The sequence below is a fragment of the Microbulbifer sp. MKSA007 genome (assembly GCA_032615215.1).
Taxonomy (GTDB): Bacteria; Pseudomonadota; Gammaproteobacteria; order Pseudomonadales; family Cellvibrionaceae; genus Microbulbifer.
On record CP128433.1, the window covers coordinates 1,577,231 to 2,038,603 of the forward strand.

At 48.3% G+C, this 461,373-nt stretch carries 417 protein-coding genes, 18 tRNA genes, 13 pseudogenes and 1 riboswitch (2 of these 449 only partly in view); of the genes and pseudogenes, 286 read left to right on the top strand and 162 right to left on the bottom strand.

What is annotated here, in order from left to right; translation table 11 throughout:
• The 5 genes from QT397_09705 to QT397_09725 all read right to left on the bottom strand — a co-directional run.
• A protein-coding gene (locus tag QT397_09705) for a thrombospondin type 3 repeat-containing protein (GenBank protein WNZ57594.1) crosses the window boundary here: on the bottom strand, positions 1-263 show its 5' portion. 2,782 nt of this gene lie to the left of the window's left edge; 263 of the gene's 3,045 nt are visible here — the first part of the coding sequence; it begins with the start codon at positions 261-263; its stop codon lies off the left edge, out of view.
• A gap of 542 nt (positions 264-805) precedes the next feature.
• Positions 806-1,360: a GNAT family N-acetyltransferase gene (locus tag QT397_09710; GenBank protein WNZ57595.1), complete on the bottom strand. Its 555-nt coding sequence runs from the start codon at positions 1,358-1,360 to the stop codon at positions 806-808.
• 128 nt (positions 1,361-1,488) lie between these two features.
• Positions 1,489-2,550, bottom strand: coding sequence for a HupE/UreJ family protein (locus QT397_09715; GenBank protein WNZ57596.1), 1,062 nt, complete (start codon positions 2,548-2,550; stop codon positions 1,489-1,491).
• Complete coding sequence (locus QT397_09720) at positions 2,540-3,454, bottom strand: peptidylprolyl isomerase (GenBank protein WNZ57597.1); 915 nt, start codon at positions 3,452-3,454, stop codon at positions 2,540-2,542. Before QT397_09720 ends, QT397_09715 begins: the two co-directional genes overlap by 11 nt.
• A 105-nt stretch (positions 3,455-3,559) precedes the next feature.
• Positions 3,560-5,476: a DUF3604 domain-containing protein gene (locus QT397_09725; GenBank protein ID WNZ57598.1), complete on the bottom strand. Its 1,917-nt coding sequence runs from the start codon at positions 5,474-5,476 to the stop codon at positions 3,560-3,562.
• A 178-nt stretch (positions 5,477-5,654) separates the two neighbouring features.
• Here QT397_09725 and QT397_09730 point away from each other — a divergent pair, with 178 nt between their 5' ends.
• Positions 5,655-6,698 carry an AraC family transcriptional regulator ligand-binding domain-containing protein gene (locus tag QT397_09730; GenBank protein WNZ57599.1) on the top strand — a complete coding sequence of 348 codons (1,044 nt, stop codon included), beginning with the start codon at positions 5,655-5,657 and terminating at the stop codon, positions 6,696-6,698.
• Positions 6,699-6,849: 151 nt separating this feature from the next.
• Here QT397_09730 and QT397_09735 read toward each other — a convergent pair whose 3' ends face one another.
• Positions 6,850-7,149, bottom strand: a complete 300-nt coding sequence (locus tag QT397_09735; GenBank protein WNZ57600.1) for a hypothetical protein — start codon at positions 7,147-7,149, stop codon at positions 6,850-6,852.
• Between the two features lie 1,254 nt (positions 7,150-8,403).
• Between QT397_09735 and csrA (QT397_09740) the strand changes: the two genes are divergently transcribed.
• The gene (gene csrA, locus QT397_09740; GenBank protein WNZ57601.1) at positions 8,404-8,592 is read left to right on the top strand and encodes a carbon storage regulator CsrA; all 189 of its coding nucleotides are present in this window, start codon (positions 8,404-8,406) and stop codon (positions 8,590-8,592) included.
• A gap of 712 nt (positions 8,593-9,304) precedes the next feature.
• On the opposite strand, the gene QT397_09745 is transcribed toward csrA (QT397_09740), so the two are convergent.
• From QT397_09745 to QT397_09800, 12 genes are all read right to left on the bottom strand, one after another.
• On the bottom strand, positions 9,305-9,724 hold the full coding sequence (locus tag QT397_09745) for a hypothetical protein (GenBank protein WNZ57602.1): 420 nt from the start codon (positions 9,722-9,724) through the stop codon (positions 9,305-9,307).
• A 75-nt stretch (positions 9,725-9,799) separates the two neighbouring features.
• Positions 9,800-10,633: a signal peptidase I gene (gene lepB / locus QT397_09750; GenBank protein ID WNZ57603.1), complete on the bottom strand. Its 834-nt coding sequence runs from the start codon at positions 10,631-10,633 to the stop codon at positions 9,800-9,802.
• A gap of 1,100 nt (positions 10,634-11,733) precedes the next feature.
• On the bottom strand, positions 11,734-12,504 hold the full coding sequence (locus tag QT397_09755; GenBank protein ID WNZ57604.1) for an alpha/beta hydrolase: 771 nt from the start codon (positions 12,502-12,504) through the stop codon (positions 11,734-11,736).
• A gap of 807 nt (positions 12,505-13,311) precedes the next feature.
• A complete protein-coding gene (locus tag QT397_09760) occupies positions 13,312-13,617 on the bottom strand; it encodes a hypothetical protein (protein WNZ57605.1) in 306 nt (101 codons plus the stop codon).
• Entirely contained in the window at positions 13,614-14,078 is a 465-nt protein-coding gene (locus tag QT397_09765) for a hypothetical protein (protein ID WNZ57606.1), read from the bottom strand. Before QT397_09765 ends, QT397_09760 begins: the two co-directional genes overlap by 4 nt.
• A gap of 537 nt (positions 14,079-14,615) precedes the next feature.
• A complete protein-coding gene (locus QT397_09770; protein WNZ57607.1) occupies positions 14,616-14,861 on the bottom strand; it encodes a VF530 family protein in 246 nt (81 codons plus the stop codon).
• Positions 14,862-14,998: 137 nt separating this feature from the next.
• On the bottom strand, positions 14,999-15,316 hold the full coding sequence (locus QT397_09775) for a hypothetical protein (GenBank protein WNZ57608.1): 318 nt from the start codon (positions 15,314-15,316) through the stop codon (positions 14,999-15,001).
• A gap of 124 nt (positions 15,317-15,440) precedes the next feature.
• Entirely contained in the window at positions 15,441-15,776 is a 336-nt protein-coding gene (locus tag QT397_09780; GenBank protein ID WNZ57609.1) for a hypothetical protein, read from the bottom strand.
• A gap of 94 nt (positions 15,777-15,870) precedes the next feature.
• On the bottom strand, positions 15,871-16,251 hold the full coding sequence (locus QT397_09785) for a hypothetical protein (GenBank protein WNZ57610.1): 381 nt from the start codon (positions 16,249-16,251) through the stop codon (positions 15,871-15,873).
• An 88-nt stretch (positions 16,252-16,339) separates the two neighbouring features.
• Positions 16,340-16,771 carry an MAPEG family protein gene (locus tag QT397_09790; protein ID WNZ57611.1) on the bottom strand — a complete coding sequence of 144 codons (432 nt, stop codon included), beginning with the start codon at positions 16,769-16,771 and terminating at the stop codon, positions 16,340-16,342.
• 537 nt (positions 16,772-17,308) lie between these two features.
• Positions 17,309-17,680, bottom strand: coding sequence for a VOC family protein (locus QT397_09795; protein WNZ57612.1), 372 nt, complete (start codon positions 17,678-17,680; stop codon positions 17,309-17,311).
• Positions 17,681-17,790: 110 nt separating this feature from the next.
• Positions 17,791-18,114 carry a hypothetical protein gene (locus tag QT397_09800; GenBank protein ID WNZ57613.1) on the bottom strand — a complete coding sequence of 108 codons (324 nt, stop codon included), beginning with the start codon at positions 18,112-18,114 and terminating at the stop codon, positions 17,791-17,793.
• A 1,790-nt stretch (positions 18,115-19,904) separates the two neighbouring features.
• Here QT397_09800 and QT397_09805 point away from each other — a divergent pair.
• The 3 genes from QT397_09805 (at position 19,905) to QT397_09815 (ending at position 25,948) form a co-directional block, all read left to right on the top strand.
• Entirely contained in the window at positions 19,905-20,300 is a 396-nt protein-coding gene (locus QT397_09805; protein ID WNZ57614.1) for a hypothetical protein, read from the top strand.
• Positions 20,301-20,516: 216 nt separating this feature from the next.
• Complete coding sequence (locus QT397_09810; GenBank protein WNZ57615.1) at positions 20,517-25,238, top strand: RHS repeat-associated core domain-containing protein; 4,722 nt, start codon at positions 20,517-20,519, stop codon at positions 25,236-25,238.
• Positions 25,239-25,399: 161 nt separating this feature from the next.
• Positions 25,400-25,948: a hypothetical protein gene (locus QT397_09815; protein ID WNZ57616.1), complete on the top strand. Its 549-nt coding sequence runs from the start codon at positions 25,400-25,402 to the stop codon at positions 25,946-25,948.
• Positions 25,949-26,431: 483 nt separating this feature from the next.
• Here QT397_09815 and QT397_09820 read toward each other — a convergent pair whose 3' ends face one another.
• From QT397_09820 to QT397_09840, 5 genes are all read right to left on the bottom strand, one after another.
• On the bottom strand, positions 26,432-26,896 hold the full coding sequence (locus QT397_09820) for a hypothetical protein (GenBank protein ID WNZ57617.1): 465 nt from the start codon (positions 26,894-26,896) through the stop codon (positions 26,432-26,434).
• A gap of 61 nt (positions 26,897-26,957) precedes the next feature.
• Positions 26,958-27,350 carry a hypothetical protein gene (locus QT397_09825; protein ID WNZ57618.1) on the bottom strand — a complete coding sequence of 131 codons (393 nt, stop codon included), beginning with the start codon at positions 27,348-27,350 and terminating at the stop codon, positions 26,958-26,960.
• A gap of 427 nt (positions 27,351-27,777) precedes the next feature.
• Positions 27,778-28,092, bottom strand: a complete 315-nt coding sequence (locus QT397_09830; GenBank protein WNZ57619.1) for a hypothetical protein — start codon at positions 28,090-28,092, stop codon at positions 27,778-27,780.
• Between the two features lie 68 nt (positions 28,093-28,160).
• Positions 28,161-28,490 carry a CPCC family cysteine-rich protein gene (locus tag QT397_09835; GenBank protein WNZ57620.1) on the bottom strand — a complete coding sequence of 110 codons (330 nt, stop codon included), beginning with the start codon at positions 28,488-28,490 and terminating at the stop codon, positions 28,161-28,163.
• An 80-nt stretch (positions 28,491-28,570) separates the two neighbouring features.
• The gene (locus QT397_09840) at positions 28,571-28,834 is read right to left on the bottom strand and encodes a hypothetical protein (GenBank protein WNZ57621.1); all 264 of its coding nucleotides are present in this window, start codon (positions 28,832-28,834) and stop codon (positions 28,571-28,573) included.
• Positions 28,835-29,146: 312 nt separating this feature from the next.
• On the opposite strand from QT397_09840, the gene QT397_09845 reads away from it, so the two are divergent.
• Complete coding sequence (locus tag QT397_09845) at positions 29,147-30,088, top strand: IS110 family transposase (protein WNZ57622.1); 942 nt, start codon at positions 29,147-29,149, stop codon at positions 30,086-30,088.
• A 34-nt stretch (positions 30,089-30,122) separates the two neighbouring features.
• Here the strand turns inward: QT397_09845 and QT397_09850 are convergent, their stop codons facing one another.
• The 6 genes from QT397_09850 to QT397_09875 all read right to left on the bottom strand — a co-directional run bounded on the left by QT397_09850 (position 30,123) and on the right by QT397_09875 (position 34,861).
• A complete protein-coding gene (locus QT397_09850; GenBank protein ID WNZ57623.1) occupies positions 30,123-30,485 on the bottom strand; it encodes a hypothetical protein in 363 nt (120 codons plus the stop codon).
• Between the two features lie 184 nt (positions 30,486-30,669).
• Positions 30,670-31,503: a transposase gene (locus QT397_09855; GenBank protein WNZ57624.1), complete on the bottom strand. Its 834-nt coding sequence runs from the start codon at positions 31,501-31,503 to the stop codon at positions 30,670-30,672.
• A gap of 129 nt (positions 31,504-31,632) precedes the next feature.
• Positions 31,633-32,226 carry a transposase gene (locus tag QT397_09860; protein WNZ57625.1) on the bottom strand — a complete coding sequence of 198 codons (594 nt, stop codon included), beginning with the start codon at positions 32,224-32,226 and terminating at the stop codon, positions 31,633-31,635.
• A 540-nt stretch (positions 32,227-32,766) separates the two neighbouring features.
• Positions 32,767-33,207, bottom strand: coding sequence for a hypothetical protein (locus tag QT397_09865; GenBank protein WNZ57626.1), 441 nt, complete (start codon positions 33,205-33,207; stop codon positions 32,767-32,769).
• A 63-nt stretch (positions 33,208-33,270) separates the two neighbouring features.
• Positions 33,271-33,582 carry a hypothetical protein gene (locus tag QT397_09870; GenBank protein ID WNZ57627.1) on the bottom strand — a complete coding sequence of 104 codons (312 nt, stop codon included), beginning with the start codon at positions 33,580-33,582 and terminating at the stop codon, positions 33,271-33,273.
• Positions 33,583-33,652: 70 nt separating this feature from the next.
• A complete protein-coding gene (locus tag QT397_09875; GenBank protein WNZ57628.1) occupies positions 33,653-34,861 on the bottom strand; it encodes a transposase in 1,209 nt (402 codons plus the stop codon).
• 1,007 nt (positions 34,862-35,868) lie between these two features.
• Between QT397_09875 and QT397_09880 the strand changes: the two genes are divergently transcribed.
• From QT397_09880 to QT397_09910, 7 genes are all read left to right on the top strand, one after another.
• On the top strand, positions 35,869-37,335 hold the full coding sequence (locus QT397_09880) for an AlkA N-terminal domain-containing protein (protein ID WNZ57629.1): 1,467 nt from the start codon (positions 35,869-35,871) through the stop codon (positions 37,333-37,335).
• Positions 37,332-37,853, top strand: coding sequence for a methylated-DNA--[protein]-cysteine S-methyltransferase (locus QT397_09885; protein ID WNZ57630.1), 522 nt, complete (start codon positions 37,332-37,334; stop codon positions 37,851-37,853). The genes QT397_09880 and QT397_09885 overlap by 4 nt, the downstream gene beginning before the upstream one ends.
• Positions 37,854-37,951: 98 nt before the next feature.
• Positions 37,952-38,488, top strand: a complete 537-nt coding sequence (locus QT397_09890) for a gamma carbonic anhydrase family protein (protein ID WNZ57631.1) — start codon at positions 37,952-37,954, stop codon at positions 38,486-38,488.
• The gene (locus QT397_09895; GenBank protein WNZ57632.1) at positions 38,481-38,696 is read left to right on the top strand and encodes a DUF1289 domain-containing protein; all 216 of its coding nucleotides are present in this window, start codon (positions 38,481-38,483) and stop codon (positions 38,694-38,696) included. The genes QT397_09890 and QT397_09895 overlap by 8 nt, the downstream gene beginning before the upstream one ends.
• A gap of 58 nt (positions 38,697-38,754) precedes the next feature.
• A complete protein-coding gene (dnaE, locus tag QT397_09900; protein WNZ57633.1) occupies positions 38,755-42,273 on the top strand; it encodes a DNA polymerase III subunit alpha in 3,519 nt (1,172 codons plus the stop codon).
• A gap of 93 nt (positions 42,274-42,366) precedes the next feature.
• Entirely contained in the window at positions 42,367-43,323 is a 957-nt protein-coding gene (locus tag QT397_09905; protein ID WNZ57634.1) for an acetyl-CoA carboxylase carboxyltransferase subunit alpha, read from the top strand.
• A 551-nt stretch (positions 43,324-43,874) separates the two neighbouring features.
• Positions 43,875-45,137, top strand: coding sequence for a sugar MFS transporter (locus tag QT397_09910; GenBank protein ID WNZ57635.1), 1,263 nt, complete (start codon positions 43,875-43,877; stop codon positions 45,135-45,137).
• A 146-nt stretch (positions 45,138-45,283) separates the two neighbouring features.
• Here QT397_09910 and QT397_09915 read toward each other — a convergent pair whose 3' ends face one another.
• Positions 45,284-46,123: a LytTR family DNA-binding domain-containing protein gene (locus QT397_09915; protein WNZ57636.1), complete on the bottom strand. Its 840-nt coding sequence runs from the start codon at positions 46,121-46,123 to the stop codon at positions 45,284-45,286.
• The gene (locus tag QT397_09920; GenBank protein ID WNZ57637.1) at positions 46,120-47,292 is read right to left on the bottom strand and encodes a histidine kinase; all 1,173 of its coding nucleotides are present in this window, start codon (positions 47,290-47,292) and stop codon (positions 46,120-46,122) included. The genes QT397_09915 and QT397_09920 overlap by 4 nt, the downstream gene beginning before the upstream one ends.
• 524 nt (positions 47,293-47,816) lie before the next feature.
• Between QT397_09920 and QT397_09925 the strand changes: the two genes are divergently transcribed.
• The 16 genes and pseudogenes from QT397_09925 to rpoS all read left to right on the top strand — a co-directional run bounded on the left by QT397_09925 (position 47,817) and on the right by rpoS (position 65,018).
• Positions 47,817-49,148, top strand: a complete 1,332-nt coding sequence (locus QT397_09925) for a sugar MFS transporter (protein WNZ57638.1) — start codon at positions 47,817-47,819, stop codon at positions 49,146-49,148.
• A gap of 387 nt (positions 49,149-49,535) precedes the next feature.
• Entirely contained in the window at positions 49,536-52,127 is a 2,592-nt protein-coding gene (locus QT397_09930) for an exo 1,3/1,4-beta-D-glucan glucohydrolase (GenBank protein WNZ57639.1), read from the top strand.
• A 1,065-nt stretch (positions 52,128-53,192) separates the two neighbouring features.
• A complete protein-coding gene (gene tilS / locus QT397_09935) occupies positions 53,193-53,861 on the top strand; it encodes a tRNA lysidine(34) synthetase TilS (GenBank protein ID WNZ57640.1) in 669 nt (222 codons plus the stop codon).
• Positions 53,798-54,049 carry a hypothetical protein gene (locus QT397_09940; protein ID WNZ57641.1) on the top strand — a complete coding sequence of 84 codons (252 nt, stop codon included), beginning with the start codon at positions 53,798-53,800 and terminating at the stop codon, positions 54,047-54,049. Before tilS (QT397_09935) ends, QT397_09940 begins: the two co-directional genes overlap by 64 nt.
• A 17-nt stretch (positions 54,050-54,066) precedes the next feature.
• The gene (gene tilS / locus QT397_09945) at positions 54,067-54,501 is read left to right on the top strand and encodes a tRNA lysidine(34) synthetase TilS (GenBank protein WNZ57642.1); all 435 of its coding nucleotides are present in this window, start codon (positions 54,067-54,069) and stop codon (positions 54,499-54,501) included.
• Positions 54,502-54,626: 125 nt separating this feature from the next.
• Positions 54,627-56,261 carry a CTP synthase gene (locus QT397_09950; protein WNZ57643.1) on the top strand — a complete coding sequence of 545 codons (1,635 nt, stop codon included), beginning with the start codon at positions 54,627-54,629 and terminating at the stop codon, positions 56,259-56,261.
• A gap of 57 nt (positions 56,262-56,318) precedes the next feature.
• Positions 56,319-57,164 carry a 3-deoxy-8-phosphooctulonate synthase gene (kdsA, locus tag QT397_09955; GenBank protein ID WNZ57644.1) on the top strand — a complete coding sequence of 282 codons (846 nt, stop codon included), beginning with the start codon at positions 56,319-56,321 and terminating at the stop codon, positions 57,162-57,164.
• Positions 57,165-57,307: 143 nt separating this feature from the next.
• A pseudogene (gene eno / locus QT397_09960) lies at positions 57,308-58,593 on the top strand (phosphopyruvate hydratase).
• A 95-nt stretch (positions 58,594-58,688) separates the two neighbouring features.
• The gene (locus tag QT397_09965) at positions 58,689-58,976 is read left to right on the top strand and encodes a septum formation initiator family protein (GenBank protein ID WNZ57645.1); all 288 of its coding nucleotides are present in this window, start codon (positions 58,689-58,691) and stop codon (positions 58,974-58,976) included.
• Positions 58,973-59,692 carry a 2-C-methyl-D-erythritol 4-phosphate cytidylyltransferase gene (ispD, locus tag QT397_09970; protein WNZ57646.1) on the top strand — a complete coding sequence of 240 codons (720 nt, stop codon included), beginning with the start codon at positions 58,973-58,975 and terminating at the stop codon, positions 59,690-59,692. Before QT397_09965 ends, ispD begins: the two co-directional genes overlap by 4 nt.
• Entirely contained in the window at positions 59,692-60,177 is a 486-nt protein-coding gene (ispF, locus tag QT397_09975; protein WNZ57647.1) for a 2-C-methyl-D-erythritol 2,4-cyclodiphosphate synthase, read from the top strand. Before ispD ends, ispF begins: the two co-directional genes overlap by 1 nt.
• A complete protein-coding gene (locus tag QT397_09980; GenBank protein WNZ57648.1) occupies positions 60,170-61,132 on the top strand; it encodes a tRNA pseudouridine(13) synthase TruD in 963 nt (320 codons plus the stop codon). Before ispF ends, QT397_09980 begins: the two co-directional genes overlap by 8 nt.
• A gap of 54 nt (positions 61,133-61,186) precedes the next feature.
• Positions 61,187-61,858, top strand: a complete 672-nt coding sequence (locus tag QT397_09985; GenBank protein WNZ57649.1) for a protein-L-isoaspartate(D-aspartate) O-methyltransferase — start codon at positions 61,187-61,189, stop codon at positions 61,856-61,858.
• Entirely contained in the window at positions 61,855-62,817 is a 963-nt protein-coding gene (locus QT397_09990; protein WNZ57650.1) for a DUF368 domain-containing protein, read from the top strand. Before QT397_09985 ends, QT397_09990 begins: the two co-directional genes overlap by 4 nt.
• Positions 62,818-63,011: 194 nt before the next feature.
• Positions 63,012-63,773 (top strand): peptidoglycan DD-metalloendopeptidase family protein, encoded by a 762-nt coding sequence (locus QT397_09995; protein ID WNZ57651.1) that lies wholly within the window; start codon positions 63,012-63,014, stop codon positions 63,771-63,773.
• Between the two features lie 226 nt (positions 63,774-63,999).
• A pseudogene (gene rpoS / locus QT397_10000) lies at positions 64,000-65,018 on the top strand (RNA polymerase sigma factor RpoS).
• Positions 65,019-65,110: 92 nt separating this feature from the next.
• Here rpoS and QT397_10005 read toward each other — a convergent pair.
• From QT397_10005 to QT397_10020, 4 genes are all read right to left on the bottom strand, one after another.
• Positions 65,111-65,437, bottom strand: a complete 327-nt coding sequence (locus QT397_10005) for a YdbL family protein (GenBank protein WNZ57652.1) — start codon at positions 65,435-65,437, stop codon at positions 65,111-65,113.
• A gap of 10 nt (positions 65,438-65,447) precedes the next feature.
• Positions 65,448-65,642 (bottom strand): YnbE family lipoprotein, encoded by a 195-nt coding sequence (locus tag QT397_10010; protein ID WNZ57653.1) that lies wholly within the window; start codon positions 65,640-65,642, stop codon positions 65,448-65,450.
• 181 nt (positions 65,643-65,823) lie between these two features.
• Positions 65,824-67,602 carry a YdbH domain-containing protein gene (locus tag QT397_10015; protein ID WNZ57654.1) on the bottom strand — a complete coding sequence of 593 codons (1,779 nt, stop codon included), beginning with the start codon at positions 67,600-67,602 and terminating at the stop codon, positions 65,824-65,826.
• 17 nt (positions 67,603-67,619) lie between these two features.
• Complete coding sequence (locus QT397_10020; protein WNZ57655.1) at positions 67,620-68,813, bottom strand: hypothetical protein; 1,194 nt, start codon at positions 68,811-68,813, stop codon at positions 67,620-67,622.
• A 517-nt stretch (positions 68,814-69,330) separates the two neighbouring features.
• Here QT397_10020 and pepN point away from each other — a divergent pair.
• Entirely contained in the window at positions 69,331-71,961 is a 2,631-nt protein-coding gene (gene pepN, locus QT397_10025) for an aminopeptidase N (GenBank protein ID WNZ58531.1), read from the top strand.
• 42 nt (positions 71,962-72,003) lie between these two features.
• Here pepN and QT397_10030 read toward each other — a convergent pair whose 3' ends face one another.
• Positions 72,004-72,552 carry a histidine phosphatase family protein gene (locus QT397_10030; GenBank protein WNZ57656.1) on the bottom strand — a complete coding sequence of 183 codons (549 nt, stop codon included), beginning with the start codon at positions 72,550-72,552 and terminating at the stop codon, positions 72,004-72,006.
• A gap of 10 nt (positions 72,553-72,562) precedes the next feature.
• Positions 72,563-74,122, bottom strand: coding sequence for a carboxylesterase family protein (locus tag QT397_10035; protein WNZ57657.1), 1,560 nt, complete (start codon positions 74,120-74,122; stop codon positions 72,563-72,565).
• 275 nt (positions 74,123-74,397) lie between these two features.
• On the opposite strand from QT397_10035, the gene QT397_10040 reads away from it, so the two are divergent.
• The 5 genes from QT397_10040 (at position 74,398) to QT397_10060 (ending at position 83,969) form a co-directional block, all read left to right on the top strand.
• On the top strand, positions 74,398-78,024 hold the full coding sequence (locus QT397_10040; protein WNZ57658.1) for a BapA prefix-like domain-containing protein: 3,627 nt from the start codon (positions 74,398-74,400) through the stop codon (positions 78,022-78,024).
• 144 nt (positions 78,025-78,168) lie between these two features.
• The gene (locus QT397_10045; GenBank protein WNZ57659.1) at positions 78,169-79,599 is read left to right on the top strand and encodes a TolC family outer membrane protein; all 1,431 of its coding nucleotides are present in this window, start codon (positions 78,169-78,171) and stop codon (positions 79,597-79,599) included.
• Positions 79,596-81,794, top strand: coding sequence for a type I secretion system permease/ATPase (locus QT397_10050; GenBank protein WNZ57660.1), 2,199 nt, complete (start codon positions 79,596-79,598; stop codon positions 81,792-81,794). Before QT397_10045 ends, QT397_10050 begins: the two co-directional genes overlap by 4 nt.
• 22 nt (positions 81,795-81,816) lie before the next feature.
• Positions 81,817-83,061, top strand: a complete 1,245-nt coding sequence (locus tag QT397_10055; GenBank protein ID WNZ57661.1) for an HlyD family efflux transporter periplasmic adaptor subunit — start codon at positions 81,817-81,819, stop codon at positions 83,059-83,061.
• Positions 83,061-83,969 (top strand): transglutaminase domain-containing protein, encoded by a 909-nt coding sequence (locus tag QT397_10060; protein ID WNZ57662.1) that lies wholly within the window; start codon positions 83,061-83,063, stop codon positions 83,967-83,969. Before QT397_10055 ends, QT397_10060 begins: the two co-directional genes overlap by 1 nt.
• A gap of 145 nt (positions 83,970-84,114) precedes the next feature.
• Here QT397_10060 and QT397_10065 read toward each other — a convergent pair whose 3' ends face one another.
• A complete protein-coding gene (locus QT397_10065) occupies positions 84,115-87,282 on the bottom strand; it encodes a CapA family protein (protein ID WNZ58532.1) in 3,168 nt (1,055 codons plus the stop codon).
• Positions 87,283-89,505: 2,223 nt separating this feature from the next.
• Here QT397_10065 and QT397_10070 point away from each other — a divergent pair.
• Complete coding sequence (locus tag QT397_10070) at positions 89,506-90,771, top strand: MFS transporter (GenBank protein WNZ57663.1); 1,266 nt, start codon at positions 89,506-89,508, stop codon at positions 90,769-90,771.
• A gap of 84 nt (positions 90,772-90,855) precedes the next feature.
• Here QT397_10070 and QT397_10075 read toward each other — a convergent pair whose 3' ends face one another.
• Positions 90,856-92,811 (bottom strand): NADPH-dependent 2,4-dienoyl-CoA reductase, encoded by a 1,956-nt coding sequence (locus QT397_10075; GenBank protein WNZ57664.1) that lies wholly within the window; start codon positions 92,809-92,811, stop codon positions 90,856-90,858.
• 305 nt (positions 92,812-93,116) lie between these two features.
• Complete coding sequence (locus QT397_10080; protein WNZ57665.1) at positions 93,117-94,010, bottom strand: LysR family transcriptional regulator; 894 nt, start codon at positions 94,008-94,010, stop codon at positions 93,117-93,119.
• 108 nt (positions 94,011-94,118) lie between these two features.
• Between QT397_10080 and QT397_10085 the strand changes: the two genes are divergently transcribed.
• Genes QT397_10085 through QT397_10110 form a run of 6 tightly spaced genes read left to right on the top strand, consistent with a single transcriptional unit; the run spans position 94,119 to position 99,173 of the window.
• Positions 94,119-94,793, top strand: coding sequence for a histidine phosphatase family protein (locus QT397_10085; GenBank protein ID WNZ57666.1), 675 nt, complete (start codon positions 94,119-94,121; stop codon positions 94,791-94,793).
• A 14-nt stretch (positions 94,794-94,807) separates the two neighbouring features.
• Entirely contained in the window at positions 94,808-96,040 is a 1,233-nt protein-coding gene (locus tag QT397_10090) for an acyl-CoA dehydrogenase family protein (GenBank protein ID WNZ57667.1), read from the top strand.
• Entirely contained in the window at positions 96,033-97,085 is a 1,053-nt protein-coding gene (locus QT397_10095; protein ID WNZ57668.1) for a phosphotransferase, read from the top strand. The genes QT397_10090 and QT397_10095 overlap by 8 nt, the downstream gene beginning before the upstream one ends.
• Positions 97,086-97,109: 24 nt before the next feature.
• Positions 97,110-97,886 (top strand): SDR family oxidoreductase, encoded by a 777-nt coding sequence (locus QT397_10100; protein ID WNZ57669.1) that lies wholly within the window; start codon positions 97,110-97,112, stop codon positions 97,884-97,886.
• A gap of 2 nt (positions 97,887-97,888) precedes the next feature.
• Positions 97,889-98,665: an SDR family oxidoreductase gene (locus QT397_10105; protein ID WNZ57670.1), complete on the top strand. Its 777-nt coding sequence runs from the start codon at positions 97,889-97,891 to the stop codon at positions 98,663-98,665.
• 49 nt (positions 98,666-98,714) lie between these two features.
• On the top strand, positions 98,715-99,173 hold the full coding sequence (locus QT397_10110; GenBank protein ID WNZ57671.1) for a MaoC family dehydratase: 459 nt from the start codon (positions 98,715-98,717) through the stop codon (positions 99,171-99,173).
• An 89-nt stretch (positions 99,174-99,262) separates the two neighbouring features.
• On the opposite strand, the gene QT397_10115 is transcribed toward QT397_10110, so the two are convergent.
• From QT397_10115 to dinB, 4 genes are all read right to left on the bottom strand, one after another.
• Positions 99,263-99,787 (bottom strand): hypothetical protein, encoded by a 525-nt coding sequence (locus QT397_10115; protein ID WNZ57672.1) that lies wholly within the window; start codon positions 99,785-99,787, stop codon positions 99,263-99,265.
• Positions 99,788-99,865: 78 nt separating this feature from the next.
• On the bottom strand, positions 99,866-100,330 hold the full coding sequence (locus QT397_10120; GenBank protein WNZ57673.1) for a hypothetical protein: 465 nt from the start codon (positions 100,328-100,330) through the stop codon (positions 99,866-99,868).
• 13 nt (positions 100,331-100,343) lie between these two features.
• Positions 100,344-100,871 (bottom strand): sigma-70 family RNA polymerase sigma factor, encoded by a 528-nt coding sequence (locus tag QT397_10125; GenBank protein WNZ57674.1) that lies wholly within the window; start codon positions 100,869-100,871, stop codon positions 100,344-100,346.
• Positions 100,872-101,144: 273 nt separating this feature from the next.
• Positions 101,145-102,221, bottom strand: a complete 1,077-nt coding sequence (dinB, locus tag QT397_10130; protein ID WNZ57675.1) for a DNA polymerase IV — start codon at positions 102,219-102,221, stop codon at positions 101,145-101,147.
• Between the two features lie 82 nt (positions 102,222-102,303).
• Here dinB and QT397_10135 point away from each other — a divergent pair, with 82 nt between their 5' ends.
• A complete protein-coding gene (locus QT397_10135; protein WNZ57676.1) occupies positions 102,304-102,846 on the top strand; it encodes a carboxymuconolactone decarboxylase family protein in 543 nt (180 codons plus the stop codon).
• Positions 102,847-102,871: 25 nt separating this feature from the next.
• Here the strand turns inward: QT397_10135 and QT397_10140 are convergent, their stop codons facing one another.
• The 4 genes from QT397_10140 to mutS form a co-directional block, all read right to left on the bottom strand.
• Positions 102,872-103,030 (bottom strand): DUF1328 domain-containing protein, encoded by a 159-nt coding sequence (locus tag QT397_10140; GenBank protein WNZ57677.1) that lies wholly within the window; start codon positions 103,028-103,030, stop codon positions 102,872-102,874.
• Positions 103,031-103,075: 45 nt separating this feature from the next.
• Entirely contained in the window at positions 103,076-103,771 is a 696-nt protein-coding gene (locus QT397_10145) for a polysaccharide deacetylase family protein (protein WNZ57678.1), read from the bottom strand.
• Positions 103,772-103,833: 62 nt separating this feature from the next.
• Complete coding sequence (locus QT397_10150; GenBank protein WNZ57679.1) at positions 103,834-104,157, bottom strand: ferredoxin family protein; 324 nt, start codon at positions 104,155-104,157, stop codon at positions 103,834-103,836.
• A 139-nt stretch (positions 104,158-104,296) separates the two neighbouring features.
• Positions 104,297-106,948, bottom strand: coding sequence for a DNA mismatch repair protein MutS (mutS, locus tag QT397_10155; protein WNZ57680.1), 2,652 nt, complete (start codon positions 106,946-106,948; stop codon positions 104,297-104,299).
• An 861-nt stretch (positions 106,949-107,809) separates the two neighbouring features.
• Here mutS and QT397_10160 point away from each other — a divergent pair.
• The 27 genes from QT397_10160 (at position 107,810) to QT397_10290 (ending at position 125,675) form a co-directional block, all read left to right on the top strand.
• A complete protein-coding gene (locus QT397_10160) occupies positions 107,810-109,018 on the top strand; it encodes a transposase (GenBank protein WNZ57681.1) in 1,209 nt (402 codons plus the stop codon).
• A gap of 63 nt (positions 109,019-109,081) precedes the next feature.
• Positions 109,082-109,402, top strand: a complete 321-nt coding sequence (locus QT397_10165; GenBank protein WNZ57682.1) for a hypothetical protein — start codon at positions 109,082-109,084, stop codon at positions 109,400-109,402.
• 142 nt (positions 109,403-109,544) lie between these two features.
• Positions 109,545-110,468, top strand: coding sequence for a hypothetical protein (locus QT397_10170; GenBank protein WNZ57683.1), 924 nt, complete (start codon positions 109,545-109,547; stop codon positions 110,466-110,468).
• 459 nt (positions 110,469-110,927) lie between these two features.
• The gene (locus tag QT397_10175; protein WNZ57684.1) at positions 110,928-111,473 is read left to right on the top strand and encodes a hypothetical protein; all 546 of its coding nucleotides are present in this window, start codon (positions 110,928-110,930) and stop codon (positions 111,471-111,473) included.
• Positions 111,474-111,515: 42 nt separating this feature from the next.
• A complete protein-coding gene (locus tag QT397_10180; GenBank protein WNZ57685.1) occupies positions 111,516-111,830 on the top strand; it encodes a hypothetical protein in 315 nt (104 codons plus the stop codon).
• Between the two features lie 117 nt (positions 111,831-111,947).
• Positions 111,948-112,274, top strand: coding sequence for a hypothetical protein (locus tag QT397_10185; protein ID WNZ57686.1), 327 nt, complete (start codon positions 111,948-111,950; stop codon positions 112,272-112,274).
• Positions 112,275-112,384: 110 nt separating this feature from the next.
• On the top strand, positions 112,385-112,675 hold the full coding sequence (locus tag QT397_10190; GenBank protein WNZ57687.1) for a hypothetical protein: 291 nt from the start codon (positions 112,385-112,387) through the stop codon (positions 112,673-112,675).
• Positions 112,672-113,166: an NUDIX domain-containing protein gene (locus tag QT397_10195; GenBank protein ID WNZ57688.1), complete on the top strand. Its 495-nt coding sequence runs from the start codon at positions 112,672-112,674 to the stop codon at positions 113,164-113,166. Before QT397_10190 ends, QT397_10195 begins: the two co-directional genes overlap by 4 nt.
• Positions 113,167-113,264: 98 nt before the next feature.
• Complete coding sequence (locus QT397_10200; GenBank protein ID WNZ57689.1) at positions 113,265-113,654, top strand: hypothetical protein; 390 nt, start codon at positions 113,265-113,267, stop codon at positions 113,652-113,654.
• A gap of 82 nt (positions 113,655-113,736) precedes the next feature.
• Positions 113,737-114,177 (top strand): hypothetical protein, encoded by a 441-nt coding sequence (locus QT397_10205; protein ID WNZ57690.1) that lies wholly within the window; start codon positions 113,737-113,739, stop codon positions 114,175-114,177.
• Positions 114,178-114,322: 145 nt separating this feature from the next.
• A complete protein-coding gene (locus tag QT397_10210; protein WNZ57691.1) occupies positions 114,323-115,879 on the top strand; it encodes a transposase in 1,557 nt (518 codons plus the stop codon).
• A 155-nt stretch (positions 115,880-116,034) separates the two neighbouring features.
• Positions 116,035-116,493 (top strand): hypothetical protein, encoded by a 459-nt coding sequence (locus tag QT397_10215; protein ID WNZ57692.1) that lies wholly within the window; start codon positions 116,035-116,037, stop codon positions 116,491-116,493.
• 135 nt (positions 116,494-116,628) lie between these two features.
• Positions 116,629-116,862: a hypothetical protein gene (locus QT397_10220; protein ID WNZ57693.1), complete on the top strand. Its 234-nt coding sequence runs from the start codon at positions 116,629-116,631 to the stop codon at positions 116,860-116,862.
• A 553-nt stretch (positions 116,863-117,415) separates the two neighbouring features.
• Positions 117,416-117,763 (top strand): hypothetical protein, encoded by a 348-nt coding sequence (locus QT397_10225; GenBank protein ID WNZ57694.1) that lies wholly within the window; start codon positions 117,416-117,418, stop codon positions 117,761-117,763.
• A 373-nt stretch (positions 117,764-118,136) separates the two neighbouring features.
• The gene (locus QT397_10230) at positions 118,137-119,693 is read left to right on the top strand and encodes an IS1182 family transposase (GenBank protein WNZ57695.1); all 1,557 of its coding nucleotides are present in this window, start codon (positions 118,137-118,139) and stop codon (positions 119,691-119,693) included.
• Between the two features lie 159 nt (positions 119,694-119,852).
• A complete protein-coding gene (locus QT397_10235) occupies positions 119,853-120,275 on the top strand; it encodes a hypothetical protein (protein WNZ57696.1) in 423 nt (140 codons plus the stop codon).
• A gap of 94 nt (positions 120,276-120,369) precedes the next feature.
• Positions 120,370-120,504 carry a hypothetical protein gene (locus tag QT397_10240; GenBank protein WNZ57697.1) on the top strand — a complete coding sequence of 45 codons (135 nt, stop codon included), beginning with the start codon at positions 120,370-120,372 and terminating at the stop codon, positions 120,502-120,504.
• A gap of 35 nt (positions 120,505-120,539) precedes the next feature.
• Positions 120,540-120,890: a hypothetical protein gene (locus tag QT397_10245; GenBank protein WNZ57698.1), complete on the top strand. Its 351-nt coding sequence runs from the start codon at positions 120,540-120,542 to the stop codon at positions 120,888-120,890.
• Between the two features lie 61 nt (positions 120,891-120,951).
• A complete protein-coding gene (locus QT397_10250; protein WNZ57699.1) occupies positions 120,952-121,296 on the top strand; it encodes a lipocalin family protein in 345 nt (114 codons plus the stop codon).
• A 151-nt stretch (positions 121,297-121,447) separates the two neighbouring features.
• The gene (locus QT397_10255; protein WNZ57700.1) at positions 121,448-121,786 is read left to right on the top strand and encodes an energy transducer TonB; all 339 of its coding nucleotides are present in this window, start codon (positions 121,448-121,450) and stop codon (positions 121,784-121,786) included.
• A 252-nt stretch (positions 121,787-122,038) separates the two neighbouring features.
• On the top strand, positions 122,039-122,203 hold the full coding sequence (locus QT397_10260) for a hypothetical protein (GenBank protein ID WNZ57701.1): 165 nt from the start codon (positions 122,039-122,041) through the stop codon (positions 122,201-122,203).
• 20 nt (positions 122,204-122,223) lie between these two features.
• Positions 122,224-122,739, top strand: a complete 516-nt coding sequence (locus tag QT397_10265; GenBank protein ID WNZ58533.1) for a ClbS/DfsB family four-helix bundle protein — start codon at positions 122,224-122,226, stop codon at positions 122,737-122,739.
• Positions 122,740-122,810: 71 nt separating this feature from the next.
• The gene (locus QT397_10270) at positions 122,811-123,095 is read left to right on the top strand and encodes a hypothetical protein (GenBank protein ID WNZ57702.1); all 285 of its coding nucleotides are present in this window, start codon (positions 122,811-122,813) and stop codon (positions 123,093-123,095) included.
• Between the two features lie 197 nt (positions 123,096-123,292).
• Positions 123,293-123,658, top strand: a complete 366-nt coding sequence (locus tag QT397_10275; GenBank protein ID WNZ57703.1) for a hypothetical protein — start codon at positions 123,293-123,295, stop codon at positions 123,656-123,658.
• A 604-nt stretch (positions 123,659-124,262) separates the two neighbouring features.
• The gene (locus QT397_10280) at positions 124,263-124,757 is read left to right on the top strand and encodes a hypothetical protein (GenBank protein ID WNZ57704.1); all 495 of its coding nucleotides are present in this window, start codon (positions 124,263-124,265) and stop codon (positions 124,755-124,757) included.
• Positions 124,758-124,871: 114 nt separating this feature from the next.
• Positions 124,872-125,186 (top strand): hypothetical protein, encoded by a 315-nt coding sequence (locus tag QT397_10285; GenBank protein WNZ57705.1) that lies wholly within the window; start codon positions 124,872-124,874, stop codon positions 125,184-125,186.
• A 141-nt stretch (positions 125,187-125,327) separates the two neighbouring features.
• Positions 125,328-125,675 carry a hypothetical protein gene (locus QT397_10290; GenBank protein WNZ57706.1) on the top strand — a complete coding sequence of 116 codons (348 nt, stop codon included), beginning with the start codon at positions 125,328-125,330 and terminating at the stop codon, positions 125,673-125,675.
• Positions 125,676-126,063: 388 nt separating this feature from the next.
• On the opposite strand, the gene QT397_10295 is transcribed toward QT397_10290, so the two are convergent.
• Both QT397_10295 and QT397_10300 read right to left on the bottom strand, forming a co-directional pair.
• Complete coding sequence (locus QT397_10295) at positions 126,064-126,999, bottom strand: TauD/TfdA family dioxygenase (protein WNZ57707.1); 936 nt, start codon at positions 126,997-126,999, stop codon at positions 126,064-126,066.
• Positions 126,992-127,762, bottom strand: coding sequence for a class I SAM-dependent methyltransferase (locus tag QT397_10300; GenBank protein ID WNZ57708.1), 771 nt, complete (start codon positions 127,760-127,762; stop codon positions 126,992-126,994). The genes QT397_10295 and QT397_10300 overlap by 8 nt, the downstream gene beginning before the upstream one ends.
• A gap of 672 nt (positions 127,763-128,434) precedes the next feature.
• Between QT397_10300 and pcaB the strand changes: the two genes are divergently transcribed.
• Both pcaB and QT397_10310 read left to right on the top strand, forming a co-directional pair.
• The gene (gene pcaB, locus QT397_10305; GenBank protein ID WNZ57709.1) at positions 128,435-129,784 is read left to right on the top strand and encodes a 3-carboxy-cis,cis-muconate cycloisomerase; all 1,350 of its coding nucleotides are present in this window, start codon (positions 128,435-128,437) and stop codon (positions 129,782-129,784) included.
• Between the two features lie 319 nt (positions 129,785-130,103).
• Complete coding sequence (locus QT397_10310) at positions 130,104-130,847, top strand: carbon-nitrogen hydrolase family protein (GenBank protein ID WNZ57710.1); 744 nt, start codon at positions 130,104-130,106, stop codon at positions 130,845-130,847.
• Positions 130,848-130,886: 39 nt separating this feature from the next.
• Here the strand turns inward: QT397_10310 and QT397_10315 are convergent, their stop codons facing one another.
• The 3 genes from QT397_10315 to QT397_10325 form a co-directional block, all read right to left on the bottom strand.
• Positions 130,887-131,939 (bottom strand): nitronate monooxygenase, encoded by a 1,053-nt coding sequence (locus tag QT397_10315; protein WNZ57711.1) that lies wholly within the window; start codon positions 131,937-131,939, stop codon positions 130,887-130,889.
• Between the two features lie 130 nt (positions 131,940-132,069).
• Positions 132,070-132,807: a TIGR04219 family outer membrane beta-barrel protein gene (locus QT397_10320; protein WNZ57712.1), complete on the bottom strand. Its 738-nt coding sequence runs from the start codon at positions 132,805-132,807 to the stop codon at positions 132,070-132,072.
• 162 nt (positions 132,808-132,969) lie between these two features.
• On the bottom strand, positions 132,970-133,842 hold the full coding sequence (locus QT397_10325; GenBank protein ID WNZ57713.1) for a LysR family transcriptional regulator: 873 nt from the start codon (positions 133,840-133,842) through the stop codon (positions 132,970-132,972).
• 197 nt (positions 133,843-134,039) lie between these two features.
• Between QT397_10325 and leuC the strand changes: the two genes are divergently transcribed.
• The 22 genes and pseudogenes from leuC to QT397_10435 all read left to right on the top strand — a co-directional run bounded on the left by leuC (position 134,040) and on the right by QT397_10435 (position 160,266).
• Entirely contained in the window at positions 134,040-135,488 is a 1,449-nt protein-coding gene (gene leuC / locus QT397_10330; GenBank protein WNZ57714.1) for a 3-isopropylmalate dehydratase large subunit, read from the top strand.
• Positions 135,488-136,135 (top strand): 3-isopropylmalate dehydratase small subunit, encoded by a 648-nt coding sequence (leuD, locus tag QT397_10335; GenBank protein ID WNZ57715.1) that lies wholly within the window; start codon positions 135,488-135,490, stop codon positions 136,133-136,135. Before leuC ends, leuD begins: the two co-directional genes overlap by 1 nt.
• Before the next feature lie 15 nt (positions 136,136-136,150).
• A complete protein-coding gene (leuB, locus tag QT397_10340; GenBank protein ID WNZ57716.1) occupies positions 136,151-137,224 on the top strand; it encodes a 3-isopropylmalate dehydrogenase in 1,074 nt (357 codons plus the stop codon).
• 99 nt (positions 137,225-137,323) lie between these two features.
• Positions 137,324-138,439, top strand: coding sequence for an aspartate-semialdehyde dehydrogenase (asd, locus tag QT397_10345; protein ID WNZ57717.1), 1,116 nt, complete (start codon positions 137,324-137,326; stop codon positions 138,437-138,439).
• A 190-nt stretch (positions 138,440-138,629) separates the two neighbouring features.
• Positions 138,630-139,625 (top strand): Asd/ArgC dimerization domain-containing protein, encoded by a 996-nt coding sequence (locus QT397_10350; protein ID WNZ57718.1) that lies wholly within the window; start codon positions 138,630-138,632, stop codon positions 139,623-139,625.
• A 197-nt stretch (positions 139,626-139,822) separates the two neighbouring features.
• The gene (locus QT397_10355) at positions 139,823-143,206 is read left to right on the top strand and encodes a FimV/HubP family polar landmark protein (protein WNZ57719.1); all 3,384 of its coding nucleotides are present in this window, start codon (positions 139,823-139,825) and stop codon (positions 143,204-143,206) included.
• Positions 143,207-143,338: 132 nt separating this feature from the next.
• Positions 143,339-144,232 (top strand): tRNA pseudouridine(38-40) synthase TruA, encoded by an 894-nt coding sequence (truA, locus tag QT397_10360; protein ID WNZ57720.1) that lies wholly within the window; start codon positions 143,339-143,341, stop codon positions 144,230-144,232.
• A gap of 125 nt (positions 144,233-144,357) precedes the next feature.
• On the top strand, positions 144,358-144,966 hold the full coding sequence (locus QT397_10365) for a phosphoribosylanthranilate isomerase (protein ID WNZ57721.1): 609 nt from the start codon (positions 144,358-144,360) through the stop codon (positions 144,964-144,966).
• Between the two features lie 576 nt (positions 144,967-145,542).
• Complete coding sequence (trpB, locus tag QT397_10370; GenBank protein WNZ57722.1) at positions 145,543-146,766, top strand: tryptophan synthase subunit beta; 1,224 nt, start codon at positions 145,543-145,545, stop codon at positions 146,764-146,766.
• A 92-nt stretch (positions 146,767-146,858) separates the two neighbouring features.
• Positions 146,859-147,668, top strand: coding sequence for a tryptophan synthase subunit alpha (gene trpA / locus QT397_10375; protein WNZ57723.1), 810 nt, complete (start codon positions 146,859-146,861; stop codon positions 147,666-147,668).
• A gap of 160 nt (positions 147,669-147,828) precedes the next feature.
• Complete coding sequence (gene accD, locus QT397_10380; protein ID WNZ57724.1) at positions 147,829-148,683, top strand: acetyl-CoA carboxylase, carboxyltransferase subunit beta; 855 nt, start codon at positions 147,829-147,831, stop codon at positions 148,681-148,683.
• Between the two features lie 76 nt (positions 148,684-148,759).
• Entirely contained in the window at positions 148,760-150,034 is a 1,275-nt protein-coding gene (gene folC, locus QT397_10385; protein ID WNZ57725.1) for a bifunctional tetrahydrofolate synthase/dihydrofolate synthase, read from the top strand.
• Complete coding sequence (locus QT397_10390) at positions 150,015-150,659, top strand: SPOR domain-containing protein (protein WNZ57726.1); 645 nt, start codon at positions 150,015-150,017, stop codon at positions 150,657-150,659. Before folC ends, QT397_10390 begins: the two co-directional genes overlap by 20 nt.
• A 241-nt stretch (positions 150,660-150,900) precedes the next feature.
• On the top strand, positions 150,901-151,395 hold the full coding sequence (locus QT397_10395; GenBank protein WNZ57727.1) for a CvpA family protein: 495 nt from the start codon (positions 150,901-150,903) through the stop codon (positions 151,393-151,395).
• 45 nt (positions 151,396-151,440) lie between these two features.
• Positions 151,441-152,928, top strand: a complete 1,488-nt coding sequence (gene purF / locus QT397_10400) for an amidophosphoribosyltransferase (GenBank protein WNZ57728.1) — start codon at positions 151,441-151,443, stop codon at positions 152,926-152,928.
• A 184-nt stretch (positions 152,929-153,112) separates the two neighbouring features.
• On the top strand, positions 153,113-154,294 hold the full coding sequence (locus QT397_10405; protein ID WNZ57729.1) for an O-succinylhomoserine sulfhydrylase: 1,182 nt from the start codon (positions 153,113-153,115) through the stop codon (positions 154,292-154,294).
• A gap of 138 nt (positions 154,295-154,432) precedes the next feature.
• Positions 154,433-155,344 (top strand): AAA family ATPase, encoded by a 912-nt coding sequence (locus QT397_10410; protein ID WNZ57730.1) that lies wholly within the window; start codon positions 154,433-154,435, stop codon positions 155,342-155,344.
• 4 nt (positions 155,345-155,348) lie between these two features.
• Positions 155,349-156,050 carry a hypothetical protein gene (locus tag QT397_10415; GenBank protein ID WNZ57731.1) on the top strand — a complete coding sequence of 234 codons (702 nt, stop codon included), beginning with the start codon at positions 155,349-155,351 and terminating at the stop codon, positions 156,048-156,050.
• 38 nt (positions 156,051-156,088) lie between these two features.
• Positions 156,089-156,358, top strand: a pseudogene (locus QT397_10420) (DUF58 domain-containing protein).
• Complete coding sequence (locus QT397_10425; protein ID WNZ57732.1) at positions 156,358-158,388, top strand: DUF3488 and transglutaminase-like domain-containing protein; 2,031 nt, start codon at positions 156,358-156,360, stop codon at positions 158,386-158,388. The pseudogene QT397_10420 and the gene QT397_10425 overlap by 1 nt, the downstream one beginning before the upstream one ends.
• 36 nt (positions 158,389-158,424) lie before the next feature.
• Complete coding sequence (locus QT397_10430; GenBank protein WNZ57733.1) at positions 158,425-159,633, top strand: MFS transporter; 1,209 nt, start codon at positions 158,425-158,427, stop codon at positions 159,631-159,633.
• Between the two features lie 339 nt (positions 159,634-159,972).
• Positions 159,973-160,266 (top strand): DUF3175 domain-containing protein, encoded by a 294-nt coding sequence (locus QT397_10435; GenBank protein ID WNZ57734.1) that lies wholly within the window; start codon positions 159,973-159,975, stop codon positions 160,264-160,266.
• 30 nt (positions 160,267-160,296) lie between these two features.
• Here the strand turns inward: QT397_10435 and sppA are convergent, their stop codons facing one another.
• From sppA to arsC, 4 genes are all read right to left on the bottom strand, one after another.
• Positions 160,297-162,162: a signal peptide peptidase SppA gene (gene sppA, locus QT397_10440; protein WNZ57735.1), complete on the bottom strand. Its 1,866-nt coding sequence runs from the start codon at positions 162,160-162,162 to the stop codon at positions 160,297-160,299.
• Positions 162,163-162,248: 86 nt separating this feature from the next.
• On the bottom strand, positions 162,249-162,596 hold the full coding sequence (locus tag QT397_10445) for a DUF2069 domain-containing protein (protein ID WNZ57736.1): 348 nt from the start codon (positions 162,594-162,596) through the stop codon (positions 162,249-162,251).
• 10 nt (positions 162,597-162,606) lie between these two features.
• On the bottom strand, positions 162,607-163,227 hold the full coding sequence (gene wrbA, locus QT397_10450) for an NAD(P)H:quinone oxidoreductase (protein ID WNZ57737.1): 621 nt from the start codon (positions 163,225-163,227) through the stop codon (positions 162,607-162,609).
• Positions 163,227-163,571, bottom strand: a complete 345-nt coding sequence (arsC, locus tag QT397_10455) for an arsenate reductase (glutaredoxin) (GenBank protein ID WNZ57738.1) — start codon at positions 163,569-163,571, stop codon at positions 163,227-163,229. The genes wrbA and arsC overlap by 1 nt, the downstream gene beginning before the upstream one ends.
• Before the next feature lie 172 nt (positions 163,572-163,743).
• Here arsC and QT397_10460 point away from each other — a divergent pair.
• From QT397_10460 to QT397_10520, 13 genes and pseudogenes are all read left to right on the top strand, one after another.
• A pseudogene (locus QT397_10460) lies at positions 163,744-165,146 on the top strand (YihY family inner membrane protein).
• A 37-nt stretch (positions 165,147-165,183) separates the two neighbouring features.
• Positions 165,184-165,525, top strand: coding sequence for a TlpA disulfide reductase family protein (locus tag QT397_10465; protein ID WNZ58534.1), 342 nt, complete (start codon positions 165,184-165,186; stop codon positions 165,523-165,525).
• Between the two features lie 162 nt (positions 165,526-165,687).
• Positions 165,688-167,052 carry a cation:dicarboxylase symporter family transporter gene (locus QT397_10470; GenBank protein WNZ57739.1) on the top strand — a complete coding sequence of 455 codons (1,365 nt, stop codon included), beginning with the start codon at positions 165,688-165,690 and terminating at the stop codon, positions 167,050-167,052.
• Between the two features lie 149 nt (positions 167,053-167,201).
• Positions 167,202-167,615: a hypothetical protein gene (locus QT397_10475; GenBank protein WNZ57740.1), complete on the top strand. Its 414-nt coding sequence runs from the start codon at positions 167,202-167,204 to the stop codon at positions 167,613-167,615.
• A gap of 362 nt (positions 167,616-167,977) precedes the next feature.
• Positions 167,978-168,502 (top strand): RNA polymerase sigma factor, encoded by a 525-nt coding sequence (locus QT397_10480; GenBank protein WNZ57741.1) that lies wholly within the window; start codon positions 167,978-167,980, stop codon positions 168,500-168,502.
• Positions 168,499-168,885, top strand: coding sequence for a hypothetical protein (locus tag QT397_10485; GenBank protein ID WNZ57742.1), 387 nt, complete (start codon positions 168,499-168,501; stop codon positions 168,883-168,885). The genes QT397_10480 and QT397_10485 overlap by 4 nt, the downstream gene beginning before the upstream one ends.
• Complete coding sequence (locus QT397_10490; protein WNZ57743.1) at positions 168,869-169,108, top strand: hypothetical protein; 240 nt, start codon at positions 168,869-168,871, stop codon at positions 169,106-169,108. Before QT397_10485 ends, QT397_10490 begins: the two co-directional genes overlap by 17 nt.
• The gene (locus QT397_10495) at positions 169,101-169,829 is read left to right on the top strand and encodes a DUF3106 domain-containing protein (GenBank protein ID WNZ57744.1); all 729 of its coding nucleotides are present in this window, start codon (positions 169,101-169,103) and stop codon (positions 169,827-169,829) included. Before QT397_10490 ends, QT397_10495 begins: the two co-directional genes overlap by 8 nt.
• 115 nt (positions 169,830-169,944) lie before the next feature.
• Positions 169,945-170,508, top strand: a complete 564-nt coding sequence (locus QT397_10500) for a glycine zipper 2TM domain-containing protein (protein ID WNZ57745.1) — start codon at positions 169,945-169,947, stop codon at positions 170,506-170,508.
• A 65-nt stretch (positions 170,509-170,573) separates the two neighbouring features.
• Positions 170,574-170,891: a PepSY domain-containing protein gene (locus tag QT397_10505; protein ID WNZ57746.1), complete on the top strand. Its 318-nt coding sequence runs from the start codon at positions 170,574-170,576 to the stop codon at positions 170,889-170,891.
• Positions 170,892-170,925: 34 nt separating this feature from the next.
• Positions 170,926-171,600, top strand: coding sequence for a response regulator transcription factor (locus tag QT397_10510; protein WNZ57747.1), 675 nt, complete (start codon positions 170,926-170,928; stop codon positions 171,598-171,600).
• Complete coding sequence (locus QT397_10515; GenBank protein WNZ57748.1) at positions 171,597-172,361, top strand: hypothetical protein; 765 nt, start codon at positions 171,597-171,599, stop codon at positions 172,359-172,361. Before QT397_10510 ends, QT397_10515 begins: the two co-directional genes overlap by 4 nt.
• Before the next feature lie 107 nt (positions 172,362-172,468).
• Entirely contained in the window at positions 172,469-172,963 is a 495-nt protein-coding gene (locus QT397_10520; GenBank protein WNZ57749.1) for an ATP-binding protein, read from the top strand.
• 28 nt (positions 172,964-172,991) lie between these two features.
• Here QT397_10520 and QT397_10525 read toward each other — a convergent pair whose 3' ends face one another.
• From QT397_10525 to QT397_10545, 5 genes are all read right to left on the bottom strand, one after another.
• On the bottom strand, positions 172,992-174,794 hold the full coding sequence (locus QT397_10525) for an acyl-CoA dehydrogenase (GenBank protein WNZ57750.1): 1,803 nt from the start codon (positions 174,792-174,794) through the stop codon (positions 172,992-172,994).
• 170 nt (positions 174,795-174,964) lie between these two features.
• Positions 174,965-176,038, bottom strand: coding sequence for a glycosyltransferase family protein (locus QT397_10530; protein ID WNZ57751.1), 1,074 nt, complete (start codon positions 176,036-176,038; stop codon positions 174,965-174,967).
• On the bottom strand, positions 176,035-176,520 hold the full coding sequence (locus QT397_10535; protein WNZ57752.1) for a phosphatase PAP2 family protein: 486 nt from the start codon (positions 176,518-176,520) through the stop codon (positions 176,035-176,037). Before QT397_10535 ends, QT397_10530 begins: the two co-directional genes overlap by 4 nt.
• A gap of 406 nt (positions 176,521-176,926) precedes the next feature.
• Positions 176,927-177,148 (bottom strand): DUF1653 domain-containing protein, encoded by a 222-nt coding sequence (locus QT397_10540; GenBank protein WNZ57753.1) that lies wholly within the window; start codon positions 177,146-177,148, stop codon positions 176,927-176,929.
• A 13-nt stretch (positions 177,149-177,161) separates the two neighbouring features.
• A complete protein-coding gene (locus tag QT397_10545) occupies positions 177,162-177,476 on the bottom strand; it encodes a DUF3301 domain-containing protein (GenBank protein ID WNZ57754.1) in 315 nt (104 codons plus the stop codon).
• Between the two features lie 55 nt (positions 177,477-177,531).
• Between QT397_10545 and QT397_10550 the strand changes: the two genes are divergently transcribed.
• The 3 genes from QT397_10550 (at position 177,532) to tmpT (ending at position 179,976) form a co-directional block, all read left to right on the top strand.
• Positions 177,532-178,227 carry an SDR family oxidoreductase gene (locus tag QT397_10550; protein WNZ57755.1) on the top strand — a complete coding sequence of 232 codons (696 nt, stop codon included), beginning with the start codon at positions 177,532-177,534 and terminating at the stop codon, positions 178,225-178,227.
• Between the two features lie 360 nt (positions 178,228-178,587).
• Positions 178,588-179,097, top strand: coding sequence for a DUF1097 family protein (locus QT397_10555; protein ID WNZ57756.1), 510 nt, complete (start codon positions 178,588-178,590; stop codon positions 179,095-179,097).
• A gap of 240 nt (positions 179,098-179,337) precedes the next feature.
• Positions 179,338-179,976 (top strand): thiopurine S-methyltransferase, encoded by a 639-nt coding sequence (gene tmpT, locus QT397_10560; protein ID WNZ57757.1) that lies wholly within the window; start codon positions 179,338-179,340, stop codon positions 179,974-179,976.
• 19 nt (positions 179,977-179,995) lie between these two features.
• Here the strand turns inward: tmpT and QT397_10565 are convergent, their stop codons facing one another.
• The 3 genes from QT397_10565 to QT397_10575 all read right to left on the bottom strand — a co-directional run bounded on the left by QT397_10565 (position 179,996) and on the right by QT397_10575 (position 182,004).
• Positions 179,996-180,328 (bottom strand): GIY-YIG nuclease family protein, encoded by a 333-nt coding sequence (locus tag QT397_10565; protein ID WNZ57758.1) that lies wholly within the window; start codon positions 180,326-180,328, stop codon positions 179,996-179,998.
• Positions 180,303-181,394, bottom strand: coding sequence for a PA0069 family radical SAM protein (locus tag QT397_10570; GenBank protein ID WNZ57759.1), 1,092 nt, complete (start codon positions 181,392-181,394; stop codon positions 180,303-180,305). Before QT397_10570 ends, QT397_10565 begins: the two co-directional genes overlap by 26 nt.
• Positions 181,395-181,548: 154 nt before the next feature.
• On the bottom strand, positions 181,549-182,004 hold the full coding sequence (locus QT397_10575; protein ID WNZ57760.1) for a hypothetical protein: 456 nt from the start codon (positions 182,002-182,004) through the stop codon (positions 181,549-181,551).
• A 345-nt stretch (positions 182,005-182,349) separates the two neighbouring features.
• Between QT397_10575 and QT397_10580 the strand changes: the two genes are divergently transcribed.
• The 4 genes from QT397_10580 to QT397_10595 all read left to right on the top strand — a co-directional run bounded on the left by QT397_10580 (position 182,350) and on the right by QT397_10595 (position 186,354).
• Positions 182,350-183,147 (top strand): hypothetical protein, encoded by a 798-nt coding sequence (locus tag QT397_10580; protein ID WNZ57761.1) that lies wholly within the window; start codon positions 182,350-182,352, stop codon positions 183,145-183,147.
• Entirely contained in the window at positions 183,126-183,605 is a 480-nt protein-coding gene (locus tag QT397_10585; GenBank protein WNZ57762.1) for a hypothetical protein, read from the top strand. Before QT397_10580 ends, QT397_10585 begins: the two co-directional genes overlap by 22 nt.
• Positions 183,606-184,084: 479 nt before the next feature.
• On the top strand, positions 184,085-185,059 hold the full coding sequence (locus QT397_10590) for a hypothetical protein (protein WNZ57763.1): 975 nt from the start codon (positions 184,085-184,087) through the stop codon (positions 185,057-185,059).
• 50 nt (positions 185,060-185,109) lie between these two features.
• The gene (locus tag QT397_10595) at positions 185,110-186,354 is read left to right on the top strand and encodes a cation:proton antiporter (GenBank protein ID WNZ57764.1); all 1,245 of its coding nucleotides are present in this window, start codon (positions 185,110-185,112) and stop codon (positions 186,352-186,354) included.
• Positions 186,355-186,368: 14 nt separating this feature from the next.
• On the opposite strand, the gene QT397_10600 is transcribed toward QT397_10595, so the two are convergent.
• The 9 genes from QT397_10600 to csrA (QT397_10640) form a co-directional block, all read right to left on the bottom strand.
• A complete protein-coding gene (locus QT397_10600; protein WNZ57765.1) occupies positions 186,369-186,998 on the bottom strand; it encodes a LysE family translocator in 630 nt (209 codons plus the stop codon).
• Between the two features lie 91 nt (positions 186,999-187,089).
• Positions 187,090-187,947 (bottom strand): AraC family transcriptional regulator, encoded by an 858-nt coding sequence (locus QT397_10605; protein WNZ57766.1) that lies wholly within the window; start codon positions 187,945-187,947, stop codon positions 187,090-187,092.
• A 144-nt stretch (positions 187,948-188,091) separates the two neighbouring features.
• Positions 188,092-188,550 carry a hypothetical protein gene (locus QT397_10610; protein ID WNZ57767.1) on the bottom strand — a complete coding sequence of 153 codons (459 nt, stop codon included), beginning with the start codon at positions 188,548-188,550 and terminating at the stop codon, positions 188,092-188,094.
• A gap of 339 nt (positions 188,551-188,889) precedes the next feature.
• Positions 188,890-189,201, bottom strand: coding sequence for a hypothetical protein (locus QT397_10615; protein ID WNZ57768.1), 312 nt, complete (start codon positions 189,199-189,201; stop codon positions 188,890-188,892).
• A 93-nt stretch (positions 189,202-189,294) separates the two neighbouring features.
• Positions 189,295-189,894: a thiamine biosynthesis protein ThiC gene (locus QT397_10620; protein ID WNZ57769.1), complete on the bottom strand. Its 600-nt coding sequence runs from the start codon at positions 189,892-189,894 to the stop codon at positions 189,295-189,297.
• Positions 189,895-191,175: 1,281 nt separating this feature from the next.
• Positions 191,176-191,412 (bottom strand): hypothetical protein, encoded by a 237-nt coding sequence (locus QT397_10625; protein WNZ57770.1) that lies wholly within the window; start codon positions 191,410-191,412, stop codon positions 191,176-191,178.
• Positions 191,413-191,504: 92 nt separating this feature from the next.
• Positions 191,505-194,405 (bottom strand): hypothetical protein, encoded by a 2,901-nt coding sequence (locus QT397_10630; GenBank protein ID WNZ57771.1) that lies wholly within the window; start codon positions 194,403-194,405, stop codon positions 191,505-191,507.
• Between the two features lie 187 nt (positions 194,406-194,592).
• A complete protein-coding gene (locus tag QT397_10635; GenBank protein WNZ57772.1) occupies positions 194,593-194,940 on the bottom strand; it encodes a hypothetical protein in 348 nt (115 codons plus the stop codon).
• Positions 194,941-195,814: 874 nt separating this feature from the next.
• Positions 195,815-195,985: a carbon storage regulator CsrA gene (csrA, locus tag QT397_10640; GenBank protein WNZ57773.1), complete on the bottom strand. Its 171-nt coding sequence runs from the start codon at positions 195,983-195,985 to the stop codon at positions 195,815-195,817.
• 729 nt (positions 195,986-196,714) lie between these two features.
• Here csrA (QT397_10640) and ltrA point away from each other — a divergent pair.
• The gene (gene ltrA, locus QT397_10645; protein ID WNZ57774.1) at positions 196,715-198,013 is read left to right on the top strand and encodes a group II intron reverse transcriptase/maturase; all 1,299 of its coding nucleotides are present in this window, start codon (positions 196,715-196,717) and stop codon (positions 198,011-198,013) included.
• 611 nt (positions 198,014-198,624) lie between these two features.
• Here ltrA and QT397_10650 read toward each other — a convergent pair.
• The 8 genes from QT397_10650 to QT397_10685 all read right to left on the bottom strand — a co-directional run bounded on the left by QT397_10650 (position 198,625) and on the right by QT397_10685 (position 208,300).
• Positions 198,625-200,055: an amidohydrolase family protein gene (locus tag QT397_10650; GenBank protein WNZ57775.1), complete on the bottom strand. Its 1,431-nt coding sequence runs from the start codon at positions 200,053-200,055 to the stop codon at positions 198,625-198,627.
• A 90-nt stretch (positions 200,056-200,145) separates the two neighbouring features.
• Positions 200,146-201,222, bottom strand: a complete 1,077-nt coding sequence (locus QT397_10655; protein WNZ57776.1) for an AraC family transcriptional regulator — start codon at positions 201,220-201,222, stop codon at positions 200,146-200,148.
• A gap of 331 nt (positions 201,223-201,553) precedes the next feature.
• The gene (locus QT397_10660) at positions 201,554-201,970 is read right to left on the bottom strand and encodes a hypothetical protein (protein ID WNZ57777.1); all 417 of its coding nucleotides are present in this window, start codon (positions 201,968-201,970) and stop codon (positions 201,554-201,556) included.
• A 408-nt stretch (positions 201,971-202,378) separates the two neighbouring features.
• Positions 202,379-203,404, bottom strand: coding sequence for an L-threonine 3-dehydrogenase (gene tdh / locus QT397_10665; GenBank protein WNZ57778.1), 1,026 nt, complete (start codon positions 203,402-203,404; stop codon positions 202,379-202,381).
• An 85-nt stretch (positions 203,405-203,489) separates the two neighbouring features.
• Positions 203,490-204,689 (bottom strand): glycine C-acetyltransferase, encoded by a 1,200-nt coding sequence (locus QT397_10670; GenBank protein ID WNZ57779.1) that lies wholly within the window; start codon positions 204,687-204,689, stop codon positions 203,490-203,492.
• Positions 204,690-204,767: 78 nt separating this feature from the next.
• Positions 204,768-204,983: a hypothetical protein gene (locus QT397_10675; GenBank protein WNZ57780.1), complete on the bottom strand. Its 216-nt coding sequence runs from the start codon at positions 204,981-204,983 to the stop codon at positions 204,768-204,770.
• Positions 204,984-205,041: 58 nt separating this feature from the next.
• A riboswitch (SAM-I-IV-variant riboswitch) is annotated at positions 205,042-205,168 on the bottom strand.
• 65 nt (positions 205,169-205,233) lie between these two features.
• Positions 205,234-206,667, bottom strand: a complete 1,434-nt coding sequence (locus QT397_10680; GenBank protein ID WNZ57781.1) for an aldehyde dehydrogenase family protein — start codon at positions 206,665-206,667, stop codon at positions 205,234-205,236.
• Positions 206,668-206,695: 28 nt separating this feature from the next.
• Positions 206,696-208,300, bottom strand: a complete 1,605-nt coding sequence (locus QT397_10685; protein ID WNZ57782.1) for a 5-guanidino-2-oxopentanoate decarboxylase — start codon at positions 208,298-208,300, stop codon at positions 206,696-206,698.
• 267 nt (positions 208,301-208,567) lie between these two features.
• Between QT397_10685 and pdxH the strand changes: the two are divergent.
• The 4 genes and pseudogenes from pdxH to QT397_10705 all read left to right on the top strand — a co-directional run bounded on the left by pdxH (position 208,568) and on the right by QT397_10705 (position 212,462).
• Positions 208,568-209,205 (top strand): annotated as a pseudogene (gene pdxH, locus QT397_10690) (pyridoxamine 5'-phosphate oxidase).
• Between the two features lie 236 nt (positions 209,206-209,441).
• Positions 209,442-211,133: a molecular chaperone HscC gene (locus tag QT397_10695; GenBank protein WNZ57783.1), complete on the top strand. Its 1,692-nt coding sequence runs from the start codon at positions 209,442-209,444 to the stop codon at positions 211,131-211,133.
• Positions 211,133-211,831, top strand: a complete 699-nt coding sequence (locus QT397_10700; protein WNZ57784.1) for a J domain-containing protein — start codon at positions 211,133-211,135, stop codon at positions 211,829-211,831. The genes QT397_10695 and QT397_10700 overlap by 1 nt, the downstream gene beginning before the upstream one ends.
• An 82-nt stretch (positions 211,832-211,913) precedes the next feature.
• Positions 211,914-212,462, top strand: a complete 549-nt coding sequence (locus tag QT397_10705) for an RDD family protein (GenBank protein ID WNZ57785.1) — start codon at positions 211,914-211,916, stop codon at positions 212,460-212,462.
• Positions 212,463-213,049: 587 nt separating this feature from the next.
• Here QT397_10705 and QT397_10710 read toward each other — a convergent pair.
• Positions 213,050-213,382, bottom strand: coding sequence for a hypothetical protein (locus QT397_10710; GenBank protein ID WNZ57786.1), 333 nt, complete (start codon positions 213,380-213,382; stop codon positions 213,050-213,052).
• A 725-nt stretch (positions 213,383-214,107) separates the two neighbouring features.
• Between QT397_10710 and QT397_10715 the strand changes: the two genes are divergently transcribed.
• Positions 214,108-215,163, top strand: a complete 1,056-nt coding sequence (locus tag QT397_10715) for a hypothetical protein (protein WNZ57787.1) — start codon at positions 214,108-214,110, stop codon at positions 215,161-215,163.
• 128 nt (positions 215,164-215,291) lie between these two features.
• Here the strand turns inward: QT397_10715 and QT397_10720 are convergent, their stop codons facing one another.
• Both QT397_10720 and QT397_10725 read right to left on the bottom strand, forming a co-directional pair.
• Positions 215,292-215,555, bottom strand: coding sequence for a hypothetical protein (locus QT397_10720; GenBank protein WNZ57788.1), 264 nt, complete (start codon positions 215,553-215,555; stop codon positions 215,292-215,294).
• Between the two features lie 20 nt (positions 215,556-215,575).
• Positions 215,576-215,926: a hypothetical protein gene (locus QT397_10725; protein WNZ57789.1), complete on the bottom strand. Its 351-nt coding sequence runs from the start codon at positions 215,924-215,926 to the stop codon at positions 215,576-215,578.
• A 971-nt stretch (positions 215,927-216,897) separates the two neighbouring features.
• Between QT397_10725 and QT397_10730 the strand changes: the two genes are divergently transcribed.
• The 3 genes from QT397_10730 to QT397_10740 are packed head-to-tail and all read left to right on the top strand — an operon-like array spanning position 216,898 to position 223,908.
• Positions 216,898-219,429: a hypothetical protein gene (locus tag QT397_10730; protein ID WNZ57790.1), complete on the top strand. Its 2,532-nt coding sequence runs from the start codon at positions 216,898-216,900 to the stop codon at positions 219,427-219,429.
• A gap of 16 nt (positions 219,430-219,445) precedes the next feature.
• On the top strand, positions 219,446-223,621 hold the full coding sequence (locus QT397_10735) for a DNA/RNA non-specific endonuclease (protein ID WNZ57791.1): 4,176 nt from the start codon (positions 219,446-219,448) through the stop codon (positions 223,619-223,621).
• A gap of 11 nt (positions 223,622-223,632) precedes the next feature.
• Positions 223,633-223,908 carry a hypothetical protein gene (locus QT397_10740; protein WNZ57792.1) on the top strand — a complete coding sequence of 92 codons (276 nt, stop codon included), beginning with the start codon at positions 223,633-223,635 and terminating at the stop codon, positions 223,906-223,908.
• Between the two features lie 2,032 nt (positions 223,909-225,940).
• Here QT397_10740 and QT397_10745 read toward each other — a convergent pair.
• The 5 genes from QT397_10745 to QT397_10765 all read right to left on the bottom strand — a co-directional run bounded on the left by QT397_10745 (position 225,941) and on the right by QT397_10765 (position 233,397).
• The gene (locus tag QT397_10745) at positions 225,941-226,840 is read right to left on the bottom strand and encodes an alpha/beta hydrolase-fold protein (GenBank protein ID WNZ57793.1); all 900 of its coding nucleotides are present in this window, start codon (positions 226,838-226,840) and stop codon (positions 225,941-225,943) included.
• 246 nt (positions 226,841-227,086) lie between these two features.
• Entirely contained in the window at positions 227,087-228,019 is a 933-nt protein-coding gene (locus QT397_10750; GenBank protein WNZ57794.1) for an ROK family protein, read from the bottom strand.
• 198 nt (positions 228,020-228,217) lie between these two features.
• Positions 228,218-230,722, bottom strand: coding sequence for a TonB-dependent receptor (locus tag QT397_10755; protein ID WNZ57795.1), 2,505 nt, complete (start codon positions 230,720-230,722; stop codon positions 228,218-228,220).
• Positions 230,723-231,075: 353 nt separating this feature from the next.
• On the bottom strand, positions 231,076-232,062 hold the full coding sequence (locus QT397_10760; GenBank protein ID WNZ57796.1) for a hypothetical protein: 987 nt from the start codon (positions 232,060-232,062) through the stop codon (positions 231,076-231,078).
• A gap of 114 nt (positions 232,063-232,176) precedes the next feature.
• Positions 232,177-233,397: an ROK family transcriptional regulator gene (locus QT397_10765; protein WNZ57797.1), complete on the bottom strand. Its 1,221-nt coding sequence runs from the start codon at positions 233,395-233,397 to the stop codon at positions 232,177-232,179.
• A 246-nt stretch (positions 233,398-233,643) separates the two neighbouring features.
• On the opposite strand from QT397_10765, the gene QT397_10770 reads away from it, so the two are divergent.
• Positions 233,644-235,245: a sodium:solute symporter gene (locus QT397_10770; protein WNZ57798.1), complete on the top strand. Its 1,602-nt coding sequence runs from the start codon at positions 233,644-233,646 to the stop codon at positions 235,243-235,245.
• Positions 235,246-235,403: 158 nt separating this feature from the next.
• Positions 235,404-236,618 carry a hypothetical protein gene (locus tag QT397_10775; GenBank protein WNZ57799.1) on the top strand — a complete coding sequence of 405 codons (1,215 nt, stop codon included), beginning with the start codon at positions 235,404-235,406 and terminating at the stop codon, positions 236,616-236,618.
• Between the two features lie 609 nt (positions 236,619-237,227).
• Here QT397_10775 and QT397_10780 read toward each other — a convergent pair.
• The 4 genes from QT397_10780 to QT397_10795 all read right to left on the bottom strand — a co-directional run bounded on the left by QT397_10780 (position 237,228) and on the right by QT397_10795 (position 243,893).
• Positions 237,228-240,329, bottom strand: coding sequence for an efflux RND transporter permease subunit (locus QT397_10780; protein ID WNZ57800.1), 3,102 nt, complete (start codon positions 240,327-240,329; stop codon positions 237,228-237,230).
• Complete coding sequence (locus QT397_10785; protein ID WNZ57801.1) at positions 240,326-241,408, bottom strand: efflux RND transporter periplasmic adaptor subunit; 1,083 nt, start codon at positions 241,406-241,408, stop codon at positions 240,326-240,328. Before QT397_10785 ends, QT397_10780 begins: the two co-directional genes overlap by 4 nt.
• 576 nt (positions 241,409-241,984) lie before the next feature.
• Positions 241,985-242,281 carry a hypothetical protein gene (locus QT397_10790; GenBank protein ID WNZ57802.1) on the bottom strand — a complete coding sequence of 99 codons (297 nt, stop codon included), beginning with the start codon at positions 242,279-242,281 and terminating at the stop codon, positions 241,985-241,987.
• 22 nt (positions 242,282-242,303) lie between these two features.
• A complete protein-coding gene (locus QT397_10795) occupies positions 242,304-243,893 on the bottom strand; it encodes a VCBS domain-containing protein (GenBank protein ID WNZ57803.1) in 1,590 nt (529 codons plus the stop codon).
• A gap of 380 nt (positions 243,894-244,273) precedes the next feature.
• Here QT397_10795 and QT397_10800 point away from each other — a divergent pair, with 380 nt between their 5' ends.
• The 5 genes from QT397_10800 (at position 244,274) to QT397_10820 (ending at position 249,743) form a co-directional block, all read left to right on the top strand.
• Positions 244,274-244,909, top strand: coding sequence for a CHAP domain-containing protein (locus QT397_10800; protein WNZ57804.1), 636 nt, complete (start codon positions 244,274-244,276; stop codon positions 244,907-244,909).
• A gap of 145 nt (positions 244,910-245,054) precedes the next feature.
• On the top strand, positions 245,055-246,224 hold the full coding sequence (locus tag QT397_10805) for a hypothetical protein (protein WNZ57805.1): 1,170 nt from the start codon (positions 245,055-245,057) through the stop codon (positions 246,222-246,224).
• 205 nt (positions 246,225-246,429) lie between these two features.
• A complete protein-coding gene (locus tag QT397_10810; protein WNZ57806.1) occupies positions 246,430-247,242 on the top strand; it encodes a sensor histidine kinase in 813 nt (270 codons plus the stop codon).
• Complete coding sequence (locus QT397_10815; GenBank protein WNZ57807.1) at positions 247,230-247,991, top strand: LytTR family DNA-binding domain-containing protein; 762 nt, start codon at positions 247,230-247,232, stop codon at positions 247,989-247,991. The genes QT397_10810 and QT397_10815 overlap by 13 nt, the downstream gene beginning before the upstream one ends.
• A gap of 864 nt (positions 247,992-248,855) precedes the next feature.
• Positions 248,856-249,743: a hypothetical protein gene (locus tag QT397_10820; protein ID WNZ57808.1), complete on the top strand. Its 888-nt coding sequence runs from the start codon at positions 248,856-248,858 to the stop codon at positions 249,741-249,743.
• Between the two features lie 214 nt (positions 249,744-249,957).
• Here the strand turns inward: QT397_10820 and QT397_10825 are convergent, their stop codons facing one another.
• The gene (locus tag QT397_10825; protein WNZ57809.1) at positions 249,958-250,128 is read right to left on the bottom strand and encodes a hypothetical protein; all 171 of its coding nucleotides are present in this window, start codon (positions 250,126-250,128) and stop codon (positions 249,958-249,960) included.
• Positions 250,129-250,357: 229 nt separating this feature from the next.
• On the opposite strand from QT397_10825, the gene QT397_10830 reads away from it, so the two are divergent.
• The 4 genes from QT397_10830 to QT397_10845 are packed head-to-tail and all read left to right on the top strand — an operon-like array spanning position 250,358 to position 253,659.
• On the top strand, positions 250,358-250,972 hold the full coding sequence (locus QT397_10830) for a hypothetical protein (protein WNZ57810.1): 615 nt from the start codon (positions 250,358-250,360) through the stop codon (positions 250,970-250,972).
• A gap of 23 nt (positions 250,973-250,995) precedes the next feature.
• Entirely contained in the window at positions 250,996-251,679 is a 684-nt protein-coding gene (locus QT397_10835; GenBank protein ID WNZ57811.1) for an ABC transporter ATP-binding protein, read from the top strand.
• Complete coding sequence (locus tag QT397_10840) at positions 251,667-252,881, top strand: ABC transporter permease (protein ID WNZ57812.1); 1,215 nt, start codon at positions 251,667-251,669, stop codon at positions 252,879-252,881. The genes QT397_10835 and QT397_10840 overlap by 13 nt, the downstream gene beginning before the upstream one ends.
• A complete protein-coding gene (locus tag QT397_10845) occupies positions 252,874-253,659 on the top strand; it encodes an outer membrane lipoprotein-sorting protein (GenBank protein ID WNZ57813.1) in 786 nt (261 codons plus the stop codon). The genes QT397_10840 and QT397_10845 overlap by 8 nt, the downstream gene beginning before the upstream one ends.
• A 66-nt stretch (positions 253,660-253,725) precedes the next feature.
• On the opposite strand, the gene QT397_10850 is transcribed toward QT397_10845, so the two are convergent.
• Entirely contained in the window at positions 253,726-254,730 is a 1,005-nt protein-coding gene (locus QT397_10850) for a tRNA-dihydrouridine synthase (GenBank protein WNZ57814.1), read from the bottom strand.
• A 565-nt stretch (positions 254,731-255,295) separates the two neighbouring features.
• On the opposite strand from QT397_10850, the gene QT397_10855 reads away from it, so the two are divergent.
• The 4 genes and pseudogenes from QT397_10855 (at position 255,296) to QT397_10870 (ending at position 259,427) form a co-directional block, all read left to right on the top strand.
• On the top strand, positions 255,296-255,532 hold the full coding sequence (locus QT397_10855; GenBank protein WNZ57815.1) for an OadG family protein: 237 nt from the start codon (positions 255,296-255,298) through the stop codon (positions 255,530-255,532).
• A gap of 53 nt (positions 255,533-255,585) precedes the next feature.
• A pseudogene (gene oadA / locus QT397_10860) lies at positions 255,586-257,375 on the top strand (sodium-extruding oxaloacetate decarboxylase subunit alpha).
• A gap of 19 nt (positions 257,376-257,394) precedes the next feature.
• The gene (locus QT397_10865; GenBank protein WNZ57816.1) at positions 257,395-258,711 is read left to right on the top strand and encodes a sodium ion-translocating decarboxylase subunit beta; all 1,317 of its coding nucleotides are present in this window, start codon (positions 257,395-257,397) and stop codon (positions 258,709-258,711) included.
• A 266-nt stretch (positions 258,712-258,977) separates the two neighbouring features.
• Entirely contained in the window at positions 258,978-259,427 is a 450-nt protein-coding gene (locus QT397_10870; GenBank protein WNZ57817.1) for a hypothetical protein, read from the top strand.
• Between the two features lie 133 nt (positions 259,428-259,560).
• On the opposite strand, the gene QT397_10875 is transcribed toward QT397_10870, so the two are convergent.
• Complete coding sequence (locus tag QT397_10875) at positions 259,561-260,208, bottom strand: type 1 glutamine amidotransferase (GenBank protein ID WNZ57818.1); 648 nt, start codon at positions 260,206-260,208, stop codon at positions 259,561-259,563.
• Complete coding sequence (locus QT397_10880; protein ID WNZ57819.1) at positions 260,209-260,757, bottom strand: hypothetical protein; 549 nt, start codon at positions 260,755-260,757, stop codon at positions 260,209-260,211. It abuts the gene before it with no gap.
• A gap of 193 nt (positions 260,758-260,950) precedes the next feature.
• Here QT397_10880 and QT397_10885 point away from each other — a divergent pair, with 193 nt between their 5' ends.
• On the top strand, positions 260,951-261,832 hold the full coding sequence (locus QT397_10885; protein ID WNZ57820.1) for a LysR family transcriptional regulator: 882 nt from the start codon (positions 260,951-260,953) through the stop codon (positions 261,830-261,832).
• A gap of 294 nt (positions 261,833-262,126) precedes the next feature.
• Here the strand turns inward: QT397_10885 and atzF are convergent, their stop codons facing one another.
• Both atzF and QT397_10895 read right to left on the bottom strand, forming a co-directional pair.
• Complete coding sequence (gene atzF / locus QT397_10890; protein WNZ57821.1) at positions 262,127-263,545, bottom strand: allophanate hydrolase; 1,419 nt, start codon at positions 263,543-263,545, stop codon at positions 262,127-262,129.
• Positions 263,546-263,947: 402 nt separating this feature from the next.
• Entirely contained in the window at positions 263,948-264,553 is a 606-nt protein-coding gene (locus QT397_10895) for a hypothetical protein (GenBank protein ID WNZ57822.1), read from the bottom strand.
• Positions 264,554-264,789: 236 nt separating this feature from the next.
• On the opposite strand from QT397_10895, the gene djlA reads away from it, so the two are divergent.
• The 3 genes from djlA to QT397_10910 all read left to right on the top strand — a co-directional run bounded on the left by djlA (position 264,790) and on the right by QT397_10910 (position 267,202).
• Positions 264,790-265,575: a co-chaperone DjlA gene (gene djlA, locus QT397_10900; protein WNZ57823.1), complete on the top strand. Its 786-nt coding sequence runs from the start codon at positions 264,790-264,792 to the stop codon at positions 265,573-265,575.
• Between the two features lie 46 nt (positions 265,576-265,621).
• Complete coding sequence (locus QT397_10905) at positions 265,622-265,930, top strand: BolA/IbaG family iron-sulfur metabolism protein (GenBank protein ID WNZ57824.1); 309 nt, start codon at positions 265,622-265,624, stop codon at positions 265,928-265,930.
• 513 nt (positions 265,931-266,443) lie between these two features.
• The gene (locus QT397_10910; protein ID WNZ57825.1) at positions 266,444-267,202 is read left to right on the top strand and encodes an OmpW family outer membrane protein; all 759 of its coding nucleotides are present in this window, start codon (positions 266,444-266,446) and stop codon (positions 267,200-267,202) included.
• Between the two features lie 114 nt (positions 267,203-267,316).
• Here the strand turns inward: QT397_10910 and QT397_10915 are convergent, their stop codons facing one another.
• Positions 267,317-267,559 (bottom strand): hypothetical protein, encoded by a 243-nt coding sequence (locus QT397_10915; protein WNZ57826.1) that lies wholly within the window; start codon positions 267,557-267,559, stop codon positions 267,317-267,319.
• A gap of 376 nt (positions 267,560-267,935) precedes the next feature.
• On the opposite strand from QT397_10915, the gene QT397_10920 reads away from it, so the two are divergent.
• Positions 267,936-269,861 (top strand): cytochrome c peroxidase, encoded by a 1,926-nt coding sequence (locus tag QT397_10920; GenBank protein WNZ57827.1) that lies wholly within the window; start codon positions 267,936-267,938, stop codon positions 269,859-269,861.
• Between the two features lie 72 nt (positions 269,862-269,933).
• On the opposite strand, the gene QT397_10925 is transcribed toward QT397_10920, so the two are convergent.
• Positions 269,934-271,445 carry a CoA-acylating methylmalonate-semialdehyde dehydrogenase gene (locus tag QT397_10925; GenBank protein ID WNZ57828.1) on the bottom strand — a complete coding sequence of 504 codons (1,512 nt, stop codon included), beginning with the start codon at positions 271,443-271,445 and terminating at the stop codon, positions 269,934-269,936.
• A 98-nt stretch (positions 271,446-271,543) separates the two neighbouring features.
• Positions 271,544-273,348 (bottom strand): annotated as a pseudogene (gene recQ / locus QT397_10930) (DNA helicase RecQ).
• Positions 273,349-273,501: 153 nt separating this feature from the next.
• Between recQ and QT397_10935 the strand changes: the two are divergent.
• Positions 273,502-273,909, top strand: coding sequence for a hypothetical protein (locus QT397_10935; GenBank protein WNZ57829.1), 408 nt, complete (start codon positions 273,502-273,504; stop codon positions 273,907-273,909).
• A gap of 3 nt (positions 273,910-273,912) precedes the next feature.
• On the opposite strand, the gene QT397_10940 is transcribed toward QT397_10935, so the two are convergent.
• Positions 273,913-274,725: a glutaminyl-peptide cyclotransferase gene (locus QT397_10940; protein WNZ57830.1), complete on the bottom strand. Its 813-nt coding sequence runs from the start codon at positions 274,723-274,725 to the stop codon at positions 273,913-273,915.
• Between the two features lie 9 nt (positions 274,726-274,734).
• Between QT397_10940 and QT397_10945 the strand changes: the two genes are divergently transcribed.
• Positions 274,735-275,370 (top strand): DUF502 domain-containing protein, encoded by a 636-nt coding sequence (locus QT397_10945; protein ID WNZ57831.1) that lies wholly within the window; start codon positions 274,735-274,737, stop codon positions 275,368-275,370.
• Here QT397_10945 and mnmC read toward each other — a convergent pair.
• The 4 genes from mnmC to QT397_10965 form a co-directional block, all read right to left on the bottom strand.
• Positions 275,363-277,351 carry a bifunctional tRNA (5-methylaminomethyl-2-thiouridine)(34)-methyltransferase MnmD/FAD-dependent 5-carboxymethylaminomethyl-2-thiouridine(34) oxidoreductase MnmC gene (gene mnmC, locus QT397_10950; protein ID WNZ57832.1) on the bottom strand — a complete coding sequence of 663 codons (1,989 nt, stop codon included), beginning with the start codon at positions 277,349-277,351 and terminating at the stop codon, positions 275,363-275,365. The genes QT397_10945 and mnmC overlap by 8 nt on opposite strands.
• Before the next feature lie 13 nt (positions 277,352-277,364).
• Positions 277,365-277,904, bottom strand: a complete 540-nt coding sequence (gene fldB, locus QT397_10955; protein WNZ57833.1) for a flavodoxin FldB — start codon at positions 277,902-277,904, stop codon at positions 277,365-277,367.
• Positions 277,905-277,918: 14 nt separating this feature from the next.
• On the bottom strand, positions 277,919-278,392 hold the full coding sequence (gene trmL, locus QT397_10960; protein WNZ57834.1) for a tRNA (uridine(34)/cytosine(34)/5-carboxymethylaminomethyluridine(34)-2'-O)-methyltransferase TrmL: 474 nt from the start codon (positions 278,390-278,392) through the stop codon (positions 277,919-277,921).
• Positions 278,393-278,474: 82 nt separating this feature from the next.
• Positions 278,475-279,005 (bottom strand): ACT domain-containing protein, encoded by a 531-nt coding sequence (locus QT397_10965; protein ID WNZ57835.1) that lies wholly within the window; start codon positions 279,003-279,005, stop codon positions 278,475-278,477.
• Between the two features lie 92 nt (positions 279,006-279,097).
• Here QT397_10965 and QT397_10970 point away from each other — a divergent pair, with 92 nt between their 5' ends.
• The 4 genes from QT397_10970 (at position 279,098) to QT397_10985 (ending at position 281,189) form a co-directional block, all read left to right on the top strand.
• Positions 279,098-279,442 (top strand): MTH1187 family thiamine-binding protein, encoded by a 345-nt coding sequence (locus tag QT397_10970; GenBank protein ID WNZ57836.1) that lies wholly within the window; start codon positions 279,098-279,100, stop codon positions 279,440-279,442.
• Positions 279,443-279,458: 16 nt separating this feature from the next.
• Positions 279,459-280,271: a methyltransferase gene (locus QT397_10975; protein WNZ57837.1), complete on the top strand. Its 813-nt coding sequence runs from the start codon at positions 279,459-279,461 to the stop codon at positions 280,269-280,271.
• Positions 280,272-280,333: 62 nt separating this feature from the next.
• Positions 280,334-280,558 (top strand): YheU family protein, encoded by a 225-nt coding sequence (locus tag QT397_10980; protein ID WNZ57838.1) that lies wholly within the window; start codon positions 280,334-280,336, stop codon positions 280,556-280,558.
• Positions 280,551-281,189: an alpha/beta hydrolase gene (locus tag QT397_10985; GenBank protein ID WNZ57839.1), complete on the top strand. Its 639-nt coding sequence runs from the start codon at positions 280,551-280,553 to the stop codon at positions 281,187-281,189. The genes QT397_10980 and QT397_10985 overlap by 8 nt, the downstream gene beginning before the upstream one ends.
• Here QT397_10985 and QT397_10990 read toward each other — a convergent pair.
• Positions 281,164-281,451, bottom strand: coding sequence for an antibiotic biosynthesis monooxygenase (locus QT397_10990; GenBank protein WNZ57840.1), 288 nt, complete (start codon positions 281,449-281,451; stop codon positions 281,164-281,166). The genes QT397_10985 and QT397_10990 overlap by 26 nt on opposite strands.
• Positions 281,452-281,569: 118 nt before the next feature.
• Between QT397_10990 and tusA the strand changes: the two genes are divergently transcribed.
• Complete coding sequence (gene tusA, locus QT397_10995) at positions 281,570-281,800, top strand: sulfurtransferase TusA (GenBank protein ID WNZ58535.1); 231 nt, start codon at positions 281,570-281,572, stop codon at positions 281,798-281,800.
• Between the two features lie 75 nt (positions 281,801-281,875).
• Here the strand turns inward: tusA and QT397_11000 are convergent, their stop codons facing one another.
• Positions 281,876-282,562 (bottom strand): hypothetical protein, encoded by a 687-nt coding sequence (locus QT397_11000; protein WNZ57841.1) that lies wholly within the window; start codon positions 282,560-282,562, stop codon positions 281,876-281,878.
• A 421-nt stretch (positions 282,563-282,983) separates the two neighbouring features.
• Here QT397_11000 and QT397_11005 point away from each other — a divergent pair, with 421 nt between their 5' ends.
• Genes QT397_11005 through QT397_11025 form a run of 5 tightly spaced genes read left to right on the top strand, consistent with a single transcriptional unit; the run spans position 282,984 to position 287,534 of the window.
• Positions 282,984-283,439: an elongation factor P hydroxylase gene (locus tag QT397_11005; GenBank protein WNZ57842.1), complete on the top strand. Its 456-nt coding sequence runs from the start codon at positions 282,984-282,986 to the stop codon at positions 283,437-283,439.
• Positions 283,436-284,329 (top strand): 5'-3' exonuclease H3TH domain-containing protein, encoded by an 894-nt coding sequence (locus QT397_11010; GenBank protein ID WNZ57843.1) that lies wholly within the window; start codon positions 283,436-283,438, stop codon positions 284,327-284,329. The genes QT397_11005 and QT397_11010 overlap by 4 nt, the downstream gene beginning before the upstream one ends.
• The gene (locus QT397_11015; protein ID WNZ57844.1) at positions 284,326-285,447 is read left to right on the top strand and encodes a 4-phosphoerythronate dehydrogenase; all 1,122 of its coding nucleotides are present in this window, start codon (positions 284,326-284,328) and stop codon (positions 285,445-285,447) included. The genes QT397_11010 and QT397_11015 overlap by 4 nt, the downstream gene beginning before the upstream one ends.
• Positions 285,438-286,589 carry an ATP-NAD kinase family protein gene (locus tag QT397_11020; protein WNZ57845.1) on the top strand — a complete coding sequence of 384 codons (1,152 nt, stop codon included), beginning with the start codon at positions 285,438-285,440 and terminating at the stop codon, positions 286,587-286,589. The genes QT397_11015 and QT397_11020 overlap by 10 nt, the downstream gene beginning before the upstream one ends.
• A gap of 3 nt (positions 286,590-286,592) precedes the next feature.
• Positions 286,593-287,534 carry a class I SAM-dependent methyltransferase gene (locus tag QT397_11025; protein ID WNZ57846.1) on the top strand — a complete coding sequence of 314 codons (942 nt, stop codon included), beginning with the start codon at positions 286,593-286,595 and terminating at the stop codon, positions 287,532-287,534.
• 34 nt (positions 287,535-287,568) lie between these two features.
• On the opposite strand, the gene QT397_11030 is transcribed toward QT397_11025, so the two are convergent.
• Entirely contained in the window at positions 287,569-287,970 is a 402-nt protein-coding gene (locus QT397_11030) for a hypothetical protein (protein WNZ57847.1), read from the bottom strand.
• On the bottom strand, positions 287,970-289,184 hold the full coding sequence (locus QT397_11035; protein ID WNZ57848.1) for a pyridoxal phosphate-dependent aminotransferase: 1,215 nt from the start codon (positions 289,182-289,184) through the stop codon (positions 287,970-287,972). Before QT397_11035 ends, QT397_11030 begins: the two co-directional genes overlap by 1 nt.
• 186 nt (positions 289,185-289,370) lie before the next feature.
• Here QT397_11035 and msrB point away from each other — a divergent pair, with 186 nt between their 5' ends.
• From msrB to cyoD, 19 genes are all read left to right on the top strand, one after another.
• Positions 289,371-289,787 (top strand): peptide-methionine (R)-S-oxide reductase MsrB, encoded by a 417-nt coding sequence (msrB, locus tag QT397_11040; GenBank protein WNZ57849.1) that lies wholly within the window; start codon positions 289,371-289,373, stop codon positions 289,785-289,787.
• Complete coding sequence (locus tag QT397_11045; protein WNZ57850.1) at positions 289,784-290,560, top strand: DUF1499 domain-containing protein; 777 nt, start codon at positions 289,784-289,786, stop codon at positions 290,558-290,560. Before msrB ends, QT397_11045 begins: the two co-directional genes overlap by 4 nt.
• A 158-nt stretch (positions 290,561-290,718) precedes the next feature.
• Positions 290,719-290,794, top strand: a tRNA-Glu gene (locus QT397_11050).
• Between the two features lies 1 nt (position 290,795).
• Positions 290,796-290,871 (top strand) — tRNA-Gly (locus QT397_11055).
• A 118-nt stretch (positions 290,872-290,989) separates the two neighbouring features.
• A tRNA-Glu gene (locus tag QT397_11060) sits at positions 290,990-291,065 on the top strand.
• 33 nt (positions 291,066-291,098) lie between these two features.
• A tRNA-Gly gene (locus QT397_11065) sits at positions 291,099-291,174 on the top strand.
• A 118-nt stretch (positions 291,175-291,292) separates the two neighbouring features.
• A tRNA-Glu gene (locus QT397_11070) sits at positions 291,293-291,368 on the top strand.
• A 33-nt stretch (positions 291,369-291,401) separates the two neighbouring features.
• Positions 291,402-291,477 (top strand) — tRNA-Gly (locus QT397_11075).
• Between the two features lie 118 nt (positions 291,478-291,595).
• A tRNA-Glu gene (locus QT397_11080) sits at positions 291,596-291,671 on the top strand.
• A 33-nt stretch (positions 291,672-291,704) separates the two neighbouring features.
• Positions 291,705-291,780 (top strand) — tRNA-Gly (locus tag QT397_11085).
• A 203-nt stretch (positions 291,781-291,983) separates the two neighbouring features.
• Positions 291,984-292,919 (top strand): ABC transporter ATP-binding protein, encoded by a 936-nt coding sequence (locus QT397_11090; GenBank protein ID WNZ57851.1) that lies wholly within the window; start codon positions 291,984-291,986, stop codon positions 292,917-292,919.
• Entirely contained in the window at positions 292,916-293,689 is a 774-nt protein-coding gene (locus QT397_11095; protein ID WNZ57852.1) for an ABC transporter permease, read from the top strand. The genes QT397_11090 and QT397_11095 overlap by 4 nt, the downstream gene beginning before the upstream one ends.
• 7 nt (positions 293,690-293,696) lie before the next feature.
• Positions 293,697-294,527 carry an NADPH-dependent 7-cyano-7-deazaguanine reductase QueF gene (gene queF / locus QT397_11100; GenBank protein ID WNZ57853.1) on the top strand — a complete coding sequence of 277 codons (831 nt, stop codon included), beginning with the start codon at positions 293,697-293,699 and terminating at the stop codon, positions 294,525-294,527.
• Positions 294,528-295,473: 946 nt separating this feature from the next.
• The gene (locus tag QT397_11105; GenBank protein ID WNZ57854.1) at positions 295,474-296,238 is read left to right on the top strand and encodes a DcaP family trimeric outer membrane transporter; all 765 of its coding nucleotides are present in this window, start codon (positions 295,474-295,476) and stop codon (positions 296,236-296,238) included.
• A 99-nt stretch (positions 296,239-296,337) separates the two neighbouring features.
• Positions 296,338-296,856 (top strand): hypothetical protein, encoded by a 519-nt coding sequence (locus QT397_11110; GenBank protein ID WNZ57855.1) that lies wholly within the window; start codon positions 296,338-296,340, stop codon positions 296,854-296,856.
• A gap of 527 nt (positions 296,857-297,383) precedes the next feature.
• The gene (locus tag QT397_11115) at positions 297,384-298,076 is read left to right on the top strand and encodes a hypothetical protein (GenBank protein WNZ57856.1); all 693 of its coding nucleotides are present in this window, start codon (positions 297,384-297,386) and stop codon (positions 298,074-298,076) included.
• Positions 298,073-300,148 (top strand): cbb3-type cytochrome c oxidase subunit I, encoded by a 2,076-nt coding sequence (locus QT397_11120; GenBank protein ID WNZ57857.1) that lies wholly within the window; start codon positions 298,073-298,075, stop codon positions 300,146-300,148. The genes QT397_11115 and QT397_11120 overlap by 4 nt, the downstream gene beginning before the upstream one ends.
• Entirely contained in the window at positions 300,149-300,775 is a 627-nt protein-coding gene (locus QT397_11125) for a cytochrome c oxidase subunit 3 (protein ID WNZ57858.1), read from the top strand.
• Positions 300,768-301,088, top strand: coding sequence for a cytochrome o ubiquinol oxidase subunit IV (gene cyoD, locus QT397_11130; protein WNZ57859.1), 321 nt, complete (start codon positions 300,768-300,770; stop codon positions 301,086-301,088). Before QT397_11125 ends, cyoD begins: the two co-directional genes overlap by 8 nt.
• A gap of 29 nt (positions 301,089-301,117) precedes the next feature.
• Here the strand turns inward: cyoD and QT397_11135 are convergent, their stop codons facing one another.
• On the bottom strand, positions 301,118-302,515 hold the full coding sequence (locus tag QT397_11135) for an adenylate/guanylate cyclase domain-containing protein (protein WNZ57860.1): 1,398 nt from the start codon (positions 302,513-302,515) through the stop codon (positions 301,118-301,120).
• A gap of 888 nt (positions 302,516-303,403) precedes the next feature.
• Between QT397_11135 and QT397_11140 the strand changes: the two genes are divergently transcribed.
• Positions 303,404-303,491, top strand: a tRNA-Ser gene (locus tag QT397_11140).
• Between the two features lie 881 nt (positions 303,492-304,372).
• Positions 304,373-304,460: transfer RNA gene (locus QT397_11145), tRNA-Ser, on the top strand.
• A 128-nt stretch (positions 304,461-304,588) separates the two neighbouring features.
• Here the strand turns inward: QT397_11145 and QT397_11150 are convergent.
• The 9 genes and pseudogenes from QT397_11150 to QT397_11190 form a co-directional block, all read right to left on the bottom strand.
• The gene (locus QT397_11150; protein ID WNZ57861.1) at positions 304,589-304,840 is read right to left on the bottom strand and encodes a hypothetical protein; all 252 of its coding nucleotides are present in this window, start codon (positions 304,838-304,840) and stop codon (positions 304,589-304,591) included.
• A gap of 318 nt (positions 304,841-305,158) precedes the next feature.
• A complete protein-coding gene (locus tag QT397_11155; protein WNZ57862.1) occupies positions 305,159-305,605 on the bottom strand; it encodes a hypothetical protein in 447 nt (148 codons plus the stop codon).
• Positions 305,606-305,951: 346 nt separating this feature from the next.
• Positions 305,952-306,581: an HAD-IA family hydrolase gene (locus tag QT397_11160; protein ID WNZ57863.1), complete on the bottom strand. Its 630-nt coding sequence runs from the start codon at positions 306,579-306,581 to the stop codon at positions 305,952-305,954.
• 24 nt (positions 306,582-306,605) lie between these two features.
• Entirely contained in the window at positions 306,606-306,914 is a 309-nt protein-coding gene (locus QT397_11165) for a hypothetical protein (GenBank protein ID WNZ57864.1), read from the bottom strand.
• A 1-nt stretch (position 306,915) separates the two neighbouring features.
• Positions 306,916-307,533, bottom strand: coding sequence for a LysE family translocator (locus QT397_11170; GenBank protein WNZ57865.1), 618 nt, complete (start codon positions 307,531-307,533; stop codon positions 306,916-306,918).
• A 72-nt stretch (positions 307,534-307,605) separates the two neighbouring features.
• The gene (locus QT397_11175) at positions 307,606-308,103 is read right to left on the bottom strand and encodes a DUF1851 domain-containing protein (protein WNZ57866.1); all 498 of its coding nucleotides are present in this window, start codon (positions 308,101-308,103) and stop codon (positions 307,606-307,608) included.
• Between the two features lie 88 nt (positions 308,104-308,191).
• Positions 308,192-309,070 carry a type II CAAX endopeptidase family protein gene (locus tag QT397_11180; protein ID WNZ57867.1) on the bottom strand — a complete coding sequence of 293 codons (879 nt, stop codon included), beginning with the start codon at positions 309,068-309,070 and terminating at the stop codon, positions 308,192-308,194.
• A gap of 724 nt (positions 309,071-309,794) precedes the next feature.
• Positions 309,795-310,376 (bottom strand): annotated as a pseudogene (locus QT397_11185) (HD domain-containing protein).
• Between the two features lie 128 nt (positions 310,377-310,504).
• The gene (locus QT397_11190) at positions 310,505-310,813 is read right to left on the bottom strand and encodes a hypothetical protein (protein WNZ57868.1); all 309 of its coding nucleotides are present in this window, start codon (positions 310,811-310,813) and stop codon (positions 310,505-310,507) included.
• Positions 310,814-311,079: 266 nt separating this feature from the next.
• Between QT397_11190 and QT397_11195 the strand changes: the two genes are divergently transcribed.
• The 4 genes from QT397_11195 to hdeA all read left to right on the top strand — a co-directional run bounded on the left by QT397_11195 (position 311,080) and on the right by hdeA (position 313,406).
• Positions 311,080-311,580 carry an HNH endonuclease family protein gene (locus QT397_11195; GenBank protein ID WNZ57869.1) on the top strand — a complete coding sequence of 167 codons (501 nt, stop codon included), beginning with the start codon at positions 311,080-311,082 and terminating at the stop codon, positions 311,578-311,580.
• 378 nt (positions 311,581-311,958) lie between these two features.
• Positions 311,959-312,639: a hypothetical protein gene (locus QT397_11200; protein WNZ57870.1), complete on the top strand. Its 681-nt coding sequence runs from the start codon at positions 311,959-311,961 to the stop codon at positions 312,637-312,639.
• 108 nt (positions 312,640-312,747) lie between these two features.
• Complete coding sequence (locus QT397_11205; protein WNZ57871.1) at positions 312,748-312,975, top strand: hypothetical protein; 228 nt, start codon at positions 312,748-312,750, stop codon at positions 312,973-312,975.
• A gap of 2 nt (positions 312,976-312,977) precedes the next feature.
• Positions 312,978-313,406 carry an acid-activated periplasmic chaperone HdeA gene (hdeA, locus tag QT397_11210; GenBank protein WNZ57872.1) on the top strand — a complete coding sequence of 143 codons (429 nt, stop codon included), beginning with the start codon at positions 312,978-312,980 and terminating at the stop codon, positions 313,404-313,406.
• A 301-nt stretch (positions 313,407-313,707) separates the two neighbouring features.
• Here the strand turns inward: hdeA and QT397_11215 are convergent.
• Positions 313,708-313,783, bottom strand: a tRNA-Arg gene (locus QT397_11215).
• Between the two features lie 410 nt (positions 313,784-314,193).
• Between QT397_11215 and QT397_11220 the strand changes: the two genes are divergently transcribed.
• Positions 314,194-314,373, top strand: a complete 180-nt coding sequence (locus QT397_11220; GenBank protein ID WNZ57873.1) for a hypothetical protein — start codon at positions 314,194-314,196, stop codon at positions 314,371-314,373.
• Positions 314,374-314,711: 338 nt separating this feature from the next.
• On the opposite strand, the gene QT397_11225 is transcribed toward QT397_11220, so the two are convergent.
• Complete coding sequence (locus QT397_11225; GenBank protein ID WNZ57874.1) at positions 314,712-315,404, bottom strand: 2OG-Fe(II) oxygenase; 693 nt, start codon at positions 315,402-315,404, stop codon at positions 314,712-314,714.
• A 298-nt stretch (positions 315,405-315,702) separates the two neighbouring features.
• Here QT397_11225 and ccmA point away from each other — a divergent pair, with 298 nt between their 5' ends.
• From ccmA to QT397_11265, 8 genes are all read left to right on the top strand, one after another.
• Positions 315,703-316,377, top strand: coding sequence for a cytochrome c biogenesis heme-transporting ATPase CcmA (ccmA, locus tag QT397_11230; GenBank protein WNZ57875.1), 675 nt, complete (start codon positions 315,703-315,705; stop codon positions 316,375-316,377).
• Positions 316,364-317,077: a heme exporter protein CcmB gene (gene ccmB, locus QT397_11235; protein ID WNZ57876.1), complete on the top strand. Its 714-nt coding sequence runs from the start codon at positions 316,364-316,366 to the stop codon at positions 317,075-317,077. Before ccmA ends, ccmB begins: the two co-directional genes overlap by 14 nt.
• Before the next feature lie 14 nt (positions 317,078-317,091).
• The gene (locus tag QT397_11240) at positions 317,092-317,835 is read left to right on the top strand and encodes a heme ABC transporter permease (GenBank protein ID WNZ57877.1); all 744 of its coding nucleotides are present in this window, start codon (positions 317,092-317,094) and stop codon (positions 317,833-317,835) included.
• Position 317,836: 1 nt separating this feature from the next.
• Positions 317,837-318,079: a heme exporter protein CcmD gene (gene ccmD, locus QT397_11245; protein WNZ57878.1), complete on the top strand. Its 243-nt coding sequence runs from the start codon at positions 317,837-317,839 to the stop codon at positions 318,077-318,079.
• Positions 318,080-318,166: 87 nt separating this feature from the next.
• Entirely contained in the window at positions 318,167-318,616 is a 450-nt protein-coding gene (locus QT397_11250) for a cytochrome c maturation protein CcmE (GenBank protein ID WNZ57879.1), read from the top strand.
• On the top strand, positions 318,613-320,604 hold the full coding sequence (locus QT397_11255; protein WNZ57880.1) for a heme lyase CcmF/NrfE family subunit: 1,992 nt from the start codon (positions 318,613-318,615) through the stop codon (positions 320,602-320,604). The genes QT397_11250 and QT397_11255 overlap by 4 nt, the downstream gene beginning before the upstream one ends.
• A 15-nt stretch (positions 320,605-320,619) precedes the next feature.
• Positions 320,620-321,204 carry a DsbE family thiol:disulfide interchange protein gene (locus QT397_11260; GenBank protein ID WNZ57881.1) on the top strand — a complete coding sequence of 195 codons (585 nt, stop codon included), beginning with the start codon at positions 320,620-320,622 and terminating at the stop codon, positions 321,202-321,204.
• A complete protein-coding gene (locus QT397_11265; protein WNZ57882.1) occupies positions 321,167-321,766 on the top strand; it encodes a YigZ family protein in 600 nt (199 codons plus the stop codon). Before QT397_11260 ends, QT397_11265 begins: the two co-directional genes overlap by 38 nt.
• Positions 321,767-321,771: 5 nt before the next feature.
• Here QT397_11265 and QT397_11270 read toward each other — a convergent pair whose 3' ends face one another.
• On the bottom strand, positions 321,772-322,971 hold the full coding sequence (locus QT397_11270; GenBank protein WNZ57883.1) for a CoA transferase: 1,200 nt from the start codon (positions 322,969-322,971) through the stop codon (positions 321,772-321,774).
• 281 nt (positions 322,972-323,252) lie between these two features.
• Here QT397_11270 and QT397_11275 point away from each other — a divergent pair, with 281 nt between their 5' ends.
• From QT397_11275 to QT397_11310, 8 genes are all read left to right on the top strand, one after another.
• Positions 323,253-324,104: a CoA ester lyase gene (locus QT397_11275; protein ID WNZ57884.1), complete on the top strand. Its 852-nt coding sequence runs from the start codon at positions 323,253-323,255 to the stop codon at positions 324,102-324,104.
• Positions 324,105-324,160: 56 nt separating this feature from the next.
• Positions 324,161-324,688, top strand: coding sequence for a MaoC family dehydratase (locus QT397_11280; GenBank protein ID WNZ57885.1), 528 nt, complete (start codon positions 324,161-324,163; stop codon positions 324,686-324,688).
• Positions 324,689-324,718: 30 nt separating this feature from the next.
• Positions 324,719-325,237 (top strand): MaoC family dehydratase, encoded by a 519-nt coding sequence (locus tag QT397_11285; GenBank protein WNZ57886.1) that lies wholly within the window; start codon positions 324,719-324,721, stop codon positions 325,235-325,237.
• A gap of 1,114 nt (positions 325,238-326,351) precedes the next feature.
• Entirely contained in the window at positions 326,352-326,963 is a 612-nt protein-coding gene (locus QT397_11290) for a DUF998 domain-containing protein (GenBank protein WNZ57887.1), read from the top strand.
• Positions 326,964-327,118: 155 nt separating this feature from the next.
• A complete protein-coding gene (locus QT397_11295; GenBank protein ID WNZ57888.1) occupies positions 327,119-327,625 on the top strand; it encodes an N-acetyltransferase in 507 nt (168 codons plus the stop codon).
• Positions 327,626-327,897: 272 nt separating this feature from the next.
• A complete protein-coding gene (locus QT397_11300; protein ID WNZ57889.1) occupies positions 327,898-328,896 on the top strand; it encodes a hypothetical protein in 999 nt (332 codons plus the stop codon).
• A 55-nt stretch (positions 328,897-328,951) separates the two neighbouring features.
• The gene (locus QT397_11305) at positions 328,952-329,440 is read left to right on the top strand and encodes a GNAT family N-acetyltransferase (protein ID WNZ57890.1); all 489 of its coding nucleotides are present in this window, start codon (positions 328,952-328,954) and stop codon (positions 329,438-329,440) included.
• A gap of 138 nt (positions 329,441-329,578) precedes the next feature.
• On the top strand, positions 329,579-330,070 hold the full coding sequence (locus QT397_11310) for a GNAT family N-acetyltransferase (protein WNZ57891.1): 492 nt from the start codon (positions 329,579-329,581) through the stop codon (positions 330,068-330,070).
• Between the two features lie 188 nt (positions 330,071-330,258).
• Here the strand turns inward: QT397_11310 and QT397_11315 are convergent, their stop codons facing one another.
• Genes QT397_11315 through QT397_11325 form a run of 3 tightly spaced genes read right to left on the bottom strand, consistent with a single transcriptional unit; the run spans position 330,259 to position 332,504 of the window.
• On the bottom strand, positions 330,259-331,362 hold the full coding sequence (locus QT397_11315) for a 3-deoxy-7-phosphoheptulonate synthase (GenBank protein ID WNZ57892.1): 1,104 nt from the start codon (positions 331,360-331,362) through the stop codon (positions 330,259-330,261).
• 52 nt (positions 331,363-331,414) lie between these two features.
• Positions 331,415-332,137, bottom strand: a complete 723-nt coding sequence (locus QT397_11320; GenBank protein ID WNZ57893.1) for a 4'-phosphopantetheinyl transferase superfamily protein — start codon at positions 332,135-332,137, stop codon at positions 331,415-331,417.
• Between the two features lie 22 nt (positions 332,138-332,159).
• Entirely contained in the window at positions 332,160-332,504 is a 345-nt protein-coding gene (locus QT397_11325; GenBank protein WNZ57894.1) for a hypothetical protein, read from the bottom strand.
• 1,156 nt (positions 332,505-333,660) lie between these two features.
• Here QT397_11325 and QT397_11330 point away from each other — a divergent pair.
• The 4 genes and pseudogenes from QT397_11330 (at position 333,661) to csrA (QT397_11345) (ending at position 338,556) form a co-directional block, all read left to right on the top strand.
• Positions 333,661-335,352, top strand: coding sequence for a histidine kinase (locus QT397_11330; GenBank protein ID WNZ57895.1), 1,692 nt, complete (start codon positions 333,661-333,663; stop codon positions 335,350-335,352).
• A 483-nt stretch (positions 335,353-335,835) separates the two neighbouring features.
• Positions 335,836-336,036: pseudogene (locus QT397_11335) on the top strand (hypothetical protein).
• 419 nt (positions 336,037-336,455) lie between these two features.
• The gene (locus QT397_11340) at positions 336,456-337,010 is read left to right on the top strand and encodes a hypothetical protein (GenBank protein WNZ57896.1); all 555 of its coding nucleotides are present in this window, start codon (positions 336,456-336,458) and stop codon (positions 337,008-337,010) included.
• A 1,366-nt stretch (positions 337,011-338,376) separates the two neighbouring features.
• Complete coding sequence (gene csrA / locus QT397_11345; GenBank protein ID WNZ57897.1) at positions 338,377-338,556, top strand: carbon storage regulator CsrA; 180 nt, start codon at positions 338,377-338,379, stop codon at positions 338,554-338,556.
• 254 nt (positions 338,557-338,810) lie between these two features.
• Here csrA (QT397_11345) and QT397_11350 read toward each other — a convergent pair whose 3' ends face one another.
• Positions 338,811-339,245 carry a hypothetical protein gene (locus QT397_11350; GenBank protein ID WNZ57898.1) on the bottom strand — a complete coding sequence of 145 codons (435 nt, stop codon included), beginning with the start codon at positions 339,243-339,245 and terminating at the stop codon, positions 338,811-338,813.
• A gap of 45 nt (positions 339,246-339,290) precedes the next feature.
• Positions 339,291-339,701, bottom strand: coding sequence for a rhodanese-like domain-containing protein (locus QT397_11355; protein ID WNZ57899.1), 411 nt, complete (start codon positions 339,699-339,701; stop codon positions 339,291-339,293).
• A gap of 324 nt (positions 339,702-340,025) precedes the next feature.
• Here QT397_11355 and QT397_11360 point away from each other — a divergent pair, with 324 nt between their 5' ends.
• The 6 genes from QT397_11360 to QT397_11385 all read left to right on the top strand — a co-directional run bounded on the left by QT397_11360 (position 340,026) and on the right by QT397_11385 (position 348,510).
• Positions 340,026-341,024, top strand: coding sequence for a helix-turn-helix domain-containing protein (locus QT397_11360; GenBank protein WNZ57900.1), 999 nt, complete (start codon positions 340,026-340,028; stop codon positions 341,022-341,024).
• A 121-nt stretch (positions 341,025-341,145) separates the two neighbouring features.
• On the top strand, positions 341,146-342,153 hold the full coding sequence (locus QT397_11365; protein WNZ57901.1) for a tryptophan--tRNA ligase: 1,008 nt from the start codon (positions 341,146-341,148) through the stop codon (positions 342,151-342,153).
• 80 nt (positions 342,154-342,233) lie between these two features.
• Complete coding sequence (locus QT397_11370) at positions 342,234-343,802, top strand: AbgT family transporter (GenBank protein WNZ57902.1); 1,569 nt, start codon at positions 342,234-342,236, stop codon at positions 343,800-343,802.
• A 347-nt stretch (positions 343,803-344,149) separates the two neighbouring features.
• Positions 344,150-346,285: a TonB-dependent siderophore receptor gene (locus tag QT397_11375; protein ID WNZ57903.1), complete on the top strand. Its 2,136-nt coding sequence runs from the start codon at positions 344,150-344,152 to the stop codon at positions 346,283-346,285.
• A gap of 110 nt (positions 346,286-346,395) precedes the next feature.
• A complete protein-coding gene (locus QT397_11380) occupies positions 346,396-346,974 on the top strand; it encodes a hypothetical protein (GenBank protein WNZ57904.1) in 579 nt (192 codons plus the stop codon).
• 27 nt (positions 346,975-347,001) lie between these two features.
• Complete coding sequence (locus QT397_11385) at positions 347,002-348,510, top strand: PepSY domain-containing protein (GenBank protein ID WNZ57905.1); 1,509 nt, start codon at positions 347,002-347,004, stop codon at positions 348,508-348,510.
• Between the two features lie 70 nt (positions 348,511-348,580).
• On the opposite strand, the gene QT397_11390 is transcribed toward QT397_11385, so the two are convergent.
• The 3 genes from QT397_11390 to QT397_11400 form a co-directional block, all read right to left on the bottom strand.
• A complete protein-coding gene (locus tag QT397_11390; GenBank protein WNZ57906.1) occupies positions 348,581-349,039 on the bottom strand; it encodes a GNAT family N-acetyltransferase in 459 nt (152 codons plus the stop codon).
• Positions 349,040-349,123: 84 nt separating this feature from the next.
• Entirely contained in the window at positions 349,124-349,840 is a 717-nt protein-coding gene (locus QT397_11395; GenBank protein ID WNZ57907.1) for an alpha/beta hydrolase, read from the bottom strand.
• A gap of 59 nt (positions 349,841-349,899) precedes the next feature.
• On the bottom strand, positions 349,900-350,415 hold the full coding sequence (locus QT397_11400; protein WNZ57908.1) for a PH domain-containing protein: 516 nt from the start codon (positions 350,413-350,415) through the stop codon (positions 349,900-349,902).
• Between the two features lie 101 nt (positions 350,416-350,516).
• On the opposite strand from QT397_11400, the gene QT397_11405 reads away from it, so the two are divergent.
• From QT397_11405 to QT397_11415, 3 genes are all read left to right on the top strand, one after another.
• Positions 350,517-351,428 (top strand): patatin family protein, encoded by a 912-nt coding sequence (locus QT397_11405; protein WNZ57909.1) that lies wholly within the window; start codon positions 350,517-350,519, stop codon positions 351,426-351,428.
• Between the two features lie 40 nt (positions 351,429-351,468).
• Entirely contained in the window at positions 351,469-351,978 is a 510-nt protein-coding gene (locus tag QT397_11410; GenBank protein WNZ57910.1) for a GNAT family N-acetyltransferase, read from the top strand.
• 142 nt (positions 351,979-352,120) lie between these two features.
• The gene (locus tag QT397_11415) at positions 352,121-352,600 is read left to right on the top strand and encodes a GFA family protein (protein WNZ57911.1); all 480 of its coding nucleotides are present in this window, start codon (positions 352,121-352,123) and stop codon (positions 352,598-352,600) included.
• Positions 352,601-352,670: 70 nt separating this feature from the next.
• On the opposite strand, the gene QT397_11420 is transcribed toward QT397_11415, so the two are convergent.
• The 6 genes from QT397_11420 to QT397_11445 form a co-directional block, all read right to left on the bottom strand.
• A tRNA-Asp gene (locus QT397_11420) sits at positions 352,671-352,747 on the bottom strand.
• A gap of 48 nt (positions 352,748-352,795) precedes the next feature.
• A tRNA-Val gene (locus QT397_11425) sits at positions 352,796-352,871 on the bottom strand.
• Between the two features lie 314 nt (positions 352,872-353,185).
• Positions 353,186-353,262: transfer RNA gene (locus QT397_11430), tRNA-Asp, on the bottom strand.
• A 49-nt stretch (positions 353,263-353,311) separates the two neighbouring features.
• Positions 353,312-353,387: transfer RNA gene (locus QT397_11435), tRNA-Val, on the bottom strand.
• 396 nt (positions 353,388-353,783) lie between these two features.
• A tRNA-Asp gene (locus QT397_11440) sits at positions 353,784-353,860 on the bottom strand.
• A gap of 48 nt (positions 353,861-353,908) precedes the next feature.
• A tRNA-Val gene (locus QT397_11445) sits at positions 353,909-353,984 on the bottom strand.
• Between the two features lie 175 nt (positions 353,985-354,159).
• Here QT397_11445 and QT397_11450 point away from each other — a divergent pair.
• The 14 genes from QT397_11450 to QT397_11515 all read left to right on the top strand — a co-directional run bounded on the left by QT397_11450 (position 354,160) and on the right by QT397_11515 (position 371,433).
• Positions 354,160-354,687 (top strand): cytochrome c-type biogenesis protein CcmH, encoded by a 528-nt coding sequence (locus QT397_11450; protein ID WNZ57912.1) that lies wholly within the window; start codon positions 354,160-354,162, stop codon positions 354,685-354,687.
• Positions 354,684-355,541, top strand: a complete 858-nt coding sequence (gene ccmI, locus QT397_11455; protein WNZ57913.1) for a c-type cytochrome biogenesis protein CcmI — start codon at positions 354,684-354,686, stop codon at positions 355,539-355,541. The genes QT397_11450 and ccmI overlap by 4 nt, the downstream gene beginning before the upstream one ends.
• Complete coding sequence (locus QT397_11460) at positions 355,517-355,912, top strand: hypothetical protein (GenBank protein ID WNZ57914.1); 396 nt, start codon at positions 355,517-355,519, stop codon at positions 355,910-355,912. The genes ccmI and QT397_11460 overlap by 25 nt, the downstream gene beginning before the upstream one ends.
• Positions 355,913-356,216: 304 nt before the next feature.
• Positions 356,217-359,720, top strand: a complete 3,504-nt coding sequence (smc, locus tag QT397_11465) for a chromosome segregation protein SMC (GenBank protein WNZ57915.1) — start codon at positions 356,217-356,219, stop codon at positions 359,718-359,720.
• A gap of 26 nt (positions 359,721-359,746) precedes the next feature.
• Positions 359,747-360,763 (top strand): cell division protein ZipA, encoded by a 1,017-nt coding sequence (gene zipA, locus QT397_11470; protein ID WNZ57916.1) that lies wholly within the window; start codon positions 359,747-359,749, stop codon positions 360,761-360,763.
• A 151-nt stretch (positions 360,764-360,914) separates the two neighbouring features.
• Positions 360,915-362,966: an NAD-dependent DNA ligase LigA gene (gene ligA, locus QT397_11475; protein ID WNZ57917.1), complete on the top strand. Its 2,052-nt coding sequence runs from the start codon at positions 360,915-360,917 to the stop codon at positions 362,964-362,966.
• 177 nt (positions 362,967-363,143) lie between these two features.
• Positions 363,144-363,578 carry a hypothetical protein gene (locus tag QT397_11480; protein ID WNZ57918.1) on the top strand — a complete coding sequence of 145 codons (435 nt, stop codon included), beginning with the start codon at positions 363,144-363,146 and terminating at the stop codon, positions 363,576-363,578.
• Positions 363,579-363,830: 252 nt separating this feature from the next.
• Positions 363,831-364,277: a DUF4399 domain-containing protein gene (locus tag QT397_11485; protein ID WNZ57919.1), complete on the top strand. Its 447-nt coding sequence runs from the start codon at positions 363,831-363,833 to the stop codon at positions 364,275-364,277.
• A gap of 58 nt (positions 364,278-364,335) precedes the next feature.
• Positions 364,336-365,721 (top strand): class II fumarate hydratase, encoded by a 1,386-nt coding sequence (locus tag QT397_11490; protein ID WNZ57920.1) that lies wholly within the window; start codon positions 364,336-364,338, stop codon positions 365,719-365,721.
• A 261-nt stretch (positions 365,722-365,982) separates the two neighbouring features.
• Positions 365,983-366,183: a hypothetical protein gene (locus QT397_11495; protein ID WNZ57921.1), complete on the top strand. Its 201-nt coding sequence runs from the start codon at positions 365,983-365,985 to the stop codon at positions 366,181-366,183.
• A 3-nt stretch (positions 366,184-366,186) separates the two neighbouring features.
• Entirely contained in the window at positions 366,187-367,257 is a 1,071-nt protein-coding gene (locus QT397_11500; GenBank protein WNZ57922.1) for an AraC family transcriptional regulator ligand-binding domain-containing protein, read from the top strand.
• 178 nt (positions 367,258-367,435) lie between these two features.
• A complete protein-coding gene (locus tag QT397_11505) occupies positions 367,436-369,229 on the top strand; it encodes an acyl-CoA dehydrogenase C-terminal domain-containing protein (protein WNZ57923.1) in 1,794 nt (597 codons plus the stop codon).
• An 81-nt stretch (positions 369,230-369,310) separates the two neighbouring features.
• Positions 369,311-369,646 (top strand): SCP2 sterol-binding domain-containing protein, encoded by a 336-nt coding sequence (locus QT397_11510; protein ID WNZ57924.1) that lies wholly within the window; start codon positions 369,311-369,313, stop codon positions 369,644-369,646.
• 149 nt (positions 369,647-369,795) lie between these two features.
• The gene (locus QT397_11515) at positions 369,796-371,433 is read left to right on the top strand and encodes an AMP-binding protein (GenBank protein ID WNZ57925.1); all 1,638 of its coding nucleotides are present in this window, start codon (positions 369,796-369,798) and stop codon (positions 371,431-371,433) included.
• Positions 371,434-371,616: 183 nt separating this feature from the next.
• Here the strand turns inward: QT397_11515 and QT397_11520 are convergent, their stop codons facing one another.
• Together QT397_11520 and QT397_11525 are read right to left on the bottom strand one after the other, a co-directional pair.
• Entirely contained in the window at positions 371,617-373,368 is a 1,752-nt protein-coding gene (locus QT397_11520; GenBank protein ID WNZ57926.1) for a M28 family metallopeptidase, read from the bottom strand.
• 244 nt (positions 373,369-373,612) lie between these two features.
• Positions 373,613-374,812, bottom strand: a complete 1,200-nt coding sequence (locus QT397_11525) for a phosphatidylinositol-specific phospholipase C domain-containing protein (protein ID WNZ57927.1) — start codon at positions 374,810-374,812, stop codon at positions 373,613-373,615.
• A gap of 298 nt (positions 374,813-375,110) precedes the next feature.
• Here QT397_11525 and QT397_11530 point away from each other — a divergent pair, with 298 nt between their 5' ends.
• Positions 375,111-376,631: an MFS transporter gene (locus tag QT397_11530; GenBank protein WNZ57928.1), complete on the top strand. Its 1,521-nt coding sequence runs from the start codon at positions 375,111-375,113 to the stop codon at positions 376,629-376,631.
• A 205-nt stretch (positions 376,632-376,836) separates the two neighbouring features.
• Here the strand turns inward: QT397_11530 and QT397_11535 are convergent, their stop codons facing one another.
• Positions 376,837-377,961 (bottom strand): M14-type cytosolic carboxypeptidase, encoded by a 1,125-nt coding sequence (locus QT397_11535; GenBank protein ID WNZ57929.1) that lies wholly within the window; start codon positions 377,959-377,961, stop codon positions 376,837-376,839.
• A 507-nt stretch (positions 377,962-378,468) separates the two neighbouring features.
• Between QT397_11535 and QT397_11540 the strand changes: the two genes are divergently transcribed.
• Positions 378,469-378,948, top strand: coding sequence for a hypothetical protein (locus QT397_11540; protein WNZ57930.1), 480 nt, complete (start codon positions 378,469-378,471; stop codon positions 378,946-378,948).
• Between the two features lie 65 nt (positions 378,949-379,013).
• Here QT397_11540 and QT397_11545 read toward each other — a convergent pair whose 3' ends face one another.
• Positions 379,014-379,634 carry a LysE family translocator gene (locus QT397_11545; protein WNZ57931.1) on the bottom strand — a complete coding sequence of 207 codons (621 nt, stop codon included), beginning with the start codon at positions 379,632-379,634 and terminating at the stop codon, positions 379,014-379,016.
• Positions 379,635-379,695: 61 nt separating this feature from the next.
• On the opposite strand from QT397_11545, the gene QT397_11550 reads away from it, so the two are divergent.
• Together QT397_11550 and QT397_11555 are read left to right on the top strand one after the other, a co-directional pair.
• Entirely contained in the window at positions 379,696-380,484 is a 789-nt protein-coding gene (locus QT397_11550) for a TatD family hydrolase (protein WNZ57932.1), read from the top strand.
• Positions 380,481-382,139 (top strand): aminotransferase class V-fold PLP-dependent enzyme, encoded by a 1,659-nt coding sequence (locus QT397_11555; GenBank protein ID WNZ57933.1) that lies wholly within the window; start codon positions 380,481-380,483, stop codon positions 382,137-382,139. The genes QT397_11550 and QT397_11555 overlap by 4 nt, the downstream gene beginning before the upstream one ends.
• Position 382,140: 1 nt before the next feature.
• Here the strand turns inward: QT397_11555 and QT397_11560 are convergent, their stop codons facing one another.
• Positions 382,141-383,337, bottom strand: coding sequence for an acyltransferase family protein (locus tag QT397_11560; protein WNZ57934.1), 1,197 nt, complete (start codon positions 383,335-383,337; stop codon positions 382,141-382,143).
• 138 nt (positions 383,338-383,475) lie between these two features.
• Here QT397_11560 and QT397_11565 point away from each other — a divergent pair, with 138 nt between their 5' ends.
• Entirely contained in the window at positions 383,476-384,360 is an 885-nt protein-coding gene (locus QT397_11565; protein ID WNZ57935.1) for a LytTR family DNA-binding domain-containing protein, read from the top strand.
• Here the strand turns inward: QT397_11565 and tcdA are convergent.
• The 4 genes from tcdA to QT397_11585 all read right to left on the bottom strand — a co-directional run bounded on the left by tcdA (position 384,357) and on the right by QT397_11585 (position 386,604).
• Positions 384,357-385,157, bottom strand: a complete 801-nt coding sequence (tcdA, locus tag QT397_11570; protein WNZ57936.1) for a tRNA cyclic N6-threonylcarbamoyladenosine(37) synthase TcdA — start codon at positions 385,155-385,157, stop codon at positions 384,357-384,359. The two genes, QT397_11565 and tcdA, sit on opposite strands and share 4 nt — an antisense overlap.
• The gene (locus QT397_11575; protein ID WNZ57937.1) at positions 385,144-385,593 is read right to left on the bottom strand and encodes a DCC1-like thiol-disulfide oxidoreductase family protein; all 450 of its coding nucleotides are present in this window, start codon (positions 385,591-385,593) and stop codon (positions 385,144-385,146) included. Before QT397_11575 ends, tcdA begins: the two co-directional genes overlap by 14 nt.
• Positions 385,594-385,642: 49 nt before the next feature.
• Positions 385,643-386,107: a peptidylprolyl isomerase gene (locus QT397_11580; protein ID WNZ57938.1), complete on the bottom strand. Its 465-nt coding sequence runs from the start codon at positions 386,105-386,107 to the stop codon at positions 385,643-385,645.
• 284 nt (positions 386,108-386,391) lie between these two features.
• Complete coding sequence (locus QT397_11585) at positions 386,392-386,604, bottom strand: hypothetical protein (protein ID WNZ57939.1); 213 nt, start codon at positions 386,602-386,604, stop codon at positions 386,392-386,394.
• A gap of 335 nt (positions 386,605-386,939) precedes the next feature.
• On the opposite strand from QT397_11585, the gene QT397_11590 reads away from it, so the two are divergent.
• The 4 genes from QT397_11590 (at position 386,940) to QT397_11605 (ending at position 391,020) form a co-directional block, all read left to right on the top strand.
• Positions 386,940-387,362 carry an HIT family protein gene (locus QT397_11590; GenBank protein ID WNZ57940.1) on the top strand — a complete coding sequence of 141 codons (423 nt, stop codon included), beginning with the start codon at positions 386,940-386,942 and terminating at the stop codon, positions 387,360-387,362.
• Positions 387,363-387,493: 131 nt separating this feature from the next.
• Positions 387,494-388,303 (top strand): DUF2807 domain-containing protein, encoded by an 810-nt coding sequence (locus QT397_11595; GenBank protein WNZ57941.1) that lies wholly within the window; start codon positions 387,494-387,496, stop codon positions 388,301-388,303.
• A gap of 138 nt (positions 388,304-388,441) precedes the next feature.
• Entirely contained in the window at positions 388,442-389,899 is a 1,458-nt protein-coding gene (locus QT397_11600) for a YcjX family protein (protein ID WNZ57942.1), read from the top strand.
• The gene (locus tag QT397_11605; GenBank protein WNZ57943.1) at positions 389,896-391,020 is read left to right on the top strand and encodes a TIGR01620 family protein; all 1,125 of its coding nucleotides are present in this window, start codon (positions 389,896-389,898) and stop codon (positions 391,018-391,020) included. Before QT397_11600 ends, QT397_11605 begins: the two co-directional genes overlap by 4 nt.
• 78 nt (positions 391,021-391,098) lie before the next feature.
• Here the strand turns inward: QT397_11605 and QT397_11610 are convergent, their stop codons facing one another.
• Entirely contained in the window at positions 391,099-391,599 is a 501-nt protein-coding gene (locus tag QT397_11610) for a hypothetical protein (protein WNZ57944.1), read from the bottom strand.
• A 241-nt stretch (positions 391,600-391,840) separates the two neighbouring features.
• Here QT397_11610 and gorA point away from each other — a divergent pair, with 241 nt between their 5' ends.
• On the top strand, positions 391,841-393,199 hold the full coding sequence (gene gorA, locus QT397_11615) for a glutathione-disulfide reductase (protein WNZ57945.1): 1,359 nt from the start codon (positions 391,841-391,843) through the stop codon (positions 393,197-393,199).
• An 87-nt stretch (positions 393,200-393,286) separates the two neighbouring features.
• Here the strand turns inward: gorA and QT397_11620 are convergent, their stop codons facing one another.
• The gene (locus QT397_11620) at positions 393,287-393,643 is read right to left on the bottom strand and encodes an HPF/RaiA family ribosome-associated protein (protein ID WNZ57946.1); all 357 of its coding nucleotides are present in this window, start codon (positions 393,641-393,643) and stop codon (positions 393,287-393,289) included.
• Positions 393,644-394,181: 538 nt separating this feature from the next.
• Between QT397_11620 and QT397_11625 the strand changes: the two genes are divergently transcribed.
• Positions 394,182-394,940 carry a hypothetical protein gene (locus tag QT397_11625; GenBank protein ID WNZ57947.1) on the top strand — a complete coding sequence of 253 codons (759 nt, stop codon included), beginning with the start codon at positions 394,182-394,184 and terminating at the stop codon, positions 394,938-394,940.
• On the top strand, positions 394,898-395,110 hold the full coding sequence (locus tag QT397_11630; protein WNZ57948.1) for a hypothetical protein: 213 nt from the start codon (positions 394,898-394,900) through the stop codon (positions 395,108-395,110). Before QT397_11625 ends, QT397_11630 begins: the two co-directional genes overlap by 43 nt.
• Before the next feature lie 117 nt (positions 395,111-395,227).
• On the opposite strand, the gene thpR is transcribed toward QT397_11630, so the two are convergent.
• Positions 395,228-395,788: an RNA 2',3'-cyclic phosphodiesterase gene (thpR, locus tag QT397_11635; GenBank protein WNZ57949.1), complete on the bottom strand. Its 561-nt coding sequence runs from the start codon at positions 395,786-395,788 to the stop codon at positions 395,228-395,230.
• Positions 395,789-395,934: 146 nt separating this feature from the next.
• Between thpR and QT397_11640 the strand changes: the two genes are divergently transcribed.
• Together QT397_11640 and QT397_11645 are read left to right on the top strand one after the other, a co-directional pair.
• Positions 395,935-396,411: an Hsp20 family protein gene (locus QT397_11640; protein ID WNZ57950.1), complete on the top strand. Its 477-nt coding sequence runs from the start codon at positions 395,935-395,937 to the stop codon at positions 396,409-396,411.
• A gap of 1 nt (position 396,412) precedes the next feature.
• Positions 396,413-397,065 (top strand): annotated as a pseudogene (locus QT397_11645) (class I SAM-dependent methyltransferase).
• Here the strand turns inward: QT397_11645 and QT397_11650 are convergent.
• A complete protein-coding gene (locus QT397_11650) occupies positions 397,045-398,031 on the bottom strand; it encodes a helix-turn-helix domain-containing protein (protein WNZ57951.1) in 987 nt (328 codons plus the stop codon). The pseudogene QT397_11645 and the gene QT397_11650 overlap by 21 nt on opposite strands.
• 139 nt (positions 398,032-398,170) lie before the next feature.
• On the opposite strand from QT397_11650, the gene QT397_11655 reads away from it, so the two are divergent.
• From QT397_11655 to QT397_11710, 12 genes and pseudogenes are all read left to right on the top strand, one after another.
• On the top strand, positions 398,171-400,027 hold the full coding sequence (locus tag QT397_11655; GenBank protein ID WNZ57952.1) for a beta-ketoacyl synthase: 1,857 nt from the start codon (positions 398,171-398,173) through the stop codon (positions 400,025-400,027).
• Between the two features lie 114 nt (positions 400,028-400,141).
• Positions 400,142-400,237 (top strand): annotated as a pseudogene (locus QT397_11660) (helix-turn-helix transcriptional regulator).
• Positions 400,238-400,350: 113 nt separating this feature from the next.
• Positions 400,351-400,686 carry a cupin domain-containing protein gene (locus QT397_11665; protein ID WNZ57953.1) on the top strand — a complete coding sequence of 112 codons (336 nt, stop codon included), beginning with the start codon at positions 400,351-400,353 and terminating at the stop codon, positions 400,684-400,686.
• Between the two features lie 299 nt (positions 400,687-400,985).
• Positions 400,986-403,142: a fatty acid oxidation complex subunit alpha FadB gene (fadB, locus tag QT397_11670; GenBank protein ID WNZ57954.1), complete on the top strand. Its 2,157-nt coding sequence runs from the start codon at positions 400,986-400,988 to the stop codon at positions 403,140-403,142.
• Between the two features lie 11 nt (positions 403,143-403,153).
• Positions 403,154-404,329, top strand: a complete 1,176-nt coding sequence (fadA, locus tag QT397_11675; GenBank protein WNZ57955.1) for an acetyl-CoA C-acyltransferase FadA — start codon at positions 403,154-403,156, stop codon at positions 404,327-404,329.
• A gap of 182 nt (positions 404,330-404,511) precedes the next feature.
• Positions 404,512-404,596 (top strand) — tRNA-Leu (locus QT397_11680).
• A gap of 184 nt (positions 404,597-404,780) precedes the next feature.
• Positions 404,781-406,094, top strand: coding sequence for a trigger factor (gene tig, locus QT397_11685; protein WNZ57956.1), 1,314 nt, complete (start codon positions 404,781-404,783; stop codon positions 406,092-406,094).
• A 188-nt stretch (positions 406,095-406,282) separates the two neighbouring features.
• A complete protein-coding gene (clpP, locus tag QT397_11690) occupies positions 406,283-406,924 on the top strand; it encodes an ATP-dependent Clp endopeptidase proteolytic subunit ClpP (protein ID WNZ57957.1) in 642 nt (213 codons plus the stop codon).
• A gap of 162 nt (positions 406,925-407,086) precedes the next feature.
• Positions 407,087-408,373, top strand: coding sequence for an ATP-dependent Clp protease ATP-binding subunit ClpX (gene clpX, locus QT397_11695; GenBank protein ID WNZ57958.1), 1,287 nt, complete (start codon positions 407,087-407,089; stop codon positions 408,371-408,373).
• A 266-nt stretch (positions 408,374-408,639) separates the two neighbouring features.
• Positions 408,640-411,043, top strand: a pseudogene (lon, locus tag QT397_11700) (endopeptidase La).
• Positions 411,044-411,242: 199 nt separating this feature from the next.
• Positions 411,243-411,572 carry an HU family DNA-binding protein gene (locus QT397_11705; protein WNZ57959.1) on the top strand — a complete coding sequence of 110 codons (330 nt, stop codon included), beginning with the start codon at positions 411,243-411,245 and terminating at the stop codon, positions 411,570-411,572.
• A gap of 119 nt (positions 411,573-411,691) precedes the next feature.
• Positions 411,692-413,575: a SurA N-terminal domain-containing protein gene (locus QT397_11710; protein ID WNZ57960.1), complete on the top strand. Its 1,884-nt coding sequence runs from the start codon at positions 411,692-411,694 to the stop codon at positions 413,573-413,575.
• Positions 413,576-413,654: 79 nt separating this feature from the next.
• On the opposite strand, the gene QT397_11715 is transcribed toward QT397_11710, so the two are convergent.
• From QT397_11715 to gloB, 3 genes are all read right to left on the bottom strand, one after another.
• Positions 413,655-414,938: a LysM peptidoglycan-binding domain-containing protein gene (locus tag QT397_11715; GenBank protein WNZ57961.1), complete on the bottom strand. Its 1,284-nt coding sequence runs from the start codon at positions 414,936-414,938 to the stop codon at positions 413,655-413,657.
• A gap of 101 nt (positions 414,939-415,039) precedes the next feature.
• Positions 415,040-415,216, bottom strand: a complete 177-nt coding sequence (locus QT397_11720; GenBank protein ID WNZ57962.1) for a hypothetical protein — start codon at positions 415,214-415,216, stop codon at positions 415,040-415,042.
• 196 nt (positions 415,217-415,412) lie between these two features.
• Positions 415,413-416,192: a hydroxyacylglutathione hydrolase gene (gloB, locus tag QT397_11725; GenBank protein ID WNZ57963.1), complete on the bottom strand. Its 780-nt coding sequence runs from the start codon at positions 416,190-416,192 to the stop codon at positions 415,413-415,415.
• 154 nt (positions 416,193-416,346) lie between these two features.
• Here gloB and QT397_11730 point away from each other — a divergent pair, with 154 nt between their 5' ends.
• The 4 genes from QT397_11730 (at position 416,347) to dnaQ (ending at position 418,356) form a co-directional block, all read left to right on the top strand.
• Positions 416,347-416,865 (top strand): methyltransferase domain-containing protein, encoded by a 519-nt coding sequence (locus QT397_11730; GenBank protein WNZ57964.1) that lies wholly within the window; start codon positions 416,347-416,349, stop codon positions 416,863-416,865.
• On the top strand, positions 416,862-417,008 hold the full coding sequence (locus QT397_11735) for a hypothetical protein (protein WNZ57965.1): 147 nt from the start codon (positions 416,862-416,864) through the stop codon (positions 417,006-417,008). Before QT397_11730 ends, QT397_11735 begins: the two co-directional genes overlap by 4 nt.
• 170 nt (positions 417,009-417,178) lie before the next feature.
• Positions 417,179-417,616 carry a ribonuclease HI gene (gene rnhA, locus QT397_11740; protein WNZ57966.1) on the top strand — a complete coding sequence of 146 codons (438 nt, stop codon included), beginning with the start codon at positions 417,179-417,181 and terminating at the stop codon, positions 417,614-417,616.
• A gap of 14 nt (positions 417,617-417,630) precedes the next feature.
• The gene (gene dnaQ, locus QT397_11745) at positions 417,631-418,356 is read left to right on the top strand and encodes a DNA polymerase III subunit epsilon (GenBank protein WNZ57967.1); all 726 of its coding nucleotides are present in this window, start codon (positions 417,631-417,633) and stop codon (positions 418,354-418,356) included.
• A gap of 116 nt (positions 418,357-418,472) precedes the next feature.
• On the opposite strand, the gene nhaB is transcribed toward dnaQ, so the two are convergent.
• Positions 418,473-420,008 carry a sodium/proton antiporter NhaB gene (nhaB, locus tag QT397_11750; GenBank protein WNZ58536.1) on the bottom strand — a complete coding sequence of 512 codons (1,536 nt, stop codon included), beginning with the start codon at positions 420,006-420,008 and terminating at the stop codon, positions 418,473-418,475.
• Positions 420,009-420,389: 381 nt separating this feature from the next.
• On the opposite strand from nhaB, the gene QT397_11755 reads away from it, so the two are divergent.
• The 7 genes and pseudogenes from QT397_11755 to QT397_11785 all read left to right on the top strand — a co-directional run bounded on the left by QT397_11755 (position 420,390) and on the right by QT397_11785 (position 428,842).
• Positions 420,390-422,096 (top strand): hypothetical protein, encoded by a 1,707-nt coding sequence (locus QT397_11755; protein WNZ57968.1) that lies wholly within the window; start codon positions 420,390-420,392, stop codon positions 422,094-422,096.
• Between the two features lie 14 nt (positions 422,097-422,110).
• A complete protein-coding gene (gene nudC / locus QT397_11760) occupies positions 422,111-422,926 on the top strand; it encodes an NAD(+) diphosphatase (protein WNZ57969.1) in 816 nt (271 codons plus the stop codon).
• Positions 422,927-422,971: 45 nt separating this feature from the next.
• On the top strand, positions 422,972-423,619 hold the full coding sequence (locus QT397_11765) for a cation/multidrug efflux pump (GenBank protein ID WNZ57970.1): 648 nt from the start codon (positions 422,972-422,974) through the stop codon (positions 423,617-423,619).
• 51 nt (positions 423,620-423,670) lie between these two features.
• Positions 423,671-424,815 (top strand): annotated as a pseudogene (gene sohB / locus QT397_11770) (protease SohB).
• 40 nt (positions 424,816-424,855) lie between these two features.
• On the top strand, positions 424,856-425,869 hold the full coding sequence (locus tag QT397_11775) for a YhdH/YhfP family quinone oxidoreductase (protein ID WNZ57971.1): 1,014 nt from the start codon (positions 424,856-424,858) through the stop codon (positions 425,867-425,869).
• A 175-nt stretch (positions 425,870-426,044) separates the two neighbouring features.
• Positions 426,045-427,214 carry a patatin-like phospholipase family protein gene (locus tag QT397_11780; protein WNZ57972.1) on the top strand — a complete coding sequence of 390 codons (1,170 nt, stop codon included), beginning with the start codon at positions 426,045-426,047 and terminating at the stop codon, positions 427,212-427,214.
• Between the two features lie 320 nt (positions 427,215-427,534).
• Complete coding sequence (locus QT397_11785; protein WNZ57973.1) at positions 427,535-428,842, top strand: hypothetical protein; 1,308 nt, start codon at positions 427,535-427,537, stop codon at positions 428,840-428,842.
• Between the two features lie 43 nt (positions 428,843-428,885).
• Here QT397_11785 and QT397_11790 read toward each other — a convergent pair whose 3' ends face one another.
• Both QT397_11790 and QT397_11795 read right to left on the bottom strand, forming a co-directional pair.
• A complete protein-coding gene (locus QT397_11790) occupies positions 428,886-429,299 on the bottom strand; it encodes a pseudouridine synthase (GenBank protein ID WNZ57974.1) in 414 nt (137 codons plus the stop codon).
• Entirely contained in the window at positions 429,196-429,654 is a 459-nt protein-coding gene (locus QT397_11795) for a pseudouridine synthase (GenBank protein WNZ57975.1), read from the bottom strand. The genes QT397_11790 and QT397_11795 overlap by 104 nt, the downstream gene beginning before the upstream one ends.
• Positions 429,655-430,044: 390 nt before the next feature.
• Here QT397_11795 and QT397_11800 point away from each other — a divergent pair, with 390 nt between their 5' ends.
• Together QT397_11800 and QT397_11805 are read left to right on the top strand one after the other, a co-directional pair.
• Entirely contained in the window at positions 430,045-431,253 is a 1,209-nt protein-coding gene (locus tag QT397_11800) for an RtcB family protein (GenBank protein WNZ57976.1), read from the top strand.
• 79 nt (positions 431,254-431,332) lie between these two features.
• Positions 431,333-431,521 (top strand): hypothetical protein, encoded by a 189-nt coding sequence (locus tag QT397_11805; protein WNZ57977.1) that lies wholly within the window; start codon positions 431,333-431,335, stop codon positions 431,519-431,521.
• Positions 431,522-431,542: 21 nt separating this feature from the next.
• On the opposite strand, the gene QT397_11810 is transcribed toward QT397_11805, so the two are convergent.
• On the bottom strand, positions 431,543-431,932 hold the full coding sequence (locus QT397_11810; GenBank protein ID WNZ57978.1) for a YchJ family metal-binding protein: 390 nt from the start codon (positions 431,930-431,932) through the stop codon (positions 431,543-431,545).
• 152 nt (positions 431,933-432,084) lie between these two features.
• On the opposite strand from QT397_11810, the gene QT397_11815 reads away from it, so the two are divergent.
• The 8 genes from QT397_11815 (at position 432,085) to QT397_11850 (ending at position 443,341) form a co-directional block, all read left to right on the top strand.
• The gene (locus QT397_11815) at positions 432,085-432,612 is read left to right on the top strand and encodes a TetR/AcrR family transcriptional regulator (GenBank protein WNZ57979.1); all 528 of its coding nucleotides are present in this window, start codon (positions 432,085-432,087) and stop codon (positions 432,610-432,612) included.
• Between the two features lie 38 nt (positions 432,613-432,650).
• A complete protein-coding gene (locus QT397_11820) occupies positions 432,651-433,715 on the top strand; it encodes an efflux RND transporter periplasmic adaptor subunit (protein ID WNZ57980.1) in 1,065 nt (354 codons plus the stop codon).
• Positions 433,716-433,758: 43 nt separating this feature from the next.
• Positions 433,759-436,866, top strand: coding sequence for an efflux RND transporter permease subunit (locus QT397_11825; protein ID WNZ57981.1), 3,108 nt, complete (start codon positions 433,759-433,761; stop codon positions 436,864-436,866).
• Between the two features lie 278 nt (positions 436,867-437,144).
• Complete coding sequence (locus QT397_11830; GenBank protein ID WNZ57982.1) at positions 437,145-439,355, top strand: hypothetical protein; 2,211 nt, start codon at positions 437,145-437,147, stop codon at positions 439,353-439,355.
• Between the two features lie 243 nt (positions 439,356-439,598).
• Positions 439,599-440,150, top strand: a complete 552-nt coding sequence (locus QT397_11835; protein ID WNZ57983.1) for a DUF1524 domain-containing protein — start codon at positions 439,599-439,601, stop codon at positions 440,148-440,150.
• Positions 440,151-440,227: 77 nt separating this feature from the next.
• On the top strand, positions 440,228-442,198 hold the full coding sequence (locus tag QT397_11840) for an AAA domain-containing protein (protein ID WNZ57984.1): 1,971 nt from the start codon (positions 440,228-440,230) through the stop codon (positions 442,196-442,198).
• 23 nt (positions 442,199-442,221) lie between these two features.
• Positions 442,222-442,953 carry an AAA domain-containing protein gene (locus QT397_11845; GenBank protein ID WNZ57985.1) on the top strand — a complete coding sequence of 244 codons (732 nt, stop codon included), beginning with the start codon at positions 442,222-442,224 and terminating at the stop codon, positions 442,951-442,953.
• Positions 442,954-443,038: 85 nt separating this feature from the next.
• Complete coding sequence (locus tag QT397_11850) at positions 443,039-443,341, top strand: hypothetical protein (protein ID WNZ57986.1); 303 nt, start codon at positions 443,039-443,041, stop codon at positions 443,339-443,341.
• Positions 443,342-443,464: 123 nt separating this feature from the next.
• Here the strand turns inward: QT397_11850 and QT397_11855 are convergent, their stop codons facing one another.
• Positions 443,465-443,779: a DUF6471 domain-containing protein gene (locus QT397_11855; GenBank protein ID WNZ57987.1), complete on the bottom strand. Its 315-nt coding sequence runs from the start codon at positions 443,777-443,779 to the stop codon at positions 443,465-443,467.
• 148 nt (positions 443,780-443,927) lie between these two features.
• Here QT397_11855 and QT397_11860 point away from each other — a divergent pair, with 148 nt between their 5' ends.
• Genes QT397_11860 through QT397_11895 form a run of 8 tightly spaced genes read left to right on the top strand, consistent with a single transcriptional unit; the run spans position 443,928 to position 448,963 of the window.
• The gene (locus QT397_11860; GenBank protein WNZ57988.1) at positions 443,928-444,332 is read left to right on the top strand and encodes a DUF2170 family protein; all 405 of its coding nucleotides are present in this window, start codon (positions 443,928-443,930) and stop codon (positions 444,330-444,332) included.
• Complete coding sequence (locus QT397_11865) at positions 444,329-445,024, top strand: PspA/IM30 family protein (GenBank protein WNZ57989.1); 696 nt, start codon at positions 444,329-444,331, stop codon at positions 445,022-445,024. Before QT397_11860 ends, QT397_11865 begins: the two co-directional genes overlap by 4 nt.
• Before the next feature lie 4 nt (positions 445,025-445,028).
• Complete coding sequence (locus QT397_11870) at positions 445,029-446,099, top strand: potassium channel family protein (GenBank protein ID WNZ57990.1); 1,071 nt, start codon at positions 445,029-445,031, stop codon at positions 446,097-446,099.
• Complete coding sequence (locus tag QT397_11875) at positions 446,084-446,737, top strand: YjfK family protein (GenBank protein ID WNZ57991.1); 654 nt, start codon at positions 446,084-446,086, stop codon at positions 446,735-446,737. Before QT397_11870 ends, QT397_11875 begins: the two co-directional genes overlap by 16 nt.
• Before the next feature lie 14 nt (positions 446,738-446,751).
• Positions 446,752-447,168, top strand: coding sequence for a DUF350 domain-containing protein (locus QT397_11880; protein ID WNZ57992.1), 417 nt, complete (start codon positions 446,752-446,754; stop codon positions 447,166-447,168).
• Between the two features lie 12 nt (positions 447,169-447,180).
• The gene (locus tag QT397_11885; protein WNZ57993.1) at positions 447,181-447,804 is read left to right on the top strand and encodes a DUF1190 domain-containing protein; all 624 of its coding nucleotides are present in this window, start codon (positions 447,181-447,183) and stop codon (positions 447,802-447,804) included.
• Positions 447,798-448,703 (top strand): glutathionylspermidine synthase family protein, encoded by a 906-nt coding sequence (locus QT397_11890; GenBank protein WNZ57994.1) that lies wholly within the window; start codon positions 447,798-447,800, stop codon positions 448,701-448,703. Before QT397_11885 ends, QT397_11890 begins: the two co-directional genes overlap by 7 nt.
• The gene (locus tag QT397_11895) at positions 448,619-448,963 is read left to right on the top strand and encodes a glutathionylspermidine synthase family protein (GenBank protein ID WNZ57995.1); all 345 of its coding nucleotides are present in this window, start codon (positions 448,619-448,621) and stop codon (positions 448,961-448,963) included. The genes QT397_11890 and QT397_11895 overlap by 85 nt, the downstream gene beginning before the upstream one ends.
• A gap of 44 nt (positions 448,964-449,007) precedes the next feature.
• Here QT397_11895 and QT397_11900 read toward each other — a convergent pair whose 3' ends face one another.
• Positions 449,008-449,652: an acyloxyacyl hydrolase gene (locus QT397_11900; protein WNZ57996.1), complete on the bottom strand. Its 645-nt coding sequence runs from the start codon at positions 449,650-449,652 to the stop codon at positions 449,008-449,010.
• A 777-nt stretch (positions 449,653-450,429) separates the two neighbouring features.
• Between QT397_11900 and QT397_11905 the strand changes: the two genes are divergently transcribed.
• The 4 genes from QT397_11905 to QT397_11920 all read left to right on the top strand — a co-directional run bounded on the left by QT397_11905 (position 450,430) and on the right by QT397_11920 (position 456,017).
• On the top strand, positions 450,430-451,905 hold the full coding sequence (locus tag QT397_11905; protein WNZ57997.1) for a lytic polysaccharide monooxygenase: 1,476 nt from the start codon (positions 450,430-450,432) through the stop codon (positions 451,903-451,905).
• 1,242 nt (positions 451,906-453,147) lie between these two features.
• Positions 453,148-453,432 carry a hypothetical protein gene (locus QT397_11910; GenBank protein ID WNZ57998.1) on the top strand — a complete coding sequence of 95 codons (285 nt, stop codon included), beginning with the start codon at positions 453,148-453,150 and terminating at the stop codon, positions 453,430-453,432.
• Positions 453,433-453,730: 298 nt separating this feature from the next.
• A complete protein-coding gene (locus QT397_11915) occupies positions 453,731-455,353 on the top strand; it encodes a vanadium-dependent haloperoxidase (GenBank protein ID WNZ57999.1) in 1,623 nt (540 codons plus the stop codon).
• Between the two features lie 85 nt (positions 455,354-455,438).
• Entirely contained in the window at positions 455,439-456,017 is a 579-nt protein-coding gene (locus QT397_11920; GenBank protein WNZ58000.1) for a hypothetical protein, read from the top strand.
• A 284-nt stretch (positions 456,018-456,301) separates the two neighbouring features.
• On the opposite strand, the gene QT397_11925 is transcribed toward QT397_11920, so the two are convergent.
• Entirely contained in the window at positions 456,302-457,933 is a 1,632-nt protein-coding gene (locus tag QT397_11925; GenBank protein ID WNZ58001.1) for a PAS domain S-box protein, read from the bottom strand.
• A gap of 312 nt (positions 457,934-458,245) precedes the next feature.
• Here QT397_11925 and QT397_11930 point away from each other — a divergent pair, with 312 nt between their 5' ends.
• The 3 genes from QT397_11930 to QT397_11940 form a co-directional block, all read left to right on the top strand.
• Complete coding sequence (locus QT397_11930) at positions 458,246-459,658, top strand: amidohydrolase (GenBank protein ID WNZ58002.1); 1,413 nt, start codon at positions 458,246-458,248, stop codon at positions 459,656-459,658.
• Positions 459,655-460,956, top strand: a complete 1,302-nt coding sequence (locus QT397_11935; GenBank protein WNZ58003.1) for an amidohydrolase family protein — start codon at positions 459,655-459,657, stop codon at positions 460,954-460,956. Before QT397_11930 ends, QT397_11935 begins: the two co-directional genes overlap by 4 nt.
• A 145-nt stretch (positions 460,957-461,101) precedes the next feature.
• Positions 461,102-461,373 carry the 5' portion of an MAPEG family protein gene (locus QT397_11940; protein ID WNZ58004.1) on the top strand. The gene runs 124 nt beyond the window's last position, so 272 of the gene's 396 nt are visible here — the first part of the coding sequence; its start codon is at positions 461,102-461,104; the stop codon falls past the right edge of the window.

Sequence of the window (461,373 nt, forward strand, 5' to 3'; positions counted from 1 at the left end):
CCATCGTCATCAGTATCACAGGTATCACCGCTGCCGTCGCCATCTAAATCTTCCTGGTCTGAATTACTAACACTCGGACAATTGTCATTATCATCATCGATACCGTCACCATCTGAGTCTGTGACGCCAGGGGGCGGGAGCAAGTCATCGGCGGCATCGCCCCGGCCTCCATCAGAACCGCAGGCACTTAAAAGCACCAATGAAAATAGTATCGCAATAAGCGAAGGTAGACGCATGGTCATAATCTCCCGAACAAAATCCATTTTTGTTATCTGTCGGACAAGCGCAGTAGACCTATAAAAAATACGCCTGCAATAAATCATTTATGCTGGCGCACTTGGACTCCGGCTTATTTTTAGATAGATGTCATTATTTTGGTTGTGCGTATTTCTAATACTAAAGTTATGTCGCACAACCGTTTATGAGTGTGGTAACTATGCGTTCTTTCTCACTAAAAGTGTGATGAATGGCGAAATTTTGGCGGGATAATTTATGGGTGATAAAGCGTGTAATTAGTGAAGACAAATTTACGCCATAAAATATAATGGAATAGATAATTTGACAGCTTGATTTGCTGTTGCGATTGACTCTTTCTAAAGTGGAATCTGATTCTGAGCCTGATTAAGCCGCTGCTAAGATGGGGAGTTACCCCGCCATTTCTAGTTGATTATAAATCTTGCAGGCAGGTATTTAGATCGAAGTATATTGACTAAGCCTTATTTAATAACACTCTTTGAAATCGCCTGGTGTAAATCAGGTGAGTCAAGGGCATCGACATCACCTGGGTTTATAGGCTGTGAACTTTCTATTTAAGATTTAACTTCATTTCCATAAGTGATGGTTGGAAGCCAACTTTTTCATAGGCTTTTATCGCTGAGCTATTTTGAGAGTAAACATCAAGATAAAAATCTTGAACTCCATTCTTTTTACCCCATGCAATTAATTTTTCTATTAGCTTTGAGTTAATGCCCTTTCCTCGGTGTGCTGGTGATACATACATAAAACCCAGATAAGCATGCCGCTCATGATCAAGAGATATTTTTGAGCTTCGAATCTGGGCATATCCCGTTCCAATAACCTCACCTTCGATTTCAACTACCAGAAGATGTGAGTCATCAGATAGTATCAACTTCTCCATATCATAATAGAATGCTGATTCAGCTTTAATGGATGAATTGTATGGCCTTTCGGCTTCGATAAGACACTGTTCCAGCTTAAGTAAATCAGGAAGGTCTTCTATAAGTGCTGTTCTAAAATTTAACATCTCTATTTTCAGTGGTGATAGATTTGGTAATGAAAACTGCTCCAACTCTACAAAGGCCTGTATCTGACTTTGGTGTGGGCTAACAAAGCTAGACAAATTTCTATTGAGTGGCGGTTAATTCATACTTGTATCTGGCCTCTACTGCAGGCCGTGATCTGTGTGATTGCGTGAGGATAGCAGATTGTAAGTCTTGAAGCAGCTTTTGTGATTCAAGCCTTGCTTGTTTAGGAAATTAGCCCCAGGGCCCTGTCAATTGTCCAATACCCGCTGGCTATTCCAACTGGATAAATAGCGTATTTTGATTGTGTTAGAAAGTGTTGATACAAAATTGAGATCTTCCGGTTCGAGAATATCCACTGAACTGTAGATGATAAGAAAATCAAAACCAAGACAAATAATATCTGCCCCAGTTCTACACCTATATTAAAGCTAAATAATGCGGTGATTTTACTGCTGTGAGGAAGGCCTAATTCCGCTAGCGCACTGGCAAAACCAAATCCGTGAAGTAACCCAAAGCCACTGGCAACAATCGCAGGATAGCGTCGGGTTAAGCTCGTTTTACTCTGTCCATTATGCGCGTATACAATTTCTGCGGCTAACAGCATAATGCTCAATGGGATCAACACTTCAACAACATCTACTCTTATGGTGAATAAGTCTAAACTTGCGAGTCCCAGGGTGAGGGAGTGGCCTAATGTAAATCCGCTAATCGCTATTAAAGTGCTTCTAAAGTTTTTGGCGATAAAGACTAAACATAATACGAATAGTAAGTGATCATAGCCCTCTAATATATGTAAGAAACCTGCTTCAATATATTGTTTGACACAATCCCAAATAGTTAGGCGGGAAGGTAAATTTATCTCTAAGACCTTGGGGCCATTAAAGAGATTAATAGTGTCACCGTCTGATTTTTCAAAATGAATTAAGCTCGATAAGGCTGGATTGGCAATGGGGTATGTGATTTTTATTGTTAGGGGATTATATAGCCTTGTAAAATTGTTTGGGTGGGGGTTCCTGCATAGGTAACTCTTCACATTGGGTCCGGCAGGCCCTGTTATCTCTGGTTGTATTTGGCAGAATTCGCCCTTTAAGTGTATCTCAGGTTCAGTGCCTGGCTGCATGATAGGCGGGACTTTCCATCGAAGGATATATTTGCTTTCTGCGACCTCATTTAACTCAATGTATATCGGTCTTCCATCATGAGCGAAACTAAAATTACTAATTGTTGTAAGTAACAATAAGAATAGAAGGGCTTTGATGATCTTGTAGGGATTTTTAGTTGGCATAGGTGATATCCACAGGTACATATGGTATCGAGGCATCCCTCTCTATTCTGTATCCTGCCAACAGCTCTTGTATCCTAAGTTGTCTGTTTTCCTCCATTTTATTTCGTCGAAAATCCTCAAGTACTAAGGGGGAGGCTTCTCTAAAGCTGGGTAGACGGCTTGTTTTGTTTTCACTAACCAAAATTAGATGTAGACCATACGGGGATTCAAATGGACCGGACCAGGTATTCAATGGTAGTTGAAAGATACTTTCTGCCAATTCATCGCCGAAGTGGCTGGCCACTAGATGGAGAGTGCGATCTACATAATTCCGGTGAAAGATGAATCTGTCTCCGTAGCGGGCGGACTCCTCGAATGGAACTGACTGCTTTATTAAGTGGTTCAAGCTCTGCTTAACAGTCTTCTCTAACTTTTCTTTAGAGTGACGTCTAAAATCAAAGAAAACATGAGTGAAGGTAATGGATGCTTCAATTCGATATTTTTCGCGATGAAGCTGGAAGTAGTTTTCCAGGTCTTCTTCACTAATGTCAGTGTTACTGGAAAAGCCTCCATTTACATAGTCCAGCTTTTGGATAAGGCGTCGTCGTATAATCTGATCATGCTTCTGTAGGCCTAGATTAAGGGCTTCACGGTAAAGTACTTCTTCTTTAATGTAATCATTAATCAGGTTGGACTTTTCTGGTTGAGTCAAGCCCTCCCAATAACGTCGTGCAAAACTCTGGTTAAATGTTTTTTTCTGGAATTGGAGGTGCTCAATTAGTATGTCCTCGCTGATAAGCAAGGTGTCTTCATAGTTGGTTCCATTTTCCTCTATTAACAACTCTGCGACAATGAATAGTACTAAAGCGATAATAGAAAAGTGTACCAAAGGCTCCCTTTTCAGAATCTCTAATTTATGCTGCATAAAGCTTCCTCCATTGAAACCTGTAGAGAGTATTGATATCAGTATGCAAGCTACTTTTTTAAATATTCTATTTGCTTGCTGTAGCGTCGAGGCATCCTATCGGTATCAGGGGGTATACCAAATTGGGGATGTATAAGCGCGCTCCTGGATAACAGCGGGTCCTTCAGAGGGTATCTGAATATTTCCGTTGTTAATTTCTTTTACGGCCACTGCATCGTAAAGTGAATGGCGAGGAGTAGGGATTTGTAATACCCGAACATAGTAAAATGCTCTTTCGTTCACATTAAAACTTGGATCCTGCCACAAGGTTGATAACTCAATAGAACCAATATTGTTAGTGTATTGCCCCGTTTCTCGACTCACGGTATCACCCACTGGCTTTAACTGACCTTGGTTATTAAGAGTGCGCTCCCCAGACCAAGCAACATTAATTACTTTCTCATGACTTTTTCCCGTTGCGTCTAACCAAGATTTTACCACCTGAACTCGATCCAGATTTGCTCCTTTAGGATCTTTTGTCGCGCGTATAAGTAGCTGAATTGGTTGGTCAGTTCCTTGTGGTTTGACTAAATCACCCCCCATAGGTACTCCATGGGAATAACCTAGTTCAGCAATATTTTCAGCATCGATAGCGTGTTTCGGAAAATTCCAGCCTGCAAAGACGCGCACCTGAATTCGAGGGCCTGTAGTGGCGTATACCTCACGACGTTTAAATGCAGCGAAAAGGCTTTCTCTGGTATTTTCTTCTGCCCAAGCGGCGGCGAGTCCAGAAGCAGACATGTTCCAACCTGTAGCCTTGGTTCCGCCAATGACAGTGTTAGTTCGCTTGCTGCTTGGTACTGAATCATGAGCAAACTTGCCCCAAAAGTTGTTCTCCTCAGCAGTTGACATACCAGTATGTGAATCTGTGGACCCCACAAACCCCAGCTTATAAGGGTTTACACCAATTTTCTCCTGTATTTCCAGCCCTGAACGTAAGGCGAATCGGACGAAATCACCTCTAGCGACACGGTACGACTCCGGGTCAGCTTGTAGGTAGAATGGATAATTCTCAAAGTCTGCGAAAGGATCGTCCGGGGAAAGCGTTGAATGGGTTTCTGAGTCTCCCTTAATTTGTGTTATTTCAACCAGGGGCTCCCAGCGCATGCGTGTACGCGCATACTGTGTATCAATTGGCTCACCACGCAGAGTGGTTTCTGCAAACATATACCCTTTAGACACATTGGAATTGTGGGGGATCGCAATGAATTCACTGCCAGTTCGTTTAGATGTCTCATCTAACCAGTGCCACAAATCTTCTGGGTACTGGCTCTGATCAGACCCAAAAGGAAGATACTGCTTAGCTTTTTCCGCCCCATCAGGAGAGACTACCACCCGGTGTAAGTTGGCCCCGGTTGGTGTTGAGCTCCATTCCCAGCCAATAAAACTGGTAAAAGTGCCCGGGTTATTATGGCGCTCTGCGGCATCGACTATTGCGCTCCATGCGCTTGTCCGGGTCTTATCCAGATCTCCAAGAACGGGCTCAGGGGGCGTGTTAGCTGGGTCCTGGACAGGGTCAGCGGGAGCTACTGTGTCTAGCGCCTTTTTGGGCAGTAACTCATTGAAAATATCCATACCTTCATTTATTGAGACTTTATATCTAATATGCTGCTTGGCAAACCAGCGCATCATTGACTGGTATAAGGACATATCGCTGTCGAGCTCATCTGTTTGATTCACCACTGCCCTCATAACTCCCAGCCCTTCAGCGTGATCTGAAACCACGAGAAAATCCAACGGGGTGTCTATACGTACTTTTGCATGAGTGTAGGGGTGAATAACCGGCTGCCCCTTGGCCCACCGATAAGCGGTGTCCGGAGTTGCCGAATAATTTTGGCTTAAGAAGGCATCGAATGAGTAGGAGGTATGAAGGTGCATATCTCCCCAGAAAACCTGAGTGGGCTCACTAGCAGTAACACTTAGGTGAGTGATGGATAATGTAACCCCTACCAGACGTGCTATTCTTTTTATGGGATTTTTCATATTTCCAATTACCAGCGTCGGCTGGCTATCTTTTAGGTGACTAGATCCTCTTAACATGTCAGGATCGTTAGGATAATCTTGGTAAATAAGGAAGTGATTGATTAGATGCTAATCATTTGGCTTTTAGGTTTCTTTGCAAATAAAGCCAATCTCTTGACCAATTAGGACACACTTGTAGATGGCTGAGTATGGACACACGACCATTGCAACTTGGGTATTACCTATTATTGAGGCCCTAAAACCATTCTGTTCTACCCAAGAAATTTTGCAGCGTGCAGAAATTGACCCCAAATGCATAGTGGATGCGAACCAGAGAATTCCTTTAGAGAATATGAAAAAACTATGGGGGCTCGCTGAATCTATATCAGGTGATGATTGTATCGGCCTGCAAGTCACTAAGTATGTGAATCATACAAACCTTCACGCTCTAAGCTATGCCCACTTGGCCAGTAGCTCCATCAGGGAGAGTTTACTAAGATCTGCTCGATTCTCAGAAGTGGTTACCACCGCTATGCGAATCAATGTTCATGATGAACAGCAGCAAGTAGTAGTATCCTGGGAAAAGGTTGACAACTTCCCATATGATCCAAGTATTCATGCTATAGATGCCTTTATGGCTTTGCTAATAAAGTCCATCAGAAAGATATGCCCTGATGTGCATCATCATTTGATTTCAATTAATCTGGAGAGGCACAGACCTGCCACCCTTGAGCGGCATAAATTGATGTATAAATGCCCAATTAACTTTTCGGCAGACATTTGTGAGATTAGATTTAAACAAGAGTTTGTTGATCGAAAGCTCTCTTCGGGAAACGATGAGCTGGTCAGGGTCAACGAGCAAGCCCTAATTGGTTACTTGGAGCGTTTGCAGAAGAATGACATAGTTAGCATGACCAGTAGAGTACTTGTTGATCTGGTGTCTTCAGGTAATTTTTCACAAGAGGTCGTGGCCAAGGAACTTGGTATTAGTTGCCGTGGTTTGCATAGAAAACTAAAAGAAAGAGGTTCCAGTTATCAGACTGTTCTAGATGAAATACGCCAGCATCAGGCTGTACAGTATCTTAAGCAAAGCGATACCCCGATCACGTCAATCGCCTACAAATTAGGGTTCTGTGATACCAGTAGTTTTTCGAGAAGCTTTAAAAAATGGACTGGGCAATCTCCACGAGAGTTTCGGGGTAAGCATAGTAGAGATACCTCAACAGAAATCTGTATAGATTAAGAGCGATTTAATATCACAACATGTGAGAATGCCCGGCAGCGCCGACTCATATTGTCGAGTACCTCATCATCAAATTGAAACCTCTCTATAATTGTTGCGACCCACCAGTTATAGTGGCTCTTATTTCTGTCAGGAATTCTCTCGCTACCCATTAATTCCCCCCGCTTGCGGTCAAGTAAAATAGGAATAAAGCTGCAGCGAAATATAGGGGGACACGAATAATGCCTGCAATTCTATTTGGGCCCCACTCATCTTTAGCTATGGCTGTCTTGAACTCATTTAGAGTGAAATAACAAAATGCGCAGCCAAGTAAAAAGGAGCCTGCCCGAGTATTGAAAATGGACAGATTTAGCATCTCAGGATTCAAAAACCGGATAGCCAGCAAGCCAAGCATTGCCAGTAGGGTGGTGAGGATAATAAATTCATTAATTCCAAATGCCTTCTTGCTCATAAAATACGATATTCCAATTAGTGCGGGCTTACCGGTTTGTTAAAGTAGTGCATGTCCTCGCAAGCTTGTATGGTTGCTCTCATCCGAACTTGATCTTAACGCCCCCACCGCGAGGGGATAGATAGGGCCCCACCTTGGGAGCCAATTCTAGACCAAACAAAGGATCAATTGCAGTCTAATTCCCATACTAACCAACACACTTGGCGGTAGTAATGGAAGCTAGCAGTGGACAGGCGTACCCTACACAGACAAGCCAGGGATTCCATAGGTATTTATATCGGCTCGCCGCACCTGGATAAGCGGCACTAGATTGGTGTCGTCAATTGATAGGAGCGCTAGTTCCAAACCGTTGCTTTATATCTCAATTACTCTGCAATCCCACCCCTAGCGAGTTCAATCGATGCGCGTATATTTCGATTGGGGTTCACTTTCTGAGATACACTACGAACATTTAGAATTTATAGCTTCACCCTTTGAGTGAAGTGAATTCTTTGGGGGTGTCGCATCAAGAAGTCCAATCCCTAAAGGGTTATAAAATAACGCCATCACTATTCCTAATAGGATGGTTACCTAAAATCCACTGGAATATATTAAAAATACCTAAGCAATTTTGGCTGTAAGCAGAAGGTGACTTGTGGTAAGTAGCAGTATTAAAGATCTAATCTTTTGAGTTCTTTCGAGTGAGCTTAATGGAAGCACCAGCATAAATGGTTAATTTTATGTGTGACTCAGATTATTCAAAGCGCTAAGTAAAAAAATATAGGCACAAAAATAATCTTATTGGATTTTATTAAGTTTGTTTTAGTGTCAAAGCTGCGTAAAATCAATGGATACTTAATGATATTTTGGTCAGCGTTGAGCTGCCTTTTAAAAATATAGCTACCAAAGAAGTTTAACCAAGTCAATAATTTTCTAAAAATCAGCCCCTCAAAGGAGGGCGGTATTGTGACGTAAAAGCAAGTAAAAGGCGCTGACCCGAGGTGGTGCAACACCAGGGGCCAGCTAACCAAATTGATACACACACTATCAAAATGGCTATATGGATCATACGCTAGAAACCCGCTCGTCTTCAATAAACTGGAGTATATTGAGCAGTTTGGAGAGGTTCTCCAAGCTCTGGGAGCGTAGTGCCCGCCTTTTCTTCTTCTATGCCTACCGTTCTCGTGCACCCCCTCATATTTCCTCAAAAAGTTACTTGCAAAGCCTTCCATTAGGGGTGGTCTACAAATGGTTTGAGTCTTAGAGGAAACAAATATGTTGATCTTAAAGCGCCGGACGGGTCAAAACTTAAGGATTGGAGCAAATGTCTCAATTACCGTATTGGAAGTTAAAGGTAATCAAGTGAAGATAGGCATACTTGCTCCCAAATCCCTGCCTGTTCACCGTGAAGAAATATATATACGTGTACAAAAGGAGCGGGCACTTGGAAGAGGAGATCGTTGATAGCCCCGCTGTTGCTACGGATGTCCCAAAGCATCCGTGTCAAAACCATGGTGAGGTAGCGGTTTTGATATTGGGTGCCTTTGCTAGCGACCCCCTACTTGCTGGATGTAATCAATGAGTAAATGTTGAATTCACCTACCAATATGTCATGTCATAGATGTCCAATTTATGGGCGCCCAAGATCGTTCCAACTGAAATTAAGAGCTGCTCGACAGTATTGTTGAGTAGAGATTCATTATTGAGAGGGAGCTGCCCATGTCTGACCCGCACGATAGGTGGTGTGGGGGATGGTAGCTAGAAACTACCGGACACCCGAGTTATGTTTTTTAGCTCTTTCATAAAGACTGAAGACTATTAGATAACCTAGAGCCTGGATTACCCATACTTCAAAACCTAGAATAGTGTTGCCTATATCCAATAGCTCTTGAATGCCAAGATATATTGATACTGGCCACCAACACACAATCGCTATGGCAAATTCGATTTTATAGTACCATTTCAAATATTCATCACCATCACTTGCCATCCCAGCGTGCAGGAAAAATAGATACCCGACTATAGATACGATGACTATGAATATACTTCGCTTAACCCATTTCATTTGAGTGCCTAGGTAAACATACGCTTTGATTTTATCTGCACGTTAGCGCGTCTTGTTGAGCTATACTTTTCATGGTTTAATCGAACAAGACAAACTTGTTAAGTATCTCGATTAGTGTTTGTAATTTGACCATTTGATAGTTGTATTTCTAATAACATTACATGATTTTAGTTTTACCTTTTTAAATTCAAGTTTAGTATTAATCTTGTCCTTAGCGCTTAGAGTAATCATAGTTCTGTTATTAGACCATATCATGCCAGTATTCTGAAAAAGATAAGCCTTATCATCTAAGGTTATTAATTCTGCGGTAACACATCCTTCAGGGTACTTTCTATCAGCTATTTCACGTGCCTCAAGGATAGCAGAAGCATTGATCTCACTAGATGTATCAATTTTTAGATTTGCCCCCATAGTAACCACATTTAAATTTTGGGCTGGGATAAGTACTACTGGATTGTCATTAACTGTAATTGGATTTTGATTTAGTTGTATTGTTGCACCAAAAAATATTATTTTTAGAAAGGTTGACACGGATTTATCCTGTATACACAACGCTAAAATAACCGACGGCTCTAAGCCGTCGCGCTTGATTGTTTTATTAGGCCTTTACTTGAAGATATGCACGACCTCTCCAATTATGCGATCGCCGGTAACATAGCCCCAAAACCTGCTATCTGCTGAGTTGTCTCGGTTGTCACCCATAAAGAAATAGCTTTCCTCAGGTACTACAATTTCCTCCATATCACTAGCTGGACGCATTTTCATTCGTTGAATCAAATACGTGATACCATTCAATTGCTGCTCATAGACTGCTAGATGATCTGTTTCGTATAGAAGATTTGTGATTAATAAAGAGCCATTAATAGTAATGTCATTGCCTTTGATAGCAATCCTATCACCAGGTAAAGCGATCAATCTCTTGATAAAAGGAGTGTCCTTATGAGGTGGATAGAACGCATACAATTTCCCTCTCCGCATTAGATCTGTTGAAGTTATATTCCCGTTGGTTAAAGAAGCACCATACGTTCCATATGTGCGATAGCCTAACTTCTGAACAACGATGTAGTTTCCGTTATCTATTGTTGGTTGCATTGATGCGGAAGGAAAAAGAAAAGGCTCGTATAGGAAAGACCTAAATAGAAAGACTGTTGAAAAAAACGTAATATAGATGGTAGGGATGCCCCACCACTTGGAGTACCAACCCCGCTCACTAGAACTCTCAAATTTCTTTACAACAAAATACGCATGTATTGGGCAGATTAATGAAAAAATGGCCGTAAATAGAGTTTGATACTTCCAATCAAGTATAGAAACAATACAAGAAAGAAGGACATAGAGCCAAAACAGTTTTGGCCTATTTAAGTATAGAAATGTGAACGCTTGTAGGACTACACCTAACAGTACTGCAATCCATGTCTTCGGTTTCCAATTGATATTCAAACTTTCTCCTTAGTTCCGTAGGTCTAATGCCACCAGCGGTGGTTTTTGTTCCAATGTCTTAGCTTGTTAACAGCTGATGCGACGAATATCGCCATCAGCTGCGATTGATTCAAATAGCGAATCTAGTGGCTCATACATGTGCCACCGATCCACTGACCAAATCTGGAGACGGATTCCTAGCCAGTTCTTCCATCATTTTTGCAGCATATATTTCGCCTAGTAAATGAATACTAACAGTGCCTAGAACAATATATATCGAAACACAGATGCGGCTGTCTCTTTTACTCATGTTGCCTCGGGTTATAGGGAACGTCTAGAGCCCTGCGTCAAAACCAAAGTTAAGTGGCGTTTTTGATCTCGGGTACCTTTACTTGGTACGCCCAGCATGGGCGTGAACTAATGAGGTGGAAGCCTCCTGTATAAGGATCACCGTTTAATGGGTTCCATTAAATGCTAACTATTAGCGAATGGCAACTGCAGGACGTGAGGTTTTGTGGGAGGAAGTTGCCAGCAAATCTACGAGCTGACGAACGGAAACATCCTAAAAGGCTGAGCCTGTAGGTTGGGGGGATAAAAGACACCGAAGCCGGATGATCTAGCGGGCAAAGTCAATGATACAGTTGAGTATATAAAGTTTACGTTCTTATCTGGGGAAATCTGTTTAGCTTGCTGCTGTGAAACTGTCAGTGTGGCCGCTGACTCATAAGTAGGCCCAACCCGCTAGCCGCCATTGCGGGGTTAAAAAAAGGTGGTGGAACACGGCAGCGTCTCGGTCAGAAATGAATAGATTGATTAAATAGAAGTCAGCTGACGGCATAGTAGCCAAGTGCCAAGATTTACACCTTGAACAGAGTGAAGGCCTGAACCTAAACTCCACGAATTAAAAGACCGGATTTTCCTACCGATATGTTTCCAGTCAGATAAAGTTGAGGATGGGCACTGTTATGGCACTCAACTTAGATGAGTATCTGCTCGACGCTATCGTTGGGTAGAGATTCAGCGGATAGGGAACCGGCCATTGCGGACCGGCACGATGGGTAGCGTGGGGCAGATAGCTAGAAACTACCGGCTACCCGATTTAACTGCATGCCACAAAATATTTAAATATTATTTGTATCGTTTACGGTTTCTTCAAGCATCTCTGAAAATTCTTTGGGCTTGGCCCGATAAATCACATGATCACCATTAAATGTACGAATTGTCCATTTCCGCTCTACTGCCCGATGCCAAGAGGGATCTTTAGCTCTATCGGCTTTCGACACCCCCTCAGGAATAAAAGCTACATAAGTGACATTGAGTTTTTTGGCCAGAGGATTCTTATACGATACAGGTTCCGTAAGTGTTTTTAATGGCTGCGTAACATCTCGTGGAAATTCGGAATTAACATCAATCCATGAGAAGTGAACTTGACCATTTACCACTTTATGTTCCGCAGGTATTGGCTGCCCCTCCATCATTGACATGCCATCCTCAGGTACTTTCGCGTCTAAAAATGTAACATGATGAATTCGCTCTGGAATACGATCGATAACTCCGGTGATTACCATGCCACCATAGCTATGGCCTACAAGTACCACATTTTTCAATTTTTCAAAAATAATCAGGTTAACGATATCGTTGATATGTGTAGTTAAGTTAATATCAGGAGAGGAAAGATGATGCCTCTCACCTAACCCCGTCAGTGTTGGCCTGTAGACGGTATGACCTTTAGCGCTAAGATGTTTACCAACCTCTTTCCAGTCCCATCCACCGCCTGTAGCACCATGTACCAAAACAAAGGTGTGATAATCTTTTTTTGTATCAACTTCTTCAGCAACAGTTTCAAATGTCGCAAATATTAAGAATATTACTAATGAGAATATAGTTTTCAATGAAATCCCTCTTTTTGTATTCTTGATTTTCCACTTGCAAGTAAAATTGCTAATAAAGCAGTTAACGCCTCAAGCTGCAGAGCGAAGCTTCCGATAGCCTTGACTTGGTACGCCCGCCCAGTATGGGCGTGAACTAATGGAGTGAAAGCCCCATATAGGAAGATCACCATTTAATGGGCTTCATTAAATGCTAACTACTAGCGAATGGCAACTGCAACACCGTGACTTTTGTGGGAAGGAAGCCGCTAGTAAGACTACGGACTGAAGAATATAAGTATCCTATAAGGCTTAGCCTGGAGGGGAGGTGGCCAAGGACACCGAAGCATTGTGATCTAATGTGTAGAGTAAATGATGCAGTTGTTTGGTGAAGTTCACGTTCTTATCTAGAGAGATCTGTTAAGCCTGCTGCTGTGAAGCTGTCAGTGTGGCCGCTAGTTCAAAAGTAGACCCAACCCGCTAGCCACCTTCGAGGGTATAGACAAAAAGCAGTGAAACACAGTAGCTCCTCAATCAGCATTGACCACGATGATTAAATAGAAGTTAGCTGACGGCATAGTAGCTAAGTGCCAAGATTAATACCTTGGACAGAGTTAAGGCCTGAACCTAAACTCTACGAGTTGAAAGAGTGGGCTAGCCTTCCAGTCGGATAAAGTTGAGGTAGGATACCGCCATTATGCTTAGCTCAAATGAAGAGCTGCTCGACACTATCGTTGGGTAGAGATTCATTACGGATAGGGAACCACTCATTGCGGACCCGCATGATGGGTGGTGTGGGAACCGGTAGCAAAAAGCTACCGGTTATCCGATTTAAGATTGGTCCGTAGCTCTTTCCCATTCATCTGCATAGCCACTTGAGCGTAGATATGAACGTAGGGAGTTCATTATGTATTCGTTCCAAGCCTCAAGATCTTTATGGCCACAAACTAATCTTTCTTCCTCTATATCCTCTACAGATAAGTCAACCATAGACCAGAAGAATTTTGCTAAATGAAACGCCTCGTCTCTATCAGAAACCATACCTTTAGAAATTATAAGGCTTGTTTTTTGATCGTCGAGGACGTTTGCGTAGTGAAGAATAATATCTTTTTCTTCTTCGAACCTATATTTGATCATAGAGCGTCTTGTGCCTCCCTAATAACCGACATTCTGTCAGCAAGCCAAATGAGCTTTTGATGTAATTGGGCTGTGGTCATTTTTCGAGTGACCGTCAAGAAATAATGCTGTTTATCCCTCTCGTCAGCGATAAATTCAAGTCCTTCTGGTAAATCACATTTTTCTATTACCCAAAATACATCGACTGGGCTACCTTTGGCATGTTTCTTTTTTAGTTTGTACTGATCCTTTAAGTGCTGCCAATGAGCCGAAAACGATAGCCCCATTTGAGAATGCGGTATAACCCATTGCTTACACTGTGAAAAAAGGTAATCTTTCTCTCGAATATTGTTGTATGTTTTACCTTGTTTATCATCCATATACAGAGTCGGATGCTCACCTCTTTGTGTTGGTCGTGCAAAAAAAGCATCATAACTTTTAATGTACTCTCGAATATCTTGAATTATCCGAAACTGTTCCATATTCACATTCCATGTCTAAAATCTTAACGTTGCCAGCACACGCAGTGTGCGATCGTACCTGTGTTTGGTACGCTCAGCATAGGTGTGGACTAATCGGGTAATAGCCTCCCTGTATGAGGGTCACCATTATATGGGTTTCATTAAATGCTAACTACTAGCGAATGGCAACTGCGACACCGTGAGGTCTTGTGGGGAGGGAGCCGCTAGCAAAACTACGAGCTGACGAACAGAAACATCATATAAGGCTTAGCCTGGAGGGGAGGCGGCCAAGGACACCGAAGCTGCGTGATCTAACGGGTAGGGTAAGTAATGCAGTTGTTTAGTGAAAGTTTACGTTCTTATCTGGGGAGATCTGTTTAACTTGCTGCCGTGAAGCTGTCAGCGTGGCCGCTGATTCATAAATAGGACCAGCTAGCCGCTATTGCGGATTGGCACGATGGGTAGCGTGGGAGCTGGTAGCTAAAACTACCGGCTACCCGATTTATGCGCCTGTCCCTGCCTTGTCACAGCGACATCTATGTAGTGACCAAATAGTGCTTATTTACGATTAGCCCACGGAGAGTTATTTTCAAAAGTTGAGATATACAGATCCTCGACTTTATCTCGTGCCCACTGGGTTTTGCGTAAAAACTTGAGCGAAGACTTAATTGATGGGTCGCTCTTAAAGCAATTGATATTGATCCTATCTGCCAAACCATCCCAGCCATAATGCTCCTGCAAACGTGTAACAACTTTCTCAAGAGTAATACCGTGTAGCGGATTATTTGGTTGATCTTTACTCATTTTTCAATTAATACTCTATGTTTAATGGCGCATAATGCTGTGAACATGGGCTGATGAAGTTGGCACCTAATCGCAAATAAAATTAGGTGACAGGCTTGCAAGTCCTTTCCCTTAACTTATTATGTGTTTAAAGCCCTTTAATAATTATAATTGATATACATAATAAATGTGGATATAAGTAATATAGTGATAAATTGTTTGAATCTTTGATTACTTCGTTTTGTTAACTTTTGAGTAAAGGTGGTATCTGTTTCGATAGCATCTTTTAATAGAATGTTTGAGCTAGATTGCAATAGTTCACCTATCTTGTCAGCTTCCTCTGGGCTAATTTCAGCCTTCGATGACATTTCAGATATCCTCTGGTGAATCGATGAGAGCTCATTGTATTCAGCCTTGTTGATTTTACCTGACTGAAAAAACTCTTCCTGCTTTTCTCTCAGTGTAGTTACATCCACAATTCTTCCTTACCTATAACGCCTTGCACAAGTGCCGCTGGAATGGAGCCGCTTTGTGCTAGCGTAGCGTACAGCACAAAGCGAACGGAGTATAGGTGGTGGGATGCAGCAACTTGTTAAAAGCTCACTGGGACCAGTAACCCAATATATGGTATTTGCCAGACTCTTCAGGTTTTAAACGAATGCCGAGAGCTTTAAAGCCAGGGCAGGTAATGAGAGCATGATTGGTAGCGCTACCATCACCTATTGGTTGTTTGGCATCACCTTCGAGAATGTTGAGGGTGCATAACGAGCTAATGCTTTGCCGCTTATTGAATTCTGACTGTGTTCTGTTTCCGACGTGAACAAAGCTATCTGTACTCCCTGATTCTAATAGAGATCTGACCGCTGTTGAAAATGTCTGATATGATAAGGCACTAGAGGATAGAGCAAACAAAATAAATGCTGCGATAGTTTTCATAACTATTAACGCCTTATACGATAGGCTAGTGGAACGACGTGCAGCGAGTCCAGTCTGTATCCTTTGTGGGCGATTGTGCCACAATTTGTAAGTACTATTTAACAGCATTGATCTGAACTACCGTGACATTAGCAATGCGACCACCGCGCCACCAAGTCCCTTTTGTACCAATCTTAAGCCTTTTATGGTGATACTCACGGCGCTCTTCAATTAATATCCACATATTGGCAAAGCCTTCATTAGGAATATTACCTGGAGTAGTATCTCTTATGACTCTGCCATCTTCATCAAGAATCTCTGGCCAGATCATGTGTATACCTTCAACTTGCGGATCATCCCCGTCATATAGAAAATCCACTCTCATTCCTTGACCCGGCTTGGCATTTTTATTCTCTTCAGATAAGTCTATCTTGTACCTGACTACAAAATCCGGCTTTCTTCCACATCTTTCTTCATAAGGTATATGTTCTTTCATATATTGTGTTAACGCGAAGTTGTGGGGCTCCGTAGGCGTCCCTAGCAGTTTGCTGCCGAACGCCGACGTTTTGTGATACCTACTGGTTTTATTGCATAAATGTGGTTCGCAAAGCGCTCACTGTTAAGGCTATTAATGGAATGTTTGATAGAGCAAATATTAAAAACCTGATTTCAATTTTGTTGAAAGTTGCTTGCACAATACTATGAATTACTCGAATAGCGACATAGGTCCATGCCAGAATAAAATTTATGCCATCTCCTGCGCCAAGGACTGCAAGTGATATTGCCAAAGCATAGAAAATAGTTGGTTGCTCCATGAGATGATTATAATTATCAGCTTTCCAACGAACATGGGGAGGTAGGGTTGACATTTGCTCTCCGCGAGGAGCATTCGGATCAAGCTTTAATTTAGCTTTCTTCACTGCAGGCAATCGTGTTGCGTACATCCACAACCACATAACCATTGACCAAGCTATCAAGGCAATTACAGGCTGAATTATTTGGGTACTTTCAATCATTCGTTGATTCCTTTTTATTATTTACTGATGTTAGAGAGCTGAACAGAGCATAATGACCACAACAGGAGCAGCTGGAGTGTTGGTCGTCCTGCGTAAGGCTGCAAGCCTGGAATATACTGATCGGCCTTACTTTCATGGCTACTTTTTCGGTGGAACTCTTGTCGATACAGCTTGGATTTCATTCTCGAAATATGTTCTCGGATCGGTATCATTCAAAAATATAAAAGATTCGGGTTTAATACCAGACTCAATAGCACGGGATTCTTCACGCGAGAGAATTAGAGACTTTTTAGGGGCCACCCATATCTCCTTATAAGTTCCTTCATAGGTTTCAAGATACCACTTACCTCTCTGTGGATCTCCTTTTTTAAAGGGGTTGTCTTGAGGGGAATTCTTTGTTTCCTTAGAATATTTGAACCAATTTTTATCTAAATCTAGTTCTAGAATGCAACCTCTCGTAGCAACATTTCCGTCTACAAGAATATACGTCCAATAGGCCCGGTCAGCATTGATCGACTAATGTGCTTGGTATGTATTTTACTCATTAATTACACAAAACCCATTACCAAAAGGATCTGAGCAATATGCAATAGTACCCCAGTCACCTCTTTCTCCTCCTTCATGCTTTCCGCCTAGTTTAACAATTCGCTTAACTATTTCATCTACGTTTTCAGTTAGAAAGTCAATATGAACGGGGGTCCAATGACGAGAATAATTTCGCTCAGCTGTCTCGGTGGGGGCTGCTGCTGATCGAGCCTCTTTCTCTTGTAGATAAATATCACAGTTCTCTACTGAAATTACTGACATCCCAGCTTGATCCCTTAGCTTTTTACAACCAAGAGCTTTAATATAAAAATCCTCAGCTTGTTTAATGTTAGAAACATCAATACTTATAGAGAGCTTTATCAAAATATATTCTCTTTTATTGATTTATGATAAATGACGGCTACAACAGGGACGACCAGCACATAACTGCTTGTGCTTGCTAGGCTGATGCACTCTAAACGGATCAGAAAAAGTTACGCCTCTACTTTAAATAAAATTGGAATTCTATGCAGTCCTTCACTTGGATTTGGCAGCCATGTAGATAGGTAAAAATTTGAATGCTTTGCCAAGCATTCTGCATAAGCGCGTAATTCTTCAGGATTAATGTCCTCTGGTTTAGTATCAATCAATGTGCCATTCTTCGCAATAGTGAGAGCGATTACAAAGCTGCCTTCAATATTTCGCTCTCCTAAATACTCCACATGAGGCGTGCAAAAACCGATCGAAGTAGCTGTAGCAGTGGAGATCTCTGTTAAGAGGATAGCCAGCAACATTACTTTAAATATATTGTGAATCATCAAATATGTCCAACGCTTTGCTAATGAGCAGCCGAAGTAACGCGCAGGCTATCCTGTGGAGGCCGAGCTTTTCGTGGTCGGAACGAAATTGAGAAACTTGTTATCATCTTTTACCACGTAACTTTGCCCTTAACGCTCGTACACCTACAGGCTTTAAAGCACAGTACTTTGCAAACAGTAACTCGCTCAGAAACGGGACTATGATAAGTACTATACCGAACACAACCCAACTCTTACTGGCCAAACCCAATATAATAGCCAGCATTGGAATAGTGGCGCCTATAAATGCGAGTACCCATTTTGACAACGAAGTGTACTCGTACTGAAAGAAGCGCTTTTCACAGTGCATGCGGTTTGAAAAAGACAGCATTCTGACTTTTACCGCTTGCTTTCCATATTGTGGGCACTTTCTTATCATGGCTTATAACGCCAAGCTTCGTGACTGCTGTGAAGCGGATGCGTATCAGCGGCTCCAGCCACGGTAGTGCCGAACAAGAGTGCTTTGCTATGCATTTTCCGGTCAATCAGAAAAAAATCCCCATTCAATATCTGCTGCATTTAGGCAAAAACTCCAATTACTTCTCGGCAGTCTTTTGTAATCAAAGCCAATAATAGGCAATGGATATTCAAGCAAGTCTTCTCCATCAGTTAAATCCTGCTCATATCGTTCTTGAATATTAGAAAATTTAAAGGATTTTCATTCTTTATGATTATATGCAGGAGAAATAGTGATAATCGAGGTTTTGCCGTTTTTTTCTCACGATACAAGATCATGAGCTACATTACCTCCTAATGCAACTTTTTCGACTTTTGATAGCACTAACGCGTTGCTCAGTTGCGGCCTGAATGGAGCTTGCATTGTACTAATGTTTTCTAGCACAATACAAATGGAGTGTAGGATGTCAATTGTAGCAATTCGTTATGGCATTTTTGACGGACGGGGGAATTGGAATTCTAACTTAGCTAAATGCATGTTTGTGCGAATTTTCTGAACATATGTTCCCAAGTGATTTCCAGGATTGTAAGGAATATAAATTCCCTTTGTATTTGCGAAGAATATCAGATTGGCGGAATGTGGATGGCATTATGGCGCCATTGCAGATTTAATATACGCCTCTAGATACTTATCTCCGGCCGTATATCTCTATTTAACAAAAATTCAACTATTAAGTAAAAATATCTTTGAATAACTTGGTTATAGAAAAAACTACAATCTATCTGTTTTGTGGAGGTGGTCTTGAGGCGCTTATTCCTGGTGGTTGTGGATCATTTCTTTTTTAAAACTCTTTGAAATTCAATAAATATTTTGTAGAGCGTTAGCGTCCAAGGATAAACGCCTTAAGGCATTTACCTTGTGGGAGGGGTAATACTTAAGTGTCAATCTTGGCTGAAAAATTCAAATCTAAGTGCTATGAGCTGTAATTAAATGGCTGCAGATTTTCTTTGCGTTTTCATGACTATCGACATTGAATTTAGAATAGTGTTTACTAGATTCTCCATGGGCGATTTCAGAAAAGTTTTGAAGTGAAGAGCCAAGCTCTTTCATTGGCCGCCTATGGTTTAAATATTTTTTTCTGTAGTATTTTTAATTAACAGGTTTGTTCAAGCGCCAATTATTTTTAAGTTTCTGTCAGTATCTATAAAGCAAAAACTGATCGGGAGGGCTTTAGTATTTGGCACTTAAATTGCCTTTTATCTTAAAAAAACTTTCTGCCGTATTAAGAGGGCTTTTTGTTAAAAAATGGGCAAGCCTGTGGCTGTATATATCATAAACATTAATGGGAACTAACATGGCTACAAACACTTACATCTATAAATCCTACGCAGATGGTGAGTCAGACAGCGATACTTTGTGGGGGCAAGTACAAAATAGCCTTAATAGCTTAAGCCAGAATGGCCGCGATTCGGTAAAAATCGCAAGTTCAAACGAACATGGCGGCAATTGCCGGAGTGTCATTATTTACACAGACGACGCGGCACCCGCTGGCTCAGTTGACACATTGTCACAGACTTGGAATTACAAAACCTTCAACGATTCAGACGGATATAGCACAATGTATCAAAATGCCGTCAATTTTCTGAATGAAACCCTTAATTCCGTACAGGCATACTACTCACGACTGTCTATGATCGACGCCAAGAGTCACTCAGCACACCTCGTTGTTTGGTACCGTGAAGGTGCATAAACAGTATTATTATATTTTCGGAATTCATTGATGGCTCATAGACGTCATCTCTTTTTACACCAATGCAAACAATTAGCCAGCCTGTGCTCGCGCGCCATAAGAGCGTAGCTCTAAAGTCGATGTGAGCAGCTGTCAGGTTGTAGGATAAGGCGTGTGGAGATAACAAGACACAGTTAATCTGTTTGCGTAGCTTTTATATTTATATAAGGTGAGCACGTGTCAAACTTCGACCAGATGGCAAACTTTTCTAGTACCACCAATATCGCTAGCACCTCCACTGGCTCTAACTCATCCTCTGTCGCCAAAAATTATGCGAAGAATTTTCTTACCCAAGTCAATCCCCGTACTGGTTTACTCAGCGTTACGATTCCATCGCCACCTCTAAAAGGGATTCTCTCGATGGAAGTGAATCTCGGGATCACATACGCGCAGGAGACCGTAGGTTCCTATGAACAATTGTTTGGTCTACCTATAGGATGGTCCTATTCGTTAAGTTACATTAATGATGGGATCTTGACTCTCAACGGTAGCCAAACCTATGTTTTGAGTCTGGAAAGTCCTTCTGGCTTGCAGTATTACTACCAGAAAAATCTTGAAATGACGCAGTATAGTCCAGGGCAGTACCCTAATTTGCCCTATGTCCCAAGTACCCTTTATGCATACCTACTGACCTTTTTAGACGGCCATCATCAGTATTTCGATGCCCAGGGGAAATTGATCTGTTGGGACGACAAAAATGGAAACCATCTGCTTTTTACCTATGATTCAAGCGATGCTTCCATTACACAGGCGAAGCTTATCAGTGTTACTGATGCATACGGACAAAACCTATCGATTTCACTCAGTAGTGACTCCATCGACGTGATTTACCCAAAATCCGATGCCAACCCTAACCCGATCACCTATTCTTACCAGCTGCTTGAGGGCGCGCTGGTTTCCTACATTGACCCTATGGGCTTGACCACGCACTTTATTTACAACGGAGGCCTTATAAATAGCAAGCTCCTCTCGAACGTCAACTATCCCAATAAAGTCAGCTCGACGTTTGACTACAGTACAATCTACTACAAAGATAGTTCTGGACAACAAGAGCAACAAGATGTCGTAAGCAAGGTGATCAACACCTATGAAGAAGAAACCCGTAACACAACCTATAATTATCACCCTGAGCAAAGTGGTCCAGATGGCCATAATTATCTTGGGAACCCTACGTATGAGGTCGCATCTACAGCATCAGATACTTTATTTCAAAGTAATGACAATAATTACAGGTATTACACCACGATCAACAATAACAAAACGTTGGTCGTTAATCAGTACAACAATCTGCACCTTCTTCTAAAGTCGACCACCTTCACAGCAGATGGAAGCGAACGCATCCAAGAAATAGCGTACACTTATGTTGGTGAAACGGACGGCGACTTCCCCTACAACCAGCTCGATCCAAATTATCAACTGATTGCAGAAAAGCTAAGCACCTTCTACAACGAGCAAGAAGACACCAGACCCGCTAAAATTATTCGCAGCTACACAGACAATGGTCAAATTGCCTCTATCGAAGAGTACGAACAGATAGAGGGTGAATTACAGCTCGTCAAAAAGGGAGAGGTTGAATACGATATCAGTTTTGGTATGCCCACTTCCGTTAAGGTATACGATTACAAACCCAGAGGAGTACTTAGTCAAACACCAGAGATTATAAGAACGGACAATAAACTTTCAGATGATAAGAAGCACATCCTCACATCCACCCGCGGGACTGAAGTGAATGGCCTACTTAATCCACTACTCGTGACCTCTGTTGAGTATGACACTGCTGGCCGTCCCAGTTCCTCCACGCGTACCTGGGGTTCAGCAGCACCAGATCATTCTGGAATTGCGAAAACCAACACGATCTTCGAAAATATTCTTGACTCTACCGCACACACATTGACGCATGCCACAACCGATTTCTTTGGCAACACCTCTAATGAGGTTTACGATTTATGTACTGGTTTCCCAACCTCAACTAGCAACGCCGTGGGTGCGATCACTACGTATAACTATGACCTCGCTGAAGCAACCGTAATACGCACTGACCCTATGGGTAACACCACAACATGGAGCTACGATCTTACCAGTAACATAATGCGAAAGCTCGATGCCAACGGTTACGAACAGAAGTACTACTACAACGGGTTTGGGCAACTTATCCAGCAAAGTGATTATCCTGTGAAGGGTGGGGCAGAGCGAACCTTAACGACGAATACTTATGATCAGCTTGGGCGTCTCAGCGTACAATTGGGTGTTCTAGGCGAAGCTTCAAAAGTCACATACGCCTATAACGCACGCAGCCAATTAGCCTCTAAGACTGATGCCCTTGGCAATATATCGGGATACGAATATGATTCGGTAGCTTGCACGAAAGCAAGCTCTTTTAATTCGCTGAAATCAACTGAAGTGACTTACGGTCCTGAGAAGTCTGGCGGCCCACTTCTTAGTAAATTCAAGAAAAGAGCTAAAAAAGAATATAAACAAAGACTTGTCGCTTCGGCTAAAAAGTTCGATAGACACAATGCTAATCAGTACGCCTGCGCTACACGCTTGTGGAACGCTTTTCAACTCAATGTACAGACCAGTATTGGGGATCAGCAGACCCCTCAACAGTTTTCTCTAGCGAGATCCTACAATATCCTCCAAAGCCCCACCCAGTATTGTCTCGGTGGTGCAAATCTCAAGCGCACACTAGTGGCCTCGCGAGATCTAAATGGGAATATGCTTCAGAGCACTTGTACACTTGAAGGTACGTCTCAGACAGAAGCGTCGTCAAATCGTAGTTACAATGAACTCGGGGAATTCACACAAGAAGCCACACTGACGGAACAAACTCGAGAATTTACTTATGATGCGGTAGGAAATAGGACTCAGATCACCCAGTTTAGTGGATCACAGGTAAACAGCACCTATGATCTAAACAAGCGAGTCTCTTCTCATTCGTACACCGAGAATGGCTCGAGCATTGAAATTCATTATGAATACGATGGTGTCGGGCAGCGCACTTCCATCGAGCGCTTCGTGAATGGGGAAAGCGATGCACTGCTCAGCTACACCTACACGCTTGATGGCAATATTTCTTCAATAAGTTATCCAGACGGGAAAACAGTTTCGTGGAACTACGATGTCAATACGGGCCTTCTGACTTCATCCATTGATGCGCTCGGGCATCAGTGTAGCTATTCCTACGACAGTTATGGCCGGCTCGCTAAAATCGCTCGGGACGATGGCTCTGTTTCTGTGGGAATCACCTATATCACTCAGGATATCGATAAAGCTAATGTGGGAAAAATAGCCTCGGTGAGCTATTCAAATGGGGTCAAGCTCGCTTACACCTATAACGGTTATGGGCGCCCCCAACAAATCATCGCTACCAGTACGGGTGAAGATGAGCCTATTACCCTCACCTACAGCTACGATGCAACGACCTCATTCGTAACCGCCATTAGCTACCGACACCCTGGGGGCTCAAGTACACTCAACCGCGATGTTTCATTCGTATATGATGGTGTTGGACAAGTCATCGGGGAATCATCTGTAGACCTACAAGGCAACCCTCTCGAAACCGTATCTTATAGCTATGATGCGCTAGCCAATATCAAAACTTGCACCCGCTCACTGCCCTCTACTGAAAGTGCGGAGACAAATTACACCTACGATGCTGATAACCGGCTAAATTCCATCAGCGTGGCTGGCGCTCAAGATCAGGCTTTGAACTACGATGAAAACAACAATCTGATTAAAGATGAAAATGGCAATAGTTACCAATACAATGCATTGAATCAACTCACACAATTCACCTCAAGTGACGGCGAGAATACGACCTACACCTATTATCCCAATGGCCTGCGTGCAACCAAGCAAACCGGTGATGAGGAAATCATTCACTATTATTACGACAACGCTAGCAATGCCAATATCATCAATGAAGTTCAGGGGGATTCAGAGGCTAGCTACATAATATCAGCATCGTCGCGACTCGCTCGTGTGCTGAAGAAAGACTCGTCATCTGAGCTCCAGTCTTATCTACTCGATAGACAAAATGTTCTTATGACTTTCGATACCTCAGGTTCTATCAGTAGCGAGTATGTCTACGACGTATATGGCAACTGTAGGTCATCCCAGAGCGGTAGCATCACTGACAATCCATTTGCTTATTGTGGAGAATATGTCGACTCAGAATCGAGCTTGCTCTATCTGAGGGCCCGGTACTACGCGGCGCAACGGATGAGGTTTGTGAGTCGAGATAGCTTCTTGGTTATGAATCCTTACACCTATGCCGATGGGAACCCTGTCATGAAGCAAGATCCTTCTGGGCATCTTTCAACCGCAGCAAAGATTGGTATCGGTGTGGGCTCGGCCGTCGGTGCGGCAATCTTCGGATATGGCGCGTGGAGTGTCTGGTCACGCATGGCGCGTGAGAATATTCCTCAAGGTGAGCAGCCGCCAGAAGTAGAGGGATTGGATGGTATTGTTCCTGATCATGGCAATATTGGTGCTCCTCCAAATGATGGCAATATTGACGCTCCTCCAAATATTGAAGCTTTTGGGTACGCGAATTCACCAGACCAAATATTTGCTTATTTGAAGCGGGAGGGGGAGGGGTTTGATTCAGACTCAGTTGTCTCTATTGAAAGAGATGAGGGCGGGCAATATTGGTACGAAGCCTGGAGGCCCAGACCCAATGACAATCAAGATATTCTGGATGGCGCTGAAGTACTTCCGGATGTGGATCAGTTGACATTTCGGACACTCCCTCGAGGTATAAATACAAAGCGAGCTAACCGAAATAAAGATGAGATATTTGAAGATGGAGGAGACGGTGGGGGGATAGTCGATGATGTAGTAGGTGTAGTAAGTGAAGCAGAAGAAGTAGCAGATGTAGCAGCGATGTTCTGCGTATAAGTTAAACCAATAGAAATAACGGACAGGTTTAAATTGCATTTCTTGAGTGTAAAGCGCTACTTTATCATTGTGCAATGGTAAAGTAGTGCTCTAAAGTTATTCTTATCCGGAAATAGGTAATGTAAACTTTTTTGTGTATCTGCCCGCTCATTTGCAAATATATGAAATCTATCATTGTCAATTGGTTGCCAAGCTCCGCAAATTTCGCCAATCAACTTCAGAGCTCTCAAAATACATTGGTATTTCTATTTCGCGAATACTTAAAGCAACTTGCAGAGGCAATTACCCGTTCGGAGAAGCTGTTTCGGGCTCCCTTTCTGGCTCTGCACTATCTCAAAGGCGATACCCTCGATCACTGTGAGCTGGAAAAACTAAAAGAAGTCACCGCTATATGGCGTGAGCGTTTAATAGATATCGGTTGGTTTACGCGCTGTTTCAACGAGTCTATCGCTCGGCAAGCCAATGCTGAAGACAAGTGTACAGGCCGTTTTTGGGCGGGGCGATTTAAATCGCAGGCTTTACTGGATGAAAAAGCCCTCGCCGCTTGCATGGCCTATGTAGACCTAAACCCTATCCGCGCTAATTTTGCCAAAACGCCTGAATACTCTGATTACACCTCTATTCAACTGCGTATTCGCTCTGCAATCACCGCCGAGCAACCCGGAAGTTTACTGCCGTTTGTGGGAGATGAGCGCTTAAACATGCCATAAGGTTGACCTTTTCAGATGGGCCTCTATTTGGAGTTGGTGGATTGAAGTGGTTGGCATCTAGATCCCAGAAAGCGCGGTATTATCGCTGAAAATACCCCTCCTATACTTGAACGCCTGGGTATTTCGTCTGAGCACTGGCTTTACCTCAACCGAAATTTTGAAAGCCGATTTAAAGGTTTAGTAGGGTCGGTTGAAGCAGTACGGCAAGCGTGTAACTTATTGAATAAACGCTGGGCTCAAGGTGTGCTTGATTGCCAGAAGTTTCTCTCTTACCCCTCATCTAAACTAAAATGAACCATTTTTAATCCCGCCGATCGATACCCGTTCGCTCCATGTGCTGAAAGGCCTGCATGCCCAAAATAGACTAAATACTCCGCACAATTGTTCTTCGATGCCCCTCTGTTGAGCATGGCTTTTTATTCCGCTGATTTCCCCCTCCCACATGATTCATGGGTGTCCTATTTGTGGATATGCTTGTATTCGTTATGCATGCCGCACTCCACGAAGCTCAAATATACCGAACCAAAAGAGACCTAAACTAATAGAAAAAGGCAAAATTAATCTCAAAATTAGTTTCTCTTTTTCCTCAATACCAGAAATCAGTCGCCTGTTATCGTAGTAAGCTCCAACTATGTATTGGTCTTTATCGATCTTTGATGTGTAGTATTCCAGTTCTAGCTCATCCCCAACTTGAAGGTTGTCAAATATGTCTTTAGAGGAGTTTGAATACTTGAATTCTTGGTCTTCAATGATGATGGTGTGTAGATAATCACCTTTCCCAACATATCTAGTTTTAATTCTTTCAAGCAAGCCAACCTGGGTAAAAATTCTTTCTCCCTGAGGAAAATCGCTATAAAGGAAGTATCCTGATGCAAGAGCAAACACCGAAAGTGCAAGTGCAGTATATCCAACCAATTTTGACTTACTATCTAATCGCTCAATCTTCATATATAATGCTTAAATCAGCGGCGTATTTTTACGTCGGCGGCCTTTGCTTGTTATAACTGTTCTACAGTACAATTTGAATTCCACTATTGCTTTCTTGCCAGCTAAGCTTTTCACACACGATGCTAAACATAGCTCCGCCTTCAACCTCTATGTGAGCTACCGGATTGAGCAACTCTTGGCTGTAAGATTGCCATCCGTCTTCTTTATATAGCTTTGCTACGCTGGCAATATCTTCTTTTATGGTAATGTTTACTTCACCCACGAATATTGCATCTTCGTCACCTGCTGACTTTCTATAGTTTAGTCTTGAATAATCAGCGCAATATAACGTAATAACACCATCGAATGCTGCTGGATAAAACTCCAATTTTACTACGCCGCTCAAACCGTCAACTGATAAAGTTAAATCAGCATTATTTAATAGCTTATCGCAGACTTTTTGTAAGGTGCTCATTTCTATCCTGAGTTATAATGCCTAGCCGCACGGACCGGAGGTCCAAAAAATGCACAGCATTTTTGATCGTGCCGGCTCTTGTTATGTGTATTTTAAGGTTCATCTCTGAGTTTATTCCTGCATTGTCGAATGAAGTCTCGATACTCAAGATCAGAATCTTGATGCAATGTTTTCTCAAATACGCAACACAAGTTCCATAACGCTCTTTCTTCTGCCTGGTCCTCAATCATAAGTTTGTCTGAATCACTAAACCTACGAGTCAGCTCAAACAGAACCCATGCTTCATCTTCCGTGAGCGTGATTTTTACTTTTTTGCTCATAATTTCTATTTACACATAGCGCTTTGCTAAACGGCAGCCGAAACGCAGTGCAGGCTGTCCGGTGGAGGGGGCGTTCTTTTGCACCCGGAACGAATTTCAGCAACTTGTTATGTTTTCCTCAAGGCCTTCTTGAGCAGGTAGCTTATAGCCCAGGCCATGAGGAAAAATAAGATCAAAATTTCATGGTTGCCCGTATTATTTGCCCACTTCTGGGCACGAATTTTACTACCAAAAATACTTACGAAGATAAGTGGCGATGCGATGGTCATAAGTGCAAAACCAAAGGCAACTGCTGGTCCACTATCAGATCCCTCTCGATATAAAACTCCAGCTACTACAGTGAATAAAGCCGAGCCTAATAGAAATAAGAGAACCCTAGATAATAGTTCATCAAACTCCTCTCGCTTACGCCTACTACCCACTTCTCTCTCCAGAAACATAACGCCTGCCCCACAGGAAGAGCGTCAGCGATTTCCTGTGCGGGCACTGGTTATAAGTTTCTAGGCACATACTTAAACTGCTCTCTTTGCTCAACTGAGACAACATGCTTAACCATTTCAATTTCGCATGCACCATGATCTTTAAAATTTTTTCGTCCTTCTCTTAGCGTAATGCCATGATTTGGACCTGAACCAACATCCAGCTCATCAATATCTTGCCCATCGTCCTCCCAAAAGCACACTGGACAAATTAAATAGTTGCCTCGCTCAGGTAGTGAAATGTAATCACAGTAAGGGCACTGCTCTCTTGGAGTTGGATCTTCTGGTTCATACCATTCAAAAGCCTTTTTACTAAATAATGCCTTTATCTTCTCTAGCACTACTTATTCCTTATAACGCCGCTAGCACCGAGCGAAGCACGCAGTGCGTAGTCCGGTGCCTAGCCTGGTTAAATGCATGATTAGGCATCTGCTCGTCTTTTCAGCTTGAAGCAACACAACGTTGTAAACATGTAGCTGTCTTTTTCATGCTCTACTTCTACAACGACATTATCTTTTTCTAAAACGTTGTCTGTTGTAACCCATTGCAAAAATCCTTCTTCTAGTTCGCTGTGAGAATAGTCTTCTCCGAGCATTACAACATTTGCAGATATGAATTCGTTTGGGCCCACATCGTATTCAACGATATCACCCAATTTTACTTCTTCTCCAGATTCGTATTGCATAAGCATTTAACGCCCCGCACAGGGGCAGACAAATAAGAGCAGCGTTTTGGCTGTCCCAGTGACCAACCCGAGCGATTGCTGCGGCTTGTATGGTTGTTCTTGCCTGATTCTGATGTTGAAAATCCTTTTCGCTAACGGGTAAATTGAGACCCACCTTCGGCGGCCACCGAAGGCCTTGTTTGTCACAGTTCGTTGCTGCGCCGGTTTATAAAGACCGTTAACAAGTAGGAACGTGACAGACACTCACTAGGCATAACTCGAATAGTCATGTGGGCCTCGAGCCCGAATAGCAAGGCGGAGATAGCTTATCTTATGGAACCTAAAGAGATCAATGTCGGTATCGATACCAGCAGTAAACAACTCGATATTTATGTGAGACCTACTGGCCAGTTTTTTAGTGTTGCCAATGATAAAAACGGCATTAAGGATGCCATTAAACAACTACAACCTCTTAAACCTCAAAGAGTATTAATAGAGTCTACAGGAAGACTCGAATTAGAGTTTGTTTGCGCCGCCGACAAAGCAGGATTACCTGTTGTTGTTTGCAACCCTTCACAGATAAGAAGCTTCGCTAAATCCGCAGGGCGCCTCGCCAAAACTGACAAGCTAGATGCAATGGATATTGCACATTTTGGTGAGGCCATGAAGCCAGGGCTGTCGGTGCTAAAGCCAGAAAAACTCAGGAATATCAGTGACTTACTGGTAGTACGAAGTCAGTGTTTAGAAATGAGTACAATGCAAAAGAATCGGCTTCAGAGAATGCCGAAATCAGTACACAAACCTATACGGACCATTCTAAACACCATCAAGAAAGAGTTACAAAGTATCGACAAACAACTAGATAAACTGGTTAACAGTGTGCCTGAGTGGCGGCAAAGGCGAGACCTATTGTTAAGCGCTAAAGGAGTCGGAAATGTATTGGCTTATACGCTGATGAGTGAACTTCCCGAGCTAGGAAAATTGAACCGTAAAGAAATCGCTGCACTTGTCGGTATCGCCCCGATGAACCGTGATAGCGGCAGCTTCCAGGGAAAGAGATATATTCGGGGTGGAAGGCATCGTGTACGAACGGTTTTGTTTGTTTCCATCATGTCGGCCATACAGCATCATCCCAAACTAAAGCCGATGTACAAGCGATTAGTCGACGCTGGCAAACCTAAAAAGGTCGCTCTGATTGCCTGCATGAGAAAGCAGATTACGATACTGAATACGATGGTGAAAAATAACACCTACTGGGATGAAAGTATGGCTTAATAACTTGACGAGCAACCATAGTCACTTGTTATGTTTACGGACGATATATAACTTCTTCTTGTGGATCATAACAAACTATACCTAGGCTTTTAGCCGTTTCTACTACGTGATCGAAGGACTCTTCAATTTTAGAAAACGCTACTGCAAGAATTGCTAAATCTCCGATAATATTATTTTCTAAAGGACCATCGGCCCAAATAACATTATCAATTTCAGATTCAGGCACTTTTGTTACACAAGGATATTTTTCTGTGAGCTTTTTGATTAACTCTACCATCTTTGGGTGAGGAGGCATTTCAGAATCTTCGTTTGCTTCTTCTCGATCATCAAATTCATCCCAAGCCTCTTCATCATTCTCAGGAATGGGACTGATACTAAACATTATCGAAAAACTCACAACTAACTACTCTTTAATTTCGTACTTGGAGAAACATAACGAGGCTGTAGAAAAACAGTTTTAGAAAAAGCTGTCATTCCTCAGGTTCCTCCAAACAAAAATTTCGGTCTAAATTTAGCGATACCACTAAATTTCTTTCATTGTATTAAATTTAGGCGCCTTGATGCCCCTAATTTATACTCAATCAATGGATACTACCATATCTCATCAACTTTTCTATATTATGTACCAAGCAGAACATCTGCCATTGTCCCTGAACCTTACTTTTTCCTCGTAGCGAGAAGCGATTCAATCGCTTGTTGGTACCAATGTTCCCGAACACTGGCTCGACAACAGACATTCGATGTCCATAAATGGTCTTGCCTTCGATACTATCAACCCGCTTTTTCATCCAGTCAGTGGCTGTCCGTCCGTTTGTCCAAGTTAGGGATACTTGCCTTCCATGTCCTTTTCGAGAGCTGGCAGATTCCGGGTTTCGCATACACTGATTTTTAAGGCTGCATTCCCTGCAGTCAGTGAGGCGCCCTTCGAACAGTAGTTTTTTCTTACCTTCACTGACATGCTCTTCTTTTAACAAGAGCATCGCTTTTCCTGCAGGACAGATACAGGTTTTCTTTTTCTTGTTGAATGTAAATTCACTAGCTGGGATAGTCTTCTGGACATTAGCCCTACCTTTTTGATTGCGCTTGCCATACTTGGTTTTTTGCTTTGTAAAAGCTTTATCACGTGAACGGAATTTATTGTCAGGTATATAGGCATTGATGCCGCTCTCTCGCAGGTAGCTGTAGTTAGCGTCGTTGGAGAACCCAGTATCAGCAGTAATGATGACCTGTTTGGCCAAGATGTCTTCATCTATTCCTATATGCTGATAATGGCAACTGATGCCATCGAGAATAGGCTTCAATGTATGATGTTCTTGCCCCTCACCAAAGGCCTGTGCTTCAACAACTATCTGATGCTTCCTATCAACTGCGGCAACGCCGTTATAGCCCTGGATGGTTCCCTTGCTGGTAGTCATCTTGGCTGACTCATTGTCTGTGATATTACTTTTTACTTCTTTAGGGTTTTTACCTTGTCCCATCCTGGGGGAGTGATTCTTTAAGAACTGATCAATTTTATCAAAGTGTTTCTGAAGAGTATCCGCCGCTTAAGCTACCGCTTGTTTTCGCTCTTTTTCATTAGGCTTCCTGCCATCAAGCCTCTTGTGCTCTTTGAGACAATATTTGATCTTCTTGAGAATTTTTTCCTGCTTCTGTTCTAGTTCTTTAAAAGTTCCCGAATGTTCTTTGCTGGCATTGGATGGCATCTTGCATCCATCTATTGCGAAAAGTTCGTTGCCAAGCAGCCCCTGCTGATCGCAGACCAGTAACACTTGCTCAAACACCGACTCAATCGCATCAGGATAACTGCTTACGAAACTCGCAATACTAGTAAAATGTGGAACGGTATCGCATGACAGTGCTTTGAAGAGGATATTGTTCTCACATTGCCATTGAATTTCACGGCTTGAGGTAATGCCTTTTGAGTAAGCAAACAATATGATTTTCAGGAGGATAGCTGGATCATAAGCGGTTCGCCCGCCGCTATCATTTTGATATTTTTTATGGAAGACAGAGAGGTCGATATGGTCATCAATCAGATGATGAAGTGTAAACTCAAAGGTTTCAGGTTGTAGTTGCTCTTCGAAATTGATGATTACCATTGCATCTTGGTTGTAATCGTAACGTTTGAAATTGGGCATATGGATAATCTCGACATCAAGACCTCCATTTTAACAAAAAAGCTACCTTTTAAGAGTTTTTCTACAGCCTGAACGCCCACAGCAGGGGCGGCCAGAGCGTAGCGTTGGCCGTCCCGCAGAGGCCACGACAGGGGCCGGCGCATACTGCCTGTGTTTGTTATTGGGCGAATTACGCACGATGCTTTGCCTGATAGATCCTTGCCATTATTGGCTGGCCAACTATGAGGATAACATTGAGCGCACAAAACAAAATTAGGCTTTCAGTGACATAGAAAGAGCCAAACACGATAGCCCAGACTAATAGAAGAAGGACGGACCACCGCACCCGGCTCCCTTTGCCAATAAGATAGACAGAAACTAGGCAGCTAGCGATCGCAAAGCCCTCACCATACAGTACCCAGGTAAAGTCATGCGCATAAACTGGGGCACTAAACAAAGAGAGAAAAATTATTGTCAAGACTCGATTCATTTCTTTGCCTTATAACGCTTTTAGCAGCGAACCAAAAAGCCATAGGCTTTTTGGTTCGCTGCCTAAACTTGTTAAATGTTGGCGCGATAAATTTTTTTGTAATATTCATATGAGATTAAACCTGCCGCCAAAACATACAAAAACACTAAGTCGCCCCAGTAAAGTGAGCCCAATATTACCAGTGACCATAAATATGCCAATACATATTTAAAATTTTGGTGCGCCATTGGTGTTTTTAAGATTGCACCAAAGGCAACTAAGTTTAAAATAAACGAGCCTACCAAGCCCTGAAATATATAAACAGACTGCGGCTCTTGCATGAATGACTTTATATAGTCTGACAATGTAATGCACTCAGGCCTTGCTGTGAAAATTAGCACATACCCTGCGCCTAATGGATATAGGGAATTTATAAGGTATAGGCTTGCGTAGATAATCCTTTCTTTCATAAGACATTTAACGCCGTTGACACAGGCCGGAGTAAGTGGCACAGCTTTTGCGTGTTTTTGCAAAAGGTGTGACGCTTACGGAGGTCCAGCCCGAAGGGCGATTGTGCTCAACCTTGTTATACGCTGCTAAGCCCATACAAACCATCCGATGACTACACCTAGGATTAAACACCCAAACCCTACTTTTACGGCCATGTTACGTTCGGCCCGATCTTCCAGTATTGCACCTTGTATATATAGGTTTAAGGCTTTGTTGGCTACTTCAGACCCCGGAAACTCCTTGTAAAAATCAAGCAAAGACTTCTGCACTTTTGGCACCCACGATGATGGGTGATCATCGTCAGGGCTGTAATCAAGAGCAGTTAGAATGGATGGGGCCTGAGTTTTTGCAAGCTCTCCAACTTCCTTAGCCTTGTCGTAATACTTAGATACATCCATATTTAAATTTTCGCATAACGCTTAGATAACCTGCACTGCAGGCGGTAAAAAAAATGACCTGGCATTGAATTTAGGCCGAACTAAAGAGGCCCATTCCTGCAGTGTCTGGTTCATCGCCATGTTGTACATTCCCGCCGGCACTATCTTGCCGAGCCGCCCCCTTTATAAAGGAAATTCCTTTTTTCGCCTTAGACCACACTCGGCCAGTCAACTTTGTAGATTCATGGCACTGCCCACACTCTACCATCAGATCTTGGATTTGCAATCCAGCTGGGAGTCGTTGATCTTTCATTAAACCCACTTGATTACTACATAGATCGTGCTTTTTCTTATTGCACCCAGCATATAATCCATAACTCCGTACCATGTGTTTTCCTATTGGAGGTATGTGCTGCAAGACACGTCTTAAGAACTCCTGAGGCTTTAACCGAAGTTGCTTACGTCGCTGGTCACGGTGATCAAAATAACGAAAATCCAGCCCCTTATGATCCACGTTTAATATCTGCTTTGGCTTAAGCGGGCCACCTTTGATGTAGCGTGAAAAATACAGCAGAACGCCTTGACCATGCTCATACCGTTCTTGAATACGAACCGACCATTCCTTGCGATAGCAAGCTTTAAAGAGGATATCAAACTGGCCAATTGACCAACTGGGAGGAAGCTTGAGTAACCCGGCACGATACTGTTCTAATAAAAGCGCTTGAAATTTTCCCCTATAAAGACTCTTAACCACTCGCACAGGCAATAAATATTCACCTGTTTCTTTCCATTTTTCCCTTAAAGTCAAGCCGCCAGCAGTTATCAAACAGTGTATATGGGGATGTAAAGTTAACTGTCTTCCCCAAGTATGCAGAGCCATAAGCATCCCGGGAGTTACTCCGTGATAGTCTTTACTCGCCATTAATTCAAACAGGGTTTCTTTACTCGACAAAAAGAGTATATCTGTAAGCTTCTCTTCGTTGTATTGCCATAACGGCAGATACTCATGAGGTATAGTAAAGACCACATGAAAATGTTCTGTATCAAATAATTTACGACGCTGCTGATCAACCCACTGGAGCTGTTTTCTGCCTGAGCAGAGGGGGCAACTTCTATGCCTACAAGAATGATGCTGTTCAGTGACATGGTTGTGCTTACAACGATAATAACTGCTTCCCATCGATTTTGTACGGCATTCTTGTATCGAGGAGATAGCCTTTAAATTTTTTAGTGGTTGCGCAGTTTTAGATAAATAACCACTGTACGCAGAAAATATATTTTGCAATACCCGGTTATGCATTTTCTAAAATGCCTCTTATAATTTAAAAGTGGCACCACTCCCGCGCAGCGGGTTTGTACAACAGCTATATAGTAATCATTATGATCACTATTATCCTGATTACTATCCTGGAATCAATCTTACGCCTCGGCTAAAAAATGTTATTCAAATCAAAAGATTACTTGCTTTTATGTTAATCGTACCAAATGTAAAAATGATCACTTTGACTACTATCCCCAAAAAAGACTAGTTTTGTAACTCATTGTATTTCATTAAGTTTTTTCCTGATAAAGCTATCCTTCAAAAATAACAGTCAAGATGATCAAAAATACCTATGTATACCCATTAATTGTTAGCGACCGTTAGTGCAGATAGGGCTGGAATTGAGCAACAGCTATGGCCTGGGTATTTCAAAACCTAGAGTGCTGCTGAATAATTCCATGATATTTCTGGCTAACCGGGCATTTCACAATCAAGACGCGGTTCGACGGAAATGTCTGGACCGTTACAACGTCGTGGTGCAAGTTGCTAATAACTCTACAAACGTCGAAGGGTGTGTCTTGAAGGCGATAGCTGTCGCATTACGGGGCTTGCAAAGAATTAGGTCCATTTGCGGCGAGTTGCGCTTACTACTTGTAGCCTTCAAGGTGCGCATAGAATGAGTGGCTCCGTTGCGATTGCCTTGGGTTATAGATTTCCTTGAGCATTTACGTTTCAGGGTTTGTATCAATTAGCGTTCCTGATGGGGAGTAGGGCTATTCTAGGGTTGTTTAATCTACTTATGAATACCTCCCTGGAATGGTCAAAAGCCTCCGTTTTATCAATTTACTTAAAGAATAATCTTTAGTTGAGACTTATCGGCCGAGTGGCTTTTTACGTAAGGTATTCAAGAGCATCTAATAGGCTTCACTCTTTCAGGCCGCGGCTGCCTGACTTATAAGTCTACAGCCCAAAATGGTCAGTTCCGTTTTTGACTAGTTCCGATACCGTCCAATCCATACACTGTTAGTCAGAAACGAGAGAGACTTATGAAGATTGATGCAGCAGTTTGCTCCAGTGCGCGATTGGCCCGAGACCGGCGCTTTGATGGGCGGTTCTATACCGCAGTGAAAACAACCGGCATTTTCTGCCGCCCGATCTGTCCCGCTCGGCCACCGCTTGAGCGCAATGTTACTTATTTTGAGACTGCGGCGGAGGCGGCCAATGCGGGCTTTAGGCCCTGTCTGCGCTGTCGCCCCGATTCTGCGCCGGGCAGTCCAGCTTGGGGATTGGTGTCGACCACCGTGCAGCGCGCTTTAAAACTGATGCGCAGTGAGCGCGAGCCTCAATCTGTAGAGCGACTGGCAGAGCGGCTCGGGGTCAGCAGCCGCTACTTACGTCGTCTGTTCTCTGAGCATCTGGGGGTAAGCCCCTTAGCGGTTTGGCAAACTGAGCGGGCACTATTTGCTTTTCGTTTACTGCGGGATACGGACCTGCCTATTGCTGAAATCGCTTACGAGTCTGGTTTTAACAGCTTGAGACGCTTTAACGGCGTATTCAAACAGATCTATCAGCGCACCCCATCCGAGGTTCGCAGGGAGGGACACGCAGTGCGCGCCGAGACGGCGAGCGCCACACGGGTGCGGTTGTACCTGGATTACCGCCCGCCATTAGATTGGCAACAACTCCTGGCTTTCTTGGGAACTCGCGCTTTGGCCGGGGTAGAGCAGGTGGAGGGGGAGGTCTATTCACGCAGTTTCGAACTGGATGCTTGTCGTGGCGTGATGGAGGTTTCCCACGATCCGGAGCGCAATCGCCTGGTGGTGGAAGTTTTTGGTCAGGAAGGTGGGGCAGGGTTATATCTACTGAACCAGCGCCTACGCCGGCTGTTTGACCTGGATGCGGATATTGAAGAGATCCAGACGGTATTAAACGAAGATCCACTGCTGGCGGATCAGTTGGCGAAGAATCCGGGCCTGCGCTTGCCCGGTGCCTGGGACCCATTCGAATATGCACTGCGGGCGATTCTCGGTCAGCAGATCAGTGTCGCGGCGGCGACCACTATTGCCGGACGTATAGTGGCCCGCTATGGGGAGTCGTTTGTGGATGATGCAGGCAGAGAGCGGTTTTTATTCCCAACGGCGGAGCGTCTCGCTGAGGCGGACTTTGCCGATCTGGGCTTGACCCGGGCTCGGGTGAAAACCCTACAGGAGTTTGTCGCCGCAACTTTGGATGGCCGAGTGAGTTTTGCCGATCAGTCCCTGGAGGATTGGTGCAGTCAAGCCACGGCACTGCCGGGTATTGGCGATTGGACGGCGCATTATATTGCTATGCGCGGCCTGTCGATGCCGGACGCTTTCCCCGCGTCGGATTTGGGTATTCTGCAAGCCCTGGGCAGTGATGGTGAAAAGGCAAAACCCAAGCAGGCCCTGGAGCGGGCAGAGCAGTGGCGGCCCTGGCGGGCATATGGAGCCATTTTGTTGTGGCAGTCCCTGAAATCTGGAGAGAAAAAATGATTGTCTATGAGAGTTACACCACGGAATTGGGTGATGTTGCCATCGCGGCCTGCGAACAGGCGGGAGAGGGTCTCTCGCGAGGTATAGTTGCACTCCAGTTTTATGACGATGAACGACCATTGCGTTTGGGGGCCGGTTGGCAGCGGGGCGCCTCGGAACTGACAGATTTGGCCGCTCAGCAGTTGCGGGAATATATCGCCGGCCAGCGCAAAAGCTTCGATCTGCCTCTGGCGCCAAAGGGTACTGAATTTCAGCGCCGGGTTTGGGATGCGCTGTTGCAAATTCCCTTTGGCGAAACCCGCAGTTACAGCCAGCAAGCCCAGTGGCTGGGCCAGCCACGGGCTATTCGCGCGGTGGCGCGGGCCAATGGTGCGAATCCGATTGCCATCGTTATTCCCTGCCACCGTGTAATCGGAGCCAATGGCAGCCTTACCGGCTACGCCGGCGGCCTGTCTTTGAAAGCGCGTTTGCTCACCCTTGAGGGCGCCAACTTTGTCCAGCAGGGCGAGCTGCTCTAACGGGTAATATTGGGAAAAGCGCAATCATCTCTCCCTAGCCACGGCCCCTTTGGCGCGAGATAATAAGCGGTTCATAATCATATAGAGCCGGAGGCCAAATGCTGTACAGATTGGGGGATAAACAGCCACAACTGGAAGGTGAGGGCCACTATATTGCGCCCGGTGCCCATGTGATTGGAGATGTGCGTATGCTTGCGCACAGCTCCGTATGGTTTAACGCGGTGGTGCGCGGTGACTGTGCGCCGATCACTATCGGTGAATACAGTAACGTACAGGATGGCTCGGTATTGCATGCCGATGTGGGTGTGCCATTAACCATCGGCACCGGTGTCACCGTAGGCCATAAAGTGATGCTGCACGGCTGTGACATTGGTGATTACAGCCTGATTGGTATCAATGCCGTGATCTTAAACCGGGCCAAAATCGGCAAGTGCTGTATCATTGGCGCCAATGCGCTGGTGACCGAGGGCACAGAAATTCCCGATTACTCTATGGTGCTGGGCTCTCCCGGCAAGGTAGTAAAATCTCTCGATCCCGCCACCTACGAGCTGCTTAAAGCCAGCAGCGATCACTATGCGGCCAACGGCAAACATTTCGCCAGTGAACTGGTCCCGCTTGAGGCTAAAGATGTCTGAACAACCGGTAAAAACCGTGCAGCCGAAAGAGCGCCCGGTGAAATCCCCCTGTATCTCCGTATGTGCCCTGAATGAGCAGGACCTGTGCGAGGGCTGTTTTCGCAGTGGTAATGAAATCAGCCGCTGGGGCTCCATGGATAACGATGAGCGCCGTGCAGTGTTAAAGCTCTGCACCGAGCGCGCGCGGCAAATGGGCCGAATCTGGTAAACAATCGATAGCGCTTTGTCGGGGCCGGGCCTCGCAGGGCCCGGAACTAAATGCGACTATGACCCAACCCTTTGTCCACCTAAGAATTCACTCAGAATTTTCCCTGATCGATGGCCTGGTAAGAATCAAGCCGGCCATCGCCCGCGCCCAGGAGCTGGAAATGCCAGCCCTGGCGATTACCGACCAGTGCAACCTCTACGGGCAGATTAAATTCTACCGGGCCTGTTTGGGTTCCGGTATCAAGCCGATTACCGCAGCGGATTTTTGGCTCAGCGAAGGCGGTGAGGGTAAGCCGACGCTGATCACGCTCTATGCGATGAACGCCGATGGCTACCGCAATATTACCGAGCTGATTTCCCGCGCCTGGATGGAAGGCCAGTACCACGGTAACGCCTATATCAAGCGCGAATGGGTTAAGGAGTACAGCGAAGGGGTGCTGATGCTGTCCGGTGCCAAGTACGGCGATGTGGGCCGTGCCCTGGTAGCGGGGCGCCGCGCCCAGGCGGAGGAGCTGGCACGGGAGTGGGCGGAGTTATTCCCCGGTCGCTATTACCTGGAGTTACAGCGCACCGGGCGCGCTGGCGATGAGGACTACCTGCACTCGGCGGTGAAGTTGGCCCAGAACCTGAACTTGCCAGTGGTAGCCACTAACGACGTGCGCTTTATGGACGAGAGCGAGTTCGAGGCCCACGAGGTGCGCGTCTGTATTCACGAAGGCCGCGCTCTCGATGACCCCCGCCGCGAACGCCGCTACTCCGCGCAGCAGTATTTTCGCACACCGGAAGAGATGTGGGAGCTGTTTGGCGATATCCCCGAAGCCCTGGAAAACACCGTGGAGATCGCCAAGCGCTGCTCCGCACCGATCCAGCTGGGTAAATACTTCCTGCCGGAATACCCGATTCCCGAGGGCATGACCGAAGACCAGTTCTTCGAAAAGGTCTCCTATGAAGGTATGGAGCGGCGCCTCGCGACTATCCTAGACAAGTCCGCTGCGGACTATGCCGAGCGCCGCCAGGTCTACGAAGACCGCCTGCGCTTTGAGCTGGATATCATTATCCAGATGGGATTCCCCGGTTACTTCTTGATCGTAATGGACTTTATCCAGTGGGCCAAAGACCACGATATCCCGGTGGGCCCGGGGCGGGGTTCCGGTGCCGGCTCCCTGGTGGCCTACTCGCTGGACATTACCGATCTGGACCCACTGCAATACGATCTGCTGTTCGAACGATTCCTGAATCCGGAGCGGGTGTCGATGCCCGACTTCGATATCGACTTCTGTATGGAGAAGCGCGACCGGGTAATTGGCTACGTTGCGGATAACTATGGCCGTCAGGCGGTGAGCCAGATTATTACCTTCGGAACCATGGCCGCGAAGGCGGTGGTGCGGGACGTGGCGCGGGTACAGGGCAAATCCTACGGTCTCGCCGACAAGCTGTCCAAAATGATTCCCCCCGATGTGGGCATGACCCTGCAAAAGGCCTTCGACCAGGAAGAGATCCTGCGGGAATTCCTCGACCACGACGATGAGGGCCAGGAAATCTGGGAGATGGCCCTGCAGCTCGAAGGGGTCTCCCGTAACGTGGGCAAGCACGCCGGTGGTGTGGTTATCGCCCCCACCAAGCTCACCGACTTTGCGCCGCTCTACTGTGACGAGACCGGCGCGGGTCTGGTAACCCAGTTCGACAAAAACGATGTGGAAGATGCGGGTCTGGTGAAGTTCGACTTCCTCGGCCTGCGGACGCTGACCATCATCGACTGGGCCAAGCGCATGGTGGATGAGACCCGTGCGCGCGTGGGTGAGGAGCCCCTGGATATTGCCGCGCTGCCGCTGGACGATGAAGAAACCTTCAAAATGCTCAAAAGAGCAGAGACCACGGCGGTATTCCAGCTGGAATCCCGGGGTATGAAGGACCTGATCAAGCGCCTACAGCCGGACAACCTGGAAGATATGATCGCCCTGGTGGCCCTGTTCCGTCCGGGTCCGCTGCAATCGGGCATGGTTGATGACTTTATTAACCGTAAGCACGGTCGCGCCCAGGTGGCCTACCCGGATGCCAAATACCAGCATGAAAAACTGCAACCGATCCTGGAGCCCACGTACGGGGTTATCGTTTACCAGGAACAGGTGATGCAGATCGCCCAGGAGTTGGCGGGCTATACCCTCGGTGGCGCTGACCTGTTGCGCCGGGCGATGGGTAAAAAGAAACCGGAGGAAATGGCCAAACAGAGGGCCACTTTTGAAAATGGGGCAAAAGAGCAAGGAATTGACCCCGAACTTGCGATTAAGATCTTCGACCTGGTAGAGAAGTTCGCAGGCTATGGTTTTAACAAATCGCACTCTGCGGCTTACGCACTGGTGTCATACCAGACCGCTTGGCTGAAAGCGCACTATCCCGCCCAGTTTATGGCGGCGACCATGTCTTCGGATATGGATAAGACCGATAAGGTGGTGACCTTTATCGAAGAGTGCCGAGCCATGGAGCTGGTACTGGTGCCGCCGGATGTGAACCTGGGTAGCTTCCAGTTCTCGGTGGATATCGACAATCGCATTATCTACGGTCTCGGTGCGATTAAGGGCCTGGGTGAAGGTCCGATTGAAAATATTATTGCGGCGCGGGAAGAGGGTGGTCCCTTTACCGACCTGTTCGACTTCTGTTCGCGGGTTGACCCACGCAAGGTGAACAAGCGCGCGCTGGAGGCACTGGTGCGCTCCGGAGCACTGGACAGCATAGGCCCGGATACCAATGGTGCCGACGGTTTGGATTATTCCCGTGCAGTGCTGTTTAACGCGCTGGATGAAGCGGTAAAAGCGGCGGAACAGCAAAAGGCCAATGCCAATGCGGGCATGATGGACCTGTTTGGCGAAGTGGTGCCCCAGGCATCGGAAGGCGATGTGTACGAGGATTTCCGTCGCACACGCTGCTGGAGTATCCGCGAGCGCCTGGAAGGCGAAAAGAATACCCTGGGTCTGTATCTCACTGGGCACCCGATTGACGAGTATGCCGGTGAGTTACAACACCTGGTGAAGGCGCGAATCGCCGATTTGAAACCCGGCCGGGAATCGCAAAAAGTTGCGGGTCTGGTTGTGGCGATGCGGGTAATGAAAACAAAACGCGGTGATTCCATGGCTATTGTTACCCTGGATGATCGCAGTGGCCGTATTGAAGCGGCCATGTTCAGCGAGGCCTTTGGCGAACATCGAGACAAGTTGGCCAAGGATGCTCTGCTGGTATTGGATGGACCGGTTGCCACTGACGATTACAGCGGCGGCCTGAAGATGACAGTAAATAGCGTTTCCACGCTCGATGAGTTGCGCCAGAGCTGGGTGACCGGGGTGCGCTTGCGAGTGGATAGCGGCAGTGTGGCACCGGGGCTGGCCAAGCGGCTGGCCGCTTGCCTGCAACCCTATACCGGTGGTCAGTGCGGGGTGAGCCTTGAGGTTTCCCGCCACGATGCCCGGGGCTTGTACCGACTGCCGCCGCAGTGGAACGTAGAACCAAACGACCAGATGGTCCAGTCCCTCAGGGAACTATTGGGACGTGAGCAGGTGGCGCTTCAATACGCACAACGGCGTTAAAATCTACCGGGCTCGACTGGCTGGTTCTGTACAGTTAAGCTATGCCGCTGTGATAGCCCGGTGGTAACAAAAAGAGTTAAAGGCGCAGATTTCATGAATTTTAATTTTCTCGAGTTTGAGCAGCCAATTGCAGAGCTGGAAGGCAAGATAAAAGAGCTGCAGCTTGTGGGTGATGACAACGAGCTGAATATCGCCGATGAAGTTACCCGGTTGCGGGAGAAGAGTAGAACTTTGACCGAGTCCATCTACTCCGACCTGAGCCCATGGCAGGTCGTACAGGTAGCCCGCCATCCGCAACGTCCCTATTCAAAGGACTATATCGAGCGCTTGTTTACCGATTGGGATGAGCTGCACGGCGACCGTCACTTTGGTGATGACAAGGCGATTATCGCCGGTATCGCGCGCTTAAATGGCAAGCCGGTAGCGGTGATTGGTGAAGAGAAAGGCCGCTCTGTAAACGAGAAGGTTGCACGCAACTTTGGTATGCCGAAGCCGGAGGGTTACCGCAAAGCCCTGCGCGTTATGGAAATGGCCGAGCGCTTTAAAATGCCGGTGCTGACCCTGATCGACACCCCGGGAGCCTATCCGGGTATCGACAGTGAAGAGCGCGGTATCAGTGAAGCCATCGCCCAGAACCTGGCAGTGATGTCCCGCCTGCGCACGCCGATTATTTGTACCGTGATTGGTGAAGGTTCCTCCGGTGGTGCACTGGCGATCGGTGTGGGTGACCAGCTGAACATGCTGCAGTACTCCACCTACTTTGTGATTTCCCCTGAGGGTTGCGCCAACATTATCTGGAAAACTGTCGAGAAAGCGCCTTTGGCCGCTGAGGCGATGGGGGTGACCTCCAGCGTGTTGGAAGAGTTGGGTATTGTGGATGAAACCATCCCCGAACCTCTCGGTGGCGCTCACCGCGATCCGGATGCAATGGCCACTAGCCTCAAAGACCGTCTCAGTGAGCAGCTGGACCAGCTGAGCAGCATCCCCATTGATGAGCTGCTGGAGAAGCGCTATCAGCGCCTGATGAGCTACGGCAATATCGTTTCCTAAGCTGCTTTTTTGCTTTAGGGAGTTGTTCAGAGACCCCCTAGATCCTTCCCCTGCCGCGCCAAGTGTATAAACTTATTGCCCTTGTGCGCGGTTGGTGCTTCCTTCCTGGCGCCTGCTTTCCCTACTCATAGATACTTGCGGCTGTGTGTCATTTTTGTGTGGCCGAGCTCTCCCTTCGCCGCTTCTTTTCTGAAAAATCTATTTTTTACCGGGTTTCCCTACGTAATAGCTGTCGACATAGATAGGTTATTGGACTCTCGGGAAGCCTGAGAAGAGAAATAAAGTACTACAAACAGTGTGATCCACTCTTGTGAGTGGAGCCGTTGCGAGAGAGGCTCCATTGGCTGGTAGCAGACAGTCTGGAGCTTGGCGGCCGCTGTATGTCCACGCTGCCCCCATTTTGAACCCCCTTATCGAAAAGGCCTCTGAGACGGCGCTGCCTCCATGATAGAAAGTACCAACAATAAAGATTGGTGCAAAAGGCACAGGTTTGCCCGGCTGAAAATATCGACCGGTGAAGCCTGTGAGCTGAAGTCTCAGGATTAATAATTATGGCAATAATGCAGAGTAATACAGCAACGGATGCTGCGCAGATACCGACGGGTGACCAGTCGGGGCACAGGTTTGCCCTGGTGGCGCTGACCTCACTATTTTTTATGTGGGGCTTTATCACCTGCCTGAATGATATTTTGATTCCCTACTTGAAAGGAATTTTCGAGCTGAACTATGCCCAGGCAATGCTGGTGCAGTTCTGCTTTTTTGGTGCTTATTTCCTGGTTTCCCTGCCTGCCGGTGCCCTGGTCAGTAAAATTGGTTATCAGAAAGGGATTGTGACCGGCTTAAGTATTTCGGTGGTTGGCTGTTTGCTGTTTATCCCCGCTGAAAGAATGGAAGTTTATGCACTGTTCCTCGGTGCTCTGTTTATTCTGGCTTCCGGTATTACTATTTTACAGGTTTCCGCCAACCCTTATGTGACAGCACTGGGCGATGAGCGCACGGCGCCCAGCCGCCTGACTCTGACCCAAGGCTTTAACTCCCTGGGCACCACTATCGCCCCTCAATTTGGTGCATTGCTGATTTTACCCGCTGCCGGTGTTGCAGCGGGCGCTGCCAGCGCTGCTGTTATTGAAGTTCCCTACCTGATCCTGGCCTCCGCGCTGGCGATCCTGGCTATCGTCTTCGCATTTTTGAATTTGCCGGCAATTGTCAGTAGTGCAACTTCTGAGTCTGTCTCCAATACTGAAGCCGCTTCCGCCTGGAGCTACCGTCACTTGGTGTTGGGCGCGATCGCTATTTTTGTCTACGTGGGTGCTGAAGTCTCTATCGGCAGCTTCCTGGTGAACTTTATCGCTGAGGATTCCATCGCCGGTTTGGAAGAGTCTGAAGCCGCCTTCTATATCTCCCTGTATTGGGGTGGCGCTATGGTTGGTCGCTTTGCCGGCGCTTTAATTATGCGCTTTATCTCTGCTGGCAAAGTGCTCGCAATCTGCTCTATCGGCTCCTGTGTATTGTTGTTGATTACTGTTACGGGTAGCGGCTATCTGGCGATGTGGGCGGTACTGGCTGTGGGTCTGTGCAACTCTATTATGTTCCCGACTATCTTTAGTTTGGCGCTGGCCAAGCTGGGCCCATCGACCAGTCAGGGCTCCGGAATCTTATGCCTGGCCATTGTAGGCGGTGCCATTGTGCCGTTGTTACAGGGGCTTCTGGCTGACCAAATTGGTATCCAATTGGCGTTCGTTCTGCCGATCTTCTGTTACCTCTATATTCTCTACTACGGTCTCTCAGGACACCGTACAGATAAACGCGCTTAAGTTTTCTTTTCTTCTCTTCTGAGCTCGTTTGCCGGCATTTTTATGCCGGCTTTTTTGTGTCCGGAATAAATGGCCAATTTGAAATGTATTTGATTGTGGGGGGAGGGGGTACCGGCGATCCCTGCCAGTTTTAGAGAGGTTGGGGGTTAGGAAGCTTGGGGGGCAGTTAGATCAGACTGTTTGTTGGAGTCGAGAAACTCTTTAATCGGTAAGCGATAGTTGCGGCTTACTTTCAGCTTTGCACCGCTGCTCAGGGTGAGAAAGTACTCGCCTTTGGTTAAAACCTTGATATGTACAATAAAGTTCAGGTTAACCAGCGTGGATCTGTGAATGCGTTTAAAAGTGTCTGGGCAGAGTTGTTTTTGCAGGTCTTTAATAGTGCTGCGCATTACATGGGTTTCCCCTTTGGCATGCACACACATATAGTCACCCGCCGCATCGATCCACTCGATATCCGGTTGGCTAACCATGGTGATACTGCCCCGGTCTTTAATGGCGAGACGCTGGGTTGAAGTAGCGGCGTTCTCTCCGCTTGATGCTTTGCCGGCACTGCTTTCGAAAGATCGCATCAGGCGATTTTTCTCTTCCTGATGGCCATCCTCTCCTTTGGATATCATCTGTGCCTGGCGCTGTCGGGCGCGGTCGAGGGCGGTTTCCAGTCGGCGCGGGTCCAGTGGCTTGAGCACATAGTCAACCGCGTGGACTTCAAAAGCCTTAAGGGCGTATTGGTCGTAGGCTGTGGCAAAGATTACCAGGGGCATGGTGTCTGCCTGCAGGTTGCGCACCACATCAAAACCGTTCATTCCTGGCATCTGCACATCGAGAATGAGTAGGTCTGGGTTGTGCTCTGAAACTGCTTGGACAGCTTCCCGGCCATTGCGACAACAGGCGAGAATATCCAGGTCCTTGCGTTCTTCGAGCATACTTTTCAGTAGTCTTAAAGCCAGGGGCTCGTCGTCCACCAGTACGACGCTGAGCTTGCTCATTGAACTTCTCCCTGTGTCAGGTGGGTTGATTGGTTGGAAATTTCCAGTGGAATATTGATGAGTACTTGCATACCGTCATCAGAATTTTTGTTTTGTTCTATTTTGAAATCTTGCGGGTAGAGCGTCGATAGCCGTTCGCGTACGTTTTTGAGGCCCACTCCCGTTGAGGAGGATTCCGGGTCACATTCGCTGGCAAAGTGATCTGGGCAACCGGTGTCGTAGACTTCCAGCACCAGGCGATCATCGGTGTTGTGCGCGTGGATACCGATAGTGCCCCCCATTTCGTTGGGGGCTATGGCATATTTCACCGAGTTTTCCACCAGTGGTTGCAGCAACATACTGGGCACTTGCGCCCGGCGTACAGTTTCATCGATCGATAGGTCTACGGACAACCTGTCGGCAAAGCGGGTTTTCTCAATCTCCAAATAGAGCAATACCGCCTCGATCTCGCGGTCAAGCTCCACTTTCTGCATGGGGTCTTCTTTCAGGGAGAGCCTTAAAAAATCACTGAGGCGCACAACCATTTCTCGCGCTTCATCAGATTGCTGGAATCGAATTAGGGCGTTAATGGAGTTGAGCGTATTGAAGAGAAAATGTGGGTTAAGCTGGTAGCGCAACATTTTTAGTTGCGCTTCATTGGCAATGGCCTCTGCTTGAAGTCTGCGGAGCTGCTCCCGTTCATGTACTGCTGCAACCTCCAGCATTTTCTTGTGCTCTTCATTGAGTAGGAAGTGATATTTTACCCCGCAGTACAGGGCGCTCCAGAATAAAAATACAAATAAAGAAGCGTAATACCAACCGCCGAACTCAGACCAGATCGAGTGTTCACCACTGAGGCGTATATAGGCCTCCATTCGAACCAAGGTCCATATTCCAGAAATAACAGCGACAGCCAGAAGGTAGATCACGGTGCGGAAGGCGAGCTCTGATTCCCAGGCGACATCAAAAATCGGTTTTAGAAACAGGGATAATAAAAATGCAATAGCGCACTGGAATACTGTATTGACAGGCTCGAAGTGAGGCCACTCTGTAGGGGAGTGCCACAGAGTCAGTGAAAGAAAAGTGACCAGCAGTATGCCAACCCAGCTGACCAGCTGTAGTTTCCAAAACCAGCGGGTCGACTGAATTTCAGTGTTCGGTCTCGTATCTAGACGGGTCGAGTACTGCATGATTTCCCGCATATTTAGTATTGTGAAAAGGACGGGATAGACGCTCATCGTCGCGTTCATTATTATCCGCAGAATATTACCTTGCAGAAACGTGACCCGCCAGAGGGGATAGCGCCACGCTTCCGGCTTGTCCCCGAGAAAGTCCTTTTTATCTGATTTCGGGGTGAATAGTCGAGTAATTTTCGGCAATCTCGATTCAGAAGACAACTCCTCTCTATTTTTAAATACGAGTTAATCAGCCCGGACTTCTTTGAGGCTAAAGTTCAGTGGTACTTCTGTTTATCCAGCTCGACACTATTAGATTGTCTATCTGGTCAAAAACGGTAATTTGAAATTTGGTTGAGTAGATAGGTAGTTGCCGTTAATTGTGGTAAAAATGTGCAGGGCCTTTAACGGCTTGAATGAATCCACAGTCGCAAAGGTGATACTAACTTTTGCGCAAAATCATGTGGTGGCGGAAAAAATTCCGGGTGAATGGACCTACCGCTAGAAAGAAATAGTTTAGATTTGGGGATCGGTTTCCGATGAGCCAGATGTTGCCCGAATCGGGGTTCTCCTCGAGCGAGATGGCTAAATATGACACTGATGCCCGTGCCGGAGTAGCGGCCGGCGTTGCCCCGCGTTATATCAACTTAATTGCACTTACGTCCCTATTTCTGATTTGGGGATTTATTACCGGCCTGAACGATGTGCTGGTGCCACACTTAAAAAATGTTTTTGAGTTGAGTTACACCAAGGCTGTCTTGGTGCAGTTTTACTTTTTTGCCGCCTATTTTCTGGTATCTGTGCCGGCAGGCATGTTGTTGAGGCGGGTTGGTTATCAGCTTGGTCTGGTGCTCGGGCTTTTGGTGGCTTGTGCGGGCTGTCTGGTCTTTATCCCCGCTGCCCGCCTACAAATCTACGAAGTGTTTTTGCTGGGGCTGTTTGTTCTGGCTTCCGGGATTACCCTGCTGCAGGTTTCTGCAAACCCCTATGTTATCGCGCTGGGCAGTGCTCGCACGGCGCCCAGTCGACTGAATCTGACCCAGGCTTTTAACTCCCTGGGAACTACCTTGGCACCGGTGATTGGCGGCGCAGTTTTCTTTGCGGGGCTTACTATTTCCGCTGACCCGGATACAGCGGCGAGTATTATTGAGTTCAGGGCCCGCGAAGCGGCTTTGGTTGAGACCCCTTATTTCTGGTTAGCAGTGCTTCTACTGGTGATGGTCGCTTTCTTTTCCTGGATCAGGTTGCCGGCTATTCCCGAGCACCAACAGGGTGGAGGAGCGGATGGTCACGATGTGTTTTCTCTGTGGCGTTTCCCCCGCTTGACCCTGGGGGCTGTAGGTATTTTTGCCTATGTGGGTGCGGAGGTGGCTATTGGCAGTTTTCTGGTGAGTTTCTTTGGTGAACCATCAGTGGCAAAGATGGCACCTTTTGAAGCGTCAAAGTATGTCTCTTATTACTGGGGCGGAGCGATGATTGGGCGCTTTGCCGGGGCCTTTTTGCTGCGCTTTGTCTCTGCTGGAAAAACCCTGGCGGTTTGTGGCCTGGGTTCGGTGGTACTTATAGCAATCGCGATGATGACGTCAGGCCCGATCGCGGTCTGGTCCATAGTTGCAGTGGGCTTGTGCAACTCGATTATGTTCCCGACGATATTCAGCCTGGCTTTGCGCGGGCTGGGCAAACATACCAGCCAGGGTAGCGGTATCTTATGCATGGCAATTGTAGGTGGTGCAATTATTCCTCTTTTCCAGGGAATGCTGGCTGATAGCGCCGGTATACAGTATTCATTTTTGGTGCCTCTGGTGTGTTACTGCTATATCGTTTATTACGGCGCTTTTTCACGAACCCTGCGCGGTAGCGCAGTGGAGTAGAACCTTCTCATTTATCCTTTCCGCCTTGTCTGCAATTTGGACCAGCCCATCGGATTTCTATTGGCCTGTAGAGACAAGTACTGCAATTTGTTGTCATTGCGAACTGTGCCCACTGGGTAGCCATGACTCAGTTTTATGGCCGATCGGTGAATACGGCATTAGCAGAACTTGATTCCGACGAGAGCTGGATCTGGAGTTATCTCTAATATTTCAGCTCGGTGGAGGCAGACCGTGCACAACTGCCGGGGCAGGTGATGTGCGGCATAATAAATATGGCGATAGTAGGTCGCGCTGGGTGTAGGGCTTTGGAGATATTTCCTCTGAAGTTTGTCTGAGCGCAACTCGTAGAGCCAGTTAACAAGCGTGGAATAATTTTGGGAGTTATTCGTGAATTTTAGTAAGCGATTTTCGCTGGGCTTTGTGCTCTGTGCTTCTGTGCTCGCCGGGTGTCATTCCGAGAGCCAACAAACTGAGCCAAAAGCCGATAAAGCGCAGGCCGACACTGGCACCAGTGCCGCCGAGGGCATCGACAACTGGCCTGAACTCAAGCCAGCCTTACCGCGCGATGAAAAGCTGGAAGCCCAAATCACTGAAATCATGTCCCGCATGTCTCTGGAAGAGAAAGTGGGTCAGATGATCCAGGCGGAAATCCGCAGCGTTACTCCTGAAGATGTGAAGACCTATCACCTGGGTTCCGTATTGAATGGTGGTGGCGCCTTCCCGAACAACGATAAGTTTGCCACGCCGCAAGACTGGTTGGCCCTTTCTGACGCCTTCTTTAAGGCTTCTATGGACACTTCCGATGGCGGTGTTGCGATTCCCCTGATTTGGGGTTCCGATGCGGTTCACGGTCACAACAATGTGATCGGTGCGACCCTGTTCCCGCATAATATTGGTCTGGGTGCCGCCCAAGACCCGGAGCTGATTGAGCGTATTGGCAGCGCCACCGCCCGTGAAGTGGCGGTGACCGGTATCGATTGGACTTTCGCTCCTACCGTCGCGGTAGTCCGCGATGACCGCTGGGGCAGAACTTACGAGAGCTATTCCGAAGATCCCAAGATTGTTGCGGATTATGCCGAGGCAATGGTGAAGGGGCTCCAGGGCGAAAAATCCAGCGCTGAATTCCTGCGCGGCGAAAACCTGGTTGCCACTGCCAAGCACTTTGTCGGTGACGGTGGTACGAATCGAGGAATTGACCGAGGTGATAACGCGGTTCCGGAAAAAGAACTGGCAGAGGTCCATGCGGCGGGTTACCTGACGTCTCTGCCGGCTGGCGTACAGACCGTGATGGCTTCATTCAATAGCTGGAACGGTGAAAAACTCCACGGCCACAAATACCTTCTGACCACCGTTCTGAAAGAGCGCCTCGGTTTTGATGGCTTTGTTGTGGGCGACTGGAATGGCCACGGTTTCGTGCCCGGTTGCACCGTAGAGAGCTGTGCAGCGGCGATTAATGCCGGCCTCGATATGTTTATGGTGCCGGCGGACTGGAAAGCCCTGTACAACAACACCCTGGCCCAGGCCAAGAGCGGTGAAATCGGTGCAGAACGCATCGATGATGCTGTTCGCCGTATCCTGCGAGTGAAGATCCGCGCAGGTCTGTTTGACCGCAATATGCCGCTGGCAGGCAAAGACGGCATCCTGGGCAACCCGGAGCATCGGGCAATCGCTCGTGAAGCGGTACGCAAATCCCTGGTGTTGCTGAAAAACAACGACCAGCTGCTGCCATTGGCTGCGGACCAGAATATTCTGGTTGCCGGCGATGGTGCGGATAACCTGTCCAAGCAGAGTGGTGGTTGGACGATCTCCTGGCAGGGTACCGGCAACACGCGCGCAGACTTCCCCGGTGCGACTTCAATCTTTGAAGGTATTTCATCGGCGGTTAAAGCCGCTGGCGGTGAAGCGGTATTGAGTGCGGATGGCAGCTTCTCAGATGCTACTTTTGCCAATGGTAAGGCACCCAAGATTGCTATTGTTGTATTTGGCGAAGAGCCCTATGCAGAGTGGCACGGCGATATTACCAACCTGGAATACCAGCGCGGTAACAAGAAGGATTTGGCGTTGCTGAAAAAACTGCGTGAGCAGGGTGTTCAGGTAGTGAGCGTTTTCCTTTCAGGCCGTCCTCTCTGGATTAACAGTGAATTGAATGCATCCGATGCCTTTGTTGCTGCCTGGCTGCCTGGCTCTGAAGGTGCTGGTGTTGCAGATGTGCTGATTAAAGGCGCCGATGGGGAAGCCCGTTACGACTTTACCGGCAAGCTGCCATTCAGCTGGCCAATGCACAGCTATCAGAATGTCCTGAATCCTTACCACGAGAATTACGAGCCACTGTTTGAGTTGGGCTATGGCCTGGCTGCTGAACAGGAATCCCTGGTGGGTAACGAATTACCGGAGACCAGTGAATCCAGTGCCGGTGGCGGTTTGGAAGAAGCCTGGCTGTTGGTATCCCGCCCGCAAGCTCCCTGGGTGTTGAATATCGCTGAAGCTGGGGCAGAGGTTGTACCTGTACACGGTAACTTCGCGGTTAGCGGAGACGATAAAAATATCACTGTCAGCTCCATCGATATGTCTTCCCAGGAAGATGCTCGACTGATTACCTGGAAAGGCCTGCGCCCTGGTGCAGTTCAGTTGTCTGCTGAATATATGCAGGACCTGAATGTCTACCTGGAAGAGAAATCTGCGCTGACACTGAATATCCGTGTCGATCAGCCAATTGAAAAGCCAGTGGTGGCTACCATGAACTGTGGTGATGGCTGTTCTGCCAAGGTACCGCTGGAGTCTGCGCTGAAATCCATGGAGCAGAAAAGCTGGACTCGGGTTTCTGTAGATCTGCAGTGTTTTGTAAAAGCCGGTGCGGACTTCGGCAAGGTGTTTAGTGCCTTTGGCTTGGAGAGTGAAGCTCCGATGGCTATTGCGGTTGCCAACGTTAAGTTGACCCCGGAAGCTGGAGTATCTGCTGATATTCGTTGTGACGGTTAAGTTACAACACACTTAAAGGGCTAATTACCCTCAGTTCTAACCGGAGCTTGTTTTTTGGTTCCGGTTAGCGGCTGAAACAATTTGTTCTCACAGGAACGGTGCCAGTGTGATGTTCTATCCCGTTGGCACTTCTTTGCCCGCCAATCTCTTCTTTCCAGATATTACTATTTCTTTTATCCCATAGATTTACTACTGGGGTGGAAGGAAAGAATACACTTCACTCGAGACATGCTGTGAATACATCCCTGTAAGCTCCCAATCGGCATCCATGCCTCATAGGGTCCCGAGTGCAGTGTATTATTTCCCTCTCCTTTTTTAGTATATTGGATAGCGTTATCCCACGATAAATCTACCTCTCCTTCAAGTCTAACAAGTCCTCTAGCTAAAACTGCATGACAGTCCTTTTTACATAGCTGTAGCGCTAAAAGTATTTGCTTTAGCTGTGTGGCTGTGGAGTTCTTTTTGGTGTTTGATTGTCAATTTCCGAATTTATCATGTTGGGTTTTTAAATTGGCAGTCAAATGAAAGGGCTGATTTACATACCCGCAGATTATTTTTTGTTAAAGGTGAACGCGGAAAAGTAGATGATGTTCATTGGTTATTCGGAGATTAGAGCGAATGGTTAAATTTTGTGGGTTTAAATATTCGTGGAATGGAGATTGTGAGTGTTAGCTATAAGTCGACTGAGAAAAAATAACCTTCTTCTTTTGGCACAGTTTTGATGGGAGTTGGTATTGGCGGTAGTCGGAAAGTATCACTTTTATTACAAGGGTATAATTTAGGTTAGTGCCCCTAATCCTAAAGTAAACTTCTCCAAGATTAATTTCATCTAATTTTCTGGGTTTTTATATGCGACTAGCGAATCGTTTTAGCAGAGGCAATTGAGGAGTTAGGTAATTTGTTCTTGAAGAGTAAGGTAAAGCCTTTGTGTGAAATTTAACCATTAGTGACCCTCTATTTAATATTGCGGTCTTGGCGCGCCTGAAGTTGTGGGGGCTTTCTTCTATCTGCATTCTGGTCTATTGGCGGTATACTGATTGGAGCTTAGACTTTGTTTAACTCCCCGTGAAAAATGTAAATCCCAGCGAAAAACTCCCACCTCTGATAAAGAATATACTGCAGTCCCACCCTGCCAGCGGCCAGTTGTGGGTGGGGTTTTCTGGTGGTCTGGACTCCACTGTTCTCCTGCACCTTCTGGTAACTTGCCAGATTCCCGTGCGTGCACTTCATATTCACCATGGCCTAAATGCAAATGCGGACATTTGGCTGGCTCACTGTAAAGAGTTTGCTGAAAATCTGGCGGTACCCTTTACAGCCATCCAGGTTACTGTTGATTACAAAGATGGCGGATTGGAGCAGGGGGCTCGCCGGGCGAGATATGCGGCCTTCAATCAGGTGATGTCCGAAGGTGATCAAATTCTTCTCGGTCACCACGCGGATGACCAAGCTGAGACTTTCCTGCTGCGCTTAATGCGGGGCGCGGGCGTGTTGGGATTGGCCAGCATGTCCGAAAGCCGAACTATCGGAGATAATAAGTACTTACTGCGCCCTCTACTCGGAGCGGGGCGAAAAGAGCTAGAGCAGTGGGCTGAGGCTCACGGATTGAGCTGGATTGAAGATGACAGCAATGCGGATGAGGCCTTGGAGCGTAATTTTTTCGGCATCGAGTTGTGCCACTGCTCAACCAGCGTTGGGGAGCGAGTCGCCAGATCGCTCGGGCAGCGGAGAACCTGAGGGAGTCTGCGGACTTACTGTCTGAGTTGGCACTTGCTGACCTGGAGGAGGCTGATTTAAAGGCGGAGCGATTTGGCGAAAGTCTGGCCCTGCCTCGCTTCTTCAGCCTTAGTGAGGGGCGCCGTAAAAACCTTATGCGGCATTGGGTATTGGGCCAAGGGGGCAGCCGCCAGAGTCAGCCCTATTAAATCAGGCGCTTTTCCAGGTGACTCATGCTGCAGAGGACGCACAGCTTGAAGTTAATATGGGTGGGCGAGTGGTACGACGTTTTCGGAATCGCCTTTACCTGACCCCTGAGCTGGCGCCAATTGCCAATAACTCCGATAAAAGTTGGCACTGGGATGGCCGCTCTAATCTCACTCTGCCAGCGGGTGGCATTCTTCGGCCCTTGTCGGATTGGCCAGTGGGCGATTATCGAGTGTGTTATCGCAAAGGAGGGGAGCGTGCGCACCCGGTAAATCGCTCCAGGTCACAAACGCTTAAGAAGCTCTTGCAGGAGTGGGCTCTAGAGCCCTGGCTCAGGGATCGTGTCCCATTGGTATTTTTGGGGGATGATCTGGTGGCTGTCGCGGGGCTCTTTTCATGCAAAGCAGGCTGCGCCATCCCGGATGAACCACCCGGCTGGCGGTTTTTCGATTGAGTGTTAAGGGGGTTTCTGCTACCCTGGCGCCCCGTCTAAAAGGCACCGGGAGAAGCTGGATTATCCGCCCGGGCCAGCCCTGTAAGCTCGACATTCATCGAGCGCTCAACTGACCAAGGTTTTGCATGACGCGCTATATTTTTGTAACTGGTGGCGTGGTTTCCTCGTTGGGGAAAGGTATCGCCTCCGCCTCTTTGGCCGCCATTCTCGAGGCCCGCGGCCTCAAGGTTACCATCCTCAAACTGGACCCCTACATCAACGTAGACCCGGGTACCATGAGTCCCTTCCAGCACGGCGAGGTGTATGTCACCGAGGATGGTGCCGAGACTGACCTGGACCTGGGTCACTACGAACGCTTTATCCGTACCCGGATGTCCAAGCGTAACAACTTCACCACCGGCCGCGTGTACGAAACCGTACTGCGCAAAGAGCGCCGTGGTGACTACTTGGGTGGCACCGTACAGGTGATCCCCCATATTACCGATGAGATCAAGCGCCGCGTTGTAGAAGGTGGCCGCGATGTCGACGTCGCTATTGTTGAAATCGGTGGCACCGTAGGTGATATCGAATCCCAACCGTTCCTGGAATCTGTGCGTCAGCTGCGTGTGGAAATGGGCACCAATCGCGCCCTGTTGATCCACCTGAGCTATGTGCCTTTCCTTGCCACTGCTGGTGAAACCAAGACCAAGCCGACTCAGCACTCTGTTAAAGAGTTACGTTCTATCGGCTTGCAGCCGGATATTCTGCTGTGCCGTTCCGAGCGCGAGATCGATGAGGACTCCCGCCGCAAGATCGCACTATTCACCAATGTTGAAGAGCGCGCTGTTGTACCGCTGCCCGATGCCAAGACCATCTACGGCGTACCGCGTCTTCTGCACAGTTACGGCCTCGACGATATCGTTGTGGAAAAACTGCAGCTGGAATGCCAGGCACCAGACCTTTCCGAGTGGGACGAAGTGGTCGATGGCAAGCTGAACCCGCAGCACGAAGTGAAAATTGCCATGGTCGGCAAATACATGGAGTTGCTGGATGCCTATAAGTCCCTGATCGAGTCCCTGACCCATGCGGGTATCAAGCATCGCTGCAAAGTGGATATCGACTTTATCAACGCTGAAGACGTTGAGGGTGAGAACGGTATTGACCTGATCAAGGATGCCGATGCAATCCTGGTTCCCGGTGGATTTGGTGAGCGCGGTTTAGAGGGCAAGCTTGAATCTGTTCGCTACGCTCGTGAAAACAATATTCCTTACCTGGGCATCTGCCTCGGTTTACAGTCTGTGGTTATCGAGTTCGCGCGCAATGTGCTCGGCCTCGAAGGTGCCAACAGCACTGAATTCAATACTAAAACCCCGCACCCTGTTATTGGCCTGATCACAGAGTGGATCGATAGCGAAGGCAATATCGAGAAGCGCGATGAGCAGTCCGACCTGGGCGGCACCATGCGCTTGGGCGGCCAGGAGTGTCGCTTGGCTAAAGACACTAAGGCTCGCGATATCTACGGCGCAGACGTCATTGTAGAGCGCCACCGCCACCGCTACGAAGTGAACAACAACTACGTTGATCGCCTGCAGCAAGCCGGTTTGAAAATTGGCGGCTGGTCTGCAGACGATACCCTGGTAGAAATGGTTGAATTGCCGAACCATCCCTGGTTCGTTGCTTGCCAGTTCCACCCGGAATTTACTTCAACCCCGCGCGACGGCCATCCGCTGTTCGAAAGCTTTGTTGCCGCCGCAATGAAGCAGCGTGAAAACCAGGGTTAAAAAATAATTCCGCCTTAGCTCTAAGTTAGTTGAGGCGGAGATAACAGGGAGTAAACTGTGAAAACAATTGAAGTCGGAAATATCCAGGTCGCCAACGATAAGCCCTTTGCGCTGTTTGGCGGTATGAATGTATTGGAATCCCGCGACCTGGCGATGCAGGTGGCTGAGCACTATGTAAAAGTCACTGAAAAACTGGGTATTCCCTATGTTTTTAAAGCGTCTTTTGACAAGGCGAATCGCTCTTCCATCAATTCCTATCGCGGACCGGGAATGGAAGAGGGCCTGAAGATTTTTCAGGAAATCAAAGACACCTTTAAGGTTCCCTTGATTACCGATGTCCACGAAGTACATCAGGCTGCTCCGGTTGCCGAAGTCGTGGATATTATCCAGCTGCCGGCCTTCCTGGCCCGCCAGACTGATCTGGTCACCGCTATGGCAGCGACTGGTGCAGTGATCAACGTTAAAAAGCCCCAGTTTATGAGCCCCCCGCAAGTTAAAAATGTGGTGGAGAAATTTGCTGAGTGCGGCAACGAAAATATTCTTTTGTGTGAGCGCGGAGCCTGCTTTGGCTACGACAACCTGGTTGTGGATATGCTGGGCTTCAGCACCATGATCAATGCCTCCGGTGGTGCGCCGCTGATTTTTGACGTTACCCACTCACTGCAAATGCGCGATCCTTCCGGTGCAGCCTCTGGTGGTCGCCGTGCACAGGTCACTGAGCTGGGCCGCGCAGGTTTGGCTATCGGTATTGCCGGCCTGTTCTTGGAAGCACACCCGAATCCAGACAAAGCATTGTGTGATGGCCCCAGTGCATTGCCACTGGAAAAGCTGGAGCCATTCCTGGCGCAGATGAAAGCGGTAGATGACCTGATCAAAGGTTTTGAGCCGCTGGATACGAAATAAAAAAGAAATATTTTTGCGCGCCCTGATCGGGCGTGCGGCACTTTCCCCTCTGCTATCTGGCCTGAGCGCTGTAGCAAAAAGTGCGTAAAGTCTGATTTACGAAAACCTATTTTCAGTAAGTACCAATACGGAGCCCATTGTAAATGAGCAAGATTGTCGCTGTTAAAGCCTTTGAAGTAATGGATTCTCGCGGTAACCCTACCGTTGAAGCCGATGTAATCCTGGAGGATGGTTCTATTGGCTCCGCCTGCGCCCCCTCCGGTGCCTCCACTGGCTCCCGTGAAGCGCTGGAACTTCGCGATGGCGATAAAAGCCGTTACTTGGGTAAGGGTGTCCTGAAAGCAGTTGAAAATATCAACACTACTATCGCTGACCTGCTCAAGGGTATGGATGCTACTGATCAGCGCGCCCTGGACAAGGCGATGATCGATGCCGACGGCACTGAAAATAAGGCGAACTTCGGCGCCAACGCTATTTTGGCGGTTTCCCTGGCTGCCGCTAAAGCAGCTGCTGCTTCCAAAAAATCCCTTTGTATCAGCACATTGCTGAGGTAAACGGCACTCCGGGCGAGTACTCCATGCCGGTACCGATGATGAATATCCTTAATGGCGGCGAACACGCTGACAACAATGTGGATATCCAGGAATTTATGGTTCAGCCGGTTAAGGCTGAATCTTTTGCTGAAGCTCTGCGCCAAGGTGCTGAGATCTTCCACTCCCTGAAAAAAGTACTGTCCAGCAACAGCCTGAACACTGCAGTTGGCGATGAAGGTGGCTTTGCTCCGAACCTGCCTTCCAACGAAGCGGCACTGAAAGTCATCGCTGAAGCGGTAGAAAAGGCCGGTTACACCCTGGGCGATGACATTACCCTGGCTCTGGACTGCGCTTCTTCCGAGTTCTACAAAGATGGCAAGTACGATCTGGCTGGCGAAGGCAAGCAGTTCGATAGCGAAGGTTTTGCCAGCTACCTGGCCGATCTGTCCGCCAACTATCCGATCCTGTCTATCGAAGACGGTATGGACGAGAGTGATTGGGACGGTTGGAAAGTTCTCACCGACAAAATTGGTGAAAAAGTACAGCTGGTAGGCGACGACTTGTTCGTAACCAACACCAAGATCCTGAAAGAAGGTATCGAGAAAGGTGTCGGTAACTCTATCTTGATCAAGTTCAACCAGATCGGCTCCCTGTCCGAGACTCTGGATGCGATCAAAATGGCTAAAGATGCGGGCTACACCGCTGTGATCTCTCACCGCTCCGGTGAGACCGAAGATACCACTATTGCGGATCTGGCGGTTGCGACTGCTGCTGGTCAAATCAAGACCGGTTCCCTTTGCCGCTCAGACCGCGTAGCCAAGTACAACCGTCTGCTGCGCATCGAAGCTGAGCTGAATGGCTCCGCTCCTTATCGCGGCCGCGCTGAATTCAAGTAATCCATTATTTGAATTAGCGTGCAAGTACTACAAAGAGGGGCCAGCCCCTCTTTGTAGTACTATAAATACGAACAAGCGAAATATCGTAATCTCGTATGAAATGGCTGCTGGCAATACTCACCATTATGCTCCTCGCCACCCAGTACCGACTTTGGGTTGGTGAAGGTAGTCTCGCCGAAGTTACCCGTCTCAAGCGTCAATTAGCCCAACAGCAAGAAAAAAATATCGCGCTGGTGCGGGAAAACCGTCAACTGTTCAGGGAAGTTCGCAGTTTGAAAGTTGGCACTGATGGTGTGGAAGCGAAAGCCCGTTATGACCTGGGACTGATCAAGGAAGGGGAAACACTGTTTATCTTCCTGGATAAGGAAGAGGCTGAAAATTGATTAAGGATTATTGGGTCATTGTACCCGCTGCCGGCGTTGGCAAACGTATGGGGGCTGATCGCCCGAAACAGTACCTGCCATTGCTCGGGCGACCACTGCTATCCCTGACTTTAAAAAATATTCTTGGGTGGCCAGGTTTGGCTGGCGTTGTAGTATCGCTATCGGAGCAGGATACCTACTTCCCTCACCTGAAAGAAGCAAACCACCCCTTGGTACACACCGTCATTGGTGGAGCTGAGAGAGCAGACTCTGTTCAGTCCGCCCTGGATTTCCTGGCGGGGCGAGAAAGCGGCGATACTCCGGTTTTAGTCCACGATGCTGCACGACCCTGTGTGTCTGAGCGCGATATTTGCGCTTTACTCAGTGACGAAGTCTCACCGATGGCACTTTTGGCGCGCCCCGCAAGCGACACATTAAAGCGCAGTCATATGACTGGCGGTGTAGCCTGTGTGGAAGAAACGGTTGACCGCGAAAGTATTTGGTTGGCGCAAACCCCGCAACGTGCCCCTCTCAGCACTTTGCACTCATGCCTTGGTAAAGCCCTGGAGCAAGGGGTTGCTGTAACCGATGAAGCCAGCGCACTGGAGTTTTTTGGCCATTCACCGCAATTGGTAACGGGTGATAGTGACAATATTAAAGTGACGCACCCCGCCGATATCATAATTGCAGAAACTATTTTACGTCTGCGCTACTCCCCGACTGAGGATAAGCGATAGTGAGTTTTCGAATAGGCCAGGGCTTTGATGTGCACGCATTTGGCCCTGGTGATCATGTAGTGCTCGGAGGAGTACAAATCCCCTATGGGTATGGTTTGGTAGCTCATTCTGATGGGGATGTTTTACTGCACGCCCTATCGGATGCCTTACTGGGTGCTCTGGCCCTGGGAGATATCGGTAAACACTTTCCCGATAACGATGAACAATTTGCCGGAGCGGATAGTAGAAACCTGCTTCGACATGTTGTTGGATTAATCGATAGTAAAGGGTATCGCCTGGTTAATGTGGATATGACGTTGATTGCCCAGGCCCCCAAAATGGCTCCGCATATCGATGGAATGCGAGTCAATATTGCCGCTGACTGTGGTGTTGATTGCGATGCGGTCAGTGTCAAAGCAACCACTACAGAAAAGCTTGGATTTACTGGTCGCGGTGAGGGTATCGCCGCGCAAGCTACTGTTTTATTAGAGCGCAAAGATGTCTGAAGTTTGGAACCTGGATTGGCCCCGAGCGCTTGGGGGTGCGGTAATTTCTGGCGATTTTCGCACAGAACCAGAAGATTTTATTGTCGATGAACTGGCTATGCCGCCGGCTGATAAAGATGGCGAGCATGTTTACTTGCAGGTTAAAAAGCGCGGGGCAAATACCGCCTGGGTTGCCAAGGAATTGGCGAAGTTAGCTGGGGTGCAAAGCCGGGATGTCAGCTTTTATGGCTTGAAAGACCGACATGCTGTTACCACTCAATGGTTCAGTGTATGGCTCGGACAAAAGCCAGAAGCAGACTGGTCGCAAATAAACAGCGATGAGATTTCATTGCTCCAGGCCTTCCGGGGACCACGCAAGTTGCGTCGTGGCGAGCATATGGGGAATCGCTTCAAGATTCGGCTGCGCAATGTAGAAGGTGACCGGGACAAAGCAGAAGAAGTACTTCAGCTGATTCCCAAAGGGGTGCCCAATTACTTCGGTGAACAGCGCTTTGGGATTGATGGCAATAACCTTAGCTTGGCAAAAAACTTAGCTGAAGAAGACGGTCGCTGCCGCAAAAGCGAAAAGGCTTTTGCCATGTCTGCTGCCCGTAGCTGGCTGTTCAACCAGGTTTTGGCTGAACGAGTTAACACCGGAACCTGGCAGAGCCCTCTCGTTGGAGAGCCTGAAGATTACCCAACCGGGCCTCTTTGGGGGCGTGGCAGAAACCTGTCAACGGATGCCCTGGGGCAGTTGGAAGAGCAAGTGTTGTCCCCGTGGCAGCCTTGGTGCAACTGGCTGGAGCACTGCGGTCTTAGCCAGGAGCGCCGGGCCATGATTTTATCCCCGGAGGCATTTCGCTATGAGTGGGAAGGTGATCATTTAATCGTCGAATTTGCCTTGCCACCGGGTACTTTTGCTACGGCTTTGCTACGGGAGATAGCTCAGCTGGTCAATGTTAAACAGTGCACATAAAATTTGTATTTAGGTGACTGGCACTGTTGCACAAATCATGGACAAGAAAAGAATATGGATCGCTTGAGACAAGAAGGTCTGGGGATGACTTCCCAGCGAACCCGTAATCGCTTGATCCAGCGATTGCGGGAAGAGGGGATATCCAACGAGGAGGTACTAGATGTAATGGCATCTACACCTCGACACCTCTTTTTGGATGAGGCCCTGGCTATTCGGGCTTATGAAGATACTGCTTTGCCCATAGGGTATGGCCAAACTATTTCCCAGCCATACATTGTCGCCCGTATGACTGAACTCCTACTGAGTAGAGCCAAGTCTCTACACCGAGTTCTGGAAGTGGGTACGGGCTCTGGCTACCAAACGGCCATTCTTGCTCGCTTGGTCGAACAACTTTATTCCGTCGAGCGTGTCGAACCTCTATTGGAAACCGCTCGCCATCGGTTGGGGGAGCTGGGTTATAGCAATGTAGAGTACAAGCTCAGCAATGGGGGCTTTGGTTGGAAAGACGAGGGTCCTTACGATGCAATCCTGGCTGCAGCAGCACCTGCAATGATTCCTGATGAGCTGCGAGAACAGCTGGCTCCCAATGGGGTTCTGGTAATTCCGGTGGGGGCTGAGCAACAATACCTGACGATGGTGACTCGTCGTGAGGATAGTAATAAGTTTGATGTGGAAAAGTTGGAAGCGGTACGTTTCGTGCCTTTACTCGGTGGCGTGGTTCGATGAGATTTACTGAGGTTCTAAAAAGTCGCTACCCCGGAGTACTTCTGCGGGGAATGGCAATGGGGGCTGCCGATGTGGTACCCGGTGTTTCCGGGGGAACTATTGCCTTTATTACCGGCATCTACCAGGAGCTTTTGGACTCCCTCAGTCGAATAGGCCCGCATTGTATTACAGTGTGGCGGAAGGAGGGGTTTCTATCCACTTGGCGCTATATTAATGGGAGCTTTCTGCTCTCTCTTTTCCTTGGGGTATTGTTGAGCGTTTTTAGCTTGGCCCACCTGATTAGTGGCTTACTGCAAAATTATCCAATTGTTGTGTGGTCTTTCTTTTTCGGTTTGGTTCTCGCCTCAATTGTTCCCATTGTGAGAAATATCCCCCGGTGGTCGCCATCTGTTTTGGTTTTTCTCGCACTGGGTATTGCGCTTGCAGTAACAGTGAGTGAGATGCGGCCTTCGGAGATACCGGCAACTCCACTTACGCTGTTTTTATCAGGTGCTTTGGCAATATGTGCGATGGCACTACCGGGAATTTCCGGCGCTTTCCTGCTGTTATTAATCGGGATATACCCCAAGGTTTTAGCTGCAGTTCATGAACTCCAAATTTCAAACCTATTGTGCTTTGCGGCAGGGGCGGCAATAGGGCTGATGCTCTTCAGTCGCTTGTTGTCTTGGCTGATGCACAAATATGTAGCTAGGACACTGGCATTTCTTGCCGGGGTTTTGTTGGGTAGTTTGAAGATTATTTGGCCCTGGAAACTGCCAATGTCCGGGGAAATCGAAGCATCAAGCAAATTGGCCCCTTTGCTATCCAACACTTCTCCGCTAACTTATGTCGAGCAAACCGGCGACAGTGCTCATTTGGGGGGCGCAATTGTTGCGGCTCTAGTGGCAGCGCTCTTAGTTCTCGCTGTAGACTTCTTTGGCAAGGTGCACAGAGAGAAGTCTTGCGCCACTCCGCAATAAGATCTGGAAAATCTCGGTATGGCAGCGTTTTATCAAACTTTTCCAGAGATTTTTGGAGCTTTTCTTTAGACACTTTTTCCATAAATGCCGTGGTCTGATGTAAAAAGAGAATAATGGAATGTCATCTTTTGCAACCTCTTGAGCGCCGATGTTGGCGGAACAAACTCCCTAAAATCGGTCATTGTTTGTGGGGGGTGTTTAAAATATTAGGCTTGCTGGTTCTGCTGCAGGCCGTTTCCTCCTGTTCCAGCCATAAGGCTCCCTCAAGCTCCCTACGCCAGCCCCCGAGTATCAAAATTACCCACCACACGGTAGGTAAAGGGGATACCCTTTATTCGATAGCCTGGCGTTACGGCAAGGATTTTCGCCAATTGGCGGCGATAAATGGTATCCGCTCCCCTTATCAAATATATCCTGGGCAGAGAATCAGGCTGACGGGTTCAGTGCCAACCAAGAGCACTGCCGGCACGCAAAAGAAGCAAAAAGCGCCAGTCGCAAAAGCTAAACCGAAAACAACACAAACGACCACTGCTAAAAAATCTTTAACACCAAGCCCAAAGCGCCAATCAACAGCATCTCGCCGGAGCGGATCGGTCAACTGGCGCTGGCCCGCCAAGGGGAAAGTGATTAGTCACTTCCGCTCTGGGGACCCATTGCGTAAGGGAGTTGATATCGCGGGTGAAAAGGGTGAGTCTGTACTGGCAGCGGCTGATGGCACCGTGATCTACGCAGGAAGCGCCTTGAGAGGTTATGGAAAGCTGCTGATCGTCAAGCACAACGAGGTTTACCTCAGTGCCTATGCACACAATCACCGGTTGCTCGTAAAGGAGGGCAGCAGGGTAAAGGCGGGGCAAAGGATAGCGGAACTGGGTTCGAGTGGTACCGACCGCAACAAGCTCCACTTTGAGATTCGCAAAAACGGTCAGCCAGTAGACCCTCTTGCCTACTTACCGTAAGTTCACGGCCGCAGTAAAGCTCTGCAAATAAAAATGGACTTTTAACTAGTACCACTTGAGGTAGTCACTGTAATCGTGGCCATCCCAGGGTCAGCCGATTCAGTGGCTGTCGCCACATACCTGCGGCATTGATAGTTGTGTTATCAATGTCCGAGTGTGTTGTGCGGCTGAAATTGGCAAAGTACAAGGAGCAGGGGAAATGGAAGCACAACGGCAAGACCAGTCTATGGCTGGCCAGGCAGAAGACTTTCCTCCTGAGTTAGACGTTGAAAATGATGAGCAGAAATTAGGTTCAACTGAAGCAGGTGTTAGTCGCACGCGGAAATCTGCGGCTAAAAAGAGTTCCGCACCCTCCCAGGCAGAGAAAAGTAGAGTTTGTAGATTGGATGGCGATGGCCATTTGCAGAAAAATCTCGACGCTACTCAACTCTATCTCAATGAAATTGGATTCTCCCCCTATTGACCGCAGAAGAAGAGGTGTATTACGCGCGCAAGGCTTTGCGTGGAGATGCTGCGGCAAGAAAACGAATGATCGAGAGCAATCTTCGCCTTGTTGTAAAGATTGCTCGCCGCTACGTTAGCCGAGGTTTGGCACTGCTGGACCTTATTGAGGAAGGCAATCTGGGCCTGATTCGAGCAGTTGAGAAGTTTGATCCAGAGAGAGGTTTTCGCTTTTCCACTTACGCCACCTGGTGGATACGTCAGACGATAGAACGGGCCATAATGAATCAGACCCGGACCATACGCCTGCCCATCCATGTCGTGAAAGAGTTAAACGTGTACTTGCGTGCATCTCGAGAGTTGGCGCAAAAGCTGGATCACGAGCCATCCGCAGAAGAAATTGCGACCCTCCTTGAGAAGCCAGTCGAAGATGTCGAGCGTATGCTGGGGCTCAATGAGCGGGTTACTTCTGTAGATACTCCCATTGGGCCCTCTTCTGAGAAGACCTTGGTAGATACCATCCCCGATCAGCAGGAATCTGACCCAGCAGAGCTTTTACAGGACAGGGACCTTTTTGACAGCATCAACCGCTGGTTGGGAGAGTTACCTGACAAACAGTGTGAAGTGGTCTCTAGGCGGTTTGGTTTGCGCGGTTTTGAAGCGAGCACCCTGGAAGAAGTAGGGCGTGAAATCGGTCTCACCAGGGAGCGGGTCAGGCAGATACAGGTGGATGCACTGAAACGTTTAAGAGAGGTTATGGAGAAGCAGGGGCTCGACGGGCATTCACTATTTGGCAATTTGTAGCCTCTACTCCTTGATAATACCCCACTGCCAGTTTCTGGCTGTGGGGTTTTTTATCATCTCTTCTTGCTGAGCTGAAGTCTTCGGGCTATGAGTTACTTCCTTACCCAGCGTCCCAGGTTGTCCTGGTAGTATTCTCCGGGTGACAAGCGGGCTTCCAACTTTTCAGCGGCGCGTGTTGCCACCTGGGCTATATCAATTTTATTGCGCTCAGCGATTCGAGCGTAAGCAGCTTTTCGCTTGGCATTCACTTCTTTGACCAGTTTTTCCAGTTCTGGTGAGCTGGCATCTACGATAGCGATGTATCCGCTATTGGCTTCACCAACCAGGCCCTTACTTTTGGCTTCATTTAGGGAAATTGCCATTGCAGGCAGGGCGATTAATAAGCTCAGTGCCAAAAAGGCTTTCATTAATGTCTTCATATTTGCCTCCTTAGAAAATCCCTTCCTTGTCTTCAAACAGGTTGTCCAGGTCCTTGTCGACCTTGACCCGAATTTCGTGCTCAATTTTCACATTCAGGTTTACTGTAATTGGCTCACTGGGAGCCTTTACCGCTACAGTGGGTGTACACCCTGTAGCAACCATAGCGTATAGCAGCCCCATAGGAATCAGTCGGCTGGCTTTCATCTGACACTCCTCACAGTACCTCTTTGGTACCCTTTTACTTTTTGTACCTAGCCCGTGTTACCTGCCTGGTTCAGCAGGTGAGTTGGATGCCGGCAGACCCAAGTATTTTATTGAGTCAACCTTAACCGGTGATGAACCAAGCAGGCTTGTACATACCAATAAAGGCTACTTCACTCCTGACCTATTGGTCCAGCTGCTTTTCTAGGGTTTCAGTCAAATCACGACTGGCTTGCAATGAGCGCAACATGTCTGGGATATTGTTTTCAAGGTTCAGGTTGATCACCAGGTCTCGATCAGAATCGATAGCCTCACTTCGCCCAACCAGCTTTAGCTGTAGTTGGAGATCTCCGCTGGCTGGATAGTCTATGCTGCCTTCCAGTGTTTGAAACTCATAATCTTCCAATGCATTGGCTATCAACTTGAGTTGAGGGTTGCTTGCCAGCATCTGCGGAGAAAAGGCTCCGTAGTAGCGCAAGCGTCCGCCTGGAGCTTCACCCTGAAGGTGACCGGCTTCCACAGTGATGCCCTCAGGCCCCGTTACAATGGGGATTTCTAAATTAATTAGCCCGCTGGCCTCAAAGTTCTCTGAGTCCGTCTCCTGTGCTAAAGCCTCTAGAGAAATACCTTGTGCATGTACAATGCTTTTTCGAGTCTCTTCAGCGAGATTCCAAATAAGGGCTGATGAAGTAACCTTGCCTTGCAAAAAGTCAGCAGAAAAATTATGCAATGTAATATCTTTCTGTTTATCCAGTTGCAGTGATAACTGGATATTTTTTACTGGTAAACCCGCGTTAATAGATTCTATCGATAGTGAGTATGGTGTAGGTGTGATCCAGTGCCCATCTTCGTTTTCTACTTTTAGATCTCCACTGATTCCGGTGGCAAAACTATCCTTATAGGTTGCTGCAATATCGTCCAATGAAACATGGATACTATCTTTGGACCGGGGGTGCAAAGACACAGAACCACCGGCAGAAAGTCTGCCCGAGACGATATTGAGGGGAAGCCCCTGGATCGTATCGTTTAGAGAGCGATCCGTACTAAAGGTAACTTCAGGAACGGAAAATTCAACTCCACCTGAGGATTTTGATAAGTCGTAAGAGCCGCTTAAATCAATTTTAATTGCACCTGCTTTAATTTGACTATGACTTGTTAGCTTATTGTGTTGCAGGGATAGCTTGCCTTTGGCTGAAGAGTTAACCTTGTACTTTTCCGATGTCTCAATCTCTAAATTGTTACTATTAAATTCACTGTCCAGCGCTGCAGCACCATTTTTGATGGTAACGATACTATCAAGAAAATTGAGGTCTCCAGAAAGGGAAAATTGCTCGGTGTTGATAATTCCAAACTGACTGCTTATTTCTGGGAGAGTGCAGATTGTAGGTTCTGTTACTTCGCAGTGTACTGTTGGTATATCTAAGTTTACTCTGTCAGCCGCCAATGTTTTGGTTGCTATTTTTTCTCCAGATACTTTAATGCTCTCTAGCGTGAATTTTTGACCTTTAAGATTGCTTTCAATCTTTGCCTTGGCCGTTGAGCTCAGATTGGTAACTGCTAATTCTCTGGCCCGCTCATAAAGTTGGGGTACCTTTGTCTTCAGCTCAAAGTTACAGGCACTGATATCAGAGAAGTGACATTGTATGCCGCTAGCGGTTAACTGTACTGTCGAGTCCCCATTGGAGCCTTGTATTGTTGCAGTTAGAGATCCTTGTTCGACCTCAATATCTCTTTTGTTGGGATTGGTCAGGTCACCTGTAATGGAGATAAGATCTTTAATGCTTGCCTGAATCTTGCTTTGATGTAATCCGGTAGTAATTAAAGGCGAGTTTTTCCCTGATGTGGGAGCTGAAATATCCAATTGAATAGTTTGGTTTGGTATTAATTCTAATTGAAAGCTATTTACTTCTGGAGAGTTAATATTGTTAAGCGAACTTAGTTGAAGTTTACCCTTAAATGCCACATCTCCATTAACACTATCTATAGGTAGTGCTGGCAAGTGCCTGAGATATAGGGGGAATTAACTATAGTATTTGCACTTGTTAGATGAAAAGTACCTTCGATATCTAATTCGGGAGATGTCGTCGATGTGCTCGAGCTAAAGTCCGCACTTAATAGCGGGGTATTGGTGTTTTTATCAGTACCTAAAGCTATATCAAGCTCGCCACTCCCCTTGATATGTCGAGGTTTAAATGGAAATAGTGATTCAAGTGTTATTTTTATTGGATTGCTTATAGATAATTGGGCTTTTATATTGGAGTTTAGTTGAGCGTATGGGATTGTGGCCTTTAGGTTATTGCCATTAAGTTGAATGTCAATTTCTCGGTAGCTTGAAATGGATAGCAGATTGTCTGGCAAGCTAATCGCGGTGGTAGCTATAATTTTGCCTGATACTGTCGGCTTAGTTGTAGAGCTAGCTTTAGGTTCAAATATCTCTATCAGTGGGGCTATAGATTCCAGCTCTGATACAAGTTCACTGTTTAAAACCCATGTGTCAGTTTCTAGTTTAGCAATAGTTATATCAGATTCAGACAGAATCTTTGAGTTGTTAGTTAGTATTCTGGGTTTTAGTTTGATTTCTGACAAACCTAAAAAAGCCTCAAAATATAAATTAATCTCGCCAAACTGGGGGTGTTTAAGGGGAGTTTCGGCATGAATTTTTGTGTTGTCGCGAGCTATATTTAGTGGGCCGCCAATCAATTGGCCATCGAGTACTATTTGCTTAACGGATATCTTGCCTGGCAAAAAGCGGGTTAGACTTTGGCTTAGGGCACTTAACGATAATGTATTACTTGTCTTGACATTATTTTCCGGGAGCTGCTCGTTGATATGGGCTTTGGTAACGATATCTTCAGCTTCCATGCTCCTGGTTAGCTTCTCTATTGATAGTTCAATTTTTTGAGTGTTATCTCGGTCATAAATAATATGGAAAGGATAGACAATTTTTACTCCCTCAAGGAGGATAATGCTATTTACACTGGACTTTAGGCGAACTTCCTGGATCGAAACTTCTTTAAAACCCAGTCGTAGTCCTGTCAGCTCCTGAATAACTACCTCTCCTGAGAAAATATTGATTAGCTGAGAAGCAACGATATCCTTTTTCCACCAGCTAGCTGCTATGAGCGCAGCTAAAAAACAAGATAGGGTTATGATGGATATACGGAGTTTACGCACACTGAACCTCGGAGTTCTCGCAAGAGATTAGTTCAAACTTAAATCTATTATTCGTTACAAAAGGGCGGAGTAGGAATACTTTAATCCCTTACTTCTACCTTATGGGGAGTTTACCAGATTGGATAATTATACTTGCTGCAATTTCTCGCCATGTTGATGAGTATCTACTGTGCTAAGGGGTGGGGCAGACAATAAGTGCTTTATGTAGATAGATAATCGACCATTAATTAATAGTTTTTATCTATATGAATGGTTGTACTGATAGTTTTTAGCTTCTCCGCCGCTGTTGCCGCCACGTCTGTGGGGGCAGATGTGCCAAGAGTGCCGGTGGGCAAGGCTGCAAGGGCAAGTATTAATCTAACTTATCTATGCGTGGCACCAATCGCGCTGGGAAGCTATAGTCCGGTTTTTAACTTGGGTGATAAATAGTATTAGCCCGGGTAACGATATTGTTGGTCCAATTAATCGAATTCATACTGCCCCGGAAGGGCATAGAATGACTGAAGGTGTTTCAATAATGAATGATAGCCAGCCAAAGACCATTTACCTGAAAGACTATCAAGTACCAGATTACCTGGTGGATGCTACTGATTTACATTTTGAGCTGGAACCCAAGGCAACTTTGGTCAAATCTCGTTTGAATATTCGCAGAAATCCGCAAGCGGACGCAGGGCTGCCGCCTTTAGTGCTGGATGGTGTTGAGCTGGAATTACTTTCGGTTTCTTTGGATGGAGTTTTGTTATCTACATCTGATTATCAGGTTCTACCTGAGGGCCTGTCTATCCCTGTAGAGAAACCAGAATTTCTGCTGGAAATCCGCAATCGGATAAATCCGGAGGAAAACACATCTTTAGAGGGATTATATCTCTCTAATGGTATGTATTGCACTCAATGTGAAGCTGAAGGATTTAGAAAAATTACTTTCTATCCTGATCGGCCGGATGTTATGTCCAAATTTACCACCACCATCGTCGCGCCGATGGACCACCCGGTACTACTTTCCAACGGCAATGAAATTGAGAAAGGTAGATATGAAGATGGTCGTCAGTTTGTAACTTGGGAAGATCCATTTGCCAAGCCGGCTTACTTATTTGCGTTGGTAGCCGGGGATTTGGAGCATGTGGAAGATAGCTTCACAACAGCCTCTGGTAGAAAGGTTAAGTTGCAGATCTTTACGGAAGCGAAAAATATTGGGAAGTGTGATCATGCTATGCGATCCCTTAAAAATGCGATGCGTTGGGATGAGGAAACTTACGGAAGGGAATATGACCTAGATATCTTTATGGTTGTTGCTGTTGATCATTTCAATATGGGGGCTATGGAAAACAAAGGATTGAATATTTTCAATTCGGCCTGCGTGCTCGCTAGCCCAGAAACAGCGACGGACTCAGCTTTTCAGCGGATCGAGTCTATTGTAGGGCATGAGTACTTTCACAATTGGTCCGGTAATCGGGTCACCTGCCGGGATTGGTTTCAGTTGAGTCTGAAGGAAGGTTTTACCGTATTTCGTGATGCAGAGTTCTCCGCTGACCTTAATTCCCGAGCGGTTAAGCGTATTGAAGATGTATCCCTTTTGCGTACTACCCAGTTTGCTGAAGATGCCGGCCCTATGGCCCATCCTATCAGGCCAGATTCTTATATAGAAATTTCAAACTTTTACACTCTGACAATTTATGAAAAGGGTGCGGAAGTTGTACGGATGATTCATACACTCTTAGGTGCAGAAGGATTCCGCAAAGGAAGTGACTTGTACTTTCAGCGGCACGATGGCTGCGCGGTAACCTGTGAAGATTTCGTCAAGGCGATGGAAGATGCTAACAAGGTTGAACTGAAGCAATTCCGCAACTGGTATAGCCAAGCAGGCACGCCGATACTTGATGTGACAGATAGCTTTAATGAAACTGATGGCACTTATAGGCTAGCTATTCGCCAGTCTTGCCCTTCATCGCCGGGTCAGGAAGAGAAGTTACCTTTCCACTTACCAATAAGAATTGGATTGCTGGGGGCTGATGGCGCAGAGCTTGTACTCAATGAGCAGGGTGATACTGAAACTGTTTTACAGTTAACAGAAGATGAGCAATCTTTTGAGTTTTCCGGACTTACAAAGAAGCCTTTACCCTCATTGCTGCGGGGCTTCTCTGCTCCAGTAAAAATAAAGTACAACTATAGTAATGAGCAGCTTCAGTTTTTAATGAGAAAGGATAAGGACACGTTTAACCGCTGGGATGCAAGTCAGCGCCTAGCATTAAATGCTTTGTATGAGCTTCAGGTGGCTTTTCGTAAAGGTGAGGAACTACAGGTACAACCAAGTTTAATCAGTGCTTATAAAGAGGTTTTACAGGATGTTGATCTCGATCTAGCGCTGGTCGCAGAGATCTTGCAATTGCCCAGTGAGCAGTTTATCGCTGAAGAGTCATCATCTATTGATGCGGAAGCAATAATTGTTGCGAGGGATTTTGTAAGGAAGGTAATTGCAGGTGAATTATTTGATGAATTTCGCAAGCGCTATCTGGAATTGAATACGACTAAGCCCTATAGCCCGAATGCGTTAGATATTGCGCAAAGACGACTTAAAAATACCTGTTTATCCTATATGTGCATAACAGAAACTGAGGAGGCGTTAAATATAGCCCAGGTTCAGTTTGAGAACGCTAGTAATATGACAGATAGTGCGGCGGCTCTCGCTGTTATTATTAATCATGCACCGGAAGACCGAGCCAGGGGGTTGATTGAGCAATTTTATGAGCGCTGGAGAACCGATACTCAAGTCGTAGAACTATGGCTGAGTCAGCAGAGTTGTAGTCCCAAGCGCGGTACATTGGAAAATATTCGTGCACTTATGGATCACCCTGCTTTTGAAATGAAAAACCCCAATAAAGTAAGGTCTGTAATAGGTGGTTTTGCTAATCGTAATTTTAAGCAATTCCATAAGAGCGATGGTAGCGGGTTTGAGTTTGTTGCCGATCAGGTTCTGGCCTTGGACAAGCTAAATCCACAAATTTCAGCAAGGCTGGTTATACCGATCACACGTTGGAAAAAATACTCTGGTAGCCTGGGTGAGAAGATGAAAGTTGCCCTGCAAAGGGTTGCTGATTCGGGAGACCTATCTAAGGATTTGTTTGAGGTGGTTAGCAAAAGCTTGATTTAAAATAAATGCCTGTTTGGGGTATGCTGCACATACCCCATCTTCTTATAGAACTTTGTTATCTTTTTCCTCGCCTAGCTGGACTAAATGTAGCTTGGTTCCATCATTTTTTAGCTCAGTGATTGAAGTGTAGTCGGGCCTAAACTGTTGTACTTTTTGGTGGTTACGGATATGTGCAACAACTGAATTGATGACCATAAAATGGCAGAAGATAAAGGTATCCTCTGAAAGACTTTCCAAATACCTGATTATTCCATCGCGCCAATCTTTTTGTTCTCTGTCGCAGGGGTCCCACTCTCCAGTAAGTAATGTTCGTAACCAGGTTAGGCGTTGAGCTTTGGGTATTTCCTCTGGTGTAGGTATTTCCGTCACTGCATTTTCAATCACAACCTCTATATCCCAAACTTCGGCCAAGGGCTTTGCTGTTTGTTGTGCACGGAGTTTGGGGCTGCTTATTAATTGAACTTTCTCGAGTGTGGAAAGTTTTAGGGCTAGCTCTTCTGCCTGCTTGTAACCTTCGTCTGTGAGTATTGGATCGGGGATGTGCTCCCCTTTCGCTGCTTCTCCATGCCTGATTAAAAAAATTCTTGCCATCTATGCCAACCTAAAGATAACCATTCAAACTATCGTCGGGTATATGTTGCCATAAACTGAGAAGCTCTGGTGAGTTAAACGCCCTGGCTGAGGGATGACTGCCAAATCGTTTACTGTGTTTTCCTGAAAACTCTGGCCAATCATTGCCGGGTTTCCCTGTTTCAGCAAAATTCAGCCAAGCTTGTTGCATTGTGGCACTTAATAAATGGGGGTTTTCTTCAGCACCATATAGTGTTTTCAACGACTGATCGCTATGGGTTCCAAATACATAGCCAAGCTCAACGGCGTGACAAGCCCCTAGTAAAGGCTGTGCAGCGAGGGGTTGCGCAAAGTGATAGTGATAGTTTTCCCCCTGATGACTTTGTAGGTGTCTCAGCCCTGGCAAGGTGAATACCATATCAGTGAGCAAGAGGTTCCAGGCTCGGCTCCATTCTGGCCAGGGGTTGTCTGTCATTTTTTTTGCTAGTTGATAGTAATGTCTGAGTAGGGGCTTTAGCTCGGACTCTGGGATAAGCCATTCTAGATGAGTGCATATTTGCCGGTAGTCCATGTTAAAGCTTTCAGGGTTTATTGCGCTGAAGAGATTCCATTCCTCCAAATTGTTCCCTAACAAAAGAGATGTTTGGTGTGTCGGGGAGAGCTTTTTTTCAGGGGAAAAAAGTTCCCTGTCTGCGACAGGTTTAAATGGTAGTTGCCCCCATTTTGCTGTCATAGACGTGTCAGAGAGTATTGCTTTTTGTGTTTTCAGAAGAAGTTTGGTTGGACAGTTTTGTAGTGAGATGCCACCAGAGATTTCCTCAAATTGCTGAATGAAAGTCTTACCAACATGATTGGCGCTTTGCTGGGAGTGGGAGGCTCTTGGGTGCCCACTTTGGACAATTGCACGCCGTATAAGACCTTTACATTGTGGGGCTTCAAGTAAGGAGGCAATACTCATAGCCCCGGCTGATTCGCCAAAAAGAGTGATATTGTTTGGATCTCCGCCAAATGCTGAGATATTTTTCCGAACCCATTGTAGGGCGGCTATTTGATCTAAAAGCCCTTCATTGCCGGTTGATGGTATATCACTAATATCCTTTAAACGCAGAAATCCCAGTGCGCCTAAACGGTAGTTTATAGTGACAACAATTGTCCGACCGCTAGCTGCCAAGTATTTACCATTGTAAATTTCTTGGCATCCTGATCCCATGTAAAAAGAGCCGCCATGAACCCAAAACATTACTGGCAGCTTTTTTCCTTGCGACATTGCGGGAGAGAATACATTCAAATAGAGGCATTCCTCCCTTTCAGGAAGATTCCCGTTTTGATCTCGAACTTCCATTAGGGTGGATGAGTTTTGCGCTGCTGGTGAACCAAAGCTATGCGCTTGGAAGGGATTTTTCCAGCGGTCCAACTCTTGCGGTGGTAGCCAACGTAAATTCCCTACAGGGGGGAGAGCGTAGGGAATACCCAAGAATTTATACACGCCAGTTTCTTCATCTGTGGTTCCGATGATTGGCCCGGCAGGCGTATCAACAACGGGGGTAGGTTTTTTGTTTAAGTGCCTGCCAATTTCCGGGTCTGTAGTCATTTGTAACTTCCTAATCTTGCTGAAGTTAGCACGAAAACTGTTTTTCTCCTGCCGCTGCCTAACTCCTCCTTGAAAACGTTTTGAATTACGTCCATACAAAAGTAGTGCGCGTAAAAACGTACTGGCGTAATTGTTTTTTTATGGAGGGAAATTAGTAAGGCAATGTATTAGTGAATCTAGTCACGGATGGGCTCAAAGTGGGGTATTTTCCGTCTTTAAGCTCAGGCCATGAACTGTGTATTTAGGAAGTTGCACTGTTTGAAGTTGGTGAGAGCATGATTGCGAAAATCTTTGACAAATCCACGGGCTCAATCGACGAGCGATCACTGGAGGGGCTATCTTTGACCTCTCCTGGTCTTGTCGAAATGCCCGCAGATCCTGAGGATATTGCGTCTTTTTCCAAGGACGGAATAGACCTCGTTATTGTTTTAAAATCCGGCCAGATCGTCATTATTTCAGGGTTTTACCTGTTAGATGAAGATGGCGAGCATAGTGAGCTAGTGCTAACAGGGGCTGGAGAGCCTCTTATGTTGGCTTCTAATGGAGATTTAATCTCTGCCTTTGCTGCGGCTGGTGGCGCTTCTTATCCAGCACCAGCACCAGTCGATCCGGGTATTTCTTGGTGGATTCCTGCATTAATTGCACTTGGAGTTGTTGTTATCGCTGTAGCGGCTAGCGATAACGATGATGACAATCGCGATCAATTTTTTATTCCTGACTCTGATGCTGATGCTGATGCTGATGCTGATGCTGATGCTGATGCTGATGCTGATGCTGATGCTGATGCTGATGCCGATGCCGATGCCGATGCCGATGCCGATGCCGATGCCGACGCGGATGCTGATGCCGACGCAGATGCTGATGCCGACGCCGACGCTGATGCCGATGCCGATGCCGATGCCGATGCCGACGCAGATGCGGATGCCGACGCGGATGCCGACGCTGATGCCGACGCGGATGCCGATGCCGATGCTGACGCCGATGCCGATGCCGATGCCGATGCCGACGCAGATGCGGATGCCGATGCCGATGCCGACGCAGATGCAGATGCCGATGCCGATGCGGATGCGGATGCCGACGCAGATGCAGATGCAGATGCAGATGCAGATGCCGATGCTGACGCGGATGCAGATGCTGACGCAGATGCAGATGCAGATGCGGATGCCGACGCGGATGCCGACGCGGATGCCGACGCAGATGCCGATGCTGACGCAGATGCAGATGCAGATGCGGATGCGGATGCGGATGCGGATGCGGATGCAGATGCAGATGCAGATGCTGACGCGGATGCAGATGCAGATGCAGATGCAGATGCAGATGCCGATGCCGATGCAGATGCCGATGCCGATGCCGATGCCGATGCCGATGCCGATGCCGATGCCGATGCCGATGCAGATGCAGATGCCGATGCCGATGCCGACGCGGATGCCGATGCCGATGCCGATGCCGATGCCGATGCCGACGCGGATGCTGATGCCGACGCAGATGCCGATGCCGATGCCGATGCCGATGCCGACGCCGACGCTGATGCCGATGCCGATGCCGATGCCGATGCCGATGCCGACGCAGATGCGGATGCCGACGCGGATGCCGACGCTGATGCCGACGCGGATGCCGATGCAGATGCTGACGCGGATGCCGATGCCGATGCCGATGCGGACGCGGATGCCGATGCCGATGCCGATGCAGATGCTGATGCTGATGCGGATGCGGATGCGGATGCGGATGCGGATGCGGATGCGGATGCCGATGCCGATGCGGATGCAGATGCGGATGCAGATGCGGATGCGGATGCGGATGCCGATGCCGATGCCGATGCAGATGCTGACGCGGATGCTGATGCCGACGCGGATGCCGACGCGGATGCCGACGCAGATGCTGATGCGGATGCGGATGCCGATGCCGATGCGGATGCGGATGCCGATGCGGATGCCGATGCGGATGCGGATGCGGATGCCGACGCAGATGCCGATGCAGATGCCGATGCAGATGCTGACGCGGATGCCGACGCAGATGCCGATGCTGACGCCGATGCCGATGCCGATGCCGATGCCGATGCCGATGCGGATGCCGATGCGGATGCGGATGCGGATGCCGATGCGGATGCCGATGCCGATGCTGACGCAGATGCAGATGCAGATGCAGATGCAGATGCTGACGCGGATGCCGATGCGGACGCGGATGCCGATGCGGATGCCGACGCGGATGCCGATGCGGATGCCGATGCCGATGCTGACGCAGATGCAGATGCAGATGCAGATGCAGATGCGGATGCCGACGCAGATGCCGATGCTGACGCCGATGCGGACGCGGATGCCGATGCCGATGCGGATGCCGACGCGGATGCCGATGCGGATGCCGATGCCGATGCCGATGCCGATGCCGATGCTGACGCAGATGCAGATGCAGATGCAGATGCAGATGCAGATGCAGATGCGGATGCGGATGCGGATGCCGACGCAGATGCCGATGCTGACGCCGATGCCGATGCCGATGCCGATGCCGATGCCGATGCCGATGCCGATGCCGATGCGGATGCGGATGCGGATGCCGATGCGGATGCCGATGCCGATGCTGACGCAGATGCAGATGCAGATGCAGATGCAGATGCGGATGCCGACGCAGATGCCGATGCTGACGCCGATGCGGACGCGGATGCCGATGCCGATGCGGATGCCGACGCGGATGCCGATGCGGATGCCGATGCCGATGCCGATGCCGATGCCGATGCCGATGCCGATGCTGACGCAGATGCAGATGCAGATGCAGATGCAGATGCAGATGCGGATGCGGATGCGGATGCCGACGCAGATGCCGATGCTGACGCCGATGCCGATGCCGATGCCGATGCCGATGCCGATGCCGATGCCGATGCCGATGCCGATGCCGATGCCGATGCGGATGCGGATGCGGATGCCGATGCGGATGCCGATGCCGATGCTGACGCAGATGCAGATGCAGATGCAGATGCAGATGCAGATGCGGATGCCGACGCAGATGCCGATGCTGACGCCGATGCGGACGCGGATGCCGATGCCGATGCGGATGCCGACGCGGATGCCGATGCGGATGCCGATGCCGATGCTGACGCAGATGCAGATGCAGATGCGGATGCCGACGCAGATGCCGATGCTGACGCCGATGCCGATGCCGATGCCGATGCCGATGCCGATGCGGATGCGGATGCGGATGCCGATGCGGATGCGGATGCCGATGCGGATGCCGATGCGGATGCCGACGCGGATGCGGACGCCGACGTAGATATCGACATAAATATTGATATCGACATTGATATTGATATCGACGTCGACATCATCATTATCAATATCGGAGATCATCCGCACGAGCAGAGCGCGCTTCATGGAAGTGATGTAGCGACTCTGGGTGGCGACGGAGATATGTTGGCAGATCCGTCATTCACTTGGGAACCGGACGGAGATGCTGATGCTGATGCTGATGCTGATGCTGATGCTGATGCTGATGCCGATGCCGATGCCGATGCCGATGCCGATGCCGATGCCGATGCCGATGCCGATGCCGATGCCGATACTAGCGTTGACATTGATATCAACATCGACATTTCAGTTGATATCGATATTGATATTGACATTACCATCATCAATATTGGATCAGATGTGGCAATGGACTCTGACGGCATACTGGATGTTGGTACTGCAACTGTGCCTGGTATTGACATGCTGGGTAGTGGCTCTGACTTGACTCTTGATGATCTATTCGAATCTGTGGGTAGCGATACTCAAATATTCGAGTCTGCTGGAGAGGTGGCTGGCGTAGATACGAGCCAAATTTCTAGTGGAGTAATGGATTCGATGGAGATGTCGGCAGCAATTGACGACACTATCGGAGATATGTGGCAACAAAACAGCTTGAGCGACACTTAGATCTGAAAGCGACAAATTAACTTAAGTACCGGGCCGTAAGGCCCGGTTTTTTTTGGCTAGACTTTTGTGGCCACTCTACAGAATTTATGTAATTAGATGTTAATAGAGTGTTTAACCTCCCGGTAATTATTGAAAGTGAATATAGTGGAAGTGTTTAAACCGAAAATGAAAATACCATTTGTGTTGACTCTGGTGTTTTGGTCAATCACAGCTGACGCCGATATATTAAGTTCTCCCCGTTCCTCTGAAGTAATTAGCCCAAGAAGCATGGAAGTAGAGGCTTATGATTCATTAAAAAAGTTTTCCTTTAGGGAGTATGAGGAAGGTATAAAGCGAACTGAATTCAATATGCTTGAAGTGGTGCACCAAGCCGTCGGTTGGCATCCATTAATTGCAGAAGCCGTTGGGAATCTCTATCAGCAGAGGCAAGGCGTCAAAGCTGCACGATCGGGATATTTTCCTCGATTGAATGCTGGAATTGTGGCCGGGAACGACTCCGAGTACAAAAGCGAAGGTGATGGACACGCGTTCCAGGTGAATATTTCCCAGATGGTTTATGACTTTGGCAAAGTATCTAGCAATGTTGACTTTGCAAAGGCTGGTGTACAAAGGTCTCAGGCTGAAGTTCTCCAATCTATTGACGAAGTTGCAAGGAGAACCGCAAAAGCGGCAATTGAGGTTCAGCGCTATCAGTCTCTGCTTTTAACTTCTGATGCACAAGTTAATGGCGTATCTGCTATTGCTGATCTTGTGCAAATTCGAAAGGAGCGTGGAGTTAGTTCCCGCTCAGATGTGTTACAGGCGCAATCAAGAGTTGATGCTGCACAGGCATCTAAACAGCAAGTAGAAGCTTTGTTACGCCGATGGCGTACCACTTTACAGAATCTCACTGGATTCCAATCTCCATTTCGGGTGGCTATGTATGTTCCTGAGGACGTCGCACAAGCATGTGATGTCCAGTCTTTTGATTTGTCGTCAGTACCAGATGTACTTATTGCTGCCGCATCTAGAGCTGAAGCTGAAGCACAGCTTAAATCGGCAAAAGCAAATGCATGGCCAACCTTAACCCTTGATGGAAATGTGAATCAGTACTTGGATCAAAACTATGTTGATGCCAATGCACTTGATAGTAATGAGAAGGCGATTTTCTTTAATGTTTCCATGCCTATTTATCAAGGTGGAAAGATATCTGCCGGAAGAGAGGGGGCGAGTTATGCCTTGCTGTCGGCTGATGCGGCGAGAGACTCGGCACAATTATTTGTAACCCAAAAATATCGTGAGGCACAAGAAGAAGCTGAAGGGTTAATGCGTAGTTTGAGTTCGCTTAGCGCTAGGGAGAGCGCTATAGCTGAAACAAGGGATCTATATAAACAGCAGTATTCCACTCTAGGCACGCGGACTCTAATTGATTTGCTAAATTCAGAACAGGAGCTACACATTGCCCGCCGAGAAAAAAATAATACGATTTTTGATTTGCACCTTCTAAAAATAGATTGTCTACATAGTCGTGGTGGTTTGCGCGAGGCATTTAAACTGGATGGAACCGAGATTCAGGGTGTGGAGGTGTTGCCTTGAATGGAAGCCAATTAGATATTGCGGGTGAAATTGAAAAGCCATTTTCCAGCTCTAAAAATAATGCCGCTAACGTTACTCCTTGGTGTGAGGCAATAATTTCTATTGCTCGACATTATCGAATTGATTGCTCTTATGAAAGGGTCCGAATAGCTGGGAATTGGGGGGGATATAACTCTATAGAAAGCGTTGTTAGGCAGATGGCGCGACAGGCCGGGCTTACGGCAACATTCAGCTCGTTCAATGAGTCTGCGATCAATTCGTGGCGTTTGCCCATTGTTGCCCAATTGGTGGATGGTCAGTTAGTTGTTGTAGAGTCTGTATCTAAAGATATGGAACTGAGTGTTATCTACTGTGGCGATAAAGGTCTAAAGAGTACAGTACATCTGGACGATTTAAAAAATAATGTTCTGAACCTGGCTATATTTCGTCCCAGGAGAACGGCAACAGACTCTCGTATAGATGACTATGTTAAGACTGAAGACAAGCATTGGTTTCGCCGGATTATCCTTAGGGATTTGAAACCCTATTTTCATGTGATGATTGCCACAACAATTGCAAATTCTCTAGCACTAGCTGGAATTGTTTTTTCAAAACAGGTCTATGACAGAGTCATTCCAGCTGAGTCTTTTCCTACCCTTTACGTTCTATTTAGCGGTGTTGTAGTAGCAATTATCTTTGATTTTATTATGCGTACTATGCGAGTCAGGGTAACGGACTTGCTGGGGAAGCGTGCTGATATTCGTATGTCGGATTTGGTTTTTGGGCATGCTATTAGGGTTAAAGATCAAGCCAGACCAAAATCAACCGGTACATTTATCTCTCAGATTAGAGACCTTGAGCGCATAAGAGAATTGTTTACATCTTCCACCGTTTTGGCTCTTGCAGATTTACCTTTTTTTGTACTCTTTCTGTTTGTTATGTGGTGGGTTGCTGGGAGCTTGGCACTAATACCTCTTGTAGCAGTTTTCTTGTTAATTATTCCTGGGTTGCTTCTTCAGCCGAGGCTTGCAAAGTTATCGAAGGAATCTATTAAAGAAGGAGCGCTACGTAATGCAATGCTAATAGAAACGGTTCAAGGGCTGGAAGATATAAAAGCCATGCAGGCGGAACAGCGCTTTCAAGGGCAGTGGAATCATTTCAACGCAGTCACCGCAGATTCCAATCTAAAGCTGCGATATCTGGTTGGTGTTTTACTGAGTTGGACCCATAACGTGCAGTCATCAGTTTTTGCTGTAGTTGTGTTATTTGGAGCTCCGATGGTCATGGCTGGCGACATGACAACGGGCGCACTGGTTGCTGCCTCTATTCTTGGTTCGCGGATGATGTCACCAATGGCAAATATCACCCAGGTTTTAAGCCGCTGGCAGCAAGCCCGGTTTGCGATGAAAGGAATTGATCAGATTATGCAGTTACCGGTTGATAACCCTGAAGATGAAAAGAAAGTGCAGAAGTCCTCGCTTCAAGGAAATTATCACTTTAAACAGTCGGTTTATAACTATGGAGATGATACGTCTGATCCCGCTCTAGTTATTCCTGAATTAAAAATTACTCAAGGTGAACGGATTGCTATATTAGGTCGAAATGGATCCGGTAAGTCAACGTTGCTACATGCACTGTCGGGTTATATTGAGCCCGCTCGTGGTCAGTTACGGTTAGATGATGTCAGCTTGGCTCATATAGATCCCGCTGATGTAAGACGAGATATTTCTCTCCTTAGCCAAAAGACAGGGCTATTCCATGGGACTATTTATGAAAATCTTGTCTTAGGTTCTCCCAATGCCAGCGATGATGAAATTCTCGTCGCACTTAAAATGAGTGGTGCTGAGACTTTTGTGAGTAAGCTCCCGAAAGGCTTGGGATCTATGATTCAAGAAGGTGGCTACGGGCTGTCTGGAGGGCAAAAGCAGTCTCTGCTGATTGCTAGGATTTTATTACGTCAACCAAATGTTCTTTTGCTGGATGAGCCTACTTCAGCACTGGACGAAGCCACTGAGAAAAAATTTATTTGTGCATTATCAGATTGGAGTGTAAACAAAACAGTTGTTATTGCAACTCATAGAACTAGCATCCTTAGCTTTGTAGATCGAATAATTGTGCTGGATAGTGGTCGAGTTGTTCTCGATGAGCCAAAAGAAAAAGCACTCTCTATTCTTTCTCGACGGAAGGATCCTAAGAAGGATGAAGAAGTTTCCTAGAGGTTAGGATGGAGAAGCTGTAATGCCAATTCCAGATGACTTCGGTTTTCGCCGCGAACCAAAACGCATCGCTCTCTTAGATATTGATTCACAAAATGATGAAAAACAATATGAGGATGATATTGATGATGCATCTCTCGTACGCTCAGGAAGAATAGTTTGGGTATTTTTTTTATTGTTAGCCGCGTTGGTTTTTTGGTCTTACTTGGCCAAGGTTGATGAGGTTTCTTCTGGCGCTGGTAAAGTGGTTCCGACTTCGCGTTCACAGATTATCCAATCATTAGAGGGAGGAATACTGGAGGATCTTAAAGTTTCTGAGGGGGATATTGTCGAAAAGGGTGAAGTGTTGGCGCAGTTGGATCCTACAAAATTACGTTCGAATGTAGAAGAAATATTGGCTCGCTACAGAGCTGCTTTGGCTAGTGTCGCGCGATTGAGTGCTGAGGTAAATAGTACATCGATTAAATTTCCAGAGGAACTGTCTTCGCATGCGGAGCTTATTGCTAAAGAAAGAAAACTATTTGATACGCGGCGGAGAGGATTAGCAGAATCGTTGAAAGGTTCAAAGGAAACCCTAGAGTTGGTCAATAAAGAGTTGTCTATCACCAGGTCGCTTGTCGAATCAGGGGCAGCCAGTAGTGTTGATCTTTTACGTCTGCAAAGACAAAAGTCTGAGTTGGAGACAAAGATAAATGAGATAAAATCTATGTACATGGTGAAAGCCCGAGAGGAGTTGGCAAACTTTAGTGCTGAAGTTGAGGCGCTGTCTTCTGTAGTTGAGGGGCGTTCTGACTCACTAATAAGACTTACTCACAAATCTCCTGTAAGAGGCATTGTTAAAGCTATTGAGGTTACAACTATTGGTGGCGTAATCCCCCCAAATGGAAAGATAATGGAGATTGTCCCACTTGATGATCAGCTTTTAGTTGAAGCAAAAATTTCCCCCAGGGATATCGCATTTATTCGTCCTGGGCAGGTAGCTAAAGTAAAAATTACTGCATACGACTATACGATTTATGGTGACTTAAATGGTACAGTGACGACTATATCTCCTGATACGATTCAAGATGAGTTTGTGCCAGGCGAATACTATTATAAGGTTTTCATCCTCACAGATACTGATTCTCTGGAAAATCATGAGGGTAATAAATTTCCGATAGTGCCAGGTATGATTGCAGCGGTAGATATAAAAACGGGTTCGAAAACTGTTTTTGATTATCTTATGAAGCCAATCAATAAGGCGGGTGAGGCGCTACGGGAAAGGTAATGGCGAAATGGTTAGCTAACTCATTGGTGCACATTGTTTTTGGCTTCTTTGGTCTTTCTAGCTTATCTCAAGCTGAATCAAAAATTGTTACTCTTTCGGTTGAGGTCGCAATTACGAACTCTTCGAAGCAGGATATTAATGGTTATGTTCAAAGACTTTCTATGCCTGTAGAGTATAGTTTGCAGCAGTCATTAAAGAAGATTAGATATAATTATCCAGAAAAAATTATTTACAAGAAGCATGGTGTAGGGGGTTCTAAGTACCTTGAGTTTGTGCTGAGTATTCCTGCTGGAAGGACAGTTTCCAGGATTGTTGAGTTTGATTTAATGCTTACTTCATATGATTATACTCAATTGAGCAGGGGGCGAGACTTTTTTCCAAGTGGTACTTACTTAGAGTCAGCGAGGTTTATCGAGTCAGATTCCACTCCAATTAAAAAGTTATCCCTTAAAATACAAAATACTTTTGAAGATGAAGAGAGTCGTTTGAGGGCAGCTTTTTTGATTCCTCAAGCAATAATTAAATATAAAGTTCAGCCTACAAAAGGCGCTCTGGCGGGCCTTGAGTCAGGGGAGGGTGATTGTACAGAGCATGCGGCGCTTTTTGTCGCATTGGCACGCTCTATGGGGTATCCTGCAAGAGTTACTTCAGAGTTTCTTTTTTCCAAGAAAAAAAGATTTGATCGACCTAATCATCATGCCGCTGAAGTTTTTATGGGTGGTCGGTGGGTGCCGGTAGACCCCAATTTGGCGCAGAAGCCTTATCTTGGATATGGTTTCGGTAAGGGTAGTATAAGTAAAATTGTTCTTACTCGAGAGTTTTCATGGGTTTGGTCTAATTTGTTTCCGAAAGATTTTAAAGGTAAAAAAAATAATGTTAGTGTTTCTGTTTTGTGGAGTTTGCAATAAATATTGAATTTCTGGATTCAATTATTTGTTATGGGTGGGTTTAGTAGGGCGTGCAGTGGTATAGCGAATTACATCTGTCGGCCAGATGTGTAAGTTTGATCTGTATCATGTTTTTCTTGAGTTGTCATGTGTTGGATTTTAAGTTTTATTCTACCTCTATGGGTTGTCCGGTTTTTTGAAGTTTTTCTAGTAGGATGGGGATTGAGCCAAAGTCGGAGTCCCTTCTGGATCCTTTGATAAGTATTAGGTCTGAATCCTGGGAGAAATCAGCTAGATAGTCAACGAGAGGTGAAGCCTCTGAAAAATGTGGTCCTAAAATTTCTTCCGGTAATAACTCCCGGAGAAATTTCATTTCCTCACCGTGTGTTATTACCCAGTTAACATTGCTGTTGAGTAAGGGGTGAGTGAGACTTTCATGTAATTCTTGTGCTTTTTTACCTAAATGGACAATGCGACCTAGTACCGCAATTCTTCGTCCATTATTTTTTATTTTACTCTGAGAAAATACTGAGAATGCATTAATCATGGAGCAAACTTCAGCGTTCCAGCTATCATCAATAAGTGTTAGGGATTTACCTTGAATGTTTAAATTTTTTCTTTTTAAATGTCCCTCATCAAGTTCTAGGTCAAGCAATCTATTTGCGCATTGGGCTAGGTCTTTATCTAGCGCGTAAGCTGCACAAATAGCAGCTATGGCATTGTACATCATGCCAGTGCTGGGTGCGGGAACCTTTAATTCTAATCTTTGAGTTGGGAACTGTAGTGTGACATTGCTTCCAGTTTCATCGGTATCAATATTTATTATCTTAACATCTGCCCTTTCTCCTTTGCCAAACACTATTATTTTTTTAGCATATTTTATTGCTTGCGAAAGAATATAGTCGAAGCACTTTAGGTGGTCCCCTAATATAGCTACTGAAGAATTCGTTAATCCGTCAAAAATGCACGATTTCCATTTCGCAGTGTCTTCAACTGATTTTATGCGATGGTTAGTTTGTGATAGACCAATTTCCGTAATTATAGATATAGTTGGTTTTATCTGTCTTGTGATGGGGCCTCGTTTCATCCATAATGCGCTCTGAGCCACTTCGATAACGGCAGCTTCATGGTCAGGATTTAGACTGGCAAGCATCGAAGGTGCGCCTACACGTGAGTTATAGTTACCTAAACTGGATAATATCTTTTCTTTGGGGCCCAGAATTTGCACAAGCATTTTTAGGGTGCTTGATTTTCCTGCAGTACCTGTAATGGCAATGACATCGCCTTGGAATCGTTTTCTGGCTGCTAATCCGAGCTCAATTATAACTTTTAATGGGTCTTCAACTTGAAGTACAGGCAGTTCCTTAGGTAATCCATCTACAGGGTGGGAAACAATGGCGCCAGCAATACGATGTGCAAATTCAGGAAGGGTTTTATGGCAGTCAAAGTAATTGGCAGATGGCTTTGAGCGCTGTTCGTGAAAATCTCTGTCTTTACTTGTATGAGCAACAAATAAGACAGGCCCCACTGCTTGGTCTAAAAATCCACTCCCAGAAATTACGCTGCGAATGTACCAATTTTCAGGTGGCGGCGTTAGCCATTTTCCTCCAGAAACTAGTTCAAGTTGTTGAGCATTCCAAGTTTGCATAGGCGTATGTTGGTATACAGCCGGAGGAAAATCTGTTTTGTATGTAGGAATTTGTGGCGGCTTCTTAGAAAAGTTTAGCTGTGTAATCATTCCGCCAACAATTACAGGCTTTACTTGTTGTGTGTTGGAAATAATACCTACGGCAAGTTTAAGGTGAACAGGCTTAATTTGATTGGCTGCCGGGGCCCTTAACCCATAAAAGTCACGGTAGATTCTTCCTGGTTCCCATCGAGAAGTGGGTACTTGCCAATCACAAGGATCGTGGTCCATCGCCTTTCCCCAATAAGGCATAGATGTTTCTTTGATTGGGATCGCTCGAAAATCTAAACGGAAATCCTCCTTTACCTTTTTATCGGTAGTCCAAAATGACTCTACCCATAACATTTGTCTAGTCTTTATTTCACGCGGAAAAAATCTTACTCCCAATAGTTTAAGCGGCCCGCATTTTATTGGGGGGATGCGAGCATCTAGGGGGACTTGATCTACAGTCCAATTAGGGTTCAATGGACGCTTTTCTCTAATTACTTCTCGTTTGTAATGGGTTTTAAGAAGATGGGGAAGTTTACGGTATTGCCTGTCTGGAGGTGACAGTAGAATGGTTCCGCTACCATCTGGATTTAAGGTCAGGTGTGTCCCCAGCTCTGAGCAAGCTTTCGAAAATCGTTGCGTAAGATCTTTTGCTACATCTCCACTTAGTTGCTTACTGAAACCAAACCCAACACCTACGGGCACAAAAATGATTTTTTCTATTCCATTTTCGCTTAATTGGAGGCGAAAGATTCCACTATCGGCTAGGTTACGTCGGACCGCATCGAACAAAAGATCCCCAGCATCGTGGATAATAGGTCTGTCCTGATAAATTTCAATACCTTGTAGGTTATGTGCGCTGGTACCTAATATACCATCTGCTCCGGCATCGATAATGGCGTGGCCAATGGTTATTTCATCTTCGCTTGGTTTTGGTTCTCTGTTGTTTCCCCAATGAACAGCGACGAGCACGAGATGTGCTTTTTTGCGCGCTGCTTCAATCCTAGGCTTTAGGTTATCAAGCCAGAGGCTGGGTATGGTAAGTGGTAGATGAGCGCAACCAGGCGTACTTGGACCTGCGGCAAAGCGGGGCTGTGTGGCATCAATAGAGAAAATGGCGACGTTTAGCCGACCGGCGGGACGATATACTGGGGTAAGTGCTTCTTCGATATTAATACCTGATCCAGCGTAACCGATACCGGTTGCATCCAGCCAGTGTTGTTGCTCCAAAAGTGCTTTGCTTCCATAGTCCCCACTATGATTGTTTGCAGTAACAACGACATCAATACCGGCCTCCATTAACACGGATAGCATTTCAGGGCGGGCTCGGTAATAGTATGGGGATGACTCTCCCTTACTGATTCCTTGTTCGCCCTCAGTCCCTATCACACACTCTAGATTCACTACGCTTATATCTGCGTTTTTTAGGGCAATAATTGTGCCGAGCACTTTCTCGGTTCCAAATTGTGCCGTGCGATAATGTTGCCTTCGTGCCAAGTTTACGTCCCCCCCAAGCGAGCACAGGCAATGACTTGTGTGAATCGGCAGCTGGTTCGATAAGCATTTCTTGGTATGCCTCCTCAATATCCTCCGGTATATCTTTGGCGGCAATAAGATAATTTCGATAGGCGATAAAACCAGATAGATAGTGCTCGACATCATCAATACGAACTCTGAAAGCATGGTGCCGTATAAAAAAGCTTCCTAAGATTCGTCTGGGATTCTTGAAGTACATGGCTATTTCGGGCCAGAAATAGCCGTTTAGGAGGTACATTGCACGTTTGTGTAACGCTCTGTAAAAGTGCTTTAGATCTACCTGGTCTAGTAGGTACTGAAACTTGGGCTCTTTGCGTAAGCGAGTCACCATCTTTTCAGCAGCCATCATCAATTCAAGCAGAGTTGGGAAGGTGGTGATTCTATTTTCAACAAAATCCAAGTAACTGGAAAAGTTGCGAATACCGAACTGATAATACTTTTCTTCAGGGCGATATAGTGTCAGCTCATTGACACAGTAGCTCAGCCAGTGATCGTGGGCACGCCAGTGCTCAGCTCGGATAAAATAATTGAATGCCTTCTCGACCAATGTCAGCCAGCGGGAATCTTTAGTAAATCCGTAAAGACGCATTAAACCAAAGGCAGCTTCACCATCGTAATAGATGACTCTATGCTTGTCTTTAACTTGAAGTTCAGGATATTCAAGAACATGACAAAATTGCCCAGTGACGGCGTCTTGCATGTACTCCATACCAAGTGCCAGCTGCTCCATTAAATCGGAGTAGTGTTCGGTTTTTGTTACCTCAGAGTACTTTACTAGTGCCAGGAGTGATACAGCGTTGCCCCCTAATTTAATCTCATTATTCGACTCTACTAAAAATGCACCCATCTTCCCTGAAGGAAGGAGCGCGGATTGTATTAGCTTTTCTGTCAGGTACTTTAGTGACCGAAGGATGGAAGTCATCAGTGCTTTATCACCGGTTACCTCCCAGGCTTCAATCATCGCATAGGTACTGCTTGCATGACGCAAATTGTTATAGGTATCTATCTTCCGGTCGAAGCAGGCATGCCAACCATAGTGGAATGCTCCATTGTTTTTGACTTGGCTGCCCAGGTAATGGCTGCTTGTTTTAATTAATTTCGTAACAGTATTAGCATTTAGTTTTTCGATGATACGCCGACCAGCGTCTAATCCTGGACCATAGAGGCAGACGGGTTCACGTTTAGCTTCACAAAAAATCCCCTGAGTTGACAGAAGATATACTGGGCTGTCATCTGAAAAATCTAACTTGGTGTTTAGTCCAAAACGTTTCTTAGCATAGGCAAGGAAATTATTCTCGTTGATGATTACGTGATCGATCTGATTCCCGCCATAAAGCATGGCATTAGCATTGAGTTCCTGTTCAAGGAATGCGACATCACAGTTATCATCCAATGCCAGACCATAGCGAAAGTATGATCGTTTGGTATCTCTAAGTATTTGTTCCAGCCCAGCAAACGTCATTGCACTTTTTTGAGTTACCCAGTCAACTCTCAACCAGCAGGGGTTCACCCTGTGCGATTTTGCTGCACTTTGGATGATCTTTGCTAGGTCTTGCCATACCTCTGCAATATCTGCCGCCGTTTTATGTTTTACGATGGCACGCTTCTTTACATCGCTAATTGAAAAAAACAACGTATAAGGAGGGCGTTGGCTCCTCAATGCCTGCTCAACCTGAGCACGCACTTGAACGAGCATGTTGGATAGGGACATGTCGCGACTTATCTCTCTATTAAAAAAGCGTGGCAGTATTTTTTCTGCTGGTCGGCTCGGGTGCTTTTCCTGAACGAGTATAGACGGGGGGAAGATTCTGCTTTTAGTGGTTTGTATTGGGGTGGTGTGTGGCAAATATTTTTTTGTTTTATCTGTCAATTTGGGTTTTCAAAACAAATCTTGTCAGATAGTATTGGGTAACCGTATTCAGAATGATTGTTGTGCAACTCGCTCAGATTATTCTCTATTAACCTGTAATTAACAGTGTGGGTTAATACCAAGGTTTAGCCGTAGGGCAGGAGCATTTTCTGCCAAGAAGGAAACCCGGGATCTTATCATCTCGGGTTTTTTTGTCGGTAAATATAGGTTGTTTGTCTCAAATTCATCTTGCTTACTGAAACTCTTCTTTGTCTGCCTCTTAATTTTCTGAGGTAGGCTGCTTGCCCTCCCCAGAAAGATGGGCACCTTGGCCGAATAGTGAGAGAACCTTCCGGGTTTGTATTTGTACCAATGTCTTTCGGGCACTCGCCGAGTGGCCTTAGCGCCATTCTTTTATCTGGAACCAGTCAACTTAAACCATACAGGACAGGTGCCTCTATCGAATTGTTGGCAGTGAATCTATTGGAGTAGTAACCATGAATGGGAAGTGGTGGAGAAGCTTGAGGAGCTTCCCTCCGTTAGTTTGGATTATTTTAATTGGCAGTTTTTTTAGCCGTGGAACTTATTTTATGGTCTGGCCTTTCCTGGCCATCCTTCTATTTGAAAAGTTTCACCTCGGCGCGGCTGAAATTGGTTTGATCTTAAGTGCATCTGCCGTTGGTGCTGCTGTGTTGGGCTTCTTTACCGGTGCGCTATCGGATCGCTATGGGCGTCGCAATATGCTATTGCTTGGCTGTATTGTGAGTATTTTTTCCTTTGCCTTGTTGGCTGTGACGCAAACCTTGGTAGGATTTATCTGTGCGATGACCCTGTGTGCTATTGGTCGCGCGGTGTGGGAGCCGCCGGCGAGTGCGCTGATAGGCGACTTAATTGACGATCAAGCCAGCCGTGAATTGGCGCTGCAATTCCGCTACTTCCTGATCAATGTGGGGGCGGCGCTGGGGCCGATTGTAGGTGTCTGGGCCGGTTTGAGTGCACAGCAATCCACCTTTGGGCTCACCTCTCTCAGCTACCTACTCTTAGCCCTGGCCTTTGTTTGGGGTTTTGCCAGAACTGAGAGCGGGCGTTTAGCGAGTAAGCAAAGGGATGCGGGCGTATCTCTGGGAAATACGCTTTCGGTATTGCGCCGTGATCAGGTATTTCTGGTGGTGATTATTGCGAATATTTTAACGCTGTTTATCTATGCGCATATGGATTCAAGCTTGGTGCAATACCTCACCCGCGCTGAAGCGCCGGGATTGGTAGAGCTGATATCCAGCATGATCTTTGTTAATGCGTCGACGATAGTATTACTGCAGTTTCCCATTATGAAGTTAATGGGGCCGCTGGCCATTAACACTCGTATTGTGATTGGGTTGGGTATTTTGTCGATCTCCCAGATTTGGTATGCCCTAAATCCGGTAGATTGGTTTTGGGGTTGGCTCGGAGCGACTTTTATTTTGAGCCTGGCTGAGGCAATTTTGTTTCCAACCATGAGCATTCAAATTGACCGGCTGGCACCATCCCATTTACGCGGTACCTATTTTGGGGCCTCTTCCTTTTATGCCATTGGCTGGTCGATGGCGCCATTAATTGGTGGAGTGATTATTCAATGGTGGAGTGGCCCGGCCTTATACGGCTTGTTAGTGGCGTTATGTGGAGTCGTGTTTGTGCTCTATCGCCTTACCGAGTATCTGTCTCGACCTGAGTGGCCTGAGCCTGAGGGAACGGTAGTCGCGGATCGAGTCGCCAATGTCTCCTAGCACGGGATACAGAATTTAAGGACAAAAAAATACCCCCGCCAACTCTGGTTGACAGGGGTATTTTATTTTGTGATCGACGGGAGATTAGATCTCGGCAGCGAGACGTGAGCCCTGGTCGATAGCGCGCTTGGCATCGAGTTCTGCGGCTTCATCAGCGCCACCAATCAGGTGGGTGGTTACGCCGCGCTCTTGCAGAGCTTCGTATAGCTTGCGTGCAGGCTCCTGACCGGCGCAGACAATAATATTGTCGACTTCCAGTACCTTTTCCTCTTCACCAACGCGGATATGCAGGCCTTTATCGTCAATTTTGTCGTAAAGGGCACCGGCAATCATCTCTACCTTGCGATGCTGTAGGCTGCCGCGATGAATCCAGCCGGTGGTTTTACCCAGGCCCGCGCCCACTTTGGTGGTTTTGCGTTGCAATAGGTATACCTGGCGCGGAGAGCTTACTGCTTCGCGTGGCTTCAGGCCAGAGCGATTCTCCAGGGCAATATCGACACCCCATTCGTTGAAGAACTCTTCCTTATCGCTGGCGACCACTTCATCTTCAGTGGAGTGGGGGCCATCGTGGGTCAGGTACTCCGCTACATCAAAGCCGATACCGCCGGCACCGATAATGGCAACCTTCTCGCCAACCGGCTTCTTGTGCTTCAGTACATCCAGGTAACCCAGGACTTTATCGCTCTCAATGCCGGGGATCGGTGGAGTGCGCGGCTCGATACCGGTAGCAATAATCACTTCATCAAAAGATTGCAGGTCTTCTGCTGTGGCAATGGTATTAAGTTTTACTTCAACACCGGTGACTTCCAGGCGGCGCTTAAAGTAGCGCAGGGTTTCCTGGAATTCTGCCTTGCCGGGGATCTGCTTAGCGATATTGAACTGGCCACCAATCTTATCGCTGCCTTCGAACAGGGTTACTTCGTGTCCACGCTCTGCGGCAACGGTAGATGCGGCCATGCCCGCAGGGCCGGCGCCGATTACAGCTACCTTTTTCACGTTGTCGGTAGGCAGGTAGTTCAATTCGGTTTCGTGACAAGCGCGGGGGTTTACCAGGCAGGAGGTCAGTTTCAGCTGGAAAGTGTGGTCCAGACACGCTTGGTTACAGCCAATGCAAGTGTTGATCTCGTCGGCGCGGCCTTCGGCGGCTTTGTTGACGAACTCAGAGTCTGCCAGGAAGGGGCGTGCCATGGAGATCATGTCAGCCTGGCCGGAGGAAAGAACTTCTTCGGCAACTTCCGGCACATTGATACGGTTGCTGGCAACTACTGGGATAGACAGGTGCTTTTTCACCTTGGCAGTAATGTCGGTAAATGCCGCGCGGGGAACACTGGTGGCAATAGTGGGAACGCGCGCTTCGTGCCAGCCGATGCCGGTATTGATAATCGTGGCGCCAGCTTTTTCGATAGCCTGGCCCAGAGCCACTACTTCATCGAAGTCGCTGCCGTCTTCCACCAGGTCCAACATGGACAGGCGGTAAATAATAATAAAGTTCTCGCCGACGGCTTCCCGTACGCGGCGCACAACTTCGATCGGCAGGCGGATACGGTTTTCGAAGGAGCCGCCCCATTCATCGGTACGCTTGTTGGTGCGTTTCACGATGAACTGGTTAATAAAGTAACCCTCGGAGCCCATGATCTCTACACCATCGTAGCCGGCTTCGCGAGCCAGGGTGGCACAGCGTACATAGTCATCGATCTGGCCTTCGATTTCCTCGCTGGTCAATTCGCGCGGGGTGAAGGGGTTGATCGGCGCCTGGATGGGGGAGGGTGCAATCAGGTTTTCGTTGTAGGCATAGCGGCCGGTGTGCAGGATCTGCATACAGATCTTGCCGCCCTCAGCGTGAACAGCATCGGTGACTTCGCGGTGCTGCTGGGCTTCTTCCGAAGTGGTCATCTTCGAAGCGCCCAGGAATACGCCACTCTCTTCGTTCGGGGCAATACCACCGGTTACAATCAGGCCAACGCCACCGCGGGCACGTTCGGCAAAAAAGGCCGCCAAACGGGTGAAGCCATTGGGGTGTTCTTCCAGGTTGGTGTGCATGGAGCCCATCAGCACCCGGTTTTTCAGGGTGGTGAAGCCCAGGTCCAGGGGGCAAGCATATTAGGGTAGGCTTGGGACATGGCAAATTTCTCTTCTTGTAACCTTTAGGGTTCATTTATGTATATGCAAAAAAGTGCATATCGTTGCCCAGCAGGATAACAAGACGGCCCACTGTGAAACAGTGACTTAACCGGTCGAATTCAGTGATCAATTACGGGCCCCATCTAACCTTGATGCGTCCCATTCTCATCTATAAATAAAGTGTTTTTTAAGGGTTCCCTGTCTCGACGTATACAGAGGCTCCTTTACTCCTCTACCAAGCTCACCAACTTGTTTCGCAGCCATTGATTGGCGGGGTCGTCGTGTTGATTTTTATGCCACAGCAGGTGCCAGTCCATTAGCGGTATTTGAAACGGAAGCTCAAATAATCGGGCTGAATACTGTCGCGCGAGGCTGGCGGGGACTGTCAGTGCCAGGTCGGTTCTCAATACCACTAAAGGTGCGACCCGGTAGTGCTGGACCCTCAATTTCACATTGCGACGGCGCCCTAACTTGTTCAGGGCGATATCTTCCAGGCCAGGACCACTGCGACGGCTGGAGACATGGATATGCTCCAACTTCAAGTATTGCTCCAAGGTAAGGCTGGCGGAATCCGCCAAGGGGTGATCCTGGCGCAACATACACAGGTAGCGATCGTTCATCAGTCGCTGTTGTTTTATGTGTGGGGAAGTGGGTACGGGAACATCCAGGGCAAAGTCCAGGGTGTTGGCGGCCAGTTCCTTGACCAGCTGCTCCCTTGGGACCTGGAAAGATTCGACAGCAATACCTGGGGCCTCCTGCTCCAGCGCTTCCAGCAACCTGGGTAAAAGGAAGGTTTCCGCCATGTCGTTCATGGAGAGGCGCAAGGTTTTTCTGGCTTCCTGTGGCACAAAGTGACGCTGCTCACTAAGGCTTGCCCCCAGTAGAGAAAGAGCTTCCTGGACCCTCGGCATAATGCTTTCAGTCAGTGGCGTCGGTGCCATACCGGTGGGGCTGCGAGTGAATAGTGGGTCGTCTAATGTACGGCGAAGTCGCGCCAGGGCATTACTGACAGCCGGCTGGGTGATGTGCAGTTGTTCAGCGGCACGAGTCAGATTTCGGGTTGTGTATATCGCCTCGAGCACGGGAAAGAGGTTCATGTCGATCCGCTGTAATTGCATTGCTGTCACCACCATCACTCTCATGAATGATTCAATATTCGCATAATAAACTTTGATGATTCAAATGCTGGAGATAGGGTTGGGGAGATCAAAAGGGGAGGGAAATAGGTGGCTGAATTTATTCTGGTACGTCACGGACAGGCTTCATTTGGGGCCGATGACTATGACAATCTCTCCGATACCGGCTGGCAACAGTCGCGCTGGTTGGGTGAATACTGGCGGGATAAGGGTATTCGTTTTGACCGGTTGCTGTGTGGCAACCTAACTCGGCACCGGCAAACTTTGGACGGCATTTGCGAGGGGCTGGAAATCCCCGGTGAAAATACCCGCAGTGTACTCACCCAGCTTAATGAATTTGATTTTCTAGCGGTTGCCAAGCATTACAGCGAACTATACCCGGATCGGGCACCGGGAGCAGGTGCCAGTCGCGCCGATTTTTATCGATTCCTGAAGAAGGGGATGCTGGCTTGGGCCGCCGGTGAGATCAGTCCACCGGAAACCTGGTCGCATTTTGAAGCCAGAATCGCAGATGCGCTTAAAAACATTTGTGATAGCCCCAAAGGCAGCCGAACCCTGGTTGTTAGTTCGGGCGGTGCCATTGCCATGATGTTGACGCAAATATTGGGCGGCTCAATTTCCACCGTCGCCAATCTCAATATGCAAATCCAAAACACAGCCGTTAGCCGTTTATTTTTCAGTGCAGAAAATATCAGTCTGCACAGTTTCAATCATGTGCCGCACCTGGATCGGGATGGGCGTCACGAACATATCACTTACAGTTGATCGGGCAGGTAGCGATGGAATTTGAATACTCAGACAAAGTAAAAGGACTGCTGGAACGCCTGCAAAATTTTATGCAGGAGTATATCTATCCCGCCGAAGCGATATTTATGCAGCAGTTGCAGGAGGATCGCTGGGGAGAGCCGGCGATTTTGGCAGAATTAAAGATTAAAGCCCGGGAAGCGGAACTCTGGAATCTGTTCTTGCCGGATTCCCGTTACGGTGCCGGGCTCAATAACCTGGAGTATGCACCCCTGGCAGAGGAAATGGGGAAAGTACTTTTTGCATCGGAGGTATTTAACTGTAATGCCCCGGATACCGGCAATATGGAAGTTTTGGCTCAGTACGGTTCTGAGGCCCAGCGGGAACAATGGCTAACCCCGCTTCTGGATGGAAAAATTCGCTCTGCCTTTGCTATGACCGAACCCCGGGTTGCCTCCTCCGATGCCACTAATATTGAAACATCGATTACCCGCGATGGCGATAGTTACGTTATTAACGGCCACAAGTTTTATATCAGTGGCCTGATGAATAAACGCTGTAAAGTGATGATCGTGATGGGTAAGACCGACCCGGAAAATCCCAATCGCCACCAACAGCAATCGCAAATCCTGGTACCCACCGATACGCCTGGAGTCAAAATAGTTCGCCCGATGACGGTATTCGGTTATGACGATGCACCGGAAGGGCATGCGGAAGTGATTTTCGAAAATGTCCGGGTGCCCGCAAGCCATTTAATTCTTGGAGAGGGGCGCGGTTTTGAAATTGCCCAGGGACGCTTGGGGCCGGGCAGAATACACCACTGTATGCGGTTGATTGGCCAGGCTCAAAGAGCGCTGGAGATGATGTCGGCACGCGCGGAGCAGCGCATTGTTTTTGGTCGCCCGATGAGCAAGCAGGGATCGGTGCGGGAAGATATTGCCAAATCTGCCTGCGAAATCGAGCAGGCACGCCTGCTGACTCTGAAGGCCGCTGCGCAAATGGATCGGTTGGGTAATAAGGCGGCCAAAGATTTAATCGCGATGATAAAAATTGTCGCGCCACAGATGGCTTGTAAGGTGATAGATCGCGCCATACAGATTCACGGCGCCGCAGGATTGGGGCAGGATTACAGTCTCGCCCACCACTATGCCTATGCTCGGACTATCCGTCTGGCGGATGGTCCCGATCAAGTTCATATGATGCAGTTGGGCAGAAACCTGGCTGCTCACTATGCCGCCGCGGAAAATCATGGAGGACTCAGTGACTGAGACGGTAAACAATTTGCGCAGCTCTGTGGAAGAGCTGCCTGTTGAGCGACTGCAAGAATATTTGTCCGGCAAAGTCGACGGCTTCAGTGGGCCTGTAACGGTCAACAAATTTCCCGGTGGCCAGTCTAACCCCACGTTCAAGTTGCAAACCCCGGCGCGATCTTATGTTTTACGACGCCAGCCTCCGGGCAAGTTATTGAAATCTGCCCATGCCGTAGATCGGGAGTACCGGGTAATGTCGGCACTCGCCGATACTAATGTGCCGGTGCCCAGGGTATTGCACCTCTGTGAGGACCGGGACCTGATCGGTTCTATGTTTTATTTAATGGAATATTGTGAGGGCCGGATATTCTGGAATGCGGCACTGCCGGAAGTTGACGCCGAGCAGCGCAGTGCTATGTACGATGAAATGAATCGTGTACTGGCGACCATGCACAGCTTGGATATTAATGCCGTCGGTCTTTCGGATTACGGCCGACCAGGTAATTACTTCCAGCGGCAGCTGGACCGCTGGAGCACTCAATATCGAGCCTCTGAGCTGGAGCCCATTGCCGCAATGGATGAGTTGATGGCCTGGTTGGGTGACGTTTTACCGGATGATGATGGGCGTATCGCATTGGTGCACGGTGATTACCGGCTCGATAATATGATTTTCCATCCTCAGGAGCCCAAGGTCATAGCGCTTTTGGATTGGGAACTTTCCACACTGGGACATCCCTATGCCGACCTCGCTTACCAGTGTATGCAAATGCGAATGCCCGCTGGCAAAGACAAAATGTCCGGCCTATTAGGCTTGGATATAAAGGCCTTGGGCATCCCCTCCGAAAAAGAGTATGTGGCCAAATACTGTCAGCGAATGGGTATTGATGGGATTGATAATTGGCCGTTTTATTTGGCATTTAGCTTCTTCCGCCTGGCAGCGATTGTTCAGGGGGTGGTGAAGCGTGCAAAAGACGGCAATGCCTCCAATAAAAATGCGGCAAATCTGGGAGCCCTGGTAGAACCCCTCGCACAAGCTGCACTGGATATCGCTGCTAACGGTTAACTTGTGAAATTATAAGGATAAGAAATGGCAAAGAATATTTTTGATCTCTCGGGAAAAATTGCCCTGGTGACGGGTGCCAGTCGAGGTATTGGTGAGGCCATCGCAAAACTTTTGGCTGAGCAGGGTGCCCATGTTTTGGTTTCCAGCAGAAAAATTGAGGGGTGTCAGGCCGTAGCCGATGCAATTGTGGATGCCGGTGGCTGTGCCGATGCGATCCCCTGTCATATCGGCAATATGGATAATATCCAGCAGGTTATTGGCGATATTCGCGAGCGATTTGGTCGCTTGGATATTTTGGTCAACAATGCGGCGACTAATCCCTATTTTGGCCATATTCTTGATACTGATCTAGCGGCCTTCGAAAAGACGGTAGAGGTCAATATACGCGGTTATTTCTTTATGTCGGTAGAAGCCGGCAAGTTGATGCGAGAGCAGGGTGGTGGCGTTATTGTAAATACCGCCTCAGTGAATGCCTTGCAGCCGGGTGTTGGGCAGGGTATTTACTCAATTACCAAGGCGGCTGTGGTCAATATGACCAAAGCGTTTGCCAAGGAGTGTGCGCAATTTAATATCCGGGTGAATGCTCTACTACCAGGGCTTACAAAAACCAAATTCGCCGGGGCATTGTTTTCCCACGAGGATATTTATAAAACTGCGGTTGGCCATATTCCCATGCACCGTCATGCGGAGCCGGAAGAGATGGCGGGCACCGTTTTGTATTTGGTCTCCGATGCTTCCAGTTACACGACTGGAGAGTGTGTCGTTGTAGATGGTGGTTTGACTTCGTGTGGGGGGATTTAACCATGCATGATCCAATTCTCGATTTTAGCGATAAAGTCGCACTGATTACCGGTGCTGCCAGTGGATTTGGAAAATTACTAGCAGAGGAACTTGGTTCTCGGGGTGCTCGTTTGGTATTGGGAGATATCAATGAAGAGGCCTTGATGCAGTTGGCGGACAAGCTGGGAAGCCAAAATATCGCTGTGCGCGCCCAGCGCTGTGATGTTTCCCAAGAGTCTGATTGCGCTGCACTGGCGCAACTGGCCCAATCAGAATTTGGACAGCTGGATATCGCTGTTAACAATGCCGGAATCGCGCCTCCGATGATGTCTCTCAAGCAGACAGATGAGGCCATGATGGACCTTCAGTACAACGTTAACCTAAAGGGTGTTTTCCTGGGGCTTAAACACCAGTTGCCCCTGTTGAAGATGACCGGCGGGGCTGTTCTGAATGTTTCTTCTATGGCAGGGCTGGGCGGTGCTCCCAAGATTGCCTCTTACGCCGCGGCAAAACATGGTGTGATCGGCCTGACCAAAACGGCAGCGATGGAAAACGCCAAGTACGGTATCCGTGTAAACGCGATTTGCCCCTTCTATTGCCTCACCCCGATGGTTACCGATATTGCAACTGAAGATGCCAGCCCTGAACAAGTTCAAGCGTTTCTTGCTGAGGGTTGCCCGATGAAACGCCTGGGCAAGCCGGAAGAAGTCGTAGCGGCCATGTTGATGCTGGTTTCCCCAAAAATGACTTACATTACCGGGCAGGCACTGGCAGTAGATGGCGGTCTCTCGGCCTATTGAGGTTGGGAGTCGCTGAGAAAGCGAATAGAGAATCGAAAAGGAGCCTTCGATGCCTGTAGAAATCTCACCTGATAGCCTCGGCTATTACATTGGTTTTGAAACAGAGCCCACAGACTGGTTTGAAGTTGACCAGCAGAGAGTTGATAGCTTTGCTGAGTGCACCTTGGATCGACAGTTCATTCATGTAGACCCAGAGGCCGCTGCGAAAACGCCTTTTGGGGGAACGGTTGCCCATGGTTTTCTCTCATTGTCACTGCTGCCTTATTTTGTAGGGGCTCTACAGATAACGGTTACAGGTGCTTATATGGGGGTGAATTATGGTTTGGATAAAGTCCGCTTTATCAACCCGGTAAAGACCGGTAGCCGGGTGCGCGTATTTGGGAAAATACTGGATATTACGGAGAAAAAAGATTCCCAGTATCAAATTAAGCTGATGGTAACTATGGAAATAGAGGGCGAGGAGAAGCCAGCTTTAGTTGCAGAGTGGATTTTCCTACAGATTACCTAGTGGGGTCAGTATAAGGCCGGATCACCATTTTTCTAAGTCGCAGTGGAAAGTGGTGATTTCGATCTGTTTGAGAGTTTTTTAAGGCGAGTTTACATAAATGTTTCTTGTTGTTTAAGGGTGTTGAGACCCATGCGAACAATATTCAAGTGAGAAGCGGGAATACCTTTTTTGTAGTACTCGCCAGTAAAGTCAAATTGTTGGACTTCGATAAATGGTGAGAATAGGGTGCATCCCCAGTAGGGGTTTATACCCCACCAGCCATATTTTCCGGCGGTTCTGGGGTTTCTTTGAAAGAAGTTGTAAGCCCTTTTGATATTGTCATATTTGAGTTTGAATTTTCTTTTGTCATTGATGCTGTGGGCATCAAATATCACCAGGCATTGTATAGAGATGCCTTGCCGACCAAGTGCATTGGCGATTTTTATTGCAGCATTTCCCCCTCTGCTGTAGCCAAACAATATCGCTGCTTTTTTGCGCGAAATCCCATTTTTAAGGTGACGGTAAATAGTTAGCTTTCGTGTGTGGGAAAATATCCGCCCTTGAAGTTGGTTGATTACCGACTTTAGTACCGGATTTTCTCCGGCAGAAGGACCGCCGGCACCGTAGATGCCCACCACAGTGTAGTGGCTAAGTTGGGACTGTATAGGGAGTGAGAATTCGAATTGGCCGCTTGAACTTGATATCAGTTGTTTCTAGCTCCTTGAAGCCGTGCTCGATAAAATCCGGCAGTGACGCTTAGCACTTTTACGTAATTCATCGGGTAGGGATTCTTCACTTGCATCCTGCTGTTCTGCCCGCCAATAGTGGCACAAGGCAACATACTCGCCACTATTTACCTGATTGCGTAGTGCGAGCCAGGGATCTGGCGCTGGGGTAACTGCCATCACAGTTTCTTTCCAATCCCTTAATGCCGGCTCGTACAAATGCTGCTCGGTGGAATTTGCCTTGTGAGTGAAGGCACCTAGGTGTTGGGCTGGATGAAGAAGCAATAGCAAGGCGGTTACCAAGCTACAACTTACTGTTGCACGAGAGAGTAGATGATTGACGTTTACCTTCGGCTTATAGGTTTGGGCTGTTTTATATAGATCGTCATCCAGCTGCTGCGGGGAAGTCAACGTCTCGGCTTCTTTAAAATATTGATTTTCCCAATTGCTCATAGCATTAACTCGATTACTCTTCGATAACTTCTACTTGCCAAGGTCTTCTCTCCGAACCGTATATCGCTTCGTCCAGTGCGGTTCGGGCGCGATGATATAGGGTGCGGCATTTATTGAGAGAGAGCTGCTCGATGTCAGCCACTGTTGCCAGTGGCAGCTTGCATTCCATATGCAGTAATAAAACATTGCGCAATTGAGAAGGTAAATTTTGAATCGCTGCGAGAATTCTATTCTGCTGGGGAGACTCATGCGCGGATTTCTTCGAACTGGAAAATTCCTCAAGCTTGAGCAATTTATTGACTTGGATGTAAAGCCAACTTTTAAGCAGGCGCCCGTGCAGTTCTGGTGGATTTTCCAAAAGACCACGCCAGAGTTTTTGCAAGAGTAAAGTGGTTGAAGATGGCGCCATTTGCATACAGTAGCGATACAGGGAATCTTTATGGCGGCCGTAGAGTTGACGGAACACAGCAGGTTTGCGCGACTCCTTGTAGTATTGGAATAGCGCCTCGTCAGATAGCTGGCGTAACTCTTTGAGAGACAATGTCTTGAGCCTCCGTACGCAAATTATCCCGCCTCGAACCACTGGCCGAGTATTGGTTTATGCGGCGTCAATAAAGAAGATTGTAGTATGGTTCTGCGTCGCAATTATTCTCTGGCCAGTACTTATAATTTCAGCCGATGTCACGGTACGACAGATACGAATCTTCGGGCTTGCGAAGTATAGTTGCCCCTGGTTTGAGAGGTGGTTGCTCGGGTAAGGGCCAACGCCAGATTTATCAATAAGTGATTATGCGCCTAATTAAGCCATCAAACGTCAAAAAGAGGCTTGCTCCGGCAAGGGTAGTGGCAATTGAACAGGGCCTTGCCCCGCCCGGAGGTCTGTGAGTCGCAGGCCTACCCCAAGAAGGCGGATGGGAGCAGGGCGTTTTTCTCGACACTCCTGCAGTAGCTGGCGGAATTCAGAAATGCGCCCGGCACGGCTGCTGCGCTCGTGGGTGCTGGTAGTAAAATCCGCGTACTTTACTTTTACGGTGGCACCATTTACTTCGTAACGATCGCCGAGTTTTTCCAGCCGCTCCAGCAGACGCATATACAGCTCTGTCAGCTGTTCCAGCCATTCGTCAAAACTGGATAAGTCTTCGCGAAAGGTGCGCTCGACACTAACACTCTTGCGGGAGCCATCGCCGCTTACCGGGCGATCGTCAACACCACGGCAAAGGTCGTAAAGGCGGCGGCCAAATTTGCCAAACTTCTTACTCAGTTCAACTTGCGAAAAATTGCGTAAATCCGCGCAAGTGCGAATGCCTTGTCGATGCATTTTCTCTGCGGTTACCCGTCCCACGCCGTGAATTTTGTTGATAGGCAGGCGCAAAACAAATTGATCGACCTCGCTCGGCGTAATGACTGTCAATCCGTCGGGTTTCTGCCAATCACTGGCAATTTTGGCCAGGAATTTATTCGGAGCCACCCCGGCAGAAATTGTGATGCCCAGGGTATCGCGCACCCGTTGCCGGATTTCCTCAGCGATTAGGGTGGCGCTGCCGTGGCAGCGGCCACTGTCGGTGACATCCAGGAAGGCTTCGTCCAGGGATAGGGGCTCAATATCATCGCAGTAGTCGAGAAATATCTCCCGTATCTGCCCGCTGACCTCCCGGTACTTAGCCATGTTGCCGGGTACTACAATCAAATCAGGGCACAGTTTCTTGGCCTGGGCGGTAGGCATTGCGGAGCGAACCCCATAGCTGCGGGCTTCATAGTTGCAGGTAGAGATCACTCCGCGGCGGTCGCTACTGCCTCCAACGGCCAAAGGGCGTCCACGAAGATTGGGATCGTCACGCATTTCGACCGAAGCGTAGAAGCAGTCACAATCACAGTGGATAATCTTTCTCATGCTGTGATTATATACAGTGTTATGTCGTGCCAGAAAGTAATTTATGCCACTTGGACACCCGGCGATGACAGGTAGGTGAATAATGAGCAGTATTCCGTTGGTCGAGCACCCAGCTTCCGATGATGTAGCCAGGGTTTTTGCTGAGATTGATGACGAGCTGGGGGGAATTCCCAGTCTGTTCCGTGTCTACGCTCAACACCCGGGATTGCTTGAGGCAAACTGGTACAAGTTTAAGACGGTGATGATTCACGGCTGTTTGTCGGCGCAGCTGAAAGAAGCCATTGGCCTGGCAGTCTCAGCCGATAACCACTGTGACTATGGCATTTACCATCACAGTATGTCCCTGCAAATGCTTGGGGTGGAAACGGATGAAGTGATGCGGATTCGCACTGACCCCAAGCATGTGCACTTTTCTGAAAAAGAGCACGCCCTGTTTGACTTGGCGCGCAATGCCAACAGCGCCCCTGATGACCATCGCGAGCACCTGATTGCCGCTGCGCGAAAGCTCGGTGCCGGTGATGATGAGATTCTTGAGGCGTTGGGCGTAATGGAGATGGTATTGGGGGCCAATCACATTGCTGAAGTGCTCAGCCTGGCGCCGACCCGAGTGCCTCACAAGAAGTAATGACAGGCGCCCTTGGACGGCTGTTCTACTTGGGTCTGCCGAAAATTAGTGCCAGCACAAACATCACAAGGAAAATAAAGAAGAGAATCTTGGCTATTTCAGTTGCGGTCGAAGCGATGCCACTAAAGCCAAAGAAGGCGGCGATCAGCGCAATAACCAGAAAGGTGACAGCCCAGCGCAACATAAGAGGCTCCCAATAGAGTGGAGGGAGCCTTGGGCTCCCGTTCCGCTAATTGATAGAGTCCCGCTCCACAGGTTCCAAATGGTCGCCTGCTTTCATGAGGGTTAGTTGCTCCAGTGTGGCAAACTGGAAGCCCTTTTGCCTGAGTTGCGCAGTAATGAGGGGCAGGGCCTCCATTACCTGATGGTGCTGACCGTACATGGGGTGCAGCAGAACTACACTTCCGTCTTTTGCCTTTTGGGATATATAGTCAGCTGCGACTTGAGCGCCGCCTGCTTGCAGTTGCTCAGTAGGATCGATATCCCAGTGAGCAATCTTGAACTGGTGATCGCTTAAAAGCGTGCCCAGCTCGTCAGACATCTTTCCGTGAGGAGGGAGAAACATGGGCTTGCTGGTATAGCCATTACTTTGTAGTAGCCGACAGGTTTTTTTAATCTCTTCCTTGGCACTACTCAAAGGCATCTGGGAAAGGTTTGTGTGTGAGTAACCATGGTTGCCTAACTGATGTCCAGCCTGAATGATTGCCTGGGTCTGCTCCGGGTACCTTTCCATTTCCTGCCCTGTAGGGAAAAAAGTGGCGGTCACGTCCAAAGATTCGAGCCGCTTTAACAGTGGCTCGGTTTTGTCGGGGGAGGGCCCCTCATCAAAAATAAGCGCTACCCATTTATCCTTGCCGGTAATTGCCTGGGCACAGGTTGAAAATACAAAAAGCCAAATGCAAATAGCATTAATTATTATTTTCATTTTTTGGGGTTTCCACAGATAGAAAAAAAGCCGTCAATGACGGCTTTTTTCTTTGAACTTGTTTAGCGCTCCAGCTGGTCCAGCTTGCCCTTCTTGCCGTCCCACTCCTCGGCATCCGGTAATGGGTCTTTCTTCTCAGTAATATTGGGCCATACCTCGGCGAGTTCTGCGTTCAACTCGATAAATTCCTGCTGATCGTCCGGAACCTCATCCTCAGAGAAAATCGCGTTGGCGGGGCACTCCGGCTCACACAGGGCGCAGTCGATACACTCGTCTGGGTGAATTACCAGGAAGTTGGGGCCTTCGTAAAAACAGTCTACCGGGCAAACCTCTACACAGTCGGTGTATTTACACTTAATGCAGTTTTCCCCAATTACGAATGTCATGTTTGTCCCTCGATAGTGCCACTGAATTCTTCGTGCAGCGGATTTTATCAATTACTGGCGCGAATTGTAGTGGCTTTTCAGTCGATTTAGTTCACTGTTTATAACAGGATGAATTGGGCGACCAGGGTCGCCCGGTCTTTTACTTCAGTAACTTGCGTAAAGAATAGAGCGCTTCCAGTGCCTGGCGTGGCGTCAAATCGTCCGGATCAAGCTCCTCAAGGGCATCCACGGCCGGGTGGCTTGGGCTGCCAAACAGATCTACCTGCTGGGGGGAACCAGGGCCCGCGGCCATTGGCACAGCGGCTTCTTCCGGCTCCTGTTTGGGGGCCGGTGCAGGCGTAGCAATAGGAGCTGGCACATCTACCGACTGGGCGCCGGCTTCCAATGCTGCCAAGCGCGCGCGGGCCTCGGTCAATACATCACTGGGGATGCCGGCCAGTTTGGCCACCTGCAACCCGTAACTCTTAGAGGCGGGCCCTTCCTGGATGCGGTGCAGGAAGACAATTCCCTCGCCGTGCTCGGTGGCATCCAAGTGGATGTTGGCGGCCTCAGAGCATTGGCTGGGCAGGTCAGTCAGTTCAAAGTAATGGGTGGCGAACAGCGTAAAGGCGCGCACTTCCCCTGCCAGGTAGTGGGCACAGGCCCAGGCCAAGGACAGGCCGTCGTAAGTGCTGGTACCACGGCCAATCTCATCCATCAGTACCAAGCTGTGCTCGGTGGCATTGCGCAGGATATTGGCGGTCTCGGTCATTTCCACCATAAAGGTGGAGCGGCCACCGGCCAGGTCATCGGCACTGCCGATGCGAGTGAAGATACGATCCAGCAGGCCGATCTGGGCACTGTCGGCGGGCACGTAACTGCCGCAGTGGGCCAACAGGGCAATCAATGCTGTCTGGCGCATATAGGTAGATTTACCGCCCATGTTCGGGCCGGTAATTACCAGCATGCGGCGGTCATTGTGCAAATCAATATCGTTGGCCACAAAAGGCTCGTCCAATACCTGCTCCACCACCGGGTGGCGCCCGCCGGTAATATGCAGACCAGGCTCAGTGCCCAGTTCGGGACGGCACAGGCGCAAATCGTCAGCGCGCTCGGCCAAGCATGCCAGCACGTCTAATTCGGATATACCCGCAGCGGCGGCTTGGAGCTCTGCCAGGGACTCATTCAGCTGATTGATTAGCTCTTCGTACAATGCCTTTTCACGAGCTAGCGCGCGGCTCTTGGCGGAGAGCGCCTTGTCTTCAAACTCCTTTAGCTCGGGCGTGATAAAGCGCTCTGCATTTTTCAGGGTCTGGCGGCGAATGTATTCAGCTGGCGCCTTATCGCTTTGCCCGCGACTGATTTCAATAAAGTAGCCGTGCACCCGGTTGTAACCCACCTTAAGGGTGGGCATACCGGTGCGCTCTTTTTCCCGCTGCTCCAGTTGCACCAGGTAATCGCCGGCGTTTTCACTGATAGCGCGCAGCTCGTCCAGTTCTTCGTCGTAGCCGGTAGCAATAACGCCACCGTCGCGAATTACTACCGGAGGGTTTTCAATAATGGCATCTTGCAGTAGCTCTACGGTTTCTGGCCACTCGCCGATCTGGCTGCACAATTCATTCAATAACGTTGCGTCAGATTCCGCTAACTGTTGCTGGATTTCTGGGAATTGAGCTAGGGACTGGCCCAGGCGAGCCAAATCCCGAGGACGTGCAGAGCGCAGTGCCAAACGGCCCAGGATTCGCTCCATATCGCCCACAGGTTTGAGGGCATCACGCAGAGGCTCAAAGCCATAATCGGCAATTAATGCTGCGATGGCATCTTGGCGGTTGCGCAAGGTAGTCAGCTGGCGCAAGGGGTTGTTAAACCAGCGGCGCAGCAAGCGGCTACCCATAGCGGTTTTACAGCTATCGAAGACCGACAAGAGGGTATTGTCATCGCCACCGTTCAGGTTCAGATCAATCTCCAGATTGCGGCGGCTGGCACCATCCAAGGCGACTGTCTCATCACCACTTTCCGTCAGCAGGCCGCGAATATGGGGCAGCTCGGTACGCTGGGTGTCCCGTGCATATTGCAGCAGGCAGCCGGCAGCGATCACAGCACCGTGCATATGGCTACAACCAAAGGCCTCCAGGTTCATGGTGCCGAATTGCTGGTTGAGCAGACGCAAAGCGCTCTCCAGCTCGAACTCCCAAGGTGCCCGGCGGCGCACGCCCGCGCGGCGTTCGATTTCAATCGGCAGGCTAAGCTCTTCCGGCGCAAGCAGTTCAGCGGGATTGTGGCGCTGCACCTGCTCGGCCAGGGCTTCCAGAGTATCTGTTTCCTGAACCACAAAACGACCGGTTGCCAGGTCCAGCAGTGCCAGGCCAAATACATCGCCCAAGTGTGAAATAGCAGCCAGGAGGTTATCGCGGCGATCGTTGAGAAGTGCCTCGTCGGTGACCGTGCCCGGAGTAACAATACGTACTACCTGGCGCTCAACCGGCCCCTTGCTGGTGGCGGGATCACCGATTTGTTCACAGATGGCAACGGAAACACCAGCTTTAATTAGCCGCGCCAAGTAGCCCTCAGCTGCATGGTAGGGAATACCGGCCATGGGGATAGGTTCCCCCCCGGACTTGCCACGGGCAGTAAGGGTGACATCCAACAGCTCAGCCGCCTTCTTGGCATCATCAAAGAACAGCTCGTAAAAGTCCCCCATGCGGTAGAACACCAGCTCTTGGGGGTGCTGGGCCTTGATGCGCATGTATTGTTGCATCATGGGGGTGTGTTCGGGTTTCGCGGCCTTGGTCTTGTTTGCGGTTTTTGGCATTTTTTCTAAGAAAATCAGTAAGTTACAAAAGTGTTCGCAAACCCCAAGAGCCCCGCAGGAGTGGCGGCCGGCTCAGATTGGGGTAGGGGGCAGGTTTCCTCGGGGGCTTAATAAGCTGAAGCGTTCGATCAAATAATGAACGGCAAGCCCAAACCTGATGTTCCTGAAGCATACAATCGGGAAAGATCTGAACAGAAAGGTCCAGGCCAAAGTTCGAAGGGCTTCTTTATAGGGGGCGCAGAATAGCAGAGTGGGGGGCAAACCACTATGGATGGCTTATCAACTGCAAGTGGGATGGCCTGCAGCGACCCTGTGATTTTATGAGAGCCTTGTAGGGAAGCGGGACGTTTTCCTCTTTGAGGTAAGGACCGTCACTTTTCTTTGCTCTAATGAGTCTGCTGCTGATCTCAACAAAAAAGATTCCTGACTCAGTAAGGTCGAGTACTAAGCAAGCCAATTCTTTACGCGGTAGCGCATCCCTCCAGCTGGGACATATGTGCATAGTAGGCTGATGAAATACAGCACTGATAACTAAGTCCTGCTTCGTATATCAGAATTCAAAAGACGCTGCTCCTATTTCTGGGGAAAATTCTATAACTTATTGATTTTTAAAGGATGTGAAAAATGATATAAAGCAGGGAGAGCGCGGAATTATAAAGACGCTGCTTTATATCTACTTGTTTCGTTTCGTGCCACTCAATGTATTTTTTTGATTTTATTGGGTTTTTAAGCGGGCTTTGATTGAGGGCGGTAGAATTATATAGAAGGGTGATATATAGACGCTGCTTTTGAATTAACTGTTGTACAAACCCGCTGCGCGGGAGTGGTGCCACTTTTAAATTATAAGAGGCATTTTAGAAAATGCATAACCGGGTATTGCAAAATATATTTTCTGCGTACAGTGGTTATTTATCTAAAACTGCGCAACCACTAAAAAATTTAAAGGCTATCTCCTCGATACAAGAATGCCGTACAAAATCGATGGGAAGCAGTTATTATCGTTGTAAGCACAACCATGTCACTGAACAGCATCATTCTTGTAGGCATAGAAGTTGCCCCCTCTGCTCAGGCAGAAAACAGCTCCAGTGGGTTGATCAGCAGCGTCGTAAATTATTTGATACAGAACATTTTCATGTGGTCTTTACTATACCTCATGAGTATCTGCCGTTATGGCAATACAACGAAGAGAAGCTTACAGATATACTCTTTTTGTCGAGTAAAGAAACCCTGTTTGAATTAATGGCGAGTAAAGACTATCACGGAGTAACTCCCGGGATGCTTATGGCTCTGCATACTTGGGGAAGACAGTTAACTTTACATCCCCATATACACTGTTTGATAACTGCTGGCGGCTTGACTTTAAGGGAAAAATGGAAAGAAACAGGTGAATATTTATTGCCTGTGCGAGTGGTTAAGAGTCTTTATAGGGGAAAATTTCAAGCGCTTTTATTAGAACAGTATCGTGCCGGGTTACTCAAGCTTCCTCCCAGTTGGTCAATTGGCCAGTTTGATATCCTCTTTAAAGCTTGCTATCGCAAGGAATGGTCGGTTCGTATTCAAGAACGGTATGAGCATGGTCAAGGCGTTCTGCTGTATTTTTCACGCTACATCAAAGGTGGCCCGCTTAAGCCAAAGCAGATATTAAACGTGGATCATAAGGGGCTGGATTTTCGTTATTTTGATCACCGTGACCAGCGACGTAAGCAACTTCGGTTAAAGCCTCAGGAGTTCTTAAGACGTGTCTTGCAGCACATACCTCCAATAGGAAAACACATGGTACGGAGTTATGGATTATATGCTGGGTGCAATAAGAAAAAGCACGATCTATGTAGTAATCAAGTGGGTTTAATGAAAGATCAACGACTCCCAGCTGGATTGCAAATCCAAGATCTGATGGTAGAGTGTGGGCAGTGCCATGAATCTACAAAGTTGACTGGCCGAGTGTGGTCTAAGGCGAAAAAAGGAATTTCCTTTATAAAGGGGGCGGCTCGGCAAGATAGTGCCGGCGGGAATGTACAACATGGCGATGAACCAGACACTGCAGGAATGGGCCTCTTTAGTTCGGCCTAAATTCAATGCCAGGTCATTTTTTTTACCGCCTGCAGTGCAGGTTATCTAAGCGTTAAATAGCTTATGAAATATTTATACATCCTGTTAATGATGGTTTTTCTTTGCTCTTGTGAGCTTGGTAATGAAGGGCCAAGAAGAGTTGAGTACTGGAAGGCAGAAATAGAATATGTCAAGTCAAATAGGCCGGAAATTGGTTATCTAATGTTAAAATATAAAGCGTTTGAGCCTATTTTTAACCCTTCTGAAAATACATTAACGATTGTTGACTCTGGTGAGGCTAATAGTATCGTCTGTAGTAAATGGCACTATATCATCACATTCAAGGCGGACTCTAAAGGGGTAGTTACTGAATCTACAATAGAGCAGACTGGGACGTGTTTGTAGGCCAGCTATTTAACAAAACCAAGCAGGCTCGTCCATCCCCTTCAGGTCTGGACTGGACATCCTACGCTGCGTGCCTCGCACGCAAACGCTCCGGCTGCCCCTGTTGGCAACGTTAAATGCGCATCAAGGATAGTAGAACCACATGGTGAAATCTTTATTTCTTGTCTTATTCGGCACACTGATAGGTTCGATTTTCACTTACTGGGTTTCGGAAAGAAAAGACGATTCGTTTGCCGAAATTCGGCCAGCTAACATTTACCCTCGCGCTTGCATACCTGCTGATGAGAAATTTAAAAGTGTATTCGACCACCTTGAAGCACTCTATGGACTAGCGCTTGATACAGATTTACTAACCCTAAAGATTGGCATTGAGAAACAGTTAAGTAATGGTTTTTTTGAGCGAGAAGGAGGGGAGTCTAAATATATTTGTAAGCCAGAGGGATTATATAAAGCTGTAGAAAGGCTTCTCGCTGATGAGCCAGTGCACCCAACACCAGACCTATACCAATTGCGCCTGTATGCCAAGCTGGAAAATCCGTCCGATAATATGCTCGAGGGCATTTCTAAAGTCGCTTTTCGAAAACAGCCATACTACGTCAAAACAGGATCAAAAAAGCGTCAGGACCCTCGCCCAATTGCCATGACAACCCTAGCTCAACACGGAGAGAGAGCAAAACCATACGCATCGCATGCCTATCATCTGATAGATCATCGTACGCTACTGGGAACTAGTGCCGCCCAGGTGGCAGCGGCAGCAAACTATGCTGACAGTCTGTCCAAAATAGAATCAGCGATGTTTAAGATTCTGGACGAAGCATCTGGCAATGCTCCTTTAGATTTCAATCAGTACGATCGTTTCAGGCAATTGTCATATGCGCTTATGTTAAGCGAGGAAGAAGGAAGAAACCACACTGACGCCATCGAGGCATTGATGGATAGAAAGGTTTATGCCTGGGGAGGTTGGTTTGGGCGCCTGGCTGTTGATCCCAAGCATATGTGCCAAGTTATGAATTCAATTAGTCCGGAAAATACAGTCACGGAACGTTATGAGTATTGTTCTGAGTAAGCATTTAACAAGCGCATGTTGTCGGACTGGTTTTCCGCTGCGCGCCAAACCAGCCGCAAATGCGGGCGTTATTGTGGCGGTCAGTTTTATTGATTTTTCGTGGTAACTGAAGGCTTAGGCCACTAAATAGCATCCGGCATTGAGCAATTTTGCTGATTGTTATTTAAGTAGTTTCTCTCCTAGAGGGTTCGCTCGGGTGTTGTAAAAAGAGGCAGTCCGCTGCAATTTCGCGGAGTGCCAATAAGATAGGAATTGATTGGGGAAAGTACGGTATTCTTTCCTCGTAAATATTGGGCAGCGGCCAGCCAAGCTGTGGCTGGCAAAGTGCTAGTAAGTAGTCCCGAGTGCGCCAGCCATAACCAGGCTAGGCAAGCTCGCCCAACCCCTTCGGGGCTGGGCTGGACAGCCTACGCGTTGCTTCGGCTGCCCTTGCTAGCAGCGTTATCTCTAGGAGAGAGGATGGATTTTAAGCAAATAACTATTTCATTCGGCAAGGAAGCTATCCCTTTCCTTATCTGGGGACTTCTATTAATGCTGGCCATTGAAAACTTAAGCTTTCTTCCCTTTAAAAAGGAAATTGAAGATGTTTTCTTCGAGAGTGCTGCCATAAAGACAATATGTGTATTGTTCTCGATGGTCATTTTAGCTTCTGGATTATACCTACTAATTTTCGGCGCCAGTGAAGTAGTGTGGTGGAAAGAACTTATAGTTCAACATGTAGTTAATGCCCCAGCTAAATTTGGCATTACATTTTCCGCCGTAGCTTTTGGATTGTTTAACGGATTAGCGATCGCCGCCGCTCTTTCTGGATACAAGTCCGGTGCAATTCACGTGTTTCTTATGTCATTGTATCTAGTTTTTATCGCACTAATTTGTTGGATGGCGACTGCAGTAATTGCAAACGGTCAATTAAAGAGCCTAATTTCTGGTTCGGAGCGTATTGTTGGAATAGTCATGATAGTAGCCTCACCACTCCTGTTGTGGCTAGTGCTTAAGACCGCATAGAGATAACAAGCAGCGGCAGAGCGACAGCCAACGCTACGCACTTTGTGTGTAACTCGCTGGCGCTCAAACATTAACACAAAAAGCGCTCCGCGCTGGTTGCGCCTGCGCTGGGCGTTATGTGAAAAGCCAATGATTTTAAGTAATGAAAAAAGAGTGGAAGTGTTTGAAATTATAGAGGTAAGCACTGACAATTTTTATATTTATGGGCCGTATCGTGTCTTAAATTCCGAGGCATTTAATGAAGTTGTGTCATTGGTCAACGAAGGAGTTGATCAGGTATTAATTTCTGGTGAGTTCGAGTTTGATTTAATCAATCCCCCAGAAGGTGGTGTAATCGAAATTCGGAGTAAGCCTTAGATGTTTTCTCTAGAATCACATAACAAGCGCATGAATTTCGTTCCAGCCACTACGTGGCTTCCACCGGACCGCCCACGCTTCGCGCGGTCGGCCGATTATGCGGGCGTTAGCAAAACCATGATTAGAGTATCCTTCGGCGTTTATGAAGCAAGAATATCAGAAGAAGAAAATCGGCTTTCGATTGTGAATATCTCTGGTGAAGGCTCGTACATTTCTTATTGTAATTTGAATGGTATAGAAGTATTAGAGAACACGGATAGCTTGATCAAATTTCGTAAAGGTTGGTTTACTTACGAGTTTTCTTTTACAGAATTTACACCTGGATTAGATAAGATTAAGTATGTATCTAAGTTGTTCCATAAATTACCGTTGCTTGGGTTTAGAGGTGAAATTGGGTATAAAGATAAAGGGTTGTTGCGTAATGCCATTAGTAAGTATTGCTAACAAGGCGCTCAAATACGTTCCGGCCCGTTGGGCCTCCACCGGACACAAAAGGCCGTGGCTCGTTTCACTCTGCCACAACCTTTTGTGCCGTTTAGCTTGGCGTTATACACATGAAAGAACTTACTGACTATTTGGTTTCAAATCTTGGGTTTTCTAGAACTAGATTTGATAAATTGAAGGGGAGTACCTACCAAAAGGACGGCTACACTCTTTCGGTTACTTCTGGTTGGGCGGGACGCTGGGAGGAATTTTTGTGCTTCAAACTTGAAAAAGATGGAGATGAAGTGTTCTCGATTAATTATCAAGTTGATACTGAAGGCTATAAAAGCAAGCCAAAGATTTACTCTGCTAAAGAGATTAACCATGACCTTAAAAGAAAGCTAGAAGAGGTTGAAGTTTGAGCAGTTTCAAATATTGTCCAGTCTGTAGCCACAAACTTGAAGAACGATTAGTAGAGTCAGGTTATAAACTATGCTGCAGTACTAATGCTTGCGAGTTTATCTTCTGGGAAAACCCTACTCCTGTTGCAATCGTTCTGGTGGAACATGATGGAAAATACATTGTGACTCATAACGTTGAGTGGCCAGATTGGAAGTATTCTTTAGTCTCTGGCTTTATTGATACTAACGAAGATCCACAAAAAGCCGCAATGCGTGAAATTCGCGAAGAACTAAATTTAGAAACTACCTATATTGAACTTATCACGACCTCAATATATGAAAACCTTAACCAAGTAATGATCGGGTACTATGCTAGAGCAGAGGGTGAAATCATCCTCAACGAAGAGAATGATTCATACAAGTTGCTATCTCGCAAAGAGTTAGAGTCTTGGAGCTTTGGGAAGGGTTCAATACCACTGATCAAAAAATGGCTAGCGAAAGAAAATGCATAACAAGGGCCAGCACAATCGCCAAATGCAAAAACCAGCATTTGGCTGGACTCGCTACACTTCGTTTCGCTCGCCTGTGTGACCGGCGTTATACGTAGGCAATGAACGAAGAAACACTAAAATTTATTGAAGAGCGGCGCCTTGTTTCGTATATGAACAAAACAAAGTGGCGAGAACTCGCTAATGCCATTACAAGTAACAGTGATTTCGAGCCTCAAGTAAGGCTTAAATATCTACGAGACTTAGAGGCAATGCCTGGGTTTTCGCTGCTTGATTGGGAATGGGTTCGCTATGGTCAATCTAACTGTATCGAGTGGATGGATATTGACCCATTCAAAAGAGAGCGAAGGGGCAATCTTTTAAGTGATAGAATTACTGACTTCAGTGGCTTTATAGCAACTGTTCTGAAAAAGTACAATATCCCATACTCCTTAGAAAATGGGTGTTACAGGGTATGGGGATATGCAAACCAGCAACCAGTTTTCGTATAACAAACGCAAGCACGCGGACCCGTTTTCCGCTGCGCTCCAAACGGCCCGGTGTTGCGGGCGTTAGGCTCGCAAGAATCGAACTATGCATGAGAAAATAAAAGAACTACTAAACAGATTCTCTGAATGGGAAGGCAGTTTAACTGAAACTCAAGATGAGGTTTGGCCCTATCAGTTAATATCTCCTACGGGAGATACAAAACTGAAGTTCTCCTACTATGATCGGCTGGTAGTCAAGTTTGAGAGAGTGTCTATCGAGTTCTGGACAGCTTCAGAGGCTTTTGAAACTTTAGAGAATATAATCAACGAAAAGCTAGTGACCATTGAATATCTTATCGATAGAGATCTAGCGAAATCTCTTAAGCAAGATATTCCGGATAAAATACCAAACTACATGGGTGGTTCGCTATGTGGAATCAGTGAGATACCTGAGACAAACAGCGAATGGCACTTTGCTAATACTATTAAAGTGACTTCTTGGCTGGGAACATATAGTTTAATAAAGAAATCAGTTTATGTTGAATAACAAAAGCCTAACAAGCAAAGGCAGCATCGCCCTGCGGGCTGGACGCGCTAACGCGCGCCGCTGCTTTGGGCGTTCAGGCTGTAGAAAAACTCTTAAAAGGTAGCTTTTTTGTTAAAATGGAGGTCTTGATGTCGAGATTATCCATATGCCCAATTTCAAACGTTACGATTACAACCAAGATGCAATGGTAATCATCAATTTCGAAGAGCAACTACAACCTGAAACCTTTGAGTTTACACTTCATCATCTGATTGATGACCATATCGACCTCTCTGTCTTCCATAAAAAATATCAAAATGATAGCGGCGGGCGAACCGCTTATGATCCAGCTATCCTCCTGAAAATCATATTGTTTGCTTACTCAAAAGGCATTACCTCAAGCCGTGAAATTCAATGGCAATGTGAGAACAATATCCTCTTCAAAGCACTGTCATGCGATACCGTTCCACATTTTACTAGTATTGCGAGTTTCGTAAGCAGTTATCCTGATGCGATTGAGTCGGTGTTTGAGCAAGTGTTACTGGTCTGCGATCAGCAGGGGCTGCTTGGCAACGAACTTTTCGCAATAGATGGATGCAAGATGCCATCCAATGCCAGCAAAGAACATTCGGGAACTTTTAAAGAACTAGAACAGAAGCAGGAAAAAATTCTCAAGAAGATCAAATATTGTCTCAAAGAGCACAAGAGGCTTGATGGCAGGAAGCCTAATGAAAAAGAGCGAAAACAAGCGGTAGCTAAAGCGGCGGATACTCTTCAGAAACACTTTGATAAAATTGATCAGTTCTTAAAGAATCACTCCCCCAGGATGGGACAAGGTAAAAACCCTAAAGAAGTAAAAAGTAATATCACAGACAATGAGTCAGCCAAGATGACTACCAGCAAGGGAACCATCCAGGGCTATAACGGCGTTGCCGCAGTTGATAGGAAGCATCAGATAGTTGTTGAAGCACAGGCCTTTGGTGAGGGGCAAGAACATCATACATTGAAGCCTATTCTCGATGGCATCAGTTGCCATTATCAGCATATAGGAATAGATGAAGACATCTTGGCCAAACAGGTCATCATTACTGCTGATACTGGGTTCTCCAACGACGCTAACTACAGCTACCTGCGAGAGAGCGGCATCAATGCCTATATACCTGACAATAAATTCCGTTCACGTGATAAAGCTTTTACAAAGCAAAAAACCAAGTATGGCAAGCGCAATCAAAAAGGTAGGGCTAATGTCCAGAAGACTATCCCAGCTAGTGAATTTACATTCAACAAGAAAAAGAAAACCTGTATCTGTCCTGCAGGAAAAGCGATGCTCTTGTTAAAAGAAGAGCATGTCAGTGAAGGTAAGAAAAAACTACTGTTCGAAGGGCGCCTCACTGACTGCAGGGAATGCAGCCTTAAAAATCAGTGTATGCGAAACCCGGAATCTGCCAGCTCTCGAAAAGGACATGGAAGGCAAGTATCCCTAACTTGGACAAACGGACGGACAGCCACTGACTGGATGAAAAAGCGGGTTGATAGTATCGAAGGCAAGACCATTTATGGACATCGAATGTCTGTTGTCGAGCCAGTGTTCGGGAACATTGGTACCAACAAGCGATTGAATCGCTTCTCGCTACGAGGAAAAAGTAAGGTTCAGGGACAATGGCAGATGTTCTGCTTGGTACATAATATAGAAAAGTTGATGAGATATGGCAGTATCCATTGATTGAGTATAAATTAGGGGCATCAAGGCGCCTAAATTTAATACAATGAAAGAAATTTAGTGGTATCGCTAAATTTAGACCGAAATTTTTGTTTGGAGGAACCTGAGGAATGACAGCTTTTTCTAAAACTGTTTTTCTACAGCCTCGTTAGGTGAATATGAGATCAATACTTTTAACTATTTTTTTAGCTCTTACTTCACAAGCGACTGCTTGTGGTGAGTGTGATCTTGTAGATACTTTGAGCCGGATCTCTGAATTCAAAAATATTTCACGAGAGAAACTTTCGCTAGCCATTGACCAGGGAAAGTGGAATAAGTGGAAAAGCGCTTATGCGCTTTGCTACAAAGAAGAGTCTTCACAATGTTACTTAATTATCTTCGGGGCAGGTGACCTGCATGTAACCGACATGAGTAAAATCGAACATGCAAATCTCGGTAAATTAGGTGCACCAGGAACTAAGTATGAAAACGTAAAAACAACAGTAACTAAATGGTTTTATTCGGACGACAGGTTCTTTCAGTTAGAGCTAAAAACCGTTGCTTATAGAGATGGACAGAGACTTACAGTAACAGAACCTGTATTTGTAAAGAAGAATGGCGAACTTATTTATCGGTAAGTCACCTAACCTAGCCAGGCAGTACGCTCCGGCGCTGCGCGCCTCCGCAGGACGGCCTACGCTATGCGCTGCGCGCACACACACAGCGTAGGCCGCCTCTACTGGCAACGTTAGGTGTACTCGATGGAGTTTGGAATGGAAGCATTATTCGTCGGCGCAGGCACAATCATTCAGGCAATAGGTCCCTGGATGGCTATAGCCCTAGCTATAGGTGCGCCAGTCGCAGTGGGTAGCATTGTATCGAAGCTAACCTTTGGTTCGTATGCTCTCCATCGCAACAAGTACATTTTAGTTTCAACGCTTACTATTGCTGCTTTACTGTTTTTGGTGGTGTCAATATCCGTCGTCGTTTTGGGGCAGTGGGGTTAGCATCATACAAAAAATCGGGGATGGTTTCATGGTGCTATACTGCGAGTCCGTACACCATACAAGTTTAGGTATGCTCGCCCGGCAAAAAGCCGCCGGGCAGGACGTCCACTATTCCGCTTCGCTCCATAGCGGCCGCCCATGCTAAAGGCGTTATATTTAAATCATATGAGAAAAAATTGTAATCTTTGTAGTGTTGTCAATTTCTTATGCTTTTGGGGTGATATGCCTCAAGCAAACTGGAAACGTCCAACACTCTTTATACTCAGCTTTATTGCCCTAGTGGGCGGAGGCTATGGAGTATATTGGGTAGCCCAAAGCGAAGGACCTTTAGATATGGTTACAAAGTCACTTTGTATTTTTCTTGGCTTTCTATTTTTCCTTGGGTTGGTGACTTCAATCTGGGGTTGTAATCGGTGTGTGGCTCGTGTCTTTGGTAGTGCATAAATATAATAAGCGGTTCAATTCGTTCCAGCTGCGAAAAACGCAGCTTTCACTGGGACAGGCTACGCGTTGCTCCGCTTGCCCATTAACCGGGCGTTAGGGCAATTGGTGGATGAACGTATTTAAGAGGTTAGAAGAGCTCAGTAATGATGGTAGCTTCTACCTGAAGGCCCTTGATTTGAGTTTTCAACCATTTGAAGTAGAAAGTGATCTTTCTATCTTTAGTGCTCTAGCTACTGAGCTTGAAACCGAACATGCAGGTTATGAAACTCTGCTACTTGATGTGAATTGGCGTTCGCACTTAATTGCATGTATGTGCCTCATTGTCTCGGAGAATAAGTCGCATCTGGAAGAGCTAAAGAACCGCTTCAAAAATGGTAGTATGGTTAGCCCACAAATTGCTGTTGTAATGGCTCGCCTTCATTTCAGGGAAATGATGGACTTTTTCCCAGCTATATAAATGGCGGGCATGGGCCGGAGTCTTCTACCCAGATAGGGGCGGCACTAGTACTCTTGCAATCGATGTTCGTGCGTGAATTCACGTTTCCAAAATCACAGCTGAACATTGAGCGTTTCTGCTTAGGGCTGTCGGTTGCACAGCATCATTCTGGGTTTTGGCTTAAGCACAGAGGCAGTGCCCGGGGTTAGCCCTAACAAAGCGCTGCAAGGCGACGTCTTACTTTGTGCATTTTATGCGCAGTTGCTTTGCTCCTATTTTCGCGCATAAAGCGCCCAAAGTAAGCCGCCTCTGAGCGCGGCGTTCAGGCTGTAGAAAAACTCTTAAAAGGTAGCTTTTTTGTTAAAATGGAGGTCTTGATGTCGAGATTATCCATATGCCCAATTTCAAACGTTACGATTACAACCAAGATGCAATGGTAATCATCAATTTCGAAGAGCAACTACAACCTGAAACCTTTGAGTTTACACTTCATCATCTGATTGATGACCATATCGACCTCTCTGTCTTCCATAAAAAATATCAAAATGATAGCGGCGGGCGAACCGCTTATGATCCAGCTATCCTCCTGAAAATCATATTGTTTGCTTACTCAAAAGGCATTACCTCAAGCCGTGAAATTCAATGGCAATGTGAGAACAATATCCTCTTCAAAGCACTGTCATGCGATACCGTTCCACATTTTACTAGTATTGCGAGTTTCGTAAGCAGTTATCCTGATGCGATTGAGTCGGTGTTTGAGCAAGTGTTACTGGTCTGCGATCAGCAGGGGCTGCTTGGCAACGAACTTTTCGCAATAGATGGATGCAAGATGCCATCCAATGCCAGCAAAGAACATTCGGGAACTTTTAAAGAACTAGAACAGAAGCAGGAAAAAATTCTCAAGAAGATCAAATATTGTCTCAAAGAGCACAAGAGGCTTGATGGCAGGAAGCCTAATGAAAAAGAGCGAAAACAAGCGGTAGCTAAAGCGGCGGATACTCTTCAGAAACACTTTGATAAAATTGATCAGTTCTTAAAGAATCACTCCCCCAGGATGGGACAAGGTAAAAACCCTAAAGAAGTAAAAAGTAATATCACAGACAATGAGTCAGCCAAGATGACTACCAGCAAGGGAACCATCCAGGGCTATAACGGCGTTGCCGCAGTTGATAGGAAGCATCAGATAGTTGTTGAAGCACAGGCCTTTGGTGAGGGGCAAGAACATCATACATTGAAGCCTATTCTCGATGGCATCAGTTGCCATTATCAGCATATAGGAATAGATGAAGACATCTTGGCCAAACAGGTCATCATTACTGCTGATACTGGGTTCTCCAACGACGCTAACTACAGCTACCTGCGAGAGAGCGGCATCAATGCCTACATACCTGACAATAAATTCCGTTCACGTGATAAAGCTTTTGCTAAGCAAAAAGCCAAGTATGGCAAGCGTAAACAAAAAGGTAGGGCTAATGTCCAGCAGACTTTCCCTGCTAGTGAATTTACATTCAATAAGAAAAAGAAAACCTGTATCTGTCCGGCAGGAAAATCTATGCTTTTATTAAAGGAAGAGCATGTTAGTGAAGGTAAGAAAAAGCTATTGTTCGAAGGGCGCCTCACTGACTGCAGGGAATGCAGCCTTAAAAATCAGTGTATGCGAAACCCGGAATCTGCCAGCTCTCGAAAAGGACATGGAAGGCAAGTATCCCTAACTTGGACAAACGGACGGACAGCCACTGACTGGATGAAAAAGCGGGTTGATAGTATCGAAGGCAAGACCATTTATGGACATCGAATGTCTGTTGTCGAGCCAGTGTTCGGGAACATTGGTACCAACAAGCGATTGAATCGCTTCTCGCTACGAGGAAAAAGTAAGGTTCAGGGACAATGGCAGATGTTCTGCTTGGTACATAATATAGAAAAGTTGATGAGATATGGCAGTATCCATTGATTGAGTATAAATTAGGGGCATCAAGGCGCCTAAATTTAATACAATGAAAGAAATTTAGTGGTATCGCTAAATTTAGACCGAAATTTTTGTTTGGAGGAACCTGAGGAATGACAGCTTTTTCTAAAACTGTTTTTCTACAGCCTCGTTAGCCTCTAAGCCATGAATAAATTCTTAGTAGTCTTAGCTCTATTGATATGCCCGCCAAGTGGGCTGGCAAGCTGCTGGATTGAGTATACGAAGAAAACATTATCTGAAAGAATAGAAGAGTCGAATTTTACCTTTCGTGGAGAGGTTCAATATCGAAAGGCTACCGTATCGCAAGAAAAAGGGCATGAAGAAAGAATAGAGTCTATTGAAGTTCTATTTGATAAGGTCGAAGATCTTAATGGAAATAGAATTGAAAAAATCTATCTAAAACTTGATACAGCCTGTACGTGCAAATACGACTTTCAAGTCGGGGTAAGATATGTGGTTATCGGAGATAAGTCAGGCGCTCGGATTTCGGTTCAGAATTGTAATAATATCCTTACGGAGCAAATCTATGAGTTGCATCAGAAATTCGAGCTTGGTGGCAAAGGCTAACAAGTAGGTGATGTTCGTTCCAGCCTCTGCATGGCTTCCATATACCACTTATGACTATGCCCATTCATATAATAAGAACATGAAGATCAAGCCAGTGAAGATCGAGTTCCCTGAGCCTTACTACAAAATAGAGGGAAGTTCTGCTGTAGTAGTTTACGGCAACTATATCGATGAGCTGTTTCTTTTGAAGCAAAATGGTATTTTAAAAGCTCGTGGGGACTTTCAGTAAAAAAGCTAACAAGCAATGGCAGCATTGTCTAGACTATGAGAGATAAACGAGCCATATTTGCGACAGTTGAACTCTGGTACTGCGAGCACAAAGGCATTCTGTTCGCAATCTTGGTTACGCTGGGAATTGGAGTGCTCTTCCAGTATGTCGGTTTTCCTAAAAGCACTGAGCTTGTTTCAGGTGTCGCGCATGCTCAGGTTTATGGTGGCAGCCAAACTGGAAATGATCCTAAACTCTTGGTCAAATTAGCTAACGGCAACTTAGCTCATGTGGGGGTAAGCTCTCCTGGCCAAGTAAAAATAGGCTCAGAGCTGTGCCTATATAAAAAGACAAGTCATGCAGGAACAGTACATTTTTCAATTAAGGCAGTAGGTAAATGCACATAATAAAGTTAGACATGTGACGTTTGCTGCGCGACCGCACATATTAAAGGTGTTAAGGTTCTCCATGAATAAGCTCGTCACTCTATTATTACTAAGTAGCAATACTTGCTTAGCTCAGGATCTAGTAGGCACCTGGGAGGATAGGAGTGGGGGCATATTTGGTGGTGAGTCAGGCTGGGACGAGTGTGAGTTTAGATATGACAACACTTTTAAGTGTACAAACTATCCAAAACTAGGCTGTTTGGTTTTACCTTTTGAAGGAGCTTGGGAGTTAATAGGTAACACTCTCATTCTTCGCTTGGATGGTTCTTATATAGTAAAGGCTCATATTGCCGAGATTGATAAGGATTTCTTTAGAGGGCTGGTAGAAAATGGCAATAAATTTACGTTTAGCAGGCAAAAGCCTTAACAAGGCAATGTAGCTGACATTTTATTTTGTGCGTTTTTTATACCGTTGCTGCGCTCCAATATGTATGTTAAATGTTCGCGAAGCAAGCCGCCGCTGATCTTAACGTTGTGAGAATAAGAATAAGAATAAGAATAAGAATAAGAATAAGAATATGAAGAGCATTCCAATAATATTTACTCTCACTATTTCTCTCATGTCCGGAATTGCGTCGGCAACAATAATTTATGTAAAGCCAAATTATCCTTTAGAGGCACTTAAAAATTGCATAGAGGGGTGGGTCGAGTTCGAAGTGACGGTAATGCCTAGTGGTTTTTTTGAAAATGTTAAAATCATAGATTCTTATCCTGAAGGCGTATTTGATGAGGCGGCTAGAAAAGCTCTTATGAAATACAAGTTAGTGCCTGGGGAATTAATAGGTGTGACTGTCCCAGTTCATGGCGTGAAGCTCAAAATAAGCTACAATCTGGACGGCAAGTGTATACAGAAATAACAATCACAGGCAGCGAGTCTACGGCCCTATGGGTCTCCGCAAGGTGTTAAGTGGTACAAGGAGAGCAAATGAAATCACTCATAATTAATTTTTTCGGCCTAGTCGGATCTTGGTATATGATCGATCTTACTTCCGAAAATTTGCTTAACTCAGTTTTTGCCCCGTTAGTATTCACTGGCTTCCTAATTTCCAGTGTGCTGTGGTTTATTGTAAAGTTTGGAATAACTCAGGGCTCTAGCTCTGGCGCTTACCTTGGCAGTGGATATTCAGGAAATTTTGGTGGTGGAGATGGAGGCGATGGTGATGGTGGGTGTTAAATCACTGAACAAGCACATATTATTTGCCGCTATCGCGGTCGAATGGCTTACGCCACGCTTCACCCGCTGCAAGTGCGAATGTTATGTAAATACTCTGTAATCGAGTAACCATTGATAGCTATGTCTTCAATTTCGAAAAATAAAGAAGAATTAATCTCCTCAATTGAAAATTCTTATGAAAATTTATTTGCTGATTATATGGGGGTTCCCAAGGAGCTTTCGAGAGAGATTGGTGTCGAAGGTAATATAAAAAATACAGAAATAAGCGTTTCTGATACTATTTCATACCTGATCGGTTGGGGAAGTCTTGTCCTAAAATGGCATGAGCTTAGGGCAAATAATCTCGAAGTAGATTTTCCAGAAAAAGGTTACAGCTGGAATGAGCTTGGGAAGCTAGCGCAGCACTTTCATGCATCCTATAAGGATTGGTCTTATAAACAGTTGCTGACAGAATTCCAGTTTACAATACAAAAAATACTAAAGCTTGTAGACTCATTGAGCAATGATGAACTTTATGGGCACAGTTGGTATAAAAGTTACACTCTTGGGAGGATGATCCAGTTTAATACCTCATCTCCAATGAAAAATATCCGCACAAAGGTGCGCAGGTTTAAGAGGCAGAATAATATCAAGTAAATTCATACAACCTGTAAACCCAGATGACGCCTAAGAAGTACCTAATTTAAGTGTTTTGTTCGAGGTGAAGAATGAACAGTGAAACAAAAAACGTACTGCTTAGTACATATACAGCTATAGGGCTTCCTATATCAGGTATTTTGCTTTTTTTTGCATATATTCTTATAGACAAGACAGTGCCTGGCGTTCAAGATTATATAATTGCTACGATATGTGTATTTGTTAGCTTAAGTAGTATTTATCTATATAAGAAATTGAGCGCTAGAGAATCTGACCCACCGTTAACTATTCGTACTGCGATTAATGGTGTTTTGTATATTGTAGCAGTAATAGTAATTACAAGTATCATATGGTAATCCTCCTACACAACAAGGGGTTCCAGTCGACACCCAAAGCTACGCACTTTTGAGTGTAAGGTTACTGCGCTCCCCTTAATACACAAGTGGCGCTTCGCTCCTGGCGCGCCTGAATCCGACATTATGAGCTAAACGAGCTATGTTTAAGCATGTTATAAAATTTTTATTTTTAGCGCTTTGTGGTGAAGCTATGGCCTATGGCCTATGGCCTACCTAAAAATACTGAAGTAACACGAGCAAATGCAGACTTGCTGTCTATTAAGTTGGAAAAAATAGATTCTGGAAGTGTTGATACTTTTCTATATCAGCTTGAGTTTGCTAACAAACTCGAAAGTTGCTTAGCGGGACGGGTTCAAACCTTCCTATTGATTGATAAAAAGGAAATTTCAAGCTCTTCTATGGATTATAAAGTCGGCAGTGAGCAACCCAGTGTTTTACTTCATATGCCCGCATCGGGTTATGATATGGCGATAACTATCCAGTATTGCTGCTCAGAGGGAGTATCCCCCAGCTGTAAACAATCACTCTCAATCAGTTCGCTCATTGGGATTACGTCGCAATGAGAGGTTCTCATAGCAAGTGACAATGGTTGTTCGTCAATTTTTTAAGCCATACTTTCATCCCAGTAGGTGTTATTTTTCACGATCGTATTTAGGGGGGTAGTCTGCTTTCTCCGTGTACAGACAAACTCTAATTCGAGTCTTTCTGTAGACTCTGCTAATATTCTTTGAGATTGAGTGGCATCCTTAATGACTTAATGACTTAATGATATTTTTATTGGTGACACTAAAGAATTGGCCTGTAGCTCTCACATGAATATCGAGTTATTTATTGCCGGTATCAATTCCGATATTGATCAGTTGAGGTTCCATGCGATAAGCTATCTCTACCTTGCTATTCGGGCTTGAGATCCACATAACTATCTGAGTTGTGCCTAGTGGATATCTGTCACGTCCGTACTCTTTAATGGTCTATATAAACTAATTGGTTCAGCAATCAACTGTGACTAACAAGGTCTTCGGTGGCCACCGAAGATGGCTCCCAATTTACCCGTTAGCGAAAAGTACTTTCAATATCAGAATCGGGTAAGAACAACCACACAAGGCGCTGTCACCGGCTCCAGCGCGAATGTGTCTCTGTGGGTGAACTTAGCGTTATGAGGAAACTATGGTAACTCCAATAATTATTCTTTTACTGTTGTCTAGTCCCTTAGGTATCTCTTTTATTTATTCAAAGTTTAGCGGCAAGCCTCTGAATGTTAAAAAGTACGCCTATTGGGGATTGGGAATAACCTTCATATTCTTCTGCGTTGGGCACTTTGTTAAAACGGAGGGCATGGTGGAAATGTTACCGTCTTGGGTTCCTTTTCGCCTAGCGATAATCTATCTCACCGGATTGATTGAGCTATTGATAGGTATTGCTCTTTTTGTGCCAAGATATCAGCTCCATGCTGCATGGCTTGCTATTGTAGTTTTCGTTATTTTCTTTCCTGCAAATATTTATGCGGCATTAAACGGTATTGGTCTTGGTGGGCATCAATGGGGGCCTGTTTATTTGTTATTACGTGCGCCACTGCAAATCATACTAATTGCGTGGGCATATTTTCTGTGTGCGAAAGGTCATAACAATTTAAGGCTGTCGACCACTAATTCAGTCGGCTGATTGAAGTGTTGTGTGTAAGGTCTGCCCAAGCTTTAGTAAATCAAATCAAATCAAATCAAACAGACGCGCTAAAGCACACATGTGTTTGAATTGTTATATTTTTAAAAAGGTCGGATGAAATATAGAGCATTATTTGCGGTAGGTTTTTTTGTTGGGTGTGTAGTTCCGGTTTCTTGGTGGGTTGTGATTTTTACTCAACTGAGTGGTTTGATAAAATCAATCATATTGGTTGTCGCTGCTTTGATAATGATAACTTCGATGTTTATTTCAAGTAAGGAAATAGACGAACCGTTTCGGTTTGGTAAAATTTACAAAAGCAGATGGAAGCCCAAGCTTAAACGTTTTCAACATTTTGGTGTTTTATTACTAGGAATCAATACTCCTATATTCATGTGGGTTGTTTTTTCAATTATTTGGAGTAAAGCATAACAAATTGCTGAATCCTATGTTCTGCTCGCTTTGTGCTGTAGACCAAAGCAGCGTTATCCCGGTGATGGCCTGAGTAAAGCGTTGCGCTTATGAGTAGGTCTATGCTACAACTCAGATATGTGTAATCGAGAGGAATAAAAGATGATGAGTTCTTTGGGGGTAGCAGAGTATTATTTCAAACTCTCAAACGAAAGTAACTTTGATGAAATCACAAAACTATTTTGTGAAAGCTCCACATTCAGGTCAGGAAAAGGAGATCTATTCTTAGGTGTGAGTGACATCATGTCTATGCAGAGACTTCATCATGGTATGTTTTCAAAGCTTGAGTGGGAAGTATGCAGTGTTACAGAAACCAAACCCGGGATAGTTCATTTCAACTTTAACTTTACAGGTGAAACACATGCTGGAGAGAAAGTAGAGTATTCCGGTTTGGAAGATGTGGTTGTATATGGTGGTAAAATTCAGCACGTTCAAATACAGCGTCTGTGATGCCTTATAATCCCATGTCATGCAACCTATCTTTTTGCTGCATGCATGGGTCAAAACAGGCAAGTGAAACCATGTAAGTTAAAGCATGAAGCTTTGAAAAGCTGGCCTCGTTTTGCCCACCAAAAGCCTCCAGCTTCATAAGTCCGGTGTTTGAGGTGTTAATAAAAAGACTAGCCTGCCTTTAGTAGGTATCCGGTATCGTTAGGTTTAATTGGAAGTTAATTGAAATTTTTGCGGGGAAATCTTTCAGCCGTTAAAGCTGGAGAAGTGTTTAAAGTACTTCTCCAGTTTTTCTTAGGCTGCCAATCAGCATTTCACAAATTATTAGCTCACAAAGTGATGGTGTTCTGCTAAAGAGTATATGGTTTATGGGTTGATTAGATGGAGCCTAATCAATCCATACCCTGGTATAAACCCGCTTCTGATCCGGGGTATCAATAAATCCATCCCGATCATGTAGGACTTTGGTGTTGTCAACGAAGACCATATCTCCAGAGTTCATGTAGAAGCTTAATGTATTCTCCGCACTGTTTAATTCCTTATCTAGTATATCCAGAGCCTTAAGTACTTCTTTTGATAAAGGCTGGTTCACGCGCTGATGGCCTTTCTCAATCCAGTACCGCATATAACGAATACTGAGCTTTTCGTTTGAATATTCGAAAATAGGAAAACAGTTTTCAAGTATGCTTTTTATGTTTTTGTCACTGCCTGGAGTAACTAAATCTCTAATATAGTTGTTGTACAGGATCTCTAGTTTTTGTGGAGCAGTTTTTCGCAAGTTTTCATGAACTTGAGCCGCAGAGACGATTTTCGATTTTCCACCCTCAACTGCCGGAGTAAGGCAGCATAATCCAAGTATCTTTGGTTGTACGGTACGTTGTGAGCTATCAGTATGGACGCCAGTGGGTGCATTTGTCTGAGACACAGGAATAGCTTCGCTAGTGTAGTCTTTTCCTGTGTCGAGAATCCCATAAAGCCGGCCATAAGTATCTATAGTATTGCCCATTGCCAGGCTAAGCTTTAGAAATAGTAGGTTAAGCGTTGACTTGCTTAATGATTCCTCGCCGTGTATCCATGTCACACCACTACCATGCTCTATTTCATGCTGTATCTGGTTGGCAAGTTGGTCGAATTCAGGTGTGGCAACTGATTCTTGGGTCAGATTTTCAATCGGGTTGTTTTGTTGTTTGGCCCAGCTCTCCAAAGCCTCGACCTCAGATTTCCAGTTTGAAGGCCACAGAAATTTCCAGTTGGAAGTTGCGGTCATATCATTAGCAGTCCAGGCTTGAGCTTGAACTACTTCACTTGGGGCTAAGTTAGTCATTTACTTGCACCTTTAATAATACGTGTAGTGGATAGCCGGCTAGTGGTGAGAAAAAATCTGGATCTAGGTCAAGGTGCTCTTGAGTCACTGAAAGTTCTTGAACAGTTGGTAGGGATCTAAAACCAGCCTGTGCCAGAGCTTCAAAATAGTGTAAAAAATTTTTATGCACGCATCGCACTGAAACTGGTTTTCCATCTCTGCGCCATATTTTTCCTTCAAATGTTTGATCTATACCATCTAAATAAGTCATGTTGCCGTGTTGAAAGTAGAACGGAGGAACTTCTTCCCTCATGAATGGCAGGCAAGGGTGGGGCACTGTAAAAATAAAGGTACCCCCTTTATTTAGTAGATTCTTGACCTTGCTTATCACTTTTGTCATTTCTTCTATGGTTAGATAGTTGAAAAGAAATACAGCGATAGCATGGTCAAATTTATCTCTAGGGAATTCTGTAAATGTAACCGCATTTCCAACTGCATATTCTGCTTTCGTCAAGTTTCCAGCAGAAGCCGTTTTCTTTGCCTGGGAAATCATCTCTGAAGAAGAGTCAACTCCAAAGATTGAACCTGCTCCCTTATCAAGTAGCATCCTGGATACATAGCCTTCACCGCAGCCCATATCCAATATGTTTTTCCCGGAGATATCTCCGATTGCTTCCAAAACTTTGGGGCGAGCGGTGTAATCACTGAGTAGGATTTTCTCAGAGCGGTTCCAGCTGTGAGCTTGTTTGTTATAGATGGTTTCAGTTGATAGTGGTAAGTTCATCCCGAACTGCTCCTTCAATTTTAGGGATAAAGTATGCTATGCAGTGGTGTGTGTATTGGTGTTTACTACATGGCTGGTGAAATTTTAGGTATTTGCGGCTTTAATTATTTAAGTTTAATTGCTGTTTTGATAAGGCTAGCATTTTAAATATATAAAATTAGTCGTTACCAGGAAGTCCATTTGGTAGTTTTTTGTATTCTGCAGCTTATTTTGGGTGGGCATGCTGGCAGTTTTTTATTGTTTGGTTTTGTTGCTTAGTTGAGTATGCAAAGCTGGAGGAGGAGCGTCAAGGTCTTTTCTTTGAGATGGAATACTCATAATTCACATTTTATTTATATTTTTCATGCCGGCTCAGGTTAGCAGTACTTTTGTTTTTAGAGTTGACATATGTCAAATAAAACTTATTTTTTGGGGTTGAATTTAATGGATTAAATTCGCTTTAGGGTGCTGTTTAGATAGGGGGTAATGTAATCAGGAGTATGTTTTAGCTTGTTGTATTCAATTCTCTTAGGTTGGATTGCTGTGCTTGATTAGCGGCGCCTCTAGTTCCCCATATTCTTGGCGCCTCGATTCTTAGGTTAATTTTTTAGAATATCTCTTCCTTAGCTAATCTGATGTTGTTGTGGTTTTGATCCTGTTGGCGTCTAGGCATCTTGTTAAGCGTGATTTGATATGAGAGCAACCGCGATTGATTCTGTCGTTTTTTGCGATATTTTTAGTACTTCAGCCATGCGTGAGGTTTTCTCGGATGAACAGCGTGTTCAGCGCTATCTCGATGTTGAAGCGGCGCTGGCCAAAGTGCAGGCCCGGTTAAAAATAATCCCTGCAGAGGCTGCAGAGGACATTACTCAACACTGTGACGCCAAGCAGATAGATTTTGTAAAGCTCAAGGAGCAAACGGAGCTGATTGGTTATCCGGTGCTGGGTGTTGTAGAGCAGCTAGTGTCACTGTGTAGTAGAGATTTAGGTCAGTGGTGTCATTGGGGGGCTACTACTCAAGATATTACGGATACGGCAACCGTCTTACAGATTAGGGCGGCGCTTGAAATTGTTGAGACGGAGGTCAATGGGATAGCAGATGCTTTAGCGAGCCTGGCCAAGCGTTTCAGGGATACGCCTATGGTTGGGCGCAGTAATCTTCAACAGGCGGTACCTATAACGTTCGGCTACAAGGCGGCTGTTTGGTTGGCTGGTATTCATCGCCATCAAGCGCGCTTAAAAGAGATAAAGTCTCGGGCGTTTGTAGGGGAATTTGGTGGTGCGGCGGGTAATCTTTCTTCCCTGGGGCATCAGGGGCTAGAAGTTCAAAGAGGAATTATGCAGGAACTCGATCTCGGAGTCCCTTGTATTGCCTGGCATACGATGAGAGATCGCGTTACCGAAGTGGCTTGTCTATTGGGGCTGATTACTGGCACCTTGGGAAAAATAGCCCTCGATATAAAACTAATGGCACAGACAGAAGTCGGGGAGGTGGCGGAGCCTCTTATATCTGGCCGGGGAGCGTCTAGTACAATGCCCCAAAAACACAACCCTCTATCAGCAGTTCTTATCAGCGGTACTGTCCCAGTGGTTAGACAGCAGGTTGCCTCTTTGCTGGAAGCGATGGTTGAAGACCATGAGCGGGCTACGGGCCCGTGGGAAATAGAGTGGATTGTTCTGCCGGAAATATTCTGTCTTACCGCATCGGTATTATCCCAGGCACGTTTTGCGCTAGAAGGACTTCAGGTATTTCCAGAAAAAATGATGCGAAATTTGGAAATGACTGGAGGTTTAGTGCTCTCTGAGGCTGTAATGATGGGACTGGGACCGAAACTGGGGCGTGAGAATGCCCACGATTTGGTTTACCAGATTTGCTGCCAGGCAATGGAGACGGGGCGTCATTTTTCTGACTTGTTAAAGGAAGATAAACAGGTGTCGGGGGCTCTCTCTGATGCGGAGTTAGATCAACTTCTTGACCCTCATAACTATCTTGGATCATGCGGGGAGATGGTTGATGCAACACTTGCTGGAAAAGAGCGCTGACTCAGTAACCTGCTGTTTCCCAATTGTCACTGCTAGCTGCTGTGGATTGATTCTTGTGTCCGCTGCTCTTAATGCAAACTCTCTAAGATTAGAGTCTAAATCTTTATCTTGGCTGGTTTTTATTTTTTCAGTTTACTATTTTATTTTTAAATAGATACCTGAAGAAAATGTAGGATATTTATTTAATGATAAGGATTCTAGAGGCGGGCGTAACTTAAAAATTAATATAATCAAGAATCGGTGCTTACTACTTGTGGTGTAACATATACAGTAATTTAGTCGATTCATGTTGTATTTAAGTGGTGATCTGAAGGGGGGGATGATGGGCAGGTTTAAACTGGCATTGGCACAGTTGCCGTCAGTGAAAGGAAATATAGAACGCAATATTGAGTCACATATCCATGCTGTAAAAGTCGCAGTAAGGAAAAAGGCCTCTATTGTGGTGTTTCCTGAACTTTCTTTAACTGGTTATGAGCCGGATCTGGCTGAACAATTAGCGCTTAAGATCGACGATCCACAGTTAAGCCCTCTAGCTGACTTGGCAGCTGACAGTGGTGTTTGGCTAGTTGTGGGTGCGCCTATTCGTCAGAAGAATGGTATTGCGATCGGTTCGCTCGTATTTTCTCCTCAGGGTGAGATTTCTGTTTATTTGAAAATACATTTGCACCCAGGAGAAGAAAAATGGTTCGTTCCCGGATCTGAATATCTATCACTGAACATCGAAGGTGAGACCGTAGCTCTGGCTATTTGTGCAGATGTGTGTAACCCAGGTCATGTTGCCACCTATGAAAAGCAGGGGGCTTCAGTTTATGTGGCAGGGGTATTGATTACTCCGATGGGATACCCGGAGGATAGTCAACAGTTGGCAAATTATGCTTTAGAGCACAATTTATTGGTGGCTATTGCGAACTTTAATCAGCCGACGGGTGGTTATTCCACAGCCGGCTGTAGTGCAGCTTGGGGCCCCGAAGGTGAGATTGTCAGTGCGAGTGATACAGCCAGCCAACTAGTTTGCGTTGAGCGTGATGATGAAGGGTGGTGTTCGGAGATTGTGTCTCTTTAATTGTGCAACTCTATAAATGGTAGTTGCCAATAGCTCCCTTCATTGACTCGCTTCCAGCTCTGCTACTAAAGCTGTCACCAATCCGGCTGCGGGCAGGGCTCGTGCGAGAGGGGCTCCTTGCCCGGCCCATTGAACGGCATATTCGTCATTGCCCGCTTTTGCAGCTGCTTGAGCCAGGGCTTTGCCCGCGGAGTAAGCGATCGGGTAATCCGGCAGAGGGGGAGCGCCCTTACTTAGTGCTTTATAGAATTGGTTGCTGATACCGCGAGCGGGGCGCCCGGAAATATTGGCGGTGATCTCTGTGTGCTGTGCGCGCTCACTTTGCAAGGCGCTGCGGTAGCTGTCGGAGGCCGCAGATTCCGGACAGAGGACAAATGCGGTTCCCATTTGCACGGCACTAGCCCCGAGAGATAGTGCAGCGCGAATGCCAGCGCCATCCATAATGCCACCCGCAGCAACGATTGGTAGGCTACTGTGGCAACACAGCAATCGCACCAGCGCCAGAGTTCCAATTTCCTGGTCGCCCTCTGGGTGGAAGACCCCCCTATGCCCACCAGCCTCAATACCTTGGGCAATTAAAACATCGATATCAGCATCCTCAGCCAGTTTGGCTTCTTGAGGAGAGGTTGCCGTGGCCATCAAGATAATCCCTGCACCTTTTAGTGCGGCGATAAACTCTTCTGACGGTAGGCCAAAGTGGAAGCTGACAACCGGTGGCTTTTGCTCGAGCAAAACTTCCAGCATGGCCTTATTGCCGATAAATGTTGAGTAGGGTTCATTGATCAGCTTGGGAACCGGTGCATCGAGGGCGGCAAAATGTGGGGCGAGATGGGAAAGCCAGGCTTGCTCCCGTTGGGGATCTTTTGTCGGGGGCTGGTGGCAAAAGAGGTTTACATTAAAGGGGTGCTCGGTCTGGTCGTGAGTACAACGAATTTCATCTACGGCTTTTTCCACTGAGCAGGCGCCGAGTCCAAGTGAGCCGAGTCCTCCTGCATTGGATACAGCGGCGGCGAGAGCGGGTGTGGATACCCCGGCCATGGGTGCTGCAAAGATGGGATGGGAAATTCCGAGTTTTTCGAGTAATGGATTCATGGCCCTGCCTGTGAGTTGCGCTCCCCTTCTGGGCCACCTTAGTGCAGATTGTGCGAGGTAGCTATACCTCGCAGGCGTTACTGCTGCAAAAGTTTTTGGGGAGCGCGAACAGCAATCCTAGGTGGATTGCTTACAGGTGCAGGTTGAAACCGATGTATGGTCCTTTGATTTCAATATCGCTCTGCAAGTCGTCGAGCTCTTCCAGGTCGAGAGTCATTACGCGGTAACCAGCTTCGATAGCAAAGTCGACAGCCGGTACAAAATCCCAGCGCACTTTAGCTGTCAGGTCGGTATGGGTATCGCCACGGTAGGCTGTTGCATTGCCTTGGGCAATTACAGACCAGCCGGTAAATGGAAGATCAAAGCGCGCCATGCCGTAGGCCATTGGCAGGTAGCCAGTGAGGTCGACAGTCTCTGCCTGGGTATCGCTCACTGCGGTAAATTCACCGTCATACATACGCGCGGTCAAACCGACATCCAGGTTTACCCAGTTGTCCAAAATTTCGTAGTAAAGGGTAGCGTCGGTATGGGTGAGGTTCAGATCTGTGCGGATTTCTGAATTGGCAGTGAAGGTTTCATCATCAAAAGTAACGGAGGTGGCCAGGGTATCGTCACCGTCGGTATCGATATTGCTGTGGGCCAAAAGCACATTGGGCACCAGGGGAATGGGGTGTTCCAGGGCAACCTGCAGGAAGGTAATGTTATCTTCCGAGAGGGACAGGTTATCCAGCTTATATTCGTCGGTACCGATATTACCGCTATAGCCTGGCAGCCATGCGCCGGCGGTAGCATCAAGGCCGAGAATAGTATCTGCGCTTGCGGTGCCGCAGGCGAGGAGGGTACTCAAGGCAAGTGCGGATTTCTTCATTGACTTCACTCCGTGATGAATTTGTCGCGGAGTTTACAGATAAATTTTTCCCGTGCCGTGGCTAAGTTGCACATTTTTACAAATCTTTAACGTTTTGCACTGGTAAAAATGGTGCGTTTGGGTATTGCCTGTTAGTAAATTGGTCGCTTTTTTCCTGCCTCACTAAATAGCTGCTTCGAACAACATCTGTTGTAGCGCGCTGGCGGGATTGCTCAGTGTTCGGCCCCGGTGACTGATTACGCCAAGGTTTCGCAGTACTTGCAGCTTTTTGACTGGCAGCACTGCCAGGCTGCTGTCCACCAGTGTGTGGGGCAGAACACTCCAGCCGAGACCGACACAGGCCATCATCTTAATGGTTTCCAGATAGTTGGTTGCCAGCTTCGCGGTGAGTTTTAACCCCTGGGCATCAAACTCTCTTTTGATCAGGCGCCCGGTATAGGTATTCATATCCGGCAGTATGGCGGGATAGTTGGCGAGGTCGGTGAGTTCCAGTTCCGGCAATTTTGCCAGGGGATGATCCGGGGCCGCCACCACAACACAGGGGTCGGGCCAGATCACTTCGGCATTCAGGTGCGGATACTCCTTAAGTGCCAGGGTGACCACGGCCAATTCATATTTGGCGGCCATCAGGGCTTCGTAAGCTTGTTCCGAGTCGACAAAATCGATGTCCAAGGCAACCTGTGGGTAGCGGAAACTGAACTCTTTCAGCACTGGAGGTAGATGATGTAGACCCACGTGATGGCTGGTGGCGATACGCAAGCTGCCGCTGACCGAGTTGCTCAAAGCGCGCAACTCCCGCTCGGTGTCGCTGATTTCATTAAGTATATGGCGGGCACGGGGCAGTAGGGCGCGACCGGCATCGGTGAGCTGCAATCGCCGCCCAATACGATCGAATAGAGGGGAGCCCAGTTGCTGCTCCAGGGCCGCCAGGCGCTTACTCATCGCGGGCTGGGTCAGGTGCAGCAGCTCGGCGCCTTCAGATACCGAACCCTGTTCGGCAATTGCCAGAAATGCCCGCAGCCACTGTAATTCCAAGCTGTTTCCCCTGAAGCGGTTTGTCGATAAAGGCTCAAATTGAGCCGCTGGATAAATGGCAGAGACGCCAGAAGATGGATATTACCCCAGTTTGGCTTTCGAATTCCATTTAGGAATACTTTAGATAATAAATATAAATTGGTGTTATTTGGTGGGGCTGGGTAGACTCAGGCTCTTAACTACTGAGAGGAATGGCTGTGGCAGGGCAAACACTCTACGACAAACTCTGGCAGGACCACCTGATCAAGAACTGTGATGATGGCTCCTCACTTATCTATATCGACCGCCACCTGATTCACGAGGTGACCTCCCCCCAGGCGTTTGAAGGCCTGCGTCTGGCTGGTCGCAAACCTTGGCGCAAGGATTCGCTAGTCGCCACTCCCGACCACAATGTGCCTTCCGAGGCGGCCGAGCGCGCCGCTGGCGTCAGTGGTATTCGCGATGATATCTCCCGAATCCAGGTGCAGACCCTGGATGAGAACTGCCGTGACTTTGATGTAGTCCAGTTCGGTATCAATGAGCCGGGGCAGGGTATTGTGCATGTGATCGGGCCTGAGACAGGTGCGACACTGCCGGGTATGACGGTGGTTTGTGGCGACTCACATACCTCCACCCACGGGGCACTCGGCGCCTTGGCCCACGGTATTGGCACTTCTGAGGTGGAGCACGTGATGGCTACTCAGTGCCTTACCCAGAAGAAAATGAAGAATATGCTGGTTCGCGTCGACGGCCAGCTGCGCCCAGGTGTCACTGCAAAAGATGTGGTGCTGGCGATCATTGGTAAAATTGGCACTGCTGGCGGTACCGGTTTTGCGATTGAATTTGGCGGCGAAGTGATGCGCAACATGTCCATGGAAGGCCGTATGACCGTGTGCAATATGGCCATTGAAGGCGGTGCTCGCGCGGGGATGGTGGCGGTAGACCAGATCACTCTCGATTACGTGAAAGGCAAGCCCTACGCGCCGAAAGACGAAATGTGGGATCGCGCAGTTGAGGCCTGGAGCCATTTGCACTCCGATGACGATGCGGTATTCGACGAAGTCGTGGTATTGATCGGTGAGGATATTGAGCCGCAGGTCAGCTGGGGTACTTCCCCTGAGATGGTGGCGCCGATCAGCGCCCAGGTGCCTACTCCCAGTGACGAGAGCGATGCCACCAAGCGTACGGGCATGGAGCGAGCGCTGGAATATATGGGGTTGAACGCCGGGCAGAATATCAGTGATATCAAACTGGATCGCGTATTTATCGGCTCCTGCACCAACTCCCGGATTGAAGATCTTCGCGCAGCAGCAGAAGTTGCCAAGGGCCGTTACAAGGCGGATAGCGTCAAGCAGGTGCTGATTGTTCCGGGCTCCCAGGCCGTAAAAGCCCAGGCTGAGCGCGAGGGGTTACACGAGATTTTTGTTGAAGCCGGTTTTGAGTGGCGCGAACCGTCCTGTTCCATGTGTCTGGCGATGAATGCGGACAAGCTGGGGGCGGGAGAGCACTGTGCTTCCACCTCCAACCGCAACTTTGAAGGGCGCCAGGGTTACGGTGGCCGCACGCATCTGGTGAGTCCCAGTATGGCGGCAGCGGCTGCAATTGCCGGCCACTTTGTCGATGTGCGAGAGATGGCACCGGTACAGCTGGAAGAGGAGATGGTCTGATGAAAGCGTTTACCCAGCACGAAGGTCTCGTGGTACCGATGGATCGGGCCAATGTGGATACTGACCTGATCATCCCCAAGCAGTTTTTGAAATCCATTAAGCGCTCTGGCTTTGGCCCGAACCTGTTTGATGAGTTGCGCTATCTGGATGAGGGGGTTCCCGGGCAGGACTGTTCCGGCCGTCCGCTCAATCCGGACTTTCCCCTTAATTTCCCCCGTTACCAGGGTGGTTCAGTGCTGATTGCACGGGAGAATTTTGGCTGCGGTTCCAGCCGTGAGCATGCGCCCTGGGCATTGGAAGATCACGGCTTCCGCGCAATTATCGCGCCCAGCTTTGCCGATATCTTTTTCAATAACTGTTTTAAAAATGGTCTTTTGCCGATTGTCCTGGCGGAAGATGTCGTGCATCAGTTGTTTGAGGAAACACACGGGCAGGAGGGCTATGCGCTCACCATCGACCTGGAACAGCAGCATGTGCGCAAGCCCTGTGGCGAGCTGATTCCATTTGAAGTGGATGCTTTCTACAAGCACTGTTTGCTAAATGGTCTCGATCATATCGGTCTGACCCTGGAGCACGCCGACGATATTCGCGCTTATGAGCAGGCGCGCCGAGAGAAAGCCCCCTGGCTTTTTGATGCGGTTCAGTAATTAAAGGAAATTCCTGTGACGAAAAAAGTAATGATTCTGCCGGGTGACGGCATTGGTCCGGAAATTGTTGAACAAGCCATGGCGGTGCTGGAAGTTGCATCGGGAAAATTCAATCTGGGGCTCAGTTTTGAGCAGGGCCTGATTGGTGGCTCGTCTATCGATGCCCACGGTGAGCCTCTGACCGACGAAACTCTGAAGGCGGCGGGTGACTGCGATGCGGTGCTGCTCGGTGCGGTAGGTGGCCCCCAGTGGGATACCCTGGAGCGGGAAATTCGCCCGGAAAAAGGCCTGTTAAAAATTCGCAGCGGCCTGGGCCTCTACGCGAATCTGCGCCCGGCAATTCTCTACCCGCAACTGGCCGATGCCTCTTCGCTAAAGCCTGAAGTGGTCGCCGGCTTGGATATTCTGATTGTGCGTGAATTGACCGGCGGCATTTACTTTGGTGAGCCGCGCGGTATCAAGACACTGGAAAATGGTGAGCGCCAAGGCTTTAACACCTACGTGTACAGCGAATCAGAAATCGAACGCATTGCCCGCTCTGCCTTTGAGGCGGCACAAAAGCGCAATGGCAAACTCTGTTCTGTAGACAAAGCCAATGTACTGGAAGTGACAGTGCTCTGGCGCGAGGTGTTGGATCGCCTGGCTCCGGAATATCCCGATGTAGAGCTGTCCCATATGTACGTGGACAACGCGGCGATGCAATTGGTGCGGGCGCCCAAGCAGTTTGATGTGATGGTAACTGGCAATATGTTCGGCGATATCCTCTCCGATGCTGCCGCCATGCTTACCGGTTCCATTGGGATGTTGCCCTCCGCCTCCTTGAACGAAAGCGGTTTTGGTCTTTACGAGCCCTGCCATGGCTCCGCTCCGGATATTGCTGGCCAGGGTATCGCCAACCCGCTGGCGACTATTTTGTCTGCTGCCATGATGTTGCGCTATTCCCTCGATATGAATGAGGCGGCAGATGCGATTGAAGCAGCAGTGAGCAAGGTGTTGGAGCAGGGTTTGCGCACTGCCGATATTTATACCGACGGCTGCCAGAAAGTCTCTACCGCAGAGATGGGCGCTGCCGTTGTAGCCGCACTTTAAGTTTCGATTCCACAAGTTTCGAAACCGCAATTTTCGATTCCACTATCGCGCCGCTTTCCCGGCGGCGCACTTTGACCACCTCACATACAGGACACCGCAATGCAAAAAATAGGTTTTATCGGCTGGCGCGGCATGGTCGGCTCGGTATTACTGGAGCGCATGCGAGCAGAGGATGACTTTGCCCATATCGCCGACCCGGTTTTTTTCTCAACTTCCAACGCCGGAGGCACGGCGCCGGACATCGGCAGGCCCCTGCCGCCACTGGGCGATGCTTACGATATTGATGCACTGAGACAGCTGGATGCGATTGTCAGCTGTCAGGGTGGCGATTACACCAAGGAAGTTTTTACCCGCTTGCGAGAGGCCGGTTGGCAGGGTTACTGGATTGATGCGGCTTCCAGCCTGCGAATGCAGGACGATGCTGTGATCGTGCTGGACCCGGTTAATCGCGATGTGATTGATCGCGCGATTGATGCCGGACAGAAAAACTTTATCGGCGGCAACTGCACAGTGAGCCTGATGTTGATGGCTCTGGGTGGACTGTTTAAGGCGGGCATGGTCGAGTGGGTTACCGCCATGACTTACCAGGCGGCCAGCGGTGCCGGTGCGCGCAATATGCGCGAGTTGATTGCGCAGATGGGTGCGCTGCGCGATGGTGTGGCAACAGAGCTGGCCGACCCCGCCAGTGCCATTCTGGAGATTGATCGCAAAGTAGCAGCAGATATGCGTTCAGCAGAATTCCCCACCGCAGAATTTGGCGCGCCACTGGCAGGCAGTTTGTTGCCCTGGATCGATACCCAGTTGGAGAATGGCCAGAGCCGCGAAGAGTGGAAGGCGCAAGTTGAAGCAAACAAGATTTTACAGACCGAAACCCCGATTCCTGTGGACGGCACTTGTGTACGTATCGGTGCCATGCGCTGCCACAGCCAGGCTTTCACCATAAAATTGAAAAAAGATTTGCCACTTGCCGACATTGAACAATTGTTAAATGGTGCCAACGACTGGGTAAATGTGGTGCCCAATGAGCGTGAGGCTACGGTGCAGAACCTGACGCCAACAGCAGTTACCGGAAAGTTGGATATTCCTGTTGGTCGACTGCGTAAATTGAGCGTTGGTCCAGAGTACTTAAACGCCTTTACTGTAGGGGATCAGCTGCTTTGGGGCGCCGCAGAACCCCTGCGCAGAATCCTGCTGATTTTACTCGGCAAACTGTAACTGGTACGAACCTGAGTAAGTCCTCTACTAAGAGTGGAAATAGGCCACTTTAGTGGAGGACTTTTTGCCAAGCTGTGAACTTCTTCGCGTAAAAAACGGCTACTGTTTGTCATAGCGCCTTTTTCGAATTTTCCCCACGGGTATAATCGCCCCTCATTTTTCCCTTTCCAATTCAATGAAGTGATTTGCCATGTCCGAAGCCACCCGCGAACTGGTCATTGTCGGTGTTGATAACGCCGCCTTTGGTCCCCTGCTGGAAGTACTCGAAGAGCGTGAAGTAATTTCCGCCGAGCAGCTGAGTTTGCTGGAGACTGACGAACGGGAAGTAGACCCCCAGGTATTTGCCAATCGCAATATTCCGGTGGAGTCCCTGGAGAAATTTACATTTAACGATAAGCAGGTCGTGATTCTGCTGAGCGCCGGCGAAGCCGTTGAAGCTGCCATGGCTGCCGCAGAGCAAAATGGCGCCTGGATTGTAGACGTGGCCAACAACACCCGTGGCGATGAAAGTGTTGCCCTGGTACACCCAATGTTTAACAGCGGTGAACTCGCTTCTGCCGAGCGCCGCGTTGTTGCGCTGCCAAGTGCCGGCGCCTCCATGGTGGCGGAAGCCCTGGCGCCCCTGAAAGATAAACTGCAAGCGGTAGAGGTACAGCTCAATCAGCCGGTGTCTGCTCTGGGCAAGGCCGCAATTGATGCGATGGCGGCACAAACCGCGCGGATGTTTAGTGGGCAGGACGCAGAAATTGATCCTGAGATTGGCCACCGATTGGCGTTTAACCAGCTCAGTGCCTGCGAGGCTCTGCTCGCCAGTGGCCACACCCTCAGTGAGCTGACTTTGGTTCACGACCTGCGCCGCTTATTTGGAGACGCGGTAGCAGTCGATGCCAGCATCAACACGGTCTCTGTTTTCCACGGTCAGCTAGCTAATTTGGGCGTCGCTTTAACTGAAGATGTCGATCTGGAAAAAGTGCGTGCGCTGCTGGCAAATGGCGCTGGTCTCAAAATGGCGGAGCAGCCCTCGGCAGAAAGTGCGGTGGGCAGTGACGTGACAATCATCGGCCGTTTGCGCCAAAGTCTACTCAACAAGCGACAGTTAAATCTTTGTGCGGTGTCTGACAACCTGCGTAAAGATGTAGCAATAAACTGTGCACAAATTGCCCACTTGTTGCTAAAAAACTACTGATATTTAATACTTAGCGGCCATAGTGAAGGTGTAATCTTAACTTTGGCCTGGCTGAGACTGGCGAAAAATTCGCCATAGTTGGCGGCTGCCTAAACGGCGGCTAATTAGTTGAACGATTACCGTTCAGTAATGGGGATATTCTGAAGGCGCGCTTTTCGGAAACCCTGGGAAGGTTCTAACAATAAAGGGAATCGGATATGCGTGTGCGTAAGTTGGCACTTGCAGTTGGTCTAGTCGGTGCACTGGGAAGCAACGCGGCTCTGGCGCTTGGACTAGGTGAGATCAAGCTCAACTCGACCCTTAACCAGCCTCTCGATGCGGAAATCGGACTGCTGCAGACTCGCGGTTTGGAAGATACCGAAATTAGGGTTCGCCTCGCAGGTCCTGAAGAATTCGAACGCGCTGGTGTCGAGCGCTCTTACCTCCTTACATCTTTAAGTTTTGAAGTGGACTACTCCGGTGGCAAGCCGGTTATCCGCATTTCCAGTCGCGACGCCATTCGCGAACCTTTTTTGAATTTCCTGGTTGAGACTCGCTGGCCCAGTGGCCGTCTACTGCGCGAATATACGCTGCTAATGGACCTGCCGGCGTTTTCCCCAACGGCTGCGCAGCAACCCGTGCGCGCAGCTGAGCGCGAGCGGCAGCAAGTGCGTCGCACAGCCCCAGTTCAGCAGCCCCAGCCTCGCACAACACCGGCCCCGGCTGTTCGCCAGGCACCGGCCGAACCAGCCCCAACTGAAAGGACTGCCCCAGAAACTCGTGAGCCCGCTCGTCCGCAGCCACGCTTTACGACTACAGACACCAGTGAGAGCAACAGCCAGGTATATGGCCCGGTAAGTTCCTCCGATACGTTGTGGGAAATCGCGCTGCAAAATCGTGCCAGTCGCGAGTTCTCTGTTCAGCAGACCATGCTGGCGATTCAAAGGCTGAACCCAGAAGCCTTTATTAATGACAATATCAACCTGTTGAAGAAAGGTGCCGTACTGCGCCTGCCCAACAGCGAGGATTTGCGCACTCTGACTATGACGGAGGCGATTTCTGAGGTGGCTCAACAGAATGACTCCTGGCGCCAGCGCTCCGAAGTGGAAGTGGCTACCGGCGCACCGCTGGATGCCCGTGCGGTTGAGGAGGAGTCCTTTGTCAGCGAAACGGTTGAAGGACGCGTTAGCTTAGCCGCTCCGGGAGACAATGAGTCCGTTACCTCCGGTTCTGGAGTCGGCACTGATGACAGTGAGGCGCTGGAAGGCGATCTCACAGTAGCTGAGGAAGAGCTGGATAAGTCCAAGCTCGAAAACACTGAATTGCGTGAACGTATCGCCGAGCTCGACGAGCAAATCGATACCATGGATACGCTGATTGATGTTTCCAATGAGGAATTGGCTGCGGTGCAGGCCGCCGCGGAGCAGTCAGACGTGTTGCTCGACCCCACTGAGGCGGATGGCGTTGAAGTAGAGTCTTTAGATGACAGCCTGACTGTTGAAGACAGCGAAGAGTTTGATGTTGCTGCTGATACGGAAGAAGAAACTGTTGAAGCCGAACCAGCTCCAGCAGAGGCGCGTAACCGTGTAGTTGAAGTTCAAACCAAGCCCAAGCCAACCTTTATGGAGCAGCTGGCCGATAACGGAATGCTGATTGGCTTGGGTGGTGCGGGTCTGCTGGCCGCTATATTTGGCCTGTTCACCTGGCGTCGCCGCAAGGCTGAACAAGAGGCGCAGCAGGAACTTGAACAGCAGATGGCTATGGAACAAGAGCCGCTGGATATTCCTGAGGATATTGCCGAACCCGATGAAACTCTCGCTGCAGTTGAGAGCATGGAGGCAGACGATACCTTCGATCTGGGCGATCTCGGCGATGTAGGCACTGATGACCCAATTTCTGAAGCGGAGATTCACCTGTCCCTGGGGCAGTATGAGGAAGCGGAAAGCAAGCTGCTGCTGGGCCTGGAAAAGGACCCGCAGGTAGTCGATGCGCGCCTGATGTTGATGGAGGTTTACGCCCACAACCAGGACGTTGAAAAGTTTGACGATCACTACCGCCAGCTGCTTAGCATCAGCGACGGTCCTGCTGCCGATCGCGCCGCCCGCCTGCGTGAATCCATTGCTGGTGCGCCGGATTTTGAAGCCCCAGCTATGGGTCTTTCCAATGAGTCCTTCGAAGCGGCGCAGCTCGACGATATCGGCGCGGCCCTGGACGATGACTTCACCAGCGCCGAGCCGGGACTGGTTGGTAGCGGTGACGCGCTGGAGCCGGATACCTCTCTCCTCGATGACCTGACTATGGATCTGTCATTGGATGAGGAAAGCTCTGATTCTGAGCAAGAGCTGTCCCTGGATCTGGAGTTGGATAGCAGCTTTGAAGAGCCGTTGCAGGCGAGCGCAGATCAAAGCGAGTCGCTGGATACCGAGTTCAATCTGGATGATTTGGACCTGGACAGTGCTCTAGACGGAGACAGCCAAGAAGTTACTGCTGAGGTATCGGAACCAGAAGTTGAAAGCGATTTAAATCTTGATGAACTTGATTTGGGTGAGTTGGACCTGGGTGATCTGGGCTCAAGTAATCAAGAGCCCGCTTTGATTGAAGACGATTTGGGGCTTGAGCTTTCTGATAACACAGAAGAGAGTGTCGATGCTCCAATAGAATTCGATACCTCTGATTTGGATCTGGATTCCCTCGACTTGGAGCCGGCGGCAGAAGAAAACTCTGAGGCCTCAGTTGAGGCCCAGCTGGAAGAAAAGGCAACTACCAGCGGTGGTTCCGTTCCGGGTTTGGATTTTGAGCTGGATCTTTCCATGATGGAGGAAGAGATTCAGCCCCAGAAAGAAGAAGAGATTTCGGTTGAGCTGGATACGGCCTTTGAATTGGATGATGCTCTGGAGCTGGATTCCGTTGACAGCGGTTTGAGCGAGGAGATCTCCCTGGCAGAAGGAGTCTCCTCTGCCCAGGAGTCTGCAGAAGAGTTATCCATGGATGACTTCTCTGATGGCGATCTGGAGATGATCGGCGGCGACTTGGATTCCGACCTGGATCTTGACGGTATCGACCTGGATGATATTGCTGCGGATCTCAACGCAACTGAGCAGCCCTCGGCAGAGGTAGCCGCGGCCAGCAGTGAGCCGGCAGCAGATTTATCCCTCGATGCTGACTTGGATACTCTCGATGCTGCAGGTATGGAGCTGGCCGGGGCTAGCGACCTGGACTTCAATGCGGATGCAATCGAAGAGGAGTTTTCCCTGGAGGATGAGCTGGCTCTCATCGATGAATCCACTGAGGGTGATTTGACTCTTGAGCCAGAACCCCTGGTTGAAGCTAAGCCTGAAGCGACAGAGCAGGTTGAGGCGATTGTCGAAAAGCCGTCAGATTCTGACTTTGGTGACCTCGACTTCAACCTGGAAAGCGACCTCAATTCAGAGTTGAGTTTGCTGGAAGGCGGCGATGAGATGGCGACCAAGTTGGAGTTGGCTCAAGCTTATATGGATATGGGTGACGAAGAGGGCGCTAAGGATATCCTCAAAGAGGTAGCCCAGGATGGTGGCGGTGAACACAAAGACCGCGCCGAGGAAATGCTGGAGCGGATGGTGTAAGCTAGCAGCGTATTCCGTTTTTGAAAAAAACCTCGCACTGGTTGCGAGGTTTTTTTATGTTTACCGGGAAGTTCCCGGCAGTGATTTTTACCCGGCGCAGTCGCAGCGGGGAGAGCAAGTGGTTTTGGTGATATGAGTCAGGTGACGCAGAGGGAATATATTTACAAGCCCAATGGGGAGGTCCCTGAAGGTGAGGGGCTGCCCGAAGGGCTGCGCCGCATAGCCCTGGGCGTTGAATACTGCGGAGCCAAACTGCACGGTTTCCAGAAGCAGAAGTCTGCATCGGAGACTGTCCAGGCTTATCTGGAGCGGGCTTTATCCACTATTGCAGCGGAGGATGTGACCTTGGTTTGTGCCGGGCGTACTGATGCGGGCGTTCATGCTACCAATCAGGTCATTCACTTTGATACCCGAGCGCAGCGCCCGGACCGCGCCTGGGTGCAGGGAGTTAATACCAAGTTGCCGGATTCAGTGCGGGTGCGCTGGGCTCGGGAAATGCCGGCGCAGTTCCATGCACGTTTTTCCGCTCACGCACGCAGTTATCGCTACCTGATCCACAGCGCACCGACCCGCTCGGCCCACAGCGCCGCTGAGGTAACCTGGACCCAGCACTTACTGGACTTGGAGGCGATGAGTGAGGGAGCCAGCTACTTGATTGGCCGCCACGACTTCACCAGCTACCGTGCCTCTCAGTGCCAGGCCAAGAGCCCGGTGCGCGAAATTACCCGCCTGGATATTGCTCCAGTGGGTCAGCTGGTTGCCTTGGAAATTAGTGCTAACGCATTCCTTCACCATATGGTGCGTAATATCACCGGGGTTTTGATGGCTGTGGGGCGAGGTGAGCGTCCACCAATTTGGGTAAAAGAGGTGCTGGATCAGCGGGACCGCTCCGCCGGAGGCGTGACTGCACCGCCGTTTGGCTTGTATCTCGTTGATGTGCGCTATCCGGATCATTTCCAGCTTCCCCAATGTGAGCCTGGGCCACTGCTGGTGCCACAGCCTTTGGGTGCTTTGCTTTCCAGTTAGACTGCTGAATTTTTCGAGGCTAAAGCAAATCTGGGAGAGGGCGTGCATTTCGCGCCTTCTGACTATCTGCTAGTATCCGTCGTTCCCTCTTTTGATCGGCCAGCCGGCTGAGTCCAGGTTACACGATGCAAGTAAAAATATGCGGCATCACTTGTATAGAAGATGCTCTGATGGCTGTAGATGCGGGTGCCGACGCGTTGGGCCTGGTATTTTATAAGCCGAGCCCGCGCTATATCGATCTTGATATGGCAGCTAAAGTTGCAGCAGCAGTTCCCCCATTTGTCACCCTGACGGGGTTATTTGTCGATGCGGCACAGAGTGAGGTGGACGCTGTACTGGAATCGGTGCCGCTCAACCTGTTGCAATTCCACGGCGATGAAAGAGCCCGTTTCTGCGAACAATTCCGGCGCCCCTATATCAAAGCGTTGCGGATGAAAGATGACCTCGATGTCAAAGCCGCAATGACTGAGCACCCCAAAGCCCGGGGTTTTCTATTGGATGCCTACAGGCCTGGTGTCCCCGGTGGTACCGGAGAGACTTTTGATTGGGACAGGGTTCCCCAAGATAGCAGCCGCCCGATTGTCCTCGCCGGTGGCTTGAATCCCGCGAATGTAACCGCAGCAGTAGAAGCTGCGCGCCCACAGGGGGTGGATGTGAGCGGCGGTGTAGAGTGGCAGCCGGGACGCAAGGATCGAGAAAAAGTTTTTGCGTTTGTCAGTGCGGCGAAGAGATAGATTTAGAGGCGGTACCGGAAGTGCCGCCCGCCGGCTTGGCCGGCGCGGGCCAGTAAATACCAGCAGATCGACGCATCTGCGCCAGTATTTTCTGGCGACGTTTGAATAGTTCAGGAAGAGCTAGGGCTAATAGTATTGAAGCGGCACAGGGAAGTGTCGCCCGCCGGCTTGGCCGGCGCGAGCCAGCAAATACCAGCAGATCGACGCATCTGCGCCAGTATTTTCTGGCGACGTTTGAATAGTTCAGGAAGAACTACGGCTAATAGTATTGAAGCGGCACAGGGAAGTGCCGCTTGCCGGCTTGGCCGGCGCGAGCCAGTAAATACCAGTAGATCGACGCATCTGCGCCAGTATTTTCTGGCGACGTTTGAATAGTTCAGGAAGAACTACGGCTAATAGTATTGAAGCGGCACAGGGAAGTGCCGCCCGCCGGCTTGGCCGGCGCGAGCCAGCAAATACCAGCAGATCGACGCATCTGCGCCAGTGTTTTCTGGCGACGTTTGAATAGTTCAGGAAGAACTATTCAAACAGTAGGTAAACAGAAAGAAAGTTTTAACCCCACGTGACCCACGGAGTATGAGTGTGAGTAAGCCAGGTGCTATCGATTTTTCCACCTTCCCGGATGCGAGCGGACATTTTGGTCCCTACGGCGGTCGCTTTGTATCGGAGACGCTGATCAGCGCATTGGATGAGCTTCAGGCAATGTATAGCCGCCTGAAAGATGATCCGGATTTTGTCGCTGCCTTTGATCACGATCTGGCGCACTACGTAGGCAGGCCATCGCCGCTGTATCTTGCTGAGCGACTGACTGAGCAGGCGGGCGGTGCGCGAATCTGGCTTAAGAGGGAAGACCTGAACCATACCGGTGCGCACAAGGTAAATAACACGGTGGGCCAGGCACTGCTGGCCAAACACAGCGGTAAGACCCGTGTTATTGCCGAAACCGGCGCTGGTCAACACGGTGTGGCTACGGCAACCGTGGCGGCGCGTCTCGGTTTGCAGTGTACGGTTTATATGGGTGCGGAAGACGTTAAGCGCCAGTCCCCCAACGTATACCGTATGAAGCTGCTGGGGGCAGAAGTGGTGCCGGTGGAATCCGGTTCCAAGACCCTAAAGGATGCCATGAATGAAGCCATGCGCGATTGGGTAACCAATGTCGATAATACTTTCTACATTATCGGCACTGTGGCTGGTCCTCACCCTTATCCGCAATTGGTGCGCGACTTCAACTCTATTATCGGCCGTGAAGCCCGTCGCCAGAGTTTGGAGCGCTTTGGCCAGTTGCCCGATGCGCTGGTGGCCTGCGTCGGTGGTGGTTCCAATGCGATCGGCCTGTTCCACCCGTTCCTGAATGACGCTGAAGTGAAAATGTTTGGTGTCGAAGCCGGCGGTGAAGGCCTGGCTTCCGGTAAGCATGCTGCACCACTGAATGATGGTATTCCCGGTGTTCTGCACGGTAACCGCACCTACCTGATGGAGGATGATGACGGCCAGATTATCGAGACTCACTCGGTTTCTGCGGGGCTCGACTACCCGGGTGTTGGCCCCGAGCACTCTTGGCTGAAAGATATCGGCCGGGTGGAATATGTCACCGCCGATGATGATGAAGCCCTGGATGCCTTCCGTCGACTCACTCGCACTGAGGGTATTTTGCCGGCATTGGAATCCAGCCATGCAGTCGCGTACGCGCTCAAGTTGGCGGCTTCCATGAGCCCTGAGCAGAATGTCCTGGTAAATCTCTCCGGCCGAGGCGATAAGGATATTTTCACCGTTGCCGCTATCGACGGTATCGAGGTGTAGCAATATCACCGCCCGCCTCTGAGGCGGGCAAAATGGGTGAAGATCAAATAATTGAGCTGGCTTTCTGCCAGGAGTAGCTCAGGGAATAGACTGTGACAGAACAAAATAGAATTGATCGCCGCTTTGCCAAGTTGCGCGATGAGGGCCGCAAGGCGCTGGTAACTTATATTGTCGCCGGCGATGGCGGCTTGGAAAATACTGTGCCGTTGATGCATCAGTTGGTGGCCAGCGGGGCCGATGTTATTGAACTGGGGGTGCCATTTTCCGACCCCATGGCAGAGGGCCCGGTAATTCAGAAAGGGCATGAGCGCGCACTGGCCAATGGGGCTTCGCTGCGCAAATGTTTGGCATTGGTGAAAGAATTTCGTCAGTCGGATAGTGACACCCCGGTAATCCTGATGGGCTATGCCAATCCGATTCAGCGTATGGGTGAACTGGAGTTTGCTGAAGCGGCGTCCACTGCGGGTGTCGATGGTGCCCTGACCGTAGATCTGCCAGCTGAAGAGTCCGGTTCCCTGAATGCCTTTTTGGCGGAGCGCAACCTGCGCAATATCTTCCTGCTGACGCCTACCACCACTGAAGAGCGTATTCGTGAAATTACCGATGTTGCCAGTGGCTTTGTTTACTATGTATCCCTGAAAGGGGTTACCGGAGCAGGCCACCTGGATTTGGATTCAGTGCGTGACAATCTGGACCATATTCGCCAGTTTACCGATCTGCCCTTGTGTGTTGGCTTCGGTATTAAAGATGGTACCTCGGCCCGCCAGGTCAGTGCCCATGGCGACGGTGCTGTAGTCGGTAGCGTGCTGGTGTCGGCAGTAGATGCGGCGGCAGACCTGGAAGCCGCTAAAACGGCGGTTGGAGCTATTGTCAGCGAGATGCGCGAAGCCCTGGATCGCTAAAAGCAGCTATAGGTCTAAGCACAAAGCTGGCCAGAAAGCCAAAAATAGCGGCTGATCTGGCCGGGTTTGTTGTTCAGCTTAGTGTTTTAATTCCTAGCCTGAAACCCACTGGTCGGTAAAATGTGCCGGCCCAAAGAAAGCCTCCGGATTTGGAAACGAGATGAGCTGGTTAGAAAAAATTGTCCCTGCGGTAATTCGCACAGAGCGTCGCACCGGCAGCAGCAAGGTCCCCGAGGGGGTTTGGAAGAAGTGCGTCAAATGCGATGCGATGCTTTATCGCCCGGAGCTGGAACGCAATCTGGATGTGTGCCCCAAGTGCGATCACCACTTTAGAATCGGCGCCCGTCGCCGCCTGGATATCTTCCTCGATGAGGAAGGTCGTGAAGAGCTGGCCACCGATGTGCAGCCGGTTGATCGCCTGAAGTTTAAAGACGTCAAAAAATATAAAGACCGATTGGTACAGGCACAAAAATCGACTGGTGAGAAGGATGCCCTGATCGCCATGCAGGGCAGCCTGAATGGTGCCCCCCTGGTAGCGGTAGCATTTGAGTTCGCTTTCCACGGTGGCTCCATGGGCTATGTGGTCGGCGAGCGCTTTACCCGTGCCGCTCAGCGTGCCTTGGAGCAGCGTATCCCGCTGGTTTGTTTCTCTGCTACCGGGGGTGCCCGGATGCAGGAGGCCCTGATCTCCCTGATGCAGATGGCCAAAACCTCGGCGGTGCTGGAAAAAATGAAGATGGCCGGTGTGCCATATATCTCCATTATGACTGACCCGGTATACGGTGGTGTTTCCGCATCCCTGGCCCTGCTGGGTGATATCAATGCGGCGGAGCCCGGAGCGCGCGCTGGTTTTGCCGGCCCGAATATTATCGAGCAGACCATTCGCCAGAAATTGCCGAAAGGTTTCCAGCGCAGTGAGTTCCTGCTGGAGCACGGCGCAATTGATATGATTATTCCTCGCAAGGAAATGCGCTCTACAGTGTCCCGCATATTGGGTAAACTGACCGGCAACTGATTTCCATTCCCTTGGGGTAATGCTGTGATCAGCTTAATTTCCGCTGATTGCAGCCCCATCATCGATGTTTTCAACTATGCCTTCACTGCAAGATTGGCTCTCCCGCCTGGAGCAGCTACACCCTTCCGAAATTGAATTAGGTCTTGAGCGCGTCGCGTCTGTGGCCGATGCACTGGGTATCCAGAAACCGGCACCGACAGTAATTACTGTGGCGGGCACCAATGGTAAGGGTTCCTGCGTGGCGACTATGGAGGCGCTGCTGTGTAAGGGAGGGCGCTCCGTAGGCGCTTACAGTTCCCCACACCTTCTGCGCTTTAACGAGAGGGTGCGTATCGGGGGTGAAGAGGTTGCCGATAAAGATCTCGTGCTGGCGTTTGAGGCTATCGAGGTTGCTCGCGGTGAGACCAGCCTGACCTATTTTGAATACACCACCCTGGCGGCGCTCTGGTTATTTCAAAGGGCAGGCGTCGAGTTTGCACTTCTGGAAGTTGGCCTGGGTGGACGCCTGGATGCAGTTAACCTGGTGGATGCGGATCTCGCTATTATCACCAGTGTTGCCATTGATCACGAGGACTGGCTTGGCAGTGACCGGGAAATAATCGGCCGTGAAAAAGCCGGTGTCCTGCGTGCTGGGGCGCCTTTTGTCTGTGCTGATAGCAATCCCACCCAATCTGTGCTGTCTGCGGCAGAAAAATTGTCCAGTTCCAGTTACTTTATGGGTCAGGATTTCTCTCTTAACTTGGGAGAGGGTAAAAAAGAACTTTACCGTTTTGGTGAGTTGGAACTTGCGATCCCCCCGATCAGCCTGCCGCGCCCAAGTATCGCTGCTGGGATTACCGCGCTGGCTCTGCTCAATGTATTGCCCCAGGGTGGGATCGAATCTGCACTGGCTGAAATTGCCCTGCCTGGGCGCTGTCAGCAGGTTCAATGGCAGGGGTGTAACTTGCTGTTGGATGTGGGGCACAATCCGGCAGCGGCCGAACACTTGGCTAAATGGCTTGCAGATCACCCTGTAGATGGTGAGACCCATGCGCTGGTAGCGGCCATGGCCGATAAGGATTTGGTGGGACTCTTCGCGCCTTTGCGGGATGTGGTGGATGCCTGGCACCCCGCAGAGTTACCGGGCAATAGCCGCGCTGCGAGCGGAGAGACCTTGCTGGAAGGTCTGGCCGCAGCAGGTGTTGAGGCAACGAACGCCAATAGTCGCTGTCCAAGCGTCGCCGATGGTTTACAACAGCTGCTGCCGACCATTGGTCCACAAGACAGGTTGCTTGTATTTGGTTCCTTCTTTACTGTGGCTGAGGTTCTGCAGCAGATGCGAGACGAAGGTAATGGAGAATTGCGAGGGTAAACCCTCCCGCCGAGGGCGATTGAACGACGGATTTAAGCAGCGCATTGTCGGTGCGCTGGTTTTGGCTGCGCTTGCCGTTATTTTCTTGCCCAGCCTGTTGGACCGGGAGGCCGCAGGCAATATCAGTGAAACCAGCCAGATTCCGGCGGAGCCGGATATACGCCCTATTGAAATTGCCGAGCCGCAACCGGTAGCGGATGCTATGCCTGCACCGGCGCCGGGTGAGGCTTTCCAGCCGGACCTGCCAGAGAACTTCTCCAACCCGAAGGCACCAGTAGCTGATGAGGGGGAGGGGCGGTCAGAGATCGCCAAGAGTGATGAGCCGGAGGAAAAACTGGCCGCGCCGAAGAAGGGAGCCTCGCCCCTTGTGGATGCCTATGGCCTGCCTGTGGCCTGGGTGGTTCAAGTGGCTTCCTACCGGGATGAGTCCAATGCGGACAAGCTGCGTTTGCGCCTGATGAACGAGGGCTACAGTGCCTATACTCGGGCAGTGGATACAGACAAGGGTCGCCTGGTGCGGGTCTTTGTTGGGCCAAAGGTCAACAAGGCTGATGCCCATCAGCTGAAAAAAGAACTGGATACCCTTCTGAAAGCCCAGACTCTCGTGCTTCAGTTCAAGGCCTGATCGGGCCTTTGGCTTCAGGTTGCCACCATTTCAGTCCGAGGAGGATGGTGGCAACTTGCTGGCAGACTTCCACTTTGCACTTTTATTCGCAATTAACCGATTGCCACTGCGCCAAACGTCCAGGGAAAGCGGTACTAAAAGTAATAAATTCCAATCGGTTGGCCTACGGCTTCACGCGCTTAGTCCCTTCAGTTAGAATGCGCGCTCTTCGCGGCAGCAGCCGCCACGCAGGTAGGATTGAATGAATTGGGCTGACTGGATCATTCTGGCTATTGTGGGTATCTCCACGCTTATCGGCCTTAGTCGAGGTTTCATCAAGGAAACCTTGTCTCTGCTTACCTGGATTGCCGCCTTTATCGTCGCCATGATGTTTCGCGACCAGCTGGCGCCAATGCTATCCAACCTCGTCGACACCCCCTCCCTCCAAATGATTGCAGCTTTTGGCATCCTGTTTATCGGCACCTTACTCGCTGGCGCCGGTCTCAACATGGTGCTTTCTGCCTTTGTTGAGGCAACTGGGCTATCCGGTACAGATAGAGTGCTGGGAATGGCGTTTGGCTTGGTGCGGGGAGCCATTGTCGTGATGGCGCTGTTGATCCTGGCTCCGGCATTGGTGCCGGTGGAACAGGACAGCTGGTGGAGTCAGTCTGTTCTGATTCCCCATTTCCTCGAGTTTGAGGATAGTGCGCGGGAGCTGGCGGGCTCCGTTAAGGAATTCTTCGTAAAGTTGTTTTAAATAGAGCGCCAAAAGCGCTCTTCTCGAGTCAATAGGGTCAAATATATGTGTGGTATCGTCGGTATCGTCGGTAAGAGTGACGTCAATCTGCAGCTCTATGATGGGCTCACTCTGCTACAGCACAGGGGACAGGATGCCGCCGGTATCGTTACCTGTGACGATGATCGCCTGAACCAGCAGAAAGCCAATGGTCTGGTTCGCGACGTATTCCGCGCGCGCCACATGGAGCGTCTGAAAGGCAATTTTGGTATTGGTCACGTCCGCTACCCCACTGCCGGCAGCTCCGGCCCGGCGCTGGCTCAGCCGTTCTACGTGAACTCTCCCTACGGCATCGCCATGGCTCACAACGGCAACCTCACCAATGTGCACGAGGTGGTCGATGAGATCTTCCAGCAGGACCTGCGCCATATCAATACAGATTCTGATTCGGAAGTGTTGCTGAACGTGTTCGCCCACGAGCTGCACAAGTTGCACAAGCTGCAGCCGAAAGCCGAAGATATCTTCAGTGCGATGCGCTCTGTACATAAGCGCGTGCGCGGCGCCTACGCTTGCGTTGCCCTGATTGTCGGTTACGGTATTGTTGCTTTCCGCGATCCCAACGGAATTCGCCCACTGGTTTACGGCAAGCGTGAAACCGAGAAGGGCACCGAATATATGGTGGCTTCCGAGTCCGTGGCTCTGGACGTACTGGGTTACACCTTGGTGCGCGATGTCGCTCCTGGCGAAGCGCTCTATATCGAGCTGGATGGCACTGTGCACTCCGAGCAGTGTTCAGATAACCCGTCTTTGACTCCCTGTATTTTTGAGCATGTGTACTTTGCCCGTCCTGACTCCATTATGGATGGCGTATCGGTACACAAGGCGCGTTTGCGTCAGGGTGAGCATCTGGCGGACAAAATTCTCAGCATGCGCCCGGATCACGATATCGACGTGGTTATCCCGATCCCGGATTCTGCCCGCACAGCAGGTCAGACGGTAGCCCACCGCTTGGGGGTGAAATTCCGTGAAGGTATGGTGAAGAACCGCTATATCGGCCGGACCTTCATCATGCCCGGTCAAAAGCAGCGCAAGAAGTCGGTTCGCCAGAAGCTCAACGCCATCGAGCTGGAATTCCGTGGCAAGAATGTGTTGCTGGTAGATGACTCCATTGTGCGCGGTACTACCTGTAAGCAGATTATCCAGATGGCCCGCGATGCCGGTGCTGCCAAAGTGTACTTCGCCAGTGCTGCCCCTGCGGTAAAATACCCGAATGTCTACGGTATCGATATGCCCTCCGCCACTGAGCTTGTGGCTCACGGTCGCACCACCGAGGAAATCTGTGAGGAGATTGGCGCAGACTGGTTGATCTACCAGGAGCTGGAAGATCTGGTAGTCAGCTCCAGCGGCGGCAAGCAAAAAATTGATCGCTTTGATTGCTCTGTATTCGACGGCAATTACATCACCGGTGATGTGGACGAGGAATACCTGAACGACCTGCACGCTCAGCGCAATGATACGGCCAAGCGTAAAAAGGCCGACGCCAACGCTTTGTAATTCGTCCTTGGGGGAATATCTAAATATCCCTTACCTGATTTGGCGGGCGGCAAAAAACCGTTTTTTGTAGCCTGCCAATAGTAAAAAAGCGTAAGCGTCCTTTTCTCGCGGCAGAAGAGGGCGCCAGTTAAGATCGTTTCGGTTAAGATGACTGCTTCCAAAAATACTGACCAGGAAGCGGTATATGTTTGAAGACGACGGTTACGCTCTGGAAACCCTGGCGGTGCGCGCCGGCCAGGTTCGCTCACCGGAAGGAGAGCACTCCGAGGCACTTTACCTCACCTCCAGTTATGTTTTCCCCTCCGCTGCAGAGGCTGCTGCGCGCTTCTCTGGCGAAAGCTCCGGCAACGTCTACTCCCGCTATACCAACCCCACAGTACGCACTTTTGAAGAGCGCATCGCTGCTCTCGAAGGCGGTGAAGCTGCGGTAGCCACTGCTAGCGGCATGGCTGCCATTCTCAGTATTTGTATGGCGTTACTGAAAAGTGGCGACCACGTTATCTGTTCCCGCAGTGTTTTCGGCACAACTACGGCTTTATTTGGCCGCTATATGGAAAAGTTCGGCGTGCGGGTGAGCTATGTCGATTTGACCGATATGGATGCCTGGAAGCAGGCCGTAGATGGTTCCACCAAGCTGCTGTTTATGGAGACGCCTTCCAACCCTCTGTGTGAAGTAGCCGATATCCGCGCGTTGGCACAGGTCGCCCACAGCGCTGGTGCCATGCTGGTTGTCGATAACTGTTTCTGTACCCCGGCACTGCAGCGACCTCTATCCATGGGCGCCGATATTGTGGTGCACTCCGCAACCAAATTCCTCGACGGCCAGGGCCGGGCCCTGGGCGGTGTTGCTGTTGGCCGCAAGGATGTAATGGATGAGTTGGTGGTTTTCCTGCGCACTGCTGGACCGAGTATGAGCCCGTTTAATGCCTGGGTATTCCTCAAAGGCCTGGAAACTTTAAAGCTGCGTATGCAGGCGCATTGCACCAATGCACTCGACTTGGCTTGGTGGCTCGATGAGCAGGAAATGGTGGAGAAGGTGAATTACACCGGCTTGCCTAAACACCCCCAACATCGCCTTGCTCGGGAACAGCAGGACGCTTTTGGCGCAGTGCTGAGTTTTACTGTGCGCGGTGGTCGCGAAGCTGCCTGGAAAGTGATCGACAATTGTAAAATCCTCTCCTGCACCGCCAACTTGGGGGATGCAAAAACCACTATTGTGCACCCTGCCACGACAACCCACGGCCGCCTTAGTGATGAAGATAAGGCTCGCGCCGGAATTACCGAAAATTTGATTCGTGTTTCGGTAGGGCTGGAAAATGTTGAGGACCTCAAGCGCGACCTGATGCGTGGATTATCCCAGTTATAAGCGCGCCCAGCTACCTATGATTATTAGCGGACAGTGAAATACTGTTCGCTGCTTCCGGTAGTGTTTGCATTTTGTCGCGCCCCTGTCGGTGTGCAGAAATAGCCCCCTTTAGAAAAATTGAGCAGTAATGGATTTGCCGTGCAAAAAATAGTTTCCGCCATAGTGTCTGATATCGGCAGCGTTTTATTAGGTAAAGAGCGCCAGGTGAAGTTGGCGTTGGCCTGTTTGTTATCAAAAGGCCACCTGTTGATCGAAGACCTACCGGGTATGGGTAAGACCACCTTGGCCCATGCACTCGCACAGGTGCTGGGGCTAACTTATAAGCGGGTGCAGTTCACCAGTGATATGTTGCCGGCGGATATTCTTGGTGTTTCGATATTTGATCGGGAGTCCAGCCAATTTCACTTTCACGAGGGACCTGTGTTTAGCCAGGTGTTATTGGCGGATGAGATTAATCGCTCATCGCCAAAGACCCAGAGTGCGCTGTTAGAAGCTATGGAAGAGCGCCAGGTGAGTGTCGATGGCGAGACCCGCACACTGCCCCAGCCATTTTTTGTGATTGCCACGCAAAACCCGATGCAACAATCGGGCACCTTTGCATTGCCGGAATCCCAACTGGATCGCTTCCTTATGCGTATCAGTCTCGGTTATCCCACCCGGGAGGCGGAGCGGGCTTTGTTTATGGGGGCCGATCCGAGGCAGCAGCTGGCGAAATTAAAACCCAGAATTGATATTGCCACACTCGGAAAAATGCAAAGCCTGGTTGGACAGGTGAAAACTTCTGACAGTCTGTTGGATTACCTGGAGCGACTGGTTTTGCAAACCCGCCAGAGCCCGGATTGCGCAGTGGGTTTATCACCCCGAGGCGCTTTGGCCCTTTTGCGCGCAGCCAAAGCCTGGGCGTTGATTCACAATCGTGGCCATGTTTTGCCTGAGGATATCCAGGCTGTGTTGCCGGCGGTGGCAGGACATCGATTACAGAGCGATGGCAGCAACGGCGAGCAGTTGGTTGAGCGTCTGATGCGCCAAGTGGATGTGATTGCGGCCTGAGTCGATGAGTGTAAGTCACCCCCAACGTCGGAACCCTTCCCGCAATCCGATACACCTGCTGGTGGAATATTGGCGCAACCTTATGCAGCGCTGGCTTAGTCGCCGGGCACCGCGGGCCCGAGCGATTACCTTGAACCACAGCCGATTATTTATCCTGCCCACGCGCGCAGGCTTAGGTTTCCTAATAGTGGTGGCATTATTGTGGTTGCTGGGCACCAATTATGAAAACAATCTGGTTTTCGCTCTGACATTTTTGTTGGTCAGCATTTTGGCGGTGCTACCACTACACACCTTTGCCAATTTAAGTGGCGTGCACTTGCGCCTTGTGGATACCCGAGCAGCTTTTGCTGGTGATTTTGCCGAGGCGGAAATTAATGTCAGTTGTGAGGGCAAGCGGGAGCGGGAATGGCTCGAGCTGAGTTGGCCACCGGAGCAGGGCAGTCGCGTGGATTTGTGCGAGCAGAAAAGTGCGGATATTTGTATCTCTATGCCGGTAGTAAAACGTGGGCGAGTGCAGGCACCTCGGTTGAGGGTTGAAAGTCGTTTCCCTCTCGGGTTATTTCGCTGCTGGAGCCGCATTGACCTGGATGTTGAATTTTTGGTTTACCCCCGTCCAATTTCTGTGGGCCCTTTACCGTTAGGAGAGACTGTTGCCGAGGGGGAGTTCGGTGAGGTGAAGCGGGGGGAGATGATTTTGCAGCGCTAAAACCCTATCAAGCGGGTGACTCGTTACGCCATGTAGCCTGGAAGCAATACGCGGCCGGGCGCGATCTTTACAGTAAGGACTATGAGCGCAAAACTGACACGCGCTTGTGGCTCGACTGGGGTTTACTCGATGGTAGGGATATAGAGATGCGTCTGAGCAATCTCTGTGACTGGACCCTACAAGCGGAAAAGCAAGGCATTGCATACGGTTTGTGCCTGCCTGGCATTTCAATAGAGCCTTCGCTCGGTCCCGAGCATCAGCAGCAGGTCTTGCAGGCATTGGCCCTGTACCCCGGGCGAGGCCAGTGATGATTGCGAATAAGGATTTATTGCCCAGGGAAAGTTTGCTGTGGATTTTTGCTGCCCAGTTTGTCGCCCTTTTGCCGCAATTCACAATGCTGCCACTGTGGGTGGCTTTTGCCTGGGCCTTTGCGGTTTATTGGCGCCTGGAAGTCTTTCGCGGGCGCAGGGATTTACCCGGCCGCGCTCTTAAACTGACAGTGATTCTATTGACGGTGGCGGGACTGGCTCTGTCCTATCGGCGCTTGTTTGCTTTGGAGCCGATGATTGCACTCTTGGCGCTGTCATTCACCCTGAAAAATCTCGAACTGGTCAGCCGCAGGGATGCCTTTGTCAGTCTACTGCTGGCCTACTTCGTAGCCGCCACTCTGTTTGTGCAAGAGCAGACCATTCCCTATGCACTTTACGGTTTACTGAGTGTGTTGGTAATTACTGCAGCCCTGGCGGCGCAGCTGGGACACTTTAGTGCGCGCCCGCGCCGGGCTCTGGGATTATCCCTGCGGTTGGTGGCACAGGCCACGCCGTTAATGGTGTTGTTGTTTTTGGTGATGCCTAGGCTGGGGCCCCTTTGGTCTGTGCCGCAGAATACCTCCGCTGGGCGTACCGGTGTCAGTGATTCGATGGCCCCGGGAGACTTTACTGAGCTTTCCAAATCCAGCAAGCCGACCTTGCGTATCTCCTTTGATGGACCAGTGCCCCCGCCAGAGCAGCGCTACTGGAGGGGCTTGGTGTACTCGGAATTTGATGGGCGTACCTGGCGCCAGGGCTATGGTGTTGACCCTCGAAATGGCGGGCGAGTGTATTGGAGAAGTGGTGAGCAGGTGCTTCCGCAAGTGGGTCCCCGTTATCGCTACCAGGTTATCCAGGAAGCGAGCCGCAGCCCTTGGCTATTCGCTATGGCAAAACCGGCTTCAGAGAGCGCGGGTGTGGGAGAGACAGCGGATGATCGCCTGGTAAAACGGACCCCGGTTTTCAACCGCTTTTCTTACCAGGTAAGTTCCTGGCCGAGAGAAACCCTGTCACTCAGTGCTACTCTCAGCAATGCGGAGCGGCGCAGGAATTTGCAACTTCCCAGTTTCGGCAATAGCCGTACTCGTCAGTGGATGGCTTCCCTACGAGATCAGGGGCTCAGTGCTGAGGCGGTTTCCTCCCAGCTGCTGTCGCACTTCCACAGTGCTTTCACTTATACCCTGAAGCCTCCAGCACTGGGCGGCGATACTATTGATGAGTTTCTTTTCGATAGCCAGCAGGGCTTCTGCGAGCACTTTGCCGGTAGTTATGTGTTTGCTATGCGCGCAGCGGGGATACCGGCGCGAGTAGTGGCTGGTTACCAGGGCGGTGAGTGGGTCAGTGGAGAAGAGTACTTATTGGTGCGAGAGTACGACGCCCATGCCTGGGCAGAAATTTGGCTCGACGGCCAAGGCTGGCAGCGTGTAGACCCCACAGCGGCAGTAGCTCCGGAGCGGGTGCGCGACGGTCTGGAGAGTGCGGCGGGTGAAGAGTTTATGCAGGACTCCCTATTTCCCTTGCACCGTATCGGCATTCTCAGCCAGTTGCGCTTACAGTGGGATATGATCAACTACCGTTGGTATCAAACCGTAGTGAGCTTTGATGCCGATCGACAGCAGAATTTGTTACAGCGGCTATTTGGTGATCTGTCTCCAATGCGTATCGCCCTATTACTGGGGGCGCCGATTCTTGTGCTTTTGTTGGGGATCAGTTTATGGGCGGCCCGCTCCGCAGGAGGACCCAAGTTGGCGCCTGCGGAGAAGCTCTACCAGCGCTTTTGCCGGCGCATGGCCCGCAATGGGGTCCAGCGGCATTCCGGTGAGACTGCAGGATCCTATGCCCGCCGGATTGCCGAGGAAAAACCGGAGATGTCTGGTTATGCCGCAGCAGTGACAGAGGCTTTTGAGTCTGCCGCCTATGGTGGTGATGGCTCTGGGCTAAGAACACTTCGAAAGCTATCAAGCTGGTATTTCTGGTTGCGGCACTCGGCAAATATGACGCCGCACAAGCGTGAGTTGGCAGGTTATTAATCATTGAGTTATTTCGTATCTAGAATGCCAACCCAATTGCAAAGATTTCTGCTGGGCTATAGCGGCACCTCCCTGGCAACCGGGTTGCAGGTGATATTGCTGCCCTGGATCGCACTGACGATCGTGGATCTTCCCGCCCTGCAATTGGGGTGGATTCAGGCATCAGTATTGCTGCCAAACCTGGTATTCCTGTTGTTTGGCGGCGCTTTGGCGGATAGGCGAGATCCGGCTCTGGTGTCGGCTCTGGCCTGCTTGGGCCTGGCGCTTTGTCATACCGCATTGCTGTTGTATTTCACCTTCCATGTCCTGAATTTATCCACCTTGATGGTTTACGGAATTTGCCTGGGGGTGTGCAGCGCTTTTTTACAGCCGGCACGGGACAATCTGGTGCAGCGCAGTGCCCGCAACCGCAAGGGGCAGGCCACTGAGCGAGGCGTGCAAAAAACCGTAACCTGGATGATGTTGGCGCAGTACGGCGGCCAGGCAGTGGGTATGCTGCTAGCGAGTCGATTTGACCAGTGGGGCTTGCAGCACTTGCTGGGTGTACAGATTGCCGTTGTGCTAGTGGCTTCATTATTGCTTTTCTCCTTGCGCCAGCCTCAAGAGCGTCAAAAGACACCAGAGAAGCGACCCCATACCCTGATTCTGGATGGTCTCAGTCAGGCATGGAAACACCCGGTTTTGCGGGAGCTGACCGCATTGATGGCATTCAATGGCTTTGTGCATATCGGGGTTTTCCTGGTGGTCTTACCGCTGCTGGCTGCGGACTACGGTCGCGGTGCCGGTTACTACGCGACCCTGCAGCTGGCATTTATAGCGGGCACGGTGATCGCGACGGTGACTATGTTGAGACGGGGGCAGGGACAAGAGCCAGGGCGGGGAATTTTGATGTGCTTGCTTTACAGCGCAGCACTCTTGATTGCTATCAGCCTGGGGCCAACAAAGTTTGGCTTGATTCTGTTGTGTCTGTGTTGGGGGGCGGTTGCGGCAGCCTCCGCAGGGTTGGGGCGAGGCATTGTGCAATTGCTGGCGCCGGCGGATTATCGCAGTCGCATCATCTCCATTTATCAATTTGCCCTGTTTGGTTCTGCGGCGCTGGGAGCCCTGGCTGCGGGTGTTTTGAGCGAGGTTGCAGCGCCTCTGACGACACTATTGTGGGCGGGAATCCTGAGTTTATTGGCATTCGCACTGGTTGCCCTGAGTGGGGCTCTACGGCAGGTTAAAATTTCCGATAGCGAGGTTTAGGGAGCCTCTGAATAGCTCCGTGATACCTCTGGCATGCAGAGCGGTTCACAATCAAGGCGCGGCTTTGCAGGAATGTCTAGACCTTTCAAGAAGTCGCAACGCGGAGTGTGAATCGCTCTGCAAGCCCCGAAGGGCGGGCCTTGAAGGCCGCATCTGCTGCGTTGCAGCTCTTGCAAAGGGCTACGGCCATTCGCGGCGAGCTGCGCCTAACATCAGCACCCTTCAAGACCCGCAGAGGCATTACGGAGTTATTCAGGGGCTCCTTAGGAATCCCGCAACGACCAAATCCGGTTGAGCCACCATATATTTAACAGGGAACTGCGGTTATGGAGGTGGGGTTTGGTATCAGTAAAAAGTGCCAAATGGTCACAGAGAGTCACGACAAACAGCCATGCGCTGGACCTTGAAGCCGGTGTATTTAGCCTGGATGATCCAAAAGCGATAGCCAAATCCCTGAAGAGTGCAGCAGAGGCCAGTCAGCAGCGCAAATCAGAGCCTTTCCGTTCAGCCATGTCTATGCTCACTTTTTATATCAATCGTGCGGGTCACCACTTACCTGCGCGCAGGCGTAGAATCCTGGAGGCTGCGAAAAATGAATTGCGTGAGCTTTATGGGCGCCCGCGCCGGCATTGAGCCGACGCGGGGTAGAGGCGATGAAGTCTTCTAGGGGGCTAGGCAGGGCAGGCAGCGCACGTAGAGTCCGCGCGGGTCGCGGAAGCTCTGCAGTTCGCCGATTGGTGCCAAAACCGGTTGTAAGCTGTTTAACCAGGCGCCGAGTGGCAGGTTTGCCTCAAGGCTGGCGGCGATACGTGCATCCACATTATCGCTCAGGGCGCGCAGGAATCTTTCGCCGGGAGTCAGCTCGCGCTGGATCTCTATTACATCGTATTCTTCGATCTCAGCAAGCTGTGCGGCGTCGGCAATGGCGTCATTGAGATTGCCCAGATCGTCTACCAGCCCCAGGTTTTTAGCCGCGCGCCCGGTCCAGACCTGGCCCTGGGCAATTTTGTGCACTTCCTTGGGAGTGCTGCCACGGGACTCGGCCACAATTCTCAGGAACCTGGCGTAGGTATTATCCACTCCCTGTTGCAGGATACTGGCGGCTGCCTCGGGTAGCGCACGATCCAACCGCATGCTGCCGGCCAGGTCTGAAGTGCCCACACCATCGGTATAAATACCCAGTGCCTCGAGGGAATCTTCAAAGGTTGGGAAGGCGCCAAATACGCCAATGGAGCCTGTCAGGGTTGCGGGAGAGGCCCAGATTCGATCGCCGCCGGTAGCAATCCAGTAGCCTCCAGATGCGGCCAGACTGCCCATGGAGATAACGACAGGGATATCGGCTTCGCGGGTGGCGAGTAGCTCTTGTCGAATTGCTTCTGATGCGAAGGCGGAGCCGCCGCCACTGTCAATGCGCAGAACCAGTGCATCAACTTCTTTTTTGCGTGCCTGTGCGATTAGTTCTCCCAGGCTTTCGCTGCCGATCCTGCCGGCGGGAGCGCGGCCATCGACAATAGAACCGCTTGCGGTGATTAAGGCAATCTTATTGGGTTCTTTCTTGGCGGCGACTTCGCTGAGCTTTTGGCTGCGTAAATAGGTGAGGGCATCGATGGCCTTATAACTGCGTTCATCGTTCTCATCTTCACCAATGGTTTTGCGTAGCTCTTGAACTGCCAAGTTGCGGTTGGCGAGTTGGTCGACCAGTTTATTGGCCAGAGCAGTACGTGCCCAGTCGCCCTCATGCTGCTGCAGTTTCTGGGGTAACTCGTCGATAAATAGATCGATGCTTTCAGTTGGCAGGTTGCGAAGGCCGGTTACCTGTTCGGTGTATTCACCCCAGAGTTCATGCAGCCAGCGCTGGTTATTCTCACGGGAAGCCGGAGACATGTCGTCACGAGTATAGGGTTCGATAAAATCCTTGTAGTCGCCAACGCGGAACACGTGGAAATTGACTTTGAGCTTTTCGAGGGCGCTTTTATAGTAATTCCGATAGACGCCAAAGCCGGTGAGCATCACGGAACCCATTGGATTCAGGTACACCTTGTCGGCATGGCTGGCGAGGAAATATTGCGCCTGGGTGTAGTTATCACCCACCGCATAAATGGGCTTGTCGGCTGCCTTGAAGCGCTGCAGGGCTGCGCCAATCTCGTCGAGCTTGCTGAGACTGCCGCCGACCATATTGTCGAGCTCCAGCACCAGTGCGGAAATGCGTTTGTCCTGTGCGGCTTTGTCGATAGAGTCGACAAGATCCTTAACCCTGATTTCCGCTGGCCCCTGGGAGCCACCGAAGAAAATCGGTAATCCGCTGGGCTGGCTGAGCTCATCTACCAGAAATCCACTCGGAGCCACGCGCAGGGCCGCGCCTTGTGGGACTACCAGCTGTTCGTCTTTGCCAAAAATTGCGATACCCAGCAATACCAGTATTAACAGGAATACCAGGTTGGTAAACACTCGCCTCAGCCAGGTAATTGAGCCGCCAATGGCACCAAAAAAGCTGCGGAACAGTCCTTTCTCATTGGATGAATCAGTCAAACCTCAAAACTCCTTAGTGCGCTGAGGGGCAAGCGTTGTCTATTTATCAGTTACAAAATCATTAGCAATGTGAGTAGTGCCGGTGGCTATTGCATACGATGCCAGCGGCTGCTCATCATTGATGAAAAGAATAGGATAAGGCTAAGGACTACCAGTACGCCATCCTGCCAGCCGCGTGTAGGCATCATTACGTCGACAATACTGGCAGTGATATACAGCAAGAGAATAAAACAGAGCCACAAGTAGCTACGATAGTGCTGCTTTAGTAACCCAGGTAGTACCAACAGCAGTGGTATGGTCTGCAAGCACCATAGGAACAATGAGCCGCCTTCGAGGAATAGATTCCAGACGACAAACAGTACGAGCATGCCGATATAACAAATCCAGTTAATTCGCAGCGCTATCTTGAGCTTGCGCTGTACAGAATCGTTCACACTTTATCCTCTAGTTGTCGCCGTTATGTGCATTATCCAGCGTCTGTGCCAGGCTGCCGACTCGCTTGCCCAGTGCCCGGCACAGGGTTACTTCGTCATCGGAAAGCGATGTGGCATGTTCACCGGACCAGTGTGAGGCACCATAAGGTGTGCCGCCAGTGCGGGTGCGCATTAAGGCGGCTTCGGAGTATGGGATGCCGGCGATTAACATGCCGTGGTGCAGCAGGGGCAGCATCATGGATACCAGCGTAGTTTCCTGACCACCGTGAAGACTGCCAGTGGCGGTAAATACCGCAGCCGGCTTACCGGTAAGGCTGCCATCGAGCCAAATATCACTGGTTTGGTCAAGGAAATAGCGCAGCGGAGAGGCCATGTTGCCAAAGCGGGTGGGGCTGCCCATCAGTAAACCGGAGCAATTGCGCAGGTCCTCGATTGTACAGTAGGGGGCACCTTCGGTGGGTACCGGCGGCTCGCTGGCTTCAGTGTCTGGAGATACGCCGGGCACGGTGCGCAGGCGAGCGGTAATCCCACTGGCCTCTACGCCGCGAGCCAGTTCGGTGGCCATGCGCGCTGTAGCGCCGGTGCGGCTGTAGTAGAGGATGAGGACATAGCCTTCGTTGTCCCGATCCATCAGATCAGCCCCAGTACATTTTCAGGGGGCCGCCCTATCACTGCTTTGTCGCCTTTTATAACGATCGGGCGTTGGATCAAAATAGGGTTTTGAGCCATTGCGTCAATTAACTGGGATTCGGCCAGATCTTTGTCTTTCAGGTTTAACTGCTTGTAGGGTTCTTCACCAGTGCGCAACAACTGTCGTGCATCAATATCCAGTTTGTGCAGCAACTGCTGAATATCCTCGGCAGAAGGTGGGGTTTGTAGATAGAGAACCACCTCCGGTTCAATACCGTTATCCTGCAATAGCTGTAGGGTTTGGCGGGATTTTGAGCAGCGGGGGTTGTGGTAAATCGTCCACATTGTGGCGGCATCCTGTTACTGTTTGGCGTATTCTAACCGAAGAATGTTGCGGAGTTCTAAGTCGCTTCTGAATAATCCCCCCAACGTCCTGCGGGGTTTTCGGGAGCTCCTTGGCTATTTGGGGCAGTAATACTGCGGCCTGGGCGAGATGTCCAGGCATAGAGAGATCACAATGAGAAGCACCGTAAAGGATTGGGGAAACCACTGGCTGCGCTTTGCGACGTCACTGTGGAAACTGTTTGATGAAAAGGATTGTCGGCAACGCGCGGCTGCTCTCACTTACCTGACACTGTTTGGCATAGTTCCCCTAGTGACGGTGAGCTACGCCATGTTATCACTGTTTCCCGACTTTGCCGGCTTGCAGAGTAGGTTACAGGATCAACTGTTCACCCACTTTTTGCCTCAGAGTGGGCGCGAGATCCAAAAATATATCAGCAGTTTTTCCGAACAGGCACAGCGTTTGACTGGCGTTGGTATCGCGATGCTGATTATTACTGCGGGTTTGACCCTTCGCGGCATCGAGGGGACCTTTAACTCTATCTGGGACGTCCAAAAAGGCCGCAGCGGGGTTTCGAGTTTTCTTTTGTACTGGGCGATATTGAGTCTCGGTCCAATCCTATTAGGGGCGGGACTGGCGACAAGTACTTTTGTCTTTTCTCAAAAATTTTTCTTGGGTGGAGCTGATTCCTTTGAGGTAACTTCGTTGTTATTCAGGATTCTACCATTTGTTTTCAGCTCCATAGTTTTTACCCTATTGTTCATCGCTGTGCCCAATTGCTATGTCCCGTTGCGCCACGGAATAGAGGGGGGATCATAATCTCGATTGTTTTCGAGGTTATGAAGTACTTATTCGGCTTGTTGGTAGCGCGGAGTTCGGTCCAGGCAATCTACGGCGCATTCGCTGTTGTTCCCCTGTTCCTGCTTTGGATTTATCTGATGTGGATACTGGTATTGGCCGGCTGTGTGTTGGTGCGCACACTATCGGTTTATCAAGCTGCGACCCAGGAGCGGGAGCATTCTGACCTGGTTGCCCTCCTTATTGTTCTCTGGCAGATGTATAAGAAATGCGCGAAGGGGAGGCCTCTGAAGGAGCGAGATATTTCCCGTATGGGAATCAAGTTTGTTCAGTGGCGAAGGTTGCGGAATATCCTTCAGGCTAATCGTATGGTGACCCAGACTGATCGCAATGATTATGTTTTGCTGAGGGACCTGAATACGGTGTCCCTGGTTGAATTGGCAGGTTGGCTGAGTTCGGATTGGATGCCCAGTGGAATTCCTGCGAGTCTGGATGGATTGCCCTGGTATGGAGAGGTAGAGCAACGCTTTGCCAATGCCAGAGAGTCAACCCGGGAGCAATTAGGTATTACTGTTGGGGAGTTGTTCCTGGAGGCCGAGCAAAAGGAAGCTGAAGATAAGCCCCTTGAGCTGGGCCACGACGGTGGGACTGATGATAAGCAAACAAACTCTGAAACCGGGGGAGAAAGTGGGCCTGATGAAAATAGTCAAAGTGAAGATGACAAGAGCAGCAGCGGTCACCTTTCTTTTGTTGGTATGCGGAATAAGCGCCTGCGCTAAAGACGATAAATCGCTTCTAGCCATTGATGGGGAAGAGTTGGATGTATCGGGTAAGGTTTTGCTGGTTAACTATTGGGCAGAGTGGTGTAAGCCCTGTCGAGAGGAGATCCCGGTCCTTAACCAACTGGCCGACGGTAACAACAATATCGTTGTTGTTGGGGTGAACTTCGACAATTTACCGATTGCGGAAATACAAAAACAGGCGGATAAGTTGGGTATTACTTTTCCCGTTCTAGTGGCCGAACCGCAAGGGCGCTGGGGGCAGGAGAAGCCGGAGGTGCTGCCTTCTACGTTCATTATTGGTACCGATGGTCGCTGGCATAAAACATTGGTTGGGCCGCAGGATAGAGACGACTTTATTTCGGCTCTCAATTTATAGCGAGTACTAATGGAGTGCTGGTAAAAGCCGGCGGGGTAACAGTGGATTATTAGAAGCTCCCAAACTTTATAAAACTATAACTAACACATCTATAGGCTTGTGACGGATCGCTGATAGCATGCCGCCACTTTCCCCTTTTGTTCCGGGTGGGACCCAGACCTTATGCATATCAGTTCATTTGCTTTCCTGCTTCTATTTATTGTTTTTCTATACGGACTTTTTCGCTGGCAGCGAGGCCGTGACTCCCTCGCACCAGCAGTGCTGGCTGGCCTGATTCTTGGGGTTATCTTTGGAGGCACCCTGCAACTGTCTCGCGGATGGGGGGCTGCACCCGCAGAGGTGATACCTTGGGTAGAGATGATAGGGGACAGTTACGTAAATCTATTGTATTTACTCGTGATGCCCCTGGTGCTGACTTCCATATTAGTGGCGGTAGTTAAAGTCAGCCATACCCAGGCGCTGGGCAAAATCAGTATTTCAGTCCTGGGGGTACTATTGGGAACAACGGCGGTGGCCGCTCTAATTGGCGTGGCTATGGCCGAGCTATTTGGTTTGTCGGCTGCGGGATTGGTTGAGGGTTCCAGGGAAGCTGCGCGAGTGGAAGTGCTGAATGAGCGTATTGGCAAGGTCACAGACCTTTCCATTCCTGAGATTATTACCTCTTTTGTGCCGCGCAATATTTTTCTGGACCTGACCGGGGCTCGCTCTACTTCTGTTATAGCGGTGGTTATATTCGCGGTGCTTTTAGGGTTGGCAGCCTTGGCGGTTCGCCGTGAATTTCCCGAAGAGGGCGCAGCGATTGAGCGCTTCGTTCATGTGGCTCAAGTCTGGGTTATGAAGCTGGTGCGACTAGTGATGGCTTTTACACCTTACGGCGTGATGGCTTTGGTTACCGGCCTGATCGCTAAATCCAGTATGGGGGATATTCTTAACTTATTGAGTTTTGTGCTGGCCTCCTTTACGGCTATTGGTTTGATGTTCCTGGTGCACGGTCTGCTGCTACTTATTAATGGTATCAATCCGCTGCACTATTTCACCAAGGTATGGCCGGTGCTGGTTTTTGCCTTTAGCTCCCGCTCCAGTGCTGCAACTATTCCCCTGAATGTCGAGACTCAGGTGGACCAGCTGCGTACGTCTCCAGCAATTGCCAATTTCTCTGCATCTTTCGGTGCGACTATTGGGCAAAACGGCTGCGCCGGCATTTATCCGGCTATGCTGGCAGTGATGGTGGCAGTGCCGATGGGGATCAATGTATGGGACCCAGTATGGATTGCTACTTTAGTGGCGGTTGTAATGATCAGTTCTTTCGGTATAGCGGGCGTTGGTGGCGGGGCGACCTTTGCAGCCTTGGTGGTACTGCCGGCAATGGGGTTGCCAGTTACTATCGCGGCTCTGCTAATTTCTGTTGAACCTCTGATTGATATGGCGCGAACCGCGCTGAATGTTAACGGCGCTATGACCGCTGGCACCCTGACACAACGCTGGCTCGGCGATGAAGTGCCCGGCCCGGAAGTTGTAGAGGGTTGAACAGAGAACGGTACTTTGTGCACCGATTATTTTTGTCTTCTGATTTCGCCGATTTTTCATAGGAGTCCTGTCAACCAGCTCTAGTGCCTGACGTTATAGTCAGTGCTGTTAACGCATTGAGTTTTTTGTTCACGGAACTGGAGCAACTTATGAATAAACTGATAGGACTGTCAGTACTGGCGCTTAGCCTTGGTTTTCCCCTCTCGCTGCAAGCTGAAAGCAGTGAGGATGATGGACATGATCGCGGCGACCGTATTGAAAATCGTCTCGATCGAAAGGGGGATCGCATTGAAGAGCGCCTCGATGATAAAGGTGATCGTATTAATGAGCGCCTGGACCAGCGGTCTGAGCAGGCTGCCGCTAATGGGAGAGATAAATTAGCTGCACATTTAGATAAAAAAGGTGATCGTATCGATAGGCGCCTGGATAACAAAGGTGAGAAAATAAACGAGCGCCTCGATAAAAAAGGCGAGCGAATAGATAATAGATACGATCGGAAGAACGAACGCGGCGAGCGGACAAAAAAGCACCATCGTAGATCCCGTGACAACAATAACGATTAGTGATTGTTGGTTGTAGCAGGCATTATCTAGTGGGTTGCGGCAAACTAAGGAGCCTCTGAATAATTCCGTGATATTTCTATAGTCTTGGAAGACTGCAGTCGCTAGGCGCAGCCTGCTGATAAAGGGCTTAGTCCTTTGCAAGAGCTATGCAGTAGCTGGGGCCTTCTAAGTCTGTCCTACGGGGATTTCAGAGTGGTTCATACTCTGTGCTGCGACTTCTCAAAAGGTTTAAACACTCCTGTGAAGCCGCGCCTAGACTGTGAGCTGCCCTGACAGCCAAAGAAATATCACGGAATTATTTAGAGGCTCCGCAATAGCCGTAGAAGGATTGCATCCTCGTCAAGGGACCTCAATCGGCTTTTATGGATCAGTTTCTCGCTTCAGTAGAAAAGCGGGCATTCACTATGGCGAAATATGCTGTAGGGGACCGTGATGATGCGCTGGATATCGTTCAGGACTCTATGCTTGCACTCGTCAAAAGCTATAGCTGCCGAGACCGTGCGGAGTGGCGCCCATTATTTTTTACCATTCTTAATAACCGCATAACCGATTGGCATCGTCGCAAGAAAAACCTGTCCCGTTGGCAGCTGTTGAAAGATAAACTTCCTATTAATAGCGAAGGCGATGAATGGGATCTGAGTGAATTTCCCGACCCCAACGGCCGCAGCCCGGATAGTGTCCTAATCGGTGAACGTACGATTGATGCCATTGACCGCGCCATTGAAAAGTTACCTCTGCGTCAACAGCAGGCTTTTTTGTTGCGCTGCGTTGAAGGCTTTAATGTCAGTGAGACAGCAGGGGCTATGGCTTGTAGCGAGGGAAGTGTGAAGACTCACCTCTCTCGAGCATTGCGCAGCCTGCGGGTTCATTTGGAGGCGATGGAATGAGTAATTTAGAAAACAATTCATCGACTAACGAGAAGCGTATACTCGGAGCGGCCAGTGCCGCTGTTATACGTAGAGAGAGATCGCTCGATACGGAAACCCTGGCTGAGTTGCGGCGAATCCGCTCCGCAGCGCAAGATCAAAATAATAAAAAACGGTACTTTTCACTCAAGACCTTGTATCCATACCTTCCAGTTACAGCGGCTTCTGCCGCAGTGCTATTTCTTGCTCTATGGTGGCCCAGTTCTGTTATCAATAATGAAAGTCGTACAGAGCTGCTAGTGAGTGGTGATTGGCTGCTGGATGAAGATATGGATATCGAGATGATTGAGGATATGGAGTTTTATCAGTGGTTGGCGGAGGAGTTGGATGGGCACTCTTCGTAGTGTTTTATTCATCATATCTATGTGTGCGCTCGTATTTCCAGGTACTACCGAGGCGGAGGAAGCTGAGCCTCTGCCGGAGGAATTCCTGTTATTCCTGGAAGAGTGGGTCGATGAACAAGGTGATGTCGTTATCCCTGAAGATCCCGAGTTGGTTCAAGGTCCCGGGCAAACCCAAGAAGGCACCAAAAGCAAAGATATATGGCTGGGGGACAGTCATGATTAAAACCCTGGTCGCAACTTGTTTGATGGCAGCCTCTCTGCTTTGGGCTGGTATGGCGTGGTCGGTGGATTGGAAAAGCCTAAGTGATAGTGATCGCAAGCTGTTACAGGGCATGGAAGAGCGCTGGCCCAACATGTCTGATAGCCAGCAGGAGAGGTTGTTGCGGGGTGCGCGTCGATGGAACTCAATGAGCCCTGAGCAGCGTGACAATGCTCGGCAGCGCTATGAAAAATGGCAGTCTCTGCCCCAGGAACGCCGTAATCAGCTGCGGGAATCTTATCGACAGTACCGTGCCCTGCCGGAAGGCAGGCGTGAGAGTATCCGTGAGGCTCGTGAGAGATATCGGCAGATGTCCCCCGAACAGAGAGAGCAAGTGCGCGAGCGCTGGCGGGAAGCTAGGGGCGATAGGAGTGAACCGCAAAGGCCCAGGGGTGATAGGGCTCGGGGAGAGCGAGCGCAAGGGGATAGACTCAGGGAAGATGGGCCTAGGAGGGATAGGTCCGATGAGAATAGACCTAGAGGAAACCGGCACAGAGAAGACCGACCAAGGGGCGACCGGGCGAGAGGAGATAGGCCCAGAAGGGAGCACGAAAGGGGAGAAGGCACCAGGATTCTCGGCCTAGGCGTGATCGAGAGGCCAGTGACCGACGAGAGGGTGATGAGGAGACTGATAGTTCATCTGGGGCTCCTGAATAGTGCCCTGCCATTCAAATTCCAACCCTGAGAGGCTGGCTTATCGTTTTACCTCGCTGCTACGCTGGTACGACAGTGTAATTCAGCGTCTATTCAGATCATCTTAAGTAATCTGGCTCCCGTTGATGACTAGCGGGAGATATATCGTGCAACTATACAAACAGCTAATCGCGGGTGCGGCAGTTGCGGCACTGGTGGGTCTAAGTTCTACTGCCAGCGCGGGCCCCCGAGGCTATGCTGCGGGTGGCTATGATTATGCGCGAGTTACCGAGGTTACTCCCGTCTACACCGATGTTCAGGTTGTTACACCGACGACTCAGTGTCGCGATGAACAGGTTGCCTATCGCGAGCCGACTTCCCCGGCAGGTACTGTAGTGGGGGGACTTATAGGTGCTGCAATCGGCAATAACTTAGGCGATCACGGCCACCGTGGACGCTACGGTTATCATCGCAGTCACAATCGTGGCGGCGCCACAATCGCAGGGGCTTTGGTGGGCGCCCTGGTAGGTAACCAGATCAGCCGTGCCAATGCTCCAGTCCACTATGCAACAGAGTCCCGTTGCCATGTTGTAGATGAATACTCTACAAGAAGGGAATTAGTCGGATACGATGTCCGCTATCGGTATAATGGGCAAGTTTACTTGACTCGCACTGACCATCATCCGGGCGATAGAATCCGGGTCCATGTCGACGTCTCACCGGCTCTTTGAGCCCGGTTGAGGGCGGCAGGGAGTTTATAAAGGGTGGAAAATTGGATATCCACAGGAGCCGCACCGTGAAACTGAATCGTACCTTACTTGGCTTTATTGCTTTTACCGCTGTGTTTTTGCCGGCGCTCTGCAGTGCCACGGTACACAGCTACCCCGCTTATGAGCGGGAGAGTTTTCAGCCCCACTTTCTTCGTGTTCAAGGGGGAGAAATCTCAAGGGATCGGGCTGCTTCAATCGTAAAACAACGCTTTGGTGGAAAAATTCTCGCCATTTCTGAGACCAAAAAACAGGGGCGAGCCGTGTATCGGGTGAAGGGACTGTCGGCCAAAAGCCAGGTTTATGTGGTGTTTGTCGATAAACAGAGCGGCCGTATATCCCGCTAGCAGAATAATTGCGAGCCGCAATAAGGTAATTACTATGCGCGCACTATTAGTTGAAGATGAAGCATTACTGCGGCAGCAGCTGGCAGAGTCCCTGCGCACGGCCGGGTACACCGTTGACGAAGCCCCTGATGGAGAAGAGGCACTTTATCTGGGGAGGGAATATCCCTACGACGTTGCAGTAATGGACCTGGGTTTACCCAAAATTGATGGTATCCAGGTTATTGAAACACTGCGCCGTGAAGAGAAGCATTTTCCTATCCTGATTTTAACGGCTCGGGGACACTGGCAGGAAAGGGTCTCCGGCCTGGAAGCTGGCGGGGACGATTACCTGGTAAAACCCTTCCATACTGAAGAACTGCTCGCACGGTTGAATGCCCTGGTGCGCCGTTCCGCAGGTTTCTCATCGCCGACGATTAAAGCCGGACCTATCGTTCTGGATACCAGTGCGCAACGGGTTAGTGTGGATGAAGTTGAATTGGACCTGACTTCGTTTGAGTACAAGGTACTTGAATACCTGATGCTTCATCCGGATGAGGTAGTGTCAAAAACCACCCTGACAGAACATATCTATGAACAGGACTGTGACCGGGACAGCAATGTGATAGAGGTGTTTATTGGACGCCTGCGGAAAAAAATTGATGCGGCAGCCAAGCTTAAGCCTATCGAGACTCTGCGCGGGCGCGGCTATCGCTTTGTGATTCCGCAGTGAGATCCATCAATTTCCCCCTGCTTTCCTATATTCTGGGTTCCTTAAAGGGGCGTCTGGCCCTGGTTACCAGTCTTGTGCTAGTCGGCTTTATTCTTCTTATCTCTGGAGTCCTCGAGCACGCCTATCGCACCTCCCTGAATGAAGCCAAGCAGCGGGAGCTGCAGGTCTACATTTACACCCTGCTGGCGGTTGCTGAGCCGGAAGGTAAAACCCTGATTCTGCCCCCGAGTTTGCCCGAGCAACGCTTCAGCCAGCCTGATTCCGGTTTGGTGGGCGCTGTTATTGATCGGGAGGGTGAGATTATCTGGCGTTCGGAGTCAGCCCTGGCAATGCCGCAGCTGGAGTTCTATCCGCTTTCCCAGGGGCAGGAGTCCTATTCGCAGGTATCGGTTCCGGGAGAAGAGGGAAGTTATAGCAGTTTCCGCCAAGGGGTTGCCTGGGGGCTGGAAGATGAAAATTTGTTTACCTTTGCAGTGCTCGAGGATGCGGCCCCGCTACAGGCCCAAGTGGGGCAGTTTCGCTCAACCATGTGGCACTGGTTGGGGTTGGGAGCATTGTTATTAATCCTTGCACAGTGGTTGGTTCTGCGCTGGGGGTTTGCCCCGCTGACAGCCCTGGCTAATGCGCTTCAGGAAATGCAGCGTGGGGGTGCCGATCGATTGGAGGGTAATTTTCCGCGGGAGCTACGCCCACTGACAGATAACTTAAATCTGTTGATTGAAAATGAGCGCCGCCAGAGAGAAAAACCCGGCATACATTAGCTGACCTGGCCCACAGCCTGAAGACGCCATTAGCGGTATTGAAGGGTCTTAAATTTTCTGGAGATACAACAACCGCCGGCAAGACGCTAACGGATCAGGTGCAGCGGATGGACAGTATTATCAGCTATCAACTGCAGCGGGCAGTAACCAGTTCGCCGAAATCCATTATACGGGGGACACCGGTCGCGCCACTGCTCCATAAAATACTGGATGCGCTTGAAAAGGTGTATCGCAGTAAGCCGTGTGATGTCGAAAGTTCCTGTGCTGAAAACACCCTGTTTTATGGTGACGAAGGTGACCTGATGGAAGTCCTGGGTAACTTGCTGGATAACGCTTATAAATATGGTGACGGGAAATTATCGGTTGCCGTTGAGAATATGGAAGATACTCGCAAACTGTCTATTCAGGTTAAAGACAATGGCCCAGGGCTGGACAGTGAGAAATGGCAAGCGGTTACCCAGCGGGGCGTTCGTGCCGATGAACAGCAACCTGGGCAGGGTATTGGACTTGCCGTGGTAGTGGATATTGTTGAGAGCTATGAAGGGCAAATAAATGCAGCCCCCCTTCCTCAGGGAGGTACGGAAATTACGGTACAACTGTAATTTCCGTTTTGCTCGACAAGTCGTTTAACTAGAACCAATTTTCCTGCATGTCGAAAGGAACGCTATTGCCTGATTTCAGCAGTGCGATAGCTGTCTCTGTTTTTGGTAGCTCCCATTCAAAATAGTATTTAGCAGTGTGTAATTTACCCTGGTAAAAATCCTGAGCTTCACTATTAGGATTCTTTTCCAGTGCTTTTTCTGCGATAACTGCCTGCTGTAGCCACAACCAGGCGACTACGGTACAGCCAAATAAATCCAGGTATAGGGTGGCATTACCCAGGCCGCGATCCACATCTTCCTGAAGCTGGGAGAATAATGCAAAACTTGTCTCATCCAACTTTTCCAGGGCTTCTTCCAGCATTTTGGCCATAGATTCGAGCTTAGGTTTATCCCTGGCCTGCATAATCGTATTGCGGATCTCTGCCTGTAACAGTTGGTAGCCAGCAAGATTTTTTGACGGTACTTTCCGGGCCAGTAAATCCAGGGCATGGATGCCTTCTGTACCTTCGTGAATTGCGTTAAGGCGATTGTCTCGATACAACTGCTCTACCGGGTATTCACGAATATAACCCGCTCCCCCCAAAACCTGAATCGCCAACTCATTAGCTTTTAGGCAGTACTTGGAGGGCCAGGATTTTACTACGGGAGTTAGCAGATCGAGCAGTGTTGCAGCATTGTTGCGCTGCTCTTCTGTAGGGGCTGTATGCTCATCCTCGTAAAGTGAGGTGGCATAAACACTCAAGCTTAAGCCACCTTCAGCATAGGCTTTTTGCATCAGTAGCATACGGCGAACATCGGCATGCTGGACGATAGGGACCTGTTTGGATTCAGGATCTCGGTTAGAGGGCATACGCCCCTGCGGGCGGCCCTTGGCGTACTCAAGAGAGTAAGTGTACCCCTGGTATCCAAGTACAGAAGCGCCAGCTCCCACACTGATACGGGCTTCATTCATCATTTGGAACATATACTTCAGGCCCTGGTGGGGTTCACCGATCAGGTAGCCTATAGCGCCACCGTCCTCACCAAAACTCAATACCGTTGATGTGGTATTGCGGTAACCCATTTTATGTAGCAGGCCTGCGAGTTTTACATCATTGCGTTTTGCCGGTTTCCCCTGCTCGTCCAGAAGGAATTTGGGAACCAGAAAAAGTGATATTCCCTTCACACCTGCGGGTGCGCCTTTAATTTTTGCCAGAACCAGGTGAACGATATTCTCAGTGAGGTTTTGATCGCCACCAGAAATATACATTTTCTGTCCGTGAATACGGTAGCTGCCGTCTTCTTCTGGTAAGGCGCTAGTGCGAATGTCTGACAGCGCGGAGCCCTGATCCGGTTCAGTTAGTGCCATAGTCCCGGCAAAACGTCCGTCCAACATTTGTGGAAGGAATTGCTTTTTAAGCGACTCGCTGGCGAAAGTGCGTACCAGATTGGCCGCGCCAATGGTCAAGAACGGGTAGCTAGCACTGGCAACGTTTGCTGCGGCCATATAAGCGAGTGCTGTGCGCAGAATAACTTCTGGCAATTGCAGTCCGCCTTCCTCTGCATCACAGTGAGCGGCGAGAAATCCTGCAGAGGCAAAAGCATCCCAGGACTGTTTGGTTTCTTCGATAACGCTGACGTTTTCACCATCAAAGCTCGGTTCAATCGCATCGCCTTTGGCGTTGTGATTAGCGAAAAATTTTTCTGCAATGGTGTGTGCGGTATTCAGTGTTGCATCAAAAATTTCACGGGAATGATCACTGTACCGAGGGCGATTGATTAGGGCCTCGGTATCTAAAAATTCATAAAGTAAAAAATCGATTTCACGCTCGTTGAGCAGCTGATGGGCCATGTTTACCTCTTACATTATTCTTTTTGGGTAATCCGTTTAATTTCCAGGTAGTTTTCCATTGAATATTTTTATGCTGGAACTCTACGATTCAAGTGTATATGTAAACGTGGAGAGGGTGCACTGGGCAATGACTGATTCTATGAATAGACTTGGCGATTATTAGAGTGCTTTTACTCGGATATTCTTTGAAATACTGGTGCTGCTTCTGCAACGGGCTTTGGTAGCACCTTGCGCCACAGTTGGGAGGATAGTTCAGCTGGGCTTTGTCGGCACCCGGAAGCAATCCAGTTGCCCAGTGATTGAGCCACATCAGGCCAAACTATCCGAAGTGGAGGGGGGCAGTTGGCTAGCCACTTGTCGATCGTATAGGCATTTATCTGTTTTACGATTGTGGCCAGTTTGAGCTGATCGAGCGCTTTGGCATTGGCTTCCTGCTCAAATTGATTGGCGAGAGGCCTACTGAGAATGGGTTTTCCCAGAGCCAGGGTTTCAGCCAATAATTCAAATCCGCTATTGCAGATTACTGCTTTAGAGGTTGCCAGATCCTTCTGAAAGCCATTAATTGAGGGGGCCTTAACTTGAATATTACTAGAGGTAGGTAAATTGTGGGGTATACCGTAGACGATAAACCGATAGGGCAGCCTGGAAAGTTCGTCCAGCATCGGAATAGGCTGTTCGAAAGGCAAGTAAACTAGAATATGTTCACCCAATTCTTGGGAGAGTTCAGGTTTCTGAGGGACGATTGGCGGTAGTATTGGGTTGCCGAAGTGGTGCCAATGTAAACCGATACTTTCTTGTGTTGGGGCAAATGATTTTAGTACTGTGCGGGATGCCCACTTATTGCGAGGTGCAGGGATCGGGAATTCAAAGGCGTATTGATGGCCGATACCGATGCTGCGTTTTTTCTTAAATTTCGCTGCCCAGGCCGTAACAGGTTCATAGTCACTGATAATTAAATCAAAATTATTAACCGGCAGTGTTCTTATATCCTTGATGAATCTTACTGCATTGATGTTTCGCAGTGTTGCGAAACTATTCAAGCGGCCATGACTGTGGATAAAAGTCATTCCCTCCCGCCACCAATAGTCTCCAAAAGAAGACATCTCAAATAAGCTTTCTCTTGGGCGGCCTGAAAATAACCACTGGACCTCGAGATTTGGATACTTTTCGAATTGCTTAGCCAGCGCACGGGAGCGACTGATGTGCCCATTACCCGTGGATTGAACGCCGTAAAGTATCTTCATATAAAGGCAGCACTCACAATTAAACTGACACTGGTCCCCAAAATAGCGCCGGCACAAATATCAGACGGGAAATGAACTCCCAGGCCAACCCTGGCGGCTCCGACCCCGGTGGCCCAGATATAACCGAAGCTCCACATGGGGCTCACCTGTATAGACATCGCGGTTATAAATAGGAAGGCGCATGAGGTGTGGCCCGACGGTAAGCTGAAACGATCGTGCGCCACAATTACGGGACGCATGCCCGGGATTGCTTGGGGCGGGCGAAGTCGTCGTGTCGTGTTTTTTATCCCCCAGTACAATCCGCGCTCCAAGGCAACTGCGGTACATGCCAAGTACAGCAGTTGAATGGCTGAATTGAGCCATACATAGGTGAATAAAAGTGCCCCGGCAGCCCACCCATCCCCAGATTTAGATAGCCACAGATAGCGCCGGCGAGAGCTGGGGCGTGATGCCCGCTCAACCATATACAGCACTATGGACACATCAAAACTCTTTAGATTCATCGGTAAGCCTCGCATGCCGACAAGTTACAAATCGATTATTGCACGGACTTGACCGATTTATGTCGCAATAATGAAATCTTGACCAGGCGGGAAGAATAGAATGAAAGAGCTTATTTAAAAGGCTGAAAGATCCAACGAATAGTTGGCGCAAGATTATTCCAAATCAAAATTATAAGTAATTCGATTAATAAACGCTGGGGGTTTTCGGGGTCAGTTGTAAGCTGATAGTACACCTGAGTACCAGCAAGTTAGACAAAAGATTGAGTTGGATTGGGTGCAGATATAACTGAAGAAAGTTGCTTATCTTATTGGAAAAAATAATAGACAGATAAAGTGACTTTGGAGGAAGCATGGCCCCTCCAAAATTAATGATATTTCAGGCAGGTCAGGCAGCTATGTCAAATGCCTGGACTAATTCAAAGCGTGGAGATTTAACGCCGTTTTTAGAAACTGTTTCATTAAATGTTCTTTGGGGTCTCACCCAGACGCCATAGCCTCCATAAAGGGCTCGGTACACAACCATAACTTCTTCGGATTCACTATGTTTTGCGGTATGTAAAACCTCGTACAGATTTCCTTTGTAGTGACGATATAGGCCGCGTTGCATGGGTACCTCTAACTTACGTGGTGGGGGGCAAGCTGTAACTGTTGGATGCGATTCCCGTGAAGTACAGCAGTGCCTGAATAGCGATGTTCGCCTGTAGAAGTAAACTCAAACTTGTAACTGCGGTGAAGGCTGAAAACCCCCTCTTATCCTTTTTGATTCGAGTACGAACCAAAAGCACGGTGTCGTCTAACAGTTGGACACCGAGCTGTCGGCAGTGATCAGAAGCGGCTCGCCGGACGTGCTCTTTAGCGGCCATACTGGCCCAGATATACCAAAGAACCACAAAGAACAGGGAAAGCCACAGTATGTCGCTGAGAGTGTAATACATTGCTATACAGTTGCTATGATCGCTTTCCCGCAAGAATACCATTTAAGGAGCGCCAATGTCCGGCACGATTTTAATTACTGGCTGCAATCGCGGAATTGGGCTTGAGTTGTGTGCCCAGTTTGCCGAAATTGGCTGGAAGGTCCTGGCTTGTTGCCGGGAACCGAAGAAAGCCGCTGAGCTCGCGGTGTTGCAAGAACGCTACCCCTCGATACAGTTGATTCGCCTAGATGTGACCGACTACGAACAGATGATCTCTCTAGGTAAGGCCTTTCAAGGAGAGCCGATAGACATATTGCTCAACAATGCAGGTTACTACGGGCCGAAGGGCGTGGGATTTGGCGCTGTTGACCGCGCAGAGTGGCGTCGAGTTTTAGAGTCCAACACTATCGCCCCCTATATGATGGCAGAAACTTTTTGTGACAATGTTGCGGCCAGCGAGCACAAGCTAATCGCGGTGATGAGCAGCAAGGTTGGGAGTATCGCTGATAATCGCTCTGGCGGTGGATATATCTACCGAACTTCAAAGACAGCCGTAAACCAGGTCGTCAAAAGCTTATCTATCGATTTAGAGCCGAGAGGAATCACGGTTCTCGCTTTGCATCCGGGGTGGGTAAAAACGGCTATGGGCGGCCCCGGAGCACTGATTTCTGCTGAGGAAAGTGTCGGCGGACTAAAAAAGCTGCTTTTATCAGCAACGCCAGCAAAAACGGGTCGATTTTATAACTATGACGGGACTGAAATTCCCTGGTAATACTTGTAATGGGCTGTGACAAAACTCCTCTGAGAATCTAATAGAATGCAGCTCCCACACTCTGCCGGCCTGAATACGAGGTCGCTTGAGTAGCCTTGATCAGTCGAATTTATGCATTTCAACTTTTTTGCATATGGCCGGCGGGTGAGTCTGTTTTGTCTGCTTCGTGCTAATGCCTGCTGATTGCAAGATTGGGCAAGAATACGGAAGAAGTTTTCTATCCCCCAGAGTGGGAACTACCTGAAAATAGCTTCATATCAAGGAATGGTTCTGATAGATCCTTTCAGAGTGTTGGCGGGTTTTACGTTTTAGGCAAGGAATCTTACCTCTTATCAGGGTGTCCTCGAAGGAGTGGAAATCATGAAGTGGCCCAGTGTTTTAACCAAGCGTAAAAGCTTGTCCCCCCAGTTACTGAAGTCACCAATCCTTGCAATTCTCATTGTTGCGGCACTCGTCGGTTATCTGGGCGGAATGCCAATATGGGTAGCGGTGTTGGGTGTTATTGCCTATTACTCCAGGGGGCGTGATTGGCGGGCAGGTGCCTACAATCTCGCATGTGTGGTGACCGGGCTGGGGTTGGGGTTGGGCGCTCAAACAGCGGCACATAAATGGCAAATTGACCCAAGTATCCTGGTTGGGCCGATTGCACTTCTCTTCTCGATTATCAGTGTATGGGCAATGGGAATGGTGACTGGTATTCGGAATGTCACTAGCTATGCCATTGGTATCATTATTGCGTTTCTTGCGCAGTTGGACATTACCTTGGATGCCTATTTTCAACTGATTGCAACGGTATCTATCGGTGCAGTATTTGCCGGCCTGATTGATATTTTATGGCCGCGTCAGCAACGAGCAGTAAGGACTTGTTGAAAGATTAATCTGAGTGCTTGAGGGGAAGGGTTGTAAGGGGTTCAGTAAGATTGAATAGAGGTGTAGTTCAATGGTAAAACGTATATTGCTATCTACAGCAATGGTATTTGTTGCGGCTTTGGCGTTTACTGAACCCTATGAGTCTGAAAGTAGTATCGAAATGGAATACTACAGAACACTTCTTCATTGATGTAATTCGTTTCTTATCTATTTTTTTACCTTGGATTGTAGGAGCCAGTTGTGAAGGAAGAATTTTGGCATGATAAGTGGAAAAGAAATGATATTGGCTTTCACGAGGCGGCCGGCAATTCGTTGTTGACAGAATTCTTTTCCAGTCTCTCTCTGTCTCCGGGTGATCGGATTTTCTTGCCGCTATGTGGCAAAACGAAAGATATTGCTTGGTTATTAGAACAGAATATCTCAGTCGTTGGCTGTGAACTCAATGAGGAGGCCGTGAAGCAGCTCTTCAGTGAAATGGCAGTAATCCCACAGGTAAGCCAGGTTGGTAATCTGAAGTGCTACTCTGCTGCCAACATCGATATTTTTGTTGGCAATATATTCGATTTGGGTAGAGAGGAGTTGGGGCCGGTTGTAGCGATTTATGATCGGGCTGCACTGGTAGCCCTCCCCTCAGATATTCGTGAGCAATATGTCAGACACTTAATGGCTATCACCCAAGTCGCACCGCAACTCCTCGTATCCTTCGAGTATGAACAAACCCAGATGCCTGGCCCACCTTTTTCTGTTGGGAGCCGTTTGATTTATGAATATTATGATGCCGATTATAGCCTACAAGTATTGGCGACAAGAGACGTTGTTGGTGGACTTAAAGGCAAGGTTCCTGCAAGAGAAGAGGCATGGTTGTTAACACCAAAGTGATAATGGCTTTCTCAACAAGCTAAATTTCTGGCAGGGAATGAGAGCCAAGTATTAGTTTTTCCTTTTTTGATTTTGGCCACTTCTTAATGGCTATCTCCATTTTCAAGGCGGTTGATTTATCGGGTAGCCCCACAGAGAACACGAGCGTAAGGGGCCCCTTACCTCGTAGTGCTTTTGCCGCCTTTGGGCCATCACTACAGTGCTCAGAAAAACGCCTCTCCAAATCATTGGTTATACCGGTATAGAGTGTTCCTCTGGCCGTTCGAACAAGATAGAGAAACCAATTCACCCTCAGCTCTTCCTTCTTTTTTATATGGCCCATAGATTCAAGAAAATAAATCCTGCTGCTCATTAGTGCGAGGCGGCGGCTTGAACTGGGAGCAATCCAAGGTAAGGCGCCGATGATCCAAGCCCAGCTTTTTCATTGCCACTTGAAAGCGTCTTTGGAGTAGTTGAGCAAATATGCCTGTGCCAGTTCGCCTTTGGGAAAATTCACTTTGATAATCCTTACCTGCACGGCTTTGCTGCACCAGGCTCATGACATGCTTTGCCCTTTCTGGGTAGTGTACCTCTAACCATTCCCGAAATAGAGGGGCAACTTCATAGGGGAGGCGTAATAGGATATATGCGGCTCTTACAGCCCCTGATTCCCGTGCAGCTGCAAGAATCGACTCCAGCTCACAGTCATTGAGAGCGGGGATCATAGGCGCAGCGAGTACTGCGGTAGGAATGCCCGCTGTACTCAGCTGTTCAATTGTTCGCAGACGAGCAGCAGGGCTAGCGGTCCTTGGCTCAAGCTTACGCTTAAGGGCATTATCTAGCGTGGTCACACTAATGGCGACTTGGGCCAAGTTATCTTGTGCCATTTCTGCCAGCAGTGGGAGGTCCCGCAAGATTAGCTGGCTTTTGGTGACAATGGTTACCGGCTGGCGAAACTCCTGCATAAGCTCCAGTAAACTACGGGTTATCTCTTTCTCTCGTTCCAGAGGTTGATAGGGATCGGTATTGGCTCCCAGAGCGATGGGACTGCACTGGTAGCTCTTCTTTCGTAGCGCTTTCTCTAAAAGCTCAGCAGCATTTGGCTTGTAGAAAATCTTGGTCTCGAAATCGAGCCCTGGTGATAAATCCATATAGGCATGGGCTGGGCGGGCATAACAATAGATGCAACCATGCTCACATCCCCTGTAGGGGTTTATCGATTGGGAGAAAGGGATATCTGGAGATTGATTAGTCGAGATAATAGTTTTCGCCTTTTCCTCAATGGATGAGGTTATTAGTCTCACCGGCTGATCAGGCTCCACTTGCCAGCCATCAGTTTCACGGGAGCTGGAAAGTTCAGCAAAGCGCCCTGGGAGGTTAGAAGCGGTTCCTCGGCCCTTGCATGGGGATGGCGCTTTAGTGGAAGGATGATCTGACATTTTTTTAGCGATAACTGTATTAATGTACAGTTTACGCCTTAATTTTGGAGGATTGCAAGCCTTAGCGGATTTACCTGGAGAGGAAAATAAGTCTGGATTTGGTTTCCCTAAGAGGCAATGCCTCTTAGGGTCTAATTGTGCTCTTAGATACTGTTTAGGCAGTGACTGCGGGGTTATATTTCGATTCCATTGTCAGCCCGGGTCTTTCGTCATCCCAAATCATATGCACTACCTTCCAGGATTCGCCATCGTTCAATAGCTGGATACTATTTATCCCTCTTTTTAGGAATTGGGTTTTCTCCTTATCGCTCCAGGCCTCATAAATACTGAAGACGTGAGCAATATTTCCAAATTGCTCGATAATGTTGTGTATTTCAGCTTCATAGAAAGGGCGATCTGCAATTAGATTTTCAAAATTTTCTGGATATTCTTGGACGCTGAGGATCGTAGACTGGGGCTTGCCATTGCTATCCACAAATGTGCGAATCATTTTCGCATCAGGGGAAAATAATGATGCCTGTCTTTCCCAGTCGCGTTGAAAACCTGAAGGGCCAGAGATTCCACTATATAACTCATCGATAACTTGTTGTATTTCCATATTATTTGTCATATTTCTATCCTTGTCTAATTTCAATTAAAAGCTTTGATTGTCTAGCCGGTGACCCTGAGTTAATATTTAATTCTATTTTGTATATTGAAAATACCCATGCCAACTCGCTTGAATATTTAGTGCTGTCATTAGTGAGCAGATTCAAAGCTGTCATTATGATATCAACTGAAAGTGAGCTTATCTACAAAGCCGCTAGGTGTGCATAGCTACGAGATAGTGTGTCACTTCACTTTTTATGTCGTAATTGTTTGATTTATATGTGGTTTTATTATTTTCTATAATTGGTATGAATGCCTAATAGGTACGGTAGCTTCAACCATGAAATCGGAGATACCCTCTCGGGAGATGGGACGCCAAGAAGCTCTTCATGTAGAGCTGTCTAGGCAGTCAAAAGGGGGCTTGCAACTTATTTCTTTTATTCGAGTTTGTGAGCCTCTAGCAATTGATACGCTACGTTCTGGCCTTAAAATACTACACCAGTATCATCCCCTCTTGCGAGCCCGCGTCGAGAAAGATAATAAATATCGGTGGGTTTGTGATGTGAATTTTTCCGAAATACCTATAGATGTGTACCGGCTAGATAAGGAAATGGATTTTGAGGGAGAGTACTCAAACCAGGCCAAAAAATATATAGACAGTGATAGATATGCATATTGTCTAAGCATATTTTGCAATCATGAAGGTTTAGTGCAGTGGGTTATTGTCAATAATATTCATGCGATTATGGATGGTCGTTCTATTATGACTCTGTTCTTGCAGTTGGATCAGTTAGTACAAAAAAATAAACCCTTTAGAGACAATGAAACGCTACCTCTTGGGGAAAGCATCGCTAAAAATTTAGAAGTCGCTGGATATGTAGGTGAAAAACATATATTTCATGATGCGGATGATCAAAAATTAAACTGGCCTGTTGAGAAGGTTGCACCGGCAAGTAAACGGCAGGCTGGTGCAATAGCGAGACTATTGTGTCCTGAAGATCTCCATCAGCTAGCAAAAATAGGTAAAGACCGAGGAGTAAAGTTAACCGCAATTCTTTGTGCAATTGCTTCCATTGCTTCAGTAGTCCTACCAACCTATAAAAAGGGAGAGGAGATTATTTTAGCTTTAGATGGAAGAGGCTTATGTACCCCCCGATCCCATTAGAGCATATTGGTTCGTTTTCGCAAACTACTCAGTTATCTATTCCTGAAGACCCTACATCGGTTGATATCATAGATTTTGCTGAAAATTTACAGTCCCAAATATACACGGTACTAACTAAACAACGTCCGATGGCAAAAAAAATTGTGTCTGCATACACTGTTGCTGAGGTGGAAGCTATGGCAAGAGAGACAATCTCTGGCTCAGAATCCTTCTTTGCCGGTATTTGCGTATCTAATGTAGGAAGTTTAAGTAAATTAGGTGGAAGGATGAAATTTTTTGATATTGAAAAAGGAATGGTGACCCAAACTAATGGGCTAAACCCATTGACGGTCATTTCATATACAACCAATAAGAATTCGGTTTTTGTATTTGGTTACTGTGAACCACTTTTGAGTCGAAATAGTGTTCTTCTGTATATAAAGCGGTATATGGATATTATTGGTGGTCTAATTCATTAGTTTTTATACAGGGTTTCTAGAATGCTTTCTTGTTTTTATGTGAGGATTTCAAGGGAAGATTGAATTATTCTTGTGTTGTGTTGGTTAAGATATCAATTTAAATACATAGATTGCTAGGCGCATTTGCTATTTCTTACTCGGTTGCGATGATTTTCTCCATAGTGGTGATGACGATTTGGTGGAAAGAAATTCTTGTAGAGGTTATTAATAATCGATATTCATACGAAGGTTAGTTGAATTCTATTTAAGTGAGGAATAATAAGATATCTATCCATTAGCAATGTTTTTTAATATTTTATCTGTATAGACGAAGGAATCAATCGATTGTTAACTAGATTGTGATTGTGCTGACTGTCTTAGTGATCTGCTCTCTGTATCAATAGCCAATATCAACAAACAGTTTCTAACTATTTTCCTATACTGAGGATAATGCTTCTTGTATTACATGTAATGTACCCATTAGCAAATGTGAGGCCTGCATGGAGAAAGAGCCACTCTCACGTGAGTTGGGGTCCCAAGAAGCTCTATTTATTGAATTGACTAATGAGTCTTACGATGGAACTCAGCTAATATCGTGTGTTCGCCTCCGCGATTCTGTTACTTTCGAGCAATTTTGCAGAGGTTTTACCTTTATCCATAGAAGACACCCAATGCTTCGGGCGAGGGCCAAGAAGGGCACCAAGGCTTCTTGCATTTGTGATGTTGAATTTGAAAAAGTACCTCTAATCATAAAGCATTTAAATAAATCATTAGAATATGAGATTGAATACCTTTGGCAGCAAAATCAATTTGTTGACATAGAAAATTGCGCCTATGGGATTACCTTGCAAGTTAACGTGAATGATGAAGTTGAGTGGGTCATCATTGTTAGCAATCATACTGCATTTGATGGCCAGTCAAGATTGGTACTTTTTTGCGATCTAGACAGGTTTCAGGAGAGGGAGGGAGACGATATTGGCCAAGAACCTAAACTACTAAGAAAAAGTACGGGTGAGTATTTTAATTTGTCTGGATTCAAGGATGTCGATTTATTTAATGTGCGGAAATCCAATAACTGTAGTAAATGGAAAGTAAAGCAAGCGGTACCCATTATAGGAAGAAAAGGATACTCAACACTTAAATTGATATCCCCTGAAGCTGTTGCCGTTTTTGCTGCGCAATGTATACCTACATTCCCAGAAGTCACTGTTTTCCCTGTTGGTATTTGTGTTTCTAATACCTGTAATATGCAGCGATTAACTAGTGGGCTTAAATACTTTGAAATTGAGTCAGGCATTGTCGTACAAGTCCACGTTACCCACCTGCTAATAGTTATTACGTATACCACCTGTAGAAATACCATTTTTGTATTTGGATATTGTGAGCCCTTAACTAGCCATCAGAGTGCGCACTTGTATGTGGAATCCTATATAAAACTTGTAAAGTCTCTACTTGTAAATGGGCGTGTTCAGTGAGGATGTGTCTGTATTCGAAGTTAGAATGCACAGGCAATGGGAGTTGACAGGTGAATGATATAGTCACTGTTGTAGGGCAGGGGTTATATCTCGCTGCCGCTGCAGTTATTGGACTGGGCATTGCAAGGATCTTACGTATTGATAATACACTTGGCTGCCTTGTCGCAGGAGTACTGGCGGCTTTGTTACTTCCCATAATTGACTATGATACAGGTTTGCGTGCAACCAGTATCAGAGAGCTGGTGTTCTTTGTTATTTTACCGGTATTAATTTTTGAGTCAGCCTGGCAGCTGGAACCCAAAGTCTTAAAGCGCTGGATTGGACCTGTACTGTTATTCTCTACACTCGGTTTGGTTATTTGTGCAGTTCTTATTGCAGCAATTACTTATTACGGCATTGGTCATCCTGAGGGTTTTCCTTGGGTGGCAGCCATGCTGACAGGGGCCATTTTAGCGGCTACTGATCCGGTTTCTGTAGTTAATAAATTGCGTCAGGAAAAAACAGGAGAAGATCTCTTAACCTTGGTGGATGGAGAGAGCCTCTTCAATGATGCTGCAGCTGTAGTTCTCTATTCGTTAGTATTAGGGCTAGCTACCTATGGTATCGTTGAAAGCTCATCGATGGGGGCTGCAGCTCCTTCATTGGACGCGACTTCAGTGACACTATATTTTTGCATGGTATTTTTTGGTGGCGTTGCGATTGGGCTTATTTTTGGCTTGATAACCACTCTTGTCATATTGTTTCTGCGATCTCCCAGTGCGGCTTTAATGACTTTAGTAATCGCTGCATTTGGTAGTTTCTATTTGGCGGAAAGTATCTTTCATGTATCAGGTATCATTTCGGTAATGATATGTGCAATTGTTGCTCGAGCGTGCTTAAGTAAGCAAAACAGCACCTATTTAATTCATGCGGGTCCAACTTGGGAGTGGATGGGGCTGTTTTTTACCGGTATTATTTTTGTGATTATGGGATTGGTGATTACTTTTGAGATGTTTACCCACCAATGGCTGGCGATGGTTATTGCTACAGCAGCTGCTTTAGGAGCTAGAGCATTATCTGTATTCTTAGTGGCACCTCTGACTCGCTTTGTTGGCCCCCCGATACCGAAATCCTGGCGTCTGTTAATGAGTTGGGGCGGGCTGCGAGGGGTTATTGCGGTCGCTCTGGTGCTTTCTCTTCCAGTTGAATTGCCCTATTGGTGGACAATTCAATCTATGGTATTTGGCGTGGTCCTTTTCTCCTTGTTGGTGCAGGGGACTACCAGTGGCCGCTTGATTCATAAATTAAACCTTTGAACTAAGGTTCCAAGTCATACAGCATTTAGGCTAATAGCAGTGGGGTTATCAGCAATTAACCACACAGCGACAAGAAGCAGACTGAGTGCAAAAAGCTTGTTTTGCAGATTTCTATTTTTATCGCTGATAAGTGCTTTCGATAAGGTCCGACCAAAAGCGATCCATGAGAAATGTGTCACAAAGTTGAGTATGGTGATCATAATAATCAAGGTGATAACACTGCTTTCATTGCTCTCCTCTTGCTTTGGTGCGAACACAGAGAACATAGTAATTACTATCATCCAAGCTTTAATATTCATACTTTGAAGCAGCATTCCCTGCCAAATGCTTACCGATTTGGTGGCAGTTTTTCCAGGCTCTTTATTAGGCTTTATAAAAACGTAAGCAAGGTAAATTAAGTAGATGGCACCAGTCCACTGTAAGATGGTCATTACCATAGGGTAGTGAATTAGCCAGCTCATAAATCCGAAGCCAACTAATAAAGCCTTCATTAGAAATACAATGTCTATGCCCGCCAGTAAAGGTAAGGAACGACGAATACCCAAGCTGGCTCCGGCTGCAGCAAAGGTGATATTGGCAGGTCCTGGGCTAAAAATTAGTGGGAACATTACTGCCAACCAGGCTAATAGAAACTCTAAGCTCATATATATTACTCATGTCATAGAAGAGATATCGCTATGAGAAGTAGCTCACACTGTTTAACGGTGCGCTTTGTTTTCCCAGAGATAGGTGAGCTTAAAGGGAGTAGAAGGAAGGTTCTTGTACGAAATTGCGCTGTGCAGACTTTAAGTAGCGAGCAGGTGTGATACCGAAAGCACGCTTGAAGTTTCGACTCAAATGGCTCTGATCAAAAAAACCGCAGTCGATAGCCACCTCAGCCACCTGGGCTCCGGTACGAAATAATGCTCGGGCCCTTTGGGTTTTTAGGAGGATTAGGAATTGATGTGGAGGAACGCCAAACTGCGCATTAAAACTACGAATTAGCTGATATCGACTCATGCCAGTTAATTGGCACAATTCATCCAGTGTCACATTTCTTTGCCAGTTTTCCTGTAAATAAGCACGGGCCTTCAAGACTCCCTGTTTGTTAGATGATGACTTCGGGTAGATCTTTTGGTCGCCGTGACGGGCAAAGAGCTGGCTAATTGCCAGGGTGAGTAGAGAGTCCGTTGAAAGGGATAAAGCGTTCATTTCAAGACTGCTATGTAGCTTGTAGAGAAGCTGAAAAAGCTCAGGATCATCCAATAGTGGCCCTTTCAAAAATGGTACGGGTGTTTGATTCAGCAGAATGTGTTCCCTGAGGGTTTCCTCAATAAGCGCCGTGTCAAAGTAAAACATACGGTAGTACCAACCGGAGTCACTTCCAGAAAAACCGGTATGAATCTCCCCTGGATTAAGCGCAGCAAGGGTTCCCTGAGGAAGAGTCACTGTTTCACCGCGATAATCGAGCTTTTCTACGCCAGAAAGGAAGATTCCAATAGCGAGTTCATCATGCCAATGCTTGGCAAAGGAAAACTTATGGAAGTAGGCGTGAAAAAGCTCTATGCCGCAATGACTCGGACTTCGCCAAGCCTTAGAGAATTCCTTTCGCACTGATAACCCTCGTATGATAAATAACCATTACTTTACAGAAAGAAAGGGTGGTAAGGCAAAGTTACAGATGGGTGTGTAACAATTGAATAGTGGAGAGGTTCGAAGTGGTACTTTTGATGTCGAGTGCCTTTGTTTGGTAAGCATTTACCTTACGAAATATAAATTGCCCATTCTTACTTCATAGCTCACTGGTTTTATCCTACCCGTGTACCAGCCAGGATTTGAAGCCATTGTTGCGTCCAAAGAAAACCAACCACCTTTACCCTCCTCAACGAAGGCATATTTCTTCCCATTTGAATAAACTCCTGATCTGTATCTGATCAATCTATAGTACTCGGAGTCATCATATTTAACAGAAGCTTCCAGTACCACAGGATCACCTGCAGAGGAGGAAATATAAATAAAGACTGGCAATTCATCTCGCCCAAATAACTTTGGCTTTTCTACCAATAAGTTATCTATTGGAACAACTCTAAATTGATTTTTCCTTGCGTAATCTATAGGTTTATTTGACCTGAATACAATTGATATATAGAAAACTATACCTGTTAGGAAAATAATTAAAGTGATTTTGGTTAGGATTTTTCTTCGAATTTTATTCATATTGCTTAACGCCATGATTTTGGGTCCCGTGAGGAGGCGAGTTCTTTAATTGAAGCCTTCGAAGCCCAAGAATGGAGATCCAACCCTCACAGTAGGTGGCGTTGACTAGTCTTGTAAAGTGCAACGATGCTACTTAAGAATTTTCATTAGTAGCATGTCCCTCTTTTTTGTAGATGGGCTCTTAAGAAAACCTATGATGGGCTGGGAACGACTTTCTTATTTATTAACAACCGATCACTTTACCGAAATTTAACACTTTCGATAAGCGGTTTCTGGAAAGTAGGGTGAGTTGTTCTTTACCGGGGGAGCGTAGTCGAATGTATTGCTAAACGCCCTACGCTACCCCTTGCCATTTTTCTTTGCTAGGTACTCCTTAAAAGTCCAATACTGTACCCCCTGCATTTCTCTCTCCAGATCATCCATATCATCGGGTCCAATCTCACTCGGAAATGGTTTTGAAAGCATCGAGCGTACTTGCGCTAGCCTATCACTTACCCTTGCACTCTGAAAATAATCAATAATTTCATCCTTCCACGCCTCTTCACCAAACTCGTGGTGTACTTTATTCATTTGATCCAGTGAGACCACGAATTCATTGATATCTCTAAGAATCGACAGGATCTCTTCTTTGCTATATATTAGTTCATCCACTATAAAGGTCTCTTTCTATAAGTCTTAAATGGGCGGCCGAGCAATCTGGTGTGAAGTCACGCTTGACTTGATTGTTAAATTGAATTTCGTGTATTAGTCCTCTCGGGCAATAGTCAAAAGACAAATTGCCAAGAGTAAGGTTGCAAGAACACCTGATGCTCCAGCAACGGATGAGGGTAAATAAGAATCACGTCCAAATGTAATCGAAATAGCATTAGCAAACATTGCAATAACGCCAACTGAGGCAGTCAAACCTCCCAGCACTTTGGAGCTCCCATTCATTTTGGTAACTCCAAAAATAAGAGCAGCAAAGCCCAGCAAAAATTTCGCCGCGTAATAGATCATAAATGAAAAAGCCACAACGGCCCCCGCTGCAGCTCCAAGCGCCTCTAATTGGCTAGCGACCTCCCGAAATGGCATAAACATAGTGGCGCCAATACTAACTTGCACCACATTGAATACAGAGCTGAATGCAATAGCGGACCACCCTACGTGGTGGTTTTTAGTCTGCACCATGGCCGCTCCAGCAAAAGCTGAAAGAATGGTAAACAGCAAGCCCTCCAGCCCCCAGAAAAGTTGCCGTGAGGGGTTAATCTCTGCAACATACAGCATGGTAAAGAGTGCCTGTGTAACTACTAGCGCCAACAGCAGAAAAGCTATGATTTGGATATTTCGCGCATTGGTGAACTTCATAGTTAGATGCCTTGTATTTTCTATATATGGATCTTGCTTCTAAAGATAGGGGTTGGCCTTATTTATTTTATATCGAAATATTGGGATATGTGGCTTTCTCGAACCTAACTATATATTTATATCGGGTTATAGGAAAGCAAGCGTCCCCAACGAAAATTTTTAGATTGTATGTGTCAAAGTCTACTTTTTTAGGATCGGACCTCGCGATTGAGGTCGCATCATAGCTTAGCAAAATAGTTGTGAAAAAGAAGCGATTGTAAAAAAGAGCAATTTCTTCATTTTATTATCATATTGTTAAGTGGATATGTGAATGGTATAAGCGTAACTATCTACGCCTAAAGATCTACAAAATAGAGCTCGAAGTGAAGCATGGCTCGTCTAGCCCGTATGTTTTTTGAACGGTTATTCTGTTCCGGTTGCTGCCTGTTATATGTTTAGCCTTTCTGTCAGACTTTGATAATTGAAGCAACTAAAGCTATGAAAATAACAAGTAAGAAATAGGTGGTTGCACTCGCCTTATAAATTAATGTTTAATCTGGTATGGCATGGCTCATCATCCCAAGCAGTTGGGGCAGAACGATTTACTGATACGAAAGGGGTGTATATAGATGCACTATGAGTCGAACGAAAAATGAGGCGATCATTTACAATAGTTTCGACATAACGTCCATCAGGGGCAAACACCTTTTCCCCTTTAATTCTTCCGACAGCAGTACCTGATCGACCGTAAATTTTTAGATCCTTACTCCGTAATTTTACTGACATGACAATTGGCCCGGATAGTTCTGCTTTTTGTATTCATCTCCCCTTTTCTAGAAACCCACATGTGGCCGGTAGTGGAAACCTGAGGGATCATGAATCTCTGCATGCAATGTGGCATGTATTCTCGCCAGTGGAGCATGAATTTAACACTTGTTGATCCACTAAGTGGGAACTTCTCATACCAAGGGGCGCGACAACCTTCTATAGCTTCGAACTCTCCAAATATGGTATAGCTATGAGCCATACCGATATTGTCGCCTTGGGCTGTTTCATAAAGTAACCTTTTACCCGGAAACTCGTCTCACCCTCAATGGGCTCACAAGAAAACTTAACCTTAGTGTCTGCGATACATATTGCAGGTAAGGATAGTAATAAGATGATGAGTAGCCTCATGAGCACCTATAACCGTCGGGAACGGAGTTAGTTTAGTTCTGCTAGCGTAACGATAAAGCACAGCTAAAGCAATGCAGTGACCGTCCAGCTCACATGCGAACGGTAGTTAATGGCTTTATTATGAGGCTAAAAATTGGGTTTAAAGTAGATACCTAAGCCGAGTGCAGCCACAGCCAAACTAATGAAAACCTGAACAAAAAGACTAAAAAAGAAATTTAGAGCACCATGGGTGAGTGTGATTTCGATGATACCAATCATTTTACTTACATAAGTAAAGCTACCATCAATTGAATCTATGACAGTTAGAATGCATAGCAAGAAGCCTGCTATAGCCAGGGTTGTACCACCGAATTTATCTCTCATAGTGCGTATGCGCATAATGCCTCAATATGTCGAAGCCATGCTATTGCGGTCCAGCGATAAAGTCCGCTGCATTTTCTTGTTATGGTGCGCTCTCATATCGTAAGTCCATACTTCATTTCACGCTCTTTGAAAGCTGAAACACCGCCTTCCAGTATTTCGCAAACATGCTGTCTAATCCCTTTACTTTCTAGGGTGCCTACGCTTTTTTTATCTTCAAATGAGCATTCTAAGCTACCGCTATAATACTCAAACTTATACTTCTTGTTATCAAGATTGGCTTGCTGTCCAGCCTGGTTTGCCACGATTACACATTCAGAATCTGCAGCAACAACCAGATTTGCGTTATGTGTAACCATGACAATCTGCCGCTTGGTCTTCCTCAAACGGATAAACTCATTTAGCTGGTCGTAAATTGTTCTATTATCTAAGTTGTCTTCTGGCTGATCGATTAGTATTGGATGGGATGAATTACTCAAATGTAAAACCAAGTTGAGTAAGACCAACCCTCGCTTTCCGGGAGACATTTGTACAATGTCGTCATTTCTATACTGCACAACAAAGTTGATGAAAAAGCAGTCGCTATAAAGCCTCTTTGTAACATCTTTTTCAGAGATTCCTTTTCGTAACGAGGGATTATCAGAATTCTTCGATAGTCTGTCGTGTATGCCTCTTACTCTTTCTGTGTGTGACTCGACATCGAATTCATACTCTCCGTTGTCATTTACAAGAGAACCAAGTAAAGATGCCATATTGCCACGCCTGTCAAAAGACGACACGAATTCATCGAATCTACCTTCGTAGAACCCAACCTCCGCACTGATCCGAATATCATCCTCAAACTGGTATTCTGGCTTCGATATCTCGCTAACGTAGTTTTTATATGCATCAATTAATGCAGAATACTTCACAGACACTTCATTCTTGCATTCAATGTCTTGTTTCTTGACTGATTCTATTTTTTCTTCAAGTTCTCCAATTTTTTTAAGCTTTTCCTCTTCGGTGCACAATTTCTTCACCACTAGGTCCAGTGCTTCTTTATCTGCAACCTTTTTTAGAAGTGGCTTGATATTTTCGTCAATGGAATGTAGCTCACCTTCGAGCTTAGAGACCCAATATGAGATTTTCTCTCCTCTCATAGTCGCCGAATTGCGAAATTTCTCCAAGCCCGCTCGCAACTCCAAGTCGAGCATATCAAATAAAGAATTGAGAAATGAGGATTCATCAATCATATTAACATCACATGAAATAGCTTCTTTAAAGTTAGTGATAAGGCTGTCGCTGTGAAGTGCAGTCGATGTCGTAACTTGGTTTCCACATTCTCTTAACCTACTAAATACACTAAGTCTGTTTTTTACTGAAGACTTTCTAGCGGTTAGCTTCTTATAAAGCAGATCCTCATGTTCGCTAAAGCCAGACTTTTTCTGAAGATCCACAATATAACTCTTCAGTTTTTCTACTTCGCTAGATACTGCCAGTCTCGTGCCGTATGCCTCGGAATCCTTTTTGAGTTGTAGATACCTTTTCCTGAGTTCATAAAGGCTATCAATCTTAGAGTTAAGCTCTTTCGTAAAAGTACTTATTTGCCGCTCTTGGCTGCTAGAAAATTCTTTGAAAGCCTGATTTTGGTCAAGTATGTCCTTAATCAGAGTATTAAGCTGATTTTTTCCGTCTTCCTCAGCAAGATGGTTAATATACAACTGAGGTATGTATGTAATTGGCTTAGATTCATCTCGTTGAAACAAAGAGCTAACTTCACCGTTTGACCACTCAACTTCAAAATCTACGTTCGCCAGGTCGCTGTATGATGAAGATTTTGACAAACGAACTTTGTGATCGACTTCATCTGCATTAATTGATTTAGCGATATGGTAAAGCAATAACGACTTACCAGAAGACTTACCCCCAATGATTGTATTGAGATCAGGATTTAGGTATTGCCAATCATTGCTAAACAAGTCTTTGGAAGACTTATCTATGAATCTGACTCTTTTGATCGTTTGGTAACTACTCTTTTGTTGAGGGTTGAGTTCCTGTATTACAACTCTCGCCCTCGGATCGTAGATTACCTGCTTTAATCCTTCAAATGTTGGGTCGGATTTTATCCATGTGTTTCGATTTTTTGCGGGTTTAAATAGTTCATCTTTACAATGTGCATCTGATCCCCAAAGACATGGCTTTAAAGATCCAAATTCTTTTTGAAACTCTTCACGGTCACCACTTCCGAGTAGGAAGTTCTTGGTTTTAGTGTTAGATGAAAATATAAAATGGGCTTGTTTGATAAGGTTCTTTCGAATGTTATGCCCTTGAGAGTTCCAACTCACATCACTGAGATCTTCATCACAAGGCAATCCGAGCATGTACTTATCCTTAAAAACCGAACTCCTGTTGAGAATGGATACCAATTCATCTTCATCTACTGATGCGTTGAGCATTCCGACAAATAGGTTGTTTCCACTCTTCGAAAATTTAGGGTGTTCTGCTATTAACCTAGCACCAAGCTCTTCTAGATTATGTCGAGTCAACGGTCTTTTTTCAGTCGAAGCTCCGGTGGATGCATCAAAACAAACTTGGATCTGAGAAACGAAGTCACTCTCAATCTTCTCTATTGGAATATCGTTAGATAGGATTACGTGGTAGTTCACCTTCCTATTCCAGGACAGGTCTTTTTCCTTACCTATAACAAGTTTCGTTAGCCTGAATTCAATGTTCGGAAATACGGCTATTGAACCAATTTTTTCAATCTCTTCTTCATTAAAAAGAGAACTCATTTTATTTGGATTATCTAAGTACTCGTTCTTGAGAATCTTGTAGCCTTCAGGAAGATAGTAATCGGTAATGCCTATTGCACTGATATCATTTTCGATTGCCCTCCTAAAAAGCTCTACTACATATGTATCCCAATCACTCCCAAATTCATTTTTAAGAACTGATGCAGGAGTATGAACATGCAGATCCCACTTTCGCCACTCAGACCCTTTAGGGAAACTATTCACAACACCTCCATGATTATTAACTCTCGGATACTCTCAATGTCTTTCAAAAACGTGTTCTATAGTAAAGCGCCTAGCGCCATAACGCCGTGCGCAGCGGCGGCTTACTTTGTGTGCTTTTTGCACGAAAATGGGAGCGCAGCGACCGTGCAAAAAGTGCACAAAGTAAGAAGTCAGCTGCCGCACCTTGTTATGTGGGTCTCAGGTATTTCTTGCCTACGAAGTAACAAACTATCATTGATACGAGTATGGATGAAACACACCAGGCAAAAATCCTACTGTAGTACTCAAGGCCACTAAAGAGCAAAAAACCATTAGGCACGAGTGCTATGAACATGCCAACCGGCATTGGAGCAAGTAAGACGGCCGAAAGTGGAACAAAAAGCAACAGTTTTATTGCCATATTCCACTGCACGCTTCTGATTTTCTTTGCATAAAAGTAGAGAACGATTATCAATGGTGTGGACAACAACAACCAAAATGGAATACGCACAAGTAATTGCCAAGCTTGATCAATCATTTGTATCGCGATGTCCATATGCTCTATTTCCTGCTCACATAACATTTATATAGTAATCATTCTGATCACTATTATCCTGATTACTATCTCGGAATCAATCTAGTTGGAGAGAGATAAATTTTCATTTTAAATCAGAAGGTTATACGAATTTGGGCTAATCGTACAAAATGGAAAAACGATCATCATGACTACTATCAAGCAATATCAGAAAGCTCTTAACTTGTTGAATTATATACTATTTCAGAGTTATTTATCGTTAGTAAGAAAATAACGGTCATGATGATCGAAAATCTGACGAGCTAGCGCTTGCTAACTTTATTTGGACCTCGTGTAAGATAGGTTGAAACGGCAAAAACATACAGAAAGTGGGCTATAAACAGAGTGGAATTCTAGGAACTGTTGCTCTGAATAACCGACGATTGAGTGGTAGAAGTCTCGTGGGGAAAATCTGCTCAATTTTTGTTTGAAGTAGTAATCTAGGTGGGGGTTATCTGCTTAAAAGATCAAAGTATTTAGGCGGCTAAGGAGAGGTTCTGGTTCTCCTTAGCCGAGTTAAGGGCGTGAAGCAGCTAAAGGGCAGGGCTGTGTGCAGTATTGTTGCTTGACACTGGTCATTGAGAACTGGTTTAGAGGCTAGCTTCTATAGTGGCGATGTGAGTACGTTATTGAACTTGGGCAAAGGCTATTTTTGTAGTGTTAATGAGTTTACTGTACGCACGATGTAGACATCGATAGATCTTCCTGGCTGCGAAAGCCTGTTAGTTCAATCAAGCATGGGATTTGAAATACTTCACACAAATCAGCTGCTTCAGCTCTTCCCGTTGTAGGGTTTACGAGCTATAGACTCACAAAGTAGTACAAAATCAAACTTGTGATCAGTAGCTCTTATCTATTACCGCTTGTTCTTTTTAATACGCAGATAGACCTCCTCACGGTGCACGGATATTGACCTTGGGGCGTCTATGCCGATGCTTATCTGGTTTCCCTTAACTTCCAATACTGTGATTGAGATCTTTGCCCCAATTCTGAGGTTTTCACCAACTCGGCGGTTTAAAATTAACATATTCCGTTCCTGCTGAATTGCAAAATTGAAGGTGGTCTTCCGCAGTGGGAAGACTCAAGAAGTAATGTGTGGGGTTTGAAAGCGGTGGGGCGCGAGAACGATAGGCATAGAAGAAGAAAAGGCGGGCGCAACGCTCCCAGAGCTTGAGGACACTCTCCAAGCTGCTGAATCTACTCCACTTTATTGAAGACGAGCGGGTATCTAGCGTATGATGCATATAGCCAGTGCGTCCTGAGTATTTTTTTTTTTATTTTTTATAAATAAAAAATAAATACGTGCTATCCAGGAGATGGAGGTCGGCCCTCCGTTATCGCTTTGCAGGAAGTGATAACAAACCGCCTCAAGGTGATCGGAGTAAAGAGCTTTGGTTAGAAGCGCTTGAGGAAAAGGCGTAAGAGATACGTCAGGTATGTTGTGTAGAGACGAATGCAAATGAACCACTGATGAGGTGTCGAAAGCGTATTACCAAGATGATGTCAAAACCCGTGCACTGGCTAAGTGCGGGGATAAGCTTGGAGGTTACCTGTTTACCGACCGAGTGGCATCCGGCATAGAGGTGGCGTGAACACACAACAGGCTTTTGGGTGGAACAGGAGAACCTGTCGTCCAGGTGTTAAGGAAGAGCGTCAAGTAGAGGCCCTACAAGACGTTGAGTACCAAGACTGGTCACAGGGGCGGAACAACCCGTAGTAGTGGAGAAGCGGCTGTAATGGACGTGGAGCGAAGGGGTTGTCGTATTCGGCGACTAACCGTGTAATCAACCCAGATGGGGAGGAATTAACGATTAGCGCAAAGCCATTCAATATTCCCAAGCGAGCGGTTTGGGAAGCGTGGAAGCAGATTAAGGCTAATGGCGGCGGAGCGGGGATTGATGAGATAACGATAGAGCAATACGAATCGAGTCTTGTCAAAAACCTGTACAAGCTATGGAATCGGATGTCATCTGGCAGCTATTTTCCATCAGCCGTCAAACGAGTGGATATTCCGAAACTCGATGGCAGCCTGCGACCACTGGGTATCCCCACAATCGAAGATCGCATTGCACAAATGGTGGCTAAGCAACTGCTGGAGCCAGAATTGGAGAAGGTATTTCACCCTGACTCCTACGGTTATCGGCCAGGCAAATCTGCTATAGACGCAGTGCGTCGAGCTCGACAACGATGCTGGGATAGAATCTGGGTAGTTGATTTAGATATCAAAGGTTTCTTTGACAATATTAATCACGAACTCCTGCTGAAGGCATTAGATAAACATAATAATCATCGGTGGGTCAGACTCTATGTACAGCGCTGGTTAACGGCTCCAGTACAACATCGGGACGGACAGCTTGAAGAGCGAACACAAGGTACTCCACAAGGGGGCGTAATTAGCCCGCTACTAGCAAACTTGTTTTTGCACTACGCGCTGGACGCCTGGATGGTGAGAACGCACAGAGATATTCCTTTTGAGCGTTACGCGGATGATGCTGTTTACCATTGTCGTAATCCTCGAGAGGCGGATCGCTTACTGGCGGCTCTAAAAGCACGCCTGACTACCTGCGGGCTTGAGGCTCATCCAGAGAAAACGCGCAAGGTTTACTGCAAGAACAGTAATCGTAAAGACTCCCACCCAGTGACCCACTTTGACTTTCTGGGGTTTCGATTTGGTCCCAGAAAAGCAAGGAATCGCCAAGGGCAGATCTTCACCGCATTTAGTCCTTCAATGAGCCCTAAGGCCTTCAAGAGGATTAAGGATAAGGTCAGGCAATGGCGAGTAATAAACTGGGTGGATCGATCACTATCTGAAATGGCAAAAGTACTTAATCCCGCAATACAGGGTTGGCTGAACTACTATGGTCACTTTGGGCGGAGATATGGTGTTTATCGACTTCAGAAGTATCTTGACCAAACGCTGATGCGTTGGGCCAGGAAGAAGTTTAAGCATCTAAAGCGAAGCTGTTTCAAGAGCTGGGTCTTTATTGGAAAGGTTCGTCAACAAATGCGCGGCTTGTTTGCACACTGGAGAATGGGAAGATTGCAAATGTGCTGAATACGAAGAGCCGTATGAATTGAGAGGTTCACGTACGGTTCTGTGAGAGGTCGAAGGGGAAGTTCCTTTGGTCTACTCGACTTTTGATAGTTCGAGTATCAATGTGGTTAGCTGGCCCCTGGTGTTGGTAGCACCTTGGGTCAGCGCCTTTTACTTATTCTTATATTGCTCTAGCGTTCTCCTTTAAGTAGATGAGTCTTTTTCAGACTTCTTAGGTCTCTCTTGTAGCTTATTTGGACCTCATAGAGACTCATTCAAGTAAACTTTATATGCCGATACATATCCATCGATTTTACGTAGCTTTGATATTAAAACAAACTTAATAAAATTCAATAAGATCATTTTTGTGCCTATATTTTGTAAATTCGCACTTCGAACTCATTGAATCACTGGTAGTGAACCTCAGGTTGAAAAATCTACTTTTAAACTTTAGGTTCGAGGTTTGTATCGCTTGCTAGCCGAGTTAGATGGTTCTGAGTGAGGATATTAGTAGGTTTGGTCACCTTCACTTTGTGGGGTGACTCTACCTGTTAATATGGAGTTCCCTTCTAATTCGGCTGGGCTTTCTCTTTTGTGGGATACATTCTTAGTTTATTGAACTGGCAAGGTCGCTAATAAATATAATTATCCACAATCCACCAAAAATAGAATTTACTTTTCGATCCTGTGCTTTTGGCTAGCCCTTTCATTTCACTAAGGCTATGTCTATCGAAGTAGCTCTGATCCAAAATTACCCCTAGGGGATTGGTTAGGGTGTTCAAGTTTTCTCGTGGATCGTCTTCGAGCAATAATAGTTCGGCATTAAAGCCTGTGGAAACTGAGCCCACCTTATCGTTAATGCCCAGTGCTTTTGCTGGATGGTGGGTTGCTGCTCGCAATACATCTTTAACAGGAATCCCCACCTCCACTAATCGTTGCATTTCTTGAATAGTGCCCAAGCCATTGGGCGTATAGAAGGTTCCTCCGTCTGACGCTATCAGTATCTCAATACCGGCTTGGTTTAGCTGCTTGGCCATATCTCCGAAAATGTTGGATTTACCCTGCCAATCCTGTTGCGCTTTAGCACTATGTATCCCATTAACCTTCTGCTCACCCATTGCTTTTATCGCGGGGTGATTGAGCTCGAGATCATCAGCTATGCTGTGCCAGTAGTCTGGCCCATGCTGAGCGATCTGTGCTACGTTGTCATATACGATTAATGTAGGGCTAACTGGTACGTTGCTATCTAGTAGTTGCTGCACAATTTCATCGAATCTCTCCTGCTGATAATCATGGTTCAAATGTGCCTGAAAGATCATTTCCACATGCTCTAATGACTGCGGTTTAGCCGACAAGTATTCATTGAGAGTAATACCAAAAGGCGGGTGGCCAGCTAAAGGCATGCCGAGCTTTTGCGCCTCATCAGCTATAGCGAAGAAAACCTCACGGGATAAACCGTCATAAACTTTAACTTGCTGGTACCCCTGTTGATATTGCTGGCGAACCAGCTGGCGAGCCTCTTCTTTACTACCAATAAACTTGTGGTGTCGGCCACTGGCATAGTGGGAATGTTGATTAACAGGTGCACCGGATAACACCATATGAGGCCCGACTATATCGCCAGTATCGACCCATTTTTTAAGAATACGCTGAGGGGAATTGCCAGCCATAACTCTTGTGCGAGTGACGCCGTGCGCAAGCATAGCTAGTAGATCGGACCGACCCCATACATGGCTGTGCATATCGATTAAGCCTGGCATCACATATTTACCCAGGCCATTAATCCTCAGCTCGCCTTCAATCTCAAGTATTACATCGCTAGTTATTTGGGTAATTCTTCCATCTTGAATGACGAGGTTTTGGTTACTTGCGGCTGTATTATGCTGGGTGTCGATGACTGTGATATCGGTAACTACAATGCGAGCATTCTGTTCAGCTAACCCGTAGGAAGAGGGAGGGAAGTACCATGCACATCCCCAAGATCCGAGCGCAGCAACGCTAATGAACACTAAAATAGCTACCGCTGCTTTCCATGAACGAGCAAAATAGGAAGAAAACCTCATAATGACCTCTTTTGAATCAAAGAGGCCAAAATGCCAAAATTATCAGCTTCTAGCGTCCGAAATCCAGATTTTGCACGTCCAAAGTAACCATTATTGAGGTTTTTCTGCTAAATACTGACTAGGAGTCATCCCAAGGTGGCGCTTAAACAGGCTGTTGAAGCTGGATTTAGAGTTAAAGCCCGCTTCAAGTGCAATATCGAGGAGACGAACTTTTTTGTCCGAATCACTCTCTTTTGCTGAATCAAGTTGCGAAACTACATCTGCCAAACGCTGGGCATTAACATAGTCATTAAAGTTACTGCCATAGCCCTGATTAATGGCCCAGGAAATATCTTTCTCTCCAAGCCCTGTATGTTGTGCCAAGTCCCGGAGGGATAGCCTTGGTAGGCGATAGAGCTGTTGACTATGAACCTGTTTGTTAAGCTCCTTGAAAAGCGTATCCGCCTGAGTCGTTTCGTCAGCTTTGCACTTTCCCTTGTCACAACCCTCTATTACGGATAAGCCCAGCGCTTGTTCACCATCTGTTAAACCCGCAAATAGCTGCGGTTCCCTAACCGCGCGAATTACAAGCAAAGCAACAATCAAAAAATAGCTCAGCTGCATAACAAGGTACCATCTGAGCAAAAGAGTAGTGGGTAAGTAAGGTTGCAAGTTATGCCGCACTGCATCCACCAGTGCAACGCCAACCAGAACCCATAGGATACGCTTAACCCAATCAGCTCTCAATTTGTTAGCATCGGAGCGGTTTTGGGGCAAGATATGTTGATATCGAATAAGCGCTTTTATACTTAATGAGAAATAAACAATCTGACTTAAAGTACCGGCTGCTAAAACCCACTGGGGCCAGTGATTAAATAATAAACTGATTGCTGCTGGTACTAAGTGTACCCAGTGTTTACTTTGTTGTTGATAACTGGCGGATATTAATTGTGCAACTACGGCAAAAAATAATGGGCCCATCAATAATGAGAACGAAGGCGTGATTAAATAACCAAGATTAACTACTTTCGTTTCTTCTATAAAATTAAATGTCATCAATAATGCAGTGGCGCCTAACAAGTATCGCATTGCTGTAAAACGGGTTTGCGCCCAAAGTAATGCAATACCTAGAATCGATAGGGTGATAAAGGCTATCTGTAAAAAATTAGATGCGGAGTAATTTACCATATTTGCTCAAATAATAATCTATAAGTCGATAAGCAGAATTTCTTAAATGGGAACATCGTTCGAAGCTTCCTGTATTTGATCATACTGGGTGATTACTTATGGAGCCTCTGAACAAGCCTACAGGCCCTAAAGGGGGGAATGCCACAGCTGCTGCGTTTCAACCAGGTCATTTTCGGTGAGCTGTGCCTAACGTCTGCAGCCTTCAAGATCCGCAGGGGTATTATGGAGCTATTCAGAGTCACTCTAAGTGTAACTTCCCAAAGTATGGGGCGGAGTGAAGCTGAGATCGATTACTTGAAGTACGCGAGTATACCTCTACTTGTTGTGAGTCTTATTCAACACGACAAAAATATTCTCTAAATTCCCATTTTGTTACTGGCAATGAGTAGCAGTTATTTTCGTATTTTAAAATCCGTGTCTCATCAGAAGTGGAGAGTTCGTCGTAATATGTGATACGAATCGTATCGGCACTCAAGACTTCGATCGTATGTGGTGAAAATGTCAATACCTCCGGCTTTTCCCCTATGATGTAAGTTGCAAACGAATCTACTCGAACTACATTCACGAGACGCCCAAAGAAATTGGAGCGGAAGAGCATTTGGGTTTTCTCGGGTATGTCCTCCACGCTGTTCATGCTGGCTAAAGTCTTTTTTTCATTTGATTGCCAAGTTCCCACATAGAAGAGGTTTTCATCTGCTGTGACAAATGGTGTAAAAAGAAGTAATGCCAAAGTTAAATATAGTTTCATGTTCTTACTTTTAACATTTGTGCCGCAGTAAATCTGATCTTTATTATCCCGATTGTTATCTTGGAATCAATTGGAGTTGAAACCGGAAGACCTATGTAGGAGTAGAATGTGGTAGCGATCCTGTCCGATCGTACCAGGTTCAGGCGCTATAAATATAAAGATGTACAGTAAAAAAGGCTTCAGAGATGCTGAATGAATCGTGTGTTAGGTCGGCTGGAACCTAATGATCCATGATTTTGAAAAAATAATCGAAGTTTTAGAAGATCTATTTCAGTCGCTAACTGTTTAAGCTGTAGCAACTGCAAATGTGTAGAAGCTGGCAGGTAACGCAAAGATATGTGGGGGCAGGGGGAGTGGTAAATTGAGGGCAGGGAGAATGGCTGCGGGCAATCCCGCAGCCATTGGGACTTATTTCCAGTTCAGGATAACCTTACCGGATTCACCAGATCCCATGGTATCGAAGCCTTGTTGGAAGTCATCGATCGAAAACTGGTGAGTAATAATTGGGGTTAAATCCAGGCCGGATTGAATCAGGCTGGCCATTTTGTACCAGGTCTCAAACATCTCACGGCCGTAAATACCTTTGATCATCAGGCCTTTAAAAATAACCTGCCCCCAGTCGATCGCCATTTCACCTGCAGGGATACCGAGCATGGCAATTTTGCCCCCGTGGTTCATCGCCGCGATCATATCGCGGAAGGCGACGGGTACGCCGGACATCTCCAGGCCAACATCAAAGCCTTCGCTCATTCCCAGCTCGTTCATCACATCGCTGAGGTTTTCCTTGGCAACGTTTACGGCGCGGGTGGCGCCCATCTTGCGTGCCAGGTCCAGGCGGTATTCATTGATATCGGTGATAACTACATGGCGTGCGCCAACATGTTTGGCGACTGCTGCGGCCATAATACCGATAGGGCCGGCGCCGGTAATCAGTACATCTTCGCCCACCAGGTCGAAAGACAGGGCCGTGTGTACCGCATTACCGAGGGGATCGAAAATAGAGGCGAGATCGTCAGAAATGTTATCCGGGATCTTGAAGGCATTGAGCGCGGGGATTACCAGATACTCGGCAAAAGCTCCGGGGCGGTCTACACCGACACCGTAAGTGTTGCGGCACAAGTGGCGGCGGCCGGCGCGACAGTTGCGGCAGTGGCCGCAGGTAATATGGCCTTCACCGGAAACACGGTCGCCCACCTGGAAACCTGCAACTTCCTGCCCCATACCGACAACTTCACCCACATATTCGTGGCCTACCACCATAGGGACAGGAATAGTCTTTTGAGACCATTCATCCCAGTTGTAGATATGCATGTCGGTACCGCAAATCGCGGTTTTGTGAATCTTGATCAGCAGGTCGTTGTGACCCGGTGTGGGGGTTTCCACATCGGTGAGCCAGATTCCCACTTCAGATTTCAGCTTGGATAGTGCTTTCATTGTTTTTAAAACTACAAATGGCAGGGCGCGGCGCCGCTCCGGTGAATTCCTTGTGAGAATTACCGTATCAGCACCGCTGTTTGGTTTAGATAATATTCAGTTCACGGCCAACTTCAATGAAGGCATCGATACACTGGTCGAGCTGCTCGCGGGTGTGGGCGGCGGACATCTGGGTGCGGATGCGGGCTTGACCCTTGGGCACTACCGGATAGAAGAAGCCCACTACGTAGATACCGCGCTCCAGCATCTTGTCAGCCATTTTCTGCGCCAGGGCAGCATCGCCGATCATCACCGGGATGATCGGGTGGTCGGCTCCGGCCAGGGTAAAGCCGGCTTCAGACATACGCTTGCGGAAGTAAGCGGAGTTGTCACGTAGTTGTTCACGCAGCTCGCCGCCTTCAGTCAGCATATCCAACACTTTCAGGGAGGCGGTGACGATTGCCGGGGCCACGGAGTTGGAGAACAGATAGGGGCGCGAACGCTGGCGCAGCATATCGATAATTTCCTTGCGGCCGGAAGTAAAGCCGCCGGAAGCGCCGCCCAAGGCCTTGCCCAGGGTGCCGGTAATAATATCGACGCGCTCAATCACATCGCAGTATTCATGGGTGCCACGGCCGTGGTCTCCGAGGAAGCCCACTGCGTGGGAGTCGTCCACCATTACCAGGGCATTGTACTGGTCGGCCAAATCGCAAACGGCTTTGAGGTTGGCGATAACTCCGTCCATAGAGAAAACGCCGTCGGTGGCGATCAGCTTGGTCTTGGCGCCAGCGGCGTCTGCGGCCTGCAGTTGCTTCTCCAGTTCCGCCATATCGTTGTTGGCGTAACGGTAGCGTTTGGCTTTACACAGGCGCACGCCGTCGATGATAGAAGCGTGGTTGAGGGAATCGGAGATGATGGCATCTTCCGGGCCCAGCAGAGTTTCAAACAGGCCGCCATTGGCGTCGAAGCAGGAGGTATAAAGGATGGTGTCTTCGGTTTGCAGGAACTCAGACAGGCGCGATTCCAGCGCTTTGTGAATGTCCTGGGTGCCGCAGATAAAACGCACCGATGCCATGCCGAAGCCGTACTGTTCGAGCCCCTCTTTGGCCGCTTCAATCAGGTCCGGGTGGTTAGCCAGGCCCAGGTAGTTGTTCGCACAAAAATTCAGTACCTGGGTGTCGTTGTTCACCTGGATCTCAGCGGCCTGCTGGGAGGTAATAATCCGCTCGCGTTTGTACAGGCCGTCTGCATCGATCTGTTTGAGTTCGCTGCGCAGGTGCTCAAAGAATTGTTCTGGCTTTGACATGGTATTGTTTTTAGCTCCTGTCGGGTGCTCTTGGCACAGGGTAACGGGCGCGAGCTCGCGGCGCCTGTTGGTTCTACTTTATCCCGCCAGTTCGCAGGCCTCATGGGCCGAAATAGGGTGCTCACTGGCGCGGCAACTGGTGGCAAATTTTAATGCCTCTTCGGCAGTGTCGAACAGTAGTTGCCACAACAACTGACGATCACCTCTTCTCACCGCGCGTACTGCCGTGTGGCTTCTTTGGCTGGCGATTTGAATTTCGATAATGTCTTTACTGGAAAACGGTGATTCGGACATGGTCCCTCCAATGGTAAAACTATGGAGGACTGACGTGGAAGCGGCGAAGTGATGTTCGCTAATCCGGTTGGTTTGCTCTGGTAGAGCCCCATCCTCCCCGCAGGCCTTGTGTGCCGCAGAGAGAGAACCACCTTGCCCCGGTCGGCAGGTTGGCGTTGGCGTCAGCCACTCTCGTGATGTGCGAGCAAAGATAACGGGGAGGGGATTAGCAGTCAACAGTACCGCCCCCATTAGAGGGCGGTGCAGAAGTTTATGCGGGAAGCTGCACGGATTTCAGTTCGATAAACTCACCGAGACCGGCCTCACCAAACTCGCGTCCGTTGCCGGAGCGCTTGTAGCCGCCGAAGGGGGCGTCGTAGTTAAACTCACCGCCGTTGACAAAGCAAAGGCCCGCTTCAATGCGACGAACGATAGGCATGGCGCTTTCGGCGTCTTTAGCCCATACGCCACTGGACAGACCGTATTCGGTGTCATTGGCAATGGCGACGGCTTCATCCATATCTTTGTAGGGAATCAGGCAGGTCACCGGGCCAAAGATTTCTTCCCGGGCTATGGCCATATCGTTGTGAACGTCGGCAAATACCGTGGGTTTCACATAGAAGCCTTTATCCAGCTCGGTGGGTAAATCGAGGCCGCCAGTCACAAGGCGGGCACCTTCCTCGATACCTTTCTTGATGTAACCGCGCACGATTTCCAGTTGGCGAGCGGAAGATAGGGGGCCCATAAAGGCATTGGCATCGGTGCCCATGGCTACTTCTTCAGCCACCTGCTTGGCAACTTCCACCGCCTCTTCATAGTGCTCAGCGGGAACCAGCATACGGGTGAGTGCGGTACAGGTTTGGCCGCTGTTAATAAATACATCTTCGCAGCCCCAGCGAACCGCTGCTTTGAGATCCGCGTCCGGGGTGATAATCAGAGGCGATTTGCCACCCAGCTCCTGGGTTACCCTTTTAACTGTGGGCGCTGCAGCCTTGGCAACTTCAACGCCTGCACGGGTGGAGCCGGTAAAGGACACCATATCGATTCCCGGGTGGGATGACAGCTCTGCGCCGACGACCGAGCCAGCACCGGGGATCAGGTTAAATACGCCCGCAGGCACACCGGCTGCTTGGATAATCTCCGCCATGACGAAATCCTGCAGCGGAGTGGTTTCCGAAGGCTTGGTAATCATGGTGCAGCCCGCTGCGAGGGCTGGCGCTACTTTGCCGACAAATTGGTGCAGAGGGTAATTCCAGGGGGTAATAAAGCCACACACGCCAATCGGCTCCCGGATTAATACCGAGTGGGCCGCCTTTTCGGTCTCTTCCATTATGGAGGTGCGACCGGCGTAGTAACGCATGGCGTAGATAGGGCCATCCACATGCAACCAACGGGTGATATGGGCGGGGCAACCCAGGGTTTGTGAGATCGCCTGGATCAAGTCTTCCTTGCGCTCTTCCATACCGTCAGCAATGGCATTTAGCAGGGCTGAGCGCTGATCTGCGCTGGTATGGCGCCACTTGCGAAAGGCGCTGCGGGCAGCGGCAACGGCAATATCCACATCCTCAGCAGAGCCTTCCACCACCTGGCAAATCATTTCTTCAGTGGCGGGGTTGATCACAGGATGGGAACTGGTGCCGAGGGGCTCGCGCCACTCACCATTGATAAACAGTTTGTCGGTATGCAGCTTGCTGAAATCTGTCATGTCACGCTTCCGTTTGCTTCGCGCCAGTTCAAGGGGCGGTGATTTCGATAATTGTTGGTGTTTTGCGTTGCAGGGCTTCTGCGACTGCCATAGCTAATTGCTGTGGTTTGTCGATGCGACAACCTTCAGCGCCAAAAGATTTTGCCAGTGCGACAAAATCTGGAGTGCGAAGATTAACACCTTCTTGAGGTACTTCTGCAGCATCCATAAAGTCGCGAATCTCTCCATACCCGCTGTTATTCCAAACCAGTATTGGCAGGGGCAGTTGCTGTTCTACTGCAACGGCCAGCTCACCGAGAGTAAACATCAGGCCGCCATCGCCGATCAAGGCAACTACATCCCGCTCGCTGGATAACTTGGCTCCGATCGAGGCGGGCAGGGCAAAGCCCAGCGTGCCGTAACCGGTGGTACAGGTAATATGGCTGCGAGGGTGGTACAGCGGCAAGGCGTGGTTAGTGTTATAGGCCAGTTGTGTGGAGTCGGTAACCAGAATTCCCTCATTGGGCAGGGCTTCGCGCAGAGCTTCAACCCAAGGGAAACGCTCCTCAGAACCTTCCCACCACTCTTTGCGGCAGTTACTGATTAATTGTGAAACTTCCTTTTCTGCGCGCAGTTTTGAGCTCTCCTCGCACTGAACCAGGGCTTCACTTAATTGCTGAAGGCTTTCTGCTGCATCCGCGCAAATGGCCAGGTCCGGCTGGGCATTGCATACCAGTTGAGCCGGATCAATGTCGATACGAATTAGTTTGCCGGAGAAAGCGTAATCCTCTCTTACTAGATTGCGATCGGTTTCCGAAAGCTCTGTGCCAACGGCCAAGACCACATCGGCAGCTTCTACTCGCTCACGCACGCAGTCGAAACTGAGATTGGCTCCGCCACACAGAGGGTGTCTTTCATCGACAACGCCTTTGGCGGCCAGAGACAGGAAGACTGGAGCTGCAATTTTTTCTGATACCTGTGTTGCCGCCTCTCCAGCAGATTGCGCGCCACCGCCCAGCAGAATCACCGGGCGTTCGGCAGCTTGCAGCCACTGGGTTGCGGTCGCGATAGCTGTCGCGTTGGCTGCCGGTACCATGGCACTGGGAGCCGCGCGATAGTCGTCCAGATTGCCGGACATAGGCGCCGGGAATAAATCGATAGGGATTTCGATATGGACAGGGCCGGGGCGGCTGGACAGCAATAGCTGGAATGCCCGTGCCATCACTTCCGGTAATTGTTCTGCCTGAGTCAGGGTGTGCTGCCAGATACAGAAGCCTCGACTGGCATCGCTTTGGCGGGGTAGCTCATGCAGGCGCCCACGGCCCATGCCAAGGTCTTCTCGGCGATTGACGGCGGAAATAACCAGCATAGGAATTGAGTCTGAGTAAGCTTGCGCCATCGCAGTGGCTGCGTTGGTCAGCCCCGGCCCAGTGATCAGGAAACAGACACCGGGCTTGCCGCTGGCGCGGGCATAACCGTCTGCCATAAAGGCGGCGCCCTGCTCATGCCTTGGCGTGATATGCATCAAGTCGCTACCGGGGAGGCCGCGATACAGTTCAATGGTATGTACGCCGGGAATCCCGAAAACTTTTTCTACCTGGTATTCGCGCAGCAGGCGCATTAGCACCTGGGCGCATGTGGGCGCAGAGGACATAAGCACCATTTTCCTTATTCGTGTAAAAATGCAGTGAGCCTAGCGGCCCACCAAAAGCCGTGCAAGCACCCGCAGAGTCTGCACCTTCACAGGCAATATCGCAGGAAAATTGAGATTCACCCAGCACTGCGGCAGGAAACTTTGTACGCTTGGGTTACTTTACCTGTCAGTAGATTTTGCGGAATTTGACGAGGTGGCTGCCGCACAATAGCCTTCCGGCACTTCGCTGAATAAACTTTGAGCTAGAACAACCGAGGAAGTATCACCATGGAAATCGATCAATGGCGTCGGGAATACCAAATGGGTGGTTTAAGGCGCTCTGAATTGAAGCCGACCCCCGTGGAGCAGTTTCGCAAGTGGCTTGCAGAAGCTGTTGAAGCAGAATTAGTTGATGCCAGCGCCATGTGTCTTGCCACCACTAACGCGGACGGGCACCCCTCGCAGCGGATTGTTTTGCTGAAAGGCTTCGATGAGAAGGGTTTCGTTTTCTATACCAATTTACAGAGTGACAAGGCCCGAGATATGGCCGTTAACCCTCAGGTGTCGCTGTTGTTTCCCTGGTGCCGTCTCGAGCGGCAGGTGATTGTTTATGGGAAGGTGGAACCTGTTTCCCGCGAGCAGGCAGAGACCTATTTCCAGTCGCGCCCCCTGGATAGCCAGTTGGCCGCGTGGGCTTCGCACCAGAGCCGGCCGCTTTCGTCCAGGGAGGAACTGGAGCAGCAGTTTGATAAAGAGAAGGCTCGCTTTGCCGGTAAAACAATTCCGTTGCCAGAATTTTGGGGCGGTTACTGTGTGGTGCCCAATGCTGTTGAGTTTTGGCAGGGGGTGAAAATAGATTGCACGATCGTTTTATTTATCGCCGTGAAGAAAATGAAAACTGGAATATAGAACGTCGCGCCCCCTAATTATTATATTTATCTTTTCGTGGCCCAGCCCTTTGGGCCACAGCTAACCGCTTAATCACGCCTCACTTTGTGAGTACCTGTCCCCTGATATTGTTTTATAGCGGTGTCTTATCTGGCAATTTGTGGTCAAGGCCGCTTAGAATATTGCGCCATAAATATAGCTAAAAATATTGTCTTAAAAATTTTATAGATTCGATCGTTTTTGCAATTCGAATCCAAGGGTAGGTAGGGGAAATATGGCCATTATTGGTATCGACTTGGGAACCACTAATAGTGCTTGCGGGGTACTGACTGATGACGGGGTAAAACTAATTCCCAATCGTTTGGGTGAAATTTTGACCCCGTCAGTTGTGGGGCTTGATGATTCTGGCACACTGCTAGTCGGCAAAACGGCTAAAGAACGTCTTATTAACCACAGTAGTACCACTGTGGCTGCGTTTAAGCGCTTGATGGGCACTGACCACAAAGTTTCCCTGGGGAAACAGAAATTTAGTGCAACAGAACTCTCCTCGTTAATTTTACGTGCGCTCAAAGAAGATGCTGAAACTTTTCTTGGTGAAGAGGTAACCGAGGCGGTAATCAGTGTCCCAGCTTATTTTAATGATAATCAGCGCCATGCCACCAAGTTGGCAGGAGAACTTGCGGGATTAAAAGTAGAGCGCCTTATTAACGAGCCAACTTCGGCTGCCATTGCTTATGGTTTACACGATAAGCGCGAAGGAAACTTCCTTATTTTAGATCTTGGGGGTGGCACCTTCGATGTTTCCATTCTGGAATTTTTCGATGGCATTATGGAAGTTCATGCCAGTGCCGGAGATAACTTCCTCGGTGGAGAAGATTTCGTTGAGGCAATGATCGATGATGTCCTGGCTGAGTTTGATATTAAGAAAGAAGCCTTAAGCCCTCGCGATTTGCAAAACTTATATATGCAAATGGAAAGCGCCAAACGTCGAGTTAGCCAGCAACCTGAGCAAAAACTTGAATTACAACTTGATGGGCGCTCCCTGCAATTCCAGGTGACTCCAGAGTGGTTTGAGAAACTCAGCACACCTCTGTTGTTAAGAGCGAAGCGGCCAATTGAGCGGGCAATGCGCGATGCTGATTTGCCCCCACAGAAAATTGATGAAGTGGTATTGGTTGGCGGTTCGACGCGCATGGCCCAGTTTCGTTCTATGGTTGGTCGAATGTTTGGCCGTCTGCCAGCCTGCCATTTGGACCCGGACACTGTCGTTGCGATGGGAGCAGCTATTCAGGCTGGCTTAAAAGAAAAGAACTCAGCACTGGATGATATTGTCCTGACTGATGTATGCCCTTACACCTTGGGAACTGGGGTTATCAATGAAGATAATCCGCAGCTCGGTGCCTACTTCATGCCTATTATCGAGCGCAACACGGTTGTACCAGTCAGTGTTGTAAGGAGAGTGTGGACTGCTCGGGATGATCAAACCCAACTTTGTGTAGACGTATACCAAGGAGAGAATCGTCTGGTATCTAAAAATGTGTACCTGGGTGAGATGACGGTTCCTGTGCCGAAAAAGCCTAAAGGGGAAGAGGCGGCAGATATTCGCTACACCTACGATATGAATGGACTTTTAGAAGTGGATGTGACTGTGGTCTCCACGGGTAAAACCTTCAACAAGTTAATTGAGTTTACGCCGGGAGCTCTCTCCGATGTACAAAAGGCTGAAGCCCTGCAAAAGCTGGCAAAACTGAAATTCCACCCCCGTGAAGATGAAAAAAACCAGGCAATCATTGCTCGTGGTGAGCGCTTGTATGAATCCAGTCTGGGCGAGCAGCGTGAGTATATTGCCAAATTACTGTCATCCTTTGATAGCGTCCTAGAAAGGCAAAACCCTACAGAAATTATTAAGGCTCGAACTGAGGTTAGTGAAATTCTGGATCGGTTGGATGGCGAGGATTGGATTTGATGAATCCCTGGGCCATTCTTGAAATTAACCCCATCACTGATGCTCGGGCGATTAAGCGCGCTTATGCAAAAAAACTAAAGCAAACCCGCCCTGATGAAAAGCCGGAAGAATTCCAGGCACTTCATACAGCTTATAAGCAAGCATTGAAACTGGCTGAGCAATTGCAAGAGGAGACTGCCGGGCATGCGGAAGCCTCCTTGGAAACTCCTTCACTAGGGCAGGCAGGAAGCACAAGCCATGAGAAGGTTAACAGTGAAAGGGTAGCTGTATTAGAAGGGGCGCAGGAAACAGAAGTGCGGCCTTCCACTGATGAAGTGTTAACTCCGCTCGCAGCTGAAGAACACCCAGCGAAGCAAGAGGGCGTTTCTGACCCCTTGGAACAGAGCGAAGGTGTATCCCCTGATACGCAGACAAGTGAATCTCGGGAAGCGCAAGACCCAGCTAGAGATTTGCGTATTGAAGAATTTCGGCGGGTGCTTAAGCAAGTTGATGAGATGCTCAATAATCACTTGGAAATGAGCTTGGAGAAAAGTTGGGGCTTTCTCACCAAGAGTCCCTATATGCTGGATGAGGAGTATAATTGGAACTTAGGCCTTTCTGTATTTGAACGCTTTGCCCAATTTAATCAAAATGCTGTAGAGGGGGAAATCCGCAAGGTTTCGCCGACAAGTAACGCCGAACATCCTGCAATACTGTGATCAATTGTTCGATTGGCGAGGGAATGCGTCTTACCTCTACCAAGCGCTTGACGAAAAGTTGTGCAATAGCATATTTAATAGCTTGGAAGTTCATGAGTCCCGTATTGATCCTTTGCAAGGGCTTCGTGGCGGGGGCAAGGTAGAGGCACAAAGTGAGGCTGAATTTGAAGAGCGCTATGAAAAGTACTTTTTTGGTGATGTTGTACCTAGAGGCGTTGCATTCTTTTTAGACTTGGTTATGACTTATATGGCCGTAGGCTCTCTTGCAACTGCGGCGATGATGAAAATCTTTGGATTGCCGGAAGCTGTAGCAGCCGCAAAAGTCATACCTTTTTGTTTTGGAGCCTACCTGTTATTTGCTTGGTTGTTCGAGTGTTCCAAACTTCAGGCAACACCTGGCAAGTATATAATGGGCTATCGAGTAACCAGTCAAAAATTTGGGCGGATTGGATACTTGCGAGGGCTTTGGAGAACTGTGAGCTTTGCTTTCACTAGTGCATTTGGGCTTTTTGCATGGATTATCAACTTCTTCCTGGTTAATAAATTATTGCATGATCGGTTAAGTCGCACTTATGTTATTAATATGCGTAAGACTCATGAAGAGCATTTACGCCGTTTGAGAAAAGCTTAGCTTTAGAGCGGGAATTGGTTCCCGCTCTTCCCTTATTATATTTATTAATTAGTCATACAGATAAAACAATAGGTTGAAGTAGACCCTTTGCTGGGGCTTCGTGGTGGGAGTGAAGTAGTAAAGATTAATAACGAAGATGTAAATGATAGCTACGAACAGTGCTATTTTGACCGGTGGTTGGTTATAGGATGGCCAGTTTTACTGGGTTTGTTTCTACCTAATGTGGTTGTTGGTTTTCCGACATCGACTGTTCTAATGAAGGCCTCTGAGAAACTAGAGAGTATTGCAACTTTGGAGGCTGCTGGAATTTGCGTTTTGGAATATTTATTCTTTGTCTGGATGTTGGGCGGCTCCCGATTTCTGGCTACTCCGGGAAAAATGCTTGATGGGCTAAAGTGTGGTCAATCGTCAATTTGGGCGTATTTGTTGCCTCTTCTCTTCTAATAGTATTGCGGTGGGTAAAAGCTGTAAAATTTTCTTAAATATTTATGGTGGTACTATGGAGGTTTTGACTAGCCATCTAACTAAAAAACATCGAATAACTGGCTAGCCAAGATGAGTTGGAACCTGAGGAATTTTGGGGGTGTTTAATTATTGTTTACGTTGAAATACCCAAAGGTCGGGTAAATGCCATCTTCATAACATGTATCTAAAACATAAAAACTAGCTTTTTTTCCGGCAAAAAATGCCGCGGTTAATAAGCTTAAAGTTTCTTGGCCATTTTTGGCATCTTTACTCCAGCGTATCGAATTGCTGCTGCAGCTATCTGGGCCAACTTTTTGATCCAGGTAGACATAGCAGGTAGCGTTATTCATGTGGCAGCCTACCTTGTTAATAGTGGCATCGTCAGACATGCCCGCAGCGAAGGCGCCTTTTGATAAGGTCATCACAATTAATGCAATCAGAAATTTGAGTTTCATGGAAGCCTCCAATTTGAAGTGTTGTTATCATAGCTTCTGAAGGATATAGAAAGTTCTATAAATAGCAAATTTTAAATCTGTATATTTTTGTATTATGCGAAGTTGCGATTTGAGTCATATGCTTTTAACCGGAGCATTAGGTCATACTTGGTATGCAGGTGCCAGGTTGTGGGTGTTGTGAGATGTATATCTCAGTAAGGCGCTGAAGTAAAGGCGGTCTTGGGTAGGTGTTTGATTCTAGATCTAGAGAATAAATATATACGGCTAATATAAATGAGATACATTTTAATATCTGAGGAATGCTTGAGTAAGGGTGTGCTAATCCTGAGTAAATTTTTAGCAGGTTTATTTTTAAAAATTCCTGAGGCTAAAGTTAAAGTTTTATGTTGTGTGAGATGTTTTCGTTTGGGCTCTTTGTAATTTATAGATGGAACGTTTGTTTTATGTTTTACCTGCTAAAAAAGTATGACTGCAAACTTCTAAGTAAATACAGCTTTTAATCTCTACCAAATAGAGGTGTAGGTGGGGCTGTTGAACGTGTGTCGAAAGATTTATTTTAAAATGATTTGCGGTAGCTTTTTGTTTTGTCGTACTATTTTGGGGTGACCTCTTTTAGAGCGGTGTTGGCCTAATAGAGTTAACGAAATATTAGTAACTTTCTCCTTGGTGAGCGTCACTTTGTCGATGTGAGAATAAAATTTGTACGGTTTGGGATTGGGAAGTTTATGTTGAAGAGTATTAAGAAACTACCTTTTGTTGGGAGCCTGTTGCTTGCTTTGATAGGTGGTGCTGTGTCGGCTCAAGAAGAGATGACGGCCGCGGCTGACTTGAAAGAGCCTGAATTGCTTATATTGCATGGAGAAATTGCTACTCCAATAATTATTCCGCCCGGAAATGTTGTGCCTGATCATATAGAGGCATTTGGTTTTTATCACTCAGGTAAGTACGTCGATTATATTTCTGAGGTTGCTCCTTTTTCTACGTTCATTAACCTCCATTGGAGTAATGTGGATGAGAAGTTAGCCGAGGCCAAAAGACATGGGGTTAAAGTGTGGGTGGAGTTAGGGCCTATCTTTTTTAATACGAGTTCAGGTCATACTAGGCAGGAAGATTACCTTGAGCTGTGGGAGAGTGCCAAAGAAAAATTAAAGCCATACGAAGATATTATCTATGCATTAGATCCTCTGGATGAACCCTTCAATCGGTCAAGTATGAGCTATGGAGAGGTTAAAGAATATTTGGATGAAATTGGTCTTATTTTGATGCGGGACTTTCCCGATGCATATAGAGCTTTAACTTTTACAGAGAAAAGTGTTGAAGAGATATTGTTTTGGCAGCGTATTGTAGGTTGGGATCCTATCAATCAGGTTTGGGAGTTTAGTGAGTATAGTGAATATATGCCTATTAATTACAATTTGTTTGGGGTGGATAAGTATAAAGGCGTCAACTTTCAGGGCGGAATGACTGACCTTTTGAGAGAAAATGTAGAGAAAGTAAGGGAACATACGGGCGCTTTGCAAGATGCTAAATTTTACATAATCCCTCGTGCATTTATGACTGACAACACAACTTATGGCTATCTTACGGAAGAGCAATTGATAACAAGAGCTCAGCAAGCTTATGATCATGCTGTAAGGAATGAAGATGTGATCGCCATTTATCCATTTGCTTGGCCTGAAGTGTATGCAAGTAAAGGGACTCTTTATGGGCCGCGTTATGTACCAGAAGTAGAAGAGCAGTACCGAAAAATTGGTAAAGCGGTTAAATTATTTCGAGATTAATTGATACTCTATGCAGGCTTTGTTGTTTTAAGTGTTGCATAGAGTATAATTTTCATGTTTTTGCCTTCACAATTTTAAGATCCTTACAAATTGATGTCTATATTATTTGTTAGGTATGGGTTGTCAAGTTAATTTTTCTGGCTTGATGGTGTATGTGTTTGTATTTTTAAGGCTGATAAATTTTCTATTTTAGGGGTGGGCTTAGTGGTGGTGATATTTATCGTTACGTCAATTTTTGAAGGGCCTTTAGTGCCTTTTAGATGCCAGTGATTTTTATGATATTTTCGATTTGGCGTTGGTAAATATTTTTTGGGAAGTTTTGAGTTGGTAGGAGAGGCCTGCCGCCATTTAGCTTTTCTAAAAGCGTCATTTATTTTAATTCCAGCCTCCATTTCGGAGGCTGGGGAACATATTACTCTTCATTCCAGATTTGAAGGGAGATTAGCTCCGCACGAGAGGTGCTACAAGTATCTTCTACGTAAACCTTGACGGGCTTTTGGGCCATTTGTGCAGCTAGTGCGATAGATAATATATGGTCCATCATCGCATTGTTATCTTTGCTAACAAAAACACTCCAGCCCCATTCGCAGCCTGGATTTGTTCCATCGTAAGTTATTTCTCTGTCGAACTTTATCACGATGCCATTTTTACCCCATGCACTTTCAATCATTTTAATGTAGAGTTTATTATCTGATTCAGATTGCACGCCGGCCTGGGTAAACATCGGTAGTAAGCAAATAAAAAGGGTTATTATTACTCTCATGCTTTGAAGTCCTTGCTTGAATTTGAAAGTCTGCGAAATATACTCTGTTTTATAGTTATTTCAAGGTCTTATAAATTCTGGAGAGGGTTGTATACTTGTGTTTGTAATCCTGTAAGGTAGCCTTTTGGATTGCTTATTTAGTTCGTGTATTACTAGAGGGTAAGATAAGTTTGCAGGAAAGAATATTTTCTAGGCGATACTTTGGGCCTAAATAATCTTTCTATTTCTTTGTTGTGCTCTGGGTTTATAACACTGCCATGATTTTCATTCTCAAATATACGCTTTCTTAAGGTTAGGCTGTTGTGGTTACGAGACTTCGGTCTTTTTACTAGTTGATAAAAGACTTTTACTGCACAAGTTGAAACAACTTCACTGCAAGTCTCCTCGCCACCAATAAATACACGCTTTTTCCCGAATCGGCATTGCGCACTTCATAGACTAATTCACTCAGTATTTTCTGGGGTATGAGAGAGTGAGTGCTACGTTATTCCATCATTGCACTGTTGTTAGTCGGAATGGAGGTTGTAGGCTCAGCAGTTTCATCATTGTTAATTTGCGGTAGGCACTAAGAGTACTTTTTGTGTTTTTCGAGGTGGTAGTCTACTTTTCCACCTAAAAAGAGCTCTTCAGGGGATTGTGGTGGCTGCTGAATAGCAACTTCTGCGGTGTAGCCAGATAGTAACACCATAATGAATATGTGCTGTTTCCGCTACTATATTTTTTTCGTTTCCTGTGGTTTTAAAGGTTAATTTTTGTTAGGATGCCGCGTCAATTTTTAAGTTGCTGGTTAATTATTATACTGGGCTTAATAAGTGCTAAGTAATTGTCCAATACTGTCGGGGCGGCTGAAAAATTTTGTTTGTTAGAAGCTAAACGATATAGAGAGTTAAACCGTACGGTATCAAAGGTTATTTGGGGCTGAAAAGTAGCAGCTACTAAAGAAAGATTTAGCATTCATTATTGGGGATTACATGAAGCTCAATTCAAACTATTTAGTTCAAACTATGCTAATGGGGCTCGCCCTATTTGGTGGTGGTGCATATTCAAGTGCGTCCACTATTACACCTAGCAGTATTCACTCTAGTGAAATTTCATTAGTTGATAATGAGAGTGTTGATACACTACGTGTCAGGCCTGCTAATTCTAATGGAATTTCTTGGAATCAATTTAACACCTTCTCTGTATCCGGTCAGCCACTGCAATTATTAAACATTCCCGGGTTGCTAGAGGATTCTACGCCTGTTGAGGCGGCTTCCTTAATTGTAATTATCGCTGATCGTATAAGCCTAAGCGGCCTCGTAGAAGTAATGGGGGCACCAGCAGATGTGTTGTTTTTATCCAAGGATGAAAACGGTAGTATTAACTGTCTAAACTGTAGTTTTAGTAATATCCCACGAATCACAATGGCTGCTGCTCAGCCGTCAAAGACAATTAGTGATAATGTTGCAGATATTGGCGAGCTAACAGCCACCAGTGGTTCCATCAGTCTTTCAGGGATGAGCGCTCCCGGAGCATTGTTGGTAGAAACCCTATCCGATGAGCTATTCATTAGTGGAGCCCTAGATATTCACCAGCCGGCCAGTAAAGATAGTAACGGCCTCGTTCCTGATGAAAATGGCAACTACCTACTGGGAACAGGTCTGGTAAATGCCATGGCTGGCGACATAAGCTGGAATTATGATTTACAAAAGATAGAAAATATTATTCCGAAATCTGGGGCGGTATCCCAGACGCTGGAAGGATCAATTAGGGCTGCGGCTGTCAAGCTCACTACCGCAAATTGTTTAACACTTGATACTGAGATTGATACCACCTCTGATTTCTTATCATCAGTACGTTACCAGAATCAGGTTGTGCTCTCTGGAGAGTCTGTAGAGGTACAAACTTTTGGGGTATGTGACACGACTGTTACGGAAGATATGACCAGTAATGGTGATATTACTATCAAGTCCAATGGTTCCCTATTGTTTCCTTCCTCAAATGTGAATATTGAGGGTAAGGGCGTAACGGCAATTGCAAATGGACGACTTGAAAACAAATCTGAAATTTTTGCACATACGCTTAAGGTTGCCTCCGATGAAATTGTGAATTTCGGCCTGCTGGAAGGGGGAAGTACTTTATCGGCGTGGGCAGACAATAATGTCTACAATCAGTTTGGAGGTAAAATTACCGGAGGAGTTGTAGACGTACAATCTCAAAACGGTTTTGTAAGAAATGGCTCTCGCACTCCTTATCTGCCAAATGAATCTTCCGTAGATGACTTGCTAACATTTTATGCTGGCGATTTAACTTTAGAGAAGCCGGAAACCTCTGAATTTGGCACCTATTATCGATCTGGGATAAATGTAAGCACGACGAGTAATTTTTCACAGCCTTCAGATACATCCGCTCATATTATTGGTGAATATGTTCGGATTAAAGCGAAGGGGGTCGAAAATATTAATCCCTACTGGGAGAAAGTTTCTGACGATAAGACCACTGTTCTCCTGAGAAACCTGGTAAATCAGACCACTATTTCAGGTGAAAATGGTATAGAAATTCAAGCCCAGAATTACCTGTTAAACTCATCAGCGGTATTGCGACTAAATAAGGGTAGTGGAACTCTTAAATTAGAAGGTAAATATATTGTTAATGAGCGATATAGAAACTTAACCCTTTTAGATCAGACTTATTACACTATCTTGGATGGTAATACTACAGAAAATATTGAAACCTATGAAACCAGGGCGTATACATATTCCCCACCAGGGATCATAGTATCACTTGGTGATTTAGAAACCTATGCTACAGCAGGGTTGGTGAATAACGCTGCTTATTTAGAGGTTTATGGGCAAGCACTATTTGATACACCTGTCGTTCATGATTATGGTATCTCGCATAAAGCAATTAGCAAAGAGACTGCCACGACAAAGGTTTATTTGTGCGAAGATTCAAGAGGTCCGGGAACAGTCTTTGTTCCGTGCTTCGGTAGTGATGATTATGTACCGGTAATGTCTGGCAATGAAATTGTTGTTGCTGAACCTAAAGATGCTGACTCACTATTTTTTGTGCATGGGAATGTTAAAGGTAGTGGCGAGTTTGAAAGTATAACTCACAATACTTTTGATGGGTTTCAAGAGGTGGCAATCGCCGATTTATTTGAAAGTCATGCGCCTGAATGGTGGGAGGATGAATATTACTATAAGTCACCACTGGCTTGGGGGCCTGTTGTTGATGGAAGAGTTCCAGTTATTGGTGGTGGCTACATAACTGATCAATCATTTACAACTGATATACAGATGTTTGAAGATACACTTGAACTATTCTGGATACATGATTGGTATTACGAATCAACGGAATCAAGTTGCAGCACCAGTAGTTGTATACCAATTACTATCCCGAGTGGTGAAAGAAATAATACTGAAAGTGAAACCTTCTCTTTGTTTGAAATAATGAAAGATATGTACAACTCAATTAAGAGTACTATTTCTGAATTTGTTTCTGAATTTGATTGGTGGAGTTAAGAAGTAGGTGAAGATAATGAGTCAAGATAATTCCACTGTCACCAGTTGTAAAAAGAGAATAGGGATGCGCTTCTTTACCCACTTGGTCGCTTTCTGTTTCCTGTTTCAGACAATGCTACCGGCTTATGCGGCAGCGTTGTCATCAGGGCAAATTCAGCAAGTTCTGGATTCCATTGCGGAAATTGAGTTTTCTACTACTAGTGGAAGCTATCAATATACGGCGGCGCCTTATATTGATACATCCGTTCAAGATGGATATTCCAACATCCAGGACATTTATAAAAGATTACGGGATGAACATATTGAATCCTTAGGGTCGCCTACCTATGTACCTATTGGGGTGGGAGATATCACTACGATCCTCCCAATTTATGATAACCCAAAGTTGGTAGGGGACAGCTTTGTACAGTCACGATATGTTAGAGATCAAATACAAGAGCTTCTGGGTAGGCATTTAATTGACTCTGATAGCGCCTACTTCAAGGATGAAACCAGCCAGTTAAAGACATTGTATGACAATGCGTTTCTCTACGCGAAGTTAGCGAGCACGACAGAGATTTACGGTGATCCAATTTCGGAAAGTAAATTTGATCGCGAAAATAGCCCTTACGATATGGTTTGGCCTGAGCGCCGGGTTATCCACGGAGAAACAGTAATTGTCCCTGTTGTTTATTTGACGGAGCAAACAATTGCTGAACGACGAGTGACTGATCATAGCGTCGGCTTTAATAGTAATGTTAGTTTTAGTCGTATCAATATTCAGGATGTTGATATCAAGCTTGGCCGTGAAGCATTCCTAAATGTAGCTGGTGATTTTGTCGCCCAAAATAGCAGTGTTAGTGGCTGCGAGCTGAATATAGTAGTAGGTGGATCACTTCGTTTACTATCAAGTCAAGTTGATGCATGTGGCAATTTAACAATCGATGCAGGGAGTCTTGAGGCTAGGACGTTAGTACATCGCTATGATTTTGGTAATGAAACGGGTGGCTTCTTTGGAGAAGTAACCACTATTTCAGCTGATGGTCATTTAGTGGTGCGTAGTGGCAGTGACATCGTTCTGCAGGGAGTCACTGTATCAGCGGGTGACGAACTGACATTTGCTGCAAATGGCAATATCTATATAGGTACGGAGAACATTACCTCTAGCTTTGAGGGTAAGCAAGGTGGCTGGTATGTACAAAGATCAGGTGTAAGCTATTTACAGTCCAAGCTTACTGCCGGCGAGACTATTCGGTTAATCGCTGGAGGTCAGATTTATCTGGATGCTGCAGAGATTGTGAGCGATCGAGGACATATTGAGCTGCTCGCTGCACTTGGTATTACGATCGAAGATGAACTTGAATCAACCCAATCTTACAAAAAGGGTAAGTTTGGTAAGACAAAGATCGAGGAGTCTGTTTATCAAACTGTAGCGATCCGATCTCTTCTTGATGCTGGTAAAAATATCCGGCTCCATACTGAGTTTGGTGATATAACGCTCAAAGCTGTGGATATTACAAGCATTGCGGGGACCACGGTAAATGCTTCGAATGGTAAAGTTAATTTATTGACGACTACTGAAACGGATCACTATACCTATAGCTCGGTTAAGAAAGGCTTGTTTACAGTAACCACGAAAAATAAAGGCCACGTAATTGAAGAAAGTGTGCAAAACACAATCGTGGGTGGATTTGCTGTTCAGGCTTTGCAGGGTCTTACAATCGAGTATGAAGGCAATCCTGACCTTTCCCTTGATGAGCAGATTGCAGAGCTATCCAACTTTGAAGGCATGGAGTGGATGGCGGATGTGCGTCAAAACTTCCCTGATGCTGATTGGCAAGCTATTGACTTGGCATATGAGCAATGGGATGAGTCGAACACTTCGCTGAATGCTGCAGCCATGGCAATTATTACTATTGTTGTTGCAGTTGTTACTTCTGGCGCTGGTGCAGCAATAATTGGTACTACAGGTGCAACTGCATCAGGTGCGGCTATGAATGCAGCCTTCACCACAATGATAAACACAGCAACAATTGCTTCAGCAAATGCCACTGTTAATGGAGGTAGTTTTGAGGAGGTCTACAAAGCTGGTTTTGAGGCAGTACTTAGTAAAGACGGTATTAAATCAATCGCTGTAGCAGCTGCTACAGCTGGTGCCCTTAATAAAGTTGATGCCGCACTTTTTGGGGGAGATACTAATGCATATATGGAAGCTGAAGCAGTTAAGTCTGCGGCCCTATCAGAAGGGTTATCTGAAGCTGTAGCTAATGATCTGGCTGCTAATGCATTTGATCTTGCGCAAGAAGCTTCAAAGATGTCTTATACTGCGCAAGCTTTTCAAGCGGTGACCCATGCGACAGTAAGCACAGGTATTCAGGGTTTGGCTTATGGCTATGATAGTGATGAGCTCACAGATCTCTTTATGGCAGCCTTGGCCCAAAATACTATTAATACTATAGGTAGAAATCTATCTACGAAAATAGGAGAAGCTGCCAAGGCTGAACCTGCAGAAATAACTACAGCAGGGCAATATATTGCTCATGCGGCAGTTGGCTGTTTTACTGGAGAATTAACGGCGTCTCTGACAGAAGTTGATGATGGTAATGCTTGTGTATCTGGGGCAGGGGGTGCAGTAATAGGTGAGCTAATAGGTCAGGCATATAGAGAAGAATTAGAAAATGATATTGCTGCTTGGGCAGAAAAAACTCTAGGTTCATATGATAGCTACACCTTCCAGGAGTTTGATGCAGCCATTAAAGATTTTCTACAGCGTGGCGTTGACATGGGGCGGCTCGCTGCCGCATTCACTGCATTTGCTGTAAATGCTGATGTAGATATTGCTGCAAGAAGTGCAGAAACAGCGGCAAAATATAATGCAACATTTGGAGTCAATCCTTATGGCTCTTTTAATACGGTGCATAGAACTAATCAAATGGCAGTAAGCCCTAGTTTATTGCTGGCTGATGAAATCTATAGCTCCGCAATGAATAAGATTCTTAGGATTGGCAATGGGGAAACTTTAGACCTATTTAGTGATACGTTTTGGCGAGATGAGGCAACGAAGTATGGTGGTTTATACAATACTTTGGCTGCTATATCTGAGCAGGTAATAATGGATCCGGAGTTTAATGTTGAAGCTTACCTGGCCGTATTATTAATTGAAATACCGGTTTCTTATACGTCGTTTACTTTGGGAGGGGATCAGGATTCAGAGCAGTTACAGCTATCTGAACTCCCGGAAGCTGATCAAATATATTTGGAAGATGCAGCAGAACTCCAAATTAGAAATGGTATTCGTGAGTTATTAGAAAATGAGGAGCTGAGACAGCAGGAAATCAATAATGATAACCGACCGAGCCATGTGCAGTATTATGAGGAGTTGATAGGTAGAAATATTAAAGTCATTCGAGATGGAGTAATGGCCCATCCTAGTATGAGGGTTGTTGAGGAGCAGACAAAATTAACTCCAGGTGGTATTCCCATCGTAGAGAATGGTCCGACGACATTAGCGCACCCTGTTCCGGAAATGGATCAGATAATCTCCCTCATTCGAGAAATTCTGGATGATGAAGGTATTCATGGCACTTTAGATAATCCTGCTTATGACGGGGTGCTGCCTACTCAAACAGAAACCTTGATACCTGATCAGAATCCGTTAGATACTGTAATGTACAGTACTTCCGATCCTGAGAAAGTTGCATTCCCAGAATCGGGCGCAATACCTTTTGATATTGCGCTAGATAGTAACGGAGGAAAAGGTGGACGCCGTAACCCATTAAATGTCCCTGCGCCAAATAAAACTATCTTTGTGGATAATCAATATATTTACATGACAGATGCCTTTGGACGAACTTTTAGGATTGTTGCCGAAGACTTGAACTATACTCTCGCTGAGCGAAGCCAACATCAGCAAGATATTGCTCGTGAAAGGGGAAATCCTGGGGTAGAAGTTGATGGGGGGCATGGTATAGGTGCCCAGTTTAATGGCTCAGGGGCACTCATCAATATGTTTCCGCAGCTACGCTATCAGAATCGATCCGGTGGAGCTTGGTTTGCCATGGAAACACAATGGGCTGCAGCGAAACAACAAAACTTGCAGGTATCTGTTGATATGAGATTTAATTATACGGCTAGCTCCTTGCATCCAGATAGTATTTATGTGACCTATACTATCGAAGGGCAGCCCACGCAGCATTTAATTTTTGAAAATTGAGTTTAGTTAAAATGAAGGATAAAGAAATATATTCTGAAATAGCTAGATTGCTTTATGGTGAGGCTCCAAAGACGCTAAGTGAAATTCATGCCCTAATTATATATGTAGAAAAAACCTCGTTTATATCTGTATGGACTGGGGAGTTGCGGTCTGTTGATGGTGCGTTTCCCTTGTCGATGGAGGCTGCGCAAGGAATCACTAATCTTGTAAATGAACTAAAAGAGTATTGTGTAGAGCAAAAGCTAGGGGTTGGAATGTTGTACATTTTATTGTTGTTCCCACCTTGAAGAAATTTGAATATGAATATGATTACTCAGAGGCGTTGGAAAAAAATAAAATGACTTTTAGTGAGTATTCGGAAAGACTTAATCAGTCCTCAAGGATTCGTCAGTAGAAGTTGTTAAAAATTTATAGCCTGGCATTTTGCCAGGCTTTTTTACTCACTTTGAGGTCGTGTTAACTTATAAAAGAATTGATATGCTCCCTTAAAAAGCAAACTGGGTCTCGGATAATAGGTGCAATTGGTAAAGAAGAGCTCAGCTGTTAGCATCTGCAGCTGCCCCGACCAAGAGAAAGGTGCTGATGAGTTATTACCAGCTGAATGAGACCGATAGTAGATTGATAGCTTAAGAAAAGCCGGATACCCTCAGCTCAGAAAGCAATAGTAAAATTGTTAAAGAGACATGCCTTGACGATCAACTGGGAGCTACGATGTAATATAGGCTTGCGTAACTAAGACGTCAGCATCTGCTGTCTTGCGCTCAACCTGCTGAGCGGGAGTAAATTTGTTCGTACGACCTGCAATAGTGACCAGTACACCGCTACTTCGTTTACCTATAAAGATATCAATTTCCTAGTTTCCGATGCGATATTTATCATCGAATAGCTTGTGGACGCTGTTCAATATTGATGGCGCCTCTGATATATTCTCAAGGAAGCTTTCCTTTTCTCGTTTGTTGTACGGCCTATCCCGGCGCCGCAAGTTCTCGCTTAGGGACTCACCACGCTACTTATTTTCCCAGTTATTAGGCTAAATAGTTTCACTGCTAATTGATAGACTTTCTTTCTATTCTAGCGAGTCGAAACTTACCCTGGGTTCCATTGTAGCTTCAGTTTGACCTCTGTCAGTGCAATGATTTTCGGTGCTATCTTTTTCGGCTTTTGGCCTGCTATACCGCTCTTCAGTCATCCGTGGTGCCAGCTTTGTATTAATTGTAAACTGCTTAACAAGCCTCTCTGGGGATTTTCTTCTGGGCTCCAATCACTCTTCTTTAGCGCAGATCTGGTATCGTTGCTCTTCGGTTGGCTGTCGGTAGCATTCTGTCATTACTTGATCTTTTGGCGGAGAAGAAGCGACCGATGTCACCTTTAGAGAATTGTTATTTTCCAGATGAGTAACTGATGTACTTCAGAGTTGAATATTGGCTTTTTGAATTGTTGTTTTGTGCTTGTGTAGTCTTTGGGTGATCATTTATTTGGCTTAGTTGGTGTTCAGCTTGGGCCCAAATAAAGTTTTTTCTACACAAGATGTGTAGTCTATAGGGCGAAATTGACGTCTAATCATTTCATTTGAGAAGGTTGCCTGTGAATTTTTTGTTGTCAGTATGAGTGTTTAGCTCGCGGTTAATTAATTTTGTCTTTTAATGGTGGTGTTTCTTGAGTTTATTTTTCTGTTTTATTTTAATAGATATTTTACGGGGGATTTTGAATTGCTGGCTTAAGCCTGCAATATTTGGCTTTTCTGAAAGCTTCATTTATTTGAATTCCAGCTTTCATTTCTGAGCTGGGGGATATGTTACTCCTAATTCCAGGCTTGAAGGGGCGGCTAGATCTGCAAGAAAGGATCTGCAAGTATCTTCTATGTAAATCTTAACGGATTTTTAGGCTATTTATGCAGCCAGTGCGATATCTAATTTATGTTTCATCGCCACATTGTTATTTCAGCTTAAAAAACGATCCAGTACCATTCACAGCCTGGTGCTGTTAAATTGTATATTGTTTCTCTGTCGAACTTTATTGCGATACCATTTTCACCCTGCGCACTTTCAATCTAATTAGTGTAGAGTTTATTGTCTGATTCAGATCTTACGCCAGCTTGGGCAAGTATTGGTAATAAGAAAGCAAAAAGAGTGATAATTGCTCTTTTACTTTAAAATTCCTTCTTGAGTTTGAAAGTATACTTTACATTTGGGGTATTTTTAGGCCTTATAGATGCTGGAGATGATTGCTCTTTAGTGTTTTGGGTTTTGTGAGGCAGCCTTTCGGGGATCTTTTTTGCTCTCAATTAAGCTTGTATTACAATAGAATAAGATAGTTGTACTAGAAAGAATATTTTCTAGGTAGTGCCTTAGCCTTAAAGACCTTTTCTATCCCTCGATCATAGCCTGGATTAACAACACTACCGTGATTCTCGTTATCAAACACACGTTTTCTTAGGGTAAGGCTATTGTAGTTACGGGACTTCAGTCTTTTTACTAGTTGAGAAAAGTCTTTTACTGCACAAACTGAGTCGATTTCACTGCAAGTCTCCTCACCTCCAATAAATAAATACACGCTTTTTCCCAAATCGGCATTGCGTTCTGCATAGGCTAATTCACTATCTAAAATTTGCTTATCGGCCCACCAAATACTGGGGCTTCCAATAACATATCGGTCAAAGCTATTGGTGTGGTTAAAAAGTGCATGGAGAGCCAGAAGCCCACCCAGGGAATGGCCCACTAGGGTTTCGTCTTCTTCATTACCTTTAAAATTATTATTGATAAAGGGTTTGAGTTCCTCTTCGATAAACTCAAGAAAGTGATCGGCGCCTCCACCTAGTTCGGCACCTTTGATTACACCAGGCACGGGGGTGAAATCCATTACTCGCTGGGCGAAATTCGGGCTGTCAAAAGCGTGGGAGATACCTACCAGAATTACAGGGGGCATTTTGACATTGCCAAACTCATCGGGAACCTGTTCCTGAAGAAGGTTAGGGGCTGTCATAGGGAAATGCAGAAAGCCATCGGTCATATAAATGACTGGATAGCGATCGGTGTTTTCCGGGGTGTACGAGAGAGGCAGCATTATGTCGATAACGTACTCACGCTCTAGTAAATCAGAGTAAAAGTTGTAGGACAGTATCCCCGGGCGGGTGAAAGTTGTGGGTTCGGCACTGCCGGCTGCTGCCAGCTGGCAACAGGTACTAAGAATACCTATCACTAATAATCTAATTATTTTCATTGCTATCCCTGAGGGGCGCTGAAACTTACCTGTTATCGCCCTGCTTACTAGAGGTATCTATATGGAAGCCTAACAGATAGGTAAAGGGAATCGCTAGCTGGGGAGGGGGTTACTGCCGCAGGAATCACTCTGCATCGCAAGTTTTTGCTCAAGAAGTGGTGGTAATCACAGAAATAGGGATATTGCACTTGGGAACCACGCCCACTAGAAAGAGGATGGGCGGGAAGGGGATGTCCCCTCCCTGGCTCAGGCAATGACGTTTTTAGTGTTGTATAGGTGCTGGGCCATCCGCAGGGAGCCGACTTCACCGGATCTTCCCACTAGTTTTGGTGCAACGATATACCGTTCAATATTACTTTCTGAGACTTGAGGAAAGTAACCACCGGCTAAGGCTAGGAATTTTTGTCTTACACGGTTGAATAGGTGCGCCTGTATCATCACTCCACCCCCCAGTATGATCCGCTGTGGTGAATAGCAGCTGGTAAGGTTGACACACATAGTGGCCAGATACTCCGCCTCCAGGTCCCAGGCCGGATGATGTTGTTCGAGGTGTTGGCCACGCAGTCCCCAACGTTCCTCTATCGCAGGACCTGAGGCCAGTCCTTCAAGGCAGTTGTTATGAAATGGGCAGTTGCCTTTAAAAGAATCCTTTTGGCTGTCTCTAGGCATCAACATATGCCCAATTTCCGGGTGCATAGATCCATTGATCAGCTGCCCGTCGATCATAATGCCGGCGCCGATGCCGGTACCGATGGTGACGTAGACAAAGTTCTTTACATCTGTAGCGGCGCCGCAGAGGTGCTCTCCAAGGGCGGCGCCATTAACATCTGTATCGAAAGCAACTGGTACCGACAGGGCTTGGCTGAAGTAGCCAGCCATATTGGTATTGGACCAGCCAGCTTTAGGTGTTTGGGTGATATAGCCATAGTAGGCGGATTCTGGGTCCAGGTTTACCGGGCCAAAGCTGGCTATGCCCAGCGCAGAAACAGTGCCGTGGCGCTGACTGCTTTCGTGAAAAAACTGAGCGACCTTGGATAGCGTATGTTCTGGGTCGGTGGTTGGGAAGCTGGCTCGCTCACGGATGTCATTAATCCCAGCGGCTACCACACAGTTAAATTTGGTACCACCGGCTTCAATTCCGCCGAGCAAGGTATCTACCGCATTGCCTTGCATTTCCATCCTAATCCGCTCCCCGGGTTACATAAGTTATTCGTATTATCAGTTGATGGTTGCTGAACTTACACCACTGATAGTTTATAGCTGGTTATATTGTTTCTGAAAGAAAAAAACCGAGCGCCGGTGGGGGCCAGACGCTCGGGGTTTGCAAAGCTATGGGCAGAACTGCAAACCACTTACTAGAGTAGGGAAGAACAACGATCAAAAAGCGTAATTGAAACTGACACTTGTGGAGCGGCCACTGATAGCCCGTCCGCGTACTATGTCTCCAACTTCTGCGTAAGACTCTTCAACTTCGGTGACAACAAATTCATCGGTAAGGTTGTTTACATTAAAGGAAACGGTAAGGTCTTCTGTCAGGTAATAAGAACCAAACAGATTGACCAGGACATAACCTTCCTGTTTCAACTGGTTGGAGTCAGAAACAAAATATTCTGTAGACCCTTGGAGGCTTGCACCAAATGTAAAGTCATCGCCAAAGTTATATTGCGGTGTAATCGTGTAAATGAAATCAGCTTGGCGGCGCGGCGTATTACCTACGACAGAACTGTCGTTGGCATCTTTTGAAATTTCGGCGTCGGTCCAGGTGAGGTTTCCATTTACGGAAAAGTCTCCATAACTGTAGGCCGCTTCCAGCTCGATTCCTTGGGCTTCATACTCGCGTACAAACGTTAAGCCGCTAGTGATTTCTGCGTTGGTCTCTTCAGTGACCGTATTGAAGTAAGTTGCAAAGAAATCCAGATCGCCGGTTGAGAGTTTGTATCCAATTTCCAGCTGGTCCACAGAGTCGAAGCCATCGGTGGTGTCGGTTAGGCTTCCGTCACTGTTGAGGGCGCCGCTAATTTGTAGAAGCCGATCGGCAATTGCTCGGCCACCCTCGCTGTAGCGGGCAAAAATAGCCATGCTGTCGTTGAGAATATAATTTCCACCGAGAGAGAAAGAGGTGTTGTCTGCATCGTAGTCAACGAGCTGGGTGGATCCATTGGCCATTGTGATGACGCCGCCGGTGAATCCAAAAGCATCGGAAGCGCTAGCACTTTCCACATCGCTGATAATACCATCGCCATTCAGATCGTAGTCTGTATCACCACCGCAGCAGCTGGAAACCAGGGAGCCTTTGGCGTTGACCATATCGTGGCGGGCGCTGACATCGAAGGTAAAGTCGCCGATGTCGATCGCCACATTCATATAGGGTGCATAAGTTTCATATTCCAGGTCCCAGGCCCAGGAAAGAAAGCTTGCAGACCAGACCCCATCATCTACCAGTACATCTCCGTTGGCATTGGCAGTTATGGTGAGGTTTTCAGAATTGCTGCCGTCAACAGTTTGAACTAGGGCATTCCAACTATTCCAGCTGGTTTTGATATTTTGGTTGGAGTAATAGAACCCACCGGAAACAACAATATTATCGCCAATTAATTTATCGACTTTAAAGTCGTTAACTATCAGACCCAAATCGTGTATTTCTGTATCAAAGAGCAGGTCGACATAGGCGAGGCCTTCGGCCTCTTCACCATTGGCATAAGCCACCGTTGTGCCGGCGCTACAGTCTATGGCCTCTCCGCTACTGCCTACGGCATTTGCACAAATGGTATCAGCCATATCCTGTGTGGATTGTGGTCCGTAATCGCCGAAAGTATCGGTAAAGGGGGAAATAAAGCTGCCGCTAACATCAGAAATTCTGAATTTGTCGGTAACAGTCCAGCCATCATTAAATTCGAATTTGGTTTCAAAGCCATAGGCTTCCACCAGTGATTCGATACCGTCGGATAAGTCGCGGGTTACCGGATTGCCGTAGGCATCAAAAGTGGAAATGTATCGATAATTATCGGAATGCAGGGTTTGGCTGCTGGCATCGAAGTTGGCAACCGTGCCGAATTCACCATCGCCTTTATAGGTTACAGGGCCAGGAAGATAAGTTGTTACCCGGTCATCGAGATGTTTGTAATAGAGGCGGACATAACCGTTATCAAACTCTTTGGTGAGGTTGGCCTTGAGTTGGCCGCCGGAATCCCCATCAAAGCCGGTCTCGCGGATGCCTTCCCCCTCTCTTAAAAATCCGCCGACATAGAATCGCAAAGAATCATTCAAGTGGTGGCCATAGCCAAAGTCCAGGCGGGATTCATCGTAGTCCGCACCAAACGAAAGTCCTACATTACCACCTTCTTCTTCGCCGGTATTGCTGATCATATTGATCACACCGCCAGGGGAATTACTGGCAAAGGTGGAGGCAGAGCCGCCGCGTACGCTTTCTATACGTGCGAGAGAGGAGTCGGTGCGAACAAAGTTGTCAGTGTTACCGAAATTAATATCGCCGTATTCTAATACAGGCAATCCGTCTTCTTGGATTTGCATATATTTGGAGCCGCCAGTTGCCAGGGGAATACCCCTAACGGTGATATTTGCATTGCCGCCGCCACCGGAGGATTCCGCCCGAATACCGGGTAAGCTGCGGAACAGCTCTGCGGTAGAGCGCGGGGCGTACTTCGCCATTTCCTCAGTGTCCAGTGCACTAACGGATACGCTGGATTCCATCTTGGTAACCGGTCGGGCGGTTGCGGTAACCATCACCTCTTCAATTTCCGGCATTTCCTCAGCTGTTGCCGGTACCGCAACGCTGGAGGCCATGGCAACTGCCAGGGCTATGGAGTGTGGTTTAAAGTGTTTCTGTGTCTCTGAACCTGCTTGGAAGCCCTCTGCAATCACGGCGCTCTCCTCAATCATCTCTTATGGTTATTAGATTTTTCACGGCCCGTTCTCTGCGGGCTCGAGACTCTCTTCCTGTTACCGCATGGGTGGGACCTCTCCCCGCGAACACATTTATTAAATCACTGTGGTTTAATAAAGGCAATACGAAAATTTGCAGAATTTACGCAGTGGAATCAGCAAATAGATAAGTAAACCAAGGGGAAGTAGTGATTTTCGCGGTATCGATCTTTGCTTTTGGTGACAGCGCTGCTTGTCTTTCTAAGTAGCACTGGTTGCGGGAGAAGGGGATAAGGGGCAGTAGATGCTTCTGGTGAGCATCTACCTAAGGATTTGGTTGCGATTCCTGCCTGCTAGTCTTTGGCCAATTCCAGTTGTCCATCGTCCATAAACTCGATGCGTTTGGGGTCGCAGATACCGCCGATAAAGTTGCCCTCGGCATCGTCCCTATTAAAAGCCAGCAGATACCAATGTTGGTCCGGCCCCTGGATAACCCGGCCGGAATAGAGTGATCCCTGCTGGTCTGCGCCGATAAAGCCATCTCCAACCACTTCGTATGGGCCATTCAGATCATCGGCGATAAAATATTTTGTGCCAGTCAGTGGTGTACCCTGCATGGATTGTCGATGGGCAGCGCTGTGGAACTTTGTCGATACTGAGCAGAATAAGTAGTAGCGGCCATGGATGTATTCAATTTGCGGTACTTCCATTTCGCCATACCAGCCGGGAGCCAGTACCGGTTGCCCCACTTTCCAGTGAATTAAGTCCGTTGAACTGGCATAGCCAACTGCGCCACGCCCATCAGGGCTGCCCTGGTTACAGCGCGCAGTGAGATACATATGGTAGAGATTCTGCGTGGGGTCTTTAACGATCCATGGGTCACGCCAGGATGCATCGTGCCAATATTCAAGGTTCAGGCCATCGTAGAAATTGGGATCTAATTCCACCAGGGGGTTGTTGGGGTGTTTTTCCCAGTGTAATAAGTCCTTGGAAGTTGCCAGGCAGACCCGCTGAATCAGGCCTTTCTCCGAGTATTTAGTACCGGTATAAAACATATACCAGGTATTGCCTTCTCTGTGTACACAGCCGGTCCAGGTAGTGTAAGAGTCTGCAGCTTCCTCACTGGCGGTTGCAGTTCGAGGTGAGGGTTTTAATGCATCCTGGAGCGTTGTCCAATGAATAAGGTCCGTAGAAACGGCATGACCGACAGATACATTCCAATGGCGCAGCTCAGGATCGCCCAGTGATTTATCGGCTTGAAGGTAAAATACATGGTACTGGTCGCCGTCCTGCGCGAACCAAAAATCCCATACCCATTTATTATCGAGATTAAATGCCATGATATTTACCTCATTAGTGCTGATTGGAAATTTGCCGGTGAGTTATTACTTTGATTATTCTTAAGGAGCACAGAGTTATTTTTATGCTTTTCTGGGGTTCCAATTAAGGCGCAATCAGGTAGATATTCTTCCTGGTATTCCGCCCTTTAATAGAACTGTTTTATCCGGTGCAAAAATTGAGTAAAAAGGCAGAATCGCACCGCCTGTGGCGATAGCGTCGACTCCAATTTTTCCACTGACAATTTTGGGCGCAAATACACCTGAAGGCGCCACCTGCTTTATTCTGCGAGAAATCATTTCGACCAGTTCGTCTAATAAAAAGCGGGGTAAATGCGCATCGACAATAATAGCCTCCAGGTCCAGCACGCTGATTGCCGATAGAAATGCATAAACCAGCGCATCTGCACAGTCGTCCAGCCATTCTTGGATCTGAGGGCGGGCCTGGTCCATCACTGTTTCAAGTTCGGAAGTGCTGGTAATTTCGATGCCGCACTCTCGTAAATGTCTGCGCAGCCCAAATAGTGAAGCGCGATTGAGGAGTAGCTCAAATGCCCCTTGATTTTCAGGGGTGCTGCTAAGTTTTGAGGGGGGCACTGGCAGGGAAACCAGGTTGCCCGCATTGCCATGGACGCCGGTTTCCAGGCTGCCATTTAATACCAGGCCTCCACCGATAAAGGTCCCGATATAAACGTAGAGAAAATTGGATATGTCCTGGCCATTGCCAAACTGCAATTCAGCAACAGCAGCAGCGGAACAGTCGTTCTCGAAGAAAACCGGCAGGTGTGTGCGCTGAGCAACTTCTTCAGCAAAGTTAATTTCTTTCCACTGGGCCGCGAGCTCTTTGCTCATATTGAGCTCTTCGGTCCAAGCGCCGATAAACCAGGGCATAGCGATACCCACGCCCACTAGTTTCCCTCTGTCTTTAGCGGGTAGGGTATCAGTAAGTGCCTGGAGGCCCGATTCAATTTTTGCCAATAAAAATTCGGGCTCCGGGAATTCAAACTCGTGGCAAATTTTCTTTAGTACTGTGCCACCAAAATCCATTAGTAGCAGCTCGATATTGCGCCGTCCCACCTTGATGCCGACAGAGTAAGCACCAGTAGGGTTAATAACGTACATAATCGAGGGTTGGCCTTTGCCGCCCAGTCGGCGCCCCTCTCGCATTACCAGCCCTGCGCTTTCCAAATCATCGACAATCCGGGTAACCGCCTGAGCGGTGAGGTCAGTTTGGCGCGCTAGGTCGGACTTGGAGGCTGCGCCAGTCTTCCGCAGGGTTGTAAGCACCACTCGCTCGTTATAACGGCGTAAACCACTGGAATTGCTACCTTTACCCATCCGTGCCCCCTGAGATGAAACGTGATCTGATCCGGCCACTGATTGTCCGATTCTATTGTTAAAAGTGTAACTTTAAAGCCTTTGCTTAGTCTATTGACTTCGTTGGTACTAAGATCAGAGTTTATATAACCTATTGATTAATATAACTTTTTTTATTTGTTGAAGCTTGGCTTTACTTAATTAAATCACTGTGATTTAATTTTCGGCCAAGTTCAAGCAAATCATTCTAAAAATACGCTGCTAGCAGTGAACGAGGAAGTTATGCCGGTCGATTTTGGTCTCCACCCAGTCGATGCGACCATTCTGGTCGTCTATTTCGTTTTCACCATCGCCCTTGGGCTCTTCCTAAGTCGCCGCCACGATACTGCAGAGGATTACTTCCTCGCTGGGAGGAAAATGGTATGGCCCTTGATTGGCTTATCCCTGTTCGCTTCCAATATATCGAGTACCACTTTGATCGGCTTAGCCGGAGATGCTTACAGCACTGGCATAGCGGTCTTTAACTATGAGTGGATGGCGGCGGTTATCCTGGTTTTCTTTGCCGTTTTCTATCTGCCCACAATTCTTCGCTCGCGCATTTACACGATGCCGGAAATGCTTGAGCGTCGCTTTAACAGCACCGCGCGCACTTATTTTTCGGGATTGACTATTTTCCTGAATATTGTGGTTGATACTGCAGGTAGCCTCTATGCAGGGGCCCTGGTAATGAAATTGATATTTCCTGAATTACCAATTTGGACCACGATTTCAATTTTGGCGGTGATCGCGGGTATCTACACCATCTGTGGAGGTTTGGCTGCGGTTATTTATACCGACACCATTCAGGCGCTGCTGTTGATATTTGGTTCAATCCTGATCAGTATTTTTGCCCTGGATCGCGCAGGAGGTTGGGAAAATGTTGTATCCCAGGTCTCGGCGGAACAATTGAGTCTGATACGGCCCATTGGTGATTCGAGCGTACCCTGGTTGGGGCTAATTACGGGAGTCACTTTGCTGGGCTTTTATTTCTGGTGTACTAACCAATTTATGGTGCAAAGGGTACTCAGTGCAAAAGATGTTAATCACGGCCGCTGGGGAGCCTTATTTGCCGGTCTGCTCAAACTTCCCGTGCTGTTTATCATGGTTCTGCCTGGCACTATGGCGATTGTTATTTTCCCCGAGCTAGAGCGCGCAGATATGGTTTATCCCACTCTGTTATTTGAGCTGTTGCCTGTTGGTATCCTGGGGCTAGTGTTGGCAGGTTTTGTTGCTGCACTAATGTCACAAATTGATTCCACGCTTAATTCAGCTTCCACGCTGGTGACCATGGACTTTGTGCGGAAGTTTTTTCCGGGCCTAAACCAGCACCAGTTAATGCGTGTAGGTCAGCTGGTCACCTTTATCTTTATGATACTTGCCGTACTTTGGGCACCACAAATTGAGAGTTTTGGTTCCTTATTCCAGTATCTGCAGAAGGTACTTTCCTATGCAGTTCCCCCTGTACTGGCACTTTTCCTGATCGGATTCTTTTGGCGTGGTGCTAACTCCAAGGGAGCTATAGCTACTTTGCTGTTAGGCACCTTGGGCGGTGTTGGCCTCTTTTTTGTCAATGAAGTCTTCGACTGGACAAACTTACATTTCCTCTATATTGCTCCAATTTTATTTGTCTTCTGTTCACTGGTATTGGTGATTGCCAGCCTACTTTATCCTACTGAGATTAGCGAAGAAGCCAAATCTTTCACTTGGTCTAAAAGTGATTTTGACACTGAGACCGTATCCCTGAAAGCGCAGCCACTATGGAAAAACTATCGAGTTCAGTCTGTGCTACTGCTTGTGGTTACTGCGTTGGTGGTGGGTTCGTTCTGGTAGCGCGAAGTCAGATTACTTCTATTTTTCACCCCACAGGATGGAAAACTTAAACAATAAAGGCAATACAGGAGGGTTGGACACGGACGAAGTTGACAAAAGGTTGTACTCAGATAGTTGTATCCGTTTAAAAGAATAATCTTATAAAGAAGGTGTTGACTATGAAGTATTTCGTCACAGCGATGTTAGGTTTATTGGCTTCTGTGCAGATTAGTGCAACAGAAAATATTTTGGATCAGTACTTTAATACATCAGATAATGGTGGGACCCTAAGGTACGATACAATATTTCAGTATGGTAAGAGTGGGAATGGTAGCGATTTCGATATGTGCGATAGCTATGTTACCACCCGAATCCCTGGAGATAAGATCACCGCTATAACCAGTTTTAGCGGTGATGAGAGAATCAAAGGGTTAAAACTCGAATACTTATATGCAGGAGATGAGGAGGTTGGTAAAACCACTATCTCCGGGTATCGAAAGTTGCTTGGTGCTACCGAATATATTCAGGGTTGGCGCTTCTATAAAAAGCGCGATGGCAATATTTCCAGGATTCGAGTCTACTTGAAAGACATGGCTGATAACTCAACCCGTGATATTACCTTTGGAGGTAATAATGGCTGGTATAAGTGGGAGGAATACCATCTAAGTATTGGAACCCGGTCAGTAGTTGGATTTGCTGGTACTGCGAGTGATAGTAAAGTTTGGAGTATTTACCCTTGCGTTGCGGATCGTTTGGAATTGGTGGAATCTGGCGTAGAGATTCACTGGGATCAGATTGTGGAAACCCCCAACAATACCAGGACATTCTTTGGTGAGAGATTACTTGAGAACTCTGGCAGTATTGCCCAAAACGACAGTACAGAAGTCTGGTATACCGACGGGAAGAGTGAAACAGATACCTGGACTAATACTATGGGTATTTCGGTTACTGCTGGAGTTAGCTTGACCGAGGGTTACAAAGTCGGTGTTCCCGGCACTGTTGAAAATAGTGGCTCCATTACATTCAGTTTTTCTGAGACTTTTAGTGTTTCAACGACCGTTGGGGAAACATCGACCAAAAGCAACCAGGAAACTGTTAAAGATGCCATGCCATCTAATGTACCCGCCTATGGATTGATGATGGCGCGGATGATGGTGGAAAATAGCGAGGTTGAAGTTCCCTATACCACAACGGTCATGAATCCCCATAATGGTGATGAGTTCGAGTTGTCAGGAGTTATCAAAGGTTCCAGCTATTCCAATGCGCGGAAACGCTGGGATGAAGTGGGGCGGGCCTATCCGACTCGTTATGAGATATACCAGAGTTATGCTTGGGTGATCGAGTACTATGGGTTGGAAAATGCAAGTTTGATAGATGATCCGGATATTTTTTAGATTGATATTGATAAGAATTGACTGGCCCAAATTATAAAGGGCCAGTCAATCATATGAGATTTGGCTACTCATCATGAAACCGGATTGAGCCTAAGCGAATCCTGTCATCTTCACATCCGTAATAACTAAACTTTACAGTTTTCTGGGACATATAAGCGGAAAGCAGAAAAGATACTTTGGTGTTGTATATGGCAGAGTCGTCATTGATAAGAAAAAAGGTGTTTTTGCTCACGCAGCTCACCTCGGTCTCTGGATTGACAAATCCTCTAAGTCTGACATCTACACCATTCGAGTGTACTTTTAAGTAGTAAATTTGCGCCTTCTCTGTCCAAGCGGCATCGCTGATAAGTGGCAGTGTAAATGGGATACTCAAAAGTAAATATATTAGAGACTTCATCCTTGATTCCTTACCAATTTATAAGTGGTAATTAAACCTTTGCTCTCCATGTTGGTTAACTACATCCTATAAAACTATAGCAAATAAAGTCACTTGAATAAGTCGCGCACTGCGTCGCAAAGTACTTTTCGGAGTGGGTATTAACGCCCATTCTGGCACCAAAATAAGGCTTCCAGTTTGGGCGTGAATAAATCGAGGTCAAAAGAGGGATATCACGCAGTAGTGGCTTCTGGCAGTTTCAGGTCATCCTTATGAGTAGTTTGAGATGTATTAGGACTAAACAGTTTCTGTGATAGCAAAGCAGACATAAATGCCAAGACAAATAAGGCGCTAAACACCATTCCGCCAGTAATAACCGCAGCTAGACCGCGATAGATAGCTGCGCTACTTCCGGGGTTAAGCACTAAAGGGATATTGCCAAAGATACAGGTAATTGTTGTAAGCATAATGGGGCGGACACGCAAGCTGGCAGCCATATATATCGCCTCCAATTGATTGGCTCCGTTTTGCAATGACTTATTAAATTGGTTGACGAGTAATATCGCATTATTAACTACCAGTCCCATTAAGATTACAAAGCCGATCATGGTTATTACATCCAGGCTTTGGGGGGTAAATAGATTTAAAATTTGTAAGCTAATCATTCCGCCTGCAAATGATAAGGGTACAGCACAGAGTACTGCTGCTGCTAACTTTGCGGACCTTTGGGCGAAATACATTAATAAGGCCAATACTGCGATAGCTGCTGCAAAAATTTTCAGGAACTCACTGAGGAACAAGTTGAGTTCATTGGCGCTACCTCTAAACTGTGTATGAAGATCATTGTAGGAACTTTCTGATAGAAACTCTTTCACAGATTGATCAACATCCTCGACAAATGACTTCATGGCAACGCCTTCGGGAGGAGTTAAGTTTATTGATGCACTCACTTCCTGGCCGACACGAAGTATACTGGCTGGCGCTTGAGTGATTTTGGCGTCGGTCAATTCACGTAGAGGAATAAAGCCGTGACTGTTAATCAGTATCTCTGTATTTAGGAGCGTCTCAAGATTTTGCGGTTCTCTTGCTTTAAAGTAAAAAGGAAGAGTGTTGGTTCCCGTATAGAAGTACCCAATATATATTCCATCGGTTAAAGCCATCAGATGATGATTTAATTCCGATATTGTAATACCTAAACGAGCTAATTGTACTAGCTTGGGTTGGAATTCAATACGAACCGCTCTATTTTGAAGTGCGCTTCCCTCTTGAATTTGCGCTTCTGGAAATTCTAAGCGTAAATGACTCATCAGCTCACTTCCCGCCATCTGTAGTCGAGATAGCTCTGCCCCTTTGATATCTAACTGGCTAATACGGTTGTTGGGTAGGGCAAACCTTAATAAACCACCTTGCCTGAAATGTATTCGAGTCCCAATTAGTCCAAAGAGAGCTTTTTCATTTAGCCAACTCTTTAGTTCTTCAAAATCCCAGTCCCCTTTTGTGTATAGATAGAGATTGCAATTATTTGGGTTGCAAATTATTCCATAGGTTGAAACTTGGTTCTCTATTTCTTCTCTATTGGCTGTGATTCTATTTACGACCCGTTCCCCAATTTCATTTTTTATGGTCTCTGTAGATAAAGGACTTTCAAAGTTGATATAAACAGAGACCATATTTTGTTTAGGGTCTGGGAGGACATCAATGTCAGGGCTGGAAAAGAAGGTAGCGATGAGTGCGACGGGTAATCCTAACAAAATCACAGTGGAGGCTAGCTTAGGATTGCTTGCAGAACGGATAGAAAGCTTCACCCACCATTCAAGCACCTTATTGATTTTAATACTACTGGATCCCTCCTCAGAAATTGCTGCTTTTCCAAGTAAGTGTCTGGCCAATGAGGGTAGTATTAGTAGAGCAAACAATAGTGATGCTAATAATGCGCTTGAAATTGTGAAGGCCAGGTCTTGAAAAAGCTGCCCTGTTGCTGACTGCATAGCAATAATGGGCAGGAACACGATAACACTGGAGATTGTAGATGAAACTAATGGGCCCGAAACTTCTTTGGTTCCCCGCGTGATACTTTCCTGAATATTTATACCCTGCTTGCGCAGTCTTTGAATGTTTTCTACGACAATAATTGCTGCATCGACCATTAACCCGATAGAAAGTGCAATCCCTGCAAGTGAAACAACGTTCATGCTTCTATTTCCAAGATACATTCCCAGAACCACCAGAGAGATACAAATGGGAATGCTTAGAAATATTAGGGTTAGAGTTCTGGGGTTACGTAAAAACCAATAAATGACCAGGCAGGCGAGTAGTGATCCCAGCAAGAGGCTTCCGTATACCAGGCTGAGGGAATTCTGAATACCCGTGGAGTCATCCCGGCTTATGGCGAGCTTCATCCCCAATCGATTTAACTCTCCGTCATTTAATTCTTCTATTGTTGATTTGAGCTGGGCGATAGTTTCTAGAACATTGACATTTTCGGTAGGGCGTAGGTAGAAGTATAGAGATCTATTGCCTTCAAGGGCAAAATATAACCAATCTGAAGCTACACGCTCTTTTACCGAAGCAATATCCGAGAGTTGAATGATTTGGCTTTCTCGTGTTGCGATAGGTAGCGTTGAAAGTTCCTCTAGTGGGATCTGCCCCTTAAAATGAAGGGCATAATCTTTTGATCCAATTTTTAGATTTCCTCCCGAGCGATCCGTTAAATTGTTTAGATTTTCGGTTATCTCACTAATGGTTAAAGAGTACCGAGTCATCTTTTCTGGATCGAACTCAATATCGACCCTTTGGGCAGTGGGTGTGCCGGCCTCTTCAATGGACTGTACACCAGGAACTTTGCTAAAGGCTGGCTTTACATGATTTATAAACGCGTCGATTAATTTAAGTTCGCTAGCTGGCTTCTCAGAATATAGGAAAAAGGATCCAAGCGTAGCCCCTGCACCATTTGCAAAATTGAATACATCCGGTGTGCGAACTTGTGTTGGCCAATTGGGTACTTGGTTGATTTTGGAGAGGACCTCAATATACATTTTCTCCATATTTGCCTCCGAATGGAAGTCAATTACGGTCCAAGCCCAGCTACTATTAACATTGGTTTGCAATTCTTTTAGGTGGCTTAGGCTGGAGAGTTCCTGTTCTAGCGGAGCAATTAGTATTTGTTCTATTTCTTCTGCGGTCTTTCCTGGCCAGGAGGTTGCGAGTGCAATTTGTGGGCGATTAATGGATGGGAGTAGGGCGTTTGGTAAATTTATCCCGGCTATAACCCCGGCTATTATTAGGGTAAAGGTACAACAGATGATAATTGAGCTGTATTTCTCCAGGGACTTCATGTGTTTTCCCTCTTTGTAGGAGTAACGGCTTCATTGAGCTGTAATCCTTCGTAACCCAGTACAATCAAAAGATCGCCAGGAGCAATACTTGAACGTACAACAAAGTAATTATCGAGAGTATCTATTATTTGCACCCTGGTACTAACTGCTCTTTGGTCGTTGTCTAGAGTCCAAACCTTATATTGTCGCCCATTCTCAAGAATTACGGCGTCACTAGGAATTCTAGTAATGTATTCTTGCTCGCTATGACCCGCGAAAGGGGTAAACATAGTTATTTCAAATCGCTGCCCAACCAGTAAGGATTTGAATTTTTGTCTGTTTACTTTAAAGTAGAGATTAAAGTTCTGTGTTTCTGGGTTTACTATATGGCTGATATTTCTGAGTTCAATATCTTGCTCCTTAATTTTGAAGGTGCTATTGCTTAGCAGGCTTTCTTTATTTATGTGTTCTTCAGGGAGACTACATTCAATTTGGTTTTCAGTTAGTGGGAGTAACTGCATAATTCTTTGTCCTGGATTGAGGTTTTCTCCAGGATTAGCTTCTATGCTTAAAACTTGACTATCGGTTTTTGCGTAGTGCAGTAGTCGTTTAGAACGATATTCAGCTGTATTTAGTTGTTGTTCGAGTCTTTGCTTGGTTAATTGATAGGTGTCCACATTGAGCTTAAGGTTATTTAAATGAGACTGAGAAACCATGTCGGCTGAGCGAAGTTTCTCCAGTCTACCTAGTTCTTCTTCTGCATAGTTAAGCTGGCTTTGTGTTAATTCAATATCGGTGCGAATGATCTTCATTTGCTGGGAGAGATAAAAGTCATCCTGGGCTGCTACTAGCTCACCAGCTTTGATAATGGAGCCAACAGGCTTTATTTCTATAAGTTCAGCATCTGAGTGACTAGATATTTGATGTAAGGCAGGGGATGATACAGAGCAAAATAACTTTGTTCTAATAGCTTGCTCCCAGGGTTGTGCTGCTTCTACCAGTACTGTGCGGCTATCGTTGGCAAGGCTATTGGAGCCAATAATTAACAGAATAGGTGGGATGCTGCCCATAAAGAGCTTTTTAATTTTACTGTTTCTCATCCTGAGGCTCTGGTCGGTTTTATTTCTGAGTTAATTGCTTAAGCGCGGTAATTAGTATTTAAAATTAAAGAGACTGAAATGCCTTTAGTATTATATTTGACTAAAAGGTATTTGGATGAGCTATTTGCTGCAATCTCGGTGCGGTAAGATGAAATCTACAAGGGGTGAGTTGTTCACGTTCAGAATTTTATAAAATGTCAACTTTCACAATGGATGTCTTTGGCGCCAATAACTAGGTTTTACTGCATATATTGCAGTGCTTATATGCTCAGCTGGAAATGACGGCAGGAGTGGCGTTGTGAATTTCAGAGTGACTTGCCTGCTCGGGTTTTCTATCGGCGTAGTTTGAATAGGTGTGTTTGCAACTTACTTAAATGGTAAAGATGTGCCGATATTATAAGACTTAAATAATTAGCTTTAATAATTTGGTCAGTAAAATGTATCTAGGTCTGAGGTGGCCAGGTGTTAGGCTAATTGGTGTTGTGTTAATCGGGTGCACTGATAATGTTCTGTACACCCGAATTGATCTATGCGGAATTTGTGTGGTAGGAGTTAAAATTATAGTTAGAAAGGGCGTTACTCCTCTCGTCTTAACTCCAGACGTTGAGATTCACGTATACGAAAACGCCGTTTGTTTTCTCGCTCTCCATGAATACGTACTCGCTCACCAGATTGCATACCTTTCTGCTTTGCCTCTTTGGCGTCGATAAAGTAGTACTCACCGCTAGTTTCATCTTTTACGGAGAAGCGATGATCCACTTCTCCTGTTTGAAAGTTCTCGGAGATCTCTTCCTCTAACACGCCAGTTACGGTCTCTTCGGCAATCGCTGAAGAGGAAAGGGCGAGAAGTAGGGCTAAGGGTAGATTTTTCATTGCGGTCTTACTCCCCACTAAATTATTCATCGTAAGTTACAGAAACAGTTGCAGAGTTGGTGCTGTTTTCAGTGGATAGGAATTCAATAGTGATTCCAGCAGATGAGTCAGTAAAGCTGTCCCCGGTAGTTGACAGTGTGGCTACCTGGTTGGCGGTAACATTGTTATTACTGGTGCCGCTAAGATAGTGAACCGTTACCGCATTTTCGTGGTGTGGACGGGGGTTGAGGGTGTCGTGCTCGACATGGTATTCGATGTAATAGTAGTTTTCTCCATTCCTGCTACCAATACTTTCGGCCTTTAAGAGTTGAGGTAGATCGCTACTAAGCTCACCAGCAGTAAGTTCTATGGCTTGAAACTCAATATTAGTGGTGCTGCCTGCGACTGCCTCAATAGTTTCAGTGTATCCGGGGAATGAGTCATACCAGCCCATATAGTCACGATGACCGCTTCCAAAGAGTCGTGATTGCCAAGCATTGCCCATTAGGGAGCCGTCACTACCATATTCACTCTCACCGCTATCGTTGGTATCCCCATCATTATTATCGTCATTGCCGGCGTGGCTCAAGCCAATATTGTGCCCAATTTCATGGCCCATAATCAGTTGATCACTATCTGCAATTATCATGCTCCAGCGGCCTCCGACAGAGGCGACTCCTGTGCCAACCAGTCCTGCACTGGCCGCTGCTTCCGGGAAAATGTAGACCCGATGACGCCAATCGTTGAGCTCTACAGGTTGGTTGTTGGAGTCTAGGTAATTGCTTTCGATCCAGCTGGTTGCCCTATCTCTCCATGTATAGCCGCTATCGTTATATTCACTTCCCGAGCGAGATTCCGCATCTTCGATGCTCAGTACACCACCATTCTGGCTGTCGGCAATGTTGTAGGTAAAGCAGTCTATAGAAGTGCTCTCATCATTGTCTTCACCGTAGCAGTATTGATCTAGTGAGGTGTCATTGCTTAGATGGCGGCTGAACTTTAGTTGTCCCAGGGAGTTTTCATGGTAGGCATTATCAAGAGAATCCGTGTCATTGAAAGCCATATTTGCAATTTGGGTAATGCTTAGATCATCTTCTACGGCGGCATCTGAGAAGTTCATAAAGATAAAGACAATGCTGCTTTCTGTGGCTTCGATGGTTTGAATAGAGAACACTACAGAGAGGGTACTACCATCGGTGAGCTGAAAAGAGATTGTGTCCTCTACGGAATCACCATCATTCAGATTCTGGGAATTGGTGTTTAATTGATATTCCCAGTTTCCACTTTCATAGAGAGTGAAATCTCCATAGCTTCCAGCCACACTACTGGCTTGAAAGGTGGGGCTATTGCTATCGGTATCCTCAAGGGTGAGAGTGCCACTGGCATACTCTTGTGTCCCTACGATAAGTGATGCCAGGGGATTACTGGGGTTAAAAGTGTAGCCCCCCGTTTCTTCATCACTGTCGTCGTCCCCGTTATCGGAATCATCAGAACCACTGTTGTCTCCGCTGTCGGTACTTGTTTCGGTTTCAGTAGTCTCATCGTTGGAATTACTACTGCTGGACCCTCCTCCACAAGCTGTAAGGAGAACCGATAAGCTGAATGCTGTAAGGAATTTTAGGGTATCAGGCATGACAAACTCGACGTATTTCTTAATCTAATTGAGCAAGGCGATTTGTAATTGATGGACAGCTGCTCAGTGGCCCGGTTCCTGCTGATTATTAGTTAAATAACTATATTTGGATTCTGGGTCACCTAAGGCAAAATAGCTATCGCTTTTTTGGCAGGTTGTGACGGTGTTGGATCAATTGCTATTAGCGCCTGTAAGTAGTGTGAACCCCGTTTGAGCAATTGATGACAGGGTTCAAAAAGTTAACTAGGTGTAATGAGTAGGATAAAGGAATGAGACCTATATTTGAACGTAGAGTGCACTTAACCCCATTTGCTTTTTTGCACAGGTGGGAGTCTGAAATTGGGGTGTTTTTAGTTGGGGTTGATTAGAGGGAAATATGGATGTTGTCTTTCGTTGAAACAATCAAAGAAGGTGGAAGGAAGGGTAGGTTAATTGTTGTTGTGGCCGGTATAGGGCGTTTGATCGCCGTGATATATCAACTGGCTACTCGCCTAAACCTTAATACAGCTTATTCTGTCGGAGAGATTATAGACTCACTTCATGGGGTAGAAGTTTATTACAATGGAGGAGTTAATAATGTTGAAGAGCGCAACACCTCGGAAGACGGTTATAATCTTGGCCTAAGGTACCAGTGTGTTGAGTTTGTTAAGCGCTATTATTACGAGCGATTTGGGCATCGAATGCCGGATACATTTGGACATGCTAGAGATTTTTTTGACCTGACAGTCCAGCACGGGAGTGTGAATACCAAAAGAGGATTACTGCAGTTTCACAACCAAGGTAATACCCCTCCGAATATTGGCGATATCGTTGTTTATAGCCCCTCCCTTTTTAACCCTTATGGCCATGTAGCTATCGTTTCTATGGTAGATATAGAGAATGCTACCCTGGAGATTATTCAGCAGAACGCGGGTCCATTTTCTCCCTCCCGAGAGCGTTACCCACTTATTTTCATGCCCCCAGGGCAATGGTATGTAGAGAATAACCGTATTCTCGGATGGTTGCGCAAAGAGTGATCAACTTTTCAGAGGGTTATTTAATGGATAACCCCCTCCATTAATCTCGGTCAAAAGCCATTTATCTGATTCCAGTACCGTTGGTCTTATCCGATGGTATGGGCCTGGAAGGTTGGTAGTGTGCTTCCCACGAATGGAGGCAACTATGAAACTATATTCTCTTTGGGCGCTACCTCTACTGATTGGTAGTGCTACTAGCCAGGCGGATGCCCTTGAATCACAGTGGGAGCTGGCGATGACAGCCGCTTATGATCGCGCTTCTGATAGCTCAATTTTTGAGGCGCAATCAAGTGTGTCTCGGCAAGCTTTACTGCAGGGGGCACTACAGTATGAAGCTTGGGAAGGGCAGATCTCTGCATTCCACCAGGCAGAGCGCGGTGGCAGTGAAGACTTAGAGTTGGTAGTTGAGGAGCTTTTCTGGCAGGGGAGCTGGCAGGACTGGGATTGGTTGCTGGGCAAGCGCCGCCTGGACTTTGGTGTTGGTTATGGACATCGCCCCCTGGATTGGTTTTTACCCATTGAGCGGAATCCGGTATCACTTCAAGTGAGCGAAGGAGTTGGGGTAGTGTCTGCCAGTCGTTTCACTGAAAATGGAGAGCTAAGTGTAATGCTGGTGGATGCCGGTATCAGCCAGGCCTCTGGGGGTGACCACCCGAAGGGATTTGCCATGCGCTGGTATCAGCTTGGAGCTAGTGCCGAGTGGCAGTTACTGGGTTACATGGATGATCAGCGAGGTATGAACTTAGGGGGAAGCTGGGTTAATACTTATGGAGAGCAATGGGAGATCCATACAGAATGGCGCTACCAGCAAGAATACTGGCGCTGGCGAGCCCCAGCTTTGACGGCTATGCCAAAACAGGAGCAGATGGATGATGGCTGGCAAGCTCTTATAGGAATGACTTGGGCAAACAGCATTGGGCATTCGGTTATTTTAGAGTACTGGTTTGATAGTCGGGCCTGGGGGAAAAGCGAATGGGAGCAGGTGTTTGATAACAGCCTATGGTACCAAAATCAGGGAGTGCAGTGGGATGGCCTTCGCCAATCCTCAGCAATGGCCTTTTTAAGTGATAATACCCTGAGGCATAATTTACTTTTACATTGGACGCTTACCAATAATGAGTACCATCCAAAAGTAGATTTAATATACACGCCTGAAGATGGTGGCCTTATTTTAACTATCGGGGGTGAGAGGGAGATGGCGGACGATTGGGTACTTGGAACATCCGTAAGATATTTTGCTGGTCCTGATGAGTCTGCTTTTGCGCAGCTTCAAAACCAGGCTGTATTTACCTTGAGTACGACTATTGTTTTTTGAGTGGAGTTAAGGGTGAATCTGTTAAGAGAGTGCTTACGTACATTGATAATTTGTGTGGTGGTGGCGGTGATCACTCAGGCTATCTGGGGGGAGCTATGCAGTTCACGGCGTAATTTCTCTGGCGTACGGATTTATAGCGACATCCACGAGGCAGGTAGTCGAGTTTTTCAAGCCCACTTGGCCCTCAAAAGTAAAGTATGCGGTAGTGAGTTTAGCGGCAACTGTACTGGGAACTCTACATGCTTGGTGGTGGGTATCGGGTTTTGGGGAATTTCGGGCACTTGATTTTTTAATTATTGCCATTCTTCTTTCCATTTTTCTCTATCAAGTTCATCTTAACCGGGAGCAATCTCACCAGCTTGAGAGGGAACGTCAGGAAGCTGAATTGTTAAAGCTTGAACAACAAAAGACTCTTGCTCAAAGCCAGCTAAAAGTGCTGCAAAGCCAGATAGAGCCTCATTTTCTTTTCAATACTCTGGCCAATCTAAAAATGCTAATTCGTCACGACCCTCAAAAGGCAGAAGACCTACTGGATAACTTTAGTGATCTCTTGCGAATTAGCTTGAAAAAATCCCGTTCCGATCAGGTATCTTTAAAGGTTGAGCTTAGCAGTTTGAAATGCTATTTAGAGATTCAAAAGATACGCCTGGGGGAAAGGTTAGAGTATGAAGTTGATTTATCAGGGGATGTGAGTTTAGAGACATTTGTTCCCCCGTTACTTGTGCAACCCTTAGTGGAAAATGCAATTTTTCATGGCATTGAGCCTGCAGCCAAAGGTGGACTGGTCCGGTTGCGGGTGAAACAGAAGGAAGGCCAATGGGTTATTGAGGTGGAAGATAATGGTGTGGGACTCACTGCTGGAGCTAATAAACTTAGCTCCAGCAAACACAATGGGATTGCGCTAAGCAATATTAGGGAGCGACTTTCTACCCTTTACCAAGAGCGTGGTAAGCTACTGATTCAAAGTAATAATCAGGGCGGAGTAACTGCCCGTTTGGAGTTTCCATGCGTGCCATAATTGCAGATGATGAGCCTTTATTGCGTCACCATCTCGACCAAATGCTTGCCGATATTTTTCCTGAGCTTGAGGTTATTGGTAAAGCCTGTGATGGTAACGAAGCGTTAGCTCTGTGCCAGCGAGAGGAGCCTGATGTGGTTTTTCTCGATATTCGTATGCCTGGAATGGATGGTTTGGCTGTTGCTGAGGCTCTTGGCAAATTACAAACAAATCCTATTATTGTTTTTATCACGGCCTATGATGAGTATGCTGTAAGTGCTTTTGAGCATGAGGCAGCCGACTATCTGCTAAAACCTATTGATGACAAGCGATTGGAAAAAGCTTGTGATCGTATTCGGCAGCGCCTGAGAGACCGGGAAGAGGGTAACCTAAAGTCAGGACCTGATATTGAGGCGTTACTGAGGCAGCTTTCCTTAAGTAGACCTGAATACCTTCGTTGGATTAAGGCAAGCAAGGGCGAAGATATTCATCTGATTGCCTGCGATGAGGTTTCGGCATTTGTGGCAGAGGACAAATATACGACGGTTTACTCCAGTCAGGGTGAGCATATTATCAGAACCCCACTAAAGGAGCTGTTAGCCCAGTTGGAACCAGATTTATTTTGGCAGATCCACCGTTCTACAATTGTCTGTGTGAAGCGCATTCAAAAAGTATGCCGTGGAATAACTGGCGGTGTATCCGTGGTGATGGCTGACGGGCGTCAATATACAGTGAGTCGCAGGGCTGCTTCGTTGTTTAAAACAATGTAGTGATCAGCAATTGATATTTATTTTAACTTAGGGGGAGATTAAATTACTCCCTCCAATTAAATTGATATTTATGGCAGAGGTTCATATCTGCTACCTAAGATTTAGTAACTTTACCGCCCCTTATTTCTGATGGCCGGACATTCAGATTGGTTTGGTATCGAGAGATCTTTAATCTAAATGCTCCAACTGTCGTTGATTAAAGGGAAGCTGATATTGGCAGCACTCTTTACCTCTTTGTGTGTAGTATTAGCTTCCTAAGTTGAAATTGTTGATGAGCAAGCTGAATTGTAGAAGGGTAATACGATGGGGTTGCGATTAGAGACTATAGCGATAAAGATGATATTGGCTTTATTGAATTACTATTAAAGCCGTGCTTCAAAATTAATGGGACTTTAATTGCTTAGACTTTAGGGTGGTTGCTGTTTGGGTTTGAATTTGGACGCTTGTTTATATATTTACATGCTATTGCTATATGATCTGACTAGTAATCTTGTGCGAACTGAGGGGGTTGTTTTTGTAATTATCGGTAATTTACTTTAGGGGTTTGATTGGCATAATTGCCCGCGACTTGAGGGGTGGAGTGTTTTTTTAATTGTAGATTAACTATTTTGGTGGGTTTGAGTTTGTTTGTACCTGGTGCTTGAGATTCTGCCTGAAGGTCTATTTTCTGCTCATTTGGCGTGTTAAATAGGCTAAGATTTTTCTTTATGGTTTTTCTATTTTAGGACATTTTCTTAAATGGCTGGGAAGGTATATGTGCTGCCTTCTTCCTGAAAGTGTGTAATCTATTTTCCTCTTGTAATGGCAGGTATTCTGCTGTGAGTACCTGTGTGTGAATTTTCTCCGATAATTAATGGAATAATTATGTTGGATAGTTTTAAGTTGGATTCTTCTTCTGTAGAAGGAGTTGAGGATCTAATTGAGGTGAAATCTCCCTACTTTGCACTAGAGGCTTTACATTTTGACGCTGACGGCTGGCTTGTTGCTAAAGTGCCTGTGCAATGTCAGAGTACATATGAAAATAGTTTAATGGATGTCGCGGAAATTGGTCGACACTTGGCAATTTTGGGCTCTTGTTTTGGCGCTTTGGCCAATCCAGTGAGATCCAAGCATTACTACCTGGCACGCAAAGCTGATTTGAAAACTTATGATAGCTTTGTTTCTGATATGCGCCCTGATCACCTTCTGGCCCGAACCAAAGCCGTATTTACCAATAAGAGAGAGTTGGTTGCTGAGGCTGAATTATTAGACCCTGCCGGTGAAGTGGCGGCACGACTTAACGTGAAATATCATGTGATACGGGAGCGATCTTTCCATAAGATATATAGTGATAGTATCCATGATATCACTCCTGTTATTAGCGATATTAATCCTTACTCCAAAAGTATTGATATTAATGTACATAATATTGATCTAATGTCTCTGACGGCAAGTATCGGTAGAGTTACTCCACAAATGTGCATGGGGCATTTTGATAGGGTGAAAGCGTTGCCCGTTGCAATTGCCTCGCAGAGCCTTATTAAGTCATGTTGTATATTTTTGAGGCGGTTGACAGGTGAAGATAGTGCTCGTTTTATAGTTACTTCTGCGGATTTGTATGCGGACAACTTAGCGCTGGCAGGACAAGATGTAGATATAAAAGTAGAACTCTTAGATGTTGAAAACGATGTTTTTATTGTTCGTACTATAGCTACAAATAATTTGGGGCAGTCTGTCGGTGAAATGATCAACCATATTGCAATGGTGGATTAGTCTTTGTAAATTTCATTTGATATTTTGTACAGATCAGGGGAGCTGCTCTTTTGATCTGTATCCACTCCATGTGCATCGCACTAATCTTATTAGTATCAATTTAGATACCAAGTCTTCAATATTTTGGCGATTATGCAGTCTTTACTAATTGGTACTCTCTCCTGAGTTTAGACGCTTTAACGATAGCATCTCTTCGCGTGCAGTAATTTTCCACCTATCCACCCTCTAGGGAGCCTCTGAATAACTCCGTAATGCCTCTGCGGGTCTTGAAGGCTGCAGATGTTAGGCGCAGCTCGCCGTGAATGGCCGCAGCCCTTTGCAAGAGCTGCAACGCAGTAGCTGTGGCCTTCAAGGCCCGCCCTTCGGGGCGTGCAGAGCGATTCACACTCCGCGTTGTGACTTCTTGAAAGGTCTAGACATTCCTGCGAAGCCGCGCCTTGACTGTGAACCGCTCTGCATGCCAGAGGTATCGCGGAGTTATTCAGAGGCCCCCTAGAGCCATTCAGCATAAGTTTTTGCCTCTTATCCTCTCCAGAGACAGTTCATCGCACTGTCCTGAATGATACTTGGATGCTAGGTAATCTATTAAAAATTCAGAAGCAAGGAGAAGTGTAATGAAAAGGTTACTTGTAATAATGGCTTTAAATCTTGGAGTGAGCGTTTCATCCCTTGCTGCCCAGGACGCAAAAATGGAAGATTTGTACCAAAAAGCGGCAGCACAGGGTGGGGCGGCGATAGAAGAGTCCTATGAGGCTTTTAAGACTTTACAGAAAGATAACCCCTCTGATCCTATTGTACTTTTTTACCTGGGGGCTAGTGAGACTCTAATGGCAAAAGAAAGCTGGTTGCCCTGGAGAAAGGTCAGTTATGCAGAGAATGGAATTGCCCGTATGGATAAGGCGCTCACCATAATTGAAGAAATGGATAACCCTGGCCGTTCCTCTCAGGGGATGCCTCAAGACTTACTGCTTAAAGGAATTGCCGCAACAACTTTTACTAAGGTGCCAAAGCTATTTAATTCTTTTGACCGTGGGTTTGAACTTTATCATGAGTTGATGGGCGATCCACGCATAGGATATATGCCGCCAGACGCTACTCGCTGGATTTACTGTGGCGCATTGCAGGCTGCAGAGCTTGAGGGTGACAAGGCGTTAGTGAATTTATGGGGAGCAAAGGCTGAGAATCATGGCATATCAAATCCATGTGGTGATGTTAAAAACTCTGACTAATAGTGCGAACAGGTAGTAAATCTATGTTACAGCTCACTCATATTGAAAAGACTTACACTTCCGGTGAGGTTCAACTTAGGGCCCTAAAAGATGTGAATCTGGATATTCGAGCAGGCACTATGGTAGCTCTGTGCGGACCATCGGGGTCTGGTAAAAGTACCTTGTTAAATATTTGCGGGCTACTGGATCATGATTACAGCGGAGAAGTCTGCTTTGCCGGCGAGGTGCTGAGAAAAAGCCATCGGCAGTCAATGAAGATCCGTCGTACCCAGCTGGGTTTTGTATTCCAAAAGTTTAATTTGGTTCCGGTAATGACAGCCTTTGAGAATGTAGCCTTTCCACTTCTTTTGAATGGAATGAAAGAAGGTGAAGTAAGGCGGCGTGTAATGGGCATGTTGGATCATGTCGGGCTGTCCCAGTTTTCCAACTACAGGCCAGATCGACTTTCAGGTGGACAACAGCAGAGAGTAGCAATCGCTCGAGCACTGGTGCATCAGCCCAAACTGGTAATTGCTGATGAACCTACGGCCAGCTTGGATAGTGTTACCGCACAACAAATTATTGAGTTAATGAAAAATTTGGGAGTGGAGCAAAAAACAGCTTTTATTGTTGCCAGTCATGATGATCGAATGACTCGTCATTGCGATAGAGTTGTTGAGTTGAAAGATGGTGTAATTCTGCAGGAGAGTGCTTTATGCGTCGCTTAAAAGTCGCGGTTTTAAATTTATTGCGCAATCGTCGCAGAAGCTTTCTTGCTGTTGCCATTATCTCCATTGTGGTAACGGCCTTGATGACCTCCGGAGGTTTTGGCCTATTTACATATCAATCCCTTAAAGAGAGCGCGGCGCGCAGTGAGGGGCATTTGGTGCTAACACAGCCGGGATATTTCTCTTCTGATGAGGACTTTCCTCTTCAGCTTGGTTTAGATAATGCCAATAAATTACGTAGGGACTTGTTGGTTGAGGAAAATGTGAAGGCCGTGCAGCCTAGAGTTTATCTGCAAGGGTTAATTTCCAATGGTGATAAGTCTTCTATTTTTTTAGGTCAGGGGATATTGCCAAGTGAATTTCGGGTGAAGGGGCCTTTTCTAAATGTCACTGAGGGCAGTATTTTATCAAACCGTGAAGATGTCAGTGATCCTGAGATTATGCTGGGTAAAGATCTCGCAAGAAATCTTAATGTAAGGCCTGGGGATTATATTACTTTAATGTCCTCTACAGTTCACGGGGCTCTCAATGCAATGGATTTTAAGGTTAGGGGAGTTTTCGGGACTGGTGTTCCAGATATGGATAAGCGTCAAGTATATATTTCTGTTCAGGCTGCGCAGTTCCTTTTAGATAGTGACAGGGTCTCAACCATGGCAATCTATGGCTATAGCCTTGATAAGACATCGAGCTTGCAGGAAAGACTGCGTGAGTTAGTTCCAGAGTTGGAAATTACAACTTGGGAGGATCGTGCCTTTTTCTATCAGGGAGTGAAGAGTCTTTATGATCGAATTTTTGGGTTGATGGGCATCATTATGGCACTGGTTATCTTTGTCTCGCTTTTCAATACGCTGGCAATGTCGGTAACAGAGAGAACACGGGAAATAGGTACCTTGTCCGCATTGGGTGCATCCAAAGTGGAATTGATAACAGGGTTTATATTGGAGGCTTTAGTACTTGCTGTAGTGGGGTCTTTAGCAGGTGTTATTTTGGCTGGTCTGATAAGCGCTGGATTGATGATGTTTGACATTACTATGCCGCCACCTCCGGGAAAAACAACGGGATATCCTTTGACTGTTTATTTCTCTATTAACTTGGCTTGGATGATTTCGGTTGCAATAGCTGCGATATGTGTTTTTTCATCCTTCCTTGCGGCGCGGAAAGGTGTCAATAAACCGATTACTGAGGCATTGGTCCATGTATAAATTAAGATTAGGCAGAGTTAGCTTGGCGATTGGTTTGTTGCTGATGTTCTCTCCCTTTGTTTCAGCTGGGACTGAGGAGAAGGAAAGTCATTTTTCCGCTGTACAGGTAGAAAGCATGTTGGCCAAAGCCGATTCCTATCGTCTTGGAGAGTCATCTTCAAAAGTTGTCACCAACATCCAGGTTTTTAAACAGGGAGAGTTAGAAAGCGAAGATCGCTACCATGTTTATACTCGCCCTGAGAGAAAATCATTGGTGGTATTTAAAGGTATTGGTGAAGAAGGGCAAAAAATGCTGATGCTGCAGGATAACTACTGGCTATTGATGCCCCGCAGCCGCCGCCCTATCCGCATTACACCGATGCAAAGATTGCTGGGGGAGGCTTCAATTGGTGATATCGCCACTTTGACTTGGAGCCAGGACTATCGGGGGCAGTTCGAGGCAAGTGAAATTCTAAAGGGTAAATTGACCCACAAACTTCAGCTGGAGGCAAAAACCAAAGGAGCCAGCTATCAAAAGATAACATTGTGGCTTGATAGTGAGAGTCTCTTCCCAATCCAAGCGGAGCTTTACTTGCAATCTGGAAAGTTGGCTAAGGTTGCGCATTTTGTATCGGGGATAAAGGATGAAGAGCTATTTGTGGAGGAGATGGTTTTAGTTGATAGCATCAAGGCTACCACTGAAACCAGAGTTCACTACGAAAGTAGCACTGCGCATCAGTTAGCGGAAAAATTCTTCAATCCGGCATACTTGAGTCGACAGTCAAAAATGGATCTGTGAGAGTGGATCTGAGCGGGTAACTTCCTCTGCCAGTATCAATTCCGATACTGGCAGAGGTGCGGAAAATTAGGCTGCCTCAGTTGATGCTATTTGAATTTTCCGCTCTTCGAAAAAAGCTCTATCAAGCTCTTCTGCCTCCCTGAGACGTTTTATTTTATCAAAGAACAATTGGGCTTCAGGAAAAGCCAATTTCAAGTAAGCGAGCCATTGCTTAATACGATTGCCCAGATACTTGGAAGGGTAAACTTCTCGGGTGGTTTGATAGTAACCCCAAAGAATTTCAATAATCTCTTGCCAGCCCATTGCTGTATAGCTCTCACCTGAGCAGTAGGCTTTTATCTGCTTGCCCAAATCTGGCCTGGCTAGCAGGCTGCGACCAAACATAAATGCTTCGCATCCGGTTACTTCACGGCAGCGTTGAAATTCCTCAAGTGTCCAGATATCCCCGTTGGCAATGACTGGGATTTCCAGTGTTTGGCGAATTTCACCGATGTATTCCCAGTAGGCTGGGGGTTTATAGCCATCGACTTTGGAGCGAGCGTGTACTGCCAATTCATTTGCGCCGCCAGCTGCTGCGGCCTGGGCGTTATCCATATAGCTAGAGCGATCATTAAAGCCCAGCCGGATTTTTGCGGTGACCGGGATGTTTACCGGGACAGCGCGGCGAACCGCTCCTACAATAGCTTCCACTCTGTGAGGGCTTTGCAATAGGCAGGCGCCACCGTCGCTGTTATTCACTGATTTTGCAGGGCAGCCGAAATTGAGATCAATTGCTGTAGCACCGAACTCAACTGCTTTTACTGCATTAATTGCCATTGCATTGGGGTTGCCGCCTAACAGCTGTAACCGTACTGGAATCCCGCTTGGGGTCTTTGCACCTTTGTCGACCTCTGGGCACAAGCGGGTGAATACTCTGCGAGGCAAGCGAGTATTAGTGACACGAACAAACTCTGTAACACAGATATCGACTCCTCCAATGGCGGAGAGCAGGGCACGCACGTGATGGTCGATTACCCCCTCCATTGGTGCCTGGTAAATCGTGGGTTCTGGGGTAGGTGTCTTGTCGGTCATAAGTCAGTTGAGAGGTAAATCATAAATCTAAAGGCGCATATTCTATCAGCAAGTTATTGAAATGGCGCAAAATCGATCATTCTTCAGTATATAAAAGTAGGAGAAATAAACTCAGCCTATTGATGTTTTGCACCAAAATTGGGCGTGGTAATTTAGACCCCTCCGTTGCCTCTGAAACCAATAAGTGTTTGATTTTAAAAGCAACTTGTATTGATAATAGAAAAATATCAGCATTTTGGAACTAATGAATTTTTTCCTGTGTGCCCGCTCTTTTTGGGGGAGGATCAGGTGCAGCGGCGGTTGAAATTACCGGTCTAGGGAATAAGATTCCGATGTGCAGAAATTTGGGACGGCTGGGCTAAGTGAGATTTTCCCGGGCAAGTTTATTGGTTGTACGACATAAATTTGTTTAATTGTGAGCGAAGATTTTACATATGCACAAAATATCAATTGGGGTGTTTCAGCTGTCCTGAATAAATAGGTACGTAAATTCATAGTGTTACGGGGACAGATGAAACCGTCCGGAACGGCTGGTTTTATTGCCTGGTGCCAGGGGGAATAAACAGTGCAAGAAACACTTTTGCAACAGGGGCTAGATATCACCCTGTTTGGTATGGGAATTGTTTTTACTTTTCTGCTATTGCTGGTGATCGGTACCGGTATTATGTCGAGAATCATCTCCCGCTATTTTCCCGAAGCGGAGCCCGTATCCCACACGCCTTCCCCAACCGCAGGGAATGATAAGGTCCATTTACATGCGGTGATCAAAGCGGCGATCGAACAGCATCGCAAAAGACGCTAACCACCAATCGCTTTCAAACAATTTCCAATAATTTCTGCCGAGAGAGATAACCCATGACTGAGGTTAAAAAGCCATTGGGGATTACCGATGTAGTCCTGCGCGATGCCCACCAGTCACTGTTCGCTACCCGACTGCGACTGGACGATATGCTGCCGATTGCTGAGAAGCTCGATAGAGTTGGCTTCTGGTCTCTGGAGTCCTGGGGGGTGCCACTTTCGACTCCTGCATTCGCTATCTCGGCGAAGATCCCTGGGAGCGTATTCGTGAATTGAAGAAAGCTATGCCGAATACGCCTCAACAGATGCTGTTCAGGGGACAGAATATTCTCGGCTACCGCCACTATGCGGATGACGTGGTTGAGAAGTTTGTAGAGCGCGCTGCAGTCAATGGGGTAGACGTGTTCCGCGTGTTCGACGCGATGAACGATATGCGCAACCTGAAAACAGCACTGGCTGCGGTGAAGAAACAAGAGAAGCACGCTCAGGGCACCATCTCCTATACCGTGAGCCCAGTACACACCATGGACTTATGGGTGGATCTGGGGCGCCAGATCGAGGATATGGGAGCGGATTCCATCGCGATCAAGGACATGGCCGGTCTGCTGCGCCCCTATGAGGGCTACGAGCTGGTGAAACGTTTGAAGGCCGCCGTGGACATCCCCATCCATATGCAGTGCCACGCTACTACCGGTTTATCTACGGCTACCGCTCTCAAGTGTATCGAGGCGGGTATCGACAACGTGGACACCGCGATCAGCTCTATGTCCATGACCTATGGTCACAGCCCAACCGAAGCGTTGGTGGCCATTTTGGAAGGCTCTGAGCGGGACACCGGGCTGGATATTAACCTGCTGGAAGAAATTGCGGCTTACTTCCGTAACGTCCGCAAGAAGTACGCGAAGTTTGAGGGTTCCTTGAAAGGCGTGGATTCCCGCATCCTGGTGGCCCAGGTACCCGGTGGCATGCTCACCAATATGGAAAACCAGCTGCGCGAACAGGGTGCCGGGGATCGCCTGGATGATGTACTCGAGGAAATCCCCCGGGTGCGTGAAGACCTGGGCTGTATCCCGCTGGTTACTCCCACGTCCCAGATTGTGGGTACCCAGGCGGTACTCAATGTCCTGACTGGAGAGCGTTACAAATCGATTTCTAAAGAGACTGCCGCCGTCTTGAAAGGCGAATACGGTGCGACACCTGCCGAAGTTAACCAGGAGCTGCAGGTCCGGGTACTGGATGGGGCGAATCCGGTTACCTGTCGTCCGGCAGACCTGTTGGCACCAGAGTTGGACAAGTTAACCCTGGAGCTTCAAGAGAAAGCGGGTGAACAAGATGTGGCCCTGACCGATGGTGAGGGGGAGATCGACGATGTGCTTACCTATGCACTCTTCCCGCAGATTGGCCTGAAGTTCCTGAAGAACCGTGGCAATCCAGAAGCTTTCGAGCCAGTACCTACCGGTAATGAAGGTGCTGCAGTCAAGAACGACAAAGGTGAAGAAGTTTATACGGTGACTGTGGAGGGGCAGAGCTACACCGTCACTGTGGCCGATGGTGGCGACTTAACCAATGTTGCCCCAGTGTCCGGTGCTGCTCCAGCATCTGCAGCTAGTGCACCTTCCGTGCCTGCTACCGGAGGTGAGCCGGTTAATGCGCCTCTCGCTGGAAATATCTTCAAAGTAATGGTGAAGCCTGGGGATCAGGTGAGCGAAGGCCAGGCGGTGTTAGTACTGGAAGCGATGAAGATGGAAACTGTGGTGAGTGCCCCTCGTGCCGGTAACGTCGCCAGTGTGGCAGTAAAAGAAGGCGATTCAGTGGCGGTAGGTGATGCCCTGCTGTCTATTGCATAGCCAAAGGTAGGAGTCACACGTGGATAATCTGATTACTCTTTGGCATTCCTCCGGTGTCGCGCAGATGGCATCGGGCCAGTTCATTATGATTTTGGTGGGCCTGGGCCTGCTGTTTTTGGCCATTCGCAAAAACTTCGAGCCCCTGCTTTTGGTGCCTATCGGTTTCGGCGGGATCCTGGCCAATATTCCCGGTGCTGATTTGGCACTCTCAGCCGCAGAGACAGCCCTTACCCAGGGAGATGGGGCTGTTTTGGCGCAAATGGCCCAGATCCTGGGCCTCGATAGTACTTCAGCTTTACCCGCGCTTAAGGAAGCTCTGGCCAGTGCGCCGGCAGCCGTGCAGGTACAAGCAGCTGAGTTTGCCCGGGATGCCGGTTTCAATAACGGTATGCTGTATAACTTCTATTCCGTAGCTATTGCTTCCGGCATTGCGCCGTTGGTAATTTTTATGGGCGTAGGGGCTATGACCGACTTTGGTCCGCTACTAGCCAATCCGCGCACCTTGTTCCTCGGTGCAGCGGCCCAGTTTGGGATCTTTGCCACGGTGCTCGGTGCTGTGGGTCTCTCGGTAGCGGGAATCATGGACTTCTCAATCGCCGATGCCGCTGCGATCGGTATTATCGGTGGAGCAGATGGCCCCACAGCTATCTATGTTTCCAGCCTATTGGCCCCGGACCTGTTGGGGGCTATAGCTGTAGCGGCTTATTCGTATATGGCGCTAGTGCCTATGATTCAGCCGCCGATTATGCGAGCCCTGACTACTGAGCAGGAACGCAAAATTGAAATGGTGCAATTGCGCCATGTGAGCAAGCGGGAAAAAATTGCCTTCCCGATGTTGCTGCTGATTTTGGTGGCCCTGTTCCTGCCAGCTGCTGCACCGCTGTTGGGTATGTTCTGCTTTGGTAACTTGATGCGTGAGTGCGGAGTCGTTTCCCGATTGTCGGACACTGCTCAGAACGCGCTGATCAATATCACCACTATTTTCCTGGGACTTTCCGTTGGTTCGAAATTGGCGGCAGACAAATTCCTCGATCCTAAAACCCTGGGTATTTTGGCTTTGGGTATTGTGGCTTTTGCGATCGGCACTGCGGCTGGCGTGTTGATGGCTAAGTTGATCAATGTATTCAGCAAGCACAAGATTAACCCATTGATTGGTTCTGCCGGTGTTTCTGCCGTACCTATGGCCGCGCGGGTGTCCAACAAAGTAGGACTCGAATCCAATCCTCACAACTTCCTGTTGATGCACGCAATGGGCCCCAACGTAGCCGGTGTTATCGGTTCTGCGGTGGCTGCGGGTGTGATGATCAGTATGGTGCGGAGCCTTACTGGCGGGTAACCAAAATCCATTGGTTTGGAAGAGAGGGCGAACAGTGTTCGCCCTTTTTTGTTGACCTAAAACAAATGCATTTTGTCCGCTTTTGCTGGTTAAAAAAGATCCTTCTGACTTAAATAATGTGAAGAGGTAGTCATAGCTGGTGTAGGTATGTTAATCCGCTTAATAGAGCATCTCCATCGATAGAATTCATTTTGAGTTAAGGTTAGTTGCGCTATATTCCCCCCAAAATTTTTACTGGAATAAAAATTCATTAGGAAGTAACCCCAATGCGTAGTTTGCCATTCTTAATTGCCTTTGCTCTTTTCTCCACTAGTGCATTTGCACATGATAATCATCAAACTGCGGAAGAAGTCCGCCAGTTAAAGAAAGAGGTGGTTAAGCTCCGTAAAGAAGTACACTCTGATCACAAACAGGGTGCTGGAGCTGAAAATGTTCGTGACTTAGAAAAAGAAGTGGTTAAGTTGCGAAAAAATGTCCGTCGGCTTCAGGACCTGATTTTGGAGTTGCAGGCGAGTATTGAAGCTCAGTCTGAATTGGCACATCCAGTTCCGGTGGAGGAACGCCCTAAGTGGGCCTGCTATATGTCAGATGTAAAAGCTGGGGGTATTCACTCTAAGGGCTTTAGTCGTATTGAAGCGAAGGGGAGATTACTTGAAATTTGCTCCCAACGTGGTGGCCTTTGCTTTGAGAGTGGAATTGAATGCTCCGATGAGTAGTAACTAATAGCCAGTTTAATATGGGGCGGCTACTCTTGGATGAGTTTGCGCCCCTGGCTACCCCTTAAAAAGTAAGGACGATAACTATTAGGTGAGAGTACAGCTTTGCACCACTTGTTCATACTTAAGCTTCTTATCTAAGGTTGTCTAGTTTATAGAAGTGAGTGTCTAGGATCTTATATAAAAAGTCACGCCCTTGCTGATGGAGTTTCTCTGAGGAACCGTAGGTTTTAAAGTATTCAGGAAATAGTTGGGCAATATCTTCACTGGACCACTCTAGGTGAAACTGCAAACCCATTATTCTTTCGCTGAATAAAAAGGCCTGATGAGGGCACAAGTCAGATTCTGCCAAGCAAATTGCCCCCTCCGGAATTTCAAAGAAATAACTATGCGCCTGGAATACACTCTCTAAATTAAAATTCAGTGCTGTTGTAGACCTTATAGGTAGCCAGCCCATTTCCTCTTGAGGAAGTTGGCGGACCTCTGCTTCCAATGCATATGCAAGGATCTGTGCCCCAAGGCAGATGCCCAGTATTGGGATCGGGAGTTCAATGCAGTTTTTCACCCATGCAATCTCATTGGCAAGCCAGGGGAGCCTTTCGCGCTCGCAAACGTTCATCATCCCACCAAGGATAATAACTCCGCTAAAGCCGCTTTGAGGAAATGGTGATTTCTGAGGGTTAATGACAGAAAGCGGCATTTGCTTCTCTGTAGCCCAGTCATAAATATACCCCGGGCCCTCAGTTTCCTCATGTTGGATAATCAGTATTGGTTTGGTCATTTACTGGAAATCCTGATTTTCAAAATACAGTTCTTCCTTATAGTGGATGCCGGCTTTAGTTAGGCTTTTTGGCCAGCTATCTTTCGAAAGCGGTTTTAAACTACTGCTATGAATGTCGCTGGAAAAATTGTGGTCGGTGCTGACCAGCAGTATTTGGTCGAAGCTGGGGGTGGATGCAATTTCATGCACAAGCAAAGTGGAATTTTCAAGAAGTATTAATTGGTAGTGCCCATTTTCTGTTCGGGTAAGGGGTCTGTCCATTAGTCGAGAGGTTACCCGGAAAGTAACAGCTTGCAGCGCAAGTTTTCCTCCTCGTTCAAAATGCCCTGTAAACAATTGGGCGTTAAAGGCATTGAGTTTTCCCTCGCGTAGTTTGCTTAAAGGAAATTCCTCTGGAAGCAATGTGACTAACTCGTTTCGCTTGAGGAGGTTTTGCACCTCCTCCTGGTCATCAGTCTCCAATTCCAAAATAACTTGATGACTGTGTTTTCCGCCATGTAGTGGCATGTGTGTGGCAATAATTTGCCCGCCGACGGTAAACAGGGCCATGCCATGAATTCCGACCGAATTGTCACTTTGTGCTAATGAAGATTGTGTGAAGCATACGCTTGAGCTGATTGTTAGCGCCAAAAAGAGAAAAATATTTTTCATCGGTTTTGTGTAGCTATGACCTTGGATGCAGGGGATTCTAAGAGTACTCTAGTGAATAATCGATTCAAAAATAGAGACATTTGATTCCACTATGGAAATAGAAGCACTTGAAAGGTTTCTAGTGATTGCTGCGACAGAGAACCTGCAGCGCTCCGCAGACCGGCTGGATACGAGCCCAGGCGGATTGAGTAAAACCCTAAAGCGGCTGGAAGGAGAGCTGGGTACTCGCCTGTTTGATCGAGTTGGCAAGCAACTGAAAATCAATGACGCAGGCCGCAGACTGCAAAGTCGGGCGGTTGAGATGGTGGCGATTGCCAGAAGAATTCGCTCTGAAGTTGGCGAACTAAATGTAAATCAGGAATGCCGAATTGCTGCTCCGACCATGCTGCAACTAGCCTGGGGTACATTTATCCACCGCAAATTTATTACTGAGGAAGCAGGGAGGCGGTTGTCATTCACATCGGCCTATGAAGCCTTGGCATTGAAGATGTTATCCAGAGGGGAGGTAGACCTGGCCCTGATAACCGGAGCGGTTTTGGGGCAGTTGTCATCCACAATGGATGCTCGGCCACTTGGCTCAGTATCAATGTGTATTGCTGCAGGGCCTGATCACTCTTTGATAGTGGAGCAGGGGGTTGAGGTGAAGGCTTCACTGTCAGATATCTTGCAATGTCCATTTGCCGCGCCGAGGATATCACCCTTCTGTGGTGAAGAGCGGGGGATAGGTAGCGATGGCTGGCCAGAAATTAATTATCCTCGCAAGGTGCAGGTCGTTGTAAATGATTATGGGGTTCTTTGCCAGCTAGTAAAAAATAATAGGCTGCTCGCTTTTCTGCCTGAGCCTCTGATAACTGAAATGGGTGGGGTGATCGTTAGGGTGGAGGATGGCGATATAAAATCTAGTGAAGAGCTCTTTGTGGTAGGAAGGAAAACGAATGCCTCCTGGCTAAGTAAATTTGCCGAGTGGACTTAGTGTTTGGATTGGAGCCAGTTGAGCCAGCTTCCATAGAGGGTATTGCAGCAACTAAACTGCCGAAATATTCGGTTGGCAACTGCCATATTTCCACCTGGATGTTCTGCCCATACACTGATTCATCTCGAACCAGAGCGGGGCGCTCCTACTCGGGGAGAACATAGAGTCGGTATTGGTGACTGGTTGTTGTTTTCTGATATAACTGTTCTCCCCGCTCAGTGAGTTGCCAGTTGAGAGGTTGCTTTTTGAGATGTGCACCACAGACTACAATTTTTACCAGCTTGTCCGGTGTAGCTAATGGCGAGAGCCGCTGTCTTGATTGGATGTCTCTCCCGGGCGTTCTCCTGTAGCAGCCAATGGGAGATTACAGGCCTGGTGTAAACTATTAGAAAAACTTAGCAGGGACATATCGCAATGTTTCTGGCTAAACAAAGTGACTCCCCAGCTAATTCCGGAACTAAGAAAGCCAACGGGCACTGCGGTCGCAGAATAGTCCAATAAATTCATAAAATTTGTGTAGGTTCCGAGAATAGAATTTCTTTGAATGGGTTGCTCGGATATTTGCTGACGGGTGTAAGCAGTCGGTATAGTGGGAATAATGATAAAATCGACATTCTCCAGTGTTTTATCACAGGTTCTCTTTAGTGCTTGTAAGCGGTATTGTCCCAAGAAAGCATCAGCTGCAGTTTTTGTTTCCGCGGAGTTAATAACCTTCCGGATTACCTCAAGCATGGATTTCGGTTTTACACCTTGAGTTGCAATCCAGCGCTCGGCTACCCAAGGACCTTCGTATAGTAGCTTTGCCGCTTCTATAAAAGGATTAAAGTCTACAGTTACAGCCCGTCCGCCCAGCACTTTTAATTTTTTGATAGATTGATTAAAGAGTGCCAGGGTTTCTTTGTTCCCTTGAAAATCAAGTTGCTCAGGTATACCAAAAGAAAAACTGATCTTATTGTTAGGGAAGCTTTTCTGGAAATACCGCAGCCTATTTGAAGATGGGGTGGTACGGCTATAGATGTCGGCTGAATCAAACTTCGCCGTAATATCAAGTAGCTTGGCGGCATCTTGACAATTTAGGGCGAATATTGACACGCAGTCGAGACTTTTACAGGCGGGGACAACCCCTGTAGTGCTCAGCAGTCCCCGAGTGGGCTTGTGGCCTATTAAATTATTGAGTGCCGCAGGTACCCGACCAGAACCAGCAGTATCTGTTCCCAAAGCAAAACTGACTTGCCCAAGTGCTGTGGCAATAGCTGATCCCGCACTGCTCCCGCCAGAAATATACTCCTGGTTAAAAGAGTTTTTACCTTCTCCGTAAGGGGAGCGAACACCGACTAGACCGGTGGCGAATTGATCGAGATTGGTTTTGCCGAGCGGCACGGCTCCTGCTTCAATCAATAGCTTTACAACAAATGCGCTTTCGCGAGGGATATAGCTAAAGTCTGGGCAGGCTGCTGTTGTAGGTACTCCAGCGAGATCAATATTATCCTTGATAGCAAAGGGCACCCCGTATAAGGGCAGATCGCTGGGCCTTACTCGGCCCAATGCTTCTAGATAGGGCTCTAGTTCTTCTCGCGTTAATAAGGTGATCCAGGCGTTATAATTGGCTTGCTGCTGTGCTTGCTTTAATAGACTGGCAATGAGTTCACGCGGTGTTGTAATACCTTGGGAGTAGGTGTTTCTTAGATGGTCTAGCGTTAAATCGTGGGCCATAAAAGGGTTCCGAGAATATCTTCAACTAGGGAGCCTCTGAATAACTCCGTGATACCTCTGGCATGCAGAGCGGTTCACAGTCAAGGCGCGGCTTCGCAGGAATGTCTAGACCTTTCAAGAAGTCGCAACGCGGAGTGTGAATCGCTCTGCAAGCCCCGAAGGGCGGGCCTTGAAGGCCACAGCTGCTGCGTTGCAGCTCTTGCAAAGGGCTACGGCCATTCGCGGCGAGCTGCGCCTAACATCTGCAGCCTTCAAGACCCGCAGAGGCATTACGGAGTTATTCAGAGGCTCCCTAGATACCGGACTGTTATTTATTTCGATGTTTTTATTACTAAGATTATATTTTTCAAGAATTTTCATCTCAATGTAAACCGCATAATTTTAGATTTAGCAAATACATAATTAGTTTGATGTCCTCTCCGGTGGACAGGGTGTCCCTGCTGCAATCCAACCTTTCATTGCTTCAATGAACTTATCGTGGGGGATATTTACCGGTTGGCGGCTGTCACCGGGGTGCCATCCCCACAATACCAGTGGGCTGGTACTGACAAACTCCAATTGACTGGTTGGTGCTCGCCCGCCGTTGTCCTGGGGAGTGGTTAGCAGCTTGCAGATTTGAGCCGAGGATTTTTGTGACCAGTTCAACTCAATGGGTGCCATAACCCACCCTGGAGCTCCAGGCGCACCGGTAACAGGGTTGTTTTTATTTGAATGGCAGTTATTGCAACGCATGGTACCTGCCCCCATATTATCTGGACCGCGCTCCACTCTGGGAACATGGGGAGACCCTTCATTTATAAGTGGCATCTCCAGCTGGTGGCAATTGAGGCAGCGGGGGTGCAGAAGGACCTCTACGATAGTTTCCCAGTCCTGGTGACCTGGAGTACTGCTGGTCTCCTCTTGCTGGGATGGACCTCGATGTTGATCGCAACTGGTTAACGTGAGGAGTGTTATGGCACAGAAAGCCAATAGGGGGCGAAAGAGAGTTGTGTCTGGCCGCATTTTCATTCGGCTTGCCTTTAAGTTCGATTTTCACTCTCAAACATAATTGGGCCTGGGGACTAGTGATAGTTTCGAGATTGATTGCCGCGTCAAAAGATAGACCTGGCGGGTTTAGTTTTATTGGGTTGTGACCGGCAATTCATATTTTGGGATTAAGGCGCCGTAGTACGTGGTATGATAGGCGCGTTTTACTTGTTTGATTCTTATATAGCGGGCGCGATTTTTAGCGTCTAGGAGAGCGTATGTCCTGGTTAGGGGCGGGGTTAGGTGCAGGCTTTGGTTTTATGTTTGGCGGCCCAATTGGTGCGGCATTGGGAGCCTGGATCGGCAGTTCATTTGGTTCCAGTTTGCAGCAGCGCCTCGGGAAGGCTGCTTCGGCCCTGAGCAGGGATGGAGCCCAGACAATCTTCATCGTGACTCTATTTTCGATGCTGGCAAAAATGGCTAAGGCAGATGGCCTGGTTTCTAAAGCTGAAGTGGAGTTCATAGAGGGTTTTATTAGAAACAATCTCCGTCTGGGCACTGAGGAGCGCAAGCATGCAATCCGTATTTTTGAAAATGCCAAGACTGATAAGTACAGCATTTACGATTACGCAAAACAGTATCGCCAGCTGGTTCGCGATCAAGCAATGCGGGAAATGGTGTATCGCCTATTATTTGCTGTTGCTTATGCCGATGGTAAATTACACAGCGCAGAAGAAGAAATTTTAAAACGCATCACTGTTGATCTTGGGTTGCATGAATCTTTATTTGCGGCAATGCAAAATGAGTTTGTGCACGGGGGTAGGAGTACGGCTGCAAATCTGGAGCAGCATTACGCAGTGTTGGGTTGTACCCCGGAGACTAGCGATAAAGAGCTTAAATTAGCTTATCGCCGAAAAGCAGCAGAGTATCATCCAGATAAAATTGCTTCCAAGGGGTTGCCTGAAGAGTTTATGCGTCATGCGGATGATCAGATGAAAAGTATTACTGTTGCCTATGAAGCGATTGTTGAGGCGAGAAAGCAACAGGCTAAGGTTGTCAGCTAGGTTCTGGAAAGTAGCCTTGCTGTATCGCAAATAAAGGAGTTGATAGATGAGTCTTGCTGAGACAATTAAACATAAACTGACTGCGGAATTTTCCCCTCAGCATATTGAAGTGCAATGTGAAAGTCATATGCACAATGTGCCTGTTGGCTCTGAAATGCACTTTCGGGTCGTTTTGGTGAGTGAGGCGTTCAATTCAGCAAGGAAAGTGCAGCGCCATCAAAAAGTCTATGCGGCTTTGTCTGAAGAAATGGCTGGCCCAATACATGCTCTGGCTCTGCACACTTACAGCCCGGAAGAGTGGGAGGGACAGGCCCCCCAGAGTCCTGAATGCCAGGGTGGTGGAAAAAAGTCGTAATTCAGCGCTTTATTTAAAACCACTCAGACAGGTTCCAGTTCTGGGGCCTGTCGCGTTTTTCATGTAAACAGTCATTCAAAAATTTCAGTTTCTTTTTGCGTCACGAAAGCCCTCATAAGCATTTGCTGGTTGTAAGAATCAGTGGTGAAATGGCGTCTATTTTCTGTTTATTAATTTAGATCTCTTCATATCTCTCTTGCTCTGGTGGCCGCTAGAATTCCAAGAGGCGCCTATCCATTTTAAAAATCATACTTTGTTCGGGGAAATTAAATGCCAAAAAGCGGTTTAAGTGCCAGAAAACAATAAATACTTTTTTACACGCCAACATTTGTTTGTTTTTTCTACACCTGTTACTTCGTGCGACTAGACTGACCATTGATTGGGCTGATTGCTGTTTGATCTGCTGAATATCAATGGAGTTACCACAAATGAAGATGACGCGTATTCTGATCCCCGTTATGACGCCCCTCGCCTTAGCAATCTCTAGTGTCGCTTCGGCAGGACCGGCTGGCTATGCCCCCCCCACCAAAGACCCAGGAGTTTAAGGTTCGAATTGGTGGGGCCTATATCTCGCCCAATTCGGATAATGTCACGTTTGCTGACAGGTTCTTCGAGGGGCCAGATGACTTTATTGACGATTGGGGTGCATTCCGCTCCAACGTTGATCCCAGTGATGAGTGGGGCTGGTTTATCAATGTAGAGTGGCGGGCCACCGACCATATGAGTGTATCCCTGAGTTACACTGAGGGTGACCGCCACACAGGAGGAGATAACCGGCCCTGGCTACGTCGTTTTAACCCAGACTTTGATGAGTTCCATCGCCGTCGCGATTTCGCCAGATGGAAGCCTCAGATCACTGCTGCATATCTGAATTATTATCCCTTAGATCCCAGCTGCATGGTTCAGCCTTATATGGGGGTTGGTATTAACTATACCGACTTTACCGATGAGCGCCTGAGGAATTGGGGCTGGTGGGTTTTCGATGATGATGTTGAAGTGTTCCGGCCTTGGGATGGCCGTGTAAATCTGGGTGACAACTGGGGTTACACTTGGCAAATTGGTGTCGACTTTAATTTCGGTCATGATAGTAGCTGGCTAATTAACCTTGCCGCTATTTACTATGATGTAGATACCGATATTGAGGCAGACGTCTTCTGGTTCGATACCGATGATGACAATGAGTTCTATCGCCACAGATTTGGTGGTGATTACCTCTTTGACCCCTGGTCATTCAATATTGGTGTAGGCTACAAGTTTGATTTCCACTGGTAATCAGTCATGCAGCCAAAAAAGGGCGCTTCGGCGCCCTTTTTTTATTTAACGCACATTTGATATTAAGGGGAAGACGCTTAACCTTTCTTGGGTGCTGCAGTTATCAATCCTTGATTACAAGTGACGCTTATATTGATCACAGTTATATTCTTTAAATTTCTCTCTCAGTTTTCTTATCTTGTCTTTCCATTTTTCCATCTGCTCTCCTGATCCGCCATCTTTTCTCTCTTCGCGGAAGTGCTCAATTTTTTGTTGCCACTTTTTACATTTCTTAAAGGATGCATCCTCCTGTGCATGTGCTGGCTTGGCAGAGAGAAGTACAGCAATTAGTGCGACAGTGAGGCCTGTTATTTTCATTGTTTTTCTCGTTTGTTGGTACGCAGATGATCCCATCTTCCAAATATAAAGTAAATAACTTGAAGTCTGGAGGTGTTGCCTGTGTGGTAAGTGTTCTCTTAATGGTGCTTGATTTTTCTTGGTGCGATTACTTGTGTTGCTTACATTTTGGGTTTGGTGGATGAGAGTCTGACTTTGGTCACTTTCGAAGTGTGTTTCTTCTTTTTGTTTTTTTTGGGTTTTTTAAAAAATAATGCTCGATTGGTTCTCATTCTTTTATGGAGGTTTAATGTTGTTGTTGACTCTGTTTTTTGTGAATTGATAATCCCGCGCAAGAGGCTCCTTGATTGTTGAGTAATTTAGAGCTTGTTTGTTTAACCAATAAATAAAACTAAAGATGAATTTATTTTTTAATAAGTATTTAAAATTATTGTTGTCTGTAAATGCGCGTATCCTGGCTGTTTTTGCGGTGCTGCTGCTTTGGGGGTGTGGCGGTGGAGGGAGCAGTGGCAGCTCTGGAGGTGATGATAGCTCGGGTTCCAGTGGGGGGCAGGTGTCTACAGATTTGGAGTCTCCCTCTAACTTAATAGCCGTCACGACTTCGGCTTCCACTATCCGTATCTCCTGGGAGCCAAATGAGAGTGGTGATGTTTCCTATTTAATATATCGCGATGGTGAAGAGATAGCGGAGACTCAGGCTGAGCGGTTCGAAGATAGTGGTTTGTCCAGCGGTACAAAATATAGCTACAGCGCTGCGGTGAAAGTCAGTGACGGTAGCTATAGTGAGCCGTCAAATGAGGATGTTGCAAGGACACTGGATAGCGATCGAGACGATGACTGGTATAACGGCACCTCCGTCGATACAACCTTTGCAGAAGTAAATACAACAATTGCACGTCTCGATGAATGTACGGCGGGTGAGCGAGTTAGCGATGTATGGGATATAGCTACAGAAAACCTGAATGAGTGCCTTAGGGCTGCTGCAGCGGTTATCAGCCTGGGAGATCGAGTAGGTGCATTAAGAGCTTATGTGGCGCGGCTGCGCAGAGAGGAAGATCCCGCACTTATTGAGTTGGGAATGCGCTTATTTCACAGTAAGTCCCTGAGTTTGAATAACGATTCTTCGTGCTCATCTTGTCACCACCCCACACTGGGTTGTGGCAGTGATGGTTTGTCGTTACCGATTGGTGTAAATACGGTAAATCCTGATTTATTGGGGCCCGGTAGAAGCGATGGTAATCTGATGCCGCTATTACCGCGTAACTCGCCCCCCACCTGTAATTCTGCTATTTGGTCGGATAGCCTTTTTTGGGATAGGAGAGTCAGTTTCAGAACAGGTATTAACAACATTGAGGACAAAGCTACTTATTTAGCCAATCAGGTCAGAACTGATGATGGAGATGTCTCTGATGACGTAAATAGTTTTTCTGAAGAGATAGCCAGTAATTCCCTGACACTGTTGATGGCCCAGGCCCACTTTCCTGTAGTTACAGCAGAGGAAATGGGTGAGCGGGGAAGCTTTGCCAGTGATAGCGATTATCGCGAGAGCATTGCGTCTGGTTTGAGTGATGAGTGGGATTCACTTTTCGAAGACGCTTTTGGGGATAGTGAAAAAACTTTCCTGCGGGTGTCTGAAGCCTTGGCTGCCTACCAGGCTTCCCAGCTATTTATTGATAACCCTTTCTTTGATTTCCTTGATGGCAATGATGATGCCATGACTGAGATGCAGAAACGTGGTGGAATCCTGTTTTACACCAATACTGCTTGTGCACAATGCCATGATGGGCCGTTTTTTACTTTGGAAACGTCCAGGGGGTTTCGCTATCCACAAATTGGAGTCGGTACCAATGAAGATGGTAGCGATTTGGAAAGATATAGGGTGCCGTCGCTTCTCAATGTTTCCATTTCCGGTCCATGGGGGCACGCGGGACAGTTTGGCAGTTTAGAGCGAAATATCTCTCATTACTTCAATACTGTGGATTCCATCCAAAGTTATTTTGGTGTTGATGATACTGGCACACCCTTGACCGATACTGTTGCAGATTTGTGTGAGTTGGAGCAATTCGAGTATTTGGGCAGTGGTTGTGTTGATATTGTCGCACCCAATGGTTATCAGCTTACCATGGACTTGGTTGGTGATAGCCCAGCAAATCGTGGCGAGTCCGATGACGAAATCGAAATTTTAGCTGAGTTTCTTCGGGCTTTGACTGATCCCAGTGCGTTACCGGGGACTCCAGAAATCGATGTATTGATTCCGCCGAGAGATGGAGGTCCGGATGGCCGTCAGCTGGATGCGGTAGATCAGGAGGGGAACTCTTTATAGTAAGAAAAAAGTGCCCGACAAAATCGGGCACTTTTTTTGAAGGGGAAACCTGAGGGGCTGCCACCCCAGTGCTTACTGATTTGAGGGGAAACTGAACTGAATACCTTCCCTCACCCCACTGGCAGGCCAGCGCTGGGTAATGGTTTTGCGCTTGGTGTAAAAACGCACTGAATCGGGGCCGTAGGCGTGGAGGTCGCCAAACAGTGAACGCTTCCAGCCACCAAAACTTTGGTGTGCTACCGGTACCGGCAGAGGTACGTTGATACCAACCATTCCAACTTTAATATTGTCGCTGAAATAGCGTGCGGCCTCACCGTCGCGAGTAAATAGACAGGTGCCGTTACCGTATTCATGAGCATCGATAATATCCATGGCCTCTTGCATGGTTTCGACACGCATCACACAGAGTACCGGGCCAAATATCTCCCCACTATGAATCGACATTTCCGGAGTGACTTGATCGAACAGACAGGCGCCCAGGTAATTACCATTTTCAAAACCGGAAACGGTTTGGTTGCGCCCATCTACAGCCAACTCGGCACCCTCTTCGATACCAGCGGCAATATAACTCTCCACTTTTTGTAAGTGTTGCCGGGTTACCAGTGGCCCCATATCGCTTTGGCTGTCCATACCATCGCCGATTTTCAGATCAGCAATTTGTACTTTGAGCTTCTCAACAAGGGCATCGGCGGTTTCATTACCTACCGCTACAGCGACAGAGATGGCCATACAGCGTTCACCACAGGAACCATAGGCTGCGCCCATTAGAGCAGCGGCAGCGTTGTCCAGGTCGGCATCGGGCATGATGATCGCATGGTTCTTGGCACCACCAAACGCTTGCACTCTTTTTCCATGGGCGGTGCCTGTGGTGTAGACATACTCTGCGATCGGAGTCGATCCCACAAAGCTCACCGCTTGGACACGTTTATCGGTGAGGAGTGTATCGACGGCCTCTTTACCGCCGTTAACTACATTTAGTACCCCTGTAGGGATGCCGGCTTCTATACCCAGCTCCGCGATAAACAGTGCAGAGGAGGGGGTGCGTTCGGAGGGTTTTAGTACAAAGGTATTGCCGCAGGCAATTGCCATGGGCCACATCCACAGGGGGACCATAGCGGGGAAGTTAAAGGGGGTTATGCCGGCACAAACACCCAGCGGTTGGAATTCGCTCCAGGAGTCTATTGCCGGCCCGACATTTTTACTGTGTTCGCCCTTTAGCATTTCCGGAGTAGAGCAAACGTACTCGATATTCTCGATGCCTCGCTGTAATTCCCCCATCGCATCGTCAAGGACTTTGCCGTGTTCCAGGGTAATCAGCTCACAAATCTTTGCGGCGTTGTCCTGCAGCAGGTCTCGCAGGCGGTACATAATTCGTACTCGCTTGGCCGTCGGAAGGTTTCGCCAAGCGGGGAAGGCCGCTTCAGCTGCGCTAATGGCCTCTTCAACAGTCGCTTTAGAGGCTAACGAAACCTGGGCGATCACTTCGTTGGTGGAGGGGTTGGTGACCTCTTGGAGTTCGGAGTTACCTGCGGCACCGGTGTCATTAACCATGTTGCCATTAATCAGGTGGCCGATTACTTTCATAGTTCTCTCTCAGTCGGGTTTATCAATTATTGTTCTACTGCTTTGCCCCTTTGTAACACAGCTCTGTGTTTTGGGGAAAAGCTCCCAACTGGTTGGAGTTATTCGTGTTTGGGAAAATCCCTGAGAACCGCCAAAAATGCATCGCCGAAGCGTTCGAGTTTACTGTCTCCAACGCCGGAGACCGCTAATAGCTCGCTGCGTGTTTGTGGGTGGGCTTGTACCATGCCGCGCAGGGTCGCATCGTGGAAGACGACATAAGGCGGCACGCCGCGCTCTTCAGCCAACTGTTTGCGACAGTTGCGCAGGGCTTCCCAAAGCACTTGGTTTTCTGGGCTTAGATCATCCAGGTTGTGATTGTCACGGCTCTGCGAGCGCGCCGCTTTCGGGGGAAGCTTTCGCAGGTTGAGAGTCTCCTCCCGTCGCAGCAGCGGGCGACAAATTTCAGTGAGCCTCAGCCCCTGGAACTCCCCCTCGACCTCCAGATAGCCGCGAACAATCAGCTGTCGCACGACTGCCCGCCATTCGGCTGCGCTCAGGTCTTTGCCGATGCCATGAGTGGAGAGCTGGTCGTGCTCGAATTTGCGGACTTTCTCGTTCTCGGAGCCGCGCAGTACATCGATCACGTGGCTGGCGCCGAAGCGCTGTCCGGTGCGATAGACACAGGAGAGTAGTTTTACCGCTGCCTCACTGGCATCCCAGGTGGCAGGCGGCTCCAGGCAGGTATCACAGTTGCCGCAGGGGTTGTCCAGTGGTTCCGCAAAATAGTCCAGTAGGGCCTGGCGGCGGCAGCTGGTGATTTCACACAGCCCGAGCATGGCATTCAGGCGGCTGCGCTCCTGGCGCTTGTGCTCTTCGCTGCCCTCTGAGGACTCCACCATCTGGCCGATCTTTACCACATCCTCAAGACCGTAGAGGAGTAAAGCAACTGAGGCCCCACCATCGCGGCCCGCACGGCCCGTTTCCTGATAGTAGGCTTCTATGCTTTTGGGCAGGTCCAGGTGAACAACGAAACGCACATCCGGCTTATCAATCCCCATACCAAATGCAATGGTGGCGACAACAATGACGCCGTCTTCACGCAGGAAGCGGCGCTGGTGCTCGGCGCGGGTCTCGGCGGGTAGTCCGGCGTGATAGGGCAGGGCAGTGAAGCCCTGCTGGGTCAACCATTCCGCAGTGTTCTCCACTTTGGCTCGGGACAGGCAGTAAATAACCCCGGCGTTGCCCTGGTGTCCATTCTGTAAGAATTGCAGCAGTTGGCGGCGCTGGTTGTCCTTGGGCTCAATGCGGTACTGGATATTGGGGCGGTCGAAGCTGCTGACAAAGTGGCGAGCCTCTTCCAAGTCCAAGCGGCGAGCAATTTCTGCACGGGTGCGCTTGTCTGCTGTTGCTGTCAGGGCAATACGGGGTACCCGGGGGAATTGCTCGTGCAGGCAGTTGAGTTGCAGATAGTCGGCGCGAAAGTCGTGCCCCCATTGGGAAACACAGTGGGCTTCATCAATGGCAAACAGCGACAGTTCTACCCGTTGCAGTAATGACAGGGTTCGTGGCTGTAGTAACCGCTCCGGGGCTAGATAGAGGAGATCCAGCTCACCGTGTAATAGCTGGCTTTCTATTGCCTGGATTTCGTCATAGGCCACTGATGAATTCAAGTAAGCGGCGCAGATGCCGGCTTCCTGAAGAGCTTCTACCTGGTCCTGCATCAGGGCAATCAGGGGGAGATTACAACTCCACACCCGGGGCGCGCCAGGGCGGGAATCTGGTAGCACAGGGATTTACCACCGCCGGTGGGCATTAATACCAGGGCATCATTGCCGGCTACCAGTGTGTCGATAACTGCTTTTTGAGGATCGCGGAAATCGGTATAGCCAAAAACGTGTTCGAGAATATGCTGTGGGGAATTCATGGGCGGGGAGTATACCTTGTGGCTCGACCGCGCGCGGTATGTTTATTGATGAGTATGCCGCTGAAATTGAATGAAATTGGCGGCTTTACGCCTGTGACATATTTCGCGGGTTATAATCCTACGCCATCACAGCGGCAAGCTAAGGATAGGGCTATGCGCACATTGATTTTGTCAACTGTGTTGTCGTTGACGGTTCCTGCCGGACTTCTGGGGTGCGCCTCCACCTCCCCACATAATCTGGTTCAATCTGTTGTTGCTGACACTCACCTGGGGTGGCAAACAGCACCGGAAAACCAACTGGCATTTTCCCTGGCGACCGCATCGGGTGTTGCCCAGGTTGAGCTACAGCCTTTGCCGGAAGAGTTCACAGTGGTCACTCTTGAGTTACCCGGCATGCAAAAAGTTGAAAATATTCAGTGGGAAAATGAAGAAGGGAAATTCACCACGCTGTATGACGGCGAGGCGAGTTTGGAAGGCGTCAGCCTACAGAGCAGGGGGCACGGCTATCGCTTGCAGTTGCAGTTGTCTGCGATGGACTATCTCCGGGATGGGGGGTGCTGACCGTTACGGATCAGCGTTAGAAACTCTACTGGTACGCTCAAAGCCCAGTCCTGCAGGGCGAATCAAATAGAGCTGTTTCCAGTACTTTCCAGTTATCCAGAGCCCATTTTTGGCTTTGTCCCAGGCGATCCCATTGGCCACGGTGTCAGGGTGATTTCTGCCGGCCGGATTGAGAGCGCTGAGATCGATAATGCCGCGCACCTGGCCACTCTCCGGATCGATGGCAATAATCTGTTTTTCTTGCCATATATTTGCCCAAATCAGGCCCTGGGCAAATTCCAATTCATTGAGTCTGGACCAATTTTTACCTCCGCCTTGAACTTTGAGGTGTCGCACTACCTCAAAAGTATCGGGATCGCGGAAAACCAGTTCGCCACTGCCATTACTCATAATCAGCTGCTGGCCATTACTGGTGAGGCCCCAGCCTTCGCCTCGATAGTGCATGACCTTCAAATGTTGGAGCTTGTCTGCGTGGTAGACATGGACCTCTCCCGCCTTGTAGGTCAGCAGGTAAAGTTTATCGTGGAGAACTGTGAGCCCTTCGGCGAAACGATTCCTGGCCAGCCATTTGCGTCTTACTGGATTGGCGCCAGGATCGGTATACTCGGCGAGCCAGGAGCGGCGGTAGCGACCACTGCTCTCCCACCAGCGTTGACCATCGTAGAAAAGCCCCTGGGTGAAATGGTCCCCTCCACGCTGGCGCTCTTCCAGGATGGAAAAAGGGATTGTTTGGAGTTGTGTCTCTGCAGCTGCACTTTGCAGCCACGGGGCGTAAAGCAATAACAGTATCCAGCTGTTCACGAGAAGTCGGTTCATCAATAGCCTATGACCAGAATTAAAACTTTTATCACTTTGACGCTGCTGGGTGGACTCGCAGTGGTGCTGCCTATAGCTATCTTTGTCCTGCTGTTTCAGTGGCTGTTCGGTCAAGTTAGTGATCTTGTAGCTCCCGCTGTGGTGTGGCTTGAGGCGCATACAGAATTTAAGAATACCCTTGCCAGGCTCGTGGTGATAGCCCTGATTCTCGGTGGTTGTTTCGCGATTGGTTTGTTGGTGAAAACCAGTGTTGGCAGCTGGCTGCACCGCCATGTGGATCACTGGTTGGGACGCCTGGCGCCGGGTTACAGCACCATCAAAGATGTGGTGATCCAGTTTATTGGTGGCGGTGGTGAAGGTGTGCTGGCGGGGCCGGTAGCCAAGGTCCGCATTCACGGCATTGATAATCCGCTCACAGTCACCGCAATTGTCACCTCTCAGCATCCCAATGGGGATATGACAGTCTATGTGCCTACAGCGCCGGTGCCTACCTCCGGGTTTGTGTTTCACGTACCGGCAGAGTGCGTAGAAATACTGCCCGGCGTGAGTGTTGAGGCGGCGATGAAGACGATCGTCGCCTGTGGTTCCGGCAGTGCCAATTTGCTGTCTTCAGAGAAGAAAGAGACTGGAGCCCCCTCTACTTGATATCCCGGTTTCTACCCAGATCGCGAATGGCAAAGCGAGCCGGGTGCAGTGCTTTGGCCAGGGTTGCGCTGACCGGAAGGGGCTCGTTGAGCATCCAGGCAGTCAGTACCTCGGCTGTTAGTGGTGCGTAGGTAAAGCCACGGGAACCCAAGCCTCCCATTACATAGAGGCCTTGCTGGTAGTCAGCCCGCTCGGGAACGTACTGCTTGCGATTCTTGCGCAGTGCGACATAGGTATCGTTGATAGAGTCCCAGTTGGGTAAGGGGCCGGCTAAGGGTAGGTAGTCGGGGGTCGCTGCGCGCAAAGCCGCTCGGCCAGTGAGAGACTGTTGTGAGAACTCATCTGCTATTTTCGGCAGTAGCTCTGCCAGGGTTTGTAGATTCTCGCTGTGCTCGCTAACTCGTAGGTCAGTAGCGGTCTCCTTAAGCTTAAAGGTGGCACCAAAGCTCTGACGCCCTTGATAGGCAGGAGTGATATAACCCTCACCGCACAAAGCCATTTGTAACTGCGAAGAATTTTCAGTGGCCGTTGCTCTGGACACCTGCCCGCGAATTGGCTTCAGGGGGAGGGCCGCCGCAGGGGCAAATTGGCGAATATCATTGGCACCGCACAGAACTACCGCATCAAATTGAAAGTCACTGCGGTCTGTTTTTACTGACCAGCCGCTCAATTCTCGCTCTAATTCTTTTACCAAGCTGTTGCTGTGCAGGTTGATATTTGGGTGCTGCAATAAAGTGGCGCAGACTTTGCGCGGTTCAATCCACCCGGCGTGAGGAAAGTGCAGTCCACCCACGGGTAGGTCCACGCCTGCCAGGGAGCTGGCCGCTCGGGCATCGACAGGTTCAGCCAATAGCTGCCCATCGCTCTCCGCCAGTGTGGCGGCAACCTGACTCTGTAATTGCTGTTCCCGCTCGTTTTGCGCCAATTGAAGCAGACCGCTGAAGTGGCTCACTTTAGAGCAGCGGCTGCGATAGTAGCGCTGGGCAAACATCAAAGCGTGGAGATTGAAGTCTCCGTTGGGGCCGGGCTTGGGAGATAACTTGGCGTATAGAATTCCCTGGTCATTCCCAGAGCCACCAGAGCCGGGTTCCTCACCCTGCTCAAATACCTGAACATCGATGCCGCGCTCTGCCAGTGCCCGGGCAATAGTGGCACTGGCTATTCCCGCGCCGACAATAGCGACGGTTTTAGGAGGCTTGCTTTCCTGGTGAGGTAGGTGCCACGGAGTTTCCCTGGTTTCGCTCACTTGTGGGCTCTCCAGAGTGCCACACAGCATCTCTCTTTTGCGCCCGAAGCCGGGAACCTTGCGCAGGGAAAAACCGGCATCGCGGAGTCCGCGCTTAACCAGCCCGGCACAAGTAAAGGTGGCGAAAGTGGCGCTGGGACTGCTCAGAGCGGCCATGTTGTTAAACAACTCCGGTGCCCACATATCCGGGTTCTTGGCTGGGGCAAAACCGTCCAGGAACCAAGCGTCTACCTGGTGATCGCTGTCCCTTTGCAGGCGCAAGCTGTTCAGGGCCTCACTTGCCTCCCCGATAATCAGGGTCAGGCTGACTGGGCCAAAGTGCAGCCGGTGAATGCCGGCGGCCAGCAGGGGAGGGTAGCTATCAATCAAAGGCTGAGCGAACGGGGCCAGTTGTGGCCAGAGATCCAGTGCCCTGCGCAGGTCGTTGGGACGCAGCGGGAACTTCTCGACCGAAATAAAGTGCAAGCGAGCACTTTCCGGGGCCGTTTTCTGCCAAAGCTCTGCGGCGGCGAGAAAGTTCAGGCCGGTGCCGAAGCCTGTCTCGGCAATGGTAAAGGTGCCGTTCTCAGCGAGCTGTTGCCAGCGTTCAGCCAGGGCATTTTGCTGCAGGAAAACGTAGCGGGTTTCCTCCAGGCCGGAGGCGCTGGAAAAATAGATATCGTCATAGGCGCGAGAGAGCGGCTGGCCGTCTTCACGCCATTCAATTTCTGCGTACTTCTTGTCCGGTTCGCTCACAATAAGACTTCCGTCAGCCCCCATCCTGCAAGCCAAACTCGCGCATTACCTGGTCGCACCAGCGCTGGATACGCTCTTCGCTCAGATCGAATTCGTTCTCCTCATCCAGGGCCAGCCCGACAAACTGGCTGCCATCGGCAGTTAGCCCCTTGGACTCTTCAAACTCGTAACCTTCTGCGGACCAATAGCCCACTGCACGGGCACCGCAGGCGAGGAGCTGTGAATGCAAATAGCCCAAGGCGTCCTGGAACCACTGGGGGTAGCCTTCCTGATCACCCAGACCAAACAGCGCGACCTTTTTCTCGTGCAGGTCCAGCGCGGCCAAGTCGTCCCAGATATTTTCCCAGTCCTCTTGCAGTTCGCCGTAGTCCCAGGTGGGGATACCGAACAAAAGGAAGTCGTAGTCTTCGGCGAGGGTAATATCCGCCTCTGCGATGTTGTGGATATCAATCCATTGAGGACCGATACACTGGCGGATCTTCTCCGCAGCCATTTCGGTATAGCAAGTGCTGGAACCGTAAAAGAGTCCGATTGGAGCTTGGGAACTTTGCATAACAGGTGAACTTCTTACTGCTGGGACACGGCGCCACTAAAATCCAATTGTCGCCAAGCCTCGTAGATAACAATGGCGGCGGCATTGGACAGGTTGATACTGCGGCTCTCGGCACGCATGGGGATACGCAAAGTGTTTTCGGCCCCTACTGCTTGCAGGAACTCTGCGGGCAGTCCCCGGGTCTCCGGGCCAAACACAATGGCGTCATCCGCCTGGAATTCGATCGCGGTATGGCTTTTGCTTCCCTTGGTGGAGAGCGCCAGCACCCTGGCGGGTTGTTCGCTATCGATAAAGGTCTGCCAGTCCTTGTGGCGCACCACGCGACTGTACTCGCTGTAGTCGAGGCCGGCGCGACGCAGGCGTTTGTCATCCATATCGAAACCCAAGGGCTCGATAAGGTGCAGCTCTGCCCCGGTATTGGCGCAAAGTCGAATAATATTGCCGGTATTTGGCGCTATTTCAGGTTGGTATAGAACAATCTTGAACATGAGGTGGCGTTTGCGCTGGAGAGACTTCTAGCTAGACCGGACAGCAGTGCCCGGCCCTGTACGGCTGCGGATTATTCCACAATTAGATGGGGGTGGCGATCTCCTCGCAATCGATCTCGACCCCGAGTTCATTGGCAATCTGGTCCAGATCGTCACGCAGGCCGTCGAGGTCTATGTCTTCGGCCACGCTGATGGTGCACTCGGCATTAAACAGGGGCTCACCGCTCCAGGGGGTGCTGCCGTAAGTGGTTTCCAGGTGCTCCATATTGATATGGTGAACGGTAAGTGCGCGCGAGATCTCGCGGACTATACCGGGACGGTCGTTGCCAACCAGTTTCAGCGTCAGCGTTTGCTGGGGTTTGGCGGATACTGCAATGGCATCTTCAATAACCAGGTTGTAGCCTGCGTTTGCCAGGGCTGATAACGCCTCTTTAAGTGTCTCGCTTTTATCTGCGGGCACCGCCACCCGCAGGATTCCGGCAAACTTCCCAGCGAAGTGGGCCATATGGCTGTCTTCCCAGTTGCCGCCGTTATCTGCGATAACTGCTGAAAGCTTTTCCACGACACCGGGCTTGTCATCAGAGATCATGGAGATAACGAGATGCTGTTGCATATAGGGTTCCTTTGCTTCACGAGAGACGTTGAGCTGACATTGTAATAGGATCTCGTCGAATAACTCTATCGGCCAATCTCAAAAGCGTTATTTTGAAACCAATATCCAAGTACTTTAACGAGGGACTGTTGATGAACGTGATTGCTGACTTATGTGTGATCCCTATCGGCGTTGGTGTTTCCGTCAGTAAATACGTTGCTGAGTGCGAGCGGGTGCTGGAGGAGGCGGGGCTTTCCTATCGCCTGCACGCATACGGTACCAATATCGAGGGGGACTGGGATAAGGTGATGGCGGCAGTTAAAGAGTGCCACGAGCGGGTGCATCAAATGGGCGCCGACCGAATCAGTTCCAGTCTGAAATTGGGAACTCGTATTGACCGCGAGCAATCTATGCAGGATAAGATCGACAGTGTGCAAATGAAGTTGGACCAACGATAACAACACAGGAAAAACTATGACGAGCAATTTTAAGAAATCCCTGGTGGCCCTGGCCGGTGCCCTGGCTTTGGCGGGCACAGCCCAGGCTGCAGATTTCTCTGCTGCCATTAAGGGGGATCATCGCAACAAGGATTATGTCGCCCGCGATCAGTACCGCAATCCAGCGGAGACCCTGAAGTTTATGGGGATCGAGCCGGATATGACGGTAGTGGAAATTACTCCGGGTGGCGGTTGGTACACCGAAATTCTGGGGCCCTACCTGAGTAAGGAAGGGACCTTATATGCGGCGCACTTCCCTGAGAATAGTGAGTCCGACTACTTCAAGCGCTCCCTGAAGAACTTCAAAGCGAAGCTGGCTGCCAATGATAAGGCCTACAAGAAAGTGATTGTGACTGAGTTTGCCCCGCAAACCGGTCGCGAGATTGCTCCGGCAGGCAGTGCCGATGCCGTAGTAACTTTCCGCAACGTACACAACTGGATGTATCGCGATTATGCCGATGAAGCTTTTGCCAGCTTTTTTGCCGCGCTGAAGCCCGGTGGTGTTCTGGGGATCGTTGAGCACCGTGCCAAGCCAGGTACCAGCCTGGAAGATATGGTGAAAAGTGGTTATGTCACCCAGGAGTATGTTATCGACCTGGCTAAAAAAGCGGGCTTTGAGTTCGAAGAGGCCAGCGAGGTAAATGCGAACCCCAAAGACACTGCTGACCACCCCAAAGGCGTATGGACCTTACCACCGGTAATGCGCTTGGGTGAAGAGGACCGTGAAAAGTATCTCGCTATCGGCGAGAGCGATCGTATGACCCTGCGCTTCCGCAAACCCAAGTCCTGATCGTTTTACAATATTCTGGGGGTGGCTATGGCTGCTCCCAGCCTACCTGAATTAGTCGCTGTATGATTATTCCCTTCGAACAACTAGATGCCGATACCCTGCAAAGTCTGCTGGAAGAGTACGCCACTCGCGAGGGCACCGAATACGGTGAGCGTGAAGTGGAACTGGTGGACAAAGTTGCCAGCCTGCGTCGCCAGCTGCAATCCGGCCAAGTGGTGATCTGGTTTGAGCCCGGTGAAGAAACTGTAAACTTGGTCCTGGCCGAGGACCTGCCCCCCGATGTCTGAATGGTTAATCGATAGCCCGAGTGAGCCCTGTGCGCGCTTTCTATTTGCCCATGGCGCCGGGGCACCGATGGACAGTGAGTTTATGCAGTTCCTGGCGCAGGGGTTGTGTGAGCAGGGTGTGGAAGTTGTCCGTTTTGAGTTTCCCTATATGGCGCAGCGGCGCACCGGGGGAAGTAAGCGGCCACCCAATACCATGCCCCAGCTACAAGAGTCTTTCCGCGAGCAAATCGTCCAGCTAGGCCCCGAGTTGCCCCTGTTTATCGGTGGTAAGTCCATGGGCGGGCGCGTGGCGAGTCTATTGGCGGATGAATACTGGGGGCAGAAGGCGATTGCCGGTGCCGTGTGCCTGGGATATCCGTTTCACCCCCAGGGCAAGCCGGAAAAGCTGCGTACCGAGCACTTGGTGGATATTCGTTGCCAGACCTTGGTGATTCAGGGAGATCGGGACCCATTAGGCAGTCGGGCTGAGGTAGAAGGCTACGGTTTGGCGAACACCATTGAGGTCGAGTGGCTGGAAGATGGCGATCACGACTTTAAACCCCGTCGCGCCAGCGGTTTTAACCAACTTCAGCATTGGCAATCCGCAGTAGAATTGGCCGCCCGGTTTATGCTGCGATCTCCAGGACAGTGATGCGCTCTTCCCGCACCATCAGTGGGTTGAGTAGGTTCATCTGCGCGCGGCGCTCCTGGCTGGTATACCAGTGTTGCCAATGGAGCTCAGATTGCCATTTGGAGAGTGTAAAGCGCCGCAGGGGATTGCCCTTCTCGATATAGGTCTGCCCCTCGATAAAACCTACGGTGCGGTAGGCGCAAGTGAGGATTTTGCGGGCGGCCTCTTCATAGCTGTCCTGCATTTCTGCCGCAATTTCCCGTTCTATTAACACATAGATCATTGTCAGCCCGAATTGCGTTAGCCCTATGAGGATTTTAGTGCGGGTGCAGGGGAATTACCGCGCGGGCCTCTTGCCCCTGGAGATGACGACGGCGGTAAAATTGCGCACAATGATACTTATGAAGTCAGATCACACCTTAGATGCCCGCGGCCTCCTGTGCCCGGAACCCGTCATGATGCTGCATTCAGCGGTGCGTAAAGTCGCCGATGGTGAAGTGTTGAAAATGGTTGCTAGCGACCCCTCCACTCAGCGGGATGTGCCCAAGTTCTGCCAATTTCTTGGATATGAGCTGGTACAGCACGCAGAGGAAAATGACGAATTCGTCTACTGGATTAAAAAAGCGGAATAGCGGGTCGCCGTTGCTCCAGCCCCCATGCCATTGGCGGGGGCTGGCACACTCCTGAATATTAAGACTCAACAGTCCCTAGGGAGCTGTCACCAGGGCAGCGATAGCGGCCAGGGCTTCGGGGTCCTCGGATTTAATTTTGTTAGCGATATGGTGTTGGAAAAAGTACCGGAATCCCTCGCTCTCCTGCGCGGGGTACAGGCAGTGATCCCCCGGTAAAACCGGAGTGGTTTCAACAATATCGTGGTCTATTAGCATGCCGTGAATATCCCCGTCGGCGTGCAACCTCCAGCTGACGACCTCAATCAGTGTCAGGTTCTCGCGCTGTTCATCCATAAACACAGCGTGGGTGCCGATGGTGTCGGGGATCTCCTGGAGTACTTCCTCAGCTTTATTGCTCTCGTATTCAAAGTATTCCGCCGCAGTCTCCAGCTCGACGATCTTGTGAATGGGGGGCTGATGGAAGATTTCCTCGATGCCGGGGTCATAGTAGCCCTCAAAGCGTCCGTCGAGAGGGTCCTTGATGTCGGGACAGGCCACTATGGTGTTTAACCAGGGAACGAGGCCTACGACCTCGCCATTTGCTTTGAGACCCCAGCATAAAACTTTCAGGCTATATAGATCTGTGCCGCTGGAGTTGTTGGAGTAGAGCATTTCCAAGCCGTCTAGCTCCGGCGAAAGACGAATAAAGCGCCTGTCCGCAGAAGTTTCGATGGGCTCGCCGGTGAAGAGGTCAACCACATTGTTGATACTGTGGTCTGTCATGGAACACCTCCTTGCAGGGCCGGTTGTATACCGTCTCCACGTCAGATGAAGGTGCGACAGCGAAATGCCCTACCTCTGAAGGAAGACTGGGGCAGGAGGGTGTTTGATTGCTTTAATTCCCTCCTCGGGGAGACGCTAGAAGGACACGCCCTCTGCGGCATCCCTGTTCCTAAAGGTATATGTTGATTTGCCGAAATACAACCAGCGCCTTTTGCGCCCCGCAAGCGCCTGCGCTTTGATCGGGGCGCAGGCGTTGATATAGTCCCCGCCTTTGAGGTATCCCGGAGAACGCCTTGCCTGTTGCAACCGCACAAATGGCTTCTGTTCCTACGAAACTGCCAATGGCTGATCGTATCGTCAGAGTCTTCGATCACTGTTTTTCAGACCCAAATGGGCTCAATACCCGACTTCGCGGGGGCTTTTGCGAGCCCTATTACCGGCCCAGGGGGAAGGTCAACCCTACCACCAGGTAGAGTTCACCCTGGACTATGCCGCCAGCGCTTTGCATGAAGTCGCGCACTGGTGTGTCGCCGGAGAGGCCCGGCGGCAATTGCCGGATTACGGTTACTGGTATGCGCCGGATGGTCGCAGTGCCGACCAGCAGGCTGAGTTCGAGCAGGTAGAGGTCAAGCCACAGGCCCTTGAATGGATCTTTGCACGGGCTTGCGGACTCAAGTTCCGCGTGAGCGCCGACAACCTGGAGAATGGATTGGGCGCCAGCGACCCGTTTAAAAAGGCCATCTGGCAGCAAGTTCTGGACTATTGTGATACCCGGCCCAACCCTCGGGCCTGTGCATTCGCCGAAGCCCTGATGAAGGAATTCGGCTGTCCCAATCCTTTTGATCGGGGCAGCTACCAATTGGCGGATCTCTCTTGAATAGTTATCTCATAGACGCATCGGTATATATTTTTCGCTACTACTTTGCGCTGCCGCCCAACTGGGAAAGTCGCAGTGGCTACTCCACTGAAGCCGTTTACGGCTTTACTAACTTCCTGTTGGATATGTTGGCGCGACAACCGGGCTATATTGCCTGCGCCTTCGACGAATCATTGGGAAGCTGTTTTCGCAACGAGATTTACTCAGACTATAAGTGCAGTCGCGCACTGCCCGATGAAGCCCTGGCTTTCCAGCTGGCGGCGTGTCGGGAAATGGCTGAGGTACTGGGTATTGCCAGCTTTTCCAGTGAGCGCTACGAGGCCGATGACATACTGGCCACATTAACCCGGAAGCTGCACCGGCATAACCCAGTGGTCGTGAGTCGGGACAAGGATCTGGGGCAGCTGCTGGCTCGGGGTGCTGTATCCCTGTGGGATTTTGCCAACGACCGGCACCTGGATGGCGAAGGCGTACGGGAAAAGTTCGGTGTGCGCCCGGAACAGATTCCCGACTATCTGGCCCTGGTGGGAGATACTAGCGATGATATTCCCGGGATACCCGGCGTTGGCCCAAAGACAGCGGCACGCCTGTTAGAGACATTCGACACTATAGAAATGTTGCTGGAGCAGCTCGATGCCCTTGCCACAATGCCCATTCGCGGAGCCAAGGGATTGGTGGCCCGGATAGAGGAATACGAAGAGCAGCTGCACCTCGCCAAGCGCCTGACCAGTCTTGAGGAGCGGGTTCCCCTGGGGGTAAAGCTGGCAGATTTGCGCCCACAGCCGGTAGATGTCTATCTGGCCCGTGCCCTGGCGGAGGAATTTGGTATCGGCGGCCTGAGCAAGAAGATTGAACGCACCTTAGCGGGTGTTGATGGAGAACTTACATGACGGATAGCGCTGCACAGAGTGCGGGATTAAAAATTGTCGCCGATGAGAATATTCCTGCGTTGGAGGAGTATTTCGGTGATCTGGGAACGCTGGAGCGCTACCACGGCCGCACCTTGAGCCGAGAACAATTAATTGATGCGGATATTTTGTTGGTGCGCTCGGTAACCCAGGTTGATCAAAGCCTGCTGGAGGGGACCCGGGTGCGCTTTGTTGGCAGCTGCACCATAGGCACTGATCACCTGGATACCCAGTGGTTGGAACGCAATGAGATCTTCTGGAGCGCCGCGCCTGGCTGCAATGCCAACTCCGTGGTGGAGTATGTTTTCTGCATCCTGGCCGCACTGGAAATTGACTGGCATGGGCGCAGCTTCGGCATAGTGGGCTGCGGCAATGTGGGCGGATTATTGCAACAGCGCTTGCATGCCCTCGGGGTTTCCTGCGCAGTTTACGATCCCTGGCTACCGGAAAACCCGGATGCGAGTGAGCTGGCAAAGGTGCTGAGCCAGGATATTGTTTGCCTTCACGCACCGCTGGTTAAGGGCGGCACCTACCCCAGTTTCCATATGATTGGAGCAGAGCAGTTGCGCCAGCTCCGCGATGGCAGCGTCTTGATTAGCGCCGGCCGGGGTGGGGTGGTAGACAACCGGGCACTGTTGGCGGAAATCCAGCGGGGCAAGCGTTTTACTTCCGTACTGGACGTATGGGAAAACGAACCGGATATCGATACTGAATTATTGCAGCATGTTGATCTGGGGACACCGCATATTGCCGGTTACAGCCTGGATGGGAAGCTGGCCGGCACCCGTATGATTCGCGAGGCCTTGTGCCGGGAATTGGGTATTGCACCTATGTCTGCGGAATGTCAGCCGGCTGTTACATTTAAAGAGATCACGGGAGACTCAGCAGAAGAATTACTGTTGCAGATGTACAACCCTCGCGCGGACGATCGCCGCCTGCGCGCGGCTGCAGCAGGTGGTGTGTCGATGGGGAAGGCTTTTGATTTGCTGCGTAAAGAGTACCCCGAGCGCCTGGAGTTCAGTCACTACAAAACTTCAGCCCAGACTTTGGGTGACGAAGAGAAACGGCAACTGGAAGTGTTGGGGTTGGCGTGCAGTTAAGTAAACAAGTAAAAAAGCTTGGTTTAATTATTAACCCCTGGGCTGGCATTGGTGGCCCGGCGGGTCTCAAGGGGAGCGATGGTGCTGAAACGGTGCAACGCGCGCTGGACGCAGGTATCGAGCCCCAGGCAAATCAGCGTGCGGCGCTGGCCCTTGAGGAGTTAAAGCCCTATAAGGATGAGCTGGAAATCCTGTGCTTTGCCGGCGATATGGGGGCCAGTACAGCGCGTAAACTCGGTTTTTCTGTCTGTGAAGTGGGCGTGGCCGAGTGCTCGCCATCCTCCCCGGAAGATACAGAGCGTGCAGCTGCCACTATCCGCAACAATGGTGCAGACCTCATTGTTTTTATTGGCGGTGACGGCACTGCGAGAAATATCGTCAATGCCCTGGGGGATAATTTCCCGGTACTCGGTATTCCCGCCGGAGTGAAAATGCATTCCGCCTGTTTTGCGATTTCCCCTAAAGCGGGTGGTGAGGTTTTGCGCCGTCTGATGGCTGGGCAACTGGTGGACCTCGCTGAGCGTGAAGTGCGGGATATTGATGAGCAGTCATTCCGCAGTGGGCGGGTAACCACGCGTTACTACGGCGAATTGCTGGTGCCCCAGGAAGGTCAGTTTTTACAGGCGGTAAAAAATGCCGGCCGCGAAGTGGAAGAGCTGGCAGTTGCGGATATCGCCGCAGAGATTACCGAAGACCTGGACCCGCAAACCCTGTATGTCGTTGGCCCAGGCTCTACTACGTTGGCAATCCTCAGCGAATTGGGCTGTGAGGGAACCCTGTTGGGGGTGGATTTATTATTGGATGGCCAGTTGTTGCAGTTGGATGTCAGTGCGCCGCAAATTGAACAGGCTATTGCCGATCACAGCGGGCCGGTAAAAATCATTCTCACCGCCATTGGTGGCCAGGGTCATTTAATTGGCCGGGGTAACCAACAATTGTCGGCCAATGTGCTGCGGCGCGTTGGGCGTGATAATTTAATCGTGGTTGCGACTAAAACAAAAATTACGGAATTGCATGGGCGCCCGCTATTAATCGATAGCGGTAACCCCAAGCTTGATAAACGGTGGAGTGGTTTTATTCGAGTGGTTACCGGCTACCGGGATGCCATTCTTTATCCACTGAGTAACGGGGATATTCAATAAGCGATGAGTGCAGATTGGCAGTTACTGCTGGAGCAGGTAGAAAATAAACTAGGACAAAATGTTGGCGACAGCCGCCGTTTTTTTCACGGCCGGGGTCGCAGCTATGAGGGGTTGGAGCAGGTCTGCGTCGACAGCTTTTTCCCCGCTTTGTTAGTAACTTTTTTTGAAAAATATGAAGGTGAAGTAGAGCTGTGTGAAAAACTCTGGCAAATGGCTGAGGCGCGAGGTTATCAAGGAGTTGCTGCACAGCGACGCTATCTCCCTGGGGCACCTTTACAGTGGCACTTTGGAGAGCCGGTAACAGACCCGGTCGCGCAGCGTGGAAACCTTAAATTCCCCCTCACGTTTGATCGACAAAATGTGGGTTTCTTCCTGGATATTGAGCCGGGCAGGGCCTGGCTTGAAGAGCAGGTGCGTGCAAGAGCTGGGCAGACGTCGGCAAAAATGCTCAATCTTTTCGCTTTCACCTGTGCCTTTTCTGCGGTCGCGCGAGCGGCAGGTGATATCGATATTGTAAATGTGGATGTCAATCGCGGTGTTTTAAATCGCGGACGGGAAAATCACGAGGTTAATGGGCTGTCGCTCAAAGGGGTTCAGTTCCTGCAATTCGATGCACTGCGTCAATTCAAGCGCTTCGACCGTCGCGGCCCCTTTGACCTGGGCATTGTCGACCCGCCGACGCGACAAAAAGGTCGCTTCGATGTCAGCCAGAATTATGAAAAGTTGCTGAGGCAGCTGCCCGCTTGTCTCGCCGCTGAGGCGGATCTTCTGATGGTGATCAACTCGCCCCGGCACAGCGAAGCCCAGTTTAGGGAGTTAATCCTCGGATCTGACAGCGGTTATGAAGTTGTAGCGCGGTTGGAGCAGAACCCGGATTTCCCTGATCGGGACCCGGATGCTGCCTTAAAAATGCTGCACGTTAAATATCGTCGCCAATCCCGGTAATGGCGATTGCCAATGCCGCGCATTAAGGAGCCTCTTACAGCGCGGCAAACTCCCGCATCAAGCGCTCCATCAGCGCCTGCAACTGGCCTGATGATCCCTCGCGCACAGCGCTGTTGAGCAACTGGGCGTTGCTCTGCCCGGACTCAGCTCCGGCATTAATCATTAGCAGGAAACCCTTGTGGGTTAATACTGCATCCTCCATCGCCTCCTGGCGCACTAGCTGGGAAAAGTTGATATAGCCACTCTGCTTAAGCCAGGTCATGGACCCCAGGCAGGCTAAATGGCGGGGGGAGTGCAGCCCGTACTCATCCGGTGAGTCGGGGCCGGAAATATCTTCCACGTAAACGGTTGCCGGTACCGGGAATTGATTAAACATGGCCAGCAGTACCCTGCCGGCATCCCGGTAAAAATCGTGAATATGTAAATCGTCCAGCATCAGCAGGAATATCGCTCCAAAAAGTCGCCCAGGCGTTCCATCGCATGCGATAAGTCGTCGGCACGGGGCAGGAAGACAATGCGCAGGTGGTCCGGTGCATCCCAGTGGAAGGCACTGCCTTGAGCCAGTAGTATTTTTTCCTGGCGCAGGAAATCCAGCACCAGCTGCTCGTCATTTTCGATCTTATGATGATCCAGATGCAGCTTGGGAAACAAGTAGATAGCACCGCTAGGTTTGACACAGCTCACACCGGGAATGTCATTGAGCATGCGGTGGGCCATATCTCGCTGTTGGCGCAGGCGCCCGCCGGGCAGGACCAAATCGTTAATACTCTGGTAGCCACCGAGAGCGGTTTGTACTGCGAACATGGCGGGTACATTGCCGCACAGGCGCATGGAAGCGAGTATTTCCATCCCTTGGATAAAACCCTTGGCTCGGTGTTTAGTGCCGCTGATAACCATCCAGCCAGAGCGGAAGCCGGCCAGGCGGTAGGACTTGGACAGGCCGTTAAAACTCAGGCAGAGCACGTCCGGGGCCAGTTTGGCCATCGGGGTAAATTCCGCATCGTCGTAGAGAATCTTGCTATAAATCTCATCGGCGAAGATCACCAGGTTGTGACTGCGGGCAACCTCGACAATATCCTCCAGTAGTTCCCGGGGATAAACGGCACCAGTGGGGTTATTGGGATTGATAACTACTATGCCCCGGGTTTTTGAGGTGATTTTTGCTTTGATATCCTCAATATCGGGCAGCCATCCGGACTCCTCGTCGCAGCGATAGAGAACCGGCTTGGCGCCGGTGAGGTTGGTGGCGGCCATCCACAGGGGGTAGTTGGGCATTGGCAACAGCATTTCGTCGCCATTGTTGAGAAGGGCTTGGGTGCTCATGGAGATTAATTCGGAGACGCCGTTGCCCAGGTAAATATCGTTAATCTCGACGCCCGGGATACCCAGGGTCTGGCACTCTTGCATAATGGCCTTGCGCGCAGCGAAGAGCCCTTTGGACTCGACGTAGCCCTGCGCCTCAGAGAGATTGTGAATGACGTCTTGGATAATCTCGTCGGGGGCGTTAAAACCGAAGGGGGCAGGGTTGCCAATATTCAGCTTGAGGATGCGGTGGCCTTCCTCTTCCATGCGCTGGGCCTGCTCCATCACGGGGCCGCGAATTTCGTAGCAGACGCCGTGCAGTTTTTCTGATTTATTGATGTCCTTCATGGTGACCTGGAAGCTCTATTGCAGAGCAGGAGCGGCCCAGGGCCGCGAGTTCAGTGCGCGAAAACCGGGTAATGTCCACCAGCGGTAGGTACCACTCCTGCGGGAAACCGGGAACCGATACATATAGGCATTGCGACAAGGCGGCGCCTGAACGGAAACCCCAATTGATTACGGAAACACTAGAGTATGTCAAAACAGATGGATGAGAACTACTGGCGGGATAAGCTTACAGATGAGGAGTTTGAGGTCTGCCGGGAAGGTGGGACAGAGGCGCCGTTTAGCGGCGAATATTGGGATGTTTTTGACGATGGCGTCTATCGTTGTCGTTGCTGTGGCGAGGTTTTATTCGGCTCGCAGTCAAAATTTGAGGGCGGTTGTGGTTGGCCCAGCTTTGATGCAGAGCATTATGAAGGTGCGGTGAAGGAGCTGCCTGACAGCAGCTACGGTATGCAGCGTGTAGAGATTCGCTGCAGTAAGTGCGATGCCCATCTCGGCCATGTATTCGACGATGGCCCCACCGATACGGGACTTCGCTACTGTGTGAACTCTCTATCGGTGAAGCTGGACCAGGGCAGTGATGAAACGGAGGATGACACTGAGTGACGGAATCACACTGGAGTAATTGGCTATTGCGGGTGCAGTGGATTCTGTTACTGCTGATCGTCCTTGCGGCTGCCGCCTTGCGTTACGGGTTGCTGCACTTCTCTGTGGTTTTCAAAATATTTGTGTTTTCTGGCGGTGCAGCCTTGGCAATTGCATTACTGAGCCTGTTTGTTTTTGTCTGGGGAGTGAGCAAGAGCAAGCCGTTGGTGCGCAGCAATGCTCTGTGGGCGGCGTTGCTCGGACTGCTGCCGGTGGCAATACCTCTGGTAACCGTAGGCAAGGGCAACTTCGATGTGCCAAGAATTCACGACATCAGTACCGATACCCGCAATCCCCCCCAGTATCAAGAGGTATTGAAGTTGCGCCAGAAAGGCGATAACAGTGCCGAATACGGTGGAGAGAAGGTGGCCGAATTGCAGCGGGAGGCGGATATATATGCCGATATAATGCCGTTGCACGTGGACTTCCCGATAGCTCGTACCACTGAGATCGCTGCTGAAGTGGCCGAAGACCTGGGCTGGAAAGTGGTTTCCTATGAGCCTCAGCGGGGCCACCTGGAGGCTGTAGCGAAAACACCGATCCTCGGTTTTACGGACGATATCGTTGTACGGGTCAGCGCTGACGTGGGTGGTGGCTCCAAAGTCGATGTGCGTTCCAGCTCCCGAGTCGGGGTCAGTGACTTGGGTACCAATGCGAAGCGTATCCGCCAATTTCTGGAAGAGTTGCACCTGCACGCACTGGTGCTCGAGGGAACCGGCACAGAGCGGTACTAGAATGCACTCCAGAAATGGCTGGGTTTTGTAAGTGTCTGACAACAAAAGAAAAAAATCAAAAAGAGTGTTGACAGGTTTAGCGGTGATCCATAGAATGCGCCCCACTTCTGACGCAGGGCTACACTCAAAGGTGGAGCGAAACGACAGAAGGTTTCTGGGTCCCCATCGTCTAGAGGCCTAGGACACCGCCCTTTCACGGCGGTAACAGGGGTTCGACTCCCCTTGGGGATGCCACGCGGGAATAGCTCAGTTGGTAGAGCGCAACCTTGCCAAGGTTGAGGTCGCCGGTTCGAACCCGGTTTCCCGCTCCAATTTTCCGCTTTGCGAGATGATCTCTAGTCAACTCGGAAAGCACGCCACCGAGAAATCAGTGGTATTGCCATGGACAGCATGGCAGCACCGGATCGAAAGGTCGAAGTGCAAGTTTCTGTCCCCATCGTCTAGAGGCCTAGGACACCGCCCTTTCACGGCGGTAACAGGGGTTCGACTCCCCTTGGGGATGCCAATACGACCCGGTAGCAATGCTACCAGGTCAATTGCGGGAATAGCTCAGTTGGTAGAGCGCAACCTTGCCAAGGTTGAGGTCGCCGGTTCGAACCCGGTTTCCCGCTCCAATTTTCTGCTTTGCGAGATGATCTCTAGTCAACTTGGAAAGCACGCCACCGAGAAATCAGTGGCATTGCCATGGACAGCATGGCAGCACCGGATCGAAAGGTCGAAGTGCAAGTTTCTGTCCCCATCGTCTAGAGGCCTAGGACACCGCCCTTTCACGGCGGTAACAGGGGTTCGACTCCCCTTGGGGATGCCAATACGACCCGGTAGCAATGCTACCGGGTCAATTGCGGGAATAGCTCAGTTGGTAGAGCGCAACCTTGCCAAGGTTGAGGTCGCCGGTTCGAACCCGGTTTCCCGCTCCAATTTTCTGCTTTGCGAGATGATCTCTAGTCAACTCGGAAAGCACGCCACCGAGAAATCAGTGGCATTGCCATGGACAGCATGGCAGCACCGGATCGAAAGGTCGAAGTGCAAGTTTCTGTCCCCATCGTCTAGAGGCCTAGGACACCGCCCTTTCACGGCGGTAACAGGGGTTCGACTCCCCTTGGGGATGCCAATACGACCCGGTAGCAATGCTACCAGGTCAATTGCGGGAATAGCTCAGTTGGTAGAGCGCAACCTTGCCAAGGTTGAGGTCGCCGGTTCGAACCCGGTTTCCCGCTCCAAAAATAAAAAGCCGCTCAATCGAGCGGCTTTTTGTTTTTCCGATATAGTAATTCTTATCTTCTGCACGGTTACTTTTGCCCGGGACTCCTGCAAGTTCCGGTTCATCCCACCAAGTGACGTGTATGAAAAACCCTAGCTCCCCTCAGGTTGAAATTATTCGGGCAAGCGCGTTGAATAACGCTCCCCACTATAGGAGTGCAAGATGAGCGCTGCGCTATCGATCCATAACTTACAGAAAACCTACGACAATGGTTTCCAGGCCCTGAAAGGCATCAGTTTTGACGTGCAGCCGGGAGACTTCTTTGCGCTGCTGGGTCCCAATGGGGCGGGGAAGTCCACCACCATCGGTATCATCTGTTCCCTGGTGCGCAAAAGCGGTGGTTCAGTGTCGATTTTTGGTGAGGATATCGATGTCGATTTTGCTGCGGCCAAGCGCCTGTTAGGTGTTGTGCCACAAGAATTTAACTTCAGCCAGTTTGAGAAAGTGTTCGACATTGTCGTTACCCAGGGCGGTTTTTACGGTATGCCGCGCAAACTGGCTGAAGAACGCACTGAGAAATACCTGAAGCAGTTGGGCCTGTGGGATAAGCGCGCTACCCAGGCGCGCATGCTCTCCGGTGGTATGAAACGCAGATTGATGATTGCCCGCGCGCTGATTCACGAGCCGAAATTACTGATTCTGGATGAACCCACAGCCGGAGTGGATATAGAACTGCGGCGTTCCATGTGGAGTTTCCTGGAAAAAATAAACCAGCAGGGCACCACAATTATTCTCACCACCCACTATCTGGAGGAAGCCGAGAGCCTCTGTCGCAATATAGCGATTATCGACAAGGGCGCTATTGTCGAGAATACTTCGATAAAGTCACTGCTGAAAACCCTGAACCGGGAAACCTTTATCCTGGATTGCGCAGAATTTCTCACTGAGTGCCCGGACTTGTCCGGTTATGAAGGGCGTTTGCGGGACAATCACTCACTGGAAGTCACTATTGAAAAGGGACAATCTCTGACCGAGGTATTTGCGTCATTGCAGCGGCAGGGCATCACAGTCACCAGTATGCGCAATCGCGCCAATCGCTTGGAGGAGTTGTTCCTGTCCATGTTGTCGGAAGAAAAAATGTCGGGGCTAGAAGAGTGAAGGGCAGATTAATCTGGATATCATTCAGCACTATTTACCGTCGGGAAGTCCGGCGCTTTATGCGTATATGGCCGCAGACCCTGGTGCCGCCGGTAATCACTATGTCACTGTACTTTGTGATCTTTGGCTCCCTGATTGGTCGGCGAATTGGTGATATGGGGGGCTATCCGTATATCGAGTTTGTTGTGCCGGGTTTGATCATGATGTCGGTGATTACCAACTCCTACGCCAACGTAGTTTCGTCTTTTTACAGCGCTAAATTTCAGCGCAGTGTGGAGGAGCTTCTGGTCTCGCCAACGCCGAATTGGGTGATTATGGCGGGCTATGTACTCGGTGGCGTGTCACGGGGATTAATGGTGGGGTTGATAGTGACTCTCGTAGCGATGTTTTTTACCTCACTGACGGTAGAGCACATCTTTGTCACGGTAGCGATTGTATTTTTGACGGCGGTGCTGTTTTCCCTGGCTGGGTTTATCAATGCTATTTTTGCCAATAGTTTTGATGCTATCTCTATTATTCCGACCTTTGTATTAACTCCCCTCACATACCTGGGAGGCGTGTTTTACTCTATCGACCTGCTGTCGCCTTTTTGGCAGGGGTTGTCGAAATTGAACCCCATTCTTTATATGGTGAACTCCTTCCGTTACGGCATTTTGGGTGTTTCCGATATTAATGTTGCCGGGGCATTTTTTGGCGTCCTGGTATTTATTACGCTTTTGGCATCCTGGGCCATTTATCTGATGAGCCACGGTAAGCGACTGAGACATTGAGAAATTTATGACAAGAGAAGACTGGCAAAACCTCCCCCTGGGGCAGGAGACCACCTACGAATCCACTTACAACCCCGAGTTGCTCCATCCAATTCAGCGCTCAGTATCCCGAGCCCAGTTGGGGCTTTCTGCCGGCGCAATGCCTTTCTTTGGAGAGGACGAATGGTGGGGTTTTGAGCTTTCCTGGCTGAACCCCAGGGGCAAACCACAGGTGGCGGTGGCTCGTTTTAGTTTTCCTGCGGAAAGCCCCTGCATGGTGGAGTCAAAATCCTTCAAGTTGTATTTAAACTCTTTCAACCAGAGCAAGTTTGAATCCTGGAGATTGGTACAGGATGCCCTGGTGCGGGATCTCTCTGCAGCGGCGGGGGCAAATGTCGGCGTTACCCTGATGGATGTGGAAGATGCAGCGCTGGCAGTTGAGAAGCCAGAGGGCTACTGTCTGGATCATCTCGATATAGAAGTGAATAATTACGAACCGGACCCCGCACTCCTCGCCCTCGAAGGCGGTGAGGAAGATGTGAGTGAGGTTCTTTATAGCCACTTGCTGCGCAGTAATTGTCCGGTAACGGGACAACCAGATTGGGCGACAGTGGTTGTGGACTATAAAGGACCGGCACTAAAGCGAGAGGCACTGTTGGCTTATATTGTCTCCTTCCGCGAACACCAGGATTTTCACGAGCACTGTGTCGAGCGTATCTTTTGCGACTTGCAACAGCTGGCGGAATTTACCGAGTTAACTGTATGTGCCCGCTATACCCGCCGTGGCGGCTTGGATATTAATCCGCTGAGATCGACTCGCATTGAGAAACGTATGCCTTCGCGTTTTGCCCGTCAGTAATTTCCTTTCTTAAGTGCCACCGGAGTCCCCGGTGGTACGGTCCTTCAATTTCAATCTTTGCTTGGTGCCGGCCTGGGTTGGCGCTGCGGACTCTTAAGCTACGCTTTCCAGATAGGCCGGGGAAACCGACAGTGTAGTTGTGTTGGCCGCCCCACAGGAGGTGGAGTTGAGGCTGACAGATGGAGATTAATACCCAGTCCCCAGTAATTCCTGCCGTAGTAATCGGTTTTGCCCCACTTCTTTTTTCCCAATCCTCCACTGCAGAAGTTTATGTTAAAGCTGATGATCTGATACGGGTGATTGAGGCCCAGCAACAGCAGCTGGAAGAGCAGCAGGCTCAGATTCAGAAACAACAGGCAGACCTCGAAGTCCTGCGTCGGCAAATTGAGCAAATGCAACGGGCACCACCATCCCGACCGTCTCTGGAAGTAACTCCTGTACAGCCCGTTGAAGCACCGGTGAGCAAGGAGGACATGAATGATTTACAGCGACAGATTGAGGAAATACGCCAGGAAGTTCCACCTGGTTCGCTGCCTCCGCCGCGGGCCCAGTCTGATCAGGCGGTACCTGACCCCAGTGATATCGAAGATGTGATTGCCAATGCGACAACGGAGTGGCCTGGCTCCATTCCTTTGTTGGGAAATACGATGAAAGCGAAGATCAGTGGCTTTGCGGACTTGGATGTCAATTATGATACCGACGCGATCATCAGCCCCGCACAATTTGTACCTGCCGATATTGTGACTTTCGACAAAACGGCTGCAGAGGGAGCAGACGGGCAGACAGAATTTACCGTGCAAACCTCCAGGTTGGTATTTGAGACCCTGCAGCACTGGGAGGGACGTGAATTTAAAACCCTGATTTCGATGGACTTCCTGCAGGACTCCAGTGTTACCACTCCCAATCCCCGTATGCGCAAAGCTTATGGAGAAGTGAGCAATGCGCTATGGGGGGCAGTATTCTTGTGGGGCAGCAGTGGTCAACATTTGCGAACTTGGAAGCGGTCCCCAATACCCTGGATTTCCAGGGGCCTAATTCGGCATTTGGCTTGCGCCATTCAATGGTCCGATGGATTAAGAGGTACGGGCCACAGTATTACTTTAAGGTGGCTATTGAAGCGCCGGACTCACAAATATTCGAGGATGCAACCGAGGTTGCCCGCTGGCCCGATGCGGTATTTGCGCTGGAGTCGGACTTGCCTAGGTCCCAGGTACAAGCGGGTTTGGTATTAAGGGATTTGCGCGCGAGTGGCGATCCGGATTCAGCCGTATCAACTACCGGCTGGGGATTAAATTTAAGCGGCACTTTCAATATGCCCGGCGTACTTTCCAAGGATGTTCTTTATTACTCTTTGTCCCTCGGTGCGGGATATAGCGGTCTACTTAATGACGCGCCACCAGATGCAGCTTATGATTTTTTTGATAACTCCGTAGAGGCACTAAACACTACAGCCTGGTATCTGGGGTACCAGCACTGGTGGACTCCTTGCCTGTATACCGTCGCGACCTATGGCAGGGTGAGACAGGAAAATTTGGATTTCCAACCCGGTGATTCCTACAAAACAACCCAATACCGCAGTATCAATATTGTTTGGTTACCCTTTCCCCGTTGGCTGACTGGAATCGAGGTGCTCTACGGCGCTCGCAAAGACAAGAATGGTGACAGGGGGTCTCTGGTGCGGACACAATTTACGACCCGAATGACGTTTTGAAAAACAGCAATGTATTTAAAAGAGGTGTTCAGGTATATGCGAGTCAAAAGAGGGAAGGTATTTCAAGCTCGAATTATTAGGTTGCTATGCAGCCTTTCATTGATTTCTCTTCTACTCGGATGGACTTCAGCCAGTACCGTGGTTACGCGGGTATGGCAGTCCCCATATATTGGTATTCAAAGCTTAGGAAAAACCCTGGTACTCGCATATACCCTGGTACCGAGGCCGATAGTCGGTGGGCAGGTAGAAAGGGAGTGGGTCATGCAACTGCAGGATACGGGTATTGATGCGCATTCCTGGAGTGCTCTGGGGGCAATAACTGGTGTTCCCTCAATGGGGGAGATTGCACCCTTGCTCCGGGAGAGGGGATTTGACACTTTATTGGTTACCCAATTGTTGGCATTAAAACGGATCAACCCGAATATCCGCAACTCCCAGGTTGCTGTTGTGGAGACACGTTTATATTCGGCGCCTAGTGACGAAGTTTATTGGTCGGTTCAGTCGGATACTTTTTTATACAAATATTCAGGGGAGGAGCTGCGCCATCCCAATGAGAGAGATTTACGCGAGTTTGTAGAGGTGATGATTCGCACTATGTCTGGCAATGGCGTTTTATAGTCGCTAATTTATCGTGATTTTTATCGAACCTTTCTCCAGGCCAATAAAACTGTTGTATTCAGCTATTCTGGTGAGACAAACCGTTGATGGGCCTATCAAAGAGTGCGCGTTCAATGGTTCGAAAGGGAATTCAAAGCGTTAGCAGGAATAGATGCCGGCTAACTACTTTTGGCGGTAGGCTTTACCATGGATTGGAATCTAAAAGCCCCTGTGGTTTTTTGGCGTGCGTGTCTAAGGTACTGGAGATGTGTTGATGTGCACGCTCCACGATTATTATTTATTCTGCCAATTTTTCTCTCAATTTTATTAATCCCCTATTCAGCCAGTGCTTCTGAAACTTTTCTAATGCCGTTGGGACCAGTGGCAGAGGAGCAGAAAGTGCACTTCTTTTGGGCTATGGCACTCACCATGGTCGCTGTTCTCCCGGTATTTATCCTGGTGCCAGTAATCCTCTTTAAATACCGAAGAAAAAAGGTCACGGATTCTATGCGCCCAAATGGGAAACCTATGGTCCGCTCGAAGTGATTATGTGGGGTGTGCCATTCCTGGTCATAATTGTTTTGTCAGTGATGCTCTGGCGTGCAACGGCACGGCTCGATCCCTACAAGGAAATACAGGGCGTTGTCCCCCCGGTAAAAGTGCAGGTGGTGGGGCTCGACTGGAAGTGGTTATTTATCTATCCGGAGCTGGATATTGCAACAGTCGGTGAATTGGTTGTACCAGTACACACTCCAGTCTCAATGATATTGACCAGCGACACGGTAATGCAGTCGTTCTTTATTTCTGCACTGGCTGGGCAGATTTATGTGATGCCGGGTATGACGACAAAGCTCAATTTTATCGGTACAAAAACCGGCGACACCAGAGGGGAGAATACCCAATATACCGGCAATGGTTTTGTCGACCAGAATTTTGCAGTCAAGGTTGTGACTGATGAGGAATTTGAAGCCTGGGTAAAGCAAGTACGGACGGGTGGGATTGTCCTGAGTCCAGAAAATTATAACCGCCTGGCACAGCGAAATACCAAAAAACAAGCATACAAAGTCTTGGGAAATAGCAAGATGCCAGAAAATACACTGTATTTTAACTTGCCGGGCACAGACCTTTTTCACGAAATAGTAATGCGTTATCACTCCGGTAAACCGCTGAGCATAGAAGAGCAGCCCGGCACCCGAAAATTCGGCCGAGGCGAGGATGATGCCGAGGGAGCGCAGCCATGAACAATTTGGATTACGGTTGGCTGGGTAAGCTCAATTGGGATTCTCTGGTATTTAGCGGGTTTCTTGAGCGGCCCTCAGTCAGTGAGGCCGTTGCCAGTGTGGCGGGCTCGATAGTAATACTGGCAACAGTGGGAATCCTGTTTTTATTGACCTGGTTTAAAGTCTGGGGAACACTCTGGCGGGATTGGTTGACCAGCACTGATCACAAAAGAATCGGCATTATGTATATCGCTTTTGCGATCGTGATGTTGGTTCGAGGGTTGCTGGAGGGGATGGTAATGCGTGCCCAGCAAGCCGCCGCACCGGAAGGCTTCCTCTATGCAGATCACTTTGCCCAGTTGTTCAGTACACACGGCACCATAATGGTGTTTTTTGTGGCAGTTCCGTTTTTGGTGGGCCTTATTAATTTCGCTATGCCGCTGCAAATTGGTGCCCGTGATGTGGCCTTCCCGGTACTTAATCAAATCAGCCTGGCGGTGACAGTTTCCTCCGGTATTTTGTTGATGGTCTCTCTGGTGGTGGGGCAGTTTTCTACTGGGGGTTGGTCGGCTTATCCGCCTTATACGGGGGCGGATTTTAGCCCTGGGGTTGGGCCTGACTACTGGATATGGGCGATCGTATTTTCTGGGGCGGGGACGACATTAACGGGGATTAATTTCACCGTCACCGTGTATAAATGCCGTGGTCCAGGAATGCACCTATTCCGTATGCCACTGTTTTGTTGGACCGTACTCTGTGCCTCCATTCTAATGATTTTCGCAATGCCACCTCTCAGCGTTGCCGCCTTAATGTTGGGCTTGGATCGCTACCTGGATTTCCACTTCTTCACCAATGACCTCGGTGGAAATATGATGAACTATGCCAATTTATTTTGGCTCTTTGGTCACCCTGAGGTCTATCTGTTGGTGCTGCCAGCCTATGGTATTTTTTCCGAGGTCTTTTCCACCTATTCGGCAAAAACCCTGTACGGCTATAAATCCCTGGTGATTGCCACCATGTGTATTGCGATCCTGTCCTTTACTGTGTGGTTACATCACTTTTTTACCATGGGGCAGAGTCCGACGATTAATATTGCCTTTGGTATAGCGACTATGCTGATCGCGGTGCCGACCGGAGTGAAAGTTTACGACTGGATGGCGACCATGTATCGCGGTCGAATACGTTTTACCACTCCAATGGTTTATGCTATCGGATTTTTAATCCTGTTTGTGATTGGTGGCCTCTCCGGCGTTATCCTGGCTAACCCCACTGTCGATTTCCAAGTGCACAATACACTGTTCTTGGTGGCGCATTTCCACAATGTTCTGATACCCGGCGTGTTGTTTGGAATTTTGGCAGGGTACAACTACTGGTTCCCCAAAGCATTTGGTTTCCGCCTTAATGATAAATGGGGTAAACGCTCAGCCTATCTCTGGTTTGCAGGATTTATGGTGACATTCTTCCCGCTCTATGGCGCCGGCTTATTGGGGATGCCAAGACGATCATTCAGCTATGCCGATCTCACATTCAAGCCGTACATGATCGTTGCTTTTATCGGCGCAATGATTGTTCTGGCGGCGTTAATTTCGCTGGTTATTCAATTTATCGTAAGTATCAGGGACCGAAAGAAAACCCAGGTTCCTGTAGGTGATCCTTGGGATGGTCGCTCCCTGGAGTGGAACTCTCCCGCTCCAGTACCGGCTTATAACTTTGTTGAAATACCCAAGGTTACTGATCGGGATGCATTTACTGAGGCTAAGGAGCACGGTGAAGCCTATAAGCGGCCTAAAGTCTATCGAGACATAGAGCTCCCTAAAAATAATCCTCTCGGATTTATTTTGTGCGTTGTCAGTGGAATTTTGATGTTTGCCCTGGTTTGGTACATCTGGTGGCTTGCACTGATCTCCGCATTAACCATTTTGGTTGCAGTTATCGCGGCCACCTTCCGCAAAGAAACGGAATATATTATTCCTGCCAGTCAGTTAGAGAAGGATACGGAAGCTTGGTTGGCCTTGGTCGAGAAGAGCGAGGCAGTGAGCCGGGACCTGGAAGATTCCCCGCGAAATGTCGGCCTTGCGAAGCTGGAGATCTAAATGAATCCCGTCTCTTCACCGAAAAGCCCGGGCAGTATCAATCCCCACGAAGCCATCCACAGAGATCCCGATATGGTGATCTTTGGCTTCTGGGTCTTCATGATGAGCGACCTGATTTTCTTTGGGGTGGTATTTGCGATTTATATCACCATGGTGGGCGCTACCGCCGGAGGGCCGGGCCCGAAAGAGCTTTTTGATTTCGGCAGCTTGTTCGCCCAAACGATGCTTCTTCTAACCAGCAGCCTCACTGCAGGTATTGCGACAGTTATTGTTAAGCATGAACGCAGTCGCGCTGCCTTTCTATTTTGGGTGGTGATAACCCTGTTGCTGGGCATGGGTTTCCTGGCGTTGGAACTTTACGACTTTGCCGGGATGGCCGAGAAGGGAGGGGTGCCACAGCGCAGTGGTTACCTGTCAGCCTTTTTTGGCTTAGTGCCCTTGCACGGTCTCCATGTCACTTTCGGCTGTCTGTGGATGATCGTTTTGATCGTTCAGGTTTTCACTATGGGATTGGGGGATGTCGTAAAGCTGCGCTTTCTGCGCCTGGCATTATTCTGGCATTTCCTCGATTTGATTTGGATCGGAATTTTTTCCGTGGTTTATTTCGGTGGCTGGGTCTATGGCTAAAGAACCGACTTTTGCACAACACCTGCGGCTGTATATCACAGGTTATATCCTGTCTATTGTGCTCACTCTGGCGGCTTTTGCCGCAGTGCTGACGATCGGAAGGGATAATAAAAGTGTCTTGATTCTGGTTGCGTTACTAGGGGTTGCGCAACTGGTAGTGCAATTAAAATATTTCTTGAACGTAACGACCCAACGGGACCGGAGGGATAACCTGGCGTTAATCCTTTTCTCTAGCTTAATTCTTTTGATTATTGTGTTGGGTACAGTCTGGATTATGGGGAACCTGGCGGTGCGTATGCATACAACTATGTAGAGTTTTACGCTTATGCACCTTTTATAAAATTAGATAATAACTTTGCTCTTCAGGTTGGATGCTGCTTTTTGCAGAGACTGTAAAACCTTTTCTTTATCGTAATTTCGGATTTTATCCAGGTCTAAATGCATTGAGAATCCGGGGGCATGCTCCTCCAGGTAACTCTGCTGGCCACCCAGGTTCTTACGCAGATCAGTAACCTGGTAAACCTTCACCGGGGTACTAATACCTTTTACGGTGATATGCCCTTTGTCCCGGCACATTACTGTGTGTTTGATCATGGCCCAGGTCTCGTGGCTAATCAGGATTTCTCCCGGCTGGGCGGCGCCTTCCAATCGTGAAGCGAGGTTAACGTGGGTACCCATCACCGTGTAAGACTGGTAGTTGGCGGTACCAAAAATGCCGACAGTACAGTAGCCGGTATTAATACCCATCCGAACCTGTAGAGGGCGCGAGATACCTTTGTTGTACCATTCCTGCTTCATTTCACGTACGCGTTTACGCATCGCCAGGGCCATAGCTACGCAGCGCAGAGCGTCTGACTTTGGTCCTTTACTCTCATCGTCCCCAAAAACAACCATTACCGCATCGCCGATAAACTTATCGATAGTGCCGCCGTATTGCCCAGCGATGCGTGCCATTTCAGAGAGGTAATTATTGAGCAGCTGGGTAAAGGTCTCTGCCTCTAATTCCTCGGTGAGCTGGCTGAAGTCTTTGATGTCAGAAAAGAAAACGGTGAGGAGCTTTCTCTGGGTCACCAGAGCTTCTTCATCCCCAGTAGTGACAGAGCGCCACAGCTTTTGTGGCAAGTACTTGGAAAGCTTGTAGGAGCGAACCTTGCTAACGCGCTGCTCAACCATCAGGGAGTGATTGGCTTCCTTAAGCTGGCCAATCTGGCGGTGGGTAAAGAATGCGTAGGCGCATAAATAGGCCAGAATACAGATCAGGCTTACGGTGCTGATAGTGAGGTCAGCGCTCACCAGTAGGGATGGCTCGTGCATCAGGTACCCGATAACGACCCCAACCAATAAGCCGGTATTGTGCTCAAACCAAGCGCGACCCCCGCCGCCCCCAGTGAGGGCATTCAGCTGAACCATGGTAACCAGCAGTAGCGAGGGCAGCATGCTGAAGTCTGCCAGGGATATGGTGATGCCGATCAGCACTGTATCCAGGAAAGAGAGGCAGCGGCGAGTTTTCAGTGCTTTTTTATCGCCAGTTTTGTAGAGGATAAATTGGGCGAGAGCGGTATAAGCAATGATAAAAAGAGCAGATCCGGTAATAACCAGCTTGTCTGATTGCCATGGCGCATCCCAATTCACCGCGTTTGCCAGGGTACCGGCAGCGGCAAATAAAATCAGGGTGCGAAAATAGGTGGAGTAGCGAGGGTTAACATTCCGCCCCGTGCTCTCCTCAAGCTGGTCCTGCATTTGTGTTGTTCTTTGTCCGTTTGAGCAGAAAGTGAACACCTTGCGCGTTGGCGATAGGGTGGCTCCGATTTCCCCATCCACCGTATAGCCACGCCGTGACTCCAGCAGCGCAGTTTACTCTTCCGAGGAACAGAATGCGAAAAAACTGTGCATGCAAGTGATATTTTTCTCGTTGTTGTTGCCAGTGATATTACCGCACCTCCAGCCTCAGAACCTCCCAATTTTCATGGCAGATTTGCAGTTTAGGCAGGGAGGGTACCTTAGGGCTTTGCGTATCAAGGTTTATATAGATAGCGACCACTGACTCTACAGCAGGCCAAGGATTATGACAGGGTGCTTTTCCGACATTATTAACCTAGATCAATCTGAGCTCAGGAATCCGGGCGACTTGTACCAGGTGAAGGGAAAAGGGGGTGTCAGCAAAAGGCAAGTTTTCCTATAGCTGCTTTAAGGGGGTGGGTATCGGCCTAAGATAAAGCCGGGCTTATATTCACCTTTGAGTCAAGGGGTTACATAAGTTGTACAGCCCATATATTGGAGAACTGGAGGGGCAGAGCAGGCCGGAAAACTAATGCTGGTCGGACTAATATAGAGCCTGGGTCAAACGACTCACAGAGTCTAGCCACCAAACCTGCGATAGCTGAGGGGCTCATTTGAGGGGGCAAATAGCCGTGGTGACTTGTAGCGGATAGTCTGAGCTCCCTCATGATGCCCCGTTTTAACAGCCAGAGAGACTTTTTTCGCATTAGTGCTTGCACAACAAGGAACATTTGGGTAAAGTGCGCGCTCTCTCGACGACACGGCAGCTATCTTCCTGATTTCCTTGAAGATTTCGCTGAAGAGAGAGACCGCTACAACGCGGAGAGCCCTCGCGAAGGGTGACAATTTGGTGAGGTGTCCGAGTGGTCGAAGGAGCACGCCTGGAAAGTGTGTATGTCGCAAGGCATCGAGGGTTCGAATCCCTCCCTCACCGCCATCTTCTAAAAGCCCGGCTTATGCCGGGCTTTTTTGTTTCTGCCTTTCGATTGGTTTCTCTATGTCTTTTTTGGCGATTCTACTCGTCAGCCCAGAGATTTTTGGGCTTTGCTAAGGGGGGATCTCATCTTAGAAGGGTTTGCCAAATACTACTGCGTTTATAATTGACGGGCTGTTAGATTTAAGGGGGTACACAAAGGCCTCTTTACTCATTCTGCTGTAGTATTTTATATAGATCCTCATTTTTGTTGCTATTATCCCTGCTGTCTAAATTGTGGGCTAAGTTGGTTTTGAGGGAATTTTAACTGCGAGTTAGCTCTTCTCCTTGCTTCTGCCTGCAGCTCCACTGTCTACTTTTTAGGGTTAAATTCATACATATTTATATTTTGGCTCTTATTGAGGCAAATTATCTAAATGAAATTTGTACCTGCTGAGTAAAAACTTCTTATTCAACAACCTTCTCTGCTTCCTATTTTTTCTTTCATTTAGAGTGGCTTGTTGGAAGTTTGTGCCGTCGGTCATATAAGTGAGAGTTACACTGCTGGTATCAATCAGCTATAACGCAATAAACAAACCCTAACAGGGACGGGCGCAAAGCTTTTTCCAAACAAAGTTGGCAGTTTGGCGGTGGTGTAGGAGATACTTAGGGTGCCCTCCAATGGTTTATGTAGCCCCCCAGGGAAGCCGCTAGTAGCTGAGCATGAGCACTAAGAAAAAGGTAAGTACACATTCACCCCAGATTCCACTGGAATTTTCTTCGACATTTGGGTAAAGTGCGCACTCTCTTGACGATATAACAGCTATCCTATTGATTTACTTAAGGGTTTTGCTGGAAAGAGAGGCCGCTTTAAGGCGGAATGCCCTCGCAGAGGGTGACAATTTGGTGAGGTGTCCGAGTGGTCGAAGGAGCACGCCTGGAAAGTGTGTATGTCGCAAGGCATCGAGGGTTCGAATCCCTCCCTCACCGCCATCATCTAAAAGCCCGGCTTATGCCGGGCTTTTTTATTTCTGAAGCTTTTGTTCTTTAGTCTTGAGTATCAAAGACCTTAGTTGCCACCGTTTTCTCCTATAGTCGGAGGAGGCTGCGAGGCAGAGACCCTATTTATTACCGCAATACTCATCAAAATTACTGGGAGTGTTAGCAAAGCCAGCCTTCTCTGCAAGTTCCCACGGTCGTTCGCTTTCTTTAGTTTTACTACACCAAAGGTAGCCGGCTGAGTTTATACACCCGTGGGCATCCTTGTCTGAACCGACCGGTGTGGTGGGCTTGGGATCCTCTGGAGTATCTGAGGAGCACCCCATCAGGGACGCGACTAGGATAAAAGCGGCGGCTTCTTTGATTTTGAGCATTACAATCACCAGAAAGTTAAGGTTATTGTTAAGTATACGATTTAGTGCAGTACCCTTCACAAGCCGTGCCTAATTGTTACTTCAAGGCCAGTTCAAGTGGGTCTTTTAATATTATTATTAAGTTTGGAAGGGTATGGGGTTGATAAGCCCCTTCAGTCTAGTAGCTTATCTGCAAATCTGGCTATACTTAAAAATCACCCTCTCGACAACTCTCAAAAGTCCTGGTTACTTTAATATCCTGTCTTAGGGCCGTGATATCTCTATCGCAGGAAAAAATAAGTCCGTAAGTAGTAGCGGATTGCCTAAATCTACAGTATTTCATACTGACTTCACCATACTGGCAAGCAGCTTTTCACATGCTCTATAGAGAATAGGTTCTAGCTCTTTTGCTCCAAAAACAGGCCTATGTCTGAGCATCCCTCTTAGGCTGAATACTCCTGAAAAATATTCTCTCCATGGCATTTTCTCTCGAGCCCTATAAGAGGAGTGTGTTTTATTGGAGTCGGCGTAATAGAGTCGAGCTGCGACTTCAATCTTTGGCCGCCAGAATACAGGCATTGCGCCAAATTCTCCAAAGTATGCGGTGTCAAACTCACCCCCTCTTACTTTTAAGACTACAACCTCTAGTGCTAAATCATTGGATTTAAGTTCTATTCGACTCGATATATGTGGTAAGGAGAAAATTTCTACCAGCCTATGACGAATGCCCGCCTCTAAATCTTCGCCCTTAAAAGCCCCCCCAAGCACCAATCTTACTAAATTCATTCTGTGAGACGACAATCATTTTATCCAGATAGACTCGTGGTTTACTCTTTTTAAATAACTTTGAGAACATTCTTACTGTAGCCAGATGTAGGTTTTGTGAGGATGGGTATAAGGGTTAGTGCTAGAGGTGTCGTGTGAAACCAACATCCTGTTAGGCATGGAATGATAGGTTTTCTGTCTGTATTTTGCACTATTATTAATGGCTAATTTGTACCTCCATGGACAAAGAGCCAAATAGATATTGCTTGTCGGGAATCATCTTTCCTCTGCCGCCCATGATGACCGGTTGTAGCATAAGCTTGAATGAATGATGTTAATAAACTAAAGGTATAGTGTTCTTGGAGGATTAGTTACCTATTAGTTTTGGTAACTCTCTCATCGCTTGAAAGGACACTACACCAACTGTATTAGATTCCTCGTTAAGACGATTAAAAAAGTAAGTTTTCATGCCTGCTTCTATACCAGCCTGAACTCCCACTGGTCCATCATCTATAACGGAGCAGTTCTCAGGATGGTAACCCATACTTTTTGCGGCATGTAGGTATATGCCTGGATCAGGTTTCCATATGCCTACTTCATATGAACTGAATAAATTATTTCCGAAATACTTATATAGCCCACATATATCTAATGCATGCTTGATTTTTTGCAGGGGGCCGCTAGATACTACCGCTTTTTCACCATCAAGTGCCTCAAGAGCGTCTGCTACACCTTCAACAGGTTTTAACTCTCTGGTAAAGATTTTTGTGACTATATCGCGATAAGCTGCAACAAAATTGCTTTTCAGTTTGATATTATTCTCTTCTTCTAATAGGGATAGAATGCTTGCCAGTTTCCAACCTCTGAATTTTATGACCAATTCATCGGCATCTAGTTTTACTCCGTAATTTTCGAACATCATAGCTAAGCCAATACTGGAGAGATGTTCGCTATCGACTAAGGTGCCGTCGTTATCAAAAAGTAGGCATTTACTCACGGACGAAGCTCGTATTGATTTTTTTCATGTTGCGCTATTTTTCCATAGTGCGTTTATATAAATCATATATAAAGCCGCCGCCGCAACAGGCATGAAGTGCCACCAATAAGAGGAGGCGTCCCCTCCGAGGTTGTATTGGTATATAACAATGCCGGTAGCAAGTACGCTTAATGAGGGTAAGAAATACAGGGAGGCCGCAAGTATGAATGATGAGATCTTTGATAAGTTTCTTCTATTATTAATGCCGCCTACAGCAAATACAGCCATCATAAAAAGAAAACTGGAAAATGATAGTTGGAGAAATGAACCAATAACAACCCAAGTTAAAGACATGTTAATCTCTGCTCGTAAAGGCGAGTTTGAGTCCTAAAGCTGCGAAGCTGCCAGCAAAGACTCGTTGGATGATAATGCTAATTTTTTCTGAGTGAATAACATAATTTCGAATGACTGTTGCTAGTAAGCCATAAACAATGAAAACCAGAAAGGTTATAGCCATGAAGGCAAGTCCAAGTATCAGCATACTATCTACGGGGTTCTGTATTTGAGAGGGAATAAACTGGGGTAAGAATGCCAGGAAGAAGATGGTTAGCTTTGGGTTTAAGATATTAATCATAAATCCCTTGAAAGCAATTGAAGTTAAACTCTGTTTCTTTTGATTTTCTTCTAGAGTCAGGGAGCTGCTGGATTTAAGCATTGACCAAGCTAAGTACAGTAAGTACGCGACCCCTGCATATTTTACAAGCTGAAATGCTAATGCACTGGTATGAATGATTACGGACAGCCCCATGATGCAAGCAAGGATAGAGGGGATGGTGCCTAGCGTACAACCTAACGCTGCAGAAATACTTGCCCTTTTACCCTTGAATAGCCCCGCAGCAACTGTATATAGAACTCCCGTTCCCGGTATCAACACAACGATAAAAGAGGTAATCAAAAACTCAATGCTTATCATAAGGACAAGTCCTGACATAAATTATAGATTTAAATGCTGGATTTAGGGATAACCCTTTTGAATGGTGGCCTCTCAATCTTCTTCAATTTTTAAGCTTATACTAGCTATTGGTGTTCCTGGGGGAAGGCCATTAAGCTGTTCATATATCTGCCCAAGCAGATCCAAATGAACTTCCCAAGATATAGATTGATAATTTTCTGTAATGTACTCCCCGCCCATTATCGGTGGTCGGATTGGTGAATAGCAACAACCTTGAGTTAATGGTTGGTCCACTAACTCAAGTAATAATCTATATTTAAACCAGTGGCCCGGAATATCTTTCATTGCTGCTATCATCTCTCGGAATGTACTCCAGGATTTAGCGGCAAGTTCCATTTCTCCTGTGCCAGTATCTAGGAAATATACACGTTCCTTGTTCAGTAGGCCTTCCTTCCTTTTGAAGAATAAATCCCCCATGGAGGTCAGAAGACACATGGAGGCCTTTTTGCCAACTAGCCATCTCCAGCATTCAAGGGCATCTCTTTTTCCTAGATCAGTAACTGGAGCAAAAATATCTACTTCATTATCCATAATGTATTTCTATATGCCTGCGGTAAAATTGCCCAAAACTCATGATTGTTCTTAATCCAAGCCTCTGTCACACATCTATGGCGCTACGTCAAGATTTTTGTGGAGACAGCAGTTCGCTTGCAGATTGAGCGGAGCCGAACTCTTGTTGGCCCTTTCTCCAGAAATAAATGCTGATACAAAAAATAACTACAGGTAAAACCATACCAAATTCATTGAGATACCAACCTGAATCTGTGCTTTGTAGGGTCAATGGATTGAAGAATTTTTGAATAAATGCATTGAGGCTCATGTGGAAAATAACGGCAGGCCAAACACTGTTAGTCTTTAATCTTACGTAAGTCATGATTACTGACATTGACATTAAGCCTAGCGTAAAGAAAAACAACTGATAGCTGAGAGGGGCTGTTTCATTCCCGTAGACACCTGCTACCATCATGGGCCAATGCCAGGCGGCCCATGTAAACCCAGAGGTTAATGCGATCCCTGAGAAGGACATAAGCTTTGAGAGCTCAGGTACAAGCAATCCACGCCATCCAATCTCCTCTCCTAAAACTCCAGGCAGTATCAATATAAAGCTGATACTTGCAGTAATTAAGAATCTAAAGATGATTACACTGGTATCACTCCAGGCATCTACTTTATACCCCTCTCTTAGTGCCGTAACGTATTCTGAGTTATACCACTCCCCGAAACCTAAGATCCACATAATAAGGTAGGCAGCTGCTACATAGCCCAAGGGTACCAAATAGCTTAACCACTGATATTTCCAGCTTCCCCAAGACCATCCTAAGGAGCCCAGACTCTTCTTGAATATCAAGCATGTTGTGACCGTGGCAAGCCCAACAGAAAGCATTAAGGGTACTGCGCTTTCCATGTGAAAAATTAGCCAGTATCCGATAGGGTAGAGGCTCGCTGTGAGAATTAAAAAAACAGCGATAATTTTGATCGAGCTCAGCGATTCTTTCATCTAGATCGTTAACTCCGTGCCATCTTTAAAATGGCTAATCTGCAGTATGTCTATGTGCGAAATAGGATATCTCTTGTACTTTTAATGAGTGGGGATTACAAGAGGCTTAAGGTTTTGAAGGTTGCCCTGCAGAGTACTGTTATTGAGGCTAGGTGAATTTTACACTCTCTAAATTATCTATTCTAAATGTAGAAGGAATAGCTTATTAACTGCTTTTCGAACTCATACCTATTGACCTTTTATTTGGCTTGGCTGCTTTAAGTCTACCAGACGACACATTGCATCTTTTGTAGATTCGATTAACGGTATCCCTTGTGAGATATCCAGAGATATTGATCAATCTTTGTAGGTTTAAAGAGTCTAGCTTTAGGTAGGCCTATTTTGTTTGGTAGTTCGAGGCGCAGCTCGAAGTGTCTTTGTTAACAACCGCTTACTGGGTAGGTATTATTTTTCATGTGGAAGTCAACTTTTGAATGAGAATATATATCCTACCAGCTATGCTTGATCTTTGTTTAAGGGGGTGGTGAAATTGAGGGGATGTAAGTACAGTAGAAGTAGTAAAAAGTTAAACCTTTCTTAAAGGTATAATTTCAGGTGCTTGCTATTTTTAATTTAATATGCACCTCTGTACCAGCTGGATGTAAAATTTTATAATTGTCTCACTGTTAGAGTAGTGCATTCTACTCGTAGCATTACTGTATACAAGTTTATGGATGCCTTCTGATCACTTTAAAGCTCCACTCTCAATTGCTTCATGGAGTTTTTTCTCTATAGTAGACCACAATTTATGACTGCCACCTGCTATTTTTTCTGAGTTGACAGTGAAAACCTGTTCCTTGGAAATATTGTGTTTCTGCCAGCTATGGCCGTTACCATAAATGTTATGTAGTAGTGGAGGTACTCTATCAATCGCTTTTGCAAACTTACCATCAGGTGAAACGCCTTCCTCAAATTCCTCCTATAAAGCTATAAATTCAGCTGAGAGCTTGTCCGGTAATATCGATAGTGTTTGCGCTAGACTTTGGGTCTCACTTAATTGTTGCTCGTCGGTGAGTGGTTGATACACAATTTGATCACCTGCTCCAATTTCACCCAGGTCATGTATCAATAGCATCTTAACAACGCGGCTAATATCAATACGTTCATTGGCGTAGTCTTTGAGCATAAGTGCGATTAAGGAGACATGCCAGCTATGCTCTGCTGAGTTCTCGTAACGATTTATACCGACTGGCTTTGTTTGCCTCAGGACAGCTTTAAGCTTCTCAATTTCGATAACAAATTCTATGATTTTTTCAATATCACTCATTCTACTTCGCTTCTCACGTAGGATCTTCTATTGAAACTGAATTATATAAGTCTTTGTTGGAGTATTTTTAGGCTTTGATATAAAGATATTATATGGTACGCCACAGTTTCCCTCTGGCTGATGCTGATTCAATTGTTTACTGCTTCTTCAGCCCACACAGGAGATCTGAAGTGATTTTTATTTATAGTTTTTTTGTGAAAATTTTTTAGAGTCACTCCTTCTACATTCACGTTAAGATCTAGGGATACATAGCCTTCAGGCATGTATTTATGTACTATAAAATGTGTACCACTTGGGATTATCATGCCTTCGTTAGTCTGTAGCGATTTTGTTAAAGTCCAGACTTCAGATGTACCGGAATCTCGAAAGCTAAGGAAGGTGGTAGTGGAACCTACCCCAAGGAAAAATCCTACGATTAAAGTTGTTATTGTTTTCATGCATTTCGCTATTGCTGTTGAGATGTATTGAATTGTTCTGCTAACGAATTTTATTGGTTTAAGTATATACAGTATCGATAAATTGTCGCTATTTGTATATTTTTACTACTACAGGTTTGCACATGCTAAATAACCCGTATCTCTGTCAGGTTCGATTATTACTTATATCCTCGAATAAATTTTGTGTTAAGAAAAGTGCTTGTTGACGCGCCCTTAAACTACAATCAAAATGCTCCCCCAGCAGTAATTAGCCGCAGTTTAGCTTTATGCGACTTAAGTCTTTATTAATAGTGTCCATGCTGACCCTCAGCGGATGTTATGAAGTAACCCCTCAATCTTATGATCGAAGTGAGTGGTTGCCACGGTGGTCTGATGTCGATGGTGATTGCCAGAATACTCGTCAGGAGCTATTGATCCGTCTCTCTTTGGCTCCTGTTGCCTTCAGCAATGAGAAGAGCTGTACAGTGGTTACAGGCCTGTGGATGGACCCCTATACGGGACAGTTTTTTGAAAAAGCTTCGGATCTGGATGTGGAGCATATAGTACCGCTATCTTGGGCTCATAAGTACGGTGGTGCTAGTTGGAGCCGGGAGCAGCGCAAAGCTTTTGCAGAAGACCCTGCAAATTTGTGGCTGGTTGATGATGGCCACAATCGCAGTAAGGGAGATAAAGGGCCCGATCAGTGGCTGCCGCCCTATAAGCCAGCCCAAGCCATTTATATCCGTCAGTTTGAGGTTGTGGCCCGTAAGTATCGGCTTGGCGACTGAATACGACACTCTACCGTTAGAGCTGACATTGAGCTGATTTTTAAGTAAATCGGCTCCTGATGGAAATCACTGATCTCCTGATTATTTAGATCCTTCACTCCTTGCTCCCCATCCTATTATCTCCTTCGGGTTAGTTGGCAATAGTGATATTTAGCTATCCACCTAACCTACAGGTCCTGGTATGAACGCTAGTCAGAAATGGCATTAATGTACACTTCAGTTAAAGCACTGTGATTTTCTTCTGCTGCTGAATATTCATTTCTGCGATTACTTGCCGCTTAGATAGGGTGGGGTGTTACGAATTTGGCTTCCTTGGGTTACATAATTGAAGCGATATTTACGGGCATTAAATTGAGTTAAAAGATGATAGGGGGAGCTATGGATAGAGTTGCGGGTATCTCGGCGTTTGGCATGGGGTTAATTTATATTAGTGCTTTTGTATTCTTTGGTGCTTTTTGGTCTTTTCCATCGGATGGGAGCCCCATAGAAAAAATGACATTCTTGGCAGAAAATCAACTGATTTTTAATATTGCCTATACCCTAATGTACTTGGTCTTTGCGATATTACTGGGCTGTGTGGTAGTTAGCTTATATGAAAAGCTAAAAAGTAAGAGGAGGGAGATTGCTGCATTGGCATCCTTGTTTGGAGCAGTCTGGGTGGGCCTTGTCATAGCGAGCGGTATGATCGCAAATATAGGACTCGCCTATGCTTTGGGGCTTATGGAAGTCAGTGTTCAGCAGGCTTTCGATACCTGGGGAATAATATACTTGATGGTTGAAAGTCTTGGTGGTGGCAATGAGTTGGTGGGTGGACTTTGGGTTTTGTTAATTAGTATTGCTGCATTGCAAGCTGGGCTTTTTTCCCGGCCATTAAATTTTATCGGTGTGCTAGTGGGAGTGGCGGGAATTGCGACTATCTATCCGGACGATATCTTTACAGAAATATTCGGAATTTCCCAAATAGTCTGGTTTATTTGGTTAGGTTTCTCTTTGTTAAGGCTGGGTAGGCACAGTCAAAAATGGGAGGCAGCAAACTCTATTCCGACCGCTAATAGCTAAAGGTGTATATAGGTAAAGCCTGCTTCTTCACATGGAATGCGTCTGGACAATAAAGTTTGTATGCAAGTGGGTAAGAAAGTGTTTTTGATTTTCCCCAAAAAATGAAAAATGCGTCTATCCTTTCAATGGGCCAAGCATTCGTTTATTCAGTGTCTTGGCTTGCGTTTCCGCTGTCGTAAGGCTGGTGAATCCGGGGCTATTCCTTGCCTCGCTGTTTGTCGCAGTCATTTTAGTGACTTGCCGGCCAGTCCTCCCCGGCCCGTGGGTAGCGAGCGGATTGCACATTACCTGCAATTGATTCACGGGGTGATAACCCTGGATATTTTGGAGATCTAATTGTGAAAAGTAAGCAGTTCATTCTTCCTTTGGTAATTGCCAGTCTTGCTGCTTCTGCTGCCTTCGCGGATAACCATCCCAAGAAGCCGGCGAAAGACTGGACCTGTGCGGATTTCCTGGCTATCGACGATGAGTTTAAACCTAAAGCAGTTTATTGGGCTGCCGCCTACGCCAAGAAAGGCACGGAAGAGGGGGATATGCTGGATATTGAAGGCACAGAAAAAGTGACGCCGATGGTGATTACCGCCTGCACCAAAGCGCCAAAAGAATCTTTCTGGGCTAAGTTCAAAGATGAGTGGCACAAGGTGGGGATGCACCACAAGAAGGACAAAGCTGAAAAGCAGATGATGAAAATGCAGAAAAAAATGCAGGATGGCACTCAGATGAACAATAGTAATGGTGGCAGTGGCACAAACGGGACTAACCAGTAGGCGCTGTTCGTCAATACTTGCATTGCTATTGTTCTGGGCCCGGCTTGTGCCGGGCTTTGTCTATCCTGAGATGGAGATTCACCAGCGAAATGGTTTCGGTTAGTATTTATGGTGAATGGACGAAAAGTAGGCAAATGGATTTGTGATATGGGAAAGACTGTAAGAAACGAAGCCAGGCGGGGGAGAACAATTAGCCGTTCTACCAGGCTCTTCTGGGGTGGGGTGCTGTTGGCTGGGTTATTCCTGGCGTTGTTTATGCATTCGTCAAAGGCAGTCGTTTGCTAATTTGCCTTGATATGTATGGCGCCCCCGGGTGGACTCGAACCACCAGTCCGGACTTAGGAGGTCCGTGGTTTATCCTGTTAACCGACGGGGGCGGGTGTCAGCACTGCTGAAGAGCGGCGCTATTCTAGCCTGTGGAAAGCCCTGTGTCATGTCATGCTTTTCACCATTAACTCACCTTCCATCAAATCGTACCAAGTTGCTGTGTCACTGAGGGTAACATTGGCGCCACTCGGTTACTGCTATTCCCGTCGTTCCCTTTTCTTAAAATTTTCGAAAAACCTTCATAAATCTGTCTTTTTTCTTCGCTACTTTGACTTCGAAATGGCGGTTTTTGCGGATAGCTTTGTTCGGGGATCAGTTGGAAAGTTTTGACGTAAAAGCCGTATTTCCACTTGATAAATTATTGCTTGACCACGATTGATTGAGCTGGATAACCTGCAATTGCACCCTTGGTGCGATAAGGATATTTCTGCTTTCTCTAATCAAGATTATGGAGTTTCGTATGAGCGGCCACGTTAACGAAAGACGCCTAGATTTTGATAATGTGGGTATTCCACAAATTGCAACTGAAGTGCTGAAGGAAGCTACCTCTCAGCCACCACGCGACGCACGTCGAATGGTAGAAGACAAATTGGAGGAAAAGCGTTTAAGGCGTGAATTAATGGATTATGATTTCGACTAACGAAATATGCTGAAACTTTAACGGCTACGGCCAGCTATGCAGGGTGCAGATAATAAATTAAAGTAATCTAAAAATAGGATTGCTTAAACTGTACTCTGCGTAGTTAATAGATTTTATTGAAAATTTGCCTTTCCTGCCCAAGTCACTTCTATTTTCCCCTGGCTTTTCTCTGTGCTTTTAAATCGTTGGGCTTTGTTTCCCCGTATTGTATTTTCACTAATTAAAGTTGTTAGGTTTATTATTTTTGCAATGGGCGCTATGGAGATAGGGAAGAAGGTGTGTAGGTACAGAGCCCGTAAGGGATGCGGGCTCTATCGTAGGTATTGAGTTGGCTGTAGCTACATATTTTGTGTGGCTGCAGAGTTGCCTCCAAACCAACCCAGCAGACGCTTGAGTTTTGAAGCTAACTTGCCGCGCTTGGCCTTTCTGTTTTTGTCAGCATCGCTGACTAACCAGGCTACCTGGATAACCAATCTTTTACCTTCGAAAGGCAAGTGTCCGTGGAACGAGTTATCGGCTCGCTTAAATGCGGCCAGGGTACCGTACGAAGGTTTTACCTCTGGGGCTGCAGTATCTTCAAAGTTATCGCCGCTTTTTAAGAAACGCAGGCAGCCTGTGCCGTCCAAGGACCACTCCGGGTTCAGGTAGAGCAGGGCGGTAGCAATTTTTGACTGTCCGTCGGTATGGATGCGGCCGTGGCGTTTCTTGAGTGTACGGCTAATGGAAACATAGGTTGGGTATTGAGAAAGATTCTCAATACCCAGGTTGTTGCCAATAGCATCGGCGAATTCTGGAGCCCTAAACTGTTCAATCAGTTCATTTATTGTGGTGCCACAACTGCTTCTATCGTAGGGAAGGTAACCGGCCCCTTTAAGCTTTGGGAAGTCTTTGATAAAGGATGCCATCAGGTTCTCGGCCAGCAAGTTCTTGGCCACGAAGAAAGGAAATGGCTGTTGGTGAATCTGGCTTTCTTGGCCAATTAAAGTAGTAGCGTCGAGCCAGGGATCGATATGGGTGGCGAGATTGTTCATAGACACGCATCCTTACGAGCAGAAGAATTGGCCCTTTTGGGGGTCCAGCTTTATGTCGACTTCTGAGATTACCCACTTCCTTGAGGGTACAGCGAGAAACAGGTACTGAATCTCACGACGGTGTGAAAATACCAAAACTACAATTCAGTGCCAATTTAAATAGCGCTTTTCAGTGTGAATCAGTGGGCATTCTTGCGAAAGATCAAGGGTTGCTAAAATGTTGCTCGCTGAGACAATGCAATTAGCGCTGGTGCCGGTATAATGCCGTTCAGATTTGTCAGAGCGGTTTTATCCTGGAATGTCTGTGACCCCTAAGTCCCAAGTTGTGCTGCAAGTGAGAGATCTCGCCTGCGAAAGGGATGGTCGGCGCTTGTTTGAGGGCCTTCAGTTTTCTCTTCAAGCCGGCGCTGCAATTCAAATCAAAGGCAGTAATGGCGCGGGTAAAACGACCTTGCTGCGCACTTTGATTGGCAGTAGCAGTGATTTCACTGGGGAGATCCTTTGGTGTGATACCGCCTACCCGCAATCGCTCTCGGTGATGCGTGAATCCTTACTATATATCGGGCACAGGGGCGGAGTGCGCAGTGGCCTGACTCCGCTGGAAAACCTCACCTGGTATGGTGCTGACCATGAGGACGCGCTTAATGCGCTCGATAAAGTCGACCTGACCGGCTTTGAGGACAGCTTGTGCCACTCCCTTTCCGCCGGCCAGAATCGCCGGGTTGCCCTAGCGCGATTATTTCTACCTGATTCCCCTCGATTGTGGATACTCGATGAGCCACTGACCGCCCTCGACGTTGTGGGTGTTGCTGCATTGGAAGAGCAAATGGCGGTCCATCTTTATAGCGGTGGTTCAATTCTGCTGACCTCACACCAACCTCTGTCATTAGCCGGACTCAGTGAGGTTAATTTGTCTGACTATTCAGTCTCTGAGCCTTTTGAGGATTTTGGGGGAGAGCATGTCGACAGTTGATGTCCAAACACCGGTGAGCGAAGTGCGCAGTGGCCCTGGTTTTATGGCGCTGTTCCGGATTGAAATGCTCTTGGCGTTGAGAAAACGAGCAGATATTGCCAACCCCTTATTATTTTTTGTGACGGTTTTAGCACTTTTGCCGTTAGGGGTAGGACCTGAGCCCGAACTTCTGGCAAAGATGGCTCCGGGCATGATCTGGGTAATGGCCCTACTGTCCACCATGCTATCCCAGGAAAGCCTTTTTAAAGGTGATTTCGAAGATGGCACCCTGGAGCAGCTCACCCTGTTACCACAACCGCTTTACTTTGCGGTTCTTGCAAAATCCCTGGTGCACTGGATTGCCACAGGCTTGCCGCTGGCATTGCTGTCGCCGCTGCTCGCCTTAATGCTGAATCTGCCCGTGGATGGTTATGTTTGTTTGCTGGCTTCCCTATTGCTGGGAACTGCAAGTTTGAGTTTGATCGGGGCCATTGGTGCAGCACTCACTGTTGCCTTGCGCCGCCCCGGTTTGCTCTTGGCACTAATTGTTATGCCGCTGTATGTGCCCGTGCTAATCTTCGGCACCGGCGCAGTACAGGCGGCAATTGATGGCTATGCCTACAGCGCCCAACTGGCGATATTGGCAGCACTCCTAGCGGCTGCTGCGGCACTGGCGCCACTCGCTGCTGCGGGTGCAATACGTATTAGCCTGGATAATTGATTTGGAGGTCTTTCTTGGCTTGGCAATGGTTTCACCGCCTGGGTTCGCCCCGCTGGTTCTATCAAAAAACTGAAGCCTGGCTGCCCTGGCTGGCGCTGGCTAGTGTTGTATTGCTCGCTGTAGGCAGTGTTTGGGGCCTGGGTTTTGCCCCAGAAGATGCCAAGCAGGGCAATAGTTACCGCATTATCTTTATCCATGTACCCGCCGCCTTCCTGGCCCTGGCCGGTTACTACATTATGGCGATCAGCGGTGCTATCGGCTTGATCTGGAAGATGAAGCTCTCCTTTGCCGTGATGCGCGCTGCCGCGCCGATCGGTGCGGTATTGACCTTTGTCTCGCTATTTACCGGTGCTGTGTGGGGTAAACCTACCTGGGGTGCTTACTGGGTATGGGATGCCCGCATTACTTCAATGCTGATACTCCTGTTTCTCTATGTCGGCGTTATGGCACTTACCCACGCAGTGAACCGGGAGCAGGTCGCCGACAAAGCTTCTGCACTGCTGGCTTTGGTGGGCACCGTGAATATCCCGATTATTTACAAGTCCGTAGACTGGTGGTTTACCTTGCACCAGCCCGCGACCATTCGCCTGACCGAATCCAGCAGTATTGATCCGAGTATGTTCTACCCGCTGCTGACCATGATTATCGGTTTCTACTGTATGTATGCCTGGACCCTGCTGACTCACACCCGCACTCTGCTGCTCAAGCGCGAGATGCGCACCAAGTGGGTACAGGAAGAACTGGCGGGAGGTCGATAAAGTGGAGTTTCAATTTGCCAACCTGGCTGATTTCCTAACGATGGACGGCCACGGTGTATTTGTGTGGGTGTCCTACGCGGTGACTTTCCTGAGTCTCGCGGGGATGGCTCTCTACCCTTACATTGCCCGCCGCGGCCTGAAGGCAGAGCTGGTGCGACAGCAGAAAATTGCCCAGCGCCGCCGCCAGGCAGTGAGTGAGCGCACAGTAACCACAAAGAAAGAAATAGCAGAGGAACCGGCTTAATTTCAATTTGCCGGGTTCCAGCGGATAGGGCGATGGAGAACCTATCAGCGCAATAGAATTAAATAGTTATGGAGTAGGACTTAGACAATGCACCCTGTACGCAAGCAACGCCTGATACTCGTACTTGTCCTGGTGGTATTGTCCAGTGCAGCAGTAGGTTTTGTAGCCTATGCGATGCGCGGCAATATCGATTATTTCTATGCCCCCAAGGCCTTTGCAGCGGGTGAAGTCCCGATGGAAAAGCGGATTCGCGCGGGAGGTTGTGTTGTCCCGGGCAGTGTGCAGCGAGCTACTGGTAGCCTGGAAGTCCAGTTTGTGATTACTGATGGCGAGGCTCAACTCTCCGTAGTCTTCGACAAAATCCTGCCGGACCTATTTGCCGAAGGCGAAGCAGCAGTGATTACCGGCCAGTTGATGCCAAGCGGTGTTCTGCGTGCGGACCAGGTGCTGGCCAAGCACGATGAAACTTATACGCCACCTGAGGTAGCCGACACCATGGTTTCCCATGAAGGTTGTTCCGATGGAGCGAAAATATGATCCCTGAGCTGGGCCATTTTGCGTTAATTGTCGGCTTGCTGCTTTCGGTTGCTCTCGCAACAGTGCCGATGGCCGGTAGCTATTCATCGCGCCCTGTGTGGATGGATGCGGGGCGTCCGCTGGCTCTGGGTATTTTTGCGTTCGTTCTGATCGCTTTTGCCTGCCTGACCACTTCTTTTGTGCAGAGTGATTTCACGGTTAATTACGTAGCACAGAACTCCAACAGTATCCTGCCGGTTTATTACAAAGTTACCGCTGTATGGGGTGGGCATGAGGGCTCCATTCTGTTGTGGCTTTTGATTCAGGCTGGTTGGGCTGCGGCAGTAGCGCTGTTTGGTAAGCAGCTGCCCCCAGAGCTTTCCGCGCGGGTTTTATCCGTACTCGGTTTTGTACTGATCGGGTTTTTCCTGTTTATTCTGTTTACTTCCAACCCATTTGATCGCACCCTGCCATTCCCGCCGATGGAAGGTTCTGACCTGAACCCGCTGTTGCAGGACCCCGGTATGATTTTCCATCCGCCCTTGCTTTATATGGGGTATGTGGGTTTCTCGGTAGCCTTTGCTTTTGCTATTGCGGCATTGCTCGGTGGCCAGCTGGATGCGGTGTGGGCCCGTTGGGCAAGACCCTGGACGGCTGTGGCTTGGGGCTTCCTGACCTTGGGTATTGCCCTGGGTAGCTGGTGGGCTTATTACGAGCTGGGCTGGGGTGGCTGGTGGTTCTGGGACCCGGTTGAGAATGCATCCCTGATGCCTTGGTTGGTAGGGACTGCCTTGATGCACTCTTTGGCGGTAACTGAGAAGCGTGGCCTGTTTAAGAGCTGGACTATCCTGCTGGCGATTTTCGCTTTCAGTCTCAGCCTGCTCGGCACCTTCCTGGTGCGCTCAGGGGTGATTACCTCGGTGCATGCATTTGCTACTGACCCACTGCGAGGCAGCTTTATTCTTGGCTTCCTGGCTGTAATTGTCGGCACTTCGCTGCTGTTATTTGCCCTGCGCGCACCGACAGTCAGCGCCCGTAGCGTTTTCTCTTTCCGCTCTTTGGAAACCTTCCTGCTTGGCAATAACATTCTGTTGATGCTGATTATGGGCATGGTTTTGACCGGTACTCTTTACCCGCTTCTGGCCGACGCCATGAACTGGGGCAAGGTGAGTGTGGGTCCGCCCTTCTTTAATCTTTTCTTCGTGCCACTGATGGTTGTTCTCTGCCTGCTGGTGGGGATGGGCGTGCGCGCCAACTGGAAAGACAGCCGCTGGGACAAACTCCTGAGCGCATGGCGTTTGCCATTTGTCGCTTCGTTGGTAGTTGCGTTGCTGTGGACCCTGGCCCTGGGAGATTTCCATTGGGGAGCGGCGCTGGGAATCTTTATTGGTATCTGGGTCTTTGCTTCCAGCATCGCTGATATCGTGGCTAAAACCCGCAACTCCAGCTCATTCTTTGCCGGCCTTAAGCGTCAGAGAGCCAGTTACTACGGGATGCATATCGCACATATCGGCCTGGCAGTTTCGGTGTTGGGGGTAGTACTGACCACCGTTTACAGTATTGAGGAAGATGTGCGTATGGGTGCTGGGGACAGTTTCCAGGTTTCCGGTTACGACTTCAAATTTGACGGTGTTCGTATGGTTCAGGGGCCTAATTACCGAGCCTTTGAAGGTGTATTGCATGTCAGCAAGGACGGGAAGCCGGTTGCAGAGCTGCATCCCCAGAAACGCAATTACCTCTCTGGTGGCAACACCATGACAGAGGCGGCGATCGATACCGGACTCTTCCGCGATATTTATGTGGCCCTCGGTGAGCCGATGGACAGGTCTAACCCAAGCGGTGATTGGGCTGTGCGACTTCAGTACAAAGCCTTTGTGGTATGGATTTGGTTGGGCTCGCTTTTGATGGCGATTGGTGGAGCTATTGCTGTAGCGGATAAGCGCTATCGCAAAGCGAAAGCCGCTAAACCTGTAGATATAGAAGTTACAGGCAATGTTGCTACGGCGTAATAGTTGGAAAGGATAATGTCTAGACTCAAACTCTTTTTGCCCCTGGTAATATTTGTCGTGCTGGCCTTGTTATTTTGGCGGGGCCTCTACCTGGACCCACAGGAAATGCCGTCGGCCCTGCTGAATAAACCTGTGCCGGAATTCTCTTTGCAAAAAGTGGCGGATAACAGCCAAATTGTAGAGAAGAAAGATCTTCCCAATGGCCCGCATTTGATGAATGTGTGGGCCACTTGGTGTGTAGCTTGCCGGGTAGAGCACCCCTATTTGAATGCTCTGGCTGAGCAGGGTGTGCCGATCGTTGGCGTTAACCTCAAAGATGAGGATGAGGCAGCAATCAAGTGGTTGGAGAAATTCCACAATCCCTACTTGTATAGCCTCGCCGATAGAGATGGCCGTTTGGCTCTGGACCTCGGTGTTTTCGGTGCGCCGGAAACTTTCCTGGTGGATTCCGAAGGGACTATTCGCTGCAAACACGTTGGCGTTGTCGACAATAAAGTCTGGCAGACCAAGCTCCAGCCCTTGTACGAAAAATTAAAAAACCAGCGCTGGGACGATATTGTCGGTGAGTTATCAGATTCCCTCATCTCCCGTTGTCAGTGAGACAGAAGAAAAGAAGAGCCGTTTTATTTGTTGGCTGGGGCCAGTAGAGAATAAAGCGGCTTTTCAACAACAGCTGGATACTGTCCGCGCTCAATATCCCGATGCAAGCCACCACTGTACCGCGTTGGTGATCGGCAACCCTTCCAACCCGGAAGTAATGCAAGCAGATGACGACGGCGAGCCCGGTGGTAGCGCGGGGCGACCAATGCTGGAATTGCTGTTGAAACAGGGTGTCGGTAATGTGGGCGCTATAGTGACCCGCTATTTTGGTGGTACCAAGCTTGGGGTGGGTGGCTTGATGCGCGCCTATCGCGGTGCGGTAGGTGCAGCGCTGCAAGATATTCCTTTACAGCCTTTTATTCCCCTGCTGCATGTTTCGGTTTGCTGTGATTTTTCCCAGGAAGCCCGCCTGCGCTTTTTGGTGGGACGTCACCAGGGGAGTTGTGGGCAGGCGGAATATGCCAGTGATGTCACTGTGCCAGTTTCACTCCCCCAGGATCAGTGGTCGCAATTGCAGGCGCAACTATTGGCAGAGGGCTTTCAGCTTCTCGATGATCAATAGTTCTTTCAAATGATGCCGTACTTGGCAAGCTTGGCTATCTCAGCCCCGGAATAGCCAAGCTCAGCCAGAATATCCTTGGTGTCCTCTCCCAGGGTAGGTGCCCGCTTGAAATTAACCATCTCTCCATCGCAGCGAATTGACGGTGCCAGTATTTTAATATCCTTGCCGTGATCACCGGGTATTGTTTGGATGCGGTCGGTATCGGAAACAAAGGGGTTTGTTAGCGCCTGCTCAACATCATATACCGGGGCTGCCGGCACCTGACCAGCTAAAATTTTCAGCCATTCTGCAGTATCTTTTTTTGACAGTATCTCATCTAAGATTTCAGTTAATTCCGATTGATTTTTTCTGCGTTCCCTGAAATTTACAAACTTGGGTGCGTCAACTAATTCTGGATGTTCAATACATTGACACAGGGCTTTCCAGAATTTTTCCTTATTGCACATCAGGTAAATCCAGTCGTCCTTTGTTTTATAAAGTTGACAAGGGCTCAGGGAAAAGTGTGCCGATCGCGGCACCCGCTTTTGGTTGTGCCCTGCATTTAATTGCCACATGGCCACATAACTTAAATTATATAAAGCGTTGTCAAAAAGACTGACATCAATATCTCGACCCTTGCCAGTTTCCCTAGCACTAAGCACTCCGGAAACAACGGCCAGCGCGAGAGCTACTCCAGTGGATAAATCCACCAAGGACAAGCCACACCGGGTGGGCGGACCGTCAGGGTCACCTGTTAATTTGAAATATCCTGCTTCCGCCTGCACGGGGTAATCATACCCTGGCCATTTGGCCCTTTCGCCATTCCGGCCGTAGGCCGTCAAGTGGGCGCAAACAATTTTGGGGTTCAGCTTTCCCAGTTGTTTGTAAGTAATACCCAGCTTGCCCGGTACGTCTCCCCGTAAGTTATCGGTCAGGGCATCTGCGCTAAGAATTAATTTGTGCAAAATTTCCTGCCCCTGGGGAGAGGAAAGGTTAAGGGATAAGCTGCGTTTGTTGTGATTGAAAGCCTGGAAAAAAAGGCTGCTATTATCCCCGGATTCACTTTCCAAGAAGTAAGGGCCTACGGTACGACCGACATCTCCGCCACGAGAGATATCTTCGATCTTAATGATTTCTGCTCCCAGATTTGCCAGATACAAAGTGCCAAAAGGGCCGGCACCATATTGTTCCACTGCCACAATCCGCAATCCTGAAAGAGGTAACATGTCGGAATATTCCACTAAATACAGATACGCCGTACCCCTCAGCATAGAGCAGGAGCTGTAAATTCGATGGGGTTGATTGGTAGATATTGAGAATAACTGGTCACTCGTATTTTGGTGATCTGGCCGCTAGGTAGAGCTCACGGAAGGTGGATGTCGCGATTTAATACAGAGTTGCTAGTCTTTTGGGTGAGCTACTGGATTGGTTCTGAATCCGGTCGTTGAGAAGGGCACCGGGAATGGATATCCGGCAATCTGTCAATTTGTTGAAAGGGTGCCGCTAGATGGGCAGTGTCATTAACAGAAGCAAGTACTTTCGCAGTGTCCTGTTTGTTCCTGCGACCCGGCCGGATCGCTATGAAAAAGCAATGGCCAGCGGAGCCGATATTGCCTGTGTGGATTTGGAAAATGCCGTTTCCCTGGAAGATAAAGATACTGCAAGGGAGCAGGTGGTCAATTTCTTTACAGGAAAGGATATTGTTCCCACTCAGCGCGCGTTGAGAATCAACCAGCTCGACAGCGATTGCGGCATCAAGGATATGTTGATGCTGCTAGATCTGCCGCAACTGCCAGACGTTGTGATTCTTCCCAAGGTTCAATCAGCAGAAGAAGTGATTGGTTTTTGCCAGGTTATGGCCCCCTCCCATAAAACGATTCGAATAATAGCCCTGATTGAATCCCCAAAAGGTTTGGAGAATGCGTTGAGTATTGCCCAGGTAGAGGAGGTGGTTTGCCTGGCCTTTGGCGCGGCTGATTACAGTGCAACAGTGGGGTCAGATATGAGCTGGGATGCTCTTTTATATGGCAGGGGGCGGCTGGTTCAGGCTGCCGCATTTGCAGGCATTGATGCTGTAGATGGCCCCTATTTGGAGCTGGATGATGAAAGAAGCCTAATTGAGGAAACACAGAGGGTCTCCGCCCTGGGGTTTTCTGGAAAAATAGCCATCCATCCAAAGCAAATTAAACCGATTCACCAAGGATTGGCACCATCTAGTGAGGCGCTCTCTCATGCTCAGCGAGTACTGAAAGCTTATAAAGAGAATCATGGTGGAGTTCTTGTAGTTGATGGACAGATGGTGGATATGCCCGTGGTTGAGCGGGCGCTGAAAACTGTGGCGGCCTCGAAGGGATTGTGACCGTACTATAGCAGAGCCAAACTCACCGGAGCCTTACGGTAAGGCAAGAGGTTTCTATGCCCCGCTATCATTTTCCTGCGTATATAAAGACCGGTAAAAATCGCTATCGAGAGCGTTACGGTCTCGATTTTGAAGACTTTAAGGTAGGGCAGGTTTTTCATCATAGGCCCGGCGTTACCATTAGCCAGCACGATAATAAGGAAGAGTGCATCAAGACCTTAAATCAAGCCATGCTGCATTTTGATGAGTGTTACACCGCCCAAACTGAATTCGGTAAGCCGTTAATTGATACTACTTTAGCGGTTCAACAGCTAATGGGCTTGATCTGGAAGACCTACAATCGACGGAAAAAAATTGTTGGTTGGAGAAAAATTTCCATGGTGGCACCAGCTTATGGCGGTGATACCTTGTATTCTGAGAGTAAGGTTCTCGAAGTCCAGGCAGGTAGTGAGTATGACGACGCGGGGCTGGTAGAAATTGTTATATATGGAAAGAATCAAGACAAGAAGACTATTTGCGAAATACAGTGTGACATGTTGATCTTCAAACGCAATCACCTGCCTTTCTCTGCGAACGGCTACTAAATTTCCATTTTCCATATTTAGGTGACCTCAATGAAAGAGTCATTTAATTTTTTGCGGGAAGTAGAAGATAACGTTTATATAGAAACGGTCGGAATAGACTTTGAAGATTTTGAAGTGGGGCAAATATTCGAGCATCGTCCAGGTCGAACCTTCACTGAAGCTAGCTGTGTCGACTATGCACTTCGCTCATTCGATCTCAGCCCGTTTATCACTGATAAGGTATATGCGCGTCGAGTTTATGGTGATAGGCAACGAGTATTGGAGACATTTGTTTTAAGCGCAATGGCGCATACAACTAGGACGTTTGGAAAGGTTGTAGCCAACTTGGAGATGAGTGACTGTGAGTTGCAGCCAGTTTATGTGGGAGATACTTTATACTTCGAATCTGAGATACTTTCCAAAAGGGAGTCAAAATCAAGGCCTGAACAGGGGTTGCTTAGCATATATTCCCGCGCTCAAAATCAACATGGTGAATGGGTTTGCGCCTACAAGCGAACGTTACTTGTTTATCGTAAGAACTTTGGTCCCTATAAGGCTGCTGGATACTGATTTCGCAGCCTAGCCAATGGCTTCTTTTTCCTACTCTGGATTGTCGAGAGTGGTATAGCGCAAGTAGTAAAATTCAAGAGGTCCTCCAGTATAGCGATGGATCGAAAAGAGCATTCTAATATCTCCCTGCTTTAACTATTTTAAATGTAGCCTGTACCGTCTCCGCCTGTTGCTAATACCTCGGGGGGATGGTTACATCCATTGTAAAATGTGTGTAACTGGATTGACTTATACAGATTTGCATATATCGTAAAAACGAGGAGAATGTTGATATATTGTGCGGCTGCAAGGTGTCTTTAGGGGTACCTTTGTACAGTGTGACAAATAGCTTCTTTGTATACCCTTAAAGATAAATATCTTAATTCAGTAGGTAGTAATAGAACGCTTGTAGAAACAGACATAGGGAATTAAGCAGTTACTCAGAGATACTGTGAATGTCAGTTGACACATTTGTCATGACTAGTGATGAGTGCTTACCGTCTGTAGATAGTGAAAGCAAGAAAGCCACGTGTAAGATTTTCAAATTGATAAAAGAGCACAGGGTAGTTTACCCTGATATTTATTCAAATGAAGATGAATTAGATAAATATGCATATGAAGTACTACAGATCAGAAGTTCCTGTTAAGCAGAATGCATCTGGTAAGTACTAACGCTATTATGCTTTCTTGGGGGCAGCGCTTCGAGCCTCCCCATGAGTGATTGGCATTAAGTGACTATGGTAGATAGATCGATATTATTGAAAGAACTTAGAATTTCCTGTGATCCAGATTTTGGCATGTGTTTAGAGCTTTTCAGTTGGGATCATCTCGATTATATCGAGGATATTTTAGCTGAGTACTTCGATATTGAGTATGAGTTCAAAATACAAGATTCGGAGAACTCTAGGTACGCGCTCTTATTTGGCAATAGTGTTGAAGAGAGTATCCTGGAAAATGCCTTATTGGCTATAAATCGCTACCATGCGTATTCTCGGCAACTTTACGTCACAATGTAGGGTGTTACTTGATAAGCTGATGCCGTGTTTTTCGATCACATGAGCCTGCATTGGGCAGTCAGGTAGCGCTGGCTTGTTTGAGATGTGGATGTTAATTTTTCTACAAGATGGAGTGAGTTTTGGGTAATCGGGATTTGATATTCATTAGGCAGGCAATGCTGATACCTGTGTTTGCACTGTATAATATTTTCTTGGGGTTGTTTTTGCCTGGCTATAGTATTGTGACTCAGCATATTAGTGAGTTAGCATTGGAATCACCTTTCTTTCCATATTCACATAGACTTACAGATATATTGATTGGTCTTTCTATGTGTATATTTTCTCTGCCTTGTTTGTCACTCGCAAAGGCTAAATTTACTTTTTTAACGATGTTTGCATTTGGTGTAACATGGATTTTTGCGGGGCTCTTTATTATGAATAGCCCATTACATGATGTATATGGGCTAACAAGTATCTTAATAGTTGTTCCTGTTATATTTGCTTTAGAGATGCGCAATTATTATATCTCAAAGAAATTCCAGGATTTATGCGTACTTGTAACCTTGATTCACGTTGTTTTCTTTTGGTTCTTTAGTTATGGATATATGCCTGTTGAATACAAAGGAGTGACACAAAGGATTTGGGTGGCAGTTACTTTGATATGGTATGGACTGGCAGCTTATCAGCTTTCATCGTCGGCCAAAAAGAAGGTGCATGAACAAGTTGCGTCATATTCTATGCCTGTTACGTAATGCGTTAAGGTATCAAATCAGATGAATCAAGAATCGTAGGAATTTACTCAAAAAGTAATCTACTTGTGGGAGACAGAAAGAGTGTCAATTTAAAGAAAAAATTTCAATATAACAAAGCTGGGAAAATAGTTTAAAAAATTTAGAGAGAGCAAAATTTGGATATTCAGATACGCAAAGAGAGTAAAAGAGATATTGAGCCAATCCACAGAGTCACTACCTTGGCTTTTCGGGAGGCTCCGTATACTGATCACTCTGAGCAGTTTATCGTGAAGGCCCTTCGCCAAGCTGACGCATTATTTATATCAAAGGTGGCTGAAGTGGATGAAGAAATTATAGGCCACATTGCCATTTCTCCAGTTGTTATTTCTGATGGCTCAGCCAACTGGTTCGGGCTCGGGCCGATTTCAGTACTACCTGAGTATCAGAACAGAGGAGTTGGCTCAAAGCTTGTTCGGAGCGCCCTGGTTGACCTCAAAGAACAAGGTGCGGCAGACTGCGTTGTGCTGGGGGAGCCTGCTTATTACGGGCGTTTTGGCTTCAAAGTTGTCGAAGGGCTGATTTTACCCGATGTACCCGTAGAGTACTTCCAGGCACTGTCGTTTGATGACGATTTTCCAAGTGGAGAGGTTGTATATCACAGAGCATTCTCGGCACGAGCTTAACTGTCAGCTGCACTACGATGGACCTTCCACCGTTTTACAGATAGAAAAGGGCGGATGAGTAAAATTCTATTTTTTATAGGCGTGATAATGAATATATGAGAAAATATGAAAAGAGTTAGATCTATCATTAAGCACCAGTAAGCATAGCAAAAAGACTATATGGATATAGTGGATAGCTCGCTTCTCCCAAAAGGGGTGCTTGTATGAATTATAGTACGCATAAATTTCAAGTTTTATTGCAATATCAATTATAAAAATTTTATGGAGAAAAAGTGGCTGAACTTCCCTCTAATATTTATTTGAAACTGCCGAAGTCGATTGAGGTTCAAGATTTCTTGTCATTATTGGATAGTGAGTCTGAATCAGACTTTGTAAACGCTGCCACTATATTAAGCCCGGAACACGGACTCGAACTTGCGAAGAAATTACTAGAGCAGCTTAGTGACTTTTTTGAAGTTCGTCCGGAGAGTTTTAAAAAGTACGGCTCCGTAATCGGTATTCGATACGTTCTAGGTATGCAAGCGGAGCAGATACTTGATGAGCTATTGTTATTTTATGGACAGCTAGTTAACCCCATTGATCTTAGGGCATATATATCGGGTGATGATTCGTGGGAGATTTTTTACAGGGTTGAAGGTGGTAAATTAATAAAAGAGCATTGCCAGGCCGATGAATCTGAAGTTACGGAGTTGATTCAAACTGTGTATGCTTGGTGGCATCAGGGGCTACCCAAGTCAATTTTTGAAGGCCAATTAATTGATTCCCGTACCGAAGTACCAAAACCAATTAAGCCCGTAAAAATCATAACGAAAACAAAAATAAAAGTGCCGGATGACTACTTTTGGGAAATGATATTTTTCAATATGATCCCGGGAAAGAATGAAACACCCCATAATGATGATATTCATTCTTATTGGAGCTATTCCTGGGAGGGAACCGATGATCGGTACCAACAGGTTATGTGTGCATTTAAGCGATTACGGACTGCTTATGTTCGGTGCGGTGTAGATTTTAAGAGGCATGAAGGTTCAGGTTGTGACATAACCTATAATTTTAGTGAAAGTTCAAATAACAGTAGTTATGCACTCACTTATGCTTTGTTTAGTGCGCTTATTGGAGCTGAGGTTAAACAATTTGTTACGATGCATCCAGATTTTGAGAAGCATTATATTTGTACAGGTGGGGTCGTGACTGTGGAGGTGCGCCAGAACAAGAAGGTTATCTCTACAGAAATTCATAATGTTAAGAGTATACTCTTGGATGGTGATTAGTTTAAATGATTAATAAATTGGTTAAATTGATATTAAGTGGTGCGAGAATCGGTCCATGAGTATAGAAATTAGACATAGTAGAAAAGAAGATATTCCTGAAATTAAAGATATATATGCTCAGTCTTCCTGCTATGCAGGAACACTCCAAGTCCCATACCCTTCAATAGATAAATGGGAGAAGTTTCTGGGGGATATCCCCGATAACTTTTATAGCATTGTAGCTGTCCTGGATGGGATGATTGTCGGTCAAATTGGAATGGAGGTGTTCTCGAATCCAAGGCGAAAGCATGTCTCAAATATAGGTATGGCAGTAAGTGAAGAACATCAAAATAGTGGGGTTGGCTCAAAGCTTTTGGAGGCGATGCTCAACCTATCTATTAACTGGCTTGCCGTTCGCCGTATAGAGTTAGAGGTTTATACTGATAATGAACAGGCTATAGGTCTATATAAGAAGTATGGATTTGAGGTCGAAGGCACTGCAAAAAATTATGCATTTCGAAATGGTGAATATGCTGATGTCTATTTGATGGCTAAGGTGATTTAGCTCAATATAACTTAGTGATTGAAGGCTATATACTAGGAAAAATAAGGTTGCTATAACTGTTGATACGTATGCCCTCTAGTACCTGTGAGAGGAGGGACACCTTTATTTTGGTTTATGAACATGGAGTCTTGGTCAAGGATGTCTGAAATTAATATTCGCTCTGCGAATGAGCGGGATCTAGCTAGGTGCTTTGAGATTGAATCTGTATCTTATACTGGTAACGAGGCAGCAACAAAAGAAAAGATTCTAAAGCGAATTTTGACTTACCCCGAAGGTTTTCTTGTTATAGAGAATAATAAGGAAGTTATAGGTTTTATTAATTCAGGAGCAACTCACGACGTAGAGTTATCTAACGAAGAGTTTAAAGAGCTGGTGGGGCATGATTCGAATGGAGAAAACATTGTTATTATGTCACTGGTGGTTCACCCTAATTATCAAGGTAAGGGTATGGCAAATAAGCTATTGAACAGCTTTATTAGCTCTATGAGTGAGCTAGGGAAAAAGAGAATTTATCTGATATGTCAGGATGAGCTTGTTGGTATGTATGCTAAATATGGATTTATTCATCAAGGTAAATCTGATTCTACTCATGGTGGCTTGAGTTGGCATGAGATGTTTCTTACGCTCTAAAGTAAATAAATTTAACATCGTTGTGTTTTCTTATTTTCTTTCTGGGATCGTTGTGAATTCAGACCATATCTATTGGAATGAATTGCTTGCAAATAGAATCTGCACCAAAAACTGAAGAAGTTGGCACTGTTTTGCCAGTGCCGCTATAACTTCAGGGGATCGGTAACTTAAATATGTCTGAAGTACTATTACAGAGCACTTTGATTTAATTCCATTCCCATATTGTGGGAGGTGGTAAATAGATGGCGACGTCTGACAACGGCGTCAGAAAGCATCTCTAACGCCTGATAAGTATCCTTCCAGCCGATACAAGCATCAGTAACCGATTGTCCGTAGGTCATCTTGTCCCAGGGGCAAATCTTTTGGCTTCCTTCTTCGAGGAAGCTCTCAATCATTACAGCTGAGATATTTCTTTGCCCTGTACTGATTTGATCGCAGAGAGACTCCGCAACAATCATTTGAATACTATGTATTTTCTGGCTGTTGCCGTGGCTGCAATCCACCATAATGCCGGTGGGGAGCGATGCATAATCAAGCTGAGATATCGCCTGTTCTATGTCCTCAGCATGGTAATTGGGCCTTCTTCCTCCACGAAGAATTAAGTGGCAGTTGGGGTTGCCTGTAGACTGAACAGCTTCAAGTTTTCCATTGCGGATTGTGGTACAGAATATCTGTTGAAATTGAGCTGCCTGAATCGCATCCATTGCAACTTTGACATTTCCGTCAGTACTATTTTTAAAACCGATAGGACAGGGAAGTGCAGAGGCTAATTCCCGGTGTGTTTGTGATTCCGTGGTACGAGCGCCGATAGCTCCCCAGGAAATCAAATCTGCTATGTAGAGTGCATTCAGCGGGCACAGGAATTCAGTGGCAGCCCCTAATTCCAGTGCATTGATGTTGAGCAATAACTCCCTGGCTTTAGTGAGCCCGGTATGCATATCGGCGCTGCCATCCAAATGAGGATCATAAATAAAACCTTTCCAGCCTACAGTAGTACGCGGTTTCTCAAAATATGTACGCATGACAAGACAAAGACTGCTTTCAAACTGGTTTTGAATTTCGGACAGTTTTTGCGCATAGTCTAGCGCAGCTTCAGGGTCGTGAATTGAGCACGGACCGACCACAACCAGTAGGCGGTCATCTTCACCGCTTAGTATTCTGGCAACCTGGTGGCGAGTTCGCTCGATCGCTAAAGCGGTATCAGACGGGCAGGGCATTTTTTGGATTAGCTCGTCATTACCCGGGAGTTTCATATGAGTCCGTGCGCTCAGAATAGCTGGAACGTCAGACATAAAATGGTCCTTCTCTTCTTAACGAAAGTACTGTCGGTATAGTCGGTGGTGATTAATATTCAACGACACTTAATATGCCGCCTTGATGCGGTTGAAAGATGGCTGTATAGGTGCTTCCACTGAGAACTCTGGGGGAGAGGTCCTGCAAAATTCTTAGTTCTAACTTTTGTTGCTGGGGCGATACTGAAGTAATTTCAACATCCAGAAAGTCAAAGTACTTTCCGACTTTTGGGTATAGCGCCTTGAAAAAGCTTTCTTTCACTGAGAAAGCTATTGTTAGCCACTGTTCCAAAGGAAAACCGCTCTCTGATAGTAGTCTTACTTCTGAATTACTGACTATATTGTGTTTGATTTCTTCGGCAGTCTTATCTGAAATAATTGTTTCATAATCAATTCCAAGCCCTTCAGATGTAGTGCTGGCTGCACAGATTGCTCGATTGCTAGCATGGGTAATAGAAGCTCGTACACCCTTTGGCCATACCGGGCAGCGGTTTTTTCCTACAGGGATTTCCTCTACGGGCATACCCAGCTTACTGAGGGCAAAGTGAGCACAGGCTCGCCCAGCAAGAAATTCGGCCTGTCGGGACGGGACTGCGTTGTTTAATGCATCTGAAAAAGGAATATTAAGCAGTTCAAAAAACGAGTCACAATAGTTTCTCACGCTAAAAGTGGTTTCTATCAGGCAACCAGAAAAGTGATTGGACTCGATATTTTGAAACCCACCTAAAAACGCAGATATTGAGTTGTAACTATCACTAAAGGGGTCCTGGTTCATGATGTCGTAGCTTCTTCAGTATCTATATTTTTTCGTCTTGAGGGAGGTGCTTGGCGGAGAGGTTCTTCTCTGTGATTTTTTCATATACCGCACTCTTTAAGCCATTTGATCCTAGAGGGTTAGCAATAACAATACCAACTGTTGCAGAGAAAAAATAAAGAGTCCCGGCCATAGAGGCAAGTATTTTATCTAGAATACTAACCTTCAAATTACCAAAGGTATTGCCTGTGAAATATTGGGTATCACATAGGCTGTTTGTTTGACCATGGTGCTGTATTTGGTTCTCATTCTCAATGTGAGTTAGCGTCGCTTCCCAGTTGGAACCGATCCATGTTTTTATGATGGGAATTAAGCGATAGCTGCTCACCCATTGCTTCTTTACCTTCGAACTTTGCGGCTGGCTGTGAAGCCCAAAAAGAATTGGAGCGGTAAGAGAAAATAAATTTGAGTTCATGACAGCAGTAATGACAGTCCCTGTGTTTCTAAACTTAAGCAATATATATAGGGTCTATCCCCGATATTAATTTTTAAGAAGAAGTAATGATGGGGCACTAGGCTACCCCAGTCAGGCACTAAACGCAAATAAAAATTATTATCATTTGGGGTTGGTGATGTGGCGCCGCATTTTCTTCCAAGCCCAGGAATTGGTTAATTTCCAGCTTCTCTTGCTGACTATTTTTTATCCACTACCTCCTGTGTGGGGTTGTGAATCAATGAGTTTTCTGCAGAAATTAACTAGCGGGCAGCTCAGGTTGCTACTGATGGCATCAAGTGGCTTTATGAGTAGATGTTATGGGTTGTTTGCCAAGGCTAAGATGGCAGGAATTCGCAATTCTGTGGGGGCGCTTACCTCTATTCCCCATAGCCGATTTTTTTTGTAAAAATAGAGCTTCAGTATTTGATTTCTATATTAAATTTCCGTGTGCTGAATATGGTTATTAGACCATTTCCATGGATATTATTAACCCTAATGAGGTTGCCTGTATTTGTAAGGGCTTGCTAACTGATGGCTTGGGGTCGGATATTCTGGCCAATGCAGTGGTATTCTTTAGGTTGGGGTATAACCGACCTGATATTTAATGAGCGGGAGGACCGCTTATTGATAAGTGTCACAGCTACTTTGCTTGATGAAAGAGCTGGTTCACCATTTTATGAGTGTGAAAAAGTGGTCAAAGGCCAAAAATCATATCTCAATCGTTTTACTTTTACGCATTTACATTTCGATTATGAATGAGCTAATTTATTTAGCGTTTCTATTTTAATTTACTCTGTTTTATTGCTCGTTTTCGACAATATGTCCCTTTTTGCTGTGCTTTTGTCTTTATGTGTTTTTTGGGGGAGTGCAGGAAACTATTTTTCTTGAAAGGTAGCCTCCCAAGTTATCACGATATCAACCATTGTAACTATAACTTTACTTTTTAATCTCCTTCGCCTCTCACTTTATCTTATTTCTGGTTTTTCTTTTCACTGAAGCTTGGTAGGGTTGCGCGCGATTCAATCCATATTCCTTGGGGAGGGATGTTGTGAAGTTTAAAAGCAGTTCGGTAGTTATTGCATGTGGTGTGATCTTGAGCGCTTGTGGGGGCGGCTCATCTGGCGGAGGTTCCTCGATCTCAGAGGCGGCGACTCCTTACCTATATTTCAACTCAGCAAAAGTGTTCACTTTTGAATGGTCGGATGTTGAAGGGGCTACCTATTATCAACTTCTTGAGAACAAAGATGGGCAATCTGGCTATGAAGTAGTTAGCGATAAAATTTCTGCAGGTTCTGAAGTCGTAGAAATTAAGGTGCCTCTATTTGAGCGATTGAATGCTCGCTATATATTGCAAAGCTGTGATGATACAACTTGCCTGGATTCAAATGAAATATCGATTGATGAGGAAGTTGTCGATAGTATTGGTTATTTCAAGGCTGGTAATGCCGAAGCCGGTGACCAGTTTGGTTGGTCCGTTGCGATTAGTGACGACGGCTCTACCATAGCTGTTGGTGCGACTGGCGAAGATAGTAATGAGTTAAATGAATTTAATAATGCAGCTAGCGGGTCGGGGGCTGTATATATTTTTGATTATGGTGAAGATGGTTGGGTTTACCGAGCTGTTTTAAAAGCTTTAGAGGTTGAAAGTGGAGCTGCATTTGGATCTGCAGTGAGTCTCAGTGGCGACGGAAATACGTTGGCTGTTGGTGCCTATAAAGAAAATGGTGAGGATGATAACTTTTCGGCTGGCGCAGTACATATATTCACCCGTGAGGATTTGGAGTGGACTCACAGCGCTAAATTAAGAGCAGATAATCATGGCTATTATGATTTCTTTGGTCGGGCGTTGAGTTTAAGTGATAATGGAACAACCTTGGCAGTAGCAGCCCCATATGAAGATAGTAGTGCTACCGGTGTTAATAGCGGCCCTGATAATGACGAAGCTCTAGATTCTGGTGCAGTGTATATCTTCCAGTATTCTGGGGTTGAGTGGAGTCAAGAAGCTTATTTGAAGGCAAGTGATAGTAATTCAAATATGGACTTCGGTTCATCCGTTAGCTTGAGTGATGATGGTTCCATTCTCGCGGTTGGTGCTATTGGTGGGCATGGTGGCAGGGGAGCAACTTATATTTTCTCCAATAATGGTGGCTGGGCTCAACAACAGTTGCTTACTGCAGATAGTGCAAGAGTGGGTGATCGTTTTGGTTGGGATGTTAGTTTTAGTAGCGACGGCAACCTGCTCGCTGTGGGCGCCCCACTTCAGGCAGGTGCTTCAGAGGACCCTGATGATCGCGATGGCTTCAATAATGGTGCTGTCTATCTATTTTCATATGAGGAGGATTCTTGGTACCAAAGTGCCTACCTTAAAGCGAGTAACACCGATGAAGATGATGCTTTTGGTACGTCTATTAGCCTGAACAATGACGGCTCATTGCTTGCGGTAGGTGCTCAGGAGAGTAGTGCTGGTGTAGGTTTCTATGCTGATAGCACTGACAACTCGGCATCTAGGGCGGGCGCGGCCTATATGTATTCGATGGTTGATGGGCAGTGGATTGAGAGTACTTACTTGAAAGCCAATAACACCGATGAGCGTGACTACTTTGGAACTTCAATCGCTTTAAGTGGTGACGGGGATACCCTAGTTGTGGGTGCTCCAGAGGAGCAGGGTTCGGATACTGGACTTATGGCTGATCCAGATTTGAATGATGCGGATGCTGCGGGAGCTATTTATGTCTACTAGTTAGACGATACCTTTCTTGATCTATAAGAATACTTCTATATCAGTTGGACTCATGTTCGTGGGTCCAACTATACCTCATCTGTTCTTCGATGCTTTTAGCTCTATGGATTATGGCAATGGCATCAGTCAGAGTTACAGCTTAGGTTTGGATTACCGGCTGGAAATTGTGAGTACCTAAAGGATCGGGAATTTATCTTCGACAAGCTAAACTGGCTTATGAATGAGGGCTTTGCCCAGGGAGAAAACAGCTATTACTACGATTCGGTGGGCAATCGCACCCAGCAGGATGCGACCAGGACGAATATTATGAGAGCAGTATTGTTTATAGTTATGAAGCCAGCACCAATCGCTTTAAGGCCTATAACGAAAGCAGCGTATTTAAAGGCGCCTAATACTATATTGCGTTTAGCCAGCGAGTGTGCACAGATAAAGGGTGGTGAGGTTGAGTATTATTGTAGCTACTAATGGAATTATGATCCGAATTTTGGGTGGTTTATCCAGAGTGATTCGATTGGGTTGGATGATGGGCCGAATGCCTATGCATATGTAGCTAGCAATCCAGTAGCGTGCTTTGGTTCAGGTGGCTTGAGCAGGAGGGGGAGTCTCGGCGTCGACTACAAATTCTCTACAGAGGATAATCAATGCACTGGTGCGCAGTCATATTCAAAAAATACAAGCTTATAACCTATTTTATCGTTATGGTGTACATGCTCCCTACTCAAATGTAGGAGTTTAGCAGTTACAAGTGACACTGTTTCGATGTTAGATAGGTCAATGCTATTTAGGGTTGACTAAGCAAGGGCGTATACCATTGCAAAACCACCACAGTATCTCTGACCAAAATGAAACAGCCATCAGTAAAACCCGCTCACTTTGGTGCCTGGTGTAAATTAAAGAGCAAGTCTTTACAAGCAATTTATGTTAGGGAATCACTCTGGTCCAAACTCTAGTATTTACAGCAGGGGTGTAAATAGAATGCTAACCAGTGCTGGTTAGGGGTAGTAGGTTACTCTTTAGGGCGTACATCAAGCGGTGCAAGCAATTCAATAAGGTATTACTTATGGTATTGTAAGGCCACATAACACTAGGTAGGTTTTTATTCCATGAGAAAATTTTTTGAGCTAATGCCTGATGCGGGCTTAAAAGGTTATTCATATGTTGATAATTATTATTTAGGGGGTTTTGACCGACTATCTATTATTCAGGCTAAACGTTGTAATCAAGATGAGCTTTCCAGGGTGAAGATTTGTATTGAGGATACGAATCTTCAGCTTGCTGATTTTATGGGAGGTGTGATTGATTGGCCTACTTTGTCAGATAAGTTTTTTAATTTGATTAAAGATATAATCTTTTCTGATGTGCAAGTTTTAGATCTTCCTCTTTTTTCACAGGCTACAGGTGGAGAGATAAAAGGGTATCGCTTATTAAATATCTTAAGCTTAGTAGATTGTGTAGATAAAAGCAGATCCCTGGTGACTCCAGGGATTAGAGGTGAGGACATCATTACCGAACTATACATTCATTCTAACCTTGTTCCGGATGATGTGAATATTTTCCGGATTCCTGATTGCCTCGACGGCATAATTGTTTCTGAAGAGTTCTTGGCAAGAATAAGAGGTAAAGGGTTGAAAGGTGTCGTAATGAGTGAGGTTAGCTAATCAGAATAAAAGTGGATGATATTGAAGTGCAAAATAAATATATGCCTGTTTCCCATTGATGTAGATACCATTATGGGAAGTAGGTAAATCCCTCTTGAATACTACTTTTTAAGAATCTAATTATAAATTTGGATGTCAGTTTTAATTGGTCGGCACAGTTTTGGTCGGAAAGTTAAAGGGCGTAGTTTAGATGTTTTTGGAGTGTGAGTTCCGGTTTCTATGTTAAAGGAGGTGCGGCCTTAATGTTTTCACGTGTCTTTAAGATTATTTTGCTTAAATTTATTTCTCTGTAGTTAGATATGTATTCTCACTTCAATACCGAGTTCCTGACGATTATTGAAGTTGCTAAAAGATTGTTGTGCTAAACCTGCTGACGCCTACTCACCTTTAAGGTGGCTTACAAAATTCTGGTTGAGATATCGCCAGTGTTGAGGTGATATGATGAGCCGCTCTTGGTTAGTAGGTATGTTTTTGGCTATAAGGCTCGGTAAATGGAAGAAGTCTTTGGGCTTCTCACCTGAAGCCGACGCACGAATACGCTATTGAATCGAATTATAATCAGTCATCACAGGCATTGCCGTTACGATTAGTTTCAACCTAAAAATAACCAGGCAGGAGCGCTAATGTGGGCGATGACTTACTGCTTGATGATTTCAGTCTTACTCTTCACTGTTTCGCAATGTGCATTGAAATGATGAGCTATTTAACTTTTCGGTAACGCTTACTTTCTTCTGCTTCCTCTTCCAGGTAGCAATGTGGTTGAGAACTTTATTCTTTATTGTTTTCGAAAAGGCACAGGTAAAGTCCAGTTTAAACGGCTGCTGTTGGTTTTTGGTAATAGTTTCCCAGATCCGAAACATTAAAAAATATAGGCGCGAAAATAATCTTATTGGAATTTATTAAGTTTGTTTTAATGTCAAAGCTGCGTAGAATCGGTAGATATTTTTAGTGTTTTGATCGTAATTGAGTGAGCCGGTTAAAGAGGCTTTACAGGCTTGAAAGCCCAGAGAGAATCGAGAACTTTCTAAAAGACCCATTCCCTTATAGGAGAACGGTAGCGTGACATAAGAGTAAGTAAAAGGCGCTAACCCAAGGTGCTACCAACACCCGGGGTCAGCTAACCAAGTTGATAATCTGACTATCAAAATGGCTATATGGATAATACGCTAGAAACCCGCTCGTATTCAATAAAGTGGAGTACATTCAGCAGTTTGGGACCAATTCCCAAGTTCTGGAAGTCTAGCGCCCGCCTTTTCCTCTTCTGTGTCTACTGTCCTCGCGCACCACCCCATATTTCCTCCAAACGTTGAATCACAAGTTCCCCATCCCGGAAGTGCCCAAATTTTGATTATTGAAGGAAATGAGTATGTTGATTTTAAAGCGACGGACAGGTGAATATCTAAGAATTGGAGCAAATGTCTCAGTCACAGTGCTGGAGGTAAAAGGTAATCAAGTTAAGATAGGCATAAGCGCACCCAAGTCACTGCCTATCCATCGTGAAGAAGTCTATGTGAGGATCAAAAAGAAACAGAAATTGGAGGCTTGAATATGTCGTAAGGGGGACAATTCTGGGGCAAGTGATTAAGATACTAGACTCCAGGGATAAAGTTTTAGCCTTTGGCTTGCAGGCGATATACGCACTCTGGTTCGAGTGTCTCTTTGCTGCCAAAAGGGTCTTTTGAATATCAAAGCTAGTTAGGTGGCGGAAGGGCTAATTGTTTTCTGTCAGGTGAGCTTTAGAATTCTCCATCTCTTTTGTATTACAAGTTGAGCTTGCAATCCTTGCTAAAAATCCGGCTTTTATTCATGCCCCTTCGAAGATATCTTCCACCTTATATCCGTACAGTGATATTTCCGAGCTTCTTTCGAAATTGCACTCAATAGGACTTGGGTAATTTCTTCTTTTCGGTTTGTATCGCAACCCCCGATATATAGCTCATTGATAATAGCTAAGGCCGCCGAGCTTTCATTTTCTGGAATAATATTAAAGCTGATATACCCCTCAAGATTGTGGTCTTGTTCTACAACCAGCATTTGATGCTCTTTCCTCTGAAACAACCTATTTTGCAATTCAATTTGGGTAATATGGAAGGAGTCAGTTGAATTATTATGCCTGGCTAAGCAGCGCATCATATTGTAAAGATAGAAACAGTCAGTGGGGTGGGCATGGCGAACAAACATATCAGTACCATTTAATCGTATTTCTTTGAGTCGGCGTTTGATAGCTTGACACATCCTTATGCCAAGCTATGTCATCCTGTAAGGGGCTAACAATAGGAGTTAAATTGATTTGGCTGTTTCTTGGATGAGGGTAAACCCTTCATCTAACCATCCGGTGATGCCGCCAATCATTTTTTTGACTGGCCTGTTAAGCGTGGCCAGTCTGATAGCTGCTTTTTCTGTCGCATTACAGTGTGGGCCTGCACAATAGACGACAAATAAAGTATCTGAAGAGTATTCGCTCAGCCTGTCTTTATTGATACGGCTGTATGGTAAGGATTCGGCTGTTTGAATATGTCCATTTTTATAAGCCTCTTCACCTCGCACATCTAAAAGTACGAAATCCTTGCGATTTTGGCTGACTGCGTGGTGTACATCCCAGCAGTCTGTTTCAAAAGATAGAAGGTTTTGGAAGTGGTTTAGCGCATCTTGACTGTTGGCAGCGGGTACTCTACTTACGGCTGAACTCATATATTACTCCCGGTGATTTTTCGGTGGTTCGTCAGGTTTCCAAGGGGTGATAGTGTCCCTTTTTGGTTGCTTCCGAGCGATCTACCTCTGAGCCAGATAGCATTAATTTTGCGCCAATTCTGCGTGCAAACTTGTGGGTCGGCTTTGGCTAGTGGGATTCGGCTTTACTTATTTGAGGATGATGGTGATTTACCTATTAAATTATGCTTCAAAGGTTGAGGGTTTTATTCCCAGCATTGCTTTCAATAACTGCTCAACTGGGTATGCTGGGTTGGATTTATTCGTTAACCTAATTTAATTAACTGCTGAGGGTTAGAGGTACCTATGTCGACGTTGGCACAAAAGCCTAATAAGAGCCAGAAAGTGGCTGTTCTCGCCCACCGGCAGGTCTCACTCTTCGAACTCGGTTGCGCTACCGAACTCTTTTGCCTACCCCGACCTGAACTTAGCGAGCTCTACACCGGTGAAATTGTGACTTTCGCTGAGGAAAGCCCTCTTGCGACCGGCGGTCTGGCTCTGGCTTGTCGGCAGGTAGAGAGTTTGATGGATTATGATTTGCTGGTGATTCCCTGTTGGTCGACCAATGCACAACCACAAGATGCTTATTTGGAACGTGTACATAGGGCGGTGGCTGAGTTTGCCGCTGCCAGCCGCCAGATTCTTACTTTTTGCTCCGGTGCTTTTCTGCCTGCGGAACTGGGACTATTTGATGGTCGGCAGGCGACTACCCACTGGTTGTTTGCGGATCGTTTTCGTGAGTGCTTTCCTGCGGTGGAGTATGTGGGAGACGTTCTCTATGTGTGGGAGGATGCACTGGCTTGCGCAGCGGGTAGTAGTGCCGCCATCGATCTGGGCATTGAGTTTTTGCGGCGCAATCACGGTTATGAATTAGCCAATTCGGTGGCTCGTCGGTTGGTGATGGCACCCCATAGGCAGGGTGGCCAGGCCCAATATGTGGAGATGCCCGTTGCCAAACGGCCAGACCACTTCTCCGCCGCGCTGGATTGGGCGATTGGCAATTTGGATGGCGCTATCAAAATTGATGATATGGCGCAGCGCGCTCATTTATCCCGCCGTAGTTTTGACCGAAAGTTTCGCCAGTCGATGGGAATTGCTCCCAAGGAGTGGCTGATTCAGCAGCGCTTGCGGGCGGCGCAGAAGGCGCTGGAGTCCGGTAGGGAGTCTGTAGATCGGGCAGCCCAACTGGCTGGTTTTGAGAGTAGTGCGACCTTGCGTCACCATTTCCGTCGGGCGTTTGGGATCTCACCCAGTGAATATCAGCGCCAATTCCAGGTTTCCGCCAAAGTGGCGGTTGAGGCTTAACGTTGGCCGCGTGTTGGTACGGCTATGGGGAGTCGGTACCTTTGGTTGATACACCCCCGGGCACTAAAGGGGTATGATTCGGTCTCTATTGCCTGATGACAGTACAGACTACGAAGGAATTATGACGAAACAGCGCGTATTAACCGGTATTACAACAACCGGTACCCCACACCTGGGGAACTATGTGGGTGCAATCCGCCCGGCGATCGCCGCGAGTCAGGATGAAAACAACCAATCGTTCTACTTTCTGGCCGATTACCATGCACTGATTAAGTGCCAGGACCCGGCACAGGTCCATCAGTCCACCCTGGAGATCGCTGCAACCTGGCTGGCCTTGGGCCTGAATACCGACAATGTGGTGTTCTACCGTCAGTCCGACGTCCATGAGATTCCTGAATTAACCTGGCTGCTCACCTGTATGACCGGCAAGGGCCTGATGAACCGTGCCCACGCTTATAAAGCAGCGGTAGATGCCAACCGCGCCGATGGCGAAGATTCCGATTTTGGCGTCACCATGGGGCTGTATAGCTACCCGATCCTGATGGCCGCGGACATCCTGATGTTCAACGCTAATAAGGTGCCGGTGGGTAAAGATCAGGTACAGCATATCGAAATGGCTCGGGATATTGCCCAGCGCTTTAACCACCACTACGGCGAGCACTTCGCTTTACCAGAAGCGGTAGTTGACGACCACGTAGCTGTGTTACAGGGCCTCGATGGCCGCAAAATGAGTAAGAGTTACGGCAACACTATTCCGCTGTTCCTTCCTGAGAAGAAGCTGAAAAAGCACATTAATAAGATCAAAACCAACCTGCTGGAGCCGGGTGAGCCAAAAGATCCGGATACTTCCACTGTATTCCAGGTTTGGCAGGCATTTGCCAGCGAAGAACAGACAGCTGAAATGCGTAAAGCTTTTGAAGAGGGCATTGCCTGGGGTGAGGCCAAGAAGCAGCTGTTTGAGCTGGTGAACGGCCAGATCGGTGAGGCTCGCGAGCGCTACAATGAGCTGCTGGCTAACCCAGACCAAATTGAAACGGAGCTGGAGAAGGGGGCTATTAAGGCTCGCGCTTACTCTGCGCCCTTTATCGAGAAGTTGCGTCACGCGGTTGGTATCCGCAAGATAGGTTAGAGCTTTTCCTGAAAAAGCAGGAGGCCGTGGAGTATCGGCCTCCTTTTTAATAAAAAATAATAAATGTACAGGGTACAAACATGGAAAACGTTCAGGCAAATCCTGATGCCGGCAATAGTGCCGATAATAAAAATGGCTGGATTAATCGAGCGCTCAATTTTATTGAGGTTGTCGGTAATAAGTTACCCGATCCCGCTGTTCTGTTTTTGATCTTGATGGTGGGAATCTGGGTGCTCTCCTGGCTTCTCTCCGGTGTTAACTTCGAAGCCTTACACCCCGCTACCGGCGAGGCGATACAGGTAACCAACCTGCTTTCCAGTAGTGAAATGGCCCGCTTCCTATCTGGTATGGTAACTACGTTTACTAGTTTTGCGCCCCTGGGGGTGGTGTTGGTAGCCATGCTGGGGGTCGGTGTGGCTGAGCAGAGTGGCTTTATCAATGCGGTATTGAAAAAGCTGCTGGCGGTAACGCCGCAGATGCTGTTGACACCTATGTTGATTTTGGTAGCCATCGTCAGTCACACCGCTGTAGACGCGGGGTATGTGTTAGTAATTCCACTCGGAGGTGTGATTTTCTACGCGGCGGGGCGCCATCCTTTGGCAGGTATCGCGGCAGCATTTGCCGGTGTCTCTGGTGGCTTCTCTGCCAATTTTGTTCCCTCGGCTATCGATCCTCTATTGCAAGGCTTTACCCAGACGGCTGCTCAGATTGCCGATCCGGATATGCAGGTTAACCCCCTCAACAACTGGTTCTTTACTTCAGCTTCTTGCTTATTGGTGACACTGCTGGGCTGGTGGCTGACTGATAAAGTGATCGAGCCACGCTTGAAGAGCGTGAAGGTTGATGGCGATGAAGCGGATATGCCGGTAATGCAGGAGCTGGGGGCTCGCGAGAAAAAAGCGATGTACTTGGCGGTTACTGTGATGGTGGCAGGTATCGTCGGACTTGTGGCCTGGATGCTGCCGGAAACCTCAGCTTTGCGCGATGCAGAAGGGCAATTAGCTTCTTTCACTGCGCCAATTATGAAGTCGATTGTACCGCTGATCTTCCTGCTGTTTGTGATTCCCGGTGTGGTGTTTGGCTATGCGGCCGGTACCTTCCGCCAGAGTAAGGATGTTATTGATGCGATGTCCAAAACCATGGGCTCCATGGCTTATTACATCGTGATGGCTTTTTTCTGTGCGTTGTTTATCTCTGAGTTTGCCCGCTCCGGTTTGGGCACGCTGCTTTCGGTAGAGGGAGGGAGCTTGCTCGCGGCGATGGAGCTGCCGGGCCCGATTACCCTGATGGGCATTATTGTACTGGTAGCCTTTATCAACTTATTTGTGGGATCTGCCTCTGCCAAGTGGGCGCTGCTGTCCCCCATCTTTGTGCCTATGTTGATGCAGATCGGTTTCTCCCCTGATCTCACCCAGGCGGCTTATCGGGTAGGTGATTCCTCCACGAATATTATTACCCCGCTGATGCCTTACTTCCCCTTGGTGGTTGTGTACTGCCAGCGCTATGTGAAGGGAACGGGCATTGGGACACTTGTATCCATCATGTTGCCGTACTCCATTGTGTTTCTGATTTGCTGGTCGCTGTTCCTGGTGGCTTACTGGACACTGGGAATGCCTTTGGGGGTGCAGGCTAGTTATACCTACCCTTAAGAGGTCGGGGATCTTTGTCTAAGTCTCTCTAAATCAAGTCCCGATATCTACAATCTCAATCTGAGTGGTTGCTGCTGGGCAGCCACTTAGTATTTTTCCTGCCTTAGAGTCTGCTTTTATTCATTTCATCAAGTCATCCTGATGGTACGAAAGTGCAGCTTGGAGACTGCAATGCTGTCCTTTAATGCCGTATTTCTTGTCCCTAATCATGTCATCGCTCTTTTTAGTAAAAAAATGTTCCAATAATGTTGTAGATGATAACGATTCCTATTAGGATTCGCGCCCAGTTACCTGGGTCACAGTTTGACTGTGATCCATCCAAATTCAGTTGGCGTTGAGGGATCTCCATGAGTACCGCTCGAATTAAAAGTATGCAAAAAGCTTCTCCTGTAATTTCTGGAATCAGCCGCTCTTTATTGGCGTTGGCTATTGCTGCGGGCGGTTCTTCTGTGGCGTTCGCTGCGGATAACACAGATGAGCGTATTGAAGAGGTTAATGTTACGGGACATCTGAACCTTTCCCGTCAGACCTCTGTGGGCAAGCTGGATGTTTCCGTACACGAAACCCCTTTTTCTGTGACTGTACTGGACAATGACTTTTTCAACGATATCGGCTCGAAAACGGTTCAAGATGTTCTGCAATATACGCCAGGGGTGAATGGCGGAACCTACGGCGTTGATGTCCGTGGTGATTGGTCTCTGGTGCGCGGTGTTGATCCTGCGATTTTTATTGATGGCCTTCAGTCTATATTCGGTAGCTACACAAGTGCCCGTGCTAATCTCTACGCCTATGACCGCATAGAAGTTCTCAAAGGTCCTTCCTCTGCACTTTATGGACAGGGTTCTACCGGTGGTATCGTAAACTTAGTATCCAAGCGCCCGCAGAGAGAGTTTGGTGGAGAAGTAGTGGTTCAAGCTGGTAGCTATGACCATCAGGCATTTGCTACGGACGTCACTGGCTCCATGGATAGTGATGGTGAGTGGCTTTACCGAGTTGTAGGTTATAAGCGATCTGCGGATACCCAAGTAGACTATGTCAATAATGACAGCACTTTGCTGATGCCATCTATCTCATGGCGTCCGAGTGAGAACACCGAGATTACTTTCCAGACTACTTACCAGGATGATGAGAGTGGTACCTCTACAGCATTCTTGCCCTGGGGTGGTACCCGTATTGATAACGCCAACGGTGATATCCCAACTGACACTTTCCTCAGTGAGCCAGGTTGGGATAAATATAATACAGAGCAGATCGCTTACAGCATTTGGGCTGATCATCGCTTTAGTGATAACTGGGGTGTAAATGCCAGCATCCGCTATGCCAAAGGTGAAGTAGACTACAACACCATGTATGGCAGCTTCGACTACTCTCGCCTCAACCCTAATATCACTGAGATGCAACGTGTTGCGTTTTCCAGTGAAGCCAGTACAGACATGTTGATTTTTGATTTACGCATGTCTGGTGAGTTAACTACAGGTATTGTCGATCACCAAGTTTCATTCGGCTTGGATAGCCAGGATGCTACTACGGATAATGATTATGGCTACGCTTATGGTGGTGTGATCAATATCTTCGAGCCGGAGTATGGGTATATTCCAGAAGACATAGTGATTGCGAATGGACCGGAGACAGATACCGAGCAGCTGGGTTTTTACTTCCAAGACCATATGACAATTGGAAACCTGATAGTAACTACTGGTGTTCGTAGGGACTCCACCGAGTCGCAAACTGAGGGTTCCCCGGTTACTGTGGATGATGATGCTACCACCATGCGCTTGGGTGTGATGTATGCATTTGATATGGGTATTTCTCCTTACATCAGCTACTCCGAATCCTTTGAGCCTGTAAGCGGTTCAGATCGCCACGGTGACTCCTTCAAGCCAATTGAGGGCGAGCAGGTAGAGGTTGGTGTGAAGTACCAGCCAGAGGGAACCAACTTGCTGGTTACCGCTTCAGCTTACGATATTGTGCAGAAAAACCGCCTCACTACAGACCCGGTTGATATCACTTTTGACACTCAAACCGGTGAAGTTTCAATTGATGGTGTTGAGCTAGAGGTAACTGGTAAATTAGGTAACCTTAGTTTGGTAGCTGGCTACAGCACCACCAACACCGAGATCACCGAGAGTAATGTTGCCGGTGAAGTCGGTATTGCGATTGAGGCCGTTCCAGAGGAGCTAGTGACTATTTGGGGCGACTATGACCTGAGCGCATTGCTTCCGGGGCTGAGTATTGGCATGGGCGCTCGTCATGTTGGCGAGAGCTACACCGGTGTTGAAGATCCCACGGGAACCTTCCCATCGTACAACCCGTCTTACACCTTATATGACGCATCGATCGGATATACCTTGGATAGCTGGCACTTCCAGCTGACAGGAAAAAATTTGTCTGATGAAGTACATACTACAGCTTGCCTGAGTCGCGGTGACTGCTTCTACGGTGAGCGTCGTTATGTAACGGTAGAAGCACATTACATTTTCTAAGTTAGTGTAGACTGGGAGCCTGTCCGCAGGGGGAGTCTGTGGGCGGGCTCCCTTTTTTACGTTTAAGCAACCAGACGAGAGGCGAGTCTCTCGCAGTTATGGTTATGCCAATGTCTTTTTATATGATTGCAGGAGCTTCCAGCGCCTTTGCTCTGGCCGGGATTCTGCTCCTTTATTCCGCCTGGTCCCGCAGAGGGGCAGAGCCCGTGCGCCGTTGGGGTGGTTGGGGAGCCATGGTGTTGTCGGCTTTTGGGTGGAGCTCAATTGTTGGGGTGGAATATGGAATCAGTGTTGCCACTTTAATAGTGATGCTCGTAGCCTTTGCTTTATTGGCTCTTAAGGGTGACTGGCCCAGTGGCCCTAGGCCCGTTGAAAAACAGCGCTCGGGAACACCCGAATCTCAAGCCCTGCTTCCATTGTGGTTGCGGGGCTTCTTGCGTTTTATGGCTGCCTTTCTTTTGCCCGCAGCCAGTGGTTTGATCGCCGGTTTGCTTTTCTTTGGTTTTACCGGGTTTTCTGAAGCTGTCCGCTTGGTCGGCGGAGCCTTCCTGTCGGTGATAATCTGGACCCTGGCGATGGTTTGGTGCTGTGCCGATAAAAAGCTTCTGCGCCCTTCGGCTGCCATGTTGGCTTATTCGGTGGTCAGCGGCTTGTTGCTGACCTTTGCGCTTCCCGCTTCGGCAGCATAGATCAACGGACTTGAGTAGGAATTTAACGTGAAATTTTCCTTTAAACCGACCCCTGGCTTTGTCCGTGATATGACCGATGGACACTCAGTTCTCGGCCTGGCGGTATCCACTCTTTTATACATTGTTTGTGTCAGCGGAACACTGGCGGTTTTTTACAATGAGTTCGAACGCTGGGAGCAGGCCTCCGAGTTGGAGAACCTCAATGTTGAAGCCTCTGTGTATCGGACGGCTACAGAAAATGCTATTGCGTTAGCTAAGCAGGAAAAAGAGGATCTCGATTCAATTACCTTCACCATCCCTAATCAGGATAAGCCCAGATTGATGGTTGAAGTCGGCGATATGGAGCGATATGTCGCTGAAGATGGTTCCCTTTTGGGCAAGGTGGAGCATGAGTGGACCCACTTCCTGGCCTACCTGCACTACGCGCTCAACCTTCCTGTTGGTTATGGGGTCATCCTGGTTGGTTTGATCGGGATGGTGATGTCCGCTCTGATCGTCTCCGGTTTGCTGGCCCATCCCAAAATTATTAAAGACGCTTTCTCTTTCCGCCTTTCTGGCTCTAAGCGTCTTCAGCAAGTGGATTTGCACAATCGCCTGGGGGTTTGGGCCTCTCCCTTTCATCTTGCCATAGCCATTACCGGGGCTTTTATCGGGTTGTCCCAGGTAGCCGCTTTTGCAATTGCCGGCGTATTCTTTGAGGGTGATACGGAAAAGGTAGAGCACATGCTTTACGCGGATCATCCGGTGATGGAGGAAAACGCCCCTGAAGTTGATTATCCGGATTATGCTGCAATTCTGGCAACAATGGATCGTATTGCACCGGAAGAAGAGCGCACTCGTTTAGAAGTGGCATTTCCTGGACGTGAAGGCCAGGTTGTTGAGGTGTGGACCCGGGTTCCAGAGCGGTTGGTCTGGGGTGAGCGTTACCACTTTAATCCCGATGGCAGCCTGATTGAAAAAGAAGGTTGGTCTGAGGGGGACGCGGCTAAACAAGTTTACCTTTCTACGTACCGTTTACACTTTGGCCACTTTTCCGGTTTCCCAGTGAAAGTTGCTTACTTCCTGCTGGGGGTGGGGATGTGTTTGCTGGTGGTATCCGGTATCAATATCTGGTTTGTTCGCAAGCGTCAGCGCGGCAATCCCGCCGTACGTTTGGAGCGAGTCTGGATGGCTCAGGTATGGGGTGTACCATTTGCGATTGCTCTGAGTGCGGTGACTTATCTGGCATTTAAGCTAAATGCTGCGCAGGTGTTCTGGCTGGTGACCTTGGTGTTAAGCGTTGCGGCTGCCTTCATGGGGACAGTGACCAAGTGGTCTATGTCTCTGCGTATTGCCACAATTATCGCTTGCGTCGGTGCAGTTGTAGTGCACGTTGCTCAGTTTGGTGAGGATTCCTTTGTGAGAGCATCACTGGTCGTTAATGTTGTGTGGTTGCTAATTGCTGCTGGAATCGCGGCCTCTTGCCTTTATAGCAGGGCGCGTCAGTCGGATAGCGAGCCTGTATCCGCCGGTGCCAATCCACTGGGTAGCAACTAGATTTTTGGGGTCCCGCAGTGCCTCTGCAGGGCCCCCAAAACTTCTATCGGACTTACAAGGTCCCTTTCAATTAATTGGCAGGGCGTAACATCTCGATATGCGGGATGCCGTCTTCCTGATATGGCTCAGACACCTGCTCAAAGCCAAATTCCCCGTAAAATCTATCCAAATGTTGTTGAGCTGAAATGCGAATACCAGTGTTGGGGTATTCTTCGCATGTGTGCATTACGGCTCGGCGAATCAGCTCCTTGCCCAGGCCTGTTCCGCGACTGGCTTCTGCGGTTAATACTCTTCCTATCGAAGGTTCCCGGTATTTAAGACCTGGGAAAACAACTCTCAGGTAGGCCATAACCTGCGGGTTATTTTCGTCTCCCTCCCAGCAGATCAGGTGCCAGGAGTGTTGGTCTTTGCCATCGGCATCCTGATAGGGGCAATCTTGTTCTACCGTAAAAACTTCCTGCCTTACTCGCAAAACTTCGTAAAGTTGACTGAGCGTAAGCTCTTTAAAGCTGCACCATTGCCACTGCATAAAGGTGAATTCCAAATTATTGTCACTAATTTTGTATTGTGATTGGAGTTAAAAGGTATAGATTATTTATAAGATCGATTAATTTTAATTGGATGCCTGATTGCCGGCTCTATGAAAGAATCCATGCTTAAGGTAATGGATAACTTGCGAGATAACTTTTTTATCTTTCATCATAAACACATGGGTCACTGGCATTTGCAGATGATCATTCATGCCATCCAGTTTTGTGCTGGATACGGAGACTTTACCATCATCGGTTTCTGGGATAAGGCGGGACAGGATCAAGTTGATGCTGCGAGTGCCGGCAATAATACCTACATCAAAATCTGCACTACCGAGCTTGTTGGGGACGCTCATCTCGCCGGTACCCAACTGCAGCCCAGCATCGCCAAACATAAACTTGAAACCGGGGAATGTTCCCAGTTTATCAACTACTTCGCTGCCTTTATTGGGTGGGCCCAACATGACAACGCGATTCAGGTTTTTGATTTCAGCTGAATGTAGATATTGCCTTACCAGAATGCCGCCCATGGAGTGAGTGACAAAATTGATTTCTTCCGCGTTACCGCACTCCTCGACAGCAGGCGCTATGGCCATGCTGGCCAAGGTTTCAATGGAGTGCTTGGTCGAAGGGTAATCAATATTGACCGTTTGGAAACCTTCGGCATCTATGGCCTTTGCCAGTTTCTCCATTGAGCTATCTGATTTGGCTAGTCCATGCAATAAAATCACACAAGCGGAGTGAGCACTTGCTGATAGCAGCGTAAATGCGGCGGCAATTATAAAAGCGAACTTTTTCATCGGTTTGAACTTCCTGTCGACTTCTCGTGCCTATTCGTGTGGCGTTGTTGTCGGAGCAATTAATTTGGATTGGGTTGAAGTTGGCAGTGTTGGCGGAGAATGTCCGCTGCCCGCTCCGGTTTATCGGGGGTGATCACGATAGTTTGTGTAGCCAGACGCAGTACGACAGATTTTTGCTGATCGGTAGCAAATGCACGATAGCGCCCCAATTTTTGGTTTTGAAACAGGCCTATATAGCCAAATAAGCCGGAGTTGCCAAAGATGCGGACTGATCCTTGCATGGCGGTTGAGTCGGGGAATGCTTCAGATAGCCCCTCCAAGGAGATGGTGGTTTTCCAGCCCGGGCGCAATATCAAGAGGTTGCCATTTTTGATGGCGTAACCACGGATGGCAAAGAAGGCGCTGAGAGCCAGTATTGCAGGCGGAAGTGCTATGGCAATGCTATAGAGGGTAGATGGAGCAGCTGGTGCTCTCGATGCCAGAAAGAGCGGCAGTCCCAGTAGGAGTAATGTGCATATGGCACTGATAATTTGGAGCTGGCGGCTCCACGGCGCTTTAAACGCGATTGTTGGCATACTTGGTTTAACTCAACGGATTACCTGAATGCCTCAATCATAGTGCTATTGGAATCTGCTTGGCAAAGGTAGAGATGGTTTGGTTTTAACGGTTGCTCGCTATGGAAGACTGTATTTTGATTAACGAGAATTCCCAGTCAGCCCTTGTGGTTGAAGGGGGTGCTATGCGGGGGATTTTCGCTGCAGGCGTATTGGATGCATTTTTGGAGGCGGGCTATCGGCCATTTGATTTTGCGATCGGTGTATCCGCAGGCTCCACCAACTTGATTGGTTATCTGGCGGGAAATCATGGGCGAAGTCGGCAAATACTAATGGACCATGCCCGGCGGGCAGACTTCATCGACTGGCGCCGCTATCTCCGAGGCGGTCATTTTTGTGATATTGGCTGGTTGTGGCATGCGTCATATCAGGATATTCCGCTCAGTGTCGATAGTTATGTTGAGAATGGAATACCGCTTTATGCCGTGACTACCAGTATCAACACGGGGGAGGCTAGATACCTGAAAGTAACTCCAGAAAATATGCACGAGGTTTTCCCGGCCTCTTGTGCCATTCCGGTTGCTTACCGGGGGTTTCCTGAAGTGGATGGGGAGCCTATGACCGATGGCGGTCTGGCTGATTCGATACCGATTATTCAGGCCTATCAGCAGGGGGCTAGGAATATAACTGTTATTCTTTCGCGCCCTCTGGGGTATCGGAAAATTAAGGGGCCTGCTCCAAAATTTATCAAACAGTTTTTCCGTGATCATGCCCGGCTATTTGAGGCCGTGCTGGAGAGGGGGAGAAATATAATCGGGCTCTGGAGTTTATCGAGGTGCCTCCAGAGGGATGCCAGGTTTCGGTTATTGCGCCTCCAGACAATTTCCCGGTTAAGCGTTTTACTCAAGAAGCAGAGTTGCTTGAGGAAGGTTATGAGAGCGGCAGGACCCGGGGTTGGGAATTTCTTCGTGAGCTTCCCGGTCAGCGGGACTCTTTGCCGTCAATTGAATAGTGGTGCCGGTAAAGTGGGTTGATTGAGCTTAATCAGAATGTGAATGGTGAGGTAATCGACTGGTGGAAATACGTTTGCTCGGAGTGACAGATGCGCCCGCCATATCTGCTTTTTATCTATCTAATGAAGAGCACCTGAAGCGCTGGGAGCCCATTCGCGAGCCCGGTTTTCACAGTTCCGGGTCCTGGATTCGACGCATAAGCTCTGGAGGAATTTTAAAGTTTGCTGCATTAGAGTCCGGGTGTGATCAGTTACTGGGTGTTTGCTCTTTGACGAATATCATCCGAGGCCCATTTCAGGCCTGTAATATGGGATATGCAGTTGACCAGTCCCACGAGGGGCGGGGCTTAATGGGGAGCTTGTGTCGACATGTCGTTGATTATGCTTTTGACACCCTAAATTTGAATAGGGTGATGGCTAACTACATGCCTGGTAACGATAGGTCGGCAGCTCTGCTGGAGGCATTGGGCTTCGTTGTCGAGGGTAGGGCGGCAAAATACCTGAAGATCAATGGATGTTGGGAGGATCATATCCTCACGGCGAAGCTAAACCCCAGATCCTTGGATATTTAATGATGTTCGTTGAATGAGGCGCCAAATGGCATTTACTTCACTGTGTGTCTATAGGAGTCTTGGGTAGGACTGAGATATTGTTGCTAACCTATTGCGATTTCATGGACGACTTCGAATAACAGTTTTGCGGAAGGAGAAAGGGATGAATGGGAAGTGCCTATGCGGTGGGGTTGAGTTCCAACTGGAAGAGCCAATTCCAAACCTTTACCAATGCCATTGCTCACTCTGCCGCAAATTGAGTGGTTCCGCCTCGGATACTGCCATGTTTATTAGCCGGGATCAGTTTCGCTGGGTGCGGGGCTTAGACAGAATCTCTTCATTCCGGACTCCTACGGGCTATCGATCTGACTTTTGCGGTGGATGCGGAAGTACAGTTCCTCACTTAATGAGTAATACAACGCACTTCTGGGTGCCTGCTGGATTGCTGGAGGGGGATATCGATGGGAAGGTCGTGGCCCATCTTTGCACTGAATCCAAAGCATCCTGGGATGAAATTTCTGGTGAGGCGGAGTGCTTTAACGAAATGCCGGAGCTGGAGCGATTGATGCATCTATTGCATGGCGGCGAAGAAGCAGTGGATGGGGAATGGGAGGAGAGCCAGGCGGCTTCAGCTGAAGTTTAAAAAACCAAACTCTTTTCTAATTAGCGCATACAAAAAAGCCCCGCTCTTGCGAGCAGGGCTTTTTTGTATATGGCGGACCGGACGGGACTCGAACCCGCGACCTCCGGCGTGACAGGCCGGCATTCTAACCAACTGAACTACCGGTCCGCATTCCTGCTTCTCTTGGTTGCTCTTGCCGGGCAAGAGTAAGAGAAGTGGTGGGTGGTACAGGGGTCGAACCTGTGACCTACGGCTTGTAAGGCCGTCGCTCTCCCAACTGAGCTAACCACCCCGTGTCAGGAGCTGCGTATCATAATGATTTTTTTACTTAGGTCAACAACTTAGGGAAGTTTTTCTAAAAAAGTTTGCGTCTGGCTTTAAGTGTGAGAAGCGGGTGTGTATTTGAAGAAATTGCTGCTCGTCTATTGGCAATATTTGGTAATAAAACAGGGTGCTACTTTCATTGCCCCGGTTTTCTATTAATTTTGTTAGTCGGTCTGCACAGTTTGTGGTGGGGAGTGGGGAGGTGGTTGTGTATTGAAAAGTGGTTTTGAATTTTTCATATACAAAAAAGCCCCGCTCTTGCGAGCAGGGCTTTTTTGTATATGGCGGACCGGACGGGACTCGAACCCGCGACCTCCGGCGTGACAGGCCGGCATTCTAACCAACTGAACTACCGGTCCGCATTCCTGCTTCTCTTTGGTTGCTCTTGCCGGGCAAGAGTAAGAGAAGTGGTGGGTGGTACAGGGGTCGAACCTGTGACCTACGGCTTGTAAGGCCGTCGCTCTCCCAACTGAGCTAACCACCCCGTGTCAGGAGTTGCGTATCTTAATGATATTTTTTTTGCGGTCAACAATTTTGTTGGGAGATTTTTAAAAATTTTTTTAAGAATAAAAAACATCCAAAAATTGTTTAAAAATTAATTAATTAGAGGATTTTTTGAGGGTTCTTTAAGCTGTTTTTATCGATCAAAATCAGCTGCGTAGAAATTCAGAAAATAAAAATTCAGGCTAGAGAAAATTGTTGCAGAAAAATTTTGCCAGCACGGGGCTCGCACTATTTTTTTACGCTGAGATTTGGTTATTTTTTTGTGGCTCTTTCAAATTTCCAGCGTAAGCAACTGAAAATAAAATATGAGAAAAATGAAAAGATATGAGGCACAAACAAAAAAGCCCCGCTCTTGCGAGCAGGGCTTTTTTGTATATGGCGGACCGGACGGGACTCGAACCCGCGACCTCCGGCGTGACAGGCCGGCATTCTAACCAACTGAACTACCGGTCCGCATTCCTGCTTCTCTTGGTTGCTCTTGCCGGGCAAGAGTAAGAGAAGTGGTGGGTGGTACAGGGGTCGAACCTGTGACCTACGGCTTGTAAGGCCGTCGCTCTCCCAACTGAGCTAACCACCCCGTGTCAGGAGCTGCGTATCTTAATGATATTCTTCGTGGCGTCAACGCCTTTTTTGAATTTTTTTTGTCTTTCAATGAGTTAACGCGCTTTTGTGTGAATTCGTGGGCGTGTCCGCCGGGGGGTGACACTGTTATAATCGCCCCAATTCCCGTTAGTTAGAGCGTGAGAAAAGCTGTGACACAGAAGACCTGGCTGGCCCAACTTGTACTGGCATTCGGTATGTTTTGCCTGTCCATCGCTGCACATGCGGTAGTGGAGACACAAAAATTGTCCTCTCCCGAGCTGGATGCAAGGTATCGCGTGCTTATTGAAGAGATGCGCTGCCCCAAATGTCAAAACCAGAACCTGGCAGACTCCGATGCGTCTATTTCCTCGGACTTGCGTCGTGAAATCCGCCGTTTGCTGGAGGAAGGATTTACGGACCAGGAAATCGTTGACTACATGGTGGCCCGCTATGGGGATTTTGTGCTCTACCGCCCACCTGTTCAGAAAAATACCTTGATCCTGTGGTTGGCTCCGGGAGTTTTTGCCGTTTTCGGGCTTCTGGCCTTGATTGTGATCGTGATGCGCTCAAAAAGTGGTACCGGGGCTCGCCAAGATGACGGCAGTGGGGAACTCACTGATGATGAGCGGCGTCGATTAAAGCAGTTGTTGGGAGAAGGAGCTGTAGATGAAGGTGATAGCGGGAAGGAAGGTAAATGATTGATATCTGGTTTGGTGTAGCCCTATTGCTACTGTTGGTAGCTTTTGTATTTCTGATTCCTGCTTTGAGAGCTGCAGGCAGACGTCGCAGCGGTAGTAGCAAGCGAGAGGCTATGGCAGCGCTCTACCGGGAGCGCAGTAAAGAACTTCGCGCTGCGGTGCAGAGCGGTGCGATGGATGAAAAGCAGTTTGCCCAGCTGGAGGCAGATCTCGCGCGGGAACTGCTGGCGGCTCAGCAGGAAAGTCAATCTGGTGAAGCCAGGCAGGGTGGCGGCCGATTGCTAATCGGCCTGGCGGTTTTGGTGCCTGCAATTGCAGCAGCTGCCTACGGGTTTTCCGACCGACCGTCCGAAGTAGCTTTGTATCGCGATATGGTGGCGAGCCAAGGTGGGCACACCTCTTCGGAGGAAGAGGCAAAAATCACCCGTCAGTTGCAGGAGCGGGCTAAAACTCATCCAGATGATCTTAGTAGTCGCTATATATTGGCGCAGCGGCTACTGGTGAGTGGCGATTTGGCTGGGGCGGTAGATTCCTATCGCTATGTTGTGGCTCGCGAGCCACAGGCGGCCAACGTTAAGGCTGAGCTGGCACAAGCGCTATTTTTTGCTGGCGGTTCCAAGATTACCGATGAAATCCGCTCCTTGATCAAGCAGGTGTTACAGGTGCAGCCATCCAATGGCACTGTGCTGGGCTTGGCGGGTATTGCCGCTTTTGAAGATGGGGACTACCGCAAGGCTCGCCAGCATTGGCAGCTAGCACTTAGCCAGCTTCCCCAGGATCTGCAGCAGCAGAGGCGCTTCAGGCTGGCGTTGCCAGGGCCGAAAGCGCTTTGGCAGACAGCGGTGAGGCTGTAGCGGTGCAGGCAAAGGTAGAAACGAAAGAGAAAGGCCCGCAGATTCGAGTTCAGGTCAGTTTGGGGGAGGGAGTTGAAGCCCCAGAATCTACCCCGGTATTTATCTATGCACGCAGTGCTGCGAGCCCGATGCCTCTGGCTATCGTGCGCCTCACGGCTGGGCAGTTACCGGCAGAGGTTGTGCTGGATGAGTCCCGAGCAATGATGCCTGGAAGCTCCATCGCCACTGTCGACTCTGTGCAGTTGGTAGCGCGACTGGCCATTAAGGGAGATGCGCGTCCGGCCCCGGGGGATTGGCAGGGAATGATTAGCGAGTTGCCTAAATCCCGCTGGAGTGAAACTCAGTCAATAGCCATCGATAGTCAGCTGTAACTGGCTGTGACTGTCGAAAATGAGGTCACAGTGTAAGCTGTGGCCTCATTTTTATTTGCGGCCGGATGGCATTCTTGCGTCTAATTGGCCTCAAGCTCACATTGCCCCGATATTGATGAGTTCTATTGGGGCAAGTTGGCATTTGGTAGCGATCGTCATGTTTGACTTGACCGCTGCTTGGTCGGATTGATAATCCCGACTGAACATTACTGTGAAGAATAGCGCTGAATGCTCTGGCGACACCAAGTAATATTAAAGGTTTGGTGTCCCGCCCGGCAGAGAAAAATATCGAGTTTATAAATACATGCGTCTGAAGTGCATCAAGCTAGCGGGCTTCAAGTCTTTTGTTGACCCTACCACTGTCTATTTTCCGACAAACCTCAACTCGGTGGTGGGTCCCAATGGCTGTGGTAAATCCAACACCATCGATGCGGTGCGCTGGGTTATGGGGGAATCCTCCGCAAAGAACCTGCGCGGCGATTCGATGACGGATGTTATCTTCAATGGCTCCAGTGGCCGTAAGCCCGTGGGGCAGGCCTCGATTGAGTTGGTATTTGATAACTCTGAGGGCAAGCTTTCTGGAGCCTATGCGTCTTTCTCGGAGATTTCCGTCAAGCGCAAGGTAACCCGGGAAGCACAGAACACCTATTACCTGAATGGCGAGAAGTGCCGCCGCCGCGATGTAACCGATCTCTTCTTGGGTACCGGCCTTGGCCCACGCAGCTACGCCATTATTGAGCAGGGCATGATCTCCAAGTTGATCGAAGCCAAGCCCGAAGAGCTGCGCGTCTATATCGAAGAGGCCGCCGGTATCTCCAAATACAAGGAGCGCCGCCGGGACACCGAAAACCGGATGAGACGGACCTCTGAAAACCTTGAGCGCCTCACGGATATCCGCGATGAGCTGGATCGCCAGTTGTCCCGACTGGAGCGACAGTCCGCAGCAGCGGAAAAATACAGCCGATTTAAAGAGGAAGAGCGCAGCCACAAGGCTAATCTTCAGGCGCTCAAATACCGCGAACTGGATGACCAATCCAAGGCCAAGCAGCAACAAATAGGTGAGCTTGAACTCACCGTTGAAGAGCTGGTTACCCGCCAGGTCACCTGTGACACAGGCATTGAGCAAAAGCGCGTGGGGTACCACGAGCTGTCTGATAGCTTTAACGAAGTCCAGGGACGCTTTTACGCCGTCGGTGGAGATATCGCCCGCTTGGAGCAGAGCATTGCCCACGCTCGTGAGCGCTCTACTCGCCTGCATTCCGATTTGGCGCAAACCGAACAAGAATATCGCGAGGCGGAGACCAATCTCGAAGTGGATCGCGAAAAAGCGGCCCAGTTTGAGGAGGAGCTTGAGATTATTCTGCCGGACCTGGAGATGGTTTTGGCAGCAGAAGAGGAGTCTGCTGCGGCACTGCTCGAATCTGAAGAGCAGATGCGCAATTGGCAGAACGAGTGGGACCAGTTTAACCAGGGTGCCTCTGGCTCCCGTCAGAAAGCTGAGGTACAGCAATCCCGCATCCAGCACTTGGAAACTTCTGGCCAGCGGCTGCTGGAGCGGGTCAACAAGCTATTGGCGGAGCAGTCCGGCCTCCAGGTCTCTGACGACGATGAAGAGACACTGCAGCTGAACGAGCAGATGGCCGAGCTGGAAATGCAGGCTGAAGAGCGCCGCGAGGAAGCGGCAGAGCGTCGCGAGTCTCTGGATAGTCTCCGTGTGCAGGAGCGGGAGCTGGCTACCGAACTCGATCAGTTACGCTTGCAGCTGCAAACCGGGCGAGGCCGTCAGGCGTCTCTGGAAGCCTTGCAACAAGCTGCTTTAGGGCAAGGCAAGGCAGTTGAGAATTGGCTGCAGCAGCAAGCCCTGGCTGACAAGCCCCGGCTCGCCGACCAGATTAAAGCCCAGCCCGGCTGGGAAACCGCAGTTGAAACTATCCTCGGTCCCCAATTGCAGGCGGTATGTGTCGAGCAGCTCGAGTCCGTGGCTGAAGGATTGGCGGCACTGGAAAGCGGTCAAGCGGTTCTGATCGATAACAGTGCTGTAAATAGCAGTGCGAAGGGAGCACTTCCTTCGCTGCAGGATATGGTTCAGGGGCCGGCCTCTCTCTCCGGCATCTTGGCGGGAATTTATACCGCAGAGGATTTGACTGAGGCGCTGTCCAGGCGCGCGAGTTTGCGAGCTCATGAGTCTATTGTGACTCGCGATGGGCTCTGGCTCGGCCCCAACTGGTTGCGAGTGAATCGCGCCAGTGATGCAGAGGCCGGGGTCCTGGCGCGCAAGCAGGATCTTGAAACCCTGGGGCAGGAGTTGGCCCTGTGTGAGGAGCAGATAGAGAGTATTGCCGAGCGACGCGAGTCCCTGCGCACGCAAACGGTCGATCTCGAGCGCTCCATCGAACAAGCTCGCAATGAGTCCGACCAGCTCGGGCGTCGCGAGGCAGAGCTGCGCAGCCAGTTGTCCGCCCGACGGGCGCGTGCGGAGCAGATGAATGAGCGCCGTATCCGAATTGAGCAGGAAATCGGTGAGGTGCGTGAGCAGCAGGAGTTGGAAGGGGAGTCCCTGTCGGAAGCTCGTCTAATGCTGCAGGAAGCTGTCGAGGCGATGAGTGATGATACCGATCGTCGTGAAACGCTAATGGCACGCCGGGAGGAATTGCGCGAAGCTTTGGATGCCGTGCGCCAGCGTGCGCGGGAGGACAAGGATCGCGCCCATGAACTGGCTATGCGCGAGCAGTCAGTGCGCACCCAGATGGTGTCTCTCGAGCGCACTTTGCAGGTGATGAGCGAGCAGCTGGAAAGGTTGCGCAGTCGTCGTCAGCAATTGCAGGAGCAAATGGAGGAGACCCAGGACCCCTCCCAGGATTTTCAGGCTGAGTTGGAAGAAAAACTCGGCGAGCGTATTGAGGTGGAAACGGAACTCGCCGATGCGCGCAAAAAGCTGGAAGAGGTTGAGACCGGCCTGCGTGAGCAGGAACAGGAGCGCCACAAAGTGGAGGCGGCTCTTCAGGGAGTGCGCGTCCAGCTTGAGCAGGAGCGTCTCGCTGCGCAGACTCTGGAAGTGCAACGAAACGGATTGGTAGAGCAGCTGCGCGAGAGCGAGCACGATATCGATCAGCTGCTCGAACAGTTACCTGGCGATCTGACGATTAAACAGGTACAGGAAGATTTGGAATTGGTAGCTGCGCGTATCTCGCGTCTCGGGCCGATTAACCTCGCCGCTATCGATGAATACAAGCAGGAGTCTGAGCGCAAGAACTACCTGGATCGCCAGCATGGGGATCTGATGGAAGCGCTGGAGACCCTGGAAAATGCAATTAAGAAAATCGACAAGGAAACGAGAACCCGCTTCAAGGAAACTTTTGATCAGGTAAATGCGGGCCTGCAGGAACTCTTCCCGAAAGTTTTCGGTGGTGGTAATGCCTATCTGGAACTTACCGGTGAAGATCTGCTCGATACTGGTATCGCGATCATGGCCCGCCCGCCGGGCAAGCGCAACAGCACAATCCATCTGCTCTCGGGTGGAGAAAAAGCGCTGACGGCGATCGCATTGGTATTCTCGATTTTCCGTCTGAATCCAGCACCTTTCTGTATGTTGGATGAGGTGGATGCTCCCCTTGACGATGCTAACGTTGGTCGTTACGCACGAATGGTTAAAGAAATGTCAGAACACGTTCAGTTCATCTATATTACCCACAACAAGATCGCAATGGAGATGGCGGATCAGTTGCTGGGGGTTACCATGCACGAGCCGGGTGTATCCCGACTGGTGTCGGTGAATGTGGAAGAAGCAGCCGAGCTGGCTTCTGCATAAGGGCGTAAAGGGAGAGGCGCTAAAAAATGGATAACTGGCTGGTTACAATCCTGGTTGTCGTTCTGCTGGTCGTTGTGGTCGATGGCATACGCCGGGCGATCTTGCGACAGCGCGCGGCAGTTAAGGTCTCCCGCAATCTGTCGCGGGCCATGCAATCTGAAGTAAAAAATGAAGCTGATCCGGTCTCAGAGAAGGCTGAAGAAGAACCCCCGGTCCGCAAACCCCTGGAGACGCGAGAGCCCAAGCCTGCAAACAGCGAATTGCCCGGGCAGGCTCGCGTTGTTCAGCGCCGTCCGCTAGAGGATGCGCTACATGTGAATCGCCAGGTGCAGGAGAGCTTTATTTCCTCGCGCAAACCGCTCGCTGGCAGCAATCCCCAGAGGAGTCCGGAAGAGCAGGGTATCCTCGATTTGGAAGAGCAAGTCCCCACCCTGATGGAGTCGGTCGGTGAAGAGCAACGCTATGAGCCTGCATTAGATGAGGCTGAAAGCCTAAATGCGATGGATAGCGCTCACAGTCCTGAGCATGAAGCTGTGCATGAGGATTCTCAAGCCGAGCGATCTTCTCAGTCTCCAAGCTCTGGCAGTGTTGGTGAAGGTGCTCCCACCCGTGAGGTGCTGGTGATTAATGTAATGGCGCCAGAAGGGGATTACTTCGAGGGTAATGATTTACTTCGGGTAATGGTTGCCTGTGGCATGCGCTTTGGTGAAATGAATATTTTTCACTACCATGAGCACGGCGGTGCTGATGGGGCCATTATCTTTAGTCTCGCCAATATTGTTGTGCCCGGCGTTTTCGACCTGGCCCAGATGGAAGAATTTGCCACGCCGGGTGTTAGCTTGTTCCTGACACTACCTGTGGAAGGCGAGGCGATTAAAGCTTTCGATCAACTGCTTTCCACCTCATACAAAATTGCCGAGCTGCTCGGTGGCGAATTGAAGGATGAGAATCGCAGTGTATTTACCGCGCAAACGGCGGAGCATTATCGTCAGCGGGTTGTGGAGTACCAGCGCCGCAGGACTTTAGCGATGGCGCAAAGCTAACTCGCAATCTCTACATAATTGTTGCCATTTTTAATGCGGCCCGGGATGCCGGCTGATTTTCATTTTGGAAATTAGCCGTAAGCTCGGGCCGTATTTGCATGTAAAATCGAAATAATTTTCTAACTATTATTTTTATTCACTCGAATTGCCGATGACTCATCAAACTATTTCCCCTCAAGTGCGCGAGCGTGTTCAGGAATTACACGAAATCCTCCAGCGTGCGAATCACCAATACTATGTGCTTGATGATCCCGAGTTGCCGGATATTGAGTACGACCGGCGCCTGCGCGAGTTGCAGGACCTGGAAAGTGAATTCCCTCAGCTACTGACACCGGATTCTCCCACCCAGAGGGTAGGCGCAGAGCCGCTCTCCTCTTTCCAGGAGGTTCGCCACGAGGTGGCGATGTTGTCTTTGGATAACGCCTTTAATGATGAAGAGTTGCTGGAGTTTGACCGCCGGGTGTGTGAGCGCCTCAACAGTAAAGGGCCAGTGGAATACGCCTGTGAACCCAAATTAGACGGTATCGCTATCAGCCTTTTATATCGCGACGGAGTACTTGAGCGAGCGGCAACGCGAGGGGATGGCACGACGGGTGAGGATATCACCCAGAATGTACGCACCGTGGGATCTGTACCTCTGCGTTTGCGTCAAGCAGATGGTATTGAAAAGTATCCGGGTGTATTGGAGGTCCGCGGCGAAATCTATATGCCGAAAGCGGGCTTTGCCGAATTGAATCGCAAAGCGGCTGAGGCGGGCGAGAAGCTTTTCGTAAATCCTAGAAATGCCGCTGCCGGTAGTTTGCGTCAATTGGACTCCCGCATAACAGCGCAGAGACCGCTGGAATTGTGTGTGTATGGCACTGGCCTTGTAGAGGGCGGTGAGCTGCCGGAAAAGCACGTTGAGACTTTGCAGCTGCTGGGACATTGGGGCTTCCGTACAAACCGAGAGATGCGCGTCACTAAGGATATTCAGGGCTGCATCGACTACTACCGGGAAATCGGCGAGAAGCGCGAGGACCTCGCTTACGATATTGACGGTATTGTTTTTAAGGTCAACAGTATTCCCCTGCAGCGCCGTCTCGGTTTTGTTGCCCGCGCACCCCGTTGGGCCATGGCCTATAAGTTTCCTGCTCAGGAGGAAATGACTGAATTATTGGATGTTGAATTCCAGGTGGGGCGCACCGGTGCGGTTACCCCGGTTGCTCGCCTGCAGCCGGTATTTGTCGGCGGCGTTACCGTTTCCAATGCAACTCTGCACAATCGAGATGAGATCGAGCGCCTCGGCGTACAGGTGGGTGATACCGTCATTATTCGCCGTGCCGGAGATGTTATCCCGCAGGTGGTTTCTGTAGTGGAGAGCAAGCGCAAGCCGGGTGGCCACGCTATTGAATTCCCCACGCATTGCCCGGTATGCGGCTCGCCGGTGGAATCCACGCCTGGTGAGGCGGTGGTCCGCTGTAGCGGCGGCCTGATTTGTAGTGCCCAGCGCAAGCAGGCCATCAAGCATTTCGCTTCGCGCAAAGCAATGGACATTGATGGGCTGGGAGACAAGCTGGTAGAGCAGCTGGTAGATGAGGACTTGTTACACTCGGTGTCCGGGCTCTACCACCTCACTTTGGAGCAGGTGGCGGGACTTGAGCGAATGGGGCAAAAGTCTGCCCAGAACCTCCTCGATGCACTGGAGCGCAGTAAAGAGACCACGCTGCCTAAATTCCTCTATGCCCTGGGTATCCGGGAAGTGGGTGAGGCTACAGCGCGCAATTTGGCGCGGCACTTTGGCGAATTGAATCCGCTAATGTCGGCAGATGTCGAGGCTTTGCAGGAAGTTGAAGATGTGGGCCCAGTGGTCGCTCATTTTGTTGCTGAGTTTTTTCAGCAACCTCATGCCCAAGAAGAGGTGGAGGCACTGCAGCAGGCGGGTGTGCATTGGCAAGCGGAAGAGAGTGACGAGCAGGATCAGCCCCTGGCAGGGGAAACCTGGGTGCTCACCGGCAAACTGGAAACCCTGTCCCGCAGTGAAGCAAAAGACTACTTACAGAGGCTGGGTGCGAAAGTCGCAGGAAGTGTTTCCGCCAAGACCGGCACTCTGGTTGCTGGGCCAGGCGCTGGCTCAAAATTGACCAAAGCGCAGGGGCTAGGTATCACAGTTATGGATGAAGAGGCGCTTCTGGATATGCTGCGCGAAAGGGGCTTTGAGATTTAGTTCTGGTATTTTAGGCGGGGCACCATTAGTAACTGAATAGCCGAACTTTTGAGCACTTTGCAGGTTCGTGTTTTGTTTTGTGGCTTTCTGGTCGCTTCGCCGTTAAAGTTGATGCCTTAGATCTGTTTTGCCCTGGGTACCTGATGTCCAGTGGCACTGTGGTAAGGAATGGAATTAATGCTTCAGGGCGATCAGGAATCCATCGTTTACGGATGTATCAAAGACAGCAATAGCCTCGCTGGCGGCAGCGATCGGCGTAGGGTGAACCGCAATGCTGTGCTCGCTCTGCCCAGTGCTGACGAATGGCCATTCCTGTGCCGGGATATGTTTGCTATTCCCACCATTAAGGTGAAGCAATCCCAGTACCAAACCGATGTTATCCACTTTGGCGCTTCCTATCGGGCGGTAGAATACGAGTGGGATTTGTGGATACAGAAGTTTGAAGAGTTGTTGAAGAGTATGTATTGGGTTTCGGCAACTGTGCATTTGGAAACTGAGCTTTCCGGCGTTCACTCTTTCAGCTGGGAATCCGCTGGCCTCTATCACGAGCCGGGCAGCGGCGATATGCAGGTTCGCTGCGAGTGGACCCAAGAGGGTCGGGTGAGTATCTGATTTTTGTGGCCCGGTTGGTCCGGGCCCTCTCTTGCCTAATTGCCGCAAAGCAGATTTAAATAAGCAGCCCTGTCACAAATCCTATCTCTCTTTTTCTTTCCGCAACTATATTCCCTGATAGTCTCTGGAACTGAAACTTTGGTCTGTTAAAGTGTCTTTGCCGAACGGTACCAAGGTGCCGCGGCCGAGAAGCTGTAAAGCCAGATTATAAGAATTGGCGCGATCTGGGCGCCCTATCAGGAAGGAATACACATGATTAAATCCAGTTCTCTGCTGTTTGCCAGCGCACTGATGTTGTCGCCGCTGTTACATGCGTCTGAGCACGAAAGCAAAATGGATATGAGCAGTAAGGCCCCAGCAGATGCCAAGGTCTATATTATCTCGCCGAAGGATGGAGAGAAGGTGCCCCAGACATTTACGGTGAAGTTTGGTTTGTCTGGTATGGGTGTGGCACCGGCGGGTACCAATCAAGAGAATACCGGCCACCATCATCTGCTGATTGATGTGGATGATATGCCGGATATGAGCAAGCCTTTGCCGGCGAGTAAGAACATCATTCACTTTGGTGGCGGGCAAACCGAGACTCAAGTTACCTTGCCACCGGGCAAGCATACGCTACAACTGGTTCTGGGCAACTATATGCATGTGCCACATAAAGAGCCTGTGATGTCCAAGAAAATTACCGTCGTGGTCGAGTAGGGCTGCAGCGGCTAAATAACCTTCTGTCGATGCATTAAGCGCATCTGGGGAGAGTGAAATGGGTGGCGAATTCCGCACTGAAAAGGACAGCCTGGGCGAAGTTCAGGTGCCGACTGAGGCGATGTATGGCGCGCAAACCCAGCGCGCCGTGGAGAATTTTCCTGTCAGTGGTCACGGCTTGCCGGCAGAGTTTATCCGCGCCATTGTGCTGATAAAGAAATCTGCTGCGGAGGCCAACCGGGACTTGGGGTTGCTGGATAAAGCCCAGGCTGAGGCCATTATCAATGCCTGCGACAGTCTCGGTGATGAGGAGTATGCCACTCATTTTCCCGTCGATATTTACCAGACAGGTTCTGGTACCAGCTCAAATATGAATGTTAACGAGGTGCTCGCTCACCTGGCAGAAAAGCACAGTGATCAAACCATCAGCCCCAATGATCACGTGAATATGAGTCAGAGCAGTAATGACGTGGTTCCGACCGCGATTCATGTGTCCGCCCTGCTTGCAGTGCGCGACACCCTGCTGCCTGCGTTGCGCCATTTGCACACTGGCTTGTGCGACAAGTCCACGGAACTTGAAAGTATTGTAAAAACCGGCCGCACCCATCTGATGGATGCAGTGCCTATGACAATGGCGCAGGAAGTTGGAGGTTGGGCTGCACAAATAGAGGCGTGCCGGGAGAGGATTCGCGCGGTAATGCCTCGGCTTGCCCAGCTGGCTCAAGGCGGAACGGCGATTGGCACCGGGCTCAATGCTCACCCGGATTTTGCCGAGCTGTTTGCACAAAAAATCAGCGCCCACACATCTCATCAGTTTCGCCCGGCAGAGAACTTTTTTACCGCAATTTCCAGTCAGGATACGTCGGTGGAATTGTCCGGGCAGCTCAAGGTGTTGGCAGTTTCCCTGATGAAAATTGCCAATGATTTGCGTTGGATGAACAGCGGTCCGCTTGCTGGCCTCTCCGAAATCGCCCTGGAGGCCTTGCAGCCAGGGAGCAGCATTATGCCGGGCAAAGTGAACCCGGTTATTGCTGAATCAGTTACTATGGTTTGTGCCCGGGTGATGGGTAATGACACCACAGTGACCGTGGCGGGACAGAGCGGCAATTTTCAATTGAATGTTATGTTGCCTTTAGTAGGCAGTACGCTGCTGGAAAGTATTAACCTGCTCGCGAATGCATCGACCCTATTGGCTGATCGAGCCGTTGCCAGTTTCGCGGTGAATCGGGCGCATATTGAGGGAACCCTGGGCCGCAACCCCATTTTAGTGACCTCCCTTAACCCAGTGATTGGCTACCTGAAAGCGGCGGAGATTGCCAAGGCCGCCTATGCCAGCTGTAGGCCAGTGCTGGATGTTGCTGTTGAAATGACGGACCTGGATAGAGAAACGCTTGAGGAATTGTTGGATCCCGCCCATTTGGCCAAGGGTGGGCTGATCAGCTAGGGGCAAAAAAGGCGATTCCCAACAGTATTAACGATATAATGGCGGTCAGGCACATAAGCCAGTGCAAAAGCCTTAACAGCGTGGCTCGATCCTCTGGTTCCAGCATTCTTCTGCTCATTGGTGCCTCCTGCGGCGTTGACAGGAACCGGCCAATCCCTCACGATTCGACGCCGCGTCGGTACTGGGTGCCGACAATACAATGGTAGCGCCACAAAATGTGGCAGTCTCACCTGTTTTGAAAATCAATGTATCCAGATCGTCATGGCTAAAAGAAGTCGCCGCTCCTTTATTACCAGTGTCCTCGCCTGTGTCGCCTTTGTAGTGGCGGCAGTCTACAGCTGGGACCTGCCCGTTAAGGATGTTGTCACCTATTTCATTCTTCTGTTGGTGATATTACTTGTCATCATTGCTCTGGCGTTTGGGTGCGGGGCTTTATTGAATTGGTTGCGCAGGCGTAAATAATAGATGGCGTCAACGGAAGAGGATATTCGCATCCCTATCGCCTACCTCGAGCGACTGCTCGAAGAGGCGACCAAGCATGGGTGTGATCGCAAGGAGCTTTTAGCTTCTGTCGATATCGATGAGTCTGAATTGCAGGGCGTATCCGCATTTTCAGCAGTGAAGTACGGCCGCTTGTACCAGCGCGTGATGTGGCTGGCGCAAAATGAGTGGTTTGGCATGCTTAGCGGTGGAAGGGTCCGTTCCGGGTCTTTTCGTTTGTTGTGTCTGGCGGTGGTGAATTGTGCAACCCTACGCCAGGCGATTACGCTCTGTGCCGAATTTATGGAAATCTGCCGAGGTTTTAAGGTGAAGCCGGTACTCGGAGAAGGTGGCCATGGGCGCGAGCGGGTTGAAATTTGCGGGATCAGTTCGCTGGGCAAAGGCGAATTTGAGCAGCTGCTGAATAACACGAGCCCCAGTGTGGTGCGTACAACCTTAGCGGTTTGGCACAGGTTTTATTGCTGGCTGGCAGGGCGGGAGATTCCGCTGGCCAGGCTGCACTTTTCATTTGCTTGCCCAGAAGAGTTTCGCAGTCTCGCGCAGAGTGAGGCCAATGAGTTGTTATTTGAGCAGCCGTTTAATGCGCTCGAATACGATACCCGCTACCTGGAATACCCTGTGGTGCAAAGCCCGCAGATGGTTGAGGACTTTATTCGCACCGCTCCTTACCACCTGGTGATTAGCGACGGCAGTGCCAATAGTATCAAGACCAAAGTGAAAACCATTTTGAACCGGGACGTGAGTGAGTCCATGCCTGCCGCTGAGGCGGTGGCGGAGAGGCTCAATATGTCGGTCACCACGTTGCGACGTCGCCTTCAGCAGGAGGGTACCTCCTACCAGAAGCTCAAAGACGAATGTCGGATGGAAGCGGCTTTTCACTACCTCAGCTGCCCGGATCTTTCCAATGGGCAGATCGCAGAGATGCTTGGGTTCGATGAATCCAGTGCTTTCTTCCGCGCCTTCAAAAAATGGACGGGAATTACGCCAGGCGAGTATCGCCGGGGTGGTCGCGCCGCAGCTGGCCTGGATATTTGACTGGGCCAGTCACCTTTTTTCATCCTCTCGCCTCGATTTGTCACCGCTTTGGACGGGTTTGGCCATAGAGGGGGCTGCTCGCTTACTACTATGATGAACCAATCTTAGAAATTAGTCATAAATATGACTGGATGGTTTTGCCTCCGGTCCCAAACATAAGCGAATTGAGGTTATCAGGATGACCGATATCAAAATGCCACTGCGTGATTTGCGTTTCGTAATGCGCGAGATGCTGGACTCAGAAAAGCATTATGAGTCACTTGGATATGAGGAGGCTACTCCTGATGTCGTGGATGCCATCCTGGAAGAGGGTGCAAAGTTTTGTGAAAACGTTATTGCACCGCTGAACCAAATTGGCGACCAGCAAGGTTGCACCTGGAAAGACGGTGAAGTTACTACCCCGGAAGGCTTTAAAGAAGCCTACCAGCAGTTTGTAGAGGGTGGCTGGGCTGCACTGCCTCACGATCCTGAGTACGGTGGCCAGGGCCTGCCGCCCTCGCTCGGCACTATCATGAGCGAGATGGTTGGTACCGCCAACTGGTCCTGGGGCATGTACCCCGGCTTGTCCCACGGTGCGATGAACACCCTGGAAGAGCACGGTACTGAAGAGCAAAAGCAGGTTTACCTGACCAAGCTGGTTGAAGGTAGCTGGACCGGCACTATGTGTCTGACCGAGCCTCACTGCGGTACCGATCTGGGTATTTTGCGCACCAAGGCCGAGCCGAATGACGATGGCTCCTACGCGATTACCGGCACCAAGATCTTTATCTCCGCCGGTGAGCACGACATGACTGACAACATTGTTCATATCGTACTCGCCCGCTTGCCAGACGCACCTGCTGGCACCAAGGGTATCTCCCTGTTTATCGTACCCAAGTTCCTGCCGAACGCTGACGGCTCTGCCGGTGAGCGCAACGGTGTGGTATGTGGTTCCCTCGAGCACAAAATGGGTATTCACGGCAACGCCACTGCAGTGCTGAACTTTGACGGTGCTAAAGGCTTCCTGATCGGCGAGCAGAATAAAGGCCTGAGCTATATGTTCACCTTTATGAACACTGCGCGCCTGGGCACTGCTCTGCAAGGCCTGGCTCACTCCGAGATCGGTTTCCAGAAGTCCCTGGCTTACGCAAAAGATCGCCTGCAAATGCGTTCTCTGTCCGGCGTGAAAAACCCGGAAGGCCCGGCTGACCCGATTATTGTTCACCCTGACGTGCGCCGCATGCTGATGACCCAGAAAGCCTTCTCTGAAGGTGGTCGTATGCTGGTTGTTAAGTGCGCACAGCTGGTTGATATCACTCACAAAGGCGATACTGACGCGAAGAAAGCCGCTGACGATATGCTGGCTTTCCTGACGCCGATTGCAAAAGCATTTTTGACAGAAGCCGGTTTTGAATCTGCCAACCTGGGTATGCAGTGTTTCGGTGGCCACGGTTATATTGCCGAGTGGGGCGTGGAGCAGAACGTACGTGATGCGCGTATCTCCACTATCTATGAAGGCACCACTGGTATTCAGGCTCTGGACCTGTTGGGTCGTAAGGTTCTGATGACCCAGGGTGAATTGCTGCGCGGTTTCACCAAGCAGGTTCACAAATTCTGCCAGGCGGAAATTGATAACGAAGCACTGGCGCCTTTCGTTGCTAAATTGCAAGAACTTAACAAGCAGTGGGGCGACCTGACCTTGCACGTTGGCGGCAAAGCTATGGAAAACCCTGACGAAGTCGGTGCTGCTTCTGTAGATTACCTGATGTTCTCCGGTTACACCGTACTGGCCTTCCTGTGGGCACAGGCGGCTAAAGTTGCCAATGAAAAACTGGCAGCGGGCACTGGAGAAGAAGATTTCTACAAGGCGAAAATTACTACCGCGCGTTTCTTCTTCGAGCGTATCCTTCCTCGCACTTCCAGCCACGCAACGTCCATGTTGAGTGGAGCAGGCAACTTGATGGAATTGGATGCCGAGCATTTTGCATTCTGATCCCGCTCTGAAATGAAAACCGCCGGCAAATGCCGGCGGTTTTTTTGTGAGTAATAAAGCGGCTTAAACGGAGAATTTCCGATGCAATTGCCGGATTCAGTTCAAGAGCGCCTGTGTCACTTAGCTTGTTCGTACCCGCTGGCTCGGGTACAGTTCCGGCTGCCAGATGCCTGTGACTTCTATGTTTATGTCACCGAAGTATCTAAAAATTACAAAGTGATTTCCGAATTTGGTCAGACTGATAATCCAGAACTAACATTGGAAATGGAAAACAGCACTCTCAGTGCTATATTGGACGGTCAATTAAGTGGGCGTCACGCCTTCCTTTTGGGGGATGTTCAATATTCTGGAAATCGCGAGTTGGCCGCAGCATTGGCAGGTTTATTTCCTGCGAATAGTGAAGAGGGAGATCGGTAAAGAGAGGTTTTAAACCTTCTTTTTCACCGTCTCAAAGATACTACAAACAATAAATAAATTCTCGCTCGCCCAGAGATATGGCAGCTTTCGCCTATGGAGACGGAAGGTGTGGGCAAGCGACGACAACAATCAGGAATGGGAGAAGAGAGTTGGACATTGATCGCAGCATACTTGATGTCTTTAAAGGCGCTTGCGCCAAATTCGGTGACCGGCCGGCTTTCACATGCCTGGGGCGTACACTTTCAATCAATGATATTGACACGCTAAGTGGAAAATTCGCCTCTTATTTACAAAATCATACCGACTTGAAGCCCGGTGATCGCATCGCTGTCCAGCTGCCCAACGTGCTGCAGTACCCAGTAGTTGTTTTTGGTGCACTGCGCGCAGGTTTGGTTGTAGTAAATACCAATCCGCTGTACACGCAGCGCGAGCTTAAGCACCAGCTGAATGATTCAGGGGCCAAGGCTCTGGTCGTACTGGCGAATATTGCCGATACCGCTGCTGCGGTGGTTGCTGAAACCGATGTAAAACAAGTTATTGTTACTGAGATTGCGGACCTGCACAGTCCGCTGAAGCGTACCTTGATCAACAGTGTGGCGAAGTACGTTAAGAAAATGGTGCCCGAATTTTCGTTTGCCAATGAAGTTAGCTTCCGCGATGCAATGGCAAAAGGCGCTGAGCGTCCTCATAAGGATGTTGAGCGCACCAAAGAAGATATTGCAGTTCTGCAGTATACCGGCGGTACTACCGGGGTTGCCAAAGGGGCAATGCTGACTAATGGTAATCTGGTAGCGAATATGGAGCAGGTTCGTATCGCATTTGCCAGTGGTATGAAAGAAGGTGAGGAGTTCTATATTGCACCTTTGCCTCTTTACCATATCTACGCATTTACCATCCACTGCATGTGCCTTTTCTCCACGGGCAACCACTCGTTGTTAGTGCCCAACCCGAGGGATATTCCGGGTTTTGTGAAGATGCTGAAAGGCCTGCGTTTCACTGGATTTGTTGGGCTCAATACCCTGTTCAATGGCCTGATGCGCAACAAGGATTTTGCTGAACTGGACTTCAGCAAATTGCACTCAACAGCTTCTGGTGGCATGGCGTTAACTCGCGATACGGCTAAGCGCTGGGAGGAAATGACCGGCTGTATGATCATGGAAGGTTACGGTATGACTGAAACCTCCCCGGTTGTTTCATTTAACCCTACTGATGGTGTTCAGCTGGGCACGGTGGGTGTTCCTGTTCCCGGCACCGAGGTCAAGGTTGTCGACGAGAATGGCAATGACCTGCCAAACAACTCTCCTGGCGAGCTGTGCGTGCGCGGACCTCAGGTGATGAAAGGCTACTGGCAGCGTCCGGAAGCGACAGCGGATACCATCGACAGTGAAGGTTGGTTGAATACCGGCGATATGGCCGTTATTCAGGATGATGGTTACATCAAAATCGTAGATCGCAAGAAGGACATGATTATTGTATCCGGCTTCAATGTATATCCCAATGAGATTGAAGACGTGATCAGCGCGCATCCGAAGGTCACTGAAGCTGCCGCTATCGGTATCCCGGATGAGAAAAGTGGTGAGCAGGTGAAGCTCTTCCTGGTGAAGGCTGATCCATCTTTGACCGAAGATGAAGTTGTCGCCTACTGCCGTGAGCATATGACGGCTTATAAAGTGCCGAAGCATGTGGAGTTCCGTGAGGACTTACCCAAAACTAATGTGGGCAAAATCTTGCGCCGTGAACTTCGCGATGAAGAGTTGAAAAAGCTTGAGGCTACTAGCGCTGCTTAAGTCGCTATTTAGCTAAAGAGTTCAACCGCATAAAAGGCCCTGCTGGAGACAGTGGGGCTTTTTTATTGGTTTCGATTCACGGAGAGGCACCTGCAGCTAATGCAGGGTTGATGTTTGGGGAGGGAAATTTGGTGACACCGAGGAGGTGCCACCAAGGAAAAGCGGGATGTTTATCCTGCTTGGTTATTTGCGGCTTTCGGCACTGGCGTCGCGAATAGCGCGGAACTCATTGCCTTCATACCAGTTGGGCCAGTCGCGGCTGTTTGCCAGCTTCAGGCCCAATTGCAGGCCCAGCTGCAAATTCATAGCGGCGCCTTTCAGGTTCCAGTTGGGGTCGTACTCATCTCCCGGCTTGTGGTAGTGCTGGCTGAGATATTCCTTGTCCTTGGATTGTGCCCACTCCCGGCCGTGCTCATGGTTTTCGCTACCGGAATCAAAATACAGCATTGGCACGCCTTCTTTTGCCAGGCTGAAATGATCTGAGCGATAGAAGTAGCCGCGTTCCGGGTGCTCTTCAGCAGCCAGATAGCGGCCCTGTTTTTTGGCGGCTGCTTCTAAGAGATTTTCCAGCTCGCTGCTGCCGAAGCCAACGACGGTGATGTCTTTGGTGGGGCCCAAGACATTCATAGCGTCGAAGTTAAAGCCGGCAACCGTCTTTTCCAGAGGTTCAACTGGGTTAGCGGCATAGTATTTGGAGCCAAGTAAACCGGACTCTTCAGCAGTTACTGCAACGAATACCAGGGAGCGATCAGCTTGATCCTCTTTCACTGCTTGGGCTGCAAGAGCAAGTAGTCCAGCGGTGCCGGTGGCATTGTCCACTGCGCCATTGAAGATATGGTCTTCGCCAGAAGCGTTTCGGTTGACCCCTAAGTGGTCCCAGTGGGCAGTGTAAACAATGGTTTCATCTGCGTACTTTTTGCCGGGTAACTTAGCAATAACATTGCGAGAGTTGGACTTCTCAAGGCTGTTGCTGAGTTCGATGCTGGCTTTGAGTTCCAGTGACTTAGGCTTGAATCCAGATGCTTTTGCCGCTGCCATTTCTTCGGCCAAGTCGAGACCTGCTGCCTGGAACAGATCCTTCGCTGCCTGGTTGGTGATCCAGGCCTCAATCGCCACGCGATCGATATTCTTATTTTCTGCTTCAAGGCTTACCTGGGCGCCAGACCAGGAGCCGCTCACTACTTCCCAGGGGTAACCGGCAGCGCCATTCTCATGGATAATAATGGCTCCTGCGGCGCCCTGACGGGCAGCTTCTTCAAACTTGTAGCTCCAGCGACCGTAGTAGGTCATGGCATTGCCATTAAATAGAGCCTCATCTTGGGTGGCATAGCCGGGGTCATTCACCAGAATGACTGCGGTTTTGCCTTCCATATCCAGACCTGCGTAGTCATTCCAGTTGTTTTCTGGAGCTACGATGCCGTAACCGACAAAAACCAATTCGCTTTCATTGAGGCTGGATGCGCTGGTTTGGCGCTGGGTAAACGCGACCATGTCGTCAATAGGTTTTAGAACCTGGCCTACACCCTCGCCCTGAATAGTAAGGGGAGTGGATTGAATATCCATCTCTACAATGGGGACTTCCTGGAACCAGCTGGGGTTACCGTCGGAATCTACGGCACCAGGGGTAAGTCCGAGCGCCTTAAATTGCTCTGCCAGATAGTTTACCGTCAGCTCCTCACCTTTACTGGCGGGAGCGCGGCCTTCGAATTCATCGGAGGCCAATACGGCGACATGCTTGTGCAGGTCGGCAGCGACAGTATCAATTTGAGCCTTCTCAGCGGCTTCCAGATTGAGCTTTTCAGTGCTGTGCTCGATATGTTCTTTATGGGAGTGCGCTTGTGAGCTGACTTCTTCGTTGCCCTTGCTACAACCGCTGATAACACCGCCGATGGCTATAGCCAAGCCAAGGCGGCGCCAGGTGGTAGGAATTCGCATAATTTTGTCCTGACAGTCTTGTTAGGAGGCAGATTATGCCTGATCTTGTCTTAACTAACGATATATCAGCGATCAGTGGAGAGTAGAGTGTGGCTGGGCCCAGAGCTATATTCCCGTTTTGGTAATTTAGTTGAATATGGTGACAGGGTTTGTGTTTGAGAGGTTTCAATAAAACTCGCCTTGGATAGGAGGCTCGGGCTTAGCCTCCTATCCAGCCTAAACCCTCAAGTCGAGATTTTTGAGGTTAATTGTGCTGCCACTGGCCCTCAGTTATCTGGTCCTGATAGTTAATCCATACCTTGTCATAGCCAGTGGTTTCCTTGGCGCTTTTAAGGGCTTGGTTGTCCTGGCTATTGGTGGGGGCGGAAAACACGTAGTCATTGCCCAGTGCCTGGCACACCCCGGCACCATAAGAGAATGGGCCTGTTGAGGCGCTGACCAGCCAGCTACCGTCAGCCGTGTTCTTACATGCGAAGCTATATTGGTTGCTGCAGTTGGCATCATTCCAGCGCCCGTTACCCCACTGCAAAGCGCAATCCTCATTGTTCAAGTTATTTGGCTCATTCTGATCCCATGACCAAATAGCTGCAGCGATGCGGCCATCAGTCGTATTCATATTATCGAGATTGATTATGTTGTGACCTATAGCAAAGCCATTGCGCACATCGTCGGCTGTGATTCGTTCAATACCACCGCTAAAAATTTCTCCTATAGTGCCAATAGTGGTGCTGTCTTCCCACACTCGACCGATTTCCCCTAATCCGGTGAAGGCCATGTTCTTCATGTCACCATTTCCAGAGCAGCCGCTATCTTTCCACACGACGACTTGTTTCCCTGCAGCAAGCACATCATTTTTTGTAAGGCTGCTGGGGATACTCTGGCAGCCGCCACTGTAGAAAATCTTATCCCCGAATCGATCGGTTATTTGGTTGTAGAGATCTTGATGGCGCCCATCAGAGTGGTCCTCGATATATAAAATGATGACTTCGTCCTGATTGGCGCTGTCATTTAGCCAGTCCTTTATTTCGTTAAATCCTTCAGTCGCATACTTATCATTGATACTGCAGAGCCCATGGCATAGAAGTAATCTTTTTGGGTAGGAAAAAAGGCTCTCCATTTTCGTTGTCCAATGGACATCCAGCTCTATAAAGCGAGCTCCCATGCGCAATTGATCTTTTATGGAATGCTCCTGTTGAGGGTCCAGGTAGCGGCATCCCACTGAGAAGTTACAGGCGCGATACACTTCTGAGTTGTAAGAATTGTGTGTCCCCAAAATATTGTTTTCACTCATGGGAGTGTGGTTGTCTATTTGACGCTGTAGATCCAAGGCTGTGCCTGTCCAGCTGTTTTGGAAATCAGAAATGCTATCGGCCCAAAGGGGGAGAGAGGCGAAGGAAAGTACAAATAGAATCGATAGGATCATCTGTCTGATAGTGTGTTTCATTATTTTTCTCCGGACTGAGTAGATACGCTACCTTTGCAGTAGACGCTAGTGAATATTTTTTAATTTTTATTGGTGTGTGGTGCCTTAAGGTACCGTTTTTATTATTTTTGCTTTTTACTACGAATTGGACTTTTTTGTCTATGTGAAGAGGGTTGGTTTCTTGTTGTTTTCTGGTGGCATCATAATTCTATTGATAATGGATGGGTTGTGTAGCTCTCTCAGCAATAAATTCCGATAAATTATTCAGGGTCTTTCCTTGCTTTAATTAACAAGCTGTATAAGGGGAATTATGCGACTAATGAATAAGTGGGTTGTTTTGCTTGGCTCCTTTCCAGCCACCTTTATTTTGGGGTTGGACTACACCATTGTCAGTATTGCGCTGCCGACAATCCAGCAGAGTTTAGGTGCATCCTTTATTCAAACCCAGTGGGTTATGAATATATTTATGTTGATGCTATGTATCCTGATGGCCAGTATGGGGAGATTGGGGGATATTGTGGGCTCCCTGAAGATGCTCAATATTGGATGGGTATTACTTGCAGTTAGCTCCCTTTTCGCGGGATTGGCTGAGGATCCACTTTGGTTAATTGTCTGGCGGGCCTTTCAAGGTGTCTCCATTGCCATAATCGTGCCGAATAATATTGCTTTGCTGTCCCACACTTTTGTAGAAAAAGAAGCCGGATTTGCAATGGGATGGTGGATGTCGGTATTGGCTGTCGGCTTTGCTCTTGGTCCGGTATTGGGTGGGGTCCTATGTGAGTATTTGTCTTGGAGGTCGATCTTTTTTATTAATATCCCCTTTGTGTTGGTTAGTATGGTACTTGGTCTTTTTGTGATGCGGAGCCAGCAAAATTTAGATAAAGAAAAAAGTTATATTGACTGGCGTGGAATGATACTTCTTGCGCTTAGTGTGGGTTCGCTAGTGGTGTTAGTAGTTGAAGGGGCGCAAGTGGGTTGGTTGAGTTGGCCGATACTGTTGTTACTGGTTATTTCTATATTGAGTTTTATTGCCCTTTTTCGTGTTGAGCGAAAACTGGAGCAACCGTTGATCCATTTTGCCTATTTTAAGAATTTGCTATTTTCCGCTTGTATTTTAACCAATTTTAGTTTGTTGATATTTCTCATTTCTGCTTTCTTTTTATTACCATTTTATTTGCATATTGTGCGTCAGGATACAACGGTAATGTCCGGCTTGATTTTGCTCCCTATTACCTTGGTAATGGCTTTGGTATCTCCTGTGGCGGGCAGAATGGCGGCTAATTCCGCACCTGCGGCTCCAATCTTAATTGGTGTCATATGTATTTTGATTGCGGCAATCGTAATGACACAATTCTCAGTGGATACCAATTTTTCGACGCTTTTGCTGGCTTTTATACCTTTCGGTGTGGCTTGGGGATTTGTATTTAGTGCAACAGCCCCAATCGCTATTGGCGCTTTGCCGCCTAATAGTGCAGGTATAGCAACCGGAATGTTGTGGGGCATACAAAACATAGGCGCAGCACTTGGTTTGGCTGTAGTGGGTACTGTATTCCGGATAATGGAGAAACAGAGTTTGCTAAATCAATTGAAGGAAAGTGGGGTGCAGATTACCAGTGCACTGGAAAAATATATCGATGCATTGCTGATTAATCCTGAAAGGATTGAGCGTGGCGCAATGGGGGTGTCTGCTGCTCTGCACGGTCGCATCGCTAACATGTTTAATGAGGCTTTTGCCCAGGCTTTCCAGTCGGTGATGTGGGGGTTGGTTGTATTTACTTTTCTTTTGTTGGTTGCTGTAGCTGTATTATTGAAAAAATCACAGTGTAAGAAGGAAAGTTAGAAATGTTATTTTAATGGTCTCTGCAAGCTTTGAAATATAGAGGCTGTCCTGTGATTTTTGGCTCAAAAATATACGCCTACTCGGTTTTTATAAATCAATAATTACAATAAGAAAAGTCTCTCTAAAACTGGGCTGCCGTTTGAAACAGCCCAGCTCAAATTAATTTCTCTTGTTGGTAACGGTAATTTGGTTCACCGTATAGAGATTATTTGAGTGTTTTTAACACTTCGCGAATTGGGAAAAGAATATCGCGAGCGAGTTGTTGGCTTCGCGCCGGGGACCAACCTTCGATCAAGTCGGGCAGGTCATCATTGTCTTTAAACGGCATCTCCAATGTTAGAGCCAGGGTGCGGAATTGATGTCCAGCCCAGGCGGTACCAATTGTCAGATTTGCTTCGCCGGGTTTATCCAGCTCATATCCATGCTCCGTTTGGAAGTCGGGGCTGACGGCCTCATAAGCTTGCTTAAATGTCTCTTCCAGCTTGGCGTGGCGCTCGTCATAGCCGGGAATACCTTCACAAGCCGCAACAAAGTTATAGGGCAGGGCTTCATCACCATGAATATCCAGGAAGATATCCCCTCCTAGCTCCAACATTTTCTCCCTGACCAAAAAGACTTCCGGGCTTCGCTCCATTGTGGGGTTGAGCCACTCACGGTTCAGGTTGGCGCCCGCAGCGTTAGTGCGCAGATGCCCGCGAACGCTGCCGTCGGGGTTCATATTGGGTACTACATAAAATACGGTATCTGCCAGCAAGCTTTGCGCAGTAGGATTGGCATGGTCGAGCAAGGTTTCCAGGAAGCCCTCAACAAACCATTCCGCCATGGTCTCTCCTGGGTGTTGGCGGGCAATCATCCAAACACGATGTTTCGCGGTGTCGGCATTGCCAACCGTGAGCATGGTCATATCGCGCTCATCAAGGGTTTTACCGAGAGTTTGCAGTTTGACCAGGTCGTGGCTCTGCGCCCAAGCGAGCAGATCCAGGTGGCGTTCCCAGGAGTAGGGGGCGAAATAGGCGAGATAGATGCTGGGTTCATCCAGGGTTACAGTGAAGTCCAGAGTATTGCCGTCGTAGTTGGCGCCAATTCTGAACCAATTTTGACGATCGTATGAGGCACAGATGCGGTAGTTTTCCCAGCCTTCCGGGTAGGCGGATTTGCCGGCATTAACGATGCGCAAGGGATAGCTGGTGCCAATATCGCCTTCCAGACGAAAGTGAAACCATTGGTAGAAGTCAGAATTGTTGTCCTGACGGATTGCTAGCTCAATTGGATTGCTGTCGGTATTGATAACTTCGATATTGCCGCTGTCAAAGGCGCTGCTGATATACATGTAGAGAGCTCCACTCTTGTTCTTGGGCGCAGGATACAGCGGTAGGGGGAATTTTCCAGGAAGAAAGGTAGGGGATCTCGCCAATTTTGGGTGCGATAGGACGAAATCTCCTTTATTTAGTGAAATAGAAAAGCACGGTATCGATAAGGATACCGTGCTTTAGCCAATCCCTGGCGGCACCTGCTACGACTACTGCTCCCTGAAATTTCCGGTGTCGGACCCCAGGCGACTGCTTACTGCCCGGTCAGATCACAAGTGCGTCACTCCACACTGTCAGAAATTAGTAAATCTCCTTAACATCCCGCAGCAAGTGCTGGTTAAAGTTTAGGCAATCGAGCCTGCTTGATGTTGTACGAACGTTTCGATCGGCGTAAATTTGATGATCTTTTTGTCTCAGGGCTATCTGACGTGAATTTGTACAGATAGAGAATAGGTCCCATGGCATTAGTGGGAATAGAAAGAACAAGTAATAGCTCCGCATAGGGGGCTTTCGTGAGAGGTGACACCATGAATAGAGTGATTAAACGAAGTATCGTGGCATCCGCTGCGCTTGTAACAGTGATGAATCTGAGCGCCTGTGGCTATTTCCTGTACCCGGAGCGCAAAGGGCAGGCGGGTGGGCGAGTTGATCCTGCGGTCGTAATCTTGGACGGCGCAGGCCTGCTATTTGGCTTGCTGCCGGGCATAGTGGCTTTCGCTGTCGATATTACCAATGGCACCATTTATTTGCCGCCAGGGCATAGCTCGGTTTTTGATCGCCATTTAAGCAGTACTGACCAGGGGGCACCTGCGGAGGTTACAGACGAAGAGGGGCAGGTCTGGATCCGACTTCCGGTGGAGGGCGTCGATGAGAATACCCGACTAGAAGTACTCAGTGATCAGTTGTCAGGGATAACAGGGCAGCAAGTAGATGCTGAAGATATTGTTTGGTTACAGGACTCAGCCGAGCTTCGTGCAGTAAGCCGTTTCCAGGCTGCGTCTCGCTAGTTTTTCCCAGCTTTGAGCGCCTCGGGAGTTGAAGGCTCCCGAGCTTAAGCTGTAGAAGAGACCTTTCAGGTGGCTGCGCCAAAGGGGGTAAGCCCCTCGAGGGCCAAGGGGATAACGCTTGCAGCAAGCAACAATCCCATAGCAATGTTAAAGCTTCGCAAGTAGCGTGGTTCAGTCAGGAACCGTTTTAGCCCAACGCCAAAGAATAGCCAAATGGCAACGCAAGGCCCGCCAATGGTGATAAATGCCAGTGCAACCTTAACAACTCCCGACCATATTTCTGTGCCGGGACTGGTGAAAGCAGCCAGTGCTCCAGTGGCCATAATCCAGCCTTTGGGATTGATCCACTGAAAAGCCATCGCCTGGGTAAAGCTCAGGGGTTGGCTTGAATTTCCAGAACCCATTTCCCGGGTCGAACCAATTATCCATGCCAGGTAGAGTAAATAGGCAATGCCTGCCCAGCGAATAACTTCATGCAGAAAAGGGAAGTGATTGAAGGCGGTTCCCAGTCCCAAGCCAATGGCAACCACCATGGCGGGAAATCCCAGCCAAATTCCCAGTAGGTGAGGTGTTGAACTGTAGATGCCGTGATTGAGCCCTGAGGACATAATCATCAGGTTATTAGGGCCCGGTGTAATACTGGCTGAGAAAGCAAAAAGGGCGATTGGCAAAAGAGATTCAATCACAGGTGTACCAGAGGAAAAGGCGACTTCATGCTAATATGCGCGCGAATAATGGGTATCACAAGTGAAATTTATAGACAGCCATTGCCACTTTGATTTTGAGGCTTTTTCACTGGACCGGGATCAGGTGTGGCAAAGATGTCTCAATGCCGGAATAGATAGGGTCATTATCCCCGGCGTTTGCGAGGCTCAGTGGCAGTCGTTGGGCGCTCTGGTATCGGAACAGCCCGGTTGGATGATGGCTGCTGGTGTTCACCCTTGGTGGGTGAAGAAAATCCCGCAAGATTCCCGCTGGCGGGAAAATCTGATGGAGTTGGGAGTACGGCTTAGTGAGAGCCTTGAGAAATACTCATGTGTCGCTGTTGGAGAGTGTGGCTTGGATGCCTCTATCGGCACTGACTTGAATAAGCAGGAAGATATTCTCAAGCTTCATTTGGAGATTGCTAGTAACCATGAACTGCCGATTATTCTGCATGTTCACCGGGCCCACAATGAACTCCTGAGGCTGTTAAAGCAATTCAAGCTCCCGCGGGGAGGTGTGATCCACGCTTTCAGTGGCAGTGAGCAAATGGCGCAAGAGTACTGGAAGCGCGGCTTCTATCTGGGTATCGGTGGAACAATTACTTACCCACGGGCAGCGAAAACCCGACGGGCTGTGTCACGTGCGCCGCTGGAGAGTTTACTGCTTGAGTCGGACGCCCCGGATATGCCCCTTTCAGGTCAGCAGGGTATGCGTAATAGCCCTGAAAACCTTTCTAAAATTGCACAAGCACTGGCTGATTTGCGGGGAGTTTCCGTGCGGGAAATCGCCAATGCTACCTGTCGAAATACTGAGAAGTTATTTTCCCTATGAGTTTTTCCGCTGAATCATTCAGGCAGTCATTTCCCCTCTTTGATCAAGAGGAGAATAAGGAGTTGGTATACCTGGATAATGCTGCAACGACGCAGAAGCCAGAGGCAGTGATTAATGCTGTACGCGATTACTATGTGCACAGCAATGCCAATACGCACCGCTCCAGTCATCGTCTGGCGCGTAAAGCTACAGAAATGGTGGAGCGAGTGCGTCGCCAAGCGGCAAAGTTTGTTAATGCTGCCAGCACAAGGGAAATTGTATTTTGTCGCGGTGCTACTGAGGCATTGAATTTGTTGGCGCACAGCCTGTGTAGTGAGTTGCAGGCTGGGGATGAAATTGTCATCTCAACAGCGGAGCACCATGCAAATATTATCCCTTGGCAGATGGCGGCCAAGCGATTCAATTTGAGTTTGCGCTATGTACCCCATGTAGCGGGTGTCCCGGAATTTGATCGCCTGGGAGAAGTGCTGAATGAGCGCACAAGAATTGTATCCCTGACCGGCGGTTCCAACGCACTCGGATTGCGTCCGGACCTGGCTGCAGTGAGGCAATTGCTGCGCAGAAAGCACTTGATGTGGATTGTTGATGGCGCCCAGTTGGCAGCCCATGAAGTGATTGATGTGCAGAAAATTGGCTGTGATTTTTTTGTTTCCTCCGCACATAAGTTTTACGGCCCGTCAGGAATTGGTTTCTTATACGGTAGGGAAACACTTTTGGAATCTATGCCACCATGGCTGGGTGGTGGAGAAATGATCTCCGACGTTGAACTTGAAACGAGTCATTATGCAGGCTTGCCGCACAAATTTGAGGCAGGCACTTCTCCGCTGGCGGCAATAGCGGGTCTTGGAGCGGCACTGGAATTTCTTGAGCAGCAAGATAGGGTCGCAATAGCGGCGCATGAGCAGAAATTGGTGCGATGGATACATCGCGAACTGATAGCGTCCCCCAATTTTAGGGTTATCAGCCAAGTGCGCCACAATCTGGGTATTGTCTCTTTTGTGCCTATTCATGGTAGCGCTGCCGATTTAATGCACTGGCTGGACGAGCGCGATATTGCAGTGAGAGTAGGCCATCACTGTGCACAATTGTTAGGTAAAGAGAGCGGTGATTTGGTGACGGTCCGAGCCTCAGTCGCAGCCTACAATACCGATAGCGATATTCAGGCTTTTTTGCAGGCCCTGGAAGAGTATTGTGAGATCCAGAAGTCAATTGAGCCGGGGGCTAGTATTCAGCGTGATGAATGGGCCAGGGATGATTTCTCCTCGTTATTGCTGGAGAGTTTAGTTTCCCAGCGCAACTGGCAGGGACGTTATAGAGAATTAATGCTGTGGAGTAAAACTATTGCCCGAAAGCCCGAGATACGTACCGAGGAAAACCTGGTGCGGGGTTGTGAGTCCGCAGCTTGGTTAGCGCACCGGACAGAGGGTGGTAGGCACTATTTTGGATTGGAAAGCGACAGCCGGGTTGTAAAAGGCCTGGGTGCGTTATTACTTTCACAAATCGATGGCCGCACGGCTATTGAGATTCGAGAGAGAGATCTTTCTCTGTTATTTGCTGAGCTAGGACTCGGTAAGCACTTAAGTGAATCGCGCAGCAATGGTTTTTACGCATTGCTGCAACGTGCTTTGAATCTGGTGGAGCAGACCTCCCATTAACTTAACTGGAGCGGGGTATGGGGGCCTCCACCGCAATAGGCCTTATATTGGAAATAGGCTTTAAACCAAACAGCGGCCGTAAAACTGGATTTCTTCGGATGATAAATTCATATGAAGCCCAGCAGCCGAAAATAGTGATTAATAATACTAGCAAGGGCTCCAGGATGGGCCCCAGAGCGAGTTGCCCCAATTGATACACAGCGATTACGGTAATGGTTTGATGGAGGATATACCAGGGATAAACCGCTTCAGTGGCATAGGGTAACCAACGGAATTGCTTATTGAGAAATCGATAAGCGCAGGCTAAAACAGCCAGGAGCCATACCCATCGATTTGTATAGATAACAATAAAAAGCAGTATTTTCTGCGCGGGAATACTGTTATCAGGTAGTACTCGATCAAATAATAGATATAGGGCGAAAGTGAGGGGCGCTGCAATAATCAAGCGATTGCGCAGCCTTGCCAGTATTTCCCAGGGAGCGTTACTGCTGACCAGCAAGTAGCCGCAGAAGAAATAAGTAAAAAATCTGGCATGGGTGTACCAGTCGTCGACGACGGCATAGTTTATTCCACCAAAGCGCGGAAATAGGACCAGGCCGTACACCATCATAGGCACAAGCGGTAGAATTAGCAGTTGCCAAGATTTAATATTCTCCATGAATCGGCCCAGCCACCGTTGGTGTTTAAACCACAGGGCTAGAGGAATAAGGGCCAGGGTGTAGCATGCCAGATAGGGTAGATACCACAGGTGGTTCCAGGTCAGGCCAAACTCACTTCCAGCAAAGGCATTTTCTGGCCAGGGGCTGAACGAGAAGTACTTCAGCAGGAAAGATAAGTATCCAGGCTCAATAATGCCGTTGCTTAGCGCTTCATAGTAGGCCTGGGGTGGAACCACCACCAGCATTCCAAATGCCAGCGGAATCAATAGCTGCTTCATTCTTCTCAGTAAGTAACCCCCAGTGCCCAGCTTGTGGAAGAGAAAATAGCTGGCTGCACCTGAAATCAGGAACAACAACGGCATCCGCCACTGGTTAACCGCTAGCATTACCAGTTGTAGTGGCTCGCTTTGGTAGCTGCTTTTTACATGCCACCCCCATTCCGCGACATAGGCCATTCCCAGGTGGTAGAGAATAAGTAGGCCAAAGGCTAGTACACGAAGGGCGTCAATATCGTGGCGTCTCTGTGTTATTGAATGCATAGGTTTCGTCGTTCGAGGCTGTTTTAGTCGCTTGCTATGCTCCCGTTAGTATTTGCCATTAGCTATCCCAAAGTGCCGATTTGTAGGGTATTAGGGGCCAGTGGTGGTTTTTGGGGGTGAATCGGGGGTAGACTGCCGATGAATTTTTATACTGGTTCAGGAGCAATGACGGTTCAGCAGTATTTGACGCACCGGCGACAGTTTGAGGTGGGGTTCTGGGTGTTGTTTTTTGTCGGCCAGTGGCTTGTTCAGTTCGCTTTGGCATACTTTGATCACCGCCGCTGGGGTTCTATTTTTCAGCCATGGGAATTTCTGGTGTGGGAGGGAACCAGTATCCTAATGATCGCAATCTTATTTCCGTTGATATTGCTTCTTGATCATTATTTTCCCCTGCGTAAGGGGAGAGTTCGGCAGAACTTGGCCATACATTTATTTTTCACTTTGCCTTGGTCCTTGGTCCACGTTTCCGGCATGGTGTTTATGAGGACGGTCATTTACCACCTTAATGACGGTTCCTATAACTTTGGTAACTGGCCTGTAGAATTTTTCTATGAATATCTCAAAGATATTCAAACCTATGCCGCTCTTTTAAGCTCTGTTTATTTGTACCGCTTCTTATTGGTACGTTTACAGGGTGAGGCGCGCTTACTAGAAGAGCCAGATGAGGGAGATGCTGCTGAGCCAGTAGAAAGGCCGGAGCGTCTTCTGGTGAAAAAGCTGGGAAAAGAATTTCTGGTTAATGTGCAGGATATCGAATGGGTGGAAGCTGCTGGCAACTATGTCAATCTGCACCTGGGCGATAGAATTTACCCCCTGAGAGAGACTATGACCAAGTTACTGGAGCGTTTGGATCCAGGGTCATTCGCTCGCATCCACCGCTCCTATATTGTGCGCTTGGACTCTATTGCGGAGATTGAACCCCTGGAGAGCGGTGATGCGCGTATTCACTTGGTTGGCGGCCAGCTGATCCCGGTGAGCAGGCGCTACCGCGATCAGCTGAGGGCTCAATTAACCCCGGCTTAGTTTTTTGCCTGGAGAAGTCGCTCGATGGCCCGGTTGGCGGCCAAAAACCCAAAGGTGCCGGTAATCATAGTTGCCGCACCAAAGCCGCCACTGCAGTCTAATTTAACACCGTCCTGCATAGCGCTCTTCTGCTGGCATACTTGCCCATCTGGCTGCGGGTATACCATTGCTTCAGTGGAAAAGATCGCATCGATGCCAAACTGGCGCTTGCGACTCTTCTGGAAGTTGTGAAAGCGGTATAGATGTTGGCGGACTTTTGCCAGCATCGGATCATTAATTGTACGGCCGAGATCGGCGCACTCAATGCGATCGGGGGAGCGCTTACCTCCTGCGGAACCAACCGTTATCAAGCGTATTTTTCGGGCTTTACAGTAAGCGATCAGGGCGGCTTTTACCCGTGCGGAGTCTATTGCATCAATCACCACATCGATAGGGTGTATATCAGGATTGATCAGCTCTGAGAAATTGTCATTAGCGATAAAGTCCTCTTCCGTATGAACTGTAATCTCCGGGTTAATCTGCCGTAGGCGCTCTGCCATCACCTCGACCTTGATGTGGCCTACAGTATCGGCGAGTGCGTGGCTCTGACGATTGGTATTGGTGATGCAGACGTCATCCAAGTCTATTAGCGTCAACTGGCCAATGCCGCTTCGCGCCAAGGCCTCTGCGGTCCAGCTCCCTACGCCACCAATACCGATCACCAATATGTGAGCAGAGGATAAAATTTCGAGGGCCTTATCGCCATACAGGCGAGCAATGCCGCCAAATCGCTGTAAATACTGGTCAGACAAGCTCATCTGGGGTCTCTTCAGGTACATCTTCCAAAAACCGCTGTTTGTCAGCGTCACACGGCAATAGGCAACTTTCCCGTTGACCAAACCAGCGATAGCGGTTTCGAGCAACCAAGTCGTAGAGCCAATCCCTTGCCGGGCGGGGAATGTAGCGCAAAATGGCCAATAAACGCCAGGGTTGTGGTAGGCGGCTGGCAATTCTCAGTGCCGCTTCACTTTTGTAAAAGGATTGGTAAGTGCCACCATGTCGTTCCAGCAAAATCATGGTTTGGTAAGTGTCCAGCGGCAGGTTCAGCTGTTTAAGGAAGTGCTGGCCTGCATTGGACTGCACTCGGCACAGGGTAAAGCGCTGCTCTCTGTCGCGCTTGAGTATTAGTTGACTCCAGCTATTGCACAGGTTGCAGATGCTATCAAACAGGATGATGTTGTTTGGCAATGACATTGGGGAAGGGGGGAACGCCGCGCGGCTGGCGGCGTTTCATATCATGGGATCAGTGCACGTGGCCGTGATCAACTTCTTCGGCAGTCGCTTCGCGTACAGAAACAACTTCAATTTCGAAGTGCAGCTCAACGCCGGCGAGGGGGTGGTTGCCATTGATAGTGACTTCGTCGCCGTCGATGTCGATAATTTCGACTTCAATCGGGTGACCTTCGGTGCTCTCTGCACGGAATGCCATTCCTACAGATAACTCTTCAACACCACCAAAGGCACTGCGCGGCATGGTTTGGATCAGCTCCGGGTTTTGCTCGCCGTAACCGTCTTCTGGTGCGATTACCGCAGTAAATTTATCACCGGGTGCCTTTTCCAGCATCTCGCGCTCAAGCCCAGGAATGATATTACCAACCCCTTGCAGATATTTGAGCGGCTCTCCATTGGCTGAGGAGTCAATGACTGTTCCGTCAGCATCTTTCAGGGTGTAGTGGATCTCCACAACTGTGTGGTTGGCAATCTTCATGAATAATCTCTGATATAAAAGAGTATGTGAATGAGCGCTTACCGCTGCGCAATAAAACGGGGGGTAAAGGCTGTGAAGCGCAATTGTATTGACAGGGCGGGCGCGCCGCAACTTGTGCGTGCGCGCCGCTGATAAAGATTAGCAAGCGATTGACAGGTCCTGCTCACAACCTCCATAGAGATTGGTTACGATCGCAACCAGTTGTGTGCTGAAGTCAGGGCGATAGCCCAACTCCAATAGGCGACCCTCGAAATACTCCAGCATTGAATCGAATAGCTCTGGGTTTAACCCCTGGCTAAAAAACGGGCGCGACTACTCCGGTCTGGTTCCGGTGTAGATGACAACGCATGGCTCAAAAACTGAGCTTGACGACTTAATTGTTTGCGGAAATCACAAGTTTCGTAGGCTGAAAGGTGGTGGCTGAGAGCACCGTAAAATTCACTGACTGTACGGTTGACAAATTTAGCACCACCGACCTGATCCAACAGGCTTTCCATATCTCTCCCCCGGTGAGCAGTTGGCACTGATTTAAAGTTTATCCGCAGAGCCGAAAAAGTATTTTGGTAACGAGAAGCACAATGTGCATTGGCTCAATGGCGGTACAACATTAATTGGTGACGAGCCTAAGACATATTCTTTCAGTATGCCAACTTGGTTTAAGAAAATTGTCATTCTGTTCGACAGGTTGTCACATATTGGGGGTTTATTTCGCCAAAGAAGAAAATCTATGTTTGCGCAAGTATTTTCTAAGCCTTTACACTTTATTTTTTCTTCTTGGTGTTAGACTGCACGCTTGCACCAAATAATAAATTTCAACCTTTTGAGATAATTTATGGCAAGTATTTTTACTCAGATAATTAATGGCGATTTACCTGGCAATTTTATTTGGAGAGATGAAAAGGTCGTAGCTATTTTGACCATTTCACCCATTAAGGCTGGTCATTGTTTGGTCATCCCTGTTGAGGAAATTAATCATTGGGATGATGTTCCGGAGGAGCTGGCGAGTCATCTAATGCTGGTTGCGCAAAAGGTGGCGAAAGGGCTGAAAGCAACTTACTCACCGAAGCGAGTGGGCGTAATGATCGCTGGGATTGAAGTGCCACATACCCATATCCACCTGATACCCGTAGATGAATTGTCAGACTTTGACTTCTCTAAGCAAAAGCCTGCTTCTTCAGAGCAGTTGGCACATGAGGCGGAAAAGATTCGACAATCCCTAAAGGAGCTGGGCTTTAGCGAGGCGGAGTGCGGCTAGGTCGTTAAGATTGATTTTTTAGACTGCATGGTCATATGGTGTCCCCAAAATATTTGTGGGACACTGCATCCAAGTCCCCCGCTTACTGAGTCACATAGGTATGAACTGGTAATAACGATGAGATTCCTCTAATGATGATTTTGAAGAAGACACTCTTTGCCCCGCTGGTAGTAGTCCTCGCCACAGTCGCTGCGTTTTGCACTAATGCCCAGGCAGAAGAAATGGAAACTAAGCGTTTCGATATGGAAGGGTTCACTCAGGTGTCTCTCAAGGGAAGTTCTCACTTGAAGTTGATTCAGGGGGACAGTTTTGAAGTTGTCGCTGTCGGCCCTGTCAGCACAATGCCCTACGTCAAAGTTGAGGTGAAAGGGGAAAGGTTGGAGTTATCCGTTGAGGAAAACACCCAGAACCTTTTTGGATTTGTCACCATATCCCGAGGGCAGGGAGATGAAGTTAACTTCACCGTGACGATGCCTAAAATTGAGGCTCTTAAGGTGACTGGCTCTGGTGAGGCTAGATCTTCAAGTGTTGAGAGTGAAGGCCTAACTTTGGGGGTGACGGGCTCAGGAATGATCAATATCGACAAGGTCGCCGCAGAATCCTTGAAAGCGTATGTTACTGGTTCCGGTGATTTGTTCCTCAACAAGGCATTGACTGTCAAAGGGGAAGTAGCGGTGACAGGCTCTGGCGACATGAAGATAAGTACTATTACCGGTGAGAGTTTACTAGCGGAGATACAAGGTTCCGGCGATATGTTGGTTGGCGGGCGAGTCGCCGATGTGAACGTTCGCCTCATGGGTTCAGGAGATTTTATTGGCCGCAGTCTGCGCGCCGATACTGCCAGCGGTTCAATAATGGGATCGGGTGATATTGTCTTGAAACGGCCGGGAACTGACTCCTTCTCAGTGATGGGGTCGGGAGACGTAGCGCTGGTTGACTAAGTGGCGGCTCCTGAGCCCCCTTGCATCTAAGGCGTTCGGCCAGAGGGCTGTGCGCCTATTTCTTTTTGGGGGTATTCTTGAGCCTCCATCATCCTCTCTATCCCCATTTCTGGAAGTCAGCTTTATATGGAGCCCAAAGTGACAGAGTGTGTGTCGCTGGACCGCGAAGATTCTATGTCTCGCGAGAGTCAATCTCGCCCACATTTAAAAGAAAAACTACGGCGCTGGAGCCGAGAGGCCCAGGATAAATCCCACTGGGCCGCCGAGCGCTTGTTGGACCGACGCATCTGTATCGGTATCACTGGGCTCAGTGGTGCTGGCAAGTCCACGTTTCTCACCAGTCTGATATACCAACTCTGCAATCCGGAGAAGTCTCAATTACCTGGTTTTGCCCCTGCGCTCAATGGCGATCTGTTGGGGGCAGAGTTGAAGCCAGCGCTGGACTCTGGTTTGGCGCCATTTGACTATCAGACCTGCCTGTCGGCACTGATGGCTGAGCCACCTAGTTGGCCACAGAGTACTAGAGATGCTTCGGCTATGGAGTTACACATCCATTTACGCAGCCGGCGCCGTTTTCGGGGTAATGGTAGAAAGACGTTGGTAGTGGAGTTGCGTGACTACCCCGGGGAATGGTTGATGGACTTGCCGCTATTGCGTATGGATTACGCAGAGTGGTGTCGTCATCAAGCACACCTATTTTCTACAGATGCGCGATCAATGCTGGCCCCCCGGTTGATAGCTCAGCTGGCAGCACTGTCCCCCCAGGCGAATGCCAGTGAAGTAAATTTGGACGAATTATGGGGGGAATACCGAGCTTATCTCCTGAGTTGCCGAACCAAGTTGAATCTCAGTTATTTACAGCCTGGTAGAGCGCTGCTAGACGAGGAGGCGTACGGGGTAGTCCCACTCCTGGATTTGCGTGGTTTAGATGCTGGGCAGTTAGCTGCTTTGTCTGAGAGTAGTGTTTTTAAGGTTTTGCAGGCGCGTTACGAACGCTATGTGCGGGCGCAGGTAAAACCCTTTGTAGATAGCCATTTTCGACATATCGATCGACAACTGGTACTGGTAGATATGATTGGCACTCTATTTGCTGGTGAACAGTCCCTGGAAGATATGCGTCTGGCATTTGCTCATATTGCCGATACATTCCGCTATGGCGAATCGGGGTTTTTAAGCAAGCTATGGCGCCCAAAGGTTAATCGACTCCTTTTTGCTGCGACTAAAGTCGATCAGGTACTTGCTGCCGACCACGATGCTTTGAGGCAGCTTCTAGGCCAGCAGTTACAACAGACTTTCTCCGATGCCCGTCACCGGGGTTTGCCGGTATTTAGTGAGGCGATTGCCGCGGTTCGCTGCTCTAGAGAGGGGCAGAAGAATGGACGGAGAATGCTGATGGGTTATGACCTCGAAGGGCAGTATTTGGGTTTTGAGAATGCGGAAATTTTTGCCCAGGCGCCCTATGAAGAGCAGGGGTGGAGCCACTATGCGGGAGCTGCACCACCACAGCTGCGGCCTCCAGTGGGAATGCAGGAAGGACATATTCCACATATACGGGTGGATGCTCTTTTGAACCTTCTGTTGGGAGATAAGGTTTGATTAACAGTGATAAAAATACTGAGTACCGTCGCGAAACACGTATCGAGTCGCTAGATGAGCCTGGACAGGAGGTCCCGCACAGAGATGCGACGCGGGTGGAACCGCTTGCGGATGAGTCAGTGGAGATTCCTAGGTCAATAACCACTGGAGAGTCTCTTCCTGATCGGATTGCTTTCTCCGAGTTGCGCCTACCCACTTTCCGGTTTAAGTGGCTAAAGCCAGCAGTGCTCTCTGCGCTTGCAGTAGTGGTGGTCGTGGTCGGATGGGAGTTTTATGGACTTTATCAATGGGCGGTCGATAAACACTGGGGATTGGGACTTTTTGTGGCTGTTTTGATGGCGGGCTTCAGTGCAATCATTGGTAGTTCCGTGTGGGAGTTTTTCCGAGCGGGGCGCCCACTGAACAAGCTTGAAAAAACTCAGGCAATGGCTGCCGAGGCCCGAGACTGCCGCAGTCACCAAGAGGCGCAAGTATTCAGGCGCAATTTGCAGGAGCATTTTGCCGGTAAGCCCCAAGGTGTACTGCTCAATCGAGTTCTAGATGAGGCAGCTGACTATTACGATAGCAGTGAGTTGTTAGAGCATTTAGAGGTTACCTTCTTAAATGCCCTTGACCAAGAGGCTCTAAGGAGAGTCGTGCGCCACTCAACGAGCACTGGTGCACTGGTTGGGCTGAGCCCTTTTGCCAGTATCGATATTCTGGTTGCCCTGAGGCAGTCACTGCGAATGATTGATGATGTGGCGCAGATTTATGGTGTGCAGCCGTCTCTTGTGGTGCGATGGCGCTTGTTCAAGAGGGTTTTGTCTTTGGTCGCCTACACTGGCGCGAGTGAGTATGCGATCAGTGAAATGTGGCCGGAACTTGTTGGCGATAGCATGCTGAGCACAGTATCTGTGCGTTTGGGGCAGGGGGTCGGAGCCAGTCTGTTTGTTGCGCGTATCGGCTTGGCGACAATGCAAAGCTGTCGGCCAATCCCTTTTACTGAAAAGCAGCGCCCTCGCCTGAGATCAGTTATGGCCCGTATTGGTGGTGGCCTTAAAGAGAGGATGCCCGAGTTGTTTTCTATGGTTGGGCTTAGCTCGCGAAAGGAAGCAAAGGTTCGGAAGGCGGGTACCGAGTAGCTACTGGGATCGTAAGTCAATCTCTTGGGCTGACTATTTGATGTAAGGGGGCGAAAATCTGCCCCCTTTGTCAGCAACTTATTGAAACTGTTTTTTCATCAACATGCGGGTGTGATGTCGATCAACCAGCTGGGCCAGGGCTTCATAGCGGCGCTGTATGAAGGGGGCGGGGTTGTTATTTCCCGATTCATCCCGATATTCAACTCCAGACCGGACGTGTTGGAGCTCCTTGGCTAACTCTCTGATGGCGGTGAAGATCTTTTGTGTGTCGTCTTTGCTGTGAAATACTGAGCTTTTTGTGGTGTCTGTCAGGTAATCATCGCACTCGCTCAGCCAGTCCAACCTCTGTTCAAGAAACTGTATTGTATTGCGAATTCCCCCGGTGTATTCGGGGTTGAAGTTATGGTTGATATACTTGTCGAGGCTACGCATGCCCGAGCCGACAAATTGTTCAACCACATCGCCACAGTATTTTTCTGACAGATAGGATGGATGAGACTTTGCGCTGCTTAAATTGCTGATGAGCAGTAGAGAGGTAAGCAATAGGGCGCGCTGCATCACTGCATTTGGGTATTTCATATTATTGCCCATAGGTTTTGCTCTTATTAATGACTGTTATTTTATCCGCCTCAGGTTTTTTTGTTGTGCAATTTCCTCTGGCGGGCTGATATCTGTGACAGCAGTCACATGAATATCCAAAGCGAAGTCAAGTGTCAACGGTTATTAAGTAAGAATTGTCAGCTTGAGATGGTTGTTCACAGAAAACTTATTGTCGGGCTGTTTAAAAATTATTCGAAGCATAGCTGAGTGGGAGTTTATTTTGGCTGAGTATGATTTTGATCTGTTTGTTATTGGTGCCGGCTCTGGTGGCGTGCGTGCAAGTAGGATGGCTGCTGCACAAGGAATGAAGGTCGCTGTGGCTGAAGACCGCTATATGGGGGGGACCTGTGTAAATGTAGGTTGTGTTCCCAAAAAATTATTTGTTTATGCGAGTGGCTATTCCGCAGGCTTTTCTGATGCTCGAGCCTATGGCTGGAATAGCGCGGGAGTTGAGTTTGACTGGCCAACGCTGCGGGATAACAACGCAAAAGAAGTTGCTCGACTCAATGGGATTTATCGCAATTTGCTGGATAACTCTGGGGTGGAAACCCTAAATGGCAGAGCCAGCATCAAAGGTCCTCACAGTGTTGTTGTTAACGGCAAAGAAATTACTGCAGAGCGTATTTTGGTGGCGACAGGCGGATGGCCATTTATTCCGAATATTCCGGGACGGGAATTTGCGCTGACTTCCAATGAAGTTTTCTCAATGGAAAACTTTCCCAAGCGAGTTTTGGTTGTTGGTGGGGGTTATATTGCCGTCGAATTTGCAGGCATCTTTGCTGGTCTCGGCGCGAACGTGCACCTCTCTTATCGAAGAGATTTATTTTTGCGAGGATTCGATCGGGATATTCGCACTTTTGTTCGCGATGAGATGCAGAAGAAAAATATCGATCTAAAGTTTAACCACAACGTTGTTTCTATTGAGAAGCTTCAGGATGGCAGCTTGCTCGCTCATGCCGATGATGGTTCCAGTATTAATGTAGATATGGTGCTTTACGCTACTGGGCGCGTAGCAAATGTTGAAGGGTTGGGGCTAGAGGAGCAGGGTGTTGTCTTGCACAAGGATGGCACAATCTCTGTGGACGATAATTTTAGAACTAGTGTGCAGTCAATCTATGCACTGGGAGATGTAACGGGTGAGCCTCAGCTTACTCCTGTTGCCTTGGCGGAGGCTATGGCCTTGGTTAAGCATTGGCGCACTGGAGAGACGGCTGAAATTGACTATAACAACATTCCTACAGCGGTATTCTGTCAACCGAATATCGGAACTGTGGGGTTGTCCGAAGAAGAGGCGCGGGGCTCTGGACTCGACGTCACTATTTATAAGTCGGAATTCAGACCAATGCGTCACACTGTGAGTGGGAATACAGAGCGGACATTGATGAAGCTGGTTGTAGATGCGTCCAACGACAAGGTGATTGGCGTGCATATGGTTGGCGATGACGCAGGGGAGATTATTCAGGGGATGGCCGTAGCACTTAAGGCAGGAGCTACCAAAAGCACCTTTGATTCAACGATTGGAATTCACCCCACCGCTGCTGAGGAGTTTGTAACTATGAGAACTCCAGTTGCAGGTTAGGTGCTGTTGTTACGCTGTAGATATAAGTTGCAGTTGTGAATAATGAAAAAGGCGGCATTTTGCCGCCTTTTTTGTGACTCCCAGTTTTTAGCTGGGTTCTTCTACAACCTCTTGTAGGGCTTGGTGCCGCCGTGTTTTCTTGCGTTCACTACGCTCTTTCAAGCAGCGCTCGGCGGAGGCGAATGTGTCGTTTACCGCTCGGTGTATGGATTCGTTCTCACTACTAATAGTCACGGGATTGCCACTAATCGCAAGCTCTAGTGATGCCTTGAAGTGTCTGCCTTTAGTTTTGTGTTGATGGGGAGCTTCGAGGACTACGCGACTATGTATGATGTCGCCACAATAACGTTCCAGCTTGTTTAACTTCTTGGATACGGTAGTCGCCAGGGCGGCTGACTTGTCGATGTCGCGGAACACAATGTTATCGTTAGGCGCTGATTTCATGGGCACATACCTCCGGTTAAAAGAAACCATGCAGGCCGCTGTTGCGGTTTGCTGTAAAGAAGGTAGGGCGCCCTAGTGGGAGGGTTCGAGGCTGCAGTTGAAGCGCCGAGCTGCCGGAATCGCAACGATTGTTTGCTGACAAAGCAGCTTAGGGTGTTTTACGTCCGGGTCGGGTTTCCGCTGAGTTCAGCGATCTTCTCCCTGGTATCCATAATGCTTCCGCCAAAAAAAAATCAAGCGCTATCGCAGAAAAATTTCATATAAATTTTGGAGTGGTGTCACTGTGGTGACTCAATATTGTGGATTTGAAGGTTTATTGATCAGCTAGTTGGCTCAGGTGAACGCAAGGTCATTGCTCATAGCTTGCTCCCTGCGTAAAATTGACCATATTGCGCAGTAGCTTCACTCTGTCGTAGATTCAGAGTCGCTGCGCTTCCAAAACACGAAACACATCAATTCGAGAAATGGGTTCACGACGATGGCGGTAAAGCGGTGTTGCTCGCTCCTTTTGGCGGGCTTAGTAGTTATGGGTGGGGCAGTGGCACAAGCACAGACGCCCCTCACGGCGGAGAAGAACCGTCTTGCGCGATTGGAGCAGTCTCTTGAAAATAGGAGTGTTGGGCTCGAGGATGTCGAAAATGAGCTGCTCTCCTATGAATATAAGCTCGAGCAGGCCCAGAAATCTCTCGATGACCTGCGCTTGGAATACGAAGCGAGTCGCCAGGAGCTCAATCAAGCGACCCGGGCTCATGAGTCAACCCCCAATTCAGATACTGAGCGTCGCCTGAAGAAGGCTAAGCATGCCTTCGCTATGGCGGAGAGAGGTGTCGATAGCCGTTCACGTCGTCTCGAGTTTATTAAAGAAAATCATCAGCAGCTTCAACAAAAACTGGCTGAAGAGAAACAGGCAATTGCTGATGCCAAAGCTAAGATTTCTGCCCAGCAGGATAAAATTAGCAAGATGGTTGAGGATATGCTGGCAAAGGCTGAAGCATCCGAGAGAAGGGCGGCTATGGCGCGAGCTGCTGCTACTAATGAGAAACCAAAGCCCCCGCAAATTAAAGCTCAGGTCGAGCCGCCAAAGCGCGAGGAGCCCGCAAAAGTGGAAGCCGTTGCTAAACGTGAGATCGATGCCGACTTATTCGATTATGTAAAGCGGGAAACAGCACGTCTGAGTGATCTCCTGGCTGACGAAGAAGGTAACGATAGAAAAACGTTCCGGGATCTTGAGTTGCGGCCAATTGGGGGGAAAGAGTGCCCTTTGAGTTTTTGGGGGAAAATCAATATCGCTTGGTAACTACCGTTGAGTCAGGTCGCCAAACTTATAAAATTAACACTTGGAAATTCCGCCGTACAATTCCGGCTGAGGATGATGGGGCTCGCTATGTCTTTATTTTTGATGCGCGTCGTCTGTCTCGACCAAGATTGGTTATGTATCCGGAGTATGTGCTGTCAGAGTTGAATTAATTGTTCAGTGAACAAGTAAATAAAAAAGCGAGCCTTAGGCTCGCTTTTTTGCTTTTGGGGTTCCAGAAAATAGATTTTACCAATGGGGGGAGTTTTACCGCGACTGTAGAATAGTTGTTAATAGGGGGTGTAAAGGCTTCCAGCCGGGCTTGGTTGACTTTGGTAGAGAGTAATATTGTTAATTGTTATTGGGTGTTCTAGGTCGACTGGAGAAAATCCGTGAAATTGTTTCCTGTTTCTGCACAGGGTGATATGTGGGCGATAGCACCGATTTTCTGTCGGTATCGATAGGCTCTCTGCGAGGCGTTTGACGGACATATGCAAGGTCGCCAATTGTTTGGTGACTGTGATTTCTGCGGCGATTAGATGAGCATCATTGCCTGGGAAGGTATCAAGTTTAAATAGGCGAGTTTTCGTCTCAGTTGTGTTTCGAGCGATTGAGGTCAGGCCGGTTTTTAGCGGCGGTATTGTTTTTATTGGAACCTGGCCTAAAAAACAAAGAGTGATATGACGATTCTTGCAGGCTATCCAGTGGGCGCTGGCTAAAGATGGGACGCTTAGTTTGTTCGTGATGAGGCTCGCTAAGTAATTCAAAAATTCTTGTGTTGTTTTATCCAGCTGGATGCCAATAAAGATTCGACAAGTGGGCTCTTTAGGTTTTTTGTAATTTTTTGGCATAAAATTTATCTGTCACCCTTGAATAAGAAACCTCTGCCCATATCTCTGTAGTACAGGTGGTAGCTTCAATGAAAAGTGCCTCTGAATAGAGTCCGGTCATTTGACGGACGTGGTTTTAAATATTGCTCTGAATTGAGGATATGATAATGCGTAATTTTGATTTCTCTCCACTTTATCGCTCTGCAATTGGTTTTGACCGTATGGCCAGTCTGCTCGATGCAATGACCACAAGCGAGCAAAAGCAGCCTTCCTACCCCCCTTACGATATAGAGCTGACTGGTGAGGATAGCTACAGAATTTCCATGGCTGTCGCTGGCTTTGAGCAGTCTGAACTCGATATTCATGTGGAGCAAAATCGTTTAGTGATTAGCGGTACTAAGCCAGAAAGTAATAGCCAGGGAAATTATTTACACAGGGGTATCGCCGCAAGAAATTTTGAGCGACGCTTTCAGCTTGCCGATCACGTGAAAGTGACCGATGCAAAACTGGCTAATGGGTTGTTGCATATAGAATTGGTACGCGAAATACCCGAAGCGATGAAACCACGAAAAATTTCGATTACAGAAGGTAATGTGCTGCAGCACAGAGAGAATGAGACTAAGTCCACTGCCGCAGTAGCGTAAGTTGTCACTTCATTGCCCGCTGTGCCGCCAAAGTGCGGTACAGCTTTACCATCAGGATAAATTCCGCAGTTATCATCAGTGTGATAACTGCGCGCTCGTTTTTGTGCCGCAGCAATACCATCTGACACCTGAAAAAGAGAGAGCTTATTACGACCTCCATGAGAATTCGATGGAGGATGACGGTTACCATCAATTTCTTAGTCGTTGCGCGCAGCCGTTACTGAAAGAGTTGAATGGAGCCTGTCATGGCCTGGACTTTGGTTGTGGCCCGGCGCCTTTATTGGCCAGAATTATGGCGGAGAGTGGGCACCGGGTGGACCTGTATGATCACTTTTACATACCGGCCAGAAAGGCGCTGCATAGGAGCTACGATTTTATTGTCGCTACAGAAGTGATCGAACATCTTGTGAGGCCGGGAGAGGAGCTTGAAAACCTTTGGCAAAGGCTTCGCACGGGGGGGTTATGGCCCTGATGACGAAACTGGTTATTTCTGCAGAGCGCTTCGCCAATTGGCACTACATCAGAGACCCTACACATATTTGCTTCTTTAGCGTGAAGACATTTGAATGGTTGGCTCGGTCACTCGGTGCCGAGCTCCAGTTTGTTCACAGCGATGTTATTTTTCTAAGAAAATTAAGTATTGACCCTGAATAGCTTGGCTCGCACCGTGGTGCGGTATTCACTTGGAGTTGTTGCCAGGAATTTTTTAAATAGCGCTGTGAAATGCCCCATATCCTGGTAACCAACTTTTTCAGCAATTTCATTGACCGATAAATTGCTTGATTGTAAAAGTTCGCGCGCCATGTCAACCCTGACATTTTGCAAATACTGCAGCGGTGTCTGTCCTGTAGCAAGTTTGAATCGGCGATTGAACGATCGCACACTCATATCGAAAAGTTGTGCCACTTCGCTAAGGCGTACCTCGGTATTACAATGTTCTTTGAGCCAGGCCTGGGCTTGAACGATATCTTCGTCTGGGTGTAGGTGAACAGATCCTTCTGAGTAGGCTATCTCTTCAAATGGGCGGCGAATTTCGTGAGAGAAATTGCGCTCCACATGACTGGCGATGGCCGGTCCATACAGTTGACGGATCATATGAACCGTTACGTCGGCGAGGGCATTGACGCTGGCCGCACAGAAAAGTTTGTCTGCCTGGGTAATAAAATACTGACGTTTTAACTTTACCTCTGGATAGTCTGAGCTAAATTGATCAAAATAATGCCAGTGGGTGGTTGCAGGTTTTCCGTTAAGGAGGCCCGCTTCGGCCAAAAAGCAAACTCCGGTACCCACAGCACTAATTGCAGCTCCTTGTTTTTCCTGTTGGCGCAGCCATTCCAATATTTTTCCGCCTCGCTTAAGGGCGGGGCGGGGGTTGCGCCACATGGTCGGGATGTAGATTAGGTCGCTATCTGGTGCATCGCTAAGAGCGACGTCCGGTTGAAGGGTAAACCCGCAGCGGGTATTTACTGGTGCCCCATCCAAACTGGCGGTCACCAGTTTTAGGCTGCCCTTGATGCCCTCAACCCTGGCGCGACTCTCCGCACCGCGGAGCATCTCAAGTGGGAGAACGGTACCGGTTGCCAGCATCTGGTCGATAAGTAGAAAAGTTACTGTTCGCATTACACATCTATGCGCACTTGCGCTATTGGCCAAAACACTCAATTTTGCTGGCCAGTATGCCCATAACTGGACAGAATCGCCACCCCCTACACTCGCATCTCTTATTTTTATAGTGTTAAGTGCTTGGCTGGAGGTCAGGATGCAGCGCCTTCCCGTAATCACCGCATTCGGTGGATTCAACCCTGCTGGACGTAGTTCTTTCCATAGGGGGTACTCTCGCCTCGTGCTAGATAAGCTGGGTAAGGAAGAAAGGGATAGCACTCTTTCCGACCTGGCTGCCCTGATGGGCTTGCGTACCGGAGACAACGCTGAAGGCATTTTGGACCCTGCCCTTGAGCAGCAGGTGTTGGATGGTACTTTGGTGCGCGAGCTAGAGAGTCGCTATTACGACTACCGCAAGTGCCATTTCCATCAGTCTGCCCAACTCGCAAACCCCCAGGGCCTGACATTCGAAATTTCCACCCGGCAGCTTCCGCAGCCTGTGCCCGCTCATTGGCACTTGGAGCATATCCAGGGCGGCAGGGTTCGGGTCACCACAGCTGAGCTGTCAGTTTTGTTGGATAGCCACCGCGAGATAAGTGTGGCTGCTGCCGGCCAGCTCCCAACCGGATTTGAACCGGGCACTAAATATAACTCTCGATTTCACCCGAGGGGACTGCAGTTGGCCCTCTTGGGCGCATCAGATGCTGTGCAGTCTTTGGGGGTTGATTGGGATACCGTTGTATCTGCGGCTGGGCCGGGAAATATTTCACTCTATGCTGCCTCGGCAATGAGTCAACTGGACCCATTTGGCAACGGTGGTCTATTGCAGTCCCGCCTGCGAGGTGGTCGCGTAAGCTCTAAACAGTTAGCGCTTGGTCTAAATAGTATGCCAGCGGATTTTGTTAACGCTTATGTGCTCGGAAATGTCGGTTCTACTGGCGCTGTTGCCGGTGCTTGCGCAACCTTCCTGTACAACCTTCGCGCTGGCGTTGAAGATATTCGCTCGGGTAGGGCGCGGGTCGCTGTAATTGGTGCGGCTGAGGCGCCCCTTGTGCCTGAAGTTGTCGATGGCTACTCAACGATGGGTGCTCTTGCCACTACCGAGAATTTACGCAAGCTTTTCCCTGGTGAAATTGATTATCGACGCACCAGTCGCCCGTTCGGTGAGAACTGTGGTTTTACCTTGGGTGAGGGTACCCAGTGGGTCATCTTAATGGATGATACTCTGGCGCTTGAGTTGGGTGCTTCCGTATATGGTTCGGTTGCCGGTGTGTTTACCAATGCTGACGGTACAAAGAAATCGATTTCTGCGCCGGGTCCCGGGAATTACCTGACGATGGCCAGGGCAATGGCGGAGGCGCGGGCAATTGTGGGCGAGGATAGTTTGCGGCGTCGCAGCTTTGTGCAGGCCCATGGCTCCAGTACGCCGCAAAATCGGGTTACTGAGTCCGCTATTTTTGATCGTTTGGCCGGCGCATTTGGCATTGCCGAGTGGCCGATTTGTGCGGTCAAGGCCTTTTTGGGGCATACCGTCGCTTCAGCCAGTGGAGATCAGTTAGTTACAGCGTTAGGTGTATTTGATCGCGGCATACTCCCGGGAGTGACCACCGTTGATCACATCGCCGATGATGTTCATTGTAAGCATCTGGATATTTCCCTTGAGCATACCGATAGGGGCAGGGGTGCGCTTGATTTAGCGTTCTTAAACTCGAAAGGTTTTGGTGGAAATAATGCGACGGCAACAATTTTGTCCCCGCAGATCACAAAATCAATGATGGAAAAGCGTCATGGCAAGTCGGCCATTGTGGCGTCTCAAGCGTTGAACGAGAAGGTTGTAGAGCAGAGCGAAAAGTACAACACCAAGGCTTCTCGTGGTGAGCTTGATGTTATTTATCGATTTGGTGAGGGCATGATCAATGAAAGTGAGATCACTATCTCAGAAGAAGAAATTTGTTTACCCGGAATGCCGCCGGTGAAGCTGCCAAATGGAAATCCCTTTGAAGATATGGTGTGATTGGCTTTTACATAATGCCTCAACTTCGGTGATTTTTACCTGAGGGAGATTGCACAAAAGGAGCTAATGGGGAGCATGGATGATCCTGAAGAGGATGTTGGCGCCCGCTTGAAAATGGTGCGCCACATTTACGGTATCTCACAGAGGGAGTTGGCGAGACGGGCTGGGGTAACCAACGCAACAATTTCTTTTATTGAATTGGGAAAGGTTAGCCCTTCCGTAAGCTCCTTAAAAAAAATATTGGGCGCCATTCCTATGCCGCTAACCGATTTTTTTCCTTGGAAATATCGGGCGCAAAGCAAATTTTTTTTCGCGGAGATGAAGTGCCTGAGGTCGGTCACGGCTCTGTGTCCTGCCGTTTGTTTGGAGGGGCAAAAGCAAACTGCGGCATGTCGCTATTGTGGAAAGTATTTCCGGCTGGGGATGACACCGGCTTTTCTCTCGAATCTGCTGAGGGGGAGATTGGTGGGGTGGTTGTCAGTGGTGACCTGGAGGTTACGGTTGGCTCCGACTTTGCCCTGCTGAGTGCCGGTGATGGGTATTATTTTGATGCTCAGCGTCCGCACCGCTTTCGAAATACAGGTCGCTGTGACTGTGTAGTTGTCAGCGCAATGATGCCGGCTTATGGGCATCCCGACCTTCAAGAGCCCAATTCCTGAAAGGTGGTTTAGAAAAGAGGGAGTTCGTGCCAAGTGGCTGATAAGGCAGCACGATCCGAGATAGACTAGCCCAGCTTTAATTTCTCTCTGTTCGCAAACTGGCGAATTTCTGTACTTTGGCACTCCTGGTGCCACTCCATTTGTAAGAAATAGTATTCAAACAATCGTTTGAATCTGGCTATACTACGGCTGACCAAATTGGGCCTAAGTGTCACCGCGCTGTGCGGGGCGGCCCTTGGTTGCACAAAAATTCCGACCCCGGGCCCAGGATCGCGGCCCAGAATAAAAGAGGTCAATCAATGTTATTTAGTGGCAAAGCGCTCACGGTACAGATGCTGGACAACGGCATCGCCGAGCTCAAATTCGACCTGCAAGGCGAATCCGTCAATAAATTTAACCGTCAGACGGTTTCTGAATTCTCCCAAGCGCTGGATGCTATCGAAGCAGCGGATGGTGTAAAAGGTGTACTGCTGACCAGCGGTAAAGGCGTCTTCATTGTTGGTGCTGATATCACTGAGTTTGGTGGTGCCTTCTCTGCAGGTGCAGAGGGCGTTGCTGATCTGATGAATCAGAACAACGAAAATATCAACCGCCTGGAAGACCTTCCGGTACCGACTGCGGTAGCAATTAATGGCTACGCGCTTGGCGGTGGTTTTGAGGTATGTCTTGGCTGTGACTTCCGCCTGATGGGCGAAGAGGCCAAAGTTGGCCTTCCGGAAGTTAAGCTGGGTCTGATTCCGGGCTGGGGTGGCACTGTTCGCCTGCCGCGTGTAGTGGGTGTTGATGTTGCTGCTGAGTGGATTGCAGCGGGTAAGGAGCAGAAGCCTGCCGCCGCTCTGGAAGCTCACGCTGTCGATGCGGTTATCCCCACTGCCAAGCTCAAAGATGCAGCGGTCAAGCTGCTTGAGCGCGCTATTAATGGCGAGCTGGACTACAAAGCCATTCGCGAGCTGAAGAAATCTCCAATCCCCTTGAATGATACTGAAGCGCTAATGGCCTTCTTTACCACCAAGGCATTTGTGGGTCAGCAGGCGGGTAAAAACTACCCCTCTCCCGTAGCTGCGGTTGAGTCAATCGAGCAGGGCTACAAGCTGAGCCGTGATGAAGCGCTGAAAATCGAGCAGGAGAAGTTCATTTTCTGCGCGCAGACCGGCACTGCGAAGTCTCTGGTAGGGCTGTTCCTGGCTGACCAGGCAATTGGTAAAGTTGCCAAAGGTTGGGAGAAGAAGGCCGATAAGCCGATTGAGCGTGCGGCAGTATTGGGTGCTGGCATTATGGGTGGCGGTATCGCTTACCAGTCTGCCTACAAAGGCACTCCGATCAAGATGAAGGATATCGACCAGAAGGGTATCGATCTTGGTCTGAATGAGGCGAACAAGCTGCTGTCCAAGTTGGTTGATCGCAAGCGCCTGACCCCCGTCAAAATGGGTGAAGTGCTCAACCGTATCGAGCCTACCTTGAGCTACGATGGCTTCAACGATATCGATGTTGTTGTGGAAGCCGTGGTTGAAAATCCCAAGGTGAAGCACGCAGTATTGAAAGAAGTGGAAACCAAGGTAAGCGAAGACACTGTGATCGCTTCTAACACCTCCACTATTTCTATTAACCAGCTGGCTGAGCCGCTCTCTCGTCCGGAGAACTTCCTCGGTATGCACTTCTTCAACCCAGTGCACAAAATGCCGCTGGTTGAGGTGATTCGCGGAGAGAAAACTTCCGACACAGCTGTAGCTCGCGTTGTTGCCTACGCAAATAAGATGGGCAAGAAGGCTATTGTTGTACGCGACTGTCCTGGATTCCTGGTTAACCGCGTTCTCTTCCCTTACTTTGCCGGTTTCTCCATGCTGGTGCGCGATGGCGCTGACTTCCAGGCCGTTGACAAGGTGATGGAGCGTTGGGGTTGGCCGATGGGCCCCGCTTACCTGATGGACGTTGTCGGTATCGATACCGGTGTTCACGCAGAAAGCGTAATGGCTGAAGGCTTCCCCGATCGCATGGGTAAAACCTTTACCGCTGCTTCCGACGTTATGTATGAAGCGGGTCGTTACGGCCAGAAGAATAACAAAGGCTTCTACAACTACGAGCAGGACAAAAAAGGTCGCCCGAAGAAAGTGGCTACCGAAGAGTCCTACGAGCTGCTTAAGCCGCACGTTGCTGAACGTCGCGAGTTTGAAAAAGACGAAATTATCGAGCGCATGATGGTGCCTATGGCAACCGAGCTGGCTCGCTGCCTGGAAGAGGGTATCGTGGATTCCCCAGCTGAAGCTGATATGGCGCTGATCTACGGCATTGGCTTCCCTCCGTTCCGCGGTGGAATCTTCGCGTGGTTGGACAGCATTGGTCTGGATGAATTCGTGAAGATTGCCGATAAGTACGCCGATCTGGGTGAGTTGTACAAGCCGACCGATCGCATGCGTGAAATGGCCGCAAGTGGCAAAACCTACTACGGCGACAAGTAAGGAGAATAGCGATGAGTTTAAATCCTAGAGATGCCGTAATCGTCGACTACGCGCGTACGGCCATGGGTCGCTCGAAGAGTGGTGTATATCGCCATGTTCGCGCCGATGATATGTCCGCTGAGCTGCTGAAAAAGTTCATGCAGCGCAATGATAAGCTCGATCCCGCCGAGATCGATGACCTGATCTGGGGCTGTGTTATGCAGCGCGATGAGCAGGGCTTTAACGTAGCTCGCTTTATCCTGCTGCGCGCTGGTCTGCCACACACTATCCCGGCGCAAACCGTCAACCGCCTGTGCGGCTCCTCTATGTCCTCCCTGCATACTGCAGCTGCCAACATCCAGGCTGGCGTTGGCGATGTGTACGTTGTGGGTGGTGTTGAGCACATGGGTCACCTGAACATGATGGAGCATGTTAGCCCCAACCCAATGCTGGGTCGCTATATGGCTAAAGCTGCCGGCTCCATGGGTATGACTGCTGAATACTTGGCGATGATGCACGGTATCCAACGTCAGCAGATGGATGAGTTCGGTGCACGCTCTCACCATCGCGCTGCTGAAGCTACCAAGGCTGGCAAGTTCAATCGCGAAATTATCGCTATTGAAGGTCATGACGATGACGGCGTACCTTTCCTGGTTGAGACGGATCAAACCATCCGTCCGGACACCACCGTGGAAGGTCTGGCTCAGCTGAAGCCGGCATTCGATCCGAAGCACGGTCAGGTAACAGCTGGCACCTCCTCTCAGATCACTGACGGTGCCTCTGTGATGCTGGTAATGTCTGCTGAGCGCGCTCAGGCTTTGGGTATGACTCCTATTGCCCGCGTGAAAGAAATGGCGCTGGCTGGCGTTGATCCGTCCATTATGGGTTATGGCCCGGTGCCCTCTACCAAGAAGGCGCTCAAGAGAGCGGGTCTAACTGTTGGCGATATCGACAAGTTTGAGCTGAATGAGGCATTTGCGGCGCAGGCGCTGCCGGTGCTGAAAGACCTGGATCTGCTTGAGCAGATGGATGAGAAGGTCAACCTGTACGGTGGCGCTATTGCCCTGGGCCACCCCTTCGGCTGCTCTGGCGTGCGCATTACTGGCACCCTGCTGAGCGTTATGCAGAATGAGGGCGGCAACCTGGGTGTGTCTACCATGTGTATCGGTCTGGGGCAGGGTATTACCACTGTTGTAGAGCGAGTCTAAGGAAATTAGACCCCGAAAAAAGGCGCCTTTGAGGCGCCTTTTTTTATTTTATGAGAAAAGTGTTCAGTAAAGTGTTGAAGACCCCAAAATGCTGTGGCACAATCTGCACCCCTTGTCGCGATGGGCTCTAAAAAAGTAGCGAAAGCGCTTAAATATCAAAGAGTTAGCGGCAGGTTCGATTTGGGGACGTGGTGAAATTGGTAGACACGCCAGATTTAGGTTCTGGTGCCGAAAGGTGTGGGAGTTCGAGTCTCCCCGTCCCCACCAAATTAAAAGCCTTGAAGTCCGTGTGACTTGCCCTGGAGGGGTGGGTGCGGGCTTCTTGTGTATTTGGCGGCAGCACAAAAGTATTGTTTTGGTGCTGGGCCACGAGGTTGCTGACTAAGTCTCGGTGACCCGGTATTCGTTGGCGCTGCGGCGCGATTACAGAGATAGTCTCACGAGGATAAACATGCAGGTTTCCATCGAAACTACTTCCGGTCTGGAGCGTCGCTTAACGGTCAACTTGCCGGCAGAAATTGTCGACAAAGAAGTGGATAAGCGTCTCCAGCAGGCTGCTAAGACTGTTCGCATCAATGGCTTCCGCAAAGGCAAGGTGCCGATGAAGGTTGTTCGTCAGCGCTTTGGCGCCGGCGTTCGTCAGGAAGTTCTGGGTGAGGTAATGAGCCGTTCTTTCTACGAAGCGGTACAGAAGGAAGAGGTTAAACCTGCCGGCCAGCCTAGCATCGAAGCCAAGCAGACTGCTGCTGGCGAAAATCTGGAGTACGTTGCTACTTTCGAGGTTTACCCTGAAGTTGAACTCGCTGATCTGGCTGAGATCGCTGTAGAGCGTCCTGTTGCAGAAGTTACTGATGCTGACGTGAAGAACATGATCGATGTTCTGCGTAAGCAACAGTCTTCCTGGAAAGATACCAAGCGCAAAGCTCAAAAGGGCGATCGTGTTGTTATCAACTTTGTTGGTCGCAAAGACGGCGAAGAGTTTGAAGGTGGCAAGGCCGAAGGTCACCAGTTGGTACTGGGTTCCGGCCAGATGATCCCTGGCTTCGAAGAAGGCATTCTGGGCATGAAGCCCGGTGAAGAGAAAGACATTGATCTGACCTTCCCGGAAGATTACCAGGCAGAAGAGCTTCGCGGTGCTGCTGTTACCTTTAATATCAAGGTGACTTCTTCCGAGAAGCCTGAACTTCCCGAGCTGAACGAAGAGTTCTTCAAAGCTTACGGTGTTCAGGAAGGTGGCGAAGAGAAGTTCCGTGAGGAAGTTCGCAACAACATGCAGCGTGAGCTGAAAAATGCCGCTCTGAACAAAGTTAAGACCCAGATCATGGATCAGCTGTTCGAGAAGCATCCAGTTGAGCTGCCGTCCGCTCTGGTTGCCAGTGAAGTAACTACCCTGCGTGGTCAAATGGTTCAGCAGTTTGGTGGTCAGATCAAGGCTGAAGATGCCGAGCGCATGTTGCCTGATACTATGTTCGAAGAGCAGGCAAAACGCCGTGTAGTTCTCGGTCTGGTAGTCGGTGAGATTGTTAAGCAGAATGAACTTTCTGTTGATGCCGATCGCGTAAAGGCGAAAGTTGAAGAGCTGGCTTCTACCTACCAGCAGCCGCAAGAAGTGGTTGACTATTACTACAGCAACCGTGAGCTGCTGTCTGGTGTTGAGTCTGTTGTACTGGAAGACCAGGTTGTTGATCACGTACTGGCTTCAGCTAAAGTATCTGAAGTTGACAGCAGCTACGACGAAGTGATTAAGCCGCAAAAACAAGGCTAATCTCTCACTTCATTCAGGTGTAAGGTGGCGTCCGCTCAAGCGTGACGCCCCTACATCTCCTTCCTTTTTACCGGCTGGCTTTCTCTCGCCTGACCGGTTAAGCTCTGAAAACCAAATTTTTCAGCATGGGCATATGATGCCTATTCGCTGGCCTGCCGAATACGCCACAAAAGGAAGCAATGGTACCTATGGCACGAATTGATTTTCCAAAAGCTTCGATAGAGCCCTCAGCATCAGGTTTAGTTCCCATGGTGGTAGAACAAACCGCCAGAGGGGAGCGCTCATTTGATATTTATTCTCGCCTGTTAAAAGAGCGTGTGATCTTCCTGGTCGGGCCTGTAGAAGACCACATGGCCAATCTGGTTGTTGCGCAGCTGCTTTTCCTCGAGGCAGAAAATCCGGATAAGGATATTCACCTCTACATTAATTCACCGGGCGGCTCGGTAACTGCCGGCATGTCTATCTATGACACCATGCAGTTCATTAAGCCTGATGTCAGCACTATGTGCATTGGGCAGGCCTGTAGTATGGGCGCCTTCTTGTTGACTGCCGGTGCTGAAGGCAAACGCTTCGTAACACCAAACTCCCGTGTGATGATTCACCAGCCCAGCGGTGGGGCCCAAGGGCAGGCGAGCGATATCCACATTCACGCCCAGGAAATTCTCAAGATTCGTCATCGTTTGAATGAGCTCATGGCGCATCACTCTGGACGTCCAGTCAGTGATATTGAGAGGGATACAGAGCGCGACAACTTTATGAGCGCCGATGAAGCCAAGGAATATGGCTTGGTCGATGATGTATTGTCTCGCCGACAGGCATTCGATAAGTAGATTTTTCTACATTAAAAGTTTGCCGGAGGCGGATTTCAGCGAAAGTTGGTTTTTTTGACAGGCTGGCTTTCGTTGGGACTTGAAAATCACGCCAAAAGGCAGCATCTTGCTGGGTAAGCTGAATTTAGGGCCCTGGCCGGCCAGTGACGACGGAGTATTTTGATGACCGACAAAAGCAGCGGAGAAGACAGCGGAAAATTGCTGTACTGCTCTTTCTGTGGCAAAAGCCAACAGGAAGTGCGGAAGTTAATCGCTGGGCCGTCAGTCTTTATCTGCGATGAATGTGTCGAGCTGTGTACCGACATTATTCGTGAAGAAGTACAAGAGACTGCGGAGGGGCCTGAAGGGCGCCTGCCGACACCCCGTGAGATTACTGAAATCCTCGATCAGTATGTGATTGGGCAGGAGAGAGCCAAGCGTGTGCTGGCTGTCGCCGTATACAATCACTACAAGCGTCTGCGCACCAAGTCTGGTGTTAAAAGTAAGGATGAAGTAGAGCTCAGCAAGTCTAATATTTTACTGGTAGGCCCAACCGGTAGTGGTAAAACCCTTCTTGCCGAGACCCTGGCTCGCCTGCTCAATGTTCCTTTCACTATTGCCGATGCAACCACCCTGACCGAAGCTGGTTATGTGGGTGAGGATGTTGAGAATATCATCCAGAAGCTTTTGCAGAAGTGTGATTACGATGTAGAAAAAGCCCAGCAGGGTATCGTCTATATCGATGAGATCGACAAAATTTCGCGCAAGTCAGACAACCCTTCAATTACCCGTGATGTGTCCGGTGAAGGTGTGCAGCAAGCACTACTGAAGTTGATTGAAGGCACTGTGGCGTCTGTGCCGCCGCAGGGTGGACGCAAGCATCCGCAGCAGGAATTCTTGCAGGTCGACACCTCCAATATCCTGTTTATTTGTGGCGGCGCTTTTGCGGGGCTGGATAAGGTTATCCGCGATCGCTCGGAGAAGGGTGGAATTGGTTTCAGTGCAGAGGTTAAATCGAAGGATGGCACCAGTAATTTTGGTGAGATCCTGCGCGACCTGGAGCCTGAAGATCTGGTTCGTTACGGACTGATCCCGGAGTTTGTTGGCCGCCTACCGGTGACCGCAACTTTGGAAGAGTTGGACCGTGAGGCTCTGGTGCAGATTCTCACCGAGCCACGCAACGCTTTGACCAAACAGTACGCAAAACTGTTTGAGATGGAAGATGTAGAACTGGATTTCCGCCCCGATGCGTTGGATGCAGTTGCCACCAAGGCAATGGAACGGAAAACAGGCGCCCGTGGCCTGCGCTCTATCATGGAGTCTGTATTGTTGGAGACCATGTATGACATCCCGTCCACAGATAATGTGGTGAAAGTTGTGATTGACGAGGCGGTCATTAAAGGCGAATCAGCCCCGCTGCTGGTTTATGAGAGTGAGTCCCAGCCGCAGAAGGCGGCGCCGGAAGAGTAGCTCAAATCCCACCTCAAAAAGCCCCAATATTGGGGCTTTTTTTATAATTTTTTCTGATTACCCGGGTATCTAACTACCTGTCTGGGTATTCCTGGCTCGAATAGCACTCTTAGCTCGGCACAAATTGGTCGCGAGATTAGACTTGTATTTCGGGCCCTTCCCCCCATTACTAGCATCTGAAGGGCGGTGGCCCAGGTTAAGCTGTCAATTCCAACAGCAGCATGATGCCGCGCCAAATACCCAGTGATAGGGCCGAGAGGAGTTCTATGGATCAGTCATCCGACACCACACTTGAATATCCGTTGTTGCCATTGCGCGATGTTGTTGTTTACCCCCATATGGTGATCCCGCTTTTTGTCGGCAGGGAAAAGTCCATAGAGGCCCTGGAAGAGGCCATGCGCAGGGATAAGCAGGTATTGCTTGTGGCGCAGCGAAAGGCATCTGAGGATGACCCAGGTGCAGACGATATCTATCGCGTGGGCACTATTGCCAGTGTCTTGCAGTTACTCAAACTCCCCGATGGCACTGTGAAGGTGCTGGTAGAAGGGGGAGCGCGTAAATATCCACGAAGTGATGGAGAGGGAGAACCATTTCGAGGCGACCGTTTCGCCGATGGAAACGCAGGAGTTGCCGGAAGGCGAAGCAGATGCCCTTGTGCGCTCTGTGATGTCTCAGTTTGAACAGTACGTTTCTGTAAGTAAGAAAGTCCCCAATGAGGTTATTACCTCTCTGTCGGGAATTGATGAACCTGGCCGCTTGGCAGATACCATTTCTGCGCATATGTCCCTTGAGTTGGCTCAGAAGCAAGAGCTTCTGGAGACTCTCAGTGTTAAAGAGCGTTTGGAGCATTTGCTGGGCCTTATGGATGCTGAAATCGACCTGATCCAGGTGGAAAAACGCATTCGTGGGCGTGTGAAAAAGCAGATGGAGAAAAGCCAACGCGAGTACTATCTCAATGAGCAGATGAAGGCGATTCAAAAAGAATTGGGCGAGATCACCGAAGAGCCCAATGAAATTGAAGAGCTGGAAAACAAAATTGCCGAATCCGGCATGAGTGCGGAGGCAGAGAAGAAAACCCGCGCTGAGCTGGCTAAATTGAAAATGATGTCGCCTATGTCTGCGGAAGCTTCGGTTTTACGCAGTTATATCGACTGGATGTTGAGCCTGCCCTGGAAAAAAGCCAGCCGGGTGAGACACGATTTGGTTAAAGCCGAGGAAATTCTCGAGAAAGAACACTACGGCTTGGAAGAGGTTAAAGAGCGGATTCTGGAATACCTCGCAGTACAGAAGCGAGTGAAGAAAGTGAAAGGGCCGATCTTGTGCTTGGTTGGGCCTCCCGGGGTGGGTAAAACCTCCCTCGGTCAATCTATCGCCCGAGCAACAAATCGTCAGTATGTGCGTATGGCCCTGGGCGGCGTTCGTGATGAAGCTGAGATTCGCGGGCATCGACGCACTTATATTGGCTCATTGCCGGGCAAGCTGATTCAGAAAATTTCGAAAGTTGGAGTGAAGAATCCCCTGTTCCTGCTCGACGAAGTCGACAAAATGGGGATGGATCAGCGCGGCGATCCCGCCTCAGCGCTTCTTGAGGTTTTGGATCCGGAGCAGAATAAAACCTTCAATGATCACTACTTGGAAGTGGATTACGACCTTTCCGATGTGATGTTTGTCTGCACCTCTAACTCAATGAATATTCCAGGCCCGTTGCTGGATCGTATGGAAGTTATTCGAATCCCCGGTTATACCGAGGACGAAAAACTGAATATTGCTCAGCGTTATCTTGTGCCGAAGCAGCGCAAGGCCAACGGCCTTAAAGATGATGAGCTGGATCTCTCTGATGACAGTATCCGAGATATTGTCCGCTACTACACCCGTGAAGCAGGTGTGCGTGGCCTGGACCGGGAGATTGCCAAGATCTGCCGCAAGGTAGTAACGGAGCACGTTCGCAATCCTTCAGAGAAGAAGGCTGTAATACAGCCAGAGCAACTTGAAGAGCTTCTCGGTGTTCGCAAGTTTGATTTTGGCCGCGCAGAAGAAGAGGACAAAATCGGAATTGTTACCGGTCTCGCCTGGACCGAGGTGGGTGGTGAGCTTCTTAACATTGAGGCTTCAGCTGTGCCGGGCAAAGGGCGCATGATCAAAACCGGCTCCCTTGGCGATGTTATGCAGGAGTCTATCCAGGCGGCCTTGACGGTTGTGCGTTCGCGCTCCCAGGCACTGGGAATAGGTCCGGACTTCCACGAGACTCGCGATATTCATATCCACGTGCCTGAAGGTGCCACCCCCAAAGATGGCCCTTCGGCGGGTATTGCCATGTGCACCGCTTTGGTGTCTGTACTGACGGATATTCCCGTTCGCTCAGATGTGGCGATGACTGGAGAAATTACTCTGCGTGGAGAAGTTTTAAGAATTGGTGGTCTTAAAGAAAAGTTATTGGCAGCGCATCGGGGCGGTATAAAAACTGTACTGATTCCTGCTGATAATGAGCGAGACCTGAAGGATATTCCCGATAATATTCTCCAGGACTTGGTAGTTAGGCCCGTTAAGTGGATCGATCAGGTACTTGAGCTGGCGCTCGAACACAAGCCTGAATCCCTGTCTGATGAAGAGTATTCCGCCTTACAGAAAAAGGCAGAGGAGCGCTCGCAGCGAGGAATCCAAACTCACTGACTCTTGTAAAGGGGTGACTTTTGTCGCCCCTTTACAACTTGCAAGGCCAAAACTTCGCCAATCAGGCTATCTACGCTGCTTGAAAAGTGTGCATCTGCCCGGAAACCCGCATGGTTCCTTGACCCGCTTCTGGGCAGTTGGTATAAAACGGGGCTTATTGCCCGGCGCGTAAATTGCCGAAGGCTAAAAAATTTAAAGTATGGGTGTCTTTTGTAGACCACCCGAAGCATATTTAAAAAGAACAGAGGGATTAAGCGTGAATAAGTCCGAACTGATTGAAGCAATTGCCGCATCTGCAGATATTCCAAAAGCAGCAGCTGGCCGTGCTTTGGACGCAATGGTTGATAGCATCACTGATGCCCTAAAAAAAGGTGATCAAGTTGCCCTCGTTGGCTTTGGTACCTTTGCTGTGAAAGAGCGTGCAGCTCGTACTGGTCGCAATCCTCGCACTGGCGATCCCATTGAAATCGCTGCGGCAAAAATTCCTAACTTCAAGGCCGGTAAAGCCCTGAAAGACGCTGTAAACTAAGTTTTCAGCAGGCTTTGAGACTTTGTAAAAGAGTCTGAATGTCAAAGAGGCGTGTCAGTTGGGATACGCCTTTTTTGTATCTGATAGTAGTTAAAAACAATTAATTTTCGGAGCTGAGCATGCTTCAGTCCATGCGTGACAACCTGAAAGGGACAGCCGCGATTATTGTCGCAGCCTTTTTCGGTTTTATTATGGTCATTGGGGGAATTGATTTCTTCACCGGTGCCAGTGGAGGTGCTGCCGATGCGGTAGCCGAGGTTAATGGCGAAAAAATTACAAACTTGGATTTGCAACGCGCAATTCAAAATCGCCGCAATATGATCATTAGTCAGTACGGCGAAGATGTGCCCGCTGATTTAATCAGCGATGAGCAGTTGCGTGAGCCAGTTTTACGCCAGTTGGTTTCCAGTGCTGTGATGCGCCAAGCTGCTCAGGACAGTGGTATGGTGATGAGCTCTGCGGCGGTCGACAGAGCGATCGTGGGAATTCCGGCTTTTCAGGTGAACGGCAGTTTTGATCCGCAAATGTACCGCGATGCTTTGCGTCGTATGGGGTATAGCCCTGCAGGCTTCCGCCAGATTATGGAAAATGATATGGCGCTGGAGCAGTACGCAAACAGTGTTGTTGAAAGTGCTTTTACTACCCAGGCGGATGCAGAGCAGATTGTTGCGGCCTCTATGGAAGAGCGTGATTTTGATTACGTGGTGATGCCAGTTGAAGGCCTGCTAGCAGAGACTCAGGTTTCGGATGCTGAAGTAGAACAGTACTACCAGGAGAATCAAGGGCAATACCAGCGTCCAGAGCAGGTGGCGGTTGAGTATATTGAGCTAACTCCTGAAGTATTTGCCGGTAACATTGATATTTCTGAAAGCGATGTTCGCGCTCAGTACGAGCAAGAGCTGAAAGGTTTCGCATCGGAACTTCGCCGTCGAGCTGCACATATTTTGCTTGAAGAAGCTGACGCAGAAAAAATTGCTGAGATTCAGAGCAAACTGGATGCCGGCGAAGATTTCGCCGAGTTGGCAAAGACTTACTCCCAAGACGTAGGCTCTGCGGAGGAAGGCGGTGAGTTGGGTTACACCACAGGTGATGTATTCCCAGAGGCATTCGAGCAGGCCTTGGCCGCGCTGGAAGTGGGTCAGGTTTCTGCTCCAGTGACCACCGATAGTGGAACTCACTTTATCAAGTTGTTGGAAGTAGAGCAGAGTGAACCGCCGAGCTTCGAAGAGCAAAAAGTGGCGATCGAAAAGCGACTGCGTGCGTCCGTTGCCGAGCGCGAGTTTGTTGATGCCTTGTCCCGTCTTGCCGATCTGGCATACAACGCGGATAACCTGGCTGAGCCCGCTGAAGAGTTGGGTGTTCCCCTGAAGACTGCCAATCTGTTTTCGCGCGAGAGCGCATCTGGCGTCCTTTCTAACGGGCAGGTTATCGAGGCTGCTTTCTCTGTGGAAGTGAAGGAAGATGGCAATACTTCAGATGTGATCAACCTGAACAATGAGCACTCTGTCGTTTTGCGGGTCACCGACTCTAAGCCCGCGGGTACCTACCCTCTGGAAGAGGTTCGCCAGCAAATTGTTGACCGTTTGAAGCGTGATAAGGCCAGTGAGCAATTGGCTAAGCAAGCGGAAGAGCTTAAAGAGAAGCTCGCTACTGGTACTAGTTTTGCAGAACTGGCAGAAGCGCAAGGTTTAACCCTGGAGACCAGTGATAAAACTCGCCGCGGTGGTTTTGCTCAGCGCGGTGAGATTAATGCCAAGGCATTTGCATTGCCTGCACCATCTGCTGGCAAAGATGAAGTGACCAGCTTCGCTACAAATAATGGTGATCTGGTAGTTCTCGATCTGCGCAGCGTGCGCCCGGGCGAACTGTCCAAGCAGAGCAAAGAGCAGCGTCAGGCACTGATGCAGCAATTGGCCTCTGTAAATGGTGGGGCAGAGTTAGCAGCTATCCAGCGCTACTTGTCCGATCAGGCAAAAATCGATCTGGCCTCTTCTGCCGAGTAACGGTTGTTATTGAGCCATAAAAAAACCCGGCAATTGCCGGGTTTTTTTATGGCTAACTCCCTGTAGGGTAGGGTGCGCTTTAAGTGTTGCTGGCACTATCCACAAATAAGGTTAAGCGCTGTCCGGGTTGTAAATACTTGGACTTGTTTATCTTATTCCAGCGGAGAATATCATCGATTTCGATACTGAATTTATTGGCTATCCGATATAGAGAGTCGCCGCTGCGTACCCGGTAAGAAACCTTGCGGGTAGTGCGGTTGTTCTCTGATACTGCGGGGGAGCCGTTGTAAGCCACCAGGGTGCGTCCAGGGCGCAGGGTGTCTCCCGGTGCCATGCTGTTCCAGCTGGCCAGTTGCTTTACGGTCACATCCAGCTTGCGTGAAATCCCCCAAAGGCTGTCGCCAGGGCGTACAGTGTAATTAACTTTCTGGCCCTTGCCAGAAGACTGCTTGCGTTTAACTCGCTGATCGAGTGCGTAGGCATACTGTCCCGCGGGGCCCGATGCGCTGGGGATTAACAGTGTTTTACCGGCGCGAATATTATTGCTGCGTAGTTTGTTTGTTTCGCGTATCGCTCCGACGGTGGTCTGGTAGCGTCGAGCGATAGTGGAAAGGGTGTCGCCTCGGGCAATGGTGTAGCGCTGCCAGCTTACCCTCTCTTCCTTGGGAAGTTGTGCCAGGGCGCTCTCAAACTTTTCCTGGGTCTCTATTGGAATCAGTAGTTGGTGGTTTCCGTTGGGGTCGGTTGCCCAGCGGTTATAGCCTGGGTTCAGTAGGTACAGCTCTTCTATCTCAATTTCTGCAAGTTCCGCAGCTTGGGCCAGATCGATCTGACTGCCTACATCGACACGGGCGTAGTAGGGCTCATTGGAGACATCATGCAGTGGGATTTTGTAATGGTCCGGGCGGGATATAACCTCCGCCAGAGCCAGCAGCTGGGGTACATAGCGCTTGGTTTCCCGCGGCAGTTTGAGATCCCAATAACTGGTGCCAAGCCCGTTGCGACGATTGCGCTCTACGGCTCTGCGAACCGTTCCCTCACCGGCGTTGTAAGCAGCGAGTGCCAGCTCCCAGTCCCCATCAAAGCGATCGTGTAGGTAGTTGAAGTACTTTGCCGCAGCCTGGGTGGATTCATGGACATCGCGGCGTCCGTCATACCACCAGTTTTGCTCGAGCCCGAAAGAGCGCCCGGTGGCCGGGATAAACTGCCACATACCGGAAGCCCGGGCGTGGGAGTAGGCGAAGGGGTCGTATGCACTCTCGACAATGGGGAGCAGCGCTAATTCAAGTGGGAGATTTGCCTGTTCCAGCTGTTCTGCAACATGGAAAATATAGCGACGAGAGCGCTCCGTTACCCGAGCCATATAGCCCTCGTTGCGGGCGAAGTAAGCAATATATTCCTTAACCTTGGGGTCGCTGGTGTGGTGATCCAGGGCGAACCCCTGACGAAGTCTTGCCCAGATGTCTACGGGGGAGGGACCGCTTCAGAGGGTTCGTGTTTTTTAACAGCTCGGTCACTCGCGACAGAGGTTTCCTCTGCAGGGATATTTTCAGTTTCAGGCGCAGAGGCCTGTTCCGGTAATTGCGAGCAGGCCCCTACCGTAGCGGCTAGTAATGCTACGGCAAAATTCTTGTGAACCATGTGTGATATCCGCGAGTCTTTCTTGTAATTCATCCTGACGCATTTCAGAACAATTATTGGTAAAGCGCCAGGCATTTGGTCAATTACTTTCGATTCTAATTAGGCAAATTAGTTTCGGTCAATATTGACGGTTAAAAAGTATGCGAATTGCTAGTTTATCACCCAGCCTGAGAGGAGTTTAGGTGAAGTTGGGCGTTTAGAAGTTGTCCTTCCAGCCGCGCAAGCTCGCAAAAATATCTACGTTATCGCTTCCGTCATTTAACTCCGGTCTCGAATTGATAGCTGTCTGCCTAACTTCCGGATACTGACAGCGAAGAAATGGGTTGGTGTCTAGCTCAAGGGCGATAGTTGAAGGCAAAGTTGGCTTGTTTTCTACTCTCAAGGCTTTGCACTGAGCAACCCTTGCCTCAATGGCTTGATTGTTAGGCTCTACCGCTTGGGCAAACTTCAGGTTGGCGAGTGTGTACTCGTGTGCAGGATAAACAAAAGTTGCGGCGGGTAATTTACTGAGCTTTTGCAGAGAATGGTACATCTGCTCTGGAGTGCCTTCGAACAACCTGCCGCAGCCAGCGGAAAAAAGAGTGTCACCACAAAAAAGGTGTAATTGTTCACCGCCTGCTGCTGTGGTTTCATTCAAAACCAAAGCTAAGTGGTCTAGAGTGTGCCCCGGAACAGCGTGTACCTGGAAGGGCATGCCAAGGACCTGTAAGGAATCTCCACCGGCAATGGGGTGAGTGACACCAGGTATGTGCTCGGGGCCATAGACAGGGCACTGGTACTGGTGGCAAAGCGTTTCGATGCCACCGGTATGGTCATAGTGGTGATGAGTAATGAGAATGCCGCTGAGCCTGGTCCCCTCTAGGGCCTTTTCTACTGGCACAGCATCACCAGGGTCGACTACCCAGTGCTGGCCATCTTTTTGCAGGTGCCAGATATAGTTGTCATTAAAGGCGGGGATTGGCGTGATGGATAGCATAATCGAATCGTCTTTTCGCTGAATAGCAGAACAATATCATGGAAGGCGTGAGACGGTGTGAATTGTTACCTGAGGACTGGTTTACTTAGAGTAAGGCCCTGGAAACATCGCCCGAGTGTAGAATTGAATAGCTGTTAGATTGATCAATGGAGATATGATGACCGGAAAGAGCAGGCCTGGTAATGATGAGGAGCAATCCCCTCTTGGCAAGGTCTGCCCAGCGCTATCCCATTGGTTTTCCAGTTCGCTGGGAGAGGAGATTCTCTCGCAACAGCTGGCGTTGGCCCAACCCTTAGTGGAGGGCTTTTTCGGTTACCACTTTCTACAGGCCAGTGTGACCCAGTCCGTTGACTTTGGCGCCTCCAGCCGTATCAATCATCGTTTTCGATTGGGGGCAACTTCTGAGCAGGGCGGGGCTGCGATAGTGGAGTTCGAGCAACTGCCCCTCCCCGCCGATTCAATCGATGTAGTACTGCTGCATCACCTTTTGGACTTTTCCAGTCATCCCCACCAAGTATTGAGAGAGGCGGCCAGGGTTTTGATACCCGGTGGTCATATGCTGCTAATCGGGTTTAACCCGTTTTCCTTGCTCGGCTTGTCCCGCCTGCTATTTTCCAGGGGGCTTACCAGCGCGGAAATCAACTGCGTGCTGCTCGAATTGCCGACTGGATGAATCTGTTGGACTTGCAGGCTGAGAGGGTAGATCGCGGCTTCTTCCGCTTGCCATTACAGCAAAAGGAATTGCTTTCCAAGACGGCTTGGATGGAGCGCCTTGGCTCCCGCTTGCACTTGCCATGGGGGGCTTTTACATCATAGTCGCCCGCAAAGAAGTGGCACGTGTTCGCACTATTAAAATCAATTGGCGGGCCGAGAGAAAGCCCGCTTTGGTTGCCACCCCGTCGAGCCCTCGCGTTGCAGCACGCGGGAAGCATCAAAAGCGCTGATTTCGCTGAAAATCGGCCCCATATCTAATTTTGGCGTAAGTTTTGAAACAAATTACTATCTATACAGATGGCGCTTGTCGCGGTAATCCTGGTCCCGGCGGTTGGGGTGCCCTGTTGGTGTACGGTGAGCGGGAGAAAGAGTTGTTTGGTGGGGAGGCGCATACCACCAATAATCGTATGGAATTGTTAGCTGCAATCAAAGCTCTGGAGGCTCTTAAACAGCCGTGCAAAGTTGATTTACATACTGACTCACAGTACCTGCGCCAGGGCATTACCGGCTGGATTAACAACTGGAAAAAGAACGGTTGGAAAACGGCGAGTAAGAAGCCTGTCAAAAATGCAGACCTATGGCGGCAGTTGGATGAGAGCGTCTCCCAGCATGATGTGGAGTGGCACTGGGTTAAAGGTCATGCCGGCCACCCAGGCAATGAGCGGGCCGATCAGTTGGCAAATCGCGGCGTCGATGAGCTGGAGTCCTGAGGGGAATATTGCATATGCGTCAAGTGGTTCTCGATACAGAGACAACAGGTCTCGATCCCAAAAGCGGCCATCGTATTATTGAAATTGGTTGCGTAGAGCTGGTTAACCGGAAGTTGACTGGCCGTCACTATCACCAGTACATCAACCCGCAGCGACAAGTGGAAGATGGGGCTATTGAGGTCCATGGAATTACTAATGAATTCCTGGCGGACAAACCCGTATTCGCTCAAGTCGCCGATGAATTTATGACCTTCTGTGAAGGTGCAGAGCTGGTTATTCACAACGCGCCCTTCGATGTCGGTTTTATTGATGCTGAGCTGAGGCTGCTGGGTAATCCGCGCTGGCGCAATGTCAATGCGCATTGTGGGGTTTTGGATACCCTGACAATGGCCCGGGAAAAGCACCCTGGGCAGAAAAACAATCTGGACGCCCTTTGTAAGCGCTACTTTGTCGATAACTCCCAGCGGGATTTGCACGGCGCATTACTGGATGCGGAGATTCTTGCCGACGTCTACCTGATGATGACCGGTGGCCAAACCGATTTGGTGTTGGCACAGGGTGATTCCTCGGAAGGGGAGGAAGGTAAGAAGGCGGAAAATGATGTGGCGGGTGAAGCCATTCGTCGCTTATCGGCAGATCGCGCGCCCCTGCTAGTAGCGCGTGCTACGCCACAGGAAGCTGAAGCGCATCAATCGATGCTAGGTTTGCTGGAGAAATCAGCGGGCAAACACTTCTGGTAGCACATCAATGAAGAGGTGTTCTCTTTAACCTTGATGTTTATTGTGCTTTTCTTTTTCTGAGTGGGTGGGAATTATCAATCCCCACCCATCCAGATAGTCTCTAATACAAGCTCTCTTTAGATCGCGTAGACCACGCAAATCAAAGCAACAATACTCAGTACGATGGTGTAGGGCAGAGCCATGATCACCATGCGGCCATAAGATAGGCGTATGAGAGGTGCCAGGGCCGATGTCAGCAGGAACAAAAATGCAGCTTGTCCATTGGGAGTGGCAACGCTGGGTAGGTTGGTTCCGGTATTGATGGCAATGGCCAGCTTGTCAAAATGTTCTCGGGTAATGTCGCCTGCAGTGAGGGCAGCTTTAACTTCGTTAATATAAACCGTTGCCACAAAAACATTGTCGCTAATCATCGACAAGATACCGTTTGCCATGAATAGCAATCCTGGCTGCTGTTCGGGCTTTTGTGCGAGAACGAAGTTGGTTACAGGCTCGAATAGGTGTTGCTGGTGAATCACTGCAACAATTGCAAAGAAAACCACGAGCAGTGCAGTAAATGGCAGTGCCTCTTCAAACGCGTGGCCGATTCTAGCTTCTTGAACAACGCCGTTAAACGAGGTCAGAAGTACAATAATCATCAGGCCAATGATACCGACTTCGGCAACATGAAATGCCAGGGCAAAAACCAGAACCACAGCGACAATGCCCTGAATCCACAGCTCGGCAACCTGAGCCGAGGTGCGCTTCTTTTCTTCCTCTTTGGAAAAATTAACCAGTACCTCACGTACGGCGCTAGGGAGCTGGGCTCCATAGCCAAACATTTTAATTTTCTCTAAAAAGAAACAAGTAACTAGGCCGGCAAAGAATGTTGGAATGGTTACTGGGGCCATCTGCAGGAAAAACTGTACAAATTCCCACCCGGCTTTCTCAGCGATCAGTAGGTTTTGCGGTTCTCCAACCAAGGTGCAAACACCACCGAGAGCAGTGCCTACGGCGCCATGCATGATCAGGCTGCGAAGGTAGGCTCGAAACTGGTCCAAGTCTTCGCGGTGATACTCCACGACATGCTCATCGTTGGAGTGGTCGTGGTCGTTGTGGTGGTGTGGCTGCTGGGAGGCGACCCGGTGATAGACTGAGTAAAAGCCTACGGCAACCGCAATCAGAACAGCAGTTACGGTCAAGGCATCTAAGAATGCTGACAGTACTGCAGATACAGCACAGAAAAGTAGTGACAGCAGAGATTTTGAATTCACATTAATCAAAATTTTAGTGAATACAAATAGAAGCAGGCTCTTCATGAAGTAAATGCCGGCCACCATAAACATTAGCAGCAGAATAACTTCGATATTCTCAACTACCTCGTGGTAGACGGCATCGGTGCTTGTCATACCCATCAATACGGCTTCAATTGCGAGTAGTCCGCCGGGTTGAAGTGGGTAACACTTCAGGGCCATCGCCAGGGTAAAAATGAATTCACCAATAAGGACCCAGCCTGTTACAAAAGGCCCCGATACATACAGTATTAATGGGTTGAGAAGCAAAAAGGCGGCTATGGTCAATTTGTACCAGTCAGGCGCTTCGCCGAGAAAATTTTCGGCAAAGGCGCGACCAAATCCGCCGCCGGATGCCGCAATGGTGTTGTTGTAAGTGTTCATCATTTACTTCCTTGGTTAACCCATTGGTGTGGGTCAAAATGGAATCTTTGGGAATCGGCGGTGTATGCGAAATAGATACCTGAGCTCAATTATCGCTGCGTGCTTCCCCGGGTTTATTGTGCACAGATTGATTGGTTTTTGTTCTTTAACACAAAAAAATGTACAGCTTTAAACTTGAAAGTAGCAAACGCTACTGGGTTTTCCGGAAAATTCAAGTAATTTAGGGGCTTCAGCCCCGCCGCCAGGTTATTTGTCGATTATTCGGTGGAAATTGTTTGGCGAAAGGTGGACTCTTTTATTTATTGGGGTAAATTGCCCTTAATGAGGCCAGAATCATCCTGATCTGGTTGTTTTTTGTTCGATTATAGGAAGAATGCAGCGGTGCAGCCAAAGACTGAATTGCGCAAGATCAATATCACTTCTGTCAATGTAGTGAAGGATGAGCTGGTAGCTACCATCGATAATGCCGCCTCACACTTGGATAAATTTGCCGCGGATACTTCCCAAAAGCAGGCTCTCGAACAGAGTTTGGCTGCACTCAGGCAGGTTAGTGGAGTATTGCAGATGGTGCAGCTCCAGGCAGCTGAGCTCCTCGCCCAAGAGAAAATCAAAGCGCTTACAGAGGTGTTAGAGGAGAGACAGAGCGCCTCAGAAGAACTGATGGAAGCGCTGGGCACAGGTTTTTACGTAATGGGACGCTACTTGGATTTTGTCCAAAGTCGTGCCATTGCCCGTCCAGAATTGCTGATTCCCTATATCAATAATTTGCGTGCGGCCCGGTCTCAGCCCCCTGTGCCGGAAAGTCATTTTTTCCGTTGTAACTTGGAGGGGGCTGTGCCTGGTGCAGGGGCTTCTGCGGTAATGTCGGAAGACTTGAATAGTTTTGTTCGCCGATTCCGCCATATGTACCAGGTTGGTTTGTTGGCTCTGTTGCGAGGTAAACCTCGGGGCCCAGCGTACACGATGATGTCTCGCGCCCTTGAGAGAATCGCAAGCATCACCATGGGGCGCCCAAATGGGCGTTTATGGGTGGTAGCAGGGGCGGCACTTGCAGGCATGGCCTCCCAGGAAATGCGCATCAGTCGATCCCGGGTGATGGTTTTCAGTATGTTTGATCGCTGGCTGCGAGCATTACAAAAAGAGTGTGATACAGCTTTAGATCAGCCTGCGCCACCGATTTTGCTGAAAGAGTGCCTCTATTGGCTGACTCTTTCCAAGCCCGAGGGCTTTGGTGGCAAGTTGCTGGAGGCCTTCTCCGCAGAGCCTCTTGATTACAGCGAAGAGGAATTAGAGCGGGAGCGAGCCACCCTTGGAGGCCCCGGCGCCACGGCAATTACCGCAGTTGCTAACGCCTTAGAGGAGGAGTTGTCCGGTGTGCGCCGGATGTTGGATGACGCTGAGTTAATTGGTACTACTACCTTGGATGCAGAAGATGGCCTCGCTTCTTCTCTACAGAGAGTGGCCGGTACCTTGCAGATGCTCAATTTTAAGCGGGTTGGAGAGAGTCTGCGCAGCGCGGTTGCGGAATACCAGAGTGCCTCCGGCGCGGGTGGTTCCATAGCGGACAGCGCACTGCAAAAACTGACAGGCCAGGTGTTGATGGTCGATAGCACGGTAAGAGCGCTCAAGCAGAGTACTTCTATTGATCTGGATGAATACGGTCATGCGGATATTGCCTTTGAGCACAGCCAGCTGGCGGAAGCGGAAGTGGCTGTACTTAAAGAGGCTGAAGCCGGTTTGGCGTTGATTAAGAGAGCGCTGGCGGCCTATGCAGAGTCCGACTTTGATCATGGCCATATTCGCAATGTTTCCACTACTTTGAACTCAGTGCGCGGAGGCTTGATCGTTCTCAACTTAAGTAGAGCGGCGGCCGTAGTTGAAGGTTTGCTGAACTTTGTTGAAACTGTTATCGACCGTCATGATGCCGGCCCTGAAGTAGAGCAATCTTTACATATTTTTGCCGATGCGATTATCAGCCTTGAGTACTACCTGGGAGAGGTAAAGCTGCATAGGCAAGCAGATATTCAATCCCTCAGTCTCGCTATCGAAAGCTTGACTGCTCTGGGTTATCCCGTTGAGGCCGCATAATTAAGGAGGTCTCCTTGGTAGATACGTTTGTCCCAGCAGGTAATGTGTGGGCAGTACCGGAATTTTCCCAGCATATCCTGATTGCTGATGGGCTGATTCTCTGCCGAGGAGATTTTTTCCTCCACGACGCCCAGGTATTGGTAGCAGAGGCTGTTCAATCCAGCCACTATTTGGGAGAGCTAAGTGGGCGGGCGTGTGGTGTCCACGTTTTGTCTCGCCAGGTTGAAATTGCCGGCTATGAATGGCGAAACCTGCGCAGCCTGCTGACTTTGGTTGAGGAGCCGATGTTTGCATTGGCTGGGCGGGCGCTACAGATTTCCCATTGGGATAGCCAACATCGATTTTGCGGTCGTTGTGGCACTCCCACCATCTATCACTCTAATGATCGCGCTCGCACCTGCCCGGCTTGTGATCTTACTGTCTACCCCAGAATCTCCCCCTGTGTAATTATGCTTGTTACACGGGGAGATGAGTGTCTCTTAGCTCGTCATGCCTCGCGTCGAAATGCAACTTATACGGCCCTCGCTGGGTTTATAGAGCCCGGTGAGAGTGCAGAACAAGCGCTGGTGCGTGAAGTCTATGAGGAAGTGGGGCTCAAAGTGGGTGCCCTGGAGTATGTGGGGAGCCAATCCTGGCCTTTTCCCGGGCAGTTGATGATCGGGTATTTGGCGGAGTGGCAAGGTGGGGGATTGTGCTTGGACCCCAATGAGATAGAAGAGGCAAACTGGTTCCACTACAGTTCATTGCCAGCTATACCGCCCATACAAACCCTGTCCGGCCGCTTGATCCACACTTTTGTCGAAAAGGCTGCAGCGAAGAACCGCCCGTAAGGTTGGTTTAAAGATGTTGCGCAGTATCAGGGAGTAGAAATCATAATGTATATAGCGATTACCTTTATTATTGCCATCCTGGCGTTGTTGTTTGTGTTTTGGGGGGCGCGAGTCCTGCTATCAGGAAATTGGTTCCTGGGGTTTATACGTGGCTCCGCCGGTCTTTTTCTTTTTGCAACTGCCCTTTGGATTGTTCTGATTGCTGCAGATGTTTACAGCTATAGAAACCTGGCTGAAGAGCACAGTGTTGGTATTGTTTCGTTTCGTAAAATTGCCGAGCAGCAATTTGAAGTCAAGTTTTCTGATGCGGATGGTATAGCGCAAAAGTTTGAATTGCTTGGGGATCAGTGGCAGTTGGATGCCCGAATGCTCAAGTGGCAGGGTCCATTAGCCCGCTGGGGAATTAAGCCTGCTTATCGTCTGGACAGGTTGAGTGGTCGCTATCTCACGCTACAGGATGAGCGAGCTCGCGAGCGTTCTGTCCATGAAATAGAGGGGGCGAACTATGGCGTGGATGTCTGGCAGTTTGTACGCGGTGTTGATCGCAAGTTGCCCTTTGTTGATGCGGTATATGGCAGTGCCACATTTCTACCTATGGAGGACGGTGCGGTTTACGAGGTGCGTATTAGCCACAGCGGTTTGTTGGCTCGCCCCCTTAATCAGCGAGCAACTTCCGCCCTGGAAGGTTGGTAGTAAAATACTGAAGCTAAATAAAAATTAGTTAAGACGGAAAATGGAGTCTAAGTGGAATTTTTAATTGAATACGGCCTTTTTCTAGCCAAAATTGTTACGGTTGTCGTGGCCTTAATGGTGTTGATAGGTTTTATTTTTGCAAATCGAGAGCAGCTGAAAGAGCGTGTTCAGGGGCATATCACAGTTACACATTTGAATGATCGCTATGAGCAGTTTAAAGAAACACTGCTTGAAGCTGTGATGGATAAGCACGAATTCGCCCGTCGTAAAAAGCAAATGGCGAAAGAAAAGAAGACTCAGGAAAAAGCCCTGGCTAAAAAACATAAAGCTGAGAGCAAAAAGCAGCCTGAAAAAAGTGCTGCTACTTCTTCCGACGTTGCTAAAGAGGAAGGAGAGCATGAGTCCAAGGGTATAAAAGGGAGTTGGTCTCCGAGCGCAAGCGTGTCTTTGTTTTGCAATTTAATGGGGATATCAAAGCGAGTGCGCTTTCCCATTTGCGTGAAGAGGTGACGGCCATTCTTCAAGTGGCAGAGTCCGGAGATGAAGTTCTCCTTTGTCTTGAAAGCCCTGGGGGCATGGTGGCGAACTATGGTTTGGCCGCCAGCCAGTTAACCAGGATTCGCAGTGCAGGTATCCATTTGACTATTGCGGTCGATAAAGTGGCTGCCAGTGGGGGCTATATGATGGCCTGTGTTGCAGACCGTATCCTGGCAGCACCCTTTGCGATGTTGGGTTCTATTGGTGTTTTAGCTCAGATGCCGAATTTTAACCGCTTGCTGAAGCGCAATGATATCGATTACGAACTGTTTACTGCGGGCCAGTACAAGCGCACTGTGACCATGTTTGGTGAAAATACTGAGGAAGGTAAACAGAAGTTCCAAGAAGATTTAGATGAGATCCATATTCTGTTTCAGCACTTTGTCGGGGAGTACCGTCAAAAACTCGACGTCGACAAAGTTGCCACGGGCGAGGTTTGGTTCGGGCAAAAAGCCCTATCCTTGGGACTGGTCGATGAGCTGAAAACGTCAGATGAGTACTTGACCAGTTGTGCTAAGGACTGCGACTTATATCAGGTGGAATTCAAAGAACGGAAAAATATAGCTAAGAAAATAGGGCTGGCGGCAGAAGCCGGTGTGGAATCGGCGGTCACTCGTCTCTTTTCACGGCTGGCAGCTCTGCGTCATCAGGCGCAATAGTTGTAACGTTACAGGTTGATAGTGCTGCGGGATATACCCCATGGAAATAGATAGGGATGAAAAATTTCGGGCAATTCAGGTTGCCGAAGTAGCTTCGGGAAAATTTGACCAGTCTGTTGTTGAGCGTCAGCTTTCTGAGCTTCCCGATAACCCCTTGCTGTTGGCCGTAAGTTATTCATCCTTGAATTTCAAAGATTCTTTATCTGCGTTTGGCAATCGTGGGATTACTAATGCCTACCCCCATACCCCGGGTATTGATGCGGTGGGCAAAGTGCTGTTCGATCGGAGCAAGACGTTTCAACCGGGTGCCGAATTATTGGTCAATGGCTACGATTTGGGCATGAATACTTCTGGTGGACTTGCAGAGCGTATTGCCGTTCCTCCGCAATGGGCCTTGCCAGTCCCCGAGGGCCTAACAGCTTGGGAGTCTATGGCACTGGGTACGGCGGGTTTTACCGCCGCGCTTTGTGTGGAAAAGCTCCTGGAGTCCGGCGCATCTCCTGAGGATGGAGAGATTCTGGTAACAGGTTCAACCGGGGGCGTCGGCTCTGTTGCCGTCGCCTTGCTGGCGAAGCTAGGCTTTCGTGTCGCAGCAGTGACGGGAAAGTTGGAGTCTGCTGATTATTTGGCGAGATTGGGCGCATGGAAGGTTCTCGACCGGGATACGCTGGCCCCTTTTGCCAATAAAGCGATGGCCAAGCCATTGTGGGCTTGGGCTGTAGATACTGTGGGCGGGGAAACGCTTTTTAATGTCATTAAATCCCTGCGCTACGGCGGCGGAGTGGCTGCTTGTGGTATGGCTTCAGGTGCTCAATTTCACGCCAATGTATTTCCATTTATCTTGCGCGGTATTAGTTTGTTGGGTGTGGATAGCGCTGTTTTGCCAATAGAAAAGAAGGCAGAAGTATGGAAGCGGTTGGCCAGTGAGTGGTATATCGGCGATAAGCTCGACAGTATTGCAGAGAATATTAGCCTTGATCAAGCTCCAGAGTTTCTTGCGCGCTTAAATAGAGGGCATGGAATAGGTCGTTACGTTGTAGATATGGCTCTCTAATAGATCTATCGATTTAGAATAATAAGTACACTTAAAAGATTCTATTTATCTTACCAAATATCCCCGGCAACTCTGAATCTGAGTTGTATATGGGCTTTTTTCTCAATAGCCTTTAAGCGGACTCTGTTGTTTGCGGGCTTGTTGTATTGGAAGAAAACTTTGTCGACAAGTAACAGTGAAAGTAACAAACCTGGCCAGCGTAATGCTCTGGTTCTCTCTGGGGGGGGCGCGTGCTGCCTATCAAGCGGGCGTTTTAAGGGCGCTTGCGGAACTGGTTCCAGAAGATAATCCTCGGCCCTTTCAAATAATCTGCGGCACCTCTGCAGGAGCTATGAACGCGATGCTTCTCGCCTCTCATACAGGTACCTTTAAAGAAGCTGTCGACAGAATGTGCTCTGTTTGGTTGCAGCTTAGTGTTGAGCAGGTTTATCGCACCAGTTGGCGTAGTTTACTTGGAAACCTGTTTTCTATCAGTCGTTCGCTCTTGAACCAAGGTGTGGGTAGACAAAAACCTTTGGCACTCCTGGATAACAGTCCGCTGCGCAGCTTGGTTGAGCGCGAGATAAACTTTGACAATATTCAAAAAAATATTTCGGCTGGGCATTTGCATGCCACAAGTGTTAATGCGCTTTCTTATAGTGAAGGGCAGTCCGTCAGCTTTTTTCAGGGGGCGGAGAATGTTAAAGGATGGCAGCGGTTTCGTCGCTTTGGAGTGCCCACTCAATTAACCTCGGACCACCTGTTGGCGTCAGCAGCAATTCCTGCCATTTTCCCGGCGGTCAAATTGGATGGAGTTTATTTTTGCGATGGTGCCATTCGTCTGATGGCCCCGATTAGTCCGGCACTGCATCTCGGTGCCAAGCGTGTCTTTGTGGTGGGTGTGTCGGACAACCGTTCTCCAGCCCATTGGGGGAGTCGCAACAGTCCTGCGCAGATGGAGTCCCCTTCGATGGCGCAAATAGCTGCTCAGTTATTCAATGCCGCATTTATCGATAGCTTGGAGGCAGACTTGGAGCATCTGGATCGAGTAAATATGTTACTTGACTATGTGGATCCAACAGATCATTCGGATTTGAAATTGTTGCGTTCGGTAGAGTCGGTTGTTATTGAGCCCTCGCAGAGTTTAGGGCGTCTTAGTGGCAGAAAACTTGGTCACCTCCCTCGGCGCTACGCTGGTTATTCCGCTCTACGGGTGCGACCAATCCCGGTGGCGGTGTTTCTGCAGCCAGTTATCTATTATTTGAAAGACCATATATCGAAGAACTTATCGATCTCGGCTATCAGGATGCCATGTGGGAAAAAGATAAATTGCGCAGTTTTCTGCAGCCGGAGCCGGAGGGTATAACTGAGCGCAAGGGGCTATTTGGGATTCGCAGTAAATCTCAAGAAGAGGCTTCTCACGGTAATTCTGAACACTAACTTTAGTTTCTGTGCCCCTCATTGGCGTGACTACCGCCTTTCATCTCAGTGAATATTTTTGCATGAAGTTTCTAAAGGGCGTTAAACGCCCTTAAATTCAATATTGTTCCGCCAAGACGGCGGAAGCCTTTAGCATTTATTTTCGCGCTTTCTTATGGTTGTCTCGGACTGTGTGTGCTCTCACTCATCCGAACAAGTAGCTTCTATATTTAATAGTGATGTCAATGCTGTCGGGTATTATTCAAGATGTTTTCTGTGTTTTTACTCGTGACTCTTTTTTCATTTAGTACAGGTGATCAGGATTTCGCCCAGATGATCGGTAGGGTTGATCGGGTTGAATATTTAGGGGGAGGCTTGGTTGTTTCTGGGTGGGCTTGTCAGAAAGGAGTATTCAAGTCAGTTTCTGTTGGTCTTTATCTAGGTAGCGATAGGAGAAGCGGGTTTCCATTAAAAATTTCCAGAGCTGATCAGGCGTCGTCAAAAGGAATTGCCAATATATGTGATACCCAGGGCGTTCCCCATGGATTCAAGTTCTATTTGAATTATGAGGAAATGAAAAAATTTGTAAGAAAGAAGATCTATGTATACGGGTTTTCATCAAATCAAGGCAGATTCAGTGCAATCTCAAATTCTGGTAGATATCGGGTTGGAATTCCCTACATGAAATATACTGATATTACCTTGTTGCGAAGAACTTTTGATTTGCAACCACTGGCTACGTTTGATGATCAGCATTTAAATTTAATTCCAATGCCCGGTAATGGGTATGCACTGGAAGCTCAGTATATTCCTTATGAGAAGGGTTCGGAGAGAATTAGTACATCGACCCAGTTAGCCAAATCTGTTTCATCGGCAACTCTCGCTTACGATGTGAAGTTTCATCGGAACTTCGAGTTTGTTAAGGGAGGTAAGCTACACGGCCTTGCTGGTGGGGGGCAGGCTTCAGGATGCGTACCTATCGATCCGAAGAGTTGGAGTGTGCGGGTTAAGTTTGGTGCGGAGGGTAGGGTCGGGCTCTATACCTATCATCAGGATAGAGTCGCTCGGTGTGGAGATGGGTATCAAGGGAATGACAGCTTTAGATTTGAGCGGGATACTTGGTATCGGATTGAGTTGTTTGTGCAATTAAATAGCGGTGCAAATAATGCTGACGGATATATCGAGCTATTTATAAATGGCAAAAAAATTGTAGAGGAACAAGGGTTACGGCTGACTGGTAGTGATAGGGTAGCTATTGATAAATTTCAGTTCAGTACTTTTCATGGCGGTAGTTCAGCTTTGTGGTCACCCTCCAAAAAAGTCTATGCCTACTTTGACAATATTTCAGTGAAGCAAGGGAGAAAGATATATGGCCTTAAGGGGGCTGAATGCGAAAATGAGAAAGCTGGAATATACAATGGGTCGGGAGCTTGCTGTTCCAGCTCGTGTGGGGCCTGTGGCGGCCCTGGATGCGGCCAATTAAATGGCGGAAGCTCAGCCTGTTGCACATCGGAAATTATTAATTCAGCGCCATTGTGCTCTTATCCTGGGCAAACCGCCCCATGCACTATGTAAGGCTTGGCTTGAGGGGTTCTGAGTAACTCAGGGGCTTTATAATTTAAGGTTGCCATTTAAATCGCTGAATTAATTGCAAGAAACTTCCCTGTATTTCGCATTGTATTTTCAGCTGAGAACCGCTCACCGGATGTTCAAGCTTGAGTTCAGATGCATGCAAAAGTAGTCGAGAGCACTCGAGCCTGTTGGCAAAGAAACGATTATGGGTTGACTTTCCATATTTCGGGCAGCCAATTAGAGGGTGGTGGATATGCTTGAAATGCCTTCTTATTTGATGGCGCCGCCCTGTTTTCAATTGGATTTCTACTAGGGAATACCGGCTGGTCGGGTAGCGGTCAACCTCATAAGGTAGCTCAATAGTCTCCAAGCGTCGGTACAATGTAACAGCCTGCTGACGTGGCAGATCCGTTTTTGGTCGCTTCCTCTGGTGTTTGAAGTCGGCAACGGGGGAGGGCATAGTCAATGACACCTTCTTCCGGGCTATACCCTCTGCATACAGCAATATATTTTTTTGATGATAAATCACTTTCCAGCTGCTGCTGTACCTGCGCTGCAATCTCACTGCTTTTGGCAAAAATAATAACACCGGAGGTAGGCTTATCCAGTCGATGTACTGGATAAAGAAAGCTGCCACATAGGTCCCTCAAATATTGCAAAAGTACACGCTTTTCATGGCGGTCTATTTCTGATCTGTGAACAAGCCACCCCTCTGGTTTATAAGCGGCAAGTAAGTAGTTGTCTTCAAAGAGAATGGTAGGTTCTTGAGTGGTCATTTTGGGGGCGTGGCGACTGGACTGTAATTTCGGTAACACGATTTTATGGCATAGCGAGCCCTCAAGCTATGTTGAAAAGTAAAAGTTGGTTAGTGAATTCAGGGTAGAATTTTTATCGATAGGCAAAAAACAGACTTGACATGGTACCAAATGAGAATAAACTGCACTTAAATTCCATTGCTGATCTAGTTTCAAGGTTGGCATTCTAATTGGCAGTATTTTTGAAGTGGATCGCACCACTAAGGAGCCGTGAAATGCGAAATGTAGATATCAAGAGTTTATTTGTTTAATCGCTTTTCACGCGCTTGAGCTTGGAAAGTGATATTGCTTTCCAAGCCAGACCTTCCAAAAGCCCTGGCAAATGCCGGGGCTTTTTTGTTTTAGCTTGGATTGCCGTTTCAGTTAAGTGGATTAATCCAGGGATAAAATATGCCTGTAAAAACAGTGTTAAATCGAAATGCAGCGCCTGGCACGGTACCGGTAAAAATCTATACCGATGATATTGAGCCCCAGGCAATGCAACAGTTAAAGAATATTGCCCAGCTTCCTATTGTGCACTCCCATGTTGCTGCTATGCCGGATGTGCATTTGGGAAAGGGGGCAACGGTAGGATCGGTGATCCCAACGGTAAGTGCGATAATTCCTGCTGCCGTTGGGGTGGATATTGGTTGTGGAATGAATGCGGTGCGAACTTCGCTACAAGCCTATCAGCTGCCAGACAATCTGAAAGCACTGCGGGACGCCATTGAGGTGAAAGTGCCGGTTGGTCAGGGACGACATAAACTGATCAGCGCCAGGGAATCTGCCTGCAAACTTTTAGCTCCCGGTGTGGATAGATTGTTTTCAAAGCATCCAGGGCTACTGAAGAAACTGCATCAGCCACAAAAAACCTGGGTGACCCAAATGGGTACATTAGGGGGTGGCAATCACTTTATCGAAGTTTGTATTGATGAGAGTGGTGCTGTCTGGGTGATGTTGCATTCAGGGAGTCGAGGGATTGGCAATGCTATTGGTCAGCATTTTATCCAGTTGGCCCGACGGGATATGGCTGGGCATATGCACAATCTTCCGGATAAGGATCTGGCCTATTTCTCAGAAGGCTGCCAGAATTTTGACGATTATATTGAAGCGGTTAATTGGGCGCAGGAATATGCTCGCTGGAACAGGCAGGAAATGATGAAGCTTGTGCTTGGATGTCTGAAGGTAAGCTTACCAAAGTTTAATTTGACCACAGAGGCAATTAATTGCCACCATAATTATGTTGTTCGCGAGCGTCATTTTGATAGAGATGTATTCGTGACTCGCAAAGGGGCTATTAGTGCTCAGAGAGATCAGCTGGGAATTATTCCCGGCTCTATGGGGGCTAAGTCATTTATCGTGCGTGGGCTTGGCAATAAGGAATCTTTTTGTTCTTGCGCACACGGAGCTGGCCGAAAAATGAGTCGTACAGCGGCTCGCCAGCGTTTTACCAGAAAGGACTTGGAAGATCAGACCCGAGGTGTGCAATGCCGTAAAGATAAGGGCGTTCTGGATGAGATTCCTGCTGCTTATAAGGATATTGATCGGGTGATGGAGAACCAGTCCGATCTTGTGGAAGTGGTGCACACGCTACGCCAGGTAATTTGTATCAAGGGGTAAATAAGGAGGTATCAATACAAGTTTTGAGTGAGAAGATATTTGGAATAGGGGATCTACTAAAAGTAAAAGGTGAAATTTTATGAAAAAGAAAGAAAAAATTCGTAGTTACGTTGCGCGTAATCCGCTAATGAGAAAGGGCGGTGTCCACGTAAAGGCAAAATCTTCGGGTCGTTTCGCTAGCAAGCAGAAGCTGCGTAAAGAGGTGCGGGAGTGCGACTCCCGCCCCCAGGCTTTTGCTGCTATTTTTTCGTTGATATCGCCTCTTTAGTTAGCCGTGTTCTCTGCTAGCCTATTTCCCATTAGGCCAGTCGGGTAGAGCTTCCAAATATACCCAGCGCTTCTTAAATAACTTAAATAGTGAAATTTCGTGAATCAGGTGTTCTTGGTCATTTTCTGTATACCAAGCCTTAAATTCCACAATCGACTTTTTTAGTCCCGCCTTGCTCTTAATAACTTCCAATTTTGTCCACTGGGTTTCAATATCCTCAGCTTGCAGTTCTGGGCAGGTGTCGGGATGCCAGGTTTTTTTCAGGTACCGAAAATTTCCGGTTGCAAAGGCCGTATAGCGACTGCGCATAACCGCTTCTGCATTATTGGGGTAAGCCTTTCCCGACAAATAGAGTCCGCAGCAGGTATCAAGGGGCTTGCCCGATCCACAGGGGCAGTACCGATCCGTCATAAATCATCTCTCCAGCGTGAACTTAACGCTCTCGTAACACTTTTTAACCATGTTTTCTGGTGAGGGAGCGTAGCATAGCTTGACCTTTAAAATGTTGCCGCTAAGATACCGACCAACCGGTTGGTTTTGATTGGTGGTGCCCAGGAGGTCATGTGTCGAGAGTCGACAAAGCTGCCATTGTTCGAGCAGCAGAAGAAGTAGTCCGGGATCGCGGGGCGCGCAAGTTGACCCTGGATGCGGTGGCTGCACAGTGCGGGCTCAGCAAGGGCGGTTTGATTCATCATTTTCGAACTAAGCAGTCACTCCTGAAGGCGATGCTGGAGGCGGCAATAGCTCGTGAAGATGACAGTGTTGCCACTTTTGTGTCCTCGGGGGACAGCTTGTTGGTGTCGCGCTTGAAGAGCATTTTTGAATTGATGGAGGATGACAAGGGGCTGCCTCGCTCACTGATCGCCGCCGTGGCCGAAGACCCCATGTTGCTGGGGCCGGTAAAAGACAAAGAGGAGCAGCAGCGTCGCGATATATGCGATGCGTATTGTGACCCGGAAATGGCGGAACTGCTAATCCTGGCGGCCCAGGGCATGTTCCTGGGTCGCGTACTCGGTGTGGTTGAGTCCGAAGACCCGATTATTGAACGTTTACAGGGACGTCTGCTGGCGCTCTCTGCCGACCTGAACTAAAGGTCAGCCCCAGTTAATACAGTTTGTGGATGATAAATATGAATATATCGCCAAGATCGCGTTTCTCATTGGCCGTTTTGATCGCAGCAGTTGCAGTTCTGGCAGGATGCTCCGAATCGAAGACGGAGCAGGCGCAAGCAGAGCACGTCTGGCCCGTGAAAGTAGCTACCGTTGCCAGTAATGACCAGGTCAAAGATCGACAGTTTGCCGGTCGTGTTAAGGCAGTGCAGAGTGTCGACCTATCTTTCCAGGTTGGTGGGAAGCTGGACAAGCTCACAATTCGCGAAGGTGAAATTATTCCAAAGGGAACCCTGATCGCAGAACTTGATCAGCGGGATTACCTGCGCAGGGTAAAAGAAGCCCGATTAAATGTAGAGTTGCTGGAAAAAACCCTCAATCGTCAGCGCTCTCTGGCAGGGTCAAAAGTTATTTCACAGCAGCAGCTGGATGAAACGAAAAGTAACTTTGACTTGGCTAAAGTTACCCTGGAACGTGCTGAGCAGGACCTGGCTTATACCCAGCTAAGGGTTCCATTCGATGCTTTGGCGACTCGCCAGCTGGTAGAGAATTACACCAACGTCCAGGCCGGCCAGGCAATTGTCCGTTTGCAGAATATTTCTGAAGTTCGAATTCAAATCTCCGTGCCTGAAAAGCTGTTGGCCACGGTTAATGAAGAGCAAGTCAACTCCATGACCGCCGAATTTGAATTTTTGCCGGGCAAGGAGTTCCCACTTACTTACCGTGAGCACCAGGCTGAGGCAGACAGCGTTACCCAGACTTACGTTGTCGAGTTTGGAATGCCCCGCCCCGAAAATGTACAGATCCTTCCCGGCATGACCGCTCGCGTTAGTGTGAAGTTGAATAAAGCGAGTGGTGACCTGTGGGTTCCCCTTTCAGCAGTGCAGACTGGCCCGGAAGGTAAGCCCTATGTTTGGCAAATTAATGCAGACCAGTCTGTTTCCAAAGCTTCCGTGACCCTCGGGCGAACTGATGGTGAGTCGGTTCAGATTAAAGATGGCATTAGCCCCGCTATGAAACTGGTTGCTACCGGCGGCCAGCATCTTTATGACGGTGCAAAAGTACGCAATTACGCGCAGCACTAATTAGTGTGTTAGCTCTGGCCCTGTTAACAGTAGGGAAAATGTTGTGAAGATTTCTGACATATTTATAGAAAAGCCAGTTTATAGCTGGCTATTGATGCTGATTTGCTTAATCGGTGGTCTTTGGGGGCTTTCAGATATTGGCCGCCTGGAAGATCCTGCGTTTACGATCAAGGAAGCCCGTGTTTACACCTTCTACCCAGGCGCCAGCGCCCAGCGTGTAGAAGAGGAGGTCACCGAAAAGCTTGAGGTGGCCATCCAACAAATGGGACAGCTGGACAAGGTCTCTTCCACCTCAAGTCCGGGAATGTCTGAAATTCGGGTGGAAATCAAAGATCAGTATGCCTCGCAGGAGCTTGCCCAGGTTTGGGATGAATTGCGACGCAAGGTTAACGATGCTCAAAGTGATCTGCCCAGCGGTGCTTTACCCTCCATTGTGAATGATGACTTTGGTGAGGTTTACGGTATTTATTATGCGATTACCGGAGAAGGGTTTTCGCTGACTGAAATGCGTGAAATTACCAAAGCGATTCGCCGGGAGTTACTGGGAGTTGAGGGGGTTGCCAAGGTTTCCCGCTCAGGCATTATCGACGAAGTGGCTTACCTGGATATTGATGAATCCCGCCTGGCCCAGTTTGGTTTTTCCCTGGATGACTTAGCGCAGGTACTGCAATCTGAAAGTTCGACCCAGAAAGTCGGCGAGATTGGAGGCCAGGATTTACGTACCCGTATACTGGTCGACAATCCTGCGAGTGACCTGGAATCCATTCGTAATATTCTCGTCGGCGTGCCCGGCTCTACCGCGATGCTGGCCGTCCGTGATATCGCCGATATTTCTCTCGGTTACGATGAGAGCCCCAGCTTTATTGCCCGATTTGATGGCAAGCAGGCCATTCTGCTGGGTGTGGCCGGTGCGGAAAATACCAATATCGTGAACGTTGGCAAGGCGGTAGAGGCCAGGCTGGAGCAGATTAAACAGGCATTGCCCCTGGGTGTAGAAATCCATCCTATCTACGAGCAGCATCAGGTAGTAGAGGAGAGTGTTGACGGTTTCCTCTTTAACCTGGTTTCTTCTGTCGTGATCGTTACTCTAGTACTTTGTGTATTTATGGGCTGGCGTTCCGGTGTTGTGGTTGGCACTGTCCTCGGTTTGACCGTTTTGGGCACCGTGTTAATCATGAACCTGTTTGGCTTGAATTTGCAGCGGATCTCTCTCGGTGCCCTGATTATCGCCATGGGTATGTTGGTTGATAATGCCATTGTGGTTGCCGAAGGGATGCTGATGGGGGTTCAGAGAAAAGAAGAGCCTAAGAGTGCTGCCAGGCGCGTAGTCCGCCAGACTTTCTGGCCACTGCTGGGTGCGACCATTATCGGTATTATGGCGTTCTCCGGTATCGGTCTGTCCGATGATGCTACTGGCGAATTCCTTTTCTCCCTGTTTGCGGTAATTGGTATCTCCCTGTTACTCAGCTGGATACTGGCGATTACTATTACCCCTTACTTGGGCTATCACCTGTTTAAGCCGGGTAAGCAAGCCGACTCGGAAGATCCTTACGATGGCCGCTTCTACAATATGTACTCCGGTGCTCTATCAGGAGCTTTGAAGCGCAGGGGCCTGACCATTGCAGTACTTATTGTGGTGACTCTGGTCAGCTACTTTGCTTTCGGGTTTGTGAAGCAGGGGTTCTTCCCCAATTCAAATGCTCCACTTTTTTATGTTAACTATTTCATGCCTCAGGGCAGTGATATTAATCGTACTGATAAGGCGCTTCAGGAAGCGACTGCATTCTTCCAGGAACAGGATGAAGTTGTCTCCGTGACAGCAGTAGCTGGTCGCGGAGCCGATCGCTTTATGCTGACCTATGCTCCCGAGCCACCCAATGCGTCTTATGGCCAGTTGATTGTTCGCACTGAAAACCGGGAGCAAATCCCCCAGTTGATTGAGAGCGCCAAGGCGAAGTTGCGTGTAGCGCAGCCGGAAGCATTGATTACTTTCAAGCGATTGGTGTTTGGTCCCGGTGGCGGATCGGATGTTGAAGTGCGTATTTCAGGTCCGGATTACCAGACACTGCGTACCTTGGCAGTCAGTGTAGAACAGCAGTTCCGTGACAAAGGACTGGAAGATATTCGTCACAACTGGCGCAGCAGAGAGCCTACTCTGCACGCACATCTGGATGATGAGCGGGCGCGAGTTGCCGGGGTTACCAATGCTGATGTCAGCCGTATGATTCAGTTTGCCACTGCGGGTTACACCGTTGGCGATTTTGAAAGCGGTGACCGTATTATCCCTATTGTTGCCCGTATGCCAGAGGGAGATCGCAATCAGGTGGGTTCACTGGAAGACCGCTTGGTGTGGAGCCCCAATGAGCAGGGTTATATTCCGGCAGGACAGTTGATTACTGATTTCGAGTTAACCGCTGATGAAGGATTGATCCAAAGACGCAACAGGGTGCCGACTATTACCATCAGTGCGGATGCGCCTGAAGGTGTTACAGCAATGTCAGCCTTTGGCCGTATACGTCCCTGGGTTGAAGAAATGAAGTTGCCACCTGGCTTCAAGGTTGAATTCGGTGGTGAGTACGAAAGTTCTACCGATGCGCAGAAGTCACTAGGTAAAGGTTTACCCTTGGGCTTCCTGATTATGATCCTGGTGTCGATACTGCTGTTCGGTACTGTTCGGGAGCCGGTGATTATCTGGCTGGTTGTTCCTATGTGTCTCGTCGGTGTTGTTGTCGGGTTGTTGGCGACGGGATTACCATTTGGATTTATGTCTCTTCTCGGTGTTCTCAGCTTGTCTGGTATGTTGATTAAAAATGCCGTGGTATTGGTGGATGAGATTGAGGTTCAGACCCATGCGGGCCTGCCGAGGTTGACAGCTATCCAACGGGCCAGCGTTAGCCGTTTGCGTCCGGTATTCCTTGCCGCTGTCACTACTATTTTAGGAATGTCCCCGCTTCTGTTCGACGCTTTCTTTGCGGATATGGCGGTGACAATTATGGGTGGGCTTGGATTTGCCACGGTGCTGACCTTGATTGCAATCCCAGTATTCTATGCGGTGTTCCATAAGGTTAGGCCCAGTGAAGTATTGGGAGGTGACACACAAGCTGAGGTTAAACCTTTAGAAAAGGCTACTGGAGAGGCCGTATCGGCATAATGGATTATTCCCGATAAAAGAACTGTCATAAAAAACCCGCATTAAGCCATACTGAGCTTACTGCGGGTTTTTTTGCCCTTCGACTTTAGAATTTGCTGAGATTTATCTGAAATCTCTGATGTTAGGTGATATTAAACTTTTGATTGAGAAAATTAATTAAATTAATTTTTATCGCTTGTAATGAAATCGTATTAAGCCTGTCACTAAGCGTTACTACTCTATGGCGCCTTTATAACTAGAACTACCTTTGGGTGGGGAAAATGCGCATAGGAGTAACTATGGAAAATTATAAAATTTTCAGGCGATCAGTATTGGCTGCTGCTGTAGCCACTATTTTGGCGGGTTGTAGTGACGATAATGATAATGACGGCTCTGTGGTAGAAATACCAGATCCAGAAGTTCCCGAAGAGGTGAGCCTGTTTGAATCGACTCTCGAATCAGAAGGCTCCCAGCACATAGGCCCTTCTACTGCCCAGCAACCTCATGTTCTTGCCGTCGCGGAAAATGTAAAAATCGTTAACTTATTGAGTAACGGGTACCTTCCTACTGATTATATCGATGCTGAAACCCCACAATCGGATCTCTTACCTATTTTTGAAGAGCACTCCAGTCTGGACTCGACAGATACAGATGGTCTTTATGTCTTGTCGGGCGAGCCCGATGGCCTCGGGTACCTGGATAATGATGATGGTACTTTTACTCTGTTTATGAACCAGGAACATTACAATTTTGTTGGGGGTGACGGGGTTGTATTAGAGAATTCGAATCGTAGCCTAAAATCAACCGGTACATTCGTATCAAAATGGGTGATTGATAAAACCACCGGAGAGATTGAAGGTGGTGAAGATCTAATAAAAGGGGTGTATGCCTGGCGCCGTACTTTGTATGACACGGATGGCGAGATAGCAGAAGAGCCTGGGTACACTTATGTAACTCAAATGAAGCCTTACTTCGATGCCGATGGTGATTTAGTTAATACTGGCGCATTCGAACGCTTCTGCTCCGCTACCCTACCAGCTGAAACGGCTTTCTATAATGCTGAAACTGGCAAAGGCACTCAGGTGAGATTGTTCTTGACTGGAGAGGAAAGTGATGGCGGTGAAAGTCTGAAAACCTATTACGATGGTTTGGTTCAGAAGCGTGGTTACGAGGGGCTCACTTTTGATGCTTTTGGCAGTATCAGTGGTGAAGCGAAAGAGAAAAGTGAAATCGAAAGTGTTTACGAGTACGACAAGTCTGAAATTTATATTGGACGCGGTATCGCAGTATTGACTACCGGTGATAATGCCGGCGATGCTTACGAACTGCCACTGTTGGGTAAGGCCCGCTTCGAGAATATCGTACCTAACTACAAAGCCCAGGATAAAACGGTGTTGTTGTCTATCGATGACGAGAGACCACGTTTTGATAGTCCAGATAATGCCTATCGCCACGGTGGATACATAACTGTTTACGTTGGTGATAAGACCAATGAGGGCAGTGAAGTTGATAAAGCCGGCTTAACCAATGGTGATCTCTACGCGGTTCGGGTGTTGGATAGCGAAGGTGCGCCAATTGTCGATTTTGATGATGACGATAATCGTGCGTTGTTGGATGAAAGCGCACTTAGCTTTGAACTGGTGCAGCTGACCGACCAGGATACCAACGGTGACGGGACCCCAGAAGATATCCGGGACATGAGTCAGGAAGCCTTCCGTACCCATACTACAGGAATGGATGCATCTCTGTGGCGTTCACCTGAAGATGGTGACTGGGATCCTATAGATCCAAATGTCTTTTATTTTGGTGCAAAGTACGGTGTGTACCAACTGGATTTTGCCGATATTACTAACCCCGCAGAAGGTGGTTTAATCAAACGGGTGGTAAAGGCAAAAGAAGATGGTGATATCACAACTAATTATTATAATTTTGACAACATGGCTGCAGTTGCTGGCGTTGATGATAAAACGCGCTTGGTGCTGCAGTTTGACAATTCCAGCCTCTATTCGCCTATTTATGTTGCAGACCCGGAAACTGGGGAAATGACCCGCATTGCTGAGTTTAATCCAGAAATTATTGGTGATAGTCGCGATGAGCTTGATTTAAAGATAGAGCACCAGTTGGCTAGTGGTGAGCTTGATGAAGAGCCTACTGACGAGGAGTACGATACCATGCTTATTGAGCATATTGCCTCCAAGCCTTACCGCCAATACTACGCTAAGTCCTCCGATGTTCGAAGCGGTCTTGATAGCCTCGGAGTAGAAGTTTCACGTGATGCGGATGCCGAAGCCTCAGGGATAATTTATGCGGGAGATATCTTGGGTGAAGGTTGGTTCTTAAGCTCAATGCAGTTCCACTATGATTTTGAGGGCCGTGTCGATAGCTACTTGGGATCACTCGATGTGCGTGATCAAGAAAATGGTCCGACTACCCAGTTGATTCAGGAGATGATGGCCGGAGGCCAGTTACACGCAATTTATATTCCTCAGGCAGTAGGGCTGGTTAAGTAACGAGTTAGCCTTCAAAAAAGGACCGCACCCTACCAGGTTATTCTTTGGTAGGGTGGGTTCATTTCAAAAGCTGAAGATTTAATCGAAATATTCTTCTTTCCTAATCTTCCTTCATAGTTTTATTTTTTCCATTCGGTGAGTTCCTTGCGCTTTTAAGTCGATTTTTGATGATTTGAACCGCCGCATACAATTGGTACACACTTTCTTGTAACCTAGCGCTCTGGTTTGATTGGTAGTTGATGTATGAGCGTTCGGTCAGTTTCTAAGCTTTTTTCCATTGCTGTAGTTTTCTCCTTCAGTTTTTCCGCTTTTGCAGCGTCTTATGATCGGGCGGAGTGGCTGCCCAAATGGTCTGATTCCGATCGGGATTGTCAGGATACCCGCCATGAGTTGTTAATTCGCTATTCACTATCCCCGGTAACCTATACCCGCACCAATCACTGCAAAGTAGACACCGGTTTGTGGCTGGACCCATACACGGGTGGCTTCTTTGTAAAAGCTTCAGATCTTGATGTGGAACATATTGTGCCGCTGAAGTGGGCACACGATCACGGGGGAGCCGATTGGACGCGCAAGCGAAAGCAGCGGTTTGCTGAGGACATCGAGAATTTATGGCTGGTTGATGACGGTCGTAACCAAAGTAAAGGCCACAAAGGGCCGGACAAGTGGATGCCGCCCTATGGACCGGTCAAACAAGTTTACCTTAAGCGGTTTTTGGCAATCGTAGATAAGTATGGCCTTCAGCTAAGTGCGGGCGAGCGCCGCAAATATCAATCGCTAATGGCGGATGGCTGAGGACAAGTAATCTCTGGGGGGTATAACAAGGTTCCGGCATCCGTTAGAATTTTGTTGTCCCCCAGGAGTTATTTGAAATGCAGGACAACCCCAAGAAGTTAATCGAATACTTTCGACGCTGCTATCAAGCTGACAGTTACGACCTCTCCCTCAACAATATTCTAAATCTCAAATCGAATCGGCGTCTGTTCTTAGATGAGCGGGACTATTTGGGGGCTGATGAGTTACCACGTGTTCCTGTCTCCACTACGGCGGGAGCAAAACTGCTGGAACAAGTGGATGCTTACCGAAAGGAGCGGCGGCTGATTTATGGTTGCCTGTTTATTTGTGGTAACTACGCTCTCCAATCTGGACTAAGTGCAAAACGCAAGCTCTGTGCACCACTACTTTATTTTCCCGCCAAGCTACATTTTGATGAGGATTATTTTGTAGAGATCAACCCTGCAAACATTCACGTTAATCTGCCTGTTTTACGTCAACTGCTTAAACCTGATGTTGAGTCCTCAATAACAGATAGTTTCCCAGTGCTTGCTTCGCCACTGTCCTCGACACAGCTGGCTGACGTCGGTCGCTGGCTAACCCATTACACCATTTTGGAAAATGTGGAGGAATTGGGGCGCTGGCCTAACCTGAGTGATAAGGCAGCTGTTGAAAGTGCATCGAAGGGTGCTCAGTTGTCCTTGGTCTCGGCGGGTGCGGTAATTCTTGCGGATAGATCGAGGGGCTCTCGTGGAGTACTGCACGAATTACAACTTTTAGGCAGGGATAAAAAATTATCTCCTCCGTTACAGGCATTACTGGGAGAGTGCCACTGGGAAACTGCACAGAAAGCGTGTGAGCCGGATATGCTGCCGGGTCTGTTGAGTGGGGCTCAGGAGAGGGCACTTGAAAATGCGGCTCGCTTTCCTCTTAGCCTGGTTTCAGGTCCGCCCGGTACGGGAAAGAGTTTTACAATCGCCGCTATGGTTCTCGATCGAGTGCTGCATGGTGAAAGTGTTTTGGTGGTATCGAAAAACCAGCAAGCACTGGATGTGGTGCGGGATAAGTTGCGAGATGAGTACGGGCTGACTCAGGGGTATGTACATCGAGAGGAACGGGGTTTTATCCCCAGCTTAAAAGCTCATCTGGATAGGCTGCTGAAAGAGGGGGTGGAACCTCCAGAGAGAAAGCCTGCCCAGGTGAAGAGGGAACTGAAGAGGGCTTATCGAGCCTTGAGGGGCTTGGAGAAGCGCTTCTCCAAAGAGCTGGGATTGGCGCGCGCTGTTAGTGTAGGTCGGTTTGCTCAGTGGATAGCGCGACATGCCTGGAGCTTCTTTGCAAATCGATTGAGTGTTAAAAGTCTGTGGCAATCACAAGGTGCGATTGGTGATTGTCGGCGCAACTTTGAAAGCCTGGCAAGTCAGTATTTGAATACTTATCGCCGCGATACATTGCACAGGCTGCTGGAAAAAAATCGGGGTACCCTGAGCCAATTCAATCAAGCCTTGCGATCTCGAACTTCAAAAGTACAGGCGGAGCGCTTTGCCCAAACTGATATGCGGGTGGTAATGCAGGCGTTCCCCATATGGCTGGTGGAGGCAGATGAACTCAATGAAGTGCTGCCATTATCGCCCGCCATGTTCGATTTGGTGGTCTTTGATGAGGCAACCCAGTGTGATATCGCGAGTTCACTGCCGGCCCTGTTTCGAGCTGAGCGGGCAGTGATTGTCGGTGACAGCAAACAACTGCGGCATGTTTCATTTCTTTCCCGCAAACGGCAGCAAAGTATCTGGCAGGGAGTGATAAAAGATGCCGGGGTGCCGCCAAAACTGAGCTATAGGGATCAATCACTTTTGGATTTGGCTTCAGACGTGATCCCCACTCAACAAGCTATTGTGATGCTGGATGAGCACTTTCGCAGCCATCCAGAGCTTATCGCATTCAGTAACCATGCTTTTTACTCCGGCCGCTTGAAAGTTATGAGGGCCAGGCCCAAACCGTTACCGGACTCGGCGCTAGAATTTTATCAACTTCCAGGGCGCCGGAGAAAAATGGGAGAAACACCGTAGAGCGCGACTGGGTTATTGAGCAATTGAAAGCGCATTTCGAGCGCTATGCCGATGCTGCAATTCGGCCGTCGGTTGGTGTTTTGTCTCCCTATCGGGATCAGGCTGATTATTTGGAAGGGGAGTTGATTAAGGTCTTCTCCTCGCAGAAGTTACAGAGTTTTTCTGTGCGCGTTGCCACGCCCTATGGTTTTCAAGGAGAGGAGAGAGATTTAATGCTTATCTCCATGGCTATTGATAGTCAATCGTTGCGGGCAGCCAGCTACTTAAAACGGGCGGATGTGTTTAATGTCGCAATTACCAGGGCAAAAGAAAAGCAGTTGGTTGCGTTGTCGATTGAGCCCCAAGCTCTCCCTTCGGATCATCTCTTGCGTCAATATGTTGAGTTTCCACACTCCGTTGGCAGTCATTTGCAGGGTGATGAAATCGTATGTCGTTTTGCGAGTGAAGTTAGCCATTTATTAACCCAGCACGAAATTCCCCATTGGGTAGGCTTTCCTGTGGCTGGGCAGATTGTAGATGTGGTTTGTGCTGTGAGCGGGCGTTTTATCGGTATTGACCTGATTGGGTATCCCGGCGACTACGAGTCTTACTTTAGTGTAAAGGTCTACAAGGTATTGTATCGGGCGGGCATTCCGGTTTTTCCCCTGCCGTATATTAACTGGCTAAAAGACCGGCAGGGCTGCATCGAGCAGTTATTGACGATTCTTAAGCAGGAAAAAGTGCCTGTATCTGAAGCTGCTATTCCTGACGGTTAGTGCCGCTGCTTAGGGCTCAGAGATGAAAGTTACGCCGCAGCTGCTAGTCTTCAAGGAGATTTGAGCAAAATTCCAGAGTAGATCTATGAAATCCTGGTTGCTGATTCTCTCCCTCTCTGTGGTTGCAATTGCCGGAGTGCAAGTTTCTTTGGCTGATCCCCAGCAGGTTCAAGGGGTGCGAAGTCCCACTTTAAGTTTCTGCCAGGCGCGGTTCTATGAGGAAGAGGACGGACGCCTCTACTGTAACTGGGCAGTCAATTTCAGGTATGCCTGCTTTGTTTGGTGGCCAACGAATAAGATTATTCCTGCGGGGGCCAAGCTTTCAGAGCCTGAGGTTGTCGGAAAGTGCGGTAATGGTGAGCCAGTCGTCAAATTGCATCACTACTAACTCACCTGTAAAGGAGCTGTGCAGGTGAGTCGTGGATACCCCGGTTTTTCAGCGGGTAAGCTTGATTACTGACGACGGAGTCAAAGTGTGATCGCGTGTACTGGTGTCCAAGGAGGTGGCGTGTTAGCTTTTCTCCTGCTCGGCATAGAGTCCTCGATCTTGCAGCTCACGGGCCTGTTTGAGGATTTCAAGCATGGCGCTGTCCTCTACCGACATGGCATCGATGATGGCTGCCAGCAGATCTGCTGAAAACATGCACTTGCTGACTTTGCTGCGCAGGTTTTCCGGTGTCATTGAAATTCCTCTCTCGGCCAGTGCTTGGGCGAGATCTCCGTAACGCATGCCCTTTAGTGCCATTGATGCGCGCACATAGCGAGCAATTGCCTGCTTGTAAGGGGTTAGTGCTTGCTGGTTGCTCAGGCTTTGCTTGTGGTCCATGGGCTCTACTCCGTCCTATTCACTATCACCAATGTGGTAAATATTATCTTTGTGTGTATTATTTGCAACATTAGTTTGTAATAAGTTATTGACCGCAGATTTTTTGGTGCTATATTTGTGACCAATATTCCACAGCGAGGGAGTTGAGATGACCTGGAACAATGAGAACCTGCGCCAATTGGCGGAAAACCACTCCGGATGGGTGGTCGAATCTGAGGGGGATTGCCTCAGTATTTCCAACGATGAAGGCGTCGATGCGTTTGTCTATGTTGGCGAGAAGCAGATAGTTGTAGAGAGTATTCTGTTTCCCGTGAGCCAGGTAGATGATGTGGCAGCGCTCAATGAAATGGTTCTGCAAACACATCAGCTGGTGCCGCTGACAGCCATTGCGATCAAGAATATTGGTGGTGAGAACTACTACGTCGCTTTCGGTGCTCTGTCGGTGTCCAGCAAGGACGAAGTTGTTATCGAGGAGGTTGAGACCCTGTTTTCCAATGTGGGTGACTTCCTGGATTTATTTGCCGATCATTTTGAAACGGAGGGTGTAGCATGAGCCTTAAGAGAATTTGGACTGCTTTGAAAGGCGCAGTTAACGAAGGAACAGAAGCAGTAGCGGATAGCCAATCGATTCGTATTCTTGACCAAGAATTACGCGAGGCGAAGGAAGAGTTGAAAGCTTGCGATGAAAACCTGACCAAAATCATGGCGAAGCGCAAACTTACTGAGAGTAAGGTCCAAGCGCTGCAAGCCGACGTTGAAACCTATAGCACTCACGCAATCAACGCGAGTGAAAAGGGCGATAACGAACTCGCTCTTGAGTGTGCAGAGCGTGTTACTGAGCTGGAAAGCCAGCTGGAAACTGAGCGCAGTATCCTGGATGGATTCCTGAGTTCAGAGAGCACCCTGAAAGGTAACATTACCCAGGCAAAAACCAATGTGCGCCGTATGGAGCAGCAGATTGACCAGATCAAAGCGACTGAGTCTGTTCAAAAAGCACAGGTAGCGGTTTCTTCCCGCCACATGGGTGCGAACAGCAAGATCAAAACAGCGCTGGACAGCCTGGATCGCATCAAAAACAAGCAGGAGCAGCGTGCTGCTGAGCTTGAAGCTGCGGAAGAGCTGGCTTCAGAGGAAACCGGTTCCAGCCTGGATGCCAAGCTGAAAGCGGCGGGCATCAAGCCCGGCGGCCAGAAAAGTGGCAGCGATAAGTTGGCTCAACTGTTAGCGGGCCGCGAAAAGGCTTAACACAGTGCTGCTTTATCGAGTGCGACGCCTTCTGGCGTCGCTTTTCATTCGGGCCAATGTAACCACCATTCTCATAGCTGTAGGCAGCTATGTTTTCATCTCCTATTGGCTACTCAAAATTGCCGGTGAAGCTGATATTGTCGCGGGCGAGAATTTCTTTTATTGGTTGGTCGTTACCGCATCGACAGTAGGTTACGGTGATTTCTCCCCGGTAACCCCTGAGGGTAAAGTCGTGGTTGCCGCTTGGGTGATCCCAGTGGGCCTCAGCCTGTTTGCCATGGTGGTCACAAGAATTGGCTTTGCGGTTTCAGAATTTGTGCATCGCGGCAAGAAGGGCTTGCGTATGACAAACCATATTGATCACACAGTAATTATCGGCTGGAACGGTACCAGAACGCTCCGCTTGATTGAGTTGCTACTCTCCAAAACAAACGGTAGCGCAGCAGAGATTGTCCTCTGTGTTGAAGCCGATATCGAAAATCCGATGCCGGGTAAGATTGATTTTGTCCGGGTGGAATCGTTTTCCCACGGGGAAGGTATGCAGAGGGCAGGGTTGGTCGATGCCGCTCGAATTATTATCGACAACCCTCTGGATGATGTAACCCTTACAACCGCCTTATTCTGCGACAAGCTCAGCCCGAACAGCCATAAAACGGCTTATTTCCAAGATGAAAATGTGGGTGAATTGCTCCGTGCCCACTGTCCCAATATTGAATGTATTCCCTCTGTCGCTGTAGAGATGTTGGCAAAATCCTCGCTTGACCCCGGTTCCGCAAGGTTGCACCGACAGTTGCTCGATAGCACATACGGCATGACCCAATACAGCGTTGAATATCGGGGTGAGAAGCCTCTTCCTGTCGGTGAATTATTTGACCATTTTAAGCGGGATCTCTCCGCGACCTTAATTGCGGTACGTAGAAAGGGCGTGGTTAAAATTGATGTGAACCCGGGGCTTACCGATCAGGTCACCGAGGGTGACATGCTGTATTATATCTCTGCAAAGCGGCTCGATGAAAAAAGCTGTTTCGATATAAAAAGTAATGAAGAAGGTGTTGGTACATGTTTACCAAACTGATAAATAAAATAAAGGGAAAGGACGCTCCAAAGGTCAAGACTCCAGAAATTATGGGCTTGCGAATGGGGGCGAGTTTTGAGCTGGACCCTTTGGCTATTCGCCTGATACTCGATGAACTGACCATTGAATCCTGTTCACCGACCCAGATCATTAAAGCGGCCGGTGTTGTCGAACTAGATGGTACCTGGATTTATCGCTTTTACACTGATGATGATGCCTGGCTGCAAGTGATTGCTGAGGGCGGTCAGCGGGATGAGCATGTGGTCGATGTAAAGCTATTCCATTTTTACGACACTCTGGATGTTGGTTCGGAGCAGGCTTGGAATAAATTGTTAAAGAGTGATATTGGCGCACCCAGTTATCACCTGCAGGACCGCTCTTATAGCCGTGTATGGACCGCAGCAGGGGACTACCACAACCCAGTGCATATGGCCGAGAAGACTTACGATGAAGATGGTGATTATTCAGTAACGGATCAATTCACCATGCTTTTTGAGCGCGAATTGTCTGATCAGCAAACCGAATCCCTTTTTCTCTCAGCTGAAGAGAAAGAAGAGGATGCAGGCTACTTGAGCCGCAGCCTGGTGATTAGCACCGGCATTACTCTGACCCCCTCACAAATAACAATACACGGATAATAAGGAGATATTTAATGGACCAGCCTTATGATTTACTGACTGGTATCTTGCATTTTGCGGCCTACTTTGGCCTGTCGCTGGTACTTTTGATCGCGTTTAAATTTTTATACGCACTGGTGACCCCTCACGATGAGTGGAAGTTGATCCGCGAAGATAAGAATACGGCTGCCGCCATAGGTTTTGGTGGCGCTGTTTTGGGTTTTGCAATTGCCGTAGGTGGTGCTGCCAGTAACTCTATTTCTATTGTCGATTTCGCCATCTGGGCCCTGGTTGCATTGATCGCCCAGTTAATTGCTTTTGCCATTATCCGCTTTGGATTTATGCCGCGTATTGTTGAGCGCATCGAAGATGGAGAGGTGAGTGCCGGTGTTATGTTGGCTGCAACTACAATCGCTGTTGGCGTATTGAATGCGGCTTGCATGAGCTACTAATTGGGGGTGGTAATGAAGCGTACCAAGAATATTAACCTGGCAAGGATGCGCAAGGGCGGTGGCTCCAATTTTTTACTGCGCCCACTTGCCTTAGGTGTAGCGGCTGCCCTGGTCGGTTGCTCCTCAGATGAGGAAGTTAAAGTCGTCTCTTCAGTAGATGACTGTGTGGCCAATACCCAGCTGGACGAAGCTCAATGTGAAGCAGCTTATCAGCGCGCGGTTGAGGAAGCGGAGCGCACCGGGCCCAAGTATTCCCGTCTCTCTCAATGTGAGGCTGAGTTCGGTAGCTGCCAAGAGACCAGTAGCGGCGTCTGGATGCCTCTGATGGCGGGCTTTATGGTTGGCTCCATGCTCAATGACAGGGATCGCCACTATAACTATGGCTACTACAACCCGGTCTACCGCTATTCAGGTTCCCGTTACCGCGACAAGCTGATGACAGCTGACGGCGGCATCATTGGCGATTATGGCCGTTCATCTTATAAGGTGGATAAAAGCGCTACGGCGCCTAAGCCTAAAGTTACCAAAACTGTTTCCCGTGGAGGCTTTGGTGCAGTGGCATCGGCCAAATCCAACTGGGGAGGGGGCGCTCCAGCAGTGGTGGTTCGCGCGGCTGGGGAGGCTGATTTGTGCTGAGGTTGCCGATTGGTGAGCGCCCGCGTTGGCAAGAGCGAGCGCAGGAGTTCGGGTTTCACTTCCATACCATGTATGGCGAACCCTACTGGGATGAAAGCGCCTACTATCAATTCTCCTTGGAGCAGATAGAAAAGCACATTGAAGATCCCACCGAAGAAATTCACCAGATGTGCCTGGATGTCGTTGCCCGTGTGCTTGAGGATGAGGAGTTGCTGAGGCGGTTCTGTATACCCGAGCAGCACTGGGACTTTGTGCGAACATCCTGGCGTAATGGCGACCCCAGTCTCTATTCTCGCCTGGACTTTGCCTATTCCGGACAGGGGCCGGCAAAGCTCTATGAGAACAATGCTGATACTCCCACTTCTCTGTATGAAACCGGCTTCTGGCAGTGGTTGTGGCTGCAGGACAATGTCGATCGCAGGTCTCTGCCGCTACAGTCTGATCAGTTCAATAGCCTGCAGGAAAAGCTGGTTAACCGCTTCCATGATTTACAATTCCTGACCCCGGGGAGGGAGTTGCATTTCGCCTGCTGTAAAGATACGGAAGAGGACCGGGGCACGGTTCAATATTTACAGGATTGTGCCTACGAAGCGGGGATCAATAATCATTTTGTCTTTATCGAAGATATTGGCCGGGATGAAGCGGGTCAGTTTACCGATTTGAATGATCAGGTAATCACCTGGATGTTTAAGCTGTACCCATGGGAATTTATGCTCCGCGAGGAGTTCGGGACCCTGTTGGCAGGAAGCAATGTCCGTTGGTTGGAACCGCCCTGGAAGGCGATTATTTCCAATAAGGCGCTTTTGCCAATGTTGTGGAAGCTTTTTCCAGAGCACCCGAATCTGCTTCCCTCTTTTTTGAGGATGAGCTGGACAAGGCTGCGGATTTCCCGGAATTAGTTAAGAAGCCAATCTTTTCACGAGAAGGGGCGAATATTTCGGTAGTAAAAGGGGCGGATACCACTTTGCTGTCCGATGGCCCCTATGGGCAAGAAGGGTTTATCTATCAGGCTCTGCATCCTCTCCCCAAATTTGGAAAGAACCATACTCTGGTGGGAAGCTGGCTCGTTGATGACCTGGCAGCGGGGATGTCCATCCGGGAAGATTCAAACCTGATTACCCAGGATATGAGCCGTTATCTGCCACATATCATCCTCTAGGGCCCGCCAATGACTGCAGGCGCTGACATCAAGCCGGCGCCTGCTCAATCCTCTTCTTTAAAAGTTATAGTGCAACCGCAGCTCAAAAAATTCACTCCGGAATTTTCAGAACAGGTTCCTGCATTTGAGTAGTGCAGTGCGTAAGTTGTGACTCCCCAGCGGCGCTCACTCCCAAAGTCAGAGCCCAATCCAATTCGATCCTCAAACTGGAAATGGCATCCCAGAGTTGTGTGATTTGTGTTTTTACTCACAATATTGGACTCAGTAATGTAACTGGCCCCCACGGAAAACTCGAAGTAGGGAAAGATAGGCTTGTCCCACTGGGGCAGGTACTCAAGCCTCCATACCGGGCTCACTGACATACCGTGAACTAAATCCTCTCCCCTTTTGGAGACGTCGGGATCACCATCGTCCAGGCTGGAGTGCCATTCAAAGTAACTGGTCTCCAGTCGCGTTTTGAGCGTCCATTTCTCAGCAAGGGACCACTGCCAGGGCAGGTCCTTGGATATGGCAAGGCGATATTGGGTGAGCTCATTGCGACGATTGGAAAATCCCGGGCCGGCTCCTACAATTGCAGCCCACCGTTTATCCGGGTTTGTTGCCGTTTCAGCCAAAGACCAGGCTGGAAGCAAAAGAGAAGAACATAGCAGACACAGGCCGAGCCTGCGGATAATCAAGTACAACATCATCCCTGATCCTACCTTTCCTACTACGAATGGTGACTACAAGAAAATGATTGGTTAGGGAAACTCAAAATCATCCGGGTTCTTTTCCAGTGTAGACAGAGGTGAGCGAATATAGGTCTTTTATCCCAGTGGTAATTTACTAATGGGAATAATTTACTAGGCTGCAGTTGTATTTGTTGCCAGGAAAACACTTGCAGTGACAGTTTAAAAAAAGCGGTGACAGTGATAGTTCTCTGATTTGAAAAGAGGTTTTTTTCTCAGGATGAAATACGTGTTCGTAGGTTGGGGTAGCTGCCAATTTCCGCCCTGCTGGCAACTTTTGAGGGTAGGTAATATCGAGAGATTTATGGTTTTAAGGCAGTCAGGCTTATCTATTTTGAATTGTAATAGGGGGTTGTTCGTGAGAGAGGGGTGTCATCTATTGATAATTAATGAGTGTGGGAACTTGTATTAAGTTAAAAATCGTCTGGAAATTTCTCATCCTGTTAAAGGTTTGCCTGTTCTCTATTTTAGGGGTCGTTGTAGTTTTTTCGTCCTATTTTTTAATTGATTATTTTTCCTTGAAAAAAAATACCCTTTAATATTATTTTTAAGGGAAAATGGTGCGCTGGTGATCTTCTGAGGTTTGTAAATTTATATCAATAATTGTCAGGAACCGTGCTGTTAAGTAGCGGTCCATAATTCTGTCGCCAACATTACACATCGAATATGTGTATTCAGGATAAGGACCTGGTTCAGCTGGGGAAGGAGGTTGGACGAAATTGAATAACAGGCATAGATATGATTTTACGAAAAACCAAACTAGCATCTGCAATTAAACTACCCGTATTAAATAGCGCCCTGATGGCAATAGCACTGGCCGGTATGAGTTCAAATGCACTTAGCCACGGCTATGTAGAGGCCGCTGATGGTGGTGTTGCATCCGCTCGTGGAACCTTGTGTAAATATGCTCTCGATACGGGAGAGATGAATGTTGACTGCGGTGCTGTTCAATGGGAACCGCAAAGTATAGAAGGGAATGAAGGTTTCCCTGAAAGTGGTCCTGCTGATGGGCAGATAGCCAGTGCAGGAGATAGCTCCTGGTCAGAATTAAATGAGCAATCCTCAGATCGCTGGGTTAAGAATTATATTAGCTCCGGTTGGCAAACTTTTAAATGGCGCTTCACAGCCAATCATGTAACCCGGGACTGGAAATATTACATTACCAAAGAAGGTTGGAATCCAAATGCGGTTTTGACCCGCGATCAATTTGATTTAGATCCATTCTGTGAGGTTGATGGCAACTATGAGCAGCCTGCGGTAAATACGACACATGAGTGTCAGGTGCCAGAACGTGAAGGCTACCACGTAATTCTTGCAGTTTGGGATGTGGGTGATACGGTTAATGCCTTCTATAATGTTATCGATGTCGAGTTTGATGGTGATAATGTTGTCAATACTGACTGGAGTGTTGCAGGCACTATTAATCCAACTCAAGATTTGAATGTGGGCGATAAAGTTTATACTCGTGTATTTGATAGCTCCGGTGAAAACTCCTCATATTCTACTGTCCTGGAAATTGCTTCAGATGAGCAGGGTATCGCTGAAAACTGGTCTCACGATCTGGCTGAGCTGATTAACCAGGAACAGAGCAGCATCCGCGCCGGTGATTACGATGGAAGCAGTAGTTTTGAGCCTCTATATGGCATCAACAGTATCTACTTGTTAGAAGGTAGCAGTTTAGAGAGTGTTGAAATTGGATACGAGCTTATCCAAGATCAGGATGATGACTCTACCGATGACGACAATAATTCCGGTGACGATAATTCGGATAATAGTGGAGACAATGGCGACTCTGGAAATTCCGGAAACTCTAGCTGTGAAGCGTTTGTGCAGCAGTATGGTGGTGATCCAGGCTACTCGATTGGCGACGTAGTTGTTTATGACAATGTTGCTTATGAATCTACACATGAGCCAAACTGGTGGTCGCCGAGTGCTGCACCGCAATTCTGGAATGAAACTACCTGCGATGGCTCCGATAGTGGTTCAGACGATAGCTCTGATAACGGCTCCGATGATAGCTCTGATAGCAATGGTGGAGATGATAGCTCTGCGGTTTCCTGTCCTGAGTTCCAGCAGCCCTACGCCGGTGATAGTGCTTACCAAGTTGGAGATCGGGTAACTTTCAGTGGTCAGGTCTACATTTCAACCTACGGGCCAAACTGGTGGTCCCCATCGGCCGCACCTCAGTATTGGGAAGAGAGTTCCTGCCAATGATGAGTACACTCTGCCTCCTATCTTTTGGTAGTTGATTGAGCTCAGTCCGACCAAAGGGCGCAGCTCCCTTAGGTCGGACGCATTTGTTAAGCTATCAGGTGTGTTGCTCTTTGTGATACACCAATCTTACTTCCCGTCAGTATTTATTCCTTTAACTTTCCTGTTGATACATTCAAATGTGAAGGGCTTCTGAATACAGCGCAAAGCGTCACCTGACAATGACTTCCTGAATCTTACTGTCAACTCTGTAACTCTAGAAGGGAATTGCTTTCCCCTCTGGGTCAATACTGTCCAGAACAGTGATCAATTCCTAGCTGCCTCTTTGCGGTATCATTCGATCCAGATACGCAAAGTCCACCCTATTGAACAACTTCCTATAGTCAGATATCGCGCTATTCGGCGCCTGTAATATTAACGGGGCCGTTATTTTTTATTTCAAATCGGGTCTCAGCGTGTGTGCAGATTTTATTAGTGAATTAATTTTTTGGCCTGATAAATTTATTTAATTATGAGGGGCGGAAATTGGCAGGTACAGTTAGAAGTAACTGTATCTTGTTTGCTGCTCAGGTAGGGCATAGTGCCTTTGTGTAAAGATATGATGCCATATAGCTCAGCGGGCTCTCGTGTAGTGTTGTATTCGTTTTACGGGTGGTAAAAATGAACCGTTGATTTTGAGGTTTGATTTATTTGAGATACCTTGGGCATTATGGTTGATGTAATCAAAAGGTGCTTATCCGGCAGGTCGTGAAGTTAACGAGGTAAATCGACGTTTCAGTTTGATTACGGAGGCGCTGTTATTCTAGTGGTGTCTCTGGGCGAGCCTCACTAGGGTGGGGGAGTATTTTTCCGATCAAAATTGCCTGGGCTGGTGTCAAATTATTTTCCCAGGTCTGAGCATCATTAAAAGGATCTATTTATATGTTGAGCCAATAAGGCAGAATCCCTTTTCCTGTGAAGCTCAGGAATTCCTTATTTCTTTAGTGCCTGTTGGTGATTTGATTGTTTTAAGTGTTTAGAAATTTACCTTATTAGCTGTTTTTTTGTTCTATACATTTTTGGTTGCAGATTTCAGCGATTTTATTTTTGGGGTTTAAGCTTTGAAGATAATTGTCAGGAACTGTGAAGCCAAGTGGTGGTCTACAACTTTACAATAAATATTATATTTGAGGTTGATCTCGACAGGATAATAACCTGATTAGTCTGGGGGAGGGAGTTGGACAAACTCGAATAATAGGCATAGGTATGATTTCACAAAAAACCAACCTAGTATTTGTATTTAATCAAGTCGCATTAAATCACACGATTATTGCTATTGTCTCAACTAGAGCCAGATCTAGTGCAACTGACCATGTTTACCTAGAGGCTGGTGATGGAGTTATCACATCTGCAAATGAAGCTCTATGTAAATCTGCTCTCGATCCTGGAGGAATCGATGTTGACTGCGATACAGATCATAGAGAGCCAAAAAGTACTGAGGGCTTCCTCGGAATTGAACTTGGGGATGGGAAAATAGCCAGCGCCCGATAAAAGTCTGACTGCTGGAAAAGAAAACCGTTTTAGCATCTACTCATTTTTTGCTATCGACACGAAATGCATTTGGAATTAAGTCGTTGAGGGATTGAAGTGCTAGGGATCACAAGTGTAATAGATGAAGAGACATTCTACTGAAGTCCAGTTTAAGGTCTAGCTGAATCGGTGTATCGACAGGTTGGTACGGCCTCCACAACCCAGTGCGGTCAACAACAGCCAATTTGAAAACAAACTTACGGCCCACTGATAGATTTACTGATTCAGCGCGCCCTTCAATATCAAAGGACGTAATACAATGAACCACATTCTGTTAAAAACATCGGCCTGCTTCCTGGCAGCAGGCTTAATATTGACATCGGGTGCTGTGCAGGCCCAGAAGACAAAGGGTAAGCAGCCCAAGGGACAAACCAGCGCGTATCTAGGAGAAACCAGCCGATCAACTCTCTCCAAAGGTGTACTTGATCGGCTTGAGCGGACTTCGGGGAAGTCTGGCGAGCTTAATAGACCTAGAGATCGGGTTGTATTTTGGTTCAACACGATGCTCGACTCATCGGCTATCGATCATACTCCCGACCCTGATACCGGCGAAGTGGATTTCTACCAAGGCGGCCCTACCCGGTCCAGTCGCGCATTCGCCATCGTACAAACTGCTGTGTTTGACGCTCTGAACGCCTTTGACGGTAAATACCAACCTTATAATGATCTCGGTGTACTCGACACCAGAGATGCATCCAAAGATGCAGCTATCGCTTACGCCGCTTACGATACCTTGCGCGCACTCTACCCCGATCAGTCAGAGCGTTTGCAGGAATTACTGCTATCAGATCTTGACCAGATAAGAGATAGCGCAGATAGAATTGCCAAGGGCCAAGTGATTGGCGAAGCCGCTGCTGCGGCAATGCTTGCAGTGCGCAGCAATGATAAGGCCGACCACTTGGAGCCCGCTTATGGTGAGGGCGGCGCTGTCGCGGATGGGGATGACACCTATCACTCGACATCGGTCAACACGGGTGCTACGGTACCGGGAGAATGGCAGCCTGATCCCGTGGATCCTGTTGGCCACGATTCCGTGGCTCTCGGAGCCTATTGGGGCAGTGTGACACCTTTTTCACTAAGTTCAGGTGATCAATTCCGCAGTCCGATTCCGCCTACAATTACGTCTGAGGAATATGCCGAAGCCTATGAGGAAGTGGCGGCCCTCGGCGGGTCCCCAGCCAATACTATTACCCCATCGACATCCACAGCAGAGACACGATTTATCGGGAATTACTGGGGATATGACGGTGTACCGTTATTGGGCATTCCCCCGAGACTATATAACCTTATCGCCCTGCAGGCAGCACTGGATAACAAAGTCGAGAATGAGCTGGATCTGGCCCGGTATTTTGCTTTGATCAATGTGGGGCTGGCGGATTCTGGTATCGCTGCGTGGGACAGTAAATACTATTACAATTACTGGAGACCGGTTACCGGTATTCGCATCGATGACGACAACCCATCGACCTTGCAGGATGAGCAATGGTTGCCGGTAGGGGTGTCAGTCATCAATACCACCATTGCGATTAGGCCAACACCGCCGTTCCCCTCCTACCCATCGGGTCATGCTACCTTCGGTGCTTCCACCTTCGAGATTATGCGCAGTATGTTTGGAGATCAGCCCTTTACTTTTGTATCGGAAGAATACAATGGGGAAGGCTTCGACCCTTTCACGCCGGACACACCGAGGCCTTTGGTACCTGTCCGTTTTGAATCCTATACCGCCGCTCAACAGGAAAATGGCCTCAGCCGCATTTATAACGGAGTGCACTGGGACTTTGACAATATTGCAGGCCAAGTCATGGGCGAGCAGATCGCGCAGAATTTAATGAACAACGTCGAAGCATTTAGCCTGATTAGTAGATCAAGGACTCGCAGGTAAACTATTTTTACGCTATGAGCTAAATTCTCGCTCTCTATCAGGTGCCGCTCCGCAAGGGGCGGCCAAACCAAAGGTAACTCACCGTATGAATAGCAAACGATATATTGCAGTGGCAGTGTTCGGAATAATCGCTTTTGGGTTTATAGCTACGCACACACTCAAAGAGCCAGTCGAAAACGAGAAGGTCTGGGTAAGTAAACAGGAGTCGGTACCGGATGTTGAAAGCGTTATCCACCCTGCAAAAACACCCGCTTCAGTGGCACTGGCTAGCAACGACATTAAGGCTGCATTCGAGCGGGATACAGTTATCAAGTTGAACAGTATTGTTCGCCGTTCCCTGGCTACTATTCGTAAGTACGATGCTGAGATAAAGGCCGTTCGAGCAGAGAGTCTTGCGGCGACTCAAGACGGAGTGAATGAACAGCAAGTGGCATCTGCCAGGGCAAGTCTCGCCAAGCTGAAGGAGTGGGACCTAGAAGCATCCCGGGCTCTCAAGGATATGAACGCAGCCGTTGAGGAGCTAGAGGCAAGTGAAGAGCACTATAACGCAGCGATTTTAGCGGGCATGGTGCGTTTCGTGGAGACCGTGTCCACAGAAATAGGAGACGAGAACATCAAGCTGACAACATTGGTGGGGAAGGGGGCCGTAGCAGCAAAATTGTGATGTACGACTAAGATAGTATCGGCTTGAAAATTATCGAGATTATACTGAACAGGAAAATGATGACATATCGATTGACTTTGGTTTGGGGGAGTCTGCAAGCACTAAAATAATGGGGAATTCCGCTTGAGCTGCTTTTGTATAGCCTTATCCTGGTTACTTTATCACTTCACTTTTTACAGCCGGTTATCATAGAGGTCATTCCATAAGCCAACCTGTTTGTAGTTGAACTCTGTGACGTAGCTGTCAGCTAGGCCGGCTGCGGCGATTTAGGTAGAATTATTTTGTTACCTGGGTAAAGTTATTTTTCCGCTGGCAATCATCTCTTCGATCTTTTTACTGAGATGCTCAAATGTAAATGGTTTCTGGATGCAATCCAGTACCCCGTCAGAAATTACTTCCTGAACTTTACTATCCACGCTGTAACCGGTGGAGAGAATAGCCTTCACTTCGGGGTTAATCCGTTTTAGAAAAGCGAATAATTCTTGCCCATCCATGCCGGGCATAATCATGTCCAGCAGGACCAAATCTACTTCATCACTATATTTTCGATAGTAAGTTATTGCTTGCTCTGCTGTCGCAAAGGTAACGACGCTATGGCCGTTCATTTCGAACAGGGCTTTAGAGTAGGTGCGGACAATTGCCTCATCGTCGACAACCATAATGCGCAATTTGCGCTCGCGAGCTAGTTTCTTGGCCTGGTAAGTTCTCTTTTTGATTGGGGGCTTAGAAATTGGCAGGTATAGCTTAAAGCTGCTGCCAATTCCCTCACGGCTCTGACACTGTATAGCGCCCTTATGTAAATGAATGGTGCCGTGCACTGCGGCAAGGCCCAGCCCAGCACCACGTCCACTTTCCTTGGTAGTGAAAAATGGTTCAAAAATACGGCGTCGCACTTCGTCAGACATGCCAGTGCCATTATCGGTAATCGTTATTAATAGGTACTGGCCTGGCTGGATCTCAAAATCGGCGATAGAAGCCGATTTTTCTATGGTGATATTAGCTGTGACAAAGCTCAGGGAGCCACCAGAGGGCATAGCATCCTTGGCATTGATTCCGATATTTAGCAAAGCGCTCTTGAGTTGAGCAGGGTCGCCCACAATATGTGGACGATTTGCATCTAATTGCTGATCAATCTCGATTCTTCGATCAATAGTGCGGGTTAGCATTGCACAAACATCGCGAATGATTTCGTGGGTATTGCAGCTCTTAAGTTGATAATTTCCCTTGCGGGCAAAAGTGAGTAGCTGTTTGGTCAGCTCTGCGGCATGGCGGGCAGTAGTCAGTATATGGTTGGTATACTCGTTGATTCTGGCATCGGTGGAAATTTGTCGAATAACTTCAGCATAGCCATTGATTCCATGAATCATATTGTTGAAGTCGTGGGCAATACCGCCGGCAAGCTCACCGATAGCTTGCATTTTTTGAGCTTGTCGAAGCTCTTCCTCCAGCAACCGCTGCTTAGTAATATCCGAACCAATACTGAGAATTCCCGCGGGATCTCCCTTCTCATCTGAGATAATTTTATTGGTCCAGGCGATCCATACTCGCTTCCCGCACTTTGTAATGTTTTCATTAATATTGTAACGGTGTTCCTCTGGGAACTGGCAAATACGGTCTATCAATTGCCGCAGGTCACGGCCGCTCGTTTCGCTGGCGGGAACAATCGTACCAATTAAGTGCCTGCCAATAATCTCGGCTTCGGTATAGCCAAATAATTGTTGAGCGTACTCGTTAAAGGATGTGATACGGCCGTGTTGATCGCATCGCATTATGATCGAGTTTGCATGCTCCACCAGCTCCCGGTAGCGCTCCTCACTTTTGCGTAAGGCCTCATAGACCTGGGTTGAGTCTCTATCCGAGGTGGTAGCTGTAGATGGTGAAAGGGGAAAAATGGGCATATTGCTTTTCTTGATCACCTATTTCTCCTCCTGAGTGCGGCTGCCTGTTTTTCCGCCAGAAATTCCACCATGAAGACGTACAAAAGTATATAGCTGGGGCGGCGTATTTTGACCGTGTAGACATTCTTTGCTGACTGGCTGTTATTTTTAGTTCGTATTGTTATCAAGTGTGCTTTGGTGGTACTGGGGGAACTCTCAGGCTCTGTTATGGCCCCTTGGATTGGGAGATGCATATCTCTAAACAGTCGTTTGTGACAATTTGGATAGTGGCGCTGTCAGCACAAACTGGTAGCATTCACCGCCATATTCAAAACGATTGGATGAATGACTATGCAGCTGCAACCCCGATTTCTCGGGCGCAGTATCGCGGCTCTGTTAAGTGCCTCGCTACTGCTGTCCGCATGCGGTGAGAAGCGTGTTGACAGTGAGCCGAGATCTCTCGACTTCGCTCGTGTGGACGCCTTCCCTTCCACTTATTCTGTAACCCAGTCCCGCCCTGTGTTGATTCAGGGAGCTACCCTGCTAACCGGTACAGGGGAGCAGCAAGAAAATGCGGACCTGTTGTTTGAAAATGGCAAGATCAAGGAGATCGGTAAGGGGTTACTGGCCCCTGAAGGTGCCTTGATTGTCGATGGCAAAGGTAAGTGGGTCACTCCTGGCATTATCGATGTGCATTCTCATCTGGGTGATTATCCAGCTCCGGGGATTGAATCTGCCCAGGATGGCAATGAGATGACCTCGCCAAACACTGCCCAGGTTTGGTCGGAGCACTCTGTCTGGACCCAAGATCCCCAGTTTCCCTTAGCTCTTGCCGGAGGTGTAACAACCCTGCAAATCCTGCCGGGTTCGGCCAACTTGTTTGGCGGCCGCAGTGTCACCCTGAAAAATGTACCCGGCCGCAGTGTTCAGGATATGAAATTCCCCGGTGCTCCCTACGGCTTGAAAATGGCCTGTGGTGAAAACCCCAAGCGGGTTTACGGTGGTAAAGGTAGCTCTCCCTCAACTCGAATGGGTAACGTCGCCGGTTATCGCGATGCTTGGATTAAGGCGAGTGCCTACAAGCAGGAGTGGGAGGATTACGTTGAGAACGGAGGGGATGAGCCCAAGCGCGACCTGCAGATGGAAACTCTGGCGGGCGTACTCAATGGAGATATTCTCGTTCATAACCATTGCTACCGCGGCGAGGAAATGGCGGTAATGATGGACGTTGCCAAGGAGTTTGATTTCAAAATTTCCACTTTCCACCACGCAGTGGAAGCTTACAAGGTTGCTGACCTGCTGGCTGAAAACAATGTTTGTGCGGCAATGTGGGCTGATTGGTGGGGCTTTAAGCATGAGGCCTACGATATGACCGAGGCCAATATCGCCATTGTGGATCAAGCCAAAGCCTGCGCAATGATTCACTCGGACTCCGGTGTTGGCGTACAGCATTTGCACGAGGAGACCGCGAAGGCAATGACTGCAGGACAGCGTGCGGGCTTCGATATTCAGCCAAAGGATGCAGTGGTTTGGATGACCTTGAACCCCGCCAAGGCTCTGGGTATTGCCGATCAAACTGGCAGCCTTGAGAGCGGCAAGATGGCGGATATCGTTGTTTGGTCCGGCAGCCCCTTCAGTGTTTACACCCATGTAGATCAAGTTTTCATCGATGGGGAATTGATGTTCGATCGTGCGGACAAGAAACGTCAGCCACGCACCGATTTCGAGTTGGGTATTCTCGATGCAGAGGGAGAGCGACTGTGAGAAAAGTAGCTGTTTATTGTGCGCTGGCCCTGGGGTTGATGTCAGCCGCTGGCCAGGCAGAGACCATCCTGATCAAGGGTGGCAAGGTACACACCTTGGCGGGACAGGGCAGCCTGGAGTCCGCAGATATTCTGGTTGTGGATGGCAAGGTCCAGCAGGTAGCCCCCTCACTGGAGGTGAATGCAGATCAGGTAATTGATGCGCGCAACAAGGTGGTGACGCCCGGTGTGATAGCGCCCATTTCTGAACTGGGGTTGGTCGAGATCAGTGCGGCCAGCGCCACCAATGATCACCAGGTGACCGGTGACAGTATCGGTAGTGCCTTCAATCCGGTACCTGCTTACAACCCTAAGTCCACCCTGATCCCATTCAACCGGGCGGGTGGAGTCACCAGTGCTGTTGTTTCACCGGGAATCAGCACTTGGGACAGCGGTGCTATCGATGCTCAGCGGATATTTGCAGGGCGCAGTTTTGCCATCAAGTTGAATGGTGAATTTGATAGCGTCGAAGCAAAGAATGTTGCGCAAAAAGCTTATCTGGGAGAGTCCGGTGGCGAGCTGGCCGGTGGTAGCCGTGCCAACGCTTATGCCAAGGTGGAGAGTGCTCTGCGTGAAGCTCAGGAGTATCGTGATAATCGTGCAGCGATCCACCGTGGAGAATGGCGAGAGCTGGATTACGATCTGGCAGATCTGCAAGCTCTGCAGCCGGTGATCGATGGTAAGGAGCCTTTGATGGTAACTGCCAACCGGGCCAGTGATATCCTCGCAGTATTAGAACTGGGTGAAACCTTTAAGGTGAAGCTCATTATAATCGGTGCAGCTGAGGGCTGGATGGTTGCCGATAAACTGGCGCAAGCACAAGTGCCTGTAGTGATCGATGCAATCAACAACATTCCAGCATCATTCTCAAGTTTGGGCGCACGCCTGGATAATGCTGCACTTCTGGCCAAGGCTGGGGTGACGGTAGCTATCAGTGGCCCAGATATGGTGGCTAGCCACAACGTTTACCTCTCGCGCCAATCGGCGGGCAACGCTGTAGCCCATGGTATGCCTTATGAGGAAGCGCTAAAGGCAATCAGTAGCAATGTTGCTGAGATTTTTAACCTTGAGGGCGGTACGTTGGAGAAGGGCGCGGTTGCGGATATTGTGATCTGGAGCGGTGATCCCCTGGAAGTTACCAGCTACGCTGAGCAGATCCTGATTGAGGGTGAGAATCAATCCCTGGTGAATCGCTCAACGCGCCTCAGAGATCGACACCTCAAGCCCGCAAAGGGCCATGAATTTGGTTACAAGCACTAGTATGCAAAGAGCGGGCTTCTAGCCCGCTTTTCTTTTTCTGCTTATTGGTCTGAAAGGTCCATCGGCTTGTGCAGAATTTGTGTGGCGGAATACTTGCTTTCGAGGATATATTCCCTGGCCAGATTGATAAGAACAAGGAAAAAACATGGCGAATATCACAGCACTCTACACCGGCCTTTGTGCGCTTCTGATTATTTACTTGGCATTCAGGGTAGTCGAGTTTCGTCGCACAAAGAAAGTGGGAATTGGAACCGGAGACGATCGTTTCAATGAGATTAGGGTGCGAGTTCACGCTAATGCGATTGAGTACACTCCGATAGCGTTGCTTCTGTTGCTGGCTGCAGAGTTGGGTGGTTTGCCTGCACTGTGGTTACACCTCTTTGGGGCGTTCTTTTTTATCTCACGGGTATTTCATGC

Excerpts from the sequence above, each read along its gene's own strand:
- QT397_10235 (WNZ57696.1), top strand. The coding sequence starts at position 119,853 with ATGAATAAATTCTTAGTAGTCTTAGCTCTATTGATATGCCCGCCAAGT.
- QT397_10735 (WNZ57791.1), top strand. The coding sequence starts at position 219,446 with ATGAGTCAAGATAATTCCACTGTCACCAGTTGTAAAAAGAGAATAGGG.
- QT397_11490 (WNZ57920.1), top strand. The coding sequence starts at position 364,336 with ATGGGTGGCGAATTCCGCACTGAAAAGGACAGCCTGGGCGAAGTTCAG.
- QT397_11920 (WNZ58000.1), top strand. The coding sequence starts at position 455,439 with ATGAATAGCAAACGATATATTGCAGTGGCAGTGTTCGGAATAATCGCT.
- QT397_11025 (WNZ57846.1), top strand. The coding sequence starts at position 286,593 with ATGAGTGCAGATTGGCAGTTACTGCTGGAGCAGGTAGAAAATAAACTA.
- QT397_10245 (WNZ57698.1), top strand. The coding sequence starts at position 120,540 with ATGAGAGATAAACGAGCCATATTTGCGACAGTTGAACTCTGGTACTGC.
- QT397_09910 (WNZ57635.1), top strand. The coding sequence starts at position 43,875 with ATGGCAATAATGCAGAGTAATACAGCAACGGATGCTGCGCAGATACCG.
- QT397_11790 (WNZ57974.1), bottom strand. The coding sequence starts at position 429,299 with ATGCCCTCCCCCGTTGCCGACTTCAAACACCAGAGGAAGCGACCAAAA.
- QT397_10265 (WNZ58533.1), top strand. The coding sequence starts at position 122,224 with ATGTCTTCAATTTCGAAAAATAAAGAAGAATTAATCTCCTCAATTGAA.
- arsC (WNZ57738.1), bottom strand. The coding sequence starts at position 163,571 with ATGTGGACGATTTACCACAACCCCCGCTGCTCAAAATCCCGCCAAACC.
- QT397_10075 (WNZ57664.1), bottom strand. The coding sequence starts at position 92,811 with ATGCACACCAACCTGGAAGAACACCCCAATGGCTTCACCCGTTTGGCG.
- ccmB (WNZ57876.1), top strand. The coding sequence starts at position 316,364 with ATGTCGACAGTTGATGTCCAAACACCGGTGAGCGAAGTGCGCAGTGGC.
- QT397_09905 (WNZ57634.1), top strand. The coding sequence starts at position 42,367 with ATGAATTTTAATTTTCTCGAGTTTGAGCAGCCAATTGCAGAGCTGGAA.
- QT397_11180 (WNZ57867.1), bottom strand. The coding sequence starts at position 309,070 with ATGAAAGAATCGCTGAGCTCGATCAAAATTATCGCTGTTTTTTTAATT.
- QT397_11555 (WNZ57933.1), top strand. The coding sequence starts at position 380,481 with ATGAGTTTTTCCGCTGAATCATTCAGGCAGTCATTTCCCCTCTTTGAT.
- QT397_11285 (WNZ57886.1), top strand. The coding sequence starts at position 324,719 with ATGAAAGAGTCATTTAATTTTTTGCGGGAAGTAGAAGATAACGTTTAT.
- QT397_10600 (WNZ57765.1), bottom strand. The coding sequence starts at position 186,998 with ATGAGCTTAGAGTTTCTATTAGCCTGGTTGGCAGTAATGTTCCCACTA.
- QT397_11360 (WNZ57900.1), top strand. The coding sequence starts at position 340,026 with ATGTCGACGTTGGCACAAAAGCCTAATAAGAGCCAGAAAGTGGCTGTT.
- QT397_10275 (WNZ57703.1), top strand. The coding sequence starts at position 123,293 with ATGGCCTATGGCCTACCTAAAAATACTGAAGTAACACGAGCAAATGCA.
- QT397_10985 (WNZ57839.1), top strand. The coding sequence starts at position 280,551 with ATGTCTGAATGGTTAATCGATAGCCCGAGTGAGCCCTGTGCGCGCTTT.
- QT397_10800 (WNZ57804.1), top strand. The coding sequence starts at position 244,274 with ATGTTGTCTTTCGTTGAAACAATCAAAGAAGGTGGAAGGAAGGGTAGG.
- QT397_09855 (WNZ57624.1), bottom strand. The coding sequence starts at position 31,503 with ATGACTACCAGCAAGGGAACCATCCAGGGCTATAACGGCGTTGCCGCA.
- folC (WNZ57725.1), top strand. The coding sequence starts at position 148,760 with ATGCCTTCACTGCAAGATTGGCTCTCCCGCCTGGAGCAGCTACACCCT.
- QT397_10365 (WNZ57721.1), top strand. The coding sequence starts at position 144,358 with ATGCAAGTAAAAATATGCGGCATCACTTGTATAGAAGATGCTCTGATG.
- QT397_10525 (WNZ57750.1), bottom strand. The coding sequence starts at position 174,794 with ATGGCCCATCAGCTGCTCAACGAGCGTGAAATCGATTTTTTACTTTAT.
- QT397_11495 (WNZ57921.1), top strand. The coding sequence starts at position 365,983 with ATGGCTAAAAGAAGTCGCCGCTCCTTTATTACCAGTGTCCTCGCCTGT.
- QT397_09760 (WNZ57605.1), bottom strand. The coding sequence starts at position 13,617 with ATGATCAAATATAGGTTCGAAGAAGAAAAAGATATTATTCTTCACTAC.
- QT397_11505 (WNZ57923.1), top strand. The coding sequence starts at position 367,436 with ATGACCGATATCAAAATGCCACTGCGTGATTTGCGTTTCGTAATGCGC.
- QT397_10290 (WNZ57706.1), top strand. The coding sequence starts at position 125,328 with ATGATGAGTTCTTTGGGGGTAGCAGAGTATTATTTCAAACTCTCAAAC.
- QT397_11255 (WNZ57880.1), top strand. The coding sequence starts at position 318,613 with ATGATCCCTGAGCTGGGCCATTTTGCGTTAATTGTCGGCTTGCTGCTT.
- QT397_11560 (WNZ57934.1), bottom strand. The coding sequence starts at position 383,337 with ATGCATTCAATAACACAGAGACGCCACGATATTGACGCCCTTCGTGTA.
- QT397_11305 (WNZ57890.1), top strand. The coding sequence starts at position 328,952 with ATGAGTATAGAAATTAGACATAGTAGAAAAGAAGATATTCCTGAAATT.
- QT397_09870 (WNZ57627.1), bottom strand. The coding sequence starts at position 33,582 with ATGGATGTATCTAAGTATTACGACAAGGCTAAGGAAGTTGGAGAGCTT.
- QT397_11195 (WNZ57869.1), top strand. The coding sequence starts at position 311,080 with ATGCGACTTAAGTCTTTATTAATAGTGTCCATGCTGACCCTCAGCGGA.
- QT397_11155 (WNZ57862.1), bottom strand. The coding sequence starts at position 305,605 with ATGAATTTAGTAAGATTGGTGCTTGGGGGGGCTTTTAAGGGCGAAGAT.
- QT397_10255 (WNZ57700.1), top strand. The coding sequence starts at position 121,448 with ATGAAGAGCATTCCAATAATATTTACTCTCACTATTTCTCTCATGTCC.
- QT397_11565 (WNZ57935.1), top strand. The coding sequence starts at position 383,476 with ATGAATTTTTATACTGGTTCAGGAGCAATGACGGTTCAGCAGTATTTG.
- QT397_10140 (WNZ57677.1), bottom strand. The coding sequence starts at position 103,030 with ATGTTGCGCTGGGCTGTCACCTTTCTGGTTATTGCGCTGATCGCCGCC.
- QT397_09965 (WNZ57645.1), top strand. The coding sequence starts at position 58,689 with ATGAAATGGCTGCTGGCAATACTCACCATTATGCTCCTCGCCACCCAG.
- QT397_11200 (WNZ57870.1), top strand. The coding sequence starts at position 311,959 with ATGGATAGAGTTGCGGGTATCTCGGCGTTTGGCATGGGGTTAATTTAT.
- QT397_11865 (WNZ57989.1), top strand. The coding sequence starts at position 444,329 with ATGAGCCTTAAGAGAATTTGGACTGCTTTGAAAGGCGCAGTTAACGAA.
- QT397_11835 (WNZ57983.1), top strand. The coding sequence starts at position 439,599 with ATGAGCGTTCGGTCAGTTTCTAAGCTTTTTTCCATTGCTGTAGTTTTC.
- QT397_09895 (WNZ57632.1), top strand. The coding sequence starts at position 38,481 with ATGTCTGAACAACCGGTAAAAACCGTGCAGCCGAAAGAGCGCCCGGTG.
- QT397_10300 (WNZ57708.1), bottom strand. The coding sequence starts at position 127,762 with ATGAACTTACCACTATCAACTGAAACCATCTATAACAAACAAGCTCAC.
- QT397_10590 (WNZ57763.1), top strand. The coding sequence starts at position 184,085 with ATGGAGAAAGAGCCACTCTCACGTGAGTTGGGGTCCCAAGAAGCTCTA.
- QT397_09720 (WNZ57597.1), bottom strand. The coding sequence starts at position 3,454 with ATGCAGCATAAATTAGAGATTCTGAAAAGGGAGCCTTTGGTACACTTT.
- QT397_09980 (WNZ57648.1), top strand. The coding sequence starts at position 60,170 with ATGTCTGAAGTTTGGAACCTGGATTGGCCCCGAGCGCTTGGGGGTGCG.
- QT397_11170 (WNZ57865.1), bottom strand. The coding sequence starts at position 307,533 with ATGATAAGCATTGAGTTTTTGATTACCTCTTTTATCGTTGTGTTGATA.
- QT397_11805 (WNZ57977.1), top strand. The coding sequence starts at position 431,333 with ATGAAAAAGAAAGAAAAAATTCGTAGTTACGTTGCGCGTAATCCGCTA.
- QT397_10815 (WNZ57807.1), top strand. The coding sequence starts at position 247,230 with ATGCGTGCCATAATTGCAGATGATGAGCCTTTATTGCGTCACCATCTC.
- QT397_09780 (WNZ57609.1), bottom strand. The coding sequence starts at position 15,776 with ATGAAAACTATCGCAGCATTTATTTTGTTTGCTCTATCCTCTAGTGCC.
- QT397_10350 (WNZ57718.1), top strand. The coding sequence starts at position 138,630 with ATGTCCGAAGCCACCCGCGAACTGGTCATTGTCGGTGTTGATAACGCC.
- QT397_11405 (WNZ57909.1), top strand. The coding sequence starts at position 350,517 with ATGGAAGACTGTATTTTGATTAACGAGAATTCCCAGTCAGCCCTTGTG.
- QT397_11340 (WNZ57896.1), top strand. The coding sequence starts at position 336,456 with ATGAGAAAATTTTTTGAGCTAATGCCTGATGCGGGCTTAAAAGGTTAT.
- QT397_10185 (WNZ57686.1), top strand. The coding sequence starts at position 111,948 with ATGATTAGAGTATCCTTCGGCGTTTATGAAGCAAGAATATCAGAAGAA.
- dinB (WNZ57675.1), bottom strand. The coding sequence starts at position 102,221 with ATGAGAAAGATTATCCACTGTGATTGTGACTGCTTCTACGCTTCGGTC.
- QT397_10530 (WNZ57751.1), bottom strand. The coding sequence starts at position 176,038 with ATGAAGATACTTTACGGCGTTCAATCCACGGGTAATGGGCACATCAGT.
- QT397_10945 (WNZ57831.1), top strand. The coding sequence starts at position 274,735 with ATGACCAGAATTAAAACTTTTATCACTTTGACGCTGCTGGGTGGACTC.
- QT397_10120 (WNZ57673.1), bottom strand. The coding sequence starts at position 100,330 with ATGAGCAATTGGGAAAATCAATATTTTAAAGAAGCCGAGACGTTGACT.
- QT397_11220 (WNZ57873.1), top strand. The coding sequence starts at position 314,194 with ATGAGCGGCCACGTTAACGAAAGACGCCTAGATTTTGATAATGTGGGT.
- QT397_11535 (WNZ57929.1), bottom strand. The coding sequence starts at position 377,961 with ATGTATATCAGCAGCGCCTTTGACAGCGGCAATATCGAAGTTATCAAT.
- QT397_10110 (WNZ57671.1), top strand. The coding sequence starts at position 98,715 with ATGCCTGTAGAAATCTCACCTGATAGCCTCGGCTATTACATTGGTTTT.
- QT397_11365 (WNZ57901.1), top strand. The coding sequence starts at position 341,146 with ATGACGAAACAGCGCGTATTAACCGGTATTACAACAACCGGTACCCCA.
- fadB (WNZ57954.1), top strand. The coding sequence starts at position 400,986 with ATGTTATTTAGTGGCAAAGCGCTCACGGTACAGATGCTGGACAACGGC.
- QT397_11775 (WNZ57971.1), top strand. The coding sequence starts at position 424,856 with ATGGAAATAGATAGGGATGAAAAATTTCGGGCAATTCAGGTTGCCGAA.
- QT397_11380 (WNZ57904.1), top strand. The coding sequence starts at position 346,396 with ATGTCTTTTTATATGATTGCAGGAGCTTCCAGCGCCTTTGCTCTGGCC.
- QT397_11860 (WNZ57988.1), top strand. The coding sequence starts at position 443,928 with ATGACCTGGAACAATGAGAACCTGCGCCAATTGGCGGAAAACCACTCC.
- clpX (WNZ57958.1), top strand. The coding sequence starts at position 407,087 with ATGACCGACAAAAGCAGCGGAGAAGACAGCGGAAAATTGCTGTACTGC.
- QT397_11415 (WNZ57911.1), top strand. The coding sequence starts at position 352,121 with ATGAATGGGAAGTGCCTATGCGGTGGGGTTGAGTTCCAACTGGAAGAG.
- QT397_10725 (WNZ57789.1), bottom strand. The coding sequence starts at position 215,926 with ATGAGAGTAATAATAACCCTTTTTATTTGCTTACTACCGATGTTTACC.
- csrA (WNZ57897.1), top strand. The coding sequence starts at position 338,377 with ATGTTGATTTTAAAGCGACGGACAGGTGAATATCTAAGAATTGGAGCA.
- tusA (WNZ58535.1), top strand. The coding sequence starts at position 281,570 with ATGAAGTCAGATCACACCTTAGATGCCCGCGGCCTCCTGTGCCCGGAA.
- QT397_10695 (WNZ57783.1), top strand. The coding sequence starts at position 209,442 with ATGGCCATTATTGGTATCGACTTGGGAACCACTAATAGTGCTTGCGGG.
- dnaQ (WNZ57967.1), top strand. The coding sequence starts at position 417,631 with ATGCGTCAAGTGGTTCTCGATACAGAGACAACAGGTCTCGATCCCAAA.
- QT397_11280 (WNZ57885.1), top strand. The coding sequence starts at position 324,161 with ATGCCCCGCTATCATTTTCCTGCGTATATAAAGACCGGTAAAAATCGC.
- QT397_09725 (WNZ57598.1), bottom strand. The coding sequence starts at position 5,476 with ATGAAAAATCCCATAAAAAGAATAGCACGTCTGGTAGGGGTTACATTA.
- QT397_10480 (WNZ57741.1), top strand. The coding sequence starts at position 167,978 with ATGGATCAGTTTCTCGCTTCAGTAGAAAAGCGGGCATTCACTATGGCG.
- QT397_11355 (WNZ57899.1), bottom strand. The coding sequence starts at position 339,701 with ATGAGTTCAGCCGTAAGTAGAGTACCCGCTGCCAACAGTCAAGATGCG.
- QT397_09805 (WNZ57614.1), top strand. The coding sequence starts at position 19,905 with ATGGCTACAAACACTTACATCTATAAATCCTACGCAGATGGTGAGTCA.
- QT397_10475 (WNZ57740.1), top strand. The coding sequence starts at position 167,202 with ATGAATAAACTGATAGGACTGTCAGTACTGGCGCTTAGCCTTGGTTTT.
- QT397_10675 (WNZ57780.1), bottom strand. The coding sequence starts at position 204,983 with ATGTCCGAATCACCGTTTTCCAGTAAAGACATTATCGAAATTCAAATC.
- QT397_11765 (WNZ57970.1), top strand. The coding sequence starts at position 422,972 with ATGTATATAGCGATTACCTTTATTATTGCCATCCTGGCGTTGTTGTTT.
- QT397_11820 (WNZ57980.1), top strand. The coding sequence starts at position 432,651 with ATGAATATATCGCCAAGATCGCGTTTCTCATTGGCCGTTTTGATCGCA.
- QT397_10635 (WNZ57772.1), bottom strand. The coding sequence starts at position 194,940 with ATGGACATCGCGATACAAATGATTGATCAAGCTTGGCAATTACTTGTG.
- QT397_11315 (WNZ57892.1), bottom strand. The coding sequence starts at position 331,362 with ATGTCTGACGTTCCAGCTATTCTGAGCGCACGGACTCATATGAAACTC.
- QT397_11880 (WNZ57992.1), top strand. The coding sequence starts at position 446,752 with ATGGACCAGCCTTATGATTTACTGACTGGTATCTTGCATTTTGCGGCC.
- QT397_11885 (WNZ57993.1), top strand. The coding sequence starts at position 447,181 with ATGAAGCGTACCAAGAATATTAACCTGGCAAGGATGCGCAAGGGCGGT.
- QT397_11710 (WNZ57960.1), top strand. The coding sequence starts at position 411,692 with ATGCTTCAGTCCATGCGTGACAACCTGAAAGGGACAGCCGCGATTATT.
- QT397_10285 (WNZ57705.1), top strand. The coding sequence starts at position 124,872 with ATGAAATATAGAGCATTATTTGCGGTAGGTTTTTTTGTTGGGTGTGTA.
- QT397_11540 (WNZ57930.1), top strand. The coding sequence starts at position 378,469 with ATGAATAGAGTGATTAAACGAAGTATCGTGGCATCCGCTGCGCTTGTA.
- QT397_09730 (WNZ57599.1), top strand. The coding sequence starts at position 5,655 with ATGGCTGAGTATGGACACACGACCATTGCAACTTGGGTATTACCTATT.
- QT397_10485 (WNZ57742.1), top strand. The coding sequence starts at position 168,499 with ATGAGTAATTTAGAAAACAATTCATCGACTAACGAGAAGCGTATACTC.
- QT397_11125 (WNZ57858.1), top strand. The coding sequence starts at position 300,149 with ATGAATCCCGTCTCTTCACCGAAAAGCCCGGGCAGTATCAATCCCCAC.
- QT397_11810 (WNZ57978.1), bottom strand. The coding sequence starts at position 431,932 with ATGACGGATCGGTACTGCCCCTGTGGATCGGGCAAGCCCCTTGATACC.
- QT397_11190 (WNZ57868.1), bottom strand. The coding sequence starts at position 310,813 with ATGAAAACAATAACAACTTTAATCGTAGGATTTTTCCTTGGGGTAGGT.
- QT397_10700 (WNZ57784.1), top strand. The coding sequence starts at position 211,133 with ATGAATCCCTGGGCCATTCTTGAAATTAACCCCATCACTGATGCTCGG.
- QT397_10845 (WNZ57813.1), top strand. The coding sequence starts at position 252,874 with ATGTATAAATTAAGATTAGGCAGAGTTAGCTTGGCGATTGGTTTGTTG.
- QT397_10730 (WNZ57790.1), top strand. The coding sequence starts at position 216,898 with ATGAAGCTCAATTCAAACTATTTAGTTCAAACTATGCTAATGGGGCTC.
- QT397_10775 (WNZ57799.1), top strand. The coding sequence starts at position 235,404 with ATGAAGTATTTCGTCACAGCGATGTTAGGTTTATTGGCTTCTGTGCAG.
- QT397_10490 (WNZ57743.1), top strand. The coding sequence starts at position 168,869 with ATGGGCACTCTTCGTAGTGTTTTATTCATCATATCTATGTGTGCGCTC.
- QT397_10820 (WNZ57808.1), top strand. The coding sequence starts at position 248,856 with ATGTTGGATAGTTTTAAGTTGGATTCTTCTTCTGTAGAAGGAGTTGAG.
- QT397_10840 (WNZ57812.1), top strand. The coding sequence starts at position 251,667 with ATGCGTCGCTTAAAAGTCGCGGTTTTAAATTTATTGCGCAATCGTCGC.
- QT397_10470 (WNZ57739.1), top strand. The coding sequence starts at position 165,688 with ATGCATATCAGTTCATTTGCTTTCCTGCTTCTATTTATTGTTTTTCTA.
- QT397_11370 (WNZ57902.1), top strand. The coding sequence starts at position 342,234 with ATGGAAAACGTTCAGGCAAATCCTGATGCCGGCAATAGTGCCGATAAT.
- QT397_10850 (WNZ57814.1), bottom strand. The coding sequence starts at position 254,730 with ATGACCGACAAGACACCTACCCCAGAACCCACGATTTACCAGGCACCA.
- QT397_11875 (WNZ57991.1), top strand. The coding sequence starts at position 446,084 with ATGTTTACCAAACTGATAAATAAAATAAAGGGAAAGGACGCTCCAAAG.
- truA (WNZ57720.1), top strand. The coding sequence starts at position 143,339 with ATGAGTCAGGTGACGCAGAGGGAATATATTTACAAGCCCAATGGGGAG.
- QT397_10395 (WNZ57727.1), top strand. The coding sequence starts at position 150,901 with ATGAATTGGGCTGACTGGATCATTCTGGCTATTGTGGGTATCTCCACG.
- QT397_10310 (WNZ57710.1), top strand. The coding sequence starts at position 130,104 with ATGATGGGCAGGTTTAAACTGGCATTGGCACAGTTGCCGTCAGTGAAA.
- mutS (WNZ57680.1), bottom strand. The coding sequence starts at position 106,948 with ATGCCAAAAACCGCAAACAAGACCAAGGCCGCGAAACCCGAACACACC.
- QT397_11260 (WNZ57881.1), top strand. The coding sequence starts at position 320,620 with ATGTCTAGACTCAAACTCTTTTTGCCCCTGGTAATATTTGTCGTGCTG.
- QT397_11500 (WNZ57922.1), top strand. The coding sequence starts at position 366,187 with ATGGCGTCAACGGAAGAGGATATTCGCATCCCTATCGCCTACCTCGAG.
- QT397_10065 (WNZ58532.1), bottom strand. The coding sequence starts at position 87,282 with ATGTCGAGCACTATCTATCTGGTTTTATCGCCTATCGAAATTATCTTA.
- QT397_09770 (WNZ57607.1), bottom strand. The coding sequence starts at position 14,861 with ATGAGTAAAGATCAACCAAATAATCCGCTACACGGTATTACTCTTGAG.
- QT397_11165 (WNZ57864.1), bottom strand. The coding sequence starts at position 306,914 with ATGTCTTTAACTTGGGTTGTTATTGGTTCATTTCTCCAACTATCATTT.
- QT397_09820 (WNZ57617.1), bottom strand. The coding sequence starts at position 26,896 with ATGAAGATTGAGCGATTAGATAGTAAGTCAAAATTGGTTGGATATACT.
- QT397_10250 (WNZ57699.1), top strand. The coding sequence starts at position 120,952 with ATGAATAAGCTCGTCACTCTATTATTACTAAGTAGCAATACTTGCTTA.
- QT397_11840 (WNZ57984.1), top strand. The coding sequence starts at position 440,228 with ATGCAGGACAACCCCAAGAAGTTAATCGAATACTTTCGACGCTGCTAT.
- smc (WNZ57915.1), top strand. The coding sequence starts at position 356,217 with ATGCGTCTGAAGTGCATCAAGCTAGCGGGCTTCAAGTCTTTTGTTGAC.
- QT397_10495 (WNZ57744.1), top strand. The coding sequence starts at position 169,101 with ATGATTAAAACCCTGGTCGCAACTTGTTTGATGGCAGCCTCTCTGCTT.
- QT397_10355 (WNZ57719.1), top strand. The coding sequence starts at position 139,823 with ATGCGTGTGCGTAAGTTGGCACTTGCAGTTGGTCTAGTCGGTGCACTG.
- QT397_11510 (WNZ57924.1), top strand. The coding sequence starts at position 369,311 with ATGCAATTGCCGGATTCAGTTCAAGAGCGCCTGTGTCACTTAGCTTGT.
- QT397_11120 (WNZ57857.1), top strand. The coding sequence starts at position 298,073 with ATGAACAATTTGGATTACGGTTGGCTGGGTAAGCTCAATTGGGATTCT.
- QT397_09885 (WNZ57630.1), top strand. The coding sequence starts at position 37,332 with ATGATTGTCTATGAGAGTTACACCACGGAATTGGGTGATGTTGCCATC.
- QT397_10935 (WNZ57829.1), top strand. The coding sequence starts at position 273,502 with ATGCGCACATTGATTTTGTCAACTGTGTTGTCGTTGACGGTTCCTGCC.
- QT397_10910 (WNZ57825.1), top strand. The coding sequence starts at position 266,444 with ATGCCCCCCCCACCAAAGACCCAGGAGTTTAAGGTTCGAATTGGTGGG.
- QT397_10135 (WNZ57676.1), top strand. The coding sequence starts at position 102,304 with ATGAGCAGTATTCCGTTGGTCGAGCACCCAGCTTCCGATGATGTAGCC.
- QT397_10780 (WNZ57800.1), bottom strand. The coding sequence starts at position 240,329 with ATGAAGTCCCTGGAGAAATACAGCTCAATTATCATCTGTTGTACCTTT.
- QT397_10980 (WNZ57838.1), top strand. The coding sequence starts at position 280,334 with ATGATTATTCCCTTCGAACAACTAGATGCCGATACCCTGCAAAGTCTG.
- QT397_11485 (WNZ57919.1), top strand. The coding sequence starts at position 363,831 with ATGATTAAATCCAGTTCTCTGCTGTTTGCCAGCGCACTGATGTTGTCG.
- QT397_10160 (WNZ57681.1), top strand. The coding sequence starts at position 107,810 with ATGCATAACCGGGTATTGCAAAATATATTTTCTGCGTACAGTGGTTAT.
- QT397_10920 (WNZ57827.1), top strand. The coding sequence starts at position 267,936 with ATGAATTTATTTTTTAATAAGTATTTAAAATTATTGTTGTCTGTAAAT.
- QT397_10510 (WNZ57747.1), top strand. The coding sequence starts at position 170,926 with ATGCGCGCACTATTAGTTGAAGATGAAGCATTACTGCGGCAGCAGCTG.
- QT397_10040 (WNZ57658.1), top strand. The coding sequence starts at position 74,398 with ATGATTGCGAAAATCTTTGACAAATCCACGGGCTCAATCGACGAGCGA.
- csrA (WNZ57773.1), bottom strand. The coding sequence starts at position 195,985 with ATGTTAATTTTAAACCGCCGAGTTGGTGAAAACCTCAGAATTGGGGCA.
- QT397_10720 (WNZ57788.1), bottom strand. The coding sequence starts at position 215,555 with ATGGAGGCTGGAATTAAAATAAATGACGCTTTTAGAAAAGCTAAATGG.
- QT397_09890 (WNZ57631.1), top strand. The coding sequence starts at position 37,952 with ATGCTGTACAGATTGGGGGATAAACAGCCACAACTGGAAGGTGAGGGC.
- QT397_10230 (WNZ57695.1), top strand. The coding sequence starts at position 118,137 with ATGCCCAATTTCAAACGTTACGATTACAACCAAGATGCAATGGTAATC.
- thpR (WNZ57949.1), bottom strand. The coding sequence starts at position 395,788 with ATGCCAAAAAATTACAAAAAACCTAAAGAGCCCACTTGTCGAATCTTT.
- QT397_11275 (WNZ57884.1), top strand. The coding sequence starts at position 323,253 with ATGGGCAGTGTCATTAACAGAAGCAAGTACTTTCGCAGTGTCCTGTTT.
- QT397_10100 (WNZ57669.1), top strand. The coding sequence starts at position 97,110 with ATGGCAAAGAATATTTTTGATCTCTCGGGAAAAATTGCCCTGGTGACG.
- QT397_10915 (WNZ57826.1), bottom strand. The coding sequence starts at position 267,559 with ATGAAAATAACAGGCCTCACTGTCGCACTAATTGCTGTACTTCTCTCT.
- purF (WNZ57728.1), top strand. The coding sequence starts at position 151,441 with ATGTGTGGTATCGTCGGTATCGTCGGTAAGAGTGACGTCAATCTGCAG.
- QT397_09715 (WNZ57596.1), bottom strand. The coding sequence starts at position 2,550 with ATGCCAACTAAAAATCCCTACAAGATCATCAAAGCCCTTCTATTCTTA.
- QT397_10105 (WNZ57670.1), top strand. The coding sequence starts at position 97,889 with ATGCATGATCCAATTCTCGATTTTAGCGATAAAGTCGCACTGATTACC.
- QT397_10425 (WNZ57732.1), top strand. The coding sequence starts at position 156,358 with ATGATTGCGAATAAGGATTTATTGCCCAGGGAAAGTTTGCTGTGGATT.
- QT397_10165 (WNZ57682.1), top strand. The coding sequence starts at position 109,082 with ATGAAATATTTATACATCCTGTTAATGATGGTTTTTCTTTGCTCTTGT.
- QT397_10680 (WNZ57781.1), bottom strand. The coding sequence starts at position 206,667 with ATGACAGATTTCAGCAAGCTGCATACCGACAAACTGTTTATCAATGGT.
- fadA (WNZ57955.1), top strand. The coding sequence starts at position 403,154 with ATGAGTTTAAATCCTAGAGATGCCGTAATCGTCGACTACGCGCGTACG.
- QT397_10170 (WNZ57683.1), top strand. The coding sequence starts at position 109,545 with ATGGTGAAATCTTTATTTCTTGTCTTATTCGGCACACTGATAGGTTCG.
- QT397_09875 (WNZ57628.1), bottom strand. The coding sequence starts at position 34,861 with ATGCATAACCGGGTATTGCAAAATATATTTTCTGCGTACAGTGGTTAT.
- nhaB (WNZ58536.1), bottom strand. The coding sequence starts at position 420,008 with ATGAACACTTACAACAACACCATTGCGGCATCCGGCGGCGGATTTGGT.
- QT397_10550 (WNZ57755.1), top strand. The coding sequence starts at position 177,532 with ATGTCCGGCACGATTTTAATTACTGGCTGCAATCGCGGAATTGGGCTT.
- QT397_10975 (WNZ57837.1), top strand. The coding sequence starts at position 279,459 with ATGACGAGCAATTTTAAGAAATCCCTGGTGGCCCTGGCCGGTGCCCTG.
- QT397_11735 (WNZ57965.1), top strand. The coding sequence starts at position 416,862 with ATGAATCTGTTGGACTTGCAGGCTGAGAGGGTAGATCGCGGCTTCTTC.
- QT397_11310 (WNZ57891.1), top strand. The coding sequence starts at position 329,579 with ATGTCTGAAATTAATATTCGCTCTGCGAATGAGCGGGATCTAGCTAGG.
- QT397_10965 (WNZ57835.1), bottom strand. The coding sequence starts at position 279,005 with ATGCAACAGCATCTCGTTATCTCCATGATCTCTGATGACAAGCCCGGT.
- QT397_10585 (WNZ57762.1), top strand. The coding sequence starts at position 183,126 with ATGTACCCCCCGATCCCATTAGAGCATATTGGTTCGTTTTCGCAAACT.
- QT397_10790 (WNZ57802.1), bottom strand. The coding sequence starts at position 242,281 with ATGAAAAATCTACCCTTAGCCCTACTTCTCGCCCTTTCCTCTTCAGCG.
- QT397_10190 (WNZ57687.1), top strand. The coding sequence starts at position 112,385 with ATGAAAGAACTTACTGACTATTTGGTTTCAAATCTTGGGTTTTCTAGA.
- QT397_10220 (WNZ57693.1), top strand. The coding sequence starts at position 116,629 with ATGGAAGCATTATTCGTCGGCGCAGGCACAATCATTCAGGCAATAGGT.
- QT397_10295 (WNZ57707.1), bottom strand. The coding sequence starts at position 126,999 with ATGACTAACTTAGCCCCAAGTGAAGTAGTTCAAGCTCAAGCCTGGACT.
- QT397_11580 (WNZ57938.1), bottom strand. The coding sequence starts at position 386,107 with ATGAAGATTGCCAACCACACAGTTGTGGAGATCCACTACACCCTGAAA.
- QT397_11205 (WNZ57871.1), top strand. The coding sequence starts at position 312,748 with ATGCGTCTATCCTTTCAATGGGCCAAGCATTCGTTTATTCAGTGTCTT.
- QT397_10750 (WNZ57794.1), bottom strand. The coding sequence starts at position 228,019 with ATGGAAATGCAAGGCAATGCGGTAGATACCTTGCTCGGCGGAATTGAA.
- QT397_11785 (WNZ57973.1), top strand. The coding sequence starts at position 427,535 with ATGTTTTCTGTGTTTTTACTCGTGACTCTTTTTTCATTTAGTACAGGT.
- accD (WNZ57724.1), top strand. The coding sequence starts at position 147,829 with ATGAGCTGGTTAGAAAAAATTGTCCCTGCGGTAATTCGCACAGAGCGT.
- QT397_10215 (WNZ57692.1), top strand. The coding sequence starts at position 116,035 with ATGAGATCAATACTTTTAACTATTTTTTTAGCTCTTACTTCACAAGCG.
- QT397_11620 (WNZ57946.1), bottom strand. The coding sequence starts at position 393,643 with ATGAAATCAGCGCCTAACGATAACATTGTGTTCCGCGACATCGACAAG.
- QT397_11090 (WNZ57851.1), top strand. The coding sequence starts at position 291,984 with ATGAGCGCTGCGCTATCGATCCATAACTTACAGAAAACCTACGACAAT.
- QT397_11115 (WNZ57856.1), top strand. The coding sequence starts at position 297,384 with ATGTGGGGTGTGCCATTCCTGGTCATAATTGTTTTGTCAGTGATGCTC.
- QT397_09920 (WNZ57637.1), bottom strand. The coding sequence starts at position 47,292 with ATGCAGTACTCGACCCGTCTAGATACGAGACCGAACACTGAAATTCAG.
- QT397_10200 (WNZ57689.1), top strand. The coding sequence starts at position 113,265 with ATGAACGAAGAAACACTAAAATTTATTGAAGAGCGGCGCCTTGTTTCG.
- QT397_10035 (WNZ57657.1), bottom strand. The coding sequence starts at position 74,122 with ATGACTACAGACCCGGAAATTGGCAGGCACTTAAACAAAAAACCTACC.
- QT397_09845 (WNZ57622.1), top strand. The coding sequence starts at position 29,147 with ATGGAACCTAAAGAGATCAATGTCGGTATCGATACCAGCAGTAAACAA.
- QT397_10060 (WNZ57662.1), top strand. The coding sequence starts at position 83,061 with ATGGCGAAATGGTTAGCTAACTCATTGGTGCACATTGTTTTTGGCTTC.
- QT397_10270 (WNZ57702.1), top strand. The coding sequence starts at position 122,811 with ATGAACAGTGAAACAAAAAACGTACTGCTTAGTACATATACAGCTATA.
- QT397_10210 (WNZ57691.1), top strand. The coding sequence starts at position 114,323 with ATGCCCAATTTCAAACGTTACGATTACAACCAAGATGCAATGGTAATC.
- QT397_10030 (WNZ57656.1), bottom strand. The coding sequence starts at position 72,552 with ATGGCAAGAATTTTTTTAATCAGGCATGGAGAAGCAGCGAAAGGGGAG.
- QT397_10785 (WNZ57801.1), bottom strand. The coding sequence starts at position 241,408 with ATGAGAAACAGTAAAATTAAAAAGCTCTTTATGGGCAGCATCCCACCT.
- QT397_09765 (WNZ57606.1), bottom strand. The coding sequence starts at position 14,078 with ATGGAACAGTTTCGGATAATTCAAGATATTCGAGAGTACATTAAAAGT.
- QT397_10005 (WNZ57652.1), bottom strand. The coding sequence starts at position 65,437 with ATGAAGACATTAATGAAAGCCTTTTTGGCACTGAGCTTATTAATCGCC.
- QT397_11135 (WNZ57860.1), bottom strand. The coding sequence starts at position 302,515 with ATGCAGGACCAGCTTGAGGAGAGCACGGGGCGGAATGTTAACCCTCGC.
- QT397_09785 (WNZ57610.1), bottom strand. The coding sequence starts at position 16,251 with ATGAAAGAACATATACCTTATGAAGAAAGATGTGGAAGAAAGCCGGAT.
- QT397_10280 (WNZ57704.1), top strand. The coding sequence starts at position 124,263 with ATGGTAACTCCAATAATTATTCTTTTACTGTTGTCTAGTCCCTTAGGT.
- QT397_11585 (WNZ57939.1), bottom strand. The coding sequence starts at position 386,604 with ATGGAAAGCCTGTTGGATCAGGTCGGTGGTGCTAAATTTGTCAACCGT.
- QT397_11610 (WNZ57944.1), bottom strand. The coding sequence starts at position 391,599 with ATGAAATACCCAAATGCAGTGATGCAGCGCGCCCTATTGCTTACCTCT.
- QT397_11705 (WNZ57959.1), top strand. The coding sequence starts at position 411,243 with ATGGGTGTCTTTTGTAGACCACCCGAAGCATATTTAAAAAGAACAGAG.
- QT397_10150 (WNZ57679.1), bottom strand. The coding sequence starts at position 104,157 with ATGACATTCGTAATTGGGGAAAACTGCATTAAGTGTAAATACACCGAC.
- QT397_11855 (WNZ57987.1), bottom strand. The coding sequence starts at position 443,779 with ATGGACCACAAGCAAAGCCTGAGCAACCAGCAAGCACTAACCCCTTAC.
- QT397_10670 (WNZ57779.1), bottom strand. The coding sequence starts at position 204,689 with ATGTCAAAGCCAGAACAATTCTTTGAGCACCTGCGCAGCGAACTCAAA.
- QT397_11730 (WNZ57964.1), top strand. The coding sequence starts at position 416,347 with ATGATGACCGGAAAGAGCAGGCCTGGTAATGATGAGGAGCAATCCCCT.
- QT397_11150 (WNZ57861.1), bottom strand. The coding sequence starts at position 304,840 with ATGCTCAAAATCAAAGAAGCCGCCGCTTTTATCCTAGTCGCGTCCCTG.
- QT397_11400 (WNZ57908.1), bottom strand. The coding sequence starts at position 350,415 with ATGCCAACAATCGCGTTTAAAGCGCCGTGGAGCCGCCAGCTCCAAATT.
- QT397_10870 (WNZ57817.1), top strand. The coding sequence starts at position 258,978 with ATGCGTAGTTTGCCATTCTTAATTGCCTTTGCTCTTTTCTCCACTAGT.
- QT397_11520 (WNZ57926.1), bottom strand. The coding sequence starts at position 373,368 with ATGCGAATTCCTACCACCTGGCGCCGCCTTGGCTTGGCTATAGCCATC.
- QT397_10555 (WNZ57756.1), top strand. The coding sequence starts at position 178,588 with ATGAAGTGGCCCAGTGTTTTAACCAAGCGTAAAAGCTTGTCCCCCCAG.
- ccmI (WNZ57913.1), top strand. The coding sequence starts at position 354,684 with ATGATTGATATCTGGTTTGGTGTAGCCCTATTGCTACTGTTGGTAGCT.
- tig (WNZ57956.1), top strand. The coding sequence starts at position 404,781 with ATGCAGGTTTCCATCGAAACTACTTCCGGTCTGGAGCGTCGCTTAACG.
- QT397_09790 (WNZ57611.1), bottom strand. The coding sequence starts at position 16,771 with ATGATTGAAAGTACCCAAATAATTCAGCCTGTAATTGCCTTGATAGCT.
- QT397_10405 (WNZ57729.1), top strand. The coding sequence starts at position 153,113 with ATGTTTGAAGACGACGGTTACGCTCTGGAAACCCTGGCGGTGCGCGCC.
- wrbA (WNZ57737.1), bottom strand. The coding sequence starts at position 163,227 with ATGGATCGGGACAACGAAGGCTATGTCCTCATCCTCTACTACAGCCGC.
- QT397_10880 (WNZ57819.1), bottom strand. The coding sequence starts at position 260,757 with ATGGCCCTGTTTACCGTCGGCGGGCAAATTATTGCCACACACATGCCA.
- QT397_11910 (WNZ57998.1), top strand. The coding sequence starts at position 453,148 with ATGATTTCACAAAAAACCAACCTAGTATTTGTATTTAATCAAGTCGCA.
- QT397_09915 (WNZ57636.1), bottom strand. The coding sequence starts at position 46,123 with ATGAGCAAGCTCAGCGTCGTACTGGTGGACGACGAGCCCCTGGCTTTA.
- QT397_10990 (WNZ57840.1), bottom strand. The coding sequence starts at position 281,451 with ATGATCTATGTGTTAATAGAACGGGAAATTGCGGCAGAAATGCAGGAC.
- QT397_10565 (WNZ57758.1), bottom strand. The coding sequence starts at position 180,328 with ATGAGCAGCAGGATTTATTTTCTTGAATCTATGGGCCATATAAAAAAG.
- QT397_11640 (WNZ57950.1), top strand. The coding sequence starts at position 395,935 with ATGCGTAATTTTGATTTCTCTCCACTTTATCGCTCTGCAATTGGTTTT.
- pepN (WNZ58531.1), top strand. The coding sequence starts at position 69,331 with ATGAATGATAGCCAGCCAAAGACCATTTACCTGAAAGACTATCAAGTA.
- tcdA (WNZ57936.1), bottom strand. The coding sequence starts at position 385,157 with ATGAGCTTGTCTGACCAGTATTTACAGCGATTTGGCGGCATTGCTCGC.
- atzF (WNZ57821.1), bottom strand. The coding sequence starts at position 263,545 with ATGGCCCACGATTTAACGCTAGACCATCTAAGAAACACCTACTCCCAA.
- clpP (WNZ57957.1), top strand. The coding sequence starts at position 406,283 with ATGGCACGAATTGATTTTCCAAAAGCTTCGATAGAGCCCTCAGCATCA.
- QT397_10660 (WNZ57777.1), bottom strand. The coding sequence starts at position 201,970 with ATGAAACTATATTTAACTTTGGCATTACTTCTTTTTACACCATTTGTC.
- QT397_10610 (WNZ57767.1), bottom strand. The coding sequence starts at position 188,550 with ATGAATAAAATTCGAAGAAAAATCCTAACCAAAATCACTTTAATTATT.
- QT397_10925 (WNZ57828.1), bottom strand. The coding sequence starts at position 271,445 with ATGAAAGTAATCGGCCACCTGATTAATGGCAACATGGTTAATGACACC.
- gloB (WNZ57963.1), bottom strand. The coding sequence starts at position 416,192 with ATGCTATCCATCACGCCAATCCCCGCCTTTAATGACAACTATATCTGG.
- QT397_10625 (WNZ57770.1), bottom strand. The coding sequence starts at position 191,412 with ATGAGAGATAAATTCGGTGGTACAACCCTGGCTATAGCAGGCTTCTTG.
- QT397_10415 (WNZ57731.1), top strand. The coding sequence starts at position 155,349 with ATGAGTGTAAGTCACCCCCAACGTCGGAACCCTTCCCGCAATCCGATA.
- QT397_09925 (WNZ57638.1), top strand. The coding sequence starts at position 47,817 with ATGAGCCAGATGTTGCCCGAATCGGGGTTCTCCTCGAGCGAGATGGCT.
- QT397_11930 (WNZ58002.1), top strand. The coding sequence starts at position 458,246 with ATGCAGCTGCAACCCCGATTTCTCGGGCGCAGTATCGCGGCTCTGTTA.
- QT397_11905 (WNZ57997.1), top strand. The coding sequence starts at position 450,430 with ATGATTTTACGAAAAACCAAACTAGCATCTGCAATTAAACTACCCGTA.
- QT397_10390 (WNZ57726.1), top strand. The coding sequence starts at position 150,015 with ATGGAGAATTGCGAGGGTAAACCCTCCCGCCGAGGGCGATTGAACGAC.
- QT397_11250 (WNZ57879.1), top strand. The coding sequence starts at position 318,167 with ATGCACCCTGTACGCAAGCAACGCCTGATACTCGTACTTGTCCTGGTG.
- leuD (WNZ57715.1), top strand. The coding sequence starts at position 135,488 with ATGAAAGCGTTTACCCAGCACGAAGGTCTCGTGGTACCGATGGATCGG.
- QT397_10010 (WNZ57653.1), bottom strand. The coding sequence starts at position 65,642 with ATGAAAGCCAGCCGACTGATTCCTATGGGGCTGCTATACGCTATGGTT.
- QT397_10875 (WNZ57818.1), bottom strand. The coding sequence starts at position 260,208 with ATGACCAAACCAATACTGATTATCCAACATGAGGAAACTGAGGGCCCG.
- QT397_10650 (WNZ57775.1), bottom strand. The coding sequence starts at position 200,055 with ATGAGGTTTTCTTCCTATTTTGCTCGTTCATGGAAAGCAGCGGTAGCT.
- cyoD (WNZ57859.1), top strand. The coding sequence starts at position 300,768 with ATGGCTAAAGAACCGACTTTTGCACAACACCTGCGGCTGTATATCACA.
- QT397_11375 (WNZ57903.1), top strand. The coding sequence starts at position 344,150 with ATGAGTACCGCTCGAATTAAAAGTATGCAAAAAGCTTCTCCTGTAATT.
- zipA (WNZ57916.1), top strand. The coding sequence starts at position 359,747 with ATGGATAACTGGCTGGTTACAATCCTGGTTGTCGTTCTGCTGGTCGTT.
- QT397_10055 (WNZ57661.1), top strand. The coding sequence starts at position 81,817 with ATGCCAATTCCAGATGACTTCGGTTTTCGCCGCGAACCAAAACGCATC.
- QT397_11575 (WNZ57937.1), bottom strand. The coding sequence starts at position 385,593 with ATGTCATTGCCAAACAACATCATCCTGTTTGATAGCATCTGCAACCTG.
- QT397_11480 (WNZ57918.1), top strand. The coding sequence starts at position 363,144 with ATGCTTCAGGGCGATCAGGAATCCATCGTTTACGGATGTATCAAAGAC.
- QT397_10710 (WNZ57786.1), bottom strand. The coding sequence starts at position 213,382 with ATGAAACTCAAATTTCTGATTGCATTAATTGTGATGACCTTATCAAAA.
- QT397_10895 (WNZ57822.1), bottom strand. The coding sequence starts at position 264,553 with ATGAAAATGCGGCCAGACACAACTCTCTTTCGCCCCCTATTGGCTTTC.
- QT397_10315 (WNZ57711.1), bottom strand. The coding sequence starts at position 131,939 with ATGAATCCATTACTCGAAAAACTCGGAATTTCCCATCCCATCTTTGCA.
- QT397_09735 (WNZ57600.1), bottom strand. The coding sequence starts at position 7,149 with ATGAGCAAGAAGGCATTTGGAATTAATGAATTTATTATCCTCACCACC.
- QT397_11320 (WNZ57893.1), bottom strand. The coding sequence starts at position 332,137 with ATGAACCAGGACCCCTTTAGTGATAGTTACAACTCAATATCTGCGTTT.
- QT397_09800 (WNZ57613.1), bottom strand. The coding sequence starts at position 18,114 with ATGATTCACAATATATTTAAAGTAATGTTGCTGGCTATCCTCTTAACA.
- QT397_11270 (WNZ57883.1), bottom strand. The coding sequence starts at position 322,971 with ATGTTACCTCTTTCAGGATTGCGGATTGTGGCAGTGGAACAATATGGT.
- ccmA (WNZ57875.1), top strand. The coding sequence starts at position 315,703 with ATGTCTGTGACCCCTAAGTCCCAAGTTGTGCTGCAAGTGAGAGATCTC.
- QT397_10570 (WNZ57759.1), bottom strand. The coding sequence starts at position 181,394 with ATGTCAGATCATCCTTCCACTAAAGCGCCATCCCCATGCAAGGGCCGA.
- QT397_10940 (WNZ57830.1), bottom strand. The coding sequence starts at position 274,725 with ATGAACCGACTTCTCGTGAACAGCTGGATACTGTTATTGCTTTACGCC.
- QT397_10080 (WNZ57665.1), bottom strand. The coding sequence starts at position 94,010 with ATGCAATTACAGCGGATCGACATGAACCTCTTTCCCGTGCTCGAGGCG.
- QT397_11015 (WNZ57844.1), top strand. The coding sequence starts at position 284,326 with ATGACGGATAGCGCTGCACAGAGTGCGGGATTAAAAATTGTCGCCGAT.
- QT397_10885 (WNZ57820.1), top strand. The coding sequence starts at position 260,951 with ATGGAAATAGAAGCACTTGAAAGGTTTCTAGTGATTGCTGCGACAGAG.
- QT397_11715 (WNZ57961.1), bottom strand. The coding sequence starts at position 414,938 with ATGGCTCGGGTAACGGAGCGCTCTCGTCGCTATATTTTCCATGTTGCA.
- QT397_11105 (WNZ57854.1), top strand. The coding sequence starts at position 295,474 with ATGGGGGGCAGTATTCTTGTGGGGCAGCAGTGGTCAACATTTGCGAAC.
- QT397_10070 (WNZ57663.1), top strand. The coding sequence starts at position 89,506 with ATGAATGGGAAGTGGTGGAGAAGCTTGAGGAGCTTCCCTCCGTTAGTT.
- QT397_09860 (WNZ57625.1), bottom strand. The coding sequence starts at position 32,226 with ATGCCCAATTTCAAACGTTACGATTACAACCAAGATGCAATGGTAATC.
- QT397_10715 (WNZ57787.1), top strand. The coding sequence starts at position 214,108 with ATGTTGAAGAGTATTAAGAAACTACCTTTTGTTGGGAGCCTGTTGCTT.
- QT397_10760 (WNZ57796.1), bottom strand. The coding sequence starts at position 232,062 with ATGGCATTTAATCTCGATAATAAATGGGTATGGGATTTTTGGTTCGCG.
- QT397_10905 (WNZ57824.1), top strand. The coding sequence starts at position 265,622 with ATGAGTCTTGCTGAGACAATTAAACATAAACTGACTGCGGAATTTTCC.
- QT397_11395 (WNZ57907.1), bottom strand. The coding sequence starts at position 349,840 with ATGAAAAAGTTCGCTTTTATAATTGCCGCCGCATTTACGCTGCTATCA.
- asd (WNZ57717.1), top strand. The coding sequence starts at position 137,324 with ATGCAAAAAATAGGTTTTATCGGCTGGCGCGGCATGGTCGGCTCGGTA.
- QT397_11590 (WNZ57940.1), top strand. The coding sequence starts at position 386,940 with ATGGCAAGTATTTTTACTCAGATAATTAATGGCGATTTACCTGGCAAT.
- QT397_10655 (WNZ57776.1), bottom strand. The coding sequence starts at position 201,222 with ATGGTAAATTACTCCGCATCTAATTTTTTACAGATAGCCTTTATCACC.
- QT397_10805 (WNZ57805.1), top strand. The coding sequence starts at position 245,055 with ATGAAACTATATTCTCTTTGGGCGCTACCTCTACTGATTGGTAGTGCT.
- QT397_11655 (WNZ57952.1), top strand. The coding sequence starts at position 398,171 with ATGCAGCGCCTTCCCGTAATCACCGCATTCGGTGGATTCAACCCTGCT.
- pcaB (WNZ57709.1), top strand. The coding sequence starts at position 128,435 with ATGAGAGCAACCGCGATTGATTCTGTCGTTTTTTGCGATATTTTTAGT.
- QT397_11800 (WNZ57976.1), top strand. The coding sequence starts at position 430,045 with ATGCCTGTAAAAACAGTGTTAAATCGAAATGCAGCGCCTGGCACGGTA.
- QT397_10205 (WNZ57690.1), top strand. The coding sequence starts at position 113,737 with ATGCATGAGAAAATAAAAGAACTACTAAACAGATTCTCTGAATGGGAA.
- QT397_11225 (WNZ57874.1), bottom strand. The coding sequence starts at position 315,404 with ATGAACAATCTCGCCACCCATATCGATCCCTGGCTCGACGCTACTACT.
- QT397_09985 (WNZ57649.1), top strand. The coding sequence starts at position 61,187 with ATGGATCGCTTGAGACAAGAAGGTCTGGGGATGACTTCCCAGCGAACC.
- dnaE (WNZ57633.1), top strand. The coding sequence starts at position 38,755 with ATGACCCAACCCTTTGTCCACCTAAGAATTCACTCAGAATTTTCCCTG.
- QT397_11525 (WNZ57927.1), bottom strand. The coding sequence starts at position 374,812 with ATGAAACACACTATCAGACAGATGATCCTATCGATTCTATTTGTACTT.
- QT397_10145 (WNZ57678.1), bottom strand. The coding sequence starts at position 103,771 with ATGAAAATAATAATTAATGCTATTTGCATTTGGCTTTTTGTATTTTCA.
- QT397_10540 (WNZ57753.1), bottom strand. The coding sequence starts at position 177,148 with ATGCAACGCGGCCTATATCGTCACTACAAAGGAAATCTGTACGAGGTT.
- QT397_10320 (WNZ57712.1), bottom strand. The coding sequence starts at position 132,807 with ATGAAGAAATCCGCACTTGCCTTGAGTACCCTCCTCGCCTGCGGCACC.
- QT397_11350 (WNZ57898.1), bottom strand. The coding sequence starts at position 339,245 with ATGTGTCAAGCTATCAAACGCCGACTCAAAGAAATACGATTAAATGGT.
- QT397_10795 (WNZ57803.1), bottom strand. The coding sequence starts at position 243,893 with ATGCCTGATACCCTAAAATTCCTTACAGCATTCAGCTTATCGGTTCTC.
- QT397_11650 (WNZ57951.1), bottom strand. The coding sequence starts at position 398,031 with ATGCGAACAGTAACTTTTCTACTTATCGACCAGATGCTGGCAACCGGT.
- QT397_11850 (WNZ57986.1), top strand. The coding sequence starts at position 443,039 with ATGAAATCCTGGTTGCTGATTCTCTCCCTCTCTGTGGTTGCAATTGCC.
- QT397_09950 (WNZ57643.1), top strand. The coding sequence starts at position 54,627 with ATGACGCGCTATATTTTTGTAACTGGTGGCGTGGTTTCCTCGTTGGGG.
- QT397_09990 (WNZ57650.1), top strand. The coding sequence starts at position 61,855 with ATGAGATTTACTGAGGTTCTAAAAAGTCGCTACCCCGGAGTACTTCTG.
- QT397_10830 (WNZ57810.1), top strand. The coding sequence starts at position 250,358 with ATGAAAAGGTTACTTGTAATAATGGCTTTAAATCTTGGAGTGAGCGTT.
- QT397_10835 (WNZ57811.1), top strand. The coding sequence starts at position 250,996 with ATGTTACAGCTCACTCATATTGAAAAGACTTACACTTCCGGTGAGGTT.
- QT397_11720 (WNZ57962.1), bottom strand. The coding sequence starts at position 415,216 with ATGGTTCACAAGAATTTTGCCGTAGCATTACTAGCCGCTACGGTAGGG.
- tdh (WNZ57778.1), bottom strand. The coding sequence starts at position 203,404 with ATGAAAGCACTATCCAAGCTGAAATCTGAAGTGGGAATCTGGCTCACC.
- msrB (WNZ57849.1), top strand. The coding sequence starts at position 289,371 with ATGTCAAAACAGATGGATGAGAACTACTGGCGGGATAAGCTTACAGAT.
- QT397_10225 (WNZ57694.1), top strand. The coding sequence starts at position 117,416 with ATGAACGTATTTAAGAGGTTAGAAGAGCTCAGTAATGATGGTAGCTTC.
- QT397_10575 (WNZ57760.1), bottom strand. The coding sequence starts at position 182,004 with ATGACAAATAATATGGAAATACAACAAGTTATCGATGAGTTATATAGT.
- QT397_11030 (WNZ57847.1), bottom strand. The coding sequence starts at position 287,970 with ATGCTGGACGATTTACATATTCACGATTTTTACCGGGATGCCGGCAGG.
- QT397_09815 (WNZ57616.1), top strand. The coding sequence starts at position 25,400 with ATGAAATCTATCATTGTCAATTGGTTGCCAAGCTCCGCAAATTTCGCC.
- QT397_10740 (WNZ57792.1), top strand. The coding sequence starts at position 223,633 with ATGAAGGATAAAGAAATATATTCTGAAATAGCTAGATTGCTTTATGGT.
- trmL (WNZ57834.1), bottom strand. The coding sequence starts at position 278,392 with ATGTTCAAGATTGTTCTATACCAACCTGAAATAGCGCCAAATACCGGC.
- QT397_10765 (WNZ57797.1), bottom strand. The coding sequence starts at position 233,397 with ATGGGTAAAGGTAGCAATTCCAGTGGTTTACGCCGTTATAACGAGCGA.
- QT397_11390 (WNZ57906.1), bottom strand. The coding sequence starts at position 349,039 with ATGCAGTGGCAATGGTGCAGCTTTAAAGAGCTTACGCTCAGTCAACTT.
- QT397_10090 (WNZ57667.1), top strand. The coding sequence starts at position 94,808 with ATGGAATTTGAATACTCAGACAAAGTAAAAGGACTGCTGGAACGCCTG.
- QT397_11175 (WNZ57866.1), bottom strand. The coding sequence starts at position 308,103 with ATGGATAATGAAGTAGATATTTTTGCTCCAGTTACTGATCTAGGAAAA.
- QT397_11530 (WNZ57928.1), top strand. The coding sequence starts at position 375,111 with ATGAATAAGTGGGTTGTTTTGCTTGGCTCCTTTCCAGCCACCTTTATT.
- QT397_11035 (WNZ57848.1), bottom strand. The coding sequence starts at position 289,184 with ATGAAGGACATCAATAAATCAGAAAAACTGCACGGCGTCTGCTACGAA.
- QT397_10685 (WNZ57782.1), bottom strand. The coding sequence starts at position 208,300 with ATGTCCTCTGCGCCCACATGCGCCCAGGTGCTAATGCGCCTGCTGCGC.
- QT397_10175 (WNZ57684.1), top strand. The coding sequence starts at position 110,928 with ATGGATTTTAAGCAAATAACTATTTCATTCGGCAAGGAAGCTATCCCT.
- QT397_10620 (WNZ57769.1), bottom strand. The coding sequence starts at position 189,894 with ATGAAGTTCACCAATGCGCGAAATATCCAAATCATAGCTTTTCTGCTG.
- csrA (WNZ57601.1), top strand. The coding sequence starts at position 8,404 with ATGTTGATCTTAAAGCGCCGGACGGGTCAAAACTTAAGGATTGGAGCA.
- QT397_09840 (WNZ57621.1), bottom strand. The coding sequence starts at position 28,834 with ATGCAATACGAATCTGGAGAAGAAGTAAAATTGGGTGATATCGTTGAA.
- QT397_10545 (WNZ57754.1), bottom strand. The coding sequence starts at position 177,476 with ATGTATTACACTCTCAGCGACATACTGTGGCTTTCCCTGTTCTTTGTG.
- QT397_10580 (WNZ57761.1), top strand. The coding sequence starts at position 182,350 with ATGGGACGCCAAGAAGCTCTTCATGTAGAGCTGTCTAGGCAGTCAAAA.
- QT397_11915 (WNZ57999.1), top strand. The coding sequence starts at position 453,731 with ATGAACCACATTCTGTTAAAAACATCGGCCTGCTTCCTGGCAGCAGGC.
- fldB (WNZ57833.1), bottom strand. The coding sequence starts at position 277,904 with ATGCAAAGTTCCCAAGCTCCAATCGGACTCTTTTACGGTTCCAGCACT.
- QT397_11000 (WNZ57841.1), bottom strand. The coding sequence starts at position 282,562 with ATGACAGACCACAGTATCAACAATGTGGTTGACCTCTTCACCGGCGAG.
- QT397_10520 (WNZ57749.1), top strand. The coding sequence starts at position 172,469 with ATGGACAGTATTATCAGCTATCAACTGCAGCGGGCAGTAACCAGTTCG.
- djlA (WNZ57823.1), top strand. The coding sequence starts at position 264,790 with ATGTCCTGGTTAGGGGCGGGGTTAGGTGCAGGCTTTGGTTTTATGTTT.
- QT397_11900 (WNZ57996.1), bottom strand. The coding sequence starts at position 449,652 with ATGATGTTGTACTTGATTATCCGCAGGCTCGGCCTGTGTCTGCTATGT.
- QT397_09880 (WNZ57629.1), top strand. The coding sequence starts at position 35,869 with ATGAAGATTGATGCAGCAGTTTGCTCCAGTGCGCGATTGGCCCGAGAC.
- ligA (WNZ57917.1), top strand. The coding sequence starts at position 360,915 with ATGACTCATCAAACTATTTCCCCTCAAGTGCGCGAGCGTGTTCAGGAA.
- queF (WNZ57853.1), top strand. The coding sequence starts at position 293,697 with ATGACAAGAGAAGACTGGCAAAACCTCCCCCTGGGGCAGGAGACCACC.
- trpB (WNZ57722.1), top strand. The coding sequence starts at position 145,543 with ATGAGTGTGAGTAAGCCAGGTGCTATCGATTTTTCCACCTTCCCGGAT.
- QT397_11830 (WNZ57982.1), top strand. The coding sequence starts at position 437,145 with ATGGAAAATTATAAAATTTTCAGGCGATCAGTATTGGCTGCTGCTGTA.
- QT397_09825 (WNZ57618.1), bottom strand. The coding sequence starts at position 27,350 with ATGAGCACCTTACAAAAAGTCTGCGATAAGCTATTAAATAATGCTGAT.
- QT397_11595 (WNZ57941.1), top strand. The coding sequence starts at position 387,494 with ATGATGATTTTGAAGAAGACACTCTTTGCCCCGCTGGTAGTAGTCCTC.
- QT397_10745 (WNZ57793.1), bottom strand. The coding sequence starts at position 226,840 with ATGAAAATAATTAGATTATTAGTGATAGGTATTCTTAGTACCTGTTGC.